The 450966-nt window shown below is 65.8% G+C and carries 457 protein-coding genes, 3 tRNA genes, 1 other RNA gene and 1 riboswitch (1 of these 462 only partly in view); of the genes, 215 read left to right on the top strand and 246 right to left on the bottom strand.

Annotated features, from left to right (window positions below; genetic code table 11):
* On the bottom strand, positions 1–603 hold the beginning of the coding sequence (locus G391_RS0107535) for a 3-methyl-2-oxobutanoate dehydrogenase (2-methylpropanoyl-transferring) subunit alpha (RefSeq protein WP_051257217.1). It extends 630 nt beyond the left edge of the window; 603 of the gene's 1233 nt are visible here — the first part of the coding sequence; the start codon lies at positions 601–603; its stop codon lies off the left edge, out of view.
* A 132-nt stretch (positions 604–735) separates the two neighbouring features.
* Here G391_RS0107535 and G391_RS0107530 point away from each other — a divergent pair, with 132 nt between their 5' ends.
* The 3 genes from G391_RS0107530 to G391_RS0107520 are packed head-to-tail and all read left to right on the top strand — an operon-like array spanning position 736 to position 3746.
* The gene (locus G391_RS0107530) at positions 736–1764 is read left to right on the top strand and encodes a Vgb family protein (RefSeq protein ID WP_029086976.1); all 1029 of its coding nucleotides are present in this window, start codon (positions 736–738) and stop codon (positions 1762–1764) included.
* Positions 1761–2684 (top strand): pirin family protein, encoded by a 924-nt coding sequence (locus G391_RS0107525; protein WP_029086975.1) that lies wholly within the window; start codon positions 1761–1763, stop codon positions 2682–2684. Before G391_RS0107530 ends, G391_RS0107525 begins: the two co-directional genes overlap by 4 nt.
* A 12-nt stretch (positions 2685–2696) precedes the next feature.
* A complete protein-coding gene (locus tag G391_RS0107520) occupies positions 2697–3746 on the top strand; it encodes a mechanosensitive ion channel family protein (protein WP_051257216.1) in 1050 nt (349 codons plus the stop codon).
* Here the strand turns inward: G391_RS0107520 and G391_RS0107515 are convergent.
* From G391_RS0107515 to G391_RS0107500, 4 genes are all read right to left on the bottom strand, one after another.
* Positions 3743–4849 carry a hypothetical protein gene (locus tag G391_RS0107515; RefSeq protein WP_029086973.1) on the bottom strand — a complete coding sequence of 369 codons (1107 nt, stop codon included), beginning with the start codon at positions 4847–4849 and terminating at the stop codon, positions 3743–3745. The two genes, G391_RS0107520 and G391_RS0107515, sit on opposite strands and share 4 nt — an antisense overlap.
* 29 nt (positions 4850–4878) lie before the next feature.
* Positions 4879–5208, bottom strand: coding sequence for a PadR family transcriptional regulator (locus G391_RS0107510; RefSeq protein WP_029086972.1), 330 nt, complete (start codon positions 5206–5208; stop codon positions 4879–4881).
* A 90-nt stretch (positions 5209–5298) separates the two neighbouring features.
* Positions 5299–7071, bottom strand: a complete 1773-nt coding sequence (locus tag G391_RS0107505) for an SLC13 family permease (protein ID WP_029086971.1) — start codon at positions 7069–7071, stop codon at positions 5299–5301.
* Between the two features lie 89 nt (positions 7072–7160).
* Positions 7161–8552 (bottom strand): response regulator, encoded by a 1392-nt coding sequence (locus G391_RS0107500; protein WP_029086970.1) that lies wholly within the window; start codon positions 8550–8552, stop codon positions 7161–7163.
* A 225-nt stretch (positions 8553–8777) separates the two neighbouring features.
* On the opposite strand from G391_RS0107500, the gene G391_RS0107495 reads away from it, so the two are divergent.
* Entirely contained in the window at positions 8778–10268 is a 1491-nt protein-coding gene (locus tag G391_RS0107495) for a hypothetical protein (protein WP_029086969.1), read from the top strand.
* 149 nt (positions 10269–10417) lie between these two features.
* Here the strand turns inward: G391_RS0107495 and G391_RS0107490 are convergent, their stop codons facing one another.
* The 3 genes from G391_RS0107490 to G391_RS0107480 are packed head-to-tail and all read right to left on the bottom strand — an operon-like array spanning position 10418 to position 13163.
* Positions 10418–11341: a DUF6999 family protein gene (locus G391_RS0107490; protein WP_245572057.1), complete on the bottom strand. Its 924-nt coding sequence runs from the start codon at positions 11339–11341 to the stop codon at positions 10418–10420.
* Positions 11338–12078 carry an iron-containing redox enzyme family protein gene (locus G391_RS0107485; protein WP_035303980.1) on the bottom strand — a complete coding sequence of 247 codons (741 nt, stop codon included), beginning with the start codon at positions 12076–12078 and terminating at the stop codon, positions 11338–11340. Before G391_RS0107485 ends, G391_RS0107490 begins: the two co-directional genes overlap by 4 nt.
* Positions 12018–13163: a StlD/DarB family beta-ketosynthase gene (locus G391_RS0107480; protein WP_029086966.1), complete on the bottom strand. Its 1146-nt coding sequence runs from the start codon at positions 13161–13163 to the stop codon at positions 12018–12020. Before G391_RS0107480 ends, G391_RS0107485 begins: the two co-directional genes overlap by 61 nt.
* Before the next feature lie 141 nt (positions 13164–13304).
* On the opposite strand from G391_RS0107480, the gene G391_RS0107475 reads away from it, so the two are divergent.
* Both G391_RS0107475 and G391_RS0107470 read left to right on the top strand, forming a co-directional pair.
* Positions 13305–14453, top strand: a complete 1149-nt coding sequence (locus G391_RS0107475) for a TMEM43 family protein (protein ID WP_169719098.1) — start codon at positions 13305–13307, stop codon at positions 14451–14453.
* A 79-nt stretch (positions 14454–14532) separates the two neighbouring features.
* Positions 14533–14745, top strand: a complete 213-nt coding sequence (locus G391_RS0107470; protein WP_029086964.1) for a hypothetical protein — start codon at positions 14533–14535, stop codon at positions 14743–14745.
* An 8-nt stretch (positions 14746–14753) separates the two neighbouring features.
* On the opposite strand, the gene G391_RS14220 is transcribed toward G391_RS0107470, so the two are convergent.
* Both G391_RS14220 and G391_RS0107460 read right to left on the bottom strand, forming a co-directional pair.
* On the bottom strand, positions 14754–15374 hold the full coding sequence (locus G391_RS14220; protein WP_051257215.1) for a mechanosensitive ion channel family protein: 621 nt from the start codon (positions 15372–15374) through the stop codon (positions 14754–14756).
* Positions 15371–16024, bottom strand: coding sequence for a hypothetical protein (locus G391_RS0107460; RefSeq protein ID WP_029086963.1), 654 nt, complete (start codon positions 16022–16024; stop codon positions 15371–15373). The genes G391_RS14220 and G391_RS0107460 overlap by 4 nt, the downstream gene beginning before the upstream one ends.
* Positions 16025–16171: 147 nt before the next feature.
* Here G391_RS0107460 and G391_RS14215 point away from each other — a divergent pair, with 147 nt between their 5' ends.
* From G391_RS14215 to G391_RS0107445, 3 genes are read left to right on the top strand one after another with little or no spacing between them, the layout of a single operon-like run.
* The gene (locus tag G391_RS14215; protein ID WP_035303975.1) at positions 16172–16612 is read left to right on the top strand and encodes a VOC family protein; all 441 of its coding nucleotides are present in this window, start codon (positions 16172–16174) and stop codon (positions 16610–16612) included.
* Positions 16612–17103, top strand: coding sequence for a VOC family protein (locus G391_RS0107450; RefSeq protein WP_029087129.1), 492 nt, complete (start codon positions 16612–16614; stop codon positions 17101–17103). The genes G391_RS14215 and G391_RS0107450 overlap by 1 nt, the downstream gene beginning before the upstream one ends.
* Before the next feature lie 12 nt (positions 17104–17115).
* Complete coding sequence (locus G391_RS0107445; RefSeq protein ID WP_029086962.1) at positions 17116–17463, top strand: DUF1428 domain-containing protein; 348 nt, start codon at positions 17116–17118, stop codon at positions 17461–17463.
* Between the two features lie 36 nt (positions 17464–17499).
* On the opposite strand, the gene G391_RS14210 is transcribed toward G391_RS0107445, so the two are convergent.
* Together G391_RS14210 and G391_RS0107435 are read right to left on the bottom strand one after the other, a co-directional pair.
* The gene (locus G391_RS14210; RefSeq protein WP_425393390.1) at positions 17500–17940 is read right to left on the bottom strand and encodes a cupin domain-containing protein; all 441 of its coding nucleotides are present in this window, start codon (positions 17938–17940) and stop codon (positions 17500–17502) included.
* 14 nt (positions 17941–17954) lie between these two features.
* On the bottom strand, positions 17955–18782 hold the full coding sequence (locus G391_RS0107435; protein WP_051257213.1) for an MBL fold metallo-hydrolase: 828 nt from the start codon (positions 18780–18782) through the stop codon (positions 17955–17957).
* A 91-nt stretch (positions 18783–18873) separates the two neighbouring features.
* Here G391_RS0107435 and G391_RS0107430 point away from each other — a divergent pair, with 91 nt between their 5' ends.
* Positions 18874–19368: a MarR family winged helix-turn-helix transcriptional regulator gene (locus G391_RS0107430; protein ID WP_029086960.1), complete on the top strand. Its 495-nt coding sequence runs from the start codon at positions 18874–18876 to the stop codon at positions 19366–19368.
* On the opposite strand, the gene G391_RS0107425 is transcribed toward G391_RS0107430, so the two are convergent.
* Together G391_RS0107425 and G391_RS0107420 are read right to left on the bottom strand one after the other, a co-directional pair.
* Positions 19365–20114: an extensin family protein gene (locus tag G391_RS0107425; RefSeq protein ID WP_035303972.1), complete on the bottom strand. Its 750-nt coding sequence runs from the start codon at positions 20112–20114 to the stop codon at positions 19365–19367. The two genes, G391_RS0107430 and G391_RS0107425, sit on opposite strands and share 4 nt — an antisense overlap.
* A 51-nt stretch (positions 20115–20165) precedes the next feature.
* A complete protein-coding gene (locus G391_RS0107420; RefSeq protein WP_156893880.1) occupies positions 20166–23420 on the bottom strand; it encodes a hypothetical protein in 3255 nt (1084 codons plus the stop codon).
* 224 nt (positions 23421–23644) lie between these two features.
* On the opposite strand from G391_RS0107420, the gene uvrB reads away from it, so the two are divergent.
* Entirely contained in the window at positions 23645–25966 is a 2322-nt protein-coding gene (gene uvrB, locus G391_RS0107415; protein ID WP_029086957.1) for an excinuclease ABC subunit UvrB, read from the top strand.
* 130 nt (positions 25967–26096) lie between these two features.
* Here the strand turns inward: uvrB and G391_RS0107410 are convergent, their stop codons facing one another.
* Entirely contained in the window at positions 26097–27836 is a 1740-nt protein-coding gene (locus tag G391_RS0107410; protein ID WP_029086956.1) for a DUF6119 family protein, read from the bottom strand.
* A gap of 623 nt (positions 27837–28459) precedes the next feature.
* Here G391_RS0107410 and G391_RS0107405 point away from each other — a divergent pair.
* Both G391_RS0107405 and G391_RS0107400 read left to right on the top strand, forming a co-directional pair.
* Complete coding sequence (locus G391_RS0107405) at positions 28460–28888, top strand: hypothetical protein (RefSeq protein ID WP_156893879.1); 429 nt, start codon at positions 28460–28462, stop codon at positions 28886–28888.
* 195 nt (positions 28889–29083) lie between these two features.
* Positions 29084–30208 (top strand): hypothetical protein, encoded by a 1125-nt coding sequence (locus tag G391_RS0107400; protein WP_029086954.1) that lies wholly within the window; start codon positions 29084–29086, stop codon positions 30206–30208.
* 48 nt (positions 30209–30256) lie between these two features.
* Here G391_RS0107400 and putP read toward each other — a convergent pair whose 3' ends face one another.
* Together putP and G391_RS0107390 are read right to left on the bottom strand one after the other, a co-directional pair.
* A complete protein-coding gene (gene putP, locus G391_RS0107395) occupies positions 30257–31756 on the bottom strand; it encodes a sodium/proline symporter PutP (protein WP_029086953.1) in 1500 nt (499 codons plus the stop codon).
* Between the two features lie 87 nt (positions 31757–31843).
* Positions 31844–32956, bottom strand: coding sequence for a hypothetical protein (locus tag G391_RS0107390; protein ID WP_029086952.1), 1113 nt, complete (start codon positions 32954–32956; stop codon positions 31844–31846).
* 133 nt (positions 32957–33089) lie between these two features.
* Between G391_RS0107390 and G391_RS0107385 the strand changes: the two genes are divergently transcribed.
* Positions 33090–33734, top strand: coding sequence for a DUF3617 domain-containing protein (locus G391_RS0107385; RefSeq protein WP_029086951.1), 645 nt, complete (start codon positions 33090–33092; stop codon positions 33732–33734).
* Between the two features lie 6 nt (positions 33735–33740).
* Here G391_RS0107385 and G391_RS0107380 read toward each other — a convergent pair whose 3' ends face one another.
* The 4 genes from G391_RS0107380 to G391_RS0107365 all read right to left on the bottom strand — a co-directional run bounded on the left by G391_RS0107380 (position 33741) and on the right by G391_RS0107365 (position 36360).
* On the bottom strand, positions 33741–34121 hold the full coding sequence (locus G391_RS0107380) for a hypothetical protein (RefSeq protein WP_029086950.1): 381 nt from the start codon (positions 34119–34121) through the stop codon (positions 33741–33743).
* Complete coding sequence (locus G391_RS15745; protein ID WP_029086949.1) at positions 34118–35182, bottom strand: hypothetical protein; 1065 nt, start codon at positions 35180–35182, stop codon at positions 34118–34120. Before G391_RS15745 ends, G391_RS0107380 begins: the two co-directional genes overlap by 4 nt.
* A gap of 62 nt (positions 35183–35244) precedes the next feature.
* Entirely contained in the window at positions 35245–35610 is a 366-nt protein-coding gene (folB, locus tag G391_RS0107370) for a dihydroneopterin aldolase (protein WP_029086948.1), read from the bottom strand.
* Between the two features lie 3 nt (positions 35611–35613).
* A complete protein-coding gene (locus tag G391_RS0107365) occupies positions 35614–36360 on the bottom strand; it encodes an SDR family oxidoreductase (RefSeq protein WP_029086947.1) in 747 nt (248 codons plus the stop codon).
* Between the two features lie 313 nt (positions 36361–36673).
* On the opposite strand from G391_RS0107365, the gene G391_RS0107355 reads away from it, so the two are divergent.
* From G391_RS0107355 to pgeF, 4 genes are read left to right on the top strand one after another with little or no spacing between them, the layout of a single operon-like run.
* Entirely contained in the window at positions 36674–37144 is a 471-nt protein-coding gene (locus G391_RS0107355; RefSeq protein ID WP_029086946.1) for an NUDIX domain-containing protein, read from the top strand.
* Positions 37145–37201: 57 nt separating this feature from the next.
* Positions 37202–38065 (top strand): prolipoprotein diacylglyceryl transferase, encoded by an 864-nt coding sequence (gene lgt / locus G391_RS0107350; protein WP_029086945.1) that lies wholly within the window; start codon positions 37202–37204, stop codon positions 38063–38065.
* Positions 38062–39135 (top strand): class I SAM-dependent methyltransferase, encoded by a 1074-nt coding sequence (locus G391_RS0107345; RefSeq protein WP_029086944.1) that lies wholly within the window; start codon positions 38062–38064, stop codon positions 39133–39135. The genes lgt and G391_RS0107345 overlap by 4 nt, the downstream gene beginning before the upstream one ends.
* A gap of 9 nt (positions 39136–39144) precedes the next feature.
* A complete protein-coding gene (gene pgeF / locus G391_RS0107340) occupies positions 39145–39927 on the top strand; it encodes a peptidoglycan editing factor PgeF (protein WP_029086943.1) in 783 nt (260 codons plus the stop codon).
* 140 nt (positions 39928–40067) lie between these two features.
* On the opposite strand, the gene lpxC is transcribed toward pgeF, so the two are convergent.
* Both lpxC and ftsZ read right to left on the bottom strand, forming a co-directional pair.
* Positions 40068–40970 carry a UDP-3-O-acyl-N-acetylglucosamine deacetylase gene (lpxC, locus tag G391_RS0107335; protein ID WP_029086942.1) on the bottom strand — a complete coding sequence of 301 codons (903 nt, stop codon included), beginning with the start codon at positions 40968–40970 and terminating at the stop codon, positions 40068–40070.
* Positions 40971–41148: 178 nt separating this feature from the next.
* Positions 41149–42708 (bottom strand): cell division protein FtsZ, encoded by a 1560-nt coding sequence (ftsZ, locus tag G391_RS0107330; protein ID WP_029086941.1) that lies wholly within the window; start codon positions 42706–42708, stop codon positions 41149–41151.
* Positions 42709–42910: 202 nt separating this feature from the next.
* Here ftsZ and G391_RS0107325 point away from each other — a divergent pair, with 202 nt between their 5' ends.
* Positions 42911–43330 (top strand): hypothetical protein, encoded by a 420-nt coding sequence (locus G391_RS0107325; RefSeq protein ID WP_029086940.1) that lies wholly within the window; start codon positions 42911–42913, stop codon positions 43328–43330.
* 3 nt (positions 43331–43333) lie between these two features.
* On the opposite strand, the gene ftsA is transcribed toward G391_RS0107325, so the two are convergent.
* The 9 genes from ftsA to murC all read right to left on the bottom strand — a co-directional run bounded on the left by ftsA (position 43334) and on the right by murC (position 51622).
* A complete protein-coding gene (gene ftsA / locus G391_RS0107320; protein ID WP_084169172.1) occupies positions 43334–44668 on the bottom strand; it encodes a cell division protein FtsA in 1335 nt (444 codons plus the stop codon).
* A gap of 49 nt (positions 44669–44717) precedes the next feature.
* Complete coding sequence (locus G391_RS0107315; protein WP_029086938.1) at positions 44718–45572, bottom strand: cell division protein FtsQ/DivIB; 855 nt, start codon at positions 45570–45572, stop codon at positions 44718–44720.
* Complete coding sequence (locus G391_RS0107310; protein WP_029086937.1) at positions 45560–46498, bottom strand: D-alanine--D-alanine ligase; 939 nt, start codon at positions 46496–46498, stop codon at positions 45560–45562. Before G391_RS0107310 ends, G391_RS0107315 begins: the two co-directional genes overlap by 13 nt.
* An 82-nt stretch (positions 46499–46580) precedes the next feature.
* The gene (locus G391_RS0107305) at positions 46581–47003 is read right to left on the bottom strand and encodes a type II toxin-antitoxin system VapC family toxin (protein ID WP_029086936.1); all 423 of its coding nucleotides are present in this window, start codon (positions 47001–47003) and stop codon (positions 46581–46583) included.
* A complete protein-coding gene (locus G391_RS14200; RefSeq protein ID WP_084169196.1) occupies positions 47000–47338 on the bottom strand; it encodes a type II toxin-antitoxin system Phd/YefM family antitoxin in 339 nt (112 codons plus the stop codon). Before G391_RS14200 ends, G391_RS0107305 begins: the two co-directional genes overlap by 4 nt.
* Positions 47339–47377: 39 nt before the next feature.
* Positions 47378–48304: a UDP-N-acetylmuramate dehydrogenase gene (gene murB / locus G391_RS0107295; protein ID WP_029086935.1), complete on the bottom strand. Its 927-nt coding sequence runs from the start codon at positions 48302–48304 to the stop codon at positions 47378–47380.
* 109 nt (positions 48305–48413) lie between these two features.
* Positions 48414–49724 carry a S41 family peptidase gene (locus tag G391_RS0107290; RefSeq protein WP_029086934.1) on the bottom strand — a complete coding sequence of 437 codons (1311 nt, stop codon included), beginning with the start codon at positions 49722–49724 and terminating at the stop codon, positions 48414–48416.
* Positions 49725–49842: 118 nt separating this feature from the next.
* Complete coding sequence (locus G391_RS0107285; RefSeq protein ID WP_029086933.1) at positions 49843–50214, bottom strand: glyoxalase superfamily protein; 372 nt, start codon at positions 50212–50214, stop codon at positions 49843–49845.
* Entirely contained in the window at positions 50207–51622 is a 1416-nt protein-coding gene (gene murC / locus G391_RS0107280; protein ID WP_029086932.1) for a UDP-N-acetylmuramate--L-alanine ligase, read from the bottom strand. Before murC ends, G391_RS0107285 begins: the two co-directional genes overlap by 8 nt.
* Before the next feature lie 116 nt (positions 51623–51738).
* Between murC and G391_RS0107275 the strand changes: the two genes are divergently transcribed.
* Positions 51739–52203, top strand: coding sequence for a hypothetical protein (locus tag G391_RS0107275; RefSeq protein WP_029086931.1), 465 nt, complete (start codon positions 51739–51741; stop codon positions 52201–52203).
* Here G391_RS0107275 and murG read toward each other — a convergent pair whose 3' ends face one another.
* The 13 genes from murG to G391_RS0107215 all read right to left on the bottom strand — a co-directional run bounded on the left by murG (position 52204) and on the right by G391_RS0107215 (position 65429).
* On the bottom strand, positions 52204–53289 hold the full coding sequence (gene murG, locus G391_RS0107270; protein WP_029086930.1) for an undecaprenyldiphospho-muramoylpentapeptide beta-N-acetylglucosaminyltransferase: 1086 nt from the start codon (positions 53287–53289) through the stop codon (positions 52204–52206).
* Entirely contained in the window at positions 53286–54455 is a 1170-nt protein-coding gene (locus G391_RS0107265) for a peptidoglycan glycosyltransferase FtsW (protein ID WP_029086929.1), read from the bottom strand. The genes murG and G391_RS0107265 overlap by 4 nt, the downstream gene beginning before the upstream one ends.
* A complete protein-coding gene (locus tag G391_RS0107260) occupies positions 54452–55951 on the bottom strand; it encodes a Mur ligase family protein (protein WP_029086928.1) in 1500 nt (499 codons plus the stop codon). Before G391_RS0107260 ends, G391_RS0107265 begins: the two co-directional genes overlap by 4 nt.
* A 169-nt stretch (positions 55952–56120) precedes the next feature.
* The gene (gene mraY / locus G391_RS0107255) at positions 56121–57233 is read right to left on the bottom strand and encodes a phospho-N-acetylmuramoyl-pentapeptide-transferase (RefSeq protein ID WP_029086927.1); all 1113 of its coding nucleotides are present in this window, start codon (positions 57231–57233) and stop codon (positions 56121–56123) included.
* On the bottom strand, positions 57233–58627 hold the full coding sequence (locus G391_RS0107250) for a UDP-N-acetylmuramoyl-tripeptide--D-alanyl-D-alanine ligase (RefSeq protein WP_029086926.1): 1395 nt from the start codon (positions 58625–58627) through the stop codon (positions 57233–57235). Before G391_RS0107250 ends, mraY begins: the two co-directional genes overlap by 1 nt.
* Positions 58627–60072 carry a UDP-N-acetylmuramoyl-L-alanyl-D-glutamate--2,6-diaminopimelate ligase gene (locus G391_RS0107245; RefSeq protein WP_029086925.1) on the bottom strand — a complete coding sequence of 482 codons (1446 nt, stop codon included), beginning with the start codon at positions 60070–60072 and terminating at the stop codon, positions 58627–58629. The genes G391_RS0107250 and G391_RS0107245 overlap by 1 nt, the downstream gene beginning before the upstream one ends.
* A complete protein-coding gene (locus G391_RS0107240) occupies positions 60069–61844 on the bottom strand; it encodes a peptidoglycan D,D-transpeptidase FtsI family protein (RefSeq protein ID WP_029086924.1) in 1776 nt (591 codons plus the stop codon). The genes G391_RS0107245 and G391_RS0107240 overlap by 4 nt, the downstream gene beginning before the upstream one ends.
* A complete protein-coding gene (gene ftsL, locus G391_RS14195; RefSeq protein WP_051257211.1) occupies positions 61841–62191 on the bottom strand; it encodes a cell division protein FtsL in 351 nt (116 codons plus the stop codon). Before ftsL ends, G391_RS0107240 begins: the two co-directional genes overlap by 4 nt.
* Entirely contained in the window at positions 62188–63135 is a 948-nt protein-coding gene (gene rsmH / locus G391_RS0107230; protein ID WP_029086923.1) for a 16S rRNA (cytosine(1402)-N(4))-methyltransferase RsmH, read from the bottom strand. The genes ftsL and rsmH overlap by 4 nt, the downstream gene beginning before the upstream one ends.
* Positions 63132–63677 (bottom strand): division/cell wall cluster transcriptional repressor MraZ, encoded by a 546-nt coding sequence (locus tag G391_RS0107225; protein WP_051257210.1) that lies wholly within the window; start codon positions 63675–63677, stop codon positions 63132–63134. Before G391_RS0107225 ends, rsmH begins: the two co-directional genes overlap by 4 nt.
* Before the next feature lie 251 nt (positions 63678–63928).
* Positions 63929–64298, bottom strand: an RNA gene (rnpB, locus tag G391_RS15190) — RNase P RNA component class A.
* A gap of 29 nt (positions 64299–64327) precedes the next feature.
* Positions 64328–65092, bottom strand: a complete 765-nt coding sequence (locus G391_RS0107220) for an N-acetylmuramoyl-L-alanine amidase (RefSeq protein WP_029086921.1) — start codon at positions 65090–65092, stop codon at positions 64328–64330.
* Between the two features lie 10 nt (positions 65093–65102).
* Positions 65103–65429, bottom strand: coding sequence for a hypothetical protein (locus tag G391_RS0107215; protein ID WP_156893878.1), 327 nt, complete (start codon positions 65427–65429; stop codon positions 65103–65105).
* A 191-nt stretch (positions 65430–65620) separates the two neighbouring features.
* Between G391_RS0107215 and G391_RS14190 the strand changes: the two genes are divergently transcribed.
* Entirely contained in the window at positions 65621–66244 is a 624-nt protein-coding gene (locus tag G391_RS14190; RefSeq protein ID WP_051257209.1) for a hypothetical protein, read from the top strand.
* Between the two features lie 158 nt (positions 66245–66402).
* Here the strand turns inward: G391_RS14190 and G391_RS0107205 are convergent, their stop codons facing one another.
* A complete protein-coding gene (locus tag G391_RS0107205; protein ID WP_029086919.1) occupies positions 66403–66768 on the bottom strand; it encodes a hypothetical protein in 366 nt (121 codons plus the stop codon).
* A 78-nt stretch (positions 66769–66846) separates the two neighbouring features.
* On the opposite strand from G391_RS0107205, the gene rnr reads away from it, so the two are divergent.
* From rnr to G391_RS0107190, 3 genes are all read left to right on the top strand, one after another.
* Positions 66847–69138: a ribonuclease R gene (gene rnr, locus G391_RS0107200; protein WP_029086918.1), complete on the top strand. Its 2292-nt coding sequence runs from the start codon at positions 66847–66849 to the stop codon at positions 69136–69138.
* Positions 69139–69295: 157 nt separating this feature from the next.
* Positions 69296–69991 carry an NUDIX hydrolase gene (locus G391_RS0107195; protein WP_029086917.1) on the top strand — a complete coding sequence of 232 codons (696 nt, stop codon included), beginning with the start codon at positions 69296–69298 and terminating at the stop codon, positions 69989–69991.
* A gap of 8 nt (positions 69992–69999) precedes the next feature.
* A complete protein-coding gene (locus tag G391_RS0107190; protein ID WP_029086916.1) occupies positions 70000–70410 on the top strand; it encodes a DUF5990 family protein in 411 nt (136 codons plus the stop codon).
* Positions 70411–70414: 4 nt separating this feature from the next.
* On the opposite strand, the gene G391_RS0107185 is transcribed toward G391_RS0107190, so the two are convergent.
* Positions 70415–70975, bottom strand: a complete 561-nt coding sequence (locus G391_RS0107185; protein ID WP_029086915.1) for a hypothetical protein — start codon at positions 70973–70975, stop codon at positions 70415–70417.
* Positions 70976–71096: 121 nt separating this feature from the next.
* Between G391_RS0107185 and rpmG the strand changes: the two genes are divergently transcribed.
* On the top strand, positions 71097–71264 hold the full coding sequence (gene rpmG, locus G391_RS0107180) for a 50S ribosomal protein L33 (protein WP_029086914.1): 168 nt from the start codon (positions 71097–71099) through the stop codon (positions 71262–71264).
* Positions 71265–71336: 72 nt separating this feature from the next.
* Here rpmG and G391_RS0107175 read toward each other — a convergent pair whose 3' ends face one another.
* Together G391_RS0107175 and G391_RS0107170 are read right to left on the bottom strand one after the other, a co-directional pair.
* On the bottom strand, positions 71337–72701 hold the full coding sequence (locus G391_RS0107175; protein ID WP_029086913.1) for a PleD family two-component system response regulator: 1365 nt from the start codon (positions 72699–72701) through the stop codon (positions 71337–71339).
* Between the two features lie 11 nt (positions 72702–72712).
* Positions 72713–73078, bottom strand: a complete 366-nt coding sequence (locus G391_RS0107170) for a response regulator (RefSeq protein ID WP_035304130.1) — start codon at positions 73076–73078, stop codon at positions 72713–72715.
* Between the two features lie 103 nt (positions 73079–73181).
* Here G391_RS0107170 and G391_RS0107165 point away from each other — a divergent pair, with 103 nt between their 5' ends.
* Positions 73182–74435, top strand: coding sequence for a DNA polymerase IV (locus G391_RS0107165; protein ID WP_029086911.1), 1254 nt, complete (start codon positions 73182–73184; stop codon positions 74433–74435).
* A gap of 33 nt (positions 74436–74468) precedes the next feature.
* On the opposite strand, the gene G391_RS0107160 is transcribed toward G391_RS0107165, so the two are convergent.
* Positions 74469–76253, bottom strand: a complete 1785-nt coding sequence (locus G391_RS0107160) for an acyl-CoA dehydrogenase (RefSeq protein WP_029086910.1) — start codon at positions 76251–76253, stop codon at positions 74469–74471.
* A gap of 85 nt (positions 76254–76338) precedes the next feature.
* On the opposite strand from G391_RS0107160, the gene G391_RS0107155 reads away from it, so the two are divergent.
* Positions 76339–76890 carry a cytochrome b gene (locus tag G391_RS0107155; protein WP_029086909.1) on the top strand — a complete coding sequence of 184 codons (552 nt, stop codon included), beginning with the start codon at positions 76339–76341 and terminating at the stop codon, positions 76888–76890.
* 44 nt (positions 76891–76934) lie between these two features.
* The gene (locus tag G391_RS0107150; protein WP_029086908.1) at positions 76935–77849 is read left to right on the top strand and encodes an L-threonylcarbamoyladenylate synthase; all 915 of its coding nucleotides are present in this window, start codon (positions 76935–76937) and stop codon (positions 77847–77849) included.
* A gap of 188 nt (positions 77850–78037) precedes the next feature.
* On the opposite strand, the gene G391_RS0107145 is transcribed toward G391_RS0107150, so the two are convergent.
* Positions 78038–78490, bottom strand: coding sequence for a hypothetical protein (locus tag G391_RS0107145; protein ID WP_029086907.1), 453 nt, complete (start codon positions 78488–78490; stop codon positions 78038–78040).
* Between the two features lie 223 nt (positions 78491–78713).
* Between G391_RS0107145 and rpsB the strand changes: the two genes are divergently transcribed.
* The 17 genes from rpsB to G391_RS0107060 all read left to right on the top strand — a co-directional run bounded on the left by rpsB (position 78714) and on the right by G391_RS0107060 (position 94039).
* Positions 78714–79646 carry a 30S ribosomal protein S2 gene (gene rpsB, locus G391_RS0107140; RefSeq protein ID WP_029086906.1) on the top strand — a complete coding sequence of 311 codons (933 nt, stop codon included), beginning with the start codon at positions 78714–78716 and terminating at the stop codon, positions 79644–79646.
* Positions 79647–79758: 112 nt separating this feature from the next.
* A complete protein-coding gene (gene tsf / locus G391_RS0107135; RefSeq protein ID WP_029086905.1) occupies positions 79759–80691 on the top strand; it encodes a translation elongation factor Ts in 933 nt (310 codons plus the stop codon).
* Positions 80692–80793: 102 nt separating this feature from the next.
* Entirely contained in the window at positions 80794–81516 is a 723-nt protein-coding gene (gene pyrH, locus G391_RS0107130) for a UMP kinase (RefSeq protein WP_029086904.1), read from the top strand.
* Positions 81517–81545: 29 nt separating this feature from the next.
* Positions 81546–82103, top strand: a complete 558-nt coding sequence (gene frr / locus G391_RS0107125) for a ribosome recycling factor (RefSeq protein WP_029086903.1) — start codon at positions 81546–81548, stop codon at positions 82101–82103.
* 31 nt (positions 82104–82134) lie between these two features.
* Positions 82135–82866 carry a polyprenyl diphosphate synthase gene (gene uppS / locus G391_RS0107120; RefSeq protein WP_029086902.1) on the top strand — a complete coding sequence of 244 codons (732 nt, stop codon included), beginning with the start codon at positions 82135–82137 and terminating at the stop codon, positions 82864–82866.
* Positions 82866–83684 (top strand): phosphatidate cytidylyltransferase, encoded by an 819-nt coding sequence (locus tag G391_RS0107115; RefSeq protein ID WP_035303966.1) that lies wholly within the window; start codon positions 82866–82868, stop codon positions 83682–83684. Before uppS ends, G391_RS0107115 begins: the two co-directional genes overlap by 1 nt.
* Positions 83681–84871, top strand: a complete 1191-nt coding sequence (gene dxr, locus G391_RS0107110; protein ID WP_029086900.1) for a 1-deoxy-D-xylulose-5-phosphate reductoisomerase — start codon at positions 83681–83683, stop codon at positions 84869–84871. The genes G391_RS0107115 and dxr overlap by 4 nt, the downstream gene beginning before the upstream one ends.
* A gap of 26 nt (positions 84872–84897) precedes the next feature.
* The gene (locus tag G391_RS0107105) at positions 84898–86118 is read left to right on the top strand and encodes a M50 family metallopeptidase (protein ID WP_029086899.1); all 1221 of its coding nucleotides are present in this window, start codon (positions 84898–84900) and stop codon (positions 86116–86118) included.
* Positions 86119–86148: 30 nt separating this feature from the next.
* Positions 86149–88539: an outer membrane protein assembly factor BamA gene (bamA, locus tag G391_RS0107100; RefSeq protein ID WP_029086898.1), complete on the top strand. Its 2391-nt coding sequence runs from the start codon at positions 86149–86151 to the stop codon at positions 88537–88539.
* Between the two features lie 10 nt (positions 88540–88549).
* Complete coding sequence (locus G391_RS0107095; protein WP_029086897.1) at positions 88550–89128, top strand: OmpH family outer membrane protein; 579 nt, start codon at positions 88550–88552, stop codon at positions 89126–89128.
* A gap of 18 nt (positions 89129–89146) precedes the next feature.
* On the top strand, positions 89147–90163 hold the full coding sequence (gene lpxD / locus G391_RS0107090) for a UDP-3-O-(3-hydroxymyristoyl)glucosamine N-acyltransferase (protein ID WP_029086896.1): 1017 nt from the start codon (positions 89147–89149) through the stop codon (positions 90161–90163).
* Positions 90156–90623: a 3-hydroxyacyl-ACP dehydratase FabZ gene (gene fabZ, locus G391_RS0107085; RefSeq protein WP_029086895.1), complete on the top strand. Its 468-nt coding sequence runs from the start codon at positions 90156–90158 to the stop codon at positions 90621–90623. The genes lpxD and fabZ overlap by 8 nt, the downstream gene beginning before the upstream one ends.
* Positions 90620–91408: an acyl-ACP--UDP-N-acetylglucosamine O-acyltransferase gene (gene lpxA, locus G391_RS0107080; protein ID WP_029086894.1), complete on the top strand. Its 789-nt coding sequence runs from the start codon at positions 90620–90622 to the stop codon at positions 91406–91408. Before fabZ ends, lpxA begins: the two co-directional genes overlap by 4 nt.
* A 1-nt stretch (position 91409) precedes the next feature.
* On the top strand, positions 91410–92234 hold the full coding sequence (lpxI, locus tag G391_RS0107075) for a UDP-2,3-diacylglucosamine diphosphatase (protein ID WP_029086893.1): 825 nt from the start codon (positions 91410–91412) through the stop codon (positions 92232–92234).
* Complete coding sequence (gene lpxB, locus G391_RS0107070; protein WP_029086892.1) at positions 92231–93397, top strand: lipid-A-disaccharide synthase; 1167 nt, start codon at positions 92231–92233, stop codon at positions 93395–93397. The genes lpxI and lpxB overlap by 4 nt, the downstream gene beginning before the upstream one ends.
* Positions 93398–93462: 65 nt before the next feature.
* Entirely contained in the window at positions 93463–93753 is a 291-nt protein-coding gene (locus G391_RS0107065; RefSeq protein WP_029086891.1) for a type II toxin-antitoxin system RelE/ParE family toxin, read from the top strand.
* 1 nt (position 93754) lies between these two features.
* Positions 93755–94039: an addiction module antidote protein gene (locus G391_RS0107060; protein ID WP_029086890.1), complete on the top strand. Its 285-nt coding sequence runs from the start codon at positions 93755–93757 to the stop codon at positions 94037–94039.
* A 1-nt stretch (position 94040) separates the two neighbouring features.
* Here the strand turns inward: G391_RS0107060 and G391_RS14185 are convergent, their stop codons facing one another.
* Complete coding sequence (locus G391_RS14185) at positions 94041–94787, bottom strand: S1 family peptidase (protein WP_051257208.1); 747 nt, start codon at positions 94785–94787, stop codon at positions 94041–94043.
* A gap of 85 nt (positions 94788–94872) precedes the next feature.
* On the opposite strand from G391_RS14185, the gene G391_RS0107050 reads away from it, so the two are divergent.
* Genes G391_RS0107050 through G391_RS0107040 form a run of 3 tightly spaced genes read left to right on the top strand, consistent with a single transcriptional unit; the run spans position 94873 to position 98310 of the window.
* Entirely contained in the window at positions 94873–97047 is a 2175-nt protein-coding gene (locus tag G391_RS0107050) for a S9 family peptidase (RefSeq protein ID WP_029086889.1), read from the top strand.
* On the top strand, positions 97029–97577 hold the full coding sequence (locus tag G391_RS0107045; RefSeq protein ID WP_051257207.1) for a GNAT family N-acetyltransferase: 549 nt from the start codon (positions 97029–97031) through the stop codon (positions 97575–97577). The genes G391_RS0107050 and G391_RS0107045 overlap by 19 nt, the downstream gene beginning before the upstream one ends.
* Before the next feature lie 4 nt (positions 97578–97581).
* A complete protein-coding gene (locus G391_RS0107040) occupies positions 97582–98310 on the top strand; it encodes a PepSY domain-containing protein (RefSeq protein ID WP_051257206.1) in 729 nt (242 codons plus the stop codon).
* 192 nt (positions 98311–98502) lie between these two features.
* Here G391_RS0107040 and G391_RS14180 read toward each other — a convergent pair whose 3' ends face one another.
* A complete protein-coding gene (locus G391_RS14180) occupies positions 98503–98958 on the bottom strand; it encodes a response regulator (RefSeq protein ID WP_051257205.1) in 456 nt (151 codons plus the stop codon).
* Positions 98959–99103: 145 nt separating this feature from the next.
* Here G391_RS14180 and G391_RS0107030 point away from each other — a divergent pair, with 145 nt between their 5' ends.
* Both G391_RS0107030 and G391_RS0107025 read left to right on the top strand, forming a co-directional pair.
* Complete coding sequence (locus G391_RS0107030) at positions 99104–100180, top strand: site-specific DNA-methyltransferase (RefSeq protein ID WP_035303963.1); 1077 nt, start codon at positions 99104–99106, stop codon at positions 100178–100180.
* A gap of 21 nt (positions 100181–100201) precedes the next feature.
* Complete coding sequence (locus G391_RS0107025) at positions 100202–100672, top strand: hypothetical protein (RefSeq protein ID WP_029086885.1); 471 nt, start codon at positions 100202–100204, stop codon at positions 100670–100672.
* Between the two features lies 1 nt (position 100673).
* Here G391_RS0107025 and mutY read toward each other — a convergent pair whose 3' ends face one another.
* Positions 100674–101705, bottom strand: coding sequence for an A/G-specific adenine glycosylase (gene mutY, locus G391_RS0107020; RefSeq protein WP_029086884.1), 1032 nt, complete (start codon positions 101703–101705; stop codon positions 100674–100676).
* A gap of 105 nt (positions 101706–101810) precedes the next feature.
* Between mutY and G391_RS0107015 the strand changes: the two genes are divergently transcribed.
* On the top strand, positions 101811–104234 hold the full coding sequence (locus G391_RS0107015) for a DUF305 domain-containing protein (RefSeq protein ID WP_051257204.1): 2424 nt from the start codon (positions 101811–101813) through the stop codon (positions 104232–104234).
* Positions 104235–104245: 11 nt separating this feature from the next.
* A complete protein-coding gene (locus tag G391_RS0107010; RefSeq protein ID WP_029086882.1) occupies positions 104246–105148 on the top strand; it encodes an ROK family protein in 903 nt (300 codons plus the stop codon).
* Between the two features lie 619 nt (positions 105149–105767).
* Here the strand turns inward: G391_RS0107010 and G391_RS0107000 are convergent.
* Positions 105768–106622 (bottom strand): hypothetical protein, encoded by an 855-nt coding sequence (locus G391_RS0107000; protein WP_029086881.1) that lies wholly within the window; start codon positions 106620–106622, stop codon positions 105768–105770.
* Between the two features lie 134 nt (positions 106623–106756).
* A complete protein-coding gene (locus G391_RS14170; RefSeq protein ID WP_051257202.1) occupies positions 106757–107743 on the bottom strand; it encodes a DUF4424 family protein in 987 nt (328 codons plus the stop codon).
* Between the two features lie 281 nt (positions 107744–108024).
* Here G391_RS14170 and rpoH point away from each other — a divergent pair, with 281 nt between their 5' ends.
* Positions 108025–108915 (top strand): RNA polymerase sigma factor RpoH, encoded by an 891-nt coding sequence (gene rpoH, locus G391_RS0106990; protein ID WP_029086880.1) that lies wholly within the window; start codon positions 108025–108027, stop codon positions 108913–108915.
* On the opposite strand, the gene G391_RS0106985 is transcribed toward rpoH, so the two are convergent.
* On the bottom strand, positions 108912–109718 hold the full coding sequence (locus tag G391_RS0106985; RefSeq protein ID WP_029086879.1) for a response regulator: 807 nt from the start codon (positions 109716–109718) through the stop codon (positions 108912–108914). The two genes, rpoH and G391_RS0106985, sit on opposite strands and share 4 nt — an antisense overlap.
* 86 nt (positions 109719–109804) lie before the next feature.
* Here G391_RS0106985 and G391_RS15695 point away from each other — a divergent pair, with 86 nt between their 5' ends.
* Positions 109805–109954 carry a hypothetical protein gene (locus G391_RS15695; RefSeq protein WP_169719097.1) on the top strand — a complete coding sequence of 50 codons (150 nt, stop codon included), beginning with the start codon at positions 109805–109807 and terminating at the stop codon, positions 109952–109954.
* Positions 109955–109960: 6 nt separating this feature from the next.
* Here G391_RS15695 and G391_RS0106975 read toward each other — a convergent pair whose 3' ends face one another.
* The 3 genes from G391_RS0106975 to G391_RS0106965 all read right to left on the bottom strand — a co-directional run bounded on the left by G391_RS0106975 (position 109961) and on the right by G391_RS0106965 (position 113135).
* A complete protein-coding gene (locus tag G391_RS0106975; protein WP_029086878.1) occupies positions 109961–111256 on the bottom strand; it encodes an adenylosuccinate synthase in 1296 nt (431 codons plus the stop codon).
* A 61-nt stretch (positions 111257–111317) separates the two neighbouring features.
* Positions 111318–111938 (bottom strand): acyloxyacyl hydrolase, encoded by a 621-nt coding sequence (locus G391_RS0106970; protein ID WP_035303960.1) that lies wholly within the window; start codon positions 111936–111938, stop codon positions 111318–111320.
* 60 nt (positions 111939–111998) lie between these two features.
* Positions 111999–113135, bottom strand: coding sequence for a phosphoserine transaminase (locus G391_RS0106965; protein WP_029086876.1), 1137 nt, complete (start codon positions 113133–113135; stop codon positions 111999–112001).
* A 155-nt stretch (positions 113136–113290) separates the two neighbouring features.
* On the opposite strand from G391_RS0106965, the gene G391_RS14165 reads away from it, so the two are divergent.
* The 7 genes from G391_RS14165 to hisC all read left to right on the top strand — a co-directional run bounded on the left by G391_RS14165 (position 113291) and on the right by hisC (position 119781).
* Entirely contained in the window at positions 113291–113707 is a 417-nt protein-coding gene (locus G391_RS14165) for a hypothetical protein (protein ID WP_051257201.1), read from the top strand.
* Positions 113708–113919: 212 nt separating this feature from the next.
* Positions 113920–114321, top strand: coding sequence for a hypothetical protein (locus G391_RS0106955; RefSeq protein WP_029086875.1), 402 nt, complete (start codon positions 113920–113922; stop codon positions 114319–114321).
* A 195-nt stretch (positions 114322–114516) separates the two neighbouring features.
* On the top strand, positions 114517–115572 hold the full coding sequence (locus G391_RS0106950; protein ID WP_029086874.1) for an OmpA family protein: 1056 nt from the start codon (positions 114517–114519) through the stop codon (positions 115570–115572).
* Between the two features lie 203 nt (positions 115573–115775).
* Positions 115776–116819, top strand: coding sequence for an OmpA family protein (locus G391_RS0106945; protein ID WP_029086873.1), 1044 nt, complete (start codon positions 115776–115778; stop codon positions 116817–116819).
* 117 nt (positions 116820–116936) lie between these two features.
* Positions 116937–117953 (top strand): DUF2125 domain-containing protein, encoded by a 1017-nt coding sequence (locus tag G391_RS14160; protein WP_035303957.1) that lies wholly within the window; start codon positions 116937–116939, stop codon positions 117951–117953.
* Between the two features lie 2 nt (positions 117954–117955).
* Positions 117956–118633 carry a hypothetical protein gene (locus tag G391_RS14155; RefSeq protein ID WP_051257199.1) on the top strand — a complete coding sequence of 226 codons (678 nt, stop codon included), beginning with the start codon at positions 117956–117958 and terminating at the stop codon, positions 118631–118633.
* Between the two features lie 56 nt (positions 118634–118689).
* The gene (gene hisC / locus G391_RS0106930; protein WP_029086872.1) at positions 118690–119781 is read left to right on the top strand and encodes a histidinol-phosphate transaminase; all 1092 of its coding nucleotides are present in this window, start codon (positions 118690–118692) and stop codon (positions 119779–119781) included.
* On the opposite strand, the gene G391_RS15580 is transcribed toward hisC, so the two are convergent.
* Positions 119778–119921: a hypothetical protein gene (locus tag G391_RS15580; RefSeq protein WP_156893877.1), complete on the bottom strand. Its 144-nt coding sequence runs from the start codon at positions 119919–119921 to the stop codon at positions 119778–119780. The two genes, hisC and G391_RS15580, sit on opposite strands and share 4 nt — an antisense overlap.
* Before the next feature lie 77 nt (positions 119922–119998).
* On the opposite strand from G391_RS15580, the gene G391_RS0106920 reads away from it, so the two are divergent.
* The 4 genes from G391_RS0106920 to lexA all read left to right on the top strand — a co-directional run bounded on the left by G391_RS0106920 (position 119999) and on the right by lexA (position 123343).
* A complete protein-coding gene (locus G391_RS0106920) occupies positions 119999–120595 on the top strand; it encodes an anthranilate synthase component II (RefSeq protein WP_029086871.1) in 597 nt (198 codons plus the stop codon).
* The gene (trpD, locus tag G391_RS0106915; protein ID WP_029086870.1) at positions 120588–121622 is read left to right on the top strand and encodes an anthranilate phosphoribosyltransferase; all 1035 of its coding nucleotides are present in this window, start codon (positions 120588–120590) and stop codon (positions 121620–121622) included. Before G391_RS0106920 ends, trpD begins: the two co-directional genes overlap by 8 nt.
* Positions 121619–122410 (top strand): indole-3-glycerol phosphate synthase TrpC, encoded by a 792-nt coding sequence (trpC, locus tag G391_RS0106910; protein WP_029086869.1) that lies wholly within the window; start codon positions 121619–121621, stop codon positions 122408–122410. The genes trpD and trpC overlap by 4 nt, the downstream gene beginning before the upstream one ends.
* A 252-nt stretch (positions 122411–122662) precedes the next feature.
* Positions 122663–123343 (top strand): transcriptional repressor LexA, encoded by a 681-nt coding sequence (gene lexA / locus G391_RS0106905; protein ID WP_029086868.1) that lies wholly within the window; start codon positions 122663–122665, stop codon positions 123341–123343.
* Between the two features lie 587 nt (positions 123344–123930).
* Here lexA and G391_RS0106900 read toward each other — a convergent pair.
* Positions 123931–125994: a ComEC/Rec2 family competence protein gene (locus G391_RS0106900; RefSeq protein ID WP_029086867.1), complete on the bottom strand. Its 2064-nt coding sequence runs from the start codon at positions 125992–125994 to the stop codon at positions 123931–123933.
* Between the two features lie 46 nt (positions 125995–126040).
* Between G391_RS0106900 and gltX the strand changes: the two genes are divergently transcribed.
* Both gltX and gltA read left to right on the top strand, forming a co-directional pair.
* The gene (gene gltX / locus G391_RS0106895) at positions 126041–127441 is read left to right on the top strand and encodes a glutamate--tRNA ligase (protein WP_029086866.1); all 1401 of its coding nucleotides are present in this window, start codon (positions 126041–126043) and stop codon (positions 127439–127441) included.
* A gap of 54 nt (positions 127442–127495) precedes the next feature.
* The gene (gene gltA, locus G391_RS0106890; protein WP_029086865.1) at positions 127496–128779 is read left to right on the top strand and encodes a citrate synthase; all 1284 of its coding nucleotides are present in this window, start codon (positions 127496–127498) and stop codon (positions 128777–128779) included.
* An 80-nt stretch (positions 128780–128859) separates the two neighbouring features.
* On the opposite strand, the gene G391_RS0106885 is transcribed toward gltA, so the two are convergent.
* From G391_RS0106885 to G391_RS0106870, 4 genes are all read right to left on the bottom strand, one after another.
* Positions 128860–129375 carry a CarD family transcriptional regulator gene (locus G391_RS0106885; protein ID WP_029086864.1) on the bottom strand — a complete coding sequence of 172 codons (516 nt, stop codon included), beginning with the start codon at positions 129373–129375 and terminating at the stop codon, positions 128860–128862.
* Between the two features lie 269 nt (positions 129376–129644).
* Positions 129645–129986, bottom strand: coding sequence for a ferredoxin FdxA (gene fdxA / locus G391_RS0106880; RefSeq protein ID WP_029086863.1), 342 nt, complete (start codon positions 129984–129986; stop codon positions 129645–129647).
* An 86-nt stretch (positions 129987–130072) separates the two neighbouring features.
* Positions 130073–130909: a pirin family protein gene (locus tag G391_RS0106875; RefSeq protein ID WP_029086862.1), complete on the bottom strand. Its 837-nt coding sequence runs from the start codon at positions 130907–130909 to the stop codon at positions 130073–130075.
* 51 nt (positions 130910–130960) lie between these two features.
* Positions 130961–131269, bottom strand: a complete 309-nt coding sequence (locus tag G391_RS0106870) for a S4 domain-containing protein (RefSeq protein ID WP_029086861.1) — start codon at positions 131267–131269, stop codon at positions 130961–130963.
* Positions 131270–131372: 103 nt separating this feature from the next.
* Between G391_RS0106870 and katG the strand changes: the two genes are divergently transcribed.
* Positions 131373–133583 carry a catalase/peroxidase HPI gene (gene katG, locus G391_RS0106865; RefSeq protein ID WP_029086860.1) on the top strand — a complete coding sequence of 737 codons (2211 nt, stop codon included), beginning with the start codon at positions 131373–131375 and terminating at the stop codon, positions 133581–133583.
* A 63-nt stretch (positions 133584–133646) separates the two neighbouring features.
* Here katG and G391_RS0106860 read toward each other — a convergent pair whose 3' ends face one another.
* From G391_RS0106860 to G391_RS0106815, 10 genes are all read right to left on the bottom strand, one after another.
* Entirely contained in the window at positions 133647–134975 is a 1329-nt protein-coding gene (locus G391_RS0106860; RefSeq protein ID WP_029086859.1) for an MFS transporter, read from the bottom strand.
* Between the two features lie 43 nt (positions 134976–135018).
* Positions 135019–136059 carry an NAD(P)-dependent alcohol dehydrogenase gene (locus tag G391_RS0106855; RefSeq protein WP_029086858.1) on the bottom strand — a complete coding sequence of 347 codons (1041 nt, stop codon included), beginning with the start codon at positions 136057–136059 and terminating at the stop codon, positions 135019–135021.
* A gap of 89 nt (positions 136060–136148) precedes the next feature.
* On the bottom strand, positions 136149–136667 hold the full coding sequence (locus G391_RS0106850; RefSeq protein WP_156893876.1) for a hypothetical protein: 519 nt from the start codon (positions 136665–136667) through the stop codon (positions 136149–136151).
* Between the two features lie 339 nt (positions 136668–137006).
* Entirely contained in the window at positions 137007–138113 is a 1107-nt protein-coding gene (locus G391_RS0106845) for a hypothetical protein (RefSeq protein WP_029086856.1), read from the bottom strand.
* A gap of 232 nt (positions 138114–138345) precedes the next feature.
* The gene (locus G391_RS0106840) at positions 138346–140811 is read right to left on the bottom strand and encodes a helicase-related protein (RefSeq protein ID WP_029086855.1); all 2466 of its coding nucleotides are present in this window, start codon (positions 140809–140811) and stop codon (positions 138346–138348) included.
* 110 nt (positions 140812–140921) lie between these two features.
* A complete protein-coding gene (locus G391_RS0106835) occupies positions 140922–141695 on the bottom strand; it encodes an outer membrane protein (RefSeq protein WP_029086854.1) in 774 nt (257 codons plus the stop codon).
* A gap of 463 nt (positions 141696–142158) precedes the next feature.
* Positions 142159–142680 (bottom strand): translation initiation factor IF-3, encoded by a 522-nt coding sequence (gene infC / locus G391_RS0106830; protein WP_029086853.1) that lies wholly within the window; start codon positions 142678–142680, stop codon positions 142159–142161.
* 100 nt (positions 142681–142780) lie between these two features.
* Positions 142781–143773, bottom strand: a complete 993-nt coding sequence (locus G391_RS14150) for a glycosyltransferase family 9 protein (RefSeq protein WP_051257198.1) — start codon at positions 143771–143773, stop codon at positions 142781–142783.
* Positions 143766–144143, bottom strand: coding sequence for a DUF6165 family protein (locus G391_RS0106820; RefSeq protein ID WP_029086852.1), 378 nt, complete (start codon positions 144141–144143; stop codon positions 143766–143768). Before G391_RS0106820 ends, G391_RS14150 begins: the two co-directional genes overlap by 8 nt.
* A gap of 9 nt (positions 144144–144152) precedes the next feature.
* The gene (locus tag G391_RS0106815; protein ID WP_156893875.1) at positions 144153–145328 is read right to left on the bottom strand and encodes a glycosyltransferase family 4 protein; all 1176 of its coding nucleotides are present in this window, start codon (positions 145326–145328) and stop codon (positions 144153–144155) included.
* A gap of 25 nt (positions 145329–145353) precedes the next feature.
* Between G391_RS0106815 and G391_RS0106810 the strand changes: the two genes are divergently transcribed.
* Positions 145354–146100, top strand: a complete 747-nt coding sequence (locus G391_RS0106810; RefSeq protein WP_029086850.1) for an alpha/beta fold hydrolase — start codon at positions 145354–145356, stop codon at positions 146098–146100.
* 20 nt (positions 146101–146120) lie between these two features.
* Here G391_RS0106810 and G391_RS0106805 read toward each other — a convergent pair whose 3' ends face one another.
* From G391_RS0106805 to G391_RS14145, 3 genes are all read right to left on the bottom strand, one after another.
* Positions 146121–146504 (bottom strand): DUF1318 domain-containing protein, encoded by a 384-nt coding sequence (locus G391_RS0106805; protein WP_029086849.1) that lies wholly within the window; start codon positions 146502–146504, stop codon positions 146121–146123.
* 13 nt (positions 146505–146517) lie between these two features.
* Complete coding sequence (locus tag G391_RS0106800) at positions 146518–146658, bottom strand: YnbE family lipoprotein (RefSeq protein ID WP_156893896.1); 141 nt, start codon at positions 146656–146658, stop codon at positions 146518–146520.
* Positions 146659–146762: 104 nt separating this feature from the next.
* On the bottom strand, positions 146763–149972 hold the full coding sequence (locus G391_RS14145) for an intermembrane phospholipid transport protein YdbH family protein (protein WP_051257197.1): 3210 nt from the start codon (positions 149970–149972) through the stop codon (positions 146763–146765).
* A gap of 305 nt (positions 149973–150277) precedes the next feature.
* Between G391_RS14145 and G391_RS0106790 the strand changes: the two genes are divergently transcribed.
* Positions 150278–151636 carry a M23 family metallopeptidase gene (locus G391_RS0106790; protein WP_035303953.1) on the top strand — a complete coding sequence of 453 codons (1359 nt, stop codon included), beginning with the start codon at positions 150278–150280 and terminating at the stop codon, positions 151634–151636.
* Positions 151637–151645: 9 nt separating this feature from the next.
* Here G391_RS0106790 and G391_RS0106785 read toward each other — a convergent pair whose 3' ends face one another.
* Positions 151646–152776: a DNA cytosine methyltransferase gene (locus tag G391_RS0106785; protein WP_029086846.1), complete on the bottom strand. Its 1131-nt coding sequence runs from the start codon at positions 152774–152776 to the stop codon at positions 151646–151648.
* Positions 152777–152851: 75 nt separating this feature from the next.
* Here G391_RS0106785 and G391_RS0106780 point away from each other — a divergent pair, with 75 nt between their 5' ends.
* Positions 152852–153343, top strand: coding sequence for a hypothetical protein (locus tag G391_RS0106780; protein ID WP_029086845.1), 492 nt, complete (start codon positions 152852–152854; stop codon positions 153341–153343).
* On the opposite strand, the gene G391_RS0106775 is transcribed toward G391_RS0106780, so the two are convergent.
* Both G391_RS0106775 and thpR read right to left on the bottom strand, forming a co-directional pair.
* A complete protein-coding gene (locus tag G391_RS0106775; RefSeq protein WP_245572056.1) occupies positions 153340–154146 on the bottom strand; it encodes an HpcH/HpaI aldolase/citrate lyase family protein in 807 nt (268 codons plus the stop codon). The two genes, G391_RS0106780 and G391_RS0106775, sit on opposite strands and share 4 nt — an antisense overlap.
* Complete coding sequence (gene thpR / locus G391_RS0106770) at positions 154143–154679, bottom strand: RNA 2',3'-cyclic phosphodiesterase (RefSeq protein WP_029086843.1); 537 nt, start codon at positions 154677–154679, stop codon at positions 154143–154145. The genes G391_RS0106775 and thpR overlap by 4 nt, the downstream gene beginning before the upstream one ends.
* 120 nt (positions 154680–154799) lie before the next feature.
* On the opposite strand from thpR, the gene G391_RS0106765 reads away from it, so the two are divergent.
* Positions 154800–155543 carry a Bax inhibitor-1/YccA family protein gene (locus G391_RS0106765; RefSeq protein ID WP_029086842.1) on the top strand — a complete coding sequence of 248 codons (744 nt, stop codon included), beginning with the start codon at positions 154800–154802 and terminating at the stop codon, positions 155541–155543.
* A gap of 199 nt (positions 155544–155742) precedes the next feature.
* Here G391_RS0106765 and G391_RS0106760 read toward each other — a convergent pair whose 3' ends face one another.
* The 4 genes from G391_RS0106760 to G391_RS14135 form a co-directional block, all read right to left on the bottom strand.
* On the bottom strand, positions 155743–156078 hold the full coding sequence (locus G391_RS0106760; protein ID WP_029086841.1) for a DUF2794 domain-containing protein: 336 nt from the start codon (positions 156076–156078) through the stop codon (positions 155743–155745).
* Between the two features lie 303 nt (positions 156079–156381).
* Positions 156382–157719: a trypsin-like peptidase domain-containing protein gene (locus G391_RS14140; protein WP_051257196.1), complete on the bottom strand. Its 1338-nt coding sequence runs from the start codon at positions 157717–157719 to the stop codon at positions 156382–156384.
* A 2-nt stretch (positions 157720–157721) separates the two neighbouring features.
* Entirely contained in the window at positions 157722–159083 is a 1362-nt protein-coding gene (locus G391_RS0106745) for a sensor histidine kinase (protein ID WP_029086840.1), read from the bottom strand.
* A complete protein-coding gene (locus G391_RS14135; protein ID WP_169719096.1) occupies positions 159080–159880 on the bottom strand; it encodes a response regulator transcription factor in 801 nt (266 codons plus the stop codon). Before G391_RS14135 ends, G391_RS0106745 begins: the two co-directional genes overlap by 4 nt.
* 193 nt (positions 159881–160073) lie before the next feature.
* Between G391_RS14135 and G391_RS0106735 the strand changes: the two genes are divergently transcribed.
* The 8 genes from G391_RS0106735 to G391_RS0106700 all read left to right on the top strand — a co-directional run bounded on the left by G391_RS0106735 (position 160074) and on the right by G391_RS0106700 (position 165681).
* A complete protein-coding gene (locus G391_RS0106735; RefSeq protein WP_029086839.1) occupies positions 160074–160775 on the top strand; it encodes a two-component response regulator ChvI in 702 nt (233 codons plus the stop codon).
* 46 nt (positions 160776–160821) lie between these two features.
* Complete coding sequence (locus G391_RS14130) at positions 160822–162348, top strand: ATP-binding protein (RefSeq protein WP_245572055.1); 1527 nt, start codon at positions 160822–160824, stop codon at positions 162346–162348.
* Positions 162345–162785 (top strand): HPr kinase/phosphorylase, encoded by a 441-nt coding sequence (locus G391_RS0106725; protein WP_029086838.1) that lies wholly within the window; start codon positions 162345–162347, stop codon positions 162783–162785. Before G391_RS14130 ends, G391_RS0106725 begins: the two co-directional genes overlap by 4 nt.
* 79 nt (positions 162786–162864) lie before the next feature.
* Entirely contained in the window at positions 162865–163269 is a 405-nt protein-coding gene (locus G391_RS0106720) for a PTS sugar transporter subunit IIA (RefSeq protein ID WP_029086837.1), read from the top strand.
* On the top strand, positions 163266–163541 hold the full coding sequence (locus G391_RS0106715; RefSeq protein ID WP_029086836.1) for an HPr family phosphocarrier protein: 276 nt from the start codon (positions 163266–163268) through the stop codon (positions 163539–163541). The genes G391_RS0106720 and G391_RS0106715 overlap by 4 nt, the downstream gene beginning before the upstream one ends.
* A gap of 2 nt (positions 163542–163543) precedes the next feature.
* On the top strand, positions 163544–164695 hold the full coding sequence (locus G391_RS0106710) for an aspartyl/asparaginyl beta-hydroxylase domain-containing protein (RefSeq protein WP_029086835.1): 1152 nt from the start codon (positions 163544–163546) through the stop codon (positions 164693–164695).
* A 26-nt stretch (positions 164696–164721) separates the two neighbouring features.
* Positions 164722–165078, top strand: a complete 357-nt coding sequence (gene arsC / locus G391_RS0106705) for an arsenate reductase (glutaredoxin) (protein ID WP_029086834.1) — start codon at positions 164722–164724, stop codon at positions 165076–165078.
* 57 nt (positions 165079–165135) lie between these two features.
* Positions 165136–165681, top strand: a complete 546-nt coding sequence (locus G391_RS0106700) for a hypothetical protein (protein ID WP_029086833.1) — start codon at positions 165136–165138, stop codon at positions 165679–165681.
* Positions 165682–165736: 55 nt separating this feature from the next.
* Here the strand turns inward: G391_RS0106700 and G391_RS0106695 are convergent.
* A tRNA-Ala gene (locus G391_RS0106695) sits at positions 165737–165812 on the bottom strand.
* A 128-nt stretch (positions 165813–165940) separates the two neighbouring features.
* On the opposite strand from G391_RS0106695, the gene G391_RS0106690 reads away from it, so the two are divergent.
* From G391_RS0106690 to G391_RS14105, 12 genes are all read left to right on the top strand, one after another.
* Complete coding sequence (locus G391_RS0106690) at positions 165941–166246, top strand: YggT family protein (RefSeq protein ID WP_029086832.1); 306 nt, start codon at positions 165941–165943, stop codon at positions 166244–166246.
* A complete protein-coding gene (locus G391_RS0106685; protein ID WP_029086831.1) occupies positions 166243–166524 on the top strand; it encodes a DUF167 family protein in 282 nt (93 codons plus the stop codon). The genes G391_RS0106690 and G391_RS0106685 overlap by 4 nt, the downstream gene beginning before the upstream one ends.
* A 68-nt stretch (positions 166525–166592) precedes the next feature.
* Entirely contained in the window at positions 166593–168020 is a 1428-nt protein-coding gene (locus tag G391_RS0106680) for an amidohydrolase (RefSeq protein WP_035303950.1), read from the top strand.
* Entirely contained in the window at positions 168020–169363 is a 1344-nt protein-coding gene (locus G391_RS0106675; RefSeq protein WP_029086829.1) for an amidohydrolase family protein, read from the top strand. The genes G391_RS0106680 and G391_RS0106675 overlap by 1 nt, the downstream gene beginning before the upstream one ends.
* 77 nt (positions 169364–169440) lie before the next feature.
* Positions 169441–170148, top strand: coding sequence for a hypothetical protein (locus G391_RS15160; RefSeq protein ID WP_156893873.1), 708 nt, complete (start codon positions 169441–169443; stop codon positions 170146–170148).
* Positions 170145–170561, top strand: a complete 417-nt coding sequence (gene arfB / locus G391_RS0106665) for an alternative ribosome rescue aminoacyl-tRNA hydrolase ArfB (RefSeq protein WP_029086828.1) — start codon at positions 170145–170147, stop codon at positions 170559–170561. The genes G391_RS15160 and arfB overlap by 4 nt, the downstream gene beginning before the upstream one ends.
* A 27-nt stretch (positions 170562–170588) precedes the next feature.
* The gene (gene obgE, locus G391_RS0106660) at positions 170589–171635 is read left to right on the top strand and encodes a GTPase ObgE (RefSeq protein ID WP_029086827.1); all 1047 of its coding nucleotides are present in this window, start codon (positions 170589–170591) and stop codon (positions 171633–171635) included.
* 30 nt (positions 171636–171665) lie between these two features.
* A complete protein-coding gene (locus tag G391_RS0106655; RefSeq protein ID WP_029086826.1) occupies positions 171666–172325 on the top strand; it encodes a nicotinate-nucleotide adenylyltransferase in 660 nt (219 codons plus the stop codon).
* A 659-nt stretch (positions 172326–172984) separates the two neighbouring features.
* Complete coding sequence (gene rsfS, locus G391_RS0106650) at positions 172985–173419, top strand: ribosome silencing factor (RefSeq protein ID WP_169719102.1); 435 nt, start codon at positions 172985–172987, stop codon at positions 173417–173419.
* Between the two features lie 7 nt (positions 173420–173426).
* Positions 173427–173894 carry a 23S rRNA (pseudouridine(1915)-N(3))-methyltransferase RlmH gene (gene rlmH / locus G391_RS0106645; RefSeq protein ID WP_029086824.1) on the top strand — a complete coding sequence of 156 codons (468 nt, stop codon included), beginning with the start codon at positions 173427–173429 and terminating at the stop codon, positions 173892–173894.
* Positions 173894–174994: a murein hydrolase activator EnvC family protein gene (locus G391_RS14110; RefSeq protein WP_035303944.1), complete on the top strand. Its 1101-nt coding sequence runs from the start codon at positions 173894–173896 to the stop codon at positions 174992–174994. The genes rlmH and G391_RS14110 overlap by 1 nt, the downstream gene beginning before the upstream one ends.
* 84 nt (positions 174995–175078) lie before the next feature.
* Positions 175079–176389 carry a S41 family peptidase gene (locus tag G391_RS14105; RefSeq protein ID WP_084169163.1) on the top strand — a complete coding sequence of 437 codons (1311 nt, stop codon included), beginning with the start codon at positions 175079–175081 and terminating at the stop codon, positions 176387–176389.
* Positions 176390–176424: 35 nt separating this feature from the next.
* Here the strand turns inward: G391_RS14105 and G391_RS0106630 are convergent, their stop codons facing one another.
* The 7 genes from G391_RS0106630 to G391_RS0106600 are packed head-to-tail and all read right to left on the bottom strand — an operon-like array spanning position 176425 to position 182992.
* On the bottom strand, positions 176425–177705 hold the full coding sequence (locus G391_RS0106630; RefSeq protein ID WP_029086823.1) for a bifunctional folylpolyglutamate synthase/dihydrofolate synthase: 1281 nt from the start codon (positions 177703–177705) through the stop codon (positions 176425–176427).
* A 14-nt stretch (positions 177706–177719) separates the two neighbouring features.
* Positions 177720–178649, bottom strand: coding sequence for an acetyl-CoA carboxylase carboxyltransferase subunit beta (locus tag G391_RS0106625; RefSeq protein ID WP_029086822.1), 930 nt, complete (start codon positions 178647–178649; stop codon positions 177720–177722).
* A 3-nt stretch (positions 178650–178652) separates the two neighbouring features.
* Positions 178653–179492, bottom strand: coding sequence for a tryptophan synthase subunit alpha (gene trpA, locus G391_RS0106620; RefSeq protein WP_029086821.1), 840 nt, complete (start codon positions 179490–179492; stop codon positions 178653–178655).
* Positions 179489–180697, bottom strand: a complete 1209-nt coding sequence (trpB, locus tag G391_RS0106615) for a tryptophan synthase subunit beta (RefSeq protein WP_029086820.1) — start codon at positions 180695–180697, stop codon at positions 179489–179491. Before trpB ends, trpA begins: the two co-directional genes overlap by 4 nt.
* Positions 180698–180708: 11 nt before the next feature.
* Positions 180709–181356, bottom strand: coding sequence for a phosphoribosylanthranilate isomerase (locus G391_RS0106610; protein WP_029086819.1), 648 nt, complete (start codon positions 181354–181356; stop codon positions 180709–180711).
* On the bottom strand, positions 181353–182096 hold the full coding sequence (locus G391_RS0106605) for a pseudouridine synthase (protein ID WP_029086818.1): 744 nt from the start codon (positions 182094–182096) through the stop codon (positions 181353–181355). The genes G391_RS0106610 and G391_RS0106605 overlap by 4 nt, the downstream gene beginning before the upstream one ends.
* Positions 182093–182992 carry a class I SAM-dependent methyltransferase gene (locus tag G391_RS0106600; protein ID WP_029086817.1) on the bottom strand — a complete coding sequence of 300 codons (900 nt, stop codon included), beginning with the start codon at positions 182990–182992 and terminating at the stop codon, positions 182093–182095. Before G391_RS0106600 ends, G391_RS0106605 begins: the two co-directional genes overlap by 4 nt.
* A gap of 84 nt (positions 182993–183076) precedes the next feature.
* On the opposite strand from G391_RS0106600, the gene G391_RS0106595 reads away from it, so the two are divergent.
* Positions 183077–184765, top strand: a complete 1689-nt coding sequence (locus G391_RS0106595) for a lysine--tRNA ligase (protein WP_035303941.1) — start codon at positions 183077–183079, stop codon at positions 184763–184765.
* A 90-nt stretch (positions 184766–184855) separates the two neighbouring features.
* Positions 184856–185350, top strand: coding sequence for an SH3 domain-containing protein (locus tag G391_RS0106590; RefSeq protein WP_029086815.1), 495 nt, complete (start codon positions 184856–184858; stop codon positions 185348–185350).
* A gap of 39 nt (positions 185351–185389) precedes the next feature.
* Here the strand turns inward: G391_RS0106590 and G391_RS0106585 are convergent, their stop codons facing one another.
* From G391_RS0106585 to G391_RS0106540, 10 genes are all read right to left on the bottom strand, one after another.
* A complete protein-coding gene (locus tag G391_RS0106585) occupies positions 185390–186016 on the bottom strand; it encodes a S24 family peptidase (protein WP_029086814.1) in 627 nt (208 codons plus the stop codon).
* A gap of 42 nt (positions 186017–186058) precedes the next feature.
* Entirely contained in the window at positions 186059–186505 is a 447-nt protein-coding gene (locus G391_RS0106580) for a hypothetical protein (RefSeq protein WP_029086813.1), read from the bottom strand.
* Positions 186506–186598: 93 nt separating this feature from the next.
* Positions 186599–187042 (bottom strand): hypothetical protein, encoded by a 444-nt coding sequence (locus G391_RS15155; RefSeq protein ID WP_051257193.1) that lies wholly within the window; start codon positions 187040–187042, stop codon positions 186599–186601.
* An 88-nt stretch (positions 187043–187130) separates the two neighbouring features.
* The gene (locus G391_RS0106570; protein WP_029086812.1) at positions 187131–187478 is read right to left on the bottom strand and encodes a hypothetical protein; all 348 of its coding nucleotides are present in this window, start codon (positions 187476–187478) and stop codon (positions 187131–187133) included.
* A 96-nt stretch (positions 187479–187574) separates the two neighbouring features.
* A complete protein-coding gene (locus G391_RS0106565) occupies positions 187575–187925 on the bottom strand; it encodes a hypothetical protein (protein WP_035303939.1) in 351 nt (116 codons plus the stop codon).
* A 64-nt stretch (positions 187926–187989) separates the two neighbouring features.
* The gene (locus G391_RS0106560; protein WP_029086810.1) at positions 187990–188415 is read right to left on the bottom strand and encodes a PaaI family thioesterase; all 426 of its coding nucleotides are present in this window, start codon (positions 188413–188415) and stop codon (positions 187990–187992) included.
* On the bottom strand, positions 188412–188879 hold the full coding sequence (locus G391_RS0106555) for a PaaI family thioesterase (RefSeq protein WP_029086809.1): 468 nt from the start codon (positions 188877–188879) through the stop codon (positions 188412–188414). The genes G391_RS0106560 and G391_RS0106555 overlap by 4 nt, the downstream gene beginning before the upstream one ends.
* A gap of 126 nt (positions 188880–189005) precedes the next feature.
* On the bottom strand, positions 189006–190856 hold the full coding sequence (locus G391_RS0106550) for a M2 family metallopeptidase (protein WP_029086808.1): 1851 nt from the start codon (positions 190854–190856) through the stop codon (positions 189006–189008).
* A gap of 80 nt (positions 190857–190936) precedes the next feature.
* Positions 190937–191638: a monofunctional biosynthetic peptidoglycan transglycosylase gene (gene mtgA / locus G391_RS0106545; RefSeq protein ID WP_051257192.1), complete on the bottom strand. Its 702-nt coding sequence runs from the start codon at positions 191636–191638 to the stop codon at positions 190937–190939.
* A 1-nt stretch (position 191639) separates the two neighbouring features.
* Positions 191640–192551, bottom strand: a complete 912-nt coding sequence (locus G391_RS0106540; RefSeq protein WP_245572054.1) for an isopenicillin N synthase family dioxygenase — start codon at positions 192549–192551, stop codon at positions 191640–191642.
* A gap of 186 nt (positions 192552–192737) precedes the next feature.
* Between G391_RS0106540 and G391_RS0106535 the strand changes: the two genes are divergently transcribed.
* Complete coding sequence (locus G391_RS0106535) at positions 192738–193412, top strand: YiaD family glycine zipper/OmpA-like lipoprotein (protein WP_029086805.1); 675 nt, start codon at positions 192738–192740, stop codon at positions 193410–193412.
* Between the two features lie 127 nt (positions 193413–193539).
* On the top strand, positions 193540–193731 hold the full coding sequence (locus G391_RS0106530) for a hypothetical protein (RefSeq protein ID WP_029086804.1): 192 nt from the start codon (positions 193540–193542) through the stop codon (positions 193729–193731).
* Between the two features lie 8 nt (positions 193732–193739).
* Here G391_RS0106530 and G391_RS0106525 read toward each other — a convergent pair whose 3' ends face one another.
* The gene (locus G391_RS0106525) at positions 193740–195044 is read right to left on the bottom strand and encodes a UDP-glucose dehydrogenase family protein (RefSeq protein ID WP_029086803.1); all 1305 of its coding nucleotides are present in this window, start codon (positions 195042–195044) and stop codon (positions 193740–193742) included.
* 150 nt (positions 195045–195194) lie between these two features.
* Here G391_RS0106525 and G391_RS15150 point away from each other — a divergent pair, with 150 nt between their 5' ends.
* On the top strand, positions 195195–195659 hold the full coding sequence (locus G391_RS15150) for a GNAT family N-acetyltransferase (protein WP_051257191.1): 465 nt from the start codon (positions 195195–195197) through the stop codon (positions 195657–195659).
* Between the two features lie 88 nt (positions 195660–195747).
* Here the strand turns inward: G391_RS15150 and G391_RS0106515 are convergent, their stop codons facing one another.
* From G391_RS0106515 to rfbB, 4 genes are all read right to left on the bottom strand, one after another.
* A complete protein-coding gene (locus G391_RS0106515; protein ID WP_029086802.1) occupies positions 195748–196794 on the bottom strand; it encodes an OmpA family protein in 1047 nt (348 codons plus the stop codon).
* A 203-nt stretch (positions 196795–196997) separates the two neighbouring features.
* Positions 196998–198197 (bottom strand): OmpA family protein, encoded by a 1200-nt coding sequence (locus G391_RS0106510; RefSeq protein ID WP_029086801.1) that lies wholly within the window; start codon positions 198195–198197, stop codon positions 196998–197000.
* Between the two features lie 99 nt (positions 198198–198296).
* Positions 198297–199190 carry a dTDP-4-dehydrorhamnose reductase gene (gene rfbD, locus G391_RS14090; protein WP_051257189.1) on the bottom strand — a complete coding sequence of 298 codons (894 nt, stop codon included), beginning with the start codon at positions 199188–199190 and terminating at the stop codon, positions 198297–198299.
* A gap of 5 nt (positions 199191–199195) precedes the next feature.
* The gene (gene rfbB / locus G391_RS0106500; protein WP_029086800.1) at positions 199196–200245 is read right to left on the bottom strand and encodes a dTDP-glucose 4,6-dehydratase; all 1050 of its coding nucleotides are present in this window, start codon (positions 200243–200245) and stop codon (positions 199196–199198) included.
* Positions 200246–200435: 190 nt separating this feature from the next.
* Here rfbB and G391_RS0106495 point away from each other — a divergent pair, with 190 nt between their 5' ends.
* Entirely contained in the window at positions 200436–201347 is a 912-nt protein-coding gene (locus G391_RS0106495; protein WP_029086799.1) for an SDR family NAD(P)-dependent oxidoreductase, read from the top strand.
* Positions 201348–201350: 3 nt separating this feature from the next.
* Positions 201351–202553, top strand: a complete 1203-nt coding sequence (locus tag G391_RS0106490) for an acetyl-CoA C-acyltransferase (RefSeq protein ID WP_029086798.1) — start codon at positions 201351–201353, stop codon at positions 202551–202553.
* A 130-nt stretch (positions 202554–202683) separates the two neighbouring features.
* Here G391_RS0106490 and ald read toward each other — a convergent pair whose 3' ends face one another.
* Positions 202684–203796, bottom strand: coding sequence for an alanine dehydrogenase (gene ald, locus G391_RS0106485; RefSeq protein ID WP_029086797.1), 1113 nt, complete (start codon positions 203794–203796; stop codon positions 202684–202686).
* Between the two features lie 113 nt (positions 203797–203909).
* Here ald and G391_RS0106480 point away from each other — a divergent pair, with 113 nt between their 5' ends.
* Positions 203910–204386: an Lrp/AsnC family transcriptional regulator gene (locus G391_RS0106480; RefSeq protein ID WP_029086796.1), complete on the top strand. Its 477-nt coding sequence runs from the start codon at positions 203910–203912 to the stop codon at positions 204384–204386.
* Here G391_RS0106480 and G391_RS0106475 read toward each other — a convergent pair.
* Complete coding sequence (locus G391_RS0106475) at positions 204383–204844, bottom strand: SRPBCC domain-containing protein (RefSeq protein WP_029086795.1); 462 nt, start codon at positions 204842–204844, stop codon at positions 204383–204385. The two genes, G391_RS0106480 and G391_RS0106475, sit on opposite strands and share 4 nt — an antisense overlap.
* A 50-nt stretch (positions 204845–204894) precedes the next feature.
* Here G391_RS0106475 and G391_RS0106470 point away from each other — a divergent pair, with 50 nt between their 5' ends.
* The 3 genes from G391_RS0106470 to G391_RS0106460 all read left to right on the top strand — a co-directional run bounded on the left by G391_RS0106470 (position 204895) and on the right by G391_RS0106460 (position 208035).
* A complete protein-coding gene (locus G391_RS0106470) occupies positions 204895–205218 on the top strand; it encodes an ArsR/SmtB family transcription factor (RefSeq protein ID WP_029086794.1) in 324 nt (107 codons plus the stop codon).
* Positions 205219–205489: 271 nt separating this feature from the next.
* On the top strand, positions 205490–207280 hold the full coding sequence (locus G391_RS15145; RefSeq protein WP_051257188.1) for a hypothetical protein: 1791 nt from the start codon (positions 205490–205492) through the stop codon (positions 207278–207280).
* A 140-nt stretch (positions 207281–207420) separates the two neighbouring features.
* A complete protein-coding gene (locus G391_RS0106460; RefSeq protein ID WP_029086793.1) occupies positions 207421–208035 on the top strand; it encodes a hypothetical protein in 615 nt (204 codons plus the stop codon).
* Between the two features lie 65 nt (positions 208036–208100).
* Here the strand turns inward: G391_RS0106460 and G391_RS0106455 are convergent, their stop codons facing one another.
* The 3 genes from G391_RS0106455 to tsaD are packed head-to-tail and all read right to left on the bottom strand — an operon-like array spanning position 208101 to position 210558.
* The gene (locus tag G391_RS0106455) at positions 208101–208481 is read right to left on the bottom strand and encodes a Rieske (2Fe-2S) protein (protein WP_029086792.1); all 381 of its coding nucleotides are present in this window, start codon (positions 208479–208481) and stop codon (positions 208101–208103) included.
* Positions 208478–209476 (bottom strand): NAD(P)H-dependent glycerol-3-phosphate dehydrogenase, encoded by a 999-nt coding sequence (locus tag G391_RS0106450; RefSeq protein WP_029086791.1) that lies wholly within the window; start codon positions 209474–209476, stop codon positions 208478–208480. The genes G391_RS0106455 and G391_RS0106450 overlap by 4 nt, the downstream gene beginning before the upstream one ends.
* Positions 209473–210558, bottom strand: coding sequence for a tRNA (adenosine(37)-N6)-threonylcarbamoyltransferase complex transferase subunit TsaD (tsaD, locus tag G391_RS0106445; RefSeq protein ID WP_029086790.1), 1086 nt, complete (start codon positions 210556–210558; stop codon positions 209473–209475). The genes G391_RS0106450 and tsaD overlap by 4 nt, the downstream gene beginning before the upstream one ends.
* 39 nt (positions 210559–210597) lie before the next feature.
* Here tsaD and hemC point away from each other — a divergent pair, with 39 nt between their 5' ends.
* The 5 genes from hemC to G391_RS0106420 all read left to right on the top strand — a co-directional run bounded on the left by hemC (position 210598) and on the right by G391_RS0106420 (position 214750).
* A complete protein-coding gene (hemC, locus tag G391_RS0106440) occupies positions 210598–211533 on the top strand; it encodes a hydroxymethylbilane synthase (RefSeq protein ID WP_029086789.1) in 936 nt (311 codons plus the stop codon).
* Complete coding sequence (locus G391_RS0106435; RefSeq protein WP_029086788.1) at positions 211530–212210, top strand: uroporphyrinogen-III synthase; 681 nt, start codon at positions 211530–211532, stop codon at positions 212208–212210. The genes hemC and G391_RS0106435 overlap by 4 nt, the downstream gene beginning before the upstream one ends.
* On the top strand, positions 212210–213139 hold the full coding sequence (locus G391_RS14080; RefSeq protein ID WP_084169161.1) for a COG4223 family protein: 930 nt from the start codon (positions 212210–212212) through the stop codon (positions 213137–213139). The genes G391_RS0106435 and G391_RS14080 overlap by 1 nt, the downstream gene beginning before the upstream one ends.
* Complete coding sequence (locus G391_RS14075; protein WP_051257187.1) at positions 213136–214599, top strand: heme biosynthesis HemY N-terminal domain-containing protein; 1464 nt, start codon at positions 213136–213138, stop codon at positions 214597–214599. Before G391_RS14080 ends, G391_RS14075 begins: the two co-directional genes overlap by 4 nt.
* A gap of 75 nt (positions 214600–214674) precedes the next feature.
* Positions 214675–214750, top strand: a tRNA-Thr gene (locus G391_RS0106420).
* Between the two features lie 621 nt (positions 214751–215371).
* Here the strand turns inward: G391_RS0106420 and G391_RS0106410 are convergent.
* A complete protein-coding gene (locus G391_RS0106410) occupies positions 215372–216214 on the bottom strand; it encodes a hypothetical protein (protein WP_156893872.1) in 843 nt (280 codons plus the stop codon).
* A 346-nt stretch (positions 216215–216560) separates the two neighbouring features.
* Here G391_RS0106410 and G391_RS0106405 point away from each other — a divergent pair, with 346 nt between their 5' ends.
* Positions 216561–216812, top strand: coding sequence for a hypothetical protein (locus tag G391_RS0106405; protein WP_029086785.1), 252 nt, complete (start codon positions 216561–216563; stop codon positions 216810–216812).
* A 258-nt stretch (positions 216813–217070) separates the two neighbouring features.
* Here the strand turns inward: G391_RS0106405 and G391_RS0106400 are convergent, their stop codons facing one another.
* The 7 genes from G391_RS0106400 to G391_RS0106370 all read right to left on the bottom strand — a co-directional run bounded on the left by G391_RS0106400 (position 217071) and on the right by G391_RS0106370 (position 222916).
* Positions 217071–217385 (bottom strand): hypothetical protein, encoded by a 315-nt coding sequence (locus G391_RS0106400; RefSeq protein ID WP_156893871.1) that lies wholly within the window; start codon positions 217383–217385, stop codon positions 217071–217073.
* Positions 217386–217897: 512 nt separating this feature from the next.
* Entirely contained in the window at positions 217898–218437 is a 540-nt protein-coding gene (locus G391_RS15415) for a copper resistance CopC family protein (protein ID WP_169719095.1), read from the bottom strand.
* A gap of 14 nt (positions 218438–218451) precedes the next feature.
* Entirely contained in the window at positions 218452–219834 is a 1383-nt protein-coding gene (locus G391_RS15140; RefSeq protein WP_029086783.1) for a copper resistance protein B, read from the bottom strand.
* Positions 219831–221588 (bottom strand): copper resistance system multicopper oxidase, encoded by a 1758-nt coding sequence (locus tag G391_RS0106385; RefSeq protein WP_029086782.1) that lies wholly within the window; start codon positions 221586–221588, stop codon positions 219831–219833. Before G391_RS0106385 ends, G391_RS15140 begins: the two co-directional genes overlap by 4 nt.
* Before the next feature lie 49 nt (positions 221589–221637).
* Positions 221638–222195, bottom strand: coding sequence for an RNA polymerase sigma factor (locus G391_RS0106380; protein ID WP_029086781.1), 558 nt, complete (start codon positions 222193–222195; stop codon positions 221638–221640).
* Positions 222196–222197: 2 nt separating this feature from the next.
* Entirely contained in the window at positions 222198–222638 is a 441-nt protein-coding gene (locus G391_RS0106375; protein WP_029086780.1) for a Spy/CpxP family protein refolding chaperone, read from the bottom strand.
* Entirely contained in the window at positions 222635–222916 is a 282-nt protein-coding gene (locus G391_RS0106370; RefSeq protein WP_029086779.1) for a hypothetical protein, read from the bottom strand. The genes G391_RS0106375 and G391_RS0106370 overlap by 4 nt, the downstream gene beginning before the upstream one ends.
* Positions 222917–223033: 117 nt before the next feature.
* Between G391_RS0106370 and G391_RS0106365 the strand changes: the two genes are divergently transcribed.
* Positions 223034–223522 (top strand): nuclear transport factor 2 family protein, encoded by a 489-nt coding sequence (locus G391_RS0106365; protein WP_029086778.1) that lies wholly within the window; start codon positions 223034–223036, stop codon positions 223520–223522.
* Here G391_RS0106365 and copD read toward each other — a convergent pair.
* Together copD and copC are read right to left on the bottom strand one after the other, a co-directional pair.
* Complete coding sequence (copD, locus tag G391_RS0106360; RefSeq protein ID WP_245572053.1) at positions 223519–224424, bottom strand: copper homeostasis membrane protein CopD; 906 nt, start codon at positions 224422–224424, stop codon at positions 223519–223521. The two genes, G391_RS0106365 and copD, sit on opposite strands and share 4 nt — an antisense overlap.
* A 6-nt stretch (positions 224425–224430) precedes the next feature.
* Entirely contained in the window at positions 224431–224793 is a 363-nt protein-coding gene (copC, locus tag G391_RS0106355) for a copper homeostasis periplasmic binding protein CopC (RefSeq protein WP_029086776.1), read from the bottom strand.
* 129 nt (positions 224794–224922) lie between these two features.
* Here copC and G391_RS0106350 point away from each other — a divergent pair, with 129 nt between their 5' ends.
* The gene (locus G391_RS0106350; RefSeq protein WP_029086775.1) at positions 224923–225390 is read left to right on the top strand and encodes a hypothetical protein; all 468 of its coding nucleotides are present in this window, start codon (positions 224923–224925) and stop codon (positions 225388–225390) included.
* A 51-nt stretch (positions 225391–225441) separates the two neighbouring features.
* A complete protein-coding gene (locus G391_RS0106345; protein ID WP_029086774.1) occupies positions 225442–227823 on the top strand; it encodes a tetratricopeptide repeat protein in 2382 nt (793 codons plus the stop codon).
* Here G391_RS0106345 and G391_RS14065 read toward each other — a convergent pair.
* Positions 227798–228385 (bottom strand): sigma-70 family RNA polymerase sigma factor, encoded by a 588-nt coding sequence (locus G391_RS14065; protein ID WP_051257186.1) that lies wholly within the window; start codon positions 228383–228385, stop codon positions 227798–227800. The genes G391_RS0106345 and G391_RS14065 overlap by 26 nt on opposite strands.
* A gap of 157 nt (positions 228386–228542) precedes the next feature.
* On the opposite strand from G391_RS14065, the gene G391_RS0106335 reads away from it, so the two are divergent.
* Positions 228543–229010, top strand: a complete 468-nt coding sequence (locus G391_RS0106335) for a hypothetical protein (RefSeq protein WP_029086773.1) — start codon at positions 228543–228545, stop codon at positions 229008–229010.
* Positions 229011–229014: 4 nt separating this feature from the next.
* Here the strand turns inward: G391_RS0106335 and G391_RS0106330 are convergent, their stop codons facing one another.
* Together G391_RS0106330 and G391_RS0106325 are read right to left on the bottom strand one after the other, a co-directional pair.
* Positions 229015–229512, bottom strand: coding sequence for a hypothetical protein (locus tag G391_RS0106330; RefSeq protein WP_029086772.1), 498 nt, complete (start codon positions 229510–229512; stop codon positions 229015–229017).
* Positions 229513–229600: 88 nt separating this feature from the next.
* Positions 229601–230221 carry a thiamine phosphate synthase gene (locus G391_RS0106325; protein WP_084169160.1) on the bottom strand — a complete coding sequence of 207 codons (621 nt, stop codon included), beginning with the start codon at positions 230219–230221 and terminating at the stop codon, positions 229601–229603.
* Here G391_RS0106325 and G391_RS0106315 point away from each other — a divergent pair.
* The 3 genes from G391_RS0106315 (at position 230209) to G391_RS0106305 (ending at position 233525) form a co-directional block, all read left to right on the top strand.
* On the top strand, positions 230209–230874 hold the full coding sequence (locus G391_RS0106315) for a YggS family pyridoxal phosphate-dependent enzyme (protein WP_029086770.1): 666 nt from the start codon (positions 230209–230211) through the stop codon (positions 230872–230874). The two genes, G391_RS0106325 and G391_RS0106315, sit on opposite strands and share 13 nt — an antisense overlap.
* A 46-nt stretch (positions 230875–230920) precedes the next feature.
* The gene (locus G391_RS0106310) at positions 230921–231607 is read left to right on the top strand and encodes a response regulator transcription factor (RefSeq protein ID WP_029086769.1); all 687 of its coding nucleotides are present in this window, start codon (positions 230921–230923) and stop codon (positions 231605–231607) included.
* A gap of 115 nt (positions 231608–231722) precedes the next feature.
* Positions 231723–233525: an autotransporter domain-containing protein gene (locus G391_RS0106305; RefSeq protein ID WP_029086768.1), complete on the top strand. Its 1803-nt coding sequence runs from the start codon at positions 231723–231725 to the stop codon at positions 233523–233525.
* Between the two features lie 61 nt (positions 233526–233586).
* Here the strand turns inward: G391_RS0106305 and G391_RS0106300 are convergent, their stop codons facing one another.
* On the bottom strand, positions 233587–234147 hold the full coding sequence (locus G391_RS0106300; RefSeq protein ID WP_029086767.1) for an NADPH-dependent FMN reductase: 561 nt from the start codon (positions 234145–234147) through the stop codon (positions 233587–233589).
* Between the two features lie 140 nt (positions 234148–234287).
* On the opposite strand from G391_RS0106300, the gene G391_RS0106295 reads away from it, so the two are divergent.
* Entirely contained in the window at positions 234288–234743 is a 456-nt protein-coding gene (locus G391_RS0106295) for a hypothetical protein (RefSeq protein WP_156893870.1), read from the top strand.
* Here the strand turns inward: G391_RS0106295 and G391_RS0106290 are convergent.
* Complete coding sequence (locus G391_RS0106290; RefSeq protein WP_029086765.1) at positions 234713–235648, bottom strand: LysR substrate-binding domain-containing protein; 936 nt, start codon at positions 235646–235648, stop codon at positions 234713–234715. The two genes, G391_RS0106295 and G391_RS0106290, sit on opposite strands and share 31 nt — an antisense overlap.
* A gap of 116 nt (positions 235649–235764) precedes the next feature.
* On the opposite strand from G391_RS0106290, the gene G391_RS0106285 reads away from it, so the two are divergent.
* The gene (locus tag G391_RS0106285) at positions 235765–236631 is read left to right on the top strand and encodes a pirin family protein (protein WP_029086764.1); all 867 of its coding nucleotides are present in this window, start codon (positions 235765–235767) and stop codon (positions 236629–236631) included.
* 44 nt (positions 236632–236675) lie between these two features.
* Here the strand turns inward: G391_RS0106285 and G391_RS0106280 are convergent.
* From G391_RS0106280 to G391_RS14060, 4 genes are all read right to left on the bottom strand, one after another.
* A tRNA-Gly gene (locus G391_RS0106280) sits at positions 236676–236749 on the bottom strand.
* A gap of 90 nt (positions 236750–236839) precedes the next feature.
* Positions 236840–237805, bottom strand: a complete 966-nt coding sequence (locus G391_RS0106275; protein WP_051257185.1) for a TraB/GumN family protein — start codon at positions 237803–237805, stop codon at positions 236840–236842.
* Positions 237806–237833: 28 nt separating this feature from the next.
* A complete protein-coding gene (locus G391_RS0106270; protein ID WP_029086762.1) occupies positions 237834–238034 on the bottom strand; it encodes a helix-turn-helix transcriptional regulator in 201 nt (66 codons plus the stop codon).
* Positions 238035–238490 (bottom strand): hypothetical protein, encoded by a 456-nt coding sequence (locus G391_RS14060; RefSeq protein WP_156893869.1) that lies wholly within the window; start codon positions 238488–238490, stop codon positions 238035–238037.
* A 341-nt stretch (positions 238491–238831) separates the two neighbouring features.
* Between G391_RS14060 and wecB the strand changes: the two genes are divergently transcribed.
* The 8 genes from wecB to G391_RS0106220 all read left to right on the top strand — a co-directional run bounded on the left by wecB (position 238832) and on the right by G391_RS0106220 (position 249782).
* Complete coding sequence (wecB, locus tag G391_RS0106255; RefSeq protein WP_029086760.1) at positions 238832–239956, top strand: non-hydrolyzing UDP-N-acetylglucosamine 2-epimerase; 1125 nt, start codon at positions 238832–238834, stop codon at positions 239954–239956.
* Between the two features lie 5 nt (positions 239957–239961).
* Positions 239962–242274 (top strand): glycosyl transferase family protein, encoded by a 2313-nt coding sequence (locus tag G391_RS14055; protein ID WP_051257182.1) that lies wholly within the window; start codon positions 239962–239964, stop codon positions 242272–242274.
* A 44-nt stretch (positions 242275–242318) separates the two neighbouring features.
* Entirely contained in the window at positions 242319–243086 is a 768-nt protein-coding gene (locus G391_RS0106245; RefSeq protein ID WP_029086759.1) for a tetratricopeptide repeat protein, read from the top strand.
* A gap of 29 nt (positions 243087–243115) precedes the next feature.
* Positions 243116–244321 (top strand): NfrA family protein, encoded by a 1206-nt coding sequence (locus G391_RS0106240; RefSeq protein ID WP_029086758.1) that lies wholly within the window; start codon positions 243116–243118, stop codon positions 244319–244321.
* A gap of 300 nt (positions 244322–244621) precedes the next feature.
* Positions 244622–246409, top strand: a complete 1788-nt coding sequence (locus G391_RS0106235; protein WP_245572052.1) for an acyltransferase family protein — start codon at positions 244622–244624, stop codon at positions 246407–246409.
* A 139-nt stretch (positions 246410–246548) separates the two neighbouring features.
* Positions 246549–248456, top strand: coding sequence for a glucans biosynthesis glucosyltransferase MdoH (gene mdoH, locus G391_RS14050; RefSeq protein WP_051257181.1), 1908 nt, complete (start codon positions 246549–246551; stop codon positions 248454–248456).
* Between the two features lie 87 nt (positions 248457–248543).
* The gene (locus G391_RS0106225) at positions 248544–249242 is read left to right on the top strand and encodes a hypothetical protein (protein WP_029086756.1); all 699 of its coding nucleotides are present in this window, start codon (positions 248544–248546) and stop codon (positions 249240–249242) included.
* 123 nt (positions 249243–249365) lie between these two features.
* The gene (locus G391_RS0106220; protein ID WP_029086755.1) at positions 249366–249782 is read left to right on the top strand and encodes a DoxX family protein; all 417 of its coding nucleotides are present in this window, start codon (positions 249366–249368) and stop codon (positions 249780–249782) included.
* Here G391_RS0106220 and G391_RS0106215 read toward each other — a convergent pair.
* Positions 249779–251608, bottom strand: a complete 1830-nt coding sequence (locus G391_RS0106215) for a DUF885 domain-containing protein (protein ID WP_029086754.1) — start codon at positions 251606–251608, stop codon at positions 249779–249781. The genes G391_RS0106220 and G391_RS0106215 overlap by 4 nt on opposite strands.
* A gap of 111 nt (positions 251609–251719) precedes the next feature.
* On the opposite strand from G391_RS0106215, the gene G391_RS0106210 reads away from it, so the two are divergent.
* A complete protein-coding gene (locus tag G391_RS0106210; RefSeq protein WP_029086753.1) occupies positions 251720–253267 on the top strand; it encodes a GNAT family N-acetyltransferase in 1548 nt (515 codons plus the stop codon).
* Positions 253268–253325: 58 nt separating this feature from the next.
* Here the strand turns inward: G391_RS0106210 and G391_RS0106205 are convergent, their stop codons facing one another.
* A complete protein-coding gene (locus tag G391_RS0106205) occupies positions 253326–255191 on the bottom strand; it encodes a DUF885 domain-containing protein (protein ID WP_029086752.1) in 1866 nt (621 codons plus the stop codon).
* A gap of 80 nt (positions 255192–255271) precedes the next feature.
* Positions 255272–256294, bottom strand: coding sequence for a serine hydrolase domain-containing protein (locus tag G391_RS14045; protein ID WP_051257180.1), 1023 nt, complete (start codon positions 256292–256294; stop codon positions 255272–255274).
* A gap of 408 nt (positions 256295–256702) precedes the next feature.
* Between G391_RS14045 and G391_RS14040 the strand changes: the two genes are divergently transcribed.
* A complete protein-coding gene (locus G391_RS14040; RefSeq protein WP_051257179.1) occupies positions 256703–257596 on the top strand; it encodes a polysaccharide deacetylase family protein in 894 nt (297 codons plus the stop codon).
* Here the strand turns inward: G391_RS14040 and G391_RS14035 are convergent.
* The 10 genes from G391_RS14035 to G391_RS0106145 form a co-directional block, all read right to left on the bottom strand.
* Entirely contained in the window at positions 257581–259215 is a 1635-nt protein-coding gene (locus G391_RS14035; protein ID WP_035303931.1) for a M28 family peptidase, read from the bottom strand. The genes G391_RS14040 and G391_RS14035 overlap by 16 nt on opposite strands.
* 75 nt (positions 259216–259290) lie before the next feature.
* Positions 259291–261393: a cell cycle histidine kinase CckA gene (gene cckA, locus G391_RS14030; protein ID WP_084169157.1), complete on the bottom strand. Its 2103-nt coding sequence runs from the start codon at positions 261391–261393 to the stop codon at positions 259291–259293.
* 36 nt (positions 261394–261429) lie between these two features.
* Positions 261430–262509 (bottom strand): flagellar biosynthesis protein FlhB, encoded by a 1080-nt coding sequence (gene flhB / locus G391_RS0106180; RefSeq protein ID WP_029086751.1) that lies wholly within the window; start codon positions 262507–262509, stop codon positions 261430–261432.
* Between the two features lie 3 nt (positions 262510–262512).
* Entirely contained in the window at positions 262513–263274 is a 762-nt protein-coding gene (fliR, locus tag G391_RS0106175) for a flagellar biosynthetic protein FliR (protein ID WP_029086750.1), read from the bottom strand.
* Positions 263275–263538, bottom strand: coding sequence for a flagellar biosynthesis protein FliQ (gene fliQ / locus G391_RS0106170; RefSeq protein WP_029086749.1), 264 nt, complete (start codon positions 263536–263538; stop codon positions 263275–263277).
* A gap of 69 nt (positions 263539–263607) precedes the next feature.
* Positions 263608–264042 (bottom strand): TA system VapC family ribonuclease toxin, encoded by a 435-nt coding sequence (locus G391_RS0106165; protein WP_029086748.1) that lies wholly within the window; start codon positions 264040–264042, stop codon positions 263608–263610.
* Complete coding sequence (locus G391_RS0106160; RefSeq protein ID WP_029086747.1) at positions 264039–264290, bottom strand: hypothetical protein; 252 nt, start codon at positions 264288–264290, stop codon at positions 264039–264041. Before G391_RS0106160 ends, G391_RS0106165 begins: the two co-directional genes overlap by 4 nt.
* A gap of 125 nt (positions 264291–264415) precedes the next feature.
* Positions 264416–265687 carry a hypothetical protein gene (locus G391_RS0106155; protein ID WP_029086746.1) on the bottom strand — a complete coding sequence of 424 codons (1272 nt, stop codon included), beginning with the start codon at positions 265685–265687 and terminating at the stop codon, positions 264416–264418.
* Entirely contained in the window at positions 265684–266412 is a 729-nt protein-coding gene (locus G391_RS0106150; protein WP_029086745.1) for an SAM-dependent methyltransferase, read from the bottom strand. Before G391_RS0106150 ends, G391_RS0106155 begins: the two co-directional genes overlap by 4 nt.
* Positions 266413–266419: 7 nt before the next feature.
* Positions 266420–266989, bottom strand: a complete 570-nt coding sequence (locus G391_RS0106145) for a hypothetical protein (protein WP_211226482.1) — start codon at positions 266987–266989, stop codon at positions 266420–266422.
* Between the two features lie 56 nt (positions 266990–267045).
* On the opposite strand from G391_RS0106145, the gene def reads away from it, so the two are divergent.
* The 4 genes from def to truA are packed head-to-tail and all read left to right on the top strand — an operon-like array spanning position 267046 to position 269462.
* A complete protein-coding gene (def, locus tag G391_RS0106140; protein ID WP_029086743.1) occupies positions 267046–267576 on the top strand; it encodes a peptide deformylase in 531 nt (176 codons plus the stop codon).
* Positions 267576–267782, top strand: coding sequence for a hypothetical protein (locus G391_RS0106135; RefSeq protein WP_029086742.1), 207 nt, complete (start codon positions 267576–267578; stop codon positions 267780–267782). Before def ends, G391_RS0106135 begins: the two co-directional genes overlap by 1 nt.
* Positions 267783–267810: 28 nt before the next feature.
* On the top strand, positions 267811–268722 hold the full coding sequence (fmt, locus tag G391_RS0106130; protein WP_029086741.1) for a methionyl-tRNA formyltransferase: 912 nt from the start codon (positions 267811–267813) through the stop codon (positions 268720–268722).
* The gene (gene truA, locus G391_RS0106125) at positions 268722–269462 is read left to right on the top strand and encodes a tRNA pseudouridine(38-40) synthase TruA (RefSeq protein WP_029086740.1); all 741 of its coding nucleotides are present in this window, start codon (positions 268722–268724) and stop codon (positions 269460–269462) included. The genes fmt and truA overlap by 1 nt, the downstream gene beginning before the upstream one ends.
* Here truA and G391_RS0106120 read toward each other — a convergent pair.
* A complete protein-coding gene (locus G391_RS0106120) occupies positions 269459–271156 on the bottom strand; it encodes an MFS transporter (RefSeq protein ID WP_029086739.1) in 1698 nt (565 codons plus the stop codon). The two genes, truA and G391_RS0106120, sit on opposite strands and share 4 nt — an antisense overlap.
* Before the next feature lie 217 nt (positions 271157–271373).
* Positions 271374–273266, bottom strand: coding sequence for a DNA helicase RecQ (gene recQ, locus G391_RS0106115; protein WP_035304066.1), 1893 nt, complete (start codon positions 273264–273266; stop codon positions 271374–271376).
* An 87-nt stretch (positions 273267–273353) separates the two neighbouring features.
* On the opposite strand from recQ, the gene G391_RS0106110 reads away from it, so the two are divergent.
* Positions 273354–273704 carry a phage holin family protein gene (locus tag G391_RS0106110; protein WP_029086737.1) on the top strand — a complete coding sequence of 117 codons (351 nt, stop codon included), beginning with the start codon at positions 273354–273356 and terminating at the stop codon, positions 273702–273704.
* Positions 273705–273939: 235 nt separating this feature from the next.
* Positions 273940–276735, top strand: coding sequence for a calcium-binding protein (locus G391_RS0106105; RefSeq protein WP_029086736.1), 2796 nt, complete (start codon positions 273940–273942; stop codon positions 276733–276735).
* 57 nt (positions 276736–276792) lie between these two features.
* Here the strand turns inward: G391_RS0106105 and G391_RS0106100 are convergent, their stop codons facing one another.
* From G391_RS0106100 to G391_RS0106075, 6 genes are all read right to left on the bottom strand, one after another.
* A complete protein-coding gene (locus G391_RS0106100; RefSeq protein ID WP_029086735.1) occupies positions 276793–277977 on the bottom strand; it encodes a BaiN/RdsA family NAD(P)/FAD-dependent oxidoreductase in 1185 nt (394 codons plus the stop codon).
* Between the two features lie 137 nt (positions 277978–278114).
* Entirely contained in the window at positions 278115–279026 is a 912-nt protein-coding gene (locus G391_RS14025; protein ID WP_051257178.1) for an alpha/beta fold hydrolase, read from the bottom strand.
* 14 nt (positions 279027–279040) lie between these two features.
* The gene (locus tag G391_RS0106090; protein ID WP_029086734.1) at positions 279041–281350 is read right to left on the bottom strand and encodes a TonB-dependent receptor; all 2310 of its coding nucleotides are present in this window, start codon (positions 281348–281350) and stop codon (positions 279041–279043) included.
* Positions 281351–281449: 99 nt separating this feature from the next.
* On the bottom strand, positions 281450–282118 hold the full coding sequence (locus tag G391_RS14020) for a TetR family transcriptional regulator (protein ID WP_051257177.1): 669 nt from the start codon (positions 282116–282118) through the stop codon (positions 281450–281452).
* Between the two features lie 75 nt (positions 282119–282193).
* On the bottom strand, positions 282194–283951 hold the full coding sequence (locus G391_RS14015; protein WP_245572051.1) for a DNA-packaging protein: 1758 nt from the start codon (positions 283949–283951) through the stop codon (positions 282194–282196).
* A 181-nt stretch (positions 283952–284132) separates the two neighbouring features.
* Complete coding sequence (locus tag G391_RS0106075; RefSeq protein ID WP_029086733.1) at positions 284133–285233, bottom strand: CaiB/BaiF CoA transferase family protein; 1101 nt, start codon at positions 285231–285233, stop codon at positions 284133–284135.
* A 1627-nt stretch (positions 285234–286860) separates the two neighbouring features.
* Here G391_RS0106075 and G391_RS14010 point away from each other — a divergent pair.
* From G391_RS14010 to G391_RS0106040, 5 genes are all read left to right on the top strand, one after another.
* Positions 286861–287154: a helix-turn-helix domain-containing protein gene (locus tag G391_RS14010; protein WP_051257176.1), complete on the top strand. Its 294-nt coding sequence runs from the start codon at positions 286861–286863 to the stop codon at positions 287152–287154.
* The gene (locus tag G391_RS0106055) at positions 287154–287693 is read left to right on the top strand and encodes an ImmA/IrrE family metallo-endopeptidase (RefSeq protein WP_035303930.1); all 540 of its coding nucleotides are present in this window, start codon (positions 287154–287156) and stop codon (positions 287691–287693) included. The genes G391_RS14010 and G391_RS0106055 overlap by 1 nt, the downstream gene beginning before the upstream one ends.
* Positions 287694–287893: 200 nt before the next feature.
* On the top strand, positions 287894–288217 hold the full coding sequence (locus G391_RS14005; RefSeq protein ID WP_035303929.1) for a DUF2604 domain-containing protein: 324 nt from the start codon (positions 287894–287896) through the stop codon (positions 288215–288217).
* A complete protein-coding gene (locus tag G391_RS15135) occupies positions 288214–288648 on the top strand; it encodes a Mov34/MPN/PAD-1 family protein (RefSeq protein ID WP_051257175.1) in 435 nt (144 codons plus the stop codon). Before G391_RS14005 ends, G391_RS15135 begins: the two co-directional genes overlap by 4 nt.
* Positions 288648–289952 carry a ubiquitin-activating E1 family protein gene (locus tag G391_RS0106040; protein WP_029086730.1) on the top strand — a complete coding sequence of 435 codons (1305 nt, stop codon included), beginning with the start codon at positions 288648–288650 and terminating at the stop codon, positions 289950–289952. Before G391_RS15135 ends, G391_RS0106040 begins: the two co-directional genes overlap by 1 nt.
* Before the next feature lie 4 nt (positions 289953–289956).
* On the opposite strand, the gene polA is transcribed toward G391_RS0106040, so the two are convergent.
* Positions 289957–292821 (bottom strand): DNA polymerase I, encoded by a 2865-nt coding sequence (gene polA / locus G391_RS13995; RefSeq protein ID WP_035303928.1) that lies wholly within the window; start codon positions 292819–292821, stop codon positions 289957–289959.
* A 74-nt stretch (positions 292822–292895) separates the two neighbouring features.
* Here polA and G391_RS0106030 point away from each other — a divergent pair, with 74 nt between their 5' ends.
* Together G391_RS0106030 and G391_RS13990 are read left to right on the top strand one after the other, a co-directional pair.
* Positions 292896–293615 carry a glycosyltransferase family 2 protein gene (locus G391_RS0106030; protein ID WP_029086729.1) on the top strand — a complete coding sequence of 240 codons (720 nt, stop codon included), beginning with the start codon at positions 292896–292898 and terminating at the stop codon, positions 293613–293615.
* A 91-nt stretch (positions 293616–293706) separates the two neighbouring features.
* The gene (locus G391_RS13990) at positions 293707–294138 is read left to right on the top strand and encodes a hypothetical protein (RefSeq protein WP_035303927.1); all 432 of its coding nucleotides are present in this window, start codon (positions 293707–293709) and stop codon (positions 294136–294138) included.
* 383 nt (positions 294139–294521) lie between these two features.
* Here the strand turns inward: G391_RS13990 and G391_RS0106020 are convergent, their stop codons facing one another.
* From G391_RS0106020 to trhA, 3 genes are all read right to left on the bottom strand, one after another.
* Entirely contained in the window at positions 294522–294860 is a 339-nt protein-coding gene (locus G391_RS0106020) for a hypothetical protein (RefSeq protein ID WP_029086728.1), read from the bottom strand.
* Positions 294857–295516 (bottom strand): polyhydroxyalkanoate synthesis repressor PhaR, encoded by a 660-nt coding sequence (gene phaR, locus G391_RS0106015; RefSeq protein WP_029086727.1) that lies wholly within the window; start codon positions 295514–295516, stop codon positions 294857–294859. The genes G391_RS0106020 and phaR overlap by 4 nt, the downstream gene beginning before the upstream one ends.
* 66 nt (positions 295517–295582) lie before the next feature.
* Entirely contained in the window at positions 295583–296290 is a 708-nt protein-coding gene (gene trhA / locus G391_RS0106010; protein ID WP_035303925.1) for a PAQR family membrane homeostasis protein TrhA, read from the bottom strand.
* A 156-nt stretch (positions 296291–296446) separates the two neighbouring features.
* Between trhA and G391_RS0106005 the strand changes: the two genes are divergently transcribed.
* The 4 genes from G391_RS0106005 to G391_RS0105990 all read left to right on the top strand — a co-directional run bounded on the left by G391_RS0106005 (position 296447) and on the right by G391_RS0105990 (position 300011).
* Positions 296447–297622, top strand: a complete 1176-nt coding sequence (locus G391_RS0106005; RefSeq protein WP_029086725.1) for an acetyl-CoA C-acetyltransferase — start codon at positions 296447–296449, stop codon at positions 297620–297622.
* Positions 297619–298314: a hypothetical protein gene (locus G391_RS13985; protein WP_051257174.1), complete on the top strand. Its 696-nt coding sequence runs from the start codon at positions 297619–297621 to the stop codon at positions 298312–298314. The genes G391_RS0106005 and G391_RS13985 overlap by 4 nt, the downstream gene beginning before the upstream one ends.
* Positions 298315–298412: 98 nt before the next feature.
* Entirely contained in the window at positions 298413–299138 is a 726-nt protein-coding gene (phbB, locus tag G391_RS0105995; RefSeq protein WP_029086724.1) for an acetoacetyl-CoA reductase, read from the top strand.
* A 66-nt stretch (positions 299139–299204) separates the two neighbouring features.
* Positions 299205–300011 carry a DUF4908 domain-containing protein gene (locus G391_RS0105990; protein ID WP_029086723.1) on the top strand — a complete coding sequence of 269 codons (807 nt, stop codon included), beginning with the start codon at positions 299205–299207 and terminating at the stop codon, positions 300009–300011.
* On the opposite strand, the gene G391_RS0105985 is transcribed toward G391_RS0105990, so the two are convergent.
* The 7 genes from G391_RS0105985 to rsmD all read right to left on the bottom strand — a co-directional run bounded on the left by G391_RS0105985 (position 300004) and on the right by rsmD (position 305761).
* Complete coding sequence (locus G391_RS0105985) at positions 300004–300576, bottom strand: nucleotidyltransferase family protein (RefSeq protein WP_029086722.1); 573 nt, start codon at positions 300574–300576, stop codon at positions 300004–300006. The two genes, G391_RS0105990 and G391_RS0105985, sit on opposite strands and share 8 nt — an antisense overlap.
* Before the next feature lie 248 nt (positions 300577–300824).
* Positions 300825–301247 (bottom strand): nuclear transport factor 2 family protein, encoded by a 423-nt coding sequence (locus G391_RS0105980; protein ID WP_029086721.1) that lies wholly within the window; start codon positions 301245–301247, stop codon positions 300825–300827.
* A gap of 14 nt (positions 301248–301261) precedes the next feature.
* Positions 301262–303283 (bottom strand): NADPH-dependent 2,4-dienoyl-CoA reductase, encoded by a 2022-nt coding sequence (locus G391_RS0105975; RefSeq protein ID WP_029086720.1) that lies wholly within the window; start codon positions 303281–303283, stop codon positions 301262–301264.
* A 5-nt stretch (positions 303284–303288) separates the two neighbouring features.
* A complete protein-coding gene (thiD, locus tag G391_RS0105970) occupies positions 303289–304077 on the bottom strand; it encodes a bifunctional hydroxymethylpyrimidine kinase/phosphomethylpyrimidine kinase (RefSeq protein WP_029086719.1) in 789 nt (262 codons plus the stop codon).
* Between the two features lie 69 nt (positions 304078–304146).
* The gene (locus G391_RS13980; RefSeq protein ID WP_425393393.1) at positions 304147–304974 is read right to left on the bottom strand and encodes a dienelactone hydrolase family protein; all 828 of its coding nucleotides are present in this window, start codon (positions 304972–304974) and stop codon (positions 304147–304149) included.
* Between the two features lie 21 nt (positions 304975–304995).
* A complete protein-coding gene (locus tag G391_RS15910) occupies positions 304996–305127 on the bottom strand; it encodes a hypothetical protein (protein ID WP_281168404.1) in 132 nt (43 codons plus the stop codon).
* A gap of 67 nt (positions 305128–305194) precedes the next feature.
* Positions 305195–305761 carry a 16S rRNA (guanine(966)-N(2))-methyltransferase RsmD gene (gene rsmD, locus G391_RS0105955; protein ID WP_029086718.1) on the bottom strand — a complete coding sequence of 189 codons (567 nt, stop codon included), beginning with the start codon at positions 305759–305761 and terminating at the stop codon, positions 305195–305197.
* Positions 305762–305808: 47 nt separating this feature from the next.
* Here rsmD and G391_RS15130 point away from each other — a divergent pair, with 47 nt between their 5' ends.
* Complete coding sequence (locus tag G391_RS15130) at positions 305809–306738, top strand: CPBP family intramembrane glutamic endopeptidase (RefSeq protein ID WP_051257172.1); 930 nt, start codon at positions 305809–305811, stop codon at positions 306736–306738.
* Here G391_RS15130 and G391_RS13970 read toward each other — a convergent pair.
* Positions 306735–308252, bottom strand: coding sequence for a pseudouridine synthase (locus tag G391_RS13970; RefSeq protein WP_051257171.1), 1518 nt, complete (start codon positions 308250–308252; stop codon positions 306735–306737). The genes G391_RS15130 and G391_RS13970 overlap by 4 nt on opposite strands.
* A gap of 119 nt (positions 308253–308371) precedes the next feature.
* Between G391_RS13970 and tadA the strand changes: the two genes are divergently transcribed.
* Both tadA and G391_RS0105935 read left to right on the top strand, forming a co-directional pair.
* On the top strand, positions 308372–308836 hold the full coding sequence (gene tadA, locus G391_RS0105940) for a tRNA adenosine(34) deaminase TadA (protein ID WP_029086717.1): 465 nt from the start codon (positions 308372–308374) through the stop codon (positions 308834–308836).
* Between the two features lie 6 nt (positions 308837–308842).
* Positions 308843–309256: an MliC family protein gene (locus tag G391_RS0105935; protein ID WP_029086716.1), complete on the top strand. Its 414-nt coding sequence runs from the start codon at positions 308843–308845 to the stop codon at positions 309254–309256.
* Here the strand turns inward: G391_RS0105935 and aroB are convergent.
* On the bottom strand, positions 309253–310350 hold the full coding sequence (aroB, locus tag G391_RS0105930) for a 3-dehydroquinate synthase (protein WP_035303922.1): 1098 nt from the start codon (positions 310348–310350) through the stop codon (positions 309253–309255). The two genes, G391_RS0105935 and aroB, sit on opposite strands and share 4 nt — an antisense overlap.
* The gene (locus tag G391_RS13965) at positions 310347–310895 is read right to left on the bottom strand and encodes a shikimate kinase (protein ID WP_035303920.1); all 549 of its coding nucleotides are present in this window, start codon (positions 310893–310895) and stop codon (positions 310347–310349) included. The genes aroB and G391_RS13965 overlap by 4 nt, the downstream gene beginning before the upstream one ends.
* Positions 310896–310949: 54 nt before the next feature.
* Between G391_RS13965 and G391_RS0105920 the strand changes: the two genes are divergently transcribed.
* Entirely contained in the window at positions 310950–311840 is an 891-nt protein-coding gene (locus G391_RS0105920; protein ID WP_029086714.1) for a site-specific tyrosine recombinase XerD, read from the top strand.
* On the opposite strand, the gene G391_RS0105915 is transcribed toward G391_RS0105920, so the two are convergent.
* From G391_RS0105915 to G391_RS0105905, 3 genes are all read right to left on the bottom strand, one after another.
* Complete coding sequence (locus tag G391_RS0105915; RefSeq protein ID WP_029086713.1) at positions 311837–312031, bottom strand: hypothetical protein; 195 nt, start codon at positions 312029–312031, stop codon at positions 311837–311839. The two genes, G391_RS0105920 and G391_RS0105915, sit on opposite strands and share 4 nt — an antisense overlap.
* Positions 312032–312056: 25 nt before the next feature.
* On the bottom strand, positions 312057–312551 hold the full coding sequence (locus tag G391_RS0105910; RefSeq protein WP_029086712.1) for a helix-turn-helix domain-containing protein: 495 nt from the start codon (positions 312549–312551) through the stop codon (positions 312057–312059).
* Positions 312552–312636: 85 nt separating this feature from the next.
* A complete protein-coding gene (locus tag G391_RS0105905) occupies positions 312637–314511 on the bottom strand; it encodes a monovalent cation:proton antiporter-2 (CPA2) family protein (protein WP_029086711.1) in 1875 nt (624 codons plus the stop codon).
* 119 nt (positions 314512–314630) lie between these two features.
* On the opposite strand from G391_RS0105905, the gene G391_RS0105900 reads away from it, so the two are divergent.
* Positions 314631–316436 carry a DUF885 domain-containing protein gene (locus tag G391_RS0105900; RefSeq protein ID WP_084169155.1) on the top strand — a complete coding sequence of 602 codons (1806 nt, stop codon included), beginning with the start codon at positions 314631–314633 and terminating at the stop codon, positions 316434–316436.
* Between the two features lie 70 nt (positions 316437–316506).
* On the top strand, positions 316507–317133 hold the full coding sequence (locus tag G391_RS0105895) for a hypothetical protein (protein WP_029086709.1): 627 nt from the start codon (positions 316507–316509) through the stop codon (positions 317131–317133).
* A 4-nt stretch (positions 317134–317137) separates the two neighbouring features.
* Here the strand turns inward: G391_RS0105895 and G391_RS0105890 are convergent, their stop codons facing one another.
* The 11 genes from G391_RS0105890 to G391_RS0105840 form a co-directional block, all read right to left on the bottom strand.
* Complete coding sequence (locus tag G391_RS0105890) at positions 317138–320653, bottom strand: error-prone DNA polymerase (RefSeq protein ID WP_029086708.1); 3516 nt, start codon at positions 320651–320653, stop codon at positions 317138–317140.
* The gene (locus tag G391_RS15935) at positions 320650–322515 is read right to left on the bottom strand and encodes a Y-family DNA polymerase (protein ID WP_084169154.1); all 1866 of its coding nucleotides are present in this window, start codon (positions 322513–322515) and stop codon (positions 320650–320652) included. The genes G391_RS0105890 and G391_RS15935 overlap by 4 nt, the downstream gene beginning before the upstream one ends.
* The gene (locus G391_RS0105880; protein ID WP_029086706.1) at positions 322436–323194 is read right to left on the bottom strand and encodes an ImuA family protein; all 759 of its coding nucleotides are present in this window, start codon (positions 323192–323194) and stop codon (positions 322436–322438) included. The genes G391_RS15935 and G391_RS0105880 overlap by 80 nt, the downstream gene beginning before the upstream one ends.
* Before the next feature lie 86 nt (positions 323195–323280).
* A complete protein-coding gene (locus tag G391_RS0105875; RefSeq protein WP_029086705.1) occupies positions 323281–324303 on the bottom strand; it encodes a 2'-deoxycytidine 5'-triphosphate deaminase in 1023 nt (340 codons plus the stop codon).
* A gap of 321 nt (positions 324304–324624) precedes the next feature.
* Positions 324625–324951 (bottom strand): thioredoxin, encoded by a 327-nt coding sequence (gene trxA / locus G391_RS0105870; protein WP_029086704.1) that lies wholly within the window; start codon positions 324949–324951, stop codon positions 324625–324627.
* Between the two features lie 62 nt (positions 324952–325013).
* Complete coding sequence (gene addA / locus G391_RS0105865; protein WP_029086703.1) at positions 325014–328466, bottom strand: double-strand break repair helicase AddA; 3453 nt, start codon at positions 328464–328466, stop codon at positions 325014–325016.
* Positions 328463–331432: a double-strand break repair protein AddB gene (gene addB, locus G391_RS0105860; protein ID WP_029086702.1), complete on the bottom strand. Its 2970-nt coding sequence runs from the start codon at positions 331430–331432 to the stop codon at positions 328463–328465. Before addB ends, addA begins: the two co-directional genes overlap by 4 nt.
* 3 nt (positions 331433–331435) lie before the next feature.
* Complete coding sequence (gene murU, locus G391_RS0105855) at positions 331436–332122, bottom strand: N-acetylmuramate alpha-1-phosphate uridylyltransferase MurU (protein ID WP_035303917.1); 687 nt, start codon at positions 332120–332122, stop codon at positions 331436–331438.
* A 20-nt stretch (positions 332123–332142) separates the two neighbouring features.
* Positions 332143–333258: an N-acetylmuramate/N-acetylglucosamine kinase AmgK gene (gene amgK / locus G391_RS0105850; protein ID WP_035303915.1), complete on the bottom strand. Its 1116-nt coding sequence runs from the start codon at positions 333256–333258 to the stop codon at positions 332143–332145.
* Positions 333224–333694, bottom strand: a complete 471-nt coding sequence (tsaE, locus tag G391_RS0105845; RefSeq protein WP_425393384.1) for a tRNA (adenosine(37)-N6)-threonylcarbamoyltransferase complex ATPase subunit type 1 TsaE — start codon at positions 333692–333694, stop codon at positions 333224–333226. The genes amgK and tsaE overlap by 35 nt, the downstream gene beginning before the upstream one ends.
* A complete protein-coding gene (locus G391_RS0105840) occupies positions 333691–334533 on the bottom strand; it encodes a 1-acyl-sn-glycerol-3-phosphate acyltransferase (RefSeq protein WP_029086698.1) in 843 nt (280 codons plus the stop codon). Before G391_RS0105840 ends, tsaE begins: the two co-directional genes overlap by 4 nt.
* Before the next feature lie 104 nt (positions 334534–334637).
* Between G391_RS0105840 and G391_RS0105835 the strand changes: the two genes are divergently transcribed.
* From G391_RS0105835 to G391_RS0105820, 4 genes are all read left to right on the top strand, one after another.
* Complete coding sequence (locus G391_RS0105835) at positions 334638–336716, top strand: S9 family peptidase (protein WP_035303913.1); 2079 nt, start codon at positions 334638–334640, stop codon at positions 336714–336716.
* A 12-nt stretch (positions 336717–336728) separates the two neighbouring features.
* Positions 336729–337355 (top strand): MT-A70 family methyltransferase, encoded by a 627-nt coding sequence (locus tag G391_RS0105830; RefSeq protein ID WP_029086696.1) that lies wholly within the window; start codon positions 336729–336731, stop codon positions 337353–337355.
* Positions 337356–337439: 84 nt separating this feature from the next.
* A complete protein-coding gene (locus tag G391_RS0105825) occupies positions 337440–338942 on the top strand; it encodes a CoA-acylating methylmalonate-semialdehyde dehydrogenase (RefSeq protein ID WP_029086695.1) in 1503 nt (500 codons plus the stop codon).
* Positions 338943–339160: 218 nt separating this feature from the next.
* On the top strand, positions 339161–340048 hold the full coding sequence (locus tag G391_RS0105820) for a hypothetical protein (RefSeq protein ID WP_029086694.1): 888 nt from the start codon (positions 339161–339163) through the stop codon (positions 340046–340048).
* Here the strand turns inward: G391_RS0105820 and gloB are convergent.
* Positions 340045–340794, bottom strand: coding sequence for a hydroxyacylglutathione hydrolase (gene gloB, locus G391_RS0105815; RefSeq protein ID WP_029086693.1), 750 nt, complete (start codon positions 340792–340794; stop codon positions 340045–340047). The two genes, G391_RS0105820 and gloB, sit on opposite strands and share 4 nt — an antisense overlap.
* Before the next feature lie 17 nt (positions 340795–340811).
* Here gloB and G391_RS13960 point away from each other — a divergent pair, with 17 nt between their 5' ends.
* Genes G391_RS13960 through G391_RS0105790 form a run of 5 tightly spaced genes read left to right on the top strand, consistent with a single transcriptional unit; the run spans position 340812 to position 343963 of the window.
* Entirely contained in the window at positions 340812–341579 is a 768-nt protein-coding gene (locus tag G391_RS13960) for a class I SAM-dependent methyltransferase (protein ID WP_035303910.1), read from the top strand.
* A 9-nt stretch (positions 341580–341588) separates the two neighbouring features.
* Complete coding sequence (locus G391_RS0105805) at positions 341589–342083, top strand: SixA phosphatase family protein (RefSeq protein ID WP_029086692.1); 495 nt, start codon at positions 341589–341591, stop codon at positions 342081–342083.
* On the top strand, positions 342080–342421 hold the full coding sequence (locus tag G391_RS0105800; RefSeq protein ID WP_029086691.1) for a DUF952 domain-containing protein: 342 nt from the start codon (positions 342080–342082) through the stop codon (positions 342419–342421). The genes G391_RS0105805 and G391_RS0105800 overlap by 4 nt, the downstream gene beginning before the upstream one ends.
* Positions 342418–343464: a quinone-dependent dihydroorotate dehydrogenase gene (locus tag G391_RS0105795; protein ID WP_029086690.1), complete on the top strand. Its 1047-nt coding sequence runs from the start codon at positions 342418–342420 to the stop codon at positions 343462–343464. Before G391_RS0105800 ends, G391_RS0105795 begins: the two co-directional genes overlap by 4 nt.
* A 31-nt stretch (positions 343465–343495) precedes the next feature.
* A complete protein-coding gene (locus tag G391_RS0105790) occupies positions 343496–343963 on the top strand; it encodes a hypothetical protein (RefSeq protein WP_029086689.1) in 468 nt (155 codons plus the stop codon).
* Between the two features lie 5 nt (positions 343964–343968).
* Here G391_RS0105790 and G391_RS0105785 read toward each other — a convergent pair whose 3' ends face one another.
* The 3 genes from G391_RS0105785 to G391_RS0105775 form a co-directional block, all read right to left on the bottom strand.
* Positions 343969–344532 (bottom strand): HNH endonuclease, encoded by a 564-nt coding sequence (locus G391_RS0105785; protein WP_029086688.1) that lies wholly within the window; start codon positions 344530–344532, stop codon positions 343969–343971.
* Between the two features lie 121 nt (positions 344533–344653).
* Positions 344654–345313, bottom strand: coding sequence for a trimeric intracellular cation channel family protein (locus G391_RS0105780; RefSeq protein ID WP_035303906.1), 660 nt, complete (start codon positions 345311–345313; stop codon positions 344654–344656).
* On the bottom strand, positions 345310–345951 hold the full coding sequence (locus G391_RS0105775; RefSeq protein ID WP_029086686.1) for a DNA-3-methyladenine glycosylase family protein: 642 nt from the start codon (positions 345949–345951) through the stop codon (positions 345310–345312). The genes G391_RS0105780 and G391_RS0105775 overlap by 4 nt, the downstream gene beginning before the upstream one ends.
* Positions 345952–345976: 25 nt before the next feature.
* Between G391_RS0105775 and gluQRS the strand changes: the two genes are divergently transcribed.
* Positions 345977–346804, top strand: a complete 828-nt coding sequence (gene gluQRS / locus G391_RS0105770) for a tRNA glutamyl-Q(34) synthetase GluQRS (RefSeq protein ID WP_029086685.1) — start codon at positions 345977–345979, stop codon at positions 346802–346804.
* Here gluQRS and dnaA read toward each other — a convergent pair.
* The 10 genes from dnaA to G391_RS0105720 form a co-directional block, all read right to left on the bottom strand.
* Positions 346801–348195, bottom strand: a complete 1395-nt coding sequence (gene dnaA, locus G391_RS0105765; protein ID WP_029086684.1) for a chromosomal replication initiator protein DnaA — start codon at positions 348193–348195, stop codon at positions 346801–346803. The two genes, gluQRS and dnaA, sit on opposite strands and share 4 nt — an antisense overlap.
* Positions 348196–348604: 409 nt before the next feature.
* The gene (gene rpsT / locus G391_RS0105760; protein WP_029086683.1) at positions 348605–348874 is read right to left on the bottom strand and encodes a 30S ribosomal protein S20; all 270 of its coding nucleotides are present in this window, start codon (positions 348872–348874) and stop codon (positions 348605–348607) included.
* A gap of 111 nt (positions 348875–348985) precedes the next feature.
* Complete coding sequence (locus tag G391_RS0105755; protein WP_029086682.1) at positions 348986–349774, bottom strand: enoyl-CoA hydratase-related protein; 789 nt, start codon at positions 349772–349774, stop codon at positions 348986–348988.
* A gap of 102 nt (positions 349775–349876) precedes the next feature.
* Positions 349877–350584, bottom strand: a complete 708-nt coding sequence (locus G391_RS0105750) for a M48 family metallopeptidase (protein WP_029086681.1) — start codon at positions 350582–350584, stop codon at positions 349877–349879.
* 23 nt (positions 350585–350607) lie between these two features.
* Positions 350608–351855: a polyhydroxyalkanoate depolymerase gene (locus G391_RS0105745; RefSeq protein WP_029086680.1), complete on the bottom strand. Its 1248-nt coding sequence runs from the start codon at positions 351853–351855 to the stop codon at positions 350608–350610.
* 98 nt (positions 351856–351953) lie between these two features.
* The gene (locus G391_RS0105740) at positions 351954–352928 is read right to left on the bottom strand and encodes a WD40 repeat domain-containing protein (RefSeq protein ID WP_029086679.1); all 975 of its coding nucleotides are present in this window, start codon (positions 352926–352928) and stop codon (positions 351954–351956) included.
* A gap of 46 nt (positions 352929–352974) precedes the next feature.
* Positions 352975–353661 carry an SDR family NAD(P)-dependent oxidoreductase gene (locus G391_RS0105735; RefSeq protein WP_029086678.1) on the bottom strand — a complete coding sequence of 229 codons (687 nt, stop codon included), beginning with the start codon at positions 353659–353661 and terminating at the stop codon, positions 352975–352977.
* A 30-nt stretch (positions 353662–353691) separates the two neighbouring features.
* Complete coding sequence (locus tag G391_RS0105730; RefSeq protein WP_029086677.1) at positions 353692–354057, bottom strand: DUF805 domain-containing protein; 366 nt, start codon at positions 354055–354057, stop codon at positions 353692–353694.
* 78 nt (positions 354058–354135) lie between these two features.
* A complete protein-coding gene (locus tag G391_RS0105725; protein WP_029086676.1) occupies positions 354136–355194 on the bottom strand; it encodes a CobW family GTP-binding protein in 1059 nt (352 codons plus the stop codon).
* 73 nt (positions 355195–355267) lie between these two features.
* Entirely contained in the window at positions 355268–355951 is a 684-nt protein-coding gene (locus G391_RS0105720; RefSeq protein ID WP_245572050.1) for a COQ9 family protein, read from the bottom strand.
* Positions 355952–356093: 142 nt separating this feature from the next.
* Here G391_RS0105720 and rpsU point away from each other — a divergent pair, with 142 nt between their 5' ends.
* Positions 356094–356327: a 30S ribosomal protein S21 gene (gene rpsU / locus G391_RS0105715; protein WP_156893891.1), complete on the top strand. Its 234-nt coding sequence runs from the start codon at positions 356094–356096 to the stop codon at positions 356325–356327.
* A 101-nt stretch (positions 356328–356428) separates the two neighbouring features.
* On the opposite strand, the gene G391_RS0105710 is transcribed toward rpsU, so the two are convergent.
* A complete protein-coding gene (locus G391_RS0105710; RefSeq protein WP_029086673.1) occupies positions 356429–357709 on the bottom strand; it encodes an ABC transporter permease in 1281 nt (426 codons plus the stop codon).
* Complete coding sequence (locus G391_RS0105705; RefSeq protein ID WP_029086672.1) at positions 357706–358608, bottom strand: ABC transporter ATP-binding protein; 903 nt, start codon at positions 358606–358608, stop codon at positions 357706–357708. Before G391_RS0105705 ends, G391_RS0105710 begins: the two co-directional genes overlap by 4 nt.
* A gap of 97 nt (positions 358609–358705) precedes the next feature.
* Here G391_RS0105705 and G391_RS0105700 point away from each other — a divergent pair, with 97 nt between their 5' ends.
* Positions 358706–359140, top strand: coding sequence for a hypothetical protein (locus G391_RS0105700; RefSeq protein ID WP_156893867.1), 435 nt, complete (start codon positions 358706–358708; stop codon positions 359138–359140).
* On the opposite strand, the gene G391_RS0105695 is transcribed toward G391_RS0105700, so the two are convergent.
* Together G391_RS0105695 and pyrF are read right to left on the bottom strand one after the other, a co-directional pair.
* Positions 359137–360120, bottom strand: coding sequence for a lysozyme inhibitor LprI family protein (locus G391_RS0105695; protein ID WP_029086670.1), 984 nt, complete (start codon positions 360118–360120; stop codon positions 359137–359139). The two genes, G391_RS0105700 and G391_RS0105695, sit on opposite strands and share 4 nt — an antisense overlap.
* A gap of 135 nt (positions 360121–360255) precedes the next feature.
* Positions 360256–360966: an orotidine-5'-phosphate decarboxylase gene (pyrF, locus tag G391_RS0105690; protein ID WP_029086669.1), complete on the bottom strand. Its 711-nt coding sequence runs from the start codon at positions 360964–360966 to the stop codon at positions 360256–360258.
* Positions 360967–361056: 90 nt separating this feature from the next.
* Between pyrF and G391_RS0105685 the strand changes: the two genes are divergently transcribed.
* The gene (locus G391_RS0105685; RefSeq protein WP_029086668.1) at positions 361057–361746 is read left to right on the top strand and encodes a MarC family protein; all 690 of its coding nucleotides are present in this window, start codon (positions 361057–361059) and stop codon (positions 361744–361746) included.
* Here G391_RS0105685 and G391_RS0105680 read toward each other — a convergent pair.
* Together G391_RS0105680 and G391_RS0105675 are read right to left on the bottom strand one after the other, a co-directional pair.
* A complete protein-coding gene (locus G391_RS0105680; protein WP_035303902.1) occupies positions 361743–362561 on the bottom strand; it encodes an SDR family NAD(P)-dependent oxidoreductase in 819 nt (272 codons plus the stop codon). The genes G391_RS0105685 and G391_RS0105680 overlap by 4 nt on opposite strands.
* Positions 362562–362592: 31 nt before the next feature.
* Positions 362593–363015, bottom strand: coding sequence for an Rrf2 family transcriptional regulator (locus G391_RS0105675; RefSeq protein WP_029086666.1), 423 nt, complete (start codon positions 363013–363015; stop codon positions 362593–362595).
* A gap of 167 nt (positions 363016–363182) precedes the next feature.
* Here G391_RS0105675 and G391_RS0105670 point away from each other — a divergent pair, with 167 nt between their 5' ends.
* Complete coding sequence (locus G391_RS0105670) at positions 363183–365180, top strand: potassium transporter Kup (RefSeq protein ID WP_029086665.1); 1998 nt, start codon at positions 363183–363185, stop codon at positions 365178–365180.
* Here the strand turns inward: G391_RS0105670 and G391_RS0105665 are convergent.
* Positions 365177–365644 carry a MaoC family dehydratase gene (locus G391_RS0105665; protein ID WP_029086664.1) on the bottom strand — a complete coding sequence of 156 codons (468 nt, stop codon included), beginning with the start codon at positions 365642–365644 and terminating at the stop codon, positions 365177–365179. The two genes, G391_RS0105670 and G391_RS0105665, sit on opposite strands and share 4 nt — an antisense overlap.
* Complete coding sequence (locus G391_RS0105660; protein WP_029086663.1) at positions 365641–366618, bottom strand: threonine ammonia-lyase; 978 nt, start codon at positions 366616–366618, stop codon at positions 365641–365643. Before G391_RS0105660 ends, G391_RS0105665 begins: the two co-directional genes overlap by 4 nt.
* A 43-nt stretch (positions 366619–366661) precedes the next feature.
* Here G391_RS0105660 and glpK point away from each other — a divergent pair, with 43 nt between their 5' ends.
* Complete coding sequence (gene glpK / locus G391_RS0105655) at positions 366662–368170, top strand: glycerol kinase GlpK (RefSeq protein ID WP_029086662.1); 1509 nt, start codon at positions 366662–366664, stop codon at positions 368168–368170.
* A 10-nt stretch (positions 368171–368180) separates the two neighbouring features.
* Entirely contained in the window at positions 368181–369248 is a 1068-nt protein-coding gene (locus tag G391_RS0105650) for a phosphotransferase family protein (RefSeq protein WP_029086661.1), read from the top strand.
* A 157-nt stretch (positions 369249–369405) separates the two neighbouring features.
* Here the strand turns inward: G391_RS0105650 and G391_RS0105645 are convergent, their stop codons facing one another.
* From G391_RS0105645 to G391_RS0105635, 3 genes are read right to left on the bottom strand one after another with little or no spacing between them, the layout of a single operon-like run.
* Positions 369406–370020 (bottom strand): peptidylprolyl isomerase, encoded by a 615-nt coding sequence (locus tag G391_RS0105645; protein ID WP_029086660.1) that lies wholly within the window; start codon positions 370018–370020, stop codon positions 369406–369408.
* Between the two features lie 60 nt (positions 370021–370080).
* A complete protein-coding gene (locus tag G391_RS0105640; RefSeq protein WP_029086659.1) occupies positions 370081–370704 on the bottom strand; it encodes a histidine phosphatase family protein in 624 nt (207 codons plus the stop codon).
* 16 nt (positions 370705–370720) lie between these two features.
* The gene (locus G391_RS0105635) at positions 370721–371638 is read right to left on the bottom strand and encodes a histone deacetylase family protein (protein WP_035303899.1); all 918 of its coding nucleotides are present in this window, start codon (positions 371636–371638) and stop codon (positions 370721–370723) included.
* On the opposite strand from G391_RS0105635, the gene G391_RS0105630 reads away from it, so the two are divergent.
* From G391_RS0105630 to G391_RS0105605, 6 genes are all read left to right on the top strand, one after another.
* A complete protein-coding gene (locus G391_RS0105630) occupies positions 371637–372182 on the top strand; it encodes a GNAT family N-acetyltransferase (RefSeq protein ID WP_029086657.1) in 546 nt (181 codons plus the stop codon). The genes G391_RS0105635 and G391_RS0105630 overlap by 2 nt on opposite strands.
* Positions 372182–372856, top strand: coding sequence for a nitroreductase family protein (locus G391_RS0105625; protein WP_029086656.1), 675 nt, complete (start codon positions 372182–372184; stop codon positions 372854–372856). Before G391_RS0105630 ends, G391_RS0105625 begins: the two co-directional genes overlap by 1 nt.
* Positions 372857–372899: 43 nt before the next feature.
* The gene (locus tag G391_RS0105620) at positions 372900–373187 is read left to right on the top strand and encodes a nucleotidyltransferase family protein (RefSeq protein ID WP_029086655.1); all 288 of its coding nucleotides are present in this window, start codon (positions 372900–372902) and stop codon (positions 373185–373187) included.
* Positions 373177–373509: a HepT-like ribonuclease domain-containing protein gene (locus G391_RS13955; RefSeq protein WP_051257169.1), complete on the top strand. Its 333-nt coding sequence runs from the start codon at positions 373177–373179 to the stop codon at positions 373507–373509. Before G391_RS0105620 ends, G391_RS13955 begins: the two co-directional genes overlap by 11 nt.
* Positions 373510–374688, top strand: a complete 1179-nt coding sequence (locus G391_RS0105610; protein WP_029086654.1) for a vWA domain-containing protein — start codon at positions 373510–373512, stop codon at positions 374686–374688.
* Positions 374689–374785: 97 nt separating this feature from the next.
* On the top strand, positions 374786–375382 hold the full coding sequence (locus tag G391_RS0105605; protein WP_029086653.1) for a hypothetical protein: 597 nt from the start codon (positions 374786–374788) through the stop codon (positions 375380–375382).
* Between the two features lie 60 nt (positions 375383–375442).
* On the opposite strand, the gene G391_RS15410 is transcribed toward G391_RS0105605, so the two are convergent.
* The 4 genes from G391_RS15410 to G391_RS0105585 all read right to left on the bottom strand — a co-directional run bounded on the left by G391_RS15410 (position 375443) and on the right by G391_RS0105585 (position 377401).
* Entirely contained in the window at positions 375443–375616 is a 174-nt protein-coding gene (locus G391_RS15410) for a CsbD family protein (RefSeq protein WP_084169153.1), read from the bottom strand.
* Positions 375617–375688: 72 nt separating this feature from the next.
* Positions 375689–375841, bottom strand: a complete 153-nt coding sequence (locus tag G391_RS15575) for a hypothetical protein (protein WP_156893866.1) — start codon at positions 375839–375841, stop codon at positions 375689–375691.
* A gap of 67 nt (positions 375842–375908) precedes the next feature.
* A complete protein-coding gene (locus G391_RS0105590; RefSeq protein ID WP_084169152.1) occupies positions 375909–376376 on the bottom strand; it encodes an NUDIX domain-containing protein in 468 nt (155 codons plus the stop codon).
* Positions 376376–377401, bottom strand: a complete 1026-nt coding sequence (locus tag G391_RS0105585) for a phospholipase C/P1 nuclease family protein (protein ID WP_029086651.1) — start codon at positions 377399–377401, stop codon at positions 376376–376378. Before G391_RS0105585 ends, G391_RS0105590 begins: the two co-directional genes overlap by 1 nt.
* A 94-nt stretch (positions 377402–377495) precedes the next feature.
* Here G391_RS0105585 and pgsA point away from each other — a divergent pair, with 94 nt between their 5' ends.
* Positions 377496–378113 (top strand): CDP-diacylglycerol--glycerol-3-phosphate 3-phosphatidyltransferase, encoded by a 618-nt coding sequence (gene pgsA, locus G391_RS0105580; RefSeq protein ID WP_029086650.1) that lies wholly within the window; start codon positions 377496–377498, stop codon positions 378111–378113.
* A 33-nt stretch (positions 378114–378146) separates the two neighbouring features.
* Complete coding sequence (locus G391_RS0105575; RefSeq protein WP_029086649.1) at positions 378147–379247, top strand: aromatic ring-hydroxylating oxygenase subunit alpha; 1101 nt, start codon at positions 378147–378149, stop codon at positions 379245–379247.
* On the opposite strand, the gene G391_RS0105570 is transcribed toward G391_RS0105575, so the two are convergent.
* Both G391_RS0105570 and G391_RS0105565 read right to left on the bottom strand, forming a co-directional pair.
* Positions 379216–379671, bottom strand: coding sequence for a MarR family winged helix-turn-helix transcriptional regulator (locus tag G391_RS0105570; protein ID WP_029086648.1), 456 nt, complete (start codon positions 379669–379671; stop codon positions 379216–379218). The two genes, G391_RS0105575 and G391_RS0105570, sit on opposite strands and share 32 nt — an antisense overlap.
* 97 nt (positions 379672–379768) lie before the next feature.
* Positions 379769–380428, bottom strand: a complete 660-nt coding sequence (locus G391_RS0105565) for a TetR/AcrR family transcriptional regulator (protein ID WP_051257168.1) — start codon at positions 380426–380428, stop codon at positions 379769–379771.
* Between the two features lie 170 nt (positions 380429–380598).
* Here G391_RS0105565 and G391_RS0105560 point away from each other — a divergent pair, with 170 nt between their 5' ends.
* Genes G391_RS0105560 through G391_RS0105550 form a run of 3 tightly spaced genes read left to right on the top strand, consistent with a single transcriptional unit; the run spans position 380599 to position 381886 of the window.
* Positions 380599–380802, top strand: coding sequence for a twin transmembrane helix small protein (locus G391_RS0105560; RefSeq protein WP_029086646.1), 204 nt, complete (start codon positions 380599–380601; stop codon positions 380800–380802).
* On the top strand, positions 380803–381384 hold the full coding sequence (locus G391_RS0105555; RefSeq protein ID WP_029086645.1) for a cob(I)yrinic acid a,c-diamide adenosyltransferase: 582 nt from the start codon (positions 380803–380805) through the stop codon (positions 381382–381384).
* A complete protein-coding gene (locus G391_RS0105550; RefSeq protein WP_245572049.1) occupies positions 381365–381886 on the top strand; it encodes a GNAT family N-acetyltransferase in 522 nt (173 codons plus the stop codon). Before G391_RS0105555 ends, G391_RS0105550 begins: the two co-directional genes overlap by 20 nt.
* Here the strand turns inward: G391_RS0105550 and G391_RS13950 are convergent.
* The gene (locus tag G391_RS13950) at positions 381862–382176 is read right to left on the bottom strand and encodes a hypothetical protein (RefSeq protein WP_035303896.1); all 315 of its coding nucleotides are present in this window, start codon (positions 382174–382176) and stop codon (positions 381862–381864) included. The two genes, G391_RS0105550 and G391_RS13950, sit on opposite strands and share 25 nt — an antisense overlap.
* Before the next feature lie 123 nt (positions 382177–382299).
* Here G391_RS13950 and G391_RS0105540 point away from each other — a divergent pair, with 123 nt between their 5' ends.
* Positions 382300–383061 (top strand): electron transfer flavoprotein subunit beta/FixA family protein, encoded by a 762-nt coding sequence (locus G391_RS0105540; protein WP_029086643.1) that lies wholly within the window; start codon positions 382300–382302, stop codon positions 383059–383061.
* Positions 383061–383990 carry an electron transfer flavoprotein subunit alpha/FixB family protein gene (locus G391_RS0105535; protein ID WP_029086642.1) on the top strand — a complete coding sequence of 310 codons (930 nt, stop codon included), beginning with the start codon at positions 383061–383063 and terminating at the stop codon, positions 383988–383990. Before G391_RS0105540 ends, G391_RS0105535 begins: the two co-directional genes overlap by 1 nt.
* Positions 383991–384044: 54 nt before the next feature.
* Here G391_RS0105535 and G391_RS0105530 read toward each other — a convergent pair whose 3' ends face one another.
* Together G391_RS0105530 and G391_RS15570 are read right to left on the bottom strand one after the other, a co-directional pair.
* Positions 384045–385496 (bottom strand): AMP nucleosidase, encoded by a 1452-nt coding sequence (locus G391_RS0105530; protein WP_029086641.1) that lies wholly within the window; start codon positions 385494–385496, stop codon positions 384045–384047.
* Positions 385486–385695, bottom strand: coding sequence for a hypothetical protein (locus G391_RS15570; protein WP_156893865.1), 210 nt, complete (start codon positions 385693–385695; stop codon positions 385486–385488). The genes G391_RS0105530 and G391_RS15570 overlap by 11 nt, the downstream gene beginning before the upstream one ends.
* On the opposite strand from G391_RS15570, the gene G391_RS0105525 reads away from it, so the two are divergent.
* The gene (locus G391_RS0105525; RefSeq protein WP_029086640.1) at positions 385685–386371 is read left to right on the top strand and encodes a DUF1013 domain-containing protein; all 687 of its coding nucleotides are present in this window, start codon (positions 385685–385687) and stop codon (positions 386369–386371) included. The two genes, G391_RS15570 and G391_RS0105525, sit on opposite strands and share 11 nt — an antisense overlap.
* Before the next feature lie 22 nt (positions 386372–386393).
* On the opposite strand, the gene G391_RS13945 is transcribed toward G391_RS0105525, so the two are convergent.
* Complete coding sequence (locus tag G391_RS13945; protein WP_035303891.1) at positions 386394–386564, bottom strand: YdcH family protein; 171 nt, start codon at positions 386562–386564, stop codon at positions 386394–386396.
* Between the two features lie 97 nt (positions 386565–386661).
* Between G391_RS13945 and G391_RS0105515 the strand changes: the two genes are divergently transcribed.
* Genes G391_RS0105515 through G391_RS0105505 form a run of 3 tightly spaced genes read left to right on the top strand, consistent with a single transcriptional unit; the run spans position 386662 to position 387999 of the window.
* Positions 386662–387264 carry a UbiX family flavin prenyltransferase gene (locus G391_RS0105515; protein WP_029086639.1) on the top strand — a complete coding sequence of 201 codons (603 nt, stop codon included), beginning with the start codon at positions 386662–386664 and terminating at the stop codon, positions 387262–387264.
* Positions 387261–387731 carry a TIGR02444 family protein gene (locus G391_RS0105510; RefSeq protein WP_029086638.1) on the top strand — a complete coding sequence of 157 codons (471 nt, stop codon included), beginning with the start codon at positions 387261–387263 and terminating at the stop codon, positions 387729–387731. The genes G391_RS0105515 and G391_RS0105510 overlap by 4 nt, the downstream gene beginning before the upstream one ends.
* Before the next feature lie 28 nt (positions 387732–387759).
* On the top strand, positions 387760–387999 hold the full coding sequence (locus G391_RS0105505) for a YdcH family protein (RefSeq protein ID WP_211226481.1): 240 nt from the start codon (positions 387760–387762) through the stop codon (positions 387997–387999).
* A gap of 3 nt (positions 388000–388002) precedes the next feature.
* Here G391_RS0105505 and G391_RS0105500 read toward each other — a convergent pair whose 3' ends face one another.
* A complete protein-coding gene (locus G391_RS0105500) occupies positions 388003–388560 on the bottom strand; it encodes a GGDEF domain-containing protein (protein ID WP_245572048.1) in 558 nt (185 codons plus the stop codon).
* Positions 388561–388676: 116 nt separating this feature from the next.
* On the opposite strand from G391_RS0105500, the gene purE reads away from it, so the two are divergent.
* Positions 388677–389168, top strand: a complete 492-nt coding sequence (gene purE, locus G391_RS0105495; protein ID WP_029086635.1) for a 5-(carboxyamino)imidazole ribonucleotide mutase — start codon at positions 388677–388679, stop codon at positions 389166–389168.
* On the top strand, positions 389169–390269 hold the full coding sequence (locus G391_RS0105490) for a 5-(carboxyamino)imidazole ribonucleotide synthase (protein WP_029086634.1): 1101 nt from the start codon (positions 389169–389171) through the stop codon (positions 390267–390269).
* On the opposite strand, the gene G391_RS0105485 is transcribed toward G391_RS0105490, so the two are convergent.
* The 7 genes from G391_RS0105485 to flgF form a co-directional block, all read right to left on the bottom strand.
* Positions 390223–390795: a hypothetical protein gene (locus G391_RS0105485; protein ID WP_156893864.1), complete on the bottom strand. Its 573-nt coding sequence runs from the start codon at positions 390793–390795 to the stop codon at positions 390223–390225. The two genes, G391_RS0105490 and G391_RS0105485, sit on opposite strands and share 47 nt — an antisense overlap.
* A gap of 20 nt (positions 390796–390815) precedes the next feature.
* The gene (locus G391_RS13940) at positions 390816–391244 is read right to left on the bottom strand and encodes a hypothetical protein (protein ID WP_051257166.1); all 429 of its coding nucleotides are present in this window, start codon (positions 391242–391244) and stop codon (positions 390816–390818) included.
* 27 nt (positions 391245–391271) lie between these two features.
* Complete coding sequence (locus G391_RS0105475; protein WP_029086632.1) at positions 391272–391811, bottom strand: hypothetical protein; 540 nt, start codon at positions 391809–391811, stop codon at positions 391272–391274.
* Positions 391812–391906: 95 nt separating this feature from the next.
* Complete coding sequence (gene flgH / locus G391_RS0105470; protein WP_029086631.1) at positions 391907–392620, bottom strand: flagellar basal body L-ring protein FlgH; 714 nt, start codon at positions 392618–392620, stop codon at positions 391907–391909.
* A gap of 12 nt (positions 392621–392632) precedes the next feature.
* Positions 392633–393373 carry a flagellar basal body P-ring formation chaperone FlgA gene (flgA, locus tag G391_RS0105465; protein WP_029086630.1) on the bottom strand — a complete coding sequence of 247 codons (741 nt, stop codon included), beginning with the start codon at positions 393371–393373 and terminating at the stop codon, positions 392633–392635.
* On the bottom strand, positions 393373–394161 hold the full coding sequence (gene flgG, locus G391_RS0105460; RefSeq protein WP_029086629.1) for a flagellar basal-body rod protein FlgG: 789 nt from the start codon (positions 394159–394161) through the stop codon (positions 393373–393375). The genes flgA and flgG overlap by 1 nt, the downstream gene beginning before the upstream one ends.
* A gap of 12 nt (positions 394162–394173) precedes the next feature.
* Positions 394174–394920: a flagellar basal-body rod protein FlgF gene (gene flgF / locus G391_RS0105455; RefSeq protein WP_029086628.1), complete on the bottom strand. Its 747-nt coding sequence runs from the start codon at positions 394918–394920 to the stop codon at positions 394174–394176.
* A gap of 198 nt (positions 394921–395118) precedes the next feature.
* On the opposite strand from flgF, the gene G391_RS0105450 reads away from it, so the two are divergent.
* The 8 genes from G391_RS0105450 to G391_RS0105415 all read left to right on the top strand — a co-directional run bounded on the left by G391_RS0105450 (position 395119) and on the right by G391_RS0105415 (position 402852).
* Entirely contained in the window at positions 395119–395766 is a 648-nt protein-coding gene (locus tag G391_RS0105450; RefSeq protein ID WP_029086627.1) for a flagellar basal body-associated FliL family protein, read from the top strand.
* A gap of 17 nt (positions 395767–395783) precedes the next feature.
* Positions 395784–396854, top strand: a complete 1071-nt coding sequence (fliM, locus tag G391_RS0105445) for a flagellar motor switch protein FliM (protein WP_029086626.1) — start codon at positions 395784–395786, stop codon at positions 396852–396854.
* The gene (locus G391_RS0105440; RefSeq protein WP_029086625.1) at positions 396851–397351 is read left to right on the top strand and encodes a DUF6468 domain-containing protein; all 501 of its coding nucleotides are present in this window, start codon (positions 396851–396853) and stop codon (positions 397349–397351) included. The genes fliM and G391_RS0105440 overlap by 4 nt, the downstream gene beginning before the upstream one ends.
* A 10-nt stretch (positions 397352–397361) precedes the next feature.
* Complete coding sequence (locus tag G391_RS0105435) at positions 397362–398276, top strand: MotE family protein (protein WP_029086624.1); 915 nt, start codon at positions 397362–397364, stop codon at positions 398274–398276.
* Positions 398277–398324: 48 nt separating this feature from the next.
* Positions 398325–401159 (top strand): tetratricopeptide repeat protein, encoded by a 2835-nt coding sequence (locus G391_RS0105430; protein WP_029086623.1) that lies wholly within the window; start codon positions 398325–398327, stop codon positions 401157–401159.
* A 42-nt stretch (positions 401160–401201) separates the two neighbouring features.
* Positions 401202–401414: a DUF2093 domain-containing protein gene (locus G391_RS15405; RefSeq protein ID WP_029086622.1), complete on the top strand. Its 213-nt coding sequence runs from the start codon at positions 401202–401204 to the stop codon at positions 401412–401414.
* Positions 401411–402247 (top strand): M23 family metallopeptidase, encoded by an 837-nt coding sequence (locus G391_RS0105420; protein WP_029086621.1) that lies wholly within the window; start codon positions 401411–401413, stop codon positions 402245–402247. Before G391_RS15405 ends, G391_RS0105420 begins: the two co-directional genes overlap by 4 nt.
* A 95-nt stretch (positions 402248–402342) precedes the next feature.
* Entirely contained in the window at positions 402343–402852 is a 510-nt protein-coding gene (locus tag G391_RS0105415; protein ID WP_029086620.1) for a response regulator, read from the top strand.
* A 15-nt stretch (positions 402853–402867) separates the two neighbouring features.
* Here the strand turns inward: G391_RS0105415 and G391_RS0105410 are convergent, their stop codons facing one another.
* Entirely contained in the window at positions 402868–403638 is a 771-nt protein-coding gene (locus tag G391_RS0105410) for an SDR family NAD(P)-dependent oxidoreductase (protein WP_029086619.1), read from the bottom strand.
* Positions 403639–403723: 85 nt separating this feature from the next.
* Here G391_RS0105410 and tipF point away from each other — a divergent pair, with 85 nt between their 5' ends.
* A complete protein-coding gene (gene tipF / locus G391_RS0105405) occupies positions 403724–405010 on the top strand; it encodes a flagella assembly cyclic-di-GMP phosphodiesterase TipF (protein ID WP_029086618.1) in 1287 nt (428 codons plus the stop codon).
* Position 405011: 1 nt separating this feature from the next.
* Here the strand turns inward: tipF and G391_RS0105400 are convergent, their stop codons facing one another.
* The 3 genes from G391_RS0105400 to G391_RS0105390 all read right to left on the bottom strand — a co-directional run bounded on the left by G391_RS0105400 (position 405012) and on the right by G391_RS0105390 (position 407716).
* The gene (locus G391_RS0105400) at positions 405012–405218 is read right to left on the bottom strand and encodes a hypothetical protein (protein WP_029086617.1); all 207 of its coding nucleotides are present in this window, start codon (positions 405216–405218) and stop codon (positions 405012–405014) included.
* Between the two features lie 85 nt (positions 405219–405303).
* Positions 405304–406350 (bottom strand): 1,9-bis(guanidino)-5-aza-nonane synthase, encoded by a 1047-nt coding sequence (locus tag G391_RS0105395; RefSeq protein ID WP_029086616.1) that lies wholly within the window; start codon positions 406348–406350, stop codon positions 405304–405306.
* Between the two features lie 100 nt (positions 406351–406450).
* The gene (locus G391_RS0105390; protein ID WP_029086615.1) at positions 406451–407716 is read right to left on the bottom strand and encodes a type III PLP-dependent enzyme; all 1266 of its coding nucleotides are present in this window, start codon (positions 407714–407716) and stop codon (positions 406451–406453) included.
* A gap of 318 nt (positions 407717–408034) precedes the next feature.
* Between G391_RS0105390 and G391_RS0105385 the strand changes: the two genes are divergently transcribed.
* From G391_RS0105385 to G391_RS0105365, 5 genes are all read left to right on the top strand, one after another.
* Positions 408035–410851 carry a M16 family metallopeptidase gene (locus tag G391_RS0105385; RefSeq protein ID WP_029086614.1) on the top strand — a complete coding sequence of 939 codons (2817 nt, stop codon included), beginning with the start codon at positions 408035–408037 and terminating at the stop codon, positions 410849–410851.
* Between the two features lie 132 nt (positions 410852–410983).
* Positions 410984–411784 carry a phosphonate ABC transporter ATP-binding protein gene (phnC, locus tag G391_RS0105380; RefSeq protein ID WP_029086613.1) on the top strand — a complete coding sequence of 267 codons (801 nt, stop codon included), beginning with the start codon at positions 410984–410986 and terminating at the stop codon, positions 411782–411784.
* The gene (phnD, locus tag G391_RS0105375) at positions 411781–412785 is read left to right on the top strand and encodes a phosphate/phosphite/phosphonate ABC transporter substrate-binding protein (RefSeq protein ID WP_029086612.1); all 1005 of its coding nucleotides are present in this window, start codon (positions 411781–411783) and stop codon (positions 412783–412785) included. Before phnC ends, phnD begins: the two co-directional genes overlap by 4 nt.
* The gene (gene phnE, locus G391_RS0105370) at positions 412782–413591 is read left to right on the top strand and encodes a phosphonate ABC transporter, permease protein PhnE (protein WP_029086611.1); all 810 of its coding nucleotides are present in this window, start codon (positions 412782–412784) and stop codon (positions 413589–413591) included. Before phnD ends, phnE begins: the two co-directional genes overlap by 4 nt.
* Before the next feature lie 111 nt (positions 413592–413702).
* A complete protein-coding gene (locus G391_RS0105365) occupies positions 413703–414755 on the top strand; it encodes a substrate-binding domain-containing protein (RefSeq protein ID WP_029086610.1) in 1053 nt (350 codons plus the stop codon).
* A 61-nt stretch (positions 414756–414816) separates the two neighbouring features.
* On the opposite strand, the gene G391_RS0105360 is transcribed toward G391_RS0105365, so the two are convergent.
* Together G391_RS0105360 and G391_RS0105355 are read right to left on the bottom strand one after the other, a co-directional pair.
* Positions 414817–417126, bottom strand: coding sequence for a prolyl oligopeptidase family serine peptidase (locus tag G391_RS0105360; RefSeq protein WP_245572047.1), 2310 nt, complete (start codon positions 417124–417126; stop codon positions 414817–414819).
* An 85-nt stretch (positions 417127–417211) separates the two neighbouring features.
* The gene (locus tag G391_RS0105355) at positions 417212–419380 is read right to left on the bottom strand and encodes a prolyl oligopeptidase family serine peptidase (protein WP_029086608.1); all 2169 of its coding nucleotides are present in this window, start codon (positions 419378–419380) and stop codon (positions 417212–417214) included.
* A 132-nt stretch (positions 419381–419512) separates the two neighbouring features.
* On the opposite strand from G391_RS0105355, the gene G391_RS0105350 reads away from it, so the two are divergent.
* Positions 419513–420406, top strand: a complete 894-nt coding sequence (locus G391_RS0105350) for an alpha/beta fold hydrolase (RefSeq protein WP_029086607.1) — start codon at positions 419513–419515, stop codon at positions 420404–420406.
* On the opposite strand, the gene G391_RS0105345 is transcribed toward G391_RS0105350, so the two are convergent.
* Positions 420403–420627: an alkylphosphonate utilization protein gene (locus G391_RS0105345; RefSeq protein ID WP_029086606.1), complete on the bottom strand. Its 225-nt coding sequence runs from the start codon at positions 420625–420627 to the stop codon at positions 420403–420405. The two genes, G391_RS0105350 and G391_RS0105345, sit on opposite strands and share 4 nt — an antisense overlap.
* Positions 420624–422687 carry an NAD(+) synthase gene (locus G391_RS0105340; RefSeq protein ID WP_029086605.1) on the bottom strand — a complete coding sequence of 688 codons (2064 nt, stop codon included), beginning with the start codon at positions 422685–422687 and terminating at the stop codon, positions 420624–420626. Before G391_RS0105340 ends, G391_RS0105345 begins: the two co-directional genes overlap by 4 nt.
* Before the next feature lie 142 nt (positions 422688–422829).
* Here G391_RS0105340 and G391_RS0105335 point away from each other — a divergent pair, with 142 nt between their 5' ends.
* The 5 genes from G391_RS0105335 (at position 422830) to G391_RS0105315 (ending at position 425509) form a co-directional block, all read left to right on the top strand.
* A complete protein-coding gene (locus tag G391_RS0105335) occupies positions 422830–423723 on the top strand; it encodes a thioredoxin family protein (protein ID WP_029086604.1) in 894 nt (297 codons plus the stop codon).
* 13 nt (positions 423724–423736) lie between these two features.
* Complete coding sequence (locus tag G391_RS0105330; RefSeq protein WP_029086603.1) at positions 423737–424399, top strand: LON peptidase substrate-binding domain-containing protein; 663 nt, start codon at positions 423737–423739, stop codon at positions 424397–424399.
* 7 nt (positions 424400–424406) lie between these two features.
* Positions 424407–424598, top strand: a complete 192-nt coding sequence (locus G391_RS0105325) for a Trm112 family protein (RefSeq protein WP_029086602.1) — start codon at positions 424407–424409, stop codon at positions 424596–424598.
* Positions 424599–424682: 84 nt separating this feature from the next.
* On the top strand, positions 424683–425102 hold the full coding sequence (locus tag G391_RS15565) for a DUF7662 domain-containing protein (RefSeq protein WP_156893862.1): 420 nt from the start codon (positions 424683–424685) through the stop codon (positions 425100–425102).
* Positions 425084–425509 (top strand): type II toxin-antitoxin system VapC family toxin, encoded by a 426-nt coding sequence (locus G391_RS0105315; RefSeq protein WP_029086601.1) that lies wholly within the window; start codon positions 425084–425086, stop codon positions 425507–425509. Before G391_RS15565 ends, G391_RS0105315 begins: the two co-directional genes overlap by 19 nt.
* Here the strand turns inward: G391_RS0105315 and G391_RS0105310 are convergent.
* The 5 genes from G391_RS0105310 to G391_RS0105290 form a co-directional block, all read right to left on the bottom strand.
* Positions 425506–426300 carry an exodeoxyribonuclease III gene (locus G391_RS0105310; protein ID WP_035303882.1) on the bottom strand — a complete coding sequence of 265 codons (795 nt, stop codon included), beginning with the start codon at positions 426298–426300 and terminating at the stop codon, positions 425506–425508. The genes G391_RS0105315 and G391_RS0105310 overlap by 4 nt on opposite strands.
* A 198-nt stretch (positions 426301–426498) precedes the next feature.
* Entirely contained in the window at positions 426499–427119 is a 621-nt protein-coding gene (locus G391_RS0105305) for a LolA family protein (protein WP_029086599.1), read from the bottom strand.
* Between the two features lie 129 nt (positions 427120–427248).
* Entirely contained in the window at positions 427249–429576 is a 2328-nt protein-coding gene (locus G391_RS0105300; protein WP_029086598.1) for a DNA translocase FtsK, read from the bottom strand.
* Between the two features lie 57 nt (positions 429577–429633).
* Positions 429634–429876 carry a helix-turn-helix domain-containing protein gene (locus G391_RS0105295; RefSeq protein ID WP_029086597.1) on the bottom strand — a complete coding sequence of 81 codons (243 nt, stop codon included), beginning with the start codon at positions 429874–429876 and terminating at the stop codon, positions 429634–429636.
* Entirely contained in the window at positions 429876–430385 is a 510-nt protein-coding gene (locus G391_RS0105290; RefSeq protein WP_029086596.1) for a DUF2975 domain-containing protein, read from the bottom strand. The genes G391_RS0105295 and G391_RS0105290 overlap by 1 nt, the downstream gene beginning before the upstream one ends.
* A gap of 94 nt (positions 430386–430479) precedes the next feature.
* On the opposite strand from G391_RS0105290, the gene G391_RS0105285 reads away from it, so the two are divergent.
* From G391_RS0105285 to G391_RS13935, 5 genes are all read left to right on the top strand, one after another.
* Positions 430480–431400, top strand: coding sequence for an ABC transporter ATP-binding protein (locus tag G391_RS0105285; RefSeq protein ID WP_029086595.1), 921 nt, complete (start codon positions 430480–430482; stop codon positions 431398–431400).
* On the top strand, positions 431400–432125 hold the full coding sequence (locus G391_RS0105280) for an ABC transporter permease (protein ID WP_029086594.1): 726 nt from the start codon (positions 431400–431402) through the stop codon (positions 432123–432125). Before G391_RS0105285 ends, G391_RS0105280 begins: the two co-directional genes overlap by 1 nt.
* 41 nt (positions 432126–432166) lie before the next feature.
* Positions 432167–432276: riboswitch (TPP riboswitch) on the top strand.
* Between the two features lie 54 nt (positions 432277–432330).
* The gene (thiC, locus tag G391_RS0105275) at positions 432331–434238 is read left to right on the top strand and encodes a phosphomethylpyrimidine synthase ThiC (RefSeq protein WP_029086593.1); all 1908 of its coding nucleotides are present in this window, start codon (positions 432331–432333) and stop codon (positions 434236–434238) included.
* A 136-nt stretch (positions 434239–434374) separates the two neighbouring features.
* A complete protein-coding gene (locus tag G391_RS0105270; protein WP_156893860.1) occupies positions 434375–434974 on the top strand; it encodes a hypothetical protein in 600 nt (199 codons plus the stop codon).
* A 27-nt stretch (positions 434975–435001) separates the two neighbouring features.
* Positions 435002–436141 (top strand): helix-turn-helix domain-containing protein, encoded by a 1140-nt coding sequence (locus G391_RS13935; RefSeq protein WP_084169149.1) that lies wholly within the window; start codon positions 435002–435004, stop codon positions 436139–436141.
* A 202-nt stretch (positions 436142–436343) separates the two neighbouring features.
* On the opposite strand, the gene G391_RS0105255 is transcribed toward G391_RS13935, so the two are convergent.
* The 4 genes from G391_RS0105255 to G391_RS13925 form a co-directional block, all read right to left on the bottom strand.
* Positions 436344–436700, bottom strand: a complete 357-nt coding sequence (locus G391_RS0105255) for an endonuclease domain-containing protein (RefSeq protein WP_035303879.1) — start codon at positions 436698–436700, stop codon at positions 436344–436346.
* A gap of 222 nt (positions 436701–436922) precedes the next feature.
* The gene (locus G391_RS15125; protein WP_084169148.1) at positions 436923–437387 is read right to left on the bottom strand and encodes an endonuclease domain-containing protein; all 465 of its coding nucleotides are present in this window, start codon (positions 437385–437387) and stop codon (positions 436923–436925) included.
* Entirely contained in the window at positions 437369–437818 is a 450-nt protein-coding gene (locus G391_RS15560; RefSeq protein WP_029086590.1) for a hypothetical protein, read from the bottom strand. Before G391_RS15560 ends, G391_RS15125 begins: the two co-directional genes overlap by 19 nt.
* Positions 437819–438370: 552 nt before the next feature.
* A complete protein-coding gene (locus G391_RS13925) occupies positions 438371–439084 on the bottom strand; it encodes a DsbA family oxidoreductase (protein ID WP_245572046.1) in 714 nt (237 codons plus the stop codon).
* 90 nt (positions 439085–439174) lie between these two features.
* Between G391_RS13925 and G391_RS0105235 the strand changes: the two genes are divergently transcribed.
* Entirely contained in the window at positions 439175–440800 is a 1626-nt protein-coding gene (locus tag G391_RS0105235; RefSeq protein WP_029086589.1) for a serine hydrolase, read from the top strand.
* 242 nt (positions 440801–441042) lie between these two features.
* Here the strand turns inward: G391_RS0105235 and G391_RS0105230 are convergent, their stop codons facing one another.
* From G391_RS0105230 to ccmA, 3 genes are read right to left on the bottom strand one after another with little or no spacing between them, the layout of a single operon-like run.
* Positions 441043–441720 (bottom strand): DUF4893 domain-containing protein, encoded by a 678-nt coding sequence (locus G391_RS0105230; RefSeq protein ID WP_029086588.1) that lies wholly within the window; start codon positions 441718–441720, stop codon positions 441043–441045.
* A 33-nt stretch (positions 441721–441753) separates the two neighbouring features.
* On the bottom strand, positions 441754–442419 hold the full coding sequence (gene ccmB / locus G391_RS0105225) for a heme exporter protein CcmB (RefSeq protein WP_029086587.1): 666 nt from the start codon (positions 442417–442419) through the stop codon (positions 441754–441756).
* Positions 442416–442997, bottom strand: coding sequence for a heme ABC exporter ATP-binding protein CcmA (gene ccmA, locus G391_RS0105220; RefSeq protein ID WP_425393380.1), 582 nt, complete (start codon positions 442995–442997; stop codon positions 442416–442418). The genes ccmB and ccmA overlap by 4 nt, the downstream gene beginning before the upstream one ends.
* A 385-nt stretch (positions 442998–443382) precedes the next feature.
* On the opposite strand from ccmA, the gene acnA reads away from it, so the two are divergent.
* Together acnA and G391_RS0105210 are read left to right on the top strand one after the other, a co-directional pair.
* Positions 443383–446079, top strand: a complete 2697-nt coding sequence (acnA, locus tag G391_RS0105215; protein ID WP_029086585.1) for an aconitate hydratase AcnA — start codon at positions 443383–443385, stop codon at positions 446077–446079.
* A gap of 188 nt (positions 446080–446267) precedes the next feature.
* Entirely contained in the window at positions 446268–447434 is a 1167-nt protein-coding gene (locus G391_RS0105210; RefSeq protein WP_029086584.1) for an NAD-dependent epimerase/dehydratase family protein, read from the top strand.
* Here G391_RS0105210 and G391_RS13920 read toward each other — a convergent pair.
* A complete protein-coding gene (locus G391_RS13920) occupies positions 447431–447832 on the bottom strand; it encodes an AprI/Inh family metalloprotease inhibitor (protein ID WP_211226480.1) in 402 nt (133 codons plus the stop codon). The genes G391_RS0105210 and G391_RS13920 overlap by 4 nt on opposite strands.
* Before the next feature lie 171 nt (positions 447833–448003).
* Between G391_RS13920 and G391_RS15905 the strand changes: the two genes are divergently transcribed.
* Positions 448004–450966: M10 family metallopeptidase C-terminal domain-containing protein (locus G391_RS15905; protein WP_281168402.1), on the top strand; the 2963-nt coding region annotated here is incomplete at its 3' end.

Below are 450966 nucleotides of genomic sequence, written 5' to 3'. Positions count from 1 at the left end.
GTAGGCGCTGGCCATGGCCCAGCCGACGGCTTGTGGCACCTGGGTGCCGAGGTTGCCGGAGATGGTGAAGAACCCATAGTCCTTGGCCGAATACATGATCGGCAGCTGACGGCCTTTGATCGGGTCGGCCGCATTGGAATAGATCTGGTTCATCATCGTCGCCAGCGGATAGCCGCGCGCGATCAACAGGCCCTGCTGGCGGTAGGTTGGGAAGCCCATGTCCTCAGGGCTCAGCACTAGGGCTTGGGCGACCGCGATGGCCTCCTCGCCCGTGCACTTCATATAGAAGCTGGTTTTGCCCTGACGGTGCGCCTTGTGCATCCGGTCATCGAAGGCTCGGGTCAGGACCATGGCCTTCAGCCCGCGCTTCAACGTCTCAACGTCCAGCTTGGGGTCCCACGGCCCGACAGCCTTGCCGTTGTCGTCCAGCACCCGCACCAACCGGAAAGCCAGATCGCGTGTCACTTCCGGCGACACCGAAACATCGGGACGGGCGACCGCTCCGGCCTCGTCGATCTGGACGTGCGAGAAGTCGGCCTTGTCGCCGGGCCGGGCCGGAGGCTCGGGTACGCGAAGCGAGAGCTTGGGGGTGTTCTTCGTCATCGTTTCCGCTGGGGCATCCCTGATTTTTGGGCTGAATAGCACACGCGGTCCCGGAGTCACCCGCTTGCGGACATCGGATTGCCCAACAACGGGCGAGAAGGCTAGGCTTGTCGGCAACTCGGAGTGTTCTCAATGGCCCATCGTTCCATCATCGGTGTTTTCGCCGTCCTGCCGCTTCTGGCGGCCTGTGCAACGGCGGAACGGCTGTTGGGCGGACCTGATGATCCCGGCCCCGGACCGACAGTCCAGGTCGTACCTGCGCCCCCCGAGGGCGTGACCGTGCTGGCGCGCAGCCCTGCCGAGCCCCTTCTTCTGGAGAGCGTCGCTCTGGATGCGCGCGGACGGCTCCTCGTCTCTTCGATCCACACCGCCGGGGTCTATCGGCTCGACATGAACGGGACGCTGACCCGCTTCACGCGTGAAGGCGACACCCAGGGGGTCTTCGGCATGATCTCGGATCGTGAGCGCGGGCACCTGTGGATCACCAGTTCCAACACCCTCTATGACCAGATCGAAGGGGAAGGCGGCACCGCGCTGATGCGGCTCGACCTGAATACGGGCGAGGTCCAGGCCGTCTATGCCATGCCTGAACCCGGTCGTCAGTTGACCGACCTGGCACTCGGCCCGGATGGAACAGTCTTCGTCAGCGACAGCCTCGGAGGCGGCATCTACATGCTGTCACCGGGTTCGGGCCGACTGGTGCACCTGGTGGATGCGCCGGAGCGGGCCTCGCCTCAGGGCCTGGTCGTTTCTGACGACGGCAACTGGTTGATCTTCTCGAACTATGGGACCGGCCTGCACCGCGTCGTCATCTCAACCGGAGCCATGCAGCCGGTGCGGATGCCTGACAACGGATCGGTACGGGGCCTTGACGGTCTTGCACGTCACGGCAACCGCCTCGTCGCCATCCACAACGGTGCGCCTCCGGGCAGTGTCCTGTCCCTGACCCTGTCACCAGACTGGACCGAGGTGCGCGAAGGGGAGCTTCTGATCCGGGGCGATCCGTTGATGGAGCCGACGACGGGCTTCGTTTCGGGGAATGCCTTTGTCTTCATCGCGCGCAGCCAGTGGTCCGATTTCGGGCAGGACGGCCAGCCTTCGAGCGCCACGCCTGACCCGGCCATTGTTGCCAGCATTCAACTGACGGAGCCCCGCCCATGATCGAGATGGTCATCGACGCCCGCAAGAAGGACCTGGGAGGTTTCGAGGTCGGCCGGGTTCTCCCGTTCGCGCGCAAACGCATGGTCGGGCCGTTCATCTTTTTGGACCATATGGGGCCGGCGGAATTCGCGCCTGGGGCAGACGCCATCAATGTCCGCCCGCACCCGCACATCGGTCTGTCGACCCTGTCCTATCTGTTCGAAGGAGAGATGACGCACCGGGACTCGACCGGGGCGCACAACATCATCCTGCCGGGCGAGGTGAACTGGATGACCGCCGGCAAGGGGGTCGTCCATTCCGAACGGACCGAGCCCGAACGGGTGGCGACGGGCGGAAAGCTGAACGGTATGCAGGCCTGGATCGCCCTGCCACTGGAACGTGAGGACGATGATCCGTCCTTTACGCATCATGCCGGAGCCGACCTCCCGTCCTATGAACAGGCGGGCCTGTTCGCGCGCCTCGTTGCCGGCGAGGCCTATGGCGCGCGCGCATCGGTGCCAGTGGCCTCCCCGCTGTTCTATGTCCACTGGGAAATGGCCCCCGGCGTTCGCGCGGCCCCTCCGCGCGGCAGTGGAGACGGCGGATATTCCGAACGGGCGATCTATGTCGCTACGGGAGCCGTCGAGGTCGGCGACCGCCGCCTGAACGCCGGCCAGATGGCCATTCTCGAACCCCACGCTGAGCCCGTCGTTACCGCCATCGAACCGTCGACCGTGATGCTGCTGGGAGGTGAGCCGGTCGGGCCGCGGCTGATCTGGTGGAACTTTGTCGCCTCAACCCAGGACCGCCTGGATGCCGCCAAGGCCGACTGGAAAGCCGGGCGGATGAAACTGCCGGCCGGCGACGACCATGAGTTCATCCCCCTGCCCGAAGAGCCGGGATCAACGACGCAATTCCCGGCCCCGACCGATCCCGTCTAGGATTTTCGGATCATGGCTCTCAACGCGGCAACGGTCACTGACCTTCAGATTCCCGAGGTTGCTCAGGAGATCGAGCGCGCCCGCCTGTTCGACGTTGCAGGGGTTCAGATCACCGTCGGTGGACTGATCACCGCCGGTATCATCCTGGCGGTTACCCTGGCCCTGTCCTGGTTAGTGACCCGCGGCCTTCGCCGGGTGCGCAACCAGTCGCCACGCCGCGCCGCCGCCCTGTATCTGCTCGAAAAGCTGGCGGGCTACGCCATCCTTGTCGTCGGCGTGATGTTTGCCCTGTCGGCGGCGGGTCTGAATCTGTCGTCGTTCGCGGTCTTTGCCGGGGCTATCGGCATCGGCGTCGGACTGGGCCTTCAGGGTGTGGTCAAGGAATTCGTGTCGGGGATATTCCTGATCTTCGACGGCATGGTTCACATCGGCGACTATGTCGAGCTGGACAAGGGCATCCGCGGGCAGGTGGTTGAGATCGGTCCGCGTGCCACGCGCATCCGCACCAACGACAACATCAATGTTCTGGTGCCGAACTCACGCTTGATCGAAGAACCTGTCACCAACTGGACGCTGAGAGGTGACACGCGGCGCATCCATATTCCGTTCTCGGTCGCCTACGGAGCTGACCGTGGCGTGGTGCGCGAAGCCGTGCTTGCGGCTGCCAAGGCGTCACCTTTTACCCTACCGGAAACCGAGGATCGCAAATCTCAGGTCTGGCTGGTTGGCTTTGGCGAGAGCGGCCTGGATTTCGAACTCCTGGTCTGGCCGACGCAGGACGCGGTCAAGCGCCCCGCCGCCATGCACGCCGCCTACACCTGGGCCATCGCCGAGGCGCTGGACGAAGCGGGTATCGAGATCCCCTTCCCACAGACAGATTTGCGCATCCGGTCGATCTTGGGGCGCGAGGGAGACGAGGCCTTGGATCTGTTGGGCGTCAAACATCGCCCGGCCTCCGAGAAACCAGCCGCTGCCGTTTCACCCGCCGTCGCCAACGACGCCGCCGCCGAGCTGATGAAACCCACCGACGACGTCGAAGAGGTGCCCGAGGGCCGGTCCTAGCGGCTAGGCTCCAAACGGCGATCCACGCCCGTGACCAACCGGACGAGGCTGATCAGAATCCGCCCAGCCGGCTCCAGCAACGACATCACCATGATCATCACCACGATGCCGCTGAGGCTCCACACGCCGGATTGAAACCCGGTCTGGACCGTATCCCAGGTCCGCTCGAGCGCCTGGCGAAGGTCGCCGACCTCTAGGGCGCGGCTCAACGGCGAGATCAGCAACAGCCAAGCCGTAAAGACGAAGCGTGCGCACGCTAGGGCGATATCCCCCACGGCCGCCAGCCGCACGGCGCGTGGGTTGGCTGCCCGGAACACATCGAACAGCACACGCGACACACCATAGACCACGACCGGCCAGAAAATCAGGCTAACGGTCTCGCGAACCGCGTGGGTGTAGTCGACACCTGCGACGACCACGACCCACTCGTTCAACGGAACACCGCCGAAGAGAATGGCTCCGGCCCACCAGGCTGTCAGGACGGCGGCGGCGACGGCACTCGACAGCGCCCGGGCTACCGGTGACATCCGCTGGGTCTTGCGGACGCTTTCCGGCGCGCCGGCACCGGAGCCCAGCGCGTGATTGAACCCCTCTGCATCCAGCCGGGCCACCTCGAAGAAGCCGAGATCGCGCACCCGCCAGTTGGTGATGAAACTGGGCTTTTCGCCCTGCCTCTCGATGATGTAGCCGGCGGCGGTCGCCACCCCGATCAAGGTCATGGCCCCACTGAAAAGGCTGGCGAAGCCCTGGCCGATAGCCTGACTCAAATCCTGACCGCTGATGGTCTTGATCAAAACGCTGAACAGGGTGATCGCCACCAGAACGATCAGTCCAACCTTCACGCCGAACATCCACCAGGGAAACAGCTCCGGCCCGATGAGCTGCTGCGGACCGGATCCGAAGCGTGCCGCGACCGCAAGAGGGTGCCCGATCTCGCGCAGGATCGTCTCGATCTCGTCAGGTGTCAGGTCGCGGCCCAGGCCCTCCTGACGAGCTTCTATGCGGCTCATAATGTCGTCACGCAGCTCGGCCACGACATCGTCCCGGCCCGCTGCGGACAGTTGTGCCGCCACAGCGGCCAGATAGCGGTCAATCAGGGTCATTGCCCCATCCCCATGTCTTGAGTTCTTGTTCATGCCAGCACCGTTTCCAGCGAGGCTGAGATCCGGCGCCATTCGGCGTGAAGGCGCGCCAGCACAGCTTCGCCCTCGGCAGAGAGGCGATAGAAGCGCTTCTTGCGTTTGGCCTCTTCGCGCCATTCGCTGGTCAGGAGGCCTTGGCTCTCCAGGCGCCGCAGGAGCGGATAGAGGGTCGATTCCTCCATCTCGATTCCGTCTTCGGCCAGAGCCATCCGCAGGGAATAGCCGTACTGCTCGCTGCGCAGCCGCGCCAGGACGGCCAGAACCAGCGACCCGCGGCGCAGCTCGAGGCGCAGGGCCTCAAATGTCTCGGCCTCTCCCATTCCAACATCCTCGCCGTCACATGGTGTGTGACACACAGTGTATGATGCATACTGTGTGATACCGTCAAGAGGGAGATGGGCGAGGTCAGTCTAGAGCGGCCAGAAGGTAAGAATGAGCGGCGGCGCAACAAGCACCACCATCAGGCTGAGGGGGGCACCCAGCTTGGCATAGTCCTCGAATTTGTAGCCGCCGGGCCGCATAACCAGGGTGTTGCACTGGTGGCCGACGGGCGTGAGGAAATCACAGGCGGCTCCCACCGCGACAGCCATCAGGAAAGGATCCGGCTGAAAGCCCAGCGTAATGGCCATGGTCGCGCCGATCGGGGCCACGATCAGCACGGTCGCAGCATTGTTCAGAAACGGCGTGACGATCATGGAGGCCAGCAGCACCCCGCCGACGGCTAGGACACCAGGCATGTTCTGGAACAGGCCGCTCAAGAACTCCCCGATGAGGGCCGATCCCCCTGTTTCCTGGATCGCGTTGGAAATGGGAATCATCGCCGCCACAAGGACGAGCAATGGGCCATCCAGTGCCGCATAGGCCTCACGCATCTTCAGGCCGCCGAGCGCCACCGTCACCACAGCTGCCGCAAAGAAGGCCACCGCCACATGGACCAGACCCAGCCCGACCATGATCATGGCCACAGCCAGGACAACGGCCGGAAGGAACCGCCTTCTCACGCTGCCGAGTTGAACATCCCTTTCTACCAAAGGCAGAAGGTCCAGACCGTACATGGCCGAAGGCATGGCCTCCTCCGACCCCTGCAACAGGAGAATATCGCCCGCCTGCAGCTTCATCCGCCGAAACCCCGGGACCATTTCCAGCCCTGCCCGGGATACCCCCAGCAGATTGATCCCGTATTCGCCATAGAAGTCCGACTGCTGGACGGTCTGCCCTTTGAGGGACGAGTTGCGGCCGATCACCGCCTCAACGGTGGTGAGTTCCTCGGTGCGTCCCGCCCGAACCTCCGGCTTGTCGTTGCGCGTCAGGCTCAGCTTGGCCCGTTCCAGAAAGCGGAACAGCGCCTCCTCCGAGCCGTCGATGGCCAGGACATCCCCTGCCTTGACCACCACATTGCCGCGCGGATGAGCTCGACGATCACCGTTACGAATGACGGCCAGAATCTTGACTCGGCCTTCGGCCATGGCCTCCAGGTCGGTGACCGTTGCGGTCACGTGGGACCAGTCGGCCGGCGCGCGCACTTCCGTCAGATAGCTGTTGTCCGCGGCACCGCCGAGGGCCGCACCGCCTTTGCGGCGCTCTGGCAGAACCCGATAGGTGATCGAGACAAAGACCACGATCAGCGCCGTAAGGATCAGCCCGACGGGGGAATAGTCGTACATGCCGAAAGGCTCTCCGACGATGTCCTGGCGCACCTCCGAAACGATGATGTTGGGGGATGTGCCGACCAGAGTGACCATGCCGCCGGCCATGGCCCCGGCCGCCATCGGCATCAGCAGACGCGACGGCGATGTCCCGGTCACGCTCGACACTCGCATCGCCACCGGGAGCATGATGGCCAGAGCTCCCACATTCTTGGTGCACATCGACAACAGGGTCACCACCGCCGTCAGCACGGGCGTCTGGGCGCGCTCTGTCTTGAGCAAGGGCGTCAGCGGTTTCAGCGCCCACTCGACGATGCCGGACCTGGAGAATGCCGCCGACACAATCAGGGCACAGGCGATGATGACGGTCACGTCGTTGCGAAAACCGTCGAACGCGGATTCTGCCGGGATGACGCCGACGGCCAGACCCACGACAAGCGCCACACAGGCCACCAGGTCATAGCGAAAACGCCCCCAGATGAAGGCCGCAATCGTCAGGCCCACCAAGCCGAAGGCTAGTCCTTGCTGGAGTGTCACCCGGCATTCCTCATCCACTCAGCGCACACAACGCACGAGAGCTGCCGTGGCTGCAAGATGGAAGTCCGCTAGACCCTACAAAGGTGAGGTCAGGCCTGGTGGATCCGGTCGCCCATCAAGACAGCCGTCTCGGTGGCACCCCAGGCAACCACGGTCTGCATCAGGGCCGCCATGGCCACCGGCTTGCTCAGACAGTCCTGCATACCCGCCGCGCGATAGCGGCGGAGTTGGGTTTCCAGCGTGTTGGCCGTCAGGGCGATGATGGGAACCTGCGCGGCCAGCCCCCCCATTGAGCGAATGGCCCGCGTGGCATCGACGCCGTCCATATTGGGCATCTGAATGTCCATGAGGACCAGGTCGTATTCCCCGTTCTGGACCCGCTCGACGGCTTCCGCACCGTCGTTGACGGTATCGCACTCCCAGCCCATGGCCGCGAGCATGGCGGTCACCACCATGCGGTTGTTTTCATGGTCGTCGGCATACAGAATTCGCAACGGGGCCGGTGTGGCGTGAAGCTCGATCTCGGCCTCGGCACGAGGCGGCGCATCCACCGGGATTGTGCCGTCGTCAGCCAGCATTCCGGAAACCAGATCATCAAGACGGCGACCGGACGCGAGGATGCGCTCCAGACGGTCCGCCTGTTCCGGGCATTCCGCGGAGCGACCGAGGATCTCCGCAAACCCCAGGATCGTATTCAGGGGGGTACGCATCTCGTGGCTGAGTTCCGTCAAGCGGCGCTCACGCGCTTCGGCGTTTTCGGCCCGCTCGGCCGTCTGGGCTAGCGACAGTTCGGCCTCGATCTGGGCGGTCACGTCCTGGCTGGCCCATAGCAGGGCATCGCCCCCGGTCACGGGGTCCACCACCTTGCGTGCGGAGGTATGCATCCAACGCTCGCCGGACAGCGTCATCGCACGCAGCAGCCCGGAGCTAGGCGTGCCGGCCCAGGCCATCTCAAGGAGATCCTCCGCCGCACTGAGGTTCAGGTACCGCTTGTCCAGATGCAGATCGCCCGGACCAAAGGTGTTGTACGCCGCCGGATTTCGGAACAGCGCGCGGCCATCCCGTTCGAACAGACCGATCACGGTCGGCGAATGCCGGAAAGCCTCCAGCGAGCGCGCCTGATCGGCGTCGACCTGCAACGCCTCGGCCTCCATCAGAATGACGGCCCGGCCACAGGCCAGATAGTGGGTACTCGCGAGGATCTTGGTCGGCTTGGGCTCGCCGTGCGGGTAGAACGTCCACCGCTCCGAGATCACTTCCCCATTGGCCGTATCGTCCAGAATGCGTTGGGTTCGCGCCTTCACGGCCTCGGACTGATCTGAACAGTCGCGCGCCAGGAACTCCTCGCGGCATTCCGCCCCCCAAAGCGTCAGGGCGGCGTCATTGGCATAGATGTGGCGCTTGACGACATTGTCGAACAGCCAGACCGGTCGACGAAGTCGGTCCCAGCCCGCTGCCTCGGGAAGCTCACCTGAACTCATATGTCGTGGGGCCCCAAGCCAATCTGACCCGCAACCTAAGCAGCCCAGCGTTATTTTATGTTTAAACGCGGACTTTTTGGCTGCTAGCTGCCGCCAGGGTTGTGTGGATCCAACGCCAGCCCCGCCGCCTACCTTGCCTAGAGCATGCGTAGCCAACAGAACCTAGCCTTGCTAAACTAGACGTATAGTTGTGGGGCAACTGTCACCGTGATTTGGGAGGCGGGCATGAGGATTCTTGCCGTCATTCTTGCCATCGGCGGAGTCTTGGGCGCAGCCGTACCGACAACGGTCGCGGCACCTTCACAATCAGTTCGCAGCGATGGGGAGATTTTCGCCCAGCTCCAGGCGGCGATTCGAGAGGGCAGGTCTGAGGACACACTTGCCTTGGCTCGACGCGTCCAGGCGAGCGCCTCCTTCTCCCAGTACCCCGCTGACCTCCAGGAAGCGATCTACTCTTTGATCGGCGCGCTGAGTCTTGACGCAGGTCAGCTGGAGCAAGCGGCTGCCGCCCTCGAACGCGCGACGTCCTACCCGTCTGCCGGTTCAGAAACCTGGTTCAATCGCATGGATGCGCTGTCCGGCCTGAATCGTCGCAACGACACAGCGCTCGTCATGATCGAAGCACTGCAGCGATCAACAGAGGTACGCGACCGACTGGATGAGATGTTTGTGCTGCTGCTCGCCAGGGACTCCGAGATCAGCGACGAGGTCAGATACCGCCTTCGTGTGGCACTCTTCGAGTCCGGTTGGCGCGGCGACATCGACGACGGGCTCTGGATGGACCTGATTGATGACTATATGGATCGCGACGACATGGCGCATGCGATTTCGCTCGTGGCCGAAATCCGCGCGCCGTATGCCGTGGTCCGCCTGTACGGGTTTCGCCGATATGATCAGCTTCGCTCGATGGCCGGAGCTCCCGCCCTCGACATGGCCACGGTTGTATCGAGCGATATTGCCCAACTCCGAGCGCGCGCCGAAGGGGCCGATCCAAGCGCCGATGGTCGGGTTGACCTGGCCTTCGCCTTGATGCGCGCCGGCCACTACCAGGACGCGCTGGCTGTCACCGATTCCATTCTCGCCACTCTTACAGAAGATGATGCATCGGATCTCTGGCGCAACATCTCATGGGCCTACGATACCCGCTCTCGTGCACTGATGGCTTTGGGAATTCACGACGATGCATTGGTCGCACAGCAAACCGCCGCAGGGCGTCGTGAAGGCGGAGGGCGCAACATTAGTCAGGCGATCAATCTTGGCTGGCTCTATGTCCGCCTCGGCCGTCCGCAGGATGCCCTGAACATGGTTGCCCACCTGGATTCTGGAGATGACGTCAGTGCCTTCGGCAAGATGCAGGCGGTTCAGGTACGCGCATGCGCCGCGCAGGCCCTTGGCGACTCGGATTTGGTCGCCACTTCCATGACCTACCTCCGAACCAACTGGCACGATGCTCCCGATGCCTATGCAGGTGCACTGGCCTGCGTGGGTGATGAGGACGCGCTCGCCTCACTGACCCTCACTAGGCTCGAAGATCCGGACCTGATGGCCGCTGCCGTCGAGGACCTCCACAACTATCGCCCGTTTCCCAATCCGACGGAATTCGATGCCCGGATCACCGCGGCTCATCAACGCGTCGCAGCACGTCCCGAGGTGATCGCAGCTCGAGACGCTGTCGGGCGAGAACTCGACATGCCTATCCTCGGGCCTCAGTTCTAACCCCTGCGCCGTACTGCGAGGCACCGAAATGGCAACCTCACAAGACGAGCCGAGACATTGAGTCCGGTCACTCGTCAGTTCAGCGAGACGATTCCGCGAACCTTGTCACTTGCGGCGCGATCGCTTCGCAACTTTTTCGACACGGCAACTCACGTGCCAGGGTCCAGCGCCAACCCCGCCGCCTGCCTTGCCTTGAGCACGCGTAGCCAGCCGTGCAGAGCTTCACAGTCCAGCCCATGCATCATCAGCCTGAAGCCGGCCTGGAGCGTCGAAAGCGCAATCATCGGGTGGCCGTTCTTGACGAAGTTCAGATGGTAGTCGGTTCCCAGAATGCGGGCGATATAGATGGCCACCGTCTCGTCCAGCTGAAGCGAATGGGCCGCGCGCACAAAGTCCGCGCGAGGCAGCATCAGCGCATACATCGGCGTGTAGAACTCCACCGCCGTCTGCACGTCAATCTTGTTGAGCCGGCCGTCCGGCAGATCCTCGAACTCCGGCAGCGTATCCGAGATCATCGAGAAATCCGGGCGCGCGACCGGCATCAACTCGCGCTCCTGTGCCTGTAGCGCCTGGTTCAGCTCGATGATGAAGTTGAACACATTCAGGTCGTGCTGGAGAAAGAGGTTGTCCTCGATGTCCTTGAGGCGGGTCGGCCTGAGCGGATGACTTGTCACCCTCTCGACATCGGCTCCCAGCCCGGCATTGGCCTTCATGAAGGCCAACAGCTCTGTGCCGACATGGAAGTGCCTCAGGATCAGGGTGTTCGTCTCAGGGCTGCCGAAGGTCCGCAGGCCCCAATGGATGGTCTTGTGGAGCAGGCCGTTCAGGTTCGGCCAGTTCGGGGTGATTGCCCGAAACACCTTGACCAGACAGAACCACAGGAACACCAGCGGGCGGCTCACCGGAAACAGCCACCGCCGCGACCAGGATCGCTGACCGACCAACAGGCATCGCTTGGCCGTCTCATCGATCGGCAGACTGTGATCCAGATACAGGGCCAGCCACGGGTCCGGGTCGTTCGGATCGTGCGCCATCGTCTTGAAGGGATCGTCCCGAACCTGGGCGGTGCTCACGCCGCGATCTCCTCAATCTGCAGGACATATAGCCGCGCGGTGACGCGCGCCGTCATCACGATGCGCTCGGCCACGGCCTCATCCGGCAGGACCATTCGCAGCATCTCCTGGAACTCCTCCATGTGATCGGCGTCATTGTCGCCGTGGTACAGCAGGAACCTCACCGCCTCGTCCGGCAGGTTCAAGCGGTCCTTGACCTTCTGCCCCCAGGGTTTCGCCTTGATCGACCCCAACCCTTCGATGATCCACATGGCCCCCAACAGGCCAAACGGATCCGGCCTCGACGCCTCGTGGAACATCCAGGCCGACAGGGCTTCGGAGCCGACATTCTTGGAGGCCGCACGAATGACCTCCACATCGCCGCCGGTCGCGACGTAGTCCGCTTCCAGCAAGCGGAAGTCCCGATGCTCCGTCACCGCATGCCGCATCAAGGTTGATCGCAGCTCCAGGTGGGCCTCTCCGATGTTCGACGCCGCCCGGCTCATCCACAGGGCCCCGTCCTTCACCTGCTGGCGCAGATTGACCAGAAAGGTCTGATAGTCCGTCAGCTCGAACCGTCCGCGCTGGAGTTTGCGGATCAGCGGCGTCGCCTCAAGCCGCTGCTCGAAATCCGCAAACACGACCGCCAGCTTGCGCAGGGTGTCAGCCACTTGATCGGTCTGCATGCCATCCGCCACTACACCACCTCCAGCATCATGAAGCCGATCATCGCCCGCCCGCTTTCGGGCACGATACACAGCACCGTTTCGCCCGGCCTGGCCCGTCCACTCTTCATGAACGCGTCGAGCATGATCCAGATCGACGCCGAACCGACGTTTCCGCTTTCGCGCAGGGTACTGAACCACTTCTCTTCGGGAATCATCGCCTTGGTGTCCTTCAACAGCCCGACGATCTCCTCGCGCAGGCTCTTCGCCGAATAGTGACAGAGCAGGTGATCGACCGTGTCCGGCACGATCCGCCCCTGGTCCACCTTCTCCAGCCAGACCCCGATCCAAGCGCGGATGACGATCTTGAGCAGCTCAAAATCCTGCAACAGCGCCACCGCCCCCGCCGCATGGGCCGCCACCGGTCCGGCGTGGCTCCAGGCCGATTTCATGTCAGCGCGATCCGCGGTCGCCGCCCCGGCCCACATGCAGGGATCAAACCGCCCGGCCAGCGACACCATGTCGATCCAGCGCACCTTCAGGCTCCGCCCCTCGGGTCGGGGTGTCGGCTCCATCACCACCGCCCCGGCTCCGTCTGACAGGGTAAAACGCAGGAAGTCCGCCTCCACGGCGGGTCGCCCCTTGGCGTCGACCAGAGCCGTACCTTCATAGAATTCAGGTCGGAACCAGCGCGACGAAAACTCCCCTGCACAGGCCAGGGCCACGTCCGCCTCGCCGGCCCGGACATTCAGCCACGCCGCCTTGGCCGCCATGAGGGCCGAGGCGCAGACCGACTGGAAACTCGCAATCTCCATCGGCCCCGCCCCCAGTTCCGCCTGCACGGCACTGGCATGGCCGGGCACCAGCAGGTCACCCTGGGTGGTCGCTGCGGCCAGAAAACCGAGCGCGCCCTTGTCGAGCCCCGCATCATCGAGGGCCGCCTGTGCCGCCAGCGCACACATCGAGGCGTTGGAATGCAGAGGCTGTCCAGAGGCGTCCAGGGCATAGTAACGCCCCTCGATCCCGTTCCAGCGCAACGCACGCCGCCCGACCACGGACGATCGCCCGCCGATCCGACCGATGAAATCTTCCATCTCCGCATTGCCGATCCGAGGGCCCGGCAAGAAGGCGCCAACCCCCGTCATATAGGCGTCGCGAAGTCGGTCGGATTCGATCATTCGAGGATCAGACCCCGAGCTTTTGTCGCTGGCAAGGCGGCCCGCTGACTCATCGAAAGAACGATGCTACGCATCACGAATCGGGAGGGCTCCATGTCAGATCCAAATGTCGTCACAACGCAAACAGGCTGGTTTTCTCGATTGGGAAAAGCCTTTAGCGGCATCCTCATCGGCTTGATCATTGTGTTCGCCGGCATGTGGTTGCTGGGCTGGAATGAAGGCCGTGCAGTCAAACGCGAGCGAGCGCTCAACGAGGGAGCCGGGGTCGTTCAGAGCGTGGACGTGAACACGATTGATCCGACCCACGACGGAGCCCTGATCCACCTGACGGGTGAGACGACCGTGTCCGACAGCCTGTACGACAGTTCCTGGCCGGTCAGCGTCCAGGCCTTGCGGCTGATGCGCGATGTCGAGATGTATCAGTGGCGCGAAACCTCTCGCAGCGAGACGCGAACCCGTATGGGAGGTGGCCAGGAAACCGTGACGACCTACGAGTACGAGCGCGTCTGGTCCACCAGCCACGAGGATTCGAGCAATTTCCACAATCCCAATGGCCACCAGAACCCGAGCTTCCCCGTAGAAGCCGCCAGCTTCACCTCGTCGGATGCTCGCCTTGGTGCCTATCGTCTGGACACCCGTATCATTGAGCAAATCGGTTCGTCAGAACCGCTGACCCTGGATGGCGACACCCAGAACGCCCTTCTCAACCAGTCGGGCCGGCGGGCCACCGTCTCCGCCTCAGAACTCTATCTCGGATCCGACCCCTCAACGCCTGAGATTGGCGATACCCGCATCAGCTGGCGTGTCGTCCGGCCGGGGACGATCAGCGTGGTCGCCGCCCAGATGGGTGACGGGCTGGGGGCTTTCCAGACCCGAAATGGCAGCTCCATCCTGCTCGTCGAGGACGGGACCGTCGGGGCCGCCCAGATGTTCGAGGGAGCCCAGGCGGCAAACCGCGCCATGCTTTGGGGACTGCGCGTTGGAGGTCTGTTCATGCTGATCACGGGTTTCGGCATGTTGTTGCATCCCTTGCGGGTTTTGGCCGACGTCGTGCCCCCGGTCGGTGCCGTGGTCGGCATGGGCCTGGGCCTGATCTCAACGCTCCTGGGTGTTGTTCTCGGTGGCCTGATCATTGCCATCGCCTGGTTGGCCGTGCGCCCGCTCCTGTCGGTCGGCATTCTTGCGGTCGTGGCCGGGATCGCCTTCCTGCTGTGGCGAACGGGGCGACTGCGGCTGAAGCGCAAGGCTGCTACCGCAGCCGCACAGGCCGGAGCCGTCTCCGCCAGCTAGGGTTTCGTTTACCCCGTTCGTCCACGCGACCTTAGCGGTGCGTCGCGCATTCTGACCCCTCGCAGAACGCGAGGGACCCATGAACGCCGTCTATTCCAATGCCGCCTCCGGCATCCGCAACGCCTTCGACCGCTTTGCCGCCAGCGCCGAGCGCACGGCTCGCCATCCGCTGGACAATGTCGCCGATGAGGCGGTCGAACGGCTCAAGGCCGTCGTCGAACTGACCGCCAATCTTCAGGTGCTCGAAACCGCCGACGCCATGACCGAAGCCTTGCTCGACATCCGAGCGTAGCGGCGATCCTACTTTTTGGCCTGTGATGGTTTGACCGGACCTGCAGCCGCGGGGACCGGCGGCAGTTTGATCATGGTCTGTTGGGCCATGGTACCATTGGCCACGATGATCAGGCGTCCATCGTCAGTCTTCAACGACGTGAAGCCGAGCGAAATGTCCTCGACCACACCCGTCTCGCACTGATCTGCGGTCGGGGCCAATACGGACAGGCGATCCCCCTTGCGGAAAGGCTTGTAGAGCACCAGGCTAATCCCCGAGACGAGGTTTCCCAGGGTCGTCTGAGCGGCGAAGCCGATAACCACCGAGGCCAGACCCACCCCCGCCAGCAAGGCATTTCCCAGCCTGTTCAGGGCCGGCACGAGATGAGCATAGAGGGTCGCCAGCACCAGCCAGAGCGACAGGATCAGCAGGCGGCTCAGAAACGACAGGGCAATCAGGTCGATCCGCTGGGAATGGTCATGGATCATCACCTCACGGAGCATTCGGCGAATAATGACCGACAGGACGACCCCGCCCACCAGCATGATCAGGCCCAGCAGGACCGCACCATGCACCGTCGTCGGGTCGACAAAAGCCAGACCAGTCTGAAGGACCGCCTGCTCCGCGGGTGGTCGGGCGTGGCTCGTCATTGGGAGCTCTGGCTTTCCTGCGTCGTCACGGTGATTTTGGGCAGGGCAGCTCCGCTCATGGCCATGAACGCCGTCAGCACGCCCAGACCCAGCGCGGCCAAGGTCGCCCAATAGCCAGGCCTGATCTCCATCTCGATGGCACCGACCATGCCTGCCGCCAGGTTGCGACCGAACTGATCCATCTCGGTGTCGCCCACTGACTGACCCTGCAGCGCCTCTCTCTTCTGTGCGTCAAAAGCGCGATCGGTCCACGCCATGCCGCCGCCCAGGGCGACCAGAGCCAGCGCCCCCGCCACGACGGCCCCGAGAGCAGCGGTCCGGGCCGGCTTCAGGATAAATCCGAGCACGAGGCTGAGCCCGATCAGAACGGCACCCGCCAGGGCCCACCAGCGACCGTCCTCCAGAACGCCGCCACCGGGTTGTTGCTCGTCCTGATCGGTCGTGCCGTCAGGTGCTTCCGCATCGACCTCGGCCTGGGCCATCATCGAGCCAAGCGGACTATCTTGAGATGGCTGAACGTCTCCGGTGATCAGGTCGAGCCCCGTGGCCTCCACCAACGGACTGCCTTGGCACGACACCACCAGCCAGGGCGTCAGAAACAGCACCAGTGCCAAGACCTTGAGCACGCGCGCAATGTTCATCCAGCTCATGCAGCTCCCTCCCGGAATCGAGAGGGAGCCTAGCTCGCCTTGTCCGGCAAGGCGAACAAATCCGGCCCTGCACATTTCATCTTGCCAGCCACCACTGCATTGCCTCACCTCGTTCTGGCCGACCCGATCGCGTCTATGGAGCGCCCTATGGATCAGATGATCTTCATCAACCTGCCGGTCACTGAGTTGAACCGCTCCATCGCCTTCTATGAGGCCGTGGGCGCGACGAAGAACCCGATGTTCTCGGATGACACCGCCGCCTGCATGGTCCTGTCGAACACCATCTATGTGATGCTGCTGACCCACGCGAAATGGGCAACTTTCGGCGACGTGCCGATCCATGACGCCCACAAGGGCGCCCAGGTCTTTTTGTGCCTGACCCGCCCGGACAAGCCCGCTGTCGACCGCGTCGTCGAACAGGCCGGCACCGCCGGCGGTCGGCCGGACCCGACGCCGAGCCAGGACTACGGCTTCATGTACGGGCGCAGCTTCGCCGACCCGGACGGCCACATCTGGGAAAACGTCTGGATGGATCCACAGGCCGCCGCCGAAGGCCCACCGGACATGGCTGCGAAGGACACCGTCTGATGGCCGACAAGATCACCCCCTGCATCTGGTTCGACCTCGGCCAGGCGAAGAAGGCCGCCGAATTCTACGTCTCGCTCGGCCTGCCTGATAGCCGCATCGACCATGTGGCGCTCAGTCCCGCCGACAATCCCTCCTCGAAAGAGGGCGAGGAATTGCTGGTCGAATTCACCCTCGCCGGGCGCAGCTACCTCGGCCTGAACGGCGGCTCGATGTTCACCCCGACAGAGGCCGTCTCCTTCCTGATCCAGACCGAGGATCAGGCCGAGACGGACCGCCTGTGGGACGCCATCGTCGGCAACGGCGGGTCCGAGAGCATGTGCGGCTGGTGCAAGGACCGCTGGGGCGTCTCCTGGCAGATCACGCCCCGCGCCCTGATGGACCTGCATCGCGAAGCCAACCCCGCTCGCGCAAAGGCCGGCTTTGAGGCCATGATGCAGATGAAGAAACTGGACATCGCCGCCATCCTGGCAGCGGCGGACGCTGCATTGTAAAGGAGAGACCCCATGCCCTACCTCGACATCACGGCCATCCCCGTTCCGTCGGAAAGCCAGGCCGCCTATCTGGAGCACTCGGCCCTGACGACCGCCTGGTTCAAGGAGGTCGGGGCCCTGTCCGTCACCGAGACCTGGGGGACCGATGTTCCCGACGGCAAGCTGACCGACTTCAAGAAGGCCGTCGCCCTCAAGGACGGCGAGACCGTCGCCATCGGCTGGATCACCTGGCCCGACAAGGCCACCCGCGACGCCGGCTGGGAAAAGCTCATGCAGGACGAACGTATGCAGAGCAGCACCTTCCCCTTTGACGGCAAGCGCATGATCTTCGGCGGCTTCGACGTCATCGCCGAGGGCTAGCAGGTCGGAGTTGGATCACGACTTCAATTCGACGGGCTAGCCAACGATCCGACGGTCCGCCTCCAGGCCAACCCCGGCGCAATGCGCTCGATAGGCGGCCTCAGCGGTGGCGCTGTCGGAATAGTCCATAACCTCACCCGCTTCGTCCAGATATTCCACCCGGCCTCGCAAGGTGATCTGGATGATGCAGGGCGCGTCGCCGTGACATTCCCAGCTGTCGCAGTTGCCGGCAGGTTCATAGACGAACTCACCCGGTCCGACGATCTCGTCAGCCTCGATCAATCGCCGCGACCCGGTGAGATTGAGAGCATGAACCGGTCCCGTATGTCTGTGCGGGCCGATCCGCGTGCCCGGCTCCAACCGCAGTTGAAGCGAATATCCTGACCGTTCAAACCGCAGGGGACGCATGGACAAGCCCTTTCGGAGCGGAACCCAGGGTATCGTTTCGAGATCCAGAGAAACTCTGTCTTCCAACATCATCCGTCTCCTCATCAAGCAGCGACAGCGCGCAAATATCGGTCAAAGGATGCGGCGAGTTTGGCCTGGGCGTCCCCGATCATGTCTCGTCCGGTATTGAAGCCGAACACGTCCTCGAAGCTCATCGCCTCGACCCGCCGTCGAAGCTCCATCAAGGCTTTCGGTCCGAGCGGCAGGTGGTTGGGATAGCTGTACATGAACGAGGCGAAGCGCCGGTCCGATGACACCTGCACGGCGTCGCCAGGGAACAGGGCACCGCCCCTGCGCGGCCCGGTTTTCCACCACAGGCCGGCGCTGCCATCGAAATGGCTACCCAGGCGCACCAGGTCCACGTTCGGGGCCAGGTTCAGCTGATCTCCCTCCCAGAGCCTGAGATGAGCCGGACGACGCTGTAGCCAGGCCTCGTCCGCCGCATGGACGTAGACGGGCGCACCATCCAGGGCTTCGCCCCAATCAGCCATGGCGCCGTAGAAATGCGGGTGCGAAATCGCGATGGCCTTGACCGGCCCGCGTGCGCGGATGGCCGCGACCGCGTCCGACGTCACCGCCGCCAGACATTCCCAGACAATCTGGCCTTCGTCTGTGGGGATAAGGAACGCTCGCTGATTGATTGCGAAGGCAGGTTCCAGAACCAGGGTGGTAACGCCATGCGTCTCCTCGACTTGCGTGCGGTGCGAGTTGGTCAGCATCTCGCGTGTCTGCCACCTCTGGCCACTCCACCCGACGTACTGGCGTTCGTCTTCACAGATCGGACAACGGGGCGGGAACGTCACCGACGGCGTCTGTTGAACGCCACAGGCCTCGCAAGTCCATGCCTTCAGGGGGGAGCCGTTCGCGGCCATCTGATTTCTCCTTGTATCGACCGCGAGGCCATTTATCTTGGCGTCAAGTTATTCGCATTTATCTCGATGTCAAGACACCTGTGGGGGCTGAATGCACAATGACCGGACCGGACAGCGCCAGGCCGAATGGCGCAAGGAATTGCCGGATCTCGACACGAGGGGGATGGGGGTTCTTGGACGGGCGCGGCTGATCACCCTGGCGGTACGACCGGCCATTGAATCCTTGTTCGCCGAGCACGGCCTGGACAGCGGGGAGTTCGACGTCCTGGCGACCCTTCTGCGTTCAGGCGCGCCCTATCGAATGCGCCCGACAGAGCTCTTCAAGTCCCTGATGATATCGTCCGGCGGTTTGACCGACCGGCTGTCGCGGCTCGAGAGGGCCGGATGGATTCAGCGCATGCCCTCACCCGACGACGCACGGTCCAAGCTGGTGGAGCTCACGCCCAAAGGTCGAAGCATCACCGAAGCCTTGTTCAGGCGCGACATGGCTTTGGAAGAGGACCTGCTATCGGTCCTGTCTGATGACGAAGCCGACCAGCTCGCGCACCTGTTAGCCAGGCTCGCCGCATCTTTAGAGACGGATTAGCGGCACATGGTCCAGGTCGCCTCGCGGATCTCCAGATGCAGGTGATTGGCGTGGGCGGCGTTGTAGTCCGGCGAGAGCACCGTGCCGTAGATCCGGCAGCTCTCGTCGCGCACCCGACGCAGGAACCGCGCCTCGTCACCGCCCCCGGACCAGCCGTCCAGCACCGTGATCCGTCGCCCGTTCCTCAGCCGCACCCCGCCGAAATCCAGCGCATTGGCCCGCGCATGGGCGCTGCGCCGGCCCGTCGCCGCTCCGTTGACGTTGCGGCACGAATAGGCACCCATCAGGTCAATCTGGACCACGTCCGAGCCAAAGATCTCCCGCGCCGCCGGCTCGACCACCTGACGCCGCCAGATCGACATGGCCAGCGCCGCCGGACAGCTCAAGAGGGGCCGTTCCGGTGACAAACGCGCCACCGTCCCCCAGTCCACCGTCACCAGTCCGGCATCGACATAGGCGCATCCGGTGCCGTCGTCCCGATCCGGCATCGGACTGAACTCCACCCGCGCGGCGGCCAACTGGCCGTAACAGCGATCGTAATCTCCGCCCGCCTCAGTGATCCGGTCCATCGTCCGGTCATCGACGCGCTGATTGATCAGTCCCTCGCCACCGCTCGATGGACCCGCGGGCCGTCCCGGCCAGGTCGGCTGGACCGGCCCCGGCTGCACCGCATATCTCGGCCCCCCGCATGCCGCGAGCAACGCCAGCACGGCGAGCGTCGTCAGAGGCCTCCACACGCGCATCATGCGCCATGACCGCGCGAGGGGCGTGATTCGTCAAGCGACGGGCGCGGGCCGCTATTCGCGACCCTTTGAAAATACCGCCTCCATCCGCGTCACAAGCGCTGTGCCAACGATCAAGAAGAACAGGACTGAGTAGATCCGGACTAAGAACTGGGCAGCCTCCACATACCCAGAGTAACGGCCCGCAGCCCGCCAAAGTTCGACCTGCCCCAAGTCAACAGGTGTCAACAAGTCAAGCGCCAAGGGGAAGCCGGGACACGAGTCCACGAGACGGAACCCTGGATTGATTTGACTACAAGGGACTACCGACTCAGCTTGCACTGTCTCGGGTCGTCGTTCGATCTGGCCTTCCCAGCCTGCCCAGGCGATACTGAACGTCAGGGCGACCAGCGGGAGGATAAAACACCTTACAAGCCGCTCCGTCGAAAACCCGAACTTGGAGACAGCGAAGACCGATTCCAGTAGGGGTCTCGTCGCGCCATGAATTCGGTAAGACAGCATATCAACGCGCCGCCGCAGACGGTCCACCTCAACAATGTTTGCTGACACATATCGTCCTGCTTCACGCATGGCTCGCGTAGCAACATCATAGGGTTGCAGGGGCACATAATCGGTCACGATATTCTGGTAGCGAGTGTGTTCCAGTCGCTGGCGAGCAAGGTAGCTCAGGGCCAAGGGTTTATTTTGGCCCCATCTAGGACCCGTCAGGTACCCGAAGACCCATGGAACTAATACCCAGAACAATAACGCTAGCGCCGACAGAGAATTAAAAAAACTAGTGAAACCTGAATCCGCAACTATGAACGCCATGGCCGCCACGAACACTGATCCAAGGATATAATTCCGACGTATCTCTTCATTTCTAACATCTTTACTAAATAGAAACTTACGGTCTTGAAGAGAGAGGGGTGCCAGCGGACCGATTGCGCCGACCGCAAGGTATACGAAACCATCGAGGCTGAGCGCTCCTGGAATGGGCCATGCCTCAGGCGCATGGCTGAAAACAGTTGCTCGAGCATTTCTTAGGTCAATGTGCCAATGGGTTTGACTTCGGTCCTCCAGGAACGAGCGGTACTCATGGCCTTCCGGAATCTGCGACGACATTCCAGGATCGACGTGCGCGATTGCCGCTTCATCTCCTTCGGCGTCACCCTGCGAGCGATCCGGGCTAGCTTGCGGATAGATGTCCAAACGTCCGCAGATGGTCGCTTGCTCCATTTTGATCTGGGGGCCACAGGCTGGACCAAACAGAAGGAACACGTCGCCTTCCACGTCGCACCCACGCAGGTTTAAACGACCGCCGAGTCCCTTGGCTCGTTTGTGACAAACGATAGCAATATTGGATTTTCCAGTTTCAATCGGTTCTGAATTTATGGGGCGTGCGCTACTCTTATCGCTGAAGTAGATTGAGCCGCCGACCTTGGCGTTCTGGAGTTGAACCCCCCACAAATTCTCGCTTTCTCGGAAATCCACATCGTCGCCAATCTTCGCCTGATCGAGATCTACGGCAACGTCCTCAAGATGCGATCGCTCTACCTGAACCCCCGAGGCCAACAATGTTCTAATGCGACTTTGATCTAGCCCGCCCGTCCGGCTCACATGTGGCTCTTCATTTTCTCGGTTACCTGACGGCAAATTTGACTGGATCGCGGGCCGCCAGTTCGACTCCATTCCTCGCAAAATCAGCGACCCGCCGATTCTAATTCCCTTGAGCTTTAGCCGTCCGTGCGAAACTAACGTGGAGGCCTGATTACTCTTGGCTTCATTCTCACCACCAGGAGACTTCTGACCGGATTCTTCATAGCCTGTTGCGGAAAGGGCAGGTGCGTGGCCGCCGACTTCCGTAGAAAAATCGCCGTCAATCACGGCCTGGGTTAAGTCTATCACCCGGTCCTCGCGCTCGAGGGCGCGGCGCCATTCCTCGGGCAGCGCGAGGAACACGCCTAGGGCACCAAGTCCGACCTCTGAGGGGCAGCTTCGCGTCGCCTCTTCATCGCGCTCTTTGGCAAGTTCAACCACAATCGCAGATGCTGGATGCAACTCCGCGTCTCCGAGCCTCACGCTGCCGCCTATCCGAGCGTACTTGGCCCGGAGGACACCGCTCACGAAGGTCTGCTCGAGGAAAAGTGTCCCTGCCAGTGAAACATTGTCGGCTCGAATGGCATGCGAAAGCTGCCGTTCTGAATGCCTGATAAGCCCGCGCGCCGGCGGAACGTCCCAAGCCGTAAAGCCCTCAAGGACCTCCAGGTTCATCCGCGCGTCAATCTCTGATAGGCGCTCGTCCTGACCGCCTTGATCGGCCCCAGACTGATCTGATGTGGCTTCGGGAAGATTGTGCAGACCTTTTGCAATCCTCTCCGCACGGCCGGTGCGCCCGTGCCTTTCGCCGACCTCAGATGGTCCTCCTGACCCCTGCCCCCCTTCCTGCATGGCTTGCGGTGCCGCGCCTAGCGCGGTCCCTCCCCCTTTCTTCTTCACGTCGGAGGCCCATTGCTCGAGCAGGCCGAGTGGCGACACAAACGTGCACCCCCGGGCAAAGACTGACCGCTTAAACTCCGCACCCCTCCAGGACAGCCCGCCCCATATGCGGGCCCGGTCAAACGACACTTCGTTGCTCACGATTGCACGCGACAAATCCAGCATCCCCCGATCGGGAGCGACAGAAACCTCGGGGGAATAAGCGCCAACGGGCGCAGCCAGCAGATCACTAAGATCCATATCGCCACCGATTCGAACGCCCGAAAGGGATGCGGGCGCGAGTATGGTGCTACGGGCGAGCGACAGAGGGCCGGTGACCTTGAGGCCGCTCAAATCAAGTTGAGCGAACGACGAGCCGGACAAATCAAGAGACGCGATGCTGGCCTCGCGAAGGATGAGGCCACCCTCAAAGATGCACCCGATAAAGCTGAGGCTGATCGGCGCGCGCAGATTCCCCAATCTGAGTGGCCGTCCAGTCTTTCCTATCCTGCAGCCTACAACCTGGAACGAGCGCCCGGCCGGAAAGTCGTGCCGGATACCGTCAAAGGGCGAATGGAACTGAGCCAGGAGGGCTTCTATCTCGTCAGGTTCGACGTCTACGATCTCATGATTTAGATCTGCCGCATCAAGCCACCCTTCCAGATCCTTCGCGTGCTTCTCGGGATTGCCGTTGTTCTTGCCGACACCTCCGACCAATTTAGCGCGCGTCCAGAGACTCAGTCCCTCGAAATCGCGGTAGCTGAGACTCCCTTCTCGACTTGAGTGGGGTTCCCAGTTCGGCTCCATCTCGAACGCCGCCGCCCGAAACCGGGGAATCTGGCCGTCGACCACCTGGAGGCCGCGGGTAGACCCTTGAGGCTCAATTCGGCCTCCACTAGCCATGGCGTCCTGGAGCAGTTGAGGCGTGCTCCGCCTATCATCGGTCATTGGCTCTGTTCCCCTCGACGCGCCATTCCATCCACAACTCAGGCATGCATCACTAGGTCTTTGTACGCAGAAACGGCCTGAGGCTAGCCCCCTACCCCTTTCGCCCGCCCCGCCCTACATTGGCGTTCATGGCTCGTTCTCCCCGCAAACCGACCGGCTCCGGCGTGTCCGAGGCTCCCGCGACCTTTATCCCGGCGGGCGCTGATCCGATGGCGCGGATGCCCATGTTTGCGCCGATGCCGGACGGGCCGCGGCTGACGCCGGACGAGGCGCCGGGCGCCCCCGAGGGCTGGGTTCCGCACCGCCCGGACCGGACCGCCGCCAGCCGGCACAAACCCTTCCGCATGGTGTCGTCGTTCGAGCCCTCAGGCGATCAGCCCGCCGCCATCGCGGAACTGGTGGCCACCGCCGAGGCGGGCGAGCGGGACCAGGTGCTGCTGGGCGTCACCGGCTCAGGCAAGACCTTCACCATGGCCAAGGTCATCGAAGCCACCCAGCGCCCGGCCCTGATCCTGGCTCACAACAAGACCCTGGCGGCCCAGCTCTATTCCGAATTCAAAGCCTTTTTCCCCGACAATGCGGTCGAATATTTCGTAAGTTATTACGATTATTATCAGCCCGAAGCATATGTGCCCCGAACTGATACATATATTGAGAAAGATTCGTCGATCAATGAACAGATTGACAGAATGCGCCACGCGGCAACTCGCGCTATACTAGAGCGTGATGATGTCATTGTTGTGGCGTCGGTCAGTTGCATCTACGGGATCGGGTCGGTCGAGACCTATACGGCGATGACGTTCAAGCTGGGGGTCGGGGAGCGGATCGACGAAGCGAAGCTCAGGGCCGATCTGGTGGCGCTGCAGTACAAGCGCAACGATCAGGCGTTCGAGCGGGGCACCTTCAGGAAGCGCGGCGACACCATCGAGATCTTCCCCGTCCACCTGGAGGACCGGGCCTGGCGCATCAGCCTGTTCGGGGACGAAATTGAATCCATTCAGGAGTTCGACCCCCTGACCGGCAAGACCACCACGGACCTGAAGGAGGTCACGGTCTATGCCGCCAGCCACTATGTGACGCCGCGCCCGACGCTCAACCAGGCCGTCAACGGCATCAAGGCCGAGCTGAAGGAGACGCTCGACTGGATGATCGAGCACGGCAAGCTGCTGGAGGCCCAGCGGCTCGAACAGCGCACCCGCTTCGACCTGGAGATGATGGAGGCCACCGGCTCCTGCGCCGGCATCGAGAACTATTCCCGCTGGCTGACCGGCCGCGCGCCCGGCGAGCCGCCGCCGACCTTCTTTGAGTACATCCCCGACAACGCCCTGCTGTTCGTCGACGAGAGCCACGTCACCGTCGGCCAGATCAACGGCATGTACCGGGGCGACTACCGCCGCAAGTCGACGCTGGCGGAATACGGTTTCCGCCTGCCCAGCTGTATCGACAACCGCCCGCTGAAGTTCGACGAGTGGAACGCCATGCGGCCCCAGACGGTCTATGTCTCGGCCACTCCCGGCCAGTGGGAGCTGGACCAGACCGGCGGCGTGTTCACCGAACAGGTCATCCGCCCCACCGGCCTGATCGACCCGCCGGTCGAGGTGCGCCCGGTCACCACCGACACCGCCAATCAGGTCGACGACGTCATCGCCGAGGTCAAGGACACCACGGCCCAGGGCTATCGCAGCCTGGTCACCACCCTGACCAAGCGCATGGCCGAGGACCTGACCGAATATATGCACGAACAGGGCATCCGCGTGCGCTACATGCACTCGGACGTCGACACCCTGGAGCGGATCGAGATCCTGCGCGACCTTCGGTTAGGCGCCTTTGACTGCCTGATCGGCATCAACCTGCTGCGCGAGGGTCTGGACATCCCCGAATGCGGCCTGGTCGCTATTCTGGACGCCGACAAGGAGGGCTTCCTGCGCTCCGAGACCAGCCTGATCCAGACGATCGGTCGCGCCGCCCGCAACGTCGACGGCCGGGTGATCCTGTACGCCGACCGCATCACCGGCTCGATGGACCGCGCCATCGCCGAAACCAACCGCCGCCGCGACAAGCAGGAGGCCTACAACACCGCCCACGGCATCACCCCCGAAAGCGTCAAGCGCGACATCCAGGACATCCTCGCCAGCCCCTACGAAAGCCGCGAGATGGACCGCCTGACCAGGCCCGGCGTCGCCGAACAGGCCAAACCCTTCGTCGGCTCCAACTTCCAGGCCGCCCTCAAGGACCTGGAGACGCGAATGCGCGAGGCGGCGTCCAACCTGGAGTTCGAGGAAGCCGCCAGGCTGAGGGACGAGATCAAGCGGATGAAGCTGCTCGACCTGGAGTTCGCGAATGAGGCGCTAACGGGAAGCGGGGAGGAAGCGGACCGGTCAGCGCCGAAACGGTGGCGAGCCGAGGCGGCGGCGGAGAAGGCGGAGGCGTTCAGGAAGGGGCGGCGGTAGGCACGCGGCGAAGGCCAGCTTAGCGCCAGCAGCGGGCATTGGTACACCGCCGGGAGAGCATTCTCTCCGCACTTCTGACGAATGCGAGCCTGAACCGATAGCGCCTAGCCCTCGCTTGGCATACATCTGGTCAAGACACATCAGCATCAGGCGCACCTAATTCGACGTTTCGGAGAGCGACGCCGACTTTAAACTTCCTGTCCTGAGTAAGGAAGCGGTGGCTCAGCATGAGCTCGTATCGGGACATGAAAGGCAGATCACCGATGGCAAATTCAGGGCGGTCGTGAAGGATGCAAAACACGACGGTGTAGCCCTTCTCGTCCACGTCGCTATTCTTCTCAGGCACGATCAAAGTGAATGAGGCTTTGTCTTTATCGACATTGGGCTGTTCGGCATCGTCAGCAATCCAGGCGGTGATATCAGCTCGACACTGAGTGTCCGTTGCGAAAGCGTGGGCGTAGAATTTGCCTTGCGTGAAGAGGTGGCTAATCGAAGCTGCGCCGGACGAGTAGCGTTTGACATGGACGATCATCTTCCCTGAATGGAGAAGGTCGCAAACCTCGTACTTCTTCTGCCCAGCAACTGTTAACTTGGCCTTGTCGAGAAGGTATATTTCTGCGCAAGACTCCGCCGCCTTGAAATTGTAAACTTCTTCCCGATTCTCCTTCCTTTCTTCGCTCCAAATATTAATGCCTTCGGGTAGAAAATCCGCAACGAACGCCATGTCGTTCTCAGCGAAATAGTCTTCGACGGTCTTCTTGAGCTCTTCGGAAATCTCTCGCCATTGTCCGTTGGACAGCACGAATGTGCGACCATCCAGGTCAACCTCGGCCACTAGACAACGGTAGGCGTTCCAGAGCTTGTAGGTTTTGGTCTGCTCGGCATCGTAGCGATAGATTGACCAGCGCTTGATGGTGTCGGAGGTAAGGTCTTTCAGTCGTCGGCGAGGAACTTCCACGAGCTCGGTAATGCGTAGGTCCTCGTATGTAGCCGGAGCATCATCATCGTCGTCTTTAATCTCGACGTAGGCGTAAGTCGGGTCTTCTCCTTCAACGAACTCGGGAGGAGCTAGATGAATGCGATCAAACCGTTTGGCGACGATGTCGGCGCAGAGGAGTTTGTCGAGGCTTTCGATCACAAGAGGGTCGTTCTCGTGCCGTAGGACATCATACGATTTGAAAGCGGTCTCTCGGTAGTCAGTCGAGTTGTAGCGCTCTTCAAGCTTCAGGCAGAGTGTTGCCAGGTACGACCAATCTACATCTCCGTCCTTCGGGAATTTTATGACGATCGAATCCTTGCCTTTGAAGGACTCGATTGCCCCGCGGTAATCGGGCTTCACACTGCCGGAAATCGTTCTGAGGAACTCCGCTTCGGAATTGATACCGAAGACGCCGAGAGATGCTCCGGTGCTCGCCTGGCGTTCTGTTTGCCGACTGATCGACTCGTGCGCTGTCGTTTGGATGCGACGCAGGCCGTCGTCGTCGCAGATGTTCATCCCGACTTTGATGCCGAAATCGTAGACGATCTGATCCTTATTCAGGAAGCTGTCGCCGTGCTGGCCGAAGGCTGCAACGAAATGAAGATCCTCGAAATCATTGCGTTCGATCCGAAGGGCCATGATCGCGCGCGGAAACTTGTTTCGTGCTGAAAACGTGTACTGCTTCTCCTCGAAGCCGGAGTTTAGAAACTTCATCCAAGGAATGGCGTCTTCGGTCTTCTGCGCCCCGCCGGCATCCTGAAATTTTATGTAGCCGTCAAATTCACCTTCAAGGTCGACCTTGTCGTAGTCTTTCAGCTCGCCTTTGAGATAGTCCGCAAAATCCGCGCCTTCCTTGATCTTGTAGAGAGTTACCCGCTTGAATTCCGTCATGTTCTTTTGCCCTAGGCACCACTTTCCAGAACAACGATATACCCAACCGGAGGCCCCGCGCCACTCTAGATTGCGGTCGGCTTGTGCACGTTCCAAATCAGGGACACACACACCTTTCGTCCAGGCAGCCGCGTGACCGGGGCTATGTAATGGGGAGGCTACCCGCGGTAACCGCCGCCTAACGCCCGTCCCCCCATCCTCGCCGCTCGCCCTCCTCCGACCCGCCCTGGAGCCATCTCGGCCTCTCCGAGGATCAGGCGCTCTACACAAGCCCGCCCCAAAACGTTCGCGGCGTTAGCGAGCACTGGGCGGCGGCGAGCATCTTCTGCCCTGCCTGCGGGATCGCGCCGCTTGACAACGTTTGGGCCAAGGCGCGGGTTATGTCCCTCCCTTCCCATATTTTGCGTTCTCACTTTGTTCGACAGCTACCCGTTGATTTGATATGACCGTAATTGTCGTCGTGTCGTGGGCTGATGCACTCGGAGGTCTAGGAGGCGCACATGAGCTGTCGCGGATTCAACCACCGGCCTGGCTGCAACTGTCCGATTGGGCAGGGACAGGGCCATTCGAACTCGCCAACGTTCCTCGCGGAGTGGGCCCGCATGCGAAGCAAGAAACCCGGGATGTCGGAAGAAGCCACCCGATGCCGCTGTGGCGCTATGGTCTATCAGGTGTGGCCGCGGAAGGGCGCGTTCAGCGTCAATAGTAGGGAGCGGTTCGACAAGCATGTCTGCGCTTACACCAGCCCTATCCGGCACCCTCGCCTTGCTGCATCGGCGGCGCGCAAAGAAGGCTGGATGGAGCTAGCGAATTTTTGCCAGCAGGCTACAGCGCAGGGTCTCTTGGTAAGCGGGTTCTCTCTGACCGAAGGCGAAATCCGACTGATGGTTCTCGACCGAGAGCTGGTCTCGCTGATGGTAGATGGGACGCCGGTTTATCGCCTCCTTCGGGATGGGCCGATCGAGTTTCAAATCGCCTTTCGAAGCGAGCAGACTGGCGAACTGACGGGATCGCCAATCGATTGTGAGCGGGAGCTTCGGCGAGCGGCTTGAGGGGCTTTTCCTGACAGGGTGACCCCTCACCCTTCGCGCAGCCCCCCCCCCCGGGGGGGGGGGGGGCTCATCGGCCCTCTCCCCACGGGAGAGGGAGGTCGGTGGGGTGGATGGGGCGGGTTGATCGTCAGGTCCCTCTCTCTACCGCTCACCCCGGCGGAGGCCGGGGCCCAGATCGTATGGCTCTGTGCCTGGATGAGGGAGCGTTGGGTCTGGCTGGTCGTGCGCCTGCGCTCTGTCATCTGGGCCCCGGCCTCCGCCGGGGTGAGCGGTGGATTTGAAGGGCGTTTATCCCCGCTGGTCAAACTTCGTTTTGCCATGCCCGGCAAGGGATCGGCACCGCCGCCACGCCCGGCCTATCCCCGCCCTCCGCGCCGGGGGCACACTGGGGGGATGGAACAGGCTCCCCTCTCCGCCCCCGCCCCTGCGCCGCAGAAGTTTGTGAGTGCCCAGACCTGGGCGCTGGCGCGACGGGACTATCTGGCGGGAGAGACGGCGGCGGTGGTGGCCGAGCGGTACGGGATCGGGATCGATAACCTGCGCAAGCGCCAGATCAACGAGGGCTGGACGCGCAAGGCGCAGCGGGCGGCGCTGGGGGACGGGCCGTGGCCGGATGAAGAGGCGCGGCTGGCGGCGGCACGGGGGGAGCTGGACGCGGCGATGGTGGGCGCGAGCTGCGCGGCGGATCAGGCCGGGGCAGCCAAGCTACGGTTCGATCTGGGGATGAGCTGGCACCCGGCACGGGCGATGAGCCAGGCGGCGGCGGAGGCATCGCGGCTGATCGCCGAGGGGCGCGGTCGCGAGGCGCAGGCGGTGATCCGGGCGGCGGAGAGCCTGGGCCGGCTGACGGGATATCGGCCCGTGCCGCAGGAGCACTATGCCAAGGACCTGTATGGGCAGGAGGCGGAGTTGCTGACGTGGTACCGGGTCTATGAGGCCGAGGTGCGCCGCCAGGCCCGGTGGATCGCGAGCGCGGCCCTGGGCGAGGATCCGGCGGCGGTGGATGAGGTCAAGCCTTGGCGGCGCGGGTTTGCGTTCCCATGGCGAGCCCAGGTGCTGGGCGAGGCGGCGGCACGGGCTGATTTCGAGCACTTTCGCGCCGAGCCGTGGGCGGCCGATGTCTGGGACGAGGACGGGCGGCTGAGGCCGGAGGAGGAGATCGACGCGCGGTCGCTGCGCCGGCACCGGGACGAATGGCGGGCGGCGGTGGGCCTGCCGACCGACCCGCCGCTGTGGGCTGAGGCGGACGCCGCGGCACGGGTATTTTCCAAGGAGGTGCCGGACCAGGCGCGGACCCGGCCGGGCTGGGTGGCGGCGTGAGGCACCGGCGGCGGAGGCGCGGACCCGGCGCCGGGACGGCTGCGCCCCCTAGCGCCGCGCCTCGGCCAGTTCCTGTTCGACGGCGTCGAAGGTCTCGGTGACGGCGGGCGGCGGGGCCTTGCCGAGGAGGCTGACGAGGATGATGGTGGCGAAGCTGAGCGCGAAGCCGGGGACCATCTCGTAGATGACGCCGCTGAGCGAGCCGCCGTCCGGGCCGAGCGGGGCGTAGATCCAGATCAGAACCGTGGCGGCACCGACGATCATGCCGGCCAGGGCACCTGTGCGGGTCATGCGGCGCCAGGTCAGGCTGAGGATCACCAGCGGCCCGAAGGCGGCGCCGAGGCCGGCCCAGGCCTGACCGACCAGATTGAGGATGCTGCTGTCAGGGTTCCAGGCCAGGAAGATGGCCGCCAGCGCCACCGCCAGCACGGCCAGGCGACCGATCAGGACCAGCTCCTTCTGGGGGGCGTTGCGGCGCAGGAAGGTGCCGTAGAAGTCCTCGACCAGCGAACTGGACGAGACGAGCAGCTGGGAGCTGATGGTCGACATGATCGCCGCCAGGATGGCCGCCAGCAGGAAGCCGGTGATCAGCGGGTCGAACAGCACGTCGGACAGGAGGATGAAGATGGTCTCCGGGTCGCTGACCTCCAGGCCGGTGCGGGTGGCGTAGGCGAGGCCCGCCAGGCCGGTGGCCAGGGCACCGATCAGGGTCACCAGCATCCAGCTCATACCGATGTTGCGCATCATCGGGATGTCGCGCACCGAACGCACCGCCATGAAACGCACGATGATGTGCGGCTGACCGAAATAGCCCAGACCCCAGGCCAGGGCCGAGATGGTGCCGATCAGGGTGAAGTCCTTGAACATATCCAGGCGGCCGGGATCGACGCTGCGGATCGTTTCTTCGGCACCGGACAGGCCGCCGACGTGGCCGAGCGCCACCACGGGCACGAGGATGAGGGCCACGAACATGATGCAGCCCTGGACGAAGTCGGTCAGGCTGACGGCCATGAACCCGCCGATCATGGTGTAGGCGAGGACGACGCCGGCGGTGATCCACAGACCCCAGGCGTAGTCGAGCCCGAAGGCCGACTGGAACAGCTTGCCGCCCGCGACCATGCCCGACGAGGTGTAGAGGGTGAAGAAGACCACGATGACCACCGCCGAAACGACGCGCAGCAAGCGGGTGCCGTCCTGGAAGCGGTTGTCGAAATAGTCCGGGATGGTGATCGAATCGTTGGCCCGCTCGGTGTAGACGCGCAGGCGTGGGGCCACGATCAGATAGTTGGCGAAGGCCCCGATCAGGAGGCCGACCGCGATCCAGGCCGCCGACAGGCCGGTCAGGAACATGGCGCCCGGCAGGCCCATGAGCATCCAGCCGCTCATGTCCGAGGCCCCTGCCGACAGGGCCGACACCATCGGCCCGAGCTTGCGCCCGCCCAGCACATATCCCGACACGTCGTCGGTGCTTTCCCTGTACGACCAGACGCCGATGCCGAGCATCAGGATGAAGTACAGGCCGAGGGAGATGAGGACGCCGGTTTCCATGGCCCATGCGTAACAGGGACCGCCCAAGGATGGCCACCCCCTGATTTCGACGGGATCAGGCGGCGGGTCGCCCCGCCGCCTCCCGAATTAGTAGGCTGCGACCTCGAGGCTGAACAGACCTTGTTCATTCGCCCCGAAGCTGGTCACCACCACCGTATAGGTGCCGGTGAAGGGGGCCACGAAGCTGGTCTGGGCGTCATAGCCCGTCGTTCCGCCGCCGGAATCGTCATCGGACCACATTTCGTGGAAGGCCCCGTTCGACCACTGGCCGACCCGCATATAGGCGTCGAACTCGTCCGAGCGCAGGGTTACGGTCATGTGCTGACCGGCCACGGCATAGAAGGTCCGGTATTCGATATAGCGACCTTCGCCATCGGGATTGTCGTTATTGGCCAGCCAGCCGCCGGTGATCATGCCGGGCCGCATACCGCCGTCTGGCGTGGCCGAGACGTCCTCGACGGTCAGGCGATAGGAGCCCGTCGAGCCGGCTCCATAGGTCGAGGCCCGCACTTCGAAGATTTCGTCCGACACGGCCTGGTAGTTGAACTCGGAATTCAGGCCGCCGCCGGAATCGTCATCATGGAACAGACCGATCCACTCGCCATTGTCGCTGACAAGTCCAAGCATGACGTAGGTATCGACGTCATCGGATTCCTGCCGGATGCGGATCACCTGCTGGTTGGTCAGGGCAAAGCGATAGGCCTCATAGTGACGGCCATCTGCATCGACGGGGTCGTCCAGATCAATGTAGCCGCCGATGTCGATGGGCAGACCGCTTGCGCCATAGGCCTGGGTGCTACGGCTCAGACTGTAGCCACCATATCCGCCAGAGCTGAAACTGGTGGCGCGGACCTCATAGGTGCCGCCCTCGGTCGCGCGGTACTGAAGCAGGGCGTTGGGATAGCCGGCACCGTCATCGTCCGAAGCCAACTCACGAAACTGCCCGCCGGGGGCGGAGCGTCCGATCTGAAGCAGAGGATCAAACTCACCGGAGTTCATCCGCAGCACGACCATCTCACCTGGCTCGGCGTCAATCCGCCACCGCTCAAAGTGCCCACCCGTCGACGAGACGGGGTCGCGGGTATCGAGACTGCCGGCAACGGTCGTATTGGGTCGGATCAGTTGCTGGGCCGCGGCTCCGCCGGCCCCTACCGTCAAAAGCGCAATGGCAGACGTTACGATCAAAAGTCTGTTTTGCATGGGAATCTCCTCCACCCCTTGTCAGAACGCCACTAAAGCATGAACCGTGTTATCTTGTCAGGAACCTGCCTGATCCTGACATCGTTGTTGATCGCAGGCATGGCGGTATCGGACCGCTGATGGAGGAGCCCGCATGAAACCCCTGATCACTCTAGTTGCCGTCTCGGCCATCGCCGGCCTGGCTGCCTGCCAAGCGGGAAGCGAGGGCACGCATAGTACCGACGGCGGGGGATCCTCCGCAGAGAGCGCAGCAACCGAAGCCTCTGCTTCGGGCGGCGACACGATGACCGCGCGGGCCCGGGCCGGCCTTTGGCAGATGACCGCCGGCTTCCCGGGCAACGAGGGTCGCTCGGTAACCAGCCGCGTCTGCATGGACGACACCATGACGGTACTGGACACCGGCTCGGCCGAGTCGGCCCACAGTGAGGACTGCACGCAGAACGTCACCCGTACGGGCAACGGCTTTGCCTTCACCAGCCGCTGCGCGCCGGAAGGCGGCGGTGTCACCGAAACCACGGGAACCATGACCGGCGACTTCCAGACCGCCTATCGGATGGAGGCGACCGTCACGACGACCGGGGCCCCGATGGCGGCCATGAACGGCACCAGCCAGGTGGTTACGACCGCCCAATACCAGGGCGCTTGTCCCGAAGGCTGGCGCGGCGGCGACGTTGAACTGGCCGGCATGGGCATTCGCCTCAATGTCAACGACATGCGCGAACAGGCAGCCGGTGCGGCGGCAGCCTCTCAAAGCGGGGGCAGCGACATCGGCGGCTAGACGGGTCTAGGAGACGGGTTTGGCCTGAACCAGCGCGATCAGGCCAAACACGCTCACCACAGTGAACCAGATCAGCAGGATCAGGTTCACAAGCAGGGGCAGCAGCAACGCCAGCAGCCCCACCGGGCCGAAGGCCACCGCCACGATGGCGGCGATAACCCACGGCAGGATGTGCCACCAGAACGACTGCCAGAAGATGCGAACTTGCTGGTCGAAGTGGGTGCGGATCCAACCGCGTGCCGAGCCGCGCGCCACATAGCCGACAATCAGGCCGACAATCGCCAGCGTCCCGGCCGACGGAATGCTGAGAATATAGAGCAGCCAGACGACGGCGGCGGCGGGCCGGCCCTCTTCGGCGACGAGATCGTGGTCACGTTCGTCGGTCATGCCATCTTCCAGGTTCCGGGATCGCGAATCTCTTCACGCTTCAACAGCTTCATCAGGCCGGTGGCCCCGCGCGCCACGACCCAGATGACCGTCAGGCTCAGGACAAAGACTCCCAGGCCCAGCGGGAAGGTCACCACGCCAATGATCCCGGCGATCACCCCGACCAGACTGGTGCGGAACTGGTAGATCAGGTGGGATTTGACCCAGCTCTTGACCAGGAATTGTCCCGTCCAGGACAGGAACAGAGCCAGCAAGGCCGTGGTCCCGACACTGACGGCCGCCGCAATCAGACAGGCATAGATGGTCAGGGCAAGGCGCGCGTCCCCATCCGCCGTCACGCCCGGCTCGCGGCGGCCCGCGGGCCGCTCAAAAGGCCGCGTGGCCCCCAACTGTCCGAATGCACCGTCGTCGGCGGGCGGCGGAGGAACGGGTGCCGCCTCCGGAACCGGGCTAAGCGCCTCGCGCTCCGGCGCGGCAGGTGCCGTCGACGCGGCATCGGCCTCGGAGGACGCGGCGACAGGTGCTTCAGGATCGCCAAACACAGCCATGTCCGCCTCCCTTACCGCAGCGGGTTCAGACTTAGCATCCCCCATCGGATCAGGAACCGCTACGGCTCGGATGGTGACTGGGGCCTGAACAGGTGCCGCGACCGGCTCCGCCCATAGGTCCGGCTCAGGCTCACGCGGTGTTATCAAATCAGGCTGGGGTTCCGGCGAAGTTTCCGCAACCGGCTCCAGGTCCGGCTGGACCTCCGGCGAGGCTTCCACGACCGGTTCGAGGCCTGGCTGAGGGTCCGGCGGGCTTTCCGCGAGGGGCTCGACGTTCGGCTGAGGTTCCGTATCCGGCTCCGGCTCAGGAGCCGCCATTGTAACCGGGGCCACGGAAAGAGCGGGCTCGGGTTCCGGCTCCGGCTCGGGCTCCGGCTCCGGCTCCGGCTCCGGTTCGGGGGCCGGAGAAGGTGTCGCGGTCAGGGCGCGCGGTGACGCAAAGCCGACCAGATCATCGTCGAAATCGTCGTGCGGTGGCAGCGCGTCGAAATGGGGGTCTTCAGGCTCGGCCATGTGTCCTCGTCACAAGCCTATATCCCTAGCGGGCACGACCACCCGCCGCAATGAAACAAGCATCATCGACTGAGCGTGATGGCGCAACCGGCCGCATCGGCACTGGCGAGGGCTTCCGGCTTGGCGACCCTGACCGAGACACGGCGGACACGGTCATCGGCCATGAGGCTGCGCGCCATCCGCTCTGCAAAGGTTTCGACCAGGCCAATATGGCCTTCGTCCACAAGGGCCTCGGCCGCCTCGACGACGCGCTCATAGTTGTAGGTATCGGCCAACCGCTCAACATGATGAGGGGTCAAATCCAGTTCGACATCCATGATCAACGGCTGGGTCCGGCCCATTTCATGGTCGTGAATGCCGATGGCGGCCTGAACCTCCAGCGCACGCACAAACACCGTCAGGTGATCCAGAATGGGGTCGGTGGTCAAAGCTCAGGGCTCCAAGATGTCGGGGGTCTGCCAACCCAGATGCTGACCGGAATCGACGGCGATCATCTGGCCGGTCACCGAGGGGGCGTCAACGAGATAGAGCACCGCCTGGGCGATCTCGTCAGGCTCCACCGCATGACCCAGCAAGGTTGCCTTCGCCTCGGCGGCAAAGGTGGCCTGCGTCTGATGGATCGAGGCGGCGGTCGGTCCTGGCCCAACCCCATTGACGCGGATCTTCGGGGCCCAGGCCTGAGCCAGCATCCGGGTCGCCGTCCACAACGCCGACTTGGACAGGGCATAGGAGAAGAACTGCGGCGTCGGCTTCCACACCCGCTGATCCAGCAGATTGACGATACAGGCCCCCTCCCCCGCCTGCGCGGCAAAGGCCTCGGCGAGGACCAGCGGCGCGCGCAGATTGGTGTCGAAATGCCGATCCCAGGTCTGGCGACCCAGGTGACCGGCGCGATCATCCTCAAAGACCGAAGCGTTGTTTACCAGCACTGTCAGGGGGCCGAAGACCTTCGCGGCGTCCGACACGAGCCGGCGAGCCGCCGCTTCATCGGTCAGATCCGCCGCAAGCGCAGCGGCCCGTCGCCCGAGAGCCTGAATCTCACCGACGAGCGCCTGGGCTCTGTCAGGATCAGAGCGGTAGTGAACCGCAATGTCGAACCCGGCCGACGCCAGTTTCAACGCGATGGCGCGTCCGATCCGGCGGCTTGCGCCGGTGACGAGCGCCGCGCCGCGGGCCATTAGTCGAGCCGGCCGAACTCGGCGACGTTGAAGATACCGATGACGGCGATGAAGCCGAAGATGATGCCGATCGCCAACATGGGGTCGCTCCGAGATGTGTGCGGCCCCGGATTAGGGCCCAATGGGCGGGGGATCAAGGGACAGCGCTTGCTTGATGTTCCAATGCTGAGTTTGTCATCCCCGCCAAAGCGCGCAGCGCGAAGAGCGGGACGCCGGCGACCGAAGCCCTCCCGGCCGGATATTCGCTTGGCGAATTCCGGGACGACAAGGGTTGCCGGATGACGTCGGTGCGGCCGCCGACTAAGAACACCCCATGACCTGGCGCATCGCCGTTGAGCCGTTGACCCGGCCTCTGTTCTTTCTCTGGTCGCGGCTGAGCCGGGGTAAGACACTGGGCGTGCGTGTGCTGGTCCAGGATGAGGCCGGGCGGGTGCTGTTGGTGAAGCACACCTATCTCGAGGGTTGGTGGCTTCCGGGTGGCGGTGTTGACCGCGGCGAGACACTCCAAGATGCGGCGGTTCGTGAGCTCGGCGAAGAAACGGGGCTGGTCGCCACCTCCCGTCCACGGCTGATCTCGGTGCATTCCAATGAGCGGTTCTTCCCGGGTGACCACGTCGCGATATTTCGGATCGAGGCTTGCGAGCCCGGCGAGCTGACCTCGAGGCACGAGATCGCCGAGGTCGGGTTCTTTGCCCTGGACGCCCTGCCCGACGATCTGAACCGGGGGACGCGTGCGCGTTTGGCCGAAATCTTCGACGGGGCGGAGGTTTCCGCCGACTGGTAAGGCGACAGGCTGACTTCGGCTTGCTAAGTCGGGCCAGACACTTTGCAGGGAATCGCCGTGACCTTTCCAGAGTTCGATCCCATCCTGGTTCAGCTCGGCCCATTGGCCATCCGCTGGTACGCCCTGGCCTATATCGCCGGCATCCTGCTGGGTTGGCGTTATGCAGTCATGCTGGCGCGGCGGGATTACCTGTGGGCACCGGGCAAGTCGCCGGCTACCCCTGCCCAGATCGACGACCTGATCCTGTGGATCACGCTGGGCATCATCGTCGGCGGACGACTGGGCTATGTCTTCTTCTACGGCTCGTTCCTGGACACCCCCATCTGGGCCAACCCTCTGGACATATTCAAGATATGGGAAGGCGGCATGGCTTTCCACGGCGGGGCCATCGGGGTCATTCTGGCGGTCTATTTCTATGCCCGCTCCCAGAAGATCAACATTTTGCGGCTCGGTGATCTGGTGGCACCGGCCGTTCCTTTCGGCCTGTTCTTTGGGCGGATCGCCAACTTCATAAACGGCGAGCTGTGGGGTCGGGTGACCGATGGCCCGTTCGGCATGGTCTTTTGCAACGACCGGATTTTGACCTTCTACAACGGCATCTGCCCCGCCGGGCCGGAGCCACGCCATCCGAGCCAACTGTATGAAGCCGGGCTGGAAGGGATCGGCCTGTTCGTTCTGCTCTGGCTGGCGGTGTGGAAGTTCAAGCTGCTGGCCAAGCCAGGCTATGTCACCGGCTTGTTCCTGTTGGGCTACGGCCTGATCCGGGCGGCGCTGGAACACGTCCGCGAACCGGATGGGTTCATGCCGGATATCCTGCAAGGCTCGATCACCATGGGCATGCTGCTGTCGATTCCGATGGTCCTCGTCGGAGCCTGGCTGATCTGGCGGGCCCGCAAGAACCCGCCCTACGCGGGCGCATGAGCCTCAGGGACAGGCTGGTTCGCGACATTCGGGAGTCCGGCCCAATCACAGTCGCGGACTATGTTACCCGCTGCCTGCACGATCCGCAGGACGGCTATTATGCGACGCGGCCGAAGCTGGGCGCGGGCGGAGACTTCATCACCGCCCCCCTGATCAGCCAGATGTTTGGCGAACTGATCGGCCTGTGGGCCGTCGAAACCTGGCATCGGCTGGGCGCGCCGGATCGGTTTCACGTGATCGAAGTGGGCCCCGGCGACGGCACGCTGATGAGCGATGCCCTGCGTGCCGCCCATGCCGACCCGGCCTTTATTCAGGCCACGGATCTGGTTCTGATCGAGCCGTCGGCACCCCTCCGAGACGCCCAGGCCCGAATGCTCGCCAACGGCGATGTCGAACCGCGCTGGGTCCGCTCGCTGGAGGGTTTTGAGCCGGATTCGCCCGTCATCCTGATCGCCAATGAAGTCCTCGATTGCTTGCCGGCCCGCCAATATGTCCGCACCGACGACGGCTGGGCCGAGCGCCGTGTGGGCGTGTCGGACGACGGCGAACTGGTTTTCGGCCACGCCCGGATCGTGGACCGCTTCGTCAAGCCGGAGTTCGAGCTGGTGCCCGGCCAGGTGTTCGAGGTCGCCGGACAACAGGCTGTCTTCGGGGAGGTCTGTGGGAGGTTGGTCGGCGAGCATGGGGGCGCGGCCCTGCTGATCGACTATGGGCGCGACCGGCCCGAGGCCGGCGACACACTTCAGGCCCTTGTGCGACACGAGAAGGTCGACCCCCTGTCGCGACCCGGCGAAGCCGATGTGACGATGTGGGCGGACTTTCCGATGGTGCTGAATGCCGCCCTGAAGATCGGGGCTGATGTGACCGGCTGCCGGGGTCAGGGTGACTTCTTGCGTGCCCTGGGGATCGAGACACGCGCGACGCGGCTGGCTGAAGCCCGACCCGACGCCGCCCCGGTGATCGGGCGTCAGCTTGAGCGGCTAACTGCGGCGGACCAGATGGGCCAGTTGTTCAAGGCCGCCTGTGTGTTTTCCCCCCGCACGCTGGAGGTTCCGGGGTTCGAGGCCTAGGCTGCAACCATGACCGCTCTGTCTCCCCTCACCCATCCGCTGCTGGACAAGGCCGGGATCAAGCATGGCTTCTTCACGCGCCAGGGCGGGGTGTCTAAAGGGATCTATGCCAGCCTGAACACCGGGGTCGGATCAAAGGACGACCCCGCCGCCGTGGCCGAGAACCGGCGGCGGATCGCCGCGCACATGGGCGGGACGCCGGACGACTACGCCGCCTGCTATCAGATCCATTCGGCCAGCGCCCATGTCGCCTCGAGCGGCTGGCGTGGCGAACGACCAGAAGGCGACGCGGCGGTGACCCAGGCCTCCGGCGTGATCTGTGCGGTGCTGACAGCGGATTGCGCGCCGATCCTGTTCGCTGACGCCCAGGCCGGCGTGGTGGGCGCGGCCCATGCCGGCTGGAAGGGGGCACTGGGCGGTATCGTGGCCTCGACCGTTCAGGCCATGCAGGGCGTTGGGGCCGACCCCAGACGGATGGTCGCCGTGGTCGGGCCGTGCATTGCGCAATCGAGCTATGAGGTCGGGGCCGACTATCAGGACCGCTTTGAGGCCGAAGCGCCGGGGTCGGGCCGATTTTTCATCGAAGGCGCGACGCCCGACAAGCGGATGTTCGACCTGCCGGGCTTCGTCCTGTGGCGACTGGAGCAGACGGGTGTCGGGGATGCCGCCTGGACCGGCCACGACACGCGCGCGGATGCGGCGCTGTTCTTCTCGAACCGGCGGGCGTTTCTGAACGGAGAGCCGGACTTCGGGCGGTTGATGAGTTGCATTTCTCTTCTCCCCGCGACCTAGGGCGTGGGGAGGTGGCTCGGCGCGCTTACGCGGCGAGACGGAGGGGGCGGCGCAGATCTATCGGGATACGGCGGAGGCGCACCCCTCCACCACTTCGTGGTCCCCCTCCCCCTCGCTTCGCTCCGGGGAGGAGATGCAACCTACGCCGTCTGCGCCATCTCAGGCGTGCGAGTCACGACGCGCCAGGCTTCAGGGCGGGCCAGCAGCTCACGCACCAGCTTGTTGTTCAGGGCGTGGCCGCCCTTGACGCCTTCGTAGCGGCCGAGGAGTGGGGCACCGAGGACGAACAGGTCGCCGATGGCGTCCAGGGCCTTGTGGCGCACGAACTCGCGCTCCATGCGCAGGCCGCCGTCATTGAGGATGCGGTCGCCGTCGATGACCACGGCGTTCTCGAGGCTGCCGCCACGGGCCAGGCCCATCTGGCGCAAGGCCTCGACCTCATGGGCGAAACCGAAGGTGCGCGCGGCCATGATCTCGTTGCGGAAGGTGGCCTCATCGACGACGAAATCCACGACCTGATTGCCGATCACCGCACTGGCAAAGTCGATCTCAAACCGCATCTCATAGCGGTCACACGGGACCAGACGGGCCGTCTTGTCGCCCTCGGTGACCTCAATCGGCTCCAGCACCTCGATAAAGCGTTGCGGCGTGTGCTGGCGGCGGAAACCGGCGCGATCCAGAAGCTGGACAAACGGCAGGGCCGAGCCGTCCATGATCGGCACTTCCTCGCCGTCCAGCTCGACCACGGCGTTGGAAACACCCAGCGCCACGAGCGCCGCCATCAAATGTTCAATCGTCGCGACACGGACACCATCAGCATTGGCAATGACCGTGTTCAGCCGGCTGTCGACGACGCTGTCACCGGTCACCGGAATGCGGTTGTCCCGATCGGTCACGTCAGAACGCACGAAGACGATTCCCGTCCCGGTCGGGGCCGGGCGGATGGACAGGCGCACGCGGCGACCCGAATGCACGCCGACGCCGGCGCAGATCGCCGGACCCGCCAGGGTGTGTTCGTGTTGATCCTTGATGGCAGACGCCACGGTGAAACCTCAGTTACTCGTCTTCACCCGCGACCGGCGGGCTACCCCATCCCGCCTTTAACCTTGATGGTTGTCACGCGGAATGAAACTCAGGTTTCTCTTTGTTTCCAGAACGCCAGACAGGCGAACGCACCGCCTGGGTTTCCCGCAGACGGTGCGCCGGTGTTTGGGGACGGCCTTAGTTGGCCAGGCGGCGCAGGAACGCCGGAATGTTCAGATCGTCTTCTTCCGGCACCGCAGCGGTGGTCGGCGTCGACTCGACCTGCTGGGTCGGCTTGAGCTGTTGGGCGGGACGGGCCGGCTCAGGCGCGCGCGGGGCGACCGGCTCGGCCTTGCGACGACCAAACAGGCTGAAGCGATCCCGCTTCGGCGGCTCGCGACGGTCCATGAACAGCCCGGAGTCGTCAGCCCTGGAGGACGTCGGTGCGGGCTGAGAGGCGGTCGTCCTGGGGGCCGGGTCGGACAGATACAGGTCACCCTGCTCCTCTATGTCCTCGACCATGGGATCGACGATACGGGCGACGATGCGCGGCTCGGCAGGCGTCTCGACGACCATCTGGCGCGGGTCGAGCGTGCGGGCGGCGATCTCCAGGTCCGCCTGGGCGCGACGGATGGCCGGCTCAGGCTGGGCGGCCGTTTCCTCGGCCTTGATCGCGATCGGCTCGGGGGTCGGGGCCGTTTCAGGCTCAGACACCGTGGAGGTCGGAACCGGCGTGCGCGACACCGCTTCGGTACGACGCATCGGGGCAGGCTCGATCTTCTGGATCGCGACCTCGTCCATGCCGGTGGCGACCACCGACACGCGCAGCTTGCCTTCCAGATCCGGGTCGAAGGCCGCGCCGAAGATGAAGTTCGCTTCCGGGTCGACTTCACCCCAGATGATGTTGGCGGCCTCATCGACCTCCATCAGGGTCATGTCCTTGCCGCCGGTGATATTGACCAGCACAGCCTTGGCCCCGCGCAGCGAGGTGTCGTCCAGAAGCGGGTTCTGGATTGCGGCCTGGGCGGCGGCGATGGCGCGATCTTCGCCGGTGGCCTCACCCGTGCCCATCATGGCCTTGCCCATTTCGGACATGACCGCGCGAACGTCGGCAAAATCGAGATTGATCAGGCCCGGCAGCACCATCAGGTCGGTGATCGAGCGAACACCGGCCAGCAGCACCTCATCGGCCAGACCAAATGCCTCGGTAAAGCCGGTCTTTTCGTTGGCAATGCGGAACAGGTTCTGGTTCGGAATGACGATCAGGGTGTCGACGTACCGCTGCAGCTCAGCAATGCCGGCATCCGCCAGGCGGGCGCGGTGGCGACCTTCAAAGCTGAAGGGCTTGGTGACCACACCGACGGTCAGGATGCCACGGTCGCGGGCACAGCGCGCAATGACCGGAGCCGCACCGGTGCCGGTGCCACCGCCCATACCGGCGGTGATGAAGACCATGTGCGCCCCATCGAGATGGGCGTTGATTTCTTCTTCGGACTCTTCGGCGGCATTCATGCCGACCTCGGGATGGGCCCCGGCACCCAGACCCTGGGTGATCGTCGCCCCCAGTTGGATGCGGGCATCCGACTTGGAATAGATGAGATGCTGGGCATCCGTATTGGCCACAACGAAGTCACAGCCTTCAAGGCTGGCCTCGATCATGTTGTTGACCGCATTGCCGCCGGCACCGCCGACACCGAACACCACAATACGCGGCTTCAATTCCGTCGCCTTGGGCGCCGAAAGACCCAGATCACGCATATCTTTTCGACCTCCGACCCGATCCGTTCAAATCACTGTGCGTCGCCGCCTGCGAAGCACCGTCCACGGACAAGGTTAATGATTGCTCACCAGTCTTAAGGACCGGTTACCGCGATAGCGTGAGTCGCGATTCCTTCTAGGGATTTGTTAACCGCCATCTTTCGGTTAACGATTACGCCGAACATGGATATGCGGAGGGATCATGTCGAAGCTGACAATCATTCTGGCCGGCATCGCCCTTGCGACGGCAGGATCGGCGACCGCGCAGGACTATCGCTTGCCGGAAGGCGTCCGTCTTCCCGGCAGCCTTTTGGACCTACGGCCGGCGAATGGCCTCTCCTGGGTGACGTGCAATGTCGTCGAGGTCGCCGCCTTCCAGGATCGCGCCCACGTTCGATGCGCCAATGGTGAAGGCGTCGGGACGGCCCGTCTTCCGCCGGCCTATATCGCCGTCGACATCCAGACCCACCCAGGCCTGGCCTCAAGCCTGACCACCCTCGGCGTCCGCGCCCGGACCACCGGAACGCCGCTCTATGCGCTGATCTTCAACAATGCCGGCGTGAACCCGCCCGGCTGCGATGCTGGAAACTGCCGCGGAGCGATGGGCTTCGTCATCGAATAGTGTTTAGAAGTTCTCGGCGACCCACCGGATCATCCGCGGCACGAATCCGTCCTGCCCCTGTGACGTGGCCCCCGGACCAATCTTGGCGGACAGCATCTTCTTGGCTGACACCGCCTCGCGCGGGCCGTAGGCGGCGCGGACCAGCACACCTGAAGCCGCACAGAAGGCAGGACCGGAGGCCGCATCGGCCAGGTGCGGGCTACGCAGCGGGCGCGCCAGGCGGACCGGACGGCCGTCAAAGACGCGCACGGCCAGTTCCCGAACGCCAACCAACTGACTGGCCCCGCCGGTCAGGACGATGCTGGCACCCGGCTCAAACGGGGCCCCGGATTGCCTCAGCCGGTCGCGCACCAGTTCGAGCGTCTCTTCGACACGCGGCGCGATGATGTTTGTGACGATCCCTCGATCGACCTTGATCGTCGGGGCACCCGGGGCATCCCCGCGCGCCGGAGCCTCAATCTGTTCGCCGTCTTCGTGCGCCGAAGCCATGCACGAACCGTGCATGGTCTTGATCCGCTCGGCCCCGTTCATCGAGGTGGACAGGCCCCGAGCGATGTCCTGGGTGACGTGCGCGCCGCCAACCGGGACCCCGTCGATATGCACCAGCGCGCCCCCCGTAAAGACCGCTGCGGTGGTTGAGCCACCGCCCATGTCGATACAGGCGCAGCCCAGCTCTTTCTCGTCCTCTTCGAGCACCGACAGGGCCGACATGAAGGGGGCCGAAACCACGCCCTCAAGGTCCAGATGGGCCAAAGCCAGGCAGTGGGACAGGGCCGTGAAGGCCGTTTCCGCCATGGTGACGATAAGCAGTTCCAGGCCCAGTTGGTCGCCGGTCAGACCCCGTGGGTCGCGTACCGGCGGCCCGGCATCGACGCTCCATCGCAGCGGCAGGATGTGGATCGGGCGTCGGCCCGGCAGGTTGGCCCGCCCCATGGCGCTGGCAATCGCGCGAAACAGATCGGAATCCCGAATGGGTCGAGCGCCCAACGACACCACGGTGTTGATCCGATGGCCGACCTGCTGGCCGATAGCGGTCGCCACGACCGCCCCGGAGACAGGATCGGCGCTATCGCGTTCGGCGCGCTGCACGGCATGGGAAACGGCATCGGCTGCCTGTTCAAGATCAACCAGCGCCCCGCCGCGAATGCCACGCGACTGAACATGGCCCATATAGGCGACCCGGATCGTCTGATCCGCCCGGCGCACGCCGTCCGGCGTCATAATGAAGCAGGCGACCTTCGACGCGCCCAGGTCGAGCGCCGTTATCGCCCCGGCCTTGCCGACGCTCATCGAGCCCAGGCCTTCCCTGGAAGCCTCATGTCCACCCAGACGCGCCATCCGCCCACCAATACTCAGACGCCTCATCGTGAGGCGTCCTGACCAAACCTCAGGCCGAGCCGCGCGGCTCGACCGCCACGCTCTCAGCCACCCTCATATCCACGCGTGCAAAGCCCAGATCGAGCAGGCGCTCCTGCTGATCCATGGCTTCCAGCTGAACCAGCGCGGCATCGATGCCGTCCGCCGGAAGCTGGATCACCCCGCCGTCACGCAGCAAAAGATTCCACCGCCGCCCATCCACCCAGACCGCCGCGTCCAGGCGATCGCGCAAGCGCGGCCACCGCTGGATCAGCGGGATCAACTCGGCAGAGGCTTGTTCGGCCCCCGCGCCGACGACGAGTGGAAGTTCTGAAAATCGCCCGGGATCGGCCCCCGGAATGACGGTGCCTTGAGCATCGACGACACGAACCGCGCCATCGAGCTGCCAGACGGCGGCAGGTCGACGCTCGGCCACTTCGATGACCAGCGTGTTCGGCAGCAGGCGCACAACGCGAGCCTGGCTGACCCAGCCGACGCCTTCGATCTGGGTCCGCAAACCGTCAAGGTCCATGAAGACGAACGGCTGACCCCTCTCGAGACGCAGCTCATCGAGGATGGCGCGCTGGCCCGCTGGGCTGGCCCCTTGAATGTGAACCTGCTCCAGCCGGAAACCCATGGCGGCAAATTGGTTGTCTATGGCCCGCCCGGTGGCACGGCCGATTTCGGCTCCCCACCCGAACAGGGCAATGATGAGGGCGACAAACACGAACGATCCCGCCCCCGCCCAGGCCATGCTCGGCGTCAGCCCCTGTTCCAGGAAGCGGGGCTGTGTCTGGGGACCGCGCGCCTGTCCGCGTGGAGCCGCAGCCCGGCGCCGCGGGGCCGGCATCGCCTGTCGACGTCCGCCTCTGATTACCGCCGGCATGACGCGTCCTCCACCATCCAGCGCACCAGATCTTGGAAAGGCATACCCATGTGGGCGGCCTGCTCAGGCGCAAGTGAGGTCGGCGTCATCCCCGGCTGGGTATTGACCTCCAGAAGAACGAGAACGTCCCGTGTTGCGTCATAGCGGAAGTCGGAGCGGCTGACCCCGCGACAGCCCATGGCACGATGGGCGGCCTCTGCCTCTCGCAGGCAGCGTTCGAAAATGGCCGGCGGCAGTTCGGCCGGTAGCTTGTGGGTCGACCCACCCGGCGCATATTTGGCCTCATAGTCGTAGAAGCCCTTTGTCGGTGTGATGTCGGTGACCGTCAGGGCCCTCGGACCGGTCGCCTCGCCCAGGACGGTAACGCACAGTTCCTGGCCGGCGACATAGGGCTCGACCATGACCTCATCGCCATAGGTCCAGTCGGGCGCGCCGACCTCAGTGGCGAAGTCATTTGAGCCTTCGCGGATCAGATAGACCCCGACCGAAGACCCCTCGGCGTTCGGCTTGACCACATAGGGCGGGTCGATGACGTGGCGGCGCGCGACTTCGTGGCGATCAAACAGGCCGCCACCGGGAACGGCGACGCCGGCTGCCTTCAGAACGGCCTTGGACTTGTCCTTGTCCATCGCCAGGGCCGAGGCCAGCACACCCGAATGGGTGTAAGGAAGGCCCAGTGTTTCCAGCACGCCCTGGACGCAACCATCCTCGCCCCAGACCCCGTGCAGGGCGTTGAAGGCGACGTCGGGCTTCAGCTCGGTCAGGACCGCGGCGAGATCGCGACCCGCATCGACCTCTGTGACCCGGAACCCGGCGGCGCGAAGCGCCTTGGCACACTCGCGGCCCGAGACCAGCGAAACCTCACGCTCCGAAGACAGCCCGCCCATCAGGACGGCGACGTGGGTTTCAGAAGGAATGCGCGACATGGATCACTCGACACAGGGGGCGAGCGACCTTGATGGGTCATCTTGGTTTACGTCTGGTTTACCAGAAGGCCAGCGCGGCGTTTTATCCAGCCCAGGGATCGACGACGGACAGTCCCAAGGGTTCGAAATGACGGACATTGCGCGTCACCATGGTTAAGCCATGGGTCATGGCGGTCGCAGCCAAGATCAGGTCGCGGTCACCTACACTCAAGCCTTGAGCCTGGGATCGAGCCAGTAAACGACCGAACGCATCGGCCACTTGCCGATCGACGTCCAGAATTCGATCGGCGAACAGTCGGGGGATCACAGCGTCGAGCGCACCCTCGAACCTGATGCGTCGGTTTCCCGCAGGCAAGTGCTCGATACCAAAGCGCAGCTCGGCGAGGGTGATAACGCTGATAGCCTGCTGAACTCGGTCCTGACGTTCGCTCCAGGCGACAAACGCCGCATCGACCCGCGCGTTGGTCAGTGCAGAGATCACATTGGTGTCGAGAAGTTGGTTCACTCGTCCAGCGTCTTCGGATCGAGCGGCTGCAGCCCGCGCTCCTCCACGATGCGGTCCATGATCGCAGCGAAATCTCCGTCGGGATCCGCATCCCTGAACGGCACCGTGGCTTCCCAGAGGGACTGTCCCTCACGACCGTCGACCGAGGTGCTCTTTTCAAGCAGCTGACGCCAGTCCTCGGCGGACACCACAACGACCTCCTCTTTGCCGTAGCGGGTGACCCTCTGCGGCTTTCCGGCGCGGGCACGCGCCACCAACTCGCTAAAACAGGCCTTGGCCTCGGCGACTGTCCATGCGGCACCTTTGATGTCCTTAGGATCCACACGGCGGCTCATGTTGGTCAACATAGTCATATCCGGCCGTGGAGGCAAATTTCACCCCGGTCGGCCAATCCGCTTGATCTCCCAGTCCAGCTGAACGCCGGTCTTGGCCAGGACATCGGCGCGGACGGTGTCGCCCAGGCCCTCGATGTCGGCGGCGGTGGCTGCACCGGGATTGATCATGAAGTTGGAATGCAGCTCGGAAAACTTGGCCCCGCCCCCGCCGTGGGGCGCGGGGGCCTGATAGAGTTTGCCGCGCCAGCCGGCGTCATCGACCAGTTTCCAGCTCGAATGGCCGGGCGGATTCTTGAAGGTCGAGCCACCGGTCTTTTCGCGGATCGGCTGGGTCTGTTCGCGGCGGCTGGTGATCTCGTCGATCTTCGCCTGCACCTCAAGCGGATCGGCGGGCGCGCCGCGATAGGTCGCCTCGATCCAGATGATCTCGTTCTCGGGCACCACCGAATGGCGATAGGTGTAGCCAAAGTCAGCCAGCGAATAGTCGACCCGCTCGCCGGTCCGCGTCAGACCCCAGGCAGAGATGAGGATGTCCTTCGTCTCGGAGCCGTAACAGCCTGCATTCATCGTGAGGGCACCCCCGACCGTCCCCGGAATGCCCGCATAGAACTCCAGCCCGCCGATACCCGCCTTGGCGCTGGCCTTGGCCACCATACTGTCGAGCGCCCCGGCCCCGGCAGTAATCGTATCGCCTTCCGCCGTCACCTGCGCCCAGGTCCGACCCGCCAGGCGGATTACCACCCCCTCAACCCCACCGTCACGCACGATGACGTTGGAGCCGACACCCAGCACCGTCACCGGAACCGCCGGATCGAGGACTTTCAGAAAATCGGCCAAGTCCTCGGCATCGGCAGGAATGAACAGCGCGTCCGCCGCTCCCCCGACCCGGAACCAGGTGTAGGGGCCGAGCGGTTCGTTGAGCAGGAGCTTGCCGCGAACGGCGGGAAGATTGTCGAAAGAGGCCAACTGAAACTCCGCTAACCCCGGCGACCGCCGGGACCAGATGAAAGGACGCTGAATCGTGCGGATAGATCGACAGGCGGCTCGCGTCCACCCAGCCGTGGCGACTCCCGCTTCACCTCTGCGACCGCAGCCAGCCCGTCGCGGCACGGACGGCGGCATCCCCCGCTCCCGCGATCTCGTCAGGAGCCACACCGACGCCTTCGACGACCGCGCCGCCCGACGTGCGGAAATCGGCGTAGGCAACGCGCAGGGTATAGCCATCCATCACCGGCAGGCGGCGCGAGGACAGCATCCGCCCGGCGGTGGTGGCGCCCAACAGGCGTGCCCGACCGCTTTCCTTGATCACCGCCGCCATGGCCTCGGTGGTGCTGGCGCAGCGGTTATCGATCAACACAGCGACCGGTGCCTCATAGGTCGGCGCGCGGCCTCCCGTCGCGATGCGAACGGCCCCGGCGTGAGTCAGGGCATCCTGAAAGGCCGCGACATCATAGCCGCCGAACGTGTCGAAGGCCTCGCCGGGCAGGGCATCCATCGTGGCAAGCCCCGCCACGTCGAGCGCCCGACGCGTGGCGAAGGACCCCACCATCGTCTGTTCGGGAAACAACCAGTCACCCAGCCGCATGGCCAGCCCCAGATTGCCGCCGCTGTTGCCCCGCAAGTCGACGACCAGGCCGTGCGTGTCGGCCAGGTCGGCGAAGGCATCATCCAGCAGCTGGCGGGCTTCGGGACCCTCGACGAAGCTGGCGATACGGACCAGCCCGACGCCGTCGCTGAGCCGCCGCCATGCCACCGCCGGCTCTCCACGCTCGACGGCCACAAAGATCGGCGGGCGCGGCTCGAGAGTGTAGTCGTTGTGCGACAGGCCGGTGGAGGCGATCAGGGTTCGCACGACCCGCACCAGGTCCCGCTCGGTCGCCCCCTCAATCTCGAGCGTGGCGCGTAGCTCGGCCTTGCGCGCGGCCCAGGCGGCGTCGAAGGGTGCGGGCGTGAACAGGACCTCCTCGAACGTCCCGATGGTCTGATCGAACATCTCCACAACGGTGTGGGTACGGACGTCGGACCGTTTCGTCGCGACGAAGGTTCCGCGCGTCGCGCCGGCGGTGAAACGGCCCTGCAGAACGCGTGAACTCAATCGCGCTTCCAGCACGGCCTCGCCGGCGCTCGTTGGGCCGGACATCCGCACCGTCGAGCCATCACGTCGCGTCTCGCGCACGGCCAAGGCCATAGGATTCGGCCCCACCGTCGCCACGCTGGTCGCGCCTGACAAGGTTTGTTCCACGACCCAAACGGTCGCCGCGTCGCCTTGCGGTACCGTGAAGGTCACGTCCCAGCGCCCGGCCAGTTCGGGAATCCAGTCGCCGGTGATCTGACGCGCGGTGGCGATGGTCGGTCCGGCCAGGGCCAGAGCACCGAAGCCGGCCATCAGAGATCGTCTATCCAGGGCAGACCGTCGACCAAGATGCACCATGGGTCGCCTCCACAACCTACCAGACCCGAAAGCTAACCCGGATTTGGCGGCGTCCGAAATCGTGCGCCGGCAACTAACTCGCCTCTACGACCTCGGCATTGGGGTAGGGAAAATACAGACGATTGCCGTCGGGGTCGGCAACGATCATCAGGTCGTAGCCCCACCACCCCGCCTCGATATCAACCTTCCGGGTTTCCAGCTCATCGCGCAGCGCCTCCAGAACCGGAAGGTCCAGCGACACGAACAAGGTCGACTGGCCGTTTCGGTCCGGCCATTGCGACCCGAGGATGATCTCACAGCCGGCCCGGCTGACCTGGGCGACAAAGGTCACACCCGCCTCGTCAAACGACCAGTCGCAGGTGAACCCCAGACGATCAACATAGTAGGCCAGGGCCACCGGCACGTCAGCGACGGCGAAGATCGGCCGGGCGTACCAGTCAGTCACCCAGCGCCTCAAGCTGCCCCGGCAGGGCATAGGCCCAGGCGGTGATATCGCCCGCCCCCAACAGGACCACCACATCGCCCGGCATCGCTTCATCCTTGATGACGCGCGGCAGGACGGCGGCGTTTTCCAGCGGCTGTACGCTGCGGTGGCCGAAGCGGCGGATGCCGTCGACCAGGGCGTGTTTGTCGACGCCCTCGATCGGCTCCTCGCCGGCGGCATAGACGTCTGCCACATGGACGATGTCGGCGTCGGCGAAACAGGTGGAGAAGTCCTCCATCAGATCGCGCAGGCGGGTGTAACGGTGCGGCTGGACAACCGCGATGACGCGGCCCTCGGCCACCTGGCGGGCGGCCTTGAGCACGGCGGCGATTTCGACCGGGTGATGGCCATAGTCATCGACGATCCGCACGCCGTCGACCACGCCGGTGGTGGTGAAGCGCCGCTTGACCCCGCCGAAGCCGGCCAGACCTGAGCGAATGGCGTCGTCGGATACGTCCAACTCGCGCGCCACGGCGATGGCCGCCAGGGCGTTGGAGACATTGTGCCAGCCGGCCATCGGCAGGTGCAGCCCCTCGATCCGGGTCGTCTCGCCGTTCTGGATGACAACGTCAAAGCGCGCGCCGTCTGGCCCCATCTGGCAGTTCTCGGCCCGCACCATCGCCTGCGGATTGACGCCATAGGTGACGATCCGCCGGTTATCGATCTGGGCGACCAGACGTTGAACCTCGGGGTGATCCAGGCACACGGCGGCAAAGCCGTAAAACGGGATATTCTCGACGAAATCGACGAAGGCCTTCCGCACGCCGTCGAAGTCGCCGTAGTGGTCCAGGTGTTCCGGGTCGATGTTGGTGACGATGCCAACGGTTGACTTCAGGCGCAGGAAGCTGCCGTCGCTCTCATCGGCCTCGACGACGATCCAGTCGCCGTCGCCGACCTTGGCGTTGGTGCCATAGGCATTGATGATGCCGCCGTTGACGATGGTGGGGTCCAGGCCGCCGGCGTCGAGCAGCGCCGCCACCATCGAGGTCGTGGTCGTCTTGCCGTGCGTCCCGGCCACGCCGATGGAGAACTGCAACCGCATGAGTTCGGCCAGCATCTCGGCGCGGCGCACGACGGGAATACGGCGCTCACGCGCGGCGCGGATTTCGGGGTTGTCGGCCTTGACGGCAGTGGAATGGACGACCGCAGACACATCCTCGGTGATGTGCGCCGCATCGTGGCCGATCAGAACACGCGCGCCCAGCTTTTCCAGTCGTTCGGTGTTGGCGCTCGCCTTGGCGTCAGACCCCTGCACCTGATAGCCGATCTTGAGCATGATCTCGGCGATGCCGCTCATGCCGATGCCGCCAATGCCGACGAAATGGACGGGGCCGAGGTCAAACGGAACGGGACGCAGGCGCTGAATCATCCAGGCGTCATAGACTCAGCGACGGGGGAATGCACCTGCCCTCGCGTTTGAGGTTCGCCATCACATCGGGTTAGGCTGCCAACAGGCGAATTCAGTCTGGTCCGGGGTGATTGTTGATGATCGTTGATTTGCTGGCTGCGGCCGCGTTAGCCGGACTGGCCTCCCAGCCGAGCACCCTCCTGCAACAGGCGGAACAGCCGCTGTGGCAGATCACCAACGACGGCGAAAACCTGGCCGCGGTGGACCGCGGCCCTGTCCGGTCGAGTCCCGTTGCACCGGTCGACATCAACTATTGGATCTTCATGCCCGAAGCCGACGGCGTCGATGCCATCGTCTCGGCCATGACCGTCGATTGTGCCGCCCGCACCTTCGTCCACCACAGCTTCAGCGGTTATCACGGCACATCCTTTGTCGGGGCCTCGGCGGCAACCGACACCTCAGCCCAGACAGCCGAGGCTGACACCCTGTTCGGGGCCATGGTCGCGCACGTCTGCGACCCGCAGCCTGAAGGCCGTGAAGCCCCGGACTTTGGCAGCTATCGGGATGCGGTGACCGCGCGTCAGGAACTGGCGCGTCCCTGATCAGGCGGGCCGTGCCGCGGCCTCTACCAGATCGGCCAGCCTATTGGCGGCGTCAGGGATGCCGACCGAGCGGGCGGCAGCCGCGCGTCGCTCCAGGGCAATCGGATCATCCAACATCGCCTGGACCGCCTCACTGAGCCGATCAACCGTCAGATCGTCCTCAAGAATGACCATGGCCGCCCCGGCATCGGTCAGCGCCTTGGCGTTCAGTCGCTGATGATCATCCGTGGCGATCTTCAGCGGGACCAGGATTGACGGCAGACCGGCCACCGCCAGCTCGGAACAGGTTGAGGCCCCGGCCCGACCAATCACCAGATGCGCCTGACCCAGTCGCCCGGCCATGTCGCGAAAGAAGGGGGCCACCTCGGCCTGGATGGCGGCATCGACATAGACCTCGCGCGTGCTGTCGAGCAGCTCGGGCCGGCTCTGCTGGTGGACATCCAGGCGATCCCGCAACCGCTCAGCGATCTGGGCCAGGGCCAGCGGTGCCGTCTCGGACAGAATCCGCGCGCCCTGGCTGCCGCCGGTGATCAGAACATGCAGGCGATCCTTGCCCACGCTGTATGTGCGTTTCGTGAGCGCCTGAATATCCGTGCGGACCGGATTGCCGACCACCTCGATCCGATCCTTCAGACCGGCAGGGACACGCTCCAAAGTCGGGAAGGCCGCCGCGATCTTTCGGGCATAGCGGGCCAAAGCTCGGTTGGACCGCCCCAGCACGGCGTTCTGCTCGTGGATGATGATCGGGCGGCCCGTCGTCGCGGCGGCCAACAGGGCCGGGATTGACGGATAGCCGCCGAAGCCCACGACCACACTGGGCTTGAGCCGGGCGAAGGCCGAACGGGCCTGGACGACACCGGCCAGAATACGGAACACGGCACCGACCATCTGGATGGGGTTTGACGCCGTCGCAGCCTCCAGAGCCAGCCGCTCTTCCGCCGGGAAATCGTGGGCGTACTGGTCGCCGCGCCTGTCGGTGGCCAGCACCACGCGCCAACCGCGCCGCGTCAGCTCCTCGGCCAGGGCCTGCGCTGGAAAGAGGTGACCACCCGTCCCCCCCGCGGCCAGAACGGCAACACGGCTCATCCGAGAATGCCCTTGGGCGTCGAGCCCGGCTCATAGGCACCCGGGCGCTTGCGGGTCAGCGCCAGTGCCAGCCCCATCGTCAGGCACATGCCCAGCATCGACGACCCCCCATAGCTGATGAACGGGAGGGTCATGCCCTTGGTCGGGGCCAGTCCCAGATTGACCGCGATATTGATGGCCGCCTGCAGGCCCAGAAGAATGAACAAACCACCGGCCGCCGTCTGTTCGAACGGGTCGGCCAGTTCGCGCGCGCGCCGCAACCCACGAATGGCGACCAATCCAAAGACGCTGATCAGGATGATCGAGAAAACCAGACCGAACTCTTCGGCGGCGACCGAATAGATGAAGTCGGTATGCAGGTCCGGGACGTGACGCTTCATCACCCCTTCACCGACCCCACGACCGACCAGCCCGCCGGCCGAAATCGCCTCGTGGGCGCGCTCCAGCTGGAAGTTGTCGCTGGCCTCACCGCCTCCGATGAACATGGCGATCCGATCCCGCACATGGCCGACGGTCAGGTAGATGGCGACAAAACCAGCAGCGGCCATGGCCATCAGAGCTGCCATCCACCGTAGCGGCACGCCGGCCATGAAGAAGACCGCCATGAAGGTCGTGGTGATCAGGACCGTCTGGCCGATGTCCGGCTGGATGATCAGCAGGCCGGCGGTGACGGCATACAGGCCGAACGCAATCGACATGCCGGGCACGCCCTCGCCTTTCTGGCCCTCGGCGAACATCCAGGCGGCCAGGACGATGAGCGCCGGCTTGACGAACTCGGATGGCTGGAAGCCGAACGGCCCGATGGCGAGCCATCGCGTCGCCCCCTTGGCCTCATTGCCGATGAAGGGCAGCAGGCACATCACCCCGATACAGAACAGGAAAGTCAGCGCGCAGACCCGCCGCACATGGCGCGGCGACAACATCGAGGTCGAAATCAGGATGCCCAGGCCGAGCGTGGCGAAGGCGATCATCCGCCAGGCGTAGTAAAAATCGCCGCTGATCGAGTCGTCGCGCATGGCGGCGGCCGGGCTGGAAGCGAAGCTGAGCGCAACGCCGGTCAGGATCAACGCCAGGATCGCGACCAGGATCGGCTTGTCGACCTGCCAGAACCAGTTACCGACCAGCGAACGGTCGCCGCGCGCCAGGGGCGGAACATAGGTGGTCATGGGACGACTCCCTCATCGATCACGCGGCGCACGGCGGCCCGGAAGGCCTCCCCGCGCGCCTCGAAGTCCGGATACTGGTCGAAACTGGCGCAGGCCGGGCTGAGCAGGACGATCTCGTCCCGGCCCGTCGCGGCGGCGGCGCGCGCGGCCATCTCGACCGCCTTGTCCATGTCGCCGCAGACGACGTGCGGCACGCTGGTCAGCACGCGGGCGAAATCCTCGCCGGCCTCGCCGATCAGGAAGGCGCTCTCGATGCGCCCGAACAGGTCGCCCAGGCTGTCGATCCCGCCATCCTTGGCCCGCCCGCCCGCGATCCAGAACACACGCTCATAGCTCGACAGGGCCTGACGCGCCGCGTCGGCGTTGGTGGCCTTGGAGTCGTTGACGAAGCGGACGCGCTCGGTCTGGGCCACGGTCTCCATACGGTGTGCGAGGCCTGGGAAGGTCATCAGGCCGGCGACGGCTTGGTCATGGCCGACGCCCAGCGCGGTTGCGGCGGCATAGGCGAAGGCGGCGTTCTGGGCGTTGTGACGTCCCGGCAGGGATCGGGCAGCAGTGAGGTCGATGCGAAGTCCTTCCGCCGAGCGGAAGTATCCCAGGCCTGCCTCCAGCCCTTTCTCGTCAACTTCGCTCCAAGGCGCGTAGTATTGTTGGCTCCAGAATTCCTCGGGCTCCCACACTCGCAAGTCGCTGGCCCACGGAGGTTCGCCCTTCCCGGTGAAAGGCGCGAAGTGCACGTATCGGGTTGGAATCCCGGCCCGATACACATCGACTGCGATATCCGCGCTCCAGACATCGTCCATGCCTATGATGGCTTCAAGGCGGCCGCTTCGATTGTCGCCGAGAACTGGACAAAAGAGGCGCCGCTTGGCCGCTACGTATCCACGCATGCCGCCGTGCCGATCGAGATGGTCGGGGCTCATGTTCGTCAGGATGGCGACATCCGGCTCGAAGCTGGTGGTCAGGTCTAATTGGTACGAAGACACCTCGATCACATAGACCGCATCTGGAGTCGGCTCCGGCAGAGCCAGAACGCCGATGCCGATGTTGCCGCCGACATGGACGGTTAGTCCGGCCTGCTTCAGCACCCAACCGATCAACGCCGTCGTTGTGGACTTTCCATTAGTCCCGGTCACGGCGACCACCTTAGGGCGGCGAGCCTCGGGCAACGCATCGATCGCCCGGGCAAATAGTTCAAGGTCGCCGACGATTGGCGTCTTCGAAGCCTGGGCTTTCTCCACGGTCCAGTGAGGTCTCGGGTGCGTAAGGGGTACACCTGGCGACAAGACTAGCGCGTCGATCCCGCGCCAGTCCGCCGTTGACAGATCGACGAGGTCGAAGCCTTCGGCCTCGGCCTGCATGCGGCCCGAAACGCTATCGTCCCAAAGAGCCGGGAACGCACCTCCAGCCTTCAATGCGCGAGCCGCCGTCAAGCCGGAACGGCCTAAGCCGAAAACGGCGACGGTCTGCTCCTCAAAGCCGCGCGCGGGAATCATGCCTCAATTCTCGTCATCCTCGGGCTTGACCCGAGGATCAGACCGTCCGTCGCTCGTAGCTGGACGCGCGAGCGCAGACTGTGCCGGTTCTGGCCTGACCAGCCCGCGCCAACGCCCGACCCTCGGGTCAAGCCCGAGGGTGACGAGTGGGGTTGGGCCAGCCCTTCGCTCATCGCAGTTTGAGCGTCGCCAGCCCGACCAGCGCCAGCATCGCCGCCACGATCCAGAAGCGGATCACCACGGTCGATTCCGGCCAGCCGAGCTTTTCAAAGTGATGGTGGATCGGGGCCATCAGGAAGATGCGTTTGCCGGTGGCCTTGAAGTAGGACACCTGGATCATCACGCTCAGCGCCTCGATGACGAACAGACCGCCGACGATTCCCAGCACCAGCTCGTGCTTGGTCGAGACGGCCACCGATCCGAGCGCGCCGCCCAGGGCCAGCGAACCCGTGTCGCCCATGAAGATCTTGGCCGGCGGGGCGTTGTACCAGAGGAAGCCCGTACCCCCGCCGATGATGGCCGCGCAGAAGATTGCCAGCTCTCCCGTGCCCGGCGCGTGGTGCACCTGAAGGTATTCGGAAAAGAGGAAATTGCCGACCAGATAGCTGATCACGCCGAAGGCGGCGGCCGCCATCATCACCGGCACGATCGCCAGGCCGTCCAGCCCGTCGGTCAGGTTCACCGCATTGGAAAAGCCGACAATGGTGAAGGCTGCAAACGCCACATAGAACCAGCCCAGATTCAACAACACGGCTTTGAAGAAGGGAAAGGCGATCGAGGTCTGGAGGTTCGGTGAGGTCGGCGACACAGGTGCAAAGGCCACCAGGATAGCCGCCGCCACGATGGCCACGGCGAACTGAGCCACCAGCTTCTGTTTTCCGGTCAGGCCGGCATGATGCTGTTTGGTGACCTTGTCGTAGTCGTCCAGGAATCCGAGCAGCCCATAGGCCCCCGTGACGAACAGGACGACCCAGACATAGATGTTGGTCAGGTCTGCCCACAACAGGGTTCCGGCAAAAACCCCCGCCAGGATCATCAAGCCACCCATCGTGGGGGTGCCCTGTTTGGTTTGCAGATGGCTGGCGGGTCCATCCTTACGGATTGGCTGGCCCCGGCCCTGTTTGGATCGCATCCAGTCGATGAAGCGGCTGCCCATGGCGATGGCCACGAACAGACCCGTGAGCAGGGCCAGACCGACCCGTACCGTCTGGTACTGGAGCAGGTTCAGAAGCGGGTATTCCTGAGCGAAGTCCGCGAAATAGAGGTAGAGCAGATAGAACATCAGACTTCCCGAGCGGCCTCCATTTCGGCCAGAGCCTTCGCTACCAGCGAGGCTTTGGAACCGTTGGAACCCTTGACCATGACGACATCACCGGGCCTGACCGCCGCGGTGACAATCGGTGCCAACGCAGTCGCATCCTCGGCCCAGCCTCCCCGCTTTTCTGCAGGCAGGGCCCGATCCAGAGACTGCATCGCTTTCCCGGCGGTAAACACCAGGTCGATTTCGGCCTCGACCAGCACGTCGGCCAGACCGGCATGGAGGGCCTCGGAATGGTTACCCAGCTCCAGCATGTCGGTCAGGGCCACAATCCTACGACCCATCACGTCCGTCCGCGCGCCCAGGCTCCTGAAACCGGCTTTCATCGAAATCGGATTGGCGTTGTAGCTTTCGTCGATCAGCAGGAATGCGCCACCTGGGATTTCCACACGCTTGGCCGCGCCCCGTCCAGCCAGGGGCCGGAACTCCGCCAGAGCTTCCAGCGCCGTGGCCATCGGCACGTCCAAAGCTTCCAGCATCAACAGGGTCGCCAGGCTGTTGGGGCCCCAATGGAAGCCGGGCTGGGCCAGCCGGTAGCTCACCTCCTCGCCCCAGATGCGCGCGCGCACATCGGCCCCTTCGGGGTCCGGCCTGAAATCGAGCAGAACGGCATCCCCGCCGGGATTGGACCCGAACATGGCCACGCGGGCCCCACGCTCGAGGGCGGCCTGCTTTAACAGATCGAACCAGCGATCGTCACCGTTCAGAACCGCGACACCGGCAGGGCCCAATCCCTCGAAGATTTCCGCCTTGGCGCGCGCAACGCCCTCTTCGCCATCGGGGAAGCTCTCGATGTGAACGGGTCCAACGGTGGTCACACAGACGGCGTGCGGCTGGACCATGCGCGACAGCGGGCCAATCTCATTGGCGTGGTTCATGCCGATCTCGAAGACGGCCCGTTCAACGTCGCGCGGCATCCGCGCCAGCGTCAACGGCACGCCGATGTGGTTGTTGAACGACTTCACCGACCCGTGCGCCGGACCGGCCAGATCCAATCCGGCACGGATCGCCTGGGTCACGCTGGTCTTGCCGACCGAGCCGGTCACCGCGCCGCGGCGCACCTGGGGTGCTCGATCCCGTGCCTGGCCACCCAGCGCCTCAAGAGCCTTGAGGGTTTCGGGGACCAGGACGAACGGGCCGCCTGATACCGGTTGGGAAACCAGGGCCCCCACAGCGCCTGACGCAAAGGCCCCCTGAACAAACTCGTGGCCGTCACGCACACCTTGCAGCGCCACAAACAGGTCGCCAGGCTGGACCTCTCGACTGTCGAACGTAATCCCGGTGGCCGAAAAATCGCCGTCAGCAAGACCGCCGGTCGCCGAGGCAACCTCGCGTGCGGTCCACAAGGGGTCTGACATTACTGAGCGTCCTTGATAGCCTTTGCGACCTCCGTCGCGTCGTCGAACGGATAGACGGTTTCGCCGACGATTTGACCCTGTTCGTGACCTTTTCCGGCAACGATCAGCACATCGCCCGCCTTGAGTTCCGACACGGCCCAGGCAATCGCCTCACGCCGATCACCGATCTCGCGTGCGTCGGGACAGCCTTTGCGAATCTCGGCCCGGATCTCGGCGGGGTCTTCCGAGCGCGGATTGTCATCCGTAACCACCGCAACGTCGGCCAGTCTCGCCGCCGCCTCACCCATCAGCCTGCGCTTGCCCCGGTCCCGGTCGCCGCCGGCCCCGAAGACGACGATCAGTCGGCCCCGCGCATGCGGTCGCAACGCTTCCAGAACCGTCTTCAGACCGTCCGGCGTATGGGCATAGTCGACATAGGCTTCCCCGCCGGAGGCGGTCGTCCCGACACGCTGGAGCCGACCCGCTGCCCCCTGGATATGGGCCAGCGCGGCAATCACCGCCTCAGGGGCATCCCCCGCCGCGACACACAGGCCGGCGGCCACCAGTGCATTCTCGACCTGGAAGGCTCCGGCCAGCGGCAGCAAAACCTCATGGCGACCGTCGCGGGCCTCGATCACCAGGCGTTGGCCCTCCGGCGTCGCGCGGCGCGAAACCAGGCTAAGATCCCGGCCACGCTCGCCGACCGCCATGACGCCCAGGCCCGCCATGATCCCGGCCCCGGCGAAAGCATTGTAGGCCTCAGAATCGGCATTCAGAACGGCGGTCCGTCCGCGCGGCAACAGCGTATCGAACAGCCGCAGCTTGGCCGCGCGGTAGCTCTCCATGTCGGCGTGGTAGTCGAGATGGTCCTGGCTCAGATTAGTGAAGCCCGCCGCCACGAGGTTGACCCCATCGATCCGCCGCTGGTCCAGACCGTGCGACGACGCCTCCAGCGCCAGGTGGGTGACACCCCGGCCGGCCAGTTCAGCCAGCATACGGGCAGCGTCTCCGGCATCAGGGCTGGTCAGGCCTGGGCCGGTCAGAACCTCATCACCGGCCATGACGCCGAGCGTTCCCATGCTGGCGGCGTGATGGCCCAGATGGGTCCATATTTGTCGACAGAAGGCCGCAACCGATGTCTTGCCGTTCGTACCCGTCACCGCCACGCAGGTCTTGGGCTGGGCACCGTAGAAGGCCCGTGCCGCCAAGGCATAGGCACGACGCACATCGCCTGATTTGACGATCAGCGGTGCCGCATCATCCGGCGTATCGGCGGGAACCAGAACCGCCGCCGCGCCTTGCGACAGGGCCTGGGAGATGAAGGCTCGACCGTCCGACTTGGCTCCGGGCAGAGCCGCGAAAAGCGTGCCTTCACCCACGCGGCGACTGTCAGAGGTCACCCCGGTGATCACGGGATCGGAGGCCACATCGCGGCGCACGATGTCAGACAGGCGCAACGCCGTCATCGCGGCGCTCCCGTCATGGCATCGGCCTCTGACACGGGCGCGAGATGTTCCGCGGTCGGCTCTCCGGTGCGTTGACGACGCACACCCAGGAATGGCCCGATCCGCCGGATGACACGCCCCACGGCGGGGGCCGCCGTCAGGCCGGCGGTCCGACCGCCGCCAGATTGGGCCGAGCCGCGCGGCTCATCCAGCAGGATCAGCACCAGATAGCGGTCCTGATCCGCCGGCCCTTCGGTCGGGAAGACGGACACGAAGGAGGACACAACGCGCGTCCGGTCAGGCCGGCCATTGGCGTATTTCTCAGCCGTCCCGGTCTTGCCACCGACCGAGAAGCCGTCGACGTCGGCGCGCCGCCCCGAGCCGTCGGTGACGTTCAGCCGCATCAGGCGCAGCATCTGGCGCGAGGTTTCGCTCGATACGACGCGGCGACCCTGAAGGCGCGCCCGATCCGTGACCGGCCGCAACGTCAGCGGCACATAGGTTCCGTCGTTCATGATGGCCCCGACCGCTGCCGCCATTTGCAGGGGCGTCACGCCGATGGCGTGTCCGAACGAGGCCGAGGCGATGGTATTGGCATCCCACCGTTGCGGAACCAGGGGAGCGGTCGATTCCGCCAGCCCGATCTGCAAGCGATCCAGCAGACCGAACTGATCGTAGTAGGACTGCATCACGTCCCCGCCCATCAGGGCGGCGATCCGGCTGGTGCCGATGTTGGACGAATGGGTGAAAACCTCATCGACCGTCATGGCCCGATTGGCCGCATGAAAGTCGTTGATGACCCGGCCGCCGAGGCGCAAACCGCCGGCCGCGTCGATCACGGTGTTCGGCTGAACGACACCCGAATCTAGCCCCGCGGCGATCGAGAAGATCTTGAACGTCGAGCCCATTTCCCAGACCGAACCGGCAGCCCGATTGATGAAGCTGGTGGCCGGCGAAGCCCCTCGCTGGTTCGGGTCGAAGTCCGGGTACGAGGCCATGGCCAGGACTTCGCCGGTGCGGATATTGGTCACCAGACCTACGGCTCCGATTACCTGCTGATCGGCAGCGACGGCCTCAAGTTCGTTCTCCAGCGCGCCCTGGACCCGCAGGTCGATCGACAGGGGCACACTTCCACCCGCCTGCCCGGCGTTGCGGATATCGTCATTAAAGGCCGCCTCGAAGCCCGCCGCGCCTTCACCGTCCTGATTGGCAAAGCCAATGACGTGGGCACCCAGGTCATGCAGCGGATAGACGCGGGCGTCTTCTTCTTCGAAATAGAGCCCGCCGAGCGCCAGATCATGGACCGCCTGGCGTTGCTCCGCCGTCAGCCCGCCGACGATGAACCCGCGATCCTCGCCAGACAGAACCTGCGCCAACCGCCTTTGGCCGGCCTGGGGCATATCCGGCAAGGCCGACAAGACCTGCTCGCGCACAAACGCCCTATCCACCGTCTCGGTTGGAACGATCACCAACCGATAGTGCGGCAGATTGGTGGCCATCAGCAGGCCGTTGCGATCCGTCAGATCGCCGCGCTGCACCGCCAGGACCGGTGCCCCCGAGGCCTCCTCCACTCGCCCGGAGAACAAGGCCGCCTTGACCGCTCCGACCATCAGAACCGCAAAGATGAGCATGAAGACGCCGGCCACAATCGTCATGCGGAACCGGGTGTCGTTCTCAACCCGGTCGTCTGCCCCGGCCTTTTCAAACGTATGTTCCAGGCTCTGCCACCAGTCGGCCAGTCGACGGGTGCCGGAACGGGGCAGAACGCGGCGGCCAAAATCGACGAGGCTCATGGTTGAACCTCCACCGGGACCGCTGGCTCCAGTTCTCCGATGATGGATTCAAGATTCTCGGGCCGCGTCTCATTGATCGGCTCAACCGGCGCGAGGTCGGTATGTTCGCGCACCAGCGCTTCCAGACGGGCCGGCTGCTCCAGATAGGCGGCCTCGGCACGCAACTGGCGGATTTCGCGTTGTTCGGAGCGGATGTCGCGCTCGATCTCCCGAATGGTGGCGCGCTCGTCGGCCCCCGTCGCCTTGGCCACATAGACCCAGGCCACCAGGGCCACCAGACAGACAAAGGCCGACAGTTCCAGCATACGAAGGCGGCTGCGGCGCGAGCGGATATGGGCCTCCATCATGCCGCCACCTTCCAGATCGGTGCATCCGTGCGCACGGCGGCGCGCAGCTTGGCGGAGCGCGCGCGCGCATTCTCGCGCGCTTCAGCTTCGGATGCCTCGACCAGGCCCTTGCCGATCAGGGTGAAGCTGGGCCGCGGCCCCGCAGCCTGTGGCGGGAGATGGCGCGATCCGCCCCCGCCCTTGCCGGCGCGGGCATTCAGAAAGCGTTTGACGATCCGGTCTTCCAGCGAATGGAAGGTCACAACAACCAGTCGCCCGCCGGGCTTGAGCACCTGCTCGGCGGCTCGAAGGCCACCCTCCAGTTCGCCCAACTCGTCATTGACGGCAATACGCAGGGCCTGGAACGTCCGCGTCGCCGGATGAATCGGCGCACCCCGCCGACCGCCGACCGCCTTCTCGACCACCTCGGCCAGATCAAGCGTGCGGGTGAAGGGCTGCTCGACCCGTCGCCGCAGGATAGCCGTGGCAATCCGCCCCGAGTCTCGCTCTTCGCCATATTCCCGGATCAGATGGGCCAGCGGGCCGTGGTCCAGCGTATTCACCAGGTCCGCCGCCGTAGGTCCCTCGTCCGACATTCGCATGTCCAACGGGCCATCCTTCTGGAACGAGAAGCCGCGCTCAGCCTGATCCAGCTGCATGGACGAGACACCGATATCCAGAACCACCACATCGCACGACGCGGGGCCAACCTCGGCCAGGGCCTCAGCCATTTCAGAGAACTGCCGCCGGACCAGGCGAAAGGCTTGAGGGTAATCAGCCGTCAGCCGGTCAGCGTGAACCTGAACCGTCGGATCCCGGTCCAGGCCGATGACCTCACAGCCGCGCTCCAGAAAGGCCCTCGAATAGCCCCCCGCTCCAAAGGTGCCGTCGATGACCAGATCGCCGGATCGAGGATCAGCCGCAGCCAACACCTCATTCAACATGACCGGCAGGTGCGGGCTCATCCGGCTCCTCCCGTCAGCTTGGCGTATTCGACATTGGCCAGGGCCGCGATGCTCTCGTCGGCCAGGGCATCCATTCGCGCCGCCCACGGTTCATAGGCGTCCGGCGCCCAGATCAGGAACCGGTCCATCATACCGACCAGCACGACCTCGTCCTTGAGGCCGAAACGCGCACACATGGCCTCCGGCAGGGTGATGCGACCCGCCGTGTCATAGGCCAGGGTCTTCGACTGGGCGAACACCTTCATGGTCAGCGACTTTCGCGAGTCATGACCAAACGGGAGCTGCGAGGCCATGACCTCGTACTGCTTCTTCAGAGCAATGCCGCCCGCCTCGAGACACGGCTCGGACAGGCAAGGAAAGACGAACAGCGCATCCTGCGAGCCGTCTTCAACATTTCGGTAATCGGCAGGGACGACAAAGCGTCGCTTGGAATCCAGCGGCTTCTCATAGGTCGAGAGAAACACCGGCGCGCCTCGGACTTGTGCAGCCCGTCCCTGATCTCCGAAGCCGGCCCCGACGGACAATCCGACGGCCCCTCCCACTTCTTAATCTCTGGGTTACCATGTTCCTATGTGGGATGCAATGACACTCACTGACACCAGAAGATCAGAATTGAATATCTAAAGTATCCGATCGACCCGAGAGAACATAAGCAGAACACAGATGAGCCCACCATGCCGATCAGGTCCGAAGAGTGCCGAGCCGGGACCTGATCTCAATCGGGCCGCTTGCGTTAAGGCCCGGAGCTTCGCCGCTTCGTGGCTCGCCTGCGGGTGCAATGGTGTGGAGCGGAAATGTCAGACGGCCTGTAAGCCGGGTTCTGTCCCCGCAAGCGGGTGACGGTCATTCCTCTGGACCGCCCATTGCTGAGCGGTTCTCGCGACCTACCCGGACACCTCGGGCCGGCGAGCCCTGCGCCCGAGAGCGCGCGGTGTCCCTATTCGGTCTTGCTCCAGGCGGGGCTTGCCATGCCGGTCCTGTCGCCAGGCCCGCGGTGGGCTCTTACCCCACCCTTTCACCCTTACCCCTGCCGAGGCGGGGGCGGTTTGCTTTCTGTGGCGCTATCCCTCGGGTCGCCCCGGGCGGGCGTTACCCGCCGCCTTTTCGCCGTGGAGCCCGGACTTTCCTCGACGCCGAAGCGCCGCGACCGCCCGACCGTCTGACGGGGCGTCAATTGCACTGCTGACAGGCGCTAGTCCAGCACCCCTGTCACGCTCTCCGCTGAGGCCAGCTGCAACAGCCCCACCAGCCGCGCCCGCGTTTCACCGTCGGCGATCCCGTCAATGTTGTCCTGCCGCCAGTGCCGCTGGAAGGCGGTGACCGTCAGCTTCGTCGCCTCGTCATAGATGCCCGTCTGCTCCAGCCCGTAGCCCAGCCGCTTTAAGCCCGCCTGGAGCACGACCACGCCCAGCCCCTCCTCGCCCAGTCCGATCGGGGGGCCGAGGGCGGCGATGCGTTCCATCGCCGGCTCGAACCACAGACCATGCCCTGCCTCAGCCAGTTGCTTCCAGGGGAACAGCTCACCAGGATCTTCCTTGCGATCCGGGGCCACGTCGGAATGGCCGATGATGCGGTCATTGGGCACGGTCCAGCGGGTGCGGATGTCTCCGACCAGGTCGATCACGGCCTGGACCTGTGGCTCGGGGAAGGCGCGATAGCCCCACTCATGGCCGGGATTGACGATCTCTATGCCGATGGAGACGCCGTTCAGCTGGTCCTGGCCGCGCCAGTGCGACACGCCCGCGTGCCAACAGCGACGTTCTTCCGGGGCCAAACGAAAAATCCGACCGTCTTCTTCCACCACATAGTGGGCCGAAACCTTGGCCTGGGGGTCACACAGCCGCTCAATCGCCGCTTCACCGGACTGCATGCCGGTGTAGTGTAGGACGATCATGTCCGGCAACGCGTGCCGCGTGTCGAAGTTCGGCGTGGGACGGTCGATGAAGGTCAGGGACATCTCGACGCGCTCAGCGCGACGGCTGGTCGTAGCCGTAGGCCACCCACTGGTCGCCGACCTTGTGGGCGTCGATGATTTCACCCTCGCCTTGTGCCATCGGGCCCGGCCGAGCCGGTTGCGAGCGGCTGGGTCGCCGGCCCGTCAGACGCGCCAGCATCACCGCTAGCCAGGCAAAGCCGGCGACAATCGCCACCGCCAGGCCTGCGAACAGGGCAAACAGAGCTCCGATCAGGACAGCAAAGCCACCCACGATCACAGCAACAATCCAGCCGAGCATGGCTCCCAGCCCCTGATCGGCAGGCGGCGGTCCAAGTCGGAAGGTGTGAATACGGTTCATCATCGTCCTCTGGCCGATAACGCCACGGGCGACATCGGGTTGCTTAATGTCGGCCCGCCCGCCCGGCGCGTCAATGTGTAACCCCCCTTCGTCAGGTGTGGTGAGGTGGCGCAGGCCTTGCTGGAGGTCTAGAAACTGCCACAGCCCCGGCCCAGGATGGGTCGTTTTCAGTTGCCCGAAAGACGAGATTCATGCCGCTTTCCCTCGCCTTCGCCACCGTCCTCGCCCTGGCGGCCCAGGATGGCCCGATCATGACGGCGCGCACCGCCCCGACCGAATCCGCCGAATCCGTGCGCCGCCGCGAAGCCATGGCCTATGCCTATCCAATCCCGCCGGGCGTCCCGGCTGATGATTTTGGTTTTCTCGGCTATTGCGACGGCCTGATTTCCGGCCACGTCCAACTGGGTGAAACCCTGGGGGCCGGAGCCGATGAGGAGTTGATGCGTCTGGGTCGCCTGGAACGTCAGGACTTCGAAACCGCCCGCGTCGCCGGGACGGTGCGCGCCACACCGGCCCAGGTCGCTGCGGCCAATGGGGCCTATGAACACGCCATGACGCGCTGGCAGCCGTATCTGACCAACGCCAATGCCGATGCCCGACAGGAAGCCTTTGATCTGTTCTTCGGTCTGCCGGGCCGTTGCGAGCACGCCGCCCGCCGGGTGCGTTCGAACATCACCAGCACCCCGGCCACGCTGGAAGAGGTCGGCCTGACGGTGGAAGAGGTTCTCCCGCCCAGCCTGATCGAAGCTCAGGCCGCGGCTGAAGCGGAGGCCTCTGCCGAGGCCGCCCGTGACGACACGCCAACCGGCGACTAAGGAATCGTCTGGGGCCGCGGCTACGTCCTGCGCGATCCCCAGGAAGGCTCCGCCGGCATCACCGCCGCGGCCTGACCGAAAGTTTGTAAGCGTCCGGGTTGGAAGCGCCCGCCGGGAAACCGGCGGGCGTTTTTCCGTCTGGGGTCAAGGGCTGCGCTCTATTGGAGAACCCATCGCAATCTGATCGTCTGGACCGTGCCTACATACCGGTCCTCGTAGCGCAGGTGCAGGGCTGCTCTCGCTGTTGCCGCAGCAAACCCAATTCCTGTCGGATCCTCGAAGACTGGCCTGCAATCATCAAGATAGCCGTCGATACGAACCGTGCAGGCTACCACGCCGACGCCCTCAACATCTCGATCCAATGCCCGCGAAGGGAAATAATACGCCATCTGCTCGGGCGTAATACTCTCGATCGGTTGAGGCTGGACAATGACAGGAGGGCGGTAGGGTTGCCCCGCGGCGGCGACTGGCGGCGCGGCTGGGACGGCATCCTGAGCAATAAGGGCCAAAGCGAAAAGCAGCATCTGCAAACCCTATGGCAAAAGGCGTTGGTCCAAAAGCCCCCTCGCAATCCGCACCATCCGCCCTTACATTCAGGGCCAATGAAAAAAACAAACACCCGCAGGCCACAGGGCCTGCCCACGAAGGACGAACTCGTCCGTTTCCTCCGCGACGCCGGAGAAGCTGAGAAATCCGACATCGCCAGAGCCTTCGGCCTCAAGGGCCAGGAGCGCCGGCAACTGCGCGACATGCTGCGCGAGCTGGAAGGCGAGGGAAAACTCGGAAAACGCGGGCGCAAGGGCTTTTCCGAAGCCGGTGCCCTGCCCCCCGCGGGCGTGGCCGATGTCGTCGAGCGCGATGCCGACGGCGATCTCTACGTTCGTCTGGTCAAGGCCGGATCGGATGCGCCCCTGGCGCGCCTGGCCCCCGACCGCAATGAAAAGGCCGCCGGTGCCCCCGGCCTGGGCGACCGCCTTCTGGTCCGCTTCGAGCGCGTTGGCGACGCCGTCGAGGCCAGGCTGATCAAGAAGCTGGGCCAGAGCGCCCACCGCATCCTCGGCGTCATCCGCAAGTCCAAGCGCGAGATCCGCGTCGAGCCGGTCGACCGCAAGGCCAAGGACGTCCTGTTGATTTCCGAGCACGAGGCCCGCGACCGCGACCTCAAGGACGGCGACATTGTGCTGGCCGAGCTGGCCGGACGGCCCACCCGCTATGGACCGAAGCCAGGCCGCATCCTCGAGGTCGTCGGCCGCGAGGACCAGCCCCGCGCCGCCTCGCTGATCGCGGTCCATTCCCATGGCCTGCCGACCGGCTTCTCCGAAGCCGCCGAGGCCGAGGCCGCCGCCGCCCAGCCCCCGACGCTGAAGGGCCGTGAGGATCTGCGCAAGATCCCCCTCATCACCATCGACCCGGCCGACGCCCGCGACCACGACGACGCCGTCTATGCCGAGCCGGACGACGACCCGAAGAACAAGGGCGGCTGGATCGTCTGGGTCGCCATCGCCGATGTCGCCGCCTATGTCCGCGTCGGCTCCGCGCTTGATCGCGAAGCCAAGGACAAGGGCAACTCGACCTACTTCCCCGACCGGGTGGAGCCCATGCTGCCCCACGCCCTGTCGTCCAACCTCTGTTCCCTGCGTGAAGGTGAGGACCGCGCCTGCCTCGCCGTGCGTATGGTCTTCGACAAACAGGGCAAGAAGACCGGCCATACGTTCGTCCGCGGCCTCATGCGGTCTGCCGCCAAAGTCTCCTATGAACAGGCGCAAGCCGCCATCGATGGTCAGCCAGATGACACCACCGGCCCCATCCTCGATCCGATCCTCAAGCCCCTGTGGGCCGCCTACCGAACCATGCTGGTTGGGCGAGAGCGCCGCTCTCCGCTGGCCATCGAAACCCTTGAGCGCAAAATCAAGCTCAACGAGGCCGGCGAGGTCGTCTCCATCGAGCCGCGCCGGTCGCTGGAGGCTCACCGGCTGATCGAAGAGATGATGATCCAGGCCAATGTCTCGGCCGCCGAGACGCTGGAACAGAAGAAATCCCCCCTGATCTACCGGGTCCACGACGCGCCCAGCCAGGAGAAGATCTTCAACCTGGCCGACTTCCTGGGCACCATCGGCCTGCGCTGGAACAAGGGCGAGCCACCGAAGACCGCCCGCTTCAACGAACTGCTGGACCAGACCCGCGACGGTCCGCACGGCGACATCGTCAATGAGGTCGTCCTGCGCACCCAGATGCAGGCCATCTATTCGCCGGACAACGTCGGCCACTTTGGTCTGAACCTGGACCGCTACGCCCACTTCACCTCGCCGATCCGCCGCTATGCCGACCTTATCGTGCACCGGGGGCTAATCCGGGCGCTGGGCCTGGGCAGCGACGGCCTGACCGACAAGGAGATCAGCCAGCTCGAGGCCATCTCCGAGCATATCGTCATGACCGAGCGCCGCTCCATGGCCGCCGAGCGCGACGCCAATGACCGTTATGTCGCTGCCTTCCTGGCCGACCGCACCGGCGCGATGTTCACCGGCCGGATCACCGGCGTCACCCGCTTTGGCCTGTTCGTGCGCCTGGACGAAACCGGGGCGGACGGCCTGGTCCCCGTGCGCGATCTCGGCGACGAGTTCTTCATCCACGATGACCGCGCCCACGCCCTGGTCGGCCAGCGCACCGGCAAGCGCTGGACGCTCGGCCGTATGGTCGATGTCCGCCTGCTGGAGGCCACCCCGATCACCGGTGGCCTGTTGTTCGAGATGATCTCCGAGCCGGCCCCCGCCGACCCCAACGCCCCGCGCCCCCGCCTCGGCGTCCGCGACCGTGCCGGCCCGCCCCGTGGCAAGCACCGCCCCGGCGGCCCCAAGCCAGGCAAGGCCGGCGCGAAAAAGGGCAAGCGCAGATGAGTTTCCTCCCCATGTCATGGGGAGGGGGACCACCAAGTGGTGGAGGGGGCACCGCCGCCGCTTCCAGCCCATCCCCGAAAGGCCCGCGCCGCCCCCTCCGTCTCGTCGCATATTCGCGCCGAGCCGCCTCCCCATTCCTGCGTCATGGGGAGGAGAGGTGACACACACACCCTTCGACCCGCGCCAGGATCTCGCCGACGCCCCGGTTACCGGCGCGCGCATGCCGATCCGCGACGCCGCCACCCTGATCGTCGTGCGCGACGGCAAGGTCTTGATGGGTCGCCGCGCCCAGGGTCATGTCTTCATGGCGTCCAAATGGGTCTTCCCCGGTGGCCGCATTGAGCGCGGCGACTTCCGTGCCGCCTCGACTGGCGATTTCGACGCCCGATCCGCTTCCCGGCTCAGCTTCGGCTGCCCCCCCCACCGCGCCCGCGCCCTGGCCCTGGCCGCCATTCGCGAGACCTTCGAGGAAACCGGCCTGATCGTCGGCAAACAGGCCCCGCCCGCCTCCGTCGCCGGCGGCTGGCGCGCCTATCGCGCCGCCGGGGCCATCCCAGACCTTTCCGCCCTCACCTACGTCGCCCGCGCCATCACCCCGCCGGGCCGCGCCCGGCGTTTTGATGCCCGGTTCTTTATGGCCGATGGCTCCGCCCTCCTCAGCCGCGACATCGACGGCTCGGGCGAACTGGACGAGATCGCCTGGTTCCCCTGGAAAGAGGCCGAGGGCCTCGAGCTCCCCGCCATTACCCGCTTCATCATCGGCGAGATCGGCCAACGCCTCGACGACCCCGACCGCCCCGCGCCCTTCGTCAAGTTTGTGCGCGGTCAGCATCAGATCGAGCCGATGGCGTAAGACGCTCCATGGCCGAGATCGTCATCACCCTGCGCCTGACCATCGCCGACCCGGTCCCGGGCGTGCACTACAGCCTCCAGCAGAAGGAGGCCGTCTTCGACCCCCGCGTCGCCACCGACGCCCCGCTCAGCTTCGACGTTCCGGTCCGCCTGACCGATGACGGTCGGTTCCTCGGCGACTTCGTTCGCCGCGAAGGGCCTGAGCGTCGCTTCGTCTATATCCGCATTGGTCAGTCCGCCGGCCAGCACGGCACGCCCATCTCCCGCCGCGCCAAGATCGACATCCACGACATCCCGCCCGCCCTGCTCGACCAGGCGAGGCAGGGGGCGGTGCTGGAGGCGGTCCTGCCGGGACGCGCCAAAGACGGTGGCCCCGCCTGCGCGACGGTCAGGCCAACACAGGGCTGGTGGGTCGTCTGACCCCCTACCGCGCCACCGGTCGCGTCAGGTCGAACTCGACCCGGAATAGCCGCCCCGGTCGGCTCAGTTCATACACAAAGGTCTGCCCCGGTCGGATTTCCATAGCCCAGACATTGGTGGTCGACACCTGCGCGCCACCGGCGATGAACTGGTCGATGGACTCCTGGTCAACCGGAAACGCCTGACGTTCCGCTGTGCCGGGCTCAGCCGTGTCGCCGCCGTACATATGATAGCCGTGGATCTCCCCGGCCTCGTCGCGGTGATCGTGCTTGAGCCTGAGGGCCGTCCCCGTCCGCGTGATCACCCAGCGCCGCGAGCGGTCCGCTCCCACATCGAACGGAATGCCGATCTCATCGGCCGAACAGTCGCGCACCTGCATGACCAGCCGTTGGGATCGGAAACTCTCATCCGCCGGGTCATCACTGACCACCCGCCCCTCGAAGGTCTGGCCGCACAGGGCCGACAGACGGGCGAAGAAGGCGTCCTGGGGGCTGAGCGACACAGCCGATGTCGTTGCACAGGCGCTCAGGACAAGGGCGGAAATCAGGGCGAGATATGGTTTCATGGCCTCAGCCTAGCCGCTCGTTCGACGGATAGCCAAGGCTCGGTTGACTTCCCGGACTTCCTGAGTATGTTCCGCCGCTCTCGATTTCCGCGGCTTTTGCGCCGCAGCAAGGTTTTTCCCGATGGCCAAGCCCGCCTCCATCAAGATCCGCCTGAACTCGACGGCGGACACCGGCTACTTCTACGTCACCAAGAAGAACGCCCGTACCCAAACCGAGAAAATGGTCGTGCGCAAGTACGATCCGGTCGCCAAGAAGCACGTCGAGTTCAAGGAAGGCAAAATCAAGTAAGGCCCTGGCCTCGCTGGATTCCTGCAACGCCCGGTCGCGCGACCGGGCGTTTTTCATTGTGTTGACTGCGGATCAGGCCGCGTGGGCAATGACCCGGTTCCGACCTGACTGCTTGGCCTCATAGAGGGCCGCATCGGCCCGCTTGAGCAGGGCCTCGACCGTTTCGCCAACCCCGGCTGTGACGGCCACGCCGATTGAAATCGTGACATTGAGGCTCTCTCGACCGTCCATGACCATGAACGGGGTTCCGGCCACCTGGGCGCGGATACGGTCGGCGATGGCTTCGGCATCCGCGACCCCCGTTTCGGGCATGACCACGACGAACTCCTCACCACCAAACCGGCATGGCAGGTCGACGGCTCGTACATTGGTGGCCAGACGCACGGCGAACTCGACCAGAACCTCGTCCCCGGCATCGTGGCCGAAGGTATCATTGATGGTCTTGAAGTGGTCGATATCCAGGATCAGCACGGCGGCGGAAGCCCCGCCTTTTCCGGCATTGTCGACCAGCGGCTCGAGCTGACCGGCCATGTAGCGACGATTGTGCAGACCCGTCAGGGGATCGGTCACGGCCATCTCCAGGCTGTGGTCCAGCCTGTGTCGCAGCGAATCCGCATAACGCTTGTGGCGGATCAGGGTGTTGCATCGGGCCGCCAGTTCCTGCGGATCGATCGGCCGCGCCAGAATGTCGTTGGCCCCAAGTTCCAGCGCCTTGACCACGCGTGGGCGCTCATGGACATCGACGACCATCAGAATCGGCATCGACCGGCTCGCCGCGTCGGAGCGCGCCTGAGCCAGATACTTTAGACCGTCAAACGTGTCCGACGCCCCGTTCACGATGACCAGGTCAAACGCCCCGCGCGCCGCGACCAGAGCCTTGGCTGGGTTATCTTCGATCGACACACGATGGGTTGCCGACAACTCGTTGGCGATCCGTTCGGCCTGGCGTGGCTGGTCGTCGACGATCAGGACCCGTCCACCGGCGCTGCGGACCCGGCTTGCTCCGCCTTCAAGCAGCCCCAGGCGACGCCCCGATTCCTCACGCTTGCGAAGCTCCTCAATGGCGGACTTCAGCCGGGTCAGCGACCGAACCCGCGCAAACAGCATCAGGTCGTCCAGCGGCTTGGTCAGAAAGTCGTCGGCTCCGGCTTCCAGCCCGGTGATTCGATCTTCACGACCGTCCAGGGCCGTTACCAGAACGACCGGGATGTGGCGGGTAGCCGTGCCGCTTTTCAGACGTCGACAGACCTCGAACCCATCCAGGCCCGGCATCATCACGTCCAGCAGAATGAGATCTGGCTGCTCGGCGGCGGCCACGGCCAGCGCCGTCTGCCCATCCGTCGCCGTCAGGACATCAAAGTACTCGGCTGACAGGCGGGCCTGGAGCAGCCGGACATTCGCCTCAATATCGTCAACGACAAGAATGCGAGCAGTCATACGGGCCGCCCTCAGCCCAGATGACGGCGGACCGTGTCGAGGAAACTCATCACGGAGATGGGCTTGGAGATATAGGCCTCGCACCCACCCTCACGGATACGTTCCTCATCTCCCTTCATGGCGAAGGCGGTCACGGCCACGACCGGAATATGGGACAGTTCATCGTCCTCTTTCAGCCACTTGGTGACCTCCAGACCCGACACCTCGGGCAGCTGGATATCCATAAGGATCAGATCCGGCCTGTGCTGGCGCGCGAGTGCCAGCGCCTGCAGCCCTTCGCGGGTTTGCAGCGTCTCGTAGCCCTGGGCATCGAGCAGATCATGAAAGAGCTTCATGTTCAGCTCGTTATCCTCGACGATGAGGACCTTCTTGGACATCATCAACCCACACCGTTCTTGGGCGAAGCCGTTGCGCGTCGCACGCGCCCGAAGTCGCCGTTTGAGCTACCATGACGCAGAAACCTTAAGGTCGATTGAAGCCGTGAAGTCCCTGTGCCGGGATTGCCTTGGAACCGACGTGGGCGACGCTCGCCGTTGCGCCGCCTGCGGCTCACCGCGTGTGGTGGTTCATGGTGAACTGGACACTCTCAACATCGCCCACCTGGATTGCGACGCCTTCTACGCCTCGGTCGAGAAACGCGACCGGCCCGAGCTGCGCGATCTGCCGGTCATCGTCGGTGGCGGAAAACGCGGGGTGGTGTCCACCTGCTGCTATATCGCCCGCCAGTACGGGGTCCGCTCGGCCATGCCGATGTTCAAGGCCCTGAAGGCCTGCCCCGGGGCCGTGGTCATCAAGCCCGACTTCGCGAAGTACAAAGCCGCCAGCCGCGCCATCTTTGACAAGGTCCGCGACCTGACCCCACTGGTTCAGACCCTGTCGCTCGACGAGGCCTGGATCGATCTGGCCGGCACCGCCCGACTCAACGGCGGCCCGCCGGCTTTTCAGCTCATCCGGCTGCAACAACAGATCGAGCGCGATGTCGGCCTGACTGTCTCCATCGGTCTGTCGGCCAACCGGTTCCTGGCCAAGATCGCGTCGGATATCGACAAGCCGCGCGGCTTCACCATCATCGGCCGGACCGAAGCCGTCGCCTTCCTCGCCCCTCGACCCGTCTCCATCCTGCCCGGCGTTGGGCCGGTCTTCGCCAAGACCCTGGCCTCAGACGGCTACCGCACCATAGGTGATCTGGCCGCCGCCGATCAGAAGGCGCTGGCCGCCCGCTACGGCGAACATGGCCTGCGTCTGCACGCGCTCGCCCACGCGCGCGACAGTCGCCGGGTCGACCCCGAGAGCGAGCGTAAGGGCATGAGCTGCGAGACGACCTTCAACGACGACCTGACCGACCTCGCCGATCTCGAAGACGTCCTGTGGCCGCTCTGCGACCGCCTCGCCGCCCAGGCTCGCCGCGAAGGCGTCGCCGGCCGCGTGCTGACTCTCAAGTTGCGCAAAGCTGATTTCAAGATCCTGACTCGCCGTCGAACACTGGTCGAGCCGACCCAGACCGCTCGCGCCGTCTTCGCCCAGGCCCGCGAGATGCTGGCGAGAGAAATTGGCCCGCCTTACCGCCTGATCGGGGTGGGCCTCTCTGACCTGATTGAGCCCGCCGACGTCGCCGCCGACCTCTTCGGCTCTACGGAAGCCCGCGCCCTGAAGGCCGAACAAGCCATTGACGCCCTGCGCGATAAATTCGGCAAGGCGGCCGTCACGACTGGGAGGGGGCTCAAGCCCGCCTGATCCCGCCCGTTCTACGGCGGAGCATCATGCGCGCTACGCTGACAGCACCTCACCACCCAGCCGCTTGAGCAGGTCGCCGCCCTGGCCGACGGCGGCGAGACGGCTGGAGCAGTGGCCCAGTACATTGGCGGCGTAGGCTTCATAGAGGTCGATTTTGCTCTGCAGCCAGGCCTGGTCGGCGTCGGCGTCGGCCATGCGGGCTTGGGCGGCTAGGGCACCCCTGGCCAGCAACCAGCCGCCGACGACATCGCCCATCAGCTTGAGATAGGCGTCAGCCCCCGCCAGGACGTCTGCGCCGCTGTCCGCCTCGGCCTTGCGGTCGAGCAGCCAGAAGGTCGCGTCCTCGACCGCCTCAATGCCGGCTGCGAGGCGCTCAACCGGCTTGCCGGGAAGGAGGCGGGCGAGGTCCGGGAGGACCGCCTTCATGTCCGCGATCAGGACGCGGGCGCTTTCGCCGCCATCCTGGCTGAGCTTGCGGCCGACGAGGTCGCCGGCCTGGATGCCGTTGGTGCCTTCATAGATCGGGGCGATGCGGGCGTCGCGATAGTGCTGGGCCGCGCCCGTTTCCTCGATAAAGCCCATGCCGCCGTGGACCTGGACGCCCATCGAAGCGACATCACAGCCGACGTCGGTCGACCAGGCCTTGGCGATCGGCACGAACAGGTCTTCGCGGCCCTTCCAGCGGAGGCGTTCCTCCTCGGTCGCAGCGTGCTGGGCCAGGTCGGCGGCGACGCCGGTCGACAGGCAGATGGCGCGGGCGGCGGCGATCTTGGCCTTCATCACCACCAGCATCCGGCGCACGTCCGGGTGATCGATGATCGGGGCGTTGGCCTCGCCGGTCCAGATCGAACGGCCCTGGCGACGGTCCTGGGCATAGGCCAGCGCCTGCTGGAAGGCGCGCTCGGCGATGCCGACGCCCTGGACGCCGACGGCCAGGCGCGCCGCGTTCATCATGATAAACATATGGGCCAGGCCCTGATTGGGCTCACCCACCAGTTCGGCGGTGGCACCCTCATAGCTCATCACACAGGTCGGCGAGGCGTGGATGCCCAGCTTGTGCTCGACTCCGACGGGCCGGAAGCTGTTGCGGTCGCCGAGCGTCCCGTCGTCCGCCACCATGACCTTGGGTGCCAGGAACAGGCTGATGCCTTTCGATCCCTTGGGCGCATCGGGCAGGCGCGCCAGCACCAGGTGCACGATGTTGTCCGTGGCGTCGTGGTCGCCCCAGGTGATGAAGATCTTCTGGCCCGACAGCGCATAGGTGCCGTCACCATTCGGCGTGGCCGTCGCGGTCAGGGCGCCCAGGTCCGAGCCGGCCTGCGGCTCGGTCAGGACCATGGCCCCGGTCCATTCGCCGGTGATCAGTTTGGACAGATACAGCTCTTTCTGGCGATCCGTACCGACGTGCGACAGCGCCTCGATGGCCGCCAGCGACAGCATGGGGCACAGGCCGAATGCCATATTGGCCGCGTGGAAGCTCTCGAAGGCCGCGAGCTCCAGCGCCTTGGGCAACCCTTGCCCGCCCTGCTTCGGGTCCGCCGCCAGCCCTGCCCAGCCGCCCTCGGCGAAGTTCTTGTAGGCCTCGACATAGCCGGGCGCGGCGGTGACCGAGCCGCTGACGTAGAGCGCGCCCTTCAGATCACCGGTCCGGTTCAACGGTGCCAGCACCCCGTCAGCGAACTGGCCCGCCGCCTCTAGGATCGCCGCCCCGATTTCTGGATCATAATCCGGGAAGGCCCCCGTCGCCGCCACGGCGTCCAGCCCGGCGATGGCGTTCAACGCGAAATCAATGTCACGAACAGGCGAGCGGAAGGTCATGGAGCGGCTCTCATCGAAAGATCGTGAGACTCCTAGCGTCCCTGACGTTACGGCGCCAAGCTGGTGTTCTGCTCTGGGAGGAAACATGAGCCAACCATCGCCCGTCTATTCAAACGTCTCGATCGCCCTGCACTGGATCATCGCGCTTCTGGTGTTCGGCCAGATCGGCCTGGTCATGGCGCACGACGCGACCCACGGCTCGGACATGTCGCGGACCCTGCTCAATCTGCACAAGTCTGGGGGGCTGTTGATCCTGGTGCTGACGCTGGTGCGCATCGGCTGGCGCTTCAAGGAGCCGATGATCGCCCTGCCGGCGGAAATGCCCGGCTGGGAAAAGCTGCTGGCCCGAGGCACGCAGATCGGCTTCTACCTCATTCTGATCGGCCTGCCGCTGGGCGGCTGGGCCGCTTCCTCGGCGGCGGCGCGCGACATCAGCTTCTATGGCCTGTTCGACTGGCCGCTGCTGCCGATCGGGGGCGGACGCGAAGCAGCGCGGCAGTTCATGGCGATGCACGAGCTGGGGGCCAAGGCACTCTATGTGCTGCTGTTCCTGCACATCGCAGGTGCCCTGAAGCACCAGTTCATCAACAGGGACAACATCCTGCGCCGGATGCTGCCGTTCATTCGGCCGCGCTGATCTTCCCCTTCTCCCGGCGGGAGAAGGGTGATTAGAGGGGCACCATGCCCACCGCCGCCGATATCACCGCCGCTGTTGACGCCCTGAGCGCCGGCAAGCTGGCCATCCTGCCGACCGAGACGGTCTATGGACTGGCGGCGGATGCGTCGGCCCCATTGGCGGTGGCGGCAATCTTCGAGGCCAAGGGCCGTCCGAGGTTCAATCCGCTCATCGCCCATGTCGCCGACCTGGAGCAGGCCGAAGAAATCGCCATCTTCGACGACCGGGCCCGTCAGTTGGCCGACGTCTTCTGGCCCGGGCCGCTGACGCTGGTGCTGCCGATCCGGGATGCGGGCGCGGTCTGTGATCTGGCGCGGGCGGGGCTGGATACCGTGGCGGTGCGCGCGCCGGGTCATCCGCTGGCCCGGGCGGTGCTGTTCGCCTTCGGCAGGCCCGTGGTCGCGCCGTCGGCCAATCGCTCGGGGCGACCCAGCCCCACCACCTTTGCCGATGCGGTGGAGGAAACCGGCGACTTCGCCCGGGCGGCGCTGGACGGCGGTCCGTGCGAGATCGGTCTGGAGAGTACGGTCGTGGCCCTGATCGACCAGCCACGCCTGCTGCGTCCCGGGTCCGTCACCCGCGACCAGATCGAGGCGGTGATCGGACCGCTGGCCGACGCGCAAAGCGACGCGAAACGTTCGCCGGGCCGGCTGGCCCTGCACTATGCGCCGGACGCCCCGGTGCGGATCAACGCCGAGGCGCCAAGCGAGGGGGAAGCCTGGCTGCCTTTCGGAGAGCCTGGCCCGTTCAGCCTCAGCGAAACCGGCGACCTGCGCGAAGCGGCCGCCAATCTGTTTCGGATGTTGCGCGAGGCGGACCGGACGCAGCCGGCCGGCATCGCGGTGGCTCCGATCCCCGCCGAGGGCCTGGGCGAGGCGATCAATGATCGCCTCAAGCGCGCGGCGGGGTTCGTGGGCTAGGTTCAATCGGACTTCAAAGACCCGTCATTCCCGGCCTTGTGCCGGGACCCCATCATCTTGTTGATGTCGGAACAGCCGCAATCGTCTTGCGGGGCTGGTGGTGATGGATGGCCGGGACAAGCCCGGCCATGACGAGTGTGCTTGTATTGAAAAGAATAATCGATCTGAATGTCGATTAGACCTCGACCCTACTGGATCAACAGCCCCTGAATCTTGTTTTCGCCGTTGATCGAGATGCTCCAAGTCAGGGCCTGCCCATTGGCGAAGGTGGCGCGGAACTGGTGCACGCCCGGCTGGGGTTCGCCGATGTTCTCCAGCGTCTGAAGCTCGCCGAGCGCCGCCAGAGCCGGCGTCATGGCCGCAGACTGGGTCCGAACCGCCTCGGCCAGTTCGGGGACCATACCGTCGTAGTCCGGCGTCCCGGCCTGAAGGCTGGATATGGTGTCGCGCAGCGTGTGCTCGGCATGACGGGCCGACACGAAGTGTGCCGCGTCATGGGCGTGCTCGGCGTGGTCTTCACCATGGCTGGCGGCGGCCAGGCCGTGGTTGGCGTGGCCCGAATGATCGTGATCCTGGGCCGAGGCGGCACCGGCGGTGCCGAAGGCAAGGGCGGCGGCGAGAATGAGAAGAGCGTGTTTCATGAGGAACTCCCGACTGTTCTAGAAGACATAGGGGGCGACAGCCTGGCCGCAAGCACCATCGCCCGCCCCTTGCAATTCCGGCAATCCACGCCTATTTCCCCGCCTCCACTTCACACACGGGCGTGGCGCGGATCGGGGACACATCCCGCTCGCACCATTCCGAGGGCCCTCAAAAGCCTTACAGCGTCCGTGGCGGATTGATCGGATAAAGGAAAGAAAACAAATGGCTCTGCCTGACGTCACTATGCGTTCGCTGCTCGAAGCCGGCGCCCACTTCGGCCACCAGACCCACCGCTGGAACCCGAAGATGGACCGCTACATCTTCGGCGCGCGCTCCAACATTCACATCATCGACCTGTCGCAGTCGCTGCCGCTGATGCATCAGGCCCTGGTCGCCGTGCGCGACGTCGCCGCCAAGGGCGGTCGCGTCCTGTTCGTCGGCACCAAGCGCCAGGCCGCTGAGCCGGTCGCCGAAGCCGCGACCCGCTGCGCCCAGTACTACATGAACAACCGCTGGCTGGGCGGTACGCTCACCAACTGGCGCACCGTCTCCAACTCGATCCAGCGTCTGCGCGACCTGGAAGCCATCCTGGCTTCGGGCGGCGAAGGCCGGGTCAAGAAGGAACTGGTCAACCTGCAGCGCGAGCGGGACAAGCTGGAACTGTCGCTGGGCGGCATCAAGGACATGGGCGGCATCCCCGACATCATGTTCGTGATCGACACCAACAAGGAAGCGATCGCCATCCAGGAAGCTCGCAAGCTGAACATCCCGGTCATCGCCATCCTGGACACCAACTCGGATCCGGACGGCATCACCTACCCGGTGCCGGGCAACGATGACGCCGCGCGCGCCATCCAGCTGTACTGCGACCTGATCGCCGACGCCGTTCTGGACGGCCTGGCTGCCGGGGCTTCGGCTGCCGGCGTCGATCTGGGCGCTTCCGCCACGCCGCCGGCCGAACCGGCGCTGGCTGAAGAAGCCGCCCCGGCCAAGCTGTCGGCCGAGGACGAAGCCGCCGCCCAGGCTGCCGAAGCCAAGCCGGCCAAGGCCAAGAAGGCCAAGGCTGAGGAAGCTCCGGTTGCTGAAGCCGAGATCGTTGAGGTCGTGGCCGAGGCTCCGGCCGAGACTGAACAAGCCGAAGAGGCCGAGGGCTGAAATCAGCCCCACCGGCCTTGACGCAAGGCCGTGCGTTTAACTGACACACGGCCGGGCTAGATCAGCCCGGCCGTTCCCCTATCCGAAACGACCCTCCCAAGGAGATACCGAAATGGCTGAGATCACCGCTGCGCTCGTCAAGGAACTGCGCGAAAAGTCCGGCGTCGGCATGATGGACTGCAAAAAGGCCCTTCAGGAAACCGACGGCGACATCAATGCCGCCATCGACTGGCTGCGTGCCAAGGGCCTGTCCAAGGCCGCCAAGAAGGCTGACCGCGTCGCTGCCGAAGGCCTGATCGCCGTCGCCACCCGTCATGCGGGTTCGGGCGAAAGCGCCGCCGTCATCGAATTCAATGCTGAAACCGACTTTGTTGCCCGCAACGAGTTGTTCCAGCAGGCCGCCAACAAGATTGCCATCGTCGCGCTGGATCACACCGACGTCGACTCGGTCAACGCTGCCCCGCTGGACGGAGCGACCGTGCAGGACCTGGTCACCAACCTGGTTGCCACCATCGGTGAGAACATGCACGTCCGTCGCGTCGCCACCCTGTCGGTCGGCGAAGGCGTCGTCGCGTCCTACGTCCACAACGCAGTCGCCACCAACCTGGGCAAGATCGGCGTTCTGGTCGGCATCGAGTCGGGCGCGGATCACGCCAAGCTGCGTGAACTGGGCCGCAAGATCGCCATGCACATCGCGGCGACCTCGCCTCTGTCGCTGGACGAAAGCAGCCTCGACCCGGCCGCCATCGAGAAGGAACGTGCCGTCCTGACCGAAAAGGCCAAGGAAGAAGGGCGCCCGGACAACATGATCGAGAAGATCGTCTCGGGTCAGATCGCCAAGTTCCAGAAGGAAGTGGTCCTGACCAAGCAGCCGTTCGTCATGAACCCGGATCAGACGATCGAACAGCTCGTGGCCGACACGGCCAAGGAGCTGGGTGCCCCGATCAAGCTCGTCGGCTTTGTCCGCATGGGCCTGGGTGAAGGCGTCGAAAAGCCGGTCGGCATGGACTTCGCCGAAGAAGTCGCCTCGATGACCAAGGCGTAAGCCAAACCGCTTTTGCGGAAAAAGAAGGGCGCTCCGGCTGACGGTCGGGGCGCCCTTCGTCTATGAAGGGACCGAATCCGTTCCAGCCCGACGAAAGACCCGATGGCCGATCCGAAATACAAGCGCGTCCTGCTCAAAGTCTCGGGCGAAGTCCTGATGGGCGAACAGCCCTACGGCATCGACATGAAGACGGTGGGTGAAGTCGCAGACTCGGTTGCCCGCGCCCACGCCACCGGCGTCGAAATCTGTCTGGTTATCGGCGGCGGCAACATCTTCCGTGGACTGTCCAAGGCGGCGGGCGACATGGAGCGCGCCACCGCCGATCAGATGGGCATGCTGGCAACGGTGATGAATGCCCTGGCCATGCAAGCGGCGCTGGAGAAGGCCGGCGTGCCGACGCGCGTGCAATCGGCCCTGGACATGCCGGCGGTGGCCGAACCCCTGATCCGTCGTCGCGCCCTGCGCCATCTTGAAAAGGGCCGCGTGGTCATTTTCGCCGCGGGCGTCGGCGCCCCCTTCTTCACCACCGATTCCGGCGCGGCCCTGCGCGCGGCCGAGATGGGTTGTGATGTCCTGCTCAAGGGTACCTCGGTCGACGGCGTCTATTCCGCCGATCCCAAGAAGGACCCGACCGCGACCCGCTATGACACCCTGAGCTATACCGATGTGCTGGCGAGGGACTTGCGGGTCATGGATGCATCAGCCATTGCCATGATGCGTGACGCCAGCATTCCGATCGTGGTCTTTTCGATCCGCGAGGAGAATTCGTTCCAGCGCGTGCTCAAGGGCGAGGGTGCCCACACGGTTATCTGTGCCAAACCCTGAGCCGACAGAATAAGGACTGGGAGACAATCATGGCCAAGCCCGATCTCAACAACTTCCGCAGCCGGATGGACAAGGCTGTCGGCGCGCTGAAGGAAGAGTTCGCCGGGCTGCGTACCGGTCGCGCCTCGGCGGGCCTGCTGGATCCGATCCAGGTCGAGGCCTACGGCTCGATGTCGCCGCTGAATGCCGTCGCCGCCATCTCGGTGCCCGAGCCCCGCATGATTGCCGTCAGCGTCTGGGACAAGGGCATGGTGGTGTCAGTTGAAAAGGCCATCCGGTCGTCGGGACTGGGGCTGAATCCCGTCGTCGATGGCCAGACCCTGCGTATCCCGATCCCGCCCCTGACCGAGGAACGCCGCAAGGAACTGGCCAAGCTGGCTGGCCGCTACGCCGAGCAGCAGAAGGTCGCCGTCAGAAATGTGCGCCGCGATGCCAATGACGACCTGAAAAAAGCCGAGAAGGCCGGCGAAATCAGCCAGGACGAGCAAAAGAAGATGGAGGCCGAGGTCCAGAAGGACACCGACGCCGCCATCAAGCGGATCGACGAGGCCCTCAAGGCCAAGGAAGTTGAGATCATGCAGGTCTAGGCTTTTGGCCTTGATCTCGAGAGGTGCCTGAATGGCCGATAGCCCCAGCTCTGATGCCGAAGGTCCGCGCCATGTCGCGCTGATCATGGACGGCAACGGCCGCTGGGCCAAAGCCCGGGGCCTTCCCCGCGCCCTCGGCCACCGGGCCGGTGTGGAGGCCTTGAAACGCACGGTTCAGGCGGCCCCCGAGCTGGGTCTGACCTGCCTGACGGTCTTTGGCTTCTCGACCGAGAACTGGCGTCGCCCGGCCGCCGAGGTTTCGGAACTGATGGGTCTGGTTCGCAACTATGTCGAAAGCGATCTCGATCGTCTGGAACGTGAAGGCGTGCGCCTGCGTATTCCGGGGCGTCGTGAGGGGCTGCCGGATGATATTCGCGCCATCGTCGAGCGTGCCGAGGCGCGCACGGCCCACAATGATCGCTTTCTGTTGCAGGTCGCCTTCAACTACGGATCGCGCGCGGACATCGTGGATGCGGCTCGACGCTTCGCACTCAGCGGCGAAGACCCCGCCATCCTGACCGAAGATCGGTTCGAACGGCTCCTGTCGACCTCGGACGCCCCACCAGTCGATCTGGTCGTGCGCACATCGGGGGAACGGCGCCTCTCAAACTTCCTGATGTGGGAAGCCGCTTACGCCGAACTGCTGTTCCAGGACGTTCTGTGGCCGGACTATGGACCAGATGCCCTGGCCAAGGCCGTCGAGGCCTTTCGGACGCGTGAGCGTCGTTTTGGTGGGCTCGAACCCACCCGACAGGCCGGCTGATGACGGGCCGTGACATCGCCATTCGCGCCGGATCAGCGGCGGTGCTCGCTCCCCTGGCCATCGCCGGCCTTTGGCTCGGCGGCTGGGCCTTCGGAATCCTGATGACGATAGCGGTGGTTCTCCTGTCCTGGGAGTGGGCCAAGATGACCGCGCCGGGCGAAGCCAAGTGGATGGCTGCCGCCGTCGCTGCGGGGATCGTCATTCCCGGCATCGCCGTCTATCTGGCCGATATATCGCTGGGACTGGTCTTGCTGGCCTTCGGGGCCTTGATCGCCTTTGCCATCGCCCAATTGGTCAAACGCCCGCCGATCGATGCCGCCTATGGTGTCTTCTATATCGGTTGGCCGCTGGTCCTGATGGTCTGGCTGCGTATCTCCGCCGATGGCGGAAGTTGGATAATCCTGCTGTTTGCCGTGACCTGGGCGGCCGATGTCTTTGCCTATCTGGTCGGCAGTCTGCTGAAGGGACCAAAGCTCTGGCCTCGCTTCTCACCCAACAAGACCTGGTCAGGCTTTCTGGGCGGACTGGTCGGCGGCACGGCCATGGCCGTTGTCCTGGTTTTGACCGGAGGCGGCGGGTGGCTTCACTTTCCCGGCGTTTCCCTCTGGCTCGCAGCCTTCATCGGCTTATCGGGAGCTCTTGCCACCATGGCTGGTGATCTGTGGGAATCGGCCCTCAAGCGGCGCTACGGCGTCAAGGATTCAGGGGATCTCATCCCAGGTCACGGGGGGCTGCTGGATCGCGTTGACGGCCTGATGTTTGCCGTCGTCGTGGTCGCTGCGATCAAGCTGGCGGTGGATCAGGGGGTCGCCGTATGAGCCGCCGCCGCGTCACCGTCCTGGGCTCAACCGGCTCCATCGGCGTCTCGACCCTGGATCTTATGCGCCAGACAGGCGGCGTGGAGGCCTATCAGGTCGATGCCCTGACCGCCGGTGCCAATGTCGTCGCCCTGGCCGAACAGGCGCTCGCCTGGCGACCTGGACTGGCCGTCATCGCCGATGAAACGCTGAAGCCCGAACTGGATCGCCGCCTCGCAGGCTCGGGCATCGAAACCGCGGCGGGCGAGGCCGCGGTCGAAGCCGCCGCTGACGTCGGGTCGGAATGGGTTATGGCCGCCATCGTCGGAGCCGCCGGTCTCAGGCCCGCTTGGGCAGCGGCACTTTCGGGGGCCACCCTGGCCCTGGCCAACAAGGAAAGCCTGGTCTGCTGCGGACCGGCTCTGATTGATGCCGCGGACCGCGCTGGAGGACGGGTGATCCCTGTCGATTCCGAGCATTCGGCGATCTTCCAGGTCTTTGAGGCCGACAACCGAGCTCAGATCGAACGACTCATCCTGACCGCCTCAGGTGGACCGTTCCGCGCCCTGACCCACGACCAGATGCGCGCCGCCACGCCCGAACAGGCCGTTGCCCACCCCAATTGGTCGATGGGGGCCAAGATTTCAGTGGATTCCGCCACCATGGCCAACAAGGGCCTAGAGATGATCGAGGCCGCCTATCTGTTCGGCGTCGAAGCGACTCGCATCGAGGTGCTGGTCCATCCGCAGTCGATTATCCATTCGATGGTCGAATACGCCGATGGCTCGACCCTGGCCCAGATGGGCCCGCCCGACATGCGCACACCCATTGCCTGTGCCCTGGCCTGGCCTGGCCGGGTCAGCTGGCCGGCCCCCAAACTGGACCTGGCGGCCCTGGGGGCGCTGACCTTTGAGGCCCCCGACGAGGTCCGCTTTCCGATGTTGGCCTTGGCCCGCCAAGCCCTGATCCAGGGAGGCGATGCGCCGGCTATTTTCAACGCTGCGAACGAGACGGCGGTGAGAGCCTTCCTTGACCGCAACATCGGCTTTCTCGATATTGCCGATACGGTGGCTGAGACTCTTGACCGACAAGTCGGTGTTGAGGTCGCCACAGCGGGCGCAAGCCGGCTGGAACAGGCCCTGGGTGCCGACAAAGGTGCCCGCCGTCAGGCGTCCGAGGCGATCCGCCGTCGGGCCCAGGCGGCCTAGGCGTCATAGTGAGGGTCTGAAACCGAATGCTCGACGTCGTCGGCTCTATTCTTGGAACTCTGGCCGCCTTCCTCGCGGTTCTGGCGCTTGTGATCGTGATTCACGAGCTGGGCCATTTCAGCGTCGCCAAGCTCTTCGGCGTCAAGATCGACCGCTTCTCCATCGGCTTTGGCAAGACCATCTGGTCCCGGACGGACAAATCCGGCGTCGAGTGGCGACTCGCTGCCCTGCCGCTAGGGGGATACGTCAAATTTGCCGGTGATCTGGATGTGACCGGGGTTCCAGACCGCGAAGGCCTGGACGCCTTGCGCAACCAGATCGTGGCGGAGCAAGGCCCCGGTGCCGAAACGGCCTACTACCATTTCAAGCCTATCTGGCAGCGCGCCCTGATCGTGCTGGCGGGGCCGGTGGCCAATTTCCTGCTGGCCATCACCATTTTCACGATCATGGCCCTGGCGGTAGGGGAAACCCTGATGGTCAAGCCGCGCGTCGGCTCGGTCGAGGCCGGGAGCCCGGCCGCCGTCGCCGGATTCCAGGTCGGCGACCTGATCGTCGAGGCCGATGGCCGGGCCATCCGCCGCTGGCAGGATCTGGCTCAGCACGTGATGATGCGCGCCGATCAACCTGTTGCCTTTGAAATTGAGCGTGGGGACCAGACCCTCAACCTGACAGCCACGCCCGCCGGGCGTGACATCCGCAGCGAAGTCGATCAGTCGACCGTTCGGATCGGCTATCTGGGTGTCGGAGCCAGCCGTGCCGCCGGCGATATCGTCACCCACCGCTACAGCCTGCCGGAAGCGGTGGTTGAAGGAGTGCGACAGACCGGCGGGGTTCTCGACGCGTCGGTCACCTATATCGGACGAATTTTCAGCGGCCGGGAGAATGGCGACCAACTTTCAGGGCCGATTGGCATCGCGCGAGCCTCGGGAGCCATCGCCGGACAGGCCGCTGAAAGCGCCGAAAGCGTCGGAGATGCCGTTGGTCGCGTGTTTTTATCGCTTTTGTACCTTTCCGGCCTCCTTTCGGTCGCAGTCGGCTTCTTCAATCTGTTACCGGTTCCGATTTTGGACGGGGGGCATCTCGTGTTTTACGCCTATGAAGCCGTCGCACGGCGGCCACTGAACGCACAAATCCAGGAGGCAGGGTTCCGTGTTGGACTTGCTTTGCTCGTTGGATTGATGTTGTTCGCCACCTGGAACGATTTGAACAAGCTCAACCTCTTCGCCTTCCTCGGCGGGACGTCGTAAACCCTAGCCCGTCGCCGAGTGGTCATCCCCATGCATTACCGTTCACGCCCCTTCCTTCAAACGAGCCTGGTGGCCTTGGTCGCATCCGCGTCCCTGTCCGTTCCGGCCATGGCCCAGGAGGCGGCGGCGCAGCCCGAGCCGACGGCCGCAGCGGCCGACGCACAGGCCGGCGAAGCGCCCGCACCCGCTGTGATCGCTCGTATTCAGGTTCAGGGCGCTCAGCGGATCGATCCGTCGACGATCCTGTCCTATCTGCCGATTCAGCCGGGCGATGCCGTCGACGACGCCGTCATCAACCTGGCGGTACGGACCCTGTTCCGCACGGATCACTTCTCTGACGTTCAGATTGCCTTGCAACCGAACGGCACCCTGCTGGTGCAGGTCGTGGAGAACCCGGTCATCAACCAGGTGGTCTTCGAGGGCAACAGCGCCCTCAACGAAGATCGTCTGCGTGAAGAAATCACCGTCCGGCCGCGCGGCGTCTATACCCGCGCCCGCGTTCAGGCCGAGGTCCAGCGTATCGTCGAACTGTATCGGCGCGCCGGTCGGATTTCGGCGACGGTCACGCCCAAGCTGGTCCAACTTGAACAGAACCGCGTCGATCTGATCTTCGAGATCGATGAGGGCGTCGAAACGGGCGTGCGCAGCATCAACATCCTGGGCAACTCGGCCTTTTCCGACAGCGACCTGCAAGGGGTCATGGTCACCGAGCGGTCGCAGTGGTGGAATTTCTTCTCCTCCAACGACAACTTTGACCCGGACCGTCTGGAGTACGACCGCGAGCAGCTGCGCGACTTCTACACCAACCGTGGTTACTACGATTTCCGCATCGTCTCGGCCGTGGCTGAGCTGACGCCGGACCAGGAAGACTTCCAGATCACCCTGACGCTCGACGAGGGTGACGAATACGAATTCGGTGAGCTCTCCATCGAAACGGAGAACGAGCGTCTCAATCCCGAATTTCTGCGCGCCCTGATCCCGATCCGGGCCGGAGACCGCTATGAGTCAGACCGGGTCGAGCAGGCTGTTGAGGCCCTGACGTTCGCCGCCGGCGCGGCGGGCTACGCCTTCGTCGATATTCGGCCCAACGAAACGCCCAACGCCGAAACCAATACCGTCGACATCACCTTCAATGTTCGCGAAGGGCCGCGCGTCTATGTCGAACGCATCGACATCGTCGGCAACACCCAGACAATCGATCCCGTCATCCGCCGGGAAATCGCGCTGACGGAAGGCGATGCCTTCAACCAGGCCCTGGTCGATCTGTCGCGCAACAACCTGCGCCGCCTCAACTTCTTCGAGGACGTGACCATCGAGCGGGTCCAGGGCTCAACGCCGGATCGTACCGTTCTTCAGGTCGCCGTTCAGGAACAGCCGACCGGTACCCTGTCTTTCGGGGCGGGCTTCTCGTCGGTCGATTCCTTCATTATCGATCTTGGAATTACCCAGACCAACTTCCGCGGTCGCGGACAGAACCTCGTGGCACGCCTGTCCTGGGGCTCGTTGCGTCAGCAGGCCAACATCAGCTTCACCGAGCCCCGCTTCCTGGGCCGTGATCTGCGAGCCGGCTTCGACATCTATCACTACCGCTATGACCTGGAGGAAGAGTCCTCTTTCGACTGGCAATCCACGGGTGTCGGCCTGCGTTTCGGTTGGCCGATCAACGACTATACGATCCTCGGCCTGCGCTATAATCTCAAGGCCGATGAGATCGTCGTTCCGAACGGCTATTGCCCTGGATATGGATCGCGCGCGCTTTGCGAACAGGTCGGCAGCTTCCTGTCTTCGACGATCGGCTACACGCTCACCGCCAACCGGACGAACGATCCCGTCCGCCCGACGCGGGGCTGGCGCGGAAGTCTTTGGCAGGACCTCGCCGGCCTCGGCGGCGATGTGAACTATGTTCGCACGGAAGTATCGGCGACCTGGTATCGGTCCATAACAAGTTCGATGGTCTTCTCCGCAGACGTCTCGGCGGGATACATCAGTGGCTGGGGCGGCGATCCGATCCGTATCAACGACCGCTTCTTCAAGGGCGGCAATACCTTCCGCGGCTTTGAGACGGCCGGTATGGGCCCGCGTGACCTGCTGACCGGCGATGCGCTGGGCGGCAACATGTACGCCATCAGCACCTTTGAGCTGACCGTGCCGAATTTCTTGCCCGAGGAGTATGGAATTCGCACGTCGCTGTTCATGGACTATGGCACGGTCGGCATGCTTGATGATCGGTACCGTATTGATGCGACAGGGTTCCCGGACCCGAATATCGTCGCCGACATTCGGCCCCGTGCCTCTGCTGGCCTCAGCGTCCACTGGCGCTCGCCGATGGGTCCGATCCGGTTCGACTTCTCACAGATCCTCCAGTCAGAGGACTATGACCGGACGGAAACCTTCCGCTTCTCCACCTCAACCCAGTTCTAGGATTTCCCCCATGAAGCTCGCCGTTCTTGCTTCCGCCACGACCCTGGCCCTTGCCCTGGCCGGTGGCGCGGTTGCCCAGCCGGCCCAACCCACCAACCCGGGGCCTGTGATCCCGGGCGTCTGCACCTTCAACCAAGGCCGTGCCGTAGGCGGGTCGATGGTCGGCCAGGCCGTTGCCGCTCGAATGCAGCAGTTGACCGATTCGGTCCGTGCTGAGCTCCAGCCCGAAGGGGCCGCCATCGAGGCTGAGGCCAACGCTCTGCAAACCGGCCAGGCCTCCATGGCGGCTGACCAGTTCCAGCAGCGTGCGGTCGCCCTGCAACAGCGGGCCGGTGCCTATCAACAGCTCGCCGGTCAGCGCGAAGCCGAGCTCCAGTATACCCAAGGCCTCCAACTGCAGCGGATCGGCGAAACCATGGACCCGATCCTGGTCCAGGTTTACCAGGAACGCGGTTGCGGCCTGCTTCTGGATCGGTCGACCATGTTCGGGGCCAACCCGGCCATGGACATTACCGATCGCGTGATCGAACTGGTCAACCAGCAGCTCCAGACGCTCTCGTTCGACCGCTCTCCGCTTCCGCAGCAATAGGGTCAGGTCAGTCACAGGATGCCGGACGCGCGCTTTTTCGAAACCGCGCCGGGCTTGTCCCTGGCTACCTTGGCCGAGTTGACCGGGTCGACGCTGCAAGGCGGTGACCCGGACCTGCTGATCCAGACCGCCGCTCCGCTCGCCCATGCTGACGAGCGGAGCGTCGCCTTTCTGGGCGACCCCAAGTATCGCGACCAGCTCGCGGCCAGCCGGGCCGGCGCTGTCTTTGTCACCGAAAAACACGCCGCGCTCGCGCCGTCGCATTGCGCACGGCTGATCACGCGCGCGCCACAGGCCGCATGGGCTATGGTTGGCCACCGCCTTCACCCTCCGCGCCCCTCACCGACAGAAATCCTCGGGACTGATATCCAGCTTGAGGAAGATGTCGTGCTGGCACCGGGCGTGATTCTCGGATCGGGCGTCTCGATTGGCCGCGGAACGCGCGTGGGGGCCTATGCAGTGATTGGGTCGGGCGTTCAGATCGGTCGCGGCTGCGATATCGGGCCCAATGCGACCCTCGGCTTCTGTCTTGTGGGGGACCGGGTGCGGATCGGTGCCTCAACCGTCATCGGAGAGCCGGGCTTTGGTGTCGCAGGCGCGGCGACAGGGCTGATCGACGTTCCACAGTTGGGTCGCGTCATCCTGCAGGACGATGTGACGATCGGGGCCAACACCTGCATTGATCGCGGAGCCTGGGACGACACCGTCATCGGCGAGGGCACCAAGATCGATAATCTCGTTCAGATCGGCCACAATTGTCAGGTCGGTCGCAATGTTGTTCTGGCCGGTCACACCGGACTGTCGGGTTCGGTCACCATCGGTGATGGGGCTCAGCTTGGGGGACGCGCCGGGGTGACGGACCATGTTTCCGTCGGAAAAGGCGTCCGCGTCGCCGCCGCCTCTATGGTGATGAGCAACATCCCGGATGGGGAAACCTGGGGCGGACAGCCGGCCCGCCCCCTACGTCGGTTCTTGCGCGAAACCGTCTGGCTCGCCAAACAGGCGAACAGACGACACGGAGGCGCCGATGAGTGACCAGGAAGATCGCGGCGAAGAGATCGACTTCGCCGAGGTAATGCGGCGGATCCCGCATCGTTATCCGCTGTTGCTCGTGGACCGGGCCGAGAACTATCTGGCCCACACATCGATTACGGGCATCAAGAACGTCACCCACAATGAGCCGTTCTTCCAGGGGCACTTCCCCGGCAACCCCGTCATGCCGGGCGTGCTGATCGTCGAGGCCCTCGGCCAGACGGGCGCTGTGCTCATGTCCAAATCGCTGGATGCCGATGTGAACGGCAAGGCGATCTTCTTCATGTCCGTCGACGGCGCGCGTTTCAGAAAACCGGTGCGACCGGGCGACCAGCTTCGGATGCAGGTCGTGGTGGTCAAGCACCGTGGCGACCTCTTCAAGTTCCGCGGCGAGGCCTTTGTCGACGGCAAGCTGGTCGCTGAGGCCGAATTTGCCGCCATGGTGGTCGAGACAGGTCTGTGAGCCGCATCCATCCCACGGCCATCGTCGATCCGGCAGCCCAGATCGGCGCGGACGTCGAAATCGGTCCCTGGTGTCACGTCGGCCCCGACGCGACGCTTCATGCGGGCGTCCAGCTCATTTCCAGCGTCGTTGTCGACGGCATCACTGAAATCGGTGCCGGATCGGTGGTGCATCCGTTCGCCGTTCTCGGGGGGCCACCCCAACATGGCGGGTACAAGGGCGAACCGACCCGGCTCGTCATCGGCGAGAACAACCTGATCCGGGAGTCCGTGACCCTCAATCGCGGTTCTGTCCAGGGCGGCGGCGTGACGACCGTAGGCTCGAACTGCATGCTTATGACCGGGGCTCACGTCGCCCATGACTGTGTGGTCGGCAACAATGTCACCTTTGCCAACAACGCCACGCTGGGGGGCCATGCGACGGTTGGCGATCGTGTGTTTCTCGGGGGTCTGTGCGCGGTTCACCAGTTCGGTCGCGTTGGGCGCGGAGCTATGCTCGGCGGTCTGGCGGTCGTCACGCGCGACGTCATCCCCTACGGCTCGGTCTGGGGCAATCACGCGCGGCTGCATGGCCTGAACATGGTCGGGCTCAAGCGGCTCGGGTTTGACCGCGCGAAGATCAAGCAGATGCTGGCCTTCTATCGCGATCTGTTCGAGGGCGACGGCACTTTCGCCGAGCGGCTGGATCGGGCCGAGGCCAATACCGACGGATTAGCCGAAGCCGACGAGATCGTGGCCTTCATCCGCGCCGGCGGAAGCCGTCCGCTGTGCCTGCCAGAGGCCTGAGGTGACCAAGCTGGGCCTGATCGCCGGCGGTGGGGATCTGCCGATCCGCATCGTTGCCGCCTGCGAGGCCCAGAACCGACCGGTCTTCGTCATCCGGCTCCTGGGATTTGCCGACGATGCCCTGCAATCGGCCACAGGCGTCGATCTGGCCCTGGGCGAGTTCGGTCGATGCCTCGAGGCGCTCAAGGCGGCCGGCTGCCAGTCGGTCTGCCTGGCCGGCAAGGTTAGCCGACCCGATTTTTCCAATTTCAAGGTCGATTTCAAGGGCATGACGGCCCTGCCAGGCATTATCCAGGCGGCCAAACAGGGCGACGATGCCCTGCTTCGGCAGGTGCTCAAGGTCTTTGGAGACGCCGGATTTGCCGTTGAGGGTGCCGATGACATCCTGGGGGGCGACGACGCCCTACCGGCTGGACCTCTCGGCTCTATCCAGCCCCGCGAAACAGATCGCGCCGACATCGACAAGGCGCTGCGGATCGCCCGCGCCATTGGGGATCTGGATGTCGGCCAGGGGGCCGTGGTGTCCGACGGCCTGGTCCTGGCCGTCGAGGCCCAGGAGGGCACCGACGAAATGCTCAAGCGGGTCGCCGCCCTGCCCGCAGACCTGCGTGGTGTTTCCCTACGGGGCGTGCTGGCCAAGGCTCCCAAGCCCATTCAGGAACGCAAGGTCGACCTGCCGGTGATCGGGGTTCGGACCGTTGAACTGGCTCACGCCGCCGGACTGGCCGGCATCGCCGGACAGGCAGGTGACCTGATCGTCATCGACAAGCCCGGCGTCATTGCCGCCGCGGACCGGCTTGGGCTTTTCGTCTGGGGCGAAGGATGAGCCGCCCGCTGACCGTCATGCTGGTGGCAGCCGAGGCATCGGGCGACAATCTCGGAGCCGGATTGGCGCGGGCCCTCAAGGCCAAGGTCGGGGCCGACAAGGTCCGCTTCGTCGGGGTCGGTGGCCCCCGCATGGCTGAACAGGGCGTCGAGAGCCCTTTCGACATCACCGACCTTTCGATCCTGGGCTGGATCGAAGGTGTACGCGCCTATGGGCGAGTCAAACGCAGGGTTGCCGAGACGGTCGAACTGGCCGTCAGGGAGAAACCAGACGTCGCGGTTCTGATTGACAGCTGGGGTTTCACCATTCGTGTGGCCAAGGGTTTGCGCGCCGCCCTCCCCGACCTCAAGATTGTCAAATACGTCGGGCCACAGGTGTGGGCATCACGACCGGGCCGCGCCAGGACCCTGGCCGGGGCTGTCGACCACCTGATGACGCTGCACGGCTTTGACCCTCCCTGGTTTGAGAAAGAAGGCCTGCCGACAACCTTTGTCGGCAACCCCAGCCTGGCAATCGACTTTTCGCAGGCCGATGGCGCTCGTTTCCGTCAAGAGAACGCATTGAGCCCGGTGCAGCCCCTGCTTCTGATCCTACCCGGAAGCCGCCCCGCCGAAATCATGCGCATGACCCCGGTGTTCGAGCAGACGGCCTGGCGGCTCAAGGCCGCGCGGCCCGACCTCGCGATGGCGGTCGTTGTGGCCGACACCATCGCTGACGACCTCAAGGGGCGGGTCGCCGGTTGGCCCTTCCGGTGCATCCTTGTCGAGGGCGACGCGGCCAAGAAGGATGCGATGAAGGCCGCGACCGTGGCGCTGGCCACCTCGGGCACGGTTTCGACCGAACTGGCGCTCGCGGGCGTCCCTATGGTTATCGCCTATCGCCTGGGTGGATTGAGCTTCGCCCTGACCAGCCGGCTGATGACAGCCCGGCACATCACCCTGTTCAACATCGCTGCGGACAGGCGGATTGCCCCCGAATATCTCCAGAATGCGGCCACGCCCGAGGCCCTGGCCCAAGCCGTCGCCGAGCGCCTGGACCGACCCGAGCTGCGCGCCGAACAGATCGCGGAACAGACCGCGGCTCTGGATCTCATGGGGCGCGGTCAACCGGACCCCAGTGCCGCCGCAGCGGACGTGGTTCTCAGCGTGGTCCAGGCCCGATAGGCTCTAGCAGGACGCTCGTGTCGCCTTTGGTTGACACTCTCGCTCCTGTCGCCTATAGATGACACATGATCGAGGTCCGGGAAACGGACACCTTCTCTGACTGGCTGTCCGGCCTTCGGGACACCCGCGCCCGAGCGGAGGTCGCCCGGCGCGTTCGCAGGCTCGCGCTCGGAAATCCCGGCGACGTCAAGCCGGTCGGCGAGGGTGTCAGCGAACTTCGCATACGCTATGGACCTGGTTTCCGGGTCTATTTCGTCCAGCGCGGTGCCGTACTCGTCATACTGCTCTGCGGCGGCGACAAGTCCGGCCAGAGGCGGGATATCGCCACGGCGATCCGTTTGGCCAAGGAGATCTGAAATGACTGTTCAAACCCGCCCCTTCGATCCGGCGGACTATCTCGACGGCCCGGAGGCCATAGCGGCGTATCTCGAAGGTGCCTTCGCCGACGGTGATCCGGCCGAGATCGCAGATGCCCTCGGCGTCGTCGCACGCGCACGAGGCATGACCACGGTGGCAGAACAAACCGGCCTGTCACGCCAGGCGCTCTACAAGGCGCTTTCCGACGAAGGCAATCCCAGCCTGAGCACACTTCTGAAGGTCACGCGCGCCCTCGGCGTGCGCCTCTCGTTTCAGCCGGCCTAGTTCACGCGGCCCGGCGGCGGCGTCCCGCGCCTGATTGCTGATCCAGAACCGCCAAGGCTTCGCGGATATAGACGGCATGGACGACCACGCCCAGACCCAGTGGCTCTTCACCCTGATCGACCTGTTGCGTCACCAGTCCGAGGATCAGGGGATGCCCATCCAGTCCCCTTTGCAGGAACACGGGTCCGCCTGAGTTTCCTGGATAGAGGAAGCCGTCAATCAGGAAGGTCGGGAAGGCCCGGATCGGGCTGAGCGGATAGGACGCCACCCGAACCGTTCTCAGAATCGGAAATCCCGCCCGGTTCGATGACAGTCCACGCGGATAGCCGAGGGTGAAAATCTGGTCGCCGGGACCCACACCCTGCTGATCCAGATCCCGCTCATCGGCCAGCCAGCTCAGAGGGATGGCTCGTGCCGAAAAGCTCGGCGGTGCGACGACCTCGACCACAGCAATGTCGCGTTCCGGGTGACGGGCCCACAGATCCCGTCCGCCGATCTCGAGCGGAGCGGGTTGCGGCGCAAAGCTCCAACCGCCGTCTTCCGTGGCAAAGCGCCAGCCGATGCGGATTTCGGGTGTTTCGGACGGATCCACCGCGTGGGCGGCGGTTACCAGAACCGTTCGGGGCGTCCCGTCCCAATAGGGGGCCGACACCAGAAGGCCGGTCGAAATCCGGCGATCTCCGCCCGGCCGGGTGTTCTCCACCTGGACCGTGGCCTCGATCATCTGGACCATTTGGTCCCATTCCATGGACGGCTCCCAAACTCTGCGAACATTCATTTGACGTGGACCGACAAGCTGAGCAACGTCCGGGACGAAAATTCGGAGCCCATCCATGAACCGCCGTCAGATGCTTGTCTCGTCCGCCGCCCTCGCGACTGCTGCGGCCTCCGGGACTCCCGCCTTCGCCCAGTCAGGAACCTCTATGCCCGTCCCTCCCGTCGCCCGCCGTATCCCCGTGACCATCGAACAGCTCGGGCGGACGCGCATTGATGACTATCAATGGATGAAGGACGACAACTGGCAGAACGTTCTGCGCGACCCGTCGCTGATCAAGGCGGACGTGCGTGAACACCTCGAGGCCGAGAACGCCTATCGCGAGGCCATGCTGGCCCCGACCGCCGATCTGCAAGAGGCGATGTTCCAGGAGATGCGCGGTCGTATCAAGGAAGACGACAGCTCTGTCCCCTCGCCCTACGGCCCGTGGGAGTATTTCACCCGCTTTGAAACCGGCGCTCAGCATCCCTTCTATTGCCGACGCCCCAAGGGTCAGACCGACGGCGAACAGATCCTGCTGGATGCCAACGCCCTGGCGGAGGGCAAGGACTATTCGTCGGTCGGCGGCACCTCGCCCAGCCCGGACCATCGCTATTTTGTCTATGCCGAGGACGACCAGGGCTCTGAGGTCTACAAAATCTACGTCAAGGATCTGACGACCGGGCAACTGATCGGCGACCCGATCGGCGATGCGACGGGTGACTTCTCCATCGCCCCGGACAGCCAGTGGCTGTTCTGGATCAACCGGGACGACAATGGCCGGCCCGACAAGATCTTCCGCCGCCCGATCACCGGGGGTGACCGCGCCCTCGTCTACGAAGAAACCGACGACGGGATGTTCATGGGCATCGGGCGGACGTCTGATGACGCCTTCATCATCATCGGCATCCAAAATCAGGAAACGGGCGAGGCCCGCTATATCCCGGGCAATGATCCGACGGCGACGCCGACGCTGGCCGAGGCTCGGGTCGATGGCACCCTGTATGATCTCGATCACTGGGGCGACCGGTGGATCATCCGAACCAACGCGGACGGCGCAGTCGATTTCAAAATCTGTGAGGCCCCGACCGACAACCCCGGCAAGTCGGGGTGGCGCGACCTGATCCCGTTCACCGCCGGCAAGATCATTGAAGGGGTCGGCCTGTTCCAGGACTGGCTGGTTCGCCAGGAACGCGCGGATGCCAATACCCGCATCGTCGTGCGCAGCCGCGCCGGCGAGGAGCACGCCATCGCGGTGGATGAGCCGGCCTATGCCCTGGGTGTCCAGGGGTCCCGCGACTACGCGACCAATCTGACGCGCTACACCTACAACTCCATGGCCCGCCCGACGGAGACGTACGACTACGACATGGCAACGCGCCAGCGGACCCTGCGCAAGACCCAGGAAATCCCCTCGGGCCACAACCCGGGTGACTACATTGTTGAGCGCATGGAAGCCCCGCACGCTGACGGGGCCATGGTGCCGATCTCGATCCTGCGTCGTCGCGACACGCCTGTCGACGGCTCTGCGCCGGTCCTGCTGTACGGTTACGGCTCCTACGGCATTCCCATGTCAGCCAGCTTCAGTGCCAACCGCCTGTCGCTGGTGAACCGTGGCTTTATCTACGCCATCGCCCACATTCGCGGTGGATCGGACAAGGGCTGGGGCTGGTTCCTGGCCGCGCGCCGCATGACCAAGAAGAAGACCTTTGAGGACTTCATCGCCTGTGCCGAGCATCTGATCGCCCGCAACTATGCCACCGCCGGCAAGATCGTGGCGCACGGTGGTTCAGCCGGCGGCATGCTGATGGGCGCGGTGAACAACATGCGACCGGACCTGTGGGCGGGCGTCCTGGCCAATGTTCCCTTCGTCGATGTGATCAACACCATGTCGGACACGTCTCTGCCGCTGACGCCACCGGAATGGCCCGAATGGGGCAACCCCATCGAGGACGCCGACGCCTATGACTACATGATGAGCTACAGCCCCTATGATCAGGTCGAAGCCAAGGCCTATCCCGCTGTGCTGGCGACCGGCGGCCTGTCGGACCCGCGCGTCACCTACTGGGAACCGGAAAAATGGGTGGCCAGGCTGCGACCGGCGACCACCTCGGGCAATCCGGTCCTGCTCAAGATCAACATGACTGCCGGGCACTTCGCCTCGTCGGGCCGTTTCGACTACCTGCGCGACATCGCCCATGACTATGCCTTCTGCGTCTGGGCCATCGCGCGGGGATGGGAGCACCACCACTGATCCTGCGCGACGCCACGCTAGACGACATGGCGGCAGTCGCCGCCATCTATGGCCGCGAGGTGCTGGAGGGCACCGCGACCTTCGAGGAGGAGCCGCCCTCGGTCGAGACGCTGCGTGAGCGCCTGGCCGGGGTGCGCCGTCACGGTCTGCCCTGGCTGGTGGCCGAGGTTGAGGGTCAGGTCGCGGCCTATGCCTACGCCAGCCCTTTCCGGCCGCGAGCGGCCTATCGCTATGCCGTGGAGACATCGATCTATGTCGCAGAAGGCTTCCACGGTCGGGGGCTTGGTCGCGCCCTGATGGAACAGGTCATCGACCGCTGCCGCGCCATGGGTCTGCGCCAGATGATCGCCGCCATCTCCGGCGACGGTGCGGCGTCCATCACCCTGCATGAACGCCTCGGCTTCCGCCTGGCGGGCGTCTATCGCAACGTCGGCTGGAAGTTCGACCGCTGGCTCGACGTCACCCTGCTGCAGCTTGACCTCGACCCGGAGGCTGGTCCACCCAAGGTGCCTGGACTTCAACTGGGGTGATCTGATGAGCGTGCGCCTGAACCGCATTTCCGTCTGGCTGCACAAATGGATCGGCCTGATCGTAGCGGTTCAGGTCTGCTTCTGGGTCATCGGCGGGCTGGTGATGGTCGCCCTACCGATTGAGCGAGTCCGCGGGGAACACCGGCTGGCTGAAACGCCCGTGGTGGCACTCGACGTCGCCGGGGCCACGCCATTGGCCGACGCGGCCGGTGCCGCCGGCATCGATCCGGTCCGTGCTGAACTCACCACCACGCCGCGGGGACCAGTCTGGGTCCTGACGCCTGCGGAGGGGGCACCCGTGCGTCTGTCAGCGGTGAGCAATCAACCCCTGCCCGCCTACGGCGCTGACGAAGCGACCCGACTGGCCATTGCCCAGTATCAAGGCCCCGGCCAGGTCGTCGGCACCGAACTCCTGCCCGAGGCACCGGTCGAGACCGGTCGGGAAGGCCCCGTTTGGCTGGTCGATTTCAACGATCCGGAAGGCACCCGCTTCTACCTCGACACCACGACCGGTGCCGTCGTCTCACGCCGCTCGGACATGTGGAGCGTGTTCGACGTCATGTGGCGGCTGCATATCCTCGATTTCGGCCCCGGCGGTGACAACATCAACAGTTGGTGGATCATTCTGCTGGCCGCCGTCAGTGTGATCGTTGTGATCACCGGCCTGATCCTGCTGTGGCTGCGCATCGGCCGCGATCTTGCCGTTCGGCGCGCCCAGCTGGCCAAGCGCTAGGTTCAATCGACCTTCAAAGCCCCGTCAGTCCCGGCCTTGTGCCGGGACCCCATCACCTCGTTGAATATCCAGTCTTGTTGATGTCGGAACAGCCGCAATCGTCTTGCGGGGCCGGTGGTGATGGATGGCCGGAACAAGCCCGACCATGACGAGTATATTTGTATTTAAAAGGATAATCGGTCTGAATGTCGATTAAACCTGGTCCGCCGCGGGCGGGGCCTCCAGAACCCAGGGGGCGAGCCTGAACCTCTGAGGGATCTCACCGATAGTCCCGTCCTTTGCAAACTGACCGGCAAAAATCAGGACGTCCCGCAGGGTCTGGGATTCAAATGGCTTGACCAGCACGCCGAGCGCCCCGGCAAAGCAGGACGGGATCTGTTCAGGATTAGCGGTCAGGAACACCGCCACCGTCCCATATGTCTGGTTCAGGCTCTGGGCGACATCGCGTCCGCTCGGTCCATCGCGCAGGTTCATGTCGACCAGGGCCACATCCGGTGCCGTGGCCCCCGCCATGGCCATGGCCTCCTCAGCATCCATGGCACAGCCGATCACATCGTGACCCAGCTCACGCAGCACATACTCGAGTTCCATCGCCAGCAGCGCCTGGTCCTCGACCACCAAGATCTTGAACAGTGCGTCGGTACTCAACTTGGCTCTTCGTTCCGTCTGTGGCTCACCAACCCGGCCATTATCTCGGAAATTTCGAACGGCTCAACGCGCTTCTTTGGCCGCGAGATAACGGTTCCTTCACCGTGTTTTGTGCTTTTGGTCCGGTAGAATTGGGGACTAGACCATGGGCGTGAAGCCGGACACCATCCTGATCGGCGATTGCATCGAGCAACTTCGATCCTTGCCAGACGCCTCGGTGGATCTGGTTTTTGCGGACCCGCCCTATAACCTCCAGCTCGGTGGTGAGCTGCTGCGCCCGGACAACTCCAAGGTCGATGCGGTCGATGACGAATGGGACCAGTTCGAGAGTTTCGCCGCCTATGATCGCTTCACCCGTGAATGGCTGAGCGAGTGCCGCCGCGTGCTCAAGCCCGATGGGGCCATCTGGGTCATCGGCAGCTATCACAACGTCTTCCGCCTGGGCTCGGCCCTTCAGGACCTTGGCTACTGGGTTCTGAACGACATCATCTGGCGCAAGGCCAATCCGATGCCGAACTTCAAGGGCACCCGTTTCACCAACGCCCATGAGACGCTGATCTGGGCCGCGCGCAGCCGCGAACAGAAGCGTTACACCTTCAACTACGACGCGCTGAAGGCCTTCAACGAAGACACCCAGATGCGCTCCGACTGGCATCTGGCTCTGTGTACGGGAGAAGAGCGCCTCAAGGACGAGGACGGCCAAAAGGCCCACCCCACGCAAAAGCCTGAGAGCCTGCTCTATCGGGTGCTGCTGGCCTCGACGAAGGCCGGAGACATCGTTCTCGATCCCTTCTTTGGGACCGGCACCACCGGGGCTGCCGCCAAGCGCCTGGGCCGCCATTTCATCGGCATCGAGCGCGATGAAACCTACGCCGCCTTGGCGAAGAAGCGCATCGACGAGGTCGTCCCGGCCACGCCCGAAGACCTCAAGATCACCGGCTCCAAGAAGGCCGAGCCGCGCGTCGCCTTCGGCTCGCTGGTCGAGGCCGGCCTGCTGCGTCCCGGCGACCGTCTCTACTGTCCGAAGGGCCAGCGCGAAGCCCGCGTTCGCGCCGACGGCTCGCTGATCGCCGGCGAGCTGACCGGCTCGATCCACAAGATGGGGGCCTTGATGGAGAACGCCCCGGCCTGCAACGGCTGGACCTACTGGCGCTTCAAGTCCGACCGCGGCCTCCAACCCATCGACGTCCTGCGCGCCCAGGTGCGGGCCGGGATGCAGTAAACGGTGCCCACCGAAGGCCAGATGGACGCCTGGTTTCCGTATATCTTCGGTCTTGTCGTCGTGTGGAACCTCGGCTTCATCGGCTTTGGAGCCCTGCGACGCCTTCAAGCCGGCGAACCCATTTTCCCAAAGCGCCCTGACGGGGCCGTCTTCTATCAATCAGGCGCTTCGGGTCGATCCCTCGGCAACCTGCTCCAACGCTTTGGCGGTGCGAGCCGATGCCTCGTGGTCATCGTTGCCAACAATCAGGTGAAGACGGATCTGACGTTTCCGTTCAACCTGTTCTTCGCCTTCAATTTCTACGACATCCGCATCGACGTCCGGCTTTCCGAGATCCGTCGAATTGAACGCCGCCACCGTCTCCTGATGGGCGAAACCGTTCGCGTCTTCTGGTCAGATGAGCGGGGCTATGAGTTCACCGTGCGCGACCCCGACGCCCTGGTCCGCGCTCTGAATCCGGCCGGTCGCATCGCCGTGACCGACGAACGCTAGCCTATCGAGACGACCGCTTGGCCGCATGGCCCGACGCCAACCGCACCGCCTTCAAGAACACGCTCGGCAGCCCCGCCACATCGCGCGACCACACTGCTCCCTCCAGCGCGCGCGCCTCCGCCGCCCACACTTCCAGCGTCAGGGAAAAGTGGGTGAACACGTGCTCGATCTCGCCCACGCGCTTCCAGTCCGCCGCGACCGGTGCCTCCGCCACCCCATCGATCCGCTCCCCCGTCCAGTCCGTCGTCGGCAGGCCCAGCATCCCGCCCAGCAGGCCTTTCGAAGGACGCCGCACCAGTGCCACCTCACCCCCCCGCCGCATCACATAGGCCGCCCCATACCGCCGGGGCCGCGCCGCCTTCGGTGTTTTGACTGGATAGGTTTCCTGATCACCCGCTGCCTTCGCCGCGCACCACCCCGCCACCGGGCACCGGTCGCACAGCGGCGCCTTGGGGCGACAGACCATCGCCCCCAGGTCCATCATCGCCTGCGCCCAGTCGCCGGGCCGCACCGGGTCCGTCAGCTCCGCCGCCCGCGCCCGCATCTCGGTCTTGGCTTTCGGCAGCGGCGTGGCGATACGGAACAGCCGGCTGACCACCCGCTCGACATTGCCGTCGACCACATGGGCGTAGCGGTCGAACACGATCGCCGCCACCGCCGCCGCCGTGTACGGCCCCACCCCCGGCAGCGCCCGCAAGTCCTCTTCGGTATCGGGAAACACCCCCGCGTGGTCGTGCGCGACCGCCCGTGCACAGGCCAGCAGATTGCGCGCCCGCGCATAATAGCCCAGCCCCGCCCAGGCGCTCATCACCTCGCCGTCTTCTGCCGCCGCCAGGTCGCTCACTGTCGGCCATCGCCTGAGAAACTCTAGCCAGTACGGCGTCGCGTGCGGCACCGTCGTCTGCTGCAGCATCACCTCCGACAGCCAGACGGCATACGGGTCTGGCCGTCCCCCGCGCACCCGCCAGGGCAACTCGCGCGTTCCCTGATCGTACCAGTCCAGAAGGGCGGCCCTCAGGCCTGCATTATCCATGCCCGCTATTAGCGCGCGTCACCCGATGCCTTAAGACCAATTAATCCTGCACCCCGCCCCGCCTGTGCTATTCGGCCCTCAAATCGGGGCCTTGGAGAGTTGCCTATGTCGGTTCGTTCGGTTCGCCTGTTTGTCGGTTGCTCGCTGTTTGCCTTGGTCGCCGCCGGGGCGGCCCAGGCCCAGAGCACGCCCCCCATCGTCCAGCCAGGCGCTCCCGGTCAGGCCAGCCGCGTTCTCGAAGCCCAGGCCGCTGCCCGCATTTCCGACAACCGCTATTCCGACGACGACGTCGCCTTCATGCAGGGCATGATGGTCCACCATCAGCAGGCTGTCGACATGACCGCCCTGATCGACGGCCGCACCAACAACCCCGAGATCATCGCCATGGGTCAGCGCATCCGCGCCTCCCAGGACGACGAAATCGCCTTCATGCGCGCCTGGTTGACCGAGCGCGGCCAGACGGCGCCGATGGTCGGCGCCGCCCACGCCGGCCACATGGACCACAGCGCCATGGACCATTCCACCATGCAGGGCATGGCCAGCCCCGAGCACATGGCCGCCCTGGCCGCCGCCTCGGGCGTTGAGTTCGACCGCCTGTTCCTCGACCTGATGATCCGCCACCACGCCGGCGCGGTGACCATGGTCGAGCACCTGCTCAGCCGCCCCGGCTCGGCCTATGAACCGGCCCTGTTCGAGTTTGTCGGCGATGTGAACAACGAGCAGCAGGCTGAGATCCGCCGCATGGACGCGGCCCTGCGCACGCTCCAGGCCGACCCCCGCTCGACCCTGGCCGGCGGCTTCCTCGACGCCGAACAGGCGATCTCCAACATGGTTCTGATCGCCAGCCTGCCCAAACCACCGGGCTTCTACGACCCGACCAACCCGTCCGGCGCGCCCCTGCCGCTCCCGACGCCCGATGGGGCCACCCGCGACGGCGCTGAGGAGGCCCGTTTCAGCCAGCGCGGTCCGTTCCTGTCGTTTGCCAACACCGACATGGCCTTCCGGGGCGACCTGATGGCCGCTGGCTCCTACCACGGCTTCAACCTGTATCGGCTGGGGGCAGCCCAGCCCGAACTGATCTCCTCTGTCGTCTGTCCCGGCGGCCAGGGCGACGTCTCCATCGTCGGTGACCTGCTGATCATGTCGGTGGAATCGACCAACGGCCGGATCGACTGCGGCCGCGAGGGCATTGCCGTCGAGGCCAGCGCCGACCGCTTCCGCGGCATCCGCATTTTTGACATTTCCAACCCGGTCGCCCCGGTCCAGGTCGGCCAGGTCCAGACCTGCCGCGGTTCGCACACCCACTCGGTCGTCTCCGCCGATGAGCGGTCGATCATCGTCTACAATTCCGGGACCGCCTCGGTCCGCGACGAGGCCGAGCTGGCCGGCTGCGTCACCGGCCTGCCGGGTGATCAGCGCACGGCCCTGTTCTCCATCGACGTCATCGAGATTCCGGTCGCCAATCCGTCCCAGGCCCGCATCATCGACAGCCCGCGCGTCTTTGCCGATGAGGCGACCGGGGCCGTGGCCGGACTTTGGCCCGGCGGCGATCATGGACGTGGCACCCAGCGCACCAGCCAGACCAACCAGTGCCACGACATCACCGTCTTCCCGTCGCGCAACCTGGCGGCCGGTGCCTGTTCGGGCAACGGGATCATCTTTGACATCACCGATCCACGCCGTCCGGTTCGCATCGATGCCGTGACAGACCCGGGCTTTGCCTACTGGCATTCCGCGACCTTCGACAATGAGGGCGAGACGGTCCTGTTCACCGACGAATGGGGTGGCGGCGGTCGCCCGCGCTGTCAGGCGACCGACCCGCGCAACTGGGGTGCCAACGCCTTCTACGATATCGTCGATGGCCAGCTGGAACGTCGCGGCACCTACAAGCTGCCCGCCGCCCAGTCGGCGCGTGAGAACTGCGTCGCCCACAACGGCTCCATCGTGCCGGTCCCGGGTCGCGATATCTTCGTCCAGGCCTGGTACCAGGGCGGCATCTCGGTGATCGACTTCACCGATCCCAACACCCCGTATGAGATCGCCTATTTCGACCGCGGCCCGATGTCGGATCGCAGCTTCCAGTTCGGCGGCTTCTGGTCGGCCTACTGGTACCACGGTCGCATCTACGGCACCGAGATCGCCCGCGGCCTCGACGTGTTGGAGCTGGCCCCGTCCGAGTTCCTGTCCGCGACCGAGCTGGCGGCGGCCAACCTCGCCGACCAGGGCGACACCTTCAATCCGCAACAGCAGAACCCGGTCACCTGGCCGGCCCACCCGACGATCGCCCGGGCCTATGTCGAACAGCTGCAACGGTCGTCCAGCATCACGGCTGCCGATGCCGAACAGTTGAATGGTACGCTCGACCAAACCCTGGCCCTCGTTCAATCGAGCGCAAGGGATGCCTCCGTGGCCGCTCGACTTCGCGGGCTAGCGGAACGTCTGGCTATCACCGGAAGTGACCGCGCCACCCAGCGTCGCGACGCGGCCCTGCGCCAGATCCTGATCGAACTGGCCGATCAGGTGGGGTAGGGCCGCGCCCCGTGACCCACGGCGTTCGCATCAGCATCGACCTGGGCGGGACCAAGATTGAGGCGGCGGTGCTCGATGCGGACGGTCTATTCATTGACCGGCGGCGGGTGGCCAATCCCGGCGACTATGACGCCATGCTCGACACAGTCGTCCAACTGGTTGAGGCGTCCGAGGCTGAAACGGGACACCGGTTTGACCGTGTCGGGGTCGGCATTCCCGGCTCGCCTTCGCCCGCCACGGGGCTTGTCCGCAACGCCAACTCCATCTGGTTGAACGGACGGTCGCTACAGGGCGACCTTGAACGTCATTTGAACCGCCCCGTCCGGCTGGCCAATGACGCCAACTGTATGGCGCTGTCCGAGGCGACGGACGGTGCCGGTGCCGGTGCCCGGTCTGTCTTCGGCGTCATTCTGGGCACCGGCTGCGGCGGCGGCCTGGTTCTCGACGGGCGGCTGATCGAGGGCTGCAACGGCGTGGCCGGGGAATGGGGGCATATCCCCCTGCCGAACCCCACGCCCGACGAAGACACCCTCTGTTGGTGCGGTCGCCGCAACTGTCTGGAGACGTGGATCTCAGGCTCGGGCCTCGCCCGCGACCACGCCGCCGTCACCGGCCAGACCCTCACCGCCCACGACATCATCGCCGCCGCCCGCTCAGGCGATCCCGCCGCCGAGGCCACCCTCGCCCGTCATCGTGACCGTTTGGGGCGCGGTCTAGCCATGGTCGTCAATCTGATCGACCCGGAGGTCATCGTCATCGCCGGTGGCCTGTCCAACGCCCCCGAGATCGTCGACGGCGCCTTTGACGCCCTGCGCCCCCACGTCTTCTCCGACGTCGTCACCACCCGCGTCGTCCGCGCCGACCACGGCGATTCCTCCGGCGTTCGCGGCGCCGCCTGGCTGTGGCCGGCCTAGTTTTCCAATAGCATCGCTCGCCTCAGCTGATGCTTGCAGATGCACAGAAAGTTTTCGATCTCCGAGGCAGACAGACGACCGATCACTGGGCCAAACCGCTCGCGTGGCACAGGCGAGGGTCCTTCGATTCCGAGGACCTTGGCTCCCTCTCGCGTCCCGGCGTGCAGATAGACACTGTCTGGTTCCTGGCCAATGTACCGCCCGAAGCGCTCTGCCACGTCGTATGCCAACAGCGTTGCGTCGGAATACAACCCCTCCATACGGAGTACATATTCTATCGACCGTAAGAGCTCTTCGAACGAGCCGGAATCGGCCAGCACATCAAGGTGTCGCTGGACCGCTGCTTCCGCCTGACTGATCGCGAGGTATCCGAGACGGCGTTGATGGCTATTCAGAACCCGCCTTGGCGACTCACCACTGTCTTCCTCCCAGTCATAGAAGGCCCGGGTCAACGCTTCCCGGCGATCCGGTGCCGACGACCACCACCTGTGCCCCGCCTCGCGGTCCCTTGCGAAATCCGCCTGATAGGTTTGCAGAAGTTCCGTCAGTGTCCACTCCCCGTCGCCTGGCCTTCCGGTCTGACAACCGCGTCTCACATGGTCTGCTCGGCGACAACTCACTAGCGACGCCTCGGTGCTTGGAAATGCTTGATCCCGAGACGTTTGAGGTGGCCCCGAATGTCAGTGGAAATCTTGTCTTCTGTCACCAGATAGACCTCGATAAGCGGTTCGTGCCGTGCATCCATTGCGGCCTTCACGGCGCGGTATTTTACGCATTGATACACACCTCGAAGAATGTCCGCCTCACAAGAGACTCTGGATTTGACTTCGAGCAGGATGGTTCGGTCTCTCAGGAAGTAGGCGACGTCAACGCGATCACCAGAATCGAGAGGCAGCTCAGTGTCAGTCCGCGCCGTCCGATAGGCGGCTCGCACTTCGCCGGGGTTTTCCTTGACCCACAACCTCAGCAGCCGGTGGTGCTCGCCCTCCCCGCCTTTCCCGTATTTGTGGGGACCTGTGCCGAAGTCATGCTCTTTGCCTTTGGCCTTCTCGTCATGCGCAGTCTCAATCACATCAGGATCGAGCTTTGCCTTGAAGGCTTGCCGATAGAGCCGATCCCAGTCCTTCTGCGAATAGGCGTAGACTTCCTGCGCCGCTCTTTCAAAATTCTCGCGCCACAGCACCGGGTATCGCTTCTTGCAGTCGAACTGGGCCAACTTCGGAACTTCGAAACGCTTTGCCATGAAAAACCCGGCACCCCGGCTGGGGAGCCCGTCAGCCCCGTTCACTACCAGCACATTTAGAAGCGGTGCCTTGGGCTCCACCGCCTGAAGCCGCTCCATCAGCAGCCCCGCAACGAAACCGATCCGCGTGGGGAAGATGGTCGAGAAGCCGGCCTCGTCCTCCAGCAATCGCTTCATCTGACCATAGGTGAGCGTGGATTGAGTCAGTGCGGCAGCCACCAGCCAGCGCATGGCTGGCACCAATGCGTGATCTCGGAGATTCGCGTTGGTCGCAGAGTACCGTTTGCCCGCCACACCTACACCTTAAGAACGATTTCTTTAATCTGCCCTCTATAGTCGAGTTGCGACGACGAGGAAATATCCGCCTAGTCCATCTCAAACCCGTTCAGGATCAGCACATTCATGTCCCGGTCCGGCGTATAGTTTTCGTACCGCACCTCGAACTGCGTCGGGCTGATGCGGCGCACGCCGGTGCCGCAGAAGGACACCAGGTTGTTCTCAGACCCCTTGTCCACCACCATCCGAAACTCGCGGATCGGCCCGGCCCAGTTGGCCCCGGTGGTCAGCACATAGTCCAGCCAGGTTTCCGTATAGTGCAGCCCCCGTTCACGCCCCCGCCGCGCGGCCTGTTCGAAGGCGTCATCGACACAGTGGCGTTCGCGATACTCGCTCGTGACCTCACCCCAGTCGGCGTCCACGCCGATCAGCGAGGTGGACGTTCCCCCGACCGCCGGGACATAGATGTGCCGGATCTCGACCTCTTCGCCCGGTGGGAAATACTGGGTCCAGTAATGGGTCGTCTTGAGGGTCCAGCGCGGCCAGCCCCAATCGTCGCCATTCGGCCCTCGGTCGATCGCACCGGCAGCTTCCAACTCCGCCAGCGCGGCTTCGCTCAGCTCTTCAAGCGCCAGTTGCGCGGCTTCGCCGTAGGGATTGAGCGGTACGCCGTGGGCTTCCAGCAGAGCTGAGACATCGCGCTCGCCGACGACCGCCCGCTGTTCGACCTCCATATAGACCGGCTGCCCGTCCGCCCAGGTCAGGAACGGCAGCATGCGCTCGGGATGGGCCAGGTCGCCGCCCGCGTCAGAAATCCACCCGGGCTCTACGTCCGGCATCGGAAAGGCGACGAGCGTGCTGATGCCCTCGTCCGTATCGTTGAGGAAACGATAGGTCACCCGCACCTCACCCGAGGAGAGATACAGGTCTTCCGACAGCATCGAGATCCCGGCGGTCTGTTCAAACCTGAGCCCGCCAGCCTGCATGGAGGCCACGGTATCATTGGCCGCAGCCGGTACGGCCCCCATCGATAGCCCCAGGGCCAGCGCCAACCCTACGATCCAACGGTTTTCCATATCCCTCTCCCCTAACCGCACAAAGGTATCTCAACTCCCGCCGTCGACCCAACTCGCCAGACCTGACGGCCAGTTAGTCTTGATTTGAAACTCACTGTGGAGTATACGGCTCGCGGGGTACGATTCTGACGGGCCCGGCCGAGCACGAAAAATCGTCACCGGCACCTAACAACCCGCGCAACCAATCCCCATGTTCCCCGTTAGAGGGGCCCGTGTCTGATGCACCTATCGTGGTCAGGCCGCCGAGCTCGCTCTTGGGACGGAAAAGAGAGGGGTCTTTAATGGCTGCCAATACGCTCGCGGTGATGTCGCCTGAACAGGGACTGTCGCGTTATCTGAGTGAAATCAGAAAATTCCCGATGCTGAGCAAGGACGAGGAGTTCATGCTCGCCAAGCGTTGGAGTGAACACCAGGATCCGGAAGCCGCGCACAAGCTGGTCACCAGCCACCTGCGCCTCGTGGCCAAGATCGCGATGGGGTATCGCGGCTATGGTCTGCCGATCGGTGAAGTGATCTCCGAAGGGAACGTCGGCCTGATGCAGGCCGTGAAGAAATTCGACCCGGACAAGGGCTTCCGCCTGGCGACCTACGCCATGTGGTGGATTCGCGCGTCCATCCAGGAGTACATCCTGCGCTCATGGTCGCTGGTGAAGATGGGCACCACCGCCGCCCAGAAGAAGCTGTTCTTCAACCTGCGCAAGGCCAAGAGCCAAATCTCGGCCTTCGAGGAAGGCGATCTGCACCCCGAACACCTCGAACAGATCGCCACCAAGCTGGGCGTGGCCGAGGAAGAAGTCGTTTCGATGAACCGCCGGATGTCCGGCGGCGGCGACGCCTCGCTGAACGCACCGATGCGTGCGGACGGCGAAAGCGAGTGGCAAGACTGGCTGGCCGATGACGACGCCGTCAGCCAGGAAACCGCCCTGGCCGAAAGCGAGGAGCATTCCTTGCGCATGGACCTGCTGCAGGAAGCCATGCAGGAGTTGAACGAGCGCGAGCGCCACATCCTGACCCAGCGCCGTCTGATCGACGATCCGCTCACCCTGGAAGAACTGGCCGGCCAGTACGGCGTCAGCCGTGAGCGCGTTCGCCAGATCGAGGTGCGCGCCTTCGAGAAGCTGCAAAAGGCGATGCAGGCTGCTGCGGTCGACCGCCAGCTGGTCGACGCCTAAGCGACCTTTGTGACGCCTGCGCCCTGATTCAACAGGGCCACCAAGGCCACCGCCGGCGGGCGAAGGTCCTCGACCTGTGACGTCTCAATCCCCGCCGCGGCGGCAAGCGCGATTGCAGCCGGTCCAAGCGCCGGGCGGCCGCTGGTTGTTGCCAGTCGTTTGAGCGTCTCGGCCTGGGCAATCAACGCCCGCCTGGCCTGGGCCGGGTCGTGGGAAAACTGATCAAGGGCCGAGACGATGATCTTGCCGGCCTGATCCATTTCGGCGGCAATCGGGTCCACGGCGGCCTCGGCTTCGCTCTGACGCTTGCGCGGCCCTTTGTATTCCCCCGAGTTGAACCGCCGGCGATCCGGCCCGACATAGCCGACCGCCTCCACCCAGGGGCGCGGCTTGGTTGCGACGTTGATAATACGCCGCACCAGATCACCGGTCGTGAACGGCTTGACCATGAACTCGTGGACCCCGACGTCGCGTGCCCCCTTGATCGTGGTCGCTGTCGCTTCGGCCGTAATCATGATCACCGGGATACGGCGGGCGTCCATACGCGAACGCCGGAGCTTGCTGACGAGTGTTTCTCCGTCAAACCGGGGCCCCGACCGTTCAACAAACATCAGGGTCGGCTCGAAGTCGCGAACCGCCGCCAACGCCTCCTTCTCGTCCGCCTCGATGATGATCTCGCGCGCGCCCAGGCCCTTCATCAAATCCGTCAGCAGACGCGCCGTCGCCACCTGGGCGTCGACGATCATAACCCGGCGAACCACGGGTTCGAGCCGCGCAAGCATTTTCAGATCATCACCAAGCACGCGATTACTCCACACACACCGAAAGCGTGTCTAGACTAGGCCTGGGCGGTAAAGATCGCCTTGACGCCACGCAAAGTTGCAACGCCATGACCACGCCAAAGACGCCAGAGGATATCGCGCGAGATCGGAAACTGGATCAGGCGCTGGATCAGGAGCTGGACGACAGCTTCCCCGCCAGCGATCCCCCGTCGATCACTCAGCCACCGGACCCTGACGGCGAGGATGATAGCCGCTGAGCCTTTCTAGCCCAGGAACGGATCGCGCATCAGGATGGTGTCGTCCCGCTCCGGGCTGGTGGACAGCAGCGCCACCGGCGCGCCGATCAGCTCCTCGATGCGTCGGACATATTTGACCGCATTGGCGTTCAAGTCCTTGAACGAACGCACCGAACCCGTCGATTCCGTCCAGCCTTCCAGCTCCTCGAAGACCGGCTCCGCCGCCGCCTGATCGTTCAGGCTGGACGGCAGATAGTCGAAGATCTCCCCGCCGATCCGGTATCCGACACAGATCTTGAGCGTCTCCAATCCATCGAGCACGTCCAGCTTGGTCAGGGCGATGCCGTCGATTCCGTTGATCGCTACGGATTGGCGGACCAGCACCGCATCAAACCAGCCGCAGCGCCGCGCCCGTCCGGTATTGACCCCGACCTCACGGCCAACGGTCGCCAGATGCTCTCCGACCGCGTCTGTCAGTTCACAGGCGAATGGTCCTTCCCCGACGCGGGTGGTGTAGGCCTTCACGATCCCCAGCACATAGCCGACCCCGCGCGGCCCCAGTCCAGACCCTGCCGCCGCCTGACCCGCCACGGTGTTCGACGACGTGACATAGGGGTAGGTCCCGTGATCCACGTCGAGGAAGGCCCCCTGGGCCCCCTCGAACAGAATGCGCTTGCCGGCGCGCTGCGCCTGATCGAGCACCCGCCAGGCCGGTTTCACGAACGGTAGAACCTTCGGGGCAATCTCCAGAAGCTGTGCCAATAGGGCGTCCGGGTCGATCGGTGCCAGTCCCAGCCCGGCCCGCAACGGATCGTGATGCGATCTCAGCCGCTCGATCTTGGTCTTCAGGTCAGCCTCGCTGGCCAGATCACAGACGCGGATTGCTCGCCGCCCGACCTTGTCTTCATAGGCCGGGCCGATTCCGCGCCCGGTCGTCCCGATCCGGGCCCCGCGTCCGCTGGCCGCCGCCTCGCGGGCCACATCCAGTTCGGGATGGATCGGCAGAATCAGACAGGCATTGTCGGCAATCGTCAGCAGATCCGGCGTGATGGATACCCCTTGCGCCTCGATCTTCTCGATCTCACCGACCAGGTGCCACGGATCAACGACCACTCCATTGCCGATGATCGACGGCTTGCCCTGGACAACACCGGAGGGCAGCAGGGCCAGTTTGTAGACCCTGCCGTCGACGACCAGGGTGTGTCCGGCGTTGTGCCCGCCCTGAAAGCGGACGACGACGTCTGCCCGGTTGGACAGCCAGTCGACAATCTTTCCCTTGCCTTCGTCACCCCACTGGGCGCCGACCACTGCGACGTTCGCCAAGACTCAAGCTCCGCTGAAATGCGGGGCGGTTCTAGCGGGGATGGCGGGCTATGTCGCGGTCTTATCCGCCGAAGCGGCGCACGAACCGGATGCCGACTTCGTCCAGGCCCTCGTTCTTGCCTTGATGGAATATCTGGCCGTTCGACAAATGGACGTAGCTGAGCTCCACCGCTGTCTGATCGTTAAACCGGTAGCCGAGGGCGATTTCCGGCTCGAACAGGATCTGGGAACCGAACTCGATCCGCTCGGACCGCAGTGCGATACGGCGGTCATACTCTTCCGGCGAAATCCCGGGCTCGCGCCAGTCCGGGAAAATATCGTAGCCGTCATGCACCGCCAGGCCCATGCCCGGCTGGACGTACCAGCGTTGATCGTCTGTGATCGGAATATGCCAGGTCAGACCGGCGGCGATATAGGAGGTGTCGCCTTCGGTGTTCCCCGAAACAAAGATGTGGGCGCGTGGACCACTTAGCCACGATGGAAAGCCATCGATACGGTCCGAACGCCAGCCGAGATGGATATTGGCCCCGCCCTCCTTGCCGGCGGCCCCCAGACCAACCGCCTCGCCGAGGAAGGTCACGTCGTGAGCATAGACACCGGCGATCAGCTCACCGGCCAGGGCCGACCCTGCGATGCTGACGGTCGCAACGACCGTCGATAGTCCTAAAGCGATGGCACGCATATTCCGGGTCCCCCACTGGCTATCGCCCCTTGTCCTACCCAAATCGCCGCCGGACAAGCCCTAGGGCAAAAGTTCGGCCCACGCCCAGTCCAACCATGGCACCAAGGCCACGACATCCGCCGTCTCAACGGTGGCCCCACACCAGACCCTCAGACCGGGGGGGGCCGCCCGGTGCGCCTCAATGTCGAAGGCGACGCCCTCGTCCGCCAGCAACTTGCAGAAACGGGATACGAACGCGCGATCGGCGGCATCGGCATCGACGAAGCTGAGACACACCGAGGTCGGCGATCGACAGACGCAGTCTTCGGCCAGGAACCGAACCCACGGCGTCGCCTCGACCCATCCGGCGAGGGCCTGATAGTTGAATTGTGTGCGGTCGATCAGCGTGGAAAGGCCGCCGATGCGGTGCGCCCACTCCAGGGCGGCAATCCAGTCCTCAAGTGTCAGGAGGGAATAGGTATTGATCGGCGCGCCCGTGGCCAGGGCGCGGTCAAAGCCGTCGGGCCCGCGCAGGCGCAAGACCTTCGGAATCGCGCGCTCAGGCGTAAATTGATCCAGTCGCTCAATCGCGCGCGGCGACAGCACCAGCGCCCCGATCCCGGCGTCACCGCCCAGAGCCTTCTGAAACGAAAAGGTCGCGACATCCAGCCTGTCCCAGGCCAGCGGCGTGCAGAAGGCCGCCGAGGTCGCGTCGCAGATCGTCAGCCCGGTTCGAGCCGTCGAGATGAAGTCCGCATTGGGCACACACACACCCGACGTCGTCCCATTCCAGGCAAACACCAGATCGGCATCAGGCCGAACGCCTTTCAGATCAGGGAGTTGACCATAGGGGGCTTCAAGAATTTCGGGATCAAGGCCGAGATGGTCGCGCACATCCGAGGCCCAGAGTTTGCCGAAATTCTCATAAGCCAGAACCTGCACCGGCCGCGCGCCCAGCAGGTTCCAGAGCGCCGCCTCGACGGCCCCCGTGTCCGATGCCGGGAGGAAACAAAGCGCATGATCCGACGGAATTTCGAGCACCGCCCGTGTCAGATCATGTGCATGTCGAAACCGGGCGAGCACCTCACCCGCCCGGATATTGCGGCCCATCAGGTCGTCGCGAAGATCGCCAATTCGCCATCCCGGCGGCTTGGCGGTCGGACCTGAGGAGAACCAGGGCCTGGCTGGGCGGATCGCGGGTTTCGTGTGGCGAGTCATCCTCACTAGCCAGAACCGTCTTGCGGCAACTTGGCAAGCCTTTCAGCGCGTTCAGTAAGGTGAACCCGACCTGAAACGCGCCGTTCAGATCGGGCTCAGGGTCACGGCGGCATTGTCCTCCTCAACGCAGGGGAACAACCAAAGAGGAACCTGACATGTACAAGAAAGCCATTCTCCCCCTGGTCGCCGTCACCGCCCTGGCCGCTGCCGTTCCGGCTGCTGCCCAGCATCGTGGCGGTGGCCATGATCGCGGTGGTGACCGCTACGAGCAGAACTGGGATCGCGGCTGGGATCGGATTGATCGCCGTTTTGAGCGCCTGGATCGTCGCATCGACCAGGGCGTCCGCAACGGCCAGCTGTCGCGCCGTGAGGCTGGTCGCCTGCGCTCGGAGTTCCGCCAGCTTATCAATCTGGAACATCGCTACAGCCGCGGCGGCTTGAGCCGCTGGGAGCGCGACGACCTGAACCGCCGGTTCGACCGTCTGAGCGCCATGATCCGCTACGAACGTCGTGACAACGACAATCGTCGGGGCGGCGGCGGCGGTGGCCGGGGTGGCTCGCGTCACCACTAGACGGGTCCATCGCGAGGGCGTCTTCCCGTTTTTCACCCGTTCAGACCCCTTGAACAGCGCGGCGCGTCCCGAAAGGGTCGCGCCGTTTCTGTCATTCTATTCATTTGTTTTATTTCATCATTTTAATGAACTGGCGCGACGGAAACACCGAGGGACACCGTTCAATCCTGTGAAAGCGCCGCTGATGGTGCTCAATGGAAAAGGACAGACCGATGAAATCCCTCAAGACCTCCGCCGTCACCGCCTTGATCGCCCTGGCCGCCCTTTCGGCTCCCATGGCCGCCCAGGCTCAGGCCCGGCACAATGACGACCGCGGCCAGGCCACGGCCCAGCGCCACCAACCGGCCACGCCCGCCTGGCAGTCCATCAATGCGCGTCAGGCGAACCTCGAGCGCCGGATCATGGTCGGCATCCGCAACGGCCAGCTCTCACGCCGCGAAGCCACCCGTCTGCGCGCCGAGTTCCGCCAGATCGCCAATCTCGAGGCCCGCTACCGTCGGGGTGGCCTGAGTGCCTGGGAGCGCCAGGACCTCGCTCGTCGCTTCGACCGTTTGAGCGCCCAGATCCGTGAAGAGCGTCGCGACAACAACAACCGCAACGGCCGCCGCGGCTAGACGTCAACCCTCGCCTTCCCAGCCAAGGCCGTCGACTGTTCCACAGTCGGCGGCCGAGGCACGCCCATGGGGACGACCCCAGACCTGTGCCGACGGACATTTCAACATCTGCGCGAAATAGATTTCCTCGTTCTTCAAACTGGAATATCGTCGATTGTTTTCAGGTCGCCGAGTGGTTCGGCGAGGGGAGAAAAAATGAAGAAGATCCTGCTGACCGGCGTGGCCGGTCTTGCCATGGTCGCAGGCGCTCCGGCCATGGCCGAGCCCAACGGCCCCTATATCGCCGGCGACATCGGCTATCACTGGCCCGGCGACATGGAGACTATTGTCTGTACCGGCGTCATCGCCCTCATCTGTAATGATGTCGATGTTGAGCTGGGCGACGGCTTTGCCGCCTTTGGCCGCTTCGGCACTCGGGTCAATCCGAGCTTCCGCCTGGAAGCTGAACTCGGGTATCGCGACACATCTATCGACAGCGTTGCCGGCATCGCAGTTCCGGCTGATGTTGATGGCAGTGCTACCTCACTGATGGCGAACGCCCTGTTTGATTTCGGTTCGGGCCGCGCCCGTCCGTTCGTCGGGGCCGGTGTCGGTTGGGGCAGCGTCAAGTTTGACACGCCCATCGGCGAGTATGACGATTCCGGCCTCGCCTGGCAGGTGCTGGCCGGCCTGGCCATGCGGACGGGTCCGCGCGGCCACCTCGACTTCACCTATCGCTACTTCAACGTCAGCGAATTGGAGATCGGTGACGGCACACCGACGGGGACCATCACCGGCGATTTCGTCGATCATTCGGTGACCATCGGCTATCGTCATTCGTTCGGCGCGATTGCGGCTCCGCCGCCGCCGCCGCCGCCTCCGCCGCCGCCTCCGCCTCCGCCGCCGCCTCCGCCTCCGCCGCCTCCGCCGGTGTGGAACGCGCGTGAGTTCACGGTGCTGTTCGACTGGGATCGCTACGACCTGACCCCGCAGGCGACGGAAATCGTTCGTCAGGCCGCGGCGCATGCCCGGGCCGGCGGGGCCACCCGCGTCCATGTCGTGGGCCACGCCGATACCTCCGGTTCGGCCGCCTACAACGTGCGCCTGTCGCAGCGTCGTGCCGCCACCGTTCGTGATGCCCTGGTCGCTCAGGGTGTGACCGGTGGAGCCATCACCACCGAAGGCCGGGGTGAAACCGACCTGGCCCGCGCCACCGCTGACGGTGTGCGCGAGCCGCTCAACCGCCGCGCCACGATCAACATCAACCGCTAATCCCGGTCGATACGATCAAAGCGTTGGCCTAGAGCCAAAGCCTAAAGCGAACCCCCGGGAGGCAACTCCCGGGGGTTTTGCTTTGATGCCACAGGTTCTGGTCGAAATCTGACAGGCCGGCCGGGCGACCTTGCCAAGCGCACCAATCGGCATATCGTCGTTCGTCATCAGGATCGTCGGGTTGTCCGGCGAGGGGAGTGATGATGAAAAAGCTGCTTCTGACCGGCGTGGCCGGTCTTGCCATGGTCGTGGGTGCCCCCGCCCTGGCCGATCCCAATGGACCCTATATCGCCGGCGACATCGGCTACCACTGGCCGAGTTTCGACGCCGATACCTGCGTCGTCGGGGGGGCCTGTACACCGTCTGATTTTGAGCTGAGCGGCGGGCTGGTGGCGTTCGGGCGGTTCGGCGCCCGCCTGAATCCGAACTTTCGGCTGGAAGCGGAAGTGGGGCGCCGCTGGAGCAGCGTTGACTCGTATCAGGGCGGGCCGCCGAGCCTGGAGTCTGATGTCGAAGCGACCAGCCTGATGGCCAACGCCTTGTTCGATTTCGGCTCCGGGCGCGCTCGTCCGTTCGTGGGGGCTGGTGTCGGCTGGGGGAAAGTCGAGCTGTCCAATAGCGGGGGGCCTCTGGACGACTCAGGTCTCGCCTGGCAGTTGCTGGCGGGTCTGGCGATGGCGACCGGTCCGCGCGGCAACATCGACATCACCTACCGCTATTTCAACGTCGGTGACCTGAGCCTTGTCGCTGGCGCCTTCGGCTCGGTTGACGGCGACTACACTGACCACTCGATCACGATCGGCTATCGTCACTCGTTCGGCGCGATCGCGGCTCCGCCGCCACCGCCGCCGCCGCCTCCCCCGCCGCCTCCGCCTCCCCCGCCGCCACCTCCGCCGCCGCCTCCGGTGTGGAACGCGCGTGACTTCACCGTCCTGTTCGACTGGGATCGCTATGACCTGACCCCGCAGGCGCAGGAAATCGTCCGCCAGGCCGCGGCTCACGCCCGGGCCGGTGGCGCCACCCGCGTCCACGTCGTGGGCCATGCCGATACCTCCGGTTCGGCCGCCTACAATGTGCGCCTGTCGCAGCGTCGTGCCGCCACCGTTCGTGATGCCCTGGTCGCTCAGGGTGTGACCGGTGGGGCCATCACGACCGAAGGTCGTGGTGAAACCGACCTGGCCCGCGCCACCGCCGACGGTGTCCGCGAGCCGCTCAACCGCCGGGCCACGATCAACATCAACCGCTAAGCGCGGGCGATACGATCAAAGCCTTGGCCTAGAGCCAATGACCAAAGCGAACCCCCGGGAGGCAACTCCCGGGGGTTTTGCTTTGAGGTAACCGACCGCAATCGCTAAAAGACCATCATGGCCAGACGTTCCGGTTGCGGCATCCCCGCCCTCTTTGTTCTCATCCTCCTCGTGATCGGCGGGTGGAGCGGCTATTGGTGGTTCCTCTCCAACCAGATTCGGACTCAACTCTTGGCGACCGAAACCCGCCTGGAGGCCGCCGGCTGGACCATCGAGCACGCCGAGCCCGAGATCGCCGGTTGGCCCTTCCGCTTTCACCTCGCCCTGGACGAGCTGACGATTACCGGGCCGTCAGGCCACGGTCTACGGACCGCCCGCCTCGAGGCGGAGGCCAACGCCTACCAGCTCAACCACTGGGTCTTTGTGGTTCCGGGCACGCTGGATCTGGCACGCGGCTCCAAGGGCTGGGTCACTGTGGAGGGTCAGGCTCTGCGGGCCTCGGCGTCCGACCTCCTGAACCGCCCGCCCCGTATCGTGGTTGAATTCAATCAACCGCGCTTCGCCCCCACCGAAGGCTCCCAGCCGTTCCCGATTGCCCAGGCCGAACGGCTGGTCGTGAACCTGATCCCGCGTGAGGGGGCCGAGAACCAGGCGGGCCTGCTGTTTGACCTGACCGGGGCCACGCCGCGCACAGGTGGCGTCCTGGCCGAGATGTCCGAAAACCGCGTCTTCAACCTGTCGGCAGAGGCCGTGCTGACCAATACCCAGACGCTGTCAGGCCCAACCTGGCGGCAAGCCCTGTCCACCTGGTCCCAGGGAGGGGGTGCCCTCACCGAGGTCCGCCTGGAAGCCACCGCGGGTGACGATTTCGCCCGGGGCCAGTCTTCCAGCCTGACGACCGATGCCAATGGTCGCCTGCAAGGCAGCCTCGAGGCCCACCTCAAGGGCGGCACCGCCCCGCTGGCCGGTCTGGCGCGCGCGCCGGGCGTTGACCCTCGGGCGGCTGCCGCCGTCACACTCGGAGCTCAGCTCACCTCCGGCTTCCGGGGCGAGACGAACCTGACGCTGAACTTCACCAATGGTCGCACGGTTATCGGTCCGGTCAGCCTGGGCCCGGCACCGCGGCTGTTCTAGGCATGGACGCGGCTGACCTCGCCCCCCTCATAGCGCGTCTGCGCGATGCCTTGACGGACCTGGGGCCGATGCCCTTGTCGCCGGACACCTCGGCTCGCCTGATCCGTGAAGCCGCAGACGCCAACCCTGATTTGCCACCCGGCCTCATCGCAGCCGTCACGCGTGAGCTGGAATCGGCGGCCCGACCGGTCATGGTGTCGGCCTTCGGACCGGGGACCGAGGCCTTTTCACGAGGCCGGTTCGGCTATCGGGCCAGAACCGCCCAGGTTGCCGACGCCCGCGCCGCCCTGGCGTCCGCCCGGGCCGGGGCTCGTGCCGTCGTAGCCATGGATCCGCGCGATCCTTGGTGGGCGCGACTGCTGGCCGAGCCGACGCTGTCGGTGATCGACGATGACCTCTACAGCGATGGGCGCAAGCCCGGCCTGTTCGTCGTCGCCCGGCAATGGTCCGAGCCCTCCGGCCAGGACCGGACCTGGTGGATCACCGATGCGCCGGGCAAGCCGTCCGACGTCGAAGCGGCACTATCGAACCTCGGCCTGACTGGACGCCATGCCCTGTCCATCGGCGGGTTGGGCCTGTTTCAGATCGACGGCTATGTGCAACGCGAAGACGCCCGCCTGCTTCAGGCTCCGGGCCGGCTTGCCGGCGTCATCGGCTGTGTGCCGGTCGTGCCGCGATAGCGCGATAACGGAGGCGTCAGTTTGCGTCCTGCCCCGCGTCGGCTAAAGACCCGGACATGACCAAGACCCCTGCGCCCAAGTCCGGTATTCTCGACATCGCCCCCTATGTCGGGGGCAAGTCCAAGATCGACGGCGTGGCCGAGCCGATCAAGCTATCGTCCAACGAGAACCCACTCGGGGCCGGCGAGAAGGCCCGCGAGGCCTATCTGGGGGCCATCGACTATCTGAACCTTTACCCTGAAGGGCGCGCCTCGCGCCTGCGTCAGGCGGTGGCTGAGAAGCACGCCATCGAGCCCGAACGCCTGGTCTTCGGCAACGGCTCGGATGAGGTCTTCACCCTGCTCAACCAGGTCTATCTGACGCCGGGCGACAATATCGTCACCGGTCAGTACGGCTTTCTGGCCTACCGCATTTCCGCCAAGGCCAATCAGGCCGAAGTCCGCTTGGCCCCCGAGCCGAACCTGAAATGCGACGTCGACGCCCTGTTAGAGCTGGTCGATGAGCGCACACGTCTGGTCTATGTCTCCAACCCGGCCAATCCGACCGGCAGCTGGAACACGGCTGAGGAAATTCGCCGCCTCCACGGAGCCCTGTCCGACAGCGTCCTGCTGGTGATCGATGAGGCCTATGCCGAGTTTGTCGTCGAGCCCGACTGGCAGAGCACCATCGACCTGGCGCGCACGGCCACCAACATCATCGTCACCCGCACCTTTTCCAAGATCCACGGCCTGGCGGCGCTCAGGGTCGGCTGGGGCTATTGCCCGTTGCCGGTGGCCGAGGCGGTCGATCGCGTGCGGCTGCCGTTCAACAACAACATCCCCGGCCAGGAAGCCGCCCTGGCCGCCCTGTTCGACGACGAACATGTCGAAAAGTCGCGCGCCCTGGTCCTGCAATGGCGCCCACGCCTGGCCCAGGCGATCAAGGGCTTTGGGTTCGAGGTCTTTCCGTCTGCCGGCAACTTCCTGCTGGTCCGTTTCCCCGACGCCAAGCGCAATGCCCAGGCGGCCGACGCCTTCCTGCATTCGCGCGGCATCATCGTGCGTCCGGTTGGGGGCTACGGACTGACCGACTGCCTGCGTATGACGGTGGGGACCGACGACGAGAACCGTGCCCTGCTGGATGCCCTGTCCGAGTTCGCCGCCAGCTAGGTCAGCTGACCGAAGATCATCGCCCCGGCGAACAGGGTCGTCGACATCGCGCAGAGGGCCGCAGCCAACAGCGCCATCCAGGGATTGGCCCCCGGCTTGGGCTCTTTCAGAAGATCGCGCGCTTGATCTATCGAACTCATGCCCGGATCAGGCCTGTTTATGGTTAACCAAGTCTTGCCGCCTCGACGCCGCGCGCATCCCCGCCTAGAAGCGCGGAATGATCCTCGTCGTCGATAACTACGACAGCTTCACCTACAACCTCGTCCACTACCTCGCGGAGTTGGGCGCACCCACGCATGTCATCCGCAATGACGACCTGACTGCCGCCGAGGCCTTGGCACTCCACCCCGAAGCCATCCTGCTGTCGCCTGGGCCCTGTTCTCCCAATGAGGCGGGCATCTGTCTGGGTCTGCTCGATGCTGCTCCTGACGATCTGCCGATCTTTGGTGTTTGCCTGGGGCATCAGGCCATGGGCCAGGCCTTCGGCGGTGACGTCATCCGCGCCAAACAGCTGATGCACGGCAAGACCAGTCCCATCCACCATGAGGGCCGTTCGATCTTCAAGGGTCTGCCCAGCCCCTTCACAGCCACCCGCTACCATTCGCTGGCTGTGCGACGTGAGACCCTGCCCGATGTGCTGGAGGTCACGGCCTGGACCGAAGACGGCGAGATCATGGGCCTGGCTCACAAGACGCGGCCCATCCATGGCGTTCAGTTCCACCCCGAATCGATCGCCACGGAACACGGCCACGACATGCTGGCTAACTTCCTGGATCTGGCAGGGGTCAAGCGCCGGACGACGGCCCGTGTCTGATACGCTCAAGCCCCTCCTGTCCCGCCTGGCCGACGGCCAGACCCTGAACCGGGATCAGGCCCGCGCCTTTCTGGATGCCTGTCTGCGCGGTGAGCCCACGCCGGCCCAGGTGGCCGCGGCCCTGACGGCGCTCAAGATGCGTGGCGAGACGGTCGAGGAAATTTCCGCCTTTGCCGAGGCCATGCGCGAGGCCGCGCACACGCTCGACCATCCCTATGATGTCGTCGACACCTGCGGCACCGGCGGGGACGGCCAGCACACCTACAACATCTCGACCGCCGCCGCCCTCGTCCTGGCCGGGGCCGGCGTCAAGGTGGCCAAGCACGGCAACCGCGCCCTCAGCTCCAAATCCGGGACCTCCGACGTCCTGTCGGCGCTGGGCGTCAATCTGGCCGCCACGCCCGGTCAGCAGCGCCGCTCGCTGGACGAAGCCGGCATCGCCTTTCTGTTTGCCCCGGCCCACCACCCGGCCATGCGCCATGTCACGCCGATCCGGGCCGAGCTGGGCTTTCGCACCGTCTTCAACCTGATCGGCCCCCTGTCCAATCCGGCGCGCGCGCGGCGTCAGCTGATGGGCGTCTATGATCCGCGCCTGATCGAGCCGTTGGCCGAGGCGCTGGGACGGCTGGGCGCTGTCCACGCCTGGGTCGTCCACGGACAGGGCTTGGACGAACTGACCACGACCGGCGAGTCTGAGGTGGCCGAATGGCGCGACGGGGCGCTCAATAGACTGACCATCCGGCCCGAAGATGCGGGCCTGCCGCGCGCCACCCTCAATGATATTCGCGGCGGCGATCCCGAAGAGAACGCCCGCGCCCTCTCCGCCCTGTTGGATGCGGAACCAGGAGCCTATCGCGACATCGTGCTGTTGAACGCCGGGGCCGCCCTGATCGTCGCCGGCCGGGCCGCTGACCTCGCCGAAGGTGCCACGCTGGCCGCTGCCGTCATCGATGATGGTCGCGCCGCCCGTGCCCTGTCCGACCTGATCCGCGCCTCCAACACCCCGGACCCGGAGCCGGAGGCATGAGCGATATCCTCGAACGCATCGCCGCCTACAAGCGGCAAGAGGTCGCCGCCCGCAAGTCCGCCATCTCGCTGTCCGACCTCGACCGTCAGGCGCTGGAAGCCCCGCCGGTCCGCAGTTTCCGCCAGATGCTGGATCTGACCTGGACCACGACGGGCCGTCCCGCCCTGATCGCTGAGATCAAGAAGGCCAGCCCCTCCAAGGGCCTGATCCGCGCCGACTTCAACCCGCCCGCGCTTGCCAAGGCGTATGAGCGCGGCGGCGCGGCCTGCCTGTCCGTCCTCACCGACACGCCGAGCTTCCAGGGGGCCGACGCCTATCTGGTCGAGGCGCGCAGCGCCGTTTCCCTGCCCTGTCTGAGGAAGGATTTCCTCGTCGATCCCTGGCAGGTGGCCGAAAGCCGGGCTCTGGGGGCCGACTGTATCCTCATCATCATGGACATGGTCGACGACGCGCTCGCCGCCGAGCTCCTGCATGAGGCCCGCCGCTTTGGCATGGATGCTCTGATCGAGACACACGACGAGGCCGAAATGGCCCGCGCCGCGCGGCTCGGCGGCGACCTCATCGGCATCAACAACCGCTCCTTGCGCACCTTCGAGGTCGATCTCGCCACGACCGAACGCCTCGCAGACCTCGCACCGCCCGACGCGCTCATGGTCGCCGAAAGCGGGATTTTCACCCCCGCCAACGTCGCCCGCGTCCAGACGGCGGGTGCCCGCGCCATCCTCGTCGGCGAGAGCCTGATGCGTCAGGCGGACGTTGAAGCGGCGACGGCGACCCTACTTTCCTGAACCCCTCTCCCGTGGGGAGAGGGACGGCTCCGCAGGCCGATCCGGGGCCTGAACGCAGACGGTGCCAACGCGCTTGGATCCCGGTTCTCCGCCCTGACGGGCTCCAGCCGGGATGATGGCGAGGCCTGTGCATCTGTGAAATCAGACCCGCTAACCCCTCCTTAACCGGAACACCTCACGAACAGAGCATGGACGTTTGCGGTTTGTTCCGGTATTGTCCACAGATCAACAGATTCGGGTCCGAGGCCTCCCATGCTCACCAAGAAGCAGCACGAACTCCTGATGTTCATCCACGAACGGATTCAGGAAACGGGCGTCTCCCCCTCCTTCGATGAAATGAAGGAGGCGCTGGATCTGGCGTCCAAGTCCGGCATCCACCGGCTGATCACCGCCCTGGAAGAGCGCGGCTTCATCCGCCGTCTCCCGCACCGCGCGCGCGCTCTGGAGGTGGTGAAGCTACCCGAAACCGCCGCCGCCGGTCGACCGCGCGGCCCCTTCCGGCCCCAGGTGGTCGAGGGTGGACGTCCCGCCGATCTCGGCTCGTCCGAGGTTCGCGAACTGCCGCTGCTGGGCAAGATCGCCGCCGGGTCACCGATTTCGGCCATCGAGCATGAGCGCGACCGTTTCTCCATCCCGGAGGCCATGCTCGGTTCGGGCGACCACTACATGCTCGAGATCGAGGGCGATTCGATGATCGAGGCCGGCATCCACAACGGCGACTTCGTGGTCATCAAGCGCGGCGACACCGCCTCGTCGGGTGAAATCGTCGTGGCCCTGGTCGAAGGCGAGGAAGCCACCCTCAAACGCTTCCGCAAGAAGGGTGCCTCCATCGCGCTCGAGCCCGCCAACGCCGCCTACGAAACCCGCATCTATTCCCCCGAACAGATCGACGTTCAGGGCAAGCTGGTCGGCCTCATCCGCCGCTATCACTGACGCCGCTTTCCGCGTCTCCTCCCCATCTCATGGCAAGGGGGACCGTCCGTCGCCCGAAGGGCGAAGGAGGGTGGAGGGGTGTTCATCGCCGCACACACGGCTGGGCGGAAGCGCCCGTATTGCGGTGCCCTCAGCGGCTCACAAATCCTTGCCGCGCGCCAATCCTCAGGTCTTTCTCCCGCGCCAAGTCCCCACACGCGGCCCGACGATTATCCTCCCCGACGGTCTTTGATATCGTGTGACAGTGGTCCCTGCGCATCATGCCCGGACACCCCGCCGCGCGTCGTCCTCGGGCTTGACCCTCGGACCAGACGCCCCGCCGCTCAGCGTCGCCGGAGAAACCTCTCAACGCGCCGCCCGATCCTCTGATCAAGTCAGAGGATGACGCGTTGAAGACGCAGAGCCAGACGATCCCGGTGGGGTTTTCCGTCTGGCCAACGGCAATCGAGTGACATCGCAGGAATAACCCGCCAAAAATTTAGTGCACCTTTTGCACTTAGTGCACCCGATTCACGGTGCACTACCGCGCTCTGGCCCGCGAATCTGCACCAGTTGCACCCGTTGCCCTGTGTTTCGACGTGGAAAAATCAGTTTCGGCTCCAGGGACGATCCCCCCTGACATCCTGCGCCCACACACCTCGCCAGCCGCCATCCTCGCGCCATAGCTCCACCGATCCGCCGCGCTCAAAATCGGTCCCGTCGAGCACCAAAACGTCGGCACAGTCGCGCGGCAGCGCCCCCACGACGGCTCGCACGGCCACCCCCGTTGCACCGGCGCACAGATCGGCCACCTGATCGGCGGTGGGGGCTCGCCGTCCGAACCACACCGCCCATCGGTCGTCCCCCACATCCATGCCGCACCAGGATCGGCGGCACGCGCGTTCAGCCCCCTCGGTCACCAGCACCAGCCCCCGCCGTCGCGACCAGATATCCGCCCCGAACAGCCCGACGCGCGGCCGGACCAGTTCGGCGGACCGGTCCACGCGCACCGCCATATTTGTCCCCTCTCCGCTGATCCAGACATCCGGCGGCGCCGCCCGCGGCCACAGCAGGACGGCACAGGCGAAAGGTAGCCCCAGCCACCGCAACCGGCCCCTCCAGAGGCACATGAACAACAGGCCGACAAAGGCGATGGGCAAGGCGATGGCCGGGGCACTCGGGATCGTCGCCACCGCCCCCGGCAAGCTCGCCGTGAACCGTCCGATCGCCATCATCCAGCCGATGGATTCACCGGCCAGCCACAGCACCGGCCCTCCCCAACCCATGGCCTCCATCAAGGCTCCGACCGCCAGGGACGGCATCATCACGAACGATGAAATGGGGGCCACGGCCAGATTGGCGAACAGGCCGAACACGGCGGACCGGTTGAAATGCTGCATGGCGAACGGGCCCGTCGCCAGCCCGGCCACAAACGACGCAGCGAGGGCCGCAAAGACCCAGCTTCCCAGGCGTTGGGCCGCGCCGATCGGCCAGGGCACGTCGACCTCCTTGATCCGCGTCGGCCAGACCTCAGCCAGCGCGACCAGGGCCGCCGTCGCCGCAAACGACATCTGAAAGCCCGGCTGAACCACCGACTCCGGCCGCCGGAGCAAGACGATCAGCGCCGCCAGGGCCAGGGCGTTCATGCTGATGGCCCGCCGGTCGAACAGGATGGCGGCGAACGCCACCCAGGCCACAATCGCCGCCCGCTCCGCCGGCGGCGGCGCACCGGACACCACCAGATAGACCGCCACCGCCGTAATCCCGGCCCAGGCCGCCACCTTCTTGCCCGGCACCCTCAGCACCAACCACGGCCAGGCCGCGACGCCCAGCCGGACCGCAAAGAAAACAAACCCGCCCACAATCGCCATGTGCAGGCCCGAGATCGACAGGATGTGGGCCAGCCCCGAATCCCGCATGGCCTGTTCGTCGGCCGGATCAATCCACGCCTCATGGCCGGTCACCATGGCCGTAGCAATCCCGCCCGTCTCGGGTCCCAGCCGCGCCACAATCCGCTGCCCCAGGTCAAACCGCATGGCGTTGATCGCCATCTTCAGGCGCAGTCGCCAGGGCGGCGGTGCCAGCACGAGGGGCCGCGGCTCTGTGATCGCCAGCACTGATCCCCCGACCGACTGGAACCAGGCGTTGCGTCCAAAATCAAAGGCCCCTGGGCTAGCTGGACCGGGGGGCGGATTGGCGATACCGCGCAGCGCAACCTGGGTTCCGGGCCGCACGGCTTCCCCCCTCAGCGACACCGTCAGCCGGTGCGGAATTTGGTCCGCCGCCACGCCCTCGATCCAGGTCGGAGCCAGAACAACCCGCGCGCCCCGCGATCCCGGAGAGGCCACATCCACGACCCAGCCCTCAATGCCGATCGGCCCTTCCGACGCGGTCGCAATCGGCGCGGCCACCGCATCGGATCTCGCCTTGGCCATCAACAATCCGAACGCCGCAAAGGCTATCAGGGTGAAGGGAATGATCCGCCACGTTCCCCGGCTCCAGGCCATCACCGCGCAGCCAAGGCTGACCAGAAAGCCGATCAGCAAGGGCCAGATCGACGGCTCGCTCTTCAACGCAAAATAGGCTGCGCACCCCAGCCCCATCGCCACCGGAGCCCACAACCGCCACCGCTGCGCCTGAGCCGCAAGCTGTTCGAAAAGCCATTCACGCACGGCAGGGCTAGGCCGCGCCTCATCCGGCGCTATAACCCCCCGCGATATGTCACGCCCCGTCGTCACCCGCATCGCCCCTTCGCCGACCGGTTCCATGCACATAGGAACCGCGCGAACCGCTCTGTTCAACCACCTTTACGCGCGCCGCCACGGTGGCAAGTTCCTGATCCGGGTTGAGGACACCGACCGCGAGCGTTCCACACAAGAGAACGTCGACATCCTGTTCCAGGGCTTCGCCTGGCTCGGGCTCGCCTCGGACGAAGAGCCTGTCTATCAGGCCCAGCGCGCCGACCGGCACCGGGAGGTGGTCGATGAGTTGGTCCAGCGCGGGGCCGCCTTCCGCTGCTGGATGACGCCCGAAGAAACAGAAGCCGCCCGTGAGGTTGCCCGCGCCGAAGGCCGCGCCCTGCGTTCGACCTGGCGTGATCGTACCGACGGCGACCCCAGCCAGCCCCACGTCATCCGTTTCCGCACCCCCGACGACCAGCCCGTCGTCGTCGTCGATGCCGTGCAAGGTGAGGTGTCCTTCCCGTCGAAAGATCTCGACGACCTGGTTCTGCTACGTTCCTCGGGTGAGCCGACCTACAACCTGGCCGTCGTCGTCGACGACCACGACATGGGCATCAGCCACGTCATTCGCGGCGACGACCATCTGAACAATACGCCCCGTCAGGCCCTGATCTACGATGCCATGGACTGGGAGCGCCCGGTCTTCGCCCACGTCCCGCTGATCCACGGCCCGGACGGCAAGAAGCTGTCCAAGCGCCACGGGGCCACTTCGGTCGCCGAGTACGCCGATCAGGGCTACCTGCCCGAGGCCATGCGCAACTATCTGGCCCGGCTCGGCTGGTCCCATGGCGACGATGAACTGTTCTCCGACGCCCAGGCCGAAAGCTGGTTCGATCTGGAGCACATCGGCCGCGCCCCTGCCCGGCTGGACTTTGACAAGCTGAACCACGTCAACGGATGGTGGATCCGACAGGCCGATGACGAGCGACTGGCCGCTCTGGTTCAGCAGGTGCGCGCCGGTCGAGGTGATGTCGTTGCTGACGCCGATCTGCCGCGCCTGATCCGGGCCATTCCCATGGTCAAGGATCGGGCTGACACCCTGATCGCCCTGGCAGACCAGCTGGCCTTCGCCCTGCTGAACCGCCCCCTCGCCATTGCTGAGAAACCCGCCGCCCAGTTGACCGATGAGGCCCGTGCCCGCTTGGCGCGGCTGGCAGACCGCCTCGCGGGCCTTGAAACCTGGGATGCTGCCTTCCTCGACGACTCCCTCAAGGGCTTCGCCGAAGCTGAAGAGGTCGGCATGGGCAAGATTGGCCCGCCGCTTCGCGCCGCCCTCACCGGCGGGGTCGCCTCACCGGATATTGCCAAGACCCTCGCGGCGCTCGGCAAGGCCGAAAGTCTGGGCCGAATGGCGGACGTTCTTTCCCCGCAAGCCTGACAGGGTATAAGACACCTCGACCGCGCCGCTCCCCCGGCGCCATGGGATACCGATATGACCGAAAAAGCCACGCTGAACATTGCGGACAAGACCGTCGAATTTCCCGTCCTGAAGGGCACCCTCGGGCCAGACGTCTTCGACATTCGCAAGCTGTACAGCGATACCGACACCTTCACCTTCGACCCGGGCTTCACCTCGACAGCCGCCTGCGAGTCGGGCCTCACCTTTATCGACGGCGACAAGGGCATCCTGCTGCATCGCGGCTACCCGATCGACCAGCTGGCCTCCAAGTCCAACTACGTCGAGGTCTGCCACCTGCTTCTGCGTGGCGAACTGCCGACAGCCGCCCAGTACGAAGAGTTCGAACGCTCGATCACGATGCACACCATGCTGCATCAGCAGTTTGACCGCTTCTTCGAGGGTTTCCGCCGCGACGCCCACCCCATGGCCATCATGGTCGGAGCCGTCGGGGCCCTGTCGGCCTTCTATCACGACAGCCTGGACATCCATGATCCGGTGCAGCGCAACATCTCCGCGATCCGCCTGATCGCCAAGATGCCGACCATCGCGGCACGCGCCTACAAATATCACATGGGCCAGCCCTTCATCTCGCCGCGCAACGAGTTGAACTACGCCGAGAACTTCCTGCGGATGTGTTTTGCGGTCCCGGCTGAGGACTATGTGGTCAACCCGGTCCTGGCCAAGGCCATGGACCGCATCTTCATCCTGCACGCCGACCACGAACAGAACGCCTCGACCTCGACGGTGCGCCTGGCCGGTTCGTCCGGGGCCAATCCGTTCGCCTGTATCGCCGCAGGCATCGCCTGCCTCTGGGGCCCGTCGCACGGCGGGGCCAACGAAGAGGCGCTGAATATGCTGAAAGAGATCGGCACCCCGGACAAGATCCCCGAGTTCATCGCCGGTGTGAAGGACAAGCGTTACAAGCTCATGGGCTTCGGTCATCGGGTCTACAAGAACTACGATCCGCGCGCCAAGGTCATGCAGGAAAGCGCCCACGAGGTGCTGGCCGCCACCGGTCGCGAGAACGATCCGCTGTTCCAGGTCGCCAAGGAGCTCGAGAAGGTCGCGCTCAACGACGAGTATTTCATCGAGCGCAAGCTGTTCCCGAACGTCGACTTCTATTCGGGCATCACCCTGTCGGCGATGGGCTTCCCGACCACGATGTTCACCGTCCTGTTCGCCCTCGCGCGCACAGTCGGCTGGATCAGCCAGTGGCAGGAAATGATGGAAGACCCCTCCCAGAAGATCGGTCGCCCACGTCAGCTCTACACCGGCCCGACCGAGCGCGACTATGTGCCGATGAGCAAGCGGGGCTGATTCAGCCCCGCCGTTATGGCAACAAAAAAACCCCCCACCTCGCGGTTGGGGGTTTTTCTATATCTGGCTGAGGGGCCGGATCAGGCGGCGGCGGCGGCAGGCTTGATCAGCGACTTGTTCAGCAGAGCCACGGCGGCCTCGCGGTCGATGCGCTCGATGGCGGCAACTTCGCGCGCCATGCGGTCCAGGGCCGATTCATAGAGCTGGCGCTCCGAATAGGACTGTTCCGGCTGGTTATCAGCCCGGTGCAGGTCACGGACCACTTCAGCGATCGAGATCAGGTCGCCTGAGTTGATCTTGGCTTCGTACTCCTGGGCCCGACGCGACCACATGGTGCGCTTGATGCGCGCACGACCCTTCAGGGTCGTCAGCGCCTTGGTCACGACCGTTTCACCGGCCAACGAACGCAGGCCGGCCGAGACGGCCTTCTTGGTCGGGACGCGCAGGGTCATTTTTTCATGGTCGAAGGTGATGACATAGACCTCAAGCGCCATGCCGGCGACTTCCTGGGTCTCCACAGCGGCGACCTTGCCGACGCCGTGCGCGGGATAGACGACACTGTCGCCAACCTTGAAATCCAGACCGTTCTTGCTCATTCGCGCGCACCTTTCGCTGCGAGGAAGACCATCCCGGCGCCCCGAAGGACCCCCGGCTACGGCGGTGGGAGCCGCCGTTTCAAACCGTTCTCAAAAACTGAGAAGAGACACCCGACCTCTGATCTGGCCGTCCATCAGGAACGGCGTCTTCAAAAAGGAAGGCGACCCCGCGAAATCCGCGCAGTCGCCCCACCTGTGAGCCGACCATAGCACAAATTGTCGCAAATTCAAAACGTCACCTTCACCCCTGAATCCGGGGCGTCAGGACCTCAGCTTCCCTGACCGGGCTTATCCGAGAAATATTTCTCGAACTTGCCAGTCTCACGCTCGAACTGTTCGGCGTCGGCGGGCGGCGTGCCCTTGACCGTTATGTTCGGCCATTCCTTGGCATAGGTGGCGTTGACCTGGAGCCATTTGCCGTCAGGCTCGTCCTCTGTGTCGGGCTTGATGGCATCAACCGGACACTCCGGTTCACAGACACCGCAGTCGATACACTCGTCCGGGCTGATGACCAGGAAGTTCTCACCCTCATAGAAGCAATCGACCGGACAAACCTCGACACAGTCCATGAACTTGCAGCGGACGCAGGCGTCAGTGACGATGTAGGTCATGGGCGGGACTACGGACGGGTGGTCGGGGAGCGGCGCCGGATGTGGGCCGGACGGGCCGGGAAGTCAACCGACCAGGCCCTGAGGACCTAGAAAGGCACCCCGTCCAGGCACCCCATTTTGCCCGACACAAAGTCGCGCTCGGCTTGGGCCAGGCGTTCGGGACTGTCCATGACGAAGGGGCCGGAAAAATAGAGCGGCTGTTGCGCCGGCTCACCGCCGACGATGGCCACGAGCGTCGGGCCGGCGTCCTCAGGCGTCGTCAGGACGACGGCCTCGCCGTCGGAGAACACGGCCAGGGCACCCTTGGGCAGCCGGGTTCCGTCCGCATCCAGCGCGCCCTGCAGGACATAGGCGGCCAGTTCCGGCGCATCGGCAACCTCGAACCGGATCGTCGCCCCGGCGTCGATGTGGGCGACGGCAAAGGTGGTGCGGCTCTCCAGGATCATCGGCCCGACCGCGCCGGCGACGTCACCGGCCACGACATCGATGATCGCCCCGTCGAGTTGGACGTGGGGAATGTCCGCCGCCCGGAACGACGCATAGGTCGGCTCAACCAGCTTCCTGTCAGGCGGCAAGCTGGTCCAGAGCTGCAAGCCATGGCGACCGCCCGCCGGCTGTTCGGCGTGCAGCATTCCGCGCCCGGCGCGGATGTACTGGGCGTCGCCGGGCCCCAGGGTGTCACGAAAGCCCTGGCTGTCGCGGTGCTCCACCCCGCCGTCGAGCAGGTAAGAGATCACCTCGATCCCGGCATGGGGGTGCGGCTTGTCGCCAATGCCCCGGCGGCTCTGATGGCGATAGTGATCCAGAAACACGAACGGGCCGACCGATTCCCGCGCCTCGGTCGGCAGAGCGCGAAACAGCTCCATGTCGCCGTCATTGATGACGGGACTAGCCGCGACGGCGGATACGAGCTTGCGGTCCATGCCTGAATCTCTCCATTGGGGGCGTTCCGAGATTGCCAGCCGCGCTCAAGGTCAGCAATCGTGGCCGCCATCCACGGGCTCCAGTCCCTCCGTGTGGTAAAGTCTGCGCGCCTCCGCCGCCGGGCCGCGCCGCACGCCGCAGTTGGCGATAGTCAGCTCGACCACGCGCGATCCCAGCACGAACACCAGCCGATCGCCGGGCCGGGCGGTGCGGCTGGCCTTGTCGAGGCGAACTTCGCCGGACCGCTCACGGGTTCGACGCACCCTGCCTTCGTCGACGAACCGGGCCGCCAGGCCCCGGGTCTTGAAGAAACGCGCGCGCCACAGCCAGACGTCGATCCGGCACACGTCTTCAACCATAAACGTAACCTATCTCCTGCATCGAGATTATCAGTTTAGCCTTCTCACCTGAGAGGCGTACAACAAGGATCTTAGACAACCCTACAGCAGATAGGACGCCCCCATGGACGGAAACGCCGGAACCCCCAAGAAGGACCCGAACAAGGAGCCCGGCTCGCTCCGTTCCCTGCTGGGCCGCACCAATGCCGACTGGTGGCCAAACCAGATGTCGATGGACATCCTGCACCAGCAGGGCAAGTCCGGCGATCCGCTGGACCCGGGCTTCAGCTATGCCGAGGCGTTCAAGCAGCTGGACTATGCGGCGGTCAAACGTGACCTGACGGCCCTGATGACCGACAGCCAGGACTGGTGGCCAGCGGACTATGGCCACTATGGCCCCTTCTTCATCCGCATGGCCTGGCACTCGGCCGGCACCTATCGCTCGGCCGACGGGCGCGGCGGGGCCAATGCCGGTCAGCAGCGATTTGCGCCGCTGAACTCCTGGCCGGATAACGGCAACCTGGACAAGGCCCGTCGCCTCTTGTGGCCGATCAAGGCCAAGTATGGCCAGAGCCTGTCGTGGGCCGACCTGATGATCTTGGCCGGCAATGTCGCCATCGAATCGATGGGGGGCCCGGTGTTCGGTTTCGGCGGCGGTCGTGCCGATGTCTGGGAGCCCGAAAAGGACGTCTACTGGGGCACCGAGGCCCAGTGGGTCGGCGAAGAGGGTAATGAGACGCGCATCCAGCCGGACGCGGATAAGGCCCTGGAAGAGCCGCTGGCCGCCATCCAGATGGGCCTGATCTATGTGAACCCGGAAGGCCCCGGCGGCGTGCCTGAAGCCCTGCTGTCGGCCCGCGACATTCGCGAGACTTTCCGCCGCATGGGCATGAACGACGAAGAGACTGCGGCCCTGACGGCCGGGGGTCACACCTTCGGCAAGGCGCACGGCGGCGGCGATGCTTCCAAGGTCGGCGCGGCACCGGAAGGGGCCGACATCATCCAGCAGGGCTTCGGCTGGATCTCCACCTATGGCTCGGGCAAGGGCGACGACAGTATCACCTCGGGCATCGAGGGCTCCTGGACGCCGACCCCGACGACCTGGGACATGACCTTCTTCGACATGCTGCTGGATCACGAATATGAGCTAGTCCGCTCGCCCGCGGGCGCGAAACAGTGGCAGCCGGTCGGCAACCCCGCCGATACCCAGGCCCCCGCCGCCCACACGCCGGGCAAGAAGGTGCCGACCATGATGACCACCGCCGACATGGCGCTGAAGGTCGATCCGGGCTTTCGGGCCATCATGGAGAAATTCCGCGCCGATCCCGCCTATTTCGGCGACACCTTCGCGCGCGCCTGGTTCAAGCTGTGCCACCGCGACATGGGCCCCAAGGCGCGCTACCTGGGACCGGAAGTCCCGTCCGAAGACCTGATCTGGCAGGACCCGATCCCGGCCCACACGGGACCGAAGCTGACGGATGCCGACATCGCCGATCTGAAGGCCGCCATCGCCGGTTCGGGCCTTTCGGTGTCAGACCTGGTCAAGACGGCCTGGGCCTCGGCCTCCACCTATCGCGGTTCCGACCACCGGGGCGGTGCCAATGGCGGTCGCATCCGTCTGGCCCCGCAGAAGGAGTGGGACGCCAATGAGCCCGACAACCTGGCCAAGGTTCTCGAAGTCTATGAGGGCATCAAGGCGTCGTCGGGCAAGAATGTCTCGATCGCCGATCTGATCGTGCTGGGCGGCTCTGTCGGCATCGAGCAGGCGGCCAAGACGGCGGGGAAGTCGATCGAGGTGCCGTTCACCCCGGGCCGCACGGACGCTTCGGCCGAGCAGACCGACATCGAGAACTTCGAGTGGCTGGAACCCAAGATTGACGGCTTCCGCAACTATCGTCCGAAGCGCTTCAACGTCCGCACCGAGGACCTGCTGGTCGACCGGGCGCAACTTCTGGGCCTGACGGCCCCGGAAATGACGGCGCTGGTTGGGGGCCTGCGCGTGTTGGGGGCCAACCACGGCGGCTCGACCGACGGGGTGTTCACGGATCGTCCGGGCCAGCTGACCAACGACTTCTTCGTCAACCTGCTGGATATGTCGACGGCCTGGAAGGTCAAGGACGGCAGCCATGACGAGGCCTTCATCGGCTTTGACCGGGCCACCGGCAAGGACCGCTGGACGGCGTCGCGGGTTGACCTGGCCTTCGGCTCCAACTCGCAACTCCGGGCGCTGGCGGAGGTCTATGGTTCGGCCGACGGCGGCGACCGGTTCACGGCCGACTTCATCAAGGCCTGGACCAAGGTGATGAACGCCGACCGGTTCGACCTGACGGCCTGACGACGGGGCGAACGCGGACGAACAGAGAGAGGCGGCCGGGCAGCGGGTCGCCTCTTTTTGCTTTCATGGTGCCTGTGTCTCCGTCTCAGGCTCCGGGGCCTCCAGATAGACGGCGGACAGGCGACGGTAATAGCCCGAGTTGAAGGCCAGGATCGTCAGGACCACGCCAGCCAGGCCTGAGATACAGAAGACCAGAGCGATCCCGCGGGCCGGGCCGGTGCCGAACCAGTCGCCGATGAGCTCGGCCCCCAGTCCACCCTGGCTCATAAACGGAATGACCCAGAACTGGGTGATCGGTCCGATCAGAAAGGCCGTCATCGGTGAGGCTGCCTGCTCGACCGACTGGGCAAAGCCAAACACCCGCCCCTGGCGCTCATAGGGGACGACCTTTTGCAGGGTGGTCTGCTCGGCCGCCTCGCCATAGGGGCCGAGGAACATCCACAGAGCCGCGCCGCCAGCCAGCAGCCAGATCGACGGCTGGATCGTAAAGACGGCCGCACCGGCCCAGGCGATCAGATTGACGATCATCAGGGTTCGCAGGGGGTTTCGCCCCAGGCCTGCGCGCGCGATGACCAGGCCCGATGCAATGAAGGCGACCGACACACCCCCCCACAACAGGCCCCACTGCTGCACCTCCATCATCGACAGGCCATAGGCATCCATCAGGGCCATGAAGACCCCGCCCAGGAGGTTGTTGAAGGTCGAAAAAAAGATCAGGGCAAACAGGCCGGGCACGCCGGCGATGATGGCGATGGTGCCGCGCAGATCAACCTGCCGGGGGGCCTCATCCAATCCGGCCTCGGGCTCCGGCTCGTCCAGCCGCACCGACGTCAGATGCAGGAAGACCAAGGCACTCAGGCCCATGGCCAGGATCAGGGTGGCCGTCATCCCGCCCCAGGCGACCAGTAGGCCTGAGATCACCGAGGTGGTCAGGAAGCCGAAGCCCGACACCATGCCCACCAACCCATTGGCGCGATCCCGACGATCCTCCGGTACCAGCAGGGTCACCAGGGTCGGCAGGCTGATTGAGCGCAGATTTCCCGCCAGAACCCCAAACATGGTCAGGCCAATCAGCGCCCAGACCTGAAAGCCGGCCACATCCTGAAACCGCTCGGCGGGCGTCATCGCCACGAGTCCCAGGGCCGCGCCATAGAAGCAGAACGAAATCGCGCTGGAAGCCAGCATCACACGCTTCTTGCGATGATGGTCAACGACGCTGCCGAACCAGATGGCCGTCCCGGCGATCAGCACCAGATACAGGCCCGCGATCATGCCGGTGGCAAAGACCGACTGGGTCTGCAGAAACACCCAGAAGGTCAGGGCGAACCAGACCGTGAAGTTGGTGATGTTCGCGACGAGATTGTTGCCAAGGATCTGATGGAAGGCCGTCATGGGCCGTCTGTGAGGCCGTCTGGGCGGCGGCGCAAGGCGACGCCTACAAAGAGCTCATGTCGATGACGAACCGATAGCGCACGTCAGACTTTTCCATGCGGTCGAAGGCGTCGTTGATCTGGTCCATCCGGATCATCTCGACCTCGGGCAAGACGCCCTTTTCGGCGCAGAAATTGAGCATCTCCTGGGTTTCGGGGATGCCGCCGATGAGGGAGCCCGCGATGCGCTTGCGGCTGAGCACCAGGGGCGCGGTGTTCAGGTCCGGCGCCGGGCCGAGCTGACCGACCAGGCACAGGGTGGCATCGACATCCAGCAGCGGCACATAGGGCATCAGGTCGTGCTGGACCGGGACGGTGTCGATGATCAGGTCGAAGCTCGAACCGGCGGCCTTCATGGCGGCCTTGTCGGACGTGTTCAGGAAATGCTGGGCCCCCAGTTCGCGCGCGTCGGCCTCCTTGTCGGCGGAACGGCTCATCACCGTGACGTCCGCGCCCATGGCCACGGCCAGCTTGACCGCCATGTGGCCCAGACCGCCCAGACCGACGACGCCGACGCGGCTGCCGGCCTTCACGCCCCAGGTGCGAAGCGGCGAATAGGTGGTGATGCCTGCACACAGCAGCGGTGCGGCCTTGGCTGGATCGAGGCCGGCGGGCAGGGTCAGAACAAATTCCTCGCGCACCACGATGTGTTTGGAATAGCCGCCATAGGTGTTGGAGCCATCAACGCGGTCGCGCGCGTTGTAGGTGCCGGTCAGGCCGGTGCGGCAGTACTGCTCCTCGCCCTTCTCGCACTGATCACAGGTGCGGCAGCTGTCGACCAGACAGCCGACCGCCGCCAGGTCGCCCTCCTTGAAGCGCGTGACCTCAGGCCCGACGCCGGTGACGCGGCCGACGATCTCGTGACCCGGCACCGCCGGATAGACCGTGCCGCCCCAGTCGTTTCGAGCCGTGTGCAGATCCGAGTGGCAAACGCCGCAATAGAGGATCTCCATCGCCACATCGTTGGGACGAAGATCGCGGCGCTCGAAATGGAACGGGGCGAGCGGGCTGTCGGGCGATTGGGCGGCGTAGCCGAGGGTTTGCATTGGGGATCTCCTGTGGCGTCGCCGACAGGACTAGCGGGCACTGAGCAATAGAGCCAGTGAGGCCCGAAAACACCGTGCCAACCGTGCCATCAGCCTTCGGCCTCACCCGGAGAGGCGTCGTCGTCTGAGGACGTTTCCGGACCGGACTCGCCCATGGCGCGCAACATGGCGGCGCGCAGATGGTCGTCAGGCGAAAAGGCGTCCCGGTAGGGATCGGGTACGGGGCCGCACTGGACGATCATGCGCTGGACGCGGAGCCAGGCGGTGGCCTGGGCCGGTTTGTTCATGGCGGCGGCCTCACAGGCGCGGCGGAAGGCGAAGCCCTGGAGGTCCTCAGGTTCGGGCGTGAACAGGAGATTCATGGTGTCCTGCTCGCGCGCGGCGGCGATCTCTTTGTACTCGGGGCTGTCGTGGATGATATCGACTTTACGCTGAAGCGGGCGAACCCCCCAGGGCGGCGCGTCGACGCGCAACATCGGATCGGTATCGGCCTTGCGCCAGCCGCCCTCAGCCGCCTTGCGGCGCACTGTGCGCACGGACACGCCGTACCGCTCCCCCACCACCGGCGCGCTGTCGCCGGCGAGATAGTCCTCGCGCATGTGGCTCATGAGTTCGTCAAGCGCGGATAGGTCGGGGGTGGACGGGGCCTCGGGCGGCATTTCGGGCGCGGAGGCGTCCGATTGAGGGGGGGAGCCGGTGGGGTTTGGGTCTGGATTTCTCATCCGGTCATTGTGGGAACGGTCAGATGGGCGGGGATAAAGGCGGGATTTTGGGCGATGACGGGGGAGCGCGATCGGTAGGTGAAATTGGGTTTTATGGGGTGGGAGGGGCAGTTGAGTGCGGGGCTCAAAGACAGCCAGATAATGTATCCAGACGACTGTGCGAGCCAACGCCGCGCAAAAAAGGCTTCCGTCGAATTGGCAGAAGCAAATGGCTACGCTGCCACGCTAAATACGAGCAATTCGTACCGGCCCAATAATGTCCTTATCGGTGAGTTCCAGCATTTTGTGATCCAGCTGCGCTGCAACTCGGACATCAGTTGCCATTCGCACAAGGCGAAAATGGCAACCACAGAGATACTCAAGAGCATCCATGCTCGATTTTACAAAGGCGTCGTAATCGGCAAGCCGCACTTCTCGGATCTCGTCGTCATAAAAATCGACCGGATCCTGCGAAGGCCGCACCCGTCCATTAGACGAGAGGAGGGGATAGTGGATTGTGGGGATTGACCCGCCTTGTAGAGCCTGAAATCGGACTTGGCATTCGCTCAACTCGTGAGCATTTCCCATTGGAGCTATATGGATGACCGCATTCCGCAAGCTGGTGAGGGTGAACAGCCATCCATCCTCCTCGGCGGCCTCGTGAACCTGACGAACGATTGGATGGTCGTCCTTTCTCTGTTTTGTACGCTTGATGAAGGTCCGCAGGGTCGTCACATCGGTCGAGGGTTCGCGCAGGACCAGCTTCCAGATTGCCTCCGCTATCAAGTCCCTTAGACAAGCGGCGTCGGCGAGGAATGCGTGAATGGCAGCTTCTAGCGCGGTCCGAAATCCGTTCGAGAACAGCGTACCATCTTCGGGGATGCGATAAGAACCGTCAAAGTCCGTCAACTGCCCAATTAGGGTCGAACGATAGGCTTCGCTCAAACCTAATACGCGGTAGGTTAGCAAGCGATAGTAAGTCGAAAAGCGGCTTGAAACATCAAGAATTTGGGATGATCTCTGCGTCTCGATGTTCTGGACCTGGGACCATTCGTGCCTTCCAGTCATCGCCGTATATCCAGCCCTAATGTCAAATGTCTGAAAGTCGGGCGCATCGGCACCGATCTGAGTAGCCCGAGTCAGAAACTCGACACCGATGGGCCGCAATCCGATAGATTGAAGCGCCCGGAACGTCTCAGCGTATGGCCGGGTTGGGATTTCTAGGAAGCGGCGCGGAAAGTCAGGCCCAATCCGAACTTGCTCGCCGCCAAGGTCAAATGCCCGATGTCCTCCCAACAGGTGGATCACTCTTAGCGCAGGGCGCTTCGAATCATTATCCATAGACTCCGCCATTCAGGTTTGATGGCCTTTGGCGGACAAAACAGCAACATAAGTTCTTTCCGGGATGGTCATGGTCACGTCAACGAACGGCAGTTGGTTGGTGCCAAGGGGGACGGCGGCGGTATGCGCTCGCATCGATTGCGAAGGGCAAAGGCCTGCACTGCCGCAGGTTCTCGGCGCGAGACGATATTGGGTTAGCTTAGCGGAAGAGCTGACTACTTTCATTCCCTCCCAGGCTAGCCCCTCATCCCCCGCGCGGACCGTTACGCTTCGCGCGCCGAAGCGCGGGAGCCCCATTCCCCCTCCGGGAGAAGGACGGCGGGTCAGAGGGCAGGCTGGAGAGAGCCGCAAACGGCGAGTCGCGGACGATCCGTTCCGCTCGTTCCGGCTTCGGCATTTTCGGCGCGGCCTTCTTCAGAGCCGCCGCGACCTGCTTCGCCTGATCCTCGGTCCAGCCGAGGGCGGACAGCACGTCCTCGGCCAGGGGCTTGCCCTGCGCCTCGCGGCGCGCTTCGGCCCAGCGTTCGAGGGTGTCGGCGGAGACGGTGAGGTCGCCAACCTTGCGCGCGCCGCCGGCAGCCAGAACCTGAGGGCTGGCGGGGTCGAGCGGCAGGGCCAGGGCCGTGAGGAAGGCGCGGGGTTTTTTTGTCTGGAGTTGAGGAAGCCACAGGGAATGGGCGCCGATGTGGACGCCCAGCATGCGAAGGGCCCGCCGTTCGACCTTGGACAGGGCCGCGAGATCGGCCTCGACCTCGCCGCGGTCGATCAGGCCCCAGGCCTCGACCAGCCGCCAGGCCACGCCACGAGCCAGGCCTTTCAGCTTGCCGTTGGTGAGCGCCGTGTTCAGGCGATGCAGCGATTGCAGCCGGCGGGCACTTTCGGCGGCCAGATAGGCCTCGACCCGGCGCACTGCGCGCTCGCGGGCGGGGGCGGCACCCAGCTCGCCAAATAGGCGGGCGCGGGGCTGGAACGGCCGGGCGTCCTTAGCAAGCGCCGCGACGGCGGTTCCGTTCCAGGTGATGGTGCCGTCCGGCAAAAGATCGAAGGCGCTGTCCTGATCGGCGGCCAAGGCCCCCAGGCGGCGGACAACCTCAGGCTCAACCGCCCGGCGGGCGGCGGTCCTGAGGGTGCGGTCGGCGACCGTTGTGGTCGCCGCCTCGCTGACAAAGACCAGGCCATCGAGGGTGCCGACCGTCTCGCCCTCAACGGTAACCTGGCCGGCGTCGGACACCTGGGCATGGACGGAGCTGTCTTTCAGAGCCCGCATCAGGACCGAGGTGCGGCGATCGACGAAGCGGGCCTTGAGCCGTTCGTGCAGGGCGTCGGAGAGGCGCTCCTCAAGCGCCTGAGTTTCGCCGCGCCAGTGGTCGGTGTTCGTCAGCCACTGGGGCCGGTTGGCCAGATAGGCCAGGGTGCGGATGTGCGACAGCCGCCCGGCCAGGACGTCGATCTCGCCGGCGGTTGAGTTCAGCGCGGCGAACTGGGGAGCGATCCAGTCTTCGGACAGCCGGTGGCCGGGGCCGGTCCGGGCCTCGAACACCTCGCGCACGAGGCGCAGGTGCTCGTCCAGGCTGGTCTTGCGGAAGTCGGGGATCTGGCAGGCGTCCCACAGCTTGATCAGTTTTGACCGGTCGCGGCAGGCCGCGGCGATATCAGCGTCGGCAGCGAGGCGGCGCAGGGTGGTTTCGTCCAGCGCCTCGGCGGCCAGGCGCAGGTCCTGACGCTCAGGCGGGCGGGCCAGCGAGGCCATCAGGTTCGGCAGGGTCGTCAGGTCCAGCCGGCCCGAACGCCATTCGATGGCGGGGACGGGTTCAAAGTCATGGTTCTCGACCGCCTCGACCAGATCGGCGTCCATGTCGTCGCAGTCGCCGGTGACGCCAAATGTGCCGTCGCGGGTGAAGCGCCCTGCCCGGCCCGCGATCTGGCCGACCTCGGGCGGGGCCAGCCAGCGGGTGCGTTTGCCGTCGTACTTTCGCAGGGCGGCGAAGGCGATGTGATCGACGTCCATGTTCAGGCCCATGCCGATGGCATCGGTGGCGACCAGGAAGTCCACCTCTCCTGACTGATACAGCTCGACCTGGGCATTGCGGGTGCGGGGGCTGAGCGCGCCCATGACCACGGCGGCCCCGCCCCTCTGACGGCGAATGAGCTCAGCGATGGCGTAGACGGCATCGGCGGAAAAGGCGACCACGGCGCTGCGCGGCGGCAGGCGGGTCAGCTTCCGCGGGCCGGCATAGGTCAGGGTCGAGAACCGGTCGCGCGTCTCGATATGGACATCCGGCAAGAGACGCCGGATCAGCGGTTCCATCGTCCCGGCGCCGAGGAACATGGTCTCGAACCGGCCCCGCGCATTCAACAGGCGGTGGGTGAAGATGTGGCCGCGCGCCGGGTCGGCGGCCAGCTGGATTTCGTCGACGGCCAGGAAATCGACCGACCGTTCCAGCGGCATCGCCTCGACCGTCGACACCCAATAGCTGGGCCGACCGGGGACGATCTTCTCCTCGCCGGTGATCAGGGCGACGGACGCCTTGCCCTTGAGGGCCACGACCCGGTCATAGACCTCCCGCGCCAAGAGGCGCAGCGGCAGGCCGATCATGCCCGAGGCATGCCCGCACATCCGCTCGACCGCCAGATGGGTCTTGCCGGTGTTGGTCGGCCCGAGCACGGCGGTGACGCGCGACGGGCCATGGCCTGGGGAGCGGTCGCTCATAGGCGAAAGCTGGGCTTGCGGAAACGATTCCTCAAGTGCCACGCCGGCAACGGTCGAACGGGTCTAGGCCCCGATCAGCCCCAGCCAACGACCGTCCACCGTGGCCTGGTTCAGAACTGGAAGGCAACCCCGACGCGAAGCGTGTTGTAGTTTGGTTCCACGCTGAAATCTTCGGCGTAGTCAAAGGCCGGAGGTGCGAAGGTCGAACCAGGACGATAGTCCGTCGTGAAATCCAGAGAATCGAGTTCCGTGTGCACAAATTCGGCCGTCACCGACATCCGATCGCTGACGCGATAGGCACCGCCAAACCCGAAATTGTAGCCCGACACCCAATCGGACCCTTCGCCGAACTTGCTGTAACCGTTCGCGCCGAGGACCTCCGCCGTGCCAGACACGTCGCCCGTGGTGTAGCCGACGATGGCGTAGCCCAGGAAATCATCCATCGCGAACCCAAGCTGCAGATTCGCGGAAACGGACTGTTGGACCTCATAGGAGTTGCCAAAGGCGTAGGTTACCCCTGGCGAAGCGGGGTGAGGCGCACGTTGGGGGGTCATTCGGCTGTCGTCGAGCGACAGATAGTCGTACCGGACCTCTCCGCCGACGACAAAACCGCTGGAAAACTGTCGGCGATAACCCGCAAACAGACCCCCACCGAAGCTCTCGCCCTCCAGGTCCGCTGACCAGGCCGAGAACACGTCAGAGCGGAACGCAGGCGTCTCGCTCAACCAGTCAATCCGTCCAACGCCCGAAGACTCCACGTTCGCCCGGGAGTAGTCGATATTGGCTCCCGCGTAGGGACCTGCCCAGGACACCTCCTGGGCTTGGGCACCCCCAGCCATCGCGACGAGGGCCAAGACCGCAGAAGGGGCAATAAATTTGATCATGTTTCACCGGTACCGAGACCGCTCCCAATTCATGTATCGAGGTTATTCCATCTGGTCTGCGGCGTGAAGCAGATCTGGGCACCGGCACCTGCGACAAATTCCCCCGCTGACGAATGACCTGTCCGGCCATCCCGCGATCTACCCGAAGGATTAACGCCCGTGCACCCGGCCTCGGAACACGGGCGAAACGAATCAGGACCGAATCATCGACACGCGACGATTCGGGTTTTGTTCCCTACAAGATATTGTATCTTAATGAGGATTAACCACGTTTGCGGTTCTCCCTCTCGTCATCCTCGGACTTGATCCGAGGATCGGGCGGCGGGTTGAGCGGTCATTCCGGCTACGCTGAGCGGCGGGCCGTCCGGTCCTCGGGTCAGCCCCTAGGGTGACGATCAGAAATGAAAACGCCGCGCCCCTCTTCGGGACGCGGCGCTGACGGCTTTGTAATGAGGTCCGCGGCCTATCTCGGGGCCAGGATCATGATCATCTGGCGGCCTTCCATCTTGGGCTCATATTCGACCTTGGCCACCTCGTCGAAGTCTTCCTTGACCTTGAGCAGCAGCTTCATGCCCAGTTCGGGGTGGGCCATTTCACGGCCACGGAACCGCAGGGTCACCTTGACCTTGTCACCGGCCTCAAAGAACCGGTGCATGGCCTTGGCCTTCACGTCGTAGTCGTGGGTGTCGATGTTCGGACGGAGCTTGATCTCCTTGAGTTCGACCACCTTCTGCCGCTTGCGTGCCTCGTTCTTCTTCTTCTGTTCCTGGAACCGGAATTTTCCGTAGTCCATGATCTTGCAGACGGGCGGATTGGCATTGGGCACGATCTCGACGAGATCCAGCCCGGCCTCTTCGGCGGCTTCAAGCGCGGCGGACGTGGGCATTTCGCCCTGTTTCTCGCCGTTCTGATCAATCAGAAGAACGCGGGGAACACGAATGTCTTGGTTGGTGCGCGGCCCGTCCTTGACGGGGGGCGCCTGCATGGGGCGGCGAATAGGCTTCGACTCCTGTGGTCGTTGAACATCAAATCCCGAAACCGGCGCGCGCGCGAAAGGGCGCACCACGAGCAGGCTCGGGCCCGCCCTATATGGGCCTCAAACCCCTGTCTGGCAAGCTGGCCGCAAGGTCGGTTACGCCGTCAAAGGCCTGATCGACGGTCACGCCCAACATCTGGCTGTGGGTTTCCGAGACGGTGCGCGACGTCGGACCGAAGGTCACCTCCTCGGCCACGGCGCGGACAACGCGCCGCTGTTGGGTCCAGGGGCCATAGAGACGCTCATCGGTCGGGCCAAAAAGGGCCACCACCGGGCATCCGACGGCGGCCGCCATATGCATCAGGCCCGAGTCATTGCCGACAAACAGATCGGCTCGTTCCAGCAAGGCAACCGTGGGGATCAGAGGCTCACCGGTAAAGTCCAGCACCGCCCGTCCCGGCAGGGCCTGAACCAATTGTTGTGCCGCCGGGCGATCCTCGGCCCCGCCCAGAACGGCCACGCTCCACCCGGCCAACGCCGCCCCTGGCGCGGTCAGGCGATCGATCAGCTCCACATAGCGATCCAGTGGCCAGGTCTTGCCAATCCGATTGGCCGACGGCGAAAGGGCCAGCAACCGGTTCGGCGGCAGGCGGGGTGCCATAGCGTCTCGCGTGCCCTGCGACACGTGCAGACGCGGCTCCGGCGGCAGGGAGTCACGACCGATCACAGCCGCGGCCTGAACCACCTTGTGGCGTCGATCCGAGCGTATGGACTGCCGGATGAATCGCCGCTCCGCCGGCAGTATCCTCGAGATGGCCGAACCGCGCAGATCCACAACCGTCGCCCAGCGCGTTCCAACGAGCCGCCACCACAGCATCGCCCAGTGCAGGCTGAACCGCACCTTGTTCAAGGGAATGACACGTTCGACGAAGGGCGCTTCGGCAAACAGTGGGGCCGCGACCGGGCCGGCCACCACGGTCCAGCGGTTATCGGGAGCCTCGGCATGAAGGACCTCGAGCAGCCCGGTCGTCAGGACCGCGTCACCGATCCGCGTATTGGTGATAAACAGGCTGCGACGCGCCTCGTCGGGCGGTTCAGCCATAGGATTTTTCCTCGATGATCGACGAACCGGCACGCAGGTTGAGCCGGCGTTTGATCGCGGCCCGATCATCGTTGCGCAGATAGACCTGTCGGGACAGGTCGATGAAGGCATCGTCAAAGCGCCCCTCGCGCTCGTGGGTGCGCTTGAGTTCCTCAATATCCCAGAGGGTCGCGTTCACCGCCTCGAGTTGCTCAACGAGGTCGAGAAAGGCCTCGTCCTGGGGCAAGCCCGCCATCAGGGTTTCCAGCTTGGCCAGTTCCCGTTCGACATTGGCCAGCTTGTCAGCCGCAGCCAGCCGTTGGCGCTTGATCCTGAGGATCGTGATCTTGTCGACAAGTTCGCCAACGGAGATGGGCGCGAGGATTTCCATGACGCGAACCTAGCCCTGCTCCCAGGCCTCTTCCAGCACCTGAGCGTAGACGGCGAATGTGCCGTCCAGCATGGCCTCCACCGAGTAGAGCTGACGCGCACGCGTCATGGCCACCCGCCCCATGGCTCGGCGCTGTTCCGGGCCGGCATCCAGCGCCTGTATCATGCGACGGGCCAGATCCTCGGCGTCGCCTGGGCGGAACAACCAGCCGGTTTCATCATCAATAACCGTATCGACCGGCGCGCCATGGGCCGCCACAACCACGGGCCGCCCCATCAGCTGGGGCTCGACAGCGGTGCGCCCGAAGGCCTCAGGGTCCAGGGAGGGCACCAGGCCGACATCCGCCGCCAGCCAGGCCGCCGGCATGTCGGTGAAATGCCCCGCCACGACCGCGGAATCATCAAGCCCTGCCGCCGACACGGCTCGCTCGATCTCGGCGCGATAGGCGATCCGGCCTTGATCGTCGCCGACCATGACCAGCAGAAAGTCGTTGCGACCGCCGGCCTTGAGCAGCCGCGCCGCCTCGACTGCCAGCAACTGCCCTTTCCAGCGGGTCAGACGCCCCGCCAACAGAAACACCGTTCGCCGCTCGGTCGGGCCAATGCCAAGGAAGTTGCGCGCCGTCGTCAGTCGCTCTGTTGTGACGGCCTGGGGGTCAAACCACTCCAGATTCGTGCCTCGCGGCACCGCCGTCACCTGCCGTGGGTCCAGACCATAGGTGTCCAGCACATGGCGGCGGGTGAAGTCAGAATTGGCGATGACATGGCGACCGCGCGTCATCATGCCGTTGTACCAACGCTTTGGGGCCGAACGCGCGTTGTAGACACCGTGATAGGTGGTCAGCGCCGCCACACCGGCCAACCGTGCCGCCGGTATCGCCGACAGGGCCGGAGCGCGCGACCGAACATGGACCAGGCTAACCTTGCGATCGCGGATGATCTTGTTCAGGCGAAACAGGTTGGCGGCGACGGTCAGGGGGTTTTTGGACTGGACCGGCAAGCGGATCAGTTCGCCTCCGCCGGCCGTCAGCTCCGGTTCAAGCCGCCCCCCCGCCGAGGCGATCAAGGACGTCCCCCCGGCCGCGACCACGGCACTGGACACATCGAGCGCAGTACGTTCCACGCCCCCGGCGTTCAATTCCGGGACCACTTGCAGCAGGACGAAGTCTCGGGGCAGGGAGATCACACCGCCTGATTACTGGATCATCGCCATGACTGAAACCTCCGGCTTTCTCGAACGTCCCGATGGCGCGCGCCTGGCCTGGCGGCGGATCGAAGGAGACGGGCCGACCGTCATCTGGGTCGGGGGCTGGCGCTCTGACATGGGGGGCACAAAGGCCGCGGCCCTGGCTGAGGCGGCAGAGGCGAATGGCTGGGCCTATCTGAGGTACGACCACTTCGCTCACGGCGAGTCGTCTGGCGACTGGCGGCAGGCGACCATCGGGCGCTGGCGAGAGGATCTCATCGCCGTGATGGACCAGATCGAAGGGCCCATCGTGCTGGTTGGCTCATCAATGGGAGGTTGGGTCGCGTGCCTGGCTTCGCTGGCCCGGCCCGACCGTCTGGCGGCTCTGGTGCTGATCGCACCGGCGGCGGATTTTGCCCATCGCCTGATGTGGCCGAGCCTGGCCCCCGAAGTTCAGAAGGAAATTCTGACGACGGGCCTGCATACCGTGACCGATGATTTCGACGGCCCCTATGACCTGACACGAACCTTTTTCGACGAGGCGCGGCAATGGTCGCTGCTGGACGCGCGGATCGACATTGTCTGCCCGGTTCGCATCCTTCAGGGAGCCGAAGATGAGCCCGTGCCGTGGCAGCACGCCCTGGAACTGGCCGAGAAGATCGCCGGCCCGGACGTCGTGTTTTCACTTATCAAGGATGGCGACCATCGCCTGTCGCGCCCGCAAGACCTGACCCGGCTGATCGCGACGGTGGCCGAAGCGCGGGTGCTCTAGGCCCGCGCTGGCCGGGGCCCTCACCGTTGACGCCAGGTGCCGCTGTCGTCGCGGTACCATTGACCCGCCGGGATGCTGCTGAATCGCTGCTGGTACGACGAAGCGCCGGCTGCGGCGGCCGTCGTGCCCGCCGCTTGCCCGGCCTGACGATACAGTTCGGCGCGCCCGGCATTCATTTCGGACATGGCGGCACGGATCGCCGGCGTCATCCGGGCTTCCTGGCGGACCCCCACATAGCCGTCGGACATTTCGCCGATGATGCCATCGGCCTTGGCCTGGTTGACGGTGGCGCGCATATCCTGTCGCGACATGACCGTTGCGGCGGCATTGGCGATGGCGGGGGCCGCAGCAAGACCGGCAAGGCCAGCGACGGCGGTCAGGGCGATGAAAAGGCGTTTCGACATGGTGACCTCCTCCTCAGAACAGGTCTGGGTTCTGCGCGATAAGGTCGCGCACTTCCTGGTCCAGCCGGATACGGACATCCGCATCCAGCTTGGCGTAGATGGTGATCGGATCGACCTGAACGCGCACAGTCGGCGTACAGGCCACGCCTGTCATTACAAGGGCAATGGTGGCCGCAATGGCCGCTTCTGTCTTGGTCACGCCGGGCGTCTCCTTTCAGGGAAGATTGAAGCCTCTGGGGGCTGAACGACGACTGAACGTCATGGGTTGCGTTCCGACATGTTCCTGGCCCGTTGAATTTCCATCAGGTCGTCGATCAGTTGATCCAGGTTGAACGAGGTGTCCAGTGTCAGATTGATCTGGGTGCCCGACGGCAAGGGCAGAACCCGGTTCAGGAAGTCGCGCCGGAGCAGTTCGACCAGGCCCAGTCGAATCTGTTGCTCCTCAGGTGGGTCGTGGCGTCCATGGATGGTGAACAGCACCCCCAGGCGCCCCTGCGGCAGGCTGTTCAGCTCGGCATCCAGCTGGTCAAACCAGAGGTGTTCCAGCGCCTGATAGGCAAAGTCCTGCACCGTATTGGGCGGGACGGCTTCGCCGCCGCCGGCCGCCGCCATCCCGGTCAGGGCTTCTCGCGCGATCGACAGACGCCCCGGCTGCACCGCATGAACCTCTCCACCGACAACGGTGATGCCGTTGGGTCCATAGACAAACGGCAACCGCCCCGAGACGACCGCATCCAGCTGGACCGCCTCGGCGAAACTCGACGCCGCGAAAAGATCCCCCAGCTGGACCCTGTCCAGCAACAGAACACCATCCCACGACTGGCTGGCATCGAACGGTATCTCGGTCGGCTCCAGGGATGCAAAGCCACCCGCCACCGCAACCCGGCCTCCCGAGATGCGAAGGCTGGCAGCGTTCAGGCCCAGATCGACCGTCACATTCGTCAGGGGCACAAAGGCGTCGATCTGACCGATCGTCAGATGCTGTCCGGGAGCCGTCGTCAGCGGAGCCAGGCTGACGAAGGTAACCTCTCCTTGAAGCTGCCGAACGGGCCCCATCGGACTGACAAAGTCGATACCGGGCGTGACGAACCGGCCCCCACTCGCCGTGCCGGAAGGGCTCCAGTCGAACGCGCCGGTAAAATCGGCTCGACCCGTGACCGGGCTGCTGACCAGGCCATCGCCCAGCGGGCTGATCTGGCCTGGCTGGAGTCCGCCGGGCGCGAACTCAATCCCTGTGGCGTCGAACTGGACCCCGCCTGCTCCGGTTCGGCCCGCATGGCGAATGGCAACATCGGCAATCCGATGCCCCTGACTGGGTTCGACGAGATGAAGCTGTCCGGTCCAGTCCTGGTCCGCCAAGCGGACCCGGCCTGACCCCCGCAAGGGATGGAACCGCGCCTCAGCCCCTGTGTCGCGGATCAGACCGCTCTGGATGGCCGCCTCAATGCCCAGCGCCCCCCCGCTATCCCGTGCCGAGACGCGGGCCGTGGCATCTGAAACCGCCATGCCGAGGAAGGGGGCCGCCGCGCGAAGGCTGCGCGCCTGCGCTTCAAACCTCCAGCCGTCGGCAATCGTCAACATCGGTTGCTCAACAGGGCAAATCTGGGTCGTCACGTCCGCGACATCATTGTCACCGAGGTCGAGCAGGGCCGCGCTAAAGGGGAAACAGGCCGCCGCAGAATAGGTCGTGCGCCCACCGCCGATCCTCAGCATCCCGGCTGTCGCAAGCCGCGCGCCCCGAGCCATGCCGAAATCAAATGCGGCTTCACCGTCGATGGCGGCTGCGATGCCGCCGTCAGCCATCACATAGCGAGGCACCTCTACCCTCGCCTGCGGCAAACCACCCCCGCGCGCTTGAATAAGCAGACTGCCGCCCGGTGCGCGACGATCCCGATTGGAATACAGGGCCTGCCGGCCCAGCGCTGTGATGAGAACCTCGCCGCCGGCAACCGGCTGGACACGCGCCGGGCGCGTCAGATCCACGGTGGTGCCGCCGCCATCGCTCTGAACGGTCAGGCCGGGTGCCTCGAAAGCAAAGGCCTGAAGAGCCCTCTTCAGGGCGATCTGCTCGGGGACATCACCGGGGCCGACCGGCCCCAGCACCTGCCAGCTTCCGCCACGCGAGCGAACACCCCCCTCCAGAGAGGTCCGCCCTCCCTCGGCCAGGCGGCTGTCCAGGTCGAACTCGCCCGCCACATCCGTCAACGCCAAGGAATCCTGTCGCAGGGCCGCTGCTGTCAACACCAACTGCGACTGGATCCGGCTTGTGCCCCCGGCTCCACCGGCATTTAGATTCTCAGCCTGTATCATCAGCGCCTCGGCCGACAGGCTGCCCTGATCGACGGCACCGACCGCGACCCGCACGCCCCCCTCATAGGACCACCGCAAATCCTGCCGGCGGCTCAAGCGCACCCGCCGTCCGTCCAGGTTCACAGCGGCGCGCGTTACCCTCGCCTCACCTGCCGACAGGGCCTCAGACGTTATCTGACCCGTCAGTCCGCCGAGCAGGGCAAATGCCTCGACCCAGCCGGTCCCGCGACCCTCAAAATCCAGATCGAGATCAACACCCCGCGCACCGCCGCCTTGCCAGGCCAGTTCTGCGACCTGGCCGGTCAGGCGCATATCGACAGGCCCGTGCACCTGGCGGCGTGCCGTTTGGGGATAGGGAATGTGGCCCGCCAGCCGAAGCGCGGCCTGTTCTCCTGACAGGCCCGCAAAGGTCCAGGCATTGACGTCGGCCACGACCGCCAACGCCGACCGATCTCCGCGCGTGCGCACAGCGATCCCGGCGCGGCGCAGGTCCAGGGTCAAATCTTCCCCTTGCAGACGGGTCGGCGGCAGTCCGGCATCCAGCCGGATCAGCCGATTGTCTTCAATCCGGGCATCGGCAAGCACCGCCAGGGTTCCGCCGGGACCTGCCAACAGCAGTCGGCCATCTTCGATCACGACGGTCGGGCTGCCGCGATCCGGAGCAGGCGGGCGGCTCGTCAGATCCTCAATCAGCGGGTCCAGGCTGCCCAGGCTCAACCGGCCATCGACGAGACGGGCATGGATGCGCGGACGAACCAGTCGAATACCGGTCGGTTGAACACCCAGGCCACCCGACCAGGGCATGCCGAGATGAAAATCAACTTCTGCGCGTTCGATCTCCAGATCGGGGTCATCCGCATCTCCGGCTCTGACGGAGGCAACCAGACGATTGAAATCAAATCGATCAAACTGGACCTCGGCCTGGACCCCACGATCCTCAAGCCATCCGACCAGAAGTTGCCGCGCAATCTCGCGGCGAGCCGAATAGGCGATCAGCAGGCCAATGATGAGGACGAGAAAAACAGCGCCCACAACAGCCAGAAGGCCGGTTCGCTGATGGGCTCCGCGCGCGAAGCGAGAGCCTCGGCGCTTGCGGCGGGCCGGTAGATTGTCATCGCCGTCAGTCAAATCGGCCCGCTTTTCGTCACTGATCGTCACCTTGTGTGCCTAACGCATAAGGGCGCAAGGCGGCGCCCCTCTTGCACCACGCCCCGCGACAACGTGTCCCAAGCACCACTATGAGACGTTAATCTATTAGTTGTGGCGGGATGCGAGCCTTTCTCTCGTGACGGGTCAGAACGGCCCGCCAACGTCAGGAAAGCTAGGATTCGATTGGGATTCCCTTCTGAGGGGCCCGGTCTTTCAATAGGTGACGCCGCGCGGTATAGGCGTTGCCGGGTTAGTTTTTGGGCCGAGTGTGGCCCGGTGTCGCTTGACGACGCCGCGAAACGAGTGGGGGGCCCATGGCTCAATTCGATCCGCGACGCCAGCCGGTGCGAGTGTCTCCGCACCTGTTTACGGTTTGCGCCGCCGTAGCGGTCGCTGCCCTGACGTGGCGGGTCTATCAGCCTATGGAAGCCTCGGCCTCGCCCGCCGGCCTGACGCCAGCCCAGCTCGCCAGCCTGGAATCCCGCGCCTTTGCCGACGCCTCCGCCCTGGACGGCATGCAGACCCCGGAATTGATCCCCGTCGAGGTTCGCTCGGGTGAAACCCTGGCCCAGGCCGTGGCCCGCACCGGCATCGACGCCAATGAGGCCGCCGCGGTCGTCCGCACTCTGGCGGATCAGGACTTTGACACCGTCAACATTCGCGCGGGCCTGCGCTTCGAAACCGCCGTCTCGCGTCCGCGCTCGGGCCGCGGGGCCGCGCAGCTCATCGGTCTGACGCTGCGGACCGGACCCGCCACGCAGCTGACGGTAACCCGCAACTTCGACGGCGCGCTGCGGGTGCGCGAGCTGGCCGAACAGGTTCACGAGGAAACCACCGTCGCCTCCGGTGAAATCCACGGCACCCTGCATCAGTCGGCCATCGCCCTGGGGGCCAATTCGGCAGTCGTCGCCAAGATGAGCCAGGTCTTCGCCCACCGCCTGGACTTTTCGCGTGATCTGCGCGCCGGCGATCCGATGACGCTGGTGTTCGAACGGACAGTATCCGAAAGCGGCGTGACCGTTTCGACCGGCGACCTGCTGTTTGCCGAGGTCAGGGGCGTGCGCTTCTACCGCTATCAGCCCGCCGGTTCGGACGAGGCTCAGTATTTCGACGAGAACGGTCGCAATGTCCGTTCCGGCATGATGTCCACGCCGGTCGACGGGGCGCGGATTTCCTCGAACTTCGGCATGCGCCGTCACCCGATCGCCGGCTATCGCCGGATGCACCAAGGCATTGATTTCGCGGTCGGCTACGGCACGCCGGTCGTCGCCGCCGCCGATGGCGTGGTCATCGAGGCGCGGCGCTGGGGCGGCTACGGCAACTGGGTTCGCATTCGCCATTCCAACGGCTTGGAGAGCGGCTACGCCCACCTGTCGCGCTTCGCTTCGGGCCTGCGCGCCGGCCAGCGCGTCAGCCAGGGTCAGGTCGTGGCCTATGTCGGCTCGACGGGGGCCTCGACCGGCCCGCACCTGCACTATGAAATCTGGCGCAACGGCCAACGGATCAATCCGCGCGGGGTGGAAATGCCGCGTGGCGTCATCCTCGAAGGCCGCGACCTCGCCGCCTTCCAGGCCCAGCGTGCCCGCATCGACGCCCTCATCGAACAGCAGCGCGAGGGCGGCGAAGCGGTGATGACGGCCTCCGCCGAAGACCTGCGCCCGGCTCAGGGCTGATCTGAGGTTTCAGGCCGCGCGGACGGCCTGCCCTGCCAACAAGGGCTTCAGCAGCCCTTCGGACAAGGCCCGCACGACCGGCACCGCGACACCGTCCCCGGCCAGTTTGAGCCCTGCACTGACGGAAGCCGGCAGGCGATAATCATCTCCAACCCCCATCAGACGCATGGCCTCACGCGGGGTCAGGAACCGGGCGCGCACGCCCCCGTCTTGCGCGACAAGGACATACTGGCGTGATGAACCGCCTGCCGGGGTTCGCAGACAGCCGGCGATCCCGTCAAAACGGATCTCCAGACGCTGAACCTTGCGCCCCTTCTCCATCCGCACCCGCTTGAAGCCGGTACCGACGCTACGGCCCGTTGACGCCGCGGCGGCGTCCAGACGTTGCCGGTGCAAAGATCCAAGATGGCGCAACAGCTGGGCGGTCCGGTCATCGTCGAACCAGACCACGTCCGCATCAGGTTCCAGCAGGGAATCCAGATCGCCCCTCATCGGTAGCGGCTCCGACAGCCCCCACCAGCACCAGGCCGCGCGGGCATCGCCCGACAGGCGTCCATGGGCTTCGACGACCCCGCGCGAGTGAAATGGAGCACATGGCCCCGACAGGCCGGCAACCGAATCGCGCGTGGCGACAATGAACAGGCGCGGGCGCGACTGCGGCACCCAGCGGATCGCGTCGATCTCCAGCGCGCCGAAACGCCAACCCCGGTGGGCCAAGGTTTCGGCCAGCGTTCGAAAATCCTCGCCGCCGTTCGACGTCAGCAAGCCGGTGACATTTTCGATGACGATCAATCGCGGCGCTCGACCCTGGTCATCCAGGGCTTCGATCAGCCGCCAGAACCCCCAGAAGGCACCGGACCGCCGGGCTGTCAGGCCGCCGCGAGTTCCGGCCAGGCTCAGATCCTGACACGGCGATGAGGCCCACGCGAGGTCTGCGCGACCCGACGGCAGGTCCTCGACTGAGAGGTCCCAGACATCATCCTGCCGAAGCCCCATCGATCCGAAGTTGGCGGCATAGGCGCGCGTTTTGGCTGGATCGAGATCGTTGGCAAAGGCCGTGCGCCAGCCTCCGAGGCCGAGACGGGCCAGCCCCGCCCCCGCGAAAAACTCCAGAACCGTGGGCTGTGCGTCGGCGTTCATCCCCTGACGATAACCGACTCGCCTTGACGCGACAGCATTTGAGGCGCGGACTGCCCCCGAGAACGGAGGTACACCATGCGCCTGATGTTGACCCTCACGGCCCTGACAGCCCTGTCCCTCGCCGCCTGCGAACCCCAGTCGACGGTTGAGGCCGGAGCACCCGATGCCGGGTCGGCCACCACGACACCGTCCGAAACAGCACCGCCGATGGAACTTGGCGGGGTCGATCTGGCCGGCAATATTTCCGTGCTGGGCACCGAGCCCTTCTGGGCGGTCGGCTTTGAGGGCACGGAGATGGTCTATTCCGGCGTGGATCGCCCCGAGCAACGCGCGCCTCGACCCGCGCCGGAGGTGCTGGGCACAACGGCGACCTGGCAGACCACCACCGCCGAGGGCAATGACCTGACCGTCAGCTTGATGGCCACCGAATGTTCCGACGGCATGAGCGACCGCACCTATCCCCTGACGGCCCAGGTCGAGATCGCCGGCGAGGAGCTGGTCGGTTGTGCCGCCGCAACCGAGTGGCTGCACAGCACCGATGAAAGCGGAGCCCCACGCGAGGGCTAGGCCCGCGCCAGAATCCGCTGCGCCCGCTCCAGATGAAGGCGCTCGACCATAACCCCGCCGACCGACAGCACACCGGCGTCCTGAGCTCCCGGCGCCGCATAGGCACCAACCACCGCCGTCGCCCATTCGATCTCGTCGCGTGAAGGGGAAAAGGCGGCGTTGGCCGGGTCGATCTGGGACGGGTGGATCAGGGTCTTGCCGTGAAAGCCGAAAGCCCTGCCCTGACGGCATTCCGCCTCAAAACCATCGGCATCGCGAAAGGCATTGAACACTCCGTCCAGAGCCAGATGACCGTGGTGCCGGGCCGTGGTGACGATCAGGCTCATCGCCAGATGCAGCGGCGTACGGTCAGGTCCCGGACTCGCATTCATCTCGGTCGCCAGATCGTTCTGCCCGAGGATCAGAGCGGTTATGCCCGGCTGCGCCGCAATGGCCGACAGGTTCACCACCCCGGCCAGGCTCTCGATCATAGCCCAGATTGGCAGACCGGCACGACCGGCCCAGCGCACATCGTCGGGCGAACCGACCTTGGGCAGGACCAGGGCCCGCGCGCCACGCCCGGTCAGGGCTTCGAGATCGGCATCGCCCCAAGCGGTGTCAGGGCCATTGATCCGCACGGCGGCGCGGTCTTCGAATTTGGGCAGGGCTTGCAGCGCCGACGCGCGTGCAGCGTCCTTGTCCGCCGGACCGACGGCATCCTCAAGGTCGATCACCACGGCATCGCAGGCCAGGGTGCGCGCCTTGTCGAGCGCACGCGCATTGGTCGCGGGGACAAACAGGACCGAGCGGGGTTCCGGCATCATCCGATCAGGTACTCGCGTTCCAGCGTATAGGTCGAGCCGCCTTGCCCCAGACGACTGGAATAGAGGCCGAAACGGCTCACCCGAAACGGCTCAAGCGTCTTGAGATTATGCGTGCGAATCCAGCCGGCCACGCGGTCTGTGGGCGAACCCCGCAGATAGGCCAGGGTGACGTGCGGCCGATAGGCCCGGGTCGAGGGTTCCAGCCCCGCCCGACGCGCTGCCGCTTCGCACCGACCGGCCAGCACATTCAACCGCTCGTTTGCCTCCACGCCGGCCCAGACGGCGTCCGACATATGACCTTCGCCGAACTCACCGACCCCCTTGAGCACCACATCGAAAGCCGGACTGGTCACGCGCGCCAGCTCTGCGTCGAGATCATCGGCGCGCCGCTCGTCGATCTCTCCGAAGAAGCGAAGGGTAATGTGGAGGGCTTCCAGGGGTCGCCACCGCGCCCGCGGCAGCCCGGTCTGGAGCCGCGCCAGATCGCGGCCGATCAACTCAGGCACCTCTATCGCGGCAAACAGGCGGATCATGGCGATGTTCTAGCAGAGGTTTCCGCATCCAGGCTCCGGTTTTCCTTGCACTTGAAGCCGGCCATCACGATATTTCCGCCAACGCATCCGTTCGGGATGCCAAGGGAGACAGGATTCGCGATGAGCGATTTCAGACAAGACACGGCCGTTCAGGGCCGCGCCGACATGGCGACCGACGCCGGCCTGCGTGGCTTCATGCTGGGCGTGTACAACAAGCTGGCGCTTGGCCTAGTGATTTCCGGCGCACTGGCATGGGTCGTGGGCAACGTGCCCTCGGTCACCCAACTGCTTTATGTCGCCGGCCCCGGGGGCGCGATGGTCGGCATGACGCCGTTGGGCTGGGTGGTGCAGTTTGCGCCGCTGGTCCTTCTGTTCGGCTCCATGTTCCTGATGCGCCGTCCGACGCCGGTGATGACCAACCTGCTCTATTGGGCGGTGGTGGCCACCATGGGGGCCTCCCTGGGCTGGATTTTCCTGGTCTATTCAGGTGCCAGCGTCGCCACGACCTTCTTCGTGACAGCGGCGGCCTTCGCGGGCCTCAGCCTGTTCGGCTACACCACCAAGCGTGACCTCAGCGCCATCGGGACCTTCCTGATCATGGCCCTGATCGGCCTGATCATCGCCTCGGTGGTGAACATGTTCCTGAACTCGTCGATGCTCTACTGGATCATCACCTACGCCGGTGTGCTGATCTTCTCGGGGCTGATCGCCTTCGACACCCAGCGGCTCAAGCTGACCTACTATGAGCTGGGCGGCGATCAGGCGGCGATGAGCGTGGCCACCAGCTATGGCGCGCTGAGCCTGTTCATCAACTTCGTGAACCTGTTCCTGTTCCTGCTGCGTATCTTCGGCGGTCGCGATTAGGGTCAAGACCCCACGAACGACATCGAGAGGCCCCGGAGAAATCCGGGGCCTTTTTCGTTCCTCGCGCGGGTCAGTCCTTCGTCATTCCCGACCCAGTGCACGCCAGGTCGTGATCCTCCGACCTGATCGGAAGATCGGACGTCGGGACAAGCCCCGGGGGCGACGAGGAGGCAAGGGCATCGCCGGATGCCGAGTGCGCCTATTCGACGACCGAGAACCGGCGGCGATCAAAGAAGCGCAGAACCTGTTCCAGCTCGTGCCCACGCTTGAGGACCAGGCCACCCTGGCCGTGGATGGCCCACTGGCCCTGGCGGCGTTGCAGGGCCGGACGCTTTTCGATCGTGTACAGGGGCTCGTCGCCCGACCGCTTGAACACGGCAAAGACGGCACTGTCGTCGTGGCCGCCCAGCGAATAGTCGCGCCATTCGCCCGCCGCGACCATACGTCCGTACACTCTGAGAATCGCATTGAGCTCCAGCCGGTGAAAGAAAACCGGCCCCCGGGACGAACTATCCGGCGTCACTTCGAGGCTCATTAGAATTGAGCCTAACCCCGCCGGGCATGTTTGGGAAAGGCATCCCGTCAAATTCCGCGCGGTAAGGTTTCAGAACTTTAAGAGAAAGGCCGCGAAGAAGTCGCAATTCCGTCCTTCGACGGCCATGCCGGGGGGCGAAACAGACCCTGTCGGCTGGCCGGTGACCTTGAGATCCGGATCCTGAACAGCCCCCCCAGCCCCCTGGGTTTCCTGGCTCCGGCCGGCCGACGCTTCCTCCAAGCAAGACGCCCGGGTGACCGACCCCTCCCCTCCCAGGTCGCCCGGGCGTTTTGCGTTCGGGGATCAGGTCGGTCGCAAGCTGATCGGCAGGCGCTCAGCTCCGCGCGCCACCACCATCTGAACCCCGTCGGGATTGTCCCGGAACTCCTTGGCCAGATCATCCGCCGTGGCGATATCGGTGGTGTTCACCCGAACCACGACGTCACCCGCCATCAGGCCGGACGCCGCCGCCACTGAGCCCGGCTCGACGAAGGTGATCAGCGCCCCGGCCTCTACGCCCTCGGGGGCCCGATCGGTTGCGCGCATGCTGCGAAAGCCCGCGCCGAAGGCCTGGCCGGACTCGCCTGTCGCGGCAATCTGCACCGTCGTCGGTGCCGTCGCTTCGACGATCACTGTGGTGCGCTGTTCGGCACCGTTCCGCAGATAGACCAGGTCCAGCTGTTCGCCGGGGCGCGCAATGCCGACCGCAGAGGTCACAGCACCGGACCCTTCAACGGTCCGGTTGCCGATTCGAATAATGATGTCGTTCCGCTGAAGCCCGGCCCGATCCGCTGGTGAGCCCGGCGCAACGTCCTCGATCACTGCGCCACGGATGATCGGCGCGCCGAGCAGTCTGGCCCGTTCGGCGGTCAGGGACCCCATCGTCACCCCAATGCGCCCTCGCTGAACCTGTCCGTTTTCGCGCAGTTGGTCGGCCACGGCCAGCAGGATGCGGCTGGGCACGGCGAAGGCCAGGCCGTCATTCCCGCCCCCGAGGCTGCCGGACAGGATGGCGGTGTTGATCCCGACCAGCCGACCGGCACTATCCAGCAACGGCCCACCGGAATTGCCCGAGTTCACCGCCGCGTCGGTCTGGATGTAGTCCTCGATGGCATCGCCGATCCCGGACCGCCCTAGCCCCGACACAACCCCCATGGTCAGGGTCTGGTCCAGGCCCAGGGGGTGACCCACGGCGAAGACCAGATCGCCGGTTCGCAGACGCTCGGAATCCGCAATCTCCACCTGGGTCAGACCTGTGCCGACAATCTGCAGGACGGCCACGTCTGTCGCATCGTCTGCACCCAGAAGCTGGGCGTCAAAGGAACGACCGTCGATCAGGTCGACCCGGAAGGTGTTCCCCCCTTCGACGACGTGATGGTTGGTAATCACAATGCCGTCGGCGGCGTTGATGATGACGCCAGACCCGCCAGCGATTTCGCGCGGCGCACCCGTCCCGCTGGCCGCCCGGTTCAGGGTGGTGACGCGCACGACCGCCGGCAGTGACCTCTCGATCTGATCGGCGAAGCTGAAGACGCCACGCTCGGAATCAAACGGGATCGGGTAGCTGGGCTGGGCCAGGGTCGGCCCGGCCACGACCACGGCCGCGACCCACAAGGTCGTTCCCAGGAGACGCCGTTTCATACTCAAACCCTCATCGTAATCGTCGAGCCCTCGGGCCCGGACGCAATCATTAATTCGCCGCCGTGACGCCGAACGATGGCCCTCACGAACGCCAGCCCCATCCTGTGGCTGTCCACATCCGCCGGAACCTCATCCACCGTAGCGTCCATGCCAGGTCCCTGATCAGCGACGACCACCTCAGACTGCTCCCCATTTGTGTGGGTCTTGAGGCGAATGACGCCACCATCAGGCGAGTATTTCACGGCATTGTCCACCAGGTTTGCGATGGCACGCTGCAAGAGACTGGCCACGCCCAGAGTCTCTGCCGGAGACAATTCGGTTTCAAAGCGAATACTGCGCTGATCCGCGAGGGGCTCGTACAGCTCAATGGCAGCGCGGCAGACCTTGTCGAGCCGAATGCTCTCGAAGGCCCAGGCTTCGCCGTCGCGCAGGGCCAGGGCCTCATTCATCGCCTGGGTCAGATACCTGAGATCCCCGCGGGCCTCGTCGACCAGGGCGGCGTCGCCGGTTTCTCCGAACCGGTCCAGCCGCGCCCGCGCGCGCGCCAGCGGCGTGCGAAAATCGTGGGCGACCTGATCAGCCGTGTCGCGCAACCAGGCCAGAAGTTCTTGAAGCCGCCCGAGTGTGACGTTGACCTGCCGCGTAAGATCCTGAAGATCGCCCGTCATTTCGTGGAGCGGAATGGGGTCGCCGAAGTCGCCGCGGCCAGCCTGTTCCAGACTGGCATTGATCCGTTTCACGCCCGAGACCATCCGGGCCCTTGACCAGCCGGCAGTAGCCAGGCCGAACCCGACCAGCAGCACCCCCATCGCCGCCACCGAGATTGCCGCCACGCCCCAGGCCCGCCCCGTCCGCTCGACCACGCGGCCAATGACCACGCGCATCGGCCCGACCGAATCCCGCACGGCCACCACCTCGACAGCACGCCCCGGACACAGGGTGCCCGCCGGCAACGACAGGACAAAGACGTTCGGCCCGATCCGCTCCATCGGACGGGCACGGGCCTCACCGAGCGGACGGAACCCCGCCGTCCGCTGACCCGGAGCTTCGAGCCAGCGCACGCCGAAATTGGCGATCCGCCCCGAACAGGCATCGGCCACGGCCGATTCCAAGCCCGGTCGCCCCTGAAAGACGTTGAGCCAGTTGACGATGGCGGCTTCCTCCATCGCTGGCGTGGTGGCTCCCAACCCGTCCATCTTGGACAGCAGGGCATTGAAGTCACTCAATGCCGCCAGGGCCGCCCGTTGCCGCTGCTCGGCTCGCACGGCCCCGTGGGTTATCGCCAGAGATACGCCCATGGCCGCGGTGGCCAGGATTGCGATGACCATCGCCAGCCAGGTCGTGCTGACTGGCGGCAGCCTCATGCCGACTTGTCCAGCACGCGGAAGACCAGGCTCTGGCTGCGGGCCGACACGATCAGGGGATGCAGGCTGTCGGAAAGCTCGCTGCACTGTTCCTTGAGTCGACGCCGAAGGGCCGAGATCCGCGCATCAATGATGTTGACGTAGTTGTCGGGCAGGAATTTCCATTCGATCCAGCAACGGTCCCACAACATTGATTTGGTGACCGGCTGTCCGCGCGCGCCGAACAACTCGGCGACAATAGCAAACTCCAGCGGCGACAGATCCAGCACCCGTGCCGGACCGCCCTGAGGCAGGAAGGTCAGGGTTCGCGCGCCGGGCGACAGCTTGAACGGTCCATTGACCAGATCGCCCGACGTCTGGTCGCCTGACGAAATCCGGGCGCGGCGCAGTTGAGCCGCCACACGCGCCAGCAATTCCTCATCACCGACCGGCTTGGCCACATAGTCATCGGCACCCGCCAAAAGCCCCTCAACCTTCTGGCGTTCGCCGCCGAGGGCCGTCAGGAACAAGGCCGGAGCCTCGCGGTTGGGGCCGCTACCTTCGCGAATGGCCGTCAAGGCCGACAGCCCATCCAGCCCCGCCGTGATCCGATCCAGGATCAGGATATCGTAGGTCGCCGTTGTCGCCTTGGAGACAGCTTCCTCGCCATCGACCGCCCGGTCCACGACGCTAAACCCCGCTCGGGTCAGCTTTCCGGCTACATGGTCGGCCAGCGCCGAATCATCTTCCAGCAACAGGGCGCGGCGCCCGTCAAAGATGCGGCTGAGCGCCGCGTATGGATCGGCGGCATCACCCACGACCAAACCCCCTCATTCGAACCGGCATCATAGCCGCCAGAACCGCGCTACGGGAGCCCTTCTGATGCCAATTCGGACAATGTTCCTGTCGCGCCTGCAAGGTCGCGCCTTGGCCTGAACGCAGTCCAGCCCTAATCTTGTCGTCTGGAGCCGCGAACCGTCGCGGGCCCACCAACGGAGAGCCAACCAAACCATGGCAGTGATCACGCTCGTCGACGACGATGAGAACATCGTCGAATCGGTCAAGCTGGCTCTCGAGAGCCACGGCCACACCGTTCGCGCCTATCACGACGGGGCCGCCGGGCTTGAGGCGCTCGAGAACGAGCCGCCGGATCTGGCCGTGCTGGATGTAAAGATGCCGCGCATGGACGGGATGGAGGTTCTGCGCCGTATCCGCCAGACATCAAACCTGCCGATCATCATGCTGACGTCCAAGGACGAAGAGATCGACGAGATCCTGGGGTTCAACCTCGGGGCCGACGACTACATGACCAAGCCTTTCAGCCAGAGGCTGCTGCTGGAGCGGATCAAGGCGATCCTTCGCCGCGCCGGGGGCGTGGATGCCGATGAGCCGGCGGAAGGCGATGCATCGGCCAAGGCCCTCAAGCGCGGCAAGCTGTCGATGGACCCGGCCCGGCATGAAAGCACCTGGGACGGCAAGCCGGTTCGCCTGACGGTGACGGAGTTCCTGTTGTTGCAGGCCCTGGCTCAGCGCCCTGGCTTCGTGAAGAGCCGCGACAATCTCATGGACGCCGCCTACGACGATCAGGTCTATGTCGATGACCGCACCATCGACAGCCACATCAAGCGGATGCGCAAGAAATTCCGCGTCGTCGACCCCGAGTTCGACGCCATCGAAACCCTCTACGGAGTGGGCTACCGCTATCGTGAGTGAAGCCGAGGAGCATCCAGGTCGAAATACCTTCGGGCGGATCCGATCCTTGTTTGGTTCCGGTCTGGCGCGGCTGATCCTGGCCCTCAACCTGATCACCCTGGCGGTTCTGCTGATCGGGATGTTCGGGCTGAACGAATGGCGACGTGGCCTGGTCGATGCGCGTATTCAGTACCTGAATGCCCAGGCCCAGTTGGTCGCCACGGTCCTGTATGAATTCGGTGCGACGCAAGGGGAGCCGTTACCCTCGATCGATCCGATTGAATCGGCCCAGTTTCTGCGCGCGGATCTGATCCCGGTCGGCCAACGGGCCCGCCTGTACGACATCGACGGATTCCTGATCGCCGATTCCTATCTCGTCTCGGATGCCGTCGAGGTTGAGGCCCTACCGCCGGCGCGCGGGGCCGGGGCACCGCCCCCCCTCGAGCCGAACCCCGAGCAGGCGGAAACCCGGCTGACGGCGGCGCGAAACGCGCTGGCCGCCGAGGTCGAGGCAGCCCTCACCGGGGCCCCCCAGGCTGGCGTGCGCGTCAATGAGGTCGGTGCCCAGGTTGTGTCCGTCTCGGTCCCCATCCGCCATGTGGCCACCGTCGTCGGGGTGCTGACCCTGGAAGCCGATGACTTCTCTGAAATCGTGACGGCCCAGCGGCGCGCCCTGATCCCCTTTGCTCTGGCCGCCTTTGCTGTGTCGTTGCTGACCGCCGGCTTGCTCTACTTCTGGGTCGTGCGGCCTCTGTTGCGCCTGGCCCGGGCAGCCGACCTGGTCCGCCTTCAGCGCGCCCGTGCCATCTCGCTGCCTGACCTCGAAGACCGCAAGGACGAGATCGGTGATCTGGCCCGCGCCCTGGAAACCATGACGGCCGCGCTCAATGATCGCATGGTGGCCATTGAGCGGTTTGCGGCCGATGTCTCGCATGAGATCAAAAACCCGCTGACCTCGATCCGCTCCGCCGTGGAAACCCTGGGCCTGGTGAAATCCGACAAGGACCGCAAACGCCTGCTGGATGTGCTTGAACGCGACGTCTGGCGGGCTGACCGTCTGATCACGGACATATCGAATGCCTCGCGGTTGGACGCTGAGTTGGCCCGGGATGCACCCCGCCCCGTTGCCCTGGATCGCCTGCTGGTCGATGTCGTCAGCATCTATGACGACGATCGGGGGGCTCGCGTGGTGCTGGACCGCATCGATGACCAGCCCGTCCGGGTGATCGGGCGCGAAGGCCCCTTTGGTCAGGTCTTCCGCAACCTGATCGACAACGCGCGGTCGTTTAGTCCCGTAAATGGGACGGTTCAGATCTCGTTGGCCCACGACGCGACAGACGACGAACGCCCCATCGTCATCACCGTGGATGACGACGGCCCAGGCATTCCCGACGAGAATCTCGAGACGGTGTTTCGGCGATTCTACACCTCACGGCCCAAGGGCGCAGCCTTCGGCTCCAACTCAGGGCTCGGCCTGTCGATTGCCCGCCAGATTGTTGAAGCCCATGGCGGCACGCTCGTCGCCGAGAACCGTCGCAACCCCAATGGCGAAGTGAGGGGAGCCCGCTTCATCGTGCGGTTTCCACAGGTATGACCATTCACGCGACCGCCGTTGCGCTGATGACCGCGTCCGGTTGGCGGGCAGTGCTGCTGCGAGGGCCCTCAGGGGCCGGGAAAAGCGATCTGGCCCTCCGCCTGCTCGGCCGCGGTGGCTGGCAGATGATCGCCGACGATCGGGTCCACCTTTGGCGCTCGGGCGCGAGCCTCTATGTCGCCCCGGTCGAGCGACTGGCCGGCGCGCTTGAGGCGCGCGGCATCGGTTTGATGGACGTGCCCTTTCGCCCGCTGGCCCGGCTCGGCCTGATTGCAGACTGTGGTGAGCCGGCCGAGCGGTTACCCGACCCCCTGTCCGAGGTGGTCGAAGGGGTCGCCGTTCCCGTTGTCACGCTTGACGCCCGCGCGCCCTCAGCCCCGGACAAACTTCGCCTGGCCCTTTGCGGGCGCGACGCGCTGTCGCGGTTGGAACCCTGAGCAGCTTCCTATATGGAGCGTCCTTTCGACTGGAGCCCTGTGCGCTCTGGCCGGGGGCGTTTAGGGATTGCGTTGGATCATGATCGGTCTGGTCATCGTCACCCATGGCGGGCTGGCGCGGGAGTTCCTGTCGGCCATGGAGCACGTCGTCGGGCCGCAGACAGGCGTGGTGCCGATCTGCATCGGCGCGGATGACGACATGGAAGCGCGCCGTCGCGACATTCTCAGCGCCGTCAATGCCGTTCAGCAAGGCGACGGCGTCATCCTGCTGACGGACATGTTCGGCGGCACCCCCTCAAACCTGGCCATCTCGGTGATGGAACAGACGGGGGCCGAGGTGATCGCTGGACTGAACCTGCCGATGCTGATCAAGCTCGGCTCGCTGCGCCAACGCGAAAACCTAGAGGCCTGCGTCGCCCATGCGCAGGATGCCGGGCGCAAATACATCTCCGTGGCCTCCTATGTCCTGGCGGGCGAGAAATGAGCCCCCAGACCCGCGCCGTCACCATCTGCAATGCGCGCGGCCTACACGCACGGGCCTCTGCCAAACTGGTCAAGGCCGTCGCCGAATTCGATGCCGAGGTGCACGTATTCAAGGATGGTCAGTCGGTCGACGCCCGCTCCATCATGGGACTGTTGATGCTGGGAGCCGGCCTTGGGTCCCAGGTCGAGATCAGCGCTGATGGACCCGATGCCCAGGCAGCGCTTGAGGCCGTCGTCGGCCTGATCGAAGCCCGCTTCGACGAGGAAAGCTGACCATGTCCTCCACGCCCGACTTTCCCGCCCTCGCCCGCCGGGCCCTGGCAGCGTTGCGGGACGGACGGGCCACCGAAGCCCGGGCCCTGCTCGAACAGGTGACGGGTGCGGGCCACGGCGATGCCTCGGTCTGGGTCGCCCAGGCCTATGCCTGCAAGGCGACGGGCGACGCCGATGCCGCCCTGGCCGCCGCAGATGCCGCCCTGCGCCTCGATCCTGGAAATGCGCGCGCGCTGTTGATTAAGGGTGACCACTTTCGTGCATTGGGGGATCGACGCAGTGCCGTAGCCTTTTTTCATACCGCCATCCGTCATGCCCCAGGCAACGCAGCCCCCGATCTGCAAGCCGCCTTGGTTCAGGCCCGAGAATACGTCAAGCAGCTCACCGGCGGGTTCGACGCGTACTTGGCCGAAACGATCCCCGAGCCCTCGTCCCGCTTTCGCCAGTCCGTCGACCTGATGACCGGCAAGGCCCGGCTCTATCTTCAGGAACCACGCTTCTACTATTTTCCCGGCCTGCCCCAGATCCAGTTTGCGTCGCGCGAGGACACGCCCTTCCTCGACCAATTGGAGGCTGCGGCAAATGACGTTCGTGACGAATTGTTGGTCGTCATGGCCGAGCCGGGCCTGTTCACCCCCTATGTCGAGCTTCGCGAGAATCGCCCGAACCATGCCCAAGCCGGGATGCTTGAAAACCCCGAGTGGTCAGCCTTCTATCTGATCAAGGACGGCGAACCGGTCCACGACAACCTCGCACGCTTTCCCAGGACGATGGCCGCCCTCAAGGACGCCCCCCTGACCGACATCGCCGGACGCGGACCCAGTATCCTCTTCTCACGCCTGGCACCGGGGGCGCATATCCCGCCCCATAGCGGCCTGGTGAACACGCGACTGATCTGCCACCTGCCCGTCATCTGCCCTGAAGGCTGCGCCTTCCGCGTCGGCTCAGAAACGCGGGACTGGGCCTATGGCCAGGCTTGGGCCTTTGACGACACAGTCAACCACGAGGCGTGGAACCGCTCGGGCGAAGAGCGCGTGGTGCTGATCTTTGACGTCTGGAAGCCCGAGATCACCAAAGCCGAGCGTGCCGAGATCCGGGCCCTCTTCGCCGCCGTCGAAGCCTATGGCGAAGGCCCGACCACCTGGGGCGTGTGACCCCGCTTCCTCGAAAGGACCTCACCGTGAGCCAGGTGACCATCTACCACAATCCGAAGTGCTCCACCTCGCGCAAGGCCCTGGAAATGATCCGCGGCACCGGCATCGAGCCGGAGGTCGTGCTCTACAAGGAGACGGGCTGGACGGCGGAGAAGATCAAGGCACTGGCAGACCGTGCCGGCGTCCCCGTATCCACCTTCCTGCGCGCCAAGGAGCCGTTGGCCCACGATCTCGGGCTGACGGCCCCCGACATTGCCGAAGCGGCCCTGCTCAAGGCCATGGTCGAACACCCGGTTCTGGTCGAACGCCCCATCGTCGCCTCGGACAAGGGCGTGGTTCTGGGCCGACCGGTCGAGCGGGTGAAAGAGATATTGCCGACCTGAGAATAACGGCGTTACCTACGTCTCGTCTCCGGGAGAGAGACGATATGGAGCGATGCAATGCGCCTTACTCTTCTGGTTGGAACTGTCGCCAGTCTGGCCCTCGCCGGTTGCCAGCAAGCCTCTACGGATTCATCAACCGAGTCTGGTCCTTCGGCTGCTGCGGAACAAGGCGTTCCGGCTGGGGCCATCCCGTCTGGCCCCGAGGCCAGCCCTGTCGCCGATCCCGGGTTCCGGCCATCACTGCGCCAGGAAATTGATCGCTACAAAGCGCGCCTGAGTTGCGACATCGAAACCAGCGAAGAACGCGGGGATCCGCCGGCTCCAGCCGTCCTGTGCGCCGGCATCGAATATGTCTTTGTCGTCACCGGGGACCCACAAAACCGGACCGACGCTGACGGGTCACCCGTCATCGAAGTCAGAACGGAAAGCCGCGCCGATACGCCGCTCTATGACAATGTGGTTCGCGAGCTTGCAGCCTGGTACGGCTTCGACCTTCAGGCGGCATCGGACTGGTACGCCGGGGACCGCAGCACACCGCTGGCTGCGAATGGCTATGTGATGCTGGCCACTGAAGGCCCCGACATCGCCGTCCGGCGCGCCTGACATCGGCGGGCGGCCCGGCGCACGGGCCGTCCATCGATCTTCTTCTTCGAGGAAATGGTGGAGCCGAGGGGAGTCGAACCCCTGACCTCGTCATTGCGAACGACGCGCTCTACCAACTGAGCTACGGCCCCAACGGAGCGGGGCTAATGCTGCCGCCGCGCCGCGAAGTCAAGCGCGGGGTTTGCGTCGGGCATCTGAGCCGCTAGAAGCGGCGTCCGTGCTGGCCTCCGGCCACCCTACCCGCCGCGAGGATTTCATCATGGCTGCCGCAATCATCTGGCTGGTCAACTCGATCATCGGGTTGATGATCCTGTTCATCGTCATCTCTGCGATCCTGAGCTGGCTGGTGGCCTTCGATGTGATCAATACGCGCAACCGCTTTGTCTATTCCGTCCTGACGTTCCTTGATTCAGTGACGCGCCCGCTGATGGAGCCGTTCCGTCGCATCATTCCGCCGCTGGGCGGGATCGATATTTCCCCGATTATCGTGCTGCTGCTGCTTCAGTTCATCCGCATGGTGTTCAACAATACCGCCGCTCCGGCCCTGTTCCAGATTCTGGGGTGACCAACTGCCGGGTTCGGGTCCGTGTGACGCCGCGCGGCGGAGCCGACCGAATCGATGCCGTCGAACGGGATGAAAGCGGCCGCGCCCTGGTTCGCCTGCGCGTGCGCGCGGCGCCGGCGGACGGCCAGGCCAACGCGGCTGTGGGCGTGACCCTGGCCAAGGCTCTGGGGCTTTCCAAATCGAAGGTCACCCTGGTGTCGGGGGCCACCTCCCGGATCAAGATCCTTGAGATCGAAGGCCTGGACGAGGCCGAGGTCATGGCTCGACTTCTAGCCTAACCGTGTTTTCACTTGGCCCGGCGGGCCCGGCCCGCTTTATTCCCCCTCAGGTCTTCCAGGGGGGTGTAATGAGACGGCTGATAGTCGCCGCAACAGCGGTCGTGATGGCCTTGAGCGGCTGTGCCACGACGGGAGGCCCGGCATCGCCCGGCAACTCCAGCCAGACGACAAACAGCGACCTGCTCCCCGGCCTGCGTGGGCTGCAAGATCCCTATCCGTCGACCTATCGCCCGCTACCCGCCGAGGATCTGGCCATCGTCGGGGGCACCATCCTGACCGGAACCGGACAGCGAATCGACAACGGCGTGGTGGTTCTGGTCGGCGGACGGGTCGCCGCGATCGGCGGCCCGGATACCCCGATCCCCGCCGGTGCCCGCCGCATGGATGCAACCGGACGGTTCGTAACTCCCGGCATCATCGACGCCCACAGCCATCTGGGTGTCTATCCGTCGCCGTCTGTCCAGGCGACCTCGGACGGCAATGAGGCGACCAATCCGAATACGGGTCAGGTCTGGTCCGAACATTCCGTGTGGCCGCAAGATCCAGGCTTCAACCGGGCACGCGAAGGCGGCGTGACGACGCTCCAGATCCTGCCCGGCTCAGCCAATCTGTTCGGCGGGCGTTCGGTGACCCTGCGCAATGTGCCCTCGGTTTCGATGCAGGGGATGAAGTTCCCCGAGGCCCCCTACGGCCTGAAGATGGCGTGTGGCGAGAACCCGAGCCGCGTCTATGGCGGTCGTAACCAGAGCCCGGCGACGGGCATGGGCAATATGGCCGGCTATCGCGCCGCCTGGATCGAGGCCCAGAACTATCGTCGCCGCTGGGAGGCCTATGAGGCCGGCGGCGGAGCGGGCGACCCCCCGACCCGCGACCTCAGGCTTGAGACGCTGGCTGGTGTCCTGTCGGGCGACATCCTGGTACAGAACCACTGCTACCGCGCCGACGAGATGATGCTGATGATCGATCTGGCGCGCGAGTTCGGCTACCGGATCACGACGTTTCATCACGCGTCCGAAAGCTACAAGATCGCCGATGTCCTGGCTGCCGAAGGCATTTGTTCGGCGACCTGGGCCGGTTGGTGGGGCTTCAAGATGGAGAGCCTGGACGGCATCGAGGAAAACGCCGCCCTGCTCGAAGCCGCCGGCGCATGCACGGTGATCCATTCCGACGATGAGACCCTGACCCAACGGCTGAACCAGGAAGCCGCAGCGGCTCTGTCGGCCGGACGACGCGCCGGGTTGAACATCTCCGAAGAGGTTGCCATTCGCTGGATCACCCTGAATGCGGCCCGCGCGATCGGGGTCGACGACCAGACCGGAAGCCTGGAGGTCGGCAAGCGCGCCGACGTTGTGATCTGGAGCGCCAATCCGTTCTCGATCTATGCCCGCGTTGATCAGGTGTTCATCGACGGAGCACGCGTCCACGACCGCTTTGACCCCACCTATCAGGCCCGCTCCGACTTCGAGCTGGGCCAGCCCGGACAGGAGAACCACTGATGCGTGCGCTCAAGACCCTGGCTGTCGCCGCCGCGACCCTGGCCCTGTCCACCACGGCGGCCCTGGCCCAGACGATCGCCATCACCAACGGGCGTGTCCTGACCGGAACCGGCACGATTGACCGCGGCACGGTGGTCATCCGTGACGGTCGCATCGCGGCCGTGGGACCGGCGGTGGCCGTCCCGGCTGGGGCTGAGGTGATCGACGCCGCCGGTGGCGTCATTGCGCCCGGCTTTGTGGCCGTAGATTCCGGTCTGGGCGGGATTGAAGTCTCGGCCCTTCAGGACACCAACGACCTGCGACAGTCTTCGAATTCGCTCAGCGCGGCCTTCGACCTGTCGTGGGGTCTGGACCCCGACAGCTTCACCCTGCCAGTAGCGCGCCTGGGGGGGATCACCCGCGCTATCGTCGTGCCCCAGCATCCGGGGTCCAGCGGTGGCCACGTCCATGAAGACGACACCGCCGGTGTCGGTGAGGGGGGTCTGCATTCACCCGGCCTGTTCGCCGGACAGGCCGCGGCTATTCATCTGGCCGAAGGAACCGACATTCTGGTCCAGCCTCGCATCGCCATGGTGGCCCCGTTCGGCGATGCCGGCGCCGGCGTCGCCGGTGGCGCGCGCGGTGCCGAGTTCACCCTGTTTCGGGAGATCCTGCGCGAAGTTCGCCTCTATGCTGCGAACCGGGCGGCCTATGACCGCGGCAACCTGCGTGACCTGATGCTGTCGCGCGCCGACCTGGAGGCCCTGATTCCTGTGGCCCAGGGCCGCATGCCTCTGATCATCAGCGTCCACCGTGCCGCAGACATCCGCAACGTCCTGCGCCTGGCTCAGGAAGAAGGCCTCGACATCATCCTGGACGGAGCCGAGGAAGGTTGGCGCGTCGCCGACGAGATCGCCGCAGCCGGCGTGCCGGTTCTCATCAATCCGCTGGCCAACCTGCCCCAGTCATTCGAGGTGCGTGGTGCCACGATGGAGAATGCGGCCCGCCTTCATGCAGCGGGTGTGGTCATTGCCATCAAGGGCAATGAGGGCTCGGTACATCGCGCCCGCGAGACACGCTACAATGCTGGAAATGCCGTTGCCCATGGCCTGCCTTATGAGGCCGCCATTGCCGCCATCACGGTCAATCCGGCGCGCATCTTCGGCCTTGAATCGCGTTTCGGCGGTATTCGGACCGGCGCGGCGGCAGATGTGGTGGTCTGGACAGGTGACCCCCTGGAGCCCCTGAGCCAGCCGACCGCCATATTCATTGAGGGCCGGCGCCAGCCGCTCAATTCGCGTGCCCTGGAATTGCGGGACCGTTACCAGACACGGACCCCCCTACCGCCCGCCTATCGGAATTGAGCATCGACAGACGACGAATCTCCTGTCTACTCTGCCGAGTGAACAAGGTTCATCCATCTGATTGGGAGATGATGTCGATGCGTAAGAACAGCACCATGGTCGCAGGCGTGGCCATTCTCAGCGCCTTCGCACTGGCGGCGTGCGGCCTGGGTGGCGGAGGCGACAACGAGAGCGGGTCGACGACCAGCGGCTCGAGCCGGACAGCCAACAACAGCTCCGCCGGCAGCGGCGGCGACAGCGGCGGCGGTGCCACGACGGTCGGCAACGGAGCCAAGCCGTCGGATGAGGGTGCCGGCGGCGGCTCTTCGGGCGGTGACAGCACAACGACGAACAACGGCGGCAACGGGTCAAGCGGTGGCCAATCGCCCGGCTCGGGCGGTGGCTCGAATATGCAGGAAGTCGGCAACGTCATTGAAGGCTTCGCCGATCAGCTGAGCGGCTATCTTGACCACTATCAGCAGGAGATGGCCCCGAACGCGCGTCGGGCCGGCCAGCGTGACGTCATCACCGGCCTGCAGGCCGGCGGCGAGTACCGCTGGAACCTCGGCACCCTGCGCCGTGGCCAAACCTATGTCATCCTAGGGGCCTGCGATCAGGATTGTACCGACGTCGACCTCTTCCTGGAGGACGGCAGCGGGACCCAGATCGGTGAAGACACCGCCACCGATGACTATCCGATCATCACCGTGACGCCGGGCCGCGACGGTCCGTTCACGGCCCGGATCGCTCTGGTCAACTGCTCGGTCGAGCCCTGCTACGTCGCGGGACGTCTGCTTCAGCAGTGACCGGTCCACGCCGGGCTATTCCGGAAGAGGCGCTTGAGTTCCGCTTCTTCCGGGCCGGTGGGCCCGGCGGTCAGAACGTCAACAAGGTAGAAACGGCGGTCCAGTTGCGTTTCGACGCGGCTGGATCGTCGCTTTTTGGCGAGGAGGTGCGCGACCGGCTTCTGCGTCTGGCTGGATCGCGCGCGACCAAGGACGGCGTCATCGTCATCACCGCCCAGAGGTTCCGCACCCAGGAGCGCAATCGCCAGGACGCAATCGAACGGCTGCAGGATCTGGTCGACCGCGCCCACGAACGCCCCAAGCCGCGCAAGGCGACAAAACCGACCAAGGCCTCAAAAGAGCGACGGCTCGTCGGCAAGGCGGTGCGAGCCACCGTCAAGAAGAGCCGCGGTCGCGTCCGTATGGATGACTGACGCGTCATCCTGGGCCATAAGCCGCCCATGAAGTTTCTGGACCAAGCCAAGATCTACATCCGCTCGGGCAACGGCGGCGGTGGAGCCGTGTCGTTTCGACGCGAAAAGTACATCGAATACGGCGGGCCCGACGGCGGCGACGGCGGGCGCGGCGGCGATGTCTGGGTCGAGGCGGTCGAGGGCCTGAACACCTTGATCGACTATCGCTATCAGCAGCATTTCAAGGCCGGCACCGGCGAACACGGGCGCGGTCGCAACATGCACGGCGGCGCGGGCAAGGATGTCATCCTCAAGGTTCCCGTCGGCACACAGGTCCTTGAGGAAGACAAGGAAACCCTGATCGCCGACATGGATCACGCCGGCAAGCGCGTGTTGCTGGCCCAGGGCGGCAACGGCGGCTGGGGCAACGACCGCTTCAAGGGGCCGATCAACCGTGCGCCCAAACACGCCAATCCCGGCCAGGAGGGGATCGAATCCTGGATCTGGCTCCGACTCAAGCTGATTGCCGATGTCGGTCTGGTAGGTCTGCCCAATGCCGGCAAGTCGACCTTCCTGGCGGCGGTGTCGGCCGCGCGGCCCAAGATCGCGGACTATCCCTTCACCACCCTTGCCCCGAATCTGGGCGTGGTCGACCTCAGCCCCAACGAGCGGTTCGTCATCGCCGACATTCCCGGCCTGATCGAGGGAGCCAGCGAAGGGGCGGGTCTGGGCACCCGCTTTCTCGGCCACGTCGAACGCTCGGGCGTGCTGATCCATCTGGTCGACGCCACGCAAGATGACGTGGCGGGGGCCTATCGCACCATCCGCGAGGAGCTGGCTGCCTATGGCGAAGGCCTGGCCGACAAGGGCGAAATCCTGGCCCTGAACAAGATCGACGCCCTGACCGATGAGGAACGCGACCTCAAGGCCGCCGAGCTGGCCGAGGCGGCGGGTCGGACGCCCATGCGAGTTTCGGGCGTGTCCGGCGAGGGCGTGCGCGAGTTGCTGCGCGCCGCATGGCGCGAGGTCCGCCTCAGCCGCGGCGAGCTGGCCGAGGACGATGCCGATGAGGGCGACACCGGCTGGACGCCGTGATAGGGCGCTTGCGAGCATAAGGTCGCATTGATGTTTCAGGCCGGTCCCGCACCGTTCAAGCCCGCGGTCGCGCATGGCGCGCTCCGCGACGGCCTGAACCTGTCGCGCGGCATGCGCGTCGGTCTGTTCGGCGGCTCGTTCAATCCCCCGCATTCCGGGCACCTGCATGTGGCCGAGACGGCCCGTATCCGGCTGGGCCTCGACAAGGTGGTCTGGCTGGTGTCGCCGCAAAATCCGCTCAAGTCCGCGGCCGAAACGGCGACCCTGGCCCAGCGCATGGCCTGGGTGCGCGACCTGGCCCCGGGACCGGACATGATTGTCTCGGACGTCGAGACGCGTATCCACACCCAGTGGACCATCGACACCCTACGGCTGCTCAAGGCGCGCTATCCGGGCGTGCATTTCGTGTGGGTGATGGGCTCGGACAATCTGATGGGCTTCCATCACTGGAAGGGCTGGACCGACATCGCCCGCCTCATGCCGATGGCGGTGATCGCCCGGCCCGGCTCGATCCTGGGCAGCCGCTTTGCCCCCACCTCGACCTTCTTTGCCGATCGGCGGGTGCCCGCGTCGCGCGCACCCGTTCTGGCTGAAATGGACGCCCCGGCATGGGTCTATCTGACCGCCCCGCTGAACCCCCAGTCGTCCACCGCGATCCGCAAGGCGGCGGCCCAACCTCAGACGCCGTAGTCACCCACAACGCAGCGCCGTCCCCTTTCGTCATCCTCCGACAAGCCGCCCCGGCGGCGCAGATCGCGGAATCCAGGGTGCCCGGACAGGCGGTCGCCGGCGGCAAGGCTCCGCCTGGATCCCCCGGTCGCGCTACGCGCGCCGGAGGATGACGAAAAAGAGCCGTACACAGTGGAGCAATCCTGTGTCCCTTCGACCGCGTAATCTCGCCCAGCTCGATACGGTTTTCAGCCTCGCAGACCGGCCGTCATCCCCGCCGTCATGGCCCCACCTATGATGTCTGTCGGGTCGCCCTGAACGTTCAGCGCGGCCTTGGGGCTTTTGACAGTGTTGAGTTGGCAGGCCGCGCTGCAGCGGTCCGCAGAGCCGTCCGGTGCGGGGCCGGAACGCCCGTATCCAAGGCCGTGGATTTCGGCCTTTTCGTCCACCGTGGAAACCCGCGCTGGTCCGACGACGACGAGAGAGCCGAGGCGCTCTCTGGGCCAGGGGCAGGACCGTCTGACGGAACAGGCGACATTGTCCAGAACCCCGAAACCTCGCAATGACCGATGCCGGTGGCGGTCTGGCGCTTCGAAAAGGGGGTGTAGCCCGCGCAGGGATGACCGCAATGGCTGATCGTGCTAGGATCGACCCTTGAGTAGACCTTCTGGAGCACTCCACTGACTTCCCCGTCCGCGCAAGATGCGCAAGCCCCCGCCGTTTCCAACGCCGCGCGGGAGGCCCAGCCGATCCCCGCCGTCCGATCTGAGGATGGCCCGCTGGAAGACATCGTTCTCAAAAAGCTGGAAGACGACAAGGCCGAGGACATTGTCGTGATCGACCTGAAGGGCAAGAGCTCCATGGCCGACACCATGATCGTCGCCTCCGGTCGCAGCCATCGTCACGTCGGGGCTATTGCTGACCACCTGTTGCGGGCGCTTAAGGACGCCGGCGAAGGCCGTGCGCGCGTCGAGGGGCTGCCGCATTGCGACTGGGTTCTCATCGACGCAGGTGACCTGATCATCCACCTGTTCCGGCCCGAGGTTCGTGCCTTCTACAACATCGAGAAGATCTGGGCGGTCGACGCCGGCCACCGCGCGGGCGCGGCAGGCTGATCCTTCCATGCGCGTCAGCATCGCCGCCATCGGGCGATTGTCGCGCTCACCGGAAACCGAACTGGTGGCCGACTATGTTCGGCGCGCCAATCTGGGAGGGCGGGCGCTCGGCCTGACCCCCGTTGACCTGATCGAGGTCGAGGCCCGCAAGAGCGGCAAGCCCGCCGAGGCCGAGGCCCTGTCCGCCGCTATTGCAGACGGGGCGTGGATCATCGCCTGCGACGAACGCGGCAAGGCCCATAGTTCGCGGCAACTGGCCGACAAGGTCGCCACCCTGCGGGACCGCGGCGAGCGGCATCTGGTCTTCGTCATCGGAGGAGCCGACGGCCTGGACCCCGGCTTTGTCCAGAAAGCCAATGAAACCCTCGCCTTCGGCCCCCAAACCTGGCCTCATGCTCTGGTCCGCGCCATGCTGGCCGAACAGATCTATCGGGCCGTGACCATTCTGGGCGGATCACCCTATCATCGCGACTGATGAAGCGCCTTGTCCTCACCTGTGTGATTGCCGCCGCCTTTGCCGGCCCTGCCGTGGGTCAGCGAACCAGCGACGAGCTGGCGCGCGCCCAGGCCCGGTACCAGGACGAAACGGCACGCGCCCGGCGCTTGCGGGCTGATGCCAACGCCATCTCGCTGGAGATCGAACGCTTGCGAGTGGAGCTACGTCGGCTCGGCCATGAGGAGAGCGGCGATGTCGCTACGATTTCGGCTCAACGCGCGCGACTGGCCGACATCAATGATCGCGAAACCGCCCTGCGCGTTCGTCTCGGCCGTGAACGTAGTCGCCAGACGCGACTTCTCGCGGCGCTCCAGCTCTATGGCCGCAATCCACCACCGGCCCTGCTGGTGTCGCCCGAGCGCGCCAACGACGCCATTCGTGCCCAGATCCTGATGCGCTCGGTCACGCCGACGCTTGAGGCCCGCGCCCGCAGGCTCGCCGCCGATCAGGAACAGCTGGCTCGCCTGCGACGAGATGCCGTCATCGCCGCCGGCGATCTGTTGACCGCAGAAAGCTCGCTGGCTGATCGACGGGCTGACATCGACCGTCTGATTGCCGAGAAGCGGGCGCTGGAAACGCTGCTGCTCGCGGATGCCGCAACCGCCGAGGCCGAAGCTCTGGCCGCTGGACGCCGCGTCAATGATCTGGGGGGGCTGCTGCGCGAGCTGACGCCGGCGGAGCGCGAAGCCGTCAGGGCCAGCCCCCTGCCCGGCGGACGTGAGCGGCTCTTGCGCCCTATCGACGGGCCTCTGGTGTCCGAGTTCGGCGGCGGTGCCCGCGGCCTGACCTTTGCAGGTACAGACCAGGGGCTGATCCGGGCCCCGGCTGACGGCGTGGTCGAATATGCGGGCCCTCTGGAAGGATGGAGCGAGGTTATCGTCCTACGGCTCGGTCCGGGCTGGCGGCTGGTTCTGGCCGGAATGGGCCGCGCCTCTGTTCAGATCGGATCACGGATTTCGGCCGGTGAACCGGTCGGCCGGCTCCCGGCAGGCGAGGCCCCCGAGCTCTATTTGGAGCTGCGACGCGATGATCGACCGGTTGACCCCGCTCCATGGCTCGACGCGCGTGGCGGGGCCTGATTTAGTATCGCCACAGATTTGTCGCCTAAGCATCGTTTCACTTCCCCGACTGACAACCTCCCCATGAGTCCCAAAGGCAATTACATGCGCAAGTTCGCGTTGATCGGCGTCTCGGTCCTGGCCATCGGCGCAAGCGCCGCCGCTGTCAGCCAGACCCGCGTGGGAGCCCAGGCCGCCGAGACATATCGGATGCTCGAGCTGTTCGGCGACGTCGTCAGTGTGGTCGAGCGCGCCTATGTCGTCGAAACCGATCCGAAGAAGCTGATCGAAGCCGCCCTCGACGGCATGCTTCAGTCGCTCGATCCACATTCCAACTATCTCAATGCCGAAGACCTGGAGCGCCTCAACGAGCGGAGCACCGGGGCCTATTCCGGTGTCGGGCTGGAGATCACCTCAGAGAACGGCCTGGTGCGCGTGATCACGCCCATGGATGGAGGCCCCGCCCAGCGATCCGGCGTCGAGGCGGGGGATGTGATCACCGCCATCAACGGTCAATCGGCGGCGGGTCTGTCGGTGGCCGAAGTCTCCGAACAGCTGCGCGGCCCGGCCGGAGAATCGGTCGTCGTGACCTTCTTGCGCGATGGCGAAGAACCGCGTGAAATCACCATCGTGCGTGAAGTGATCCGCACCTTCTCGGTGACCTCGCGCCTGGAAGGCGACTTCGGCTACATCCGCATTTCGACCTTCAACGCCAACACCGGGCGCGAACTAGGCGAGGCGATTGCCGAACTGCGCGGCGAAAACCCTCATCTGCGCGGCATCGTGCTGGATCTGCGCAACAACGGCGGAGGATTGCTGGATGCGGCGGTGGCGGTGTCGGACGCCTTCCTGGAACGCGGCGAAATCGTCAGCCAGCGCGGGCGGCGGCCCAACGACATTCATCGCTACAGCGCCACGGCGGGTGACCTGACCGGCGGTCTGCCGGTGGCGGTCCTCATCAACTACGGCTCGGCTTCGGCCTCGGAGATCGTTGCGGGTGCCCTGCGGGACCACCAGCGCGCGACGCTGGTGGGCCTGACCAGCTTCGGCAAGGGCTCGGTCCAGACAGTCATGCCGCTGCGCAACGGCCAGGACGGGGCACTGTCCCTGACGACGGCGCGCTATTTCACTCCGTCCGGTCAGTCGATCCAACGCATCGGCATCGCCCCGGATCTGGAAGTGGCGCGCAGCCGGCGCGAGGCGGAAATCGTGGCCCGCTCGTCCTTCATCTATTCGGAAGCGGCCTATACCAACGCTCTGGACGCCTCGGTGGGCTCAGAGCGTCGTGGGCCGCACTCGCCCAACGAGGCCCCGCCGGAAGATTTCCCGACCGATGGCGACTATCAGCTCCAGCGCGCCCTGGACCTGCTGCGGGTGGGCGGCGACCTCGACCTGCTGGAGCGTCGCCCGCTCTAGGTCGCAGCCGCCGACGCCGAGGTTCCCTCGGGCGACTAGGTCGGCCAGGTGTCGGGAGACGCTCCCAGCACCTCGCCGGCCAGGTAGAGCGACCCACAGATCAACACCCGCCCGGCACCTTCGCTCAGGGCCGCGCGAAGGGCTGTCGTCACATCCGGCATAGCCTGGGCGCGGAGGCCCGCCTGTCGCGCGGCCTCGGCGAGGTCTTCAGGCGGGCGGCACGCCCCTTCGAACGGCACGGTGAAGACCGGCGCGCCGAACAAGCTGAAGGCCTCGAAGAAGCCCCTCGCATCCTTGTTGGCCAACATTCCGGCAATCAGCGCCAGCGGTCGCGGAGCCTTGAGGTCAAGCTGGGTCAGCGCATCCGCCAGCGCACGCGCCGCGTGGGGATTGTGTCCACCGTCCAGCCAGAGTTCTGCCCCAGCTATGCGCGCCTCGTCGGCGTACGGCCCCGCTGTGAGCGGTTGCATGCGAGCCGGCCAACGCGCGGTCCGCAGGCCCTCGCCGATCGCTTCGACCGACAAGCCGATCTGCAGCGCGGCCGCGACGGCCAGTCCGGCATTGTCGATCTGGTGGGGACCGACCAGGGCCGGAAGCGGCAGATCCAGCAACCGATCCTCGCCCTGCCAGGTCAGGCGGCCTCGTTCCGCCCAGGCGTCGAAGTCCCGGCCCAGGACCGACAAGGGCGCACCCAGCTCACCCGCCCGCGTCTCGATGGCCTCCAGCGCGAGAGCCTGCTGGCGAGCAATGACCGCCGGTCGCCCAGGCTTGAGAATTCCCGCCTTCTCGCGGGCGATGCCGGTCAGGTCCGTTCCGAGGAACTCAGCATGGTCCAGATCGACCGGCGTAATGACCGACAGGCGCGGGTGGTCGATGACGTTCGTGGCGTCCAGCACGCCGCCGAGCCCGACCTCGACAATGGCCAGATCCGCCGGCACCGCCGCCATGGCCAGGAAGGCAGCGGCGGTTGTCATTTCGAAAACGGTCGCCCGGACGTCAGCATCAACCACGTCCAGCTGATCCAATATCCGTTCAAATTCAATATCTTCGATCAGACGGCCGGCCAGACGGATGCGCTCGTTGAAACGAACCAGATGTGGCGATGTATATACACTGACAACCCGCCCGTCGGCTTCGGCCATGGCGCGCAGGAAGGCGACGGTCGAGCCCTTGCCATTGGTTCCGGCGACATGGACGACCGGGGGCAACTGGTCCTGAGGGTTGCCGACAGCCGCGAGCAAACGCTGAATGCGGTCCAGCGACAGGTCGATCTTCTGCGGATGACGGGCCAGGAGGCGCGCGGAGATGGGATCCATCTCGCGTCGTCGGATCAGGCCGCGGCCCGTCGCCCGCCCATCAGGATGGACAGGACCTGACCCAGAACCTCGGGCAGCTCATTGCGCGGCACAACCTTGTCGACCATGCCTTTTTCCTGAAGATATTCAGATCTCTGGAAGCCCGGCGGCAGTTTCTCTCGAATGGTCTGTTCGATCACGCGGGGGCCGGCAAAGCCAATCAGGGCCCCGGGCTCGGCCAGATGGACATCGCCCAGCATGGCGTAGGAGGCCGTGACGCCCCCGGTCGTCGGATCCGTCAGCACCACCACATAGGGCAGGCCCGCCGCCTTCATCTCATTGATGGCCAGGGTCGTGCGCGCCATCTGCATCAGCGACAGCGCGCCTTCCTGCATCCGCGCGCCACCGGCAGCGGTAAAACAGACCATCGGCACACCGCGCGCGATGGCGGCATGGGCGGCGGCGATGAAGCCTTCCCCCGCCGCCATGCCCAGCGAACCGCCCATGAAGGCAAAGTTCTGCACCAGGACGACGGCAGGCTCACCCTGGATCGTGCCAAAGCCGATGGACATCACATCCTTGGTGCCATTGGCCTTGCGGGCCGAGGCCAGACGCTCGCGATAGGGGCGGCCGTCGGAGAACTTCAGCGGGTCTTCCGGCGCGTCGGGCGTCGGCAAGGATTCATACTGGCCGTCATCGAACGTCACCGACAGGCGCTGTTCGGCATTGATCCGCATATGCTTGCCAGAGGGGGTGACCCACAGGGCCGCCTCCAGCTCGGGGCGATAGATCATCTCACCGGTGTCAGGGTCCTTGACCCAGAGGTTCTCCGGCGTGTCACGACGACCGACGATCTTGCGCACGCCCGGTGCAATACGCGCCAGCCAGCCGCCGCCGCGCTGGCGGCGTTCGGCGGGAGGACGCTGGGGTCCGCTCGGGTCGTCGGGATTTCCGGCCATGGCCATCGTCTAACGCTCTTCACTCTCCAGCGCGAGCCTGGCGCGGCGCACGGCCCCAGCCAGTTCGCCGACCTTGTCCAGAACGGCCGACACCGCCGATCGGTTCTCAGACAAGGCCTGGTCAACCTCTTCGACAAGGGCCGAGCCGACCACCACCGCATCCGCGACGCGGGCGACTTCTCCGGCCCTTGCAGCGGTCTTGATGCCGAAGCCAACCGCAACGGGCAAGCCGGAAGCGGCCCTGACACGCACGACGGCAGGAGCAACCGAGGCGGCGTCCGCCTCTTTCACGCCCGTCACGCCGGCGACAGAAACGTAATAGACAAAACCGCTTGTGCGTTCGGCCACAACCTTGAGACGCTGATCGTCCGTGGTTGGCGTGGCCAGGCGGATCAAGGCAATGTGATGGGCGTCCAGAGCATCGGTCAGCGGCCCGGCCTCTTCGGGGGGGCAATCCACAACGATCAGGCCGTCGACGCCTGACTCAGCGCACTGGGCGGCAAAGGCGGGGTAGCCCATCGTTTCGATGGGATTGAGGTAGCCCATCAGGATCAGGGGTGTATCGGCATCAACCGCCCGGAAATCGGTCGCCAGGGCCAGCGTGCCTTTCAGCGTCAGCCCGGCCTTCAGGCCGCGCAGCGCCGCCTTCTGGATCGGCGGCCCCTCTGCCATGGGGTCGGAAAAGGGAAAGCCCAGCTCGATGAAATCGGCACCGGCGGCGGGAAGGCCGCGCAGGATTTCCAGCGCCTCGTCGCGGGAGGGATCACCGGCCATCACATAGGTGACGAAGCCTGCCCGACCCTCGGCCTTCAGCTTGGCGAAACGGGCGTCGATACGGGCGGTGGTCACAGCTCTACCCCCAAATGCCTGGCCACCGTGAAGATGTCCTTGTCGCCACGACCGCTCATCAGGACCACAATGTCGCCGTCCTGACCGACCTCACGCGCGATCTCGCCGGCGCGAGCCAGGGCGTGGGACGGCTCCAGGGCCGGAATGATCCCTTCCAGTTTCGAGCAGACCTGAAAGGCGTCCAGCGCCTCCTGGTCGGTGGTGGAGCGGTACTCGGCCCGGCCAATGTCGTGCAGCCAGGCGTGCTCCGGTCCGATGCCGGGGTAATCCAGCCCCGCCGAGATCGAATGGCCCTCCAGGATCTGGCCGTCGTCGTCCTGAAGCAGATAGGTGCGGTTGCCGTGCAGCACACCGGGGCGTCCGCCCTTGAGGCTGGCCGCGTGGTCGGGCGTATCCAGGCCATAGCCCGCCGCTTCCACGCCGATCAGCCGCACGCCCTCGTCGCCGATAAAGGGATGGAAGGCCCCGATGGCGTTCGAGCCGCCGCCGATGCAGGCGACCACCGCGTTCGGCAAATGGCCGATCTGGGCCTCGGCCTGACGTCTGATTTCGTGACCGATCACCGACTGAAAGTCGCGCACCATGGCTGGATAGGGAGCCGGCCCTGCTGCCGTGCCGATGATGTAGTAGGTGTCCGCGACATTGGTAACCCAGTCGCGCATGGCCTCGTTCATGGCGTCCTTGAGCGTTGCCGCTCCCGCCGTCACCGGAAACACCTCGGCCCCCAGCAGCTTCATGCGAAAGACGTTCGGCTGCTGCCGCTCGACGTCAACGGCCCCCATATAGACCGTACACGGCAAACCAAAGCGCGCGCACACCGTCGCCGATGCCACGCCGTGCTGGCCCGCGCCCGTCTCGGCGATAATGCGGGTCTTGCCCATGCGGCGGGCCAGCAGGATCTGGCCCATGCAGTTGTTGATCTTGTGCGCGCCCGTGTGGTTCAGGTCCTCGCGCTTGAGCCAGATGCGGGCTCCGCCGAAATGCTCGGTCAGCCGTTCCGCGAAATAGAGCGGGCTGGCACGTCCAACATAGTGTTCCAGAAAGCCGTCCAGCTCGGCCTGAAAGGCCGGGTCAGCCCTGGCCGCAGCGTAGGCGGCGTCCAGCTCCTGTATCGCCGGCATCAAAGTCTCGGAGACGAAGCGACCGCCATAGGGGCCGAAGCGCCCCTGGTCGTCCGGCCAGGCGTATTCATTGGCAAGAGTCACGGCTAGGTTCTCTAACGCGGGGAGGCGTCCCGGACCTGATCCAGAAAGGCCCGGATCAGGTCCGTGTCCTTAACACCGGGTGCGCGCTCAACGCCAGATGAGACATCGACAAGCGGTGCCTGGGTTTGCCGGATCGCCTGAGCGACATTGCCGGGCGTCAGCCCCCCAGCAAGAAACCAGGGCCGCGACAACCGAAGGCCCGAGAGTAGGGACCAGTCGAAGGCCACACCCCGACCACCGGGCCGATCAGCATCAACCGGTGGCCTTGCATCGAACATCAGGTGGTCGACGACCCCGTCCCAGTCATCGGCGGCCTCGACGTCGGCAATCGACGACACCGGCAAGGCTTTGATGAGGCCCGCGCCGGTCAGATCACGCACTTGCACGGCGCGTTCGGGCGTTTCGGCTCCATGCAGCTGGATAAGGTCGGGGCGCACGCGCGCCGCAATCTCCGCCAGCTGCGTATCGTCGGCGTCCACCGTCAGCACCACAACGGGGACCTGTCGCCCCGCTTCGGCCAGCAATTCCACCATGGCGTCCACGCTCAGGTGTCGGGCGCTACGCTCGAACGACACCAGCCCTACATAGGCCGCGCCGCCGACCGCCGCCGCCTGCAGGGCCGCCGGTGTCTTCACGCCGCAAATCTTGGCGCGGGTCATGGCGGGCCTCCCGCAAAGATCCGGTCAACGACCTCCGCCCCCAGCAACCTCCACTGTCCCGGCTGCAGGTCGGCAGGGATACAGAGCCCGCCCAGCCGCTCGCGATGCAGGGCCTCGACGTGGTTGCCCGCCGCCGCGAACATACGGCGGACCATGTGATAGCGGCCCTCGGTCACGGTCAGACGGGCCTCGGTCGGCGAAATCACCTCCAGCTCCGCCGGCTTCAACGGCTTGTCATCGCCTTCGAGCATCAACTGGCCCGAGGCGAACAGCGCGCCTTCCGTTCCGTTCAGAGGTCGCGCCAGGATCGCCCGATAGACCTTGGCCACGTGGCGCTTGGGCGAAATGATCCGGTGCAGGAGGTCGCCGTCATCCGTCATCAACAGCAGCCCCGATGTCTCCTTGTCGAGCCGGCCCACGGTCGAGATGGCTGGATCGCGCGCGCGCCAGCGCGTCGGCAACAGGTCATAGACCAGCGGCCCGGCCTCCTTGTGCGAACAGGTCACGCCCCGCGGCTTGTTCAAGAGGATGACCACGCCCGGCGGCGGATCGACCGGCTCGCCGTCAACAGTCATGCGGTCGGGCAGGTCCGGCGTCACTGCAATCCGGGCCGAAGCGTCGGTCAGGTCGCGCCCGTCCAGGGTGATCGCCCCCAGCCGCGCCAGCGCCGCGATGTCGCGCCGCGAGCCATAGCCCATCGACCCCAGGAGCTTGTCCAGCCGCATCGTCGGGGCCTTCATTTGACCGCCTCGAACAGCTTGTAGCCACCGCCCTCGGTGACCAGGCGGACCCGCTTGAAAGCCGCATTCAGTTCGGCCTCATAGGGCAGGTGTCGATTGGCCACGATCCAGGCGACGCCCCCCTTTTTCAACATCGCCGCGGCCTGACGCACAAAGGTCTGACCCAGCCGCCGGTTCTCTTCGCCTCCGTCATGGAAGGGCGGGTTGCTGACAATGAAATCCAGATCGCCCGATGGCGGCACAGTCCGCACATCGGCCCACTCAAGGCTCACGCGGGCGTCTTCGACGTTCCTGCCCGCCATGTCGATGGCACGGCGGTCCAGGTCGATCAGACGCAGCGCCGTGACGGACGACGCCGTCAAGACCGCCCGCGCCAGCGCACCCCAGCCACAACCGAGATCGGCCCCCGCTCCGCAGAAAGCCGGCAGGTGCTCCATCAGCAGGGCCGATCCCGCATCAATCCGATCCCAGGCGAAAATCCCCGGCTGGGTCCAGGCGTTCAGAGTTGGGCTGAATTGTGGGCCGCCGGCGTCAAGCGCCTCATCGATGTCCTCTAGCCGTTGTGGCCGCACGGCCTCGATCCGCTTGTGGTGCGCCTTGGAGGTCGCCTCGCCGGTCACGCCAAAGGCAGCCAGCTCCTTGGCCAGCCGCGACCCGCCTTTGTCCTTGGGCGCCGAGACATCCAGTCGCCCACCCGGCTCCAGCGCCCGCAACGCCAAGGCCAGCACATAGCGCCGCTCCACCGCCCCAGGCGGCGCCAGCATCGTCACCGAACTCGCCGCCCCATGCGCCACGTCCTCCAGCCGCGCCGATCCGGGGATCAGTGGCGAGGTCTGGATCGCATTGCTGAGCGGATCAAGCACCAGCGGCGGTCGGCCATAGAGATAGACGGTCATGGTGCGGCCTATAGCGGCTGTCCCGCCCCAGCCAAAGCCGTTGCGACATTGACCGCGACGTCCCTTCAGCCCTAATCGGCGGTCATGTCCGACACCTCTCCCTTCGCCGGTCTGTCGACCGAGGCCCTGAACGCCCGCGCCTGGCCCTTTGAACAGGCCCGCAATCTGCTCGCCCGCCTGCTGAAAAGCCGTCTGGAATCAGACGAAGACCGCGATCTCGCCTCAACCCTGATCCATGCCGGCAAGACGGATGAGGCCCTCGCCACCCTGCCCGGCATGCAGCGCGAGGTGATCTTCGAAACCGGCTATGGCCCGTCCGGCCTGCCGCACATCGGCACCTTCAATGAAGTGCTGCGCACGACCATGGTGCGCAATGCTTTTCGCGCCCTGACCGGCGACCACTGGCCGACACGGCTCTACTGCTTCTCGGACGACATGGACGGCTTCCGCAAGGTGCCCGAGAACGTCCCCAATCGCGAGCAGATGGCCGAGGACCTGGGCAAGCCCCTGACCGAGGTGCGCGATCCCTTCGGCGACGGCGAGAGCTTTGGCCGCGCCAACAACGCCCGCCTGCGCGCCTTTCTGGATCAGTACGGCTTTGAGTATGAATTCCTGTCGGCCACCGACTGTTACCGATCGGGCCGGTTCGACGCGACCCTGCTGAAGGCGCTGGAAAGGTTCGACGACATCCAGGCGATCATGCTGCCGACCCTGGGCCCGGACCGGCGCGCCACCTATTCGCCCTTCCTGCCGATCAGCCCGACCACGGGCCGGGTGCTCCAGGTCCCGACGCTGGAGCGCAACATCGAGGCCGGAACCATCGTCTTCGAGGACGAAGACGGAACCCGCGTCGAAACCCCCGTCACCGGCGGCCGGGTCAAGATGCAGTGGAAGCCCGACTGGGCCATGCGCTGGGCTGCGCTGGGCGTCGACTATGAAATGGCCGGCAAGGACCTGATCGAGTCGGTCAAGGTGTCGTCGCGCATCTGTCGCGTCCTGGGCGGCACGCCTCCGGAGGGCTTCAATTTCGAGCTGTTCCTGGACGGCGAGGGTCGCAAGATCTCCAAGTCGCTGGGCAATGGCCTGTCGATCGAGGAGTGGCTGCACTACGGCACCCCCGAGAGCCTGGCCTTCTACATCTACGCCTCGCCCAAGTCGGCCAAGAAGCTGCACTTCGACGTCATCCCGCGCGCCGTCGACGACTACCTTGGCCAGATCGACGCCTATCGCGATCAGGAGATCGACAAGCGCATCGAAAACCCCGTCTGGCACGTCCATGAGGGCAGGCCGCCGGCGTCAGTCTCGCCGGTGCCGTTCAGCCTGCTGCTGAACCTCGCCTCGGTCGCCAATGCGACCGACAAGGACGCCCTGTGGGCCTACATCAGCCGCTACCTGCCGGAAGCGACGCCCCAGACCGAGCCGACGCTCGACAAGCTCGCGGGCTATGCCCTGACCTACTATCAGGACCGGGTCCGGGCCTCGAAGGTGTTCCGCGCGCCGACCGAGAAGGAAGCGGCGGCCTTCCGCGACCTGGCCGACCGGCTGCGTGCCCTGCCGGCGGACACCACCGACGGCGAGATCATCCAGAACGAAGTCTATGCGGTCGGCAAGGAACACGCGTTCGAGCCGCTGCGCGCGTGGTTCGGCGCCCTGTACGAAGTCCTGCTCGGCGCATCGCAGGGCCCGAGGTTCGGCTCGTTTGCCGCCATCTATGGTCTTGATCGCACGATAGAACTGCTCGAAAGCGGCGCAAAAGGCGACCTGGCGGCCTGATGAACCCCTTGTGAACAAAGGTTCTAAGGGAACCTAGACGCGGCTTCGTACATTTCCCCTGCATCGTTTCAACGCGCAAAGGAGAACCAGATGTCTTTCACGCGTAGCCTCACCCTCGGTCTGTCGGCGCTGTCCATGAGCGTCGTCGCTGTTCCGACCCTGGCTTCGGCCCAGGACCGCCCTGTCGGCGTGCTTCAGTGCGAAGCACCGGGCAATCAGCAGGAGCGCAACGCCGTCATCGGCGGGGCCATTGGTGCCCTCGTCGGCAGCCAGATTTCGGACAATGAACGGACGCTGGGGGCTGTGGCCGGGGCCGCCATCGGAGCGGGGGCCGGCTCCTATATCGGCTGCGAACAGCAACGTCGCGAGGCTGAACGCAACGGCTACGCCCAGAGCTACGGCAATGCCTATGCCACGGCCAATGTGAACGTCCGGTCCGGCCCAGGCACCGAATATGGGCGCGTCGGCTCCCTGAGCAGCGGCCAGGCCTTCCAGGCCGGCGAACGTCTGGGCGACTGGGTCGGTGTGGTCGAAAACGGTCGGATCGTCGGCTATGTCCACGGCGGATACGTCCGCGGCTACTAACTCCGGCTAAACCGGATAGGCTGTTCGGGCCGGCCCTTCCTACTGGCTGATCCAGAGGATGCGGCCGATCCAGGAAACCTCTTTGATCGCAAAGGTGCGGTCGCGAAATTCTGGATTGAGAGACTTTAGCTCCAGCCGCGTTGCGGTGCGGCGGATGAGTTCCTTGGCCAGGACCTCGCCGGCCAGAGTGCGAACCACCACACGGTCGCCACGCCGGTATTCCGTAGCCGCCCGGTCCACGACTAGGTGATCGCCTTCCCGATAGGCCGGAAGCATCGAGTCTCCCGATACCCTCAGGGCAAACAGGCCTTCCCTGGACCGGCCTGGAAAGGCCAGCACGTCCCAGCCCTCACCTGACGGCAGCCCTTGATCATCGAAGAAGCCGTCATCTCCGGCCTGGGCAAACCCGAGCAGAGGCACCGGTGCCTCGACGGCCCCATCCCCGGCCAGTTCGGCAAACTCAGCCAGGCTGACCCCACTGACCATCAGAACCTTGGTCAGGCTTTCGGTCGAGGGCCAACGGTTGCGACCTGCGGACACGCGCTTGGAGGGATTGAAACTGGTGGGGTCCAGCTGAGCACGGCGGGCCAGGGCTGACGGCGACAGGTTCTGCTGCCGGGCCAGACGATCAATGCCGTTCCAGATTTGCGTATGGGTAAGGGGCAAGGGGCGAGGTGACGATTCGACTTCTGTTACAGGAAAATAGACCTATCCCTCGACCGCGCCTAGCCCCTCCCTCTGCCATAGATATCTCGACCGGAACGCGCCGAACACCAGGCAGGCCATGATGCCGAAGGATGCCGCTGTCTGAACGGCCACATAGCCGACATTCAATATTCGGACGTCCAGCATCGACACGATCTGGACAAGAACAACAATGGCGAAGAAGGCCGACGCCCAGGTCATCCACGCACGACCGGACCGGTACGCAAGAACGACGAAGACCATCAATTGCAGGGAATCGCAGACGAGAATGATCGGCGATACTGCGGCGCGGGATAGCTGATCGACATCAACATAGGCTGAAAGGGTCACCAGCCACCCCAGCAGGAGCACCCCGGTCGCCAGTCGTTCTGTCCGTCCACCAAACCAGAGGACCAGCGCCGCAAAAAACAGCCAGACTGCCGCCTGGATGGGTGCAAGCGCGTCCAGCACGCCCTACTCTCTCACGCTAAATCTCTGACCCGAGCGTATACAGGTGCCGCGCAAGCCGCGCGAATGAATCCAGCGTTCTCTCTGGTATAGTCGTTAGTGGAGGTCGTCCTCTCGCGGACGAATGGCTTCGCGGGTCTGCCAAGCCCAGAAGGTCCCGACAGCCAGGCAGATCAACACACCATAGGTGCCGACCGTCTGGGCGCTCAGATAGGCGATGGCGCGGATTCTCAGATCCACCAGGGTCACCACGTGGACCAGCACGACAATCGACTGAAAAGCGGCAGCCCACACCGGCCAGTTCCGATCACTTCGCCAGCTCAGACCGATCAAGAGCGCCAGAAGCGCCATGTCGATCAAAAAGACCGGGATCGTCACGCTCGTCAAATTGGTATCGCGGTGAACAGCCAGGGTCGCTAGCCAGGCAATCACAAGGGCCCCGCCAGCCATCCGCTCGGACTTATCACCCTTCAGCAAGGCAAAGGCGCAAACGCCGAGCCAAACGATGGCACCGAGCTGACTATAGAGGGTGTCCAGCAATGAAATCGCCCCCGCGATTCGTTCACGCGGGGGCGACTATGTCAGACGTTGCGGCGACCCGTAAGCCACCACACGTTGTCTCGATGCGTCAGGACGCCGCGCGAAGGCCGCGAGGACGCTGCGGGTGCATCGGGACATCTTCTTCGGGCTTGTCGACCGGGCCGGTGGCCACATGGCCGAGGCCAACCTGGCGCTGTACCTTGGCCAGATCCGCATGCGCAGCGACGACGGCGCTGCGCGCTTCGCCAAGGGCGGCGACCGCTTCAATCATCTTGGCCTGGGCTTCGGCACCCACAACGGCCGAGAGGTTCACATCACGACGGCTTTGAATCATCGTCGCAATGAAATCCGTTGACTGAGCGATGGCGTCGTCAATCGAACGCTCGGTCGCGTACAGGTCTTCCACGACCGTCCGCATAACTTCCATCTTGTCCATGAAGGCTCCCCCTTACCAAATTGGTAAACGAAACCTTAACACGCGTGCCGGGAGAGCGAAAGGGCGTGAATTCGCCCTCCCGGATAACAGTATTCGTTAAACAGCCATCCGTTCAGGTTGAATGTTGTCGCCACCCTCACGCGGGCCATCCTCGTCCGGTTTATCGACCGGCCCTGTGGCCGTGACAGTCACATTCATGGCCCGGCCGAGCGCCTCCAGGCGGCGATGAGTCTCAACCAGACGACCACGGGCCTGGGCCAGAAGCGCCAGCGTCTCACTCGCCCCCTCGAAAATGCGCTGGCCCGAAACGGCCGATAGTTCGGCCCGCTGACGCGCCTCGGGGAGCAGGGCTGCAAACCGCGCGATTTCGCCAACGGCGGCGTCGATAGCCGACTCAGCCTTGTCCAGCGCGACGGCCACCTGGCGACCCACAATCATTCTTGCCATGACAGTCCTCCTTGATCTGGCAGATCAAGACATACTACCTATGGGTGTATTTGCAACCTGCGATTTAGTTGTTCGTTGAATCCAGGTCTGCCAACAGGAAATGTGCTGTCATTTCGGCCACGGGGGCCGCCTCATCCTCCTGCCAGGCCAGAACGTGGACATAGGCAATGCGTCGTCCTACCTTGCGGATCTGGGCGCGAGCATGGGTATCGGCGGGACGTGCCGAGCGCAGGTAGGCCACCGAAACATCCACCGGCTTGGGTCGACCCTGCGTGCCCTGAGTGGCCGCCGTGAGGGCCGCGGTCGCGGTCAACTCCATGAACCCGGCTACCGATCCGCCATGCAGGGCCGGCAGCAAGGGGTTTCCGACCAGCGGCGGTGAGAAACGCATCATCGCCCGATCCGAAGATCCCGACACAGCCTCAACGCCGAGAAAGCCCGCATAGGGCGAAACAGCCAGGGCGTCGGCAAAGGCCTGGGCGGTCGTCATGGCCTGGTTCCCGCAAGGTTCGCTCCGGCTCTGCGCCCTCCGTCCGAGTTCAGCATGAAGGCGGCTTGAACCGCTGCAACCGGATCCGCCGGGTCACCATCATCGGCCAACCCCCGCACAAAGGCGATGGAGCGGGTCAGCCGGAACACATGGGTGCGTGCGAAGATCTCGCGCTGCGGCACGGCAGCCCGCATATAGTCGATGCGCATATCCAGGGTAGCGATCGGCTGAAACGTCTTCAGCGCGGTCCAGACCGCCATGCCACAGGCGTGATCCAGAAGGCTCGACACGACGCCGCCCGACAGGACACCGGACCCTGCGTCACCCACCAGATCCTCGCGCCAGGGCACGGCAAGAACGGCCCCGTCCGTGTCGACATGGTCCAGGCGAAACCCCAGGGCGGCTGGATGCGGCGGCGTCGTCACCAGTTGGTGCAGGACAGCGCGAAACTCGGCGGAAATCATGCCCGGCGATACCTTCTCACTGTCCCCCGGCCAAGCCGATGGGCCGAGTAAAATCCTGATAGCAGCGGTCGGGCAGCAAGCCCCGCCGGACCAGCCGGCGGGGCTTCAGGCCATCTCAGGCCCAACCTAGTCCCAGCCGCAATCCTGACCGCGGTTCTGTTCGGTCAGCCAGGCGTTCAGCGGCGCGAAATACTCCGCCACGGCCGAAGCGTCGGTGCGGCGTTCGCCGGTGAAGGCCTCCAGCGCCTCTGGCCACGGGCGGGACTGGCCCATTTCCATCATGGCGTTGAAGCGACGACCGACCTCCTCATTGCCGTACACCGAGCAACGGTGCAGCGGCCCGGTCCAACCGGCCATCTGGCAGGCCGCCCGGTGGAACTGGAACTGATAGATGTGGGCCAGGAAGTAGCGCGTGTAGGGCACGTTCGCCGGCACATGGTACTTGGCACCCGGATCAAACGCATCGGCCGGACGCGCGCCGCCCGGCGGCACCAGGCCTTGATAGCGCAGCATGTCGGCGGTCCAGGCGGCATTGTACTCGGCCGGCGTCGTCTCGCCCGACAGCACGTCCCAGCGCCAGCGATCCACCATCAGGCCAAACGGCAGGAAGGCGATCTTGTCCAGCGCCATACGCAGCAGATACGGGATGTCTTCATCCGTGCCCGGCACCGTGTCCAACAGGCCGATCTGGTTCAGATATTCGGGCGTTGCCGCCGACAGGGCGGCGAAGTCCCCGATGGCTTCGTGGAAGCCGTCATTGGCCCCATTGCGGAACAGGAAGGGCTGCTGGTTGTAGGCCCGCTGATAGTAGTTGTGGCCCAGCTCGTGGTGGGCGGTCTGGAAATCCTCGGCATTGACCCGTGTACACATCTTGATGCGCAGGTCGTTCTCGTTGTCGATATCCCAGGCCGAGGCGTGACAGACGACCTCGCGGCCTTCGGGCCGGGTAATCTGTGACCGCCCCCAGAAAGTCTCGGGCAGCGGGTCCATGCCAACCGAGGTATAGAACTGCTCGGACGTGCGGATGATCCGTTCAGGCGTGTAGTCGTGAGCTTCCAGAATGGCCGTCAGGTCGACGCTGGATTCCGGAATATTAGTCGGGGCGACCACGTCGTAGATATTGCCCCACTGCTGGGACCACATATTGCCCAGGAGGTCGGCGCGGATCGGCCCGGTTGCGGGCTGGACCGCATCGCCATAGCGCGCATTTAGACGCGCCCGCACATAGCAGTGCAGGTTCTCATAGAAGGGCCGGACCTGGTTCCACAGCCGGTCGGTTTCCGCGGCGAAATCATCTGCGGGCATGTCATAGCCCGAGCGCCACATGGCCCCGGCGTCGCTGTAGCCCAGTTCCCGAGCACCCTCGTTGATGATCTCGACCATGCGCGCATAGTCGGTCGCCATGCCGTGCGACGAAATCGTGCGCCAGCCATTGTAGACGGCCGCCGTCACTGCCGGATCGCGCGAGTCGGCGATCAGGGCCGAGGCATCGTCCAGGTTCATCTGCTGGCCATTGTAGTCGAAGCGACCGGTCGCATAGGTCGAATCCATCCGCGTGCCGATCTCGGCCAGTTCGCTAGCGGCACCCGGGCGATTGGGGGCTGGCGCGACCAGGCCCTGACGCAGCAGGTTGAGCTTGCGCCGCGTTTCGGGGTCGGCGTCGACATCATTGAAGCGCGCCGCCTCATTGGCCAGCTCAACGCCCAGCTCGGTATATTCCGCATTGGCCCGCGCCTCGAGCCACATGGTGTCGAAGGTGATGTAGGTGTTGCGGACCCACGAGACGCGCCCGGCGTATTCGCTCATCTCCATGAGCCGACGTTCGGCATCCAGCACAAAGGCCCGAGCCCCGTCCGGCGTCGCCGCGAACTGTTCGCTGGCAGCCGGGGACGCAGCCTGCGTGGGGCTGGCCGGAGCCATGCTGGTACAGGCCGACAGGATGCAGGCCGCAGCGGCCGACATAAGAACTCGTTTCATAAACATCTCCTCCGGCGAGCGCCTCTCCGTTGCCGGGTCGCTCGCTTTGGCGCGCAAAGGACTATCCCGCGCCGCCCGCGTCAAGCGGTGCAGTCGTTCAGGCCGTCATTTCGGATGACCGCCATATTGCCCTGGATGGCCCGGGCTCGACGTCGGACGTAGGGGCCGGGGCTGGCCGCTCGATACTCCCTGGGATTCGGCAGAATGGCCGCCAGGCGCGCCGCCTCGGCACGGGTCAATTCCGAGGCGCTCTTGTCAAACCAGTAGCGCGATGCGGCTTCGGCCCCATAGACGCCTGGCCCCATCTCCGCGACGTTCAGATACATCTCCATGATCCGGCGCTTGGACCAGAAAGTCTCGATGAGGACCGTATAGCCGGCCTCCAGCCCCTTGCGGATCCAGCTGCGCCCCGACCACAGGAACACGTTCTTGGCCGTCTGTTGGCTGATGGTCGATCCGCCCCGCCCACGCCGACCGTCGGCATTATCTTCAATCGCGTCCTGAATGGCCTCGAAATCAAAGCCGTTGTGCTCACAGAAGCGCGCGTCTTCGGCGGCAATCACGGCATCCACCAGATCGGGCGAAATTCGATTCAGGCCCCGCCAGCGGACGTGCAGCCCTTCGCCTTCGAACAGCCGTTGAACCATCAACAAGGTGAGCGGCGGCGGAACAACAGCATGGACCAGAACGCCGGCGACCGGAGCCAGCGCCAGGGCGATCAGGACGGCGAAACACCCCAGTCTGCGCTTGCGTGCCTTCGGCAGATCGCCCCCCGCGGCCATCCTAGAGCAACCGGATCTCGCGCAACCGCTCCATCAGATAGTCCTGGGCGGTAATCGGCTCGGGGTAGCGGTCGGGATTGTCCGGCGTCACCGTCGAGGGCAGCGTCTCGATCAGATAGTCCGGGTTGAAATGCAGGAAGAACGGCGTCGAGTACCGCGCGAATCCGCGTCGCTCCGGCGGCGGATTCACCACCCTGTGGCTGGTCGACGGCAGCACATGGTTGGTCAGGCGCTGCAACATGTCGCCGACATTGATCACCAGGGCACCTGGCGGCGGATTGATCGGCAGCCATTCGCCGGTGCGCCGGTCGATGACCTGAAGTCCGCCTTCCTCAGCGCCCAGCAGCAGGGTTATGACATTGATGTCCTCGTGCGCCCCGGCCCGCACGCCAGGCGCATCCGCCGGGATCGGCGGATAGTGCAGCAGGCGCAGGACAGAATTGCCCATCTCCACCTTGTCGTCGAACCAGTGGTCCGGCAGCCCCAGATAGTGGGCGATGGCCGTCAGCAACTTGGCTCCCATGTCGTCCAGGGCGGTGAACAGGCCATAGGCGCTGTCGTGGAAACCCGCCGGGGCGTCTGGCTTGACGTTGTCGCGCATGAAGGCCCGATACGGATGTCCGCCGGGCAACTCGCGGCCGGTGTGCCAGAATTCCTTCAGGTCCACGACGTCGGCGTCCTTGGCCGCCTCGGTCCCAAAGGGCGTATATCCGCGCGCGCCACCCGTGCCGGGCTCATGCCACCGCTTCTTGGCTTCCGCGTCCTGGGCAAAGAAGGCCTTGGTATCTGTCAGGGCCCGGTCGATCACCGCCTGGTCCAGTCCGTGATCTTCGATCACCGCAAAGCCATACCGCGCAAAGGATTGGCCCAAGTCTCGTGAGAAGCCCTCAAAATCGCTGTCAAAGCGACTCATGGAGACAGGTTCGATCGCAGATGTCGTTGGCATATCGGTTCAGCTTCCGTTCAAGCTGGACCCTCTAGCCCGAAAGCGACGCCGGAGAAACCGGTGTGGCACTGTAGACAGCTTGACCATAAAGTGGTCCCTGGCCGGAACCGCACCGATCTGATCGCGTTAACGGGCTGAAACAAGGAGACTTCCATGACCCTCAAGCTAATTGCCGTTGGCGCTTCTGCGGCCGCCCTGCTGGTGGCAGGCTGCACCACCACCGACCCCTATCGTTCGACGCCAGTCCGCAACAACACGGGCACGGGAGCCTTGGTGGGTGCCGGTGTTGGGGCCCTGTTGGGCTATCTGACCAACACCTCCGATTCCGAAGAGGGCCGCACCAACGCCATGATCGGCGCGGGCGTGGGTGCCCTGGCCGGGGCCGGTATCGGCAACTACATGGACCGCCAGCAGCGCGCCCTGGAGCAGGAGCTTTCGGGCACCGGTGTCGGCGTGGCGCGTGAAGGCGATGTGCTGATCCTGCGGATGCCGTCGGATGTCACCTTTGGCTTCAACAGCGACCAGGTCGATGCCCGCTTCTATGCGGTACTGGATGATGTGGCCAATGTGCTGAACACCTATGACCAGTCGGTCGTCGACGTCATGGGTCACGCTGACTCGCGCGGCACCGACGAATACAACCAGGGCCTGTCAGAGCGACGCGCCGCCTCGGTGGCTGGCTATCTGATCAACCGCGGTGTGATCCGTGAACGTCTGTACGTCGCCGGCCTGGGTGAACGCTCACCCATCGCCAGCAACGACACCGATGCCGGTCGGGCCGCCAACCGCCGTGTCGAGATCGTGATCCGGCCCTTCACCGGTCGCTGATTTCGTTCCTGATCCAGAGTCAGCGCCCCGAGGTCTTCGGCCTCGGGGCGTTTTCTTTTGTCGTTCCGCCCCTTGTCAGATTCACCTGACCGGTGTTCCCTGAGCTTCCGGGTAGAGGGCGCTTCGTTTGAACAGGGAATCCACAGATCGCGACCAGGAGCACGACGAGGTCGCGGCTCTGCTGCGCGGCCTGCGCCTGGGCTTCATCGCCCTGATTTCAGCCGTCATCATGGCCGGTCTGGTGATCGGCACCGGCAAACACGGCCGCGATGAAGGCAACCCCTACTATGGAGAGCTGGTTCGCATCGCCAGCGAATAGCCCAAGCGTCAGGCTCGCCCGATCGAGCTGTAGGTAAAGCCCTTGGCCCGCACATCATCCGGCCGATAGACGTTCCTCAGATCCACGATAATCGGCTGGCGGGCCAAATTCTTGACGCGGGCCAGATCCAGGGCTCGGAACTGATCCCATTCGGTCAGAATGACCACCACATCAGCCCCCTCGACGGCCTCATACGGTCCGGTCTTGAAGACGACATCAGGCAGGAGCTTCTTCGCCTCATCCATGGCCTCGGGATCAAAGGCCTGAACGGTCGCCCCCGCCGCGATCAGGGCCGGCGCGACATCCAGCGACGGCGCATCGCGCATGTCGTCGGTATTGGGCTTGAAGGCCACCCCCAACAGGCAAACCGTCTTGCCGGATGCGTTGCCACCCAATGCCGCAATCACCCGCTTGGCCATGGCCTGTTTGCGTGCCGCATTGACCTCGACGGTCGTTTCAACCAGCCGCAGCGGCGCACCGGCATCCTGAGCCGTATGCACCAGGGCCTGGGTGTCCTTCGGGAAGCACGAGCCGCCGTAGCCCGGCCCGGCGTGCAGGAATTTCGAACCGATGCGGTTGTCCAGGCCGATACCCTTGGCCACCTGCTGGACGTCCGCACCGACCTTTTCGCACAGATCCGCCACCTCGTTGATGAAGGTGATCTTCATCGCCAGGAAGGCGTTGGCGGCATATTTGATCAGCTCCGACGTCCGCCGACCCGTGAACAGCAACGGCGTCTCATTCAGGTTCAGCGGACGGTACAGCTCCGTCATCGGAGCCCGGGCGCGTTCGTCCTCAATGCCGACGACCACGCGGTCAGGGCGTTTGAAGTCGTTGATGGCCGCGCCTTCACGCAGAAACTCCGGGTTCGACACCACGGCAAACACGGCGTCCGGCCGTGTTTCGCGAATGATCCGCTCGATTTCATCGCCCGTGCCGACAGGAACGGTCGACTTGGTGACGATGACGGTAAAGCCTTCGATCAGGCCCGCAATCTCGCGTGCGGCCTCATACACATAGGTCAGGTCCGCATAGCCGTCGCCGCGTCGCGACGGCGTTCCCACAGCGATGAACACGGCATCGGCCTGGCGGATCGCCTCGGCTCCGTCGATGGCAAAGAACAGCCGACCGTCGCGCACATTGTCAGCCACCAGCCCATCCAGGCCCGGCTCATAGATCGGCATAATCCCCTGCTCCAGGCGCTCGATCTTGGAGGCATCCTTGTCGATACAGGTCACGACATGGCCGAAATCTGCAAAACAGGCCCCGGATACCAGGCCGACATAGCCGGTTCCGATCATGGCAACGCGCATGGGTAGAACTCTCTGAAACGAATGGGCTGCCTATACCCTCCGCCCCCACCGGCGTCACCCCCGGCCCGACGCCAACGAAACCTTTCAGACACGCCCCCATTGCACAGTCTCAGCGCAGCGGCCGCAGCACCGGCCCACCCGGGAAGCCCCATGCCTGTCGAAACCCTTCGCCTTCGCGTTGCCAGCCTTGATGACGCAAAACGGCTGTACGACTGGTCCGTCGCCCTGTCGCCCGATGCACCGACCCCCTGGGGGCAGCCGGACTGGTATGAGCACCTGCAGTGGCTTGAGCTCGCTCTCGGGCCGACCGACCAGCTCATCTTTGTCGGTGAGGCCATACGCACCGATCAGGCGATAGGTGCCGTGCGGTTTGACCTCATTGCCCCGGGTCGACGGAGCGTGAACATCGTGGTTGCCCCGGAGTATCGCGGCCGGGGTTGGTCGCGAAAGCTCCTCCAGGCGGGTCTTGACCATTTCGAGGATGGCACCGTCCTGGCTCAGGTTGACCTTGCAGATCCCGCCGCCCTGGCCCTCTTCGTCAATGCCGGCTTCGCGCCGGTCAGCCAGACCTCTGCCCGGCGATTGCTGTCCCTGACCCTCAAGCCCGAGACATGACCTCAAAGCAAAACCCCCGGGAGTTGCTTCCCGGGGGTTCGCTTTGGTCATTGGCTCTAGGCCAAGGCTTTGATCGTATCGACCGGTATTAGCGGTTGATGTTGATCGTGGCGCGGCGGTTGAGCGGCTCGCGGACACCGTCAGCGGTGGCGCGGGCCAGGTCGGTTTCACCCCGGCCTTCGGTCGTGATGGCCCCACCGGTCACACCCTGAGCGATCAGGGCGTCACGGACGGTGGCGGCACGACGCTGCGACAGGCGCACATTGTAGGCGGCCGAACCGGAAGTATCGGCGTGGCCCACGACATGGACGCGGGTGGCCCCGCCGGCCCGGGCATGCGCCGCGGCCTGGCGAACGATTTCCGTCGCCTGCGGGGTCAGGTCATAGCGATCCCAGTCGAACAGCACGGTGAACTCACGCGCGTTCCACACCGGCGGAGGCGGCGGCGGCGGCGGCGGAGGCGGCGGGGGAGGCGGAGGCGGCGGCGGCGGCGGAGGAGGAGGAGGAGCCGCAATCGCGCCGAACGAATGGCGATAGCCGATCGTCAGCGAGTGGTCGACGAAGTCACCCTCGAAACCATTCGGGAAGGCGTCGGTCACCCACAGATCGTCCACATTGAAGAAACGGTAGGTCAGGTCGAGGTTGCCCTGGGACCCAACGGCGACGGCCGCGCCCGCGATGAGCTGCCAGGCTAGGCCCGAGTCCTCGGTGATCGGAAAGTTGGGCGCGTTCATGTCGACCTCGCCCCAGCCGATGCCGGCGCCGAGGTACGGACGGAAACGGCCAGACCCGATATCGAACAAGGCGTTCGCCATCACCGAAGTGACGTCGGCTTCGAGGGTATTCACAAAGACGCCGGTGTTGGCGGCATCAACCCAACGACGACCGACTTCCAGCTCCAGACGCATCGCCGGGTTAAGCCGGTAGCCGCCACGGAGGAAGGCGGCGGGCCCGCCGCCCATAGCGTCATCCCCGACCGCGCCCGACGGTAAGCCAAAGATGATGTACTCACCATCAAACTCTGGCCACGAATAGCCGATGTCGCCGGCGATATAGGGCCCATTGGGATCGGCCAGGGCGGGAGCGCCCACGACCATGGCGAGACCGGCCACGCCGGTCAGAAGCAGCTTTTTCATCATCACTCCCCTCGCCGGACAACCCGACGATCCTGATGACGAACGACGATATGCCGATCTGTGCGCTTGGCAAGTTCGCCCAGCCGGCCTGTCAGATTTCGACCAGAACCTGTGGCATCAAAGCAGAACCCCCGGGAGTTGCCTCCCGGGGGTTCGCATTCGGCTTTGGCTCTAGGCCAACGCTTGGATCGTATCGCCCGCGCTTAGCGGTTGATGTTGATCGTGGCCCGGCGGTTGAGCGGCTCGCGGACACCGTCAGCGGTCGCGCGGGCCAGGTCGGTTTCACCGCGACCTTCGGTCGTGATGGCCCCACCGGTCACACCCTGAGCGACCAGGGCGTCACGGACGGTGGCGGCACGACGCTGCGACAGGCGCACATTGTAGGCGGCCGAACCGGAGGTATCGGCGTGGCCCACGACGTGAACGCGGGTGGCGCCACCGGCCCGGGCGTGAGCCGCGGCCTGGCGGACGATTTCCGTCGCTTGCGGGGTCAGGTCATAGCGATCCCAGTCGAACAGGACCGTGAACTCACGCGCGTTCCACACCGGAGGCGGCGGCGGAGGTGGCGGCGGAGGCGGAGGCGGCGGGGGAGGCGGCGGCGGCGGCGGGGGCGGCGGCGGCGGGGCATCGGCCCCGAACGCATAACGCAGGCCCACCGATACGGTCGTGTCCTCGAATTCACCCGAGAAAGCGCCCGGGACCCAGCCCGGCGTTGCCGACGAGGAGGTCGATTCGAACGACACTTCGCTGGTGCGCATGTAGCGCGCGGTCATGTCGAGCGACAGACGATCCGACAGCGCCCACGCGACGCCGCCGAGAACCTGCCACGCAAAGGCCGTGTCCTCATCGTCGATCATCAGGTTCTGTGCTGGGCCCGGAGGCGAGGTCGAGAACTGACCCAGGGCATCCACCGACACCCGGTTCAGGCCGACACCAGCCCCGATGAACGGGCGCATGGTCCAGTCTTCCGACCCCATGTCCCAGATCAGGTTGGCCATGACCGACATCTGATCGACCGAGCCGTCCGGGCTGCCACAGGCCGTGCCGGGACCCCGGACAACGCCCGGCGCACACAGGGCCACCGAGGTCGGGGCCGCACGCGGGTTCGGGCTCAGAGCCGAAACCAGGTCACCCGGGCGATAACCGCCTTCGAGTTCCATGCGCCAGTTCGGGTTGAACCGGTAACCCAGGCGCACGAAGCCGGCCCAGTCGGGGTCGGTCGCAAAGTCGAACTCATAGGGTGCGCCGTCGGGCGCATTGTTTTCGCTCACCAGACCGAAATCACCCTGCCAGTGGTACCCGAGGTCAACCCCGCCATACCACCCGCCCGGATCCGCCATGGCGGGGCCGGCCAGGCCGAGGAGCGCCACACCGGCCGCACCGGCCAATAAACGTCTATTCATGTCTAATCCCTTGTCACAATTTCCGCCGGCGCGCCGTCTTGGCCCCCGGTACTGGTCTTCCAACGGCTCGAAGTTGAGCAGGTTCCAGCCCCTGAACCTTCACCCCCCGAGCTGTTGCCTTTTTTCAACACGGTTTGCGGCGGCTATGAGGCCTTCGCGCGCATCCGTCGTGATCCAAGCGTCCCACGATGCCATACGAATATCATAGGTTGACGACAGCTGTGTAACATTGAGGCAAGAATCGCGCGGACGTTGCGCCACAGCCGCATAGGCCGACGATGGCACCGGGGTCACGCCGGTTTCAGCCCCCGCCACCGCCGCAATACGCCTGGCCACGTCGTACCAGCTGGCCGCTCTCTCTCCGGCCATGTGCAGACATCCCCCGCCGCCTGTGCCGGCCCGTCGGGCACTGACCAGGCGGACCAAAGCCTGCGCCAGATCGGCTGCCTGGGTCGGATTACCGCGCTGGTCGGCAACCACCTTGACCGGCTCCTTTCGAACGAGGTGATCGAGGATGGCGGCCACAAATCCGGTATCTGGTGACATCAGCCACGCTGTGCGCGCGACCGTCGCCTCTGGACAGGCCCGCAAGACGCGACGCTCACCTTCGGCCTTGGACGCCCCATAGACATTCACCGGCGAGGTTGGGTCACCCTCTCGATAGGGTGCGGTTCCATCGCCGCCGAAAACATAGTCCGTCGACAGATGCACCAGCAGAGATCCCGACCGCCTACAGGCCTCAGCGATCCGTTCAGGCGCTTCGGCATTCAGAAGGTACGCCGCCTCCGGCTCAGCCTCAGCGCGATCTACCGCTGTATAGGCCGCCGTGTTGATGACGACCTCCGCCGGATGCCCTTCGAGAAACGGCCCAATCCCGTCCAGCCGCTCCAGATCCAGGGCTTCTCGACCCGCAAGGGTCACCGCCCAACCTGTCGGCCAGTCGCAGGCCGCCAGAGCCCTGGCCAGCTGACCTCGCCGGCCCAGGACGAGCACCCGTGTCAACGTCCCTGCCCCCGCCGCGCCAGCCCCCCGGCCTCAACCATGGGCCGCCACCAGGTCGCGTGATCCCGATACCAGCCGACCGTCCGGGCCAGTCCTTCTGTCAGGTCTGTCATCGCCCGCCAGCCGAGGTCACGCTCTGCCCTGGACGGATTGATCGCATAGCGCCGGTCGTGGCCCGGGCGATCCGGGACGTGGCGTAAAAGTCCCGCATGCGGCGCCGTTTCGGGGGCAACGCCATCCAGCGCCGTGCAGATCCCAGCAACGATCTCCAGATTGGTCCGTTCGGCCCTCGCTCCGATCAGATAGGTGTCGCCGCCCCGCCCCTTGTCCAGCGCCGCCAGCAGGCCCTGCGCATGATCATCCACATGCAGCCAGTCGCGAACCTGAAGGCCATCGCCGTAGACCGGCATGTCCTCTCCGGCGAGCCCCCGCAGGATCATCAACGGGATCAGCTTCTCGGGGTGCTGATAGGGGCCGTAGTTGTTCGAACAGTTGGTCACAATCACCGGCAGGCCGTAGGTTTCGTGCCATGCTCGCGCCAGGAAATCGGCACCGGCCTTCGACGCGGCATAGGGCGAACGCGGGCGGTAGGGGCTGATCTCCACGAACGGAGGATCTTCTGGCCCCAGCGCCCCGAACACCTCGTCGGTGGAGACGTGCACAAAGCGAAAGGCTTCGGCCTCGGCGTCAGATAGGCTGCGCCGCCAGTCTTCGGCCGCCTCCAGCATCACCTGGGTTCCGCCCAGATTTGTCTCAATGAAGATGCCCGGCCCGTCGATCGACCGATCAACGTGGGTTTCTGCCGCCAGATGCAGAATGGCCTGCGGACGCAGCGCCTCGAGCGCCGCGGCCACCGCCGCCCGATCACGAACATCGGCCTGGAAAAAGGCATACTCCGCGCGATCTTCGAAGGCCGCCAGGGTCGCCGGATTGGCCGCATAGGTCAGGGCATCCAGCACGCCGACCCGCTCGACGCCGCGCGCCATGAGCGCCCGCACGACCGCCGAGCCGATGAAGCCGCAGCCACCGGTAACCAGAACCCTCACGTCCTGTCCTCGGGCCGGTCGAGCCGGGCCAACCCGCACAACGGCATGGGAGGCTGTCTCACACCAGAAATCCTTGGTTCACGCGCCTTCATGGACTGCCTCAAACCATGTGCAGACGATTTCGGGAAGCCCTTGCTTGACCCAGGGGCGCACGCCTAAACGGCTAGGTCACCAGATTGGGAGCCCCGCCATGTCCATCCGCTTTGATGATCGCGTTGCCATCGTCACCGGCGCGGGGGGTGGCCTGGGTCGCCAGCATGCCCTGGCCCTCGGCAAGCGCAGGGCCAAGGTCGTGGTCAATGACTTCGGCGGTGCCCGCGACGGTACCGGAGGCTCGACGGGTCCGGCCCATCAGGTTGCCGACGAAATCCGCGCCGCCGGCGGGGAGGCCATAGCGGCTGTCTGTTCGGTCACCGATGAGGCCGGGGTCGAGGACATGGTGCGCTCGGCCATCGAGACGTGGGGTCGGGTCGACATTCTGGTCAACAACGCCGGCGTCTTGCGCGACAAAACCTTCGCCAAGATGACACTCGACGATTTCCGCTTCGTCCTGGACGTTCATCTGATGGGCGCGGTCATCTGTTCCAAGGCGGTCTGGGAGATCATGCGGGCCCAGAACTATGGCCGCATCGCCATGACCACCTCGTCGTCCGGCCTGTACGGAAACTTTGGCCAGGCCAACTACGGAGCCGCAAAACTGGGACTGGTCGGCCTGATGCAGACCCTCGCCATCGAGGGGGCCAAATACGACATCCGCGTCAACAGCCTGGCTCCCACCGCTGCCACCCGCATGACCGAAGACCTTGGAGGCGGCCTGGATCTCGACGCCCTGAGACCCGAGCTGGTGACGCCGGGCCTGCTGCATCTGGTCAGTGAAAACGCGCCGACCCGCGCCATTCTGGCGGCGGGGGCCGGTGGCTTCGAAGCCGCGCACATCACCCTGACGCAAGGGATCTACGCTGCCGGGCCCGATGCCGCCGAGCAGGTCGCCGCCCGCTGGGCGGAGGTTCAGAACAGCGACGGCCAGATTATTCCCGAGGCTGGTTCAGCCCAGGGCATTCTCGAAATGACCAAGGCCGCCAAGGCCAAACAAGGAGCCTGACCCATGCGTGAAGCCGTCATCGTCTCGACCGCCCGCACCCCGATCGGCAAGGCCTATCGCGGCGCCTTCAACGACACCCAGGCGCAACAGCTGGGTGCCCACGCCGTCAGGCATGCGGTGGAACGGTCCGGCGTCGACCCCGCCGAGATTGAGGATGTCATCATGGGGGCCGCCCTGCAGCAGGGCTCGACAAGCACCAATGTGGCGCGTCAGATCGCCGTGGCCGCGGGCTTCCCCACCGTCGTCTCGGGCATGAGCGTGGATCGCCAGTGCGCCTCGGGCCTCATGGCCATCGCTACCGCCGCCAAACAGGTCATCGTCGACGGTATGCCTGTCACCGTCGGCGGCGGGCTGGAGAGCATCTCCCTGGTTCAGAACGGCAAGATGAACCTCTTCCGCTCCCAGGACCCGGACCTGCTCAGGCTCCAGCCGCACATGTACATGACCATGCTGGAAACCGCCGAGGTCGTGGCTGCCCGCTACGGCATCTCGCGTGACGCCCAGGACGAATACGCCCTGCAATCACAGCAGCGCACCGCCGCAGCCCAGGCCGAAGGCCGTTTTGACGCCGAAATCGTCCCCATGACCACCACCATGCAGGTGCTGGACAAAACCACCGGCGAGACGAGCGCCAAGGAAGTCACCCTTTCAAAGGACGAAGGCAATCGCGCCGACACCACGCTCGAAGGCCTGCAATCCCTCAAGACCGTCTTCCCCGGCGGTCAGGAGATCAAGGAAGGCAAGTTCATCACCGCCGGCAATGCGTCGCAGCTGTCTGACGGTGCCTCCGCCTCGGTGATCCTGGAAGCGAAGGAGGCCGAGAAGCGCGGCCTGACGCCGCTGGGGGCCTATCGTGGGATGGCCGTGGCCGGCTGTGACCCCGACGAAATGGGCATCGGCCCGGTCTTCGCCGTGCCCAAGCTGCTCAAGGCCCACGGCCTGACCATGGACGACATCGGCATCTGGGAGCTGAATGAAGCCTTTGCCGTCCAGGTCCTCTATTGCCGCGACCGGCTGGGCATTCCCAACGACCGCCTGAATGTCTCGGGTGGCGCCATCTCCATCGGCCATCCCTACGGCATGTCCGGCGCGCGCATGACCGGCCACGTCCTTATCGAGGGCAAGCGCCGCGGGGCCAAATACGGCGTCGTCACCATGTGCGTCGGCGGCGGCATGGGGGCCGCAGGTCTTTTCGAAATCTATTGAGAAAAGGCCGCCCGCGGTCCCCATCACCTAAGGATCGCCGAGCGGCAAAGCCGCTCGGCGGGGCGCGGCGGGCCTGTTCGAGATCTACTGATCCCTTCCCTCTCCCGGCGGGAGAGGGACGACGCCGCCCCTACTTCCACGCCCCGTACGGATCGACCCATTCCATCTCCAGCGCCTCGGCGACGGCCGGATTGGTCAGCTTGCCGCCCAGCACGTTCAGGCCACGCGCCAGGTGCGGATTAGTCTTGAGCGCATCCAGCCCATGGTCCGCCAGCGCCAGGCCGAACGGCAAGGTGGCGTTGTTCAGCGCCTCAGAGCTGGTGCGCGGCGCCGCGCCCGGCATATTGGCCACGCAATAGTGGACCACGCCGTCGACCACATAGGTCGGGTCTTCGTGGGTGGTCGGATGACTGGTTTCGAAACAGCCGCCCTGGTCGATGGCCACGTCGACCAGCACCGAGCCGTTCTTCATCTTCTTCAGGTCATCGCGGCTGACCAGCTTGGGCGCCGAAGCGCCGGGCACCAGCACCGCGCCGATGACGACATCGGCCTTGGTGATCTCTTCTTCGATGGCGTTGATCGAGGAATAGCGGGTGATGACGCGTCCGCCGGTCACTTCGTCGATATAGGCCATGCGCGGGATGGACCGTTCCATGACCACCACCTCGGCCCCCAGGCCCAGGGCCATGCGCGCCGCGTTCAGACCGACGACGCCGCCGCCCAGCACCACCACTCGCGCCGGGGCCACGCCCGGCACGCCACAGAACAGCAGGCCCATGCCGCCGTTGTGCTTCAACAGGGTCTCGGCCGCCGAGAACACCGCGATCCGGCCGGCCACTTCCGACATCGGCGCCAGCAGCGGCAGGCCGCCCTTGGCGTCCGTCACCGTCTCATAGGCCACGGCGGCACAGCCCGAGTTCAACAGACCGTGGGTCTGGTCCGGGTCCGGCGCCAGGTGCAGATAGGTGAACAGGATCTGGTCGGGGCGCAGCATCTCCCACTCGACCTTCTGCGGCTCCTTGACCTTCACGATCATGTCCGAGCCGTCGAACACCGCCTTGGCGTCCGGCAGGATGGTCGCGCCGGCGGCCGTATAGTCCTTGTCGGTGAAACCCGCGCCCAGGCCTGCGCCCTTTTCGATGGCGACCGTATGGCCGTGGGCGACGTATTCGCGCACCGCCGTCGGCGTCAGGCCGATCCGGTGTTCGTTCTTCTTGATTTCCTTGGGCACGCCGACGCGCATGATCTCTCTCCCGTTCGAGGCGGGCGGAAAATAGCGGCGAGTGCGCCGCAGGTTCCTGTTCTTTTGCGCTTCTGATCGTCGTAAACTCGCAGAAACTGCGAGACATCAGCCCCATGAAGACGATTTCTGCGACAACCCTGGATGAGACCGATCGCAAGATCCTGCGCGCCCTGCAACGCGACGGCCGCATGACCAACGCCGACCTGGCCAAGGCCGTCAACCTGTCCGAGAGCGCCTGCCTGCGCCGCCTGCGCGCCCTCGAGGCCGAAGAGGTCATCAGCCGCTACACCGCCATCATCAACGAGCGCGCCATCGGCCTGCCGATCTCGGTCTTCGTCACCGTGACCCTGTCCTCCCAGGCCGAGGTGGCCCTGACCGCCTTCGAGACCGCCATCGCCACTGTTCCGGAGGTGGTCGAATGCTATCTGATGACCGGCGCGTCCGACTATCTGCTGCGCATGGTCTGCCGCGACGTCGACGACCTCGAACGCATCCACGCCAAGGAGCTGACCCGCATCCCCGGCGTCACCCGCGTCTCCTCCAGCGTCGCCATGCGCACCGTCGTCAAACGCGGGGCGCTGCCGGTCTAGACGTACATCCCTTCGCGCAGGTTGATGCCGCGCTCAACCCAGGCCTTCATGGCGCACAGCATCTGGCTCCAGCCCTGACAGTTGCCAAAGGCGGACGTCAGACCCGTCTCGGTTTGCGGCCAACCCGCTTCCTCGATCGTCACCAGCGTGCGCCCGCCCTCCAACGCGGTGAAGGTGAAGGTTGTGGTGGTGTCGTAAGGCTGGCCATCCGGGGGTGATGTGTCATTCGCCGCCCAGCGGATGACGATTCGACGATTGGCCTCGACCTCGACGACCTGGACCGGAAAGGCGCCGGGGAAGTCGGCAAAGTCCCACTGCACCGTCTTGCCCGTCTCCAGCCGACCAACCGCACCGCCGGTGGTGAAATATTGCGAGAGGACGGCGGGATCAGCCACGGCCTCAAACACCTCTTCAACCGGTCGACCAATTCGCGCCGAAACCTTGAACTGTAGTTCCATGACCTCTCTCCGTGGCTTGCGTGGTCGCATTAATGTTATAGATTTATAACATGTCAAGCCAAGCGAATCAGGATCAGGTCTTCCGGGCTCTGGCGTCAGGTACACGTCGGCAGTTGCTTGATGCCTTGAAGGCCGGTCCGATGACCACAGGCGCCCTGTGCGAGACCCTCGCCCCGCTGGACCGCTGCACCGTGATGCAGCACCTCAAGGTGCTGGAAACGGCCGATCTGGTCATGGTCGAGCGCCGTGGGCGCGAACGCTGGAACCACCTCAACCCTCTGCCGATCAAGGCCGTGCACGACCGCTGGATTGGCGACTATGCCCGACGGGCTGTTGGCTTTCTGGCCGAGGTGAAGGACGAGCTGGAGACCTAGTCTACCGCCCTCGCCATGCGGACTTTCGTCAATCGTGGGGCCCTGCCGGTCTGACGACTGTCTCCTCCCTGCCGCGAAGCGGTGGGGAGGGGGACCGCGTAGCGGTGGAGGGGCCGGTCGCTGCAAGCGACCTGTGGGCCGTAGAGGGGAAGCGGTGCAGAAACGCCTGCCTCGCTTTCCGACAATCGCCGGCACCAATTCACCCCAGGCGCAACCCAGACCGCTGGATTCCGCCGCGCACAGCCATATATTGAGGTTCGGGGAGGCCTCCATGAAGACCATCTGGCGCGCATTGGGAGTCATCGGGCTGGTCCTGATCGCCCTCGCGGTCGCGATCGGCTTCATGGTTCAGGGCGACGGCCCCAATCCGATCACCGACCCCGAGGCCTGGGTGACCTGGGTGCGCGGCGATCCCATCACCGCCCTTCTCATGGTCGTCGGCGCCGCCATGGCCGGCATCGCCGCGGTCGGCGCCCTGCTCCAGATGTTCGGCCCGCGTCTCATGTCCGCCATCGAGGCTCGCCGCGCCCACGACCGCATTCGCAGGACGGTCACGGACGAGGGCGAGCTGACTCGTGAGGCGATGGAGCGCCTCAAGCGCGAGATTCTCGATGAAATTCGCGGAGCGTCCGGCGGCGCCCCCACCGACGCCACCTCCGACAACGCCGTCGTCGAAGCCGCCGGCGACATCGTCGAGCATGGTGACGCGGCTGAAATCGCCGCCGCCCGATTACTGGCCGATGGGCGCTTCGATGAAGGTTACGCGCGCCTGCGCGACGACGCCCTGGCCGATGAGCGCAGGGCCGCCGACAAATGGCGCCGCCTCGGCGCCCTGGCCTTCCCCGTCAATGTCGAGGTGGCGCTCGACGCTTACGCCCGCGCCGCCGCCCTCGACCCCGCCGACGTCTGGACCCACATCTACCTCAGCCGCCTGCACCGCGCCTCCGGCGACCTTCCGGCCGCTCGCGCGTCCGCCGACACCGCCCTCGCCGCCGCGACCGATCCGCGCGACAAGGCCGCCGCGCTTGACGACCTCGGCGATATCGCCCGAGCCGAGGGCGACCTCAACGCCGCCAGACACGCCTATCAGGCCAGCCTCGAGATCGCCCAGGACCTCGCAAAACGAGACCCCAAAAACACCGAATGGCTCAGAGACCTCTCGGTCAGCCATGACAAGCTCGGCGATATCGCCACCGCCGAGGGCGACCTCCCCGCCGCCAGACACGCCTATCAGGACGGCCTCGAGATCGCCCAGGACCTCGTTGACCGAGACCCCAAAAACACCGAATGGCTCAGAGACCTCTCGGTCAGCCATAACAAGCTCGGCGACATCGCCACCGCCGAGGGCGACCTCCCCGCCGCCAAAAACGCCTATCAGGCCAGCCTCGAGATCGCCCAGGACCTCGTTGACCGAGACCCCAAAAACACCGAATGGCTCAGAGACCTCTCGGTCAGCCATAACAAGCTCGGCGACATCGCCACCGCCGAGGGCGACCTCCCCGCCGCCAGACACGCCTATCAGGCCGGCCTCGATATCGCCCAGGACCTCGCGAACCGAGACCCCAAAAAAACCGAATGGCTCAGAGACCTCTCGGTCAGCCATGACCGGCTCGGCGATATCGCCCGAGCCGAGGGCGACCTCCCCGCCGCCAAAGACGCCTATCAGCACAGCCTCTATATCCGGCAGGACCTCGCGAACCGAGACCCCAAGAACACCGAATGGCTCAGAGACGTCTCGGTCAGCCATAACAAGCTCGGCGACATCGCCACCGCCGAGGGCGACCTCCCCGCCGCCAAAAACGCCTATCAGGCCAGCCTCGATATCCGGCAGGAGCTCGCGAACCGAGACCCCAAAAACACCCAATGGCTCAGAGACCTTGCCATCTCCGCAGCCAAGCTGGCCCAACTCGCCGAGGCCGAGGGCGACCGCGCCGCCGCCCGCGCCGGTTTCCTGGAGGCCGAGCGGCGGTTCCGCGAGATCCTCGACATCAGCCCCGGCCACGCCGAAACCCGCCGTATGGCCGAGGCCGCCGCTGCCGACGCCGCCCGCCTGGCCGACTGACGCCAGCCGCCGGGCTGCACAGTTTATCCCCGCCCCCAAAACCGTCTCGTCCTGAGCAAAATCAATTCTTTAGCTCCAACTCCACCCCCAAAATCGCCCCCTGAATCCCCGCCCGTCGCCGCGCCCTTAGGCTGGGCGGCATGAAAAATTCAGACCCCCGCGCCCCCGCCCCGCCCGATCCTGACGCCGATCTCGAGGCCCCTGTCGCCCCGCATCTGGATCGTCCGCCGCCGTCGGCGCCCTTCTATGACTGGAGCGATGCGCGCGCCGACTATCTCGCCGGCGAGACCGCCGGCGTGGTCGCGGGTCGCCTCGGGGTGTCCTATCGCACCGTCCAGCGCCGGGCCGAGCGCGACGGCTGGCGCCGGCGGAATCAGAAACGCTTGGCCCGCCTGGCGGGCGACGGCGCCCTCCTCGAGTACCAAGACCTCGATCCTGACAGCCCCATGGCCCTGTTCGTCGCCGCCCATGAGTATGAGGTCGGCGAACTGCTGATGGATCCCGAGCCGCAACGTTACATCCGCTACGCCTTCCGCCGCTCCGCCGAAGCCGCGGCCCGCGCCCGTCCCGCCGAAGCCCTGTCCTGGGCACGGCTGGTGGCGGTGCTCGATCGGGTTGGCCCCGGCGTCGACAAGACCCGCCGGGCCTACAACAGCGCCGACTACGCCCGCGCCCTCTATGCCCAAAAGCTGCGCGACGTCATGGAACCCAAGGACGAGGACGAGGCTGACGACGCGGGCGCCCCCGCCGCCTGATCTGTCGCTTTGTCGCTTTGTCGCTCTGTTTTCAGAGCGACAGCTTGCCTCCTGGATCCGTGAGTCTAGGCGGTCCGCACCACCGGCCCGTCCACCACCACCGGCCACGGCGTCAGCCGTCCACCGGCCGGAGGACCGCCGATGCACTCGCCGGTCAGGGGTTTGAAGATCCCGCCGTGCCAGGCGCACAGGATCAGCGCGCCATCGTCTGTCAGATACCGGTCCAGCTCGACCGCCAGCGGATAGCCCGCGTGCGGACAGCGATCGACATAGCCGCGCACCTCGCCGTCCTTGTGGATCAGAAAGCCGTGGAAATAGGCCTCGCCGATCTGCACCACGACCGCGCGCGCACCCGGATCGGGAATATCGGTCAGCACCGCCACGGCCACGCCCGGCGGGGTCTTCCAGACGCGCGGACGGTCCGACGGCGGCGGCCCGTCGCTCATCGCTCGGCCTTGAGCGGCCGGTTCAGCAGGCCGTCGATGGCCTGATCCACGTCGATCTCGCCCGCCAGGATCGCCGCCACCGCCTCGCAGATCGGGGCCTCGACGCCGAGTTGTTCGACCAGCTGGCGCACCGCCGGCGCGGAATCGACGCCCTCGGCCACCGACCGCTTGCCCTCCAGCGCCTGATAGAGCGTCAGCCCCTGCCCCAGTGCCAGGCCCACCGACATGTTGCGCGACTGCGGGCTGGAGCAGGTCAGCACCAGATCGCCCAGGCCGCACAGGCCGGCCACCGTCTCCGCCCGACCGCCCAGGGCCACGCCGATGCGGGTCATTTCGGCAAACCCCCGCGTGATCAGCCCGGCGTGGGCCGACTTGCCCAGACCCCGCCCCTCGGAAATGCCGCAGGCGATGGCCAGCACATTCTTGATCGCCCCGCCGACCTCGGCCCCGATCAGATCGTCGGCCAGATAGGGCCGGAAGGTCGGGGCCGCGACTGCCCGCACCAGCTGTTCGCCCAGCGCCGTATCCGGGCAGGCCAGGGTCACCGCCGTCGGCAGACCGCGCACGACGTCCGCGGCAAAGCTCGGCCCCGACAGCACCGCTGGCCGCGCCTGCGGCACCGCCTCGGCCAGCACCTCCGTCATCAGCTTGAGCGTGCCGCGCTCGACGCCCTTGGAACACAGGACGATCGGCGTGCCCCCGCGAACCATCGGCGCAAACGCGGTCAGGACACTCCGCATATGCTGGGCCGGCGGCACCGCCAGGATAAAGTCCGCCCCGGCCAGATCGTCCAGCTCGGCCACGGCCCGGACCTTTGGGTCCAGCTTTACACCGGGCAGAAAGGCCTCGTTCTCATGGCGGGCATTGATGCTTTCGACCACCTCGGGCTCACGCGCCTGGATCGTCACCGCCAGCCCGCCGCGTGCGCAGGACTGGGCCAGGGCCGTGCCCCAGGCCCCGCCGCCGATGACCCCGACCGAGGTGAAGTCCGTCATGCCTTGGCTCCCTTTCGGCCGGTTGCATACAGGGGATCAGACAGGGCCGTCGCCTCGTCAAGCGGCCAGCGCGGTCGCGCCCTGGCATCCAGCCCCGATGTCAGGCCCCGCGCCAATCGCTCGGCCCCGGCCAGTGCGATCATGGCGGCATTGTCTGTACAGTATTGAATCGGCGGCGCGACGAAATCGAAGCCTTGCCGCGCGCAGGCCTCCATCAGCGAGCGCCGTACCGTCTGGTTGGCCGCGACCCCGCCCGCAACCACGAACAGTCGATGCGAATGCCGTTCGGCGTAGTCGGCCATGGCCCGCTCAGACCGCTCGGTCAGCTGCCGGGCGATCGCCGCCTGAACGCTGGCGGCGACATCGGCCTTGTCCTGATCGGTAACGACCGCCTCAGCGGCGCGAGCCGCCACGGTCTTCAGGCCTGAAAACGAGAAATCGAAGCCCTTGCGACCCAGCAGGGCACGCGGCATCGGCACCTTTGCCGCATCGCCCGACGCCGCCAGACGCTCCAGCGCCGGCCCACCCGGATAGCCCAGGCCAAGGGCCTTGGCCGTCTTGTCGAAGGCTTCGCCTGCCGCGTCGTCGATGGTCGAGCCCAGCCGAGTCATGTCGCCGACCCCGCGCACCTCCAGCAGTTGGCAATGCCCACCCGACACCAGCAACAGCAGAAACGGATAGTCGGCCTGTGCGCCCAGCCGTGCCGACAGAGCGTGCCCTTCGAGGTGATTGACCGCCACCAGCGGCAGGGCGCGCGCCAGCGCCACCGCCTTGCCGAAGCTCAGCCCCACCATGACCCCGCCGACCAGCCCCGGTCCCGCCGTCGCCGCCACGCCGCTCAGGCCCTCAAAGCCGGTCCCGGCCTGATCCAGAGCCGCGCGGGCAATCGCATCTATCGTTCGCACATGGCCGCGTGCGGCGATCTCGGGCACCACGCCACCGAAGGGTTTGTGTTCATCCTGGCTGGCCACGACCGACGACAGCACCTCGACGGAACCGTCCGCGCGCCGGCGCACGACCGCCGCCGCCGTCTCGTCGCAACTGGTCTCAAGACCCAGAACCGTATAGTCGCCAGTGGTCATTTCCGGCGAACTAGCCGCACCCCTCCATCGGACGCAAGCGTGAGCCCAACCCCGCCTCTTCGTATCGGCACCCGCCAGTCACTTCTGGCCCGGACCCAGTCGGGTCACATCCAGGCTGAGATCGCCCGCCGCCTGGGGGATGCCGACGCTCCCGACCTCGTCGCACCTCTGGTCTTCATCATCACGACGGGCGACCGCATTCAGGACCGCCGCCTCATGGACATCGGCGGCAAGGCGCTGTTCACCAAAGAGATCGAGCGCGCCCTGTTCGACGGCGAAATCGACATGGCAGTTCATTCCATGAAGGACGTTCCCGCCGAGCCGCCTGAAGGCCTGGCCATAGTCGCCCTCCCCGCGCGCGAGGATCCGCGCGACGCCTTTCTCTCGGAAAGATACGACAGCCTTGAAACCCTGCCCGAGGGGGCCCGGCTCGGCACCGCCTCTCTGCGCCGTCAGGCTCAGGCCCTGGCCCTGCGGCCCGACCTTCAGATCGAACCCTTGCGCGGCAATGTCGACACCCGATTGCGCCGGCTGGCCGAAGGCGATTTCGACGCCATCCTGCTGGCCGCAGCAGGCCTGAACCGCCTGGGACTGGGTGAACGGGTGCGCGGCTTCCTCGACCCCTGGACCGCGCCACCGGCTCCGGGCCAGGGGGCACTGGCGCTGCAATGTCGGACCGACAGCCCCTGGGCCGACTTCATTTCCGGGCTGGGGGATCGACCGACCGAAATCTGCGTGGCCGCCGAACGGGGCGCTCTGATCGCGCTGGAGGCCAACTGCCGCACCGCCATGGGCGCGCACGCCCGCCTCTCCGGCGACATCCTCGAACTGGCCGTTGAGGCCCTGTCCAGCGACGGCACACAGCGTTGGCGGCGGGAAGGAAGCTGTCCGGCCAATGCGCTGGATGCGCGCCTGCTGGGGCTTGAGCTTGGTCACGCCGTGCGCGACGAGGCGGGTGACGCCCTCATCGCATGACGATCTGGATCACCCGCACCCGCCCTGGCGCTGACCGTACCGCAGAGCGGCTCGCCGCTGAGGGCTTCGACACCTTGATTGACCCCCTGCTGGAGGTTCGGCCCGTCGCTGGTGCCCTCGACCTGAGCGGGTTCGCCGGCCTGGCCTTCACCGGTCCCAATGCGGTCGAGATTTTCGCCGGGCTGTCGCCAGAGCGGGATATGCCCGCCTTTGCCGTCGGCGATGCAACCGCTGAAGCCCTCACCCAGATCGGCTTTCGTCAGGTCCATAATGCGCGCGGCGATGTCGCGGCCCTGGCACGGCTGATGATCGAAGAGGCCAAAGGTCGCATTCTCTATCCAGCCCCGGCCGAACCCGCTGCCGACCTGCCCGGCCTGGTGGCCCCTTTCGGCATCAATCTGGACGCCCGGTGCATCTATGAGACGGTTCCGGTGCCCCCGTTGCGCGCCCTGGCGACCCCCGATCTGGAGGCGGTGATGATCCACTCGCCCCGAGCCGCCCATTTGCTCGCCGAGGCGGCCGCTGATCGGTTGTCGGACCTCGTTGGGCTGGCCCTCTCGGATGCCTGTGCCGCGCCCCTGCGGACCCGTTCGATGAAATCGCTGGTCGTCGCCCCGTTCCCTGACGACGCTTCCTTGGTTAGGCTGGCGGTCGACACCCTGTCGAAGGCGCGCTGATGACCGACAACCCTGCCGAAGACCGGCCCCGGATCGAGCCAGAACCGCCGCATCGCGAGCTCGAGCGGCCCAATATCCCGCCGCGTATCCTGGCTCTGATCGCCGTGGGCGTGATTCTCGTCATCGTGGCCGTCGGGGCCGGGGCCTTCCGCGAGCGTCTGGCCCGGGCCATCGGACCGGCCGCCCCCGTCTCCGAGAGCCAGGAGCGGGTGCAGATGCGCCAGCGCATCGACCAGCTTGAAAGCGAACTGGAGCTCGCCCGCCGCCAGGCCGCCACCCGGCCCGAACCCGTCGCCGTGCCGACCGAAAACGGTGAAACGGTCGTAGTTGATCCGCTCCAACTCGAAGATCGTATCACCGCGCTTGAAGCCTCCCAGGCCCGCATGTCGCGCGCCGCCGCCGCCGCCGTCGCCGCCGCCTCCCTAGCCGACGCCGCCGAGGGGTCTTCGCCGTTTGCCGGCGAGTTGGCCTCACTGGAACGCCTGGCTCCGACCTCTCGCGGCATTCGGGCCCTTCGGGATCTGGCCGAACAGGGGGCCCCAACCCGGGCCTCGCTTGTCGGTGAGTATCCCGCCGCCGCCGCGCGCGCCGCGCGGGTCGCCAACGGCCAGGACGCCGAGGGCGGTTTCTTCGCCGCGCTGGGCCGCGCTTTGCGTTCGGTTTTCAGCCTGCGCCGGATCGGAGATCTTGAGGGCGAGAGCCCCGATGCCATCCTGGCCCGTGCTGAGAGGCGTGTCCGCGAGGGCGATCTCGAAGGAGCCCTGGCTCAGCTCCAGTCCCTGCCTGAGCCCGCGCGCGTGGCCATGTCCGAATGGACCGCGCGCGCCGAACGCCGGGTCGAGATTGAACGCCGCATCGACGCCCTGAGAGCCCAGGCGCTGGGCGATCTGTCGGGGGCCGCCACCGCCGAAACCGGAGCGCCGCTTTGATCCGCGTCGGCCTGGCCCTGCTGGCCGGCATGGCCCTGGCTCTGCTGGCCGTCGCCGCTTCGGGCGAGCCCGGTGCCCTCACCGCTGAGTGGCTGGGTTGGCGGCTCGACACCTCGGCCGCAGCCGGTGCCGTGCTTGTCGGCGTTTTTGCCCTGCTGGCCGTCGGCTTCTGGCGTCTGGTCATCTGGATCGGCGAGGCCCCCCAGCGAGCGGCCCGGCTTCGCGCCGATGCCCGCCGCAGAGATTCCTATACCGCCTTGGCTCGAGGCTATCTGGCCCTGGCTTCCGGCGAGGCCGAAGAAGCCCGACGTATGGCCCGCCGCGCGACCGGTGCCGCTGAGGACGCGCCGATCCTGACCGGCTTGCTCGCTGCCCAGGCGGCCGAAGTGTCCGACGAAGAACCGTCGGCCCGCGCCGCCTATGAAGCCTTGCTGTCCTACCCCGACGCGCAAGGGGCCGCCCGCCAAGGACTGGCCCGTCTGTCGTGGCGAGCCGGTGATCGCGCCGCCGCCCTGGAGCAGGCCCGTGCGGGTGAGGTGGCGGGACGTGGCGGCGCATGGGCCTGGCGGATGCAGTTCGATGACCGTCTTGAGGCCGGTGACTGGGAGGGGGCCCTGGCCCTGCTCGGGGGTCCCGGTGCCAAACGCGCCCTGGCGGGCGACAAGGCCGCCCGTGCTCGCGCCGCGCTTCTGACCGTCCGGGCCATGGAGGCGGGGGCCGAAGCCCCGGCCAGAGACGCCGTCAAGGCAGCCGGCCTGTCGCCGGAGTTTGCGCCGGCGGCGGTGCTGGCCGCCCGACTGGAGGCCGCATCCGGGCGACCGGGGCGCGGCGAGGTTCTGTTGCTCAAGGCCTGGAAGGCGCGACCGCATCCCGCCCTGGCGGTGGCCTACCGCGATCTGCGCCCCGACGAGACGCCCGCTGAACGCGCCAAACGCTATGGGCGGCTGATTTCGCGACGCCCCACCCACCCGGAAAGCCGGATCGTGGCGGTGGAACAGGCCCTGCTGAACGGGGACGCCGTCGCCATTGACGCCGCCGTTGAGGATCTGGACGGCATCATCGACACGCCGCGCCTGCTCGATCTGAAGGCCCGGGCCGCCTGGGCCAATGGTCGCGTCGCCGATGCCCGCACTCTGGCGGCGCGCGCCGCCGATGCGCCGCGCGATTCACAACGCGAGCCCGAAACCTTTGACTATGATCAGGGCGGCTGGGTTCGTTTGATCACCGCCTGGACCGACGAGGCCGAACTGGCCTCGATTCGCGAGGCCGCCCAGTCTGTCGACTTCACGCCGCCCCCGCCGACCGCGCCCCCTGATCCCACACCCGAAACGGTCGACGAACCGGTCTGGAGGGCCCCTGACGATCCCGGCGACTGGGATGACGGCGACGAGCCGCCCGCAGCGGAACCAACACCTCTCGCCCCGCCCCGCCCGGCGCGACGTCCGCGGGCCAAGCGTTGAGCCCCTTGGCAGCGGCCTCTTCCTTGGGTATCTAGCCCGCCTGCCGGAACGGCCCCGCCGTTTTCGCCCTCATGGGCCGCCTTAGCTCAGCCGGTAGAGCGGCGCATTCGTAATGCGTAGGTCAGGTGTTCGAGTCACCTAGGCGGCACCATTCTTTCCGTGCTTATGTTTGAGTGAGCGGAGCGGGACTTAACCGACAATCGTCACGGCACTACGTATCGCTTGCATGCCGAACTTACCGTGCTTAGCTATTGCTCCCGATGGACGAACCACATGCATCCAATCACGCTATCTTCGCACGGTCGAGCTGGTGTCTCTCAGACTGTACTCCGGCGTCTCGATGTATTGGGCTCTTGGGACATGACGGCTGTTCGTCGGGCCGCCGCGAAAACCGCACGATGGGATGAAGCCCACGCCTTCGCGGTAGAGCGGGAATACAAGAAGTACCTCGCGCTACTCCTGCTCCAGCCCAATGAAACGTTTGGGATGGATGGGGATGTCGACGTATTTTGGCACGAGCATATCCTCTTCACGCGCGACTACAGCGAGATGTGCATGCAAGTGCATGGGACGTACGTGCATCACGATCGTGGAGGTGACGAGCCGAGCGAGCAGATAACTCAAGCGTACCGGCAGCGTACCTTGCCAGCGCTAAGGTCAGTGTTTTCTGATCCGCTTAGCGATATTTGGCCTAGTGCTGGCTCTGGAGCCAGTGCTGCTTCTTGCAGCGGGGGGAAATGCTGCCGCGGGCACGTCGAGGCAGGCGTTTCGCTCAGCTAACCTCGCCGGACCCGTCGTCTAGGTTAAAATCGACCACGAGTCCGGAATGAGACGGCTTGAGTAGCCAGTCCATCGCCTGCTGCTTGAGCGACTTATCGTCCACGTATCGATGACGGATCGCTGCCACTTTCCTAGCGACGACGACAGGCGGGAGACGAATGCCATCATCGGTCCGGGGGGGCAACCGCAGCATCTGAGTCCCAAGGAGTAGCCGATGATCTTCTGGTGTATCTAGGATGAAGAGTGCTGCATCTTCAAGCTTGTCTCCCACGCCTATCAAGTAAAGGCATCGGCTGTGGACCGCATGTCCCATAAAACAAGAAGTCTTGTTTTTCAGCCGGCCCCTGAAAGTGAACGCCAGGCTTTTGTCGCCGTCTTTGGAAATCGTGAGGTCGTAGAAGTCATCGTCTTCAAGCACGGGGCATTGGCTATCGAGAGCTTTTGCGCTTAGTCGCATCATCACGTAGCTGTCAACAAAGCGCTCCTGGACTCCATATTTCTGGCGTGCCTTTTCGACAAAGCGGCCGACGTAATTTCCGTGGGGTCCGTCGAAGCGGAACTCGAACTCCTTGGGCGGTCGATCATACTCCCTCTGAAAGCCTAGCTCACAGATGAAGGAGTTCAGATTTTCGCCGACAGCAGGATTCTGATAATCCTGCGTATTGCCCTTTATGTAGTTGTAAATATTCGCATAATGTCGCTGATACTCACTAGATCCTTCCCCGTACTTAGCCCTGAGATGGGCGCGAAGCCTAGCTGTCACGGCACTAAGGGTCGGAGCGCCCAGTTCGGCGCAGACTTCCAAGAAATGAGATGCGCCGAGCGAAAGCGTCATAAGCCCCCCTACCTGTAGCAGTACACAAAGCGGCACGGGGAGCAACGTTTTGCAACGGCTCCATTGAATTGCAGAGAGCGGTTACCGTCAGGTTCGATTAGAGCGATCCGCTATGTCCGCGCACGGAGCTTCGACGAAAGCGCAAAAGGTTAGCGATCTACCCGCATCCTAACGGTGCTGGTTAGAAAGACATTGGATCGACCAAAACATTTCGCCGGTATACGCACTCAATCGCGCGAAAGAAGTTGTGGCGATGGCACCACCAAGCAACTACTTAAGTTGCTGATTAATTGAGCTATTCTGATACGCCGGGCCTGCCCCACACGACGGGGAAAGGAGACCAGCTATGTCAGTCATACGCCGGATTTTTGATTTGGTGCTTTTGGGCGCTCTGATCAAGACGCTCAATCTTCAGAATGGCCTCTGGGAGGCGGCAAGGACGTTTTTCGCGCTCGACGATGTCGTCCAAGCCGGTGTTCTCGGGATGACCGTCATCGTTGTCGTGACGGCCTGGGAGACTCTCAAGGCCATCGTGACCACCGGTGCTCGGGCCTTTGTAGGCCTGCGTACCTGGTTGATGACGATCAATCGGAGCTAGTCCGCTTTGTCGGGGCTCTGACGAGGCTAATGGCGGGCAAAGGAGCACGTCATTAGCCTCCTTCTTTTCGTCCTGTTTGAAGATCCCTTTGGTGGGTCCGAATGCCTGAAGCTGCTAGGCAAGCTCGGACAATACTCCGTAATCAAGGCGGTTCGGGTCGGAACGGCCAAGTGGGTAAGCCTAAAAGGGGCGGGAGCACAGCTGCCTGCGAGTTTATGGATTATCCCGGCGTTGGCCGGGGCAGCTGCTCGGTCGGGGTCAGAACCGGGTGTTATTGAGGTCGACGTTGTCGAGGTCCTCAAAGAACCGGATGCCCTTGTATATGTAGCGTCGAACGCTAGCGAAATCGTCGATGTCCCGAGCATCCTGAGCATCGGCTCGACGGGTTTCAGGATCTTGGTTGACCCAGGTCCTGATGATGAGGTCCGGAACCGGCGTCGGACACTTCAAGGCCTTGGCAGTCAAAGCGTCCTCTGGAACACCGACGAGCATGTGGGTGTGGAGGCCCTCGGCATAGGTCTTTTCTTGCACAGCTAGGGTGGCGAGCCGAAGCCCTCGGCGCTTGAAGGCCATGCCCAAAAGCTGGGTGTTGACCTTCTGCATCATCCGCCCGACCTCAGGGGACATTATCATGCTGTCCATGTCCCGCTTACTCGTGAGCGTGATGAAGTAGCGATCTGGGCAGCCAGAAATGACCCGCTCCAATTCTGGAAAGCGGAGGTGTCGATCATCTCTCTGATAGCGGGAGCGCCAACCCGGAATGCGGGCGGCAGGATGGGGACGGGACGGCATGAATGGGAATGGAAAATTGGGCGACGGACACACGGGATGTGGTCGACCGTGAACAACCCAAAAATGGAATTTGAATGTGAGGATTGGTCGAGGCCGAAGAGGCCAGTGACATTTGGAATTCTACTCGATCAGGGCCGAAATTGCCAGCCACATCCGCTCACTAGGGCAGTGGAATTTTCCGACCCAATCGGCTATTTTCATATTTAAAATCAACATCTTAAATCGACAAAATGCATTCGTAATGCGTAGGTCAGGTGTTCGAGTCACCTAGGCGGCACCATTCTTCCAGGCGCTCAATGCACCATGAAGCTGATGGCGCCGGTCATGGTGTGGCCGTCAGCGCCCTGGGCGGACCAGGTCACAGCATAGGTCGCGGGTGCCAGGGTCGGCAGGGCGACAGACTGGGTAGCAGACGCCTCATTGCCCTCGACGTCGACGCGCAGCTCTTCCAGGCCCGGCGCGCGCAGCACCACGGACGTCAAACGCATCGCGTGCGGGAAGGTGATCGAGAACTCGGCAGGCGGCCCCATCAGCATGGCCCCATCAGCCGGAACCGTGACCATACCGCCGCCATGACCGGCGTGCTGGCTGTGGTCCATCCCGGCATGGTTCGAGTGGTCCCCGTGACCGGCGTGGCCGTCCTGGCCGCCATGATCCATCATCGGCTGGCCGCCATGCTGGCTGTGGTCCATGCCCGCGTGCCCGGCGTGCTGGTTGTGGTCCATGGCCGGCTGGGCCGTCGGGGTCATACCGGCGTGGGCACCGTGCGGATCCTGGGCCAGGGCGGGGGTGGCCAGGGCCAGGGCTCCGGCGACGATCAGATAGCGAAACATGCTCAGGTCTCTCTCTAGTACCAGGCCCTTAGGCCGATCAGGAAACGGGTCTCTTCGACGGGATGGCCGCTGGCGCGGGCCAGATCGGCGGTGCCGCCCAGGGCGGAACGCCATTCCACCCCGACATACGGCGCGAACTCGCGGCGAATTTCGTAGCGAAGGCGCAAGCCTGCCTCGACACCGGTGAAGCCGCTCGCCAGCCCACGCGCCGCATCCTCGCTGGCCGACAGGTCGACTTCGGCACGCGGCTGCAGGATCAGACGTTGCGTCAGGCGCACGTCCCATTCGGCCTCGACCCGCGCGGTCAGGTCGCCCTCTGTCGAGAGGAAGGCGGCTGCGTCTACTTCCCAGAAGCCGGGTGCCAGACCCTGAATACCGACGGCCAGATGGGTCGTATCGTCGCCATCGTCGACGAAGTCCTGGCGAACCCCAACCTGCAGGTCCCAGTAGGGCCGGATGGCCCGGCTATAGAGCGCCTGGACCTCGACTGACTCGAGGCCGGCGTCGGAATCTCCCTCGCCTTCAGACTTCCAGTAGAAGCGGTTGACGTCGCCGCCGATCCAGCCTGAGGCATCCCACAGCCAGGCGGTGTCGTCGTCGCCAATGCCCGCCTCGAGTCGATCAAGGAAGATGCTGGTCGTGATCATCTCTCCGACTTCGCGGCGCACCTGCTCGCGCAACGGTGCCATGACCTCGGTACCGAAGATGGTGTCGGCCGCATGGGCCGGGCCGGTGAAGGCCTCCGGCGGCGGCGGCGTTTGAGCCGGGCGACCGGGATTATCGGCACCGGTGGGCGTATCCGGCGGCCCCATCGCGTGGCCGGCATGCGGATCATTGGCCGGACTCATGGTGTGGCCCGCATGCGGATCGGTCGCCACAGGAGGTGCCGTCCGATGTCCTGCGTGAGGGTCAGCCATCTGGCCCATGTCGTGACCGGCATGCGGATCGGCAGCCGGCTGCATCATCGCGCAGCAGGTACAGGAACAGGATTCCGCACCCGTGTCTTGACCTGCGGCCACGCTGGCCTCAACCGGCGGCGTCATCTGGTGACCCGCGTGCGGATCGGCATCCGACTGCATCCTGTCGCAGCAGGCGCAGGAACAGGCGTCCTGAGCCATGTCGTGACCCGCGCGCGCATCGACGGCCGACTGCATCATCTGGCAGCAAGGACAGGCGCAGGGCTGCTCGCCCATGGCCATGTCGTGGCCGGCATGCCCATCGGCCTCGGCCGGCGGCGTCATCTGGTGACCGGCATGCGCATCGGCGGCCGGCTGAGACGTCATCTGGTGACCCGCGTGGGGATCCGGCTGGGCACCGTGCCCGGCGTGGCTGTCCTGGGCGGCGACCGGCGTGGCCAGGAGCATCAGCGCGGCGAGCAGCATCAAGAACCGGGTCATGCTGCGCCTCCGTCTAGCGGTCGCACAGTGACGACATTGAACATCCCTGCGTGCATGTGCATCAACAGGTGACAGTGGAAGGCCCAGTCCCCCGGCTCGGACGCCGTCAGGTCGAAGCTGACCTGCGAGCCCGGAGCGACGTTGACGGTGTGTTTCCAGGGCTGGCGGTCCGCCGGAGCGCCCGTGACCAGCTCAAAGAAATGCCCATGCAGGTGGATCGGGTGGGCCATCATGGTGTCGTTCACCAGCGTCACCCGGACTCGCTCATTTCGGGCGAAGCGGATCGGCTCGACCAGCTCGGAGAACCGGCGTCCGTCAAAGCCCCACATGAACCGTTCCATATTGCCGGTCAGATGGATTTCGAGACTCCGGGTCGGCGGACGCGCATCGGGATTGGCCTCCAGCGCCACCAGATCGGTATAGACCAGCACCCGGTGCGGAACGTCCTCCAGACCTAACGGTCGTTCGCCCAGCCGGTTCGCCGGCATCGGCGCGATCATGTCCACGCCGACGCCGACCGCCATGTTCGGCGGTGCATTCTCGGGATCCCGCATGGCCATGTCGCCATGGTTCATGCCGCCGGACGATCCGCCCATGTCGTGGCCCATGGCGGAATGATCCATACCCCCCATACCCCCCATGCCCATGTCCGCCATGGTCAGGGTCGGCACCTCGCGCAGGGGTGGAACCGCCGCCTGCATTCCGGCGCGCGGGGCCAGCATGCCGACCGCCATGCCCGACCGATCCATCGCCTCGGCCACGATGGCGTAGGCCGCGTCCGCCCGGGGCTGGACGATGACGTCATAGGTCTCGGCAACCGAAATCTGGAACTCGTCAGTCTCTACGGGCTGCACATTGATGCCGTCGACGCCGACTACCGTCATCGGCAGGCCGGGGATGCGGAAGTTGAAGATCGACATGGCCGCCGCGTTGATGATGCGCAGGCGCACGCGCTCGCCGGGCCGGAAAAGTCCGGTCCAGCTTTCCGTCGGGCCGTGACCGTTGATCAGATAGGTGTAGACGGATCCGTTCACGTCCAGGATGTCGCGGGGGTCCATACGCATCCCGGCCCACATCTGACGCTCTTCGAGGCTCACGCCGTCTTCACCGGAGAGCAGACCCGCGACCGTCGTGCGGTTGTAGTTGAAGTAGCCGGGGCTCTTCTTCAGTCGTTCGAGCAGTTCATGCGGATGGATGAAACTCCAGTCCGCAAGCATCAGAACATGCTCGCGGTCATAGGCCACCGGATCAGCGTCGGCCGGATCGATGATGATCGGCCCGTAGTGGCCCATCGCCTCCTGCAGACCGGAGTGGCTATGGTACCAATAGGTGCCCGACTGGCGGACGGGGAACTCATAGACAAACGTCTGACCTGGACCAATCCCGGGGAAGCTGACGCCCGGCACCCCGTCCATCTGGAACGGCACCAACAACCCGTGCCAGTGAACCGAGGTTTCCTCGTCAAGCGTATTGCTCACCGACAGTCGCGCGTGCTGGCCCTCACGCAGTCGGATCAGCGGTGCCGGCAGGACTCCGTTGACCGTTACCGCATGGCCAGTGTGTCCGCCGAGGGTGAACGGCGAGTGGCCAACGCTCAACCGAATGTCGTTTCCTGTCAGGGGCGTCGAGCCCGCCGTCAAACCGGCTGTTCCGGATTGGGCCCATGCCGGCATCAACCCTTGCGCGGCCAGCAGACCGCCGCCCATCAGGGCGGTTCTCAGAAAGGCGCGGCGGTCCGTTCGTACGTCAGTCATGTCTACCCCTGTCGTTCGCTGGGCTTTACGCGGCTCAGTGCCACTGCCCTCATTCCACCGGCACGTCCAGCGCAGCCCGCAGCTGCGCCCGTGCGCGAGCAATACGCAGCTCGACCGCCTTCGACGTGAGGCCCATAATTCGACCGATCTCAGTCTGCGAGCGCCCCTCGAGGGTCGCCAGCAGCAGCGGAGCCCTCAGCCCATGCGGCAGGGCGTCCAACGCCCGCGACAGCTCCGCGATGCGGCGGCGATCCTCGGCCTGAGCCTCGACGCCGGGTGAGGGGTCGGCGACACGAACGGCCTCGGGCGCATCCAGCCCAACCACACCGCGCACCAGCCGCCGCACTCGGCGTCGACGGCTCCAGTCACGGCACTTGTTCAGGGTGATGGTCCTCAACCAGGCCTCGAACGGACGTGTCGGATCATATCGCCGGATTCCCAGCCAGGCGGCGGCATAGGCCTCCTGGACGAGATCCAGTGCTTCGTCCTCGTCGCCGACATAACGGCGCACAAAGCGGTACAGATCGGCCTTGGTGGCCGTCATCAAGGCGGTGAAAGCGTCCGGGTCGCCCCGCGCCGCCCGCTGCTCCGGGGTGTCGGAGCCCACCCCTAGTCGCCGCGGGCCCTGAGGGTCTCGACAATGGCCTCATCGAAAGTCTCGGCCTGCTCGGGGTCGAGCACGGCGCGCATCTCGAATACATGGCCCAGCGTCGCCTTCTGCAGGTCACCCATGGCCACATGGAAATGATCGACGGCGGCCTGAACCTCGGGCGTATCGCCCTCATTGGCACCGATCGCCTCGATCAGTTCCCGATTGGCCTGTCGAAGTTCCCCTTCAAGGCCGACCCGTTCGGCGGCAAAACCCGCCTCAAGAGCGTCGATCCGCTGCATCTGTTGCGGCGTCAGGTCCAGTCGCTGATGGACGACGTCATGCAGGCTCGGCTCCGCGCGCTCGTGCCTCAACCATGTCGCCGTACCCCAGCAAGCCAGTCCGCCCGCGATGGCGGCCACCACGGCCGTTACCACCAGCGCCCTCAGGGACGGCGTCATCCGACATCTCCGGTCAGGCCGAACGGCGAAAGTCCGGCTTCGACCGTCAGAACGTGCAATTCCGCATCCGCGTGCGGCTCGTCGCGCACCATCACGCCGCCGCCGACCGCGCCGACCATCAGGGCAATGACCAGGGCACCCGCCTGCAGCCGACCGGCGGTCGCGCGGGCGTGGTGACGGTTGACCCTTTGCCAAACGGCGGCCTCCAGCGCCCCAAGGCCATCGGGAGACAGCCCCGTCGATCCCTCTCGGATCAGGTCATCGATGTCTGTCGTCATGGCAGGGTCCTTTCGCGAAAGGGAAATACGCACGCGCGCTCACTCTCCCTCGCGAGGGGCGCTCGGTCCAGCCGCGTAAAATCTCCTGACGCCGCGTGTCGCGGCCGGGAGACATGAATGATTCGATCCGCCCTTCTCAGCCTCGCCCTGATCGCCGCCCCCGCCGGTGCCGCCCTGGCACAGGACCATCACGGCCACCACGCCGACGCCCCCACCGAATTGTCCGCCGATGCCGCCTCGGCCGCTAGCGTCGTCGATGCCTTCCACGCCGCGCTCGCGTCCGGGAATACGGACGGTGCCCTGGCCCTGCTGTCGTCGGACGTGCTGATCTTCGAAACCGGCGGAGCCGAGCGGTCGCGTGACGAGTATGCAGGCCACCATCTGGGGTCGGACGCCGCCTTCTCGGCAGCCGTGCCATCGACCGTCACCCGCCGCGCCGGTCACGTCATGGGCGACGTCGCCTGGATCTCGAGCGAAGGCCGCGTCACCGGCGAGTACAATGGTCGGGCCATCGATCGCCTGACGGTCGAGACGATGGTGCTGGTCCGTCATGGCGAAACCTGGATGATCCACCACATCCACTGGTCGTCGCGCGCCGCCGGCTAGATCAGGGCGACCGGCGGCGCGAGGGTTCCGAGCGCCGCCACCAGCGCCAGAACGAGCAGGCCCAGCGTCGTCTCCAGGATCAGGCTCTGGCGGAGGCGATCAACCGCCACCAGCATCGCCGCGTCGTCTTCGGCCCGACCTAGCGCGGGCGTCAGCTGGAACCGGTTAGCCGCCGCCAGCCCGAGCATCCCGGCAAAGACGACGAGCTTGATCGCCAGAAGCACGCCGTAGGCCGTGCCCAGCGCCGTCGGCAGCGCAGCCGGCCCGATCAGCACCCAGGCATTGATCAATCCCGTCACCGTCAAGGCCGCCACCGCCAGCGTCCCAATACCCGCGAATTCGGCTAGCGCCCGGTAGAGCGTTTGCCGATCTGTTCCAGCGCCCCGCCCGACCAGCGTGAGAAAGCCAATCAGAGCACCGATCCAGGCACCGGCCGCCACAACGTGAACGACGTCGCTCAGGCGATGCGGAAGGCCCAAAGCGCCCTCTGTCGCCGCGGCGTGCCCGCTCCAGGCGAAGGTCGCGCACACCCCGAGGCCGAGGCCGGCTAGGCCCCACCAGAGCAAGCGTCCACGAACGCCGGCGAGAATCAGGCTGAAGGCCGCCAGTCCGAGCGCCGCTCGCGCCAGGTGAGCCTGACCCAGTCCCATCTGGAATGTGACCATCGACAACGCCGTCGGGTCCAGGGCTGCCGCCAGCCCCCCCGCCATCACCGCCGTCTGGGCGACAAGGCCGCCCAGCGAAGCCAGCACGATCAGGCAGCTCGCGGTCAGCACCAGCGTACCGCGTCGACCGACCCGCGCGGCGGAGGCCGGCGAATAGAGCTGGAACAGCGAAAGCCCGAACAAGCCCGCCGCGCCGGCGAACTGCAGCCAGCGCAGGATGATGACAGCCCCCTCCATCACCCGCTATCCAACCGTGAAGGTATAGGAACCCGTCATGCGGTGACCGTCCGAGGTGGCGATCCGCCAGGTCACGGTATGCAGGCCCGCTGCCAGGCGACGACCGGGAACGCCGGTCAGGGTCAGGCCGTCTTCCGAAACCGTCACCCGCACCGGAACGGCGCGTCCCTGGCTGTCGGCGATCTCAAGGGTCGAGAAGGCCGGCACAGCTCGCTCGCTGAAGGTCAATCGCAGAGAAGCGGGGCTGGCCACCTGGGCATCGCGCGCCGGCGTCGAGCTGACAAGGCGCGCATGGGCGCTGGCGGGTGCGGCGACGCCGATGACCGACAAGGCCAGGACGGAGGAGAGGGCGAGGCGGCGGTTTATCATGTCGTTCTCCTGCTGGAACCCTAAGTCATACGGTCCCCGCCCCGGCTTCCCTCATGCTGACCGGGCGCGGGTCTGTCCGGTATCCGGCGTTGATTGCGTTCTCCCAGTGACACCGGCAGGAGACCCAAAATGCGAACCACGATCACAGCCTTGGCCACAACCGCCCTGGTCCTGACCGCCGGCTGCGGCGACCGGCAGGAGCGGACCATCCGCGACCCAGCGACGGGCGATGCGGTCACGATCCAGTCGGGGGAGCGGCTGCGTGCGCCCTCAAACCTGCCGGCCCATGCGCCGATCTATCCAGGAGCCGCAATCGAGAATGTGATGGAGGGAACGTCCTCCGGCGAGGGCGGTGCCAGTTCCGGCGGCATGGTCGTCATGCGGTCGGATGCTGATGTTGAAACCGTCGCCCGCTTCTACCGTGAGCGGTTCGACGCCTCCGGCCTGACCGAACGCAGCGAGACCCGCATCAGCGGAGCCCTGAGTCTCAGCGCAGCGTCCGGCGACAACGCCGGAGATAGTGTCCAGGTCACCGTCGCTCCGGCGGACGACCAGCCCGGCTCAACAATTTCCATGGTTTACAGCCGCGCGGGTTGACGCCCGCCACGCCAGAAGACACCGTTCGTCCGCGTTTAACAGGGGGATGCGGTGGACTGGACGCGAGTTGAACAGGTCTTTGACGAGGCGATCGAGCTACCGCCCGAGGCGCGCGTCGACCATGTCCGCGCGACCCTTGTCGACGCGCCCGAGTTGCAAGCCGAGGTGCTTGGTCTGTTGAGCGCCGCAGAGGCGTCGGGCGAGTTTCTCGAAACACCGGCGTCGGACGTTTCAACGCTCGAAGCCGACGCACGCATCGGCGACTGGCGCATCGTCGCGCCCGTCGGCGCGGGCGGCATGGGTCAGGTCTACCGGGTCCAGCGCGCCGATGGGGCGTTCGAGCAGGATGGCGCCTTGAAGATCATGCGCGCGCTGCCGGCAGCCTACTGGGCCCGGTTTCAGGCCGAGCGCCAGATCCTGGCCAATCTGGAACATCCCGGCGTCGCTCGTCTGCTGGACGGCGGACTGGGACCGGACAACCGGCCCTTCATGGTCATGGAATACGTCGATGGCGCGCCGGTCGACGCCTGGGCCGCTTCCCGTAACCTGTCCGCCGACCAACGCGTGCATTTGATCCTCCAGGCAGCGGACGCCGTCGCCTACGCGAACGCCAAGTTGGTGGTCCACCGCGACATCAAGCCGTCCAATATTCTGGTCACCGAGGATGGACGCACGCGGCTGATCGACTTCGGCGTGGCGCGGCTGATGACAACGCCGGACGCCCGGCGAACCGAGACGCCGATCTCGATCGAATATGTCGCCCCCGAACTGCTCGAAGGCCAGACGGCGAGCGTCATGACCGACGTCTATGGTCTGGCGGCGACCCTGTACGAGCTGCTCAGCGGCCGCGCGCCGGTTCCTGTCCAGGGGGAGGCCGTGGCGATCGCGGTGCGTCGCATCGCCGAAGACATCCCGCCGCCTGTCTCTTCGGTGACCCGTCCCCGCATCCGCGATCGCGGACTTGCGCGGGATCTGGACGCCGTCCTCGCCAAGGCCCTGCGCAAGGAGCCGCGCGAGCGCTACTCGACGGTCGAGAGCTTCGCCGCCGATCTTCAGCGCGCCCTCGAACGGCAACCGGTCCAGGCGCGTTCCGGCGAGACAGGATACGCCATGCGGCGTTTCCTGCGCCGCCGCCGCTGGCCGATCGCGGCGGGTGTGGCGATCTTCGCCAGCCTGGCGGTCGGCCTGGGTCTGGCATTGGATCAGGCCGCCCGCGCCGAGCGTGAGCGCGATGCCGCCCGGCGTGAACAGGCCCGCATCGAGGCGGTCCAGCAGTACCTCTATTTCATGCTGCGCAACGCCGCCGAAACGGGCGGACCCGATGCCGACGCATCCCAGGTGCTCGACAATGCCGCGGCCCAGGTCATGGCCCAGTTCGAGACTGATCCTGAACAGGGCGGGCCGATCCTGAAAATGCTGGGCGAGCTCTATTTCTATCTCAACGACTATGAGGCGGCGGAGCCGATCCTGACTCGGCTGGTCGAGGCCGACCGGGTCGATCCCGCCCTGCGAGCTTCGGCGGCCTACGACCTGGGGCAGGTCCAGCTTCGACAGGGTGAACTGGACCGGGCCGCCGCGCTGTTGAACCAGGCCCAGACCTTCTGGAACAGCGATCCCGTCCGCTGGCGCTCTGAGATCGTCGCAAGCCGGCTGGTCGAGGCCCGCGTGCTGCGCGATCAGGGCGACGTCGAAGCGGCGGTCGCCCTATTGCAGGCCGCCCTGCCCCAGCGCATCGCCATCAGCGGTGCCAATGACCGGGAAACCGGCGTCATGCACAATGACCTCGGCGTGATGCTGACGGCGGCAGGCCGCCCCGAGGAGGCGATGCCGTCGTTCCGGGCGGCTCTGGCCGTGTGGCGGGCGACGGGGCTGGAGAACAGTCCGGACGCCCTGAACACCCTCAACAATCTTGCGGCGCTCGAGGTGCTGTCGGGACGTCCCGGGCAGGCCGAACCCCTGTTCCGGCGCGCGGTGGAGATCCGCCGGCGCTATTACGGTGCCTCCGCCGCCACGGCGGCCCTGCTGTCGAACTACGGCAAAACCCTGGTCCAGTTGGACCGGGCCGAGGAGGCCGTCCCCGTCCTCCAGGAAGCCGCCGACATGGCGCGCGCCACGGCAGGGCCAGGAAGCCTGCACTTCGCCTCCGCGACCGCCGGCCTCAGCGAGGCCCTGCTCAAGGCCGGGCGCGCGGACGACGCGGCCCGGGTGGCTGAATCCGGTCTGAATGACGTGCGCGCCGCGCTGGGGTCAGGACATCCCGGCGTCGGTGTCGCCGCCGTCGGTCTGGGCCGCGTGCGCGCTGCCCAGGGACGTGACGTCGAAGCGCGGGCCTTGCTGGATGAGGCGCAAACCGCCCTGACGCCACTCGGGCCGGCCGCCGCGTCCCAGATCCGCGCCATCGAACAGATTAGGACGCAATACGGATTGGAATGACGCCCTCTTCCGGCGGCGTGTCGCACAGTTCCTTGAACAGCCAGGCCCGCGCCTTGACCCAGTCGCGCCGGATGGTGCGGTCGGTCACGCCCATGATCCGCGCCGCCTGCTCCTCGCTGTAGCCCGCGAAGAAACGCAGCTCGACCACCTGGGCCAGGCGGGGGCTGTGGCCGTTCAGCCGGGCCAGCGCCTCATCCAGTTCGACCAGCCGGTCGTCGCTTTCCCAGAAGGGCTCGATATCGTCGGTCAGGGCGTCGATCTTGCCGCTGCCGCGCTTAGCCGCCATGCGGGCACGGGCGTGGTCCACCAGCACATGACGCATCGCCAGGGCCGCCGCGTGCAGGAAATGGTCGTCGTCCATCCAGCCTTCGCTGCGCCGCAGTTTCAGCCAGGCCTCGCTGATCAGGGCGGTCGTTCTCAGGGTTTCGCCCGCGCGCACCCGAAAGCGCTCGCGGCTGGCGATGCGGCGCAGTTCGCCCCAAAGCTCGGGCGCCAGTCGATCCGCAGCCGCCCGAACCGCCGACGGCGGCCTGTAGCTGTGTTCGATAGGCTGTACGCTCATACCTGTTGACCCCACTGTCCTCGAAAGAACCCGGATACCTTATCCCCGATCAGGCCCCCAAGGCCAGAGTGTCGGTTCCTGACGGCCTGTCGCCTGGCGGATGTCCGGATTGGCTGGCCGGCTGCGTAGTCCCGTTTGAAAAACCGGAGGATCACAGATGAAAGCGTCCCACCTGCTCGTCGCCACGACCCTGAGCGCCCTCATCGCCGCTTGCGGCCAGCAAACCTCAAACAATGGCGAGGCGACCGGCTCGACCTCGGACGCCGCGACCGCCGAAGCGGCTGCGGCTCCGCCGGGCACAGACCCGGAGCTGGCGGCGGCCCTGCGATGCTGGGGCTATACGCGCGCCTCCTTCTACCTGCACCAGGCGTCACCCGAGATGGCCGCCGACATCCCCTCGGCCACCCAGTTGCAGTTCGAGGGATGGTGGGATCGGGCGCTTCGGCTGGCCTACGCCCAGGACATGACCGTTTCAGAGTTTGACGCCCTGCGAGACGAGATCACCTTCCCGACGACGGCGCTGTTCAACCGCGAATTCCGGCTGGAGGCGGTCGCACCCATGCAGGCCTGTATCGACACCTCGCCCGAGATTCAGCTCGATCAACCGTCCCTGCGGGACGAATGACGGATCATTCGGGCGTTCGCTCGAAGGTCACCGTGATCGGCGCGTCCATGTTCGGCGACTGATAGGTCCCCGTCCGCAGGGCGTCGCCGGCCACCGGCATATCCAGCACATGGGGCAGTCCATCTGCGCCCGGCCGCAGGATCAGCCGAACCCAACCCTGGCGAACAAACGAATCTGGATCGAGCTGACCGCCCAGATCGATGAATTCACAGTCTTCGGCCGCCGGTCGCGGCAAGGGCATTTCGATCCCGCAGAACGGCTGGAACAGGACATAGCTGCCCTCAACCAGATCGCCGTCATGGATCAGATGCAGCCCCATCACCGCCGCATCGGCCGGGTCGCCTGCGCGGACGATCCGCCAGCCGCCTTGCAGCGGGCCGGCGGGGGTGAGGCGACCCGTGTCCTCGCCGTGGCCTGACGGGTCGGGCCGTGGGCGCTTCTGGGCCAGGGCAGGCGTCGCCGCCAGAATCAAGCACGACAGGCCAAGGATGAATGTCCGCATGTCAGCGTCTCCTGCGAAGGGGGTTCAACTGACTGAACGCAAACCGGCCCCCTCAGCGGACAGGGGACACGCCCGCATTGCTCCGGTTTCAGATCCCCCCGACGGCCGCCAGGCCGCAGGCCCCGCTGTCGGCCAGCGCCGGCGCCGTTTCGCGTGTGACGCCGCCCAGGGCATAGACCGGCAGACCGACGCCCTGCGTCCATGCCCTGAACCGATCAACCCCCAGGGGCGCGCCGGCAGACGGGCTGCGGCTGGCAAACACCGGCGACAGCAGCGCGGCGTCCAGTCCCGCCTGGCCGGCGATCGCCAACGCGGCGAGCGAATGGGCGCTCCCGGTCAGCCGCCACCCCGGCCGCCGCGCCCGGACCGCCACCGCCTGTCCCAGGTTTCGTTCCGGCAGATGCAGGCCATCCGCCCCAAGGTCGCCGGCGAGCTCCTCATCGGCACCGACGAGCAAGGTCAAGCCGCGCGCCCAGCAGACCTCGGCCAGGCGCGCGCCCACAGCCCTCTGGTCCGCGCGCCCGAACGCCCGGAACACCACTCCCGCTCCCGGCGGCAGGCGCGCCGCCTGAATCCACGGTTCCGGCGTCCGCTCCGGGTCGGTCAGGAACAATAGGGGCGGCAAGGCGCGCGCGCCGGGGTTGGCGGCGGCCCAGGCCAGACCTAGATCATAGGCCGTCGCAAAGAGCGGATTCGATGACCAGTCCAAACCAGGCCCTTTCGGCCGTTCGCCACAAGATCGCGCGCGCCGCCCGCGCGGCCGGACGCAATCCCGACGATGTGACCCTGACCGCCGTTTGCAAGCAACAGCCCTGGGACCATATCGCTCCGGTTCTCGACGCCGGCCAGCGCATTTTCGGGGAAAACCGGGTTCAAGAAGCGCAAGCCCGTTGGACAGAGCGTCGCGCCAACATTCCCGATCTTCAACTGCGCCTCATCGGTCCCTTGCAATCCAACAAGGCGCGCGAAGCCGTCGCCCTGTTCGACGCCATTGAAACCCTGGATCGCGAATCACTGGCTGTCGCCCTCGCGCGCGACATCGCCGCCCAAGGACGCTCCCCTGAACTGTTGATCCAGGTCAATACGGGCGAGGAGCCCCAGAAGTCCGGTGTGATTCCGGCCCAGGCCGACGCCTTCATCGCCCGCTGCCGTGAGGTCCATGGCCTGACGATTTCCGGCCTCATGTGCATTCCGCCCGCCAATGAGGAGCCGGCGATGCACTTTGCCTTGCTGGGCAAGATCGCGCGCCGCAACGGCCTGGCCCAACTGTCGATGGGCATGAGCGGCGACTATGAGGCGGCTGTTCGCCATGGGGCCACCTCTGTTCGCGTCGGCTCGGCCCTGTTCGGAGATCGCGACTGATGCCGATCCGTTTGCGCCGGGCGATGGAAGCGTCCACATAAGGCCCATGGCCCAGGCGACCTCCCTCCTCATTATCGACGACGATATCGACCTGCGCGAGGCGCTGGCCGAACAGCTCGAATTGTCCGGCGAGTTTTCGGTCGAACAGGTCGGCACCGGCCTGGACGGCGTGAAGAAGGGTTCCGAAGGCCGGGCTGAGTTGATCCTGCTGGATGTTGACCTGCCCGACATCAATGGGCGCGAAGTCTGTCGGCGTCTGCGCGAGGCCGGCGTCCGCTCGCCCATCGTCATGCTGACAGGCGAAGACGGCGAAAAAGAAACCATCGGCGGGCTCGAGGCCGGGGCCACCGACTATGTGACCAAGCCCTTTCGTTTTGCCGTGCTGCTGGCCCGCATCCGCGCCCATCTGCGCAATGTCGAACAGTCCGAAGAGGCCGTCTTCCGCATCGGCCCTTATCAATTCCGCCCGGCCCAGAAATCCCTGACGGACGAAAAGGACAAGCGGATCCGCCTGACCGACAAGGAAACCTCGATCCTCAAATATCTGCTGCGCGCGCGGGGAGAAGCCGTGGCCCGTGAGGAGCTCTTGGCCGAGGTCTGGGGCTACAACGCCGGGGTCACGACCCACACCCTGGAAACCCACATCTATCGTCTGCGGCAAAAGATCGAGCCCGGCAAAGGTCATGCCCGCCTGCTGATCACCGACGGCGGCGGCTATCGCCTTCAGGCATAGGCGCAACACCAAGCCAAAATTATATCTGACCTTCCCCTACGGCACCTTGCTTGGCGGGACGAAGCGGGCACATTGCGCATCCAGGGACCGCTGTTAGACGGTCGGGAGGATTCACATGCGCATCAAGCTCACCTTGGCGGCCTCAACGCTCGCCCTCGGCCTGGCCATGGCCGGCACCGCTTCGGCCCAGACCTACGGCCGTATCATCACCTTCGGTGACAGCCTGTCGGACAACGGCAACCTGTACTCGGTCTTTGCCACACCGACCTCGCCGCCCAACTACCAGGGGCGCTTCTCCAATGGTCCGGTCTGGACGGAGCTTCTGGGTTGGACCCAATCTCGGTACACCGGCCCGGCGACGGGCAGCTACAACGGGGCCTTTGGCGGGGCCCGGGCCGACAACTTTGTTGCTCTCCCGCCTGGTCTGGCCGCTCAGATTGCAGTCTATCGCTCGGCCCCGCTCAACGGCACCTTCGACGCCGACGACCTGGTGACGATCTGGGCCGGAGCCAATGACATCTTCCAGACCATGCCGATCGCCGGCGGAGGGGCCAATCCGTTCGGCGACATGACGACCGCGTCGGTGACGGCCGCCAGCTTTGTCGGGGCTGCCGTCAATACGGTGTCCACGGCCGGTGCCGGTACCGTTCTGGTCGCCAACCTGCCCAACCTGGGCACGACACCGGAATTCCGCGGCACCTCCGCCCAGGCCCTGGCCACCCATTCCACGAATGTGTTCAACGCGGCCCTTTATGCCCAGCTCTCCGCCCAGGCTGCGGCACACCCGAATACCAACATCATCTTCATGGACGTCAACCGGGCCTTTGATGTGCTGCTCGGCGCGCCGGGTCGCTTCGGCTTCACCAATGTGACCAACCGCTGCCTGGTCGCCGGGGTGCCCTGTGCCACGCCTGACACCTATGTCTTCTGGGACGGCGTCCATCCGACCGCTGCGGGTCATCGTCTGGTGGCGAGCCTCGCCACCGACTACCTCTACTACGGCAACTTCGGGGCGCATTCGGCCCTCCAGGGTGAGATCGCCGTGCGCGCCCGGGCCGATGGCCTGGATGCCGTCACCGGTCGTCTAGGCACCGGCTCGGCTGAGCCGGAAGCCGGTGGCCTGTACATGGGCCTCACCTACGAGCAGTCCGAGTTTGACGCCCGCGACGTCGTGCCCGGCGGCGATATGACAGGCGGCAGCCTGATCGTCGGGGCCGACGGCGACCTGGCCCCCGGTCTGCGGGCCGGGGCGGCCCTGCAAATGCGTACCGGCGATGCCGAGGTCGGCCTGGTCAACTTCACCGCCGAGGGGGCCGCGCTGGATGCCTATCTCGGCTGGCGTGAGGGGTCTTTCTTCGTCAACGCCGCCGCCGGCTATAGCTGGGACCAGTACGAAGATATTCGCCGTCAGACCGCCACGCCGGGCATTGTGGCTCAGTCGACGACCAATGGCTCGTCCTTCGGGGCCAAGGTCGAAGGCGGCATGATCTTTGACGCCGGGGGCCTGGCCTTTGTGCCGCGCGTCGGCGTGTCGTGGATCTCCACCACCGTCGACGGCTATGTCGAAGAGAACGCCTTCGGGGCCCAGCACCAGATCAATGAGCGCAACATTGATGCGGTCGCGGGCGAAGTTGTCCTGCGCGTCGAAGGCGATATGGGCGGCATGTCCTTCTGGGGTGAAGGCGGATATCGCGACGTGCTCAGCCACGACGCCGACGATGCCATCATCGGACTGGCCGGCAACACTGCCACGCCTCAGCACATCCACGCTGAAGACCCCGACGGCGGACAGGCTCTGCTTGGGGCCGGTCTGGCCACCCACTGGGGGCCGGCAGAGATTGCGGTCGGCTATCGCGGTCGCATCGGAGAGTCCTACAACACCCACCAGGGCGGGGTTGAGGTGACGCTCCGCTTCTAGCGGCACCCCTCCATCAGAAAACAGGCCCTGTCGGATCGCTCCGGCAGGGCCTTTTCTTTGATCAGCCCCCGGCTTTCTGACGACAGAACTCTGCGAACCCGGCCATGAACTCGGTCAACATCCGCTCAGTCTCGGGGTCCGTCAGCCGGCCCTGATCGTCAAAGGCGGTGCCCCCACCGCCCAGCAGAAAACGCCCGCCGAACCACGGGTCGGTCTTGAGCAGCCTCAACACCGGCAACCAGGCCGCCTGAGCCATCACCGTCCCGAACCGTCCCCCCGACACACCGATCACCGCCGTCGGGCGACCGCCGAACACCCGCTCGATGTCCGAGCCCGGACGGCTCATCCAGTCGATGGCGTTCTTGAAGACACCGGGGATCGAGTTGTTGTACTCGGGCGAAACCAGCAACAGGCCGTCGCTACCGGCCACCTGGTCCTTCAGCGTCTCAACTGCCGAAGGAATGCCTTGGTCCCGCTCGACGTCGCCGTCATAGAGGGGAACCCCTCGGATCGACCCTTCGATCAGTTCAACCCCGGCCGGGCACAGACGGCCAGCCTCCTGCAGGAGCTTCGTATTCAACGACCCCGCCCGCAGGCTTCCTGACAGTCCGATCAGCTTCATCTTCGCTCCGAGACTTGCGCTTGGTGGATGCTCCCACAAATCGCCGGCCAACTGAAACCATGCCGGCGCAGAGGCGGATGACCGGATTCAGTCGCCGTTCTCGTATCCTGAACCAGGACCTCAGAAACAAGGACAACTTGATGTCAGTACGCACCCTGTCCGCTGTTGGCCTCGCCGTGTCGGCCATAGGGCTGGCCGCCTGTGGAGGCGAAAGGCAAGCCTCCGCGCCCGACGCCGACGATGCCTCGCCCCCGACACAAGCGGCACCTGCGCAAGAGCCCGCCGCCCCGACGCTTGCATCGGCCACCCGTGAGGACGTCGCCGACGCGATCGGCTGCCACCTCATTGTCTCGTCGGCCATGGCCGCGCAAATGACCGGACAGGACGTCTCGACGCGGCGCTATGGCCCCAGCCTGCGCTACTGGCACGCCCAGATCGAACCGCGCACCCAGGCCGCCGGCCTTTCGGAAGCAGAGGCCCAGACCGTCCGCGAGGAAGTGGTCATCGAGGGATCGTGGGGCTTCCACGCAGACAATGCCGAGTCCGTGGCCCGGCTGGATCGCTGCTACAACGAAACCCCACCCGGCGCTCCGTAGTCCCGGCCTCGCCACTGGGCGCAGCCTTCCACCAGAAAATCCACCAGGCTGCGCACCGACGGCAACAGCCCCCGACGCGACGGATAGACGACGTGGACGATCCACGGTCGGGGTCGCCACGCCGGCAGCAGGTCAACCAGTCGCCCGGCCTTCAGATCGTCCTGCACGGCGATCATCGGCAAAAGCCCCGTCCCAAGTCCGGCCAGCGCCCCCGCGTGCAGCATGGCCAGATCATCTGTGACCAGCCGCGGCGAATGCCGCACCGTCGCCGTCATCCCCTCCGCATGGAACAGGGACCAGACCGGGTCGGCCTTCCACGGACCAAAATCCAGGCTGGGCCACCCCGCCAGGTCTGATGGCCCGGCCGGCTTGCCCAGCCGTTCCAACAGAGCCGGCGTCGCCACCAGACAGTGCTGGCTGTCGTCCAGCTTGCGCATGACCAGATCGCTGGCCTCCAGCGGAGGTTCCCGCACGCGGATGGCCAGGTCGAACCCTTCGGCCACCACATCGACGCGCCGGGTCGTGCTTTCCAGCTGGATGTCCACCTCGGGGTAGCGAGCCATGAAGCGCGCGATCAGCTCGCCCACCTGATAGGCGACCAAGCCCGGCGGACAGGCCAGCCGCACCCGACCCCTGGGCGCCCCGGTCGCCCGGTCCACCACCTCCCGCGCCGCCTCCGCCTCGACCATCATGGCACGGCCATGCTGGTAGAAGGCCTGGCCAACTTCCGTCACCGAAAACCGCCGCGAGGTCCGCTGGATCAGTCGCACGGCCAGCTCATCTTCCAGCGCCGCGATCCGCCGGCTTAGCCGCGATTTCGGAATCCCCAGCGCCCGCCCGGCCGCCGCAAAGCCGCCGTGGTCGACCACCTGAACAAAGAAATACAGGTCGTTGAGATCCATCATCGTCCTATTTTTAGAACGCTAGAGTGCAGATTGATAGTCTTTCACTGTGACCGTTCCGCATTCATATCCCTGGCAACGTGATCGGCACCGCCGATCCATGCACAAGGAGACAAGCCATGAAGAAGGTTCTGGGACGCTACGGCAACGACCGCGGCCATTGGGTCGGCGACGGCTTTCCCGTCCGGTCGCTGTTTTCTTACAACGGCACCGGCAATCGGATGAGCCCGTTCCTGCTGCTCGACTATGCCGGGCCGCACAACTTTGAACCCACCGATAGCCGCCGCGGCGTGGGCCAGCATCCGCACCGCGGGTTCGAGACTGTCACCATCGTTTACGATGGCGAGGTCGAGCACCGGGATTCCACCGGCCAGGGCGGCATCATCGGCCCGGGCGACGTTCAGTGGATGACGGCGGGTGGCGGTATCCTCCATGAGGAGTTCCACTCCCCGACGTTCGGCAAGACAGGCGGCCCGTTCCGCATGGTCCAGCTGTGGGTCAATCTGCCGGCCAAGGACAAGATGACGGCCCCCGGCTATCAGGGCATCCTCAACGCCGAGATCCCGACTGTGACCCTGTCCGACAACGCCGGCACGGCCCGGATCATCGCCGGTGAGCTGGATGGGGCCAAGGGACCGGCCCGCACCTTCACGCCGATCAATGTGTGGGATGTACGCCTGAACCGCGATGCCGAGACGACCCTGGCCATCCCGGACGGTCACACCGGCATCGTCGTGGTCCTGAACGGTCACGTCACCGTCAACGGCGACCAGCCCGCCGGGTCCGCCGAGGCTCTGCTGCTGGATGTCGATGGCGCGGGCGTCACCCTCAAGGCCGATGCCGACAGCACCATCCTGATGCTCTCGGGCGAGCCCATCGCCGAGCCCATCGTCGGCTACGGCCCGTTCGTGATGAACACCGAGGATGAAATCCGTCAGGCGATCAACGACTTCAACTCCGGCCGCTTCGGCCAGATCGCCGCCTAGACGACAAGAGCCCCGCCGGATCGCTCCGGCGGGGCTCTGAATTCTGGAGCGGGTGAAGGGAATCGAACCCTCGTCGTCAGCTTGGGAAGCTGCTGCTCTACCATTGAGCTACACCCGCATTGGGCTCCTCCTAGATCGGCGCGCATCCGGCGGCAATGAAAAAGGCGGCGGATCGCTCCGCCGCCTCATTCGTCCAGGGTTCGGGCGATTACTGCACCCGTTCGACCCGCACGCCCTGGGCCTCAAGCTGGGCCTGGACGCTGTCCGGCCCGGCCAGATGCAGAGCCCCGACCGCCATGAAGACGGTCCCGTCCCCGGCCAGTTCTTGCTGAATCTGCCCGACCCAGTCGGCGTTCCGGCGCGTCAGGATGACTTCATAGATCGTCGGATACTCGGCCTTCAGATCATCCCCGCCCAGGGCGTAGAGGGTGTCGGGGTCGCCCGCCGACCAGGCGCTTGCCATCTGATCGAGCAGGGCCACGCCCTGTTCATAATTCTCCAGCGTCGAGCGCAGGAAATCCAGCTCGTCCTCGGGCGACAGATTGGCGAAGAACATCAGTTGCTGCTCCATCGTCTCCAGGCCGTGGATCGGCTTGCCCGCCTCCAGGGCATGACCGCGCAGCACCACATCAACGCCGGCCTCAGGGTCAAAGCCCGCCTGAACCAACGGAGCCACCGCAAGGTTGATCGCCGCCAGCCAGGGCCGCATCGGGTCCATCGCCACACCGGACAGGCCCATCGCCTGGGCGGCACGGTCCAGCTCAGCAAACTCATCGGCCGACAGTCGGCTGGAGAGCGGCGTCTGCGGCGACAGGCCGTGCTGCATGATCAGGGGCGTCGCAGCCGCCTGGTCCTGTGGATCCTCGATCTCCAGCCACAGGGCCTCGGACGCATTGAAGGCCTCAGTCACCGCCGGCGTCATCCAGTCGTTTCCGGGCCGCAGCAGATGCACCGTGCCGAACAGATAGATGGTCGAATCCGCATCGCGCACGACCCACAGGGCCGGACGAGTGGCCTCGGCCGACACGACCGCCTCCTCCTGAATCAGATCGGCGGTGCGCGCCAGGGCCGCGTCCGGGATGGCGGAAAACACCAGGCCCAGGCCAAGCCCGGCCCCGACCGCGGCCCGGCTCAACTGGGCGGCTCCGGCCAGGAACTGTGAAAGTAAGGACATAGGCGACTCCATAGGTGCGACGGGCGGTTCAGACCGCCTCCTCGTCGTGAAAAATCGACTCGATCGGCAGATCGAAGGTGCGGGCAATCTTGAACGCCAGGGGCAGCGACGGATCGTATCGCCCCGTCTCCAGCGCATTGACCGTCTGGCGCGACACGCCCAAAGCCACCGCCAGATCGGCCTGACTCCAGTCGCGTTCGGCTCGCAGAACCTTGAGACGGTTTTTCATCTAGCGGCTCTTCCACAGCCACCAGTACAGCCAGGCCAGGCTGTAACCGATCAACAGGGTGAAGACGACGATGAAGCCGCCGGTGGCCACATAGCCGGCCGGACCCGCATGCAGACCCGGCCACAACGGCACCTGAAGGTCAGGACGCTCAAGCAGGAAGAACAACCCCACGATCAGCGGCAACAGCGCGACATTGCCGCCCCAGAACCAGGCCCATTTGTGAGCCTCCCGAGCCGCCTCATCGAGGCGACGCCAATACATGGCAACCAGCCACACCCCCACGGCCATCAGCCCCGCAACGACCAGGCCCATCAGGATCAGACTCCCGACAGACGCCTCGCGCGACATGGCCGCATAGATGCCGACGGTGGCTCCCAGGCCGAGCGACAGACCCAGCAGGGCAACGAGCCAGCGCCAGGGTGCAATCTGTTTTGCCGCCACAGCGGACCTCACCACGAACGATTTATTGAGGACGATGCGGCATCTGTAGGTGTGAAGATGAACACTTGTCAAGCACCCTAGACATAACGACAAGGTCGCTTACCGCCTCGAAGCCGGTTGAAGCACCCGGAAGTTGCGCCATCAGGCTGACTCTTCCTGACTCCACGGGCGTCAGCCCCTCACGAAATCGTGAAAATCCCTCATAAGGCATCGTATCGGGCGATCACGCCTTCGTGATGAACGCCAGACAACAGAGTAATCAGGTTCAGTCCATGCCGGGTGCGTCAAACGGTCACGTCAAGACGGTCAGGGTCCGCCAGGGGGGTGGCCTCTCCCGTCTTCCCAAGGGGGTTGACGTGAAAGTCGCCATCGTGGCCGGAACCCGGCCGGAGGTCATCAAGCTGGCACCTGTGCGTGCCGCGCTCATGGAACGCCAAGGCTTCGAGCCCGTATGGATTTCCACCGAGCAGCAATCCAGCCTGAACAGCCAGACCCTTGAGGTCATGGGTGTCCAGCCTGACCTGGTGCTGGCCCCGCCCTCACCTGATCGGTCCCTCGGCGGGCGTTTCGCCGAGGTCATGGACCGCCTCGATGGGGCCTTCGGCATCCTCGATCCCGATTTCGTTCTGGTTCAGGGTGACACCTCGACCACGGCGGCCGGGGCCATGGCCGCCTTCGCGCGCCGCATCCCGATCGGCCATGTCGAAGCGGGCCTTCGCACCTTCGACCTGGATCGTCCGTTCCCCGAAGAGGGATGGCGCTGTGTGGTCGGCCAACTGGCCAGCCTGCATTTCGCCCCGACCCAGGCGGCCGCCTCCAACCTGATCCGCACCGGCGTCGCGCCGTCCAAGGTCCATGTCACCGGCAACACCGGCATCGACAGCGTGCGCCTGACCGGCGACCGGGTCCGTCCCGAGCCTCTGACCAACGGTCTGCGCCGGGTTCTGGTCACCATGCACCGCCGGGAAAACTGGGAGGGGTCGCTGGACCGCATCCTGTCGACCCTGGTTCGCCTGCGCGATCACATCGACGACATCGAGATCGTCTTCGTGGCCCACGCGAATCCGCTCCTGCGCCAGCGCGTCTTCGCCTATCTGGGCGAACAGTCGCGTATCCGTATCGTAGGTCCCTTGGACTATCTGTCCTTTATCTCCTTCCTCAAGAGCGCCACCCTGATCCTGTCGGATTCCGGCGGCGTGCAGGAAGAGGCCCCCTCGTTTGGCGTGCCGGTCCTGGTCCTGCGGGAATCGACCGAGCGTATGGAGGCCGTTGAGGCCGGCGTGGCCCGGCTGGTCGGCGTCGACCCCGACGTCGTGCTCCAGACCTCGACGCGCCTGCTTCTGAACGAGGCCGAACGTCAGCAGATGGTTCGCACCGTCTCGCCCTTCGGGGACGGCCACGCGGCCCGCCGCATCGTCGATGTGCTCCAGAGCGCCCCGCTATCCCAGCATGACTTCGCCCAGATCCGGGCGGCGGTCTGATCGCGATGGAACCCTCAATCGTTCAAGACGTCCAGACGGTCTGGACCGACAGTACCACCTGGCTGGCGGCGCACGGCGTCACCGGCGAGGCTGCGGTCGGCTGGCTCACCGCCTACTGGGGCTTCATCCAGTGGTCGATCATGGTGTCGGCTGTCCTGATCCTGATCTCGTCGATCGACGACCTGTTCATCGACCTGGCCTACTGGACGCGGCTGATCGTGCGCTTCTTCACCTTCTGGGATCGACCGCCGCCTCAGAAATGGCTCGACCGTCACCCCCAGAAGCGTATCGCCATCATGGTGCCTGCCTGGCAGGAATCCGATGTCATCGCCAACATGGTGGCGAACACCAACAAGTCCTTTGACTATGGCCCCTTCGACATCTTTGTCGGGGTCTACGCCAACGATGCCGACACCCGCCGCGAGGTCGAAAAGATCCGCCGCAGGTTCCCCAACGTCCACAGGGCCGAGGTGCCGCATGACGGCCCGACATCCAAGGCTGACTGCCTGAACTGGCTGGTCCAGAACATCCTGCTGCACGAAGAGCGCACGGGCGAACGCTTCGACGTCTTCCTCATGCACGATGCCGAGGACGTGGTGCATCCCTACGGCCTCAAGACGGTGAACTGGTTCATCGACGAGGCCGCCATGATCCAGATGCCGGTGCTGTCGATGCAGCGTCCGTGGAACCGCCTGGTGGCCTGCCACTACATGGACGAGTTCGCCGAGTTCCACACCAAGGACCTGCCGGTTCGCTCTGCCCTGACGCGCATGACGCCGTCCGCCGGTGTCGCCACGGCCTTCCATCGGGCGGCCATGCTGGCCCTGGTGCGCGAGAAGAACGGCCTGCCCTTCAACACCGACAGCCTGACCGAAGACTATGATGTCGGCCATCGCCTGGCCTCGATGGGTTTCCCTTCGGAATTCGTTCGCTACCACGCCCGCATCAAGCGCGAGCGCAAGGCCTGGTTCCGCAAGGGCAAGGTCACCCACTATCCGCGCGAACTGGTCGCGACCAAGGAGTTCTTCCCCGACAAGTTCTCCACCTCGGTCCGCCAGAAGGCGCGCTGGATGCTCGGCATCTCGATCATGGGCTGGGCCCAGCTCGGCTGGTTCGGCTCGCTGGTCAACCGCTACTACCTGTTCCGCGACCGCAAGACGCTGTTCACGGCCCCGACCGGGATGTTCGGCTACTTCATCGTCGTGCAGGTGCTCGGCTACTGGGGCCTCAAGCTGTTCTGGCCCGAGGTCGTCGACCTGCCGCCCGTGATCGAACACGACTGGGTATGGCTGATCGTCTCGATCAACTTCTTCTTCCTGGTCAACCGGATCATTCACCGGGCCTGGTTCACCGGCATCAACCATGGCATTGCCCATGTGCCGCTGACGCCGATCCGCATCGTCGTGTCCAACCTGATCTCGTTCGGCTCCTTCTGGCGGGCCAGCCGTCAGTATCTGGGCCACCTGATCACCGGCCGCCCGATCGCCTGGGACAAGACCCAGCACGCCTATCCCTCACTGTCTGAGCTTCAGCAGGGCTCAGGCCGCCTGGGCGAAACCCTGCGCTTCTGGAACGCCCTGTCCGAAGAGGACCTGAACCGCGCGCTCGCCGCCCAGAGGAATCTCTACCGTCCGCTGGGCCTGATGCTGCTCGATCTGGGGGCTACTGACGACGAGCACCTGGCCGAGGCCTTCGCCGAACACGGCGAAACCTATGCCTCCATGTTCGATCCCTTCCAGATCGAGCCGGACGTGCGCAACCTGCTGACCGTCGACGAAGCGCGTCGCTTCGGGGCGGTGCCGCTCCGCCGTCAGGGGGGCTCGCTCGACGTGGCTGTGGCCGAGCCGATGCCGCCCGCCCTGCGTCAGGAAATGGAGCGCCTGATCGGTCGACGCGGCGTCAAGGGGGTGCGAGTTCTGTTCGCGCCGCTCTCGGACGTGGCCTTTGCCCTGCGGTTCGCCTGGAGCCAGGACCCCTTCACCCAGGTTCGTAGCCGGCTCAGCCAGATGCGTCGCAACGGGGATATTGACGCCTCGCGTGAGGCCCTGCTCTGGCGCTCGGTGCGCGCCGGCTATGTCCGCCTGGGCGATCTGCTGGTCCGTGAAGGCGTCATCAGCCATGCCGACCTCCAGACGGCCCTGTCCGCGGCCCGCCGCAACGGTCGCCATCTTGGGGAAACCCTGGTGTCGATGAACCTCGCCACCAGCGCCGCCGTCGATGCCGCCCTGCAGCGCCAGAAGTCCGCCGGATGGGTCAATGAGGCCCTGGCGCGCGCCCTGGCCGAGGCACCCGCCGACGAATTTCACACTGTGAGTTAGCCCGTGTCCGTGTCATCGTTTAATTTCCAGAGAGGAGCCCGTCCATGAGTGGTCCCGCCCATCTGATCGGAATGACCGCCGCCGCCGCGGTTCTGTCCTATGCGCCGGCCATTGCTTCGGTTGATTTCGATCCGTCGTCGCAAGCCGCCGCCCAGGCCTATGCCCACTACACCTCCGGCAATGCGGAGGCGGCCGTCACTTCGTCTTTGCGGGCCGTCGAGGAAGACCCGTCCAACCTCGACTACCGGCTGCTGCTGGCGGATTCCCTGACCCTCGCGGGCCGTCCGAGCGAGACCCTGGAGGTGCTGGTGCCCCTGCGTGACGAGCGGGACTATCGCATCCAGACCCGGCTGGCCCAGGCCGCCTGGGACAGCGATGAGCCCGAACTGGCCGCCCAGGCCTTCCTGTCCGCGGCGGATCTCGCCGAGGGCCCGGAATCGCGGGCCTATCTGTCGCGCGCTGCGGTCCTGTCCCTGCTTCAGGCCAATCGTCGCGAGGAGGCTGCGCGGGTCTTTGACCACGCCTGGGCCGGACAGTTCCTGCAAGGCTACGATTCCCTCGACACCGCCAATGTCGCCCTGGCCGTCGGTCGCGATGCCCAGGCCCTGTGGGCCTTTGAAGACGCGCAGCGTTACGCCGCCTTGCCGGGCCGCGCCGCGCTCGACGCCGGCTATGCCGCTCAGCGTCTGGGGCTCGAAGACTGGGCGACCTCCTACTTCAGCCGCGCCCTGGCCGACTGGCCCGCTGATGTCGGCTCGGAACAGCGGGCCCAGATCCAGGCCTTCGTCCAACAACAAACCTACGGCTCCTGAGCCCCGCCATTCCGTACAAGGACAATCCCATGCGCCATCGTCTGATTGCCCCTCTTGGCCTGGTCACAGCCCTGGTCGTCGGAGGCCCCGCCCTGGCCCAGACTGCGGACGCCGCCGTCGACCAGGCCAGCGATGCCTCGGCCACAGTTCAGGACGCCGACAGCCGCGCCTATGCCTCGCGGCTCAACATCCTCAACCTGGTCGAACAGGGCCGGATCGATGAGGCGCGGGCCGCCTTCGACGCCGATTGGGCCGCCGGTATCCTGCCGGGGCCGGCCCCGCTTGATGCCGCCAATATCGCGGTGTCCGTCGGGCGCGACGCCGAGGCCCAGGCCGCCTTTCGTCAGGCCGACGCCCAGACACCCCTGTCGGGGGCCACGGCCCTGAATGCCGGCTACAGCGCGCGGCGCATCGGCGATGACGCCACCGCCATCTACTGGTTCGAACGCGGCCTCGACACCTGGCCGACCGATCCCGCCTTCGACGATCAGCGTCGGTTCGAGATCCGCCGGGAGATTGAAACGCTTCAGCGGGTCTGGGGCGCGTCCGCTTCGGTGTCCTACGGCTCGACCTCGACCACCTCGTCGGGGATCGTCGGGGCCGACACCGTGGTTCAGGCCGGTGGCGAGGTCTATCGCCGCATTGGTGGCTACAACAACGGTCGCACGCTGGATGTCTTCGGTCGGGTGTTCACCACCCTGGACTCCGATGTCGGCGGTCCGACCGGCGGCGACACCACCCAGGGATGGGTCGGGGTCCGGTACCGACCTCTGTCCGAAACCAATCTGATCCTTGAGGCCAGCCGCATGATCGCATTGGGCGATCTGGCGCGGGATGACTGGATGCTGCGCGCCGCCTGGTCGGCCGAGGATGGCAGCGATCTGCGCTTTGACCGCACCAGCTGGCCCGCCTGGCGCCTCTATGGCGACGTGGCTCATCTGGTCGATGCCGAACAGACCCTGGGTGTGGCCGAGGCCCGTCTGGGTCGGGCCTGGCGCACGACCGACCGCGATGTCGTGACGCCGTTTGTGACCGTTCGGGGCTATTATGACAGCGCCTTGGCCGACGAATTCGCCGCCGGGGCTGGTCCGGGTGTGTCCTGGCGTCATTGGTTCCGCGAGCGTGGCCAGGCGGCCCCGGCCTCGTGGATCGAGTTCGTGCTGGGCTATCAGTTCAGCCTCTCGGGCGATGCCCGTGGCGAGGGGACCTTCATCGGGGTCAATCTCAGCTACTAGGTTCAATCGGCATCCAGGTCGATTGTGCTTTTGAATACAGATGCTTTGGTCATGGCCGGGCGTGCCCCGGCCACCCATCACCGCGGTCGTCCACCAAACGACTGCCGCTGTTCCGACATCAACACGACTTGAGACTCAACGCGGTGATGGGGTCCCGGCGCAAGGCCGGGAACGATGGCTCTTTGAATGTCGATTGAACCCAGGACCGCGCGCCACATTGGGGCCGGAAACACAGGCCAATTGACGCGGGATCACGAAACCGTGATCATAGGCCCTTCTCCTCCCCGTGACTGACTGCCCGTGACAACACCTGCCACGCCTTCTGCACGCCGTGCTGACCTGGACTGGATCCGGGTGATGGCGTTCGGCCTGTTGATCCTGTTCCATACGGCGCTCGTCTATTCGCCCTACGATTGGCACGTCCAGTCGGAACACCGCCTCTCCTGGATGCCCCAGCTTCTGACGCTGACGGGTCCGTGGCGGCTGACGCTGCTGTTTCTGGTGTCGGGTGCCGCCATGAGCTTCCTCACCGCGCGGCGCACCCCCGGACAGGTGCTCAAGGCCCGGTTCGAGCGACTTGGCCCGCCGCTGTTGATGGGCGTTCTGCTGCTTGTCTCCATCCAGTCGTGGATTGAGGCCATGGACAACGGCTGGTGGGGGGCGGACTACCTCGGCTGGCTCGGCCATGAGTTCGGCCCCGAGGGTTTGATGGACGGCGTGCCGTTCAACCATCTCTGGTTCGTCAATTACATCGCCGCCTACAGCGTGGTCGTCGTCCTGCTGATGCTCAGGCCCGGTCTGATCGAACGATTGGCCGGCTGGCTGGCCCCTCTGGTAGCGGGCGCGCGCGTAGTTTGGGTGCCCTTGCTCTATCTGGTGGCGATCCGCCTGACGCTCTATCCCCTTTTCGGCAGCACAAACGCGCTGGTCGGCGACTGGTACAACCATGCCCAGTCGCTCGGGGCCTTCCTGTTCGGCTTCCTTCTGGCCCGTCATGAGCCGCTCTGGCAGGCGCTGGAACACTACCGTCGCCTGACGCTGTTTATCGCCCTGGCCGTGCTGCCGGTGCTGGTATTCCAGGCGGGCTATTTCCCCAACAACATCGCCTATGACGCCGCCAAATTCGCCATCCAGGCGACCTATCAGTGGGCCGTCATCGCTACCATCCTCGGCTACGGCAGCCGCTACCTTCGCCAGAAGGACGGTCCCGTCCTGCGCTATCTGACCGACGCGGTCTTCCCCCTGTACCTGGCCCACCAGACCATTCTGGTCGTCGCCGTGTGGCTGATCCGACCGGCGGGCCTGGCCCCGCTGCTTGAGGCCACCATCCTGGGGATCATCACCTTCGGTGGCAGCCTGCTGATCTATGAAGTCGTGCGTCGTGTCGGATGGCTGCGCCCGGTCTGGGGCCTCAAGCCTTTCCCGCCGGCCCGTCCACCCGCGCCCTTCACCGGACGCCGCCGGTTGCTGATGGTCGGGGCCACCGCCCCCTTGCTGGTGCTGATCGTCTTTCTCGTCTCCGTCGCGGCCTACCCCGGTTTTGATCATGCCAGCCAGTATCTGTCCGAGCTGGGTGGAGCCGATGCCCGCTACCCCGAGATCTTCAACGTCGGGGTATTCATCTCCGGCGTCATGGCGGCCCTGACCGGCATCGGCATCGGCTGGGCCCTCATGGCCCTGACCGGCGCACGGATCACCGGCCTGATGACCGCCGCCGCCTTCCTCCTGGCCGGCTACGGCCTGTCCGCCTCCAGCCTCTATCCCTGGCCAGACCCACGCCACATGGTGATTTCTCTGGGCCTGGGCATTCAGATCGCGCCGTTGCTGATCCTCTGGGGCCTGCGCGAGCGCCGGGACGTTCCGCGCCTGAAAGCCTTTCTGATCAGCGCCTTTGCGGTGATGGCGGTCCTGACCCTGTTCACCAAACACCTGGTCCTGCCCGGCACGGTCAATGATCTGAATGTCGGCTGGTGGGAGACGGCCTATGCCACGGTCCTGATCGGGTGGGCCGGGGTGGCCGCCGTCCTGCTCGAACGCGCGGTCCGCCACGAGGCGACCAACCGCGGTTCGGTCACAATCCCGGCCTGAAAAAAGTCACCCTTTTCACGATTCTGTGATTGCGCTTCACGAACTCGTGATGCACATAGTGAATCCATGCTGCGCCGCAGCAGCGTCCGCTGCCTCCCCCCCGGAATTCTGGCGAACGCAACAGAGGGATGACCTGCCCATGGGCGACCTGTCGCTCCGAGTGAACGCGGATGTGCGTGAGGTGGAGAGCTTCGACTCTCAACCCTGGCTGCCGGCCGAAGCGCCCCTGGCCATGCCGCGCCAGTCGTTGGACGCCGCCCCCAAGGTCCCCGAGGGCCCGCTGCCGACCTCGCCCGAGACGGTGGCGCGCCGCCGCTGGATTCTGTTGGCCTGTACGCTAGTTCTGTCGAGCCTGGCCCTGATCGCCCCGATCTATCAGTGCGCCCGCTTCGGCTTCACGGCGCTGGAGGTCTTCGGCCTGTTCTGCCTCGCCGGCCTGCTGACCGCCATGTCATGCTGGTTCTCGTCGGCCTGCATGGGCCTGTGGGTTCTGGCCACCGGTCGCGAACAACAGGATCTGGCCTTCGCCGCCCATCCCGACACCCCGATGAGCCGCACCGCCATCCTGATGCCGGTCTATAACGAGGATGCCGACGCCTCCTTCGCGCGCCTGGCCCATCTCGATGCCTCGCTGGCTCGCCTCGGTGCCGCCGGCGCCTTTGATTTCTTCGTCCTGTCGGACACCAACAAGCCGGCCGCCGCCGCCCATGAGACGGCCGTTTACGTCTCGCAGCGTGCCCGCTTCACCAGCCGTCTGTTCTACCGTCGCCGCATGGCCAATACCGAGCACAAGGCCGGCAACCTGGGGGACTGGGTGCGTCGCTTCGGGGCGGCCTATGAGCAGATGGTCGTGCTGGACGCCGACTCGACCATGGCCGGTGAAACCGTCCTGCGCCTCGTCGACGCCATGGAGATGAACCCGCGCATCGGCCTGATCCAGACCACGCCGACCATCATCAAGGCCGCGACGCTGTTTGCGCGCGTGTCCCAGTTCTCAGTGCGTCTGTACGGGCGCGTCGCGGCGGCGGGCCTGGCCTGGTGGACCGGTTCGGACAGCTCCTACTGGGGTCACAACGCCATCATCCGCACGCGCGCCTTCGCCGAGTGTGCGGGCCTGCCGATCCTCCCGGGCGTCAAGCCGTTCGGCGGCAATGTCCTCAGCCACGATGTCGTCGAGGCCGCCATGCTGCGCCGCGCCGGCTGGGGCGTGCACGTCACCGCCGCCCTGGACGGTTCGTGCGAGGAAACCCCACCGACCATCACCGACTTCATCCGCCGCGAGCACCGCTGGTGCCAGGGTAATCTCCAGCACCTCAAGCTGGTCGGGGCCGAAGGCCTGCACCCGATGAGCCGGCTTCAGCTGATCCTGGGCTGCGTCGCCTATCTGGCCTCGCCCCTGTGGCTGGCGTCGCTGGCCACCGGTCTGGCCATTCAGCTCAGCTATCCGATCGACTGGGGTAGCTGGCTCTATGTGCTGAACCCCGAGTTCTCGGCCTTCACCCTGGCCTCGCTGTTCGCAGCGCTGCTGCTGATCGGGCCCAAGATCATGGGTGCCGCCCTGGCCATCAGCCGCCCGGCTGAGGCTCGCGCCTTCGGCGGCTCGTCCCAACTCGTCAAGGGTGTTCTGTCCGAGATCGCCCTGTCGGCCATCCTCGCGCCGATCCTGATGGTGGCCAACACCCATGCCGTACTTCAGATCCTGCGCGGCCAGGACGCCGGCTGGCAGGTTCAACAGCGCGATGCTGACGGCCTGGCCTTCGCCGACGCCTTCAAGTCCATGCGCTGGCAGCTGGTGGTCGGGACCTGTTTTGTCCTGGCCCTGGCCTTCCGCCCGGATCTGTCGATGTTCTTTGCGCCCATCGTCCTGCCGCTACTGGCCTCGCCCTGGATCGCCATGTGGACCTCGCGCCGCCAGGCCGGGGACGCCTTCGCCGCCCGTGGCTGGATGGTCATCCCCGAAGAAGACGGCTCTGTCTCCGTCGCGGCCCTGCCGCCGGTTCGCCCGTCTTCCGAGGCGGCCCGCCGCCCGGTCGCCCAGCCGGCCTGAACGCACCGACACACCTCTCAGGCGCACGCGCTAGGCGTGTCTGAACCGATTGGTTAACGTCGCCCCGAGGACCGCTGGGGGGCGCTCATGGAATTCACCGCCGAAGACGCCAAGGTCGCGATCCGCGCGGTCTGGGCGATCCTGTCCTCACCGCTAGCCCAGCGGGTGTATGTGGTGGCGATCGGCGCGGCTGTTCTGCTTGGTAGTTTTCTGGGAGCCAAAAAGGGCATCGGTCTGATCCAGGCTCACGCAGCGCAAACTCCGGCTAAATTCTCAAACCTTCGTCAGGGCCGACGGCCTCAAAACGCGGTCCAGTTATCCAGCAAGATTGCCAAGCTGATAGCCGTCTACCTGGGAGGTCTTTTTGGCGCCTCCAAAGGCAGCATGATCAGTGTGACCTGCGGCGTGTTGATCCCAGCCGCGGCGCTATTTGCAATGACCTTCGCCTACCCGTGGTTCGACGACTCGACTGTTCATCTGATCAATGCAACGCACCACCCCGTCCCGCCACCAAACCTCTCAGCAGCCGGACTGTTCGTTGCAGACCAGACCCTTCGCGGCGGTCTGTTTGACTTGATCGAAATATTCGCGGTCGACATCGCCGAGATCAGCAACAACCCCGCCAACCTGCCGTTCTCGTTCGGCCTGTTCGCTTACCACCTCTATGTCGAGGGATTTGTCTTCACCGGACTGTTTCTGCTGGCCCGAAATGCTTGGATCCTTGGATTAAAGTTGGTTGAAGAAATTCGGTTCTACAATAACGGCGTGAAGACGGGCTGGGCTTAGGCAAGCCTTCAGTCGAGCTGAAACCCGGCATCGCCGGATACCGATCAGTCACCACTCTTCTCGCCTTGATCGCGCCGCATATGGCCTGCCCCCTATCGAACGTAGGATCAGGAGATTCTCCCCATGACTACCCGTCTGCTCGGCCCCGCCGCCACGCCCGACCGCGCCGCACAGGGTCTGGAGCTCGTCCGCATCGTCACCGCCCTGCTCATCCTCGTTCACGGCGTCTATCGGGCCCTGGCCGGGGGCGTCGCGCCCTTCGGCGACTGGCTCGACGGGCTCGGCTTTCCCATGGGTATCGCCTGGGCCACGGCGGTCACGGCGATCGAATGGGTCGGGCCGGTGCTGATCCTGACGCGCCGCTGGGTCTTCTGGGCCTGTCTGGCGCACATGGGCATTCTGGCACTCGGCCTGGTGCTGGTGCACCTGCCCTTCGGCTGGTTCGTGGTCGGGGCCGGCCGCAATGGCGTTGAGTACAGCGTCCTGCTGCTCACCTGCCTGGCCGCAACCGCCTGGGCCTACCGACCCGGTCGCAGCTAGCGGACCCCCGCCACCCACTGATCGACCACGCGGCCCAGCACATCCAGCGGCATGGCCCCGCCGTCCAGCACGGCCGAATGGAAGCCCTTGATGTCGAACCGGTCGCCCAGCCGTTCGCGGGCGTCGGTCCGCAAGCGGTCGATTTCGGTGTGGCCGATCTTGTAGCCGCAGGCCTGGCCCGGCCAGACGCAGTAGCGTTCGCACTCGCTCTCGGCCGCACCGGGGGCCAGGCCGACGGTGTCGATCATGTAGGCGATCGCCTGTTCGCGGCTCCAGCCGTGGTGGTGCAGGCCGGTGTCGATGACGATGCGCGCGGCGCGGTACAGGAACGACTGGTGGAAGCCGAGCATCCCTTCGGGGAAGGCATCATACATCCCCAACTCCGCCGCCAGCTGTTCGGCATACAGACCCCAACCCTCCCCGTAGGCGTTGAAGCCCAGGATCTTGAGCAGCATCGGCGTGTCCGTCGCCTCCAGCGCCAGCGAGCCCTGTAGGTGATGGCCCGGTAGGCTCTCGTGATAGGTCAGGGTCGGCAGCGCCCACTTGGGCCAGATCGTCGTGTCGTGCAGGTTGATGTAATAGGCCCCCGGCCGCGACCCATCCAGCGAACCCGACTGGGCATAGCCGCGCGGCGCGCCCAGCTCGATGGCCGGCGGCACCCGCCGCACCTCGACCTGGGCCCGCGGCATCCGCGCGAAGACTTCGGGCATCCGCGCCGTCACCGCCGCCACCTGACGGTTCAGATCCGCCAGCAGCTCGGCCCGGCCTTCGTCCGTGTTCGGATAAAGCCAGGCCGGGTCACGGCCCATGGCGGTCAGCCGCGCCCCGACCGACCCGTCCGTGTAGCCTCTCGCCCGCAGCAGCGGATCGGCCAGGGCCTGAATCTGGGCCACCTGATCCAGCCCGATCTGGTGCGCCTCGGTCGGGCTCAGGCCCGTCGAGGTCTGGAACCTCAGGCACATGTCATAGTACCGCTCGCCGTCACGCCGCGCGCCGATGCCGGCGTCGTGCACGGCCTGCGGCCGATGCCGGGTCAGAAAGTCGATCTGGGCGTCGACCGCACGGGCCACCGGCCCGTTGACGATCTGTGCGGCGCGCGCGTCCCACACGCCCGCCACGCCCGCCTCGTTGGTCTTGCGCACCAGCGGCTGGACCAGCATCGCGTCCAGGTTCCCGCGCAGCGACCGCAGCTGGGCCAGCGCCTTGTCCATGATGAAGTCGGGCGGCAGGATGCGATGATCCGAAGCATCCATCCGCGCCCGCTCGGCCTCATGGGTCATGCCCTCGGCGAAGCTCTCCAGCCGCCCCAGATAGGCCTCGGCGTCGGCGTTGCTTTCGACCGAATGCTGGCTGTCGAGGAAGTCGGGAACCGCCTGATACAGCCCCGTCAGCTGGCTGATCACATAGGGACAAGGATACATGTAGCTGTCGACGCCGCCGAACGGGAAGGCGGCGATCTCGCCGGCCATGCCCGCCATCCACGTCACGGTGTCATGGTCGGACCGGTCCCGCCCGCTCAGCGACCCGGCGTCGATCCCGGCCAGGCCGTCCCGCGCCGCCGCCAGCGGCTTGAGCACATTCAGACGATCCGCATAGGTCCGACTGTCCAGCCGCGCCTTCAGCGCCGCGTGCTCGCCGCTGTCCAGCCCCAGGCTCGTCGCTCCCATCGGCGACGCCTCTAGAACCTGGGCGAAGATCGCATCATACAGCGCCCGCGCCTGATCGCGTGCACCGCCGCCGGTCGCCGGCGCGCCCGGCAGCGTTCCGCACCCGGCCAGCAGCCCTGCGCCGGCGGCGCCCATCAACAGGTGACGACGGTTCATCATGGCAAGCACTCCCAATTCCCAGGCCCACGAATAGAGCCGCCGCGGCCCCATCCTGCAAGCCGATCACGGTTTTAGGTTGATCCGAACCCAACCTTGGGCGTTAGACACCCCATGACCGAAACGAAAAAGCCCGCCGTCCTGACCATCCGCAATGCGCGCATGGCGGACCTGAACGCCATCTCGGCCCTGGTCGCCAAGGTCTACAAGACCATGCCCGCCTATACCGACGGCATGCTGCGCGGCCAGATTTCCGCCTTTCGCGACGGCCAGTTCGTCGTCGAATACGAGGGCGAGATCGTCGGCTACGCCGCCGGTTTCCGCATCGACGAGAAGACCGCGATGGAGCCCCACACCTGGACCGCCATCACCGGCGCCGGCTACGCCGCCCGCCACGATCCGGCGGGGGAATGGTTCTATGGCATGGAGGTCTGCGTCGATCCCGACCGCCGACGCCTGCGCATCGGCCAGCGCCTGTATGACGCCCGGCGCGACCTGTGCGAGAGCCTGAACCTGAAAGGCATCGTCTTCGGCGGTCGGATGCCCGGCCTGGCCCGTCGCAAGAAGGAGTACGCCGATCCCCAGGCCTACCTCGACGCCGTCGTCGAGCGGAAGGTCAGCGATCCGGTCATCGGTTTTCACCTGCGCTCGGGTTTTGAGCCGATCGGGGTGTTGAGGGGCTATCTGCCGTCAGACGCTGCCTCTTTGGGCAATGCCGCCCACATGGTCTGGCGCAATCCCTACTATACGGACGACAGCGGCAAGGGCGCGGCCTTCGCCATGAAGGAGAACGTGCGGATCGCCACGGTCCAGTTCCAGGCCCGCAAGGTGTCGTCCTTCGACGAGTTCATCGCCAACATCGAATATTTCGTCGACATCACCTCGGACTATCGCTCCGACTTCGTCATCTTCCCGGAGCTGTTCACGCTTCAGCTTCTGGCGCTGGAGCGCAAGCGGCTGACCCCGGCGGAATCCATCGAGGCCCTGACCCGCTACACCCCGCGCTTTGTCGAGGCGCTGAGGAAGATGGCGGTGGAGTACAACATCAACATCATCGGCGGCTCGCACCCGACCCGCACCGACGACGGCGACATCCAAAATGTTGCGTATGTCTTCCTCAGGGACGGCTCGGTCCATGCCCAGGAGAAGATCCACCCGACGCCGAACGAGCGCCACTGGTGGAACATCAAGGGCGGCGACCGGGTCCACGCCATCGACACCGACTGCGGCCCGATCGGCGTTCTGATCTGCTACGATTCGGAGTTCCCGGAGCTGGCCCGCCGGCTGGTCGACGAGGGTGCGCGGATGCTGTTCGTGCCCTTCTGCACCGACAACCGTCAGGGCTATCTGCGGGTCCGCTATTGCAGCCAGGCCCGCGCCATCGAGAACCAGTGCTACGTCGCCCTGTCGGGCAATGTCGGCAATCTGCCGAACGTCGAGAACATGGACGTCCAGTACGCCCAGTCCTGCATCCTCACGCCCTGCGACTTCCCGTTCGCGCGCGACGGCATCGCCGCCGAAGCCACCGAGAATGTCGAGACGATTACCGTCGCCGACCTCGACCTGTCCGACCTCGCCTGGGCCAAGTCGCAAGGCACCGTCCGCAACCTGCGCGACCGGCGGTTTGATCTCTACAAGACGGTGTGGGCCGACGGGGGGTAGCCACGCGTCTCCTCCCTGACGACGAAGCCGTTGGGGAGGGGGAGGAGACGCAACTTCCTTACGCCGAGCGAGCCCAGTCGCGGATGCGCCGTTCCAGCACCGCCAGCGGCATGGCGGCGGCCAGGAGGCCCGCGTCGTGGAAGCCGGCCAGGTCGAAGCGGTCGCCCATGGTCTGGCGCGCCTCGGTTCTGAGGGTGTCCCAGACCGTCTGGCCGACCTTGTAGGAACAGGCCTGGCCCGGCCAAACACAGTAGCGCTCGATCTCGGTGACCCAGTTGGATTCCGGCTCGCCCAGATGCTCGGTCATGTAGCGAATGCCCTGCTCGCGGCTCCAGCGCAGCTTGTGCATGCCCGAATCCACCACCAGGCGCACCGCCCTGAACAGGAACGACTGCAGATAGCCGATCTTGCCCCAGGGATCGTCCGCATACATCCCGATCTCGTCAGCCAGCTGCTCGGCATAGAGCGCCCAGCCCTCCGAATAGGCCGAGAAGCCCACGACCTTGCGGATCATCGGAATGCCCTCGGCCTCCTGGGCCAGGGTGATCTGCCAGTGATGGCCCGGATTGGCCTCGTGATAGGTCAAGGTCGGCAGGGTCCAGCTGGGGTTCTCCGCCGTGTCCCGCAGGTTGATGTAATAGGCGCCCGGTCGCGTGCCATCGAGCGACGGCGAGTTGTAATAGCCGCCCGGTGCCCCGGCCTCGATCGACGGCGGCACGCGCCGCACCTCGACCGGCGCGCGCGGGTGCTGGCCGAACAGCGGCCGGATGCGCTCGGTCACCACCTGGATCTGGCCATTCAAGTCCGCCAGCAGCTGCGCCTTGCCTTCGTCCGTGTTCGGATAAAGGAAGCGCGGGTCGCGGCCCATCGCCGTCAGCCGCTCGCCGGTCGTGCCCTGCGTCAGCCCGTTCTGGCGCATCAGGGCGTCCATCTGGCCTTCGATATAGGCGACCTGCTCCAGGCCCATGGCATGGACCTCTTCGCCCGTCATATTGGTGGTGGTGAAGGTCTTCAGGCCCCAGTCGTAATAGGCCTCGCCGTCCGGCAACCGCCACACACCCGCGTCGTGGGTCGCGGTCGGTCGCATGGCTTCCAGGGCCGCGATTTGGCGATCCAGCGCCGGATAGACCACGCTCTCGATGAGGCGCGCCGCCTCCGGCCCCGCGTCGGGCAGGCCGGCCTCGGTCGCCTTGCGCGTCGCCGCCAGGGTCAGCACAGCCTGCGTCGCCGGCGTGCTGCGCGCGCCGCGCAACTGCAACAGCGCCTTGTCGATCATGAAGTCGGTCGGGGCCGCCCCGCGCCCGGCGTCGGCTATGGCCCGCTCCGTCTCCTGGTCCAGCGCCGTGCCATAGGCCTCAACCCGGCTCAGATAGGCCGCCATGTCGTCGGCGTTTTCGACGACGTGGTTGCTGTCCAGGAAATCCGGGATGCCGATGTAGGCCGACGCCAGCTGATTGACGACATAGGCCTGCGGGAAGCCGCGCGCGCCGTAGTCGAACTGCCGGCCTTCTTCCGCCGTCTCCCCGACGAAGACGAGGGTGTCATAGTTGACGGCATCCATGCCGGTCACGCGCGACCGGTCCAGGGCTTTCAGCTCATTCAGGATGACACGGTTCTGGTCGGCCTGACGGTTGAACTCCACCACCGTGCGGTCATCCAGCCGCGACCGGGCCCAGGCAAATAGAGGCTGGCGGTCCAGGCCCAGGCTGGTCAGCCCCTCGGGGCTGCTCCCCAGGGCCTGCTGGAAGGCGCGATCATAGATGGCGTTCGCCGCGGCGACGACCTGCGGGTCCGACCCACTCATCGCCGTCTCCGGCGAAACGGGCGCGACCGGCTCCATGCCCGGCATCCGCAGTCCACACCCGGACACGGCCAGTGCGCCCCCCGCGGTGGCGGTCATCATCAGATGGCGGCGGTCAATCATGGTCAGGGCCTCCCAGCCTGGAAATCAGGCGCGGACCCTAGCTGCGCCCCTCATCCGGGGCGAGTGAAAGGTTGGTAAGGCTAAAGCCCCCGCAGCACCCGCCGCATAAACTCCGTGTCCGACCAGCCGGGTACAAACCCCGCCAGCGCCGTCCCGAACCCGCGCGACTGACGCACCACCAGCAGATCGCGCTCGGGCAACAGATACAGCTTCTGCTCGCCGGCCCCGGCGGCCAGGCGGATGTCCTCGCCGCGCTCGGCCATTTCGGCCCCGTCGTCGCCCATGCCGCTGCGCGCCGCCGGCGCAATCAGCCCCGGCCGCAACAGCCACCAGCACAGGCCATATCCCGGATTGGCCTCGGATCCCGTCCAGCACGGCGTCAGGTCCGCGCCACCTGCCCCGTCCAGCACCCAACGGCCCCATTTCGCCCATTCGCGCGCCGTCAGCCGCACCCCGGTCGGCAGCGTCGGCTGGCCCCCGTGCAGCCGCCAGTCCGCCACCTGCACCGCCGCCGGATCAATCACCCGCGAGCGATAGAATCCCAGCACGTCCGGCAGATAGCCCCGGTCCGCCAGCATCCGTCGCACCATTTCGCCCCACACCTGGAACGGGCCGGGATTGTATTCGAAATGCGCGCCCGGTGCGGTCTGCAAACCCGCCGCCACGGCCTCGTCATAGGTCGGCGGCGCGCCGAACCCGCCGGCCACCAGCCCGGACGTCAGGTTCAGCAGGCCGCGCGTCGTGATCGTCGCCTTGGCCGGGTCGGCCTGCCATTCGGTGATGATGTCGCTGACCGGCGCATCCAAATCCAGCCAGCCCTCGCGCACCAGTTCGCACGCCATCACCCCGGACAGGCTCTTGGTCCCCGAATGGATCGGCCAGTCGCGCTCCGGCCCGCCACCGTTGGCATAGGCCTCCAGCAGCACCTCGGGGCCCCGCTGGACCAGGACCGACACCCCGCCCCGCTCGTCCGAATAGGTCAGGGCATCGCGGAACGGCCCGTCCATCGCCTGGGCCTGCGCCCGCGACCCCAGGCCCAGCGCCGCAAACGCCCCGCCTGCCACCGTCATCGTCCGCCGCGTCAGATCCATCAGAAAGCCCATTCGTCTCAACTCTCGCGCCCGCCGTTACGGGTCAAGCCCGGCGGGATTGGGGCGATAAGCTACATCCGCGTCTCGTCCTTGACAGTCAGGAACAAATAGCGAACATCTCTGTTCGTCATCCTCGGGCTCGACCCGAGGATCGGACGTCGGGTTGAGCGTCCTGTCCGGGAAGAGCTGAGCCGCGGCCCCTGCGACCCTCGGGTCAAGCCCGAGGGTGACGAGGTGGAGATAGGGCGAACCTCGTCGTCCCACGCCTCTCCTCACGCGAATTGGCGCGACAGGGGCGATCCCCTGGCTCAAGGTAACCTTAATCGGCGGGACGGAGGGGACATCGTCATGCCAGTCGCGGGGCGTCCACGCACCATTCGGGTGCCGGCGTCAGTGCGCCCGAGCACGGGGGCGCGCTGAATGCGGCGGCTCGTCCTGATGATGTGTACGGTGGCGTTCGGCTATGGTCTGGGCGCGGGCGCAACCTCCGGCATCGACCCATCCGGCGCATCTTCCGCCCCCCTCCCCGTCACCCCGGCCGCGACGGAGCCGGCCCCGGCCACGCCACCGCCCTTCGATCCGGGCGGCCCCTGCCCGACAAACCCGGCCTATCCCGCCCATACCGAGGTCATCGTGCTCGCACCGTCCGCAGCCGGCTATGGCGATATCCAGTACCCGCGCACGCCGCTGCCGCCGCACACGGTCGCCCTCACCTTCGATGACGGCCCCTGGCCCGGCACCCGGGGTGACCAGCGCGTTTTCGACATTCTTGAGGAACGCTGCATCCAGGCGGTCTTTTTCCATGTCGGCACCATGATCGAGCAACGCCCCGAACTGGTCCGCGAGGCCATCCGCCGCGGCCACGGCGTCGCCAGCCACAGCTGGTCCCATCCGATGAACCTGTCCCGCTGGTCTGATGAAGCCGGCCAGGCCCAGATCCATCGTGGTTTCGTCTCCCTGAACGCGGCGGCAGCGCCCGGTGTGGCCGAGCCCTTCTTCCGGTTTCCGGGCCTGGACGACAATCCGCGCCTGCGCGCCTGGCTCGACCGCGAGGGCATCATCGTTGTCGGGGCCGAGGCCGACGCCGATGACTGGAAGCAGATCAGCGCCGCCGAGGTTCACAGGCGCGCCGTCGCCAATCTGGAGGCCACAAACGGCGGCACCCTGATCCTGCACCAGATCCACCCCCGCACGGTCGAGGCCTTGCCGGGCCTGCTCGATGACTTGAACCGGCGCGGCTATCGCTTCGTGCGGATCTCGGCGCGACCCACGCAACCGGCCCCGCTGACGACCCCGCCTCAGTCGGCGCGCTGACCCCGACTTTCCTCCCGCACGGCCCGGAACTCGGTCCCTTCGTTCCATTCCGGCCAGGCCCGGCTGTTGGCCAGGTCACGCGCCACCCGATACAGCAGGTCCAGGTCCTGGGCCGCCGCGTCCATCGTCCACGTCGCATCCCAGGCGTCGGTCGGCTGGTGATAGCGGTGGGCGACATAGTCCGCGCTCTGGGGGCTGGCCCCGGTAAAGCCCGCCGCCGCGAACAGGGCCGGCACCCCTCGCAGCGCCAGCGGAAAATGGTCCGACCGATAGAAGCCACCCGCCTGCGGAGCCGGGTCGTTGATCAGGGTGCGCCCCTCCACCTCGGCATAGGGGGCCAACAGACCGTCGAGCGTATTCTTGCCCATGCCGATGACCACCACCTCGGGCGTCACCTCGGCCCCCGGCAGCAGGGAATCCAGGTTCAGATTGGCCACGGTCGTTTCCAGCGGCCGCAGCGGGTGGGCGGCATAGTGATAGGCCCCCAGGAGGCCGGATTCCTCCGCCGTCCACGACACGAACATCAGGCTGCGATCCGGGCGTGGCCCCTCGGCGAACACCCGCGCCAGCTCCAGGATACCCGCCACGCCCGTCGCATTGTCGACCGCCCCATTGTAGATGTCGTCGCCCTCTGCGTTGGCAGGACCACGCCCATAGGCGTCCCAGTGCGCCCCGAACATGACCGTCTCGTCCGGGTGCCCGGCCCCGGGCAGCACCGCCACCACATTGCGGCTCTCGACCCGATCCGCCGTCTGGGCGAAATCCACCGACATCGTCAGCCCCGTCAGCTCGACCGGCTCAAAGGCATCGGTGCGCGCCGTCTCACGCAGGGCCGCCAGGTCCAGCCCGGCCCGCGCGAACAGTTCGGTGGCCACATCCCCCTGGATCCAGCCTTGGAACGGCACCCGTTCCGCCGCCCAGTCCTGACGCACAATGTCAAAGCGCGGGGCGCTCGCCCCACTCACCACCGTGGTCCACGGATAGCCGGCACCGGGCGTGTCATGGATAACCAGCACGCCGGCGGCCCCCCGCCGCGCCGCCTCGGCAAATTTATAGACCCAGCGCCCGTAGTAGGTCATCGCCGGGCCGTCGAACCGCCCGGCGACCGGATGGCCCTCGGGGGCCTGAAAGTCGGGGTCATTGACGATCACCACCATGATCTTGCCGGTCAGATCGACATCGCCGAAATCATTCCAGCCACGCTCGGGTGCATCCACGCCGTAGCCCACGAAAACCAGCGGCGCATCGGTGACGGTGATCCGCTCAACCGGCCGATCCGAGGTCATCACCAGATCCGGCCCCCATTCCAGGGCGCGGGTCCAGCCATCGGCTCCCTGAACCGAAATCGTCGCCGGGCCGTTCCGCGTCGTCCGCGACAGGGGCACCATCTGGAAATAGCTGCCGTCATCGCCGCCGGGTTCCAGCCCCATCAGCCGAAACTGATGGGCGATATAGTCCGTGGTCGGACCCTCATCCGGGCTGGCCGGTGCCCGCCCGCCCAGAGCATCCGACGCCAGCTCGCGCACATGATCGTTCAGCCGGACGGGATCAATCTCCTGGGCCAGGGCGGCCCCCGGCACACTGAGGGCGACAATCAGGGCAAGGATGGATGAACGCATGAGGGGCTCCCGAACACTATTCGAGACAAGCCTAGCGCGGCCTTGGCGCTCTGTCGCCCGTCTCGATCCGGCGATTCAGGCCGCCGTTGTTTCCTGGGCAGAAGCGACCTCGGGCTCGGCCACCGCCTCAGCCTCGGGCCGCAGCAGTTCCTTGATCTTGCCCGCCAGGGTCGGAATGCTGATCGGCTTGGCGAGGAAGGCGACATTGGCCTCGCCCTCCAAGAGGTCCGAGAACTCGGCCTCCGCATAGCCCGAGATGAACAGCACCGGGATATCGCCCAGGAACGGCCGGGCGTGGCGCAACAGGCCCGGCCCGTCCATGTCCGGCATGATCACGTCCGACACCAGCATATCAATCTTGCCGGCGTTGGCCTCAGCGAGAGCCAGGGCCTCTTCGCCGTTCTCGGCCTCGATCACCTCATAGCCGCGCGCGCGCAGCAGCTTGGCGGTGATCAGGCGCACCGAACCTTCGTCCTCCGCAAACAGGATGCGCCCGGCGCCCGACAGGTCGCGCGGCTGGCGCGGGGCCTTGGCGGCCGGCTTGGCCGCCACCTCCTCTTCGGTCCGGGCCTTGGCTGCGGGCAGGTAGATACGGAACACAGCGCCGCCCGCCTCCCCGTCTGCCAGCACGATGTGCCCGCCGGACTGATCGACGATGCCATAGACCGAGGCCAGTCCCATGCCCGTCCCCTCGCCGACGGCCTTGGTCGTGAAGAAGGGCTCGAACACCTTGGTCTTCAGCTCGACCGGAACGCCCGGCCCGTTGTCCGACACCTCGATCAGGGCAATGTCGTCACCCGGCGCATCCAGCCAGCCACCGGCGCGCGCCGTCTGGCTGTCAACCTTGCGGACCTGGATACGCACCCGGCCCTCGCCCGGCCCGACATGGCCCTTCATGGCGTCGCGGGCATTGACCACCAGGTTCATCACCGCCGTTTCGAACTGGCTGCGATCCAGCATCACCTCGGGCAGGTCGCGCCCATAGTCGGTTTCCAGCTTCACATCCTCGCGCAGCAGGCGGCGCAGGAAGACCTCCGATTCCGAGATCAGCTCACCCAGATCCAACCGCTCACGCCGCACCGTCTGCTTGCGCGCCAGCGCCAGCAGTTTGCGCACCAGATCGGCCGCTCGCACCCCGTTCTGACGGATTTCGTTCAGCCCACCGTAGGAGGCATCCCCGACGGGATGGCGCAGCATCAGATCATAGACCTGGCCCTCGATGGCCATGAGGATGTTGTTGAAGTCGTGGGCGACGCCCCCGGCCAGCTGGCCGATGGCCTGCATCTTGGCCGACTGGTTCAGTTGCAGCTCCAGCGCCTTCTGATCCGACACATCGAACAGCCAGACCCGGCGCGCGCCGTCTTCGGGCGCAATATACAGGTGCAGGGTTCGCGCCTCCGGCCCCGGCGTCTGCAACTCCAGCGGCCCGACCGACCCGGCGGCGATCTTGTCGCGCGCCTCTTCGATCCCGTTCGAATCCAGAAGATCAATCAGCCGCGCACTGGGGCGCGCCCGCCCGCCCAACAAGACCGGCAGGGCGGCATTGCACTCGACCACCTCACCTTCGAACAGGTCGGATCCGCGCACGACCGCCGAGCCGAACGGAGCCCCGGCTGCCGCCGCCCTCTGCCCCGCAGTATCCATCGCGCGGATCGGCTCGATCGCCTGAACGGCCAGTTCGGGGGCCAGCACCGCCTCAGGGGCCACGCGCACCAGATAGCGTTCCGCCCCCGCCCAGGACACCAGCAGCTCCCAGTCCTGCCCCTCCAGCCGGGCTGAGGCCCGCCCGGTCCGGCCCTCGCGCGCTTCGGCGAACGCCTGATACAGACCTGGGGCCGCCCGGCCTCGCGGCAACCGACGCACGCCCGCAGCCGCCGCCTTCCATCCGGGGTTCCCCGCCAGAACACGGCCATCGGGGCTGACCACCGCCGAGGGCTCTTCCAGCGCGCCCAGCAGGTCATCCGCTTCCAGATGCGGCGTCACATCTGACACGCGCCCAAAGGCAAAAAGCCCCACCACGGCGGTCACGGTCAGGCCCACCAACAGGATAATCCCCGGCGTCGACGTCGGGTCGGCCCGGAACGCCGGGTAGGCCGCTGCGGCCACCGCCAGCATGAACAGCGGCGCTGCCATCAGAAGCCACGGATCGAAACGCCGCGTCTGGGTCGCCTGGCTCATTGTCGAACTCCCGAGCGAATCAGTCATCGCACTTTATCATCGAACGCGCTTGCGCCCCGTGCCCAGAACAAAGCCCAGAACCTTGGCCACCGCCTCATAGTGGGCGCGCGGGATCGTCTGGTCGACGTCGACCGTGGCATAGAGCGCCCGGGCCAGCGGCGCGTCCTCGATCACCGGCACCCCGGCTTCCTCGGCCACGGCACGAATCCGCAGGGCCAGGGTATCGACGCCCTTGGCCACGCACATCGGAGCCGGCGTCTCGCCCGCCTCATATTTCAGCGCCACGGCGAAGTGGGTCGGGTTCATGATCACCACCGTCGCCTCCGGCACCGCCGCCATCATCCTCCGCCGCGACCGCTCGATACGGATCTGCCGCTGGCGGGCCTTCACGTGGGGATCGCCCTCGGACTGTTTGAAGTCTTCCTTCAGCTCCTCGCGGCTCATGCGCATCTTCTCGGCAAAGCGTTGCCGCTGCCACAGCCAGTCGACGCCGGCCACGACCGCCAGCAGCGACAGAATGCCGACCATCAACGATCCCGCGATCTTCATCGCCGCCGGCAAGATGGCGGCCGGGGCCATGGCGGACATGCCGGCAAACTCGGCAGCGTGCGGCTTGAGCACCATCCAGGCAATCGCGCCGGTCGCCAGCACCTTGAGGAAGGTCTTGACGAACTGGGCCACGCCGTCGGGTCCGAAGATCCGGCCAAAGCCCTTCAACGGCGACACCCGCGACCACTCCGGTTTCAGCTTTTCGGTCGTCCACAGAAAGCCGGATTGGACAATATTGCCGCCGGCTCCCGCCACCATGGTCGCGGCCATGACCATGCCGATGGCCGGGGCCAGGGCCGTCAGGGCAAAGCGGGCGATCTCGGTGCCGCCCCCGGCCTCCAGCGTTCCGACCATCTCGTGGGGATTGGCGATGAACGGCACCAGCGATTCAGCCAGGTTGATCGACAGCCAGGCCCCGCCCCACAGGATCACCGCAATCGCCGCCGCCAGAGCCATGACCGAGGCCAGGTCCTGGGTCTTGGCGACATCCCCCTTCTTGCGCGCTTCCTCTAACTTGCGGGGTGTTGCCTCTTCTGTTTTTGAGGCCTTGTCCTGGTCTTCGGCCATGCGCTAGCCACCCGAAAAGAAGGACGCCACCGCGCGGTAGCGGTCGATAAAGACCATGCCCAGAACGCCCAGCGACAGGGCGAAGACCGACAGGCCCAGCAAGACGTTCAGGGGCGTTGCGGCAAAGAAGATCTGGAACTGCGGCATCACCCGTCCAACCAGTCCCGTCGCCAGGTTGAAGATCAGGGCAAACACCAGAACAGGCGCTGAAAGCTGGACCCCCAGGGCAAACGAATCCGCCACCGTCCGAAGGATCAGCTCCGTCGCGTCCTGATAGATCAGCGGCCCGGTCGGACGGATCACATCATAGCTGCCGACCATCGCCGCAATGAACAGGTGATGCAGATTGGTGGCGAACACCAGCACCACACCCAACAGCGTCAGAAACGCCGCCAGGGTCGTCCCCGGCTGGGCCTGAAGCGGATTGGCCGTCTGGGCGAAGCTCAGCGTCGTCTGCAACGACACAATCTCTCCCGCCACCCCCAGGGCCGACAGGAACAGCCGCAACACCGAGCCGATCATCAGCCCGACGATGATCTCGCGAATGAGCCAGCCGGCGATACCACTGATCGTCGCCGGCAGGCCGGGCATGGCCTCACTGACCACCGGCGTCAGGGCCAGGGTCACCAGCAGGGCAAACGACAATCGGATGCGCGGCGGCACATAGCTTTCGCCGATGCCGGGGATCAGAAGGACGATGGCCCCAATCCGCGCGAACACCAGGGCCGCGCGCCAGACCTCATCGGCGGCCGCATACGGCTCCATCTACATGCCTGCGATGCGACCGGCGATCTGCTGGAAGAAGCTGCCCAGCATGGCCCCCATCAACGGCAGGAACAGCACCAGAGCCACAAAGATCGCCAGGATCTTGGGCGCAAAGATCAGCGTCGCTTCCTGAATCTGCGTCAGGGCCTGCATCAGGCCGATCAGAACGCCCACGATCAGGCCCACAATCAGCACCGGCGCGCACAGCTGGATGGTCAGCCAGATGGCATCCCGCCCCACGTCCAGAACCTCGACCCCGTTCACGCACTCACTCCGCTCAGATACCCGGCGAGTTTTGCCTACCGCGTGGTTAATGAAGCGTGTGGATGGGGATCAGGGCGCGATCAGACACAGCGCCTTCTTGCCGCCGGCCACCGCATCCGGCGACAAGCGGCGGTCCAGGGTGGCCAGGCGCCCGCCTTTGCAAACCGCAAGCGCCAACAGGTAGGTGTCGGTCACCTGACCGGGCGTGCGGATTCGGTCGATCGCCACGATGCTTGCACCCGCCAGACTTATATCGTCGGCCCAGAACTGGTGGCCGGGGTGCCGTCGCAAATCCGCGAGCAGTGGAGCCGCCTGGTCCGGGCCGGTGACGGGGTTTGTGTACTTGGGATGGCTGATGATTCTCAGAAAGCCATTCTCGACGATGGGGCAGGTTGCAAAGCCGGCAGCCCCCTCCCTTTCGAACCAGACGTGGGCTGTCGCATGGTGGACGTGGTCGGCATCAAGCAACGCCAGCAGCACGTTGACGTCGAGCAGACACCTCACTCGACGTCGTCGCGGATCTGATTGACCAGCTCGAGGGTCACCTTCTTCCCGCCTCGCGACGGCAGGATCGTCAGCCCGTTTCGGCGTGTCGCGGCCTTCGTCGGCCCGCGCAACGAGCGTCGCGCCAGTTCTGACACGATCTGGCCCAGGCTCTTGTTCTCGGCTTCCGCCATGGCGCGGGCGGCGGCGAGGACGTCATCATCGATGGTCAGGGTCGTTCGCATGGCCCATTTTATCGCATCACGCATCACGCATCAACTTTGTGGAAGACCGCCCCGTCGCCCTCGGGCTCGACCCGACGGCCGGGCACCCGGCTGCTCAGCCCTTCCCGGATAAGCCCCTCAACCCGATGTCCTAGCCTCGGATACGCGCGTTAGAGATACGGCTGGACCCACGAAAGTTCATATGGCAACGGTCGGCCAACTATATCTGCAGAGTACTGCAGCACTCCCCAAAACTGAGGCGTACAGCCGAACGAATATTGTGTCGGCATGGTATATTGTGTCGGCATGGTATTGGTGAAATTTGGACGGTAATCGTCAGGGGCCATGATGAGAGCGGCATTCACTAGATGAAAGTCGCGTAGTGAGAAAACCAGGAATGGCGGCGGCGTGTCAGCCGACGCCGCATAATAGATATCCGTTTCCCAGATGAGCCGCGAAGTAGCTCCCCCTAAGGCCTCCAGCTCAAGCACGAGCTCCCGCAATCGATCCTGATCGCAGGGCCTAGCTGGAAACACCGGGGGGTTCAGGAACATGAGCTCCTCGCCCGGCAACGGCGGAACGTACGAGCTCGGCCCAAAATTGAATTCCGAATTCGGCCTCCGATAATTCTGCGGGCGATGCAGCATATCTCGCAGCAACCGGAAGAGGCGTTCGCCCGTCACGTCACGGCGATTGTGGGCTCGGAGCTGACCCAATGCGAGGGCCTTCAAATTCTCATTTCTCAGGTGGCGTTCGACGCCTTGGGCCCCCTGGACGAACAAAACAAGATCTTCTGAACCTGGCGACGGGACGGACAGGCCGACAATCACCTCCCCCCAATTGTTGGGAACGCCGTTGAGTATCCCCCAGGACGTCAATATTCCGGCGAGGTACATACCGACCCGGGCGATGACGCTATTTGTCTCATCGTACCAGATGATCTCACGCAGATCGTCCATCGTGGCCTGATGAATCTGGAAGTTGTTGCCATTCACAACTATCGTTGCGGTGGCAGGTCCCCCGGGCTGACCCGTGCTCTCGCTAGGAGAGCGTGGGCCATCGGGCCCGCCTGGGTTGCCCCAGTTTCCGGGAGGATCGTGATCTCCGTTCACATCGATGGGATCATGATACTCAATCGTTTGATTACCGCTTCCGTGATCTGTGATCGTCGGTCCGGGCTGAGCTGCGACCCTGTCAGGGGCGGCTGTAACCAGGCCAACGAGGCACAGCGCAACGATAAACAGATTGACCGACCTCGGCATCCCGTTCTCTCTCGCAACTCCATATACCCACGTTCTCTCTACCTTGAGAAGCGAGACCACTTCAAGGAAACCGAAATCGTTGCTCAGCCCGTCCTCGCTAGGCTGCTCAACCCAACCCTTGATCCTCAGGTCATGCACGAGAATGGCGAGCTCGGGGGCAAAGGCGGAAATACCCGTCACCCCCCATCAGTCTTCATCCCCGGTCGTCTAAACAGATAAAGCCCAAACCCGAGCGCCTCGCGCCCCGCCGGGCCGTACATGGTCGCCAACGCCCGCGCCCGCGCCTCGAGGGCGGGGCGTTGCGGGTCGTCGGGGTTCTCACGCCCCCACGCGGCCACCGCCGCTATCAGGTCCGTGACATAGGCCTCCCAGTCGGCCTCTTCGCTGATCCGAGTATCGACCAGTTCCAGCCCCGCCGTCTGGCCCCGCGCCCGCCAACCCGCGTCCGTGTCATAGTCCAGACCCGCCGCGACAAAGGCCGGCACTGGCGCGCCCCTGAAGAACAAATCCCCCCACAGCAGCCAGCCGCCGGGCTCTACCCATCCCGCCAGATGATCGAAATCGCCCAGCCTCGTCGTACCGACCGCCGCCACCAGCCGGAACGGTCCGCGCGCCTCGGCCACGTCTGCGGCATCGCCGGCCACGACCTCGACCGCCTTCGACAATCCGGCCTCATCCATCCGTCGCCGCGCCAGGCCTGCCATGGCGGCGCTGCGGTCCACCGCCAGCACGCGCAGGCCCCACCCGGCCAATAGGCGCGCCAGCGCCCCGTTGCCACAGCCCAGCTCAGCCGCCCGGTCACCAGGCTCAAGGCCGGTCAGCTCCAGCATCGCGCTCACAGCGTCTTCCGACACCGGATTGGCGATCCCCATATGCGGATAGGCGGCGAGATTGAGGTCGGTCACGTCCCCCTTATAGCTTGGAAAAGGCCACGCCCTTCCAGCTCCAACCCGCGGCCAGCGCCGCGTCGCGCAACGGGCCTTTCATCTCCTGAGAATTGAACCGGTACTCATAGACCTGGCCATAGGTCAGGTCCTCCTCGCGAAAGGCATAGGCGGTTCCGAAGCTCACCTCGACCTTCTGGCCGCGAAAGGCCTCTGCCGTCAGGCTCAGGCTCGGCACGCCTGCGCGCCATTCCACCGTCCAGTCCCGGTCGACGCTGCGAACCTCCCCCTTGGCCGGATCGAACTTCATCAGCACCTGATGCGCCTTCTGAAGGCCCGCCTTGGCGAAGATCTCGTACCAGCGTGCATCGACGACCCGCCATTCCGCCACCAGATCCACCCCCTCGGCCGCACCATCGCGAATGTGCCAGGGGGCCGTCTCGCGGTTCAATCCCAGCAGCCGCGTTTTCAGCTCCTGCGGCGACACGCGCGCCACGCCTGCGGGCGCAGATTTCGATCCGCTCATGAAGTCGAACAGTCCCATGTCGTCCCCTTTGAATATGGCCCCCGCCACCTGACCGAACATCGTTCTTGTCATGGCGTCAAGACAGCCACCGCCTTGACCGCGCCCCATGCGCCGCCTACCTGAACATCATGGCCATTCGCCGCATTTTGACCTGTGACACGCCCGCCGATACGGCGGTGCTCAAGACCGTCTCCAAAGAGGTAGCGGCGGTCGATGACGCCTTGCGCGCCCTGATGGATGACATGCTCGAAACCATGTACGACGCGCCCGGCATCGGCCTGGCGGCGGTCCAGATCGGCGAGCCTGTCCGGGTCATCGTCATGGACTTGGCCCGCGAGGGCGAAGAGCCCCAGCCCCGCTACTTCGTCAATCCCAAGATCACCTGGCGCTCGGAAGAGGTCGGCCTCTACGAAGAGGGCTGTCTGTCGGTGCCGGAGTATTTCGACGAGGTCGAACGCCCGGTCCGGGTGACGCTCGAATATCTCGACTATGACGGCAAGCCCGTCACCGAAGAGGCCGACGGCCTGTTCGCCACCTGCATCCAACACGAGATGGACCATCTGGAGGGCGTCTTGTTCATTGATCATCTCTCGCGGCTGCGCCGCGATCGCGCCGTGACCAAGGTGAAGAAGGTCATGCGTTCCAAGGCGGCCGCGTGATGGGCCGCCGTTACCGCCTGCCGGCGCGCCGTCGCCTGACACGGGCCGAGACGGCGGGGGCCGTCGGAGTCGGGGCCATTCTGGTCTTTGCCCTTGTCGGCGTCGCCGCCGGCATTCTGATCGATCGCCTGCTCGATTTCGACGACACGCTCGACGCCGGCGGCGAATGGGACGAGGGCGGCGGGGTCGAGACGCGCTGGTATTGATCCGGCCCATCCGTTAGAGCCCGCGCCCATGCGCCTCGCCTTCATGGGAACCCCCGACTTCGCCGTGCCGTCCCTGGCCGAGCTTGTGGCCTCCGGCCACGAGATCGTCGCTGTCTATTCCCAGCCGCCCAGGCCGCGCGGTCGCGGCCAGCAACTTCAGCCCTCGCCGGTCCACGCCTTTGCCGAAGGGCTGGGCCTGCCGGTCCGCACGCCCGCCTCGATGAAGGACCCTGCCGAGATCGCCGCCTTTCGGGCGCTCGACCTCGATGCGGCGGTGGTTGTCGCCTATGGCCAGATCCTGCTGTCCGCCGTGCTCGACGCCCCGCGACTGGGCTGTTTCAACGTCCACGCCAGCCTCCTGCCCCGCTGGCGCGGCGCCGCCCCGATCCAGCGCGCCCTCATGGCCGGCGACGCCGTCACCGGCGTTCAGGTCATGCGGATGACCGAGGGGCTCGACGAAGGCAACGTCCTGCTGTCCGAGCAGACACCCATCACCGCCGACGACACCGCCGCCAGCCTGTCCGAACGCCTGTCACGGCTGGGCGCGGGCCTCCTGCCGCGCGCGCTCGGGGCTCTGGAACGCGGCAATGCCATCGAAACGCCCCAGGCCGGCGAGCCGACCTACGCCCGCAAGATCAAGTCCGCCGAGGCGCGTATCGACTGGACCCGCCCGGCCGTCGAGATCGACCGCCACATTCGCGGCCTTTCGCCCTTCCCCGGAGCCTGGTTCGAGGTCGACGACGTGCGGTGCAAGGCCCTGATGTCACGGGTCGCCGAAGGCGCCGGCTCGCCCGGCCAGGCTCTGGATGACCAGCTTCTGATCGCCTGCGGATCCGGTGCCGTGCGCCTCATCACCGTCCAGCGTGACGGCAAGGGCCGCCAGTCGGCGGACGAGTTCGTTCGCGGCTTTCCCGTCCCCGCCGGTCGGGTCGTCGGCTGATGCCGCGCTATCGCCTGACGCTCGAGTACGACGGCACCCGCTACCATGGCTATCAGGCCCAAGGCCCCGGCCTGCCCTCGGTTCAGGAAGCCGTCGAAACCGCGGTCTTCGCCTTCTCCGGCGAGCGCATCCGCCTCCAGGCGGCGGGCCGCACCGACACCGGCGTCCACGCCACCGGCCAGGTCGTCCACGCCGATTTGGAAAAGGACTGGCCGGCCCGGACCGTCCTCAATGCCCTGAACGCCCATCTGATCGACGAGGCCGTCTCAGTGCTCGACGCCCAGGTGGCCGAGGGCGACTGGCACGCCCGCTTTTCCGCCACCGAGCGCCGCTACCTCTATCGCATTCTCAATCGCCCGGCCCCGCCCGCCCTGGAGCGCGGCAAGGTCTGGCACGTCAAAAAGCCGCTGGATGTCGAGGCCATGCACGACGCCGCCCAGGTGCTGGTCGGCCACCACGACTTCACCACCTTCCGCGACCTCCAGTGTCAGGCGAAATCGCCGATCAAGACGCTCGATCTGGCGACCGTCAGCCGGGTCGGCGAAGAGGTGCATCTGGTCTTTGCCTCGCGCTCCTTCCTGCACCGCCAGGTCCGGTCCATGACCGGCACCCTGGCTGAGGTCGGCACCGGTCGCTGGACCCGTGCGGACGTGAGGGCGGCGCTCGACGCGCGTGACCGCAAGGCCTGCGGCCCCGTCGCCCCGGCCCACGGCCTGTATCTGACCGGCGTGGGCTACTAGTCCATCAGATCGACGTCGCGTCGGTCCTTGACCAGGAACAGGCCGACCGCAAACGTCAGCAACGCCACGGCAATGGGGTACCACAGGCCGGCATAGACATTCCCCGTCGCCGCCACGATGGCGAAGGCCGTGGTCGGCAGGAACCCGCCGAACCAGCCGTTGCCGATATGGTAGGGCAGCGACATCGAGGTGTAGCGGATCGATGTCGGGAACATCTCCACCAGCGCCGCCGCGATCGGCCCGTAGACCATGGTCACGAACAGCACGAGCAGGAACAGGATGCCGACCACCATCGGCCTGTTGACCCGTTCACTGTCCGCCGAGGCGGGATAGCCGGCTTCCGTCAGGGCCCCACCCAACTCGGCGTCGAAGGCTGCCTTGCGTTCAATGAACACAGCGCGCCTGATGGCTCCCGCAGGCGCTGTGACGATCTGGTCCTCGAGAATGACGCTGTGGAAGCTGGGAATGACCCGGTCCCCGATATGCGCCTCGGCCACCGATCCGGCGGGCAGGTCGACGACGTCATAGGTGACGCCCGCCCGCGACAGGTGGGTGCGTATCAGGTCGCAGGACCGGGTGAACTGGGTCCGGCCGATGGGATCGAACTGGAACGAACAGTCCGCCGGATCGGCATGCACCGTCACCGGGGCCGTCCGCGTCGCCTCCGCCAGTTGCGGATTGGCCGCCCCGGTCAGGGCGTGGAACAACGGCTGATAGCTGAGCGCCGCAATCAGACAGCCGGCCAGGATGATCGGCTTTCGCCCCACCTTGTCCGACAGCCAGCCCCAGAAGACGAAGAAGGGCGTCGCCAGGATCAGCGCGATGGCGATCAGGGTGTTGGCCAGCGGGGCCTCGACCTTGAGCGTCTTCTCCAGGAAGAACAGGGCGTAGAACTGGCCCGTGTACCAGACCACCGCCTGACCGGCGACCAGACCGAACAAGGCGATCAGCACCAGCCTCAGGTTCGGCCACCGCGCGAAACTGTCCTTCAGCGGCGTCCTGGACCCCTTGCCCTCGGCCTTCATCCGCTGGAAGGCGGGGCTCTCGGCCAGCTTCAACCGGATCCACAGCGACACGCCCAAGAGCAGGATCGACACCAGGAACGGGATCCGCCAGCCCCAGTCGGCGAACGCCTCTTCGCCCAGCCAGGTCCGCACCCCCAGGATGACCACCAGACTCAGCAACAACCCCGCTGTCGCCGTGATCTGGATGAAGGAGGTGTAGAAGCCGCGTTTCCCCGTCGGCGCGTGCTCGGCCACATAGGTCGCCGCCCCGCCGTATTCGCCGCCCAGCGCCAGCCCCTGAATCAGCCGCATCAGGATCAGGATCACCGGCGCCGCCACCCCGATGGCCGCATAGCTCGGCAACAGCCCGACCACGAAGGTCGACAGCCCCATCAGCGCCATGGTCACCAGAAAGGTGTTCTTGCGCCCCCACAGGTCGCCCAGCCGCCCGAACACCAGCGCCCCGAACGGCCGGACCGCGAACCCCGCCGCAAACGCCATCAGTGCAAAAATATAGCCCGTCGTCTCGTTCACGCCTGAGAAGAACTGGGCCGTGATGATCGCCGCCAGCGACCCGTACAGATAGAAGTCGTACCACTCGATCACCGTCCCGACCGACGAGGCCAGAATGACCATCCGGTCGTCCCGGCCCACGCCCGGCTGCCCGGCCTCAAGGCTGGTGTCTGTCATGGTGCGTCCTCCCCGAGGGGGACGTTAGACGGTGCAAGCGTGGTGTCCAGCGGCCGGCCGAACTCTTCTCCTCCCCATCCTGGATGGGGAGGGGGACCGCGAAGCGGTGGAGGGGGCGCCGCCGCCTTCGCCGGACCTCTCCTGAGGGGCCTGCGCCGCCCCCTCCGTCTCTCGGCTCCGCCTCGCGACACCTCCCCATGTCATGGAGAGGAGAAAGTCACCCCAACCCCGCCAGCACCCCCAGCACCGCCGCGCCATAGCGGCTCAGCTTGGACTGGCCGACGCCGGAAATCCGACCCAGCGCCTCCAGGTCGCCCGGCTCGACCCGCGCGATCTCGGCCAGGGTCCGGTCCTGGAAGATCACATAGGGCGGCACCCGCTGGGTCGCCGCCTGATCCCGCCGCCAGGCGCGCAGTGCATCGAACCGCGCCTGCACCTCCGGCAGCAGCACCTCCGCCGGCCCGAGCGACCGCACCGCCCCGCGCGACCGGCTCCTCGGATTGCCCGAGCGGGTCGAGGCGTCATAGGCGTCCGGTGCGCGCCGGATCATCACCTCGCGCCCGCCCCGATAGACCTCGCGCACCGCCTCGCCGTCGCCCAGCGTCAACAGCGGCTTGCCCTCGTTCGGGTCCTCGACCAGCAGCCCGTCGAACAGCAGATGGTCGATCACCTCGCGCCAACCGCGCGGCGCCGTGTCGGCCCCTACGCCCCAGGTCGACAGCGCCGTCTCCCAGCCCTGCGGCTCCTTGGTCCGCCCGGTCAGGTGCTCGACCACCCGCCCGCGCCCGAACCGGCCGCCCAGCCGCTGCACCGCCGCCAGCGCCTTCTGCGCCGCCACCGTCCCGTCGAACAGCTCCGGCGCATCGTCGCACAGATCACAGACCCCGCACGGCTCCGCGGTCGTCTCCCCGAAATAGCGCCGCACCGCCATCTGGCGACAGGCCGCCCCGTCCAGCATGGCGAACAGGCGGCGCGCCTTGCCCGCCTGGACGATCCGCACCTCCTCGGGCATCGGCCGCCCCTCCAGCCGCTTCAGGCACCAGGCGATGTCCGACGGCCCGTACAGCGTAATACAGTCCGCCGGCTCGCCGTCGCGGCCGGCCCGCCCGACCTCCTGCCAGTAGGCCTCCAGCGAGCCGGGCGGATCGGCGTGGATGACGAAGCGCACATCGGCCTTGTCCACCCCCATACCGAAGGCGATGGTCGCCACCATCACCGCCCCGTCTTCCGACAGAAACCGCTTCAGCCGCCGGTCGCGGTCGTCGCCGGCCATCCCGGCGTGATAGGCGATGGCCTTGACCCCGGCCTCGACCAGCTCGGCCGTCAGCCGCTCGCAGGCCTCGCGCGCGCCGCAATAGACCACACCCGACTGTCCTTTACGCGCGCTCACCAGCTCGACCACCCGCCGGTCGGTGGTCTTGCGCCCGCCGTCCTTCTTTTCCGCCGCCAGCTTCAGATTGGGTCGGGCGAAGCTGTCGACGAAGACCCGGGCCCCCTCCAGCCGGAGCGAGGCCAGGATGTCGTCACGAGTCCTTGGGTCCGCCGTCGCCGTCACCGCGATCCTCGGCACGCCGGGGAACAGCTCCGCCAGCCGCCCCAGATTGCGATAGTCCGGCCGGAAATCGTGCCCCCACTGCGACACACAGTGGGCCTCGTCGATGGCGATCAGCGCCAGGTCCAGCTCGACCAGCCGCGCCACCATGCCCGGATTGGCCAGACCTTCGGGCGACACATACAGCAGGTCCAGCTCACCGGCCCGCGCCCGCCGCCAGATCGCATCGCGCTCCTCCAGCGGCACATTGGAATCCAGCCGCGCGGCCGCCACCCCCTGCTGCACCAACGCCTCGGCCTGGTCGGTCATCAGCGCGATCAGCGGCGACACCACCAGCCCGACCCCGCGCCTCAGGATCGCCGGCACCTGATAACAGACGCTCTTGCCCCCGCCCGTCGGCAACACCGCCAGCACATCGCGCCCGGCCAGCACCTCGGCCACCACCCCGGCCTGCATCCCGCGAAAATCGGCGTGCCCCCACACAGCCGCCAGCGTCGCTCTCGCCTCTTCCAGCGTCGGCGATGCGGCGTCGGGGCGAGTCAGTACGGAAACGGTCATGCCCACCTTGTACCGGATTTGTTCTGAGTGACCAGCCGGAGGGTGCCGGGCCTTTGACATCTCGGCCTGATGCGCCATCCTGTCCCCATGATCAGAATGCTTCTTCAGGCGGTCGTCACCGCCCTCGGCCTCTGGCTCGCCAGCGAATGGATTCCCGGCGTCGAGGTGCTCTCGACCGGCTCCCTGATTGCGGCGGCGGTGCTGCTGGGCATCGTCAACGCCCTGGTGCGGCCGGTCCTGACCTTCGTGACCCTGCCGATCACCTTCATCACCTTCGGCCTGTTCCTGCTGGTCGTGAACGCCGCCACCATCGGCCTGGTGGCGATGATGCTGGGTGGCTTCAACATCATCGGCTTCTGGCCCGGCATCGGTGCCGCCGTCATCACCGGCCTGGTCAGCTGCATCGCCGGCTGGTTCATCGGCGAAAAGAACGACTGATCCTCCATTTTGTCATCCCGGAAGCTGCGCAGCAGCCATCCGGGACAAGGGTGAGCCTGTCTCGAACGCCCGCAGATCGGCACGCTTGTCCCGGCTCTGCGCTCCGCTCCGGCCGGGATGACAACACAAGCATCGTCCCCCTCTAGCCCACCTGCCCCGTCGCCCAGCCGGATTGAACTTGCGCGTTCGGCGACCTTCCCCCTAGATTGCAGCTCGCAGTAGAGGGGAAGCTGTGATGCGCGTTCAGTTCTTCCAGCGATGGTCATTCACTGCCAACCCGACGAATGACAGTTGGCTCGACATGTTTACCAGGGGCGCATTTGAGCTGGTCAGCTCGACCGCCTCTCAATGGGTCATCCGCGGCGCATTAACCAGTTGGACCAGGGACTACACCTTTACCTTTGTCTCCGCCGGGGCCGGATTCTCGATCGTCTCCGGTACGAGCTTTCCGGTCGGCGTCATGGACCGCCTTGAAATTCACAATGCGAGCGGCGTGCTGATCGCCGTTTTCGAGGACATGGCCTCTCTCGGCCTTTCTCCCTCAGCCTTTCGAGATTCGCCCGCAAGCGTTCTCGTGGGCTCTGACATCTTCATGGGGTCCTCGGCTCAGGACACGTTCTACGGGAACGGCGGCGATGACACGCTCCATGGGAGCGCGAGCGGCGACTCTTTCGGGGATCACCTCTACGGCGGCGACGGCAACGACCGGCTGATCGGCGGCGCTCGCGGGGACCGGCTGTATGGCGATGCCGGCGACGATCACATCACCGTGGGTGGCAGCTCAGGGGTCTACCGAGGCGACGCCTACGGTGGTGCCGGCAATGACACTCTGCGCGATGGCTTGGGCGACGCTCGGGGTGAAGATGGCAACGATCACATCGAAAACGTCACTGGCTTGCTGGACGGCGGTGCCGGCGACGATGTCCTGATTGGCTCCGGCACCCTGCTGGGCGGAGACGGGAGCGACCGGATTCAAGGAGGCACCGGAGACGACACCATTCGGGGCGGTCTAGGCTACGATCACATCTATGCCGGGGCAGGAAACGACAGCATCACCCTGGTTGATGCCGACTACATCGTTGCCGGAGCGGGGTCCGACTCCTTCTGGGTCAATGTGACGTCGTCGGCTGACTACGCAGGCACCTACCTGGACGCCGGCGACGAAGCTGATGTTCTGGACCACCTGTGGTTCGGTAGCACCTCAGCAGCGGCTCAAATCGTTATCGGGGGCACGTTCGACGCGTCAGGCTTTGCCTTGTCTGGCTTCGAATACATCTACCTGGGGAATGCGGGGGATACCATCACCACCCAGCTAGGCTATTCGCTGGACATGACCATCGAAGGGCGCGGGGGCGACGATCGAATTCAGGCCGGGTCTGGCCACGACACGCTCGCGGGTGGGGACGGAAATGATGTCCTTGAGGGGCAGGGTGGAAACGACTCCCTCTCTGGCGGCTCGGGTGACGACGAGCTCCTTGGGGGGACCGGCGATGATCGATTTTACGAGCAGGTTATCAACGAGAGCTTTGGCAATGACATCTTTGATGGAGGGGCCGGCTCCGACACCGTTTCACTTGCTCAACAGATGGGAGAGGGCCAAGTCGTCATCGATCTGAATTTGACCGGCCCTCAGGATACCGGACAGGGCCTGGACACGTTCATCAGTATCGAAAATTTGACGGTCCGAACGGCTAGCCGACCCACCAGCATTATTGGGACCGATCAAGCAAACCGGTTCGTCGTTCAGAGTGGCGAGTATGTCGTCGAGGGCCGTGGGGGCAACGACCAAATAGAGGTCTCTTACGGCGTGAATACTTCTGTCTTTGGAGGAGACGGCGACGACATCATCTTGGCCAACTTCGGCCTGGTTGCCCTCGCCTCAGGCGGAGACGGCGACGATCAGGTGTCCTTGCAGGACGGAACGGCCTCGGGCGGCGCCGGTATCGATCTCCTTACGGTTAGCGCCCACTGGTCAACACCCGACGCGTTGCAGTTCGATGCGGCGACAACGACTTACATCCCCGTCTCTTCAACTACTGGCGTCCAGTTTTCTGGTTTCGAGCGGTTCGACATCGCCGGCTCAAGCCATGCGGACACCCTGCGCGGCGGGGCCTACGACGACCGCTTCTGGGGCAATGGCGGCGACGACATCCTCTATGGCCTTGACGGCGACGACTATCTCGAGGGCGGTCGTGGCGATGATCAGCACTATGGAGGCGATGGCGACGACGAAATCTGGAACGGCGAAGGAAAAGACCTTCTGGATGGTGGCGCGGGCTCGGATACCGTTCAGTTGTTCGGTTTCACCGATCCTGTGACCTATATAGCCTACGGCGCGACCGTCGATTTGAGAATCGTCGGTGCTCAGAACACCGGCCAGGGACTGGACACCCTGGTCGACATCGAAAATCTGAACGGGTCAGAGCGACGCGACCAGCTGACCGGCGACGCCAAGGACAATCGGTTCGATGGCATGGACGGCAATGACGTGCTGATGGGCGGCGATGGGAACGACATCCTGATCGGGGGGGCGGGCAACGATGAGCTTGTCGGCGGGGCCGGCAATGACACCCTTGATGGCGGCGCGGGCTGGGACGAGGTCGTGATTTCAGGGGAGTCCGACACCTATCAGATTTTCCAGGAAGGCTCAGGCTACCGGATCAAGGGTGCCGAAGGATCGGACTTTCTAACCGGCGTTGAGGTTCTTCGCTTCAATGACAGGTTCGTCGATCTGACCCTGGTGATCTGCAACCCAAATACCGGTCAGGTCTTGATCGGCGGGTCATCCCCGCTGATCCTGCCCGGTGAGCCCGTGACCAACTCCAAGCCTTCTGGGCCGGACGTCGTGCCGCCGTTGAACCCGGATGCTCCCCTGGTTCTTCCGGGCGACCTGCCGACGTCCGACCCCGACAGGATCGATCAGCGGATCCCGCTCGAGCCGGAATGGATGGATCTGGCCCTGTCTCCCGGCGGCCATTGGGGAGGGCGCTTTTTGCAACTCCTACCCGGCGATGCCGACTGGATATTCTAGCCGACAGTCTCCACTTGAGCCCGTCCGCCGCCGTTTCCAGATCTCACCTGACCGGCCTCAACACACCTGCCCCGCCGCCCAGCCGGAGGACCAGGCCCACTGGAAGTTATAGCCGCCCAGCCAGCCGGTGATGTCCACCGCCTCGCCGATGCAGAACAGGCCCGGCACGGTCTTGGCCTGCATCGTGCCCTGGTCCAGTTGATCGGTCGCGATCCCGCCCAGGGTCACCTCCGCCGTTCGATAGCCCTCTGACCCCACCGGCTTGACGGTCCAGCCGTTCACCGCCTCTGCCACCGCCTTCAGGGCCGCATCCTTCTGGTCGCCCAGCCGCCCGCTGACCCCCGCCCGCTGACAGATCCAGTCGGCCAACCGCTTGGGCACAATATGGCCCAGCGCCGTCGCCACCTCCTGTTTGCCGCTGGCCTGTTTGGCCGCCTTCAGCGCCTCAAACACATCCGCGTCCGGGGCCAGATTGGCCGTGATCGCCGCGCCCTCGCGCCAGTAGGAACTGATCTGCAACACGCTCGGCCCCGACAGTCCCCGGTGGGTGAACAACAACCCCTCACGGAACTTGGCCCCGCCCCCGCGCACGACGGCATCCACCGACAGCCCCGACAGCGCCTTCGTCTCTTCCAGCAGCCCCGCCTCGAACGTCAGGGGCACCAGGGCCGGTCGCGTCTCGGTGACCCGCAATCCGAAAGCCTTCGCCGTCTCATAGGCCCAGCCGGTCGCGCCCATCTTCGGGATCGACTTGCCGCCGGTGGCCAGGACCAGCGACGCCACCTCGACCCCCGACCCGTCAGACAGTCGCGCCCGGAACCCGTCGCCCTGCCGCGCCACCTCGGTCACCCCCACCCCCAGCCTCAACTGAACACCGGCCTCGGCCATCTGACCCGTCAACAGGGCAATGATCTGTTTGGCCGAGCCGTCACAGAACAATTGTCCCAGCGTCTTTTCGTGCCAGGCGATCCCCGCCGCATCGACCCGGGCGATGAAATCCCGCTGGCTGAATCGCTTGAGGGCCGAGGTCGCGAACCGGGCGTTCTCGCCCAGCATCGCATGGGGCCCCGCCCCCAGATTGGTGAAGTTGCAACGACCGCCGCCCGAGATTCGGATCTTCTCACCGGGGGCCTGGGCATGGTCGACGATCAGAACGCGCCGCCCGCGCCGCCCGGCCTCGACGGCGCACATCATCCCGGCTGCGCCGGCACCGACAATCAGGACATCTAAGCGGTCACCCATGGTCCCTGATAGCGGCTCCGCTCGCCGCGGGCCACGCCATCTGTCGAAGGGGACCAGGCCGGGCTCGGGGTCGATGGCCGTCGATGGCCGTCGATGGCAGGGTTGTGCGCCTCTGGCGGCGGGGCAAGGGTCGGGGTCTAGAAGCTCACCGCGCGCATCTCGCTCTCGCTACGCCCGTTTTTCAGCCGACGCCGAACCCGGTCATCTGCCAGGAACGCAAGGATGGCCAGCATCGCCTCGACTTCCGACAGGTCCGGCGCGTGCCCCCGGTCCGGGACCGTAACCAGCCGGGTGCCAAAGCGCCGGCTCACCTCCTGGGCTGTGTCGGCGCTCAGCAGGTCCGACAACGCTCCCCTCAGCATCAGGCTGGGGACGTGCTTCAGGCTCTCGAACACCGGCCACAGGTCCGGGAATGTTCCCGCCGTGGCGGCCACCGCCTCACGCAGGCGCGGGTCATAGTCCAGCTTCAGACCCGCCTCGCCCCACACATAGGTCCAGCGCGCGAACCGCTCCCATTCGGCATCCGTATAGGTCGGAAACGAGCCGCCATGGATCGTCTGGAGCCGCCGGGTCGCCGCCGCCCAGGTTTCGGGGTCGCTGCTCTCGGCCACATAGCCGGCAATGCGGGCCAGGCCCGCCGGGTCGATGACCGGCCCGGCATCGTTCAGGACAACCCCGGCGATCCGGTCCGGGGCCAGGGCCGCCATCGAAACAGCCATCAGCGCCCCCATCGAGGTGCCGATGACGACGCAGCGTTCAATGTCCAGCCGATCCAGCAGACCCAGGGTGTCCTGGATCTGGATCGGCAGCACATAGGTCGAGGGGTCGGCATAGGCCGACAGGCCTCGCCCGCGCTGGTCCGGGGCGACGACCCGATAGCTCCGGCCCAGAATCTCGGCCAGGGCGGTGAAGTCGCGGCTGTTGCGGGTTAGCCCGTGCAGACACAGGACCGTCTCGGCACGGGCACCGGCCCCCGGGTTCCAGACCCGGGCGGCCAGTTCGAGGCCGTCGACCCCGCGAAAGTTCAGGATGTCTCCCTGATCGGTCATTGGCCGACGGCGCTTCAGAAGTCGTACTCGACCGACAGGGTGAAGGTGCGGGGCGGACCATAGAAGCCGATGACCGAGTCCCCAAAGATGAGGGTCGACGGTGCCGCCGGCACATAGGCGAACGTATAGGCACCCGTCCGGTACCGCTCGTCGGTCATGTTGCGACCGTGCAGGGCCACGCGCCAGCGGGTGTCCGCCGGCATCCACAGAACCCCGACATCGTAGAGCTCATAGCCGGGCTGATCGACATCCGGGAACGGCGTCTCGAACATCGAACTGTCCGAGCGGAACGACATGGAGCCGATCAGCCGGATCAGGTCGCCGCCGGCAAACGGCTGGTCGTAGGTCAGGGTCAGGTTGCCGGTCCACGACGGGGTGTTCTGGAACTGGCGCTGATCGGCCACGTCCTGCTGCACAAAGGCCGGCGGCGGGGCCGGATTGGGCACATACGACAGGAACTCGTTGAACTCGGCATCGACATAGCCCAGCGCCACATTGGCGCTCAGCCGGTCCGTCAGACGCGCCCGGCCCTCGAACTCCCAGCCGGTGATGGTCGAAGATCCGACGTTCTCAACGAAGGAGACGACACTCGTGCCGGCGGCATTGACCCGCTGGGTGGTGATCTGCTGACCTTCATAGGCCGCGTGGAATACCGCCGTCGAGAACCAGACGCGCCGGTCAAACAGCGACCCACGCAGTCCGACTTCGTAGGAATCGACGATCTCGGGATCATAGCCGTTGACCGTGCTGGGCGTGGCCGCCGCGTCGCCGCGCATGTCGAAGCCGCCGGATTTGAAACCGCGTCCATAGGCGGCATACAGATTGATCTCGGGCGTCAGCTCATAGGTGGCGCTGATGCGGGGTGTGAACTCCTCGAAGGTTCGTTCCGCCGAATAGTCGGTCAGAATGGCGAACGGGGCCACGACCCGGCCGCTGATCGGGCTGCCCAGGCCGGCGTAGTTGGCCTTGAACACATCAGCCGACCGGTCATCCTGGGTCCAGCGTCCACCGACCGAAACAGCCAGCCGATCCGTCAGATCGAAGGAGACATCTCCGAACAGGGCAAAGCTGGTCGTATCGACGCTGCCCGACGTGCCCTGGGTAATGCCGGCCGCCGCCAGGACGGTGTCAAACTGACCGCGGGCATTGGAGTCGAAATAGTAGAGGCCGACCACGCCCTGCATCCGGTCGCCTTCGTACAGAAGCTGGAATTCCTGCGAAAGCTGGTCATCGGCATAGACATCGACCGGGGCGTTCGGCTGACCGGCGGCAATGTCGAGGATCGGGGCGGGCGTATTGTCGAAATCGATGCCGCCGCCCACCGTCGAGCCCTCGCGGTACGCGGTGATCGACTTGAACGTCAGGGTGTCATTGATCAGCCATTCCGCCGACAGGGCCAGCCCCGCCGTATTGACCTCATTGCGGTCCCCCAGACCCGCGCAGGTGTCATAGACGTTTGGCAGAACCCCACGGCAGGCGGGGGTTACCAGTCCGGCCAGCGGCAGAGGCACCGGGCGTTCGCGGTGGCCGTGATTGGCGTTGGAGTTGTCCTGCAGGATGTCGCCGCTCAGGCGCAGGAACAGGGCATCCGTCGGACGGAACTCGACACTCATCCGCGCCGAGGTGACATCGCGGTTGTAGGTTTCGCCGCCGGTGAAATGGTTCTCGCCGAAGCCGTCGCGCAGGAACCGGCCGACCGCCGCACTGACGGCCAGGCGTTCCGTGAGCGGGAGCGACCCGGACACCACCAGATCGCGCTGGTTGTAGCTGCCGTAGGCGGCGCGGGCGCGGAAATGGGGATCGTCCTGATCGATCGGGCGGGTCACATAGCGCACCGCCCCGCCGATGGTGTTGCGGCCATACAGCGTGCCTTGCGGCCCGCGCAGAACCTCGACCCGCTCGACATCATACAGGTCCAGAACCGCGCCCTGCGGGCGGGCGATATAGACGTCGTCCACATACAGGCCGACCCCCGGCTCAAAGCCCCACAGCGGATCTTGCTGGCCGATCCCGCGAATGAAGGCGGTCAGGGTCGAGTTGGTGCCGCGCGACACCTGAAGCGTCAGGTTCGGCGTTGTCCTTTGCAGGGCGGTGATGTCCTGCGCGCCCCGCTGGGCCAGCTGGTCGCCGGTCTGCACCGTGATCGAGATCGGCACATCGGTCAGGGTTTCCTCGCGACGACGCGCCGTGACGATGATCTCATCGACCATTTCCGGTTCGCCGGTCGGCTGGGTTTGCTGTGCCAGGCTCGGCGTTGCGGCCACCAGGCCGATCAGGCTCGCGCCGGTCACCAGCGCACGACGATAGATGGATGGTCTAACCACGATGTCCCCTCCCCCAGGGTCAGATGTTTGACCGGAGGCTGACGGCACAGGGGTCGGCCTGTCAACATATTTATTGATCGACCAATAAAGTTATGATGGCTATCGTGGGGTTTCCCCCACAGTCAGGCCGTGGGCAAAGACGGCGACCGTCTTCTCGACGATGGTGTCGAAATCGTCCGAGCGGCACAGCCCGCCGGACAGGCGGTCGATCCGCCCGGTCCGCGCCCAGGACTGGGTGATGGCACCGGTCAGCAGGTGGTAGAACCAGTACAGATCCTCACGGCTCGCCTCGGGTCGGACCTGCTGCAACATCGAGATGAAGGCCTCAATCGCCGGATCGAAGGCGGTGGTATCGACCCCCGGCAGGGCATCGGACGTCAGAACGCTGATCTGGGCGATCAGGGTCATGTAGTTCTGCTCGCTCTCGCCGCCTTCGCGGGCCAGGCGGAAAGCCGGTTCCAGATAGGCGCGCAGCACGCCCTCCACCGTCATCTGGGTTCCGGCCGAGCGGGCATAGGCGGCCATGGAATCCATACGCGTTTGATTGACCCGCGGCGCGTGCCGGCGCAGCACCGCCGTAAACAGTCCGGCCTTGGAGGCGAAGTAGTAGTGCACCAGGCTGGTATCGACCTGGGCCGCCTTGGCGATGTCCTTGACGCTGACGCCGTTGAACCCGCGCGCCGCGAACAGGGCCTCGGCCGAATCCAGAATTCGCGCCTGAGATTCGTCACGTCGTTCGGTATTCGAGCGCCTTCGCGTTCCCGGCATTCGTCTTCCTTGCTTCGTCCAACACGGGTCGACAGACTCGCCGCCATAGACTGATCGGTCAATCCATCCGTTGGCCTACCAGACACGAATGCGCGGCCACAGGGGCGGCGGGCCCAGCATCACCTCTGCCACCGCCCAGACCAGGGCATCGGCCCGATCCTGTCCGTCGCCCTCGCCGTCGAAGTCCATCAGGGCCTCTTCCAGCCGATCCAGACCGGCCCCGACGTGCACCACCCGCCCCTGTTCATACAGGGCCGCCACCGGCTCGGCCCGCGCCCGCTTGCCGACCGAGGCCCGGACCGCACGCACCGCGACCCCGCCGCCGACAGCCCGCAACAGGCCGGTGACCAGATCGCCGCCCTGATTGACCTCGGCCACGACCGCCTGGGCCTCATAGTCCGCCGCCGCCTGGACCGCTCCCTTCGCCCAGGTGTCCGGCGACACCCCACCCATCGTCCGGTCCGCCAGCACATAGGCGCGGTCCCCGGCCCGACCGACCACCACGATGCCACAGGCATGGCCCCCGGCGGTCACACTGGGGTCGACGCCGACCACCACCGCCTCGAACCGCTCCGGCGCGACGCCCCGGCACGCCGCCAGCATCGGTGCGGTCCACAGCGCCAGCCCGTCATCAACCACCTGGCCTTCGATCTCCTGGGCCTCCAGCCGGGTGCCGCCATAGAGCCGCCGCAGGCCCGCGACGAACCCTTCGGACAGGTGGGCGGCATTGGCCCCGGTCGCCGCCCGGCTGATCCGACAGCCCGGCTCGGCCATCAGACCCTTCAGCGCCCGCGTCGGGCGCGGCGTCGTCGTGACCATCAACTGCGGCCCCGGCGCGCTGGCCAGCCGCAGACCCAGCCGCACCATGGCCAGGGCCCCGGCCTCCGGGTCGGTCCGCCCCCAGGCACAGAACTCATCGGCCCAGGCCGCGTGAAACTGCGGGCCGCGCAGACTGTCCGGGTCTTCGGCGGAAAACATCTGGCCTTCACAGCCGCCCGGAAAGCTCAGCCGCCGCCGCGACGGCTGGAACCGCGGCCCCTTCCATCGGCCCGTCGCCTGCCAGCGCGGCAGGCTCATCAGCCCGCTCGGCCCCTCGATCATCACCTCGCGCACATCATGCAGGGTCGCACCGATCAGGGCGATGCGCCCGCCCTTTCCCAAAGCCAGAGCCCGGTCGGCCACCCAGTTGGCCCCGGCCAGGGTCTTGCCCGCCCCGCGTCCGGCCAGCACCAGCCAGGTCGCCCAATCCCCCGCCGGCGGGCACTGGTGCGGATGCAGGATCAGTGCCGGGGCCGGCACACCTGCCGGCGCATCGTCAGGGTCGGACGGCAATCCGCCTGCCCGTCCCGCCGCCCTCCCAGCCGGCCACAGGCTACGATCCAGCTCGCGCATCACCCGGCACAGGGCCACCACCCGTCCCAACGCCCCCTCATCCGTGGCCAGGACGATCTTGTCGCGGATGGCCGCACGGCTGGCGTCCGGGTCGCTCGGGTCCAGCCGAAAAGCCGCCAGGGGATCTGACGCCCGATCATGGGGTGAGCCCGGCAGGGCCGCTGCACCGCGAGGTCGGTTGACGGCCCCCGCGTGGTCCCGCTTCAGGCCGAACCGTTTGCGCAGACCAATCGCCGCCCGATTGTCGCTGATCCCCAGAAACCGGGCGATGTCCGCCATGAGATGGCCTGCAATCCGGCGTCGGTTGGCTTCGCGCCATTGCCCCTCGGTCGCCGGGCTGCGGGGGTCGCGATAGTCATCGGGCCGCAGATGATAGGGCGTGGTCTGACAGCAGGCATCCAGCGACAGATAGCCGACAGGGTCGTGGCGGGGCATCTCCATCCCGACAGTCTCGGCCCGCCCGCCCGGCGGAGAAAACAAGGCCCGTCAGATCCGTCTCCACCCCCGGTTCGATCCGCGAATAGGCGCCGGGAATTGTCGCCTCCCTGCGGCCCACCGGTCGCAGGTCGCCGTCCGCCACGCCGAACCTGGTTCCAGTTTCCCCGGATCGACCCGGGGCCCCCTACGCCTCCCAGGCCGCCAGCGCCGCCGCGATCTCGATCGGGCCGCGCCGGGCCGGATCGACCGCACAGGGGGCCGCCGAAAAGCGCGGGGCCGGGGCCGGCTGAACCACCCCATCGACGCTGACAAAGGTCTGGCGCGCCGCATTGTGCGGGTCAAAGGGGGCCTCGCCAAAGGCCAGGACGGGGGTGACACAGGCGTCGGTTCCGGCGAACACGGCGGCCCAGTCATCGCGGCTGCGCGTGGCGAACACCTCGGCAAAGGCGTCCGTCATGGCCGCCCACCCCGAGGGGTCCAGCTGAGGGAACCGCCCGGCCTCCAGCCCCAGCCCGGCCAGCAGCTGGGCAAAGAAGGCCGGCTCCAGCGCCCCCACCGCCACATACCGCCCGTCGGCACATTCATAACAGCGGTAGAACGGCTTGGACCCGTCCAGCAGATTGCCGCCGCGCCGGTCCGACCACAGGCCCGACGCCGCCAGGCCGTAGAACAGGCTGGACAGCACCGCCGCGCCGTCGGTCATGGCCACATCGACCACCTGGCCCACCCCGGTCGCCCGCGCCTGGGTCAGGGCGGCCAGCACCCCCACCACCGCAAACATCGCCCCGCCGCCATAGTCGCCCACCAGATTGAGCGGCGGCATCGGCGGCTGATCGGCCGCGCCCATGGCGTTCAGCGCCCCGGTCAGGGCGATGTAGTTCAGATCATGCCCGGCCCGCGCCGCCTGCGGGCCAGTCTGGCCCCAGCCGGTCATACGCGCATAGACGAGGCGCGGATGGCGCTCCAGACAGACCTCCGGCCCCAGGCCCAGCCGCTCCATCACGCCGGGGCGAAACCCCTCGATCACGGCATCGGCGCGCGCGATCAGGGCCAGGGCCTGACCCCTCTGCTCGGTCGCCTTCAGATCCAGATACACATGCGCGCGATTGCGGTTCAGCACCGCCCCGCCGGTGTCGTCCCACGCCTGGCCCGAGCCGGGCGGGCGGGCCACCCGCACCACCTCGGCCCCCAGATCGGCCAGCACCATCGCCGCCAACGGCACCGGGCCGATGGCGTCCATCTCCACCACCCGCATCCCCGCCAGCGGACCCTTTGCCTTGGACATGATGAGGACGCCCCTCCGATGCGAACCGAGGGCCTGGTCTTAGCATGGGGCGCGAGGGGCGTAAGGAGCCCATGCCAGGACGGGCGCGAAAGTCCCGCGCGCGCGCGCCACCGAAACCTGGGCCGCCCGCCAGCGTCTTGCCCGCCCCACGCCCGCCCAGCACCAGCCACGTCCCCCACTCCCCCTCCGGCGGCCGCTGATGGGCGTGCAGCACCGGCCCCCCTGATCCTCCCCCGCTCGCGGGGGAGGGGGACCGCGTAGCGGTGGAGGGGCCGGTCGCTGCAGGCGACGGGTGGGCGGTGGAGGGGTGGAGGAGCGTCGCACTGCGACGCGACGACGTCGCCGCTTGGTCCGCCCCCCTTATCATCCCGGCCTCCGACCCGTCGCCCTTGTCCAGCCGCGCCCAGATCGCCTCGTCGATCCGCCGCACCGTCCCGACCGGATCGTCCCGGTCCACCGTGATCTTCAGCAAGTCCCTGATTCCCGTATAGCCATAGGCTCCCTGCGCCGGCCCGCGCGGCAGATAGCGCGCGTCCGGCCGGTCCATTTTCCGCATCCCCATCTGCCTGGCCTGCCAGCCGATCATCGCGACGCAGACGCCGTATTCCGCCGCCAGATCCTCGACGGCCTCGCCCGCGATCCGCCGCTCCAGCAGCGCGCGCCACCGCGCCGGCGTCATGCCGCTCTGATGAAACACATGATCGTCCGGCCACCCGCCCTCGGGCCGCCGCCGCCGGTCCACACACCCCGGCGTCTCGCCCTTGCGCAGCCCCCGCCTCGCCGCCTGGTAAGCGATGGTCCCCACCGTCACCCCGAACAGCTCCGCCAGCCGCCTGCGCGGAACCCCCCTCCGGTCCCACCGAAACACCCGCCGCCAGGTCTTCTCACTCAGTTTCGATCGCCGTCCAGCCATGCCGGAGAGTGTGCGCCCACCCCAAACGGCGAGGACAAACACCCGCGACGCGCGGGGCCTATGCCCGCTTTTCCGGCGAGGGCGCAGACACCCTCTCCTCCCCATTTCCAAAGGGAATGGGGAGGGGGACCGCGAAGCGGTGGAGGGGGCGGCGCCGCCGCTGGACGCCCCTTTCAATACGGGCACCCACCGCCAACCCGCCACCCCCGCCTTGTCATCCCGGCCGCAGCGTAGCGAAGAGCCGGAACGACGTCTGGCAGTTCAAATGAGCGGGAAAGGGCGCCTCCCCGCTCGCGCAGGCCACCCGCCGCCGCCTCTCCTCCCCATTTCCAAAGGGAATGGGGAGGGGGTGAGGCGCGGCGCGCGCCTGAGCGCGCATGGAGAAGCCAACGATTTGGCTTCGACCGCAACGAACGCCTGAGCCCACGGCGAAGGCTCGCGGTGGAGGGGGCCGCCGCAGGCGCTCACCCCCGCAAAACACCGAGGAAAACTCAGCCAGCGTCGTCCAGCGTCAACCCCGCGATCACCGGCCCGGGACTCTCGCGCACATCGGTCTGCAGCCAACTGGAGCCTGTCATCCCGGCCGCAGCGCAGCGGAGAGCCGGGACAAGGGTTATGCTGGCCGTTGTCCTGCTTGAGGTTCCGCCTCCTATGACAGCAGGCTACTATGTTTGCCAGCTTGACAATTTGGCGGAAATGCTGATTCTCGGTTGAATGGTTGACCCAATTTACATTGCGCTCGGCGAGCGGATCCGTCGCCGCCGCGAGAAGCTCGAACTCACACAGCAACAGCTTGCAGATCAGGTAAACCTCTCCCGCACCTCGGTCACCAACATCGAACGCGGTCGCCAAGCCGTGCTTCTGCACCAGTTGGTCTTGTTTGCTCACGCGCTTGACCTGAAGGTCACGGCGCTCATCCCAAGCGCGAAAGAAACGCCGAGCCTGATGCGGGCTGCGCCTGAGGATGAGATCGCCAAGATGATGAAGCGCTTGCGGGCCACGGCCTGATGGCCGGGTATGTACCCGCGCGCGTTCGGTACTCGCGGATAGATGCGATTGTCCGCGACCTGCTGGACGATCACGACGTCGTTGGTCCGGCCGTGCCGGTTGACGGAATAGCTCGAGCACTAGGGCTTGAGATCAAGGAAGGAAAGCTGGGCGATGTTTCCGGGATGCTCGTGCGCACCGATGCCGGCGCGGTCATCGGAGTGAACAGCAAGCACTCCGAAGGGCGGAAGCGTTTCACCATTGCCCACGAGCTGGCGCATTTTCTCCTTCACACGGGCCTGCTGACCCACGTCGATCGAGATTTCCGAGTGAACTATCGGAACGAAGAATCGTCCCAGGCGACAAACGTTGAAGAGATCGAGGCCAATTATTTTGCGGCTTCGCTCCTGATGCCCTTCGACTTCCTCGAAATGCTAGACGCCGAGGACGCGGTCGCCGACGACGAGGAGGCCGCTGCTCTAGCTCGTACGTTTGGCGTGAGCCAACACGCGATGAGCCTCCGGCTCGCGAACGTCTACGGGCGATACAAGCCCTTTTAGGGTCGGCTGAAAGCTCGCCCGCACGTGATTTTCTAGTTCGCACAGAGGCGAGCCCAGCTGCCGGCTCCGCTGCGTCATTCTGTCACACGTCAGTGTCAATCACACAAACAGCCTTGCGATACCTACCAAATTGGCAGATTAGAGCGGTGGCGTATCGCACACCGCATCGTCCACGAAACAGGTCAATCAAGGATAAGGTAATGGCCAAGAACGAAGACAATAAGCCCCCGGACGAATCCCCGAAGGACAAGCCCGGGAAGCCGGACAAGCCGGACAACAAGATCACCATCACCGTGATCTACAACGGCGCGCCGATGCCGCTGGAGGTAAACTCGAACCAAGCGCTTCAGGCGGTTCTCCAACACGCGCTCCAGCTGTTCGGCCTCTCCGAAGGGCCGGTGCTGTTCAACGAGGGCGGGCAGGAACTCGCGCTGAACCAGAGCGTCACCAACGCCGGCCTCGTCGCTGGGTCCCGCATCATCCTGCGGCCGCGCGCGGTTGCTGGGGGTGTCCTGTGCGGATGAAGGTTCCCGCCCCGATCGTCGATCAGACTTTCGCGCAACTCCGGCGCTGCGGTGCCGGAGTTAGCGAATGCCAGGCGCTCTGGCTCGGCCCGTGGTCAGAGCCGGACAAAGTGACCGAAATGATCCATCCGCAGCACAGCGCGTCACCGGTCGGATTCCAGGTGGATCCGGTTTGGCTTCATCAACTCTGGCTGCGACTGGCCAAGGATGGCCTCGGTATTCGCGTCCAGATTCACACGCACCCCGGCGCTGCCTATCACTCGGCCACGGACGACGCCTACCCCATCGTCCACCAGCCCGGATTCCTCAGCCTCGTCATTCCACGATTCGCAACTGGCACCGTTGGATTCGACCAAGCCTTTCTCGCCCGAATCGATGACGCCGGCACCTGGGGCGAAGTGGCAATTCCCGACTACCTCGAGGTGACCTAATGAGCGTGTTTCTCACCGACGCCCTGAGCCGGACCCTTTTGCTGATGCGCGACTCCCTGGGCGCAGACGTCACGAATGCTCAACTTCTCTCAGCGCTTACCGACACTTCCGTTGTTCTCGCCGCCGACGCCGACGCGATCTCGACCCATTCGGGCCAGTCGGCATTCGTAACGGCAGCGCTGCTCATGGCCCGCTCAGGTCATCGCGTTTACCTGATGTCTCCGGAAACCACCTTGATCGGAGATCAACCCCCGCTGGCTGGAACTCGGCTGGTAGACGGATTGCTTCAGGTTGGACGCGACCTTCTCCCGACTATTGCTTTCACGGCAGGACCGCCGGCCGGTCGCGTGGATTTGGTGGTGCGCTTCGGCGCGGCCAATCCCCAGGTCGAAGCAGGGCAAACAATCTCAATGAACGCCGCCGACTGGAGCGCCACTTTGGGGCCGGGCGACAATGCCAAGGCTTGGCAGGCCGACGACTGGCCGTTTGGAGGCCTCGCTGCCGCGGCACTCGCGGCGGGTGAGGCGTTCAAAACGTCTATGCGCCGCCTCCGTGAGCATGCGAGGGCGCCGGCGGCGTTTGATGTTGCACATGCTCCAGCTAACCCGGTCTGCGTGGAACTTGCACCGCCCTGCACGCCGCGTGTGGTTAGCTTGCCCGATACAGACCTGATAAGCGGCGGCGCGCTCACCAATGCGGCGCTCTATGCGCTTCTCCGTCTGCCAGGAGCGACGGGACGCATGCGGGTTTTTGACCACGACGACAGCGCGCTCAGCAACCTCAATCGGAACATGTTGCTGGTCCGGTCGCGCCTCGAAATCAAGAAGGTGGACGATCTCGCGCGGTTCAGCGGCCGTCTCCAGATCACGCCGGTGGCGCGACGGTTCGACAAAGCGCTGGCGGCGAGCGAGCGGCTGCCTTCCACTGTCCTAGTTGGCGTAGATGACATTCCGTCGCGCTGGCTCGTTCAAAAGCTCGTCCCTGAATGGCTGGGCGTCGGCGCGACGGCTGGGTTCATGGCGATGTCCTCGTTTCACACACCAGATCTGCCGTGCGCGGGTTGTCTTCATCCCATCGCGTCCGAGGCCGAAGGGCCAATTCCGACCGCCGCGTTCGTCTCGTTCTGGGGTGGGCTCCTCCTCAGTGCTCAATTTCTTCGGCACCTGGCCGGAGAGGCCATCGAACAGCAACAAATGGTGGCGTTTCCACTGCGCGCCGAAGGGAATTACAGCCACGCGATACTTGCTGATCGAGAATGCCCGGTGGACTGCGAGGCTGCCAGGAAACGGAAAAGCGCCGCCTGAAGCCTCAATGCGCCCCATCCCAATCCAGCGCACTCTTCGCCTCCACCTCCAGCGGCACTGACAATCCCACCGCCGGTTCCGCCGCCCGTTCCATGACGCGGCGGATCAGCGGCAGCGCCCGGTCCACCTCCGCGTCCGGCGCCTCGAACACCAGTTCGTCGTGGACCTGGAGGAGCATCGTCGTCTCCAGTCCGGCCTGAACCAACGCCCCCGGCATCCGCATCATGGCGCGGCGGATGATGTCGGCGGCGCTGCCCTGGATAGGGGCGTTGATGGCGGCGCGTTCGCCGAACTGGCGCTCGGCGGCGGATTTGGAATGGATGGCCGGGATGTGGATCCTCCGCCCGAACAGGGTGGTCACGAAGCCTTGCGCGCGCACCGTCTCCTTCGTCCGGTCCATATAGGTGCGGATGCCGGGGAAGCGTTCGAAATAGGTCTTGATGTAGGCGCCGGCCTCGGACTGGTCGATGCCCAGCTGGTTGGCCAGGCCGAAGGCCGAGATGCCATAGACGATGCCGAAGTTGATGGCCTTGGCCCGGCGGCGGGTCTCGGCTGGCATCCCCTCAACCGGCACGCCGAACATCTCTGAGGCGGTGGCGGCATGGATGTCGAGGCCCGCCGCGAACGCCGCCTTCAGCTCGGGGATGTCGCCGATGTGGGCCAGAAGGCGCAGCTCGATCTGGGAATAGTCGGCCGAGATCAGCACATGGCCGGGCGCGGCGATGAAGGCCCGGCGGATCTGGCGGCCCGTCTCGGTTCGGATCGGGATGTTCTGCAGGTTCGGGTCCGATGAGGCCAGCCGGCCGGTCGAGGCGGCGGCCAGCTGATAGCTGGTATGCACCCGGTCGGTGTCGGGGTCGGCGGCGGCGATCAGGGCGTCGGTATAGGTGCCCTTCAGTTTCGACAGCTGGCGCCATTCCAGAATGACCCGCGGCAGGTCGTGGGTCAGGGCCAGGGTCTCCAGCGTCGCCGCGCCCGTCTCCCATTGGCCCGACGCCGTCTTCTTGCCGCCGGGCAGGGCCATGTCGCCAAACAGGATTTCGCCCAGCTGTTTGGGGCTGCCGATGTTGAAGGGGCGGCCGGCCAGCTGCTCGGCCTTTTCCTCCAGCCGGGCCATCTCCAGGCCGAACTCACTGGACAGCCGTTTCAGCTCGGTCGGGTCGATGCGGATGCCGGCCTGTTCCATCTCGGCCAGGACGCGGGGCATCCCCCGCTCCAGCGTCTCATAGACGGTGGTCAGGCGCTCTTCGTGCAGGCGGGGTTTCAGCAGGCGCCACAGGCGCAGCGTCACATCCGCGTCCTCGGCCGCATAGCGCGTCGCCGGGGCCAGCTCGACGTGTTTGAAGCTGATCTGCTTCTGCCCCGCGCCGCACACCGCCTTGAACGGGATCGGCTCGTGCCCCAGGTGCAACCGGCTCAGCTCGTCCATCCCGTGGCCGTGGATCCCGCCCTCCAGCACATAGGAGATCAGCATCGTGTCGTCGTACGGCCCGACCGTGATGCCGTACCGCGCCAGGACGCCCAGGTCGTATTTCAGGTTCTGGCCGACCTTGAGCACGCCGGGGTGTTCCAGCAGGCGTTTCAGTCGGGACAGCGCCTGATCCATCGGGATCTGTTGCGGCGGGGCGGCGCTTTCGGTCGGCCCGCTCAGCAGGTCGCCGCCCGGCTGCGGCAGATTATCGTGATCCAGCGGGATGTAGCAGGCGTCGTTCGGTCCCAGCGCCAGGCTGACCCCGACCAGGCCGGCATGGGTCGAGGACAGGGCGTCGGTCTCGGTGTCGACCGCCACCACCCCGGCCTCCAGCGCCCGGTCGATCCAGGTCTGGAGGGCCTCCGGCGTCTGGACGCAGGCGTAGGCGTCCACATCAAAGCCCTGCGGGTCGCTGACGGCCGCCGGGGCAGAGGGCGCATAGCGCGGGGTCGAGACGGGGGCGGATGGCGTTTTGGCCGGGGCGCTGGGTGCCGCAGGAGGCGGCACCTTGCCGTCACCGACACGGCTCCTCAAGGAGCGGAACTCCATCTCATCGAGGAAGGCGGCGAGCTGGTCGGGGTTTGGGTCCCTGACGGCGAAATCGGCGATCGGCTCGGGAGCCGGAACATGGTCGTCCAGGCGCACCAGCTCGCGGCTGAGCCGGATTTGATCGGCAAAGTCGATCAGGGTTTCGCGGCGTTTGGGCTGTTTGATCTCGCCGGCGCGGGCCAGCAGGGTGTCCAGGTCGCCGTATTCGCCCAGCAGCTGGGCCGCCGTCTTGGGGCCGATCCCGGGGGCGCCGGGCACATTGTCGACGCTGTCGCCGACCAGGGCCTGCAGGTCGATCATCTGGTCAGGGCCGACGCCCCACTTTTCGATGACCTCGGGCACGTCGATCGACCGGTCCTTCATCGGGTCGAACATGGTCACACCGTCGCCGACCAGCTGCATCAGATCCTTGTCCGATGAGACGATGACGGCCTCGCCGCCGGCCTCACGCGCCAGCCGTGCATAGGTGGCGATCAGGTCATCGGCCTCGTAGCCGGCCTGTTCCACCCCGTGCACGCCGAAGGCGGCGGTGGCCGTCCGCACCAACGGAAACTGGGGCACCAGGTCTTCCGGGGCCGGAGGTCGATTGGCCTTGTAGTCGGCATAGAGGTCGTTGCGAAACGTCCGCTCGGAGTGGTCAAAGATGGCCACCAGATGCGTCGGGCCGTTCTCGCCCTTCATGTCCTTGAGCAGCTTCCACAGCATGTTGCAGTAGCCCTGGATGGCCCCCACCGGCAGGCCATCGGACTTGCGCGTCAGGGGCGGCAAGGCGTGATAGGCCCGAAAGATGTAGGCCGAGGCGTCGATCATCCACAGACGCAGGGGGGCGGAAGGGTTCGGCTCGCTCATACGGATCAGATAGCGCGTTTGATCCGAAAGGTCGCGCCCTCCCTAAGCGCGGAAAAACGGGCTATGGGGAGCATATGACTCCAGAGATTTCCGTCGTCGTTCCCGTCCATGATGAAGAAGGTGCCGCCGGGCCGCTCGCGCGCGAGATCGCCGAGGCCTTCAAGGGCCGCAACTTCGAGATGGTTTTCGTCAATGACGCCTCCAAGGATAACACCCTGGCTGAGCTAGAGGCCTTGCAGGCCGAGCTTCCGCAGCTGCGGGTCCTGACCCATGCGAAGAATGCGGGTCAGAGCCGGGCGGTTCGCTCCGGTGTCATGGCGGCACGCGCGCCAGTCATCGTCACCCTGGACGGTGATGGCCAGAACCCGCCCGCCGATGCGCCCAAACTGGCCGATGCCCTGGTCGCCGCCCCGCCCGAGGTCGCCCTGGTCGGGGGGGTGCGGGCCAACCGCCAGGATACCGGCTCCAAACGCTGGGCCTCCAAATGGGCCAACGGCTTTCGCAAATGGCTGCTCAAGGATGACGCCGACGATACGGGGTGCGGCCTCAAGGCCTTCCGGCGAGATGTGTTCCTGCGCCTGCCCTACTTCGATCACATCCACCGCTATCTGCCGGCCCTGGTGATCCGCGAAGGCTATCAGAACCGCTTCATGAATGTGGACCATCGGCATCGCGAAACCGGGCGGTCGAAATACACCAATCTGGGGCGGCTGTGGGCGGCGCTGTCCGACATGATCGGCGTCATGTGGCTGCGCAATCGCGCCCGCAATCCGGGTCAGGTCAACGAGGTCTGAGGGGCCGCACTCCCCTCAGGCACGACTTCGCTTGGCGGACCCCTGCGAACGGCGATATGATTCGCCCCCTAACGGTCGAGGGAGCTGACCCATGCTGACTGCGTTTCCGCTTCTGGTGATCCCGGTGGTCATCTATGCCGTCTATGCCCTGACCAGCCTGTCCGGGACGGCAGTAAGCGATCCCAACTTCGTGCTTCAGTCCGCCCTGATGAGCGTCAACATGCCGTCGGGGGGCACCTGGTCGATGGGGGTGGGCGATCTGCTGGTCTTCTTCGGGCTGATCTTCCTGTTCTTTGAGCTGCTGAAATCGACCTCGAGCCAGCGCGTGGCCATCGTCAACCATGCCCTGTCGATGGCGCTGTTCGTCCTGTGCCTTCTGCTGTTCCTGCTGTTGCCGTCGTTCGCCACCTCGACCTTCTTCCTGATCACCATCATGGTGCTGCTGGATGTGATGGCCGGCTTCATCGTCACCATCATCACGGCCCGGCGCGACCTGGATATCGGCGGCGACGTCCAGATCTAGGTTCAATCGACCTTCAAAGACCCGTCATTCCCGGCCCCAGGGGCGCGCCGCTTACGCGGCCCCGCCCGAGGGGTATGCCCGCCGGGAACCCATCACCGCCTTGAATATCCGGCCGTGCTTGGTGTGGGGACAACCGCAGTCGTCCGGCAGACAGCGGCGGCGATGGGTGGCCGGGACGCGCCCGGCCATGACGAATGTGTTTGTTCGCAGGCGAATGATCGATCGGAATGTCGGCTCGATCTAGCCGAAGGCGACGAAGATCAGGGCCACCACCAGGGTATCGACAGCGCGCGCGACAAAGGTGAGGACAGTGGCCATGGAACAATCCGGTCAAGACGACCGGGTCACTCCAGCAAGGAGCGGGCCAGATGCCCGCCCAGCCCTCAGATGTCGGTTTTCTTGACCTGACCGGGTTTGGGGCGGCGATCACCGGCACCGGCATATTCGGAACTGAGGTAGGTCGAGCGCGCCTTGCCGAGCACTTCCTGCCCACCTTTCAGTCCGCGCTTGAGCCCATCCTGTCCCAGAAGCTGGGCGTCGAAGGCTGAGGGTCCGGCGTCGCGGCCCGGCGCGGGCGACGGCGGCACATCGTGATCCTCAACAGGTTCGATCGGCACCAGATCGCGCCCGTCATTGTCGACCTTGGCCCGACGCAGCGTGCGACGCCGCTCACCCTCACGGCGATCCTGAATGCTGGACGGCGGCCGAACGGGATCGGTCATGGCTTGGGTGGGGTCCCCGAGATGCGGCTGAGCTGGGCCTGCATTTCCTCCATCTGGCGGCGCATCTGTTCCAGGGCCGCGGCCTGGGCCTCGAGCAGGGGGTTGGCAGGGGCGCTGGGCGTGGCCTTGGGGGCCTCGGCCTTGTCGGGGGTCGCAGCCGATGCCGCCGACGCGCCCGGATAGGCGAAAGGGGTGAACATCTTCATTGCCCGTTCGAACATGGCGGTGTTCTGGCGCACCTGTTCCTCGAACATGGCCGCACCGGGGGCCGCGCTGAAGGTCGAGGCGAACTGCTTGCGGAACTGTTCCTGCTGCTGGATGAAACTATTCATCGACAGCTCCAGGTAGCTGGGCACGAGAGATTGCATCGAGTCGCCGTAGAAGCCGATCAACTGACGCAGGAACTGGATTGGCAAGAGGCTGGTGCCCTTGGACTCTTCCTCGAAGATGATCTGGGCCAGCACCGATCGGGTGATGTCGTCATTGGACTTGGCGTCGACGACCTGGAAGTCGATGCCGTCGCGCACCATGGCCGCCAGACTGTCGAGGGTCACATAGGCGCTGGTCGAGGTATTGTAGAGGCGGCGGTTCGCGTACTTCTTGATGATCACGCGCTCGCCTGAGGGCTTGTCGGCCCCGTTGTTCTGATCCGTCACGCTGTTTTCCCGTGCCCTGAACGATGCAGGGATTATCCCGCAACCGCGAGACGCTGCAAAGCCCCGTTATTGCGCCGCGAAAACAACGCCGACCATGACCGCCGCATAATGGGCCCCCGCCCCGGCGACGACGAAGCCGTGCCAGATGGCCCGGCGGAAGGGCAGGCCCTGCCGCACAAATATGAAACAGCCCAGCGTATAGATCAGCCCGCCAGCCACCAGCAGGCCCAGCGCCAGCGGCGACACGCCGCCGATCATCGGCTGGATCGCCAGAACGGCCAGCCAGCCGAAAATGACATAGACGACACTCCAGAAGACGTCATTCAGGCGCGGCGCGAACAGCTTGGCGATCACCCCGCCGACGGCCAGGGTCCAGACCAGGGCCGTAAAACCGATGGACCAGATCGGGTCCTCAAACCTCTGGGTGGTGAAGGGCGTGTAGGAGCCGGCGATCATCAGAAAGATAGCCGCCTCATCGAGGCGCCGCAGGACCGGCCGGGCCTTGCTGGGCCGCGTCAGATTATAGGCCACCGAACAGCCAAGCATGGCGATCAGACAGACCGCATAGATGGCCGTGGCCGCGATCATCCCCGGGCCGCCGACAAAGGCCGACAGAACCGCCAGCACGATACCGCCGATGCCGGCCAGACCCAGCCCCACCAGATGCACCCACAGGTCGGCAAGACGCTCGGCACGGTTCGGATAATGTTCGATGAAGTCCAGCGCGTCGGCGACGCACAGACGATCAAGAAGACGGCGGCGTGGTTTAGACATGAGACTACCCCAACACGTGGCTCTTATGGCCGTTCCCATCAAACTAGGTGATGGAAGCTGACAGGCGATGAATTCGAGGCCGAATTCCCCGTTCCAGGTGACGGGGCGGGATTCGTGAGGCAAAAGCGCAACAACCTTTTGCCGAGGAGTTAAGCCATGACCCAGGCCGTGATCGTCGCCGCCGCCCGCACCCCCGTGGGATCCTTCATGGGTGGCTTGTCCACCCTTCCCGCCTCCAAACTTGGCGAGGTCGCCATCCAGGCGGCGCTGGTTCAGGCGGGCGTGAACGCGGCCGATGTCGATGAGGTGATCCTGGGTCAGGTGCTGACCGCCGGCCAGGGTCAGGGTCCGGCGCGACAGGCGGCCATCGGTGCAGGCGTGCCCGAAAGCGCAGCGGCCTGGGGCATCAACCAGATCTGCGGCTCAGGGCTTCGCGCGGTGGCTCTGGCAGCGCAGCAGATCGAACTGGGCGACGCCACCATCGTCGTCGCCGGCGGTCAGGAAAGCATGAGCCAGTCCCACCATTCCGCCGCCCTGCGCGCCGGCCAGAAGATGGGCGACCTGGGCCTGGTCGATACCATGGTCAAGGACGGTCTGTGGGACGCCTTCAACGGCTACCACATGGGCCAGACCGCCGAGAACATCGCTGAACGCTGGCAGATCACCCGTGAGGAGCAGGACGCCTTCGCCGTCGCCAGCCAGAACAAGGCCGAAGCCGCCCAGAAGGCCGGAAAGTTCGCCGACGAGATCGCGCCGGTCACCATCAAGGGCCGCAAGGGCGACACGGTGGTGGATCAGGACGAATACATCCGCCACGGGGCGACGATCGAGGCCATGGCGGGTCTGCGCCCCGCGTTCACCAGGGACGGATCAGTCACCGCCGCCAATGCGTCGGGCATCAATGACGGGGCCGCCGCCCTGGTCGTCATGTCAGCGGATGAGGCGAAGAAGCGCGGCCTGACGCCGCTGGCGCGGATCGTGTCGTCGGCCACGGCCGGCGTCGATCCGGCGATCATGGGGACCGGCCCGATCCCGGCCTCGCAGAAGGCGCTGGACAAGGCCGGCTGGACCGTCGCGGACCTGGATCTGGTGGAATCCAACGAGGCCTTTGCGGCGCAATCGCTGTGCGTGGCCAAGGAGCTGGGCCTCGACCCCGCCAAGGTCAACGTCAACGGCGGGGCCATCGCCATCGGCCACCCTATCGGTGCCTCGGGGGCCCGGATCCTGACCGCCCTGCTGCATGAGATGAAGCGTACCGGCGCGAAAAGGGGCCTGGCAACGCTGTGCATCGGCGGCGGCATGGGCGTGGCCATGTGCGTCGAGCGGGGGTGAGGGCCGGGGCCCTCCTAGTCGGCCTGGTTCTGCTGGGCGGTTGCCAGGCCGAGACGGCGCTGAAGGCGGACGCTGGGAGGGCGTCGAGCCAGAGCCCGGCCGGTCTGGTGCCCCTGCCGTGTGACGGGTCGGAACCCATGGGCCCGGCCCATCCCTTCTACTGCTCGCGGGATCGCGTCTACGTCAGGCCCGAGGCCCGCGCGGCCATGGTTGAGGCCGCGCGTGAAGTGGCCCGCCGATTTCCGGGGACCCGGCTGATCTTCATGGACGCGTCAGGCCCGGACGGCATCGTCCCGTTTGAGCCCCACCTCAGCCATGGCGACGGCCGCCAGGTGGACGTGTCCTTGTTCTACTCCGCCCTGGACGGCAGGCCTATCCATGGCCCGCCACCGGGCAGCCGCCGAAATGGCTATGGCAACTATGAGCCGCCCCGCCCCGGCGACCCCCAACCGTGTCGCGGCATTGACCGTCCGAACGACGACCAGGACCCGCCTGCGGATCGCGCCTGGCGGCTGGATGATGCGCGTAGCCGCGCCCTGACCGAGCTTTTCGCCGCCGACCCCCGCGTTCGTCGAATTCTCATTGAGCCCCATCTGGAGCACCGCTGGAACCTCGACGGAGAGAGCAAGCTGCGCTTTGCCGGCTGCCAGGCGGCGCGGCACGACGACCATCTGCACATCGATTTCAACTGAGTGGTGAATCGGACCTTCCCCGTCACCGCCGCGCACGCTAAGGCATTCATAGAACACGCGTCCGTCAGAGACGCTTTCAAGGACAGAGAGGAAACCCCATGGCTCGCACAGCCCTCGTCACCGGTGGAACCCGCGGTATTGGCCGCTCGATCTCGGCGCGCCTGAAGGCCGACGGCTTTAACGTCGCCGCCGGTTATTCGGGCAATGACGACGCCGCGCGCGCCACCGCCGAAGAGCTGGACATCATGGTGGTCAAGGGCAACGTCGGGAAGTTCGAGGACTGTCAGCGGGCCGTTGCCGAGGTCGAGGAACGGTTCGGACCGGTCGAGATCCTGGTCAACAATGCCGGCATCACCCGCGACGGCTTTTTCCACAAGATGTCGCCGGACCAGTGGAGCCAGGTCGTCAGCGTCAATATGGACAGCCTGTTCAACATGACCCGCCAGGTCATCGAGGGAATGCGCGACCGCAATTTCGGGCGCATCGTCAACATCAGCTCGATCAACGGTCAGAAGGGCCAGGCGGGCCAGACCAACTATTCCGCCGCCAAGGCCGGCATGATCGGCTTCACCAAGGCCCTGGCCCAGGAGAATGCGCGCAAGGGGATCACGGTGAACTGTGTGGCACCCGGCTATATCAATACCGAAATGATGGATTCCATTCCCGAGAACGTCATGGCCTCGATCGTGGGGGCGATCCCGGTGTCACGTCTGGGCGAGGCCGAGGAAATCGCCGCCGTCGTGGCCTTCCTGGTGCGCGACGACGCCAGCTTCATCACCGGCTCGACCCTGTCGGTGAACGGTGGCCAGTACATGCTGGGCTGAGACACGCCTGAGGCAAGGCGCCGCACCGCCGCAAATCTGCCTCGCTGAGCGTGCACTGATCCGAGAATGGTCGGAAAGTCCCCGAGAAACATCTGGTTCCTCGCGGTCCTGATTGCTTGCTCAATCGGGTCGGTGGCGACGCCTGTGCGCGCCGATGGCCTGGATCTTCAGGGCCAGATCGACGCCTTGTGGACCACCATATCCAACCAGCAGCAACAATCCCTGCGCGACCGTATCCTGGGGCCACGCACACAGTACCGCGAGGTCGCGGTGGTGCGCTTCTCCAGCCAAGGCGGGCCGGACTTTGTTCTGGATCAAACCAGCAATCGTCCCCTGTTGCGATTCGACGGGTCCAACGAGATCTGGGTCCTGCGCCCCTCGGCGGGCCTGCGCGGCGACATCTACTATCGCAATGACGTCGGCGAGGTGATGTTGCGCACAACCCGTCTGGGCGGGGTGACCCTCTATACCGGTGCCGCGCCGAACGGCCTGCCCTGCGCGGTTGCCGGTGAAGCACGCCGTCTGAACCTTCCCGAGCACGACATCCGCTTTCTCCTGCGCCATTTCATGCGGGAATCCGTGCGGGCCGGACAGGCGATCGGCCAGGACTTCGAAATCACCGCCCGCGCGGTGGATCCTGCGGCCAGCGATGTTTACGGCGATGCCGCCACGGTGGCGGTGGACGGGATCGCGCGTCTGGCCGGAACCCGCAGCGGGCGGGAGCGGATGTCGGGTCTGCGTTCCATCCTGATTTCTTCGGGGCCTGGACCGGATGTCCGGCGAAATGGTGAGACGCTGCTGCTGACCGTCTCACCGCGTCTGGGGGCGGCCGGCCGGCCCTCCTCAGCCCGGGTCGCCCGCGCGCTCAGCTAAGGATCCGGCACTCCGGCCAGCGGCCTTGCGCCGAGGCGGTCACCCGCGCCCAGCCCTTCGCCTCCCTCCGGTTCGGATTGGGCCTCAGCACCATGTCGAACACGTCGTCCAGACCAAAAGGGGCCGCGACCGAGATCGTATCGTCATCCTCCAGCCGCACCCCCACCGCAAAGGCCGGGCAGACGAACCGCGACAGGGCCTCATCCGTATTTGCCAGGGGTTCATAGGGCTCGCCGAACCGGCCCTGGAACCACAGATGCACCCGCGCCTGATTGCGGACTTCCACCGTTGAGCGGAACGGCTCGTCGAACGCCTCTGCGACCCGTTTGATAAACACATCCTCGGCGTCCCAGGAGGTATCCGGGTCGAAATAGCCGATGTCGAAGTCCTTCAGCCCATAGGCCGGACCGCGCCCGGTCTGGTGGTTCCACACCGTCTGATAGACCGCGCCGGAGAACAGCCGCCAGTCCGGCAGACGCAAGGCCCGCATGGTGGTCAGGACGTGCATGACATCCGGGCTGGCGCGAAGGATGTCAGCGAGGTCGTCGGCACGTGCAGGGGTCATGGCCACTGTCTAGCGGGGACGACCTCTCCGGGCCAAGGGCGTCGCCGCTGGAGGGGCGCGTTTCCACGGTGAAAATGTCGGAGGATCGGTCCACGGTGGACGTCCCCTTTCGTCATCCTCCGGCGCGCGCGTCTCGACCGGGGGATCCAGACAAGGGGCCACGCCTGAGCACACCCAGGTCAGGCACCCTGGATCCACCGATCTGCGCCGCCAGGGCGGCTTGTCGGAGGATGACGAAAGGGGGGCTGCTACCCCTTATACGCCGGCAGATACTGCGCCAGCCGCGCGCCCATCTCGGTGCCCAGCGCCTGAAGGCCATTGAGTGGCCGGATCATCACCTCGAAGTCGGTGATCAGGCCGTCTTCGTCGAAGCGGATCATGTCGATGCCTTTCAGGGACTTGTCCCCGACATCGGCGCTGAATTCGAGCGCGACATTCAGACCGTCTTCAGTGGCGAACTGGCGGTGGTATTCGAAGTTCTCGAAGATGGTGATCACGGTCGACAGGATCAGCACCACTGCCTCGCGCGACTGATAGGGCTTGAAGGCCATGGGCGAGCGGAAGGTCGCGTCCGGGTGCACAATCGACGGCAGGTCGGACAGGTCGCGCGTCTCGATCATCCGATGCCAGGTCTGCATCGACAGGACGACGGCGGGGTGCAGCTGGCTCATGGTCGGCTCCGGGATCAGATGGCGGTGGCCAGGGTGACGCCCTGGTGGATGGCGCGCTTGGCGTCCAGTTCGGCGGCGACGTCGGCCCCGCCGATCAGCCGGGCCTCGACACCCAGCGCGGCCAGGGCGTCGTGCAGGCTGCGGTTCGGTTCCTGTCCGGCGCAGACGATGACGGTGTCGACGTCCAGCGTCTTCGGCTCGCCGCCGACCGTGAGGTGCAGGCCCGCATCGTCGATCCGCTCATAGGTGACGCCCGGCACCATGTGCACGTCTCGGGCCGCCAGTCCGGCACGGTGGATCCAGCCGGTGGTCTTGCCGAGGCCCGCCCCGACCTTGGAGGTCTTGCGCTGCAACAGCCAGACGTCGCGTACGGGCTTTTCCGGCTCCGGCTCGGTCAGGCCGCCGCGCTGCTCATAGTCGGTGTCGACGCCCCATTCGGCGAAGAAGACCTCGGGGTTCAGACTGGCCTTTTCGCCGGCGTCGGTGATGTATTCCGCTACGTCGAAGCCGATGCCGCCAGCGCCGATGATGGCCACCTTTTCGCCGACCGGCTTGTGATCCTTCAGGACGTCCAGATAGCTCAGGGTATCGGACCGATCCGCGCCCTCAATGTCCAGCTTGCGTGGGACGATGCCGGTGGCCAGCACGATCTCGTCATAGCCGGCGCCGGCCAGATCCTCGGCGGAGACGCGGGTGTTCAGCCGCACATCGACGCCGGTCTGGTCGAGACGCCGCCGATAGTAGCGCAGCGTCTCGTGGAACTCTTCCTTGCCTGGGATGGTCTTGGCGATGTTGAATTGACCGCCGATCTCGCCGTCCGCCTCGAACAGGGTCACCGTGTGGCCGCGCTCGGCCGCCGTGGTGGCGAAGGCCAGGCCCGCAGGCCCCGCCCCGACCACGGCGACCGACTTCGGCGCCGTCGTCGGCTCAATGACGATCTCCGTCTCGTGGCAGGCGCGCGGATTGACCAGACACGAGGTGATCTTCAGCGAGAAGATGTGGTCCAGACACGCCTGATTGCAGCCAATGCAGGTGTTGATGTCCTCGGCCCGGTTCTCGCGCGCCTTTCTGACGAAATCGGCGTCGGCCAGGAACGGCCGCGCCATCGAGACCATGTCGCACGCGCCCTCCTCCAACAGGCGTTCGGCCACCTCGGGCGTATTGATCCGGTTGGTCGCAATCAGCGGAATGCCGACCTTGCCCATCAGCCGCTGGGTCACCCAGGCGAAGGCGCCCCGCGGCACCTTGGTGGCGATAGTGGGGATGCGCGCCTCGTGCCAGCCGATGCCGGTGTTCAGGATCGTCGCGCCCGCCGCCTCGATGGCCTGGCCCAGCTCGATGACCTCTTCCAGAGTCGAGCCGCCCTCAACCAGATCCAGCATCGACAGCCGGTAGATGATGATGAAGTCCGGCCCCACCCGCTCACGCACGCGCCGCACGATCTCGACGGGGAAGCGCATCCGGCGGGCATAGTCGCCGCCCCAGTCGTCGTCACGCTGGTTGGTGCGCGCGGCGATGAACTCATTGATGAGGTAGCCCTCCGAGCCCATGATCTCCACACCGTCATAGCCGGCATGCCGCGCCAGAGCGGCGCAGGTCACATAGTCCTCGATGGTCTGTTCAACCTCTTCGGACGTCAGGGCGTGGGGCACGAAGGGATTGATCGGTGCCTTCAGGGCGCTGGGGGCCACCAGATCCGGCTGATAGGAGTAGCGGCCGAAATGCAGGATCTGCATGGCGATCTTGCCGCCCTCAGCATGGACGGCCTCGGTGACGACGCGGTGATGATCGGCCTCATCTTCGGTCGCCATCACCGCCCCGACCGGCGCAGGGCGCCCCTTCAGATTGGGCGCGATGCCGCCGGTGACGATCAGCCCGACCTCGCCGCGCGCCCGCTCGGCATAGAAGGCCGCCATGCGCTCAAAGCCGCCGGGGATCTCTTCCAGACCCAGGTGCATCGAGCCCATCAGGACGCGGTTGCGAAGGGTGGTGAACCCCAGATCGAGCGGGCGGTTCAACAGCGGATAGGCGTCCATCGGCGTCAGTCCTCCAGCGGCCAGCCGTGATTCAGCGGCCCATGTCCGTTCCCATAGCCCGGCGCGCGCCGGATGGCCTCAGCGACATAGGCCCAGGCCCGCGCCACCGCGGCCTCCAGCGGAAGGCCTTGGGCGATCCCGACCGCACAGGCGCTGGCCAGGGTGCAACCCGTGCCGTGGGTCGAGGTGGTGTCGATGCGCGGCCCCTCAAGCAGGGTCTCGCCCGAGGGCATCAGCAGCACATCGATCAGGGTGTCGCCCTCGACATGGCCGCCCTTCACCAACGCAGCCTTCGCGCCCATCCTCAGCAGGGCCTCGGCCGCCCGGCGTTGACCGTCGAGATCAGCGACCTCGATCCCGGTCAGGGCCTCGGCCTCCGGCGCATTGGGCGTGATCAGGGCCGCGCGGGGAACCATCAGGGTTCGCACCGCCTCGACCGCCTGACGCGGCAGCAGAGAATGCCCGCCCTTGGCTACCATCACCGGATCGATCACGGCGGGGGCGTCGGCCTCATCCAGCAGCCCGGCGACGACCTCGACCACCGAGACGGTCCCCAGCATCCCGGTCTTGACCGCGTCGGTCCCGATGTCGCCGAGCACCGCCCGTGCCTGGGCCTGGATGATGTCGATGGGGGCGGCGTGAACATCGGTGACCCCCAGGGTGTTCTGCACCGTCAAGGCCGTGATCGCCGTGGTCGCAAACCCGCCCAGCATGGTCACGGCCTTGATGTCGGCCTGAATGCCGGCTCCGCCGCCCGAGTCGGACCCGGCGATGATGAGGACGCGGCCGTTCATCGGGCGGCGCTTTGCGGCGAGATCGTCATGCGGCGGTCATGGCCCGCCGCATGACGAGAGGCAAGCACTTCAGGGCTGGAGCGCCCCGGCCATGAAGGCGATCACCTGGGGCCAGGCTTCGGCGCGGGCCGCCGCATTGGCTTCGGGCGTGCCGCCGCTGCGTCCGCTGTCGCGCGGGCCACCGTCTCCGACCAGATCGTGGCCGGCCTCGGGATAGATCAGGGCGGTGGTGGCCAGACCCGCCGCCTCACGGCTGCGGACGATGGCGCGCGCAGCGTCGCCGGCGTTCCACTGTCCATCGCGGTCGCCGGCGATCAGGATCAAACGGCCGGCAATATTCTCGACCGGGATACGGGCCACGGCCTCGCGCTCAGGATGGTCGGCCCGGCCATTCTCGTGGATGGCGCGCAGATCGGCCACACCCGGCCCGGCCAGCAGCCCCTCGACAAAGCCGCGATAGGGCATGAACGGCAACGCCTGCCCCTCGAACGAAAACGATGAGCGGGTCCCTTCGGCCTCGATGGTTTCCAGGCCCCAGCCCTCCCAGACGAGATCGGTCGGCGTATAGGCCACTACCGCGTCGATCCACGGATAGCGGCTGGCCGCGATCAGGGCGAACTCAGAGCCCTTGGAGGCCCCGAACAGGCCGAAATGCTCGACATCGGCCTGGGGCATGGTGGCCAGCACATCGCGCAGCTCGGCCAGCTGGTCGATGCGGATGTCGACAAAGCTGCCGGCGATCCCCGGCAGGGGCTGAGGCGGGCCATAGTCGCCCCAGTCCGGCGAATAGTAGGGCAGCCCGACCACGGCATAGCCGAGACGCGCCAGGATCGGTCCATAGCGGTCGCTGGCGTCGGTCCCACCCTCGGCCCCGTGCAGGATCACCACCACGGGCAGGTGCTCGGCCCCGACGGGCGCTTAGAGGTTGGCGTAGGGAAAGCCCGGCACCGGGGTCACGCTGACCTCGGCCTCCTGGGCCAGGGCCGGTGTCGCGATCAGCGACACGAGGGCGGCGAACAGGGCGAGGGCTCGCCGGGTCAGGTGGGTCATGCAATGGCTCCATGCGCGAGACGTCGCGCTCTGGTCCTAATCGCCGCCGCGCCCAGGTTTGGATGCGTCAGGCCGACTTTTTCAGAAACCACACCCGCGCCGCGCCCCAGGTGCGCTCATCGACCAGCTGATAGCCGGGCGCTTGCAGGTCCAGATCATCGGCCGCGCGCTCGAACACCACAACGGCTTCCGGCGCCAGCCAGTCGCCCTCGATCAGCTTGGTCAGGGTCTGTTCGCCCAGCCCCTTGCCGTAGGGCGGATCGAGGAAGGCCACGGTGAAGGCCTCGCCGGCCGAGCCGGGCCGGACGCCCAGGTCGGTCGCGCTGCGGCGATGCACGCGGGTCTTGCCGAACAGGCCCAGGTTTTCGGCATTCTCGCGGATCGAGCCGCGCGCGTCATCGTCGGTCTCGACGAACAGACAGAAGCTCGCGCCCCGGCTGATGGCCTCAAAGCCCAGGGCGCCCGAGCCGGCGAACAGGTCGATGACCCGTGCGCCGTTCAGGTCCGGTGCCCAGCTCGCATGGGCCAGGACGTTGAACAGCGCCTCGCGCGCCCGGTCCGATGTGGGCCGGGTGCCCTGCCCTTCGGGCGCAACCAACGCCCGACCACGAAACTGTCCGCCGACGATCCTCATGGCGAAGCCTCTGGACCGAAAGCGGGGTCCGATGCAACGGTCCCGGCATGGCGAACCTTCTGTCACCGAACCATTGGTCCCAGGCCGTGCGTGAGGCGCGCGACCGCCCCTATGTCGAGGGAGCCCGCTCTCCGCGTCCATGGTTGAAGCTGTTGCTGCTGGTTCTGCTGGCGGTAGCCCTGTTGATCGGGGCCGCCGTCGCGCTCGGGGCTCTGGCGACAGTGGGCTCCGAGGCAGGCTGGCTGAATCTCGAGATGTTCGACGGAGCCTACACAGCCCAGAGCCTGATGGACGAAGTCATCTTCGTTGCTACCCTCGGCGTTGTGCTGTTCAGCCTGGCATCGGCCCTGCTGGTCGCCGCCATGATCGTCTACCGGCGGGGTCCGGGAGCCTTCCTGTGGCCTTGGCCTCGCGGCGGTTTCGGCCTGTTCCTGACCGGCTTTGCCGTCATGTTTCTGGTGGCCCTGGCTCTCTGGCCGGTCATGGAATGGATGGAGCCCGGCGGTGGACCTGGCCCCCTGCTGGATCCTGCACAAACACTCGATGCGCGTCTGACCTACGCTGCGGGTGTCACGGCCGGATTGCTGGTCGCCGCCGCGGCCGAAGAGATCGCCTTCCGAGGCGTGCTGTTGCGCGTCACGGGCAGCCTGACCCGCAGCCTCATTGTCATCTTGCTGGTCAATGGCGTGCTGTTTTCCGCCATCCACCTGGACCCCGACCCGGTCGCCTTCGCCGCGCGCGCAGCCTCCGGCATGGTCTGGGCCTGGGCGGCGCTCAGGCTGGGCAACCTGGCCTTCGCCATCGGGGCCCATCTGGCCAACAATCTGTTCATCGCCCTGTTGCAGGCCCCGATTTCAGAGGCGGCGATACCTGGGCAGAATATCCCTCTGGAAGCCCTCGGCCTCCAGGCGGTCAGCCTGATCGTCGTCCTGCTGGCCGTTGAGGTCCTGGCGCGACGACGCGCCCGCCTGTTCTAACTTCTGGGCTTGCGAGGGCCAGACGGACGCCCGCCGCCCGGCTTGCCACCGCCGGGACGAGGGCCTGAGCGCGGCCCGGAACGCGGCCCACCGGGGCCACGCGGCTTGAAGTCGCGCTGGGGACGATCTCCGCCGCCCGCACCGTCGCGCGGCTTGAAATCGCGTTTGGGACGATCTGCACCGCCTGCGCCATCCCGGGGCTTGAAGTCACGCTTCGGGCGATCCCCGCTCCGTTCGCCGTCCCGGGGCTTGAAGGCGCGCTTGGGACGGTCGCCAGATCCCTCACCGTCGCGCGGCCGATAGGATCGCTGGGGCCGGTCCCCGCCGCCTTCACCGTCACGCGGGCGGAAACTGCGCTTGGGGCGGTCGCCGCCCGTCTCACCATCACGCGGGCGGAAGGCACGTTTGGGTCGATCCCCGAATCCTTCGCCGTCGCGGGGTTTGAAATCGCGGCGCGGGCGATCGCCGTCGCGGCCCTTGAAATCCCGACGCGGCTGGTCGCCTTCTTCCTTGCGACGTTGGCGGCGCTCAGCATTCTCGGCCATCCCGGCGACCAGGGCCGCTTGTCTGGCCGCATGGGCGCGAACCTTGGAGGGCTTCATCGACGGATCGGCCATGCCTTCGCGGCGCTTGCCCTTCGTCGGGGACAGAGGCTCGACGTCATCCCCCATCGGCAGGCTTTCGGGGTGAATCATCTGGGCGAGCTGCTCGCGGATCACGCGCGGACCAACCTCGGCCACCTCGCTCTCGGCCAGCGTGCCCAGCTGGAACGGCCCGTAGGACAGGCGGATCAGGCGATTGACCGTCACGCCCAGATGCTCGAGCACCTTGCGGACCTCACGGTTCTTGCCCTCGGTCAGCGACACCGAAATCCACAGATTGGCCGGAGCCTTGCCGTCTGCTGATGTCTCCTTGGCCTTGTCCAGGGTCGCCTCGATGGGGCCATAGCGCACGCCTTCGATGACGATGCCGTTCTTGAGGGTATCCAGCTTTTCCTGGGTGACCTTGCCGCGCGCCCGGGCCCGATAGCGACGTACCCAGCCGGTCGACGGCAACTCAAGCGCACGGGCCAGCTCACCATCATTGGTCAGGAGCAGCAGGCCCTCGGAGTTGATGTCCAGGCGGCCAACCTTGACGACGCGCGGCATGCCTTCGGGCAAGGCATCGAAAACCGTGGGGCGACCTGCAGGATCTTTCGCCGCCGTGATCAGGCCCACCGGCTTGTGGAAACGCCAGACGCGCGTGGCCTCGGGCCGCTCGACCGGGCGGCCGTCGACGGTGACGACATCCTGGCTGCTGACCAGGACGGCGGGGGTATCCAGAACCCGACCATTGACGGCAATCCGGCCGAGGCCAATCAGCCGCTCGACCTCGCGGCGCGAGGCCACGCCGGCGCGCGCCAGGCGCTTGGCAATGCGCTCCTTGCGAACGGGGGCGGCGGGGGTTGTGTCTTTCGGCTTGCCGGATCTGGGCGGCTTGCCTTGGCCGAAGGTCTTGGCGGGCGGCTTTGTCATGCGCGCGCCATACACGAGGCGAGGCCGGGCGCGAAGGCCTGACGCGCGCACTCAGGCTGGCATTCGCCGCGAAAGCCGGACAGAAACGGCAAATGATCCCTGATGCCGACCTGATCTTCATGCGCCGCGCGCTCGACCTGGCGCAGCAGGCCGGGGCGGCCGGAGAGGTGCCGGTCGGGGCCGTTGTCGTCGATCCGGCCTCGGGCGAGATCGTCGCTGAGGGGGCGAACCAGCCGGTCGCCAGCCATGACCCTACTGCCCACGCCGAAATCGTCGCCCTGCGCCGGGCGGCTGAGAAGCAGGCGAACTATCGGCTGACCGGCCTGACCCTCTATGTGACGCTGGAACCCTGCGCGATGTGTGCCGGCGCGATCAGCCAGGCTCGGATCGGGCGGGTCGTCTGGGGCGCGGATGACGCCAAGGGGGGCGGCGTGATCCACGGCGCGCGGGTGTTCGATCAACCGACCTGTCACTGGCGTCCCGACGTGCTGGGCGGCGTTCTGGCCGACGAGGCCGCCGATCAACTCAAATCCTTCTTTCGGGCGCGGCGCAGCAAGGGAACGCCCGACCCCGCCGGACGTTGATCGCAGATGAAAACAGTCCCGCTTGTCCTGTCGCTCTTGATGCCGTTCGCCTTATTGGCCTGTGGAGGGGCCCCGCGCGACGAAATGCCCGAGACGGGGGCCGAAGCCCGTGACCGTGCGGTCGAAGCCGATGTCGCCCGTCAGCGCACCGGGGCCGAAATTCAGGACCGCATCTCGAACCGGATCGTGCGGGCGGAATACACCTGTATCAACGGAGAGCGGCTGTCGGTGGTGTTCGACAACCCGCGCGAAATGGCGACTGTGCGAATGCTCGATGGGACCGCGGTGGACCTGCGCCAGGCGCGGGCCGCGGACGGCATCTGGTACCGGTCCAGCCAATACGATCTGAGAGGGGTTGGACGGGATGCGACCTGGACCGCGCCGGAGCGCGATCCGACGACCTGTACCGCCCTCAGCTAGGCTCCTCGAAGGACCGCCCGAATATCCCCGACGGGCACGTCGCGCACGACCTCAGCATCGCCGATGCCTTGCGGGAGGATCAGGACGGGCACACCGCCTTCGGCCTTCTTGTCCCCGCCCATGCGCGCGAGCAGGGCATCGGCTTCGAACAGGCCCAGGGATTCGATCTCGGTCGGCAGGCCCGCCACCCCCATCAGGCGTTCGACACGGCGGACATCCTTGGGGCTGACGCGGCCCAGGCGCTCGGCCAGGCGATAGGCCAGCACACAGCCCAGGGCCACGGCCTCACCGTGTAGGACACTGTCGTCCTCGAAGCCGGCCTCAACCTCGATGGCATGGGCGAAGGTGTGGCCCAGGTTCAGCAGGGCGCGCCGCCCCTGTTCGGTCGGATCTTCGGCGACAATCCCGGCCTTGATCGCAACGGCACGGGCAATGGCGTCTTCGAGAGCCGCCGGCTCATGGCCGAGCACCGCCTCGACATGGCCTTCCAGCCAGGCAAAGAAATCGGCGTCGGCCAGCATCGCCGCCTTGAGAATTTCAGCGGCCCCCGCCCGCATCTGGCGGTCGGGCAGGGTTGCCAGCACATCCAGGTCCGCCAGGACGCGACGCGGGTGATGGAAGACACCGATGAGGTTCTTGCCGCGCGGGGCATCTACTGCGGTCTTGCCCCCCACCGAGGAATCGACCTGGGCCAGCAAGGTCGTCGGGGCCTGGATGACCGCAATGCCCCGCATGAACAGGGCGGACGCCAGGCCCGCCAGATCGCCGACAACGCCCCCGCCCAATGCCAGGACGGTAGAGCGGCGATCCAGGCCCAGGTCGAGCAGGCGATCCAGAAGGTCGGTCAGCGTCGCCATGGACTTGGATGCTTCTCCGGCCGGAACGGTCAGGAGGTCGGCTCGAATTCCCGCCTCGGTCAGTGATCGCAGGACGCCGGCTCCCTGCAGCTCGGCGACGGTCGCGTCCGATACCACCGCGATGCGCGGAGCCGCCAGATAGGGCGTGATCTGCGACGACGCCTGTGCCAGCAGGCCCCGCCCGATGACGACCTCATAGGGCGTGACGCCCGGCCCGCTGATGGAAAGCGCCTTCATGCGGCCGTCCTGACGTAATGATCTTGCACGGCGGCGATGACGGCCCTGACCGCGTCGCGATGCAGGCCGTCGCCTGTCATCACATGGACATCAGCCTGGGCATAGACGGGGTAGCGGACCTCTGCCAGCCCAGCCAGAATTTCCATCGGATCCTTGCCGCGCAGAAGTGGGCGGGTATCGCGTCGGGTCGCCCGCTCGGCCAGCACATCCAGTTCGGCCTGGAGCCAGACGGTCACGGTCCTGGCTTTGAGCAGCTTGCGCGTCCCGTCGTGCATGAAGGCCCCGCCCCCCGTCGCCAGGACCACAGGATCACCCTCGACGATCCGCTTGATGACGCGGTGCTCGCCGGCCCGAAACTCTGTTTCACCCATGTCGGCGAAGATGTCGGTCACCGACCGACCCGCCGCGGCCTCGATCTCGACATCAGCATCGACGAACGGCATCTTAAGCGCCGTCGCCACACGGCGGCCGACCGAGGATTTGCCTACTCCCATCAGCCCGACGAGGGCGATGGTGCGGCCCTTTATGTCAGGTGCGTCGACCATGCGTTCGATCAGCTATAGACGCCGTCAGGGCCGCTTCGCCAGCGGCGGATCGACATGAGCGCCCAGATCGAGGCTTTTCTCGAAATGATGGCCGTCGAGCGCGACGCTTCCCACAACACCTTGTCGGCCTATCGTCGCGATCTGGAGGATGCCGACCAGGCGATGGCGGACGGTCTGATCCGGGCCCAGGAGGCCGACATTGAGGGCTGGTATGCCGGCTTGTCGCGCCGGGGCCTGTCGCCCGCAACGACCGCACGCCGGCGCTCGGCGGTGCGGCAGTTCTTCCGCTTCGCCCTCCAGGAAGGCTGGCGTGCCGATGATCCCTCGCGACGGCTTGAAGCGCCACGGCGAGGACGCCCCCTGCCCAAGGTTCTGGATCGCGAACAGCTCGAGGCCCTGCTGACGGCGGCGGCGCATGGCGATCCCGGCGGAGCCGCGCGCCTGGTCTGTCTGATCGAGCTGACCTATGCGTCAGGCCTACGCGTATCGGAGGTCCTGGGCCTCAAGGCGGACGACGTCGCGCGTGACCCGGCCTATCTCATCGTGCGTGGCAAGGGGGGCAAGGAGCGGCTGGCCCCTTTGAACGAAGCGGCGCGGGGCGCAGTTCGACACTGGCTCGAAGGGCGGATGCCCAAGGATTCAATCTGGTTGTTTCCCTCGCGCGGCAAGTCGGGGCATTTGACACCGCGACGTTTCGATCAGCTGCTCAAGGCGGCGGCCCTCCGGGCCGGGCTGGATCCCGTCGGCATCAGCCCTCACGTCCTGCGCCATGCCTTCGCCACGCACCTCCTGGAAGGCGGTGCCGACCTGCGGGTTCTGCAAACGCTGCTCGGCCATGCCGACATCGCCACGACCCAGATCTACACCCATGTCGCCAATGAGCGGCTGACCGAGGTGGTTCAGACCCACCACCCCCTGTCCCGGCATCGCCGCGGCTCGTCCTAGTTCGCGGTCTGGCGAAGTCGGTCGACAGCGCGAACCAGGGCATTGGCGACCTGGGGTCGCAAGGTGCGCTCCTCGCGGATTGATTCGGAAAAGGTCGCTGCCCTCAGCAGCTCGGCTGCCTTCTTGGCTCCGACGGCGTCACGCGCGTAGTCGAGGGCCGCATCAATGGATGTGGTTGGATTGCTGGGCATCGTCGCTCCCCTTTCGGGGCGCGTGTCAGCCCCGAAGCACGGTCAAAAACACCCCCTGGATGGCCTCGATTGTATTGGCCAGGAGGTAGGCGGCGACCACAACCGTCAGCAGGATCACCGTCAGCCCCTTGGCCACCTGCGCCAGCCTTGGGTCCGCCAGAAACGCCGAAAGGCTCCGGTATGTCAGGGCCAACCCGATCGGAGGATCGCCGTCCTCGCCCGCAACAGGCGAAATCCAGGAGCCGGGTTCAATCCCCCCTGGGGGGGGACCCCCCAATTCTGGGGGGGCGCTGGCGGCCTCTTCGCGCAACAGCATGGCCGCCGCCTGCGCGCGCGTATCGGCCCCCAGCCGTTGGCAAACATCCTTCAGGCGACTGTCGATGGTGTAGGGCGAACGATCCAGGGCGCGCGCGATCTCTTTCGATGTCAGGCCGTCCGCTACCAGACGCAGAATCTGGCGGTCAATCTCCGCCAGACCGGCAACCGGCGAGCGGTTCGAAAGGTCGAATACAGCCGTCACGTCACGTCATCCCTGCGTGGGACTCTGACGCGGCACAACCCTGTCGGGCTACCCCCTCAGGGTTGAATTCCGGTTCTACAGCAACCTAACTCGACAGGCTGGCCGTCGTCAGGGCCACATCTTCCTCAAGAACCTCAGCCGCCTCTTCATTGAGGGCCTGACCCTCGCGGCGTGGCCTGACAATCGGTTCGGGCCGCGGCGTCGCCAGATTGCCGCGCATCAGGTGCCGCCCCGCCGCGATGTCACCACCGGCGGCCTGCAGATCAAAACGCTCCTCATCCCGACGCCGGACATCTGCGATCGTTTCGCTGGCCTCTTCATGGGTGAAGCCCAGATCGATCAGAACCTGGTGGCTGAAGGTCAGGGCGCTCTCCAGCGTATCGCGAAGCTGATACTCCACGCCGGCCTTGACCAGTCGCAAGGCATGGCCGCGATCGAAGGCGCGCACGAACAACTTGGTCAGCGGAAACTCGGACTTCACCAGTTCGACGATCTTGTCGGCCGCTTCCGGCTTGTCGATAGCCACAATGATCGTCTCGGCCTCGGCTGCACCCGAAGCCCGCAGCACGTCCAGTCGGGAGCCATCGCCGTAATAGACCTTGAAGCCGAAGGTGCCGGCCGCCTGCACCATTTCGACATCCAGATCGATGATCGAAATATCGACATCGCGCGCCAGCAGCGGTTGCGACACGACCTGACCGAAGCGTCCAAAGCCGATAATCAGAACCCGCTCTCGCAGATTGGCGGCCCGCTCGACCCCATCGGTGGCCTCGGGATCAATCTGATGTTGAGGCAAGAACCGCCGCGCGGCCAAGGTCGTCACCGGGGTCAGGGCCATCGACAGGATGACGATCGCCGTCGCCGCCGAGGAAATCTCACCGTCAAAAACGCCTGCCGCCAGGGCCGCGCCGTACAACACGAACGCGAACTCGCCGCCCTGGGCGAAGAGGACGGCTCGCTCGATCGCCTCATGCTCGCTGGACCGGAACATCCGGGCGACGGCATAGATGGCGACTGACTTCACCGCCATGAAGGCGATGACGCCGCCCACAATCCGAACCCAGTCCGCCGCCACGACATTCAGGTCCAGCGCCATGCCGACACTGAGGAAGAACAGGCCTAGCAGGATTGCACGGAACGGTTCGACATCGGCTTCGAGCTGGTGCCGGAAGCTCGATTCCGACAGCAGCACGCCCGCCAGGAAGGCCCCCATCGCCATGGACAGGCCGCCGGTATCCATCAGCCAGGCCGCCCCGACGACCACCAGAAGCGCCGCCGCCGTCATCACCTCGCGGCCCCCGAACCGCGCCAGGAAGCCAAAGACAGGGTTCATCAGATAGCGGCCCGCCAGGAACACCACCGCCAGCGCCCCAACCGCCAGACCGATCGTTTGCCACAGGGGCGGCGCAGCCTCGCTGGCCGTGCCGGTCGCCGCAGAGATGACGGCAACGACCGCGAGCAACGGCACAATGGCCAAGTCTTCCAGCAACAGAATTGACACGGCGCGCTGGCCCGCCGGCGTATTGATCTCGTTTCGCTCGTCCAGCATCTGCATGATCACGGCCGTCGAGGACAGGACAAAGCCCATCGCCACAATGAAGGCGACCTCGGCCCGCAGACCAGCCGCCATGCCGGTGACGGTCAGCAACAGACCCGCCGCCAGGACCTGGGCGGCCCCCAGGCCGAAGATGTCGCGCCGCATGGCCCACAAACGCCGTGGCCGCATCTCCAGTCCGATGATGAACAGGAAGATGACGACCCCGAACTCCGCGACGTGAAGGATCGTCTCTGGCTCTTCAAACAGGCCGAGCCCGAACGGCCCGATGGCCAGACCCGCCGCCAGATAGCCCAGCACCGAGCCGAGCTGGATCTTGCGAAAAACCGGCACAGCCACAACGCCCGCCGCCAACAGGGCCGCAATGTGACCCAGTCCCAATTCCGCCGTCGCGCCGTCGGCCATACATTCATCCCCACAGTCTTGCGTCTCGACCATATAGGAAGGAGCCGCATGTCGTCATCGGGCTTGGCGGACCCGACCTGTACCTCTAGCGTGGACGTCGACTGGGAGGACTATCTGACATGCGTAAATTCGCCCTGCTGGCCGCAACGGCCCTGATCGCCACAACGACGAGCATCACGCCTACCCTGGCCCAGACCTCGCCAGCGGCAGAGCAGTCCCAGGCCTCGGCCAATCTGGCCTCGATCATCGCCGACTATGAAAACTGGGCCGCCGAGCAGGATCCCTGGACGGCCGGGGCCGAGGGCAACCGGGACGCCCTCAGCCGTCTGCCCGATATCAGCCGCGAGGGCGAATTGGCGCGGCGCGCGCCGCTAACCCGGTTCCGAGATCGTCTGGCCACCATCAATCCCGACGCCTTGAGTGCCGATGAGCGGCTGAACCATACCCTGCTGTCCCGATCTGTGGGCCTGGACCTTGAACGGCTCGACCTCGATCAAAATCGCTTTGCCTTCAACTCTGAGGGCGGGCCGGAAGCCATGGCCGGCTATCTGGCGGGGGCAACCCGGATCGCCACCGCCGACGACGCCGAGGCCTGGTTGCTACGGCTGGGGGCCCTGGCCGGTTACTATGACGCGGCCCTCGCCAATGCCCGGAGAGGCATTGAAACCGGCATGGTCCAGCCCCGGATCATTGTCGACCGCGTCGTCACCTCGACCACCGCCGCCGCTGCCTTCACGCTTGAAAACGACCCGCTGATGCGGCCGATGGCGACGCGACCACCGAGCATATCGGAAGCGGCCTGGGCTGATCTCACCGGTCGTGCGCGGGGCATCATTGTCGAACAGATCGTGCCGGTCCGGCAACGTTGGGCGACCTTCATGACCGACGAGTATCTGCCGGCCTCGCCGGTGGAACCCGGGGCCATCGGCCTGGGGCAGCGTCCGGGCGGACGCGAGGCCTACGCCTTCTTCGCGCGCTGGTACACGACTACCGAAATGACCCCCGACGAGATCCATGCCCTAGGTCTGTCGGAGGTGGCGCGTATTCGCGCTCAGATGCAGGAGGAGATGGCCGCCGCCGGGTGGACCGGCTCTTTTGCCGACTTCCTGACCTACCTGCGCACCGATCCCCAATTCTATGTCACGACGCGCGACGAAATGATGATGCACGCGCGCGACATCGCCAAGCGGGCCGACGATCAGCTTCCGGCCCTGTTCAACACCCTGCCGCGCCTGCCCTACGGGGTGCGTCCGGTGCCCGAGGAGATCGAGGCCAACTACACCACGGGTCGCTACAATCCCGGCAGTTCGGTCAACGGCATCGCCGGGGCCTATATGGTCAACACCTCGGCCCTGGATCAGCGGGGGCTGTACGAGCTTCCGGCCCTGACCCTGCATGAGGCGGTGCCCGGCCACCATCTTCAGATCGCCCTGCAACAGGAGCTGGGGGATTTGCCCTGGTTCCGTCGCAACGGCGATGCCACGGCGTTCGTCGAGGGCTGGGGTCTGTACTCAGAGTTCCTCGGCTACGAGATGGGCATCTATCGCACGCCCTATGAGCGGTTTGGTCGGCTGTCCTACGAGATGTGGCGCGCCTGTCGTCTGGTGGCCGACACCGGCATCCACTGGATGGGCTGGAACATTGAACAGGCCCGCGCCTGTTTCCGCGACAACTCGGCCCTGTCGGAGCTGAATATCCAGACCGAGCTGGAACGCTATATCTCCTGGCCGGGGCAGGCCCTGGCCTACAAGATCGGCGAGCTGACCATCCTGCGGGCGCGACGTCGGGCCGAGGAAGCCCTGGGCGATGACTTCAATGTCCGTCGTTTCCACGATGCCGTGCTTCTGGGGGGACCCGTACCCATGAATGTTCTGGAACAGCGGATCGACGCCTGGATCGCCACCGAGAGGGAACGCGCCGAGTAGCTGCGGAGCCATTTTCCCCAAATTGTGCTAAGCCTGCTCAATAGGGGGACGTTCAGGAGGAGGCCGCACCATGCGTTGGCTCGTTCCCATTCTGGCTGCGTCCGCAACGGCTCTGGCCGTGCCCGCCGCCGCCCAATCTTACGGCTACGGCTATGGTCAACCTAGCTATGGCTACGGCTACGGGTCTGACTTCGACTATCGGCGCTGTTACAGCCGCGAGCGCGAGCAGGATTGCCGCGAACGTCTGCGCCGCGAGGCGGACCGGCATCAAGGCACGCCTTATCGACGCGACGACGGTAGCTATGACCGGTATGGCGACTACAACCGCTACGGCTATGGCTCCAGCGGCTATGGGCAGTACGGCTATGGCTATGACTATGGCCGCTATGGGCGTCAGCCCTACTATGATCCGCGGACCTACGGCTACAACGGTGGCTACTACGGCAACGGTTACGGCAACAATCGGGGCTATTACGGCAATGGCTACAGCGACGGATCGGCTCTGGCGTTGACGGTTCTCGGCATTGCTCTGGGCGTTCAGATTCTCGGTGCCCTGGATGACCGCGACTACTGGGATCGCCATCGCCACGACGACGGCTATCGTGACTGGTGCCGGCGCAACCATTCCAGCTTCGACTGGGGCTCAGGCACCTATCTGCACCAGGACGGCTATCGCCGGTACTGCCGCCGCAACTAGGATCTCAGTGGAAGTCGCGTGAGCCCGGCAGGATGCGCACATCGCGCGGATGTCGGGCTGACCCTCTGGAGCCGTGGGCGAACTCGTCCGCGCCCGAGAGCTGGATGGTCGGGTCATGGTCTTCGGACAGACGACGCAGTTCGGCTGAGCGATCGAACACCTGTCGCGTCATCACATGGACAACGCCTTCCTTGGAGCGTTCGATGACGCCGTCGATCTCCATCAGACGGGCCCCCATGACCTCGCGGCGATAGCGTTCGAACTGATCGGCCCACATGACGATGTTGGCCACGCCCGTCTCATCCTCGATCGTAACGAAGATGGCCTTGCCGTTGCCTGGCCTTTGACGAATCAGCACCACCCCCGCGACCCGCACGCGTCGATCCTTGGGCAGGGCGACGGCCTGGGCACAGCTCAGCACGCCTTCTGCCTCAAACACCGACCGGATGATCGACATCGGGTGTGCCTTCAGGCTGAGGCGGGTCGTTTGATAGTCCGCCGCGACGTGCTCGCCCAGCGGCATGACCGGCAGCCGGGCGTCCGCCTCCTCGCCCAGCTCGCGCGCCGCCGCCGCCTGGAACAGCGGCAAGGGATCGTCATCGGGAAGTCGTCGTACCGCCCACAGAGCCTCGCGCCGGTCCAGCCCCAGCGAGCGAAAGGCGTCCGCATCGGCCAGCTTTCTCAAGGCCGGAACCGTCAGCCCGCCCCGCCGCATTAGATCCTCCAGCGACCGATAGGGCCGGCCCCGCCCCGCCGTCAGCCCCTCGGCCCAGACCTGGCGAAAGCCGTCGATCTGGCGAAGGCCGAGGCGCAGGGCCAGTCGCCCTGGGTCACACATCTTGCCTGGTCCGTCACCCTCGGGCTTGTCCCGAGGGCCCATGGAACGATCAAACACAATGGGGGGGTATCCAGACGCAGCCCCATCGTCTGGTGGAGAATCCAGACACCCTGAAAGCGGACTAATGGGCCCTCGGGACAAGCCCGAGGGTGACGATGTTGTGGTGTCCTCCAGCGTGTTGTCCCAATGGCTGTGATTGACGTCGATCGGCCGGGCCTCGACCCCGTGCTCGACCGCGTCGCGCACGATCTGGGCCGGGGCGTAAAAGCCCATCGGCTGGCTGTTCAGCAGGGCTGCGGCGAACACCGCCGGGTGGTAATGTTTGATATAGCTGGAAATATAGACCAGCCGGGCAAAGCTGGCCGCGTGGCTTTCCGGGAATCCATAGGACCCGAAGCCCTTGATCTGTTCAAAGCACCGCTGGGCGAAGGCCGGATCATAGCCGCGGGCCACCATCCGCCCGACGAAGCGTTCCTCATAGGTGTGCAGCGTCCCGTCGCCGCGAAACGTGCCCATGGCCTTCCTCAGACCATTGGCCTCCTTGGAGGTGAACTCGGCCGCCACCATGGCCACCTTCATCGCCTGTTCCTGGAACAGCGGCACGCCCAGGGTCTTCTTCAGCACCTGTTCCAGCTCATCGGGCGGGCCGTGGTCGGGTGACGGCGACTGGTATTCGACCCGCTCGACCCCGTCGCGGCGGCGCAGATAGGGGTGGACCATGTCCCCCTGGATCGGGCCAGGCCGCACGATCGCCACCTGGATCACCAGGTCATAGAAGGTCCGGGGCCGCAGGCGCGGCAGCATGTTGATCTGGGCCCGGCTCTCGACCTGGAAGACGCCGAGCGAGTCGCCCTTGCACAGCATGTCATAGACCGCCGCATCCTCAGACGGCACGCTGGCCAGGTCGTGATCGGCGTCTCGTTCATGCGCGCGCATCAGGTCGAACGCCTTGCGGATACAGGTCAGCATCCCCAGCGCCAGGATGTCGACCTTCATCAGACCCAGGGCGTCGACGTCGTCCCGGTCCCATTCGATGAAGGTGCGGTCGGCCATGGCCGCATTGCCGATCGGGACCAGCTCATCGAGGCGCCCGCGCGTCAGGATGAAGCCGCCGACGTGCTGGCTGAGGTGCCGGGGAAAGCCCAGCACCCGCTGGGCCATGCCGACGGCCTGACGCACCATCGGATTGGTTGGGTCCAGCCCGGCCTGCAGCACGTCCCGGTCGGGAATGTCGGAGCCCCAGCTGCCCCACTGGCTGCCGGCCAGCCGGGCGGTCACATCCTCGGTCAGGCCCAGCACCTTGCCGACGTCGCGGATGGCGCTGCGTGGTCGATAGTGGATCACCGTCGCGGCGATGCCGGCCCGTTCGCGGCCATAGCGTTGATAGATGTGCTGGATGATCTCCTCGCGCCGCTCATGCTCGAAATCGACGTCGATATCGGGCGGCTCATTGCGATCCGCCGACATGAAACGCTCGAACAGCACATCATTGTGCGCCGGATCGACCGAGGTGATCCCCAGCACGAAACAGATCGCCGAATTGGCCGCCGAGCCGCGCCCCTGACACAGGATGCCCCGGTTCTCGGCCTCGCGCACAATATCGTGGATGGTCAGAAAATAGGGTGCCAGATTCCGCTCGCCGACATAGGCCAGCTCCTTGTCCAGCGTCGCGCGCACCTTGTCCGGCACGCCTTGCGGATAGCGCACATCGGCCCGTCGCCAGGTCAGCTCCGTCAGCCACGCCTGCGGCGTCCAGCCCGGGGGCACCGGCTCTTCGGGGTATTCGTATTTCAGATCGCCCAGATCAAAGCGCATGCGCGCCAGCATCTGGTCGCCCTGATCCAGGGCCTCCGGCGCGGCGCGGAACAGCCGCGCCATTTCCTGGGGCGCCTTCAGATGGCGTTCGGCATTGGCCTGAAGCCGACGGCCTGCCTGGTCGATGCGCACGCCCTCGCGGATGCAGGTCAGCACATCCTGCAGGTCGCGCTCGCTGGGCGAATGATAGAGCACATCATTGGTCGCGATCAGCGGCGCGCCGGTCGTCGCCGCCAGGCGCTCCAGCTTGATCAGCCGGCGTTGGTCGTCGCCACCGAACGGCGCCGTCGCCCCCAGCCAGGTCGCTCCCGGCGCTGCATCGACCACGCGCGACAGCGTCTCCTCCAGGCCCACGACCTGCGCCGGCGGCATGACGATCAGCAGCAGGCCCTCGGTGTCCGCCTCCAGATCGGCCAACTGCAACAGGCACTCGCCCTTGGCCCCCCTCAGATTGCCCTTGGTCAGCAACCGGCACAGCCGCCCCCAGCCGGCGCGCGTCTCGGGATAGACCAGGATGTCGGGCGTGCCGTCCGTGAACGCCAACCGCGTGCCCAGCCCCAGGCGAAAGCCCTGCGCGCGTCGCTGGATCTCGTCGCGCACCTCAGGGTCGTCCAGCGGATTGGGCGTATAGTCCACCTCGCCCGGCCCGCCGCCCCAGCGCACCCGGTCGGGCGGCGACAAGCCGTCTTCGCGCAAGCTCTTCAGCGTCACCCAGGCCCGCGCCGTGCCCGCCACGGTGTTGCGGTCGGCGATGCCCAGCCCCGACAGTCCCAACGCCACCGCCGTCAGCACCAGGTCGCGCGGTTTGGACGCCCCTCTCAGGAACGAGAAGTTCGAGGCCGCCGCCATCTCGGCATAGGCGGTCATGCAAACAGGCCGTGGATGAACCAGCGCGGCTGGGCGTCGTCGCCGTAGAGCCCCTGACGGAACAGCCAGAACCGTCGCCCGGCGGCGTCCTCGACCCGGTAATAGTCGCGCGTCGGCTCCGCGCGCCGCCACCACTCGGCGGCGATCCGCTCCGGCCCTTCGGCCCGCACCACCTCATGCTGCACCCGCCGCCAGCGAAACCGCCGGGGCGGACTGTCCGGCAACCCCGCCAGCGCCTCCACCGGCTGCGGCGGGTCGAACAGGTGCAGGGGGCGAAGAGGAATAGCCGTCTCCTCCCCATGACGAAGGAATGGGGAGGGGGACCGCGAAGCGGTGGAGGGGCCGGTCGCTGCAAGCGACCGGTGGGCGGTGGAGGGGCCAGCCGCTGAAAGACGCCGGTGCGACGGAGACAGTCCCCTCCGTCTCTCCGCTTCGCGTCGAGCCACCTCCCCATCGTGAAGACGATGGGGAGGAGACACATTCCCCGCCGACAACCGCACCGCCCGCTCGGGAATGTGCGTGTCGCGCGGCTCAAACCGCAGCACCGCCTCAGGCCCCAGCCGCGCGCTCAGCCGGTCGATCAGGCCGTCGAAATCGGCCGTCTTGTCCGGGCGTCTGTTCAGGTCGATCTGGGTCGCGTTCAGCGGCTCGGTCTGCACCACGCTCAGGCGCACCTGATCGAAGCCGAACCCCGCGTCCAGCGGCGTGGTCAGGGCCGCCAGCTTCTCCTTGAACAGCCGCAGCACCACCGGCCCCTCGCGTGTCGCCCGACCGGTCTGGACCGCCACGCGCCGCACCCGTCCGTCGACACGGAAGAAGGCCGCCTGAAAGATACGCCCGCCCTGCCCGGCCCGCTCCAGCCGCGCCCCCGCCTCGCCCATCAGGTCGGCCAGCACCCGCAGAACATCTTCGCCGGTCGAGATCGGCTCCATCAGCACCCGGTCGACCACGCAACGGTCAGGTGGCCGAAACGGCGTGATGCGGATGTCCTCCAGCCCCAGCACCCGGTCCACCCGCCAGGCCGCCGCCTTGCCGAACCGCGCCGCCAGCGCCGCGCGCGGACGGTCATCGACGGCGGCCACGGTCTTCAGCCCCGCGCGCCGGAGCGCCTGAAGATCCGCGTCAGGCAACTCCAGCGCCTCGACAGACAGCCGCCGCACGGCGGCTCGGTCCTGGCCCTCAGCAACGATCCCGCCGGGGCCGAACCGCACCAGGGCGCGCGCCGCCTGGGGCGTGCCGGCCAGCGCCGCGCGCGCATGAAGCCCGGCCGCCGCCGCCCGGTCCAGCGCCCGCGTCACCAGCCCGGCCTCCCCGCCGAACAGATGGGCGCAGCCGGTGACATCCAGCACCAGCCCGTCGGGGCCGTCCGCCGCCGCCATCGGCGTGAACCGCCCGAAGTCGATCAGCATCCGCCTGAGCAACGCCGCGTCGCCGTCCGGGTCCGCCGGCAAACAGACCAGATCCGGGACCCGCGCCCGCGCATCCGCCAGCGCCAGCCCCGCCGTCAGCCCCAGCCCCGCCGCCTCCGGCGACACAGCGGACAGGCGCAGGGCGTTCTTGATCCGATCGACCAGGGCGAAGGGCGGCGCAGACGTCTCCTCCCTGCCGCGTAGCGGTGGGGAGGGGGACCGCGAAGCGGTGGAGGGGCCGGCCGCCGCAGGCGACCGGTGGGCGGTGGACGGGTCGGCGGCTGAAAGACGCCGGTGCGACGGCGAAAGTCTCCCCCGGCTCGTCTGCGACGTGCCTGCCCCCCCATCGGCTTGCTGATGGGGGAGAGACAGATCACGCCGCCGTCGGTCGCTGGGCAACCATGGGAACCAGATCGCCAGATACCGCCGCGAGGTCGGCAAAACCGCGCTCATCACTACGCCACTCCATCATCCACTGGCCGGGGTTGGCCCCGGTCCTGTTCTTGTCCAGCCGCACCGTCAGGGCCGGACGTCCCGGCGCCCCGGCCTCCAGCGCCCGGGAGGGAGCCGAGGTGATCGTCCAGCGAGTTTCCGACGCCCCGGCCTGATCGACCGCCCCGCTCCTGACCAGGATCGCCGCCGTGCCGCTCTCGCGCGCCGCCAGGGCCAGCCGCCGCGTCGCCGTCAAGTTCAGGGCCTTGGGCGCGGCCCAGACGCTCATCACCACCGCCCCCAGCGCCCCGGATTTCAGCGCATCCTCACCAGCGGCCAGCAGGCCTGTGGCGTCACGGGTTCGCACCAACAGCATCCGCCCCGGATCCAGGCCCCAGTCCGCCAGCCCCTCGCCATACGGCAGGCCCGCCTCCGCCGTGGTCATGGTCTGGACGATCCAGGCGATGAAGCCCTCACCCGCCGCCCGCGCCGCCAGACCCAGGGCGAAACCGTCCGCCGTCGCCAGATCCGCCGCCGAGGCCGCCTGCACCTCGTGCAGGGCGCGCCGGTTCAGCCCGCCGAGACAGGCATCGGCGGATGTGTGGCCGAGATCGAACCGGCCCGCGTCGCTGGGCGCTCTCCCCTCCATCCGGGCCAGACGCCGTCGCAACGCCTCCAGCCTGAGCGGTGAGGTCGCCATGATTGTTCCCTATTTGTTCTCATAGGGACTCCGCCGCGCGCCGGAGTCAAGCGGTGCGAATCAGGCGACGTCCGGGATCGGCGGACCTATCCCCAGGGGCGGAAGTGTTTCGACAGCTTCAGGCCCTGGCGCTGGTAGTGTGAGCCACCCTCGCCATAGAGGCGGACCGGTCGCTCGGTCATCGGCTCATAGACCAGTCGCGCGACGGTCTGACCGTCTTCCAGCAGGAACGGGGCCTCGTGCGAGCGCACCTCCAGCACCGACTTGGCCCCCTTGCCATGGGCCTCATCGACGCCGAAACCGGGGTCAAAGAAACCGGCATAATGCACGCGGAACTCACCCACCGCCGGGTCGATCGGCAGCATTTCGGCGGCCTGATCGACGGGGATCTCCGTCGGTTGCTTGGACACCAGAATGTAGAACTCGCCGGGATCCAGCAGCAGTTCGCCGCGCCGCGCATGGAGCGGCTCCCAGAAGTCGCGCGGATCGTGGCCGTCGACGTGGTCCAGATCGACCACCCCGGCGTGACGCCGACCGCGGAAGCCCGCGATCTCGCCGGTCAGATCAACGCCGACGTCGCGTGTCTCCAGCCGCGGCGGCTCCCCGACCTTGAGCCGCAACTGGTTCAGCCGCGTGCCGGGCCGTACCAGGATCGAAAACGTCTGCGGCACGATCTCCATATAGAGCGGGCCGTCATAGCCCTCGGCCACATCGTCAAAGACCGGTCCGCGATCCGTCAGCAGACGAACAAAGACGTCGACCCGCCCCGTCGAACTCTTGGGATTGGCCCGCGCCTGCACGCCGCGCGGCAGCTTCAGGCGTTCCTGCAGCTCGACGATGTAAACACAGCCCTTCTCCAGCACGACGCCCGACGACGTCAGCTCGATGGGGTGCATCAGCACATCGTCGATCCGCTCACGCACCGTACGCGCGCCGGGCAGGAACGAAGCCCGCACCCGCCACGCCTTGGGTCCAAGTCTCAGATCAAGGCTGGCGGGCTGGACCTGATCGTCATCAAATTTGGTGGCCGAGGTGATCGCGCCGTTGGCGATCAGGGTGTCGATAGCCTGGCACGGCAGAATGCCGGCGGCGGAAAGATCAAATGTCATGAGGCCTGCATAGCCTTGGTAAGGGTCAGGTTCTAGGGACTAGGTTCCAGGGACAGCCAGTCACCACCAGCGCACGCTGCGGGCGCGTCCCTGGGTCCAATCGACATTCAGGTCGATCATTCTTCTGCATACAAACGCATTCGTCATGGCCGGGCGTGTCCCGGCCACCCATCACCGCTGATGCCCGCAGAACGACCGCGGGCGTTCCGACATCAAAACGACTGGATATTCAACAAGCTGATGGATTCCCGGCACAAAGCCGGGAATGACGGATCTTTGAATGTCTATTAGACCTAGAACCGAAAACCTGATCCCGACAACCTACGAGACGCCCTGCTCGGCCAGCCACTCGACAATCTTGGTCTTGGGCATGGCCCCGGCCTTCATGGCGACGATCTCGCCGCCCTTGAACAGCATCAGCGTCGGCACCCCACGCACGCCCATTTTCGTCGGGGTCATCGGGCTGTCGTCAATATCGACCTTGGCCACGGTCAGGGATTCCGAAAGCTCGTCGGAAATCTGTTCCAGGGCCGGGCCGATCTGTTTGCAGGGTCCACACCAGGTGGCCCAGAAATCGACCAGGACCGGCTTGTCGGACTTCAGGACGTCGGCTTCGAAGGTGGCGTCGGTTACAGCGACGGTAGCCATGGGGAGGTCTCCGTGGAGATGATTCTGTCAGAGGATGAATGTGGGTGTCGCCGGGCGCGGCCTCAACCCCCTGCGAGGTCGGTCAGGGCGTTCTCGATCATCTCGTCGGGGATGACGTCCAATCTGGGCCCATCCGTCCACAGCAGGGCCGCCTGAACGGTCCGGTCCGGCCACAGGCCGCGCAGAACCGCGACATAGGCCGCCAACTGGGCGACATAGGCCGGGTCGCTGTCCTCGACACGCGCCGGAGCCGGGCGGTTGGTCTTGAAGTCGCAGACCAGAACCTGATCATCCGTCACCACCAGCCTGTCGAGCCGCCCGGCGATCTTCATGCCCTCCGGCAGACCCGGCCCCCAACCGGCCACAGACGCCTCCGCCCGCGAGCCCGGACCAAAGAGGGTGGCGAAGGCAGGATCGTCCAGCACCACCACCACGGCCATGGCAATCTCGGCGCGCTGTATGCTATCCAGATCCGGCTGACGCGCCAGATAGGCCCGAGCCGCCTCGGTGCGAGCTTCCGGTGGGAGATCCGGCAACAGCTCAAACAGCTTGTGGATCAACTCCCCGCGCCGGAACCGGCCCAGCCCCGCCTCGCGCGCCAGCGGCGACGCTGCGGCAAGACGCGGTCGGCCCGCCAGAGCTGACGGCGAGGCCCAGCCGCGTCGGGCTTCCGGGGACGGGGTTCGGCCCAACCAGGCCGGCGTTCGCACCGTCGCCTCGACCCTGGGCGCGGTCGCCTTCATCGGAGCCGGGGCCTGGCCATATCGCAGGCGATCGCCTTCGAGATGTTCAAGCCGATCGCGAATGATCGGGTTCTCAAAGGCGTCACGAACGGCCCCGTACCAACCCTTCACATTCTCGATCTTGGCGGTCGAGCCGATCCGCCCACACACGATCAGCCGGTCGCGCGCCCGCGTCAGGGCCACATAGAGCAGCCGCAGCGCCTCATCCTCCTCGCGCGCCTCGCGCAGGGATCGCGCCGCCGCCGAGGCATCACAGTCCTGCGACTTGGACCCGGCCCACAGGAAGCCGCCGTCCTCGGTTTCCAGCAACGGTGTGCCGCGCGCGCTGCGGTTGGTCGTTTCCGGCAGGAACAGCACCGGCGCTTCCAGCCCCTTGGCCCCATGGACGGTCATCACCCGAACCTCGCCCTTGGGCGCATCCATTTCGCGCTTGATGACAATGTCAGACCGGCCAAGCAGATCGATCACGCTTTGCAGATCGCCGCCGCCGCGCCCCTCGGCCGCCAGCACCTCGGCCAGGAAGGCATCGATCACATCCGATGCCTCGCCCCCCAGGCGCGTCGCCGCCCGCGCCCGCATCGACCGGCCCTGGGCATCCGTCGTCGCCAGGAAGCGGGCGAACACCTCATAGGGTGCCCGGCGCTGGTTGTCGGCCTTGAGCGCCTCCAGCCGGTCGACGGCCGCGCGCCAGGCCGGGCGCTCGTCAGCCCGCGACTTCAGCCGGGTCCACAGGCTGCGGTGCCTGCGATCATGGGCCAGGTCGAAAATGTCATCGTCGCCCAGATCGAAGAAGGGCGACTTCAGCAACGCCGCCAGCATCAGATCCTCTTCCGGGAAGACCAGAACCCGGGCGATGGCCATCAGGTCGTCGAACAGAATGTGCTCGCTGAGGCTCAACCGGTCGGCCCCCGCCACAGGAAGACCGGCGCGCTTGAGCGCACGCAGAATATCCTCGAACAGCGCCTTGCGTCGGCGGACGAGGATGAGGAAATCGCCGGCTTCCGCCGGTCGCCACGTCCGCTCATCCTTGTCGTAAACGGCCTCGCCACGCGCGATCATGCCCTTGATCTCGTCGGCAATCGCGGCGGCCAGGACGCGGTTGGCGGCGCTTTCGGTTTCCTCATCGACCGGTGCATCCCAGGCCCGGCCCGTCTCCGATCCTGGGTCCCGGATCAGCGGCCACAGCTCCACCGTGCCGGAATCAGCAGGACGGATGGGATAGTGGGTGACAACGTCCTGCCCTTCTGGAGCCGGCACCCCACGTCGCGCCTCCGGCGACGCAAACACCACATCGACAAAGCTCAAAACCTCGGGGGCCGAGCGCCAGGAATGCTCCAGGGCCGGTGACTTGAACTGAAGGCCCGCGTCCTCAGCCTTCTGACGATAGCGCCGGTTTTCTTCCAGAACCCGACCGGCATCGGCCCCCTGGAACGAATAGATCGACTGTTTGACATCGCCGACCACGAACAGGCTGCGTGCCAGCGAAAGATCGCGCGCCTCTGCCGCCCCAGCCCCGGCGAAGAACGGTTCGGTCAGCCGTTCAACCAGTGTCCACTGTTCAGGCGCGGTGTCCTGGGCCTCGTCGACCAGCACATGGTCGATGCCGCCGTCCAGCTTGTAGAGCACCCAGGCGGCATCGGGCTTTTCCGCCACCAGCTTCAGAGCCAGGTCGATCAGATCGGCGAAATCGAGCGCCGAACGGACCGCCTTGCGATGGGCATAGGCCCCCACATAGGCCTGGGCCAGGTGCATGACCGCCAGGGTGTCGCGTGCCACCGTCTCAGCCCGCAGCCGCTCACGCCAGCGTTCCAGTCGCGCCTGTTCCTCAAGCATGAAGTCATGGATTGTGGGCTGCGGCTTGAAGGCCGTGCCCTTGACCACCCAGTCCGCCGGCGTGCCCTCACCGCCCGCCGTGAAAAGCACCTTGCAAAGCGCCAGCACCGGCGGCGGTCCATTCAGGCTCAAGGCCTCGGCGATGAGGCCCGCGTTCTTGACGTCCGTCTTGCCGCCCGCCGCCAGCAAATCCTTCGCGGCCCGCCACCGTTCAGGATCAAAGTCCTTCGCCGCCTCAGCCTCGATCGCATCGGCGGTCGTCTCGCCGTCAAATTCGCAGGCGTCCCACACCGCCCCGCCCAGATCGTGCCCGACCCGCTCGACATAGTCGGCCAGGGCGAACCGCTGGCTCTCGATTTCGTCGAACATCTTGTCGAAGTCCTGGTGCGACAGGGCGATCGACAGCCGCGCATAGGCGTCCTGTACCTCGGGGCTGTCGCCGCTCAGCGCCAGCCGCGCCACATCGGCCCGGGCGTCGGCCACGATCAGCGAGGCCTCGACATCGTCCATCACCTGAAAGCGTGGCGACACGTCGGCCTCGACCGGGAACCGTCGCAGTAGTTGCTCGCAGAAGGCGTGGATGGTCTGGATCTTCAGCCCGCCGGGTGTCTCCAGCGCCTGGGCAAACAGGCGTCGGGCGCGCGACAGGTCGATGCCATCGGGGGCTGTGCCAACCAACTCGGTCAGCGTCTCGGCCAGCTTGTCATCGCGGGCCACCGACCAGGCCCCCAGCACCTTGAACAGCCGTCGTTGCATCTCGGCCGCAGCGGCCTTGGTGTAGGTGATGCACAGGATCTGCGCTGGCGCTGCGCCGGCCAGCAACAGCCGCGCCACCCGGTCGATCAGGGTCTTGGTCTTGCCCGACCCGGCATTGGCCGTGACAAAGACGTTCAGCCTCGGATCGGCGGCGATACGTTGGGCATCCTGGGCTTCGATCATTCGCCGCCCCCGTCATCTGCCGAGTTCCATTCGAAGACCCGCGCCAGATGGTCATACTCGCTGGCGTACTTGATAAACTTGGGGGCCAGCCGCGAACGATAGGGCTCGGTATCGTTCTCGTAGGCGGTGAGGAGCTCGATCACCCCGGCCCAGGCGGCCTCCGAGGCGTCGGCCGGACCCATCTCCTTGGTCGCCTCCTGCACCTCGATCGGAGGCTCGCGCCCCGACACGCGCACATAGGTCAGCCCTTGCGGCTCCAGCGCCCGGCCACCGAAAGCGCCGCGCGCGGCCAGGGCCCCGGTCAGGGTCAACTGAGGTGCAAAACCCGCCTCGACCTCCTTGGCGGTCGGCGGTGCGCCGGTCTTGAAATCCAGAATGTGGATGCCGCCGTCGAGGATTTCCACACGGTCGGCGCGGGCCGAGATCATGTGTCTGCGGGCCCCGATCTGGAGCGGCTGTTCTCCGCGCTGCTCGACTTCGACGCGGCGGCCGTCCTGACGCCGTTCGGCCTCGAAGGAGATCACCTCCGCCGCCGTCTGGCGTGCCAGGGCGGCTTCGCGCGCCAGACCCGCCTCGTCCATGCCACCGGCCCGCAGGGCATCCAGATAGAGCCCCTCGAAGGTTTCGGCGTCCGCCGTCTCGCCGCGATTTAGCTTTTCGGAAAAGTCCTCGAATGCCGCATGGATGGCCGATCCCCGCAGACGCGCATCCACGGCCTCGTTCGGCGGCGACAGCACATCCAGCCGGGCGACCTTGCGCGCCCAGATGACATAGGGATCGCGTGTCAGCCGCTCGATGTCCGTCACCGGCCAATAGAGCGGTCGGCTTGCCAGAGGCGGCGACGGCATCGGCCGCGACGCCGGGCTGAAAGCACCGGCTTCATCCAGCGCACGCGCCCAGGCCAGAACCTCGGGGCGGGTCGGCAGACCTTCGGGAATCTCGGCCCCCTTCACCAGGGTTTCCAGTCGCCAGAGCCAGCGCGACGGCACCGCCGGCTGGCCGTCGCGCCGTTCGGACTGGATCAGATAGACCTCCGGTGCCGACGCCGCCTGGGCGAAGTCATGCGCCGCCAGCCCCAGCCGCTGTTCCGGCGAGGCCAGGCCCAGCTTCTGCCGCATCGGCCGCGACAGGAACGGGTCCGCCGAGGCCCCGCGCGGCCAGACACCTTCCTCCAGTCCAGCGAGGATCATGCGATCCGCCCGCACCAGCCGCGCCTCGATGGCCCCCAGAATGCGAAGGCGCGGATGCGATGCCCGATCCGCCCGCACGGTCTGATCCTGCGCCAGGGCCTCGATCAGATCCGCAAAGGCCGCCGCACTGAGCTCCGGCAGGGCGCTTCCATGTTCGATCAACCCGGCCATGAGCCTCGCCGCCGCCTCGCCCTCCGGCCCGGTCCAAGCGCGCGCACCCGCCAGCGCCTCGATACGTTCGACCAGACCTGTCGCAAGAACATCCGCTGTCCCGTCGGGGGCTTCGCCGGGGAAGATGTCCGCCAGCCGCGTGGCCAGATCCTCAGCTGCATCCAGCCGGGCCAACCGCCAGGGGGGCCGGGCCTTGCCGCGATCATCGCGCCCCCGCGCCGCCAGGATGCGGGCCTGGACGTCGTCCCACGAGCGCGGTGCCGGTCCACGGAAGGCCGCATCCTCCAACCCACGAACGGCGCGGGGGTGCGCACGCACATCCGCATGTTTGATCAGGGCGAGGATCAGAATCGGGTTCAGCGGTTCCGCCATCAGGCGCGCGACAAGGCCCAGAAGTCGACCCTGGTGGCTACGCGACAGCGGGGCTCCGGCAGAATCATCAACGGCCAGTCCCCAGCGGGCCAAACGGGCCTCGACCCGTCGCGCCAGCGCCTGATCCGGCGTCACCAGGGCACAGGTCTTGTCCGGCGGTTCCAGCACCTCACGCATCAGGACGGCACAGACGGCGGCGGCCTCTTCCTCGTTCGCTGCGTTGACGACGGTGAGGCCCTTCAGACCTTCACGGACAGGATCGGTCGCCTGCCCCTTTCGCAGCTGATCCAGCACATTGAGCCAGTCCGAGGTTGCCTCGGCGGGTCGCAGGGCTTCATTGATCACCCGACGCCGCGCCCGACCCCGCGTCGCCCCCTCGCCCCCCGCCGACACCGGCCAGGTCCGAACCTCTTTCCGATCCAGACCATTGGCTTGCAGGAGCGCCTTGATAGCACCTTGCGCGTGCGCCTCGCCGACCTCGGCCCAGGCACTGTCGGCCAGTCCTTCATCGAGGCCGGGCAGAACCACGCACCCCTGCGGTGCGCGCGCGATCACCCCGAGCAGACGCGCCACCGGCCCGTCCGCTTCATTCGATCCAGCGGCGATGACCGGATGATGTGGTGGCCGGGCCTCCCACTGATCGGTCAAGCGGTCGAGGATTTCGGCGCGACGAACGGCGGCGTCCAGGACCCCCAACGCCTCCAGACGGCGCGGCCACTCCACAAGGGTGTGTTTCAGCAAGCCCGCCGCCTCGGCCCAATGCAGGGCCTGATCTGCGGGAACCAGTCCGTCCAGTTCGTCCGGCCGCATCTCTGAGCGTGTTGCCAACCCATCCAGAAAGCCGGCCAGGGCATCCGCCATATCCAGCGCCCCGCGCGCGTCCAGCGGCTCATCGCGCGCCTCGGCGTGGGCGGCGGCAACCCGTGCCAGCTCGAAGCGTCGCCGCATCGGATCGACGGCGGGCCGCAGGCTGACGGCGATGTCGGCGGCCTCGAACGGTGGCTCGCCGGTTTCCAGATCGCCCAGCGCCAGAATGCGCGGCAGCAGCACCGCCGAGCGCCCATTGGCCATCTTCAGGAAGGCCTCGGCCAGATCGCGCGCGCCGCGTCGGTTCGGCAACAGGATCACCGCCTCGGCCAAGCCGTCCGGGTCCGCGCCATATTCGGCGATCAGTCCTGCCGCCAGGTCTTCCAGAAACGGCCGATGCGCCGGAATGGAATACCAACCCTGCATCGCCTAGCCCCTCAGCCGGGCTTCTGACGCCTTGACCGCCTCAGGATCGCCGACGTGCATCCAGTCGCCATCCATGACTGTCGCGAACAGCCGGCCTTCATCCGCCAGCCGTCGCCAGATGGGCGACAGTGAAAACGGCCCGTCCGGCCCGTCATCGACCACCTGTGGCCGGGTGATGTGCACGCCCATATAGGCCAGCGGGGCCGTCGGGGCGTCGCCCCGAAACCGGAACCGCCCGTCGTCATCGACGAAGCCGTCGCCCTTGCCGGGCCAGCCGATCGCGCCCTCGGGTTGGGCCAGCAAGAGGGCCACATCCATCGCTTGCGGGTTCCACAGGCGGGCCAGGTCGCCCAGCGCATCGCCCCGGTCGATCCAGACGCTGTCGATGTTGGCGACCCAGACCGGATCGTCTCCGAGCAACGCCCGCGCCTTCTTCAAGCCCCCACCGGTTTCGAGCAGTTCGGCCCGCTCGTCCGAAATCACGATCTCCAGATCATCACGCGCCGCTAGGTGGCTCTCCAGCCGGTCGGCGAACCAGTGGACATTGACCACCGCCCGCATGACGCCGGCCGCAACCAGCCGATCGAGCACATGGTCAATCAGAGCCCGCCCGCCGACCTCCACCAGGGCCTTGGGGCGGTCGTCCGTGAGGGGACGCATCCGGGTACCCAGCCCTGCGGCCAGCACCATGGCGGTGGCGGGTCTAGCGGTCACGTTCGAGTCTCTTGCGGCACATGGCGGTCAAGCCAAGCGGCCACCTGCGCCAGTTCTGGACGTTTCAGGTTTTGTTCCAGATGTCGCCACATGCGCGGCATGAAGGCCCGGTATCTGGGCTTGCCGTCCCGTGCGACCAGCCGGGCGAAGATGCCCAGAATGCGCGCCTCATTCAGCGCCGCCAGCGCCGCATAGTCGACCATGAAGGCCTCGCGGTTGATGTCAGGTCGCAGCTCGAAATAGCGGTTCAGCGCCTGCGCCTCGATCTCGGCCGGCACGTCTCGCCGTGCATCCTGCAATAGCGAATGCAGGTCCCAGCTTGGGTGGGCCAGCACCGCGTCCTGGAAATCAATCATGCCGACCCGCGCCGCGCCGGTTCGACCCGGCAGCCAGATCAGGTTCTCGGCATGATAATCCCGGTGCGCCAGGACGCTCGCCCCCGCCGCGCCGCGCGCCACATGCGGGGCCCAGACCGCCGCCCATTCGGCCCGCGCGGCTTCATCGAAGTTGAGGCTCGGGACCAGTTTCGGCATCCAGTCGACGAAAAGGTCCGCCCCGCCCTGAAGTGCCGTCGCATCATAGTCGAGCAACGGCCAGCTCAGGCCATGCCCGTCCAGCGAAGCGGGCGGCGTTTCTTCGTGCAGCCGTGCCAGCGCCTCAATCGCCCCCAGATACAGGGGCGTCTCATCCTGCCCGGCCCCGATCACGCGGGCGAACAGGCCGTCGCCGAAGTCTTCCAGCACCGCCAGGCCGCGCGGCGCGTCGAGCGCCAGAATGTCCGGCGCGGACAGGCCCAGGCTGCGAAGATAGGCGGCGACCCCTGCGAAGGCTTCAATCCGGCCCGCCGACAGGCGCGCCGTGGCGTTCCAGCCGGCCGCCAGCCGTTGCTCGGGCGTCATGCCCGGCCGGCAGATCACGCTTTCGGCCGCCGGGGCCTGATCCATCAGCATCAACGACACGCCGCCGGGCGTCATCAGTCGCTCGTAGCGCCGCGTCGAGGCATCGCCAGGCAAGGGGTGGCGCTCTGCATCGGCCAGGCCGGCAGCCTTCAGAAACTCGAGCCGTTCGGCCTCACGATCAGAACTCAAGCGCGCGTCCTTTCCAGGCACCATGGGGCGTCAAACGGGCGATACGGCCTTCGCCCGCGTGGGACAACTCTACCTCGAGCCGATCCGGGGCCAACCGCGCCCATTCAGGACCGCTGATCCGCACGGGCCATTCGACCAGAGCCGCGCCGTGATCCAGCGCCTCTTCCAGACCGATCTCCAGCGCCTCACCCTGACCTTCCAGCCGATAGAGGTCGAAGTGGGCGATCGCCGGCTGCGTCTCGTAGAACTGAACCAGGGTGAAGGTTGGTGAGGGAACCTCCTCCTCCGCTCCCGCCAGGGCCTGAATCAGACCGCGCGCCAGGACTGATTTTCCCGCCCCTAGCGGCCCACTCAGCAGAAGGGCCTCGCCCGGCTCGATCACCGCTGACAGCGCCGCCCCGAGGGCCGCCGTCAACCCCGCGTCCGCCAGGTCAATCTCAACCGTCCCGTCCAGGATCACGCGAAGATCGCGTCCGGCTGATTGGCCAGTATGCGCTCGACATAGGCCTTGAGTGCATAGGTGGCCCTGGTAGCATCAATATCGAGCCGCTCAGGCGAAATGGTCGGCCCGACCGTCAGCTGGAACTTGCGGCCCCGCTTGTTCAGCATTTCGTGGAACAGCGTGACGTCTCTCAGCTCCTCCGAGAACCGGTCAAAGGTGTGGAACATCGTCGACTGCGGCCCCGACACATGGATCGGCACCACCGGAGCCTCGTATTTGCGCGCCAGCGAGGCCGCCGTCGCCGCCCAGGGCGGATCGGTCAGTTGGCCATTCTGCCGGCGGGCCAGCCGCCCGGCCGGGAACATGACGACGCACCGTTCGGCCTCAAAGGCATCGCGCGCCGCCTGGAGCGTCGCCCGCGTCTTCTCACGGGTCCGCTTGGTTTCGACCCATTCGACCGGGATCACCACCTCGTCCAGGCGGGGCGACACCCTCAAGGCGTCAGCATTGGCAAAATAGATGGCGTCGTCCCGTACCCGCTTGATGGCATCCTGCACGGCCAGACCGTCGGCAATGCCGGTGGGATGGTTACAGACGACCACGCACCGCCCGGTCTTGGGGATTCGATCCAGAAAGAAGGCCGCGACCTGCAGGTCGAGCAGCCCCGACACATAGTCCAGCGCCTCAGCCCCTGACATCGGCCCGATGGCGTCGGCCATCCGGCGGGCCTTGGCATAGTCCAGCATGGCATAGAGTGCCGGCCGCACCACCGGCCAGACAAACGATCCCGTCAGCCGGGGAGCCCGTTCTGCGATCAGGACATCGACAATGTGCGGTGCGGGGGCGGTGACAGTCATGCAGCAGGGATGATCGTCCGCGTCGGCTTTTGGAGCAAGCGGGGATGCAACAGGGCCGTCACGGTGCTAGCAGTCTCGCCTCAGTTATTTGCGGAAGCTACCCGATGAACCGTCTCGCCCGTCCGATCGTTTCGCTGATTGCCCTGTCGACCGCTCTTGCCGCCATGCCGGCGCTGGCCCAGGAGGCTGAAGGGCGCGCCTTCACCGTCGATGACCTGGCCCGACTGGATCGCGTCTCGGACCCCCAAGTGTCGCCAGACGGTCGCACCGTCACCTACAATCTTCGCCAGACGGACTGGGAGAACAACCGCGGCGTCACCAGCCTGTGGGCCGTGGAAGCCGACGGCGACAACGCCCACCGCCTGGCCATCTCCGACGCCGGGGCCAATACCGGTCGCTGGTCGAGCGATGGCCGGCTGTTCTTCATGCGTGGAGGCCAGGTCTGGGTCAGCGCCGACCAGGGCGCCACGGCCACTCAGGTGACCAATCTGCCGCTGGACGTCGGCTCTTTCCGCATTACACCGGACGGCGGCTCGCTGGTCATCTCGCTGGAAGTCTATCCCGCCTGCGAAGGCGACCTGGTCTGCACCGTCTCGGAGGTCGAGCACCGGGCCAACCGCACCGAGACGGGCCAGGTCTATGACCGCGCGTTCGTGCGCCATTGGGACACCTGGGAGGACGGCCGCCGCAATCATCTGTTTCGCGTCGACCTGACGCCGGGCGCTGCGGCGACCACGGCCACGGCCCTGATGCCCGGCTTCGACGGCGACACGCCGTCGGTTCCCTTCGGCGACGAGGGCGAATACGCCATCAGCCCCGACAGCGACACGGTCGTCTTCTCCTCGCGGCTGGCCGGCCAGACCGAGCCGTGGAGCACCAACTTCGATCTCTATCAGGTCCCCCTGTCGGGCGGCACCCTGGTCAATCTGACCGACGCCAACGACGCCTGGGACACAGGCCCGGTCTTCTCGCCCGACGGCCGCACAATGGCCTATCGCGCCATGAGCCGCCCTGGCTTTGAGGCCGACCGCTGGCGCATCATGCTGATGGACGTCGCCACCGGCACGGCGCGCGAGATCGCCGCCGACTGGGACCGCTCGGCTGATTCCCTGATGTGGTCGCCGGACGGCCGCACCCTCTACGCCACCGCAGGCGACACCGGCACGACGCGGCTGTTCTCCATCGACGTCCGCTCGGGTCGGGTCACGCCCCTGACCACCGGCGGCCACGTCGCCGGCGTGAACCTGGCCGACGGCGGCTTCGTCTATGCGCGTGACGGTCTGGATGGGCCGGTCAACCTCTTCTATCGCTCCGCCCGCGGGCGTGACCTGCCGCGCCAGATCACCAACCACAATGCCGAGGTCATGGGTCAGATCGCCCTGGGCGACTACGAACAGTTCTCCTTCCCCGGCTGGAACAACGAGACCGTCCACGGCTACGTCGTGCGCCCGCACGGCTATCAGGAAGGTCAGGAATATCCGGTCGCCTTCCTCATCCACGGGGGGCCGCAAGGCTCATTCGGCGACGGCTGGTCCTACCGCTGGAACCCCCAGTTCTACGCCGGCCTCGGCTATGCGGTGGTGATGATCGATTTCCACGGCTCGACTGGCTACGGCCAGGCCTTCACCGACGCCATCTCCCAGCACTGGGGCGACCGCCCGCTGGAAGACCTCCAGAAGGGCTGGGACTACGTCCTGGCTGAGTACGACTTCCTCGATGAGGACCGCGCGTGCGCGCTCGGGGCCTCCTACGGCGGCTATATGGTCAACTGGATCGCCGGCAACTGGAACCAGCCGTGGCAGTGTCTGGTCAATCACGATGGCGTCTTCGACACCTTCGCCATGGGCCACGAAACCGAAGAGCTGTGGTTCACCGAATGGGAAAACGGCGGCACGCCCTGGGAGAACCCCGAAGGCTATCAGGAGTTCAATCCGGCCAACTATGTTCAGAACTGGCGCGTGCCGATGCTGGTGGTCCAGGGCGACCTCGATTTCCGTATTCCGACCGCGCAAGGCCTGGCGACCTTTAACGCCCTGCAACGCCGGGGCATCCCCAGCCGCCTGTTGTACTTCCCGAACGAGAACCACTGGGTGCTGCGCGCGCACAACTCGGTCCAGTGGCACAATACGGTGGCGGATTGGCTGGGCCGCTATGCGCCGGTCGGGGCTGAGCCGATCGACTAGGCAAGCCGCGCGATGGACGACGACGCGCGCTGGCGCGACCTGCCTGACCAGACGTTCGACGTCGTCCTGGCGGACCCGCCCTGGGGCTACTACGGCCAGCAGGACAAGTGGGGTGCGGCGGCCAAGTTTTACGAAACCTCGCCGGATAAGGCCCTGCTCGCCTTTCCGATGCGACGGCTGATGGCCAAGCGGTCGGTCCTGTTCCTGTGGGCGACCTCGCCACGACTGGACCTGGCCATTCGCTGCATCGAGGCCTGGGGCCTGCACTATCGCGGCGTGGCCTTCGTCTGGGTCAAAACCCGCAAGGACGGCCAACCCATCGGGGCCCAGGGCGTCCGCCCCTCCATCGTCAAGCCGACGGTTGAATATGTGTTGGCCGCCAGCCCACAACGCACGGGCCGTCCCCTTCCTCTCGCCGACGAGGGCGTCCCCAACGTCGTCATGGCCCCGCGCGGCCTGCATTCCGAAAAGCCCACCGACATCGCTGAGCGGATCGAGCGTCTCTACCCGGACGCCGGGCGTCTCGAACTCTTCTGCCGCAGCCCCCGCCCCGGCTGGTCCACCTGGGGTGATCAGGTCGAGGTCGGCCCGCAACCGGCGTCTGTGAAGAAACCGCGCGTCGGCAGGCCGCGCACATAGACCCCGCTGGCCACGCCCGCCTCAAGGGGCTAAACCGCCCCGCGACTCCCGCCCTTGCGGCAAGTTTTCAGGACTGATCCTCCCATGCGTGACATCGACCATTTCATCGACGGCTCTACCTATGTCGGCACTTCGGGCCGGTTCAGCGATGTCATGGACCCGAACACCGGTGAGGTTCAGGCCCGCGTCCAACTGGCCACCGTCGGCGAGGTCGACAAGGCCGTTCAGGGCGCACAGACCGCCTTCGAGGAATGGTCGGGGACCAACCCCCAGCGCCGCGCCCGCGTCCTGTTCGAGTTCAAGCGCCTGGTGGAAGCCAATATGGACGAGCTGGCGCATCTGCTGTCGTCCGAGCACGGCAAGGTCATCGCCGACGCCAAGGGCGATATCCAGCGCGGCCTTGAGGTCATCGAGTTCGCCTGCGGCATCCCGCACGCGCTGAAGGGCGAATACACCTGGGGTGCCGGACCGGGCATCGACGTCTATTCCATGCGTCAGCCGCTGGGCGTGGTGGCCGGCATTACCCCGTTCAACTTCCCCGCCATGATCCCAATGTGGATGTTCGGCGTGGCCATTGCGGTCGGCAACACCTTCGTCCTCAAGCCGTCAGAGCGTGACCCGTCCGTTCCCGTCCGTCTGGCCGAACTGATGATCCAGGCCGGGGCACCCAAGGGCGTGCTGAACGTGGTGCATGGCGACAAGGCGGCGGTCGACGCCATCCTGACCCACCCGCAGGTCCACGCCGTCAGCTTCGTCGGCTCGTCCGACATCGCCCACTACGTCTACCGGACCGGAGCCGAGCACGGAAAGCGCGTCCAGGCCATGGGCGGGGCCAAGAACCACGGCATCGTTCTGCCCGACGCCGACATGGACCAGGTCATCAAGGATCTGTCCGGTGCCGCCTTTGGCTCGGCGGGCGAACGCTGCATGGCCCTGCCGGTCGTCGTGCCGGTCGGCCAGAAGACCGCCGATGAGCTGCGCGCGCGCATGGTGGCCGAGATCGAGACCCTGAGGGTCGGCGTCTCCACCGACGCCGGCGCCCACTACGGCCCGGTCGTCAACGCCGCCCACAAGGCCCGCGTCGAGGGCTGGATCCAGAAGGGCGTCGACGAGGGCGCCGAACTGGTCGTCGACGGCCGCGGCTTCAGCCTTCAGGGTCACGAGAAGGGCTATTTCATCGGCCCGTCGCTGTTCGACCACGTCAAGCCGACGATGGACTCCTATCGGGAAGAGATCTTCGGCCCCGTCCTGCAGATCATGCGCGCCGACAGCTTCGAGGAAGCCCTGGCCCTGCCGTCGAAGCACCAATACGGCAACGGCGTCGCCATCTTCACCCAGAACGGTCGCGCCGCGCGTGACTTCGCCGCCCGGGTCAATGTCGGCATGGTCGGCATCAATGTGCCGATCCCGGTGCCGGTGGCCTATCATACCTTCGGCGGATGGAAGCGGTCGGCGTTTGGCGACATCAACCAGCACGGCATGGAAGGCGTCCGCTTCTGGACCAAGACCAAGACCGTCACCGCCCGCTGGCCCGATAGCGAGTTGGAGCACTCCGATTCCAGCTTCGTCATCCCGACGATGGCCTGATCGTGGTCCGGGTCCGCTTAGTTCGGCGTCCGCGCCGTCCGGCCCTGTTCTGGACGATCTTCGGCCTGGTTGCCGTGATCGCCGCCTCAAGCGTGACTTTTCTGGCTGTGTACAGCTAGATTGGGCTCATACGGCTTCGCTTGTCAGTTGTCCCCGGACGGCTGACGGCGTTGGCCGTGCTAGGGTTACCGGTTCAAGTTGTTCGAGGTTCCTCGCCGATGCGTAAGATTCTGGTCTGGAGTGCACTGGCCATCGTCATCGCCCTGGCGGTCGCAGCGGGAGGCTATTGGGCGTACTGGTCGATGTACGCACGTTTCCAGCCCACCGTGATTTCTCGCAATCAGGCCGAAATCCAGGAGCTTCTGGATTCGGCAAGCTGGGTGTCCGAAGGTGGCGGGGGCACGCCGCTCTATGTTGTCGGCTGGCGCGATTGCGGGGCCTGCCGCGATTATGAAACCGAAGAATTTCCGCTGTTGCGAACGGCGGGTGTCGATCCCCGCGTCGTCATCATCGCTCGCCCCGATCGTGAGGGCATGGCCCAGTCTACCGCCGCTGAACGGGCGACCGTCGCCGAAATCTGGCTGACGCGCGACTGGACGCTTTATCAACGCTGGACGGCCACGCCGTCGCGCAACTGGACGGCGGCCGGCATCCCGCCGGCGGACGGCAACATGGCCCGCTCGGCCGTGGTCGAGGCCGGACGCGATTTCCAGCAGCGGCTGGAAAGCTTGCTGCGCGCCTCGGGCATGCGCGGCATGACCTATCCGCTGGTCCTGTGGCGTGACCGCGACGGTTTTCTCAAGGCCTGTGCCTGTTCGGATGCGCGATCCTACGCCTTTATCCGTGACGACCTGGGGGCCGACGACTCCTTGCCGCAACGGGCACCGACGGGGCCGGTCGGGCCGGATTCGACGACGCCGCCCCTGCCCTATCCCGACGTCAATGGTGACCGACCCGAGGACCTGCCGTCGATCCCGCCTGTTCCCCAACGCCAGGCCACCCCGGCCGGCAACGGTGCGGCGACACCGGCGCGACCGGCCGGGCCGCCGGCCCCGCGCGATCCGCCGGCACCCAGCCAGGCCGAAGACACGGTCTTCTACCGCTAGCCTACGAAGTTGTCCTTGGCCACCCGCAGGGCTGCGAAGGCCTGAGCCGGGTCGAGGTCTGGCCGAAGCAGGGGGGCGCGCAGAAACGGATTGGTGGCCTGTTCCAGGCCGATCGTTGTCGGCACGGTCGCCAACCCTTGCGCTCGTTGGGCAAAGATCACCTCGGCGCGCTCCGCCACGGCGCGCGAGGGGTCGACGCTGAGCGCGAAGCGGGCATTGGCTTCAGAGTATTCGTGGGCACAGTAGGCCGTCGTGTCAGGCGGCAGGGCGGCGAGCCGCTCAAGGCTGGCCCAGAACTGGTCCGGCGTGCCTTCGAACATGCGGCCACACCCCATGGCAAACAGGCAGTCGCCGACAAAGACCACCTCGGCCCGGCGCGACCACCAGGCCACATGGCCCAGGGTGTGTCCGCCCGCATCAAGAATATAGAAGGATGTATCACCCAGGCGGACCTGATCGCCATCGGCCACAGGTTGGTCCAGCGGGGCAATGCGGCGGACCTCTTCGGGGCCGATAATGAAACAGCCCGTTTCCGCCTTCAGCCGCGCGTTGCCCCCGGCGTGGTCCGGGTGCCAGTGGGTGTTGAAGATGAAATCCAGCCGACCCCAGCCGCTGGCGTCCAGCTCGGCCAGAATCGCCTCTGCGTCAGGAGAATCGATGCTGGCCACCTGACCGGTTTCCTCATCGCGGATGAGAAAGCCGTAGTTGTCGCCCAGACATGGGAATTGACGGATCGCAAGGGTCATCGGCCTATATAGGCCATATGCGTCGCGACGTGACCGAGATTCGCAGCTTTTACGCCAGCCCGCTGGGGCAGACGGCGGCGCGCCTGATCGGGGCGCGGCTGAGCGACGCCTGGGGGCCGCTGACCGGTCAGGATGTGCTGGGTCTGGGCTACGCCGCGCCCTGGCTGGAAGAAATGCGTGAGGCCCGGAGGGCCGTCTGTGCCATGCCGCACGGACAGGGAGCCGAAGCCTGGCCGCGCGCGGCCCGATGCCGGACCACGCTGGTCGAGGACGAAGCCCTGCCGTTCGGCACCGGTGTCTTTGATCGCATCGTCGCGGTGCACGCGATCGAGGAGGCAACCGATCCGCTGGCGCTCGTGCGCGAACTGGGCCGCGTGCTCAAGCCTTCGGGGCGATTGGTGCTGGTCGTCGCCGGACGCGGCGGCCTTTGGGCTCGCAGCGAGAACACCCCCTTTGGGGACGGTCGCCCCTACAGCCGCAGCCAGCTGGAACGTCTGGTGCGTGACGCCGAACTGGAACCTTTCGCCTGGTCGCAGGCGCTGTTCGGCCCACCCTGGGAGCGGTTAGCGGGGGCGGCAGATCTGATGGAAGCCTGGGGTAGCCGCCTGGTTCCCGGTGCAGCGGGCGTGGTCTTGCTTGAGGCGGTCAAGGTTCAACTGGCGCTTCGGTCCCGGCCGGTGGCGGCTCCGGCTCGGGCCCGTCGTTCCAAGGGGCTGACACCTCAGCCGGCCGGGCTGACGCCGACGCGGCGTACGGACGTGGAAATCCCGGACGAACGCGACTAAGCCCGGTTCATGCGCCAACTGATCCTGATGCGACACGCCGAGGCCCAGCCGTCCAGCGAAGCGGGCGACATCGGACGCGGCCTGACCCCTCGCGGCCAGGCCGACGCCGAGGCGATGGGACGGGCCCTGGCAGATCGGGGGGGCCGCCCCGACCATGCGCTGGTGTCGTCGGCGCGACGCGCACAGGAAACCTGGGACGCTGTGCGCGGGGCCTTCGGTGATGTGGTCACCGAGATCGAACGCGGGCTCTATGAGGCCGATTCTGCGGCCTTGCGGCATCGGATCGAGGACGCTGAGGACGATTGCGGCAGCCTCATTCTCGTCGCGCACAATCCGGCCATTCACCGATTGGCCGTCGACCTGTTGATTGAACAGGCCGCCTCTCCGTCGACACTGGAGCGGCTGAGCGGCGGATTCCCGCCGGGTTCTGCGGTGGTCTTTACCGCCGACAGCTCGGGCCGCCTGGCCTATGATGGCTTTCTTCGTCCGAGTGACCTGACATGAGGCCCATCTACAAGATCGTCAGTCGCGCAGCCTGGCAGGCGGCGGTGCGGGAGGGCCAGTTCCTCGGGTCCGCGGTCGATCTGACCGACGGCTACATTCATTTTTCCGAGGCGGACCAACTCCGGGAAACGGCGCGCAAGCACTTTGCCGGGCAGGCCGATCTGGTCCTGGTGACGGTCGACGCCGACCAGCTGGATCCCGCCCCGGTTTGGGAGCCGTCTCGCGGCGGTGCCTTGTTCCCACACCTGTACGGGCCGCTACCCGTCAGGGCTGCGGTCGCCGTCCGCGACCTGACGGTTGACGCCGATGCCAGCGACCTGGCCGGGTTCGGCGCATGACCCTCCAGGACACCGCCACCGGCCTGTTGCGTGCCCTGGACCCCGAGACGGCACACGGTCTGGCGTTGCAAGGCTTGGCCATGGGCCTGGGCCCGAAGGACCGAACCCCGAACGACCCCGCGCTCGAGATCGAGGTGGCCGGGCTCAAACTTCCCAATCCAGTCGGACTGGCGGCCGGCTTCGACAAGGACGCGCGCGTCCCCGATGCCCTGCTCGACTGGGGGTTCGGCATGATCGAACTGGGCGGAGTCACCCCTCGTCCGCAGCCGGGTAATCCGCGACCACGCCTGTTTCGCCTGAGCGAAGACGGGGCCGTGATCAACCGCATGGGCTTCAACAATCAGGGGCTGGATGCCTTTGCCCACAATCTTCTGCGGCGGCGGCGGCCCGGCATTGTCGGGGTCAATCTGGGGGCCAACAAGGACAGCCAGGATCGCACCGAGGACTATGTGACCGGCCTCAAACGTCTTTGGGGGCTGGCGGACTATTTCGCGGTCAATGTCTCGTCACCCAATACGCCGGGCCTTCGCAATCTCCAGTCCGAGGCGGCTCTGACAGACCTTCTGGGTCGGTTGTCAGAAGCGCGACAGGCGCTGCCGCAGCCGCGCGCGCCCGTATTTCTCAAGGTCGCCCCGGATCTGATCGAGGACGAGGTCCTGCCGATTGTCGAGGCCTGTCTGACGTCCGGCATGGACGGATTGATCGTGTCCAACACGACTCTGGCCCGGCCCAGCCGCCTGACCTCGCCCCTGGCCGGCGAGACGGGCGGCCTGTCGGGTGCGCCCCTGATGGCGGCTTCGACGCAGGTGCTGGGCTGGTTCCACCAGGCCACCGCAGGACGCTTGCCGCTGATCGGCGTCGGCGGAATCCGCTCAGGCGCAGACGCCTATGCCAAGATCCGCGCCGGGGCGTCCGCGGTTCAGCTCTATTCGGCCCTGGTGTTTGAAGGGCCCAGCCTGATCGGGCGGATCAGAACCGATCTTGCTGAGCGTCTGAAGGCCGATGGTTTCACCCATGTGCGGGAAGCCATCGGTGCGGCATGAAACCTTCATCCAGCCGCTGCGTTGAGCCGGGATGGAACGAACCGACCAGATATTGCTAATCGTCGCGGCCGGAGGGGCGCTGGCCGCCGTCGGGCTGGGCGTCCTGGCCGGTCAGGGCTTTCGGGTGCCGTTCACGCCGGAGCCGGTAGATCGACAGGTCATCGTCGGTACTGAGACGGTCTTTGAGGGAGGCGCGCCGGCCTATCCGACCTGGGCCCCCGAACCCCTCTATCCCGAGGCGGAGCGTGACCCCCTGGATGAGTTCTCCGATGCCTGGGACACAGCCATGGCCGATCACGCCACGCCTCCGGTCGTCTTGGGACCGCCGCCAGATTTGCCCCCGCCCTATGAGGTTCGGGTCGAGGGCGAGCCGCCCTTGCGAACCGCGCCCCCCGTCCGCCAGGCCCAACCCGTCACCGAGGGCGAGCGGCGCTATACCTATCGGGGCATTGAACCGCAGCCTCAGCCGGCGACACAGGACGACAAGCCCAAGGCCTGATCCCGTCAGGCCTCCAGCTCGATGTCCCAATACAGATAGTCGAGCCAGCTCTCGTGCAGATAGTGGGGCGGGAAGCGCCTCCCTTGAGCCTGAAGCCGCCAGGCGGTCGGCTGTTCCGGGCGTGACATCGGCGGCATCCCCGCCTGGGCCGGTGTGCGACCGCCCTTCCTGAGATTGCAGGGCGCGCAGGCGGTGACGATGTTGTCCCAGGTTGTCCGCCCACCCTGGGAGCGTGGAACGACATGATCGAAGGTCAGGTCACGACCGCTGGTCCCACAGTACTGGCAGGTGAACTCGTCGCGCAGAAACAGGTTGAAGCGCGTGAAGGCCGGCGTGCGGTCCTGGGCGATGAAGTCCTTCAGCGCGATCACGCTGGGCAGACGGTATTCCAGCGACGGCGAGCGCACGACGCGGTCATAGGTCTGAACGACCTCGACCCGGTCCTGCCAGACGGCCTTGATCACATCCTGCCAACACCACAGGGACAGTGGGTAATAGGATAGCGGTCGGAAATCGGCGTTGAGGACAAGCGCCGGCCAACCCGAAGGGGGCTGGGTCAGGACCTGCATCGGCCCCGCTCCGCACTGATCACGCCATACGAACTGAAGACACGCCCCCGTCGCACACGATCCCCTGCGGGACACCCTGGCCCCACGCGAATCACAGTGTATGCCGAGAACCTTGATGTGCCTATGACGGCTGTGTCGGCGTCTCCGGCTGGCCCGTCGAAAACGCCGGCAGGCTCCAGCCCCATGCCAGCGCCCCAGCTCTCAGGCCAAAGCCGGCGCTAAAGGCAATGGCCGAGGCAAACATGGTCGGCACATCGACGAGACGCAGAGCCACAAAGGTCGTCGCCCCCAGAAGCGCAGCCGTCACGGTGATCTCCCGGTGCAGGAGGATCGACGGCTGGCCCGCCAGGAGGTCACGAACCACGCCCCCGAAACAGGCGGTTAGGGCTCCCATGACAATGCAGATCAGCGGCGGCACCCCATAGGCCATGGCCTTGGCGGCCCCGATCACCCCGTATGCCGCCAGCCCCACGGCATCGAGCCAGAGCAGAGCGGTCAGGCGCCATCCCTTGCCGCCGACGAACCAGACCACGATGGCGGTTGCGGTCGCCACCGCCACATAGCGCCAGTCATGCACCCAGAAGACCGGTGCCCCGATCAGCAGATCGCGGAGGGTGCCACCCCCCACGCCGGTGACGGCCGCAAAGAAGGCGATGGTGACCAGGTCCTGGCGCAGGCGTGCGCCTGCCAGGGCTCCGGTGGCGGCAAACACCGCCATGCCGGCAAAATCCAAAAAAACCAGGCTCGGCCCAATCAGGGGCGTCGGATCCGGGATTATCATTCGGCCCTCATGGGATGGGGAATCGCCCCACGTCGCACCGCGCCATACCACGCCCACAACAGATGTGCCGCCGTCGACCGGTGTGGTCCCCAGGCTTTAGCCCGCGCGGCGGTCTGGGCGGCATCCGGTCGGGTCGGGGTCTGATCAACCCAACGAACGGCCTCCTGCAAGGCGACGTCACCCGATGGAAAGAGGTCGCGCCGCCCCTCGCAGAACATCAGATAGACCTCGGCGGTCCAGCGTCCGACCCCCTTCAGGGCCATCAAGGCCTGGAGGGCCTCGGCATCGTCCAGGCCGACCAGATCGCGTTCCGCAAAGTCGGACTGGGCCAAGGCCACGGCATAGCGCGCCTTGGGAAGGCTGAGTCCCAGACCTCGCAGGCCCTCGATGTCGCAGTTCAGGACGGTGGCTGGCGTCACCTGGCCCAGCCCGTCCTGGAGGCGTGCCCAGATCGCTGCCGCCGAGGCCGTGGACACCTGCTGGCCGACGATCATCCACACCAGGCCCTCAAAGCCGCGCGGTCGCACCCGCCACGACAGCGCCGGTGCCTCGGCCTGGGCGCGCCTCAGCGCCGGATCCGCTGCCGTGAGGGCCGCGCGGATTTCGGCCAGTTCGGAGTCGGTGGGCGGGACGTTCATCGACAGCGGGTGTATGCCAGTCGCCATGTCGTTCGCCACTCGTTTCGCACCCTCGCCCACCGGGGCCCTTCACAAGGGACATGCCTATTCGGCGGTGGTCGCCTGGCGTGCGGCTCAGGTGGCGGGCGGGCGCTTCATTCTGAGGATCGAAGACACCGACTTCACCCGCTGCCGGCCCGAGCATGAGGCCGGGATCTATGAAGATCTGGCCTGGCTAGGCCTGGATTGGGAGGTGCCGGTTCTGCGCCAGTCCGATCACCGGGCGGACTATGAAGCGGCGATCCAGCAGTTGGGCGAGCGGGGTCTACTCTATCGCTGTTTCCGGACACGCAAGGAGCAAGCAGCCTTGGCCCGAGATGGCGGTGATGGATCGGTGTTTCGGGGCGGTCCTCCCGAACTGGACGAAGAAGCCGCCTTCCTGGCCGAAGGCCGACCCTTCGCCTGGCGACTGTCGCTCGCCGCCGCACGCGATCACTTGGGCGATCTGGGCCGCCTGACCTGGATCGAGGAAGGCCTGGAACCCGGCTTGAAAACCGCCGTCCCCGAGCGACTGGGCGACATGGTCATCGGCCGCAAGGACATCGGCGCGGGCTATGTCATCGCCTCGGTCATCGACGATGCGCGCCAAGGGATCAGCCACGTCATTCGCGGGGTCGACCTGGCGGACATGACCTCGATCCAGCGGGTACTGCAAGCTCTGCTCGACCTGCCTACGCCGACCTATCGGCACCATCCGCTGGTGCTGGACGAGACGGGTCAGCGGCTCGCCAAACGCAAGGGATCACCCAGCCTCAAATCCCTCCGCGAAAGCGGGATGAGCGCAGCGGACCTGCTGGCAGAGTTTGGGCTCTAGCCGCGCAGCTTGCGGGTCAGGGCCTCGACATCGCGGGCGATCTGTTCGTCCTCGAGGATCAGGGCTTCGATCCGGCGCACCCCGTGCAGCACGGTGGTGTGGTCACGCCCACCCATGCGCCGGCCAATGTCGGGATAGGAGCGCGTCGTCAACTGCTTGCACAGATACATGGCCACCTGGCGCGGACGTGCGACTTGCCGGGTGCGACGCGCCGACAGGAGATCCGCCTGCTTGAGGCCGTAGTAGTCCGCCGTAACTTTTTGGATTTCGTCGACGGTGATACGACGCTCGGTCGGACGATAGCCGGCTGACAGATAGGCTTGCGCTTCTTCGACGGTCAGGTTCGACATCCGCTGACCTGCAGCGGCAGCCAGGGTGTTCAGTCCGCCTTCGAGCTCGCGGATCGAGCCTGGGGTGCGATCCACCAGATGGCTCAGCAGTTCGGGTCGGGCCGGACCGGCGACCAGCTTCATGCCCTCCAGCGCCGCCAGCTTCTTTTCGACGACGGCCAGCCGCAGAGCGCGATCTGCCGGCTCAACCGGACAGGTCAGGCCCGCCGCCAGATGGCTACGCAGACGCGGCTCAAAGTCGGTCAGGGCCGACGGCGGACGATCCCCCGCCAGCACGACCCGGCGACCATCCTCGATGAGAGCCGTCAGGGTGTGGAACAGCTCTTCCTGGGTCGACTGTTTGCCGGCGAAGAAATGCACATCATCCAGCAGCAACAGATCGGCGCTGCGTAGCTCGTCCTTGAAGGCGACGATCGACTTGTCCTTGAGCGCCCGCAGGAAGGCCGACAGGAACCGCTCGGCGGTCAGATAGACCACCCGCGCGTCGGGCCGCAGGCGCTGGGCTTCCCAGGCGATGGCGTTCAGCAGGTGCGTCTTGCCGTAGCCGTAGGGACCACAGAAGAAGACCGGATTGAACGGGCCCTCGCTCCACGACGCCACCTGGCGCGCGATGGTCAGGGCGAATTCATTGCCCTTGCCCGAGACAAAGGTGTCGAAGGTCAGACGTTCCTGCAGCCCGGCGGCGCGTACCGCGCGGGGGCCGTCTGCGGCCACCACCGCCACCGTCGGCTGGGCCACCAGCGGTGTGGTGCCTGTTTCTATGGCGTTGGGGTTTTCGGCTTCATACTCAGCACGGGCGCGCGCCTTGAGGCTGCGGCGCTCTTCGTCCAGAGCCAGCCAGAGTTCATTGATACGGCGCAGAGCATTGCGGTCGACCCAATCGCGCGCATAGGCCGTCGGCGTCACCAGGAACAGGTCACCGTCCTCACCGACGCGAACGCGCGCCTGCTCGAGGTAGGAGCTGAACGGGCCTTCGCCGATCTCAAGACGCAGTGCCTTGACGACCTGACCCCAGACATCCTGCGGCGACATGTTCGGCATCGACTAAAAGCTCCCCAAGACCCACGCCCGAAGGCATCCGATTTTCGGCGCAAGTTCCCTCTCGCCCGCAGAAGCCCCTCCCGCGGTCCGATCGCCTTGCGCTCATTTGGATCTTCACCAGAACCCGAGGGAGGCCCCCGTTCCCACACCCCATCCACAGCGGCTGGGGGGCGAAGACGAGTTTCAAACTAGCCCTCAGAAGGCGAGCGTCAACGCTGATTCGTTCGCCTGTCGAACGATTCTTTTGTTGACTCCGCTAACCCTCTTTAAGGCTTGCGAAATCACCGTCACAAAAGCTCAAAAAAAGTGTCCCAGTCCGGGTCAAGGTTAGGCGGGCATAGCAAAACGCCGCGCGAAGCGAACCCCGCACGGCGTTGAATAGTTTAGGTATTTAACCGATCTGGTCGACTTAGGCCGCGGCCATCTTCTTCAGACGGGCCGCCAGGCGCGACACCTTGCGCGAGCCGGTATTCTTGTGGATCACGCCCTTGGAAACCGCGCGCATGACTTCCGACTGCGCATCGTTGAAGGCGGTCTTGGCCGCGGCCTGGTCGCCGCCGGTGACGGCCTCTTCGAACTTGCGAAGGAAGGTGCGAACGCGCGAACGACGGTTGCGGTTGACCTCGGTGCGGGCCTCGATCTTACGGATCGCTTTCTTGGCGCCGGGGTTATTGGCCATGGGTGTCTCGGACCTTGTAACGAAGACGCCGCCGGCGATCCGGCGGCGCGGAGAAATCTGAAGAGGGCGGGCCTATAGCGGAAAGGGACGCAGGTGGCAAGGCGAGTCCAGCTACCGATGCTTGAACGCAGGCTTCCGCTTCTCAACGAATGCCCTCATCCCTTCCTTCTGGTCCTCAAACGCGAAAAGCGAATGGAACAGCCGGCGTTCGAACTGGACGCCTTGCGTCAGGGTGGTCTCCAGCGCGGCGTTGACCATCTCCTTGTTGGCCATCAGGGCCAGCAGGGACTGGGACGCCATCTTCGAGGCCATGGCCCGGCATTCGTCCAGAAGGGTTTCGTGCGGATAGACGCGGGCGGCGAGGTTGGAGGCCAGGGCCTCCTGGGCGTCCATTGTCCGGCCGGTCAGGATCAGGTCCATGGCCTTGGACTTGCCGACCAGCCGCGTCAGGCGTTGTGAGCCGCCGATACCGGGGGCGACGCCCAGATTGATCTCCGGCTGGCCGAACTTGGCCTTCTCGGACGCGATGATGATGTCGCACAACATGGCCAGCTCGCAGCCACCGCCCAGGGCAAAACCATTGACCGCCGCGATCACGGGCTTCCTGAACCGGGCCAGCCGGTCAGCGCCCTCGGAGAAGAAGTTCGACCGATACATCTCGGCATAGGTCTGGTCCGCCATCTCCTTGATGTCAGCGCCCGCCGCGAAGGCCTTCTCGCCCGAACCGGTGATGATCAGGCAGCGCACGCTGTCATCGTTTTCGACCGTATCGAGGAAGGCCACCAGTTCTCCCAGCAAGGTCGAGTTCAGCGCATTCAGGCTCTCGGGCCGATTCAGGGTGACAACTGCATAGCCGTCGGCGTGGCGTTCGATCAGGAGCGTGGAATAGGTGTCGGGCATGGGAGGTTCGAGGGATCGGGGGTCAGGTTCCAGGGATGAAGGTGGATCGAGCGCGGTCTAACACAGACCTCTCAGCCTCCCCTAGAACCTAATCCCTAGAACCTAGCTCCTCCCGACCGCATGAAGCCCCGCCCCATGTGCCCGCAGCCAGGCGCGGTGTGGCCGGTGGTCCCCGATCAAACGCTCCACCACGGCCCAGAAGGCGGGCGAATGGTCCGCCTGAACCAGATGGGCCACTTCATGGGCCGCGACATAGTCGAGCACCTCTGGCGGAGCGAGGATCAGACGCCACGAATATCGGATCGACCCGCGGCCGGGCGTGCACGACCCCCAGCGGCTCTTCGGGTCACCAATGCCGACCTTCGGGGCCTTCAGGCCGAGGGTACGGGCATGAACCCCTGTATGATGGGCTAGCCGCTCCCGAGCCATGCGCTTGAGGAGGTTTTCGATACGGCGGGCGAAGGCATCGCCCTGCCCGCCCGAGCGGATAGCCATCCCACCGGGCGTATCGACCAGCCGCGCCGCCGAAGCTCCAGCCATCTGTTCCAGCCGCACAGGCACGCCTTCCAGCGGCACGGTCCCGCCGGGCTTATAGCCGTCCCCTGCCGGGCGCGCTGCCAACCGCTCTGCGATCCACTGATGTTTGCTGCGCGCGAACGCTACGGCATCAACCAGCCGCCGCTCGGATGGGGCAACCGCCACGGCCTGCCCCTTGGCGTCGATACGGATCGACACCCGGCGGGCGCGCCGGTTCACCGAAAGACGAAGGGGAATGCCGTCGAGATCGAAAGTCTGATTATGCCTAAACACCGCCCACCCCCGGATGAGCGATATCAGGACGCCTCATTCCGTCGGATGAAGTCACGGACCTTGGGATAAATCTCGTCGCGGAAGCGGCGACCATTGAAGACACCGTAATGGCCGACCTTGGGCTGGACCAGGGTTTCATGTTTATCCGCCGGCAGATTCGGCGTCAGGCCGTGCGCCGCCTGGGTCTGGCCGACACCGGAGATGTCGTCTTCCTCGCCCTCGACCGTCATCAGGCCGATGTCGGTGATCTTCGCCGGATCGACCTTGCGGCCCCGATGCGCCAGCTCGCCCTTGGGCAAGAGGTGCTGCTGGAAGACGATGTCGATGGTCTGGAGATAGAATTCTTCTGTCAGGTCCAGGACCGACAGATATTCGTCGTAGAAGGCCTCGTGCTTCTCGGCCGCGTCACCGTCGCCCTCGACCAGATGTTCGAAATAGCGGCGATGGGCGTCGACGTGCTGCTCTTCATTCATCGACATGAAGCTGTAGAGCTGAACAAAGCCCGGATAGACCCTGCGGCCCATCCCCGGATAGGGCGGCGGCACAGTATGAATCATCGTCGACTTGAACCAGGCGAAGGGCTTTTCCTCGGCCAGCTGATTGGTCACCGTCGGTGACAGGCGCGCGTCGATCGGCGAGCCCATGAACGTCATCGATGCCGGACGGTTAGGGTCCTTGTCCTCGGCCATCAGCGAGGCGGCCGCCAGCACCGGCGGCCCCGGCTGGCAGACGGCGACGACGTGGACTTCTGGCCCCAGCGCCGTCAGCATTTCACGGATGTGGTCAATATAGTCGTGGAAGTCGAAGCGACCTTCCAGCATCGGCACCTGCCGGGCATTGGCCCAGTCGGTGACATAGACCTCATGGTCCTGAAGGAAGGCGCGCACCGTGCCGCGCAACAGGGTGGCATAGTGACCCGACAGCGGCGCGACGATCAGGACCGCCGGCTCCGCTCCCTTTCGACCGGCCTTGCGCATATCCGCCGGGTGGCGGGCAAAGTGGAGCAAACGGCACCAGGGTGAGGACCAGACCAGATCCTCGACGACGCGCACCTCGCGTCCGTCGATCTCGACCGAATCGATGTTCCAGGCCGGCTTGCCGTATCGCCGCGTGAGGCCGGCGACCAGTTCCGACGAGGCGTACATCGTGCGGCCCACCGCCGTGTCGCCTAACGGATTGGCCGGATTGTTCCAGAAATCCCGGGCCATCTGGGCCCCGAGGCGCCATGGCAGCGCCGAATGATACGCGTACTCGTGAAGCGAATAGAGCATGGATCCCTTTGAGGCCGCCCATTGCCGGATTTATGCATCGCAGCATGAATTACCATGCACTGCAAAAGGATTAGTGAATCCGCCGTTCTTTTGGAACGTCAGGTCGCCAGATCGGCGACCCCCGCTTCACCGTCTTCACGCCCCCAGGCCAGCCGACCGCCATCCTCGCGGACCGCCAGGGCCGTAACCGGCGCTCCACGCTCAGCCACGATCCACCGTTGCGGTCCGGTCCGCACGTCCATCGCCCAGACCCGTCCGTCGGCCAGGCCCGCCGCCAGCATCGGTCCGCGCGGCGCCGCCGCCACCCGCACAACCGCCACGCCCTCTTCGAACCCCAGCTCAGACGCCTCTTTGCCCATGGGACCACCGGCCCCGACAAAGGGCCAGACCACCACGCCGTGCGCGCCGGAGGTCGCCATCAGCCGCCCCTGATCGAAAAAGACCATGTCGCGGATCTTGGCCGGATAGCCGCCCATCCGCAGATCCTTGGAGTCCTTCAACCGCCAACCATGGAGCTGGTTCTCCTGCATGGCCGAGAGCAGAAAGGCCCCATCCGGCGCGTAGAGCACCCGCGTGTGCGATCCCGCCCATTTCAGAAAGGTCGGCTTCTGGGTTTCGATCCGGGCGAACCAGGTGGCCACCCCGCCATAGGTGGCGCAGGCCAGCTTGCGCCCCTTGGGCTCAAACGCGATGTCCGCCACCGACCGCTCATGGACAAAATCGCGCCGATAGTGCGGATCGGCCGGGTCCAGCACCGTCACGGTCTTGCCCGACGAAAAGGCGATCAGGCCCGACTCCGGCGATCCCGCCACCGCATCGATCCACTTGCCGTGGGCGTCGGCCAGCTCCTGGGCCTGATCCGGGGTCGACCAGACCACCCGCCCGTCATCGCCGCCGGTGACGACCCCTCGCCCTGAGGGATGCAGGCAAGCGGACAGCACCGCGCCGTCATGTACCTCGGCCACAGAGCCGTCCTCGAACCGCACCGTGCCATCGCCAAGTGCAAAGGCCGCCTGACCTGAGGCGTCAAACAGGGCGGCGGTGACAGGCGCGTCGAATGATCTGGAGGTCATCCACCGTGCCTAGCCCGTCTCTCCTCTGGGGAGAAGGGACCAAAACTCACCAATCCCGCGCCGCGCCCCGCCAGCTGATGAAACGGTTCTGGCCTGATCCGGCCTGGTCGGCGATCTGCTGGACGATACCGCTGGCCGAGGTAGCTACGTCGATCGTCGCGCCCGGCCCACCCATCGCCGTCTGGACCCAGCCGGGGTCGATGCTGAGTACCGTGATCCCGCGGGCTCGGCCCTGTCCGACCCAAAGAGTCCGGGCGAACATATTCTGCGCCGCCTTGGAGGCCCGATAGACCTCATATCCGGGTGCGGACGTCTCGCTGATCGACCCCATGCCCGACGAGGTGAAGGCGACCACACCGGTCTGATCGCGCACCTTGTCGATCAAGGCGAAGGCCAGTTTCGCCGGGCCCAGGGCGTTGACGCGGTGGACATGCTCGGCCTCGTCCAGAGAGACGGCATTGATGTCGGGTGGCCCGATAATCCCGGCGTTGAGAATTACCCCATCCAGAGGGCCTTCGATCCGCGCCGCCAGGGCCGCGATGTCCGCCTGAACCGCCACGTCGCAGCGTTCGATGGTCAGTCGGTCCGCCCGCGGCAGCGCCTTGAGTGTCGCCTCCCCCCGGTCATCGCGGACTGTGGCAATGACCCTCCATCCGGCGTCGAGCCAGGCCTGAACCAGACCCAACCCAATGCCGGACGAGGCCCCGACGACAAGACCGGAAGGTCCGCTCATGTCGCCGGCGCGGCCAGGATGCTGGTTCGCCTAGGGCGTATTAGGCCCGGCCCCGAACTTGTTCGGTCCTTGGGTTCCCGCTGATGCCCAGAAGACGATCAGGATAATGATACCAACGAGCGGGATCAGGCCAATCAGCAGCCACCAAGCACTGCGATCCGTGTCATGCAGACGACGGAATCCAACCGCGAGACCCGGAATAAAGGTGAGCAGAGATATCGCGCCACTAATGAAGCCGAGGCTCCCGGGCTCTCCCCCCATGACCATGGCGTCGATGGATTGGGCGATGATCTGAACGATGAATATCGCGAGCGTGTACCACCAGAACTCTGCGCGACCGGACCGGCCGGAAAACCCGGCATAGTTCTTCAGCGGCATCATGGCGTAGTTGAGCATGGAATCCCCTCCAGATTGAAAGGATCACCATCGGTCAGAAACCTGTGATCGGCAAGTGGCTTGTGCGCGCCCCGACCGTCAGGCGGCGCAGGCCTCAAACCCGGCCTTCAGATTTGCCTCATCCAGATTGCGGCCGATGAAAACGGCCCGGCTCCAGCGCCGCTCGTTCGGGCCCCATTCGCGTTGCAGATCGCCCTCGAGGATCATGTGCACCGCCTGAAAGACCAGCCGCCGGTCCTCGCCGGCGATCTCAATAATGCCCTTGGCCCGCAGGATGTCCGGCCCCTGTTCGGCCAGCAGCTTGTCGAGCCAGCGGGTGAAGGCCTGGCCGTCGATCGGTCGATCCAGCGACAGGCTGATGCCGCGGATGTCGTCCTGATGGGCGTGACCGCGGGGACCGTGGTCATGGGCGTGACCGTGATCGTGATCGTGCCCATGGCCGTGGTCATGGCCACAATGCTCGTCATGGACGTGGCCGTCCTCGCCATGGGCCGGATTGACGAATTCGGGTCGGATGTCGGTGATCCGCTCCAGATCAAACCGGTTCTGATCCAGAATCTGATCCAACGCGATCTTCGCCCGCTCGGTGCGCCGGATCGGGGCCAGGGGATTGAGGCCGCGCAGTCGCGCCTCGACAACCGCCAGTTCGGCCTCTGACACCAGATCGGTCTTGTTCAACAGGATCTGGTCAGCGAAGGCCACCTGCTCGCGAGCCTCCTTCGAATCGTCCAGCCGCTGCATGACGTGCTTGGCGTCGACCAAAGTGGTCACCGAATCCAGCCGCGTGCGCGCCGCCACGTCCTCGTCCATGAAGAAGGTCTGGGCCACCGGCCCTGGATCGGCCAGGCCGGTCGTCTCGACGATGATGGCGTCGAACCCGCCCTTGCGCTTCATCAGGCCCGACAGCACCCGGATCAGGTCGCCGCGCACCGTGCAGCAGACACAGCCGTTGTTCATCTCGAACACTTCTTCGTCGGCCCCGACCACGAGGTCGTTGTCGATGCCGATCTCGCCGAACTCATTGACGATGACGGCGTATTTCTTGCCGTGATCCTCGGTGAGAATACGGTTCAGCAGTGTGGTCTTGCCAGCACCAAGATAGCCGGTGAGGACGGTAACGGGGATCTTGTCGGTCATGGGCGGGTAGATGGTCGCGAACCAGGCGAATGGGAAGAGGCAATCCACATTCCCTCTCCCGAGGGGAGAAGGACTACCGATACCGCATCTTGGCTAGGGCCTCCGCCGCCGTCTTGAACGGCGCATGGACGTCCAATCCGGCCTTCCACTTTTCAAAGGCCATGACGTTCTCGATGCGCGCGGCGACGAAGGCCTCGGCCGCCTCTCGTCCGTCGAACAGCCGCATGGTCAAGGCGGGGACCAGAATCCCCGACAGGATCGCCCTCTTGGAATAGTGGTTCTCGTCCGTCGCCACATCCCCGGCCCAGCGCCAGATCTGGTCGGCGCTGTCCCAGGTCAGCCGTCCCGCCAGCGACAGATGCTGGGGCAGCGTCAGGAACCCGACCGCCCGCTTGGACGCCTCCAGATCAACGGCGGCCGCCTCCAGCCGGGCCGACACCCCCTGGGCAATCTTCTCGCGAATCTTGAGGCCGGCGGCATCCAGCTCGGCCAGGGTCGCCATAGCCCGCGCATCGTGGCGACGCGACAACAGGGCCACCAGATCGGCCGGGCCATTGGGCAGCAACAGGCCGACATCGCCGCCGCTGAGGTCACAGGCCTCACCGGCCGCCGTCAGCAGGGCGGGCGAAAACCCGAGATCGGGGGCGCGGGGAATCGCCGCATCCAGCAGGCGCTGCTCGGTTCGGTCGGCCCAGTCCGGCCTGGTCGCTGAGGCGGTCATTTCCCTATGATACAGGCCGAATTCCGCCTTTGCCATGCTGGACTCACGCGCGAGGCTGGTGTATCAGCGCGCCCTTGTCGCCCGGAGGTCCACTTCCGGGCGTTGGTTTTCATGTCCTGCCTGCCCCGCCCTTCAATGGCTGGATGGGCGCGGCGGACAAGGCAATGGAGAGACGACCCTGGTTCAGATTTTCGTTCGTGACAATAACGTCGATCAGGCGCTGAAGGCCCTGAAGAAGAAGATGCAGCGTGAAGGCAACTTCCGCGAAATGAAGCGTCACGTGCATTACGAAAAGCCCTCGGAAAAGCGCGCCCGCCAGCAGGCGGAAGCCGTGCGCCGCGCCCGCAAGCTGGCCCGCAAGCGCGCCCAGCGTGAAGGCCTGCTGCCCGCGCCGAAGCCGCGCGCCCGTTAAGCCGACCGACAGGCTGAAAGATCAAGGGCCGCTCCGATGGAGCGGCCCTTTTCTTTTGTCTCCGCACCCATCGCGAAGGAGATAGGGAGGAGACAGGTTGGCTACCGGCCCTCGCCGCGCACCAGACCGATGATCCCCCTCCAGTCCAGCTTCCCTGTCGACAGGGCTCCGGCGCGGAAGGCCTTGGCGGCCAGCCAGACGATCAGGACCGTGAAGGCCACCATGACCGCCAGTGTCCCGGTCATCTCATAGAGTGGCGGCCCTGACGGCGCGCGCGCGCTCATCAGGAACGGCGTGAAGAACGGAACCCAGGACAGGGTCTTCACGATCGCCAGATCAGGGTCGCGCATGGCGAACTGGAGCACAAAGACGGGGATGATCAGCACCATCATAATCGGCCCGATCAGGGTCTGGGCCTCACGCGGCGTCTCGCAGAACGAGCCGATGGCGGCAAAGACCGCCGCGTACATCAGATAGCCGCCGACAAAATAGCCGACCAGCCACAGCCACAATCCATCCCTCGCCAGACCCGCCAGAGCCCCCGACAGCGCCGGCGCGAAGTCGCCGCCCTGGTGAGCCGCAAAGCTGAGCGCCGCCGCCCCAAACCCGCCCCAGACCAGAAGCACCGTCAGCGTCACCAGAGCCACGCCAAGGATTTTGCCGGCGAGAAGCTCGGTCGCCGACGCCGACGACAAGAGTACCTCCAGCACGCGGTTGGCCTTTTCCTCCATGACGCTGTTCAACAGGATCGAGGCACCGGTCAGGATCAGCGACCACAGCATCATCGCCACCATGAAGCCGATCAGGCCCGGCAACCGGTCCTGAAGACTGACCTCGCCACCCGAAGCCGAGGCCGGCGACAGCATGGTCACAGCGGGTTCGGCCTGATCGATGCGGTCAATCGTGGCCGGATCGACCCCGAGCGCCACCAGGGCCTGGGTCCGGTTCAACTCGGACAGGGCGCCGGAGACGGCCTGCTCACCGTCCTGATCCGAGGCCCGCGCAGCCCAATAGCGAGCCGCCACGGCACCATCACCGGGCGTCAGAATGACCACGGCGTCCAGCGGCCCGTCTTCTCCAACCAGACCACGGGCCACGTTGTCGGCTCCGTCGATGTCGGATGCCCCGGCAAGCTCCGGCGGCGGCGCGACCACGTCAATATCCCCGGGATCATCCAGGCTGCGGGCAAAGGCCGGGCCGACCGCCTGACCCGTCAGGTCCAGCACCGCCATCTCTCGGGCCTCGCCGGAGTTCTCCATCAGGGCGACGAAGAAGCCCGATCCCACCGCCACCAGCGGCAGGGCGATCAACGACAGCCAGAAGCCGACGGTGCGGACATAGGCCAGATATTCGCGGCGGGCGATCAACAGGAGGCGTCTCATTGGTCGTCTCCGGTCAGAACGATAAAGGCATCGTGCAGGCTAGGTTCCGGTGCCTCAAACCGCGACACGTCCAACCCGCGCTCGAAGGCCGCCTTGAGAGCCGCCTGCGGCTGGGCCCCCGTGGCGAGCCGCGCCCTGAAGCCGTCTCCGGCGGGCTCAACGTCGGTAACCCCCGGCAGGGCCTGGACCGCCGCCCGGTCCAGCGTGCCTTCCAGCAACAGGAAGCGCGGGGCCGCGGCCCGGGCCTCAGCCACCGGCCCCTCGAAGACCTTTTGCCCCCGCGCCATCAGCACCACCTTCTGACACAGCCGTTCGGCGTGCTGCATGACATGGGTGGAAAACAGCACCGTCGATCCCTGGTCAGCCAGATCACGGATCATCCGCTCCAGCCCCTGCTGATTGACCGGGTCCAAGCCCGAAAACGGTTCGTCCAGAATGACCAGCTCGGGCCGGTGGGCGATGGCGGATACCAGCTGGACCTTCTGGGCCATGCCCTTGGACAGGGCCTTCATCGGCCGCTTCAGGGCGTCGCCCAACCCTTGAGCTTCCAACAGTTCGCGCGCACGACGCCGACCCTCTGACACCGGCACGCCCTTCAGCGCCGCCATATAGGCCACGGCATCGACCGGGTTCATCTTGCGATACAGGCCACGTTCTTCCGGCAGAAAGCCGATACGGTCACGAACCTTGCGGCCATCGTCCGCCCCCAGCACCTCGATCCGTCCCGAGGTCGGAGCCGCCAGGCCCAGGATCATGCGGATGGTCGAGGTCTTGCCGGCCCCGTTCGGGCCCAGGAATCCGACGATCGAACCCCGTCCAACGGAAAAGCTCAGATCTTTCACGGCCTCAAAGCTGCCGTAGCGTTTGGTGATGTCGGTAAGAGACAGGATGTCGGCCATACACCTCCCTAGCGGCTGTTCTGGCCGACCGGAAGCGCGGTTGACCAAACCGGTCCGCACCTTCAAGGAAGTGCCTGGGATTGGGAGCTTGGCGAACATGCGTTCGGTTGTTGGCGGCGTTCTGGTGGGCAGTGTGGTTTGCCTGACGTCGATGCTGCTGCTCGGGGCCGTTCACCGCTACGTCTATGGGCCGGCCCTGGCCCAGTTCGGGGAGCCGCGCTTCTTCACCGATATGACGTCGGGCGGTATTTTCTGGCTTGTCGTGATGCGGGTGTTCTCGGCCTGGCTGGGGTCTTCGGTTGCGGTGCGCCTGTCAGACGAGCCTCACGCCACCTGGATTGGCCCGGCCATCGTGGCGATCTGCGCCCTGACCACCGTGACGATCATGGGCATGCCTCAACCGATCTGGAGCCTGGTGCTCAGCCTTCTGGCGACCGTGGCGGTGGGCTACGTCGTCGGGCGCGCCCATGTCGGCGCGGCCCTGATCCCGAGTATGGATGAGTTTCGTGCCCGTATGGGCGGCCAAGACTAGCTCGCCGCACGCTCCAGATCGAAGCCGGCCAGGCGCAAGGCCGTGCCCTCGACCTCCAGATCAATCAGAACCCGCCCGCCGGTTGGACAGCAGTTGGCATCACTGTCGCGCCAGAGCGACGACATGGCCGTCATGTCAGGCCAGGCATAGTCCACGCCCTTCCACACGCCGAGATCATCCGGCAGGGCGTCTTCCAGAGCGACCTTCCAGCTCTCGACCTCGATTTCAGTCCAGTGCTGACCGTCCAGCCGCAGCAGGATATCGGCGTTGCCCGAGCCGGTTCCGGCGGTGAAGCCCTTGGCGGCTACGAACAGGCCTTCCGGGCGTGAGAACAGGATCGGCGCGTCGAACTGGGCCGCCTCAAAGCTCCACCCAACCGGTCGCAACAGGTCCCCATCGATGGCGAACAGGACCAAGCCCTCACTCACACCGGCATAGTCGGTGGAGCCGCGCTGAATCTGCCAGGCCAGACGCTGGCCCTCAGGCCCGGTCACGACGCCGTTGGACGGAACAGTGCATCCGTTCAGGGCCGTGCCGATGCACCCGCCCGACAGGGACGCCACCGGACTGGTCGCCGGCAGCGATTCCGCCAGACGAAGCTCTTCGCTCAGTTCGTCGAAATGGCCCTGCTGATACGCGCGCAGCTCTTCGGCTGTCCGGGCGCGGCGTTCACCGGTTTCCCATTCCCGCTCTCCAGCCTCACGGTCGGCCAGCCATTCCGCATGGCGACGGCGCAGCGTATTCGGCCGACCGGTCACGGTTTCAACCCGGGACCACAGCTCAGCGATTTGACGGTCCATCGCCCGGAGGTCTGCATCGGCACAGATGAGGCGACTCGCCTCAGACAGTTGACCCGTACAGTCGATCGCCGCTCCGGCGGTCAGCACCGCGTCTTCCTGCAGGGCGCGCTCGCGCTCGGCCTTGTCAGGCTGGCAGCCCAACAGACCTAGAAGCGCAACGAGCGGTGCCCAGCGACGCATCCCATGCTCCCTGTCCAAACATCGAGACTACGCTCACGGGTTGAGGCGCATACTGACGAAACCCGACAACGGCCCAGCTCAGGGTTCGTTGAAAGCAGTTCTGCGAAGGCCGTCGACCGCACCTATGCCTTCGCCTCAGAGAGTCGCTATCTCGGCGATGATGGCGCGGACCGCCCCGGCAGGATCAGGGGCGGCGATGACTGGCCGAGCGACGACAAGATGGCTGGCCCCCGCCTTCAGGGCATCAGCGGGGGTGGCAATGCGCTGCTGATCCCCCCGGTCCGAGCCGGCTGGGCGCACGCCAGGCGTCACCACCAGAAACTCAGGCCGTCCAGCTTCGGTCGCCAGCGCACGCGCACGCGCTGCTTCATGCGGGCTGGAGACGACGCCGTCGACCCCGCAAGCCAGCGCTTGACGCACCCGCCGTTCAACCAGCACAGCCGCCGTATCCGAATAGCCGATGTCGATCAGGTCGGCGTCCGACAGGCTGGTCAGCACAGTCACCGCCAGGATCTTGGTATCGGCCTCGCCACGCCCCTGGACCGCCGCGCGCATGACCTGGGGCTGGGCATGGACGGTCAACAGATCGCAGCCGCCTGCCGCGACTGATCGCGCCGCGCCTTCGACCTGAGCGCCGATGTCATGCAGCTTCCAGTCCTGGAACACCTGCTTGCCCGACCGTCGCAGCTCCTGAGCGAAGGCCACACCGCCGGGCGCCGCCAGAAGCGTCAACCCGATCTTGTAGAAGCTGACGGTGCCATCCAGTTGCTCAACCATCGCTCGGGACTGTTCGACGTTGGGCAAGTCGAGCCCGACAATCAGGCGGGGGTCAGCGGTGGTGGACATCGGGCGCATCTCCGGGTTACGGCCAGCCACGGGCGCGCTCGCCGTCAGCGGCGCGTCAGGCAGGTCAGGTTTTTCGGCTAAGGGGGCGACATGAACGCGATCGAGTTCGGGGTCAATGTTTTCGTGGCCCTGTTCGCCTTGCTGGACCCGATCGGCAATATCCCGATCTTCGCCGCCGCGACCGCCGGCGCGACCTTCAGCCAGCGCCTGTCGGTCAACGCCATGCTGTGCGCCTTTGTGGCGGCCTTCCTGGCCTTCTTCTATTTTTCGGGCCTGGCCTTGTTGGATTTCTTCGGAATCTCGCTGGCAGCCTTCCGCATCGGCGGTGGCATCCTGTTGTTCCTGCTCGGCTTGCAGATGGTCAACGAGGACTTCCTGGCCAGCTTCAAGGACCCCCATGCGCTCAACGACGCCAATGATGTGCGCGGATATGCCCGGCGGCGGTTTCAGCGACTAGTCGTGCCGTTCGCCATGCCGTTGATCATCGGGCCGGGCGCGATTTCGACCATCATCATTCAAGCGGCGCGTGCCGAGAATATCGGGCCGGCCGGCACGGTTGCGGGCCTGGTTGCCATCGCCGCGGCCGGTTTGGCCACCTTCCTGTGTTTCGCCATGGCCGGGCCGATCAACCGCATCCTCGGCGAAGTGGGCATGTCGATTATCGTGCGGGTTCTGGGTCTGATCCTGGTGGCGCTGGGCATCCAGTTCGTCCTCGGTGGTCTGGGCGAGGCTTTGCCGGGGATGTTCTCACAGGCGGTCGTCGCCCCGACCGGACACTAGATCCGTCCCAGGCGCTCGCCGTGGCGCGCGGCCAGGGCCAGCGTCCAGTCGTCGGGCAGGATCTTGAGCAGCACCGAAGCGACCTTGTTCGGGGCCCCCGGCACGCAGATCGCGCGATTGGCCTCCGAGGCCTCATAGCCGGCGCGCGCCACCTCATCGGCCCCCATCCACATCCATTCCGGTGTGGCGTGGGCGACGGCCTGTCGCTGGCCGTTGACGTCGTGGAACTCGCTCCAGGTGTAGCCGGGGCAGAGAGCCGTCACATGGACGTCCTTGTCGCGCAACTCCAGATGCAGCCCCGCCGACGCCTTGATGATGAAGCTCTTGATCGGACCGTAGAGGGTGTCGCCCCCCGTTGCCGGGGAATAGCCCGCCAGGGACGCGACATTCAAAATTCGACCAAAGTGCCGATCCGCCATGCCGGGGCTGAGTCGGTGGGCCAGCTCGACGGGGGCGATCAACATCACCTGAAGCATGGCCTGGTGCTGCTCCCACGGCACGGCCTGAAAGCCTTCGGTGCGAGAAAATCCGGCGTTGTTGATCAAGGCATCGACGGTCCGGCCATGGCTGTCGATCGCCTCGACCAGCCGCGCGGGGGCCGCCGGGTCGGCCAGATCTTCGGGAATCACAATCGTTTCGATCCCGGCGCGCAGCTTCAGCTCGTCGGCCAGGGCCTCCAGCCGGTCCGTCCGGCGCGCCGTCAACACCAGATCCCACCCATGCTCGGCATAGACCCGGGCCAGGGCCTGACCGATGCCGGCCGAGGCGCCTGTGATCAGGGCGAGCCGGCGATCTGCGGGGTCATTCAAGCTCATGATCGTTTTCGACCACGACGCGCCGCGTCGTTCAAGCGTCGTCCGCCAGAAGGTCGGCGATGGTGATCTGCGACAGACGCTTCGCCGCCGCCGCATCGGCCGCCACCAGCGCCTTGGCCACCTGGCGCGGAATCTTCTCACCGACCGGACAGCCCCGCACGCCGGGCGGGGGCTTGCCCAGGTGCGCACAGCCATCGACGGCCCGCAAAACCTCATCCAGTCGAATTTGATCCGGCGCTTTCAGCAGCCAGGCCCCGCCGCCGACGCCTGGACGTGTTGCAATCAGACCGGCGCGCGCCAGTTGCGCCGTCACCCGACGAACGACCACCGGATTGGTCGGCATCGAGGCCGCCAGGGTGGCGCTGGACACGGCGCGCGCCGGCGTATCCGCCCCCAGATGGGCCAGATAGGCCAGCGCATGGGCTGCCACCGGAAACTGTTGGCTGTCGGACATTCGTTTCATAAGTAGGCGCGACAGACCTGCGTTACAATTGACGCCCCACAGCGGGGCACGCTCAGTAAATTGTGCGATGCAATATATTGAATGCGGCACGAAATGGGCGTATGCCGCGCGGCTTCGTTCGCATGGGCCATGCCATTCCGGCGGCCCGGAGGAATTGAATGGCTGGGGATACCCCGGACTCCAAGGCTCCCCAACCGGAGCCAGAGCCCCAGGCGACGCCGACCGGCGACGCCCCATCAGATCACACACCCAGGGACAACCTTCACCCCGCCATCGAACCTGGCGACGGGCACAAGAAGGCCGGCGTCTTCGCCCTGGCCCTCGGGGCCGTGGGTGTTGTCTTCGGCGACATCGGCACCAGCCCGCTCTATGCCATGCGCGAAGCCCTGGCCCACTCCCGTTCGGGCGGCTCAGCCGACCTGGCCGTGCTGGGCGTGGTGTCGCTGGTGTTCTGGGCGCTGATCCTGGTCGTGACCCTGAAGTACGTCGTCTTCCTGATGCAGGCCGACAACAAGGGCGAGGGCGGGACCTTGGCCCTGACCGCCCTGGCCCAGCGGGCAGTTGGCAAGCCTTCGGCTGTGATCTTCTTCCTCGGGGTCTGTGGCGCAGCCCTATTCTACGGGGACGGGATCATCACGCCGGCTGTGTCCGTCCTATCTGCTGTTGAGGGCCTGCGGGATGCTCCCGGCCTTAACGGTCGGCTCGATCCGTGGGTGCTGCCGATCGCGGCAGGCATCCTCATCGGCCTGTTCATGATCCAGTCGCGCGGCACCGCCAGCGTGGCCAAGTGGTTCGGGCCGATTACGGCGGTCTGGTTCCTGACCCTGGCGGGCCTGGGCCTGTTTCACATCTTCGACGACATCTCGATCCTGCGTGCCCTGTCGCCCCACTACGGCGTGCTGTTCCTGATCGACAACGGCTTCCTGGGCTTCGTCATTCTGGGCAGCGTCTTCCTGGCCGTCACCGGGGCCGAGGCCCTCTATGCCGACATGGGCCACTTCGGAAAGGCTCCGATCCGGGCCGGCTGGCTGGTCTTCGTCCTGCCCTGCCTGACCTTGAACTATCTGGGTCAGGGGGCGCTGGTGCTGGCGCACCGTGACGCTCGCGAGAACCCGTTCTTCGCCATGATCCCCGAGGTTGCCTATTGGCCGGTGCTGATCCTGGCGACGGTCGCCACCGTCATTGCCAGCCAGGCGGTGATCACCGGGGCCTTCTCGTTGACTCAACAGGCGGTCCAACTGGGCCTCTTGCCGCGCATCACCATCCGGCGCACCTCCGAAACACAGGCCGGACAGATTTTCGTGCCGTCGGTCAACTCGCTGTTGCTGGTGGGCGTGCTGATCCTGCTGGTCTTCTTCCAGACCTCGTCGGCCCTGGCCGCCGCCTACGGCATCGCCGTCACCGGGGCGATGTTTGTCGATACGCTCCTGGCCTGGTTCATCGTTCGCAGAATGTGGAAGTGGTCCTGGCCGCTATCGCTGCTCGTCCTCGTTCCCCTAGCCGGCCTGGATCTGGTCTTCCTGTCATCCAACGCACTGAAGATCCCGCAGGGGGCCTGGATGCCTATCGTTCTGGGCGCGGCCTTGGTCGTGATCATGTGGACCTGGACGCGCGGCAGCCGGATTCTGTCCGAGAAGAGCCGCAAGGACTCACTGCCGCTGAACGATCTGATCGCCATGCTCCAGACCCGTCCGCCACACCGCGCGCCGGGTACGGCCATCTTCCTGACGTCAGACCCGACCGTCGCGCCAGTCGCGCTCATGCACAACCTCAAGCACAACAAGGTCCTCCACGAGAAGAACGTCATCCTGACGGTCCAGACCGCCGACCGGCCCCGGGTGCCTGAAAGCCAGCGGGTCGAGATCGAGGTCATCAGCCCCGACTTCAAGCGGGTCACGGTACACTACGGCTTCATGGAGAGCCCGAATATCCCGCGCGCGCTCAGCATCTGTCGCAAGATGGGTCTGAAGTTCGACATCATGTCGACCAGCTTCTTCCTGGGCCGCCGCTCGGTGGTGCCGTCGGCCCAGCACGGGATGCCCCTGTGGCAGGACAAGCTGTACATCTTCCTGATGCGCAACGCGGCCAATCCGACGGACTTCTTCCACATCCCACCGGGCCGCGTGGTCGAGATGGGGACCCAGGTCTCGGTCTAGCCGAGCATCTGCATCCCCAGCCAATCCGCGATCAGGGCCGGCTTGTCCGAGCCTTCGATCTCGACGGTGACCTCATTCTTGATCAGCCAGCGCCCCGTGCCCTTCTCCTCGGCGCTGATCAGCTTGAACCGTCCGCGCACCCGCGACCCGGCCCGCACCGGTTGGAGAAACCGCAGCTTGTCGAAGCCGTAGTTGACCCCCATCACCACCCCGTTCAGCACCGGCGCGGCCTGATAGCTCATCTGCGACATCAGGCTCAGGGTCAGAAACCCATGCGCGATGGTTCCCCCGAATGGGGTCGTCGCCGCCGCCTCCGGGTCCACATGGATGAACTGGTGATCCTCGGTACAGTCGGCAAAGGCGTTGATCCGCGCCTGGTCGATCTCGATCCAGTCCGAAACCCCGACCTCCTGACCCATCGAGGCGAGCAACTCATCCGTCGAAATCGCCTTGGCCGTATTCATGGAAATCGTCCTTCTATGATCTGTGAAAACAGAGCCGGGTCGACGTTGCCGCCCGACAGCAGGATGGCGGTGGTCTTGCCCGCTGTCTCGACCTTTCCGGCCAGAAGGGCGGCCAGCGACACCGCCCCGCCCGGCTCGACCACCAGCTTCAGCGTCTCGAACGCATGGGCCACGGCGGCGGCGGCTTCGTCGTCCGTCACGCTGATCGCCCCGGCCAGTCGCCGCTGATTGATCGGAAAGGTCAGCTCGCCCGGGATCGGCGTCATCAGCGCATCGCATATGCTCTTGCCGCTCGCCGCCACCCCGACCCGCTCACCCGCCGCCAGCGACCGGGCGGTGTCGTCATAGACCGCCGGCTCCACGCCATAGACCACCGTGTCGGGGCTGCGCGCCTCGAAAGCCAGATTCAGCCCGGCGATCAGCCCGCCGCCAGAACAGCCGCTCAACAACTGGTCGATCGGCCCGTCCGCCTGCTCCAGGATCTCCAGCGCCGCCGTCCCCTGTCCGGCGATGACGAACGGATCGTCGAACGGCGGCACCAGCACGCTACCGCGCTCGCGCGCGATCTCTTCGCCGATCGCCTCGCGGCTCTCGGAATAGCGGTCGTACATCCGCACCTCGCCGCCGTTGGCGCGTACGCCCGCGACCTTGATGGCCGGGCTGTCGGCGGGCATGACGATGATGGCCGAGGTCCCCACCCGCCGCGCCGCCGCCGCCACGGCCTGGGCGTGATTGCCCGAGGAATAGGCCACGACGCCGCGCCGTTTCTCGTCGTCGGTCAGGCGAGCGATGCGGTTATAGGCCCCGCGGAACTTGAAGGCCCCCATCACCTGGAGATTCTCGGCCTTCATCAGCACCCGCCCACCCAGCCGCTCGTTCAGGGCCGGGCTCTCGATCAGGGGCGTGCGCACTGCAATGCCCTCGATCACGCGGGCCGCGTCCAGGACATCGTCGAAGGTCGGGAGCTTGGTCATCCGCCTGTCTTAGCCGAAAGTGGGCCTCGCGAAAGGGAGACGCATGGCCGATCTGATCCTCGCCCTCGATCAGGGCACCACCTCGACCCGCGCGGTGGTCTTCGACGTCGATGGCTGGGGCGCGCGCGCCACGGCCCAGATCCCGCTGGAACAGCACTTCCCGCATCCTGGCTGGGTCGAGCATGACGCCGACGAGATCTGGCGCGCCGCCCTCCAGGTCTGCCGCGAGGCGATGCACGAAGTCGGCGGCCCGGACCGCATCGCCGCCATCGGCCTGACCAACCAGCGCGAGACGACCCTGCTGTGGGACCGAGCGACGGGCGCGCCACTGCACCGCGCCATCGTCTGGCAGGACCGCCGCACCGCTCCCGTCACCGACGCCCTCAAGGCCGCCGGCCATGAACCGGTCGTCCAGGCCGAAACCGGCCTGGTCCTCGACCCCTATTTCTCGGCCTCCAAGATTGCCTGGCTGCTCGACCATGTGGACGGTGCCCGCGCCGGCGCCGAGGCTGGAGAGCTGTGCGCCGGCACCATCGACGCCTGGCTGATGTTCAAACTGACCGGCGGTGCCCGTTTCGTCACCGACGTCACCAACGCCTCGCGCACCAGCCTGTTCGGCCTGTCCGACCTGACCTGGCGTGACGACCTTCTGGACCTGTTCAACGTCCCCCGCAGCGTCCTGCCCGAAGTCCTGCCCAGCGCCGACTTGTTCGGCGAGACAGTCCCGGACCTGTTCGGTCGCGCCATCCCCATCACCGGCTGCGCGGGCGACCAGCAGGCGGCCCTGGTCGGCCACGGGGGGCTTGGCCCGGGCGCCATCAAGGTCACCTACGGCACCGGTGCCTTTCTCGTGGCCCACACCGGCGACCGGCCCGTCGCCTCAACCAATCGCCTGCTGTCCACCGTCGCCTATCGGGTCGACGGCCAGACCGCCTACGCGCTGGAAGGCTCCATCTTTTCCGCCGGCTCGACCATCCAGTGGCTGCGCGATGTCATGGGCGCGGTCGGCCACAGCCGCGAGTCCGAGACTGTCGCCCAGAGCCTGCTCGACAACGGCGGCGTCTATCTGGTCCCGGCCTTCACCGGCCTGGGCGCGCCCACCTGGGAGGCTGAGGCGCGCGGCGCGATCTTCGGCCTGACCCGTGACGCCGGCCCTGCCCACATCGTGCGCGCCGGGCTGGAGGCCATGGCCTATCAGACGCACGACCTGCTCGAAGCCCTCAAGGCCGACGGTGCACCCGCGCCCCGTCGTCTCAGGGTCGACGGCGGCGTCACCGCCAACGGCTGGCTCATGCAGTTCCTGGCCGACATCACCGCTTGCGAGGTCGAACGCCCGGCCCATCAGGAAATGACCGCGCTCGGTGCCGCCCGCCTCGCCGCCCTCGGCTGCGGCCTGATCGAGACCCTGGAGCAGCCCCCCTCCGGCCAACCCGCCGTCTGGTCGCCCGCCATGGCCGACGCCGAGCGCACCCGCCTCCTCGCCGGCTGGGACGCTGCCGTGGCGGGATGTCTGGCGCAGGCGCGGGCTGGACGCGACGGCGCGAACCATTAGCTTGATCGCCATGACCGACCCTTCCGCCTCCGCCTTCTCCGGTTCCAAGCCTGTTGACGAGCGCCTCCGCTTCGATGAGCCGGCGCTCGAACGCTGGATGGCGGCGACCATCCCCGACTTCGCCGGGCCGATGTCCGCGCAACAGTTCAAGGGCGGACAGTCCAACCCCACCTATCTGATCACCACGCCGGGCCGCGACTATGTGCTGCGCCGCAAGCCGCCGGGCGTGCTCCTGCCCTCCGCCCACGCCGTGGATCGTGAGTTCAAGGTCATCTCGGCCCTGCACGCGGCCGGCTATCCGGTCGCGCGGCCCTGGGGCCTGTGCGAAGACCCCGAGGTCATCGGCACAGCCTTCTACGTCATGGACCGGGTAGAAGGCCGCATCCTGTGGAACCTCGGCCTGCCGGATCAGACCCTGAACGAGCGCCGCGCCATCTATGAGGCCCAGGTCGACGCCCTGGCGGACCTGCACAAGCTCGATCCCGACCAGATCGGCCTGTCGGACTACGGCAAGGCCGGCAACTATTTCGCCCGCCAGGTCGGCCGCTGGACCAAGCAGTATCGCGCCTCCGAAACCGAGAGCATCCCGGCCATGGACCGACTCATCGACTGGTTGCCGCAAGGGTTGCCGCCGGACGGCCCGGCGCGGATCGTCCATGGCGATTTCCGGCTGGACAACCTCATCCTCGATCCCGACCGGGCCGAGGTGCGCGCCGTGCTTGACTGGGAGCTGTCGACGCTCGGCGACCCCCTGGCCGACATCAGCTATTTCCTCATCGCCTGGGTCATTCCGTCGAGCGAGCGCAACGGCCTGGCGGGTCTGGATCTTCCCGCGCTGGGCATCCCCTCAATGGACGAGATCATCGCCCGCTACTGCGCGCGCACCGGGCGCGAGGGCCTGCCCCAACTCGACTGGCTGCTCAGCTACAACCTGTTCCGGCTGGCGGCCATCTGTCAGGGCATCGGCGGCCGCGTCCGGGACGGCACCGCCGCCAGCCCCCACGCCGCCGCCATGGCCGCCCGGGTCAAGCCGCTGTCGGCAGGGGCATGGCATTTCGCCGAGAGAGCGGGGGCGTGAATCTGCTGCCCCTCTCACCCTGGGTCATCCTCCGGCAAGCCGCATAGCGGCGCAGACCGGGGGACCCAGAATGCTTGGCGCAGCACGCGCGGGCGACGCAGGTTGGCCTGGGTCCCCCGGTCTACACTTCGCGTCGCTGGAGGACGACGAAAGGGGCCTACTCTTCCACCCGCCACACCCGCTCGATCACCACGCGCGGATCCAGCATCTGGCCGCGCATCACACCTTCGCCCTCGGTCGCCGACACCGGGGCAGCGAGGATGGCGCGGACCACGTCCATGCCCTGAACCACGCGACCGAACACGGCATAGCCGAGGTTGTCGCCGGGCTGGTCAGGGCGAGCGTCCAGATAGGTCATGTTGCCGACCATCACTGTGAAATCGCCCGCCGCCGTGCCCGGCTCGAACCGGGGCATCGACAGGGCACCTTCGGTGTGGCTGAGGCCGGTTTGCGTCGTCGGCTCATGCGGGATCGGCGGCAGGGTCCGCTCGCGATCCTGATTGGTCCCGCCCTGAATCAGGCCGGCACCGCCGTACCCCTGCATCGCCCGATAGAAGGTCATGCCCTCAAACCGGCCTTCATCGACGTAGCGCAGGAAGTTGGCCCCCGTGATCGGGGCAGCGGTCGTATCGATCTCAACCGTAAAGGTGCCCAGCGACGTCTGGATCGCGACACGCGGCAGGCCCTCTGACACGGCATCCTGAGCCTGTGCCAGGCCAGGCGTCGCCAGCAATAGACAGGTTACAAAGGCGAGGAAATGACGGCGAAACATGGCACGGTCCTGATCAGCAAGGGCCCTACCCTAACCTGACTTCCGCAGCCTTGTGGAGGTTCACCGCTTCTCGAACTTGCGACCGCACCAGTACTGGAAGCCCCGATCCCGGGTGCAGCGCCATCCCCGCCGGGTCAGCTCCATGCCGACCATGCCGTTGAAGAACCCATGCGCCAGCACCAGCACATCGTCCCCTTGCGCCGCGCGGGCTTCCAGCATGTCCGCCGCCTGCCGGGCTCTGACCTTGGCCTGATCGCGACTTTCCTCGCCCTCGCCATGATGATCAAAGGCCCACCACCAGAAGCGCGAGATCACCCCCCATGCGCGCGGGCCCACCCTGAACCAATCTGGGAAGTTCGGAGGCGGCAGCGGTGCCTCGATGAAGATGGGGTCCTCGATCAGCGGGCGCCCCCTGGCCACGGCCCTTGCCGTCTCGATGGCGCGGGGCCGTGTCGAATGATAGATGACCGAATGGTCGGCCTGTTCGACTAGGCAATCCGGCGGCGTCTGGCCTTCGAGCAGACCACCGACCTCATACCGGCCCCACCAGTCACGATAGCCGTCCGACGTCAGCTTGATCTTGCGTGACAGGGCCGGCTCACCATGACGTGCCAGCACGATCGCGCCGGATCGAACCGGGGCGACGGGCAAGGATTCGGCACGGGTCGGAGCCGTCTCGGTCATACTGGGGGCCCCGCCCCTACTCCTCCGCTAGCGCCTGAACATGGGCGACCGCTGATCGCCCCAGCCCCTCAAGGTCGTACCCGCCCTCCAGCGACGACACAACCCGGCCTTGCGCGTGATGCCGCGCCACGTCAAGCACCGCTCGGGTGGCCCAGGCGAAATCCTCGGCCTCGAGTGACTGATGGGCCAGTGGATCGCGCCTGTGGGCATCAAAGCCCGCAGAGATCAACACCAGGTCGGGCCTGAATAGGTCGAGCCCGGCCATCAGCCGCCCCTCGAACGCAGACCGCCAGATCCTTGGATCGGTATGGGGGGGCACCGGCGCATTGACGACATTGCCCACGCCCGTCTCCGAGGCCTCGCCCGTTCCCGGATAGAGCGGCGACTGATGGATCGAGCCGAAGAACAGGCTGTCATCCGCCTCAAAGGCCGCCTGGGTGCCGTTGCCGTGGTGGACGTCGAAGTCGATCACCGCCACGCGCTTGAGGCCGGCCTCTTGCGCCGCCCGCGCCGCCACCGCCAGGTTCGAGAACAGGCAAAAGCCCATGGCCCGGTTCGGCTCGGCATGATGGCCCGGCGGCCGCACCGCACAGAAGGCCCGGGTCCGCTCGCCCCTCGCCACGGACCGCACCGCGTCCAGCGTCGCGCCCGCCGCCAGCCGGGCGGCTCGCACGCTGCCGGGCGACAGAGCGGTATCGGCATCGAGGTAGGCGAGGCCCTCGCGCGGCCCCGCCTCCAGGATACGGGTCACATAGGCCGCGGGATGGATCCGCTCCAGATCGGCGACTTCGGCTTCGCCGGCTGCCATCGTCTCGCCGTCCAGTCCGGCATCGGCCAGAGCGCCCAGCACCGCCTTCAGCCGCCCCGGATGTTCGGGGTGGCCCGCACCGGGGGCATGGCCCAGCATGTCGAGATGGGTATAAAGCGCCACCATGGACCCAGCCTATCAGCCCCGTTTCCGCCCCGCCACGTCCGCAGACGCCGAACCGCTGGCGATCCTGGCCGAACGCACCTTCGTCGAGACTTTCATCGACGGCTTCCAGATCCCCTATCCGCCCGACGACCTGGCGGCCTTCAAGGCGGAGGTCTTTTCGCTGGAGGCGACGCGCGACCGCCTGGTCCGCCCCGGCCACGACTGGGAGGTGGCCGAGATTGAGGGCCGGATCGTCGGCTTTTCCGAGATCGGCCCGGCCTCCATGCCCCATCCCGATTGCAATCCCGAGCACGCGGAGTTGAAGCGCCTCTATATCGGCTCGGAGGCCCAGGGCCTGGGCATCGGCACGCGCCTGCTGGAAAGCGCCCTGACCCGCATGGACCGGCGCCCCGGCCCCCAGTGGCTCAGCGTCTGGTCCGAAAACCACAAGGCCCAGCGGCTCTACCGCCACTACGGCTTCGACAAGGCCGGCGAGTACGGCTTCCCCGTCGGAAGCTGGCGCGACCACGAGTTCATCTTCCGCCGCGACCCGGAGCAGCCCTGATGCGCGACCACCCCGCCACGCCCCTGCCTCCGCTTCCGGCCTATGACGACGCCCAGCGCATCGCCCGCGCCGAGGCCTTCCGCGCCCACATGGGTGCCCGCCGTACCGTGCGGGACTATTCGGATCGCCCGGTGCCGCGCGCCGTCGTCGAACAGGCCCTGCTGACGGCCGGCGGTGCGCCGTCCGGTGCCAACCACCAGCCCTGGTTCTTCGCCGTCATCGAAAGCCCCCAAGCCCGCCGCCGCGTCCGCCAGGCCGCCGAGGCCGAGGAGCGCGAATTCTACGAGACCAAGGCCCCCCAGGAATGGCTCGACGCCCTGGCCCCGCTCGGCACCGACCCGGACAAGGCCTTCCTGGAGACCGCGCCCATCCTCATCGCCGTCTTCGCCCAGCGCCGCGGCGGCCCCCGGCCCGGCGACATGAAGAAGAACTACTACGTCACCGAAAGCGTCGGCATCGCCACGGGCCTGCTGATCGCCGCCCTGCACGACGCCGGCCTGGCCACCCTCACCCATACGCCCGCGCCGATGGGCTTCCTGTCCGAGATCTGCGGCCGCCCGTCCGACGAGAAGCCCTTCCTCCTGCTCGTCGCCGGACACCCGGCCGCAGACGCGACCGTCCCCATCGCCGCCCTCGACAAGAAGCCGCTGGACCAGATCGCCGCCTGGGTGTGAGCTTGATGCTCCCCATCCAGTATTGCGCTATCATGCGCGGGACATGACCCGCGACCAACTGCTGACCAAGCTGCGCGAACTCAAGCCCTGGCTCGAAGAGCAGGGCATCGTCAACGTGCGCCTGTTCGGCAGCTACGCCCGCGACGAGGCCGGTCCCGACAGTGACGTGGATCTGCTGGTGGACATCGCTCGGCCTATGGGGTGGCGCTTTTACAGCCTGGCGGCTGAACTCTCCGACCTTCTGGGCGCCCACGTTGATCTCGTGGCGAGTGACGGACTGAGAAACCCCGACGTTCGCAAGGCGGCTCAGCGAGACTGCCTTGCCGTCTGAACGATCCGATGCCGTCCTGCTCAACGAGATCCGCGATTCCATCCGGCTCGTCGGCGATCATGTCGACGGGCTCGATCTTGCGACCTTTGATGCATCGCTTCTCCAGCGTGACGCGACCGCCTATCGCCTGCTCCTGATCGGAGAAGCTGCGGCGAGGCTTTCGCCCGAGCTCAAGGCTTCACTGACCGGTATCGACTGGCGCGGCATGATCAGTCTGCGGCATCGGCTCGCGCACGACTATGGCTCGGCGAGCAGTCTCATTCTCTGGACGATTGCAACTGTCGAAGTCCCGGAGCTGTCGACGGCGATTGAGGGACACTGAATGCTCCTGCCTCTCTTCACCGAACTGCGTCAGGCCCGGGTGCCGGTCTCTCTGAAGGAGTGGCTGCATCTGATGGAGGCGATGGACGCCGGCGTCACCGAGCGCCGGATCGAGGATTTCTACCACCTGTCGCGCGCCGTTCTGGTCAAGGACGAGAAGCACTATGATCGCTTCGATCAGGTCTTCGGCAAGGTGTTCAAGGGTCTGGAGACCGTCGGCCACGACGAACTGGCCCCCGCCGACATCCCCGAGGACTGGCTGCGCGCCCTGACCGAGCGGCATTTCACCCCCGAAGAGCTGGCCCAGATCCAGGCGCTCGGCGGTTTCGACAAACTGATGGACGAGCTGCGCAAGCGCCTCGAGGAACAGAAGGAGCGCCATAAGGGCGGCTCCAAATGGATCGGCACGGGCGGGACCAGCCCCTTCGGCCATGGCGGCTACAACCCCGAAGGCGTCCGCATCGGCGGGCCGGGCCGGCAGGGCCGCGCGGTCAAGGTCTGGGAGAAGCGAGAATACAGGAACCTCGATGACAGCGTCGAACTGGGCGTGCGCAACATCAAGGTGGCTCTGCGCCGTCTGCGCCGCTTCGCCCGTCAGGGGGCCGAGGACGAGTTGGACCTGGACGGCACCATCGATGCGACGGCCCGGCATGGCTATCTCGACGTCCAGCTGCGGCCCGAGCGCCGGAACACCGTCAAGGTGCTGTTGCTGCTGGATATCGGCGGCTCGATGGACGGCCACATCAAGGTGGCCGAAGAGCTGTTCTCCGCCGCCCGATCAGAGTTCAAACACCTGGAGCACTTCTATTTCCACAACTGCCTCTATGAGGGCGTGTGGAAGGACAACCGGCGTCGCCACACCGAAAAGACCGCGACCTGGGACCTGATGCATCGCTTTCCGCGTGACTGGCGCGTGGTCTTCGTCGGCGACGCCACCATGAGCCCCTATGAGGTGACCATGCCCGGCGGCTCGGTCGAGCACTGGAACGAGGAGGCCGGCGCGGTCTGGCTGAAGCGCGTCACCGAGACCTGGGACCGCATCGCCTGGATCAATCCGACACCCGAAAAATACTGGGGCTACACCCCCTCCATCGGCCTGATCGACGAGGTGATCGGCCGTCGGATGCACCCGATGACCCTGCAAGGCCTCGAAGCCGCCATGCGCGACCTGTCGCGCTGAGATCGTCATCCCGCGTCAGTGACGACGTTATCCGAACCGTGTAGGTTGCAGACCATCCATAAGGAGGCGTCCCCTCCACAAGCCTCAGAAGAGAACCATGATCATCGCTCTTTTGACCCTGTCGTCCCTTCTGATTCAGGATCCGCCCGGCCCCGCCGTCGCGCCCGGCGTCCGATCCGCCGAACAGGCGGCGGTGGATGTCTGTCTCTACACACCGCCGGCGACGCGCGATCCGTCGTGTGGTCCACTGCTTGAGGCCGAAGCGGCTCTGGTTCCGGCCCATGCCTTGACCGGCGCGGGCGACGCCTTGACCTGGGCGGGGCAGGTCTGCCCCCCGGGTGAGTATCCGGTCGCGGCCGAACGGGCGGCCTGCCGTCAGGACCAGCGGGATCGTTTCCGACGCGCCCATCGCGCTCGGGAGGCTCTCAATCAGGGGGTCGCCGGCGGCGTTTATGCCGAGGCGCACAACGCAGGCCCGCCGGCGACGACCGCCTCGGACGAGACGCCGGCCAACGGTTTCAGGGAATCCCGACGTCAGGTCGGCGACAACTGCGAGCAACGATCTGAGGCTCGCCGCGACAATGACACGGGCGACCAGTCGAGCAGCCACAGCGTGATCTGCGCCTGGGGAAGCGGCGACCCTGAACAGCGCGAACGCGCACGACGCTTGGCGATGGGCGAAGACCGCCGATAGCCATTGGCCGACCGCCCATGACCGGCCAGCCTTCATCGCCGCGCGGTCGTTGGTCGCACTCTACTTCTTGAAGGCGTCCTTGGCCTTGCCAAAGGCTCCTTGCGCCTTGCCGGCGGCCTGATCGAACTTGCCTTCCGCCTGCATCTTCTTGTCGCCGGTCAGCTTGCCGACGCCTTCCTTGAGTTCGCCGCCCATTTCCTTGACGGCACCCTTGATGGTGTCCTTGTTGGTCATCGGGACCTCCTGGGTCGCGGGCCTGATCGCCCAGACAGGAAACCCGCTCACAACCGACAAGGTTCCAGCAGCTCAGCCCTTGTTCTCGGCCTTGTCGCTGACAGGCTTGGCATTGCCGCCACCGATCGGCTTCATGCCCGCTGGTGCCGCCCCCCCCGACTTGCCACCGGCGTCCTGCTTGCCGCCACCAGGCTTGCCGCCCTGACCTGACTTGCCCTTGTCCATGATGAAGTTCCTCTACACGGGATCGACCGCCCAGCGCGGCCCGCCCATCTCATCCGAGATAACTCCGTCAGGCAAGCCCGGTTTGCTGTGATCGCAACCAAAGCGTGATGGCCCAGGCGTGCGCCTCGTGACGAACGCTAGAAAGCGCGGTCAGCGGCTCCAGCCAGACCAGTTCGTGATCGTCCTCGATCTTGCCGGCGAGCGAATAGCCGAGAACCTCTGCGGTCCAGACCCCTGACAGATTCCGCAACGGCTCCCCCGTCGAGCGTCGGAACACCTGGGCTGTCCGCCCGATACATGCGGTCCCCCGCACCTCAAGGCCGGTTTCTTCCATGAACTCGCGCGCCAGGGCTTCGGACTCGGTTTCCACACCGTCGATCGCGCCGCCAGGCAGGTCAAAATAAGAGCGGTCGCCTCGGTCGACGCGGACACAGGCGATCTTTCCTTGCTGAACGGCGATGCCAAACGCACAGGGCCTGTCCCGATAGGCGACCCCTGGCTCAGGCTGGCCGAAGGCCAGAATGGTCCCGTCCATCAATCCGCGCCGAACAGGGAATCCCACGGATCGGCGATGGTGCCGTCCTCGACCTCGGCTACCCGGATGGCGGGCCAACCAATACGAGCGGAGGCAGAATCACGCCAGGCGGCGGTGATCAGGTCGCGCAACTCCGAAGCCCCGGCCGCCAGACGGGTCACCATGAACTGGTGGGAGGCCTCGTCCGCCGCCGCAATCGAGCCGGACTGCTCTAGCCGATACAGGGCATCCACCTGGGCCAGACCCGTCAGGATGTAGGCGGGCACCCGTTCCCGGATCGCGCAAGGGTTGGCGCAATCCGACGGCGCAGACATGGCGGCCGACAGCTCCGCCATGTCGATGCGGCCATAGGGCCAGCTATCGACCTGTCCGTGGAACTGCCGCGACGTGGTGAAGCCCTCCGGGTTCGGATAGTCGCCCCAGCCGTTGTAGTGGATCGTCAGGTGCAGCGGCTGGGCCCCGTCCCCGACATAGTGGGACAACACACCGATGTCGCGCAGCAGCAAGGCCTCGCGACGCTCACGATCCTCGCGGTACCAGGCCCGACGGCCCGGGTCGGTTTCGCGCGCCTCGATGGCATTGAGCACGCGCCAATAGCCGAAGTCGCGCACCAGCTGCTGATAGCCGTCGATGAGGGCGTAGGGCAGATAGCCGGCGTCATCGACATCCAGGCCCGCCTCGTTCAGGGCCCGCTCATATTCCGAGCGCAACTCCGGCAGGGAGGAGATATGCGGCCCCGCCGCCGTCATGGCGTGGCCTTCCTCATTCAGGTCGATGAAGTGGGCCGTGTCGCGATCCCGGTCATGGGTACGTCCGCCTCCCTTCCAGCGATCAGGTTCACGCGACAGTTCGCCAACCTCGGTCGCAGCCGCAGTCGTCCGCAGAAAGGCCGGGAGTTCGTTCGGCAGGGCCTGCATCGCTGCCACACCCACCATGCGGTGGCCGGAGTTTCCCCAGGCACCGGCGGAGGCGACCGGCAGGGTGAGGGCCGCCAGGGCGGTCAGGGTCAGGGCCAGGCGCTTCATGCGGTCATCTCCTACTTTGAGGCAGGCTTAGCCGAACTCACCCGACCTCGCCAACGGGCGTGACGAACGGCCCGACGCACAATAGACTCGCGCCATGACCCAGCCAGCCCACAAACCCAATCCGATCCCCAACATGCTGACTGCCTTCCGGCTGATCGCCGGGATGATCATGTTCCTGTTGCTGGCCGGGGCCATCATGTCGGCCTATCTGGACCCTCAGGATCAGTTCAACCTCTACAAGGCCGCCTTTGTCTGTTTCGTCCTGGCCGCCGTCACCGACTATTTCGACGGCTATCTGGCCCGACGCTGGCACGCCGAAAGTCGGTGGGGCGCGATCCTCGATCCCATCGCCGACAAGATCCTGATTGCCGGAGCGATCGCCGGACTGCTGGCATCGGGCACCACCGGCAACCTGGTCATTCCTTTCGGCCTGATCCTGTTCCGCGAGTTCGCCGTCTCCGCCCTGCGCGAAACAACTGCGGGTCGGATCGAGCTGAAGGTCACGGTGCTGGCCAAGTGGAAAACCCTGCTCCAGATGCTGGCCATTGGCTCTCAGCTTTTGATCCTGGCTTTCGGGGAAACCTTCGTCGAGGCACCCTGGATGCCGACCTACGCCTGGGCGGCTGACACCCTGGTCTGGATTGCCGCCCTGATCACCATCTGGACGGGTTGGGAATATTTCGCCAAGGCCCGCGAGGGCCTGAGGGAATAGGCAACAGCCAGGCTTTGGCAGTAGAGAGACGTCATGGCTGAAGACGCATCTGCCCCCTCGTCCACCCGGAGCCCGCCGTTCGGCCAGGGTCTGATGAAAGATTGCTGGTGGTTTGCCGCCCTGTCGTCCGAGGTCGCCGTCGGCTCGCTCAAGCGATACGAGATGCTGGGCGAGCCGGTCCTGATCGGCCGGACGCGCGACGGTCGGGCGTTTGGCCTGCGCGACATCTGCCCGCACCGGGCCGCCCCCCTGTCAGCCGGGCGGCTGGCTGAACAGGCCGGCGAAGGCCCCACCATCGAGTGCCCTTATCACGGCTGGCGCTTCAAGCCGGACGGAGCCTGTGCGGCGATCCCGTCCCTGACGGCGGATCAGGATTTCGATGTCGAGCGCATCCGGGTCCGATCCTATCCCGTGCGCGAAAGCCAGGGCCTGGTCTTTGTCTGGATCGCCTCGGACCCGCGCCAGCCGACCGAGCCCGACCACGAGCCTCCCGTCTTTCCGGGTGTTGTCGGGGGCAAGCCCAAGCTGGTCGAACGGATGGATTTCGACGCCCACATGGACCATGCGGTTGTCGGGCTGATGGATCCGGCGCACGGGCCTTATGTCCACAAACAGTGGTGGTGGCGTACCGAGCATTCGATGCACGAGAAGGCCAAAGCCTTTGAGCCGCGCGAGTTCGGCTGGGCCATGGCCCGCCATGCGCCTTCGTCGAACAGCCGGGCCTACAAGATCCTGGGCGGGGCCCCGGCGACCGAGATCACCTTTCGCCTGCCGGGCTACCGCTGGGAACACATTCAGGTCGGTGAGAAACAGGTCCTGGCCCTGACGTGCCTGACGCCCGTCACCGAAAATAAGACCCGCATCACCCAGATCTTCTGGTCCGATCACTGGGTGTTCGGCCTGGTCAAACCGTTCCTGCGCGCCGGCTCCAAGGCCTTCCTCAAACAGGACGGTGATATGGTGAACCTCCAGAATGAAGGGCTGCGTTATGATCCGGCCCTGATCTGGATCGACGATGCCGACCGTCAGGCCAAATGGTACCAGCAGCTCAAGCGCGAATGGATCCGTAGCCGCGCCGAAGGCCGTCCCTTCATCAATCCGATCAAGCCGGAGACGCTGCGCTGGCGGAGCTGAGGAGAGCTCGGTTGAGGCGCTTGAGCACCTGAAGCGCCGTATGCAGATCAGCTTCGCTGATGTCGGTCGCCAGGGTTTCCGCCCAGGGCTGGCGACGGCCCGACGCCTCCAGATAGGCCGCCTCTCCCCTCGGGGTCAGCTGAATATGGCGCGCCCGTGCATGGGCCGGATTGTTGACGAGCGAGACGAGGCCAAGATCCGCCAAGTCATTGACGACCCGCTGGACGCTCTGGCGAGCCAGCCCCATCCGGCGTGCCAGGTCCGACGCCGTGCTGGCCCCCGTAGCCGTGGCGATGACCCCCATGACCTGCCAGCGGGCGCTGGTCAGGCCCAAGTCTTCGACCAGGGCGTCGCCGGCGGCATCCATCCGGTCATTCAGACGGGCAGCCTCGATCAGCAGGCGTGTCGGATCAGGTGCGGACATGACCCATCAGGCGCTGATTCGACAGGACGCTGTCAATAACGTGCAAAGAAAAGGCGGCCATCAGCCGCCTGATCTTCCGTTCGGGTCGTTTGAAACCCTAGGCCTTGAGGCCATTCAGCAGCATGGCGACCTGATCGTCGATGCGCGCCGACAGCTGTTCCAGCGTGCCGTTGTCGAACAGGGCATGACGGTAGTTGCGGGTATAGGCGCTTTGCAGCATCTCCGCCGCCAGACGGGCGTCGATGTCAGCCTTGATTTCACCCGCCTTGACGCCGTCGCGCAGGACTTCAGCGATCAGATTGGCCAGACCGCGATCCTGAACGCGCATACGGCCTTCGGCATCGTCGCCTTGGAGCCAGGAACGAACGACGACGGCCCGCACCATCGGCAGGTTGTTGAACGACTGGCCGTAGCCCGCCGAGAAGAGGGCCGAAAGGCGCTTGGACACGCTGGCGGTCGCATCGGCACCGACGGCATCACGCATGACGTCCATCATGGTTTCGGCGTCTTCGGTATAGATGGCCTCGAACAGATCGGTCTTGTCGGTGAAATTGGCGAAGACCGCACCGGTCGACATACCGGCCCGTTTGGCGATGTCGCGGATGGTGGCACCGTCATAACCCAGCTCGCCAAAAAGCTCGCGGGCGGCCTGCATGACCTTGATCCGGGTGCGGGCCTTGGCTTGCTGGCGACGGTTCAGGGGGCGGGGGGTAACTTCCACGGCCTCAAACGGGCCGCGAACTTCAGAGTGGTTCATGCTATCAAGTCCCGGACAAATCGGGCCTTCTCATTGGTCGTGTTTTCAGGGATCGCTAGAAACCGGTCGAAACAGGCATAGCGTTGTCTTGCGAAATCACATTGAGAAATGGGAATTTCGCGGCGTCAATGGGGCAAGACCGAGGCGGAGCTTTGCAGTAGGGTTTTTGAATGGGCGACATCGTCAATACGCTTACTCTCGTCGCGATCGCGGCGGTCACGATCACCCTGGGCTTTGGTCTGTTCGCCTTGTTCAAGGGCGGGTCGTTTGGACGGTCCTGGTCGAACCGCCTGATGCGCCTTCGCGTGGCACTTCAGGCGACCGCCCTGGCTCTGTTGGCTCTGGGGGCCTTTATCGCCTCCCGGACTGGATAGATGGTGGTTCTGAACAGAATCTATACGCGCACTGGCGATCGGGGCCAAACGCGCCTGGCAACCGGCGCGCCGGTCCCCAAGTTCGACCTGCGCGTGCAAGCCTATGGAGATGTTGACGAAACCAATGCGTGCATCGGGCTCTGCCGGTTGCACACTCGCGAAGATCCGGCGCTGGATGCCATGTTGGCCCGCATCCAGAACGAGTTGTTCGATCTGGGGGCAGATCTGGCCACGCCGCCCGAGCCCAAGCCGGAATGGGAGGTTTTAAAGGTCACTTCCGAGCAGGTCGCACGACTTGAATCGGAGATCGACGATATGAACTCCGACCTGTCATCGCTGACGTCTTTCGTGCTTCCCGGCGGCACCGCGCTGGCGGCGCACCTGCATCTGGCGCGCACGGTTTGCCGCCGCGCCGAGCGGGGCGTCGCCGAGTTGTCTAGCGACCCAGATCGGGGCACTTCATCCGAAAGCCTGCGATATTTGAATCGGCTTTCGGACCTCTTGTTCGTCGCATCTCGGCGCGCGAACGACTCAGCCGGTGGCGATGTCCTGTGGAAACCCGGTGCGACGCGTGGCGAATGAGGCCTGTTCGACGACGGCTGATCTCAGGATCGTGCCCTTTTGTGACGACTTGGCGCGGACCTTTCACGACATCAACGTCGAATGGATCCAGACCATGTTCAGACTGGAGCCGACGGATCGTGAGGTCCTCGAAAACCCGCGCACGCGAATCCTCGATCCCGGCGGCGACATTCTTTTTGTCGAGAACACCGGACGGGGCCTGATCGGAACCTGCGCTCTGCAGAAGACCGGGCCGGGTCAATTCGAACTGACCAAGATGGGCGTCCTCGAAACAAGCCGGGGGCTCGGGGCCGGTCGGTTCCTGTTGAGCGCGATGATCGCGCGGGCCACTGAACTCGGGGCCGAGCGGCTCTATCTTCTGACCAGCAGCAAGTGCGCGCCGGCCATCCGCCTCTATGAAGAGGCAGGTTTTCGCCACGACGCCGGCGTCATGCAGGAATTCGGTGCCCGCTACGCCCGCTGTGACGTGGCGATGCTCTATTCGCCGGCGGCGGGGGCTTGAGCCGGAATCGCTTCCTGGGGCACGCCGCGGGCCTGACGTTCTTCGGCAGCCCGCTCACCGGCCACCCGCATGGAGGCCTCCTCGCGACTCTCGCCCGGCTGTCGGCCTGTGATGTCTGGAATGTAGATCGGCTGGGCACAGGTCCGCGTCGATCCGTCCCACCAGCGGGCCGCCGCTTCACAGCGTTGGCCGGGCCAGACCCACATCAGATGATAGACCCATACGGCCACGCAGCCGACCGCGAACAGGCCCAAGAATATCCATTTGAGGCGATTGATCGTCAGGTTCATACCCTGCCCTTTGGCGCCGTCCGGGCCACTTCGCAAGCGTCGGCTGACCTCACGTCACGTTGACACGCGAGACGCTGCACGCCATGCGTCACCCGACATATCTCCCAACACGCGAGCACAGGCATGAAGGTTCTCGTCCCAGTCAAGCGGGCCATCGATTCCAACGTCAAGGCACGGGTCAAGGCCGACGGCTCCGGCGTCGATCTGGCCAACGTCAAGATGAGCATGAACCCCTTCGATGAGATCGCCGTCGAAGAGGCCGTCCGCATGAAGGAAGGCAAGGGCTACGGGGCCAATACGGCGACGGAGATCGTGGTCGTCTCCATCGGCCCAGCCCAGGCTCAGGAAACCATCCGCACGGCCCTGGCCATTGGGGCGGACCGCGGCATTCTGGTTCAGTCCGACACCGACCTGGAGCCGCTGGCGGTCGCCAAGACCCTCAAGGCCGTGGTCGAGGACGAAAAGCCCGACCTGGTCCTGATGGGCAAACAGTCCATCGACGGCGACAACAATGCCGTCGGCCAGATGCTGGCCGCCCTGCTCGACTGGCCTCAGGCCACCTTCGCCGGCAAGATCGAGATTGGCGAGGGCAAGGCCACCGTGTCCCGTGAAGTCGACGGCGGCCTCCAGACCGTTGCGACCACCCTGCCGGCGGTCGTCACCGTCGACCTGCGCCTGAATACGCCGCGCTACGCCTCCCTGCCCAACATCATGAAGGCCAAGAAGAAGGAGATCGCCACCAAGACGGTCGCCGACTACGGCGTCGACGCCGCGCCGCGCCTGAAGGTGGTCAAGGTCGCCGAGCCGCCCAAACGCTCCGCCGGTGAAAAGGTCGCCGACGCCGCCGAACTGGTCGCCAAGCTGAAGTCCAAGGGGGTCCTGTAATGGCCGTTCTCGTTATCGCCGATCACGACGGAACCTCCGTCCGCGAAGCCACCAACAAGACTGTCACCGCCGCCGCGAAGATCGGTGGGGATATCGACATTCTCGTCGTCGGACAGGGCGCCAAGGCCGCCGCCGACAGCGCCGCCAAGATCAAGGGCGTGCGCAAGGTCCTGCTGGCCGAAAGCGCGGAACTGGGCAAGACCCTGGCCGAGGCGGTCGAGGCCACCGTCCTGCCGATCGCGGGCGACTATGACGCCATCCTGTCGCCGGCCAATACGGATGGGAAGAACTATTCTCCGCGCATCGCCGCCAAGCTGGACGTGGCCCCGATCTCGGACATCATCGAAGTCGTCAGCCCCGACACCTTCGTGCGCCCGATCTACGCCGGCAACGCCCTGGAGACGATCCAGTCGTCCGACGCCAAGAAGGTGATCACCGTGCGCCCGACGGCGTTTGACGCCGCCGGCGACGGCGGCTCGGCCACCGTCGAAACCATCAAGGGCGCCGATGCGCCCAAGACCGATTTCGTGTCGGAAGAAATGGTCAAGTCCGACCGGCCTGAACTGGCTGCGGCCAAGATCGTCGTCTCAGGCGGTCGCGCCCTGGGTTCGGCCGAGGAATTCCACGCCGTCATGGACCCGCTGGCCGACAAGCTGGGTGCCGCCGTCGGCGCCAGCCGTGCGGCCGTCGACGCCGGCTATGCCCCGAACGACTATCAGGTCGGCCAGACCGGCAAGGTCGTGGCCCCGGAGCTCTACATCGCCATCGGCATCTCGGGTGCCATTCAGCATCTGGCCGGGATGAAGGACTCCAAGATCATCGTCGCCATCAACAAGGACCCCGAAGCCCCGATCTTCCAGATCGCCGACTACGGCATCGTCGGCGACTACAAGACGGTCGTGCCGGACCTGATGAAGGCACTGGGGTAGTCTCCACGACCCCGAAAGATCAAAGGCCGGCGGGTCGCCCCGCCGGCCTTTTTCTTAGCGGAACGGCGGCTCGTCGAAGGCGCGCAGCTTTCTGGAGTGCAGCCCCGCGCCCTCGGCCCTCAGCAGATCGACGGCCGCGATCCCGATCGTCAGGTGTTCGGAGATCGCGCCCTCGTAGAAGCGGTTAGCCTGGCCCGGCATCTTGATCTCGCCGTGGAGCGGCTTGTCCGACACGCACAAGAGCGTCCCATAGGGCACCCGGAAGCGATAGCCCTGGGCGGCGATGGTGGCGCTTTCCATGTCCACGGCCACCGCCCGGCTCTGATTGAACCTGAGCGCCGACTTGGAATAGCGCAGCTCCCAGTTCCGATCATCGGTGGTGGCCACCGTGCCGGTCCGCAGCCGCATCTTCACCTCATCGCCGGGGATGCCGGAGATCGCCTTGGTCGCGTCATAGAGCGCCCGCTGCACCTCGGCGATGGAGGGGATGGGGATGTCCGGCGGCAGTACCGGGTCCATCACATGGTCATCGCGCAGATAGGCGTGGGCCAGGACATAGTCGCCCATTTTCTGGCTGTCGCGCAGGCCTCCACAGTGGCCGATCATCAGCCAGGCATGAGGCCGGAGCACCGCCAGGTGATCGCAGATGGTCTTGGCGTTGGACGGACCGACGCCGATGTTCACCAGCGTCACGCCATTATTCCCCGGCGCCGTCAGGTGGTAGGCGGGCATCTGGTGCCGCCGCCAGGCGCTGTCGGCGATGGCCAGTTCGGGATCGGGGTTGTCGCGTGTGATCGTCACCCCGCCGGCGCAGACAAAGGTTTCGTAGGGTGTCGACGGATCCGCCAGCTGGGCACAGGCCCAGCGCACGAACTCATCGACGTAGCGGTGGTAGTTGGTGAACAGTATCCACGACTGGCAGGCTTCGACCGGCGTGCCGGTGTAGTGCCTTAGGCGCGCCAGCGAATAGTCGGTCCTCAGCCCGTCAAACAGGCTCAAGGGCCGGTCGGGCATCTGGCCCAGCGAGAAACCGTCGGCCGTTTCATCACCGATGGAGGCCAGCTCGGTGATCGGGAAGTGCCGGGCCAGAGCCTCGGCCACCGACGGATCCGGCGCCTGGTCCAGGCCGTCCAGCACGTAAGGGTACGGGATTTCCTGACGCGAGATCGCCACCTCGAAATCCGCGCCGTAATCGTCCTTCAGATAGGACAGCTGTTCCAGAAGATAGTCGCGGAACATCGCCGGGCGGGTGATGGTGGTGACATATTCGCCGGGATGGGAAATCCGCCCGAAGGCACGCTTCGTCGAGGAGGGGCGCAACTCGCCGCTCCAGGTGATCCGCAGTTCCGGATAGGCGTAGCGACCGTCGGATCGGGCGGCCGCATCGGGTCGCGTGCCGTCCATGATGAAGGCTGCAAGGTCCGTCTTCAGGGCGGCGATGGATTGATCGTACAGGGTGATGAGGCGCTCGATCGCCTCGAAGGGGGTCATGTTCTCATTTTTCATCGTGGACATTGTAGAGCGCCACGGCGGCGCTTTCGAGACGGGATGACATCGTTTTCGGTTTCAGACGGTTTCCGTTCCCTTTTTCGGGGAAGCCGCTATAGAAGATGCCTAACGCGCCCGGCCGAAAGGCCGGGCGCCGCCGTTTCCGGCCCGTGCCATCGGGCCCCAACAGATCAGGATCCCTGTCGATGACCGACATCCTCTATCCCAAGGCCACCGCCGTCTGGCTGGTCGACAACACCGGCCTCACCTTCGAGCAGATCGCCGCCTTCTGTGGCCTGCATCCGCTGGAAGTGAAAGGTATCGCCGACGGCGAGGTCGCGCGCGACATTCGCGGGGCCGATCCGATCGCCAATGGCCAGCTGACCCGCGAGGAGCTGGCCAAGGCCGAGGCGGATTCGACCTATCGCCTCAAGGCCGAGATCAGCCGTCACGCCGAACTGCTCAAGACCACCAAGAAGGCCCCGCGCTATACGCCGGTGTCGCGTCGTCAGGATCGTCCCGACGCCATCGCCTGGTTCGTGCGCAACCACCCCGAGGTGACCGACGCCCAGATCTCCAAGCTGCTGGGCACCACCAAGGCCACCATCGAAAGCGTGCGCAACCGCAGCCACTGGAATACGGCCAACATCAAACCCGTCGACCCGGTGACCCTGGGCCTGGTCGGCCAGCTCGAACTGGACGCCGTGGTCAAGAAGGCCGCAGACAAAAAGTCGAAAGAGCTGGCCAAGAATGGTGGAGCCACGCTCCAGCCGGCCGGCGAGGCTGAGGCTCCGGTCGAGGCCGAAGACAACGCCTGGCAGGCGGACGAGCCTGACACGGGCCGTCGCGCCGAGCCGACGGTCGAGGACGTCTTCGGCCGGTCAGACGACTGACCGGAAGGGCCAAGAACGGGATCTAGGCCTGGGCTTCCAGGACCTGGATCTCTTCCTTGATGCGAAGTTTACGACGCTTGAGGTCTTTGACCTTCAGGGTATCCGTGGCCGGGTGCCTCAGCTCCTCCTGGATCAGATGATCCAGATCACGGTGCCGGTTACCGAGTTCGCGGATGCGAGCGTCAATCGCCATGGCTTGCGCCTCCTCTGTGAAGGGACCATCAATTCCACACCCTTCGGCCCGATAAGTGGAATCACGAAATCGAGAGCAGGGCGCGTCAGGAGGTCTCATGCTCGGAACCACCGCACCTGAAAGGCTTGTCGTCGGCATCTCCGGAGCCTCGGGGGCTGCCTATGGCGTGCGCGCGCTGGACGCCCTGAAGGATCTGGGCATCGAATCGCACCTGGTCATCAGCCGGGCCGCGTCCCTGACCCTGGCCTCGGAGCTGGGCCTGACGCCGGCGGACCTGGCCGAGCGTGCCACCTTCACCTATCGCGTTCAGGATGTCGGAGCGGCCATCGCTTCGGGGTCCTTCAAGACCATGGGCATGCTGATTGCCCCCTGCTCGGTCCGCACCATGAGCGAGATCGCCACCGGGGTGACCTCTTCGCTCCTGACCCGGGCCGCGGATGTGACGCTCAAGGAGCGCCGCCCGCTGGTGCTGATGGTGCGAGAGACGCCGCTGCACCTGGGCCATCTGAGAACCATGACCGCCCTGGCCGAGATGGGCGCGACCATCGCCCCGCCTCTGCCGGCCTTCTACGCCGGACCGCAAACGATTGAGGACATGATCGACCAGTCGGTCGGGCGGGCGCTGGATGGGTTCGGCCTGGACTGGCATCACACGCGCCGCTGGTCCGGCCTGAAGCTGACGGCGGACGAACCGGAATGAGCCTGTGGGACTGGGCCGTTCGGGCCTATGCGCGCGACGGGGTTCAGGACATCTGCCTGTCGCTTCAGGACGACGACGGCCAGTCGGTGTGTCTGCTGCTGTGGGCCGCCTGGCGCGGTTCCGTCGACGCCGATGATGCCGAGGCCGCCGCCGACGTTGCACGAAGCTGGCACCGCACGGCCATCGACCCGGTTCGAGCCGTTCGCCGGACGCTGAAGAAGCCCGTGCCTGACATGGAGGACACGCGCCGCCTGGCCCTGCGCGAGGAGGTCAAACGCGTGGAGCTTTCGGCCGAGCGGGGTCTTCTGGATGAGCTGGAAGCGGTGGCCGGTGTGCCCGACGGGCGGGCGTTCGATGTGACTTCGGCACTGGCGGCGGCCAGCCGGGCCTGGTCGGATCGGGTTCCGCGCGAGGCACTCAAGACCCTGGCGGGACGACTACCGCAGCCGGGCCATGCCGATGTATGATGTGCTTCGATTCTGACACGGGGTGGCGATGCCGGACTCCAGCGGCCCAATCAACGACGACGACATCGACCAGTCCGGCGCGCGGCTGAAGAAGCAGGTCGCCCATCTGCGTCAGGAACACGCCGACCTGTCGGCCTCAATCGATGCTCTGATCGTTTCGCCCCAACCGGATCAGCTTTTGATCGCCCGGCTCAAGCGCAAGAAGCTGGCCCTGAAGGATGAAATCCTGCAGATCGAGGCGATGATCCTGCCGGATATTATTGCCTAGGGGCTACCGCCCCTTCTTGCGGACCCACATCGCCGCGTCGGCCTCCGCGAGCCAGTCTGCGGGATCGGTCTGGCCGGTGAAGGCGCGCACGCCGAACGAACCGTTCAGCGGATGGACCTGGCCCTGCCAGGCGAAGCCGTCTTTCGACAAGGTTTCAGTCAGAGATTGCGCCTTGTGTTTGGCTCCCTTGGCATCGGTCCCCAAGAGCAACACGGCAAACTCGTCGCCGCCCAGACGCCCCACCGCATCCGATTCCCGAAGATTGCGGTTCAGGATTTCTGCGCAGGCGATCAGGGCGGCATCGCCCGCCTGATGCCCGAGTTGGTCGTTGATCGCCTTGAAGCCGTCAAGGTCGAGATACAGGAGCGCCGCCTCGGTCCTGTGGCGGCGGCAAAACGCCATGGCACGGCTCATCTCGCGCTCAAAGCCACGCCGGTTCAGCACCGGGGTCAGGACATCGCGCTCTGCCAGGGATTCCGCTGCCTCGGCCCGGGCACGCCAGTGCGCCGCCTCGGCCTTCAGGCGCTCGATCTCACCGTTGAGGTCGTCGGCAGCGGTCACTTGGGCTCCTGGCACGGAATCAGCCGGGCTGAATTCGATGAATGCTGCCCGCACTCGGTTGCGGGCGCAACGCGCCATCCCTATTCTCTCGGCCTTTCCCGGATCGGAACTCTCGCATGACGTCTCAGACGCCACCGGTGGCGATCATCATGGGCAGCCGCTCAGACTGGCCCACCCTCAAGGGTGCCGCCGATATGCTGGACGCCCTTGGCGTGGCCTACGAGGCCAAGGTCGTGTCGGCCCACCGCACGCCCGAGCGCCTGTTCGACTTCGCCCGGCGCGCGCGCGACGAGGGCTTCAAGGTGATTATCGCTGGTGCCGGTGGGGCGGCCCACCTACCGGGCATGACAGCCTCGATGACGACCTTGCCGGTTCTGGGTGTGCCGGTGGAGTCCAAGCTCCAGAACGGGCTCGATTCTCTGCTGTCCATTGTTCAGATGCCCGGCGGTATTCCTGTCGGCACCCTCGCGGTCGGCACCGCCGGAGCCAAGAATGCCGGTATTCTGGCCGCTCAGATCCTGGCCCTGTCGGACGCCGCGCTCGCCGCGCGGCTCGTTGACTGGCGTGCCGAACTGACCGCCTCAATCCCTGAGACCGTTGAGGACTGAGTGAACCGACCCCTCGCGCCCGGTGACACCCTCGGCATTATCGGCGGCGGTCAGCTCGGCCGGATGCTCAGCCAGGCCGCGAGCCGTCTGGGCTTCAATGTTGTCATCCTCGATCCAGAGGAGAACAGCCCGGCCTGTCGCGTTTCCCAGGGTCAGATCGTCGCCGCCTATGACAATCCGACCGCCCTCAGGGTGATGGCCGGGGCCTGTCAGGCTGTGACCTTCGAGTTCGAAAATGTTCCGGCCCGGTCGATCGAAATCCTCACCGAGGCGGGCACGGTCGTCGCCCCCGGCCCTCGCGCCCTGGCCGTGGCCCAGGACCGCGTCGACGAAAAGACGTTCCTGAACAGCCTCGGCGTGCCGACAACGGCTTTTGCCGCCATCGACAATCTGTCGGCCCTGCGCGCCGCCGTCGCTTCGCTGGGCGCACCCGCCCTGCTCAAGACCCGCAGAGAGGGCTATGACGGCAAGGGTCAGGTCTGGATCAAGGACGCCGCCGGCGCGGCGCGGGCGTGGGCGGCCATCGGCAGTCAGCCCGCCATTCTGGAGGCAAAGGCCGAGTTCGTACGCGAGCTGTCAGTGATTTGTGCGCGCGGGCGTGACGGCTCCATCGCCATCTATCCGCTGGGCGAGAACACCCACGCCGGGGGCGTACTCAAGACCACCGTGGCCCCGGCCAAGGTCACGTCCCAAACCAAGTCCCAGGCGACACGCATCGCGCGCAAGATCCTGGAAGGCCTCGACTATGTTGGGGTCATGGGGGTGGAGCTGTTCGAGATGCGGGGCGGGCGGCTTCTGGTCAATGAGATCGCCCCGCGCGTCCACAACTCAGGGCACTGGACCCAGGATGGCTGTGTCTGTGATCAGTTCGAGCAGCATGTTCGCGCCGTCGCCGGCTGGCCTCTGGGGCCGACCGCCGCCCATGCCCAGGTCGAGATGACCAATCTGCTCGGCAATGAAATCAAGGGTTGGAAGGCCCTGGCCGCCGATCCGGCCGTGCGGATGCACGTCTACGGCAAGCGCGAGGCCAAGCCCGGTCGCAAGATGGCCCACGTCAATCGGATGAAGCCGCTTCGGCGGGGGCCGGGGCGCAAAAACTGAAAAAGCGGGTGATCGCCTCGCGCGCGGCTCCCGGGTGCGCAGCCAGGTCACGAGCCTGACCCGCCACCCCCAGATTGATCCAGCCGTTCTCCTTGAATGCCTGCAGGGTCGGGTCGTTCAGGGCAATCGGGACGGTGAGAAACTCGCCGCCGCTCAGGTCCGACGGTGTGCGGGTCGCTACCCGATACATTCCGGCCACCTCACCGGATCGCAGGATGATCGCACCGACCCCCATGACCATGGAATCGGTCTGGGCCTCGACGCGCCCCGATCCCCGCTGACAGGTCAGAAACAGCGGAACATCGTCGGTTTCCGGCACCGAATACATCAGCGACGCCTGATCCGGTGAAGCGGAGACGGGGTCGTGCAGGGCCCAGTCATAGCCCTCGGCAGGAGCAGGCCCCGTCGGGCCGGTGGGCTCCTCAACCGCCGGCGCTGCGGGAGCCGCCGCTTCCGCAGCCTCGGCAGCCTCGGCAGCATGCTCGTCCTCCCCACCCCCACACGCCACCAACAGGCCGGCTGTCATCAGGACAAAAATCGACCGGATCAAGGCACCGAATGTCCCGAACAGGCGGCTCGAAAGCGCGACATCAGCCGGGCAGGCACCGGATGGGCAGAGGCGACCTCGTCTCCGGCCGTCAGGGTCAGGGCCTGACCCTCACCGAAAGCCTGAAGGACCGGATGGTCCATCTGCATACGCACCGCCAGGCCGTCGCTGTCGACGCGCTCGGCATCCGCCGATACGTCGCCGGCTGACACATTGATGAAGTCGGGGCGCCGTCGCGGGCCATACAGGGTCAGGCGCACCAGACCCGATCCGGGCTCACAGTCCAGAACGGCACTGAGGCGAGTCGTGTCCGGGATTTCCCGCGCCAGCACCGCCGAGCCGTCACCGTCGTAATAGCTCCACACCCAGCCGTCTCCGGCCTGTGCAAACAGGGCAAGCGACAGGGTCGTGATCAGGCCCGCAATCATGCAGCCCTCCCGCGTGGCTGAAGGTCGCTAGATGCTACGCTGATCGCAGTGATCAAAGAAGGCCCGGATGTGCGGCATCTCGGCCCGAACCGCATGGGCCGGCACCGGGGTGGCCTCACCTGACGTCAGGGCCAGACGTCCGCTCTCGCGAAAACCTTCCAGGGCGTCGGCGTTGGATGGCAGATTCGCATGCACAATCATGCCGCCTGTCAGGGGATCCGCTTGCGGCACCACGGCGGTGGTCGTGCTCAGGGCCGCCGACGACAGACGTATGGCCCGCGTCTCGGGAGTGACCTGGCCGAAGACCTCGACCTGATCGCTTCCCGCTGCACAGCGGAGCATGACGAGAACCTGATCGGTCCCGGCGATTCCGTAGGCGAGCTTGGCGTCGTCGCCTTCACGCACGAGATGCCAACCGGCGGCGGCGTGCTCTAGCACCTCGACATAGGCCATCCGGGAAGTTGTCTGGGGCTCAGCCGCCGCCACACCAGACTGCGCTGTCAGCACAGCCGTAGCCAGCGCCGTTCCGGCGACCATGGTGGCAAAAAAAGCGGCTCTATTGAGCATCAGGCTCTCCCTTCGTGGGGGAAAACGCGACAGCGGCCATCGGGTTCACCACGACCTTGTCCATGCGGCCCAGCGTGACCGTGGAGCCACAGCGGTCAGAAGGGGCTGAACCGCTCAACCACCGACTGACCGGCCGGCGGGCTCTGAACGCGGCTGACGTCGCCACGTCCACCGTACGAAATCCGGGCCTCGGCGATCTGGGTGTGGTCGATGGTGTTTTCTGACGAAATGTCGTTTGGGCGGACGATGCCCGAGACGAGCAGCTCGCGCAGCTCGCGATTGGTGCGGACCTCCTGGCGACCCTGGATGACGAGATTTCCGTTCGGCAGAACCGCCGTGACGACGGCCGCGATCGTCAGGCTGACCCGCTCGGCCCGATTGATCGTACCCGAACCGGCCGAGGACGATCCGCTCTGCATTTCAACCATGTTGTCCGCGTCAAAACCATCCGGGAACAGCACCCCCAGGGCGTTCTCCAGTCCGAAGAAGGAGCCGACGCCGGCGTTCGTCTCGCTGGACCGGTCCCGCTGGGTCGAATTCTGCAGCGATGCACGGTCGTCGATGTTGATGTTGACCGTCAGAATGTCACCGACATTGCGCGCCCGCTGATCGCGGAAAAAGCTGCGCGAACCGGCCCGCCACAGCGATCCAGCCGAGGCCGGCTGGGGCGGCGGAGCCATCGGCTGTTCCAGCGGCATCAGGGCGGCCGGGTAGCCCATGTTCGACATATCCGGCCCGCGAACAGCCTCTTCGACTGTGGAACAGGCTCCGAGCAGCAGGAGGGGGATCAAGGCAAACGACCGGGACATCGACGACTTCCTCTAGCGTGTACGGGCGGCCTGAGCCGCGGGGCCGGCGAGCGCGCGACCGGGTTCAGTGGCAACCACCTCAATGGTCCGGCCGGATTCAACGTTCTGCACCCGGAAGGGCTCGCCGACCGTCGCCGCCTCGAGCGCGCGGCCTCTGAGCGTCAAGCGGATGCCGCCGGATTCATAGGTGATGTCGACCATGTCTCCACGGGCGATCACCTGGGGCCGGGTCAGGTCGGTCGCCCGCACCGGTGCCCCCGCTCGCAGCGGACGGCGCGCCGACAAACCGATCACGGCTTCGGCGTCGTCAGCCCCGTCGGACGGAGCCTGATGCGACTGAACGGTCGTCCAGACGATGTCCTCAGGCTGAATCGTCTGCCCGGTCGCGACGCTACGGGCATAGGTCAGCACCTCGACGGTCGCGGCCCCGCGGGTCGCCGTAGCCGGGGTTCGCGCCGGCGTGCCGACAGCTCCCCCCCCGGAACGCACGATAATGCGGCGTATGCCCGTCTCATTGGCCCAGACCAGTCCATTGCGACGCGCGATAGTCTGAACCTGGGCGGCATCCAGCACGACGGTCGGCGCGGTTCGCACGGCCACGCGCACCCCGGCGGCCTGACCCGCGCCATCGAACAGCTCGCCCAGGGTAACGACGCCGTCTTCGTCGGTCGGCTGCGGTACCAGACTGACCGGCGTGGCCAGGGCCGGCGTCGCCGCCAACGTCAGAGCCAGACCCAGGACGAGGGCGCGCATTATGATTTCACCTGATTGGCGGCCTGGAGCATCTCATCGGCGGTGGTGATGACCTTGGAGTTCATTTCATAGGCGCGCTGGGCCACGATCAGAGCGGTGATTTCCGCCACCGCGTCGACGTTGGAGCTTTCGGTATAGCCTTGCAGCAGGGTGCCCAGGCCCGGCTCACCCGGTGCGGCCACCACCGCCGGCCCCGAGGCGGCGGTTTCCAGCAACAGGTTGTCGCCGATCGCTTCCAGACCCGCTTCGTTAAAGAAGCTGGCCAGCTGCAACTCGCCGACGATCTGAGGATTGGGGTCGCCATCCAGCAGGACCTGGACCTGACCGGTCGGCGAGATGATGACGTCGCGCGCTTCTTGCGGGATCGAGATTTCCGGCTGGACCGCATAGCCGTCCTCGGTCACCAGCTGGCCTTCGCCATTGATCGAGAAGTTGCCGGCGCGGGTGTAGGCCGTCTCGCCCGAAGGGGTCAGCACCTGAAAGTAGCCGCGTCCGTCGATGGCCAGGTCGAACCGGTTGCCCGAGTGCATGGGCGTGCCCTGCTCGGTGATCCGATAGACGCTGCCGGCACGCACGCCGACACCGATCTGGATACCGGTCGGCACCACCGTCCCGGCCCCGGACGACTGCGCGCCCATACGCTGGACGTTCTGGTAGAGCAGGTCCTGGAACTCGGCCCGCTGTCGCTTGAAGCCGACCGTGTTCATGTTGGCGATGTTGTTCGAGATGACCTCGACGTTCAGCTGCTGGGCAGCCATGCCGGTGGCGGCGGTACGTAGGGCGCGCATCAGGCGTCTCCCTTAAGAAGCCCGGCCCAGACGCTCGACCGAGCGCCGGGACAGGTCATTGAGGTTTTCGATCATGCGTGCGGTCGATTCATAGGCGCGCTGGATCTGAATGAGGTTGGTGATCTCGACCAGGGTGTCGACATTGGAGCCCTCGAGCATGCCCTGGCGAACCTGGGCGTCGGTGGCGTCGGCGGGCTGTTCGTTGGACGTGTTGCGGTACAGGCCGTCTCCGTCCTTGGACAGGACGGACAACATGTCGAAGCGCACCACGCCCAGCTGGCCGACCGTGGCCCCGGCCTGGCTGATGGTACCGTCCTGGGCGATCGTGGGTTCACCCTGGCTCGGGTCCAGAACGATCTCGGCACCGCCGCTGTCGAGCACCGGGCGACCGTCGCGCGTCACCAGGCGGCCTTCGCCATCAGAGGTAAAGCCGCCATCGCGGGTATAGCGTTCCGGCCCGCCGTTCGGGTCGCCGATGCGGAAGAAGACGCCGTCTCCTTCCAGGGCCACATCGAGAGGCCGACCGGTCTGACGAATGGCTCCCTGACCGAAATCCCGACCAATCCCCTGATCCAGAACAAAGGACGGGGCCCCATAAACGCCGAAGTTTCGGGCGTGGCTGACCACTTCCTCCTCGACGATCAGGCCCTCGACCTTGAATCCGGTGGTGTCGGCGTTGGCGATGTTGTTGGCCACAATGTCCAGCTCACGCCGAAGCGTCATCTGGCGGCTCAGGGCGATGAGGGCGGCGTTCTCCACGAACGGACTCCACGGAACTTGCTGTGCCTCACCCAAGCAAGCGCCGCGCCAGTATGGTTAACGCCATACCTGCAAGGGTTTCTCGGCAAGTCGGGTGGGCGGAATTAACCATCCCGCCAGGCAGGTTTTGCCGGGGTCTTGACTGATCGTTAACCAAACTAGGTCGAAGTCGCCGGGTCAGGATCGGGTCGGTGCGCCATGTTCAAATTCGGAAAAAAGAAGAAGGATGAGGCGGCGGCGGAAACCGGCTCTGATGTCGCGGTCGCGGCAGAAGGCGCTGAAGGGGCCGAAGGCGAAGGCGACGCGGCCCCCAAGAAAAAGAAACTGCCCCTGTTTGTCCTGATCGGCGCGGCGGCGGTTCTGGTTCTGGGCGGTGGCGGGACGGCGGCCTTCTTCATGTTCATGAAGCCGGCCAGCGCCGAAGAGGCTCCCGCGGACCACGCGCCTGAAAAGAAGAAGGAAGACAGCGGCGGCGGCCACGGCGGCGGCGGCGGGGAAGCCGATGCGGCCGAAGTCGGCACGGTTCGCGAGGGTCCCAACGGCGTCACCTTCCTGACCCTGCCCGACATCGTCGTGAACATTCAGTCGGCCGATGGCCGTCCGACCTTTCTCAAGCTCACCCTGACGCTGGAAATGCACAGCGCCGACCTGGCGCATCACCTCCAGGCCGAGAGCCCGCGCGTCAACGACATGCTCCAGACCTTCCTGCGCGAGCTGCGCCCGGAAGATTTGGCCGGATCGGCCGGCAGCTATCAGCTGCGTCAGGAAATTCTCCGTCGCGTCAATCTGGTGGCGGCTCCCGAAGAGGTCGACGCCGTCCTGATCGAAGAGATGCTGATCCAGTGACCGACGACGCTCCTGATCTGGCCCAGGCCGGTTTGGCGGCCTCTGCAGAGAGCCATGCCTCCGCCGGTCACGCCGGCGACGATCACGGCTTCGCGCCGACGGGTGAGCGCATCCTCAATCAGGACGAGATCGACAGTCTTCTCGGCTTCGATCTGGCCGGCGACGACGAGAATGATCGCACCGGTATCCGGGCGATCATCGATTCCGCGCTCGTTTCCTACGAACGCCTGCCGATGCTTGAGATTGTCTTTGACCGGCTGGTCCGGTTGATGACGACGTCCTTGCGCAATTTCACCTCCGACAATGTCGAAGTGAGCCTCGACAATATCTCGTCGATCCGGTTCGGCGACTATCTGAACTCAATTCCCCTGCCGGCTATCCTGGCGGTGTTCCGGGCTGAAGAGCTGGACAATTTCGGCCTGCTGACCGTCGATTCCAACCTCATCTACTCCATCGTCGATGTCCTGTTGGGCGGGCGGCGCGGGACCGCGGCGCTGCGCATTGAGGGCCGGCCCTACACCACCATCGAGCGGGTGCTGGTTCAGCGCATGGTCGAGGTCATTCTGAATGATGCCCGTCAGGCCTTCGAACCGCTGACACCGGTTCACTTCAACCTGGATCGTCTGGAAACAAACCCGCGCTTTGCCGCCATCGCCCGCCCGGCCAATGCCGCCATCCTGGTCAAGCTGCGCATCGACATGGAAGACCGGGGCGGGCGGGTCGAACTGCTATTGCCCTACGCGACGCTGGAACCGATCCGCAAGCTGCTGTTGCAGCAGTTCATGGGTGAGAAGTTCGGACGCGACAACATCTGGGAAGGCCACCTGGCCACCGAACTGTGGAGCACCCAAGTCGAGGTCCGCGCTGTGCTGGATGAACAGTATGTCCCCCTGTCGACCGTCCTCGGCCTCGAAGTCGGCCAGACCCTGATGCTGAACTCCGCCCCCGACAGTGATGTCCATGTGCGGTGTGGCTCCATCCCGCTGACCCGGGGCCGAATGGGCCGTCGCGGGGCCAATATCGCCGTCCAGGTGACCGCACCGCTGACCCCGGCGGCGGCCCGGGCTCTGACCGGAGGAAAATCATGAGCGCCGTTGGCCTGATCATGGACGTCCTGCTCATCAGCCTGATCCTCGCGGCCATGGCCTATGGCCTACGCCTCGAGAAGAGGCTGAGAGCCCTGCGCGAAGGTCAGGACGGTTTCGTCAAGGCCGTGGCCGAGCTGAACATCGCCGCCGGGCGAGCCGAAGCGGCGCTGGCCGAGCTGCGGGCCGCCGGCGAAGAAACGGACCTGCTGCACGAACGGATCGTCGCGGCGCGCACGCTCAAAGCCGATCTCGAGAATCTAGTGTCGCGGGGGCGCAGCGCGCCGGCAACGCCAGCCCCCGCCCCAGTGGTCACAATGACCCGGGAGGCGACCGTCACGCCGATCCAGCCGTCGATCTCGACCGAGCGACTGCTCCAGGCGCTGGCCGAGCGCCGCGCCGAAGATCTACCACTGACCGAAGCCGCGCGCCCCGCCCCCACCCGGCGCGCCCTGCCTGAAGACGACCTGTTCGAGGCCCCGGCCCGCCGCCGCGCCTAGGAGACCGAGAGTGAGCCGAATTCCGCGTATTCTACCCCTGGTCGCTGTCGCCCTAGTCGGCGTGGCTGCCGTGCGCCTGATCGGGGCCGGCCCGGGTCTGTTTCAGGGAGCCCAGGCTTGGGCGGAGGGCGTGGCTGAAGAAGCTGCCGCCACCGAGGGAGAACAGGCAACCGAAACATCTGCGCCGCCGCCCGCCGCCTGCGCCGTCTCGGTCGACGAACTGGCGCGGCAGGCCGGCCTATCACCGGCCGAACTACGGATCCTGCAGAACCTTTCCGAGCGCCGCGGCGAACTGGATGCCCGTGACGTCGATTTCGACACCCAGCTGCCCCTGTTGATCTCTGCCGAGGCCAAGGCTCAGGAACGGATCGACGAACTGACGGCCCTGCGAACCGAAATTCAGGGCCTGCTCGGTCAGGTGTCAGAGCGCGAACAGGAAGAAACCAACCGCCTGGTTCAGGTCTATCAGGCCATGCGGCCCCGCGATGCCGCTCCGGTGTTCGCCCGTCTGAGCGACGATGTGCGTTTGCCGGTCGCGGCCGCCATGCGCCCGCGTGCCCTGGCGGCGATCCTGGCAGAGATGGACCCGGAGGCCGCGCGCGTCCTGACCCAGCGGCTGGCCTCCCGGTATGGGTCGACGGATCTGGCGGCCCGCGCTGCCGAAGACGATGGCTCGACGGCCTCAACCCCGGCTCAACCGACCCAGGCCCCTGCCCAGACCGCAGCTCGCACCCCGGCCCAGCCTGCCGCCACCGGTGGCGACGCTGCGGCCCGGTCCCCGGCCCGCACGCCACCGCAACGCCCGCGTCAGCGTGCAACGCCCCCGGCCCGGGCTCCGGCAGAAACTCCGGCTCGCGCGGATCAGGCCGCCGGATCGACCGGGGCGACATCGCAGCCGACAGAACCGCGCGTTTCCGTCCAGTAGCTCGGCCCGTTAACGCGGCCCTAACCGCGTCCATTCACCTTGCGCAGGATGGCCGGGGTCCGATCAACAACCACGCGGCGCCTTGCGCGCGCCACCGTCGCGGCAGCCGCCGCCGGCGCGGTCGTGGCTGCGCCGCTCGCCCCCATGGCTTGGGCGGCCCCCGGCGATCCGATCGACATCCGACGCGGGGCCAACAACAGCTTTACCCGTCTGGAATTCGCCGGCCCTGTCGGGTCGCGCGCGCGCATCCGCCAGGACGGCGTGAATGTCGTCATCCGTCTGGGGTCGACCGCCGCCCCGGATGTCTCGCTGATCCGTATCAATCCACCCCCGGGTGTTGAGGCTGTCGAGACGCGCGCTGTCTCCGGTGCGACCGAGATTGTCCTGACATTGGCCGACGGCGTCACCGTGCGCTCTGGTCAGGCCGATGGGGCGGCCTTCCTGAACATCTATGAGCCCGGTGCCGAGGCGGCGATGGGCCATGCCGAACGCGCCGCCGTCGTCCCCGTCGCCATCACGGCAGAGGCGGATACCCTCTCCCTGAACTTCAACTGGGGTCAGCCAACCCCTGCCGCGGTGTTCCGCAGAGGGGATGCCGTCTGGATCGTCTTTGATGGCTCCGCCCGGCTCGATCTTGAGCAACCAGCGGCGGGTCTGGGGCCGGCCCGGTCCATTCGCTGGGTCCGTGGCGACGATTTCACCGCCGTGCGGGTCGAGGCTCCGTCGTCGGCCCAGCCATCGGCACGGTCGGAAGGTGGACGCTGGATCGTCACCCTGGGCGGAACCCCCGAAGCGCCGGATTCCAACATTACCCTGGCCCGGGACGAAGACAGCGGCCCGTCGGCCTTGGCTGCCGCGGTGCCGGGTGCCACCCGTATCCTGTGGATTCAGGACCCGACCGTCGGGGATCGCATCGGGGTCATCACCGCCGCCGGCCCGTCCAAGGGTCTGCCGCTTGAGCGCCGCCTGGTCGACATGACCCTGTTGCCGACAGCCCAGGGGCTGGCGCTGACCCCGACCGTGGACGACCTGACGGTCAACATCGCCGGTGACCTGGTCCGTATCAGCCGTCCGGCCGGTCTGACGCTGTCAGACCCGACAGACGAACTGCAAAGGGTCGAGGCTCGGCCAGGCCCGCGCGCGGCTCCGATGCCGGCGATGATCCTGGCAGACTGGTCCGACACGGGCGAAGGCGGTTTCTCGGCCCGCCATCGTGAACTTCAGGCCAGCGCCGCCCATGAGGCCGGCGAGGGCGACAACGCCCCAGTCGAGGCGCGCCTGGCCCTGGCGCGCTTCCTGGTCGGATCCGGCCTGCACTATGAGGCCATCGGCGTGCTCAACGCCCTGGTTCAGTCCAACCCGGCCATGGCGGGTCAGGCTGAGGTTCGCGGTCTGCGTGGGGCGGCTCGGGCCGCTATCGGTCGCCTGGCCGAAGCCCAGGCTGATTTTGCTTCGGGTCCCTTGATGAACGACGGCTCGGCGGCGATCTGGCGCGGCTATATAGCCGCTCGCCAGGCTCAGTGGGACGTGGCCCGCCAGGCCTTTGCCGAGGGCCGTGCGGCTGTCGACAGCTTCCCGGCCGTCTGGCGGGCCCGGTTCGCCCTGGCCCATGCCGAGGCAGCCCTGCACCAGGATGACAAGGCCGCCGCCCAGGCTCTGGTCGAGTACGCGCTCAGCCAGGGTATCGGACCACGCGAACAGTTGGCGGTTCGCTTGATGCAGGCCCGTCTGATCGAGGCTGACGGCGACACGGTCCGCGCCCATCGCATCTATCAGGCCGTCGCCCGCGCGCCCTTTGAGGATCTGGCGGTTCCCGCCAGTCTGAATGCGGCTCGCCTGGACCTGGCGGCCGGAACGATCACCCCGGCCCAGGCCATCGAACGGATGGAGCCGTTGCGCTGGCGCTGGCGCGGCGACGCCACGGAGCTGGAAGTCATCCGCACCCTGGGCGACGTCTATCTGGGTCAGGGGCTGTACCGACAGGCGTTGGAGGTCTTGCGCGGGGCCGGCGACCGTCTCCCCAACCTGCCCCAATCGGCGGAGCTTCAGGCGGACCTGGCCAACGCCTTCCGCGCGCTGTTCCTGGAGGGAGCCGCCGATGGCCTTCAGCCGATCCAGGCGGTGGGACTGTTCGAAGATTTCCGCGAACTGACCCCACCGGGGGCCGAAGGCGACGAAATGGTCCGCCGACTGTCCCGGCGTCTGGTCGATCTGGACCTGCTCGACCGGGCCGCAGCGCTTCTGGAGTATCAGGTGGAGAACCGGCTGGACGGCGTCGCCGCCGCCTCTGTGGCAACCGATGCCGCCTCGATCCGTCTGATGAACCGCGAGCCCCAGCGCGCCCTTGAAGACATCTGGCAATCGCGCACGACCCTGTTGCCCACGGCCCTTCAGACCGAACGCCGGGCCCTGGAAGCGCGAGCCCTGATGATGCTGGGTCGGCTGGATCATGCCCTGGAAGTTCTCGGCAACGATACGTCGCCCGACGCCAATGCGGTGCGCGCCGACGTCTTCTGGAAGCAGCAGCGATGGGGCGATGCCGCCGGCCTCTATGAAGCAAGCCTCGGCCCCCGCTGGCAGACACCGACGACCCGGTTGTCGGCTGACGAGGAGACGCGAGTGATCCGCACGGGCATCGGCTATTCGCTGGCCCAGGACAATCCGGCCCTGACGCGGTTGAGGGACCAGTATCAGCCCTTCCTGGCCAATGCGCGTAACCGCGACGCCATGGAACTGGCCCTGGCCGGCCCGGGTGACCTGTCCGGCATTCGCGATACGCAAAGGCTGGCCCAGACGATCGACACCTTCGCGGGCTGGGTTTCGCGCGCCCGCGCTGCCTTCCGGGCCCAACTCGAAGCAGAAAGTGCATCACGCGCCGCCTAGCCCATCTGGCGAAACGGCGTTCCCCCGTTTATTCTGCAGCCTATGACAAGCCAGGATAAATCGTCGGCACAGGAAGCCCAGCTCCACTACGGCCAGGGCGAGTTCGTCGTGCTGCGATCTGGGCGCTTCGTCACCTGTGCCGCGACAGGGCAACGAATCCCGCTGGACACGCTCAGATACTGGTCCAGCGAACGCCAAGAACCCTATGCTGGGGCGGCCGAGGCGGCACGAGTCCTCGGCGGGAGGGCCGCATGAATCGGCGTGGCTTCACCAGTGGCCTCCTGGCGGCCGGTGCTGCGAGTTCGGCCTGGGCCCAGGCGGGTCCGCCGACGCTTCAACTGACCGGGCGGTTCACCCAGGGCGGTTTCATCCTCGGGCGGGCTCCCGCAGGTGCCCTGATCTTCGTCGATGATGAGGCCCTGACGGCGGCAGGCACTGGCGGGCGGTTTTTCATCGGCCTGGACCGCGATTGTGGGCCTTTGACTCGCATCGAGGCCCGTCAGGGTGACTGGCGCGCCGGCGAGACCGTCGCGATCGCGCGCGGCGACTTCCCCAGCCAGACGATCAACGGCCTGCCGCCGACCACCGTGGACCCGACGGACCCTGCCCTTCTGGCCCGCATTCGTCGCGAAGGCAGCCTGAAGGCCGACGCCTACGCCAGCCGGGTCGCCTCCGAGGATTTTGCCGAGGGCTTTGACTGGCCCCTGGCCCAATTCCGCGTCTCAAGCCGATGGGGATCCCAACGCGTCCTGAACGGAACACCGGCGCGACCGCACTACGGCATCGACATGGCGGCACCCGCCGGCACGGACATTCACGCCCCGTCTGACGCGCTGGTCGTGCTGGCCTATCCTGACATGCACTATGAGGGCGGCATCACCTTCCTGGATCACGGCCAGGGTTTGATCACCGTCTATCTGCATCAATCGCGGCTGCTGGTGGAGAACGGCCAGAGGGTGACGAGGGGTCAGGTCATCGGTCGCGTCGGCTCCAGCGGTCGGGCGACCGGGCCGCACCTTTGTTGGCGCGCGCGCTGGCGCAACCGCAACTTCGATCCGTCGACATTGGTGGGATCACTGACGATCTGAGCGCCGATCATTGATTTTTGGCAACCAGTTGGTGACGAATCACGCATAAGGCTGCTTTCATGCCATGTTTGGTTAACGAGACGGTCTGAGTTCGCATGTCGGCGTTTGGGGCGCTACAAATTCTGCTGGCGGACGATAACCAGCACATGCGGGCCATCACCGCGACCATCCTTAATTCTGCGGGATTCCGCCGCATCCGCGAGGTGCGTGACGGGGCCGAGGCCATGGACGCCCTGCGCGACTGGCCGGCGGACCTGGCCATCGTCGACTTCAACATGGCCCCGCTGGACGGCGTGGAATTCACCCGCATGATCCGCAACAGCGCCGACAGCCCCAATCCGTATCTGCCGGTCATCATGATGACCGGTCATTCGGAAAAGAGCCGCGTCGTCGAGGCGCGCGATGCCGGCGTGACCGAGTTTATCGTTAAGCCGGTGACGGCCAAGGCCGTGCTCGACCGCATTCATGCGGTCATCTACAAGCCGCGCCCCTTCGTAAAATCGGAAGACTACTTCGGCCCCTGCCGACGCAGGCTGCTCAACAGGTCCTATGCTGGCCCTTGGCGCCGGGCGACCGACGAGAAGGCCTCCGAAAGCGCGGCCTGACGCCGCAACCCCCGCCTACCAGGCGATGGTGATGCCGCCATCGACCACCAGGGTCTGACCGGTCATGTAGCTGGACGCCGGCGACGCCAGATAGACAGCCGCCCCCGCAATCTCATCAGGCTGGCCGATACGCTTGAGCGGGGCCGGTTCGGTGACCTGTTTCAACAGGGCCGGATTTTCCCAGAGATATTTGGCGAAATCGGTCTGGACCAGGCCGGGCGCGATGCAGTTCACCCGCACATTCATCGGACCCCACTCCACCGCCAGATTGCGCGCCAACTGCATGTCGGCCGCCTTGGAGATGTTGTAGGCTCCGATCAGGGCATTGCCGCGCAAGCCGCCGATCGACGAAACGATGATGATCGAGCCTTCCTTTCGGGCCAGCATTTGCGGCGCGACCATCTGGATCAGCCAGTGGTTCGAAATGACGTTGTTCTGAAGGATCTTCTCGAACTGGTCATCCGAAATCCCCGCCATCGGCCCAGCATAGGGATTGGTCGCCGCATTGCAGACCACGATGTCGATCTGGCCAAAAGCGGCATTCGTCTCATCGACCAGCCGTTGCAGGTCTTCTCGAGAGGCGATCGAGGCCGGCACAGCGATCGCGCGGCCTTCTCCGTATCGCGCGTTGATTTCGGCTGCCGCCTCGTCGCAGGGGCCGGCCTTGCGTGAGGAGATCACGACCTTGGCCCCATGCTCGGCCAGCCGCTCAGCGATCGCCCGACCGATGCCACGCGACGAACCGGTGATGATGGCCGTTTTCCCGGTCAGATCGAACAATTGCATGGTCGCGTTCCCTCTCGAAAATCAGCGTCTAGCCGATGACGGCGAAACGCCCGATAATCAACCGATTCCTTCGAGGCTCGCGCGCATGTCGAAACTCATCACGGGCTTTCTGATCGCCGCCTGGACCTGTCTGGCCCTGACGATCGCCACCCTGTTCTGGCGCAGCGGCATGGGCGTGGGCACGGCCATGGCGGCGCTGTTCGGCTCGCTTGGCCTCGGGGCAGGGATCCACGCCATGATTGCCGGCGCGCTGGCTCGCGGCGAGACGAACCGTCAGCTTGCCGCTGTGCGTGAAGCGCACCGTCTGTTGGCCGATGCTCTGGAAACGACCCAGGGATCCCTCAGCGATCTAGCCGAAACCGTCCAGTCCGGGGCACCGTCCGAACAGACCGAAACCCTGACCGGCGAGGTGCGGATGCTCGAAATCCTTGTCCAGCGCCTGTCGGAGGACCTCGACGTCAAGCTCAGCGCCATTGATCGGGCTGCCCCGCCCATGGACGCCGCCGAGGGCCGTCGCCGGCACCAGACCGCCGCCGTTGTGTCCCACGTTCGCGAAGCCCTGACCGAGAACCGGGTGGACCTCTATCTCCAGCCCATCGTCACCCTGCCCCAGCGCAAGATCTCCTACTATGAGAGCTTCACGCGTCTGCGCGACGACACCGGCCGCGTGATGATGCCGGCCGAATATCTCTCGGTCGCCGAGGATGAGGGGCTGACCGCCGCCATCGACAATCTGCTGCTGTTCCGCTGCGCCCAGATTGTGCGGCGCCTGGCGCGCCAGGACCGCAAGGTCGGGGTCTTCTGCAATATCGCCCTGACGTCCCTGGCCGATGAAATCTTCTTCCCGCAGTTTCTCGAGTTTCTGAACGAGAACCGGGACCTGAAGGATTCGCTGATCTTTGAGCTGGGTCAGGCGAACTTCGACGTGCGCGGCGCGGTCGAGGCCCGCAACATGGCCAAGCTGGCCGACCTGGGCTTCCGCTTCTCGATCGACAAAATCCAGACGCTGGATCTGGATTTCACCGACCTGCAACGGTCAGATGTGAAGTTCGTCAAGGTGTCTGCCGAGCTCCTGCTCGAACAGTTGCTTGATCTGGATGCCGCGCCGGCCAATTCGCGTCTGCGCGACATTCATCCAGGCGATTTTGCCGAACTGGCCCGCCGCTACGGGCTGGAAGTCATCGCAGAAAAGGTCGAGGCCGAACGCCAGATCATCGACATCCTTGAACTCGACATCGCGCTGGGTCAGGGCCATCTGTTCGGCGAGCCGCGCGCCATCAAGGAGCAGGTTCTGGCTGAGGCCGAACCGCCCTCGGAGTTCGTGCGCAATACCCTGATCCAGCAGACCGGCGGACGCCGCCGCTTCGGCTAGCCTATTTGTCCGCACCTTTGTCGGGCTTCTTCGTCGGCCCGATGTCCGCCAGATAGCGATCCGACGCCGCCTGGGCTTCGTCCCGTTCTGATCCGGTCGCAGATCCGCCTTGCAGCGATCCGGCGCGCGTGTCCGAGCCCACCCCCGACCCTGTCAGGGCACAGGCCCCCTTCTCATCGGCATCCTTGTCGGATTTTGTATCGGTCATACAGGCCTCCTGACCCCAGTAACGCGCCCGGAACCGGAGCGATGCAATGAAAAAGGGCCGGATCGCTCCGGCCCTTCTCCCGTTCCTACTTGCCGAACAGCTTGGCCCAGCGTGGCTTTTCGCGGCTCTTCCAGGCCCCGCGGTGATAGGCGTCCGAGCCGATCAGCGGGACAACCGTAGTCGCCTCGGCAAACACCATCTGTTCGTAGGTGGTCGAGACCTTGCCCCAGGACGCCGCCTCTTTCAGCGTCGACGACGAGCAGGCCCCGTCGCGCACATCGGCGACGGTAATCTGGACCGCATATTTATGCATGTCGGCCTCGACGCCGAGGATTTCGGCGCAGACGACCGTGTCCTGGGCGAAATTCTTGGGCACGCCGCCGCCGACCATAAACAGGCCGGTGGTGCCCGCCGCGATCTTGATGTCGGTCAGTTCGCGGAAGTCGGCGATGGCGTCCAGCATCATATAGGGCTGACCGGCGGCGGCCCGCTCCTTCTGGTGCTTGACCAGGCCGAACCCGGCGGATGAATCGACAAAGGCCGGGCAGAAGATCGGCACGCCTTCTTCATAGGCGGTCTGGATCAGCGAGCCGGGCTTCTTGGCGTTGCCTTCCGACAGCCACTTGCCCATCTCCCAGATGAACTCACGGCTGGAATAGCCGCGCGGCTCCAGCCGGTTGGCGATCTCCAGGATGGTGTGGTCACACGCCTGAAGCTCTTCCTCGTCGATATAGGTGTCGTAGATGCGATCGATGTAGTTGTCGCGCAGGACGTTGTCGTCGACCGGGCCTGCGGCCTGATAGTGCTTGAAGCCGAGCGCCTCGAAGAAATCCATGTCGACGATCGAGGCACCGGTGGCCACGACGGCGTCGATCATGCCCATTTTCACCATGTCCCGATAGACGTGCATGCAGCCGCCAGCCGAGGTCGAACCGGCCAGGATCAGCCACGGCGAACAACTCTTGTCCTCCAGCGCCATGTTGAAGATGTCGGCGGCGCGGGCGGTGTCGCGGCTCGAGAAGCTCATCTTGCGCATCGAATCGATGATCGGGCGCGCGTCGAAGCTGGTGATGTCGATGTGTTCGACGGTGTTCTGAAGCAGTTCCGCCTTTTGGTTGGTCGGTGCGTTCATCGGTCTGGTTTCCCTTAACTGGTGAGCGCCCGTCATCAGAAGATACGGCGGCCCGGACGGAGCGACGGACCGCTACTTGTTACAACGTGAAAGCGACGATTTAACGCCGCTGCTTCTTGCGCTGTCCCGCCTTGCCCTTGGGCCGGCTCAGGCGAACTACCTTGCGGGCCTGCTCTTCCGCCGTGGTGCGTACCGTCGGGATTGAGCGCGGGGCCAGGCCGTAGAGCGAGGCCATCGGGGCATCTTCGACGAAGGCGAGGTCGTGCTCGCCATAGCCGTTGAAGCCGGTCGACATAGCCACGCCATAGGCGCCCAGCATGCCGATCTCGATGAAGTCGCCTTCGGCCACATCCGCCGGAAGCCAGAACGGGCCGGGCATGTGGTCGATGCTGTCACAGGTCGGCCCGTAGAAGCGGAACGCCTTCAGATCTCCCGAAACCTCGCGGTCGCTGACCAGCTTGGTCGGGAAGGGCCAGCGGCTGTGCGTCGCATCGAACAGCGAGCCATACGACCCGTCGTTCAGATACAGGGCATCGCCCTTGCGCAGCTCGACCCGCGCCAGCACCGACGACGATTCCGCCACCAGCGCCCGGCCCGGCTCGCACCAGAGCTCGGTCGTTTCTGACACCGGCATCTCGGCAAAGCCGCGATGGATGGCATCGGCGTATTCGCTCATGTCCGGCGGGACCATGCCCGGATAGACCGACGGGAAGCCGCCGCCCACATCGACGATGTCGACGATCACGCCGGCGCGCGAAATCGCACGGCCGACCTGGGCCATGGCGGCCTGGAAGGCCGTCGGGCGCATGCACTGGCTGCCGACATGGAAGCTGACGCCCATCAGACCGTCCTTGACCGCCCGACGCACCGCCATCAGCAGGGTCGGGGCCTGGTCGACCGAAACGCCGAACTTGCCGGACAGCGTATAGGCGGCTCCGTCAGCGGAAACCGCCATACGTACCACAAGGTTCAGGTCCGTGGCCTGACCCGTCGCATCAAGGATCTTGTCCAGCTCGTCCTGGCAATCCAGCGAGAAGGTCCGCACGCCGTGGTCGAAATAGGCCTTGGAGATAGCCGATCGGCTCTTGACCGGGTGCATGAAGGCCAGCCGCGCGTCCGGCAGCACCGAGCGCACCAGCTCGACTTCGGCCAGCGAGGCGACGTCAAACGCGGTCACGCCCGATTCCACCAGAGTCTCGATGACCCAGCGCGACGGGTTCGCCTTCACCGCATAGAAGACGTCAGCGTTCAGATTGTCCTGGAACCAGCGCGCCGCTACGGAAACGGAACGGCGTCGCACAAGGGCGACGGGACGCTCCGGGGACCGCTCACGGACCAGGTCCAGGGGAGATTGGTAACTGTGCAACGCACGTAACCCCCTGCTTGTTGTTAACCCAGACCCGGCGTTAGCGGCGCAAGATCAGACCTACGGGGTCCGCCGGAAGGCGTCGCATATGGGGAAAATGACCGTTCATGTAAAGAGGTAATTTCGTGACCGGGCATGGGGTTGGCCCACTTTTTCGGATTGTGAACCAGCGGTAACTTGCAGACCGTTCACTGCTGAGTAGGTTGCGGCATCTCGGCGGGATTCCCGTCAGGGTTCGAGGACGGCTGACTCAGGCCGACCCCGGTTGATCAATAGGATTCACCCGACGTCAGGGCGGCTTCAAGGAATTTGGGAAAAATGCGTCTGTTCACCGGTATCGTCGGGGGCGCTGCGGCGGCCCTCATCCTGGCCTCCTACCCGGCCACTGTGTTGGCCCAGACCAGCGACCCTGCGGCTCAGGCGGCCCCGGTGTCAGACCTGCTGGCCGGGGTTCGCATCCCCTACGAGACGTTCACCCTGGACAACGGCCTGACCGTTATCGTCCACGAGGACCGCTCCAACCCGATTGTCACGGTTTCGGTCTGGTACAATGTCGGCTCCAAGGACGAGCCGGCCGGTCGTACCGGCTTTGCCCACCTGTTCGAACACCTGATGTTCGGGGGATCGGAGAACGCACCGGGCAGCTACATCACCCGCCTTCAGGGCATGGGGGCCACCACCCTGAACGGCACCACCTGGTTTGACCGGACCAACTATTTCGAAACCGTCTCGACCCCGGCGCTGGAACAGGCCCTGTTCCTCGAAAGCGACCGCATGGGCCACATGCTGGGTGCCATCACCCAGGAAACGCTCGATCTGCAGCGTGGCGTCGTTCAGAACGAAAAGCGTCAGGGCGACAATCAGCCCTTCGGCATGACCGAATACGCCATCCTGGAAAACCTGTTCCCGGAAGGACACCCCTATCGCCATTCGACCATCGGCTCGATGGCCGACCTGGACGCCGCCTCAATGGATGATGTGCGCCAGTGGTTCACCGAGAACTATGGCCCCAACAACGCCATTGTGGTCCTGGCGGGCGACATCGACACCGCCACCGCCCGCACCCTGATGGACCGCTATTTCGGCCCGATCCCGCGCGGCCCGGTGAATACCCCGGCCGAAGCCCCCGTGCCGGTTCTGGCCGAAGCGATCGAACAGACGATGCATGATCGGGTACCCTATACCTCGATCCAGCGTTACTGGCCGGTGCCGGGCATGCTCGACGGTGACGCCGCCGAACTGGAAGTCGCCGCCAGCGTCCTGGGGGGATTGGCTTCATCGCGCCTCGACAACGAACTGGTGCGCGGTGATGAAACCGCTGTTTCGGTGTCGACCAGCTACGCTTCGTTCCATCGCATTGGCTGGTTCGACGTGACGGTCAACGTCAAGCCGGGTGAAGACGCCGACGCCGTGCGCGCCCGCATGGACCAGATCATCGCTGACTTCATCGCCAATGGCCCGACCGAAGACGAAGTCAATCGCGTCGTCACCCAGACCGTGGCCCAGCGCATCTACCGCCTGGAACAGCTCAATGGCCGGGCTTCGACCCTGGCTGAAGGGGCCCTGTACGCCGGCGATGCCAGCCACTACCGCACCGAACTGGAAGACCTGGCCGCCGTAACCCCCGCCGCCGTGCGTCAGGTCATGCAGACCTGGCTGGGTCGCCCGTCCTACAATCTGACGGTCGAGCCGGGCGAGCGTGAAGCCTATGAGAACGCCGCGACGGCCCCGTCGGGTGCCGCCGAGCGCGCGCCGGTCAGCGACTATCAGGCCACAGCTCGTCCGCCGATGCCGGAAATCGGTGCCATGCCGGGCCTGGACTTCCCGGATGTGACCCGCGCCACCTTGTCGAACGGCATCGAAGTAGTCGCCACCCAGTCGGCCCGCATCCCCAGCACCCGCGTCGCCGTCGAGTTCGACGCCGGATGGGCGGCCGACAGCCTCGAAGCCCCGGGAATCGAGGGCCTGATGCTGCGCGCCTCCACCGAAGGGGCCGACGGCATGGACGCCAACCAGCTGGCTCAGGCCCGTGAAAGCCTCGGAGCCAGCCTCAGTGCGGGGGCCACCATGGACCGCACGACCTATGGCCTGACTGCGGTGTCCGCCAACCTGGGTCCGTCGCTGGATCTGCTGGCCGATGTGGTCCGGCGTCCTGACTTCGAGGCGGGCGTCATTGACCGGGTGCGCGATCAGCAGCTGACCGCGATCCAGGCCGAACGGTCGTCGCCGGGCGGCCTGGGCAACAACGCCCTGTATCCGGCGCTCTACGGCGGCTCCTACGGACGTTCGCCCAGCGGCCTGGGCAATGCCGATGTCGTCACGGCGGCTGATCGCGACGATCTGATCGCCTTCCACCAGGCCTGGATCCGGCCCGACAACGCTCGCATTTTCGTCGTGTCGGATCGCCCTTTGGCGGAAATCCTGCCGGAACTGGAATCGCGCTTCGGGACCTGGACTGCTCCGGCCACGGCGCGCGGTACCAAAGCCGCTGTGTCGGTCAATGCCGTCCAGCCGCGCATCATCCTCGTTGATCGTCCGCAGTCGCCCCAGTCGCTGATCCTCGGCGGTCAGGTGCTGGATCTGGCCGGTGCCGATGACCGTCTGGTCATTGGTTCAGGCGTCGAAATCCTTGGCTCGGCCTTCTGGTCGCGCATCAACACGGATCTGCGCGAGACGCGCGGCTGGTCCTATGGCTCGCGCAGCAACGTTTCGAACCTGGAAGGCCCGTCGGCCTATGTCATCAATGCGCCGGTCCAGGCCGACCGCACGGGCGAGGCCATCGCCTCGCTGATGGCTGTCCACGCGGACTTCCTGGGGGGCAACGGCGTGACCGGCGACGAACTGACCCGCATCCGTGAATCTTCGACGCGCCGCCTGGCCGGCATGTTCGAAGTGTCCTCCGCGGTCCTGGGCACGCTCCAGTCCAACGCCCTGTTCCAGCGCCCGGACAACTACTGGGAACTGGCCGGGCCGCGCTACGAGGGCCTGACGGCCGATGCCCTGAACCAGGCCGTGCGCGAGGCGGTTGATCCGTCTCAGTTCGTCTGGGTCGTCGTCGGCGATGCCTCTGTGGTCCGTCCGCAGCTGGAATCGCTGGGTCTGCCGATCGAGGTTCGCTCGATGGATGCCGAATAGCGACACGAATCCGCACACAAGCGAGGGCCGGTGCTTGCCGCACCGGCCCTTCGCATGTCATGAAACTGTCGTAGGCGTTCCGTTAAGGAGCCCGCTCACGTCAATCAGCTCAAGGCGTCGGACAGCGACTGCATGACCGCTTCTTCCGCACCTCTCGCCTCAGTGCGCGACATTTCCAAAACCTTCGGTGCGCGCAAGGCGCTTAACGGCGTCTCCGTCGAGGTCGGCCCGCGCGAGATGGTCGCCCTGATTGGACCGTCCGGTTCGGGCAAGTCCACGCTGCTGCGCTCGATCACCGGGCTTCAGACCATCGACGCCGGCCCCGGCGTCATCGAGGTCTTCGGTCGGACCGTCCAGAAAAACGGTCGTATCGCCGGGGACGTGCGCCGCTCGCGCGCCAAGCTCGGCATGATCTTCCAGCAGTTCAATCTGGTGGGTCGCCTCAGCCTGTTCTCGAACGTCATGCTGGGGGCACTCGGTCGGCTGCCCTTCTCGACCGGTCTGCTCGGGGCCTGGCCGATGGCGGACAAGCAGCGGGCCATGGCCGCCCTGCACCGGGTGGGCGTTTCTGACTACGCCGCGCAGCGGGCCAATACCCTGTCGGGCGGCCAGCAGCAGCGCGGTGCCATCGCCCGCGCCATCGTCCAGGGGGCCCAGGCCATCCTGGCCGACGAGCCTGTGGCCTCGCTCGACCCCGTGTCCGCCCGCAAGGTGATGGAACAGCTGGTCGAGCTGAACCAGCGCGATGGCCTGGGCGTGATCGTCACCCTGCACCAGGTCGACTACGCGATCCGTTATTGCCAGCGGGTCATTGCCCTGAAGGCCGGGCGCATCGCCTATGATGGCCCGTCCAGTGGCCTGGACCGGCCGACGCTCATCGAGATTTACGGTCCCGAGATCGAAGATGCCTTCTGGGAAGGAGATCCCACATGATCGGATCCATCGCGCGCCGCGCCCTGCTCGCCGGAGCCCTTGGCCTTGCGACGCTGCTGACCGCGTCCTGCGGCGGTGACGAGGCGGACAATCCCAACCGCATCGTCTTTGCGGTGCTGCCCGCCGAGAGCCAGGCGTCTTCCGAGCCGCTGTGGGCCCCGCTGATCGACGACCTGCGCGCCGAGACCGGCCTGGATGTCGAAATCCATTTCGTGGCCAACTACACCATCCTGGTCGAGGCCATGCGCGCCAATCAGGTTCAGGTCGCCTGGATGTCGGCCCAGCCGGCACTCGACGCCGTCGAGCGGGCCAACGGCCAGGTGATCGGCCGGATCATGAACACCGAGGGCGGCACCACCTACCATTCGGTCGTGATCACCCGTCGCGGTTCGGGGATCACGCTTCAGGACGTAATGGCCTGCGGCCGTCGCTATTCGTTCGGCATGGGCGATGCCCGCTCGACCTCGGGCACCCTGGCACCCATGGCCTTCCTCTTCGGACCGGCCGGCATCGAGCCGGCGGAATGCTTCAGTGAGGTCCGCAACGCCAACCACCAGGCCAATGCCCTGGCCGTCGCCAACGGCGTCATCGACGTGGCGACCAACAACGACGTCGGCCTGCTGTTCACCACGCGCCAGAACCCGCGCGCCGCCCAGAACATCGAAGTGATCTGGGAGAGCCCCGCGATTCCCGAAAGCGCCATCGTCGCCCGCCGTGACGTCGATCCCGCGACCGTGGAGCGCATTCGCTCCTTCTTCCTGACCTACGGCCAGGGCGACACGCCTCGCGCCGCTGAACAGCGCCAGGTTCTCGAGGGCCTTGAGTACGGGGGCTTCCAGGCCGCCGATGAATCCTATCTCGACCCGATCCGCGAGATGAACGCTTCGGTCGCCCTGATGGAGGCCCGTCGCGGTGGCGACGCCGCCGCCATCGCCCGCGCCCAGGCCACCTACGACCAGATCCACGCCCGCGTCCAAGCAGCCCAGGAAATCCAGCCGTGACGGACACGACCGTCGAGTCCCCGATTCCGGCCCCGCCGAGCGCCTCTTTCGCATCGCGCATGGTCGACCTTTTGCTGTGGGGCGGCATCGCCCTGGCCCTGGGCCTGTCATTCCAGGCCGTCGACATCGACAACCTGCCGCGGCTGTTTTCGGGATCGACCTCGGCCGGCGAGCTGGCCGGGGCCCTGCTGTCGCCGGACTTCAGCCGCTGGCAGCTCTTCCTCGAGAAGATGCTCCAGACGGTCCAGATCGCCCTTTGGGGGACGTTCCTGGCTCTGTTCCTGGCCATTCCCCTGTCGTTCATGGCCGCGCGCAACGTCTCGCCGCCGTGGCTGGTCTGGCCGGTCCGCCGCGTCATGGACCTGATGCGCTCGGTGCCGGACCTGGTGATTGGCCTGATCTTCGTCATCATCGTCGGCCTCGGCCCGCTGCCGGGCGTGCTGGCGCTGGCGCTCAACACCGGCGGCGTGCTCGCCAAGCTGTTCTCGGAAGCGGTCGAGTCAATCGACAAGGGGCCCGTCGAAGGCGTGCGCGCCACCGGCGCCCAGCCGCTGCACGAGATCCGCTGGGGCATCCTGCCCCAGGTGGCACCGCTGTGGACGTCGTTCGCGCTCTACCGGTTTGAATCGAACGCCCGCGCCGCGACGGTGCTGGGTCTCATCGGGGCAGGCGGCATCGGCCAGACGCTGTTCGAGGCCTTCACCTCGTTCAACTTCCGCGAAGTTTCGGCCATTGCCATCATCGTCGTCATCACCGTCACCCTGATCGACATGCTCAGCCAGGTGATGCGCAAGCGCCTTCTGTAATCGAACTGTCATTCAGTCGTCGGAGCATCGTCACCGGCCCTTAGAGCCGGTGTCATGCCCCTGATGTAGGCAGCGCTGAGGCACCGAGGCGCGTGCATGAGGGATATGACGATGAAGAAACTGGCGGCGAGCGCGATTGCGCTGATCATGGTAGCGGCCTGTGGCCCGACGGGCGGCGGAGCCAACGGCGCGGCCTCGCAAGGCATCTGGGCGACCGGGTCCTCGACGGTCTTTCCCTTTGCCACGCGTGTGGCCGAGACGTTCGCCCAGCGCCAGGGTGGCGCGGCCCCACGCGTCGAATCGACCGGCACCGGCGGCGGCATTGCCGCCTTCTGCCAGGGCATCGGTGCCGGCACCCCGGACATCGCCAACGCTTCGCGCCCGATGAAGGCCTCTGAGTTCGACACCTGCGCCGCCAACGGCGTCGACCAGATCCTGGAAATCCGCATCGGCTCGGACGGCATCGTCATCGCCACCGCCCGCGATGGCGGCGACTTCGATTTCCAGCTTCAGGACATCTACCTGGGCCTAGCCGCCCAGACGCCGAACGGCTCGGGCTTCCAGGCCAATCCGAACACCGCCTGGAACCAGGTCCGCGCCGGCCTGCCGAGCCAGGCCATCACCGTCTATGGCCCGCCGCCGACCTCGGGCACCCGCGATGCCTTCCTGGAGCTGGCCATGGCTCCGGGGGCCGAGGCCATCCCGTCGCTGGCCGCGCTGGCCGACAGCGACGAAGACCGTTTCGAAGCCATCGCCCACACGCTGCGCGAAGACGGTCGCTGGATCGACTCGGGTGAGAACGACAATGCCATCGTCCAGACCCTGACCCGCACGCCGGGCGCGCTGGGCGTGTTCGGCTATTCCTTCCTTGAGGAGAACCTGACCCAGGTGAAGGCCGCCTCGATCAACGGCGTCCAGCCCAATGCGGCCACCATCGCCGACGGCTCCTATCCGCTCAGCCGCTCGCTCTTCATCTATGTGAAGATCAGCCACCTGCAGACAACGCCGGGCCTGGCCGAGTTCATCGAAGAGTTCCTGTCCGACGCCGCCGCCGGCCAGGACGGCTATCTGGCGGATCGCGGCATGATCCCGCTGCCGGCCGATCAGCTGGCCGCCGTGCGCGAAGCCGTCCGCGCCCGCACGCCGATGGCCCGCCCGGCCTGACCACCGGACGCCGCAGATACGATCAGGGCCCCGGAGCGATCCGGGGCCCTTTTTCGTCGGCTCAGTCCATCAGTTGCTGGGCAAAATAGACATAGTGCCGCGCCCAGCGCCGGGCGTTGGCGACCGGGTCGGCGTCATAGGAATGGCCGCCCGCCGTATCCTCGAAATAGATCGGATCGTAGCCGTACTCCGCCAGCCGCGCGGCGAACTTCCTCGCATGGCCCGGATGCACCCGGTCATCGTGGGTGTTGGTGGTGATGTAGACGCGCGGGAAGTCCGCCACGCCGGGCCGCACATTCTGATAGGCCGAATAGCGGGCGATGAAGGCGGCGTCTTCCGGCACGCGCGGGTCGCCGTATTCGCCGATCCATGACGCCCCCGCCGGCATGTACGGATAACGCAGCATGTCGATCAGCGGACTTTCGATCACCGCCGCATTGAACAGGTCCGGCCGCTGGGTCACCGACACGCTGGTCAGCACCCCGCCATTGGACCGGCCATAGATGCCCAGATGCTCGGGGCTGGTCACGCCGCGCGCGATCAGATCCTCGGCCACCGCCGCGAAGTCGTCGAAAGCCCGCTGGCGGTTTTCGCGCAAAGCCGCCTGGTGCCAGGCCGGGCCGAACTCGCCGCCACCCCGGATATTGGCGATGACGAAGACCCCGCCGTTCTCGAGCCACAGCCGCCCCATCTCGGGGATGTAGTCCGCCGGCTTGGAGATCAGGAACCCGCCGTAGCCGTACAGGATCGTCCCCGTCGAGCCGTCCGTCGGCATGTCGCGCGGGCGGACGAGAAAGTACGGGATCATCGTCCCGTCCGATGACCGCGCCTCGAACTGCTCCACCACATCGCGTGAGGCGTCGAAGCGCGCGGGCATCTGGGCCACGACCTGACCCAGATCGAGCGTGCGGCTCTCATCTGCCCGACGCTGGTCGCCACCGGCAGCGACATCGGCGGTCATCAAGGTCGTCGGTGTCAGGAAGCCCTCGACCGAATAGTAGATCTGGTTTGACGAACGGCCCGTATCGACCAGGGCTACGGTTGAGTTGTCCGGCACGGTTACAACCGTCTCGGGCCAACCCCATTCGCCGCGATTGTTGAACACCCGCAGTTGGCCGACGACATTGTCGAACATCGCCACAACCACTCGGTTTCGCGTGATCCGCACCGCCTCGATCGACTGGCGGTCGTTCGGCTGGAAAATCAGAGGCGCGGCGTTGGAAATCAGGGCCGTAGACGGGTCCATGGGGACCAGCAGGTCCAGCCCGACCCCCATCAGGGCACCGGTCTGATAGGTCTGGGTCCGATAGGTCCACGGCTCCTCGAGCGAGAAGATCAGAGTATTGCCCTGGGTGCCCCACACCGACGCCCGCTCCGGGAGCGTCAGCCGCACCGGTTCGTCGTCAATCACGGCATAGGTTTCCGATCGGAAGGTATCCAGAGGCCGGTTGATCAGCACCGCCTCGACCTGGCCTTCGGCACCGCGCGTGACGGTCGGATTGACTCCATATCCACCGTCGCCCTGCTCGCCCGAGAAGACCGTGACAGCCTCGGCCAGCGTCTGCCCGCGCGACAACGCCCGCACGATATAGGGATAGCCGCTTTCGGTCAGCGAGGGCTGGCCGTCGACCTCACCGAAATCGGTCGCCACCAGCAGGGTGTTTTCGTCCAGCCAGTCATAGCGATGCTTGCCCATCGGCAGGCTGAAGCCGCCTTCGACGAAGGCGCGGGCATGGGTGTCATATTCGCGAACCTCCACCGCATCGCCGCCGCCGTCTGACAGGGCGATCAGGCACAAGCGTTCGACCGGCCCGTAGCAGTCGGCCCCCTTGAACACCCAATCGCGCCCCTCGGCCTGCGCCAGGGCTCCGATGTCCAGAACTGTCTCCCAGTTCGGTGCCCCCGCGCGATAGCTGTCCGGGCTGGCACGCCGCCAGAGGCCCTTGGGGTGATCGTCGTCCTGCCAGAAGTTGAAGACCATTCCGTCCTGCATGTGCGGCAGGGCGATGCGGTCGGTCGCGGACAGAATGCCATAGGCCTGGTCGCGGAAGGTCTCGAAGCGCGGATCGGTCTCCAGCGCATCGTGCGCCTGGGCGTTCTGCGCCCGCACCCAGTCCATGGACCGGTCGGCGTTGACGTCCTCCAGCCACAGATAGGTATCCGCCGCCGCCACGCCCTCGGGCGTCAGGTCGGTCGGCATGGCCGGCCCGGCGATCTGAATCGGCTGCAAGTCAGCGATGCCCGAAGCGTCGCTAGGATGGCCGTATCCGACCTGCTCCATCAGGTCAGCGGTCTCAACCGCCGCTGCGGTCTGGGCGAACGCCGCCGGGGCGGTCGTGGCCATCAGCGCGGCCAGGGCAAGGGTACGCATGGGCAAACTCCAGATAACACCGTCACCCCTGTCCATGCCGGGGGCCGGATGACCGAACGCTGAACCACCTGGGGCGGCTCGATGGCTATTCCTGCGCCGGTGTGTCCATCAGGCGGCGCGACAGATAGGTGTATTCCAGCGCGATCCGGCGGGCCGTGTGCAGCAGGTTCGCCCCCGCCGCGTGACCGCCATCGGTGTTCTCGAAATACAGAACCGGGTAGCCGAGTTCCTCAAGCCGCGCCGCGGCCCGCCGCGCGTGCCCCGGATGGACCCGGTCGTCCGCCGTCGAGGTATGGATGAAGACCTCAGGATAGGGCTGGCCGGCGCGCAGGTTCTGATAGGGCGAATAGGCCTCGATCCACGCGCGTTGTTCCGGGATGTCGGGATTGCCGTATTCGGCGATCCAGCTCGCTCCCGCCAGCAGGCGGTGGAAGCGCAGCATGTCGAACAGCGGCACCTGGATGACCGCCGCATTGATCAGGTCCGGGCGCTGGGTCAGCATCGCCCCCATGAACAACCCGCCTTGCGAGCCGCCCATGACGCCGAGGTGGGGCTGGCTGGTGATGTTGCGCGCGAGCAGGTCCAGAGCCACGGCCTGGAAGTCTTCGTGCGCCCGCTGACGGTTTTCCTGCAGCGCCGCCTGGTGCCAGCGCGGCCCGAACTCGCCGCCACCGCGCGTATTGGCGATGACATAGACCCCGCCGCGCGACAGCCACAGCCGCCCGACCGTGCCCGAATAGCCGGGCAGCAGCGAGTTCTGGAACCCGCCGTAACCGTACAGCAGCGTCGGGTTCGATCCATCCAGCGGCATATCCTGACGGTGGACGACGAAATAGGGGATCAGGGTGCCGTCCGCCGATGTGGCCTGGAACTGCTCAACGATCATCCCGCTGGCATCGAACCGCGCCGGCAGGCTGCGAACCTGTTCGACCGCCCCCGTCGCGGCATCGGCCAGCCACAAGCTGTTCGGGTTTAGATAGCCCGACACATTGACGAACAGGCGGTCGCTTTCGCTATCGGCCGAGCCGAGGCCGACCGTCACATTCTCAGGCAGGTCCAGCCGCGTGCGTGACCACTCCGCCACGCCCTCCTGGGGGCGCAGGACATAGACCGAACCGCGCACATTTTCGAACAGGGCCACGACCAGTTCATTGCGGGTCAGGGTCACACCTTCGATGGCGTCACGCTCGCCGGGATGCAGGACCAGCTCCGGCACCGCCGTCGCCGGATCGGCCCGCAGGGCGTTCAGATTCCAGGCGATGAGATCGCCCGAGGCGAAACTCTGGCCGGACGGTGCGGTCCAGTCCTCGTTCGTCTCAAACAGGATGCGGCCGTGCAGGAAACCTCGGATCGACGACCGCGTCGGCATCGGCAATTGGGTGGTCGACAGGTCCTCATTCACCAGGAACGTCTGGCCTTCATAGAAGGTGATGCCCCGGTTGATCAGCGTGGCCTGCAGCTCACCGTCGGCATTTCGCAGGGTGTAGGACGAGGACGACACATCGGTCGTCTGGCCCCGGAAAATCTCCTGAGCCTGGTCCAGTGCCTGTCCCCGTCGCAGGACGCGCACGGTGTTGGGATAGCCACTGTCGGTCATGTCGCCGTCGCCACCCCAGTCGGTCCCGACCAGAAGCGTGTCCCGGTCGATCCACGTCAGGTCCGACTTGCTTTCGGGGATGACGAAGCCGCCGTCGACGAAGCGGCGCTCGACGGAATCGAACTCACGCACCGTCACCGCATCGCGCCCGCCGTCCGACAGGCTGATCAGACAATAGCGTTCGTCCGGTGGCAGACAGGATGCGCCCTTGTACACCCAGTTCTCACCCTCGGCCTCCGCCAGGGCGTCGATGTCGAGGATGGTTTCCCATTGGGTGTCGCCGGACTGATAGCTGTCCAGCGTCGTCCGCCGCCAGATGCCGCGCACATGGTTGGCGTCCTGCCAGAAGTTGTCGATGTGCCCCCCCGGCGTAAAACCGGGCGACGGAATCCGGTCGGTCGCCTGGAGAATCTCCAGCGCTTCGTCGTACAGCACCTGATAGCGCGGATCGCCTTGCAGGACGTCCAGAGACTGTTGGTTGTGTTCCTCAACCCACGCCAGGGCCCGATCGCCGTGGACCTCTTCCAGCCACAGATCCAGCGCCTCGACCTCCGCCTCGGTCGGCGCGGCGGGGTTTTCCTGGGCGGAGGCGGACATCGGTGTGGTCATGGTGGCGGCAGCGAGCAGGGCAGCAAGGGCGACAGAGGTGCGAAACATGTGTTGGGTCCGGGCAATGAACAAGCCGGGGCACCCTAGCGGTACCTCGCCGGGTCGCAACCTTACAGTCTCGTAAGGCGGGATGTGCGTCGCGGGGTGACGAAGCCGACGCACCCCGCTATTCATCAACCCATGAAAAACTCTGGCGCGCCGAACACGGCCTATGCTCACCGCTGGTTCACTTCGCGGGATGGTCTGTCCCTCTATGCGCGGGACTATCCGGGCGGTGACGGCCCGGCGCGGTTGCCTGTGGTCTGTATTCACGGGCTGACGCGAAATTCGTCGGACTTTGATCACATCGCGAAGCGCATCGCGGCAACCGGGCGGCGGGTCATCTCTGTCGATGTCCGCGGGCGCGGGCGCTCCGAACGCGCGGCCGATCCCATGACCTATCAGCCGCCGGTCTATGCGCGCGACATCATCGACATGTTCGAGCAGCTCGGCATCAAGGAAGCGGTGTTTCTCGGCACCTCCATGGGTGGCCTGATCACCATGGCCGTGACCTTCTTCAAGTCGCGTCTGGTTGCCGCCGCCATTCTGAACGACATCGGGCCGGAGGCCTCCAAGGCCGCCCTGGCGCGGATCGCCCAGTACGCGGGCAAGCCGGTCGATGTGAAGACCTGGGCCGAGGCCGTCGACTATGTGAAGCTGCACAACGGCCCGGCCATGCCGCACTACACGAAGGCCGACTGGGAAGCCTTTACCCGGCGCGTGTTCCGCGAGAACGCAGTGGGTCGGCCCGAGCTGGACTACGATCCCAACATCTCATTGCCCTTTACCCGCGCCGGGACCAAGGCTCTGGTTCCCAACCTGTGGCCCTTCTTCAAGAAGCTGGCGAAGCACCGTCCGACCCTGCTGATCCGGGGCGAGATTTCGGACCTGTTGGAGGCGCCCCTGGCCGAGAAGATGCGCAAGAAGGCACCGTCCATGGCCTATGTCGAGGTTCCCGGCGTTGGCCACGCGCCCATGCTGGATGAACCCGAGGCCGAAGGCGCAATCTTGGGGTTCCTGGCCGAGCTGCCTTAAGCCTTCTTGACGAACTCGGTCCGCAGGACCAGGCCGCGCACTTTTTCGACATTGGCCTCGATCTCGTCGGGATCACTGGTCAGGCGGATATTCTTCACCAGGGTGCCGCGCTTGAGCGTCACCCCTCCAGAGCCCTTGACCTTGAGGTCCTTGATCAAGGTCACATTGTCGCCCGACGACAGGATGTTGCCGTTGGCGTCCTTGGTGGGATCATCCGTCATATCTGCCCTCCGTCCGGCACGTTCGCGTCCAGCTCGTCCAGCCACACCTGCGCCGTCGCATCGGACGGTGCCCGCCAGTCCCCACGCGGAGACAGGCTCCCGCCCGTCACCACCTTCGGCCCATTGGGCATGGCCGAGCGTTTGAACTGGCTGGTCTGGAAGAAGCGGATGAGGAATTTACGCAGCCAGTGCCGGATGGTCGCCAGGTCGTATTCGACCTTCTCATCTTCAGGCGTGCCCGACGGCCACTCGCCCTTCGTCCGGTCCTTCCACGCCGCATAGGCCAGATAGGCCACCTTGGACGGTGCCATGCCGAAGCGGGTGATGTGGAACAGGAAGAAGTCGTTCAACGGATAGGGGCCGACCGTCGCCTCGGTCGACTGGACCTGGCCGTCGCGCGGCGGCACCAGCTCGGGCGTGATTTCGGTCTTGAGGATCGCCTGCAAGGTCGGCGCGGCCTGGCCGCCCACGTCTTCGCGCTCGGCCACCCAGCGGATCAGGTGCCGGATCAGCGTCTTGGCCACGCCGGCATTGACGTTGTAGTGGCTCATCTGGTCGCCGACGCCATAGGTGGCCCAGCCCAGCGCCAGCTCCGACAGGTCACCGGTCCCGATCACCAGCCCGCCGTTCTGGTTGGCCAGCCGGAACAGATAGTCGGTGCGCAAGCCCGCCTGAACATTCTCAAAGGTTATGTCGTGGACCGCCTCGCCCCGTGAAACGGGATGATCCATCTCTTTCAGCATCAGCTCCGCGGTCGGTCGGATGTCGACCTCCGCCGCCGAAACGCCCAGTGCCGTCATCAGCGCCCAGGCGTTTGACTTCGTCCCATCGGAGGTCGCAAACCCCGGCATTGTATATGCAAGAATATTCGAGCGCGGCAGCTCCAGCCGGTCGAATGCCCGGCACGCCACCAACAGGGCCTGGGTCGAATCCAGCCCACCTGACACCCCGATGACCACCTTCTCAAGGCCCGTCGCCTCCAGCCGTCGCATCAGGCCCTGAACCTGGATGTTGAAGGCCTCATAGCAGTCTTGATCCAGCCGCTCGGGATCGTCCGGAACGAAGGGGAATCGGTCCAGCGGGCGGATCAGAGCGCCCTGATCGCGCTCCCCGGCCTCGAACATCACCGTCTGAAACTCATGGCCTTCCAGCTCTCGACGGGCACAGTCGCCAAAGGTGCCGGTCCGTCGCCGCTCGGCACCCAGCATGGCGACATCGACATCCACCACCGTCAGGTGGTTCTCCATGGAAAACCGCTCATTGTCGGCCAGGAGCGCGCCCAGCTCGTGGATGGTCGACTGTCCGTCCCAGGCCAGGTCGGTGGTCGATTCTCCCCAGCCTGAGGCGCTGAACACATAGGCGGACATGGTTCGCGCCGACTGCGCCGAGCACAGCATGGCCCGGTTCCGCGACTTGCCGACCAGCACATTGGACGCCGACAGGTTCAACAGGATGCGCGCACCGGCCAGCGACTGCCGGATCGACGGCGGCATCGGTGCCCAGTAGTCCTCGCAGATCTCCACCCCGAAGACGAAGCCGGGGCGGTCTTCGGCCTCGAACAACAGATCCCCCCCGAACGGCACGGCCTCGCCGCCGAGCTCGAAGCTCTCCAGATCGGCCAGCAGATCTCCGCCCGGCTGGAACCAGCGTTTCTCGTAATATTCCCGATAGTTCGGAAGGTAGGTCTTGGGCACGACACCCAGAATGATCCCACCCTGCATCACCGCCGCCGTATTGTAGAGCGCCTCGCCCAGTCTGAGCGGCACCCCGACCACGGCCACAACTCCTGCCGCGGCCGTCGCCTCGGCCACCCACAACAGCGCCGCCTCAGCTGCGTCCAGCAACGCATCCTGCATCAGCAGATCGTCGAGCGCATAGCCGCTCAGGCTCAGCTCCGGGAACACGATCAGATCACAGCCCCGCGCCGCCGCCTGTTCAATCAGGGCGACGTGCTCGGCAGCATTGGCCTTGGGGTCGGCGATGTGAACCACCGGCGTTGCCGCCGCCACGCGCACGAAGCCGTGGCTAGCGGGTGAAAAGAACGGATGGGTCTGGGCCAAGCTCTCGACCTTTGTCTTTGCGCGCCGCTATTTAGGCCGAACAAACCGCACGCGCCACCATTCGACACATTGCAGCGGCGCGTCCGCGCGACCATCTTGGCCGTTGTTCGTTACACTTGCAGCCAAGCCCTCAGGATCGACCATGTTCTCCGACCCGACCACCGCCCCGCCCGAAGACCTTATCAAGGAAGGCTCCGACGCTACCTTCATGGCCGATGTGGTCGAGGCCTCGAAGGTCCAGCCGGTGATCGTCGACTTCTGGGCCACCTGGTGCGGCCCTTGCCGGACGCTGGGACCGATGCTCGAACAGGCCGTCCGCGCCGCCCGTGGCGCGGTCAAGATGGTCAAGATCGACGTCGACAAGAACCCCGCCTATGCGGGCCAGCTCCGGGTCCAGTCGATCCCCACCGTCTATGGCTTCGTTAACGGCCAGCCGGTCGACGGTTTTCAGGGTGCAGTCCCCGAGAGCCAGATCAAGGCCTTCATCGATCGCCTGACCGGCGGGGCTTCGGGCGAAAGCGACATAGATCAGTTGCTGTCGATGGGCGCGGAATCGCTCAAGGTCGACGACCTCGGCGGGGCCGCTCAGGCCTATGCCCAGGTGCTCCAGATGCAGCCGGACAACGACAAGGCCATCGCCGGCATGGCGCGGGTCTATCTGAACGGCGGCGATGCCGAACAGGCCCGCCAGACGATCGCCATGGCCAGACCGGATTCCAAGGACGCCGACGTTCTGGGCGTGCGCGCCGCGCTCGATCTCGCGTCGGAGGCACCGGCGGACACCTCGGATCTGGAGGCCCGGGTCAAGGCCGACCCCGCCGATCTCCAGGCGCGCTTTGACCTTGCGGGTGCCTTCGCCGCCTCGGGTCGGTTCGATCAGGCCGCTGACCAGCTCCTGGCCATCGTCGCAGCGGACCGCGACTGGAACGATCAGGCCGCTCGCAAGCAGCTTCTGACGGTGTTTGATGCGGCCGGCACGAATTCCGATGTGGCGCGCAACGGTCGACGTAAGCTGTCCTCCATCCTCTTTGCATGATCGGAAAGGACGAATGCCGCGCGGCGCGACCCGGATTTCAGATCTATCGGAAATCGTTCCGGTCTTTCCCCTGTCCGGGGTCATCCTGTTGCCGCGTGCCCAGCTTCCGCTGAACGTCTTTGAGCCGCGCTATCTGAACATGGTCGATGACGCCATGGCCGGTGATCGTCTGATTGCTATGGTTCAGACTGCGGGTGGCACCTCGGTACGACCGGATCTCGCGTCCGTCGGCTGCGTCGGCAAGATCACCGGCTTCTCCGAGACGTCGGACGGTCGCTATCTGATTACCCTGACCGGCCTGTGCCGGGCTCGGCTGGCGTCGGAACTGGCCGTCCAGTCGCCCTATCGTCAGTTCCGCCTGGACTATGGCCCCTATGAGGACGACCTCTCGCTCGAGCCGGTCGATCTGGACGGTTTTGACCGGGACCGCCTGATCCGCGCCCTGACCACCTATCTGCGCCGGCGCCAGCTCGAAATCGACTGGGACACCGCCGAACAGGCACCGGATGAGCCGCTGATCAACAGCCTGTCCATCGCCCTGCCGTTCGAGCCGGCGTCCAAACAGCTGCTGCTGGAATCACCGTCGCTGGAGGCCCGCGCCGAAGCGCTCATGGCCGTTCTTGAAATTGACACCGCGCTCGACCCGGATGACGGCGAGCCCCCTTCCATGCAATGAGGGGTCTATGAGCGACGATTTCTCCATGCCCCCGGCTGTTGATCCCCGGCTTCTGGAAATCCTGGTCTGTCCGGTGACCAAGGGTCCGCTGACCTGGGATCGTGAGGCCGGCGAGCTGATCTCCAAGGGGGCCAAGCTGGCCTATCCGATCCGCGACGGCGTCCCCATCATGCTCCCGGACGAGGCGCGCAAGCTCTAGCTTTGACAAAGCGTCTCAAGGCATTGACCAAGTCGCATCTATGTGTGTATCCACACAATACACCTACGTTTTCAGGAGAGCGTCGTGGCCAAGTATGAGCCACTGGAACACTTCCTGCGGGGCCGGCGGGAGACTGAAATCCCTCTGTCCTTCGCCGACATCGAAGAAGTGATTGGAGCGCCCCTGCCCCCCGCTGCCGCGCGTCATCGGGCCTGGTGGAGCAACAATCCCTCCAATAACGTCATGACCAAGTCGTGGCTGTCGGCAGGGTTCATTACGGAGCGGGTCGACCTGGCCTCGCGGCGGGTGGTGTTTCGGCGGTCGGGAAAGGCTGCTCCACCTCCCGCGCCACCAGCTCGCTCTGCCCAGGCTCCGGTGAACCCTTCCGCTGCGCGAGTTGGTTGGCTTGATCGATTCCGAACGAAAATGGCGGGAACCGTCACCATCCCCGAGGGTGTCGATATCACTGAACCTACGGGAGAAGTGTGGGACGCCGAGCGTTGAGACCGCTCCTTCTGGATACCTGCGCGGTGCTTTTGATGGACCGTGGCGCCCATCTGCGACCCGAAGCGGAGACAGCCCTCCAGGAAGCGCAGGCCGAGCCTGGAAGCGCATTCCTCTCGCCGATCACGGCTTGGGAAATCGGGATGCTCGTCGCGAAAGGACGCATCGTGCTCTCCGCGCCGCCTTTGCGTTGGTTCGAGAGCGCTCTGGAAGCAGGGATCGGCCTGGCCGATCTCCCGCCCAGCGTTCTCGTCGAATCGACGCAGCTGGAGGATGCCCGCTTGCGTGATCCAGCGGACCGTATCCTGGCCGCCACGGCACGCGCCTATGGCTACCGGCTTGTCACGCGTGACCGACCACTGCTCGACTATGCCGCCGCCGGCCACATCAGCGCTATCGCCTGCTAGCTCTCCACATCCACCGTCACCGGCGCGTGGTCACTCGGACGCTCCCAGGCGCGGCAATCCTCGTGGATCTTGGCGGACCCCGCAATCACCCGCGGCGTCAGGCCCGGTGAGGTCCAGATGTGGTCCAGCCTGAGGCCCCGGTTCGACTTCCTGAAATCCTGGGCGCGATAGCTCCACCAGCTGGCCAGCTTGGTCGGCTCGGGGATCTGGTCGCGCAGCACATCGGCGAAATCGCCCGCCGCCTGTAGCCGCCGAAGTGTCTCCACCTCGATCGGCGTGTGGCTGACGATCTTGGACATATAGCGGTGGTTCCAGACGTCGTTCTCGCCCGGCGCGATATTGAAATCCCCCGCCAGCACCAGCGGTGCCTGCTTGTCCCTTGCCGCCATCTCGCGCGTCAGGGCCTCATAGAAGTCCAGCTTGTGGTCAAACTTGGGGTTCAGCTCCCGGTCCGCCACATCGCCGCCGGCGGGGATGTAGAAATTCTGGATCTCGATTCCCTGAACCTGGGCCGACACGCAGCGCGCATGGCCCTCTCGGCAGGCATTGACGACCGGCACATCGGTGATCGGGTAGCGCGAGGCGATGGCCACCCCGTGCCAGCCTTTCTGACCGCTGATCCGCAGGTACGGCATCCCCACCGCCTTGAAGGCGGCGGACGGGAACTCCGCCGTCTGGCACTTGATCTCCTGCAGGCACAGAACGTCCGGGGCCTGTTCGGTGACGAAGCGTTGCACCTGATCCGCCCGTAGGCGGACCGAGTTGATGTTCCAGGTCGCGATTCTCAGCATGCACCCCGTTTAACAGAAAATGCGCCCGGCTCGGGAAACCAAGCCGGGCGCCGGAGGGGGTCGTCTCTCACGCGCCATCGGGAGGGGACTTGCCGACGACGAGACACCGAACCGCCGCTCGATGTCTGTGATGATTATGCCACTGACAAGGGAAAAGTCAACACGGCCGCCGAACGCCCCGCCTTCGTAGCGAAAAAGTCACGAAGGTCGGGGGTTGCGGAACAGGGCGTCCGCCAGATTCGACACCGGCGTAATGGTTGCCAGCTGGACGCGGGTGGCGGACCCTTGGGCATCGCGCACCGTCCATTCGCGCAGACGATAGGTGCTGCCTCCAAACACCAGCGTCAGGGAGCCCTCGCGCGGACGCCGGGCATCACGCAACCGGATCTGGCACCCGTCCGAGGTTGCCGCCACCTCCTCGATGCGAATGTAGCGATTTGAAAAGCCGGCACTGTTGTCCAGCAACAGGCTCAGCGGCGTCTGGTTGGTCGGCAGGCGCTGATAGACCTCCAGGCGCGGATCCCAGCGGTGGATGAAAGCGCCGTCCGCCACGACGACCAGTCGCGAAGGGGCGTCATATTCAAACCGCATCCGGCCCGGACGGCGCAGATAGAAGGCCCCTTGCGACCGCTGGCCACGTGGCCCCGTCTCGACGAACCGCCCGCGCACCGAGCGCAGGGTGCTCATATAGGTCTGGGCCCGCTCGACCAGCCTGCGCTGCTCAGCCGTCAGTTCGGTCTGGGCCAGAACGGGTCCGGCCACAGCCAGAGCGGTCAGGGCTCCGGTCGCGCCTAGAAGGTTTCGTCGGGTCAGGCTCATGGTCTGATCTCCTTTCGACCCCGTCTCTAGCGATCCGCCATGACGCCGCAAGGGCTTCCTCATGGCGATTGTCCGGCACCCCGATGAAGCGGCGTTCAGGTTGGAGGGCTATGTCAGCTCCCGCCTTACTCAGTGTGCCGGCGGCGGCGGTCCGGCCAGCACATCACGCTTGCCCGCATGGTTGGCGGGGCTGACGACGCCTTCCTGCTCCATTCGCTCAATCAGGGTGGCGGCACGGTTGTAGCCGATCTGCAGCCGACGCTGAACATAGCTGGTTGAGGCCTTGCGGTCCCGCGTGACGATGGCCACGGCCTGGTCGTAGAGGTCATCGCCCGAACCGCCCCCGTCTTCGCCGAAGGCCGCGCCGCCCTCGTCGTCGTCCCCGCCGTCGGTGACGTCCGGCACATAGTCCGGCTCACCCTGGTCACGCAGGAAGCGGGCCACGGCCTCGACCTCCTCGTCCTTCACGAACGGCCCGTGCAGGCGCATCACGCGCCCGCCGCCGGGCATATAGAGCATGTCGCCCTGGCCCAGCAGTTGCTCGGCCCCCTGCTCGCCCAGGATGGTGCGGCTGTCGATCTTGGAGGTGACCTGGAAGCTGATCCGGGTCGGGAAGTTGGCCTTGATGGTGCCGGTGATGACGTCCACCGACGGACGCTGGGTGGCCATGATCAGATGGATGCCAGCCGCCCGTGCCATCTGTGCCAGCCGCTGGACCGCCTGTTCCACGTCCTTGCCGGCCACCAGCATCAGATCAGCCATCTCGTCCATCACCACGACCAGATAGGGCATGGGCTCGGGCCGGATCTTCTCACTTTCATAGATCGGGCGCCGGTTTTCGTCGAAGCCGGTCTGGACCGTGCGCTCGAAATGCTCGCCTTTGCTGAGGGCCTCATGCGCCCGCTCATTGTAGCTGGCGATGTTGCGCACGCCGATCTTGGACATCCGACGGTACCGGTCCTCCATCTCGCGCACAGTCCATTTCAGAGCCACGACCGCCTTCTTCGGGTCGGTCACCACCGGCGCCAGCAGGTGCGGAATGCCGTCATAGACCGACAGCTCCAGCATCTTCGGGTCGATCATGATGAAGCGGCACTGCTCGGGGCTGAGGCGATACAGGATCGACAGGATCATCGCATTGACCCCGACCGACTTGCCCGAGCCGGTGGTGCCCGCGATCAACAGGTGCGGCATCCGCGCCAGGTCCGCCACATAGGGCTCGCCGCCGATCGTCTCCCCCAGCGCCAGCGGCAGGATATGGCCTGCCTTCTCATAGGCCTGACCGCTCAGCAGGTCGCGCAGCCACACCGTCTCGCGCTTGGCATTCGGCAGCTCGATGCCGATGGCATTCTTGCCCGGCACCACCGATACCCGGCACGCCCGCGCCGACATCGACCGCGCAATGTCGTCCGACAGGGCCACGACACGCGCGTGCTTCACGCCCGGTGCCGGCAACAGCTCATACAGGGTCACCACCGGGCCGGGCCGGATCTGGTCGATCTGGCCGCGCACACCGAACTCGGCCAGCACCCCTTCCAGCATCCGGGCGTTCTGGAGCAGGGCCTGTTCGTCAACGCTGTTGGCGCGCCGGTCGCCCTTGGTCAGGATGTTCAACTCCGGCAGCTTGAACCCGCCCGGCTGAACAAAGGCGAAGGCGCCCTGATTTTCGCGCGTCTCGCGCCCCGAAGCCTTGGCCGGCTTCGGATCGGCCACACGCGGCTGTACACTCGGCTGTGGGGCGGCAACCTCCGGCTCGGCGATCTCGACAGCGGCCCTCTTCGCGCGGGGCTTGCGTACTGTCGCCGCCGGAGCAGTCGCCGGCGCGGATGTTCCCCGGCGACGGCGACGGGCCCAATCCGAGGCACGGTCCAGATCCTGACCGGTCAGGCCCAGAGCCGGCACCGCCAGCGCCATAAAACCGAGGCCATAGACGACCCCCGCCCAGATCATCGGGGCCGGCAATCTCAGCCAGCTGAAGAAGCCGCCCAGACCGTCCGCCAGCCCCGACCCCCAGAACCCGCCCAGCCCCTTGCCCAGCGGCCAGGCTGCCGGCGGCGGCAAGGTCGACAGCACCCCCGCCAGAATCAGGATCGCCCCCAGGGCGTACAGTGACCGCCGATGATTGACCGCTCGGTCCTTCATCGGGTCATTGTCGAGCGCCCGCCGGATCCCCTGGTACAGAATGAACAGCGCCGCCGGCCAGGCCGCGAGGCCCACCGACTGCATCCAGACATCGGCCCAGATCGCCCCGGCCCCGCCCAGCCAGTTGGTTGCCGGTGTGGCCGAGGCGGCATTCCAGCTCGGGTCCGCCGGGTCATAGGAGGCAAACGCGATCAGCAGGAACAGCCCCGTCGCCGCCACCACGCCGCCGCGCAGCCGCAGCGCCATGGGCGCATCCCAGAACAGGCGGAAACTCTCCACCAGCCGATCCCGAACAATCGCCGTCGCCGACGCCATGCCGCACTCCCAGTCCTTCAACCCGAAGTCTTGGCCCGCACGCGGTTAAGACGGCGTTTAGGATGATGGGGGCGGTTCGTCCTCCAGGTCGGCCGGATCAAACGCATAGTCCAGCAGGTCCGCAGGTTTGCAGTCGAGCGCCGCACACAGGCGCGCCAGGGTGCCGAACCGCACGCCTCGCACCTTGCCGGACCGCAAGAGAGACAGTTGGGTCTCGCTCAGGCCGACCTCGGCGGCCAAGTCCTTGGCCTTGACGCCACGTTTGACGATCACGGCGTCCAGGGTCACGCGCACCGGCATCAGATCATCTCGTCCAGCTCGGCCTGTGTCCGCCGGGCCTCCTCAACCAGTGTACCCAGCAGGAACAGCACGCCGCCGAACATGCCCAGCGTCATCGCCGAAACATCGAAGTTGAGATAGCCGCCGTCGATCACGCCGAACAGGCGCATCAGATTGGTCATCACAAACACGCTGAACAGGCCGCCAATCCCCAGGGCGATCCCGGCGCGGCGCAAGGCCTTCGCCAGCACGGGCTGGAACAGATCGCCCTTGGCCAGCGCACCCATGGCCTGACCGATCACCCACACGGCATAGAGATAGCAGGCCGGCGAAACCATGCTCAGCAACAGGCTGACGACCAGGTCTGGCTGCAGCATCGACGCCTCGCCGCCCGCCGTGCCGGCGATACCGACCAGGATGCTCATCGCCTGCACCAGGACGACCAGGCCCATCGACCCGATCAAGAACCAGGCGAGCCCCCGAAACTGGCGACAGCGCCTGCGGAACAAATCCAGTTGGGTCTGCGACATTTGCTCCTCCAGAACCTCTCGGAAATTTAATCTTGACTTAAAGAAAAGATCTTCGCAACGTTTAAATGCGACTTAAATATCTGGAGCCGGCGCAATGTCCGAATTCGCGATCGAAACCCGAGGCCTGAGCCGTCGATTCGGGCGCCAGCTCGCGGTCGACGCACTCGATCTGCACGTCTCACGACGCGCGGTCTACGGCTTCCTTGGCCCCAATGGCGCAGGCAAGAGCACGACCATCCGCATGCTCTTGGGTCTGCTGCGTCCCAGCGACGGCCAGGCTCTGATCCAGGGCCTGGATGTCGGCCGCGACCGCATCGGCGCCGCTCGCCAGGTGGGGGCTTTGCTGGAGGCGCACGGCTTCTACGGAAACCTGACCGGCCGCGAAAACCTGGACCTCGCCCGCACCCTTCGCGGCCTCGACCGCCACGAGCTCGACCGGGTGCTCGACCTGACGGACCTGCGCTCCAGCGCCGACAAGCGCGTGTCGGACTATTCCCTCGGCATGCGCCAGCGGCTGGGTCTGGCCCGGGCCCTGATGGGATCGCCGAGCGTGCTGATCCTGGATGAGCCGACCAACGGTCTGGACCCCGATGGCATCGCCGACATGCGCCGTTTTCTGGCCGAGCTGCCGGACCGTACCGGGGCCACCGTTTTCGTCTCAAGCCATCTGCTCCACGAAGTGGAGCAGATCGCCACCCATGTCGGCATTCTCCACCTCGGACGGCTGACGGTGCAGGGACGGTTGTCCGACCTGCTGGCCGGCCAGCCCCAGGACATCGAACTGGCCACCAGCGACGACGCCCAGGCGCGCACCCTGGCGCTGGCCGCCGGATATGACGTCGCTGACGACCTGCGCCTTCGCCTCGCGCCGCACGACGACGCCCGCCGGGTCGCCGCCGAGGTGAACCGGGCGTTGATCGAGGCGGGCCTGGACGTCCACCGCCTGGCCCCGCGCCCCCGCACCCTCGAAGCCCTATACCGCCAAGCCAGGCTCAACCTGCCGGAGGCCGCCTGATGTTCCCGATCCTACGCACCGAGCTGACCAAGCTGCACCGCTCCCTGGCCCTCTTGCTCATCTTGGCGGCCCCCACGCTGGTGGGCCTGTTCCTGCTGCTCAACGGTCTACGCGACGGCCAGCAGCGACCGTGGGAGGTCTGGCTGGGCGCGTCGTCGGGCATCTGGGCCTTTTTCATGCTGCCCATGAGCGTCACCGCCCTGACCGCCCTGTTGGCCCAGACCGAGCACGCGCCGCGCGCCTGGGACCAGCTGCGGGCCCTGCCTATCGCCCGCTGGCGCATCTATGCGGCCAAGGCGCTGGTCGTCCTGGTCGTGGTGGCGGCGATGACGGCCCTGTGCCTGATGCTGACGTTGGCGGCCGGTGCCCTGGCCGGCCTGATCCGGCCCGAGAATGCGCCGACCGGTCCACTCGGCCTGGCCACGGTCGCCGAATCCCTTGGCCGCATCTACCTGGCGTCGGTGCTGATGATCGCCATCCAGTTCTTCCTGGCGCTCCGCTTCGCCAGCTTCGTTCCGGGCCTGGTGCTCGGCATCGCCGGGACCTTCTTCGCCGTGGTCGCGACCGGGGCCGAAGAGGGGGTCTTTCTGCCCTGGCAAATGCCGGTCAACATCCTCGCGAGCGAGCCGTGGCGCGCCCAGACGGCGCTGGGCCTCGGCCTCGGCCTCGGCCTTCTGGCCCTGCTCGCCGCCATCGCCGTCCTGTCGCACCGCGACGTGCCCTAGCCTTCGCGATTGCCTCGAACCGGGCAGGGGCCTAGGGTCCGCCTTGTTCTCCCGGGGGCGACGCGCGAGTCGCTGAGATTGAGGGTGCTCCCTCTGACCGGTCGAACCTGATCCGGGTCATGCCGGCGAAGGGAGAGACGCTGGCCCCGCCCGGGGTCCGCCCACCGACCGGACCCGTCTGGCCCTCTGACCGCAAGAGGCCGCCATGAACGTCCACGTCCCCACCGCGACCCCGGCTGAGCCGGAGAGCTCGACCCTCCCCCTGGCCGAGGCGCGCAAGGCCGTGGCCGACCAGCATGGCCGCATTCCGACCGGCCCGCGCGTCGGCGGGGTCAAGGTCTATGTGGCCGGCGAGCTCTATCCCGACATTCGCGTCCCCTTCCGCGAGGTCGCCCTGCACCCCAGCGCCAATGAGCCGCCGGTGACGATGTACGATTCATCCGGTCCCTACACCGACCCGACGGTCGCCATCGACATCACCCAGGGCCTTCCGAAGGTGAAGTCCGCCTGGCAGCTCGACCGCGGCGACATCGCCCCCGTCGCTGAGCCGCGCGAAGTGAAGCCCGAGGACAACGGCCACGCCAGTGGCAAACACCTGGCCCCCCGCTTCGACACCTCGCGCCACCAGGTCTTCAAGGGCGTCGCAGGCCGCCCCGTCACCCAGTACGAATACGCCAAGGCCGGCGTCATCACGCCCGAGATGGAATACGTCGCCATCCGCGAGAACCTGCGGCGGGAACAGACCGCGCCGTGCGTGCGCGACGGCGAGGATTTCGGCGCCGCCATCCCGGACTTCGTGACGCCTGAGTTCGTCCGTCAGGAGATCGCGCGCGGCCGCGCCATCATCCCGCACAACATCAACCACCCCGAGGTCGAGCCGATGATCATCGGCCGCAACTTCCTGGTGAAGATCAACGCCAACATCGGCAACTCGGCGGTCCTGTCCTCGGTGGACGACGAGGTCGACAAGCTGGTCTGGGCCACCCGCTGGGGGGCCGACAACGTCATGGACCTGTCGACGGGCAGGAACATCCACAACATCCGCGACTGGATCATCAGAAACAGCTCGGTCCCCATCGGCACCGTGCCCATCTATCAGGCGCTGGAGAAGGTGAACGGCGTGGCCGAGGACCTGACCTGGGAGGTTTACCGCGACACCCTGATCGAACAGGCCGAACAGGGCGTGGACTATTTCACCATCCACGCCGGCGTGCGCCTGCCCTTCGTGCCGATGACCGCCAGCCGCGTCACCGGCATCGTCTCACGCGGCGGCTCGATCATGGCCAAGTGGTGCCTGGCCCACCACAAGGAGAGCTTCCTCTACGAACACTTCGCCGAGATCTGCGAGATCATGCGCGCCTATGACGTGTCGTTCTCGCTGGGGGACGGCCTGCGCCCCGGCTCCATCGCCGACGCCAATGACGAGGCCCAGTTCGCCGAGCTGCGCACCCTGGGCGAGCTGACCAAAATCGCCTGGGACCACGGCTGCCAGGTCATGATCGAAGGCCCCGGCCATGTGCCGATGCACAAGATCAAGGCCAACATGGACGAGCAGCTCAAGCACTGCCACGAGGCGCCCTTCTATACGCTCGGGCCGCTGACCACCGATATCGCGCCCGGCTATGACCACATCACCAGCGCCATCGGGGCGGCCATGATCGGCTGGTTCGGCACCGCCATGCTCTGCTACGTCACGCCCAAGGAACACCTCGGCCTGCCCGACCGTCAGGACGTCAAGGACGGCGTCATCACCTACAAGATCGCTGCCCACGCCGCCGACCTGGCCAAGGGCCACCCGGCCGCCCGCCTCCACGACGACGCCCTCAGCCGCGCCCGCTTCGAGTTCCGCTGGGAAGACCAGTTCAACCTCGGCCTCGACCCCGAAACCGCCCGCCAGTTCCACGACGAAACCTTGCCGAAGGAAGCGCACAAGACGGCGCACTTCTGCTCCATGTGCGGCCCGAAGTTCTGCTCGATGAAGATCAGCCAGGATATTCGGGATGCGGCGAAGGCGCAGAACGATGCGGGGGGCTCGCTGGAGGCCGAGGCCGGGATGCGGGAGATGAGCGCGAAGTTCCGGGAGCGGGGCGGGGAGATTGAGGTGAAGGTCTAACGCACATTTTTGGCCTCGGGGGTTGTTTGGCGCAGGATTTCGTCCTATTTTCCCGATCAACACAGACTCGAGACATCCGATGGGCTTCTTCACTCGCTGCATCCGCCCGGACATCCCCCGCGGATTCTTTGATAGTATGCCCGAAATGGTCGATGCTGCCTTTGCTTCCGCCCACCATCGAGCGGTCAATGAAGGCCGCGTCCTCTCCAACCAGGTTGCCTACGCAAGAGGGTCGGACCGCCACTTCGCCGTCCAGCGGGGCTTAGCCGATCTCGTTGAATCGATTGGCGGTGAGGCGATCACCATGAGGATCGGGCCGTCAGGGTATCCCATGCCGCTCGTTCGGATGGGGAAGACCATCGTGGCTGCCAGCATCACTGACACTCTGGACGGCCTCCGGCGGTCGCGGGCGCGAGCCGAACTGGCGTCCCTGAACTCAGCCATCGAGCCGTATCAGCCGGACCTCTGGCCGCAAGAGGCCGAGGTGATGCCGGACGAGTTTCGGTTCGCCATGGTGCTGATCGCCAAGCCGCACCGGGACGAGGACCCTACCCTTCCCGCCGGCGTGTACTTTGGCGTGCCCACCTCCAGCCTGAGGTCGTGGCACTTTTATGATCGCGTGGACGCCGTTCGCGCCATGTATGACGACGCCGAATGGGGTGAGCTTCCCGAAGTGCCGGAACGTCGTGTCCCGAGGCTGCGCGGCCCGGTTCGCAACACCGGCACCGAAGACTAACAGGTTCGTTCCAAATCACTCTACAGGATGAAGGTGATGGCACGAGGCGCACCAGGCTTTAATGGCGTTCGACTCGAGGAGGCACGCCTCGCTCGTGGTCTGACTCAAACATCGCTTGCCCAGATGGTAGGGCGTGACTCATCGACTGTTTCCGCATGGGAGGCAGGTCGGCAGAGCCCCGACTGGGAGGGAATTTCTCGCCTTTGCAATGCGCTAAGTGTTCGCGCTTCGCTTTTCGAGAAAACAGGCGAGGCCTGCTCCGATCACTACTTCCGTTCGAACTCGAGTGTAACTGTCGGGCTCCAGAAGAAGTCCAAGGCGCGCCTGCGGTGGGCCGAGTTGCTCGAAAGCCACCTCTCACGCTGGGTCGAGTTTGCGGATCTCGACTTCCCAAACCTCGATATGGGTGCACTAGCCCAGATTGACGATCAGGCGATTGAGGAAGCTGCCGAGCAGTGCCGCGATCACTGGAACCTCGGGACGGGACCGATCAAGGATGTGGTAGCCATCCTGGAGAACGCGGGTGCCATCGTGGTCAAGGAGGAACTCGGCGGTGTGAAGATGGATGGGGTGTCCGCGTGGTCGCCCGACTGTCAGCGGCCGGTCGTTCTGCTGGCCTCCGATAAGGCTTCCGCCGTGCGCTCTCGATTCGATGCCGCGCACGAGCTCGGGCATTTGGTTATGCACCGCTCGATCAGTCCCGACCAACTAAGTAAAGCAGAGTATGCTGAAATGGAAAGGCAAGCTCATAGATTCGCCAGCGCTTTCCTCCTTCCCGCAAAAACCTTCTCTCGTGACGTCCAACGCATGGAGCTGGATTACTTCATCTCGATAAAGCGGCGTTGGCGAGTATCGATTGCAGGAATGATCATGCGGGCTCATTCGCTCGGAATTTTCGGCGACGAATACAAAGAGCGTCTCTTCAAATACATGAGCGCTCGCGGTTGGCGGAGGGCTGAGCCGCTCGACGATGAACTAATCGCCGAAAAGCCGATTGCGTTGGCGGAGGCTATCAAGCTCTGCATCGAGGGCGGCATTTTCGGTCGGGAGGAATTTCTCTCTGCCGTCGGCCTTGAGAGTTTCGACGTCGAGTCCTTGGCGTGTCTTCCTCGAGGATATCTTCGACAAGAAGCAGCTCCCGTGGTGAAGCTTAAGGACTTTCAGTAGGCGGGGGGTGTCCTTAGCGCCCCTCACTCCATCCCCCAGCCCACGACATCCCAGTGCTCCTCCACCGGCCCGAACCGCCGCGCCGCCCCGGCGGTGTGGGCGGCCACGTCGCTGTAAAGTCGGTCCATCCCGGCCGCCGCCTGTCTCCTCCCTGCGAGCGTAGCGAAGTGGGGAGGGGGACCCCGAAGGGGTGGAGGGGAAATCAGCCCGTCCGCTTACGCACCGCCTTCAGGATGCTCTCCAGCACCCCGTCCAGGTTCACCCGCACATCCTCGGCCGTGAACCGGATCACCCCGATCCCCTGCTCTTGCAGCCACGCCGTCCGTCGCCGGTCCGCCGCGATCTGGTCGGGATGGTCATGCCCCTGGCCGTCGACCTCCACCGCCAGCCGCGCGGCGGCGCAGTAAAAGTCCAGCACATAGGCGCCGATGGGGTGCTGGCGGCGGAACTTCAGGCCCTCGAGCTTACCGCCCTTGATCGCAAACCACAGTCGGGCCTCGGGCGGGGTCAGGCGACGGCGGAGGTCGCGGGCTTTCTCCACCGTTTTGCGTATCGGCAAGAGTCCCCTCCACCACCCTCCGGATTGCTTCGCGATCCGGCGTTTGCTGCCACGCGGCTCGCCAGAGGCAAGCCGTGGGGTCCCCCTCCCCAGCTGAGCTGGGGAGGAGACGATACGGCAAGGTCGGCGCACCTGTCTCCTCCCTGACGGCGAAGCCGTTGGGGAGGGGGCCGCGTAGCGATGGAGGGGAGAACGACCTTTCAGCACAGGCGCTTCACCCCCTCAGCGCGGCCTCAGATCCGGCCAGTGCCGTTGCCAGGCCGGGGGCGGGACCCAGGTCATCGGCCATCGCTGACCGGCCCTCAGGGCGGTGATGATATGGCCCGAAACCCAGTAAAGATTGATCTCCAGCGCCTCGTGCCAGAAGCGCAGCGTCTGGATCTCGTGCTGTTGCTCCAGCCGCGCGAGGCGCTCTTCCGCCGCCTCGGTCTGGGCGGGCGTCTCACGCAGCCGCACGATCTCCAGCGCCAGCCGCGAGGCCGGACAGTAGAACTCCAGAATATGGGTCCCCACCCGCTGCTGGCGGCGAAACACATAGCCCTGCAGCTTGCCGTCCCGGATGATCGACCACAGCGTCGCCTCGGACCGGGTCAGCCGGCGCCGCCAGGCCCGCGCCCGCGTCGCCCGCTCTCGGGCGGCGACGGGGCTGGCCCTCCGCCGCCCCCGCCTCACGGCATCATCAGGCACGCATCCAGCGCCGCGTTCTGCGGGAACTCGCCCGGCGTGTGCGGCACATAGGCGCGACGGCCCACGGCGCGGGCCTGGCCGTAGTCGGCATAGGCCTGCTGGTTGAACTGCTCGACCTGATAGGTCGCCGTAGTCTCGGCGTGGTCCGGCTCATTGGCCCATTCGCTCCAGCTGTAGAGGTCCAGCCAGGTCCCGTCCGCCGCCTGCAGCGCGCCGTCATTCCAGGCGTCGCCGCCCGGGCCGCTGCGGTTGCCGCCGCCCGCCGGCGCCGGCGAGGTCTCGGCCACGGTGAAGCCCGCCGCCTCATAGCAGGCCGCGCGCGCCGCCCGCTCGGCGTTACCCTGCTGGCGCGCCTCGTCCGACACCGGATCGCCGCAGGCGCTCAGCGCCAGGGCCGCCGCCATCGCCGTTCCCATAATCAGTCTGTGCATGGTCGCTCCCCGTCGATCCGCGTTCGACCAGGAGATGACGCCGCCGCCAGGGCGGCGTCAAGCGGGCATCCAGCCTATCGCCGCCCCGGCCAACCCGCGCCACACTCCTGCCCCAACCGGCGCGTTCCCTGCTGACATGCGCGCCCTGGTTTTCATCATCGTTGCTGCTGGCTCGCTGGCCACCGCCGGCGCGGCCTGGGCGTGCAGCTGCGTAGAGTGGCAGAGCGCTGAGCGACAGCTTGCCGCGCACAAGGTCGCCTTCATTGGACAGGCCGTCTCGACGGTTCCCGCGCCGGGGCAAGCCGGGCGCGATGGTTACGTGGTCACGCGGTTCCTTGTCAGGCGCACCCTGCGCGGGCCGCATCGCACCTTTCGATCAATCTTCCATGTGCCAGGCCCTGGCGGGGCCGTGTGCGAAATCAGTTTCGAGGTTGATCGTGAAACGGTCGTTCTGGCCTACATAGACGAGGGCCGTCTGGGCACCAGCATGTGCAGTGCACCCCAATTCCCCATCGCCGACTTCGAGTCGGCCGCACGCCAGCGGTCCCGGCCTCAGAGCGCCCCCGCCGTCTCGGCCGCCATCTGGCGCAGGGCCTGTTCGAACACCTCGGCCGGCTGGCCGCCGGAGATCAGCCACTTGTTCTCGACCACCACGGCGGGCACCGAGTTGATGCCCCGTCTGATCCACAGTTTCTCTTCGGCCCGCACGGCGTCGGCGAACCGGCCCTCGGCCAGCACCGCTCGCGCTTCGGCCCCATCGAGGCCTGCGGCCTCGGCCGCTGCGACCAGGGTTTCGGCCTCATTCAGCGGCTGATTGTGGGTGAAATGCGCGCTCAATAGCGCCCGCTTCATCCGCGCTTGAGCCTCAGGACCGCCCTCGTCAGGTCCCCCCGCGCCGGGTTCGGCGCCGGCCCAATGGATCAGCCGGTGGGCGTCAAAGGTGTTCCAGATCCGGCTGGCCTCGCCCAGGTTCATCTCGAACCCGACCAGGGCCGCGCGGTCACGGATCATCGCCCGGTTCTGGGCCGACTGTTCCGGGGTCGAGCCGTATTTCCGGCCGATGTGCTCGACGATGTTCTCGCCTTCGGGGGCCATCTGCGGGTTCAGCTCGAACGGCTGGAAGTGGATCTCGGCGGTGATGCCATCGGCCTTCAGCCGCTCCAGCGCCGTGGTCAATCCGCCCAGTCCCACCGCGCACCAGGGGCACACGACGTCGGAAACGAAATCGATCTTCAAGGGGCGGGTCAGGGTCGATGTCTGGGTCATGGCGGATCATATGGGACCGCGACCGGCCTCTCGCCAGCACCGCCCGCCTCCGCTAGCGTGCCGCCCGGTAAAGAGCCCGAGGAGACGACCATGTCCGGTTTTCAACCCCGCCTGACCCGTCGCGGCGCCCTGTTCGCGGGCGCGGCCGCCGGTGGACTGGGCTGGAGCCACGCCGCCTCGGCCCAGGATCAGGACGCCGCCCTCGCCGACGCGGTGGACGCCTATGTCCGCCGCGTCATGACCGCCTGGCCGGACCAGCCGGCGGTCGGCGTGGCGGTGGTGCGCGACGGCCGTACCGTCATGGCCCGCGGCTATGGCGAAAAGCGCATGGGCTCGGGCGAGGCGGCGGACGCCGACACCCAGTTTGCTGTGGCGTCCAACACCAAGGCCACGACCGCAACCCTCCTGGCCATGCTGGTGGACGCCGGCCAGATCGAATGGGACGCGCCGGTGCGCACCTATCTGCCGGACTTCCGACTGTCGGACCCCTTCATCGGCGAGCGCATCACCGTGCGCGATCTGATCTCGCACCGCGCCGGCTTTGGCCTGGGGGCGGGCGATCTGCTGTTCTGGCCGAACTCGGACCGCACCCGCGCCGAGATCATGGCCGCCGTGCCTCATGTGCCGATCGAGTACGGCTTCCGGGCCGGGTATCATTATTGCAACCTGATGTTCGTGGTCGCCGGCGAGGTGGTCGCCGCGAAAATGGGCGCGCCCTTCGAAGACTGTCTGCAAAGCCGCATCCTGACGCCGCTGGGCATGACCAACACCGTACCGATGACGTCGATGGCCGATCCGGCACGGTCCGCGCTTCCTCATGGCCGCATCGGCCCGCCGCTCCGCTATCAGGGGGCCATGACCCTGTTGTCGGACACCATCCCCGGCATCTGGAACTGGGATTCCGCCGCCGCCGCCGGCGGCATCTGCGCCACCCCAGCCGACTGGACCCGCTGGATCAAGACCCAGTTGGCCGCAGGTCAGGCCCCCGACGGCGGCCCGCGCCTGTGGTCGGACGTGCAGGCCCGCGAGATGTGGCGACCCAATGTCATCTCCGGCTCCTCGCCCGGCCCGACCGACCAGATGCCCAACCGCGCCATCACCGCCACCTACGCCATGGGCTGGGCCGTCCAGGACTATCGCGGCGAGCGCATCGTCAACCACGGCGGCGGCTCGCCCGGCGGCATCTCCTCGACCTTCCTGATCCCGGGCCGCAATGCCGGCTTTTCTGTCTTCACCAATGCCGAAGAGAGCTTCTGTCTACGTGCGCTGCGTCAGGGCATCGCCGACATTCTCATGGACAAGGTCACCTTCGACTGGATCGCTGACGGCCAGCGCCGCCAGACCGAAGGCAATGCCCGCTCCCTCGAAGCCGCCGCCGCCATCGACGCCGCCCAGGCGGCGGGCGCGCCGCCGTCCTTGCCGCTGGAGGCCTACGCCGGGACGTGGCGCGATCCCTGGTACGGCGACATCGCGATCACCGAACGCGACGGCAGCCTGCATCTCGCCTTCACGCGTTCCCACGCCCTGAACGGCCCGCTGGAGCCCTACGACGGCGAGACGTTCCGCACCCGCTTCCCCGACCTACGTGAGGAGGACGCCTTCATCACCTTCGAGATCGAGAACGGTGCCCCCGTCCGCGCGACGGTGCGCGGCGTCTCGCCCGACATCGACTTCAGCTACGACTATCAGGACCTGAGGTTGACCAGGGTGGCCTGACCGCCGACATCCCCGCACCCGTGACCGCCAAGGCCTTGAAAACCCGACCGCCCGGCGCGGTCTGGTGGCCGTCTGTGCCCGCCGGCCGGCACGCCTCTATCGTGTCGGCTCGGGTCGTTCTCATCGTCCGGCCAGAGGTGCCTGAACCCAGGGTGGCGAGATCTTGCCGCAATTCCGCGCGCGCCCCGCGCCGGCGTTAGTGCACTTAGTGCACCCGATTCACAGTGCACTAACTCTGCGACCTAGGCCGGCACCAGCTCGATCAGATCCAGGGTCGATTCGAACTCGGGGTACGGAATGACCAGCCGCCAGCGGTTGCGTCCGATCCGCTCGACCCGACCGGCAAAGTCGCGCTCGTCATTGTTGCCATAGGAGTTCGCGCGCGGCTCTTCGCCTAGGGCCATCGAGCCCAGGAACACCATGCCCAGATCGTCTTCCGGGAACAGCAGCCCGCTGGGACGCTGCGAGCCGGTCGTCTTGACCAGACGCAGCCCATTGGCCGTGCGGGTGATCTCGCATTCGAACCAGCCGTAGACGACATAGCCCAGGCCGGTGGCACCTTGGTGGCCGAGCTTGACCGTTCGACAGCGATAGCGGCCAGACGGTGGCGTCGGATTGTCCAGGGCCGCATGCGGATCGATCAAGGCCCCAACCGACAAGAGATCGCCCGAACCCTCCGACCGACGCGCCTGATCGAGGGCCCGGCGCCAGGCCTCGTCGATGCGATCCAGCCGGGACCGATCCTCCTGGGTGATAATCCCGCGCCAGTCGCGCAGCACACCCCCGCCCGGCCCGTCTGACGGCGGGGCCGGCGGCGGCGGCGGGGTCGGCCCATAGGGAGGGCCATAGCTAGGAGCGGTGGCACAGGCCGAGAGCAGCAAGATCGATGCGAGTGCTGCCGGAAATCGAATGCCGTTCATGGAAATGGTGGACCCCTCTGACACGCCCCCGCGTCACCCCAGCGCGTCGCGCACGGAGAAGGCCGCAACCATCGGGGAAACCACGACGGAAAACAACGTCCAGGCAAAAATCAGCGCCAGTCCCCCCACCCACGGCAGGCCTTGGGCCGCGGCCACCAGCAGGCCCGCGCCGAAGATGGCGGGGGGCGCAAAAAGCGGCAGGACGACCACTGCGATCAACAGACCACCCCGTCGCGAACCCAGGGCCAGGGCCGCCCCCATCATGCCGGTAAAGGCAAAGCCGAGGCCACCGATCGCGGCGGCGGCCAGAGTCAAAGGCAGGATCGAATCCGGGGCCCCCAGCGCCGCCGCCGCCACCGGCGCGGCCACGGCCAGCGGCAGGCCGATGGCGACCCACTGGGCCAGCGCCTTGATGGCGGACACTCCAACCAGGCCCAGCGGTCCGATGGCCAGCAGGTCGAGCGCCCCATCCTCAAAATCGCGCTCGAACAGACGCTCGAGCGACAGCAGGCTGGCCAGGGCCAGCGCCAGCCAGGACGACCCCACCGCCAGCGCCGCCAACCGCTCAGGCTCGGAACCCACCGTCAGGGGTGTCAGCGCGGTGATCGCCGCAAAGAAGGCCAGCGCCATGATCGCGCCCCCTCCCCGCCCCCAGGCCAGGCCGAACTCGCGCCGGAACAACAGCATCACCGGGTTCACGCCACACCCCCCAGGTCCAGCACCCCATGCTCGAACGGCATCGGGTCATGCGCCGCCGCCAGGATCATCCCGCCTGTTCCCAGATGCTCATCAGCCAGCAGGCCCAGGTTCTCCCGCCACCGTGCATCCAGCGGGGCCAGCGGTTCATCCAGCAGCCACAAGGGTCGGTCCGCCGCCACCAGCCGCGCCATCGCCAGCCGCTTCCTCTGACCCGCCGACAAGGACCGCACCGGCAAGGGCAACAGCGGCCCCAGCGCCAGCGTCTCCACCGCCCGCTCGATCCCCGCACCATTCGCCCCGGCCCACCGGCACCAGAAGTCCAGTTCCTCTCTCGCCGTCCGCCCGGCCTTCAGCCCGTCCTGGTGGCCAATCAGATGCAACCGATCCGCCCACTCGCTCTCACCGGACAACTCGACCGCACCCCTCATCGGCTTCAGCAAGCCCGCAACCACCCGCAGCAACGAGGTCTTGCCCGCCCCGTTCGGCCCGGTCAGCACCACCGCCTCGCCCGGCCCGACGCTGAACGACAGATCGCGGATCAACAGCCGGTCCCCCCGCGCCACCGTCAGGTCACGCACCAAGAGGCCTTCTCCCCTTGCGGGACCCGAAGGGCAGCGCGGAGCCTGGAAAGGTGGCCCCTGCAGGGGGTCGGATGAGGGGTCGCGCTGATCCATCGGGGTGTCGGCTTTGGCCTCTAGCTGCGGCGAGGCCGGCGCGACCCCTCATCTGTCATGGTGCGCATGACACCTTCTCCCGCAAGGGAAGAAGGGTTTGTTTTGCGAACCTCTCTCAATGCCCATGACGGCATCATGGATTCATGGACGAACCGTGCGCGCATGGCTATATCCGCCGCAGCCGCAGCAGGCGATCGCCGCGCACGTCGGGGACCTGTGTGCCCCAGCGTCCAGCGCGCGACCGCGCAACCGAATTGTCGGGCGGCTTTGATCAGAGGACACCTCTCCCATGCCGTCAGTTGACAGCCTCAAGACCCGTCAGGACCTTTCCGTCGGGCGCAAGAAGTACGCCTATTACAGCCTTCCCGCCGCCGAGGAAGCCGGCCTGACCGGAATCTCTCGCCTGCCGCGCTCGATGAAGGTCCTCCTCGAGAACCTTCTGCGCAACGAGGACGGCGTGTCGGTCACCGAGGCCGACCTCAAGGCCGTCGCCGCCTGGATCGACAACAAGGGTTCGGTCGAACACGAGATCGCCTTCCGTCCGGCGCGCGTGTTGATGCAGGATTTCACCGGCGTTCCCGCCGTCGTCGATCTGGCCGCCATGCGCGATGCCATGACGGCCCTGGGTGCCGACCCGTCCAAGATCAATCCGCTGAACCCGGTCGATCTGGTCATCGACCACTCGGTCATGGTCGATCACTTCGGCACGCCCAAGTCATTCGAGCAGAACGTCGAGCGTGAATACGAGCGCAACATCGAGCGTTACAACTTCCTGCGCTGGGGCTCGTCGGCCTTCAACAACTTCCGCGTCGTGCCGCCCGGCACCGGCATCTGCCACCAGGTCAACCTGGAGAACCTGGCCCAGACCGTCTGGACCGCCGACGAAGGCAAGAAGACTGTCGCCTATCCCGACACCGTCGTCGGCACCGACAGCCACACGACCATGATCAACGGCCTGGCCGTCTTGGGCTGGGGCGTCGGCGGCATCGAGGCCGAGGCCGCGATGCTGGGTCAGCCGATCCCGATGCTGATCCCCGAGGTCATCGGCTTCAAACTGACCGGCAAGCTGCCGGAGGGAGCTACGGCCACCGATCTGGTGCTGACCGTCACCCAGATGCTGCGCAAGCGCGGCGTGGTCGGCAAGTTCGTCGAGTTCTTCGGTGACGCCATCGCCGGCATGACCATCGAAGACCAGGCCACCATCGCCAACATGGCCCCGGAGTACGGAGCCACCTGCGGTTTCTTCCCCGTCAGCCAGGCCACGATCGACTATCTGACGGCCACGGGTCGCGACAAGGCGCGCGTCGCCCTGGTCGAGGTCTATGCCAAGGCGCAAGGCCTGTGGATCGAGCCGGGTTCGGACGAGCCGGTGTTCACCGACACCCTGGAGCTGGACCTGTCGACCGTCGTGCCGTCCCTGGCCGGTCCCAAGCGCCCGCAGGACAAGGTCGCCCTGACCACCGCCGCGCCGGAGTTCGAGGCCCATCTGACCGGCACCTTCAACCGCCCGGCCGACGCCCCGCGCAACAAGGTTGAGGGCCGTGACTTCGACATCGGTGACGGCGACGTGGTGATCGCCGCCATCACCTCATGCACCAACACCTCCAACCCGTCGGTGCTGATCGCGGCGGGTCTGGTGGCGCGCAAGGCCGCCAAGCTGGGCCTCAAGCCCAAGCCGTGGGTCAAGACGTCGCTGGCCCCCGGCTCGCAGGTGGTGACCGACTATCTGACCGATTCCGGTCTGCAGGCGGACCTCGATGCGCTGGGCTTCAACCTGGTCGGCTATGGCTGCACCACCTGTATCGGCAACTCCGGCCCGCTGGATTCCGAGATCTCCCAGGCCATCAACGACAACGGCGTCGTCGCCACCTCGGTCCTGTCGGGCAACCGCAACTTCGAGGGCCGGGTGAACCCGGACGTCCAGGCCAACTATCTGGCCTCGCCGCCGCTGGTCGTCGCCTACGCCCTGGCCGGCTCGATGCGGATCGACATCACCACCCAGCCGATCGGCCAGGACAAGAAGGGCAAGGACGTCTTCCTCAAGGACATCTGGCCGACCTCCAAGGAGATCGCCGACATCCAGAAGAAGTCGGTGACGCCGGCAATGTTCGCCAAACGCTATGCCGACGTCTTCAAGGGCGACAAGCACTGGCAGGCGATCAAGGTCACCGGTGGCCAGACCTATGAGTGGGACGACAAGTCCACCTATGTTCAGAACCCGCCCTACTTCGACGGCCTGTCAATGGAGCCGGCCCCGGTCGCAGACATCATCGAAGCGCGCATCCTGGGCATCTTCGGCGACTCGATCACCACCGACCACATCTCGCCGGCCGGGTCGATCAAGGCCACCTCGCCGGCAGGCAAGTATCTGATCGACCATGACGTCGCGCCGATCGACTTCAACAGCTACGGCGCACGCCGCGGAAATCACGAAGTGATGATGCGCGGCACCTTCGCCAACATCCGAATTCGCAACAAGATCACCCCGGAGATCGAAGGCGGCGTCACCAAGCACTTCCCGTCGGGCGAGGTCATGGCGATCTACGACGCAGCCATGCGCTACCAGTCCGAGGGTCGGCCGCTGGTGGTGTTCGCGGGCAAGGAATACGGCACCGGCTCGTCGCGCGACTGGGCGGCCAAGGGCACGCGCCTTCTGGGTGTTCGCGCCGTCATCGCCGAGAGCTACGAGCGCATCCACCGCTCCAACCTGATCGGCATGGGCGTAGTGCCGCTACAGTTCAAGGCCGAGGGCTGGACCAAGCTCGGTCTGACCGGCGAGGAGATCGTCACCATCCGTGGCCTGTCCGACGCCAATGTCGGCAAGCTGAAGCCCCGTCAGGAACTGTGGGTCGAGATGTTCCGTCCGTCGGACGGCAAGATGGCCCGCTTCCCGGTGCGCTGCCGCATCGATAACCAGACCGAGATGGACTACTTCAAGGCTGGCGGGGTGATGCCCTACGTCCTGCGGAACCTGGCCTCGGCCTGAGGCTTCGCACAGACTGAACCCGATTAGGGGGCGCGGGGCGACCGCGCCCCCTTTTTTTGTGGGCTGGCCCGACGCCGGGCTCCCCCCCTCAACGCCACTGATGGTGACCCTGGCAAAACGAGGGGCGCAAGGCGTTGCGTTGGCAACGAATGCCTCTAAGAGACACAGGAGGTTGATGGGAGCTCGACGTGCGTATTCTTGTTCTGGGCGGCGACGGATTCTGTGGCTGGCCGACGGCCTTGCACCTGTCCAATCTCGGGCACGATGTGGTCATCGTCGACAACCTGTCGCGCCGCAAGATCGACGTCGAGCTGGAGGTTGAATCCCTCACGCCCATCCGTTCGATCAGCGAACGGCTGGCGGCGTGGAAAGAGGTGTCCGGCAAGGATATTCGCTTCGTCAATCTGACGCTGGGCCAGGATTTCGACCGGCTGGTCACCTACTTGAGGGATGAGAAGCCCGACGCCATCGTCCACTTCGCCGAACAGCGGGCCGCGCCCTATTCGATGAAGTCGGCCCAGCACAAACGCTACACGGTCAACAACAACATCAACGCCACCCATGATGCGCTGGCAGCCATCGTCGAAGCGGGGGTGGACTCCCACCTCGTGCACCTGGGCACCATGGGCGTCTATGGCTACGGCACCTCGGGCGCTGCCATCCCCGAGGGCTATCTTAAGGTCATGGTCGAGGGACCGGACGGCCTGGTTGAACGCGAAATCCTGCACCCGGCGGCACCGGGGTCAATCTACCACATGACCAAGACCCAGGATCAGCTGCTGTTCTATTTCTATAACCGCAATGACGATATCCGGGTGACGGACCTGCACCAGGGCATCGTCTGGGGCACCCAGACGCCGGAGACGGAACGCGACGAGCGACTGATCAACCGCTTCGACTATGACGGCGACTACGGCACGGTGCTGAACCGCTTTCTGATGCAGGCGGCGGTCGGCTATCCGCTGACGGTGCATGGGACGGGGGGCCAGACGCGGGCCTTCATCCATATTCGCGACACCGTGCGCTGCATCGAGCTAGCCATCGACAACCCGCCCCAGAAGGGCGAGCGGGTGCAAATCCTCAACCAGATGACCGAAACGCACCGCGTGCGTGACCTGGCTCAGATGGTGGCCGAGGCGACGGGGGCCGAGATCACCAACCTCGACAATCCACGGCGTGAGGCCGACGAGAACGAGCTGGACGTGGTCAATGACCGCTTCCTCGGCCTGGGCCTGAATCCGATCCGGCTGGAAGACGGGCTGCTGGCCGAGGTGCGCGAGATCGCCACCCGCTATGCCGACCGGGCAGATCGGACAAAAATCCCATGCGTATCGAACTGGCGTTCGGCAACCTAGCGGCGCGTCAGGGTCCACGCCCCGTCTGTTGACCGATAGGTTGCCTCACCGATGTGCTCAAAGGTGAGGATGGCCATGCCGTCGGCATTGTCCAGTTCCAGGCCCAGGGGAACCGGCCGCCACCCCTGAGGCGATCGGTCGCGCAGGCAGTCACCCGCGATTGTCAGGGCCTGCATGGGAGCCGCCAGGCTGCCCTGTGCCACAGGCGCATTCCGGGCACTCAGCTCAAGCGCGCAGTCGCCCTCCGGCCCAGCCAGGTGCCAGTTTCCGGCCAGACCCTCGGCCTCGTTCAAGAGGGGTGACGTGTGCATGGTGTTTTCCTCCACCGCATCGACAGCCTCGGACGTCGGCGCGTGACAGGCCGGGACCCCGAGCAGGGTCAGCGCAGAAACCAGCATTTTCAAGACCGAAATCGCCATCGTCAGTTACCATAAGGGTTGGCACATTTCGCTGGTAGGCTTAGCGTGTCAGATTAGATCGCGCGACAATTGGATAGTTGCGGACTGGGAGGATAGGGCATGTGCATCGTTTGCGCTGATATGTCAGGACAATTTCGCCGGACCGACTTTTTGCCGGACGATATCGGCAATGATCTGGCCGTCGGTGCCGGACAGCGTGGCCTGAATTTCAGCCCAAACAATCCCTTGTCGTACCTCGATCTCGATGATCGCGGCGGCACCGCCGGCAACGGGAAACCGTCTTTGACGCCCACGGACGCCGGAACCCAGATCACGCGGGCCAATGCCCGCTGGTCGGCCAATATCGGCGACCCGGCGACCGTGACCTATGCTTTCCGGTCAAACGCGCCAGCTCAGATGCCGTCGGATACATCGGGATTCTCTCGCTTTAGCGAAGCGCAGATCGCCGCGACCGAACTCATGCTTCTGGCCTGGTCCGATGTGGCCCGGATCACTTTCAATCGGGTTGGGACCGGGAGCTCCGGCGAGGGAGCCTACTCCGACAGCGCCGCCATGCTGTTCGGCAACTATTCCGCAGGCGCGGATGGGGCCGCTGCCTTCGCCTACTACCCCGGGAACACGAACTCAACGGCTAACTCGGGCGATGTCTGGATCAATTCCTCGCTCAGCTATAACGCGACACCGCTGTATCTGGCCTATGGCTATCAGGTTCTGGTCCACGAGATCGGCCATGCCATCGGCCTAGGTCATCCGGCTGACTACAATGCGGGCAGCGGAGGTCCCATCACCTATTCGGGTAGTGCGACCTACTACGAAGACTCTCGCCAGTACACGGTGATGAGCTATTTTGGGGAATCCAACACCGGCGGCAATTTCGGGGGTCGGTATTCCTCGGCTCCGCTGTTAGATGACATCGCGGCTGCTCAGCGCCTCTACGGGGCCAATATGACCACCCGCGCGGGCGACACCGTTTACGGTTTCAACTCGACAGCAGATCGCGTCTGGTTCAACGCGGGCACCTCGGGTTCTCCCCAGGCCGTGATCTTTGCCGTTTGGGATGCCGGTGGGACCGACACTTTGGATTTCTCCGGTTACACCCAGGCTGGCATTGTGGATCTACGCCAGGGCCATTTCTCCAGCGTCGGGGGCCTGGTCGGCAACGTCTCGATCGCCATGGGAGCCGTTATCGAGAACGCCATCGGTGGCTCAGGAGCCGACGTTCTGGTCGGCAACAGCGCCAACAATCGTCTGACCGGCGGGGCTGGCAACGACAACCTGTACGGCGGCGCGGGCAGTGATACGGCTGTCTTCTCCGGCAATATGTCGGCCTATACGATCACGGCTGGAACCGAGACAATCAACGGGATCGCCTATCGCATTGTCACCGTGGTCGGGCCTGACGGCACCGATGTCCTACGCGGCATCGAGAACCTTCAATTTGCCGACCAGACCATTGCCGCTCCGATCGCCAACGCCGGTATCATCATCGAGGGCGATGCCACCAACGATACACTCACCGGAACTGACTACGCTGACCATCTCATTGGGGCGGACGGCAATGACACGATCGACGGCGGTGCCGGAAACGACGAAATCAACGGGGGCCGTGGCAATGACAACCTGACTGGCGGCCTCGGTTTCGACTGGGTTGACTACAGCAATGCCACGGGCGGCGTTACGGTCAACCTGACGAGTGGGACGTCCTCTGGTGCCGCCGGAAACGACAGCCTGGCCGGCTTTGAAGCGGTCCGGGGCAGCACCTTCAACGACACCCTCACCGGCAGTACAGCGGACGACATCATTGACGGATTGGGTGGCTCCGACACCCTCAACGGTGAGGGTGGAAACGATCAGCTATACGCTCGAGACGGTGTCATGGTCGCGGCCGCTGATGTCATCAAGCCGAGCAGCCAATTCAACCTGTCTATCGGAACTGCCGTTAACGTCGACGCCAACTTCGATAAGATGAATGACCCCGGGGTGCAAAACGCCACCACGGTGCCGCACGCGGTTATCCGTGGGACCGGAGTGGGCGGCGGGCAGGAATATTACGCCTTCACGGTGACGGCTGGAGCCGCCTGTACCTTTGACATCGCCAGCGCCGGCTTCGACACCACTCTGCGTATCTTTGATGCCAGCGGCACCCAGCTCGCCTGGAATGATGACGAGGCTACGGGCAACACGGCATCGCTGATCAACTACACCTTTGCCACAGGTGGGACCTACTACATCGCCGTCGGGGCCTGGCAATCCGGCGCCAGTGAGGCTGGTGGCAGCGCAAACGTTCCCGTTAGCGGCACCTATGTTTTAAACATCTCAATTCCTGGACACAGCTACGTCGAGGCCACTGGCATCGGTTCGACCCTGAACGGCGGCGACGGCGACGACGTCCTCTACAGCGGCTCTTCCAACGACACGATCAATGGCGGTGAGGGCACAGACAGGGTGGTCCTGTTCGGTGCGCGATCGTCGTGGACGATCACCGATAATGGCGGTGGATCCTTCACCGTCTCGAACGGGACCCAGACCGACACTCTGACTGGTGTTGAGTTCGCTCAATTCACCGACGGTACCTATGCCTTGGCGGCCGCTCCGACCGAGGGCGACGATACCCTGGAAGGTACGGTGGGCGACGACGACATCAATGCGCTTGGCGGCAACGACATCGTCGATGGCCGCGAGGGCAACGACACGCTCCGTGGCGGGACCGGCAACGACATCCTACGCGGCTATCACGGGAATGACGCCCTCTATGGCGACGACGGTGATGATCAGCTCCATGGAGAGGATGGCAGCGACAGTCTCTATGGCGGCGCGGGCAATGACCTGATCAACGGCGGTAACGGGGATGACTTCGTTTTCGGCAACACCGGCATGGACATCATCTATGGCGAGGACGGCAATGACATTTTGGCCGGTGGGGAGGATCACGACACCCTTTACGGCGGCATCGGCAACGATGAGATGAGAGGCGATGCCGGCAATGACCGTCTGGAGGGTCAGGACGGTAACGATCTTCTGTACGGGGGTGTCGGCTTTGACGAACTGTTTGGCGGAGAGGGTACCGATACGCTTTACGGCGGCGATGACCGTGACGGTCTGTACGGCGGCAA

The sequence above is a fragment of the Brevundimonas aveniformis DSM 17977 genome, from assembly GCF_000428765.1.
GTDB classification, from domain to species: domain Bacteria; phylum Pseudomonadota; class Alphaproteobacteria; order Caulobacterales; family Caulobacteraceae; genus Brevundimonas; species Brevundimonas aveniformis.
The sequence above is the reverse complement of the archived record's forward strand: the minus strand, read 5'-3'. Positions and strand labels throughout refer to the sequence as shown.

Bases quoted from the DNA above. Each gene is read 5' to 3' on its own strand.
- G391_RS0107530 (WP_029086976.1), top strand. From the start codon at position 736: ATGGCCCATCGTTCCATCATCGGTGTTTTCGCCGTCCTGCCGCTTCTG.
- G391_RS0107525 (WP_029086975.1), top strand. From the start codon at position 1,761: ATGATCGAGATGGTCATCGACGCCCGCAAGAAGGACCTGGGAGGTTTC.
- G391_RS0107520 (WP_051257216.1), top strand. From the start codon at position 2,697: ATGGCTCTCAACGCGGCAACGGTCACTGACCTTCAGATTCCCGAGGTT.
- G391_RS0107515 (WP_029086973.1), bottom strand. From the start codon at position 4,849: ATGACCCTGATTGACCGCTATCTGGCCGCTGTGGCGGCACAACTGTCC.
- G391_RS0107510 (WP_029086972.1), bottom strand. From the start codon at position 5,208: ATGGGAGAGGCCGAGACATTTGAGGCCCTGCGCCTCGAGCTGCGCCGC.
- G391_RS0107500 (WP_029086970.1), bottom strand. From the start codon at position 8,552: ATGAGTTCAGGTGAGCTTCCCGAGGCAGCGGGCTGGGACCGACTTCGT.
- G391_RS0107495 (WP_029086969.1), top strand. From the start codon at position 8,778: ATGAGGATTCTTGCCGTCATTCTTGCCATCGGCGGAGTCTTGGGCGCA.
- G391_RS0107480 (WP_029086966.1), bottom strand. From the start codon at position 13,163: ATGATCGAATCCGACCGACTTCGCGACGCCTATATGACGGGGGTTGGC.
- G391_RS0107470 (WP_029086964.1), top strand. From the start codon at position 14,533: ATGAACGCCGTCTATTCCAATGCCGCCTCCGGCATCCGCAACGCCTTC.
- G391_RS14220 (WP_051257215.1), bottom strand. From the start codon at position 15,374: ATGACGAGCCACGCCCGACCACCCGCGGAGCAGGCGGTCCTTCAGACT.
- G391_RS0107460 (WP_029086963.1), bottom strand. From the start codon at position 16,024: ATGAGCTGGATGAACATTGCGCGCGTGCTCAAGGTCTTGGCACTGGTG.
- G391_RS14215 (WP_035303975.1), top strand. From the start codon at position 16,172: ATGGATCAGATGATCTTCATCAACCTGCCGGTCACTGAGTTGAACCGC.
- G391_RS0107450 (WP_029087129.1), top strand. From the start codon at position 16,612: ATGGCCGACAAGATCACCCCCTGCATCTGGTTCGACCTCGGCCAGGCG.
- G391_RS0107445 (WP_029086962.1), top strand. From the start codon at position 17,116: ATGCCCTACCTCGACATCACGGCCATCCCCGTTCCGTCGGAAAGCCAG.
- G391_RS14210 (WP_425393390.1), bottom strand. From the start codon at position 17,940: ATGTTGGAAGACAGAGTTTCTCTGGATCTCGAAACGATACCCTGGGTT.
- G391_RS0107435 (WP_051257213.1), bottom strand. From the start codon at position 18,782: ATGGCCGCGAACGGCTCCCCCCTGAAGGCATGGACTTGCGAGGCCTGT.
- G391_RS0107430 (WP_029086960.1), top strand. From the start codon at position 18,874: ATGCACAATGACCGGACCGGACAGCGCCAGGCCGAATGGCGCAAGGAA.
- G391_RS0107425 (WP_035303972.1), bottom strand. From the start codon at position 20,114: ATGATGCGCGTGTGGAGGCCTCTGACGACGCTCGCCGTGCTGGCGTTG.
- uvrB (WP_029086957.1), top strand. From the start codon at position 23,645: ATGGCTCGTTCTCCCCGCAAACCGACCGGCTCCGGCGTGTCCGAGGCT.
- G391_RS0107410 (WP_029086956.1), bottom strand. From the start codon at position 27,836: ATGACGGAATTCAAGCGGGTAACTCTCTACAAGATCAAGGAAGGCGCG.
- G391_RS0107405 (WP_156893879.1), top strand. From the start codon at position 28,460: ATGTCGGAAGAAGCCACCCGATGCCGCTGTGGCGCTATGGTCTATCAG.
- G391_RS0107400 (WP_029086954.1), top strand. From the start codon at position 29,084: ATGAGGGAGCGTTGGGTCTGGCTGGTCGTGCGCCTGCGCTCTGTCATC.
- putP (WP_029086953.1), bottom strand. From the start codon at position 31,756: ATGGAAACCGGCGTCCTCATCTCCCTCGGCCTGTACTTCATCCTGATG.
- G391_RS0107390 (WP_029086952.1), bottom strand. From the start codon at position 32,956: ATGCAAAACAGACTTTTGATCGTAACGTCTGCCATTGCGCTTTTGACG.
- G391_RS0107385 (WP_029086951.1), top strand. From the start codon at position 33,090: ATGAAACCCCTGATCACTCTAGTTGCCGTCTCGGCCATCGCCGGCCTG.
- G391_RS0107380 (WP_029086950.1), bottom strand. From the start codon at position 34,121: ATGACCGACGAACGTGACCACGATCTCGTCGCCGAAGAGGGCCGGCCC.
- G391_RS15745 (WP_029086949.1), bottom strand. From the start codon at position 35,182: ATGGCCGAGCCTGAAGACCCCCATTTCGACGCGCTGCCACCGCACGAC.
- G391_RS0107365 (WP_029086947.1), bottom strand. From the start codon at position 36,360: ATGGCCCGCGGCGCGGCGCTCGTCACCGGCGCAAGCCGCCGGATCGGA.
- G391_RS0107355 (WP_029086946.1), top strand. From the start codon at position 36,674: ATGACCTGGCGCATCGCCGTTGAGCCGTTGACCCGGCCTCTGTTCTTT.
- G391_RS0107345 (WP_029086944.1), top strand. From the start codon at position 38,062: ATGAGCCTCAGGGACAGGCTGGTTCGCGACATTCGGGAGTCCGGCCCA.
- pgeF (WP_029086943.1), top strand. From the start codon at position 39,145: ATGACCGCTCTGTCTCCCCTCACCCATCCGCTGCTGGACAAGGCCGGG.
- ftsZ (WP_029086941.1), bottom strand. From the start codon at position 42,708: ATGCGTGATCTGGGTCTTTCGGCGCCCAAGGCGACGGAATTGAAGCCG.
- G391_RS0107325 (WP_029086940.1), top strand. From the start codon at position 42,911: ATGTCGAAGCTGACAATCATTCTGGCCGGCATCGCCCTTGCGACGGCA.
- ftsA (WP_084169172.1), bottom strand. From the start codon at position 44,668: ATGGCGCGTCTGGGTGGACATGAGGCTTCCAGGGAAGGCCTGGGCTCG.
- G391_RS0107315 (WP_029086938.1), bottom strand. From the start codon at position 45,572: ATGCCGGCGGTAATCAGAGGCGGACGTCGACAGGCGATGCCGGCCCCG.
- G391_RS0107310 (WP_029086937.1), bottom strand. From the start codon at position 46,498: ATGTCGCGCATTCCTTCTGAAACCCACGTCGCCGTCCTGATGGGCGGG.
- G391_RS14200 (WP_084169196.1), bottom strand. From the start codon at position 47,338: ATGAGCCGCCGTGTGGATCCTAAGGACATCAAAGGTGCCGCATGGACA.
- G391_RS0107290 (WP_029086934.1), bottom strand. From the start codon at position 49,724: ATGGCCGGCTTCGGTGCTCTGGCCCTGGCCGGACCGACCATCGCCACC.
- murC (WP_029086932.1), bottom strand. From the start codon at position 51,622: ATGATTCAGCGCCTGCGTCCCGTTCCGTTTGACCTCGGCCCCGTCCAT.
- G391_RS0107275 (WP_029086931.1), top strand. From the start codon at position 51,739: ATGATCGTTGATTTGCTGGCTGCGGCCGCGTTAGCCGGACTGGCCTCC.
- murG (WP_029086930.1), bottom strand. From the start codon at position 53,289: ATGAGCCGTGTTGCCGTTCTGGCCGCGGGGGGGACGGGTGGTCACCTC.
- G391_RS0107265 (WP_029086929.1), bottom strand. From the start codon at position 54,455: ATGACCACCTATGTTCCGCCCCTGGCGCGCGGCGACCGTTCGCTGGTC.
- G391_RS0107260 (WP_029086928.1), bottom strand. From the start codon at position 55,951: ATGATTCCCGCGCGCGGCTTTGAGGAGCAGACCGTCGCCGTTTTCGGC.
- mraY (WP_029086927.1), bottom strand. From the start codon at position 57,233: ATGTTCTATCTGCTCTACCTCTATTTCGCGGACTTCGCTCAGGAATAC.
- G391_RS0107250 (WP_029086926.1), bottom strand. From the start codon at position 58,627: ATGTCAGACCCCTTGTGGACCGCACGCGAGGTTGCCTCGGCGACCGGC.
- G391_RS0107245 (WP_029086925.1), bottom strand. From the start codon at position 60,072: ATGACGGCGTTGCGCCTGTCTGACATCGTGCGCCGCGATGTGGCCTCC.
- G391_RS0107240 (WP_029086924.1), bottom strand. From the start codon at position 61,844: ATGAGCCTCGTCGATTTTGGCCGCCGCGTTCTGCCCCGTTCCGGCACC.
- ftsL (WP_051257211.1), bottom strand. From the start codon at position 62,191: ATGATGGAGGCCCATATCCGCTCGCGCCGCAGCCGCCTTCGTATGCTG.
- rsmH (WP_029086923.1), bottom strand. From the start codon at position 63,135: ATGAGCCCGCACCTGCCGGTCATGTTGAATGAGGTGTTGGCTGCGGCT.
- G391_RS0107220 (WP_029086921.1), bottom strand. From the start codon at position 65,092: ATGTCCCTGACCTTCATCGACCGTCCCACGCCGAACTTCGACACGCGG.
- G391_RS0107215 (WP_156893878.1), bottom strand. From the start codon at position 65,429: ATGAACCGTATTCACACCTTCCGACTTGGACCGCCGCCTGCCGATCAG.
- G391_RS14190 (WP_051257209.1), top strand. From the start codon at position 65,621: ATGCCGCTTTCCCTCGCCTTCGCCACCGTCCTCGCCCTGGCGGCCCAG.
- G391_RS0107205 (WP_029086919.1), bottom strand. From the start codon at position 66,768: ATGCTGCTTTTCGCTTTGGCCCTTATTGCTCAGGATGCCGTCCCAGCC.
- rnr (WP_029086918.1), top strand. From the start codon at position 66,847: ATGAAAAAAACAAACACCCGCAGGCCACAGGGCCTGCCCACGAAGGAC.
- G391_RS0107190 (WP_029086916.1), top strand. From the start codon at position 70,000: ATGGCCGAGATCGTCATCACCCTGCGCCTGACCATCGCCGACCCGGTC.
- G391_RS0107185 (WP_029086915.1), bottom strand. From the start codon at position 70,975: ATGAAACCATATCTCGCCCTGATTTCCGCCCTTGTCCTGAGCGCCTGT.
- rpmG (WP_029086914.1), top strand. From the start codon at position 71,097: ATGGCCAAGCCCGCCTCCATCAAGATCCGCCTGAACTCGACGGCGGAC.
- G391_RS0107175 (WP_029086913.1), bottom strand. From the start codon at position 72,701: ATGACTGCTCGCATTCTTGTCGTTGACGATATTGAGGCGAATGTCCGG.
- G391_RS0107170 (WP_035304130.1), bottom strand. From the start codon at position 73,078: ATGTCCAAGAAGGTCCTCATCGTCGAGGATAACGAGCTGAACATGAAG.
- G391_RS0107160 (WP_029086910.1), bottom strand. From the start codon at position 76,253: ATGACCTTCCGCTCGCCTGTTCGTGACATTGATTTCGCGTTGAACGCC.
- G391_RS0107155 (WP_029086909.1), top strand. From the start codon at position 76,339: ATGAGCCAACCATCGCCCGTCTATTCAAACGTCTCGATCGCCCTGCAC.
- G391_RS0107150 (WP_029086908.1), top strand. From the start codon at position 76,935: ATGCCCACCGCCGCCGATATCACCGCCGCTGTTGACGCCCTGAGCGCC.
- G391_RS0107145 (WP_029086907.1), bottom strand. From the start codon at position 78,490: ATGAAACACGCTCTTCTCATTCTCGCCGCCGCCCTTGCCTTCGGCACC.
- rpsB (WP_029086906.1), top strand. From the start codon at position 78,714: ATGGCTCTGCCTGACGTCACTATGCGTTCGCTGCTCGAAGCCGGCGCC.
- tsf (WP_029086905.1), top strand. From the start codon at position 79,759: ATGGCTGAGATCACCGCTGCGCTCGTCAAGGAACTGCGCGAAAAGTCC.
- pyrH (WP_029086904.1), top strand. From the start codon at position 80,794: ATGGCCGATCCGAAATACAAGCGCGTCCTGCTCAAAGTCTCGGGCGAA.
- frr (WP_029086903.1), top strand. From the start codon at position 81,546: ATGGCCAAGCCCGATCTCAACAACTTCCGCAGCCGGATGGACAAGGCT.
- uppS (WP_029086902.1), top strand. From the start codon at position 82,135: ATGGCCGATAGCCCCAGCTCTGATGCCGAAGGTCCGCGCCATGTCGCG.
- G391_RS0107115 (WP_035303966.1), top strand. From the start codon at position 82,866: ATGACGGGCCGTGACATCGCCATTCGCGCCGGATCAGCGGCGGTGCTC.
- dxr (WP_029086900.1), top strand. From the start codon at position 83,681: ATGAGCCGCCGCCGCGTCACCGTCCTGGGCTCAACCGGCTCCATCGGC.
- G391_RS0107105 (WP_029086899.1), top strand. From the start codon at position 84,898: ATGCTCGACGTCGTCGGCTCTATTCTTGGAACTCTGGCCGCCTTCCTC.
- bamA (WP_029086898.1), top strand. From the start codon at position 86,149: ATGCATTACCGTTCACGCCCCTTCCTTCAAACGAGCCTGGTGGCCTTG.
- G391_RS0107095 (WP_029086897.1), top strand. From the start codon at position 88,550: ATGAAGCTCGCCGTTCTTGCTTCCGCCACGACCCTGGCCCTTGCCCTG.
- lpxD (WP_029086896.1), top strand. From the start codon at position 89,147: ATGCCGGACGCGCGCTTTTTCGAAACCGCGCCGGGCTTGTCCCTGGCT.
- fabZ (WP_029086895.1), top strand. From the start codon at position 90,156: ATGAGTGACCAGGAAGATCGCGGCGAAGAGATCGACTTCGCCGAGGTA.
- lpxB (WP_029086892.1), top strand. From the start codon at position 92,231: ATGAGCCGCCCGCTGACCGTCATGCTGGTGGCAGCCGAGGCATCGGGC.
- G391_RS0107065 (WP_029086891.1), top strand. From the start codon at position 93,463: ATGATCGAGGTCCGGGAAACGGACACCTTCTCTGACTGGCTGTCCGGC.
- G391_RS0107060 (WP_029086890.1), top strand. From the start codon at position 93,755: ATGACTGTTCAAACCCGCCCCTTCGATCCGGCGGACTATCTCGACGGC.
- G391_RS14185 (WP_051257208.1), bottom strand. From the start codon at position 94,787: ATGGAATGGGACCAAATGGTCCAGATGATCGAGGCCACGGTCCAGGTG.
- G391_RS0107050 (WP_029086889.1), top strand. From the start codon at position 94,873: ATGAACCGCCGTCAGATGCTTGTCTCGTCCGCCGCCCTCGCGACTGCT.
- G391_RS0107045 (WP_051257207.1), top strand. From the start codon at position 97,029: ATGGGAGCACCACCACTGATCCTGCGCGACGCCACGCTAGACGACATG.
- G391_RS0107040 (WP_051257206.1), top strand. From the start codon at position 97,582: ATGAGCGTGCGCCTGAACCGCATTTCCGTCTGGCTGCACAAATGGATC.
- G391_RS0107030 (WP_035303963.1), top strand. From the start codon at position 99,104: ATGGGCGTGAAGCCGGACACCATCCTGATCGGCGATTGCATCGAGCAA.
- G391_RS0107025 (WP_029086885.1), top strand. From the start codon at position 100,202: ATGGACGCCTGGTTTCCGTATATCTTCGGTCTTGTCGTCGTGTGGAAC.
- mutY (WP_029086884.1), bottom strand. From the start codon at position 101,705: ATGGATAATGCAGGCCTGAGGGCCGCCCTTCTGGACTGGTACGATCAG.
- G391_RS0107015 (WP_051257204.1), top strand. From the start codon at position 101,811: ATGTCGGTTCGTTCGGTTCGCCTGTTTGTCGGTTGCTCGCTGTTTGCC.
- G391_RS0107000 (WP_029086881.1), bottom strand. From the start codon at position 106,622: ATGCGCTGGCTGGTGGCTGCCGCACTGACTCAATCCACGCTCACCTAT.
- G391_RS14170 (WP_051257202.1), bottom strand. From the start codon at position 107,743: ATGGAAAACCGTTGGATCGTAGGGTTGGCGCTGGCCCTGGGGCTATCG.
- rpoH (WP_029086880.1), top strand. From the start codon at position 108,025: ATGGCTGCCAATACGCTCGCGGTGATGTCGCCTGAACAGGGACTGTCG.
- G391_RS15695 (WP_169719097.1), top strand. From the start codon at position 109,805: ATGACCACGCCAAAGACGCCAGAGGATATCGCGCGAGATCGGAAACTG.
- G391_RS0106970 (WP_035303960.1), bottom strand. From the start codon at position 111,938: ATGCGTGCCATCGCTTTAGGACTATCGACGGTCGTTGCGACCGTCAGC.
- G391_RS0106965 (WP_029086876.1), bottom strand. From the start codon at position 113,135: ATGACTCGCCACACGAAACCCGCGATCCGCCCAGCCAGGCCCTGGTTC.
- G391_RS14165 (WP_051257201.1), top strand. From the start codon at position 113,291: ATGTACAAGAAAGCCATTCTCCCCCTGGTCGCCGTCACCGCCCTGGCC.
- G391_RS0106955 (WP_029086875.1), top strand. From the start codon at position 113,920: ATGAAATCCCTCAAGACCTCCGCCGTCACCGCCTTGATCGCCCTGGCC.
- G391_RS0106950 (WP_029086874.1), top strand. From the start codon at position 114,517: ATGAAGAAGATCCTGCTGACCGGCGTGGCCGGTCTTGCCATGGTCGCA.
- G391_RS0106945 (WP_029086873.1), top strand. From the start codon at position 115,776: ATGAAAAAGCTGCTTCTGACCGGCGTGGCCGGTCTTGCCATGGTCGTG.
- G391_RS14160 (WP_035303957.1), top strand. From the start codon at position 116,937: ATGGCCAGACGTTCCGGTTGCGGCATCCCCGCCCTCTTTGTTCTCATC.
- G391_RS14155 (WP_051257199.1), top strand. From the start codon at position 117,956: ATGGACGCGGCTGACCTCGCCCCCCTCATAGCGCGTCTGCGCGATGCC.
- hisC (WP_029086872.1), top strand. From the start codon at position 118,690: ATGACCAAGACCCCTGCGCCCAAGTCCGGTATTCTCGACATCGCCCCC.
- G391_RS15580 (WP_156893877.1), bottom strand. From the start codon at position 119,921: ATGAGTTCGATAGATCAAGCGCGCGATCTTCTGAAAGAGCCCAAGCCG.
- G391_RS0106920 (WP_029086871.1), top strand. From the start codon at position 119,999: ATGATCCTCGTCGTCGATAACTACGACAGCTTCACCTACAACCTCGTC.
- trpC (WP_029086869.1), top strand. From the start codon at position 121,619: ATGAGCGATATCCTCGAACGCATCGCCGCCTACAAGCGGCAAGAGGTC.
- lexA (WP_029086868.1), top strand. From the start codon at position 122,663: ATGCTCACCAAGAAGCAGCACGAACTCCTGATGTTCATCCACGAACGG.
- gltX (WP_029086866.1), top strand. From the start codon at position 126,041: ATGTCACGCCCCGTCGTCACCCGCATCGCCCCTTCGCCGACCGGTTCC.
- gltA (WP_029086865.1), top strand. From the start codon at position 127,496: ATGACCGAAAAAGCCACGCTGAACATTGCGGACAAGACCGTCGAATTT.
- G391_RS0106885 (WP_029086864.1), bottom strand. From the start codon at position 129,375: ATGAGCAAGAACGGTCTGGATTTCAAGGTTGGCGACAGTGTCGTCTAT.
- fdxA (WP_029086863.1), bottom strand. From the start codon at position 129,986: ATGACCTACATCGTCACTGACGCCTGCGTCCGCTGCAAGTTCATGGAC.
- G391_RS0106875 (WP_029086862.1), bottom strand. From the start codon at position 130,909: ATGGACCGCAAGCTCGTATCCGCCGTCGCGGCTAGTCCCGTCATCAAT.
- G391_RS0106870 (WP_029086861.1), bottom strand. From the start codon at position 131,269: ATGGTTGAAGACGTGTGCCGGATCGACGTCTGGCTGTGGCGCGCGCGT.
- katG (WP_029086860.1), top strand. From the start codon at position 131,373: ATGGACGGAAACGCCGGAACCCCCAAGAAGGACCCGAACAAGGAGCCC.
- G391_RS0106860 (WP_029086859.1), bottom strand. From the start codon at position 134,975: ATGACGGCCTTCCATCAGATCCTTGGCAACAATCTCGTCGCGAACATC.
- G391_RS0106855 (WP_029086858.1), bottom strand. From the start codon at position 136,059: ATGCAAACCCTCGGCTACGCCGCCCAATCGCCCGACAGCCCGCTCGCC.
- G391_RS0106850 (WP_156893876.1), bottom strand. From the start codon at position 136,667: ATGAGCCACATGCGCGAGGACTATCTCGCCGGCGACAGCGCGCCGGTG.
- G391_RS0106845 (WP_029086856.1), bottom strand. From the start codon at position 138,113: ATGGCGGAGTCTATGGATAATGATTCGAAGCGCCCTGCGCTAAGAGTG.
- G391_RS0106840 (WP_029086855.1), bottom strand. From the start codon at position 140,811: ATGAGCGACCGCTCCCCAGGCCATGGCCCGTCGCGCGTCACCGCCGTG.
- G391_RS0106835 (WP_029086854.1), bottom strand. From the start codon at position 141,695: ATGATCAAATTTATTGCCCCTTCTGCGGTCTTGGCCCTCGTCGCGATG.
- infC (WP_029086853.1), bottom strand. From the start codon at position 142,680: ATGCAGGCGCCCCCCGTCAAGGACGGGCCGCGCACCAACCAAGACATT.
- G391_RS14150 (WP_051257198.1), bottom strand. From the start codon at position 143,773: ATGGCTGAACCGCCCGACGAGGCGCGTCGCAGCCTGTTTATCACCAAT.
- G391_RS0106820 (WP_029086852.1), bottom strand. From the start codon at position 144,143: ATGGAAATCCTCGCGCCCATCTCCGTTGGCGAACTTGTCGACAAGATC.
- G391_RS0106810 (WP_029086850.1), top strand. From the start codon at position 145,354: ATGACTGAAACCTCCGGCTTTCTCGAACGTCCCGATGGCGCGCGCCTG.
- G391_RS0106805 (WP_029086849.1), bottom strand. From the start codon at position 146,504: ATGTCGAAACGCCTTTTCATCGCCCTGACCGCCGTCGCTGGCCTTGCC.
- G391_RS0106800 (WP_156893896.1), bottom strand. From the start codon at position 146,658: ATGACAGGCGTGGCCTGTACGCCGACTGTGCGCGTTCAGGTCGATCCG.
- G391_RS0106790 (WP_035303953.1), top strand. From the start codon at position 150,278: ATGGCTCAATTCGATCCGCGACGCCAGCCGGTGCGAGTGTCTCCGCAC.
- G391_RS0106785 (WP_029086846.1), bottom strand. From the start codon at position 152,776: ATGAACGCCGACGCACAGCCCACGGTTCTGGAGTTTTTCGCGGGGGCG.
- G391_RS0106780 (WP_029086845.1), top strand. From the start codon at position 152,852: ATGCGCCTGATGTTGACCCTCACGGCCCTGACAGCCCTGTCCCTCGCC.
- G391_RS0106775 (WP_245572056.1), bottom strand. From the start codon at position 154,146: ATGATGCCGGAACCCCGCTCGGTCCTGTTTGTCCCCGCGACCAATGCG.
- thpR (WP_029086843.1), bottom strand. From the start codon at position 154,679: ATGATCCGCCTGTTTGCCGCGATAGAGGTGCCTGAGTTGATCGGCCGC.
- G391_RS0106765 (WP_029086842.1), top strand. From the start codon at position 154,800: ATGAGCGATTTCAGACAAGACACGGCCGTTCAGGGCCGCGCCGACATG.
- G391_RS0106760 (WP_029086841.1), bottom strand. From the start codon at position 156,078: ATGAGCCTCGAAGTGACGCCGGATAGTTCGTCCCGGGGGCCGGTTTTC.
- G391_RS14140 (WP_051257196.1), bottom strand. From the start codon at position 157,719: ATGAAACGGCGTCTCCTGGGAACGACCTTGTGGGTCGCGGCCGTGGTC.
- G391_RS0106745 (WP_029086840.1), bottom strand. From the start codon at position 159,083: ATGAGGCTGCCGCCAGTCAGCACGACCTGGCTGGCGATGGTCATCGCA.
- G391_RS0106735 (WP_029086839.1), top strand. From the start codon at position 160,074: ATGGCAGTGATCACGCTCGTCGACGACGATGAGAACATCGTCGAATCG.
- G391_RS0106725 (WP_029086838.1), top strand. From the start codon at position 162,345: ATGACCATTCACGCGACCGCCGTTGCGCTGATGACCGCGTCCGGTTGG.
- G391_RS0106720 (WP_029086837.1), top strand. From the start codon at position 162,865: ATGATCGGTCTGGTCATCGTCACCCATGGCGGGCTGGCGCGGGAGTTC.
- G391_RS0106715 (WP_029086836.1), top strand. From the start codon at position 163,266: ATGAGCCCCCAGACCCGCGCCGTCACCATCTGCAATGCGCGCGGCCTA.
- G391_RS0106710 (WP_029086835.1), top strand. From the start codon at position 163,544: ATGTCCTCCACGCCCGACTTTCCCGCCCTCGCCCGCCGGGCCCTGGCA.
- G391_RS0106700 (WP_029086833.1), top strand. From the start codon at position 165,136: ATGCGCCTTACTCTTCTGGTTGGAACTGTCGCCAGTCTGGCCCTCGCC.
- G391_RS0106690 (WP_029086832.1), top strand. From the start codon at position 165,941: ATGGCTGCCGCAATCATCTGGCTGGTCAACTCGATCATCGGGTTGATG.
- G391_RS0106680 (WP_035303950.1), top strand. From the start codon at position 166,593: ATGAGACGGCTGATAGTCGCCGCAACAGCGGTCGTGATGGCCTTGAGC.
- G391_RS0106675 (WP_029086829.1), top strand. From the start codon at position 168,020: ATGCGTGCGCTCAAGACCCTGGCTGTCGCCGCCGCGACCCTGGCCCTG.
- G391_RS15160 (WP_156893873.1), top strand. From the start codon at position 169,441: ATGCGTAAGAACAGCACCATGGTCGCAGGCGTGGCCATTCTCAGCGCC.
- obgE (WP_029086827.1), top strand. From the start codon at position 170,589: ATGAAGTTTCTGGACCAAGCCAAGATCTACATCCGCTCGGGCAACGGC.
- G391_RS0106655 (WP_029086826.1), top strand. From the start codon at position 171,666: ATGTTTCAGGCCGGTCCCGCACCGTTCAAGCCCGCGGTCGCGCATGGC.
- rlmH (WP_029086824.1), top strand. From the start codon at position 173,427: ATGCGCGTCAGCATCGCCGCCATCGGGCGATTGTCGCGCTCACCGGAA.
- G391_RS14110 (WP_035303944.1), top strand. From the start codon at position 173,894: ATGAAGCGCCTTGTCCTCACCTGTGTGATTGCCGCCGCCTTTGCCGGC.
- G391_RS14105 (WP_084169163.1), top strand. From the start codon at position 175,079: ATGCGCAAGTTCGCGTTGATCGGCGTCTCGGTCCTGGCCATCGGCGCA.
- G391_RS0106630 (WP_029086823.1), bottom strand. From the start codon at position 177,705: ATGGATCCCATCTCCGCGCGCCTCCTGGCCCGTCATCCGCAGAAGATC.
- G391_RS0106625 (WP_029086822.1), bottom strand. From the start codon at position 178,649: ATGGCCATGGCCGGAAATCCCGACGACCCGAGCGGACCCCAGCGTCCT.
- G391_RS0106610 (WP_029086819.1), bottom strand. From the start codon at position 181,356: ATGACCCGCGCCAAGATTTGCGGCGTGAAGACACCGGCGGCCCTGCAG.
- G391_RS0106605 (WP_029086818.1), bottom strand. From the start codon at position 182,096: ATGAAGGCCCCGACGATGCGGCTGGACAAGCTCCTGGGGTCGATGGGC.
- G391_RS0106600 (WP_029086817.1), bottom strand. From the start codon at position 182,992: ATGACCGTCTATCTCTATGGCCGACCGCCGCTGGTGCTTGATCCGCTC.
- G391_RS0106595 (WP_035303941.1), top strand. From the start codon at position 183,077: ATGTCCGACACCTCTCCCTTCGCCGGTCTGTCGACCGAGGCCCTGAAC.
- G391_RS0106590 (WP_029086815.1), top strand. From the start codon at position 184,856: ATGTCTTTCACGCGTAGCCTCACCCTCGGTCTGTCGGCGCTGTCCATG.
- G391_RS0106570 (WP_029086812.1), bottom strand. From the start codon at position 187,478: ATGGACAAGATGGAAGTTATGCGGACGGTCGTGGAAGACCTGTACGCG.
- G391_RS0106565 (WP_035303939.1), bottom strand. From the start codon at position 187,925: ATGGCAAGAATGATTGTGGGTCGCCAGGTGGCCGTCGCGCTGGACAAG.
- G391_RS0106560 (WP_029086810.1), bottom strand. From the start codon at position 188,415: ATGACGACCGCCCAGGCCTTTGCCGACGCCCTGGCTGTTTCGCCCTAT.
- G391_RS0106555 (WP_029086809.1), bottom strand. From the start codon at position 188,879: ATGATTTCCGCCGAGTTTCGCGCTGTCCTGCACCAACTGGTGACGACG.
- G391_RS0106550 (WP_029086808.1), bottom strand. From the start codon at position 190,856: ATGAAACGAGTTCTTATGTCGGCCGCTGCGGCCTGCATCCTGTCGGCC.
- mtgA (WP_051257192.1), bottom strand. From the start codon at position 191,638: ATGGCCGCGGGGGGCGATCTGCCGAAGGCACGCAAGCGCAGACTGGGG.
- G391_RS0106540 (WP_245572054.1), bottom strand. From the start codon at position 192,551: ATGAGTCGCTTTGACAGCGATTTTGAGGGCTTCTCACGAGACTTGGGC.
- G391_RS0106535 (WP_029086805.1), top strand. From the start codon at position 192,738: ATGACCCTCAAGCTAATTGCCGTTGGCGCTTCTGCGGCCGCCCTGCTG.
- G391_RS0106525 (WP_029086803.1), bottom strand. From the start codon at position 195,044: ATGCGCGTTGCCATGATCGGAACCGGCTATGTCGGCCTGGTATCCGGG.
- G391_RS15150 (WP_051257191.1), top strand. From the start codon at position 195,195: ATGCCTGTCGAAACCCTTCGCCTTCGCGTTGCCAGCCTTGATGACGCA.
- G391_RS0106515 (WP_029086802.1), bottom strand. From the start codon at position 196,794: ATGAAAAAGCTGCTTCTGACCGGCGTGGCCGGTCTCGCCATGGTCGTG.
- G391_RS0106510 (WP_029086801.1), bottom strand. From the start codon at position 198,197: ATGAATAGACGTTTATTGGCCGGTGCGGCCGGTGTGGCGCTCCTCGGC.
- G391_RS0106495 (WP_029086799.1), top strand. From the start codon at position 200,436: ATGTCCATCCGCTTTGATGATCGCGTTGCCATCGTCACCGGCGCGGGG.
- G391_RS0106490 (WP_029086798.1), top strand. From the start codon at position 201,351: ATGCGTGAAGCCGTCATCGTCTCGACCGCCCGCACCCCGATCGGCAAG.
- ald (WP_029086797.1), bottom strand. From the start codon at position 203,796: ATGCGCGTCGGCGTGCCCAAGGAAATCAAGAAGAACGAACACCGGATC.
- G391_RS0106480 (WP_029086796.1), top strand. From the start codon at position 203,910: ATGAAGACGATTTCTGCGACAACCCTGGATGAGACCGATCGCAAGATC.
- G391_RS0106475 (WP_029086795.1), bottom strand. From the start codon at position 204,844: ATGGAACTACAGTTCAAGGTTTCGGCGCGAATTGGTCGACCGGTTGAA.
- G391_RS0106470 (WP_029086794.1), top strand. From the start codon at position 204,895: ATGTCAAGCCAAGCGAATCAGGATCAGGTCTTCCGGGCTCTGGCGTCA.
- G391_RS15145 (WP_051257188.1), top strand. From the start codon at position 205,490: ATGAAGACCATCTGGCGCGCATTGGGAGTCATCGGGCTGGTCCTGATC.
- G391_RS0106460 (WP_029086793.1), top strand. From the start codon at position 207,421: ATGAAAAATTCAGACCCCCGCGCCCCCGCCCCGCCCGATCCTGACGCC.
- G391_RS0106455 (WP_029086792.1), bottom strand. From the start codon at position 208,481: ATGAGCGACGGGCCGCCGCCGTCGGACCGTCCGCGCGTCTGGAAGACC.
- G391_RS0106450 (WP_029086791.1), bottom strand. From the start codon at position 209,476: ATGACGGACTTCACCTCGGTCGGGGTCATCGGCGGCGGGGCCTGGGGC.
- tsaD (WP_029086790.1), bottom strand. From the start codon at position 210,558: ATGACCACTGGCGACTATACGGTTCTGGGTCTTGAGACCAGTTGCGAC.
- G391_RS0106435 (WP_029086788.1), top strand. From the start codon at position 211,530: ATGACGATCTGGATCACCCGCACCCGCCCTGGCGCTGACCGTACCGCA.
- G391_RS14080 (WP_084169161.1), top strand. From the start codon at position 212,210: ATGACCGACAACCCTGCCGAAGACCGGCCCCGGATCGAGCCAGAACCG.
- G391_RS0106410 (WP_156893872.1), bottom strand. From the start codon at position 216,214: ATGACGCTTTCGCTCGGCGCATCTCATTTCTTGGAAGTCTGCGCCGAA.
- G391_RS0106405 (WP_029086785.1), top strand. From the start codon at position 216,561: ATGTCAGTCATACGCCGGATTTTTGATTTGGTGCTTTTGGGCGCTCTG.
- G391_RS0106400 (WP_156893871.1), bottom strand. From the start codon at position 217,385: ATGGCCTTCAAGCGCCGAGGGCTTCGGCTCGCCACCCTAGCTGTGCAA.
- G391_RS15415 (WP_169719095.1), bottom strand. From the start codon at position 218,437: ATGTTTCGCTATCTGATCGTCGCCGGAGCCCTGGCCCTGGCCACCCCC.
- G391_RS15140 (WP_029086783.1), bottom strand. From the start codon at position 219,834: ATGACCCGGTTCTTGATGCTGCTCGCCGCGCTGATGCTCCTGGCCACG.
- G391_RS0106385 (WP_029086782.1), bottom strand. From the start codon at position 221,588: ATGACTGACGTACGAACGGACCGCCGCGCCTTTCTGAGAACCGCCCTG.
- G391_RS0106375 (WP_029086780.1), bottom strand. From the start codon at position 222,638: ATGACGCCGTCCCTGAGGGCGCTGGTGGTAACGGCCGTGGTGGCCGCC.
- G391_RS0106370 (WP_029086779.1), bottom strand. From the start codon at position 222,916: ATGACGACAGACATCGATGACCTGATCCGAGAGGGATCGACGGGGCTG.
- G391_RS0106365 (WP_029086778.1), top strand. From the start codon at position 223,034: ATGATTCGATCCGCCCTTCTCAGCCTCGCCCTGATCGCCGCCCCCGCC.
- copD (WP_245572053.1), bottom strand. From the start codon at position 224,424: ATGGAGGGGGCTGTCATCATCCTGCGCTGGCTGCAGTTCGCCGGCGCG.
- copC (WP_029086776.1), bottom strand. From the start codon at position 224,793: ATGATAAACCGCCGCCTCGCCCTCTCCTCCGTCCTGGCCTTGTCGGTC.
- G391_RS0106350 (WP_029086775.1), top strand. From the start codon at position 224,923: ATGCGAACCACGATCACAGCCTTGGCCACAACCGCCCTGGTCCTGACC.
- G391_RS14065 (WP_051257186.1), bottom strand. From the start codon at position 228,385: ATGAGCGTACAGCCTATCGAACACAGCTACAGGCCGCCGTCGGCGGTT.
- G391_RS0106335 (WP_029086773.1), top strand. From the start codon at position 228,543: ATGAAAGCGTCCCACCTGCTCGTCGCCACGACCCTGAGCGCCCTCATC.
- G391_RS0106330 (WP_029086772.1), bottom strand. From the start codon at position 229,512: ATGCGGACATTCATCCTTGGCCTGTCGTGCTTGATTCTGGCGGCGACG.
- G391_RS0106315 (WP_029086770.1), top strand. From the start codon at position 230,209: ATGACCAGTCCAAACCAGGCCCTTTCGGCCGTTCGCCACAAGATCGCG.
- G391_RS0106310 (WP_029086769.1), top strand. From the start codon at position 230,921: ATGGCCCAGGCGACCTCCCTCCTCATTATCGACGACGATATCGACCTG.
- G391_RS0106305 (WP_029086768.1), top strand. From the start codon at position 231,723: ATGCGCATCAAGCTCACCTTGGCGGCCTCAACGCTCGCCCTCGGCCTG.
- G391_RS0106300 (WP_029086767.1), bottom strand. From the start codon at position 234,147: ATGAAGCTGATCGGACTGTCAGGAAGCCTGCGGGCGGGGTCGTTGAAT.
- G391_RS0106295 (WP_156893870.1), top strand. From the start codon at position 234,288: ATGTCAGTACGCACCCTGTCCGCTGTTGGCCTCGCCGTGTCGGCCATA.
- G391_RS0106290 (WP_029086765.1), bottom strand. From the start codon at position 235,648: ATGATGGATCTCAACGACCTGTATTTCTTTGTTCAGGTGGTCGACCAC.
- G391_RS0106285 (WP_029086764.1), top strand. From the start codon at position 235,765: ATGAAGAAGGTTCTGGGACGCTACGGCAACGACCGCGGCCATTGGGTC.
- G391_RS0106275 (WP_051257185.1), bottom strand. From the start codon at position 237,805: ATGTCCTTACTTTCACAGTTCCTGGCCGGAGCCGCCCAGTTGAGCCGG.
- G391_RS0106270 (WP_029086762.1), bottom strand. From the start codon at position 238,034: ATGAAAAACCGTCTCAAGGTTCTGCGAGCCGAACGCGACTGGAGTCAG.
- G391_RS14055 (WP_051257182.1), top strand. From the start codon at position 239,962: ATGGAACCCTCAATCGTTCAAGACGTCCAGACGGTCTGGACCGACAGT.
- G391_RS0106245 (WP_029086759.1), top strand. From the start codon at position 242,319: ATGAGTGGTCCCGCCCATCTGATCGGAATGACCGCCGCCGCCGCGGTT.
- G391_RS0106240 (WP_029086758.1), top strand. From the start codon at position 243,116: ATGCGCCATCGTCTGATTGCCCCTCTTGGCCTGGTCACAGCCCTGGTC.
- mdoH (WP_051257181.1), top strand. From the start codon at position 246,549: ATGGGCGACCTGTCGCTCCGAGTGAACGCGGATGTGCGTGAGGTGGAG.
- G391_RS0106225 (WP_029086756.1), top strand. From the start codon at position 248,544: ATGGAATTCACCGCCGAAGACGCCAAGGTCGCGATCCGCGCGGTCTGG.
- G391_RS0106220 (WP_029086755.1), top strand. From the start codon at position 249,366: ATGACTACCCGTCTGCTCGGCCCCGCCGCCACGCCCGACCGCGCCGCA.
- G391_RS0106215 (WP_029086754.1), bottom strand. From the start codon at position 251,608: ATGATGAACCGTCGTCACCTGTTGATGGGCGCCGCCGGCGCAGGGCTG.
- G391_RS0106210 (WP_029086753.1), top strand. From the start codon at position 251,720: ATGACCGAAACGAAAAAGCCCGCCGTCCTGACCATCCGCAATGCGCGC.
- G391_RS0106205 (WP_029086752.1), bottom strand. From the start codon at position 255,191: ATGATTGACCGCCGCCATCTGATGATGACCGCCACCGCGGGGGGCGCA.
- G391_RS14045 (WP_051257180.1), bottom strand. From the start codon at position 256,294: ATGGGCTTTCTGATGGATCTGACGCGGCGGACGATGACGGTGGCAGGC.
- G391_RS14040 (WP_051257179.1), top strand. From the start codon at position 256,703: ATGCGGCGGCTCGTCCTGATGATGTGTACGGTGGCGTTCGGCTATGGT.
- G391_RS14035 (WP_035303931.1), bottom strand. From the start codon at position 259,215: ATGCGTTCATCCATCCTTGCCCTGATTGTCGCCCTCAGTGTGCCGGGG.
- cckA (WP_084169157.1), bottom strand. From the start codon at position 261,393: ATGAGCCAGGCGACCCAGACGCGGCGTTTCGATCCGTGGCTTCTGATG.
- flhB (WP_029086751.1), bottom strand. From the start codon at position 262,509: ATGGCCGAAGACCAGGACAAGGCCTCAAAAACAGAAGAGGCAACACCC.
- fliR (WP_029086750.1), bottom strand. From the start codon at position 263,274: ATGGAGCCGTATGCGGCCGCCGATGAGGTCTGGCGCGCGGCCCTGGTG.
- G391_RS0106160 (WP_029086747.1), bottom strand. From the start codon at position 264,290: ATGCGTGATGCGATAAAATGGGCCATGCGAACGACCCTGACCATCGAT.
- G391_RS0106145 (WP_211226482.1), bottom strand. From the start codon at position 266,989: ATGACAAGAACGATGTTCGGTCAGGTGGCGGGGGCCATATTCAAAGGG.
- def (WP_029086743.1), top strand. From the start codon at position 267,046: ATGGCCATTCGCCGCATTTTGACCTGTGACACGCCCGCCGATACGGCG.
- G391_RS0106135 (WP_029086742.1), top strand. From the start codon at position 267,576: ATGGGCCGCCGTTACCGCCTGCCGGCGCGCCGTCGCCTGACACGGGCC.
- fmt (WP_029086741.1), top strand. From the start codon at position 267,811: ATGCGCCTCGCCTTCATGGGAACCCCCGACTTCGCCGTGCCGTCCCTG.
- truA (WP_029086740.1), top strand. From the start codon at position 268,722: ATGCCGCGCTATCGCCTGACGCTCGAGTACGACGGCACCCGCTACCAT.
- G391_RS0106120 (WP_029086739.1), bottom strand. From the start codon at position 271,156: ATGACAGACACCAGCCTTGAGGCCGGGCAGCCGGGCGTGGGCCGGGAC.
- recQ (WP_035304066.1), bottom strand. From the start codon at position 273,266: ATGACCGTTTCCGTACTGACTCGCCCCGACGCCGCATCGCCGACGCTG.
- G391_RS0106110 (WP_029086737.1), top strand. From the start codon at position 273,354: ATGATCAGAATGCTTCTTCAGGCGGTCGTCACCGCCCTCGGCCTCTGG.
- G391_RS0106105 (WP_029086736.1), top strand. From the start codon at position 273,940: ATGCGCGTTCAGTTCTTCCAGCGATGGTCATTCACTGCCAACCCGACG.
- G391_RS0106100 (WP_029086735.1), bottom strand. From the start codon at position 277,977: ATGGGTGACCGCTTAGATGTCCTGATTGTCGGTGCCGGCGCAGCCGGG.
- G391_RS14025 (WP_051257178.1), bottom strand. From the start codon at position 279,026: ATGACCGATCAGGGAGACATCCTGAACTTTCGCGGGGTCGACGGCCTC.
- G391_RS14020 (WP_051257177.1), bottom strand. From the start codon at position 282,118: ATGCCGGGAACGCGAAGGCGCTCGAATACCGAACGACGTGACGAATCT.
- G391_RS14015 (WP_245572051.1), bottom strand. From the start codon at position 283,951: ATGGAGATGCCCCGCCACGACCCTGTCGGCTATCTGTCGCTGGATGCC.
- G391_RS0106075 (WP_029086733.1), bottom strand. From the start codon at position 285,233: ATGTCCAAGGCAAAGGGTCCGCTGGCGGGGATGCGGGTGGTGGAGATG.
- G391_RS14010 (WP_051257176.1), top strand. From the start codon at position 286,861: ATGGTTGACCCAATTTACATTGCGCTCGGCGAGCGGATCCGTCGCCGC.
- G391_RS0106055 (WP_035303930.1), top strand. From the start codon at position 287,154: ATGGCCGGGTATGTACCCGCGCGCGTTCGGTACTCGCGGATAGATGCG.
- G391_RS14005 (WP_035303929.1), top strand. From the start codon at position 287,894: ATGGCCAAGAACGAAGACAATAAGCCCCCGGACGAATCCCCGAAGGAC.
- G391_RS15135 (WP_051257175.1), top strand. From the start codon at position 288,214: ATGAAGGTTCCCGCCCCGATCGTCGATCAGACTTTCGCGCAACTCCGG.
- G391_RS0106040 (WP_029086730.1), top strand. From the start codon at position 288,648: ATGAGCGTGTTTCTCACCGACGCCCTGAGCCGGACCCTTTTGCTGATG.
- polA (WP_035303928.1), bottom strand. From the start codon at position 292,821: ATGAGCGAGCCGAACCCTTCCGCCCCCCTGCGTCTGTGGATGATCGAC.
- G391_RS0106030 (WP_029086729.1), top strand. From the start codon at position 292,896: ATGACTCCAGAGATTTCCGTCGTCGTTCCCGTCCATGATGAAGAAGGT.
- G391_RS13990 (WP_035303927.1), top strand. From the start codon at position 293,707: ATGCTGACTGCGTTTCCGCTTCTGGTGATCCCGGTGGTCATCTATGCC.
- G391_RS0106020 (WP_029086728.1), bottom strand. From the start codon at position 294,860: ATGACCGATCCCGTTCGGCCGCCGTCCAGCATTCAGGATCGCCGTGAG.
- trhA (WP_035303925.1), bottom strand. From the start codon at position 296,290: ATGTCTAAACCACGCCGCCGTCTTCTTGATCGTCTGTGCGTCGCCGAC.
- G391_RS0106005 (WP_029086725.1), top strand. From the start codon at position 296,447: ATGACCCAGGCCGTGATCGTCGCCGCCGCCCGCACCCCCGTGGGATCC.
- phbB (WP_029086724.1), top strand. From the start codon at position 298,413: ATGGCTCGCACAGCCCTCGTCACCGGTGGAACCCGCGGTATTGGCCGC.
- G391_RS0105990 (WP_029086723.1), top strand. From the start codon at position 299,205: ATGGTCGGAAAGTCCCCGAGAAACATCTGGTTCCTCGCGGTCCTGATT.
- G391_RS0105985 (WP_029086722.1), bottom strand. From the start codon at position 300,576: ATGACCCCTGCACGTGCCGACGACCTCGCTGACATCCTTCGCGCCAGC.
- G391_RS0105980 (WP_029086721.1), bottom strand. From the start codon at position 301,247: ATGAGCCAGCTGCACCCCGCCGTCGTCCTGTCGATGCAGACCTGGCAT.
- G391_RS0105975 (WP_029086720.1), bottom strand. From the start codon at position 303,283: ATGGACGCCTATCCGCTGTTGAACCGCCCGCTCGATCTGGGGTTCACC.
- thiD (WP_029086719.1), bottom strand. From the start codon at position 304,077: ATGAACGGCCGCGTCCTCATCATCGCCGGGTCCGACTCGGGCGGCGGA.
- G391_RS15910 (WP_281168404.1), bottom strand. From the start codon at position 305,127: ATGACCCACCTGACCCGGCGAGCCCTCGCCCTGTTCGCCGCCCTCGTG.
- rsmD (WP_029086718.1), bottom strand. From the start codon at position 305,761: ATGAGGATCGTCGGCGGACAGTTTCGTGGTCGGGCGTTGGTTGCGCCC.
- G391_RS15130 (WP_051257172.1), top strand. From the start codon at position 305,809: ATGGCGAACCTTCTGTCACCGAACCATTGGTCCCAGGCCGTGCGTGAG.
- G391_RS13970 (WP_051257171.1), bottom strand. From the start codon at position 308,252: ATGACAAAGCCGCCCGCCAAGACCTTCGGCCAAGGCAAGCCGCCCAGA.
- tadA (WP_029086717.1), top strand. From the start codon at position 308,372: ATGCGCCGCGCGCTCGACCTGGCGCAGCAGGCCGGGGCGGCCGGAGAG.
- G391_RS0105935 (WP_029086716.1), top strand. From the start codon at position 308,843: ATGAAAACAGTCCCGCTTGTCCTGTCGCTCTTGATGCCGTTCGCCTTA.
- aroB (WP_035303922.1), bottom strand. From the start codon at position 310,350: ATGAAGGCGCTTTCCATCAGCGGGCCGGGCGTCACGCCCTATGAGGTC.
- G391_RS13965 (WP_035303920.1), bottom strand. From the start codon at position 310,895: ATGGTCGACGCACCTGACATAAAGGGCCGCACCATCGCCCTCGTCGGG.
- G391_RS0105920 (WP_029086714.1), top strand. From the start codon at position 310,950: ATGAGCGCCCAGATCGAGGCTTTTCTCGAAATGATGGCCGTCGAGCGC.
- G391_RS0105915 (WP_029086713.1), bottom strand. From the start codon at position 312,031: ATGCCCAGCAATCCAACCACATCCATTGATGCGGCCCTCGACTACGCG.
- G391_RS0105905 (WP_029086711.1), bottom strand. From the start codon at position 314,511: ATGGCCGACGGCGCGACGGCGGAATTGGGACTGGGTCACATTGCGGCC.
- G391_RS0105900 (WP_084169155.1), top strand. From the start codon at position 314,631: ATGCGTAAATTCGCCCTGCTGGCCGCAACGGCCCTGATCGCCACAACG.
- G391_RS0105895 (WP_029086709.1), top strand. From the start codon at position 316,507: ATGCGTTGGCTCGTTCCCATTCTGGCTGCGTCCGCAACGGCTCTGGCC.
- G391_RS0105890 (WP_029086708.1), bottom strand. From the start codon at position 320,653: ATGACCGCCTATGCCGAGATGGCGGCGGCCTCGAACTTCTCGTTCCTG.
- G391_RS15935 (WP_084169154.1), bottom strand. From the start codon at position 322,515: ATGAGCGCGGTTTTGCCGACCTCGCGGCGGTATCTGGCGATCTGGTTC.
- G391_RS0105880 (WP_029086706.1), bottom strand. From the start codon at position 323,194: ATGGCGACCTCACCGCTCAGGCTGGAGGCGTTGCGACGGCGTCTGGCC.
- G391_RS0105875 (WP_029086705.1), bottom strand. From the start codon at position 324,303: ATGACATTTGATCTTTCCGCCGCCGGCATTCTGCCGTGCCAGGCTATC.
- trxA (WP_029086704.1), bottom strand. From the start codon at position 324,951: ATGGCTACCGTCGCTGTAACCGACGCCACCTTCGAAGCCGACGTCCTG.
- addA (WP_029086703.1), bottom strand. From the start codon at position 328,466: ATGATCGAAGCCCAGGATGCCCAACGTATCGCCGCCGATCCGAGGCTG.
- addB (WP_029086702.1), bottom strand. From the start codon at position 331,432: ATGCAGGGTTGGTATTCCATTCCGGCGCATCGGCCGTTTCTGGAAGAC.
- murU (WP_035303917.1), bottom strand. From the start codon at position 332,122: ATGGTGCTGGCCGCAGGGCTGGGTACCCGGATGCGTCCCCTCACGGAC.
- amgK (WP_035303915.1), bottom strand. From the start codon at position 333,258: ATGGTGCCTGGAAAGGACGCGCGCTTGAGTTCTGATCGTGAGGCCGAA.
- G391_RS0105840 (WP_029086698.1), bottom strand. From the start codon at position 334,533: ATGACTGTCACCGCCCCCGCACCGCACATTGTCGATGTCCTGATCGCA.
- G391_RS0105835 (WP_035303913.1), top strand. From the start codon at position 334,638: ATGAACCGTCTCGCCCGTCCGATCGTTTCGCTGATTGCCCTGTCGACC.
- G391_RS0105830 (WP_029086696.1), top strand. From the start codon at position 336,729: ATGGACGACGACGCGCGCTGGCGCGACCTGCCTGACCAGACGTTCGAC.
- G391_RS0105825 (WP_029086695.1), top strand. From the start codon at position 337,440: ATGCGTGACATCGACCATTTCATCGACGGCTCTACCTATGTCGGCACT.
- G391_RS0105820 (WP_029086694.1), top strand. From the start codon at position 339,161: ATGCGTAAGATTCTGGTCTGGAGTGCACTGGCCATCGTCATCGCCCTG.
- gloB (WP_029086693.1), bottom strand. From the start codon at position 340,794: ATGACCCTTGCGATCCGTCAATTCCCATGTCTGGGCGACAACTACGGC.
- G391_RS13960 (WP_035303910.1), top strand. From the start codon at position 340,812: ATGCGTCGCGACGTGACCGAGATTCGCAGCTTTTACGCCAGCCCGCTG.
- G391_RS0105805 (WP_029086692.1), top strand. From the start codon at position 341,589: ATGCGCCAACTGATCCTGATGCGACACGCCGAGGCCCAGCCGTCCAGC.
- G391_RS0105800 (WP_029086691.1), top strand. From the start codon at position 342,080: ATGAGGCCCATCTACAAGATCGTCAGTCGCGCAGCCTGGCAGGCGGCG.
- G391_RS0105795 (WP_029086690.1), top strand. From the start codon at position 342,418: ATGACCCTCCAGGACACCGCCACCGGCCTGTTGCGTGCCCTGGACCCC.
- G391_RS0105790 (WP_029086689.1), top strand. From the start codon at position 343,496: ATGGAACGAACCGACCAGATATTGCTAATCGTCGCGGCCGGAGGGGCG.
- G391_RS0105785 (WP_029086688.1), bottom strand. From the start codon at position 344,532: ATGCAGGTCCTGACCCAGCCCCCTTCGGGTTGGCCGGCGCTTGTCCTC.
- G391_RS0105780 (WP_035303906.1), bottom strand. From the start codon at position 345,313: ATGATAATCCCGGATCCGACGCCCCTGATTGGGCCGAGCCTGGTTTTT.
- G391_RS0105775 (WP_029086686.1), bottom strand. From the start codon at position 345,951: ATGAACGTCCCGCCCACCGACTCCGAACTGGCCGAAATCCGCGCGGCC.
- gluQRS (WP_029086685.1), top strand. From the start codon at position 345,977: ATGTCGTTCGCCACTCGTTTCGCACCCTCGCCCACCGGGGCCCTTCAC.
- dnaA (WP_029086684.1), bottom strand. From the start codon at position 348,195: ATGCCGAACATGTCGCCGCAGGATGTCTGGGGTCAGGTCGTCAAGGCA.
- rpsT (WP_029086683.1), bottom strand. From the start codon at position 348,874: ATGGCCAATAACCCCGGCGCCAAGAAAGCGATCCGTAAGATCGAGGCC.
- G391_RS0105755 (WP_029086682.1), bottom strand. From the start codon at position 349,774: ATGCCCGACACCTATTCCACGCTCCTGATCGAACGCCACGCCGACGGC.
- G391_RS0105745 (WP_029086680.1), bottom strand. From the start codon at position 351,855: ATGCTCTATTCGCTTCACGAGTACGCGTATCATTCGGCGCTGCCATGG.
- G391_RS0105740 (WP_029086679.1), bottom strand. From the start codon at position 352,928: ATGACCTCCAGATCATTCGACGCGCCTGTCACCGCCGCCCTGTTTGAC.
- G391_RS0105735 (WP_029086678.1), bottom strand. From the start codon at position 353,661: ATGAGCGGACCTTCCGGTCTTGTCGTCGGGGCCTCGTCCGGCATTGGG.
- G391_RS0105730 (WP_029086677.1), bottom strand. From the start codon at position 354,057: ATGCTCAACTACGCCATGATGCCGCTGAAGAACTATGCCGGGTTTTCC.
- G391_RS0105725 (WP_029086676.1), bottom strand. From the start codon at position 355,194: ATGACCGACAAGATCCCCGTTACCGTCCTCACCGGCTATCTTGGTGCT.
- G391_RS0105720 (WP_245572050.1), bottom strand. From the start codon at position 355,951: ATGGCAAAGGCGGAATTCGGCCTGTATCATAGGGAAATGACCGCCTCA.
- G391_RS0105710 (WP_029086673.1), bottom strand. From the start codon at position 357,709: ATGAGACGCCTCCTGTTGATCGCCCGCCGCGAATATCTGGCCTATGTC.
- G391_RS0105705 (WP_029086672.1), bottom strand. From the start codon at position 358,608: ATGGCCGACATCCTGTCTCTTACCGACATCACCAAACGCTACGGCAGC.
- G391_RS0105700 (WP_156893867.1), top strand. From the start codon at position 358,706: ATGCGTTCGGTTGTTGGCGGCGTTCTGGTGGGCAGTGTGGTTTGCCTG.
- G391_RS0105695 (WP_029086670.1), bottom strand. From the start codon at position 360,120: ATGCGTCGCTGGGCACCGCTCGTTGCGCTTCTAGGTCTGTTGGGCTGC.
- pyrF (WP_029086669.1), bottom strand. From the start codon at position 360,966: ATGTCCACCACCGCTGACCCCCGCCTGATTGTCGGGCTCGACTTGCCC.
- G391_RS0105685 (WP_029086668.1), top strand. From the start codon at position 361,057: ATGAACGCGATCGAGTTCGGGGTCAATGTTTTCGTGGCCCTGTTCGCC.
- G391_RS0105680 (WP_035303902.1), bottom strand. From the start codon at position 362,561: ATGAGCTTGAATGACCCCGCAGATCGCCGGCTCGCCCTGATCACAGGC.
- G391_RS0105675 (WP_029086666.1), bottom strand. From the start codon at position 363,015: ATGTCCGACAGCCAACAGTTTCCGGTGGCAGCCCATGCGCTGGCCTAT.
- G391_RS0105670 (WP_029086665.1), top strand. From the start codon at position 363,183: ATGGCTGGGGATACCCCGGACTCCAAGGCTCCCCAACCGGAGCCAGAG.
- G391_RS0105665 (WP_029086664.1), bottom strand. From the start codon at position 365,644: ATGAATACGGCCAAGGCGATTTCGACGGATGAGTTGCTCGCCTCGATG.
- G391_RS0105660 (WP_029086663.1), bottom strand. From the start codon at position 366,618: ATGACCAAGCTCCCGACCTTCGACGATGTCCTGGACGCGGCCCGCGTG.
- glpK (WP_029086662.1), top strand. From the start codon at position 366,662: ATGGCCGATCTGATCCTCGCCCTCGATCAGGGCACCACCTCGACCCGC.
- G391_RS0105650 (WP_029086661.1), top strand. From the start codon at position 368,181: ATGACCGACCCTTCCGCCTCCGCCTTCTCCGGTTCCAAGCCTGTTGAC.
- G391_RS0105645 (WP_029086660.1), bottom strand. From the start codon at position 370,020: ATGTTTCGCCGTCATTTCCTCGCCTTTGTAACCTGTCTATTGCTGGCG.
- G391_RS0105640 (WP_029086659.1), bottom strand. From the start codon at position 370,704: ATGACCGAGACGGCTCCGACCCGTGCCGAATCCTTGCCCGTCGCCCCG.
- G391_RS0105630 (WP_029086657.1), top strand. From the start codon at position 371,637: ATGGACCCAGCCTATCAGCCCCGTTTCCGCCCCGCCACGTCCGCAGAC.
- G391_RS0105635 (WP_035303899.1), bottom strand. From the start codon at position 371,638: ATGGTGGCGCTTTATACCCATCTCGACATGCTGGGCCATGCCCCCGGT.
- G391_RS0105625 (WP_029086656.1), top strand. From the start codon at position 372,182: ATGCGCGACCACCCCGCCACGCCCCTGCCTCCGCTTCCGGCCTATGAC.
- G391_RS0105620 (WP_029086655.1), top strand. From the start codon at position 372,900: ATGACCCGCGACCAACTGCTGACCAAGCTGCGCGAACTCAAGCCCTGG.
- G391_RS0105610 (WP_029086654.1), top strand. From the start codon at position 373,510: ATGCTCCTGCCTCTCTTCACCGAACTGCGTCAGGCCCGGGTGCCGGTC.
- G391_RS0105605 (WP_029086653.1), top strand. From the start codon at position 374,786: ATGATCATCGCTCTTTTGACCCTGTCGTCCCTTCTGATTCAGGATCCG.
- G391_RS15410 (WP_084169153.1), bottom strand. From the start codon at position 375,616: ATGACCAACAAGGACACCATCAAGGGTGCCGTCAAGGAAATGGGCGGC.
- G391_RS15575 (WP_156893866.1), bottom strand. From the start codon at position 375,841: ATGGACAAGGGCAAGTCAGGTCAGGGCGGCAAGCCTGGTGGCGGCAAG.
- G391_RS0105590 (WP_084169152.1), bottom strand. From the start codon at position 376,376: ATGGACGGGACCATTCTGGCCTTCGGCCAGCCTGAGCCAGGGGTCGCC.
- G391_RS0105585 (WP_029086651.1), bottom strand. From the start codon at position 377,401: ATGAAGCGCCTGGCCCTGACCCTGACCGCCCTGGCGGCCCTCACCCTG.
- pgsA (WP_029086650.1), top strand. From the start codon at position 377,496: ATGACCCAGCCAGCCCACAAACCCAATCCGATCCCCAACATGCTGACT.
- G391_RS0105575 (WP_029086649.1), top strand. From the start codon at position 378,147: ATGGCTGAAGACGCATCTGCCCCCTCGTCCACCCGGAGCCCGCCGTTC.
- G391_RS0105570 (WP_029086648.1), bottom strand. From the start codon at position 379,671: ATGTCCGCACCTGATCCGACACGCCTGCTGATCGAGGCTGCCCGTCTG.
- G391_RS0105565 (WP_051257168.1), bottom strand. From the start codon at position 380,428: ATGAACCACTCTGAAGTTCGCGGCCCGTTTGAGGCCGTGGAAGTTACC.
- G391_RS0105560 (WP_029086646.1), top strand. From the start codon at position 380,599: ATGGGCGACATCGTCAATACGCTTACTCTCGTCGCGATCGCGGCGGTC.
- G391_RS0105555 (WP_029086645.1), top strand. From the start codon at position 380,803: ATGGTGGTTCTGAACAGAATCTATACGCGCACTGGCGATCGGGGCCAA.
- G391_RS13950 (WP_035303896.1), bottom strand. From the start codon at position 382,176: ATGAACCTGACGATCAATCGCCTCAAATGGATATTCTTGGGCCTGTTC.
- G391_RS0105540 (WP_029086643.1), top strand. From the start codon at position 382,300: ATGAAGGTTCTCGTCCCAGTCAAGCGGGCCATCGATTCCAACGTCAAG.
- G391_RS0105535 (WP_029086642.1), top strand. From the start codon at position 383,061: ATGGCCGTTCTCGTTATCGCCGATCACGACGGAACCTCCGTCCGCGAA.
- G391_RS0105530 (WP_029086641.1), bottom strand. From the start codon at position 385,496: ATGAAAAATGAGAACATGACCCCCTTCGAGGCGATCGAGCGCCTCATC.
- G391_RS0105525 (WP_029086640.1), top strand. From the start codon at position 385,685: ATGACCGACATCCTCTATCCCAAGGCCACCGCCGTCTGGCTGGTCGAC.
- G391_RS15570 (WP_156893865.1), bottom strand. From the start codon at position 385,695: ATGTCGGTCATCGACAGGGATCCTGATCTGTTGGGGCCCGATGGCACG.
- G391_RS13945 (WP_035303891.1), bottom strand. From the start codon at position 386,564: ATGGCGATTGACGCTCGCATCCGCGAACTCGGTAACCGGCACCGTGAT.
- G391_RS0105515 (WP_029086639.1), top strand. From the start codon at position 386,662: ATGCTCGGAACCACCGCACCTGAAAGGCTTGTCGTCGGCATCTCCGGA.
- G391_RS0105510 (WP_029086638.1), top strand. From the start codon at position 387,261: ATGAGCCTGTGGGACTGGGCCGTTCGGGCCTATGCGCGCGACGGGGTT.
- G391_RS0105505 (WP_211226481.1), top strand. From the start codon at position 387,760: ATGCCGGACTCCAGCGGCCCAATCAACGACGACGACATCGACCAGTCC.
- purE (WP_029086635.1), top strand. From the start codon at position 388,677: ATGACGTCTCAGACGCCACCGGTGGCGATCATCATGGGCAGCCGCTCA.
- G391_RS0105485 (WP_156893864.1), bottom strand. From the start codon at position 390,795: ATGACAGCCGGCCTGTTGGTGGCGTGTGGGGGTGGGGAGGACGAGCAT.
- G391_RS13940 (WP_051257166.1), bottom strand. From the start codon at position 391,244: ATGATTGCGGGCCTGATCACGACCCTGTCGCTTGCCCTGTTTGCACAG.
- G391_RS0105475 (WP_029086632.1), bottom strand. From the start codon at position 391,811: ATGCTCAATAGAGCCGCTTTTTTTGCCACCATGGTCGCCGGAACGGCG.
- flgH (WP_029086631.1), bottom strand. From the start codon at position 392,620: ATGTCCCGGTCGTTTGCCTTGATCCCCCTCCTGCTGCTCGGAGCCTGT.
- flgA (WP_029086630.1), bottom strand. From the start codon at position 393,373: ATGCGCGCCCTCGTCCTGGGTCTGGCTCTGACGTTGGCGGCGACGCCG.
- flgG (WP_029086629.1), bottom strand. From the start codon at position 394,161: ATGCGCGCCCTACGTACCGCCGCCACCGGCATGGCTGCCCAGCAGCTG.
- G391_RS0105450 (WP_029086627.1), top strand. From the start codon at position 395,119: ATGTTCAAATTCGGAAAAAAGAAGAAGGATGAGGCGGCGGCGGAAACC.
- G391_RS0105440 (WP_029086625.1), top strand. From the start codon at position 396,851: ATGAGCGCCGTTGGCCTGATCATGGACGTCCTGCTCATCAGCCTGATC.
- G391_RS0105430 (WP_029086623.1), top strand. From the start codon at position 398,325: ATGGCCGGGGTCCGATCAACAACCACGCGGCGCCTTGCGCGCGCCACC.
- G391_RS15405 (WP_029086622.1), top strand. From the start codon at position 401,202: ATGACAAGCCAGGATAAATCGTCGGCACAGGAAGCCCAGCTCCACTAC.
- G391_RS0105420 (WP_029086621.1), top strand. From the start codon at position 401,411: ATGAATCGGCGTGGCTTCACCAGTGGCCTCCTGGCGGCCGGTGCTGCG.
- G391_RS0105415 (WP_029086620.1), top strand. From the start codon at position 402,343: ATGTCGGCGTTTGGGGCGCTACAAATTCTGCTGGCGGACGATAACCAG.
- G391_RS0105410 (WP_029086619.1), bottom strand. From the start codon at position 403,638: ATGCAATTGTTCGATCTGACCGGGAAAACGGCCATCATCACCGGTTCG.
- tipF (WP_029086618.1), top strand. From the start codon at position 403,724: ATGTCGAAACTCATCACGGGCTTTCTGATCGCCGCCTGGACCTGTCTG.
- G391_RS0105400 (WP_029086617.1), bottom strand. From the start codon at position 405,218: ATGACCGATACAAAATCCGACAAGGATGCCGATGAGAAGGGGGCCTGT.
- G391_RS0105395 (WP_029086616.1), bottom strand. From the start codon at position 406,350: ATGAACGCACCGACCAACCAAAAGGCGGAACTGCTTCAGAACACCGTC.
- G391_RS0105385 (WP_029086614.1), top strand. From the start codon at position 408,035: ATGCGTCTGTTCACCGGTATCGTCGGGGGCGCTGCGGCGGCCCTCATC.
- phnC (WP_029086613.1), top strand. From the start codon at position 410,984: ATGACCGCTTCTTCCGCACCTCTCGCCTCAGTGCGCGACATTTCCAAA.
- phnD (WP_029086612.1), top strand. From the start codon at position 411,781: ATGATCGGATCCATCGCGCGCCGCGCCCTGCTCGCCGGAGCCCTTGGC.
- G391_RS0105365 (WP_029086610.1), top strand. From the start codon at position 413,703: ATGAAGAAACTGGCGGCGAGCGCGATTGCGCTGATCATGGTAGCGGCC.
- G391_RS0105360 (WP_245572047.1), bottom strand. From the start codon at position 417,126: ATGCGTACCCTTGCCCTGGCCGCGCTGATGGCCACGACCGCCCCGGCG.
- G391_RS0105355 (WP_029086608.1), bottom strand. From the start codon at position 419,380: ATGTTTCGCACCTCTGTCGCCCTTGCTGCCCTGCTCGCTGCCGCCACC.
- G391_RS0105350 (WP_029086607.1), top strand. From the start codon at position 419,513: ATGAAAAACTCTGGCGCGCCGAACACGGCCTATGCTCACCGCTGGTTC.
- G391_RS0105345 (WP_029086606.1), bottom strand. From the start codon at position 420,627: ATGACGGATGATCCCACCAAGGACGCCAACGGCAACATCCTGTCGTCG.
- G391_RS0105335 (WP_029086604.1), top strand. From the start codon at position 422,830: ATGTTCTCCGACCCGACCACCGCCCCGCCCGAAGACCTTATCAAGGAA.
- G391_RS0105330 (WP_029086603.1), top strand. From the start codon at position 423,737: ATGCCGCGCGGCGCGACCCGGATTTCAGATCTATCGGAAATCGTTCCG.
- G391_RS0105325 (WP_029086602.1), top strand. From the start codon at position 424,407: ATGAGCGACGATTTCTCCATGCCCCCGGCTGTTGATCCCCGGCTTCTG.
- G391_RS0105310 (WP_035303882.1), bottom strand. From the start codon at position 426,300: ATGCTGAGAATCGCGACCTGGAACATCAACTCGGTCCGCCTACGGGCG.
- G391_RS0105305 (WP_029086599.1), bottom strand. From the start codon at position 427,119: ATGAGCCTGACCCGACGAAACCTTCTAGGCGCGACCGGAGCCCTGACC.
- G391_RS0105300 (WP_029086598.1), bottom strand. From the start codon at position 429,576: ATGGCGTCGGCGACGGCGATTGTTCGGGATCGGCTGGTGGAGAGTTTC.
- G391_RS0105295 (WP_029086597.1), bottom strand. From the start codon at position 429,876: ATGCCGGTGCGCGTGACCCTGGACGCCGTGATCGTCAAACGTGGCGTC.
- G391_RS0105290 (WP_029086596.1), bottom strand. From the start codon at position 430,385: ATGTCGCAGACCCAACTGGATTTGTTCCGCAGGCGCTGTCGCCAGTTT.
- G391_RS0105285 (WP_029086595.1), top strand. From the start codon at position 430,480: ATGTCCGAATTCGCGATCGAAACCCGAGGCCTGAGCCGTCGATTCGGG.
- G391_RS0105280 (WP_029086594.1), top strand. From the start codon at position 431,400: ATGTTCCCGATCCTACGCACCGAGCTGACCAAGCTGCACCGCTCCCTG.
- thiC (WP_029086593.1), top strand. From the start codon at position 432,331: ATGAACGTCCACGTCCCCACCGCGACCCCGGCTGAGCCGGAGAGCTCG.
- G391_RS0105270 (WP_156893860.1), top strand. From the start codon at position 434,375: ATGCCCGAAATGGTCGATGCTGCCTTTGCTTCCGCCCACCATCGAGCG.
- G391_RS13935 (WP_084169149.1), top strand. From the start codon at position 435,002: ATGAAGGTGATGGCACGAGGCGCACCAGGCTTTAATGGCGTTCGACTC.
- G391_RS15560 (WP_029086590.1), bottom strand. From the start codon at position 437,818: ATGCACAGACTGATTATGGGAACGGCGATGGCGGCGGCCCTGGCGCTG.
- G391_RS13925 (WP_245572046.1), bottom strand. From the start codon at position 439,084: ATGACCCAGACATCGACCCTGACCCGCCCCTTGAAGATCGATTTCGTT.
- G391_RS0105235 (WP_029086589.1), top strand. From the start codon at position 439,175: ATGTCCGGTTTTCAACCCCGCCTGACCCGTCGCGGCGCCCTGTTCGCG.
- G391_RS0105230 (WP_029086588.1), bottom strand. From the start codon at position 441,720: ATGAACGGCATTCGATTTCCGGCAGCACTCGCATCGATCTTGCTGCTC.
- acnA (WP_029086585.1), top strand. From the start codon at position 443,383: ATGCCGTCAGTTGACAGCCTCAAGACCCGTCAGGACCTTTCCGTCGGG.
- G391_RS13920 (WP_211226480.1), bottom strand. From the start codon at position 447,832: ATGCTGGTTTCTGCGCTGACCCTGCTCGGGGTCCCGGCCTGTCACGCG.